Origin of the sequence: Achromobacter sp. AONIH1 (genome assembly GCF_002902905.1) — a bacterium.
GTDB lineage: Bacteria > Pseudomonadota > Gammaproteobacteria > Burkholderiales > Burkholderiaceae_B > Achromobacter.
Genome location: NZ_CP026124.1, coordinates 2,596,435 through 3,055,305, shown reverse-complemented (window position 1 = coordinate 3,055,305; position 458,871 = coordinate 2,596,435). Strand labels below are relative to the sequence as shown.

General features: G+C 66.7%; 389 protein-coding genes and 5 pseudogenes (2 of these 394 cut by a window edge). 173 read left to right on the top strand and 221 right to left on the bottom strand.

Annotated features, from left to right (window positions below; translation table 11 throughout):
* The 17 genes from C2U31_RS13865 to C2U31_RS13790 all read left to right on the top strand — a co-directional run.
* Window positions 1-308, top strand: the 3' portion of a protein-coding gene (locus C2U31_RS13865) for a DUF1566 domain-containing protein (RefSeq protein ID WP_103273288.1). It extends 106 nt beyond the left edge of the window; 308 of the gene's 414 nt are visible here — the last part of the coding sequence; its start codon lies beyond the left edge, outside the window; it ends in the stop codon at window positions 306-308.
* Between the two features lie 28 nt (window positions 309-336).
* Window positions 337-723: a four helix bundle protein gene (locus C2U31_RS13860; protein WP_103273287.1), complete on the top strand. Its 387-nt coding sequence runs from the start codon at window positions 337-339 to the stop codon at window positions 721-723.
* 259 nt (window positions 724-982) lie between these two features.
* The gene (locus tag C2U31_RS13855) at window positions 983-2,077 is read left to right on the top strand and encodes an RNA-directed DNA polymerase (RefSeq protein ID WP_103273286.1); all 1,095 of its coding nucleotides are present in this window, start codon (window positions 983-985) and stop codon (window positions 2,075-2,077) included.
* A 361-nt stretch (window positions 2,078-2,438) separates the two neighbouring features.
* Window positions 2,439-2,615 carry a hypothetical protein gene (locus C2U31_RS30530; protein WP_158658366.1) on the top strand — a complete coding sequence of 59 codons (177 nt, stop codon included), beginning with the start codon at window positions 2,439-2,441 and terminating at the stop codon, window positions 2,613-2,615.
* The gene (locus C2U31_RS13850; RefSeq protein WP_103273285.1) at window positions 2,612-2,971 is read left to right on the top strand and encodes a hypothetical protein; all 360 of its coding nucleotides are present in this window, start codon (window positions 2,612-2,614) and stop codon (window positions 2,969-2,971) included. The genes C2U31_RS30530 and C2U31_RS13850 overlap by 4 nt, the downstream gene beginning before the upstream one ends.
* A 51-nt stretch (window positions 2,972-3,022) precedes the next feature.
* Complete coding sequence (locus C2U31_RS13845) at window positions 3,023-3,853, top strand: hypothetical protein (protein WP_103273284.1); 831 nt, start codon at window positions 3,023-3,025, stop codon at window positions 3,851-3,853.
* Window positions 3,850-4,104, top strand: coding sequence for a hypothetical protein (locus C2U31_RS13840; protein ID WP_103273283.1), 255 nt, complete (start codon window positions 3,850-3,852; stop codon window positions 4,102-4,104). The genes C2U31_RS13845 and C2U31_RS13840 overlap by 4 nt, the downstream gene beginning before the upstream one ends.
* Window positions 4,101-4,685: a hypothetical protein gene (locus C2U31_RS30780; protein WP_199770999.1), complete on the top strand. Its 585-nt coding sequence runs from the start codon at window positions 4,101-4,103 to the stop codon at window positions 4,683-4,685. Before C2U31_RS13840 ends, C2U31_RS30780 begins: the two co-directional genes overlap by 4 nt.
* 29 nt (window positions 4,686-4,714) lie before the next feature.
* Window positions 4,715-4,963, top strand: coding sequence for a hypothetical protein (locus tag C2U31_RS13830; protein ID WP_158658365.1), 249 nt, complete (start codon window positions 4,715-4,717; stop codon window positions 4,961-4,963).
* Window positions 4,960-5,298 (top strand): hypothetical protein, encoded by a 339-nt coding sequence (locus C2U31_RS30775; RefSeq protein WP_199770998.1) that lies wholly within the window; start codon window positions 4,960-4,962, stop codon window positions 5,296-5,298. The genes C2U31_RS13830 and C2U31_RS30775 overlap by 4 nt, the downstream gene beginning before the upstream one ends.
* Before the next feature lie 2 nt (window positions 5,299-5,300).
* Entirely contained in the window at window positions 5,301-5,534 is a 234-nt protein-coding gene (locus tag C2U31_RS13820) for a hypothetical protein (protein WP_103276367.1), read from the top strand.
* A gap of 1 nt (window position 5,535) precedes the next feature.
* Window positions 5,536-6,222 carry a hypothetical protein gene (locus C2U31_RS13815; RefSeq protein ID WP_103273281.1) on the top strand — a complete coding sequence of 229 codons (687 nt, stop codon included), beginning with the start codon at window positions 5,536-5,538 and terminating at the stop codon, window positions 6,220-6,222.
* On the top strand, window positions 6,212-6,493 hold the full coding sequence (locus C2U31_RS13810; RefSeq protein WP_103273280.1) for a hypothetical protein: 282 nt from the start codon (window positions 6,212-6,214) through the stop codon (window positions 6,491-6,493). The genes C2U31_RS13815 and C2U31_RS13810 overlap by 11 nt, the downstream gene beginning before the upstream one ends.
* Window positions 6,490-6,744 (top strand): hypothetical protein, encoded by a 255-nt coding sequence (locus C2U31_RS13805; protein ID WP_103273279.1) that lies wholly within the window; start codon window positions 6,490-6,492, stop codon window positions 6,742-6,744. Before C2U31_RS13810 ends, C2U31_RS13805 begins: the two co-directional genes overlap by 4 nt.
* Window positions 6,737-6,967 carry a Lar family restriction alleviation protein gene (locus C2U31_RS13800; protein WP_103273278.1) on the top strand — a complete coding sequence of 77 codons (231 nt, stop codon included), beginning with the start codon at window positions 6,737-6,739 and terminating at the stop codon, window positions 6,965-6,967. Before C2U31_RS13805 ends, C2U31_RS13800 begins: the two co-directional genes overlap by 8 nt.
* A gap of 305 nt (window positions 6,968-7,272) precedes the next feature.
* The gene (gene xisR / locus C2U31_RS13795) at window positions 7,273-7,470 is read left to right on the top strand and encodes an excisionase family protein (protein ID WP_049072320.1); all 198 of its coding nucleotides are present in this window, start codon (window positions 7,273-7,275) and stop codon (window positions 7,468-7,470) included.
* Complete coding sequence (locus C2U31_RS13790) at window positions 7,428-8,690, top strand: site-specific integrase (RefSeq protein ID WP_103273276.1); 1,263 nt, start codon at window positions 7,428-7,430, stop codon at window positions 8,688-8,690. Before xisR ends, C2U31_RS13790 begins: the two co-directional genes overlap by 43 nt.
* A gap of 239 nt (window positions 8,691-8,929) precedes the next feature.
* Here the strand turns inward: C2U31_RS13790 and C2U31_RS13785 are convergent, their stop codons facing one another.
* Window positions 8,930-9,823: a cation diffusion facilitator family transporter gene (locus tag C2U31_RS13785; RefSeq protein WP_103273275.1), complete on the bottom strand. Its 894-nt coding sequence runs from the start codon at window positions 9,821-9,823 to the stop codon at window positions 8,930-8,932.
* A gap of 413 nt (window positions 9,824-10,236) precedes the next feature.
* Here C2U31_RS13785 and wecB point away from each other — a divergent pair, with 413 nt between their 5' ends.
* Genes wecB through C2U31_RS13730 form a run of 12 tightly spaced genes read left to right on the top strand, consistent with a single transcriptional unit; the run spans window position 10,237 to window position 25,430 of the window.
* Window positions 10,237-11,397 carry a non-hydrolyzing UDP-N-acetylglucosamine 2-epimerase gene (gene wecB, locus C2U31_RS13780; protein ID WP_103273274.1) on the top strand — a complete coding sequence of 387 codons (1,161 nt, stop codon included), beginning with the start codon at window positions 10,237-10,239 and terminating at the stop codon, window positions 11,395-11,397.
* A 36-nt stretch (window positions 11,398-11,433) separates the two neighbouring features.
* Complete coding sequence (locus tag C2U31_RS31125; RefSeq protein ID WP_255414622.1) at window positions 11,434-11,568, top strand: hypothetical protein; 135 nt, start codon at window positions 11,434-11,436, stop codon at window positions 11,566-11,568.
* A gap of 45 nt (window positions 11,569-11,613) precedes the next feature.
* Entirely contained in the window at window positions 11,614-13,647 is a 2,034-nt protein-coding gene (locus tag C2U31_RS13775) for a cellulose biosynthesis cyclic di-GMP-binding regulatory protein BcsB (RefSeq protein ID WP_233772763.1), read from the top strand.
* A 16-nt stretch (window positions 13,648-13,663) separates the two neighbouring features.
* The gene (locus C2U31_RS13770; protein WP_103273273.1) at window positions 13,664-15,361 is read left to right on the top strand and encodes a glycosyl transferase family protein; all 1,698 of its coding nucleotides are present in this window, start codon (window positions 13,664-13,666) and stop codon (window positions 15,359-15,361) included.
* Window positions 15,358-18,123: a tetratricopeptide repeat protein gene (locus C2U31_RS13765; protein WP_103273272.1), complete on the top strand. Its 2,766-nt coding sequence runs from the start codon at window positions 15,358-15,360 to the stop codon at window positions 18,121-18,123. The genes C2U31_RS13770 and C2U31_RS13765 overlap by 4 nt, the downstream gene beginning before the upstream one ends.
* A gap of 26 nt (window positions 18,124-18,149) precedes the next feature.
* Window positions 18,150-19,151, top strand: a complete 1,002-nt coding sequence (locus C2U31_RS13760; protein ID WP_103273271.1) for a twin-arginine translocation pathway signal — start codon at window positions 18,150-18,152, stop codon at window positions 19,149-19,151.
* 4 nt (window positions 19,152-19,155) lie between these two features.
* Window positions 19,156-20,256, top strand: a complete 1,101-nt coding sequence (locus C2U31_RS13755) for a cell division protein FtsQ (RefSeq protein WP_103273270.1) — start codon at window positions 19,156-19,158, stop codon at window positions 20,254-20,256.
* Window positions 20,257-20,265: 9 nt separating this feature from the next.
* Complete coding sequence (locus tag C2U31_RS13750) at window positions 20,266-21,846, top strand: MBOAT family protein (protein WP_103273269.1); 1,581 nt, start codon at window positions 20,266-20,268, stop codon at window positions 21,844-21,846.
* A gap of 25 nt (window positions 21,847-21,871) precedes the next feature.
* The gene (locus C2U31_RS13745) at window positions 21,872-22,111 is read left to right on the top strand and encodes an acyl carrier protein (protein ID WP_103273268.1); all 240 of its coding nucleotides are present in this window, start codon (window positions 21,872-21,874) and stop codon (window positions 22,109-22,111) included.
* A gap of 26 nt (window positions 22,112-22,137) precedes the next feature.
* Entirely contained in the window at window positions 22,138-23,613 is a 1,476-nt protein-coding gene (locus C2U31_RS13740) for an AMP-binding protein (RefSeq protein WP_103273267.1), read from the top strand.
* Window positions 23,610-24,290, top strand: coding sequence for an alginate O-acetyltransferase AlgF (locus tag C2U31_RS13735; protein WP_103273266.1), 681 nt, complete (start codon window positions 23,610-23,612; stop codon window positions 24,288-24,290). Before C2U31_RS13740 ends, C2U31_RS13735 begins: the two co-directional genes overlap by 4 nt.
* A gap of 9 nt (window positions 24,291-24,299) precedes the next feature.
* On the top strand, window positions 24,300-25,430 hold the full coding sequence (locus tag C2U31_RS13730; RefSeq protein ID WP_103273265.1) for an acyl-CoA dehydrogenase family protein: 1,131 nt from the start codon (window positions 24,300-24,302) through the stop codon (window positions 25,428-25,430).
* 21 nt (window positions 25,431-25,451) lie between these two features.
* Here C2U31_RS13730 and C2U31_RS13725 read toward each other — a convergent pair whose 3' ends face one another.
* From C2U31_RS13725 to C2U31_RS13710, 4 genes are all read right to left on the bottom strand, one after another.
* Window positions 25,452-26,450 (bottom strand): DUF4434 domain-containing protein, encoded by a 999-nt coding sequence (locus C2U31_RS13725; RefSeq protein ID WP_233772761.1) that lies wholly within the window; start codon window positions 26,448-26,450, stop codon window positions 25,452-25,454.
* Entirely contained in the window at window positions 26,451-26,870 is a 420-nt protein-coding gene (locus tag C2U31_RS13720; RefSeq protein ID WP_103273264.1) for a YidB family protein, read from the bottom strand.
* Between the two features lie 111 nt (window positions 26,871-26,981).
* Window positions 26,982-28,223 (bottom strand): lytic murein transglycosylase, encoded by a 1,242-nt coding sequence (locus C2U31_RS13715; protein WP_103273263.1) that lies wholly within the window; start codon window positions 28,221-28,223, stop codon window positions 26,982-26,984.
* A 17-nt stretch (window positions 28,224-28,240) separates the two neighbouring features.
* Window positions 28,241-29,062 (bottom strand): ferritin-like domain-containing protein, encoded by an 822-nt coding sequence (locus C2U31_RS13710; RefSeq protein WP_103273262.1) that lies wholly within the window; start codon window positions 29,060-29,062, stop codon window positions 28,241-28,243.
* Between the two features lie 118 nt (window positions 29,063-29,180).
* Here C2U31_RS13710 and C2U31_RS13705 point away from each other — a divergent pair, with 118 nt between their 5' ends.
* Complete coding sequence (locus C2U31_RS13705) at window positions 29,181-30,329, top strand: GNAT family N-acetyltransferase (RefSeq protein ID WP_103273261.1); 1,149 nt, start codon at window positions 29,181-29,183, stop codon at window positions 30,327-30,329.
* 144 nt (window positions 30,330-30,473) lie between these two features.
* Here the strand turns inward: C2U31_RS13705 and C2U31_RS13700 are convergent, their stop codons facing one another.
* Both C2U31_RS13700 and C2U31_RS13695 read right to left on the bottom strand, forming a co-directional pair.
* On the bottom strand, window positions 30,474-30,944 hold the full coding sequence (locus C2U31_RS13700; protein ID WP_103273260.1) for a DUF1854 domain-containing protein: 471 nt from the start codon (window positions 30,942-30,944) through the stop codon (window positions 30,474-30,476).
* Window positions 30,945-30,965: 21 nt separating this feature from the next.
* On the bottom strand, window positions 30,966-33,251 hold the full coding sequence (locus C2U31_RS13695) for an ABC transporter transmembrane domain-containing protein (protein ID WP_103273259.1): 2,286 nt from the start codon (window positions 33,249-33,251) through the stop codon (window positions 30,966-30,968).
* A gap of 279 nt (window positions 33,252-33,530) precedes the next feature.
* On the opposite strand from C2U31_RS13695, the gene cphA (C2U31_RS13690) reads away from it, so the two are divergent.
* From cphA (C2U31_RS13690) to C2U31_RS13670, 5 genes are all read left to right on the top strand, one after another.
* On the top strand, window positions 33,531-36,146 hold the full coding sequence (gene cphA, locus C2U31_RS13690) for a cyanophycin synthetase (protein WP_103273258.1): 2,616 nt from the start codon (window positions 33,531-33,533) through the stop codon (window positions 36,144-36,146).
* A 60-nt stretch (window positions 36,147-36,206) separates the two neighbouring features.
* A complete protein-coding gene (gene cphA, locus C2U31_RS13685; RefSeq protein ID WP_103273257.1) occupies window positions 36,207-38,777 on the top strand; it encodes a cyanophycin synthetase in 2,571 nt (856 codons plus the stop codon).
* 584 nt (window positions 38,778-39,361) lie between these two features.
* Window positions 39,362-39,562 carry a CsbD family protein gene (locus C2U31_RS13680; RefSeq protein WP_103273256.1) on the top strand — a complete coding sequence of 67 codons (201 nt, stop codon included), beginning with the start codon at window positions 39,362-39,364 and terminating at the stop codon, window positions 39,560-39,562.
* Between the two features lie 41 nt (window positions 39,563-39,603).
* Window positions 39,604-39,768 carry a DUF1328 domain-containing protein gene (locus tag C2U31_RS13675; RefSeq protein ID WP_103273255.1) on the top strand — a complete coding sequence of 55 codons (165 nt, stop codon included), beginning with the start codon at window positions 39,604-39,606 and terminating at the stop codon, window positions 39,766-39,768.
* Window positions 39,769-39,836: 68 nt separating this feature from the next.
* Window positions 39,837-40,178, top strand: a complete 342-nt coding sequence (locus tag C2U31_RS13670) for a BON domain-containing protein (RefSeq protein WP_103273254.1) — start codon at window positions 39,837-39,839, stop codon at window positions 40,176-40,178.
* A 67-nt stretch (window positions 40,179-40,245) separates the two neighbouring features.
* Here C2U31_RS13670 and C2U31_RS13665 read toward each other — a convergent pair whose 3' ends face one another.
* The 10 genes from C2U31_RS13665 to C2U31_RS13620 all read right to left on the bottom strand — a co-directional run bounded on the left by C2U31_RS13665 (window position 40,246) and on the right by C2U31_RS13620 (window position 49,673).
* Entirely contained in the window at window positions 40,246-41,124 is an 879-nt protein-coding gene (locus C2U31_RS13665; RefSeq protein WP_103273253.1) for a PhzF family phenazine biosynthesis protein, read from the bottom strand.
* Between the two features lie 91 nt (window positions 41,125-41,215).
* Window positions 41,216-42,613: a 4Fe-4S binding protein gene (locus C2U31_RS13660; RefSeq protein WP_103273252.1), complete on the bottom strand. Its 1,398-nt coding sequence runs from the start codon at window positions 42,611-42,613 to the stop codon at window positions 41,216-41,218.
* Window positions 42,614-42,654: 41 nt separating this feature from the next.
* The gene (locus C2U31_RS13655; RefSeq protein ID WP_103273251.1) at window positions 42,655-43,506 is read right to left on the bottom strand and encodes an FTR1 family protein; all 852 of its coding nucleotides are present in this window, start codon (window positions 43,504-43,506) and stop codon (window positions 42,655-42,657) included.
* Between the two features lie 14 nt (window positions 43,507-43,520).
* A complete protein-coding gene (locus C2U31_RS13650) occupies window positions 43,521-43,859 on the bottom strand; it encodes a cupredoxin domain-containing protein (protein ID WP_103273250.1) in 339 nt (112 codons plus the stop codon).
* Between the two features lie 2 nt (window positions 43,860-43,861).
* The gene (locus C2U31_RS13645; protein WP_103273249.1) at window positions 43,862-44,398 is read right to left on the bottom strand and encodes an iron transporter; all 537 of its coding nucleotides are present in this window, start codon (window positions 44,396-44,398) and stop codon (window positions 43,862-43,864) included.
* Window positions 44,399-44,609: 211 nt separating this feature from the next.
* Window positions 44,610-45,173 carry a polyhydroxyalkanoate synthesis repressor PhaR gene (gene phaR, locus C2U31_RS13640; RefSeq protein WP_103273248.1) on the bottom strand — a complete coding sequence of 188 codons (564 nt, stop codon included), beginning with the start codon at window positions 45,171-45,173 and terminating at the stop codon, window positions 44,610-44,612.
* Window positions 45,174-45,291: 118 nt separating this feature from the next.
* Window positions 45,292-46,029 (bottom strand): acetoacetyl-CoA reductase, encoded by a 738-nt coding sequence (gene phbB / locus C2U31_RS13635; RefSeq protein ID WP_103273247.1) that lies wholly within the window; start codon window positions 46,027-46,029, stop codon window positions 45,292-45,294.
* Between the two features lie 80 nt (window positions 46,030-46,109).
* Window positions 46,110-47,744 carry an alpha/beta hydrolase gene (locus tag C2U31_RS13630; protein ID WP_103273246.1) on the bottom strand — a complete coding sequence of 545 codons (1,635 nt, stop codon included), beginning with the start codon at window positions 47,742-47,744 and terminating at the stop codon, window positions 46,110-46,112.
* A gap of 136 nt (window positions 47,745-47,880) precedes the next feature.
* On the bottom strand, window positions 47,881-48,639 hold the full coding sequence (gene pgeF / locus C2U31_RS13625) for a peptidoglycan editing factor PgeF (RefSeq protein ID WP_103273245.1): 759 nt from the start codon (window positions 48,637-48,639) through the stop codon (window positions 47,881-47,883).
* Window positions 48,627-49,673 carry an RluA family pseudouridine synthase gene (locus C2U31_RS13620; protein ID WP_103273244.1) on the bottom strand — a complete coding sequence of 349 codons (1,047 nt, stop codon included), beginning with the start codon at window positions 49,671-49,673 and terminating at the stop codon, window positions 48,627-48,629. Before C2U31_RS13620 ends, pgeF begins: the two co-directional genes overlap by 13 nt.
* 107 nt (window positions 49,674-49,780) lie before the next feature.
* Here C2U31_RS13620 and C2U31_RS13615 point away from each other — a divergent pair, with 107 nt between their 5' ends.
* Entirely contained in the window at window positions 49,781-50,566 is a 786-nt protein-coding gene (locus C2U31_RS13615; RefSeq protein ID WP_103273243.1) for an outer membrane protein assembly factor BamD, read from the top strand.
* A 96-nt stretch (window positions 50,567-50,662) separates the two neighbouring features.
* Here C2U31_RS13615 and C2U31_RS13610 read toward each other — a convergent pair whose 3' ends face one another.
* Window positions 50,663-52,744, bottom strand: a complete 2,082-nt coding sequence (locus tag C2U31_RS13610) for an ATP-dependent DNA helicase (RefSeq protein WP_103273242.1) — start codon at window positions 52,742-52,744, stop codon at window positions 50,663-50,665.
* A gap of 226 nt (window positions 52,745-52,970) precedes the next feature.
* On the opposite strand from C2U31_RS13610, the gene tex reads away from it, so the two are divergent.
* From tex to C2U31_RS13595, 3 genes are all read left to right on the top strand, one after another.
* Window positions 52,971-55,361, top strand: a complete 2,391-nt coding sequence (gene tex, locus C2U31_RS13605) for an RNA-binding transcriptional accessory protein Tex (RefSeq protein ID WP_103273241.1) — start codon at window positions 52,971-52,973, stop codon at window positions 55,359-55,361.
* Between the two features lie 310 nt (window positions 55,362-55,671).
* On the top strand, window positions 55,672-56,175 hold the full coding sequence (locus tag C2U31_RS13600) for a hypothetical protein (protein ID WP_103273240.1): 504 nt from the start codon (window positions 55,672-55,674) through the stop codon (window positions 56,173-56,175).
* Between the two features lie 494 nt (window positions 56,176-56,669).
* A complete protein-coding gene (locus tag C2U31_RS13595) occupies window positions 56,670-59,732 on the top strand; it encodes a GLUG motif-containing protein (protein ID WP_103273239.1) in 3,063 nt (1,020 codons plus the stop codon).
* A 117-nt stretch (window positions 59,733-59,849) separates the two neighbouring features.
* Here C2U31_RS13595 and C2U31_RS13590 read toward each other — a convergent pair whose 3' ends face one another.
* Together C2U31_RS13590 and C2U31_RS13585 are read right to left on the bottom strand one after the other, a co-directional pair.
* Entirely contained in the window at window positions 59,850-61,181 is a 1,332-nt protein-coding gene (locus tag C2U31_RS13590; RefSeq protein ID WP_103273238.1) for a tryptophan--tRNA ligase, read from the bottom strand.
* 84 nt (window positions 61,182-61,265) lie between these two features.
* Entirely contained in the window at window positions 61,266-62,489 is a 1,224-nt protein-coding gene (locus tag C2U31_RS13585; protein ID WP_103273237.1) for a citrate synthase family protein, read from the bottom strand.
* Window positions 62,490-62,571: 82 nt separating this feature from the next.
* Here C2U31_RS13585 and C2U31_RS13580 point away from each other — a divergent pair, with 82 nt between their 5' ends.
* Together C2U31_RS13580 and C2U31_RS13575 are read left to right on the top strand one after the other, a co-directional pair.
* On the top strand, window positions 62,572-63,684 hold the full coding sequence (locus C2U31_RS13580) for a citrate synthase/methylcitrate synthase (RefSeq protein WP_103273236.1): 1,113 nt from the start codon (window positions 62,572-62,574) through the stop codon (window positions 63,682-63,684).
* A gap of 29 nt (window positions 63,685-63,713) precedes the next feature.
* On the top strand, window positions 63,714-64,235 hold the full coding sequence (locus C2U31_RS13575) for a DinB family protein (RefSeq protein ID WP_103273235.1): 522 nt from the start codon (window positions 63,714-63,716) through the stop codon (window positions 64,233-64,235).
* A gap of 16 nt (window positions 64,236-64,251) precedes the next feature.
* Here the strand turns inward: C2U31_RS13575 and C2U31_RS13570 are convergent, their stop codons facing one another.
* The 8 genes from C2U31_RS13570 to C2U31_RS13535 form a co-directional block, all read right to left on the bottom strand.
* Window positions 64,252-64,575 (bottom strand): DUF3325 domain-containing protein, encoded by a 324-nt coding sequence (locus C2U31_RS13570; RefSeq protein ID WP_103273234.1) that lies wholly within the window; start codon window positions 64,573-64,575, stop codon window positions 64,252-64,254.
* A gap of 16 nt (window positions 64,576-64,591) precedes the next feature.
* Window positions 64,592-66,196, bottom strand: a complete 1,605-nt coding sequence (locus C2U31_RS13565; RefSeq protein WP_103273233.1) for a PepSY domain-containing protein — start codon at window positions 66,194-66,196, stop codon at window positions 64,592-64,594.
* Window positions 66,193-66,474 (bottom strand): DUF3649 domain-containing protein, encoded by a 282-nt coding sequence (locus tag C2U31_RS13560; protein WP_103273232.1) that lies wholly within the window; start codon window positions 66,472-66,474, stop codon window positions 66,193-66,195. The genes C2U31_RS13565 and C2U31_RS13560 overlap by 4 nt, the downstream gene beginning before the upstream one ends.
* A 228-nt stretch (window positions 66,475-66,702) precedes the next feature.
* A complete protein-coding gene (gene zapE / locus C2U31_RS13555) occupies window positions 66,703-67,794 on the bottom strand; it encodes a cell division protein ZapE (protein WP_103273231.1) in 1,092 nt (363 codons plus the stop codon).
* A gap of 112 nt (window positions 67,795-67,906) precedes the next feature.
* Window positions 67,907-69,334, bottom strand: coding sequence for a dihydrolipoyl dehydrogenase (gene lpdA / locus C2U31_RS13550; RefSeq protein WP_103273230.1), 1,428 nt, complete (start codon window positions 69,332-69,334; stop codon window positions 67,907-67,909).
* 115 nt (window positions 69,335-69,449) lie between these two features.
* Entirely contained in the window at window positions 69,450-70,673 is a 1,224-nt protein-coding gene (odhB, locus tag C2U31_RS13545) for a 2-oxoglutarate dehydrogenase complex dihydrolipoyllysine-residue succinyltransferase (protein WP_103273229.1), read from the bottom strand.
* 88 nt (window positions 70,674-70,761) lie between these two features.
* Window positions 70,762-73,629, bottom strand: coding sequence for a 2-oxoglutarate dehydrogenase E1 component (locus tag C2U31_RS13540; protein WP_103273228.1), 2,868 nt, complete (start codon window positions 73,627-73,629; stop codon window positions 70,762-70,764).
* A 346-nt stretch (window positions 73,630-73,975) separates the two neighbouring features.
* Window positions 73,976-74,446, bottom strand: a complete 471-nt coding sequence (locus C2U31_RS13535; RefSeq protein WP_103273227.1) for an Lrp/AsnC family transcriptional regulator — start codon at window positions 74,444-74,446, stop codon at window positions 73,976-73,978.
* A gap of 194 nt (window positions 74,447-74,640) precedes the next feature.
* Between C2U31_RS13535 and C2U31_RS13530 the strand changes: the two genes are divergently transcribed.
* Both C2U31_RS13530 and C2U31_RS13525 read left to right on the top strand, forming a co-directional pair.
* The gene (locus tag C2U31_RS13530) at window positions 74,641-75,657 is read left to right on the top strand and encodes a 1-aminocyclopropane-1-carboxylate deaminase (RefSeq protein ID WP_103273226.1); all 1,017 of its coding nucleotides are present in this window, start codon (window positions 74,641-74,643) and stop codon (window positions 75,655-75,657) included.
* Between the two features lie 154 nt (window positions 75,658-75,811).
* Entirely contained in the window at window positions 75,812-77,527 is a 1,716-nt protein-coding gene (locus C2U31_RS13525) for a hydantoinase/carbamoylase family amidase (RefSeq protein WP_103273225.1), read from the top strand.
* 87 nt (window positions 77,528-77,614) lie between these two features.
* Here C2U31_RS13525 and C2U31_RS13520 read toward each other — a convergent pair whose 3' ends face one another.
* Window positions 77,615-79,669 (bottom strand): OPT family oligopeptide transporter, encoded by a 2,055-nt coding sequence (locus tag C2U31_RS13520; RefSeq protein ID WP_103273224.1) that lies wholly within the window; start codon window positions 79,667-79,669, stop codon window positions 77,615-77,617.
* 308 nt (window positions 79,670-79,977) lie between these two features.
* Between C2U31_RS13520 and mdeB the strand changes: the two genes are divergently transcribed.
* The 3 genes from mdeB (at window position 79,978) to C2U31_RS13505 (ending at window position 86,009) form a co-directional block, all read left to right on the top strand.
* Window positions 79,978-82,677, top strand: a complete 2,700-nt coding sequence (gene mdeB / locus C2U31_RS13515; RefSeq protein WP_103273223.1) for an alpha-ketoglutarate dehydrogenase — start codon at window positions 79,978-79,980, stop codon at window positions 82,675-82,677.
* Window positions 82,678-83,051: 374 nt separating this feature from the next.
* Window positions 83,052-85,346, top strand: coding sequence for an NADP-dependent malic enzyme (locus tag C2U31_RS13510; protein ID WP_103273222.1), 2,295 nt, complete (start codon window positions 83,052-83,054; stop codon window positions 85,344-85,346).
* Window positions 85,347-85,556: 210 nt separating this feature from the next.
* Window positions 85,557-86,009, top strand: a complete 453-nt coding sequence (locus C2U31_RS13505) for a DUF2214 family protein (protein WP_103273221.1) — start codon at window positions 85,557-85,559, stop codon at window positions 86,007-86,009.
* Between the two features lie 13 nt (window positions 86,010-86,022).
* Here C2U31_RS13505 and C2U31_RS13500 read toward each other — a convergent pair whose 3' ends face one another.
* Window positions 86,023-86,907: a LysR substrate-binding domain-containing protein gene (locus C2U31_RS13500; RefSeq protein ID WP_233772758.1), complete on the bottom strand. Its 885-nt coding sequence runs from the start codon at window positions 86,905-86,907 to the stop codon at window positions 86,023-86,025.
* 9 nt (window positions 86,908-86,916) lie between these two features.
* Window positions 86,917-87,684, bottom strand: a complete 768-nt coding sequence (locus C2U31_RS13495) for a MipA/OmpV family protein (protein WP_199770997.1) — start codon at window positions 87,682-87,684, stop codon at window positions 86,917-86,919.
* Between the two features lie 165 nt (window positions 87,685-87,849).
* On the opposite strand from C2U31_RS13495, the gene C2U31_RS13490 reads away from it, so the two are divergent.
* Complete coding sequence (locus C2U31_RS13490; protein WP_103273219.1) at window positions 87,850-88,518, top strand: response regulator transcription factor; 669 nt, start codon at window positions 87,850-87,852, stop codon at window positions 88,516-88,518.
* Window positions 88,515-89,864 (top strand): sensor histidine kinase KdpD, encoded by a 1,350-nt coding sequence (locus tag C2U31_RS13485; RefSeq protein ID WP_103273218.1) that lies wholly within the window; start codon window positions 88,515-88,517, stop codon window positions 89,862-89,864. Before C2U31_RS13490 ends, C2U31_RS13485 begins: the two co-directional genes overlap by 4 nt.
* Window positions 89,865-89,882: 18 nt before the next feature.
* On the opposite strand, the gene C2U31_RS13480 is transcribed toward C2U31_RS13485, so the two are convergent.
* From C2U31_RS13480 to C2U31_RS13410, 15 genes are all read right to left on the bottom strand, one after another.
* Window positions 89,883-90,998 (bottom strand): hypothetical protein, encoded by a 1,116-nt coding sequence (locus tag C2U31_RS13480; RefSeq protein WP_103273217.1) that lies wholly within the window; start codon window positions 90,996-90,998, stop codon window positions 89,883-89,885.
* A gap of 92 nt (window positions 90,999-91,090) precedes the next feature.
* Window positions 91,091-91,786, bottom strand: a complete 696-nt coding sequence (locus C2U31_RS13475; RefSeq protein ID WP_233772756.1) for an ABC transporter ATP-binding protein — start codon at window positions 91,784-91,786, stop codon at window positions 91,091-91,093.
* Complete coding sequence (locus C2U31_RS13470) at window positions 91,783-92,511, bottom strand: ATP-binding cassette domain-containing protein (RefSeq protein ID WP_103273216.1); 729 nt, start codon at window positions 92,509-92,511, stop codon at window positions 91,783-91,785. Before C2U31_RS13470 ends, C2U31_RS13475 begins: the two co-directional genes overlap by 4 nt.
* Window positions 92,511-93,554, bottom strand: a complete 1,044-nt coding sequence (locus tag C2U31_RS13465; RefSeq protein WP_103273215.1) for a branched-chain amino acid ABC transporter permease — start codon at window positions 93,552-93,554, stop codon at window positions 92,511-92,513. The genes C2U31_RS13470 and C2U31_RS13465 overlap by 1 nt, the downstream gene beginning before the upstream one ends.
* 1 nt (window position 93,555) lies before the next feature.
* Window positions 93,556-94,416, bottom strand: coding sequence for a branched-chain amino acid ABC transporter permease (locus C2U31_RS13460; RefSeq protein ID WP_233772754.1), 861 nt, complete (start codon window positions 94,414-94,416; stop codon window positions 93,556-93,558).
* 70 nt (window positions 94,417-94,486) lie between these two features.
* Entirely contained in the window at window positions 94,487-95,725 is a 1,239-nt protein-coding gene (locus C2U31_RS13455; RefSeq protein WP_158658364.1) for an ABC transporter substrate-binding protein, read from the bottom strand.
* Between the two features lie 40 nt (window positions 95,726-95,765).
* The gene (locus C2U31_RS13450; protein ID WP_103273213.1) at window positions 95,766-97,181 is read right to left on the bottom strand and encodes an amidase; all 1,416 of its coding nucleotides are present in this window, start codon (window positions 97,179-97,181) and stop codon (window positions 95,766-95,768) included.
* 296 nt (window positions 97,182-97,477) lie between these two features.
* Entirely contained in the window at window positions 97,478-98,425 is a 948-nt protein-coding gene (locus C2U31_RS13445; protein ID WP_158658363.1) for a helix-turn-helix domain-containing protein, read from the bottom strand.
* 340 nt (window positions 98,426-98,765) lie between these two features.
* A complete protein-coding gene (locus C2U31_RS13440) occupies window positions 98,766-100,076 on the bottom strand; it encodes a citrate synthase (protein ID WP_103273211.1) in 1,311 nt (436 codons plus the stop codon).
* Window positions 100,077-100,095: 19 nt separating this feature from the next.
* Window positions 100,096-100,356: a succinate dehydrogenase assembly factor 2 gene (locus tag C2U31_RS13435; protein ID WP_103273210.1), complete on the bottom strand. Its 261-nt coding sequence runs from the start codon at window positions 100,354-100,356 to the stop codon at window positions 100,096-100,098.
* A gap of 164 nt (window positions 100,357-100,520) precedes the next feature.
* Window positions 100,521-101,237 carry a succinate dehydrogenase iron-sulfur subunit gene (locus C2U31_RS13430; RefSeq protein WP_024068140.1) on the bottom strand — a complete coding sequence of 239 codons (717 nt, stop codon included), beginning with the start codon at window positions 101,235-101,237 and terminating at the stop codon, window positions 100,521-100,523.
* An 18-nt stretch (window positions 101,238-101,255) separates the two neighbouring features.
* Window positions 101,256-103,034 carry a succinate dehydrogenase flavoprotein subunit gene (gene sdhA, locus C2U31_RS13425; RefSeq protein WP_103273209.1) on the bottom strand — a complete coding sequence of 593 codons (1,779 nt, stop codon included), beginning with the start codon at window positions 103,032-103,034 and terminating at the stop codon, window positions 101,256-101,258.
* 3 nt (window positions 103,035-103,037) lie between these two features.
* Window positions 103,038-103,421, bottom strand: a complete 384-nt coding sequence (sdhD, locus tag C2U31_RS13420) for a succinate dehydrogenase, hydrophobic membrane anchor protein (RefSeq protein WP_103273208.1) — start codon at window positions 103,419-103,421, stop codon at window positions 103,038-103,040.
* Window positions 103,421-103,837, bottom strand: coding sequence for a succinate dehydrogenase, cytochrome b556 subunit (gene sdhC, locus C2U31_RS13415; RefSeq protein ID WP_103273207.1), 417 nt, complete (start codon window positions 103,835-103,837; stop codon window positions 103,421-103,423). Before sdhC ends, sdhD begins: the two co-directional genes overlap by 1 nt.
* A 135-nt stretch (window positions 103,838-103,972) precedes the next feature.
* Complete coding sequence (locus C2U31_RS13410; RefSeq protein WP_103273206.1) at window positions 103,973-104,758, bottom strand: GntR family transcriptional regulator; 786 nt, start codon at window positions 104,756-104,758, stop codon at window positions 103,973-103,975.
* 341 nt (window positions 104,759-105,099) lie between these two features.
* On the opposite strand from C2U31_RS13410, the gene C2U31_RS13405 reads away from it, so the two are divergent.
* The 15 genes from C2U31_RS13405 to C2U31_RS13335 all read left to right on the top strand — a co-directional run bounded on the left by C2U31_RS13405 (window position 105,100) and on the right by C2U31_RS13335 (window position 120,944).
* Complete coding sequence (locus C2U31_RS13405; protein WP_103273205.1) at window positions 105,100-106,089, top strand: malate dehydrogenase; 990 nt, start codon at window positions 105,100-105,102, stop codon at window positions 106,087-106,089.
* Window positions 106,090-106,405: 316 nt separating this feature from the next.
* Window positions 106,406-107,296, top strand: a complete 891-nt coding sequence (gene prpB, locus C2U31_RS13400) for a methylisocitrate lyase (RefSeq protein ID WP_103273204.1) — start codon at window positions 106,406-106,408, stop codon at window positions 107,294-107,296.
* Window positions 107,297-107,391: 95 nt separating this feature from the next.
* Window positions 107,392-108,597 (top strand): 2-methylcitrate synthase, encoded by a 1,206-nt coding sequence (gene prpC, locus C2U31_RS13395; RefSeq protein WP_103273203.1) that lies wholly within the window; start codon window positions 107,392-107,394, stop codon window positions 108,595-108,597.
* Between the two features lie 89 nt (window positions 108,598-108,686).
* Window positions 108,687-110,138 (top strand): bifunctional 2-methylcitrate dehydratase/aconitate hydratase, encoded by a 1,452-nt coding sequence (locus tag C2U31_RS13390; RefSeq protein ID WP_103273202.1) that lies wholly within the window; start codon window positions 108,687-108,689, stop codon window positions 110,136-110,138.
* Window positions 110,139-110,279: 141 nt separating this feature from the next.
* The gene (locus C2U31_RS13385) at window positions 110,280-110,708 is read left to right on the top strand and encodes a CopD family protein (protein WP_199770996.1); all 429 of its coding nucleotides are present in this window, start codon (window positions 110,280-110,282) and stop codon (window positions 110,706-110,708) included.
* Window positions 110,709-110,744: 36 nt separating this feature from the next.
* A complete protein-coding gene (locus tag C2U31_RS13380; protein WP_103273201.1) occupies window positions 110,745-112,418 on the top strand; it encodes a THUMP domain-containing protein in 1,674 nt (557 codons plus the stop codon).
* A 212-nt stretch (window positions 112,419-112,630) separates the two neighbouring features.
* Window positions 112,631-112,843 (top strand): hypothetical protein, encoded by a 213-nt coding sequence (locus C2U31_RS13375; protein WP_199770995.1) that lies wholly within the window; start codon window positions 112,631-112,633, stop codon window positions 112,841-112,843.
* A gap of 235 nt (window positions 112,844-113,078) precedes the next feature.
* A complete protein-coding gene (locus tag C2U31_RS13370; protein WP_103273200.1) occupies window positions 113,079-113,630 on the top strand; it encodes an RDD family protein in 552 nt (183 codons plus the stop codon).
* A 109-nt stretch (window positions 113,631-113,739) separates the two neighbouring features.
* The gene (locus tag C2U31_RS13365; RefSeq protein WP_103273199.1) at window positions 113,740-114,651 is read left to right on the top strand and encodes a DUF2167 domain-containing protein; all 912 of its coding nucleotides are present in this window, start codon (window positions 113,740-113,742) and stop codon (window positions 114,649-114,651) included.
* Window positions 114,652-114,661: 10 nt separating this feature from the next.
* A complete protein-coding gene (locus C2U31_RS13360) occupies window positions 114,662-115,384 on the top strand; it encodes a site-2 protease family protein (protein ID WP_103273198.1) in 723 nt (240 codons plus the stop codon).
* Window positions 115,385-115,650: 266 nt separating this feature from the next.
* Window positions 115,651-116,535 (top strand): UDP-2,3-diacylglucosamine diphosphatase, encoded by an 885-nt coding sequence (locus C2U31_RS13355; protein ID WP_103273197.1) that lies wholly within the window; start codon window positions 115,651-115,653, stop codon window positions 116,533-116,535.
* Between the two features lie 124 nt (window positions 116,536-116,659).
* Window positions 116,660-118,333 (top strand): acyl-CoA synthetase, encoded by a 1,674-nt coding sequence (locus C2U31_RS13350; protein ID WP_103273196.1) that lies wholly within the window; start codon window positions 116,660-116,662, stop codon window positions 118,331-118,333.
* A gap of 50 nt (window positions 118,334-118,383) precedes the next feature.
* Window positions 118,384-118,905, top strand: coding sequence for a gamma carbonic anhydrase family protein (locus C2U31_RS13345; RefSeq protein WP_103273195.1), 522 nt, complete (start codon window positions 118,384-118,386; stop codon window positions 118,903-118,905).
* A gap of 124 nt (window positions 118,906-119,029) precedes the next feature.
* Window positions 119,030-119,959, top strand: a complete 930-nt coding sequence (gene hslO, locus C2U31_RS13340) for an Hsp33 family molecular chaperone HslO (RefSeq protein WP_103273194.1) — start codon at window positions 119,030-119,032, stop codon at window positions 119,957-119,959.
* A 286-nt stretch (window positions 119,960-120,245) separates the two neighbouring features.
* A complete protein-coding gene (locus C2U31_RS13335; RefSeq protein WP_233772752.1) occupies window positions 120,246-120,944 on the top strand; it encodes a pilus assembly protein in 699 nt (232 codons plus the stop codon).
* Between the two features lie 53 nt (window positions 120,945-120,997).
* Here C2U31_RS13335 and ftsB read toward each other — a convergent pair whose 3' ends face one another.
* The 5 genes from ftsB to C2U31_RS13310 all read right to left on the bottom strand — a co-directional run bounded on the left by ftsB (window position 120,998) and on the right by C2U31_RS13310 (window position 127,323).
* Window positions 120,998-121,438 (bottom strand): cell division protein FtsB, encoded by a 441-nt coding sequence (ftsB, locus tag C2U31_RS13330; protein ID WP_103273193.1) that lies wholly within the window; start codon window positions 121,436-121,438, stop codon window positions 120,998-121,000.
* Window positions 121,439-121,507: 69 nt separating this feature from the next.
* Window positions 121,508-122,794 (bottom strand): phosphopyruvate hydratase, encoded by a 1,287-nt coding sequence (eno, locus tag C2U31_RS13325; RefSeq protein WP_103273192.1) that lies wholly within the window; start codon window positions 122,792-122,794, stop codon window positions 121,508-121,510.
* Window positions 122,795-122,798: 4 nt separating this feature from the next.
* Window positions 122,799-123,083 (bottom strand): DUF1330 domain-containing protein, encoded by a 285-nt coding sequence (locus tag C2U31_RS13320; protein WP_103273191.1) that lies wholly within the window; start codon window positions 123,081-123,083, stop codon window positions 122,799-122,801.
* Window positions 123,084-123,180: 97 nt separating this feature from the next.
* Window positions 123,181-124,836, bottom strand: a complete 1,656-nt coding sequence (locus C2U31_RS13315; RefSeq protein ID WP_103273190.1) for a CTP synthase — start codon at window positions 124,834-124,836, stop codon at window positions 123,181-123,183.
* A gap of 180 nt (window positions 124,837-125,016) precedes the next feature.
* Complete coding sequence (locus C2U31_RS13310) at window positions 125,017-127,323, bottom strand: molybdopterin-dependent oxidoreductase (RefSeq protein WP_103273189.1); 2,307 nt, start codon at window positions 127,321-127,323, stop codon at window positions 125,017-125,019.
* A gap of 232 nt (window positions 127,324-127,555) precedes the next feature.
* Between C2U31_RS13310 and C2U31_RS13305 the strand changes: the two genes are divergently transcribed.
* Together C2U31_RS13305 and C2U31_RS13300 are read left to right on the top strand one after the other, a co-directional pair.
* Window positions 127,556-128,491, top strand: a complete 936-nt coding sequence (locus C2U31_RS13305) for a 4-hydroxy-tetrahydrodipicolinate synthase (RefSeq protein ID WP_103273188.1) — start codon at window positions 127,556-127,558, stop codon at window positions 128,489-128,491.
* A gap of 148 nt (window positions 128,492-128,639) precedes the next feature.
* Entirely contained in the window at window positions 128,640-129,653 is a 1,014-nt protein-coding gene (locus C2U31_RS13300) for a tripartite tricarboxylate transporter substrate binding protein (RefSeq protein WP_103273187.1), read from the top strand.
* A gap of 235 nt (window positions 129,654-129,888) precedes the next feature.
* Here the strand turns inward: C2U31_RS13300 and C2U31_RS13295 are convergent, their stop codons facing one another.
* The 9 genes from C2U31_RS13295 to C2U31_RS13255 form a co-directional block, all read right to left on the bottom strand.
* A complete protein-coding gene (locus C2U31_RS13295) occupies window positions 129,889-131,679 on the bottom strand; it encodes an aminopeptidase P family protein (RefSeq protein ID WP_103273186.1) in 1,791 nt (596 codons plus the stop codon).
* A 13-nt stretch (window positions 131,680-131,692) separates the two neighbouring features.
* Complete coding sequence (locus tag C2U31_RS13290; RefSeq protein WP_103273185.1) at window positions 131,693-132,511, bottom strand: M55 family metallopeptidase; 819 nt, start codon at window positions 132,509-132,511, stop codon at window positions 131,693-131,695.
* Window positions 132,512-132,531: 20 nt separating this feature from the next.
* On the bottom strand, window positions 132,532-133,635 hold the full coding sequence (locus C2U31_RS13285; protein WP_103273184.1) for a P1 family peptidase: 1,104 nt from the start codon (window positions 133,633-133,635) through the stop codon (window positions 132,532-132,534).
* 87 nt (window positions 133,636-133,722) lie between these two features.
* Window positions 133,723-134,622 carry a glutathione ABC transporter permease GsiD gene (gsiD, locus tag C2U31_RS13280; RefSeq protein WP_103273183.1) on the bottom strand — a complete coding sequence of 300 codons (900 nt, stop codon included), beginning with the start codon at window positions 134,620-134,622 and terminating at the stop codon, window positions 133,723-133,725.
* A gap of 7 nt (window positions 134,623-134,629) precedes the next feature.
* On the bottom strand, window positions 134,630-135,550 hold the full coding sequence (gsiC, locus tag C2U31_RS13275; protein ID WP_103273182.1) for a glutathione ABC transporter permease GsiC: 921 nt from the start codon (window positions 135,548-135,550) through the stop codon (window positions 134,630-134,632).
* A 91-nt stretch (window positions 135,551-135,641) separates the two neighbouring features.
* Window positions 135,642-137,195 carry a glutathione ABC transporter substrate-binding protein GsiB gene (gsiB, locus tag C2U31_RS13270; RefSeq protein WP_103273181.1) on the bottom strand — a complete coding sequence of 518 codons (1,554 nt, stop codon included), beginning with the start codon at window positions 137,193-137,195 and terminating at the stop codon, window positions 135,642-135,644.
* A gap of 81 nt (window positions 137,196-137,276) precedes the next feature.
* The gene (locus tag C2U31_RS13265; RefSeq protein WP_103273180.1) at window positions 137,277-139,163 is read right to left on the bottom strand and encodes a dipeptide ABC transporter ATP-binding protein; all 1,887 of its coding nucleotides are present in this window, start codon (window positions 139,161-139,163) and stop codon (window positions 137,277-137,279) included.
* A gap of 106 nt (window positions 139,164-139,269) precedes the next feature.
* Entirely contained in the window at window positions 139,270-140,250 is a 981-nt protein-coding gene (locus tag C2U31_RS13260) for an isoaspartyl peptidase/L-asparaginase family protein (protein ID WP_103273179.1), read from the bottom strand.
* Window positions 140,247-141,122, bottom strand: coding sequence for a MurR/RpiR family transcriptional regulator (locus C2U31_RS13255; protein ID WP_103273178.1), 876 nt, complete (start codon window positions 141,120-141,122; stop codon window positions 140,247-140,249). Before C2U31_RS13255 ends, C2U31_RS13260 begins: the two co-directional genes overlap by 4 nt.
* Window positions 141,123-141,356: 234 nt before the next feature.
* On the opposite strand from C2U31_RS13255, the gene C2U31_RS13250 reads away from it, so the two are divergent.
* Window positions 141,357-141,815 carry a GNAT family N-acetyltransferase gene (locus C2U31_RS13250; protein ID WP_103273177.1) on the top strand — a complete coding sequence of 153 codons (459 nt, stop codon included), beginning with the start codon at window positions 141,357-141,359 and terminating at the stop codon, window positions 141,813-141,815.
* Window positions 141,816-141,851: 36 nt separating this feature from the next.
* Here the strand turns inward: C2U31_RS13250 and C2U31_RS13245 are convergent, their stop codons facing one another.
* The gene (locus C2U31_RS13245; RefSeq protein WP_103273176.1) at window positions 141,852-142,781 is read right to left on the bottom strand and encodes an AraC family transcriptional regulator; all 930 of its coding nucleotides are present in this window, start codon (window positions 142,779-142,781) and stop codon (window positions 141,852-141,854) included.
* 123 nt (window positions 142,782-142,904) lie between these two features.
* Between C2U31_RS13245 and C2U31_RS13240 the strand changes: the two genes are divergently transcribed.
* On the top strand, window positions 142,905-143,867 hold the full coding sequence (locus tag C2U31_RS13240) for an SDR family NAD(P)-dependent oxidoreductase (protein WP_103273175.1): 963 nt from the start codon (window positions 142,905-142,907) through the stop codon (window positions 143,865-143,867).
* Between the two features lie 77 nt (window positions 143,868-143,944).
* Here C2U31_RS13240 and C2U31_RS13235 read toward each other — a convergent pair whose 3' ends face one another.
* The 3 genes from C2U31_RS13235 to C2U31_RS13225 form a co-directional block, all read right to left on the bottom strand.
* Complete coding sequence (locus C2U31_RS13235; protein ID WP_103273174.1) at window positions 143,945-144,598, bottom strand: CoA transferase subunit B; 654 nt, start codon at window positions 144,596-144,598, stop codon at window positions 143,945-143,947.
* A 12-nt stretch (window positions 144,599-144,610) separates the two neighbouring features.
* Window positions 144,611-145,309 (bottom strand): CoA transferase subunit A, encoded by a 699-nt coding sequence (locus C2U31_RS13230; protein ID WP_103273173.1) that lies wholly within the window; start codon window positions 145,307-145,309, stop codon window positions 144,611-144,613.
* 246 nt (window positions 145,310-145,555) lie between these two features.
* Window positions 145,556-146,005, bottom strand: coding sequence for a thioesterase family protein (locus tag C2U31_RS13225; RefSeq protein WP_103273172.1), 450 nt, complete (start codon window positions 146,003-146,005; stop codon window positions 145,556-145,558).
* 112 nt (window positions 146,006-146,117) lie between these two features.
* Between C2U31_RS13225 and C2U31_RS13220 the strand changes: the two genes are divergently transcribed.
* The 4 genes from C2U31_RS13220 (at window position 146,118) to C2U31_RS13205 (ending at window position 150,196) form a co-directional block, all read left to right on the top strand.
* Window positions 146,118-147,764, top strand: coding sequence for an electron transfer flavoprotein-ubiquinone oxidoreductase (locus tag C2U31_RS13220; RefSeq protein WP_199770994.1), 1,647 nt, complete (start codon window positions 146,118-146,120; stop codon window positions 147,762-147,764).
* 2 nt (window positions 147,765-147,766) lie between these two features.
* On the top strand, window positions 147,767-148,612 hold the full coding sequence (locus C2U31_RS13215; protein ID WP_103273170.1) for an NAD-dependent epimerase/dehydratase family protein: 846 nt from the start codon (window positions 147,767-147,769) through the stop codon (window positions 148,610-148,612).
* 142 nt (window positions 148,613-148,754) lie between these two features.
* Window positions 148,755-149,855, top strand: a complete 1,101-nt coding sequence (locus C2U31_RS13210) for a cytochrome (protein ID WP_103273169.1) — start codon at window positions 148,755-148,757, stop codon at window positions 149,853-149,855.
* A complete protein-coding gene (locus tag C2U31_RS13205) occupies window positions 149,852-150,196 on the top strand; it encodes an antibiotic biosynthesis monooxygenase (protein ID WP_103273168.1) in 345 nt (114 codons plus the stop codon). Before C2U31_RS13210 ends, C2U31_RS13205 begins: the two co-directional genes overlap by 4 nt.
* A 56-nt stretch (window positions 150,197-150,252) precedes the next feature.
* Here C2U31_RS13205 and ltaE read toward each other — a convergent pair whose 3' ends face one another.
* The 6 genes from ltaE to C2U31_RS13175 all read right to left on the bottom strand — a co-directional run bounded on the left by ltaE (window position 150,253) and on the right by C2U31_RS13175 (window position 158,287).
* The gene (gene ltaE, locus C2U31_RS13200; RefSeq protein ID WP_103273167.1) at window positions 150,253-151,263 is read right to left on the bottom strand and encodes a low-specificity L-threonine aldolase; all 1,011 of its coding nucleotides are present in this window, start codon (window positions 151,261-151,263) and stop codon (window positions 150,253-150,255) included.
* Window positions 151,264-151,341: 78 nt separating this feature from the next.
* Window positions 151,342-152,226: a DMT family transporter gene (locus C2U31_RS13195; RefSeq protein WP_103273166.1), complete on the bottom strand. Its 885-nt coding sequence runs from the start codon at window positions 152,224-152,226 to the stop codon at window positions 151,342-151,344.
* 167 nt (window positions 152,227-152,393) lie between these two features.
* A complete protein-coding gene (acs, locus tag C2U31_RS13190; protein WP_103273165.1) occupies window positions 152,394-154,373 on the bottom strand; it encodes an acetate--CoA ligase in 1,980 nt (659 codons plus the stop codon).
* Between the two features lie 277 nt (window positions 154,374-154,650).
* Window positions 154,651-155,883, bottom strand: coding sequence for an MFS transporter (locus tag C2U31_RS13185; protein ID WP_233772853.1), 1,233 nt, complete (start codon window positions 155,881-155,883; stop codon window positions 154,651-154,653).
* Between the two features lie 110 nt (window positions 155,884-155,993).
* Window positions 155,994-156,401 (bottom strand): heme-binding protein, encoded by a 408-nt coding sequence (locus C2U31_RS13180; protein WP_103273163.1) that lies wholly within the window; start codon window positions 156,399-156,401, stop codon window positions 155,994-155,996.
* A complete protein-coding gene (locus C2U31_RS13175) occupies window positions 156,398-158,287 on the bottom strand; it encodes a propionate--CoA ligase (RefSeq protein ID WP_103273162.1) in 1,890 nt (629 codons plus the stop codon). The genes C2U31_RS13180 and C2U31_RS13175 overlap by 4 nt, the downstream gene beginning before the upstream one ends.
* Window positions 158,288-158,580: 293 nt before the next feature.
* On the opposite strand from C2U31_RS13175, the gene C2U31_RS13170 reads away from it, so the two are divergent.
* Window positions 158,581-159,246, top strand: coding sequence for a C40 family peptidase (locus C2U31_RS13170; RefSeq protein ID WP_199770993.1), 666 nt, complete (start codon window positions 158,581-158,583; stop codon window positions 159,244-159,246).
* A gap of 182 nt (window positions 159,247-159,428) precedes the next feature.
* Here C2U31_RS13170 and C2U31_RS13165 read toward each other — a convergent pair whose 3' ends face one another.
* From C2U31_RS13165 to C2U31_RS13150, 4 genes are all read right to left on the bottom strand, one after another.
* The gene (locus C2U31_RS13165; protein ID WP_103273160.1) at window positions 159,429-159,758 is read right to left on the bottom strand and encodes a DUF2325 domain-containing protein; all 330 of its coding nucleotides are present in this window, start codon (window positions 159,756-159,758) and stop codon (window positions 159,429-159,431) included.
* A 214-nt stretch (window positions 159,759-159,972) separates the two neighbouring features.
* Window positions 159,973-160,917 (bottom strand): CysB family HTH-type transcriptional regulator, encoded by a 945-nt coding sequence (locus C2U31_RS13160; protein WP_103273159.1) that lies wholly within the window; start codon window positions 160,915-160,917, stop codon window positions 159,973-159,975.
* 224 nt (window positions 160,918-161,141) lie between these two features.
* On the bottom strand, window positions 161,142-162,635 hold the full coding sequence (locus C2U31_RS13155; RefSeq protein WP_103276359.1) for a CoA-acylating methylmalonate-semialdehyde dehydrogenase: 1,494 nt from the start codon (window positions 162,633-162,635) through the stop codon (window positions 161,142-161,144).
* Window positions 162,636-162,732: 97 nt separating this feature from the next.
* Window positions 162,733-163,950: an ABC transporter substrate-binding protein gene (locus C2U31_RS13150; RefSeq protein ID WP_103273158.1), complete on the bottom strand. Its 1,218-nt coding sequence runs from the start codon at window positions 163,948-163,950 to the stop codon at window positions 162,733-162,735.
* A 204-nt stretch (window positions 163,951-164,154) separates the two neighbouring features.
* Here C2U31_RS13150 and C2U31_RS13145 point away from each other — a divergent pair, with 204 nt between their 5' ends.
* The gene (locus tag C2U31_RS13145; RefSeq protein WP_103273157.1) at window positions 164,155-165,075 is read left to right on the top strand and encodes a LysR family transcriptional regulator; all 921 of its coding nucleotides are present in this window, start codon (window positions 164,155-164,157) and stop codon (window positions 165,073-165,075) included.
* A gap of 23 nt (window positions 165,076-165,098) precedes the next feature.
* On the opposite strand, the gene lptF is transcribed toward C2U31_RS13145, so the two are convergent.
* Window positions 165,099-166,211 carry an LPS export ABC transporter permease LptF gene (lptF, locus tag C2U31_RS13140; RefSeq protein WP_103273156.1) on the bottom strand — a complete coding sequence of 371 codons (1,113 nt, stop codon included), beginning with the start codon at window positions 166,209-166,211 and terminating at the stop codon, window positions 165,099-165,101.
* A gap of 56 nt (window positions 166,212-166,267) precedes the next feature.
* Here lptF and C2U31_RS13135 point away from each other — a divergent pair, with 56 nt between their 5' ends.
* From C2U31_RS13135 to C2U31_RS13105, 7 genes are all read left to right on the top strand, one after another.
* A complete protein-coding gene (locus C2U31_RS13135; RefSeq protein WP_103273155.1) occupies window positions 166,268-167,773 on the top strand; it encodes a leucyl aminopeptidase in 1,506 nt (501 codons plus the stop codon).
* Window positions 167,774-167,789: 16 nt separating this feature from the next.
* Window positions 167,790-168,248, top strand: a complete 459-nt coding sequence (locus tag C2U31_RS13130; RefSeq protein ID WP_103273154.1) for a DNA polymerase III subunit chi — start codon at window positions 167,790-167,792, stop codon at window positions 168,246-168,248.
* Between the two features lie 46 nt (window positions 168,249-168,294).
* Complete coding sequence (locus C2U31_RS13125) at window positions 168,295-168,798, top strand: hypothetical protein (protein ID WP_103273153.1); 504 nt, start codon at window positions 168,295-168,297, stop codon at window positions 168,796-168,798.
* A 125-nt stretch (window positions 168,799-168,923) separates the two neighbouring features.
* Window positions 168,924-169,634: a Bax inhibitor-1/YccA family protein gene (locus C2U31_RS13120; protein ID WP_103273152.1), complete on the top strand. Its 711-nt coding sequence runs from the start codon at window positions 168,924-168,926 to the stop codon at window positions 169,632-169,634.
* Window positions 169,635-169,828: 194 nt separating this feature from the next.
* Window positions 169,829-170,791 (top strand): tripartite tricarboxylate transporter substrate binding protein, encoded by a 963-nt coding sequence (locus C2U31_RS13115; protein WP_103273151.1) that lies wholly within the window; start codon window positions 169,829-169,831, stop codon window positions 170,789-170,791.
* A 34-nt stretch (window positions 170,792-170,825) separates the two neighbouring features.
* The gene (locus C2U31_RS13110; protein WP_103273150.1) at window positions 170,826-171,803 is read left to right on the top strand and encodes a succinylglutamate desuccinylase/aspartoacylase family protein; all 978 of its coding nucleotides are present in this window, start codon (window positions 170,826-170,828) and stop codon (window positions 171,801-171,803) included.
* Window positions 171,804-171,806: 3 nt separating this feature from the next.
* Window positions 171,807-172,904: a pyridoxal-phosphate dependent enzyme gene (locus C2U31_RS13105; protein WP_103273149.1), complete on the top strand. Its 1,098-nt coding sequence runs from the start codon at window positions 171,807-171,809 to the stop codon at window positions 172,902-172,904.
* A gap of 81 nt (window positions 172,905-172,985) precedes the next feature.
* On the opposite strand, the gene C2U31_RS13100 is transcribed toward C2U31_RS13105, so the two are convergent.
* The 19 genes from C2U31_RS13100 to C2U31_RS13010 form a co-directional block, all read right to left on the bottom strand.
* Window positions 172,986-173,894: a LysR substrate-binding domain-containing protein gene (locus C2U31_RS13100; protein WP_103273148.1), complete on the bottom strand. Its 909-nt coding sequence runs from the start codon at window positions 173,892-173,894 to the stop codon at window positions 172,986-172,988.
* Window positions 173,895-173,907: 13 nt separating this feature from the next.
* Window positions 173,908-174,495 carry a DNA repair protein RecO gene (gene recO, locus C2U31_RS13095; RefSeq protein ID WP_103273147.1) on the bottom strand — a complete coding sequence of 196 codons (588 nt, stop codon included), beginning with the start codon at window positions 174,493-174,495 and terminating at the stop codon, window positions 173,908-173,910.
* Window positions 174,488-175,378 (bottom strand): GTPase Era, encoded by an 891-nt coding sequence (gene era / locus C2U31_RS13090; protein WP_103273146.1) that lies wholly within the window; start codon window positions 175,376-175,378, stop codon window positions 174,488-174,490. Before era ends, recO begins: the two co-directional genes overlap by 8 nt.
* Window positions 175,375-176,136, bottom strand: coding sequence for a ribonuclease III (gene rnc / locus C2U31_RS13085; RefSeq protein WP_103273145.1), 762 nt, complete (start codon window positions 176,134-176,136; stop codon window positions 175,375-175,377). The genes era and rnc overlap by 4 nt, the downstream gene beginning before the upstream one ends.
* A gap of 2 nt (window positions 176,137-176,138) precedes the next feature.
* Window positions 176,139-177,023: a signal peptidase I gene (gene lepB / locus C2U31_RS13080; protein ID WP_103273144.1), complete on the bottom strand. Its 885-nt coding sequence runs from the start codon at window positions 177,021-177,023 to the stop codon at window positions 176,139-176,141.
* Between the two features lie 23 nt (window positions 177,024-177,046).
* Window positions 177,047-178,840 (bottom strand): translation elongation factor 4, encoded by a 1,794-nt coding sequence (gene lepA, locus C2U31_RS13075; protein ID WP_103273143.1) that lies wholly within the window; start codon window positions 178,838-178,840, stop codon window positions 177,047-177,049.
* 182 nt (window positions 178,841-179,022) lie between these two features.
* Window positions 179,023-180,447, bottom strand: coding sequence for a DegQ family serine endoprotease (locus tag C2U31_RS13070; RefSeq protein WP_369869787.1), 1,425 nt, complete (start codon window positions 180,445-180,447; stop codon window positions 179,023-179,025).
* A 65-nt stretch (window positions 180,448-180,512) separates the two neighbouring features.
* The gene (locus C2U31_RS13065) at window positions 180,513-181,586 is read right to left on the bottom strand and encodes a MucB/RseB C-terminal domain-containing protein (RefSeq protein WP_103273141.1); all 1,074 of its coding nucleotides are present in this window, start codon (window positions 181,584-181,586) and stop codon (window positions 180,513-180,515) included.
* Window positions 181,586-182,092, bottom strand: a complete 507-nt coding sequence (locus C2U31_RS13060) for a sigma-E factor negative regulatory protein (RefSeq protein ID WP_103273140.1) — start codon at window positions 182,090-182,092, stop codon at window positions 181,586-181,588. Before C2U31_RS13060 ends, C2U31_RS13065 begins: the two co-directional genes overlap by 1 nt.
* Window positions 182,093-182,104: 12 nt before the next feature.
* Window positions 182,105-182,704 carry an RNA polymerase sigma factor RpoE gene (gene rpoE, locus C2U31_RS13055; RefSeq protein WP_103273139.1) on the bottom strand — a complete coding sequence of 200 codons (600 nt, stop codon included), beginning with the start codon at window positions 182,702-182,704 and terminating at the stop codon, window positions 182,105-182,107.
* Window positions 182,701-183,132, bottom strand: coding sequence for a hypothetical protein (locus tag C2U31_RS13050; RefSeq protein WP_233772750.1), 432 nt, complete (start codon window positions 183,130-183,132; stop codon window positions 182,701-182,703). Before C2U31_RS13050 ends, rpoE begins: the two co-directional genes overlap by 4 nt.
* 61 nt (window positions 183,133-183,193) lie before the next feature.
* Complete coding sequence (fabF, locus tag C2U31_RS13045; protein ID WP_103273138.1) at window positions 183,194-184,423, bottom strand: beta-ketoacyl-ACP synthase II; 1,230 nt, start codon at window positions 184,421-184,423, stop codon at window positions 183,194-183,196.
* Between the two features lie 189 nt (window positions 184,424-184,612).
* Window positions 184,613-184,852: an acyl carrier protein gene (gene acpP / locus C2U31_RS13040; RefSeq protein ID WP_003813816.1), complete on the bottom strand. Its 240-nt coding sequence runs from the start codon at window positions 184,850-184,852 to the stop codon at window positions 184,613-184,615.
* Window positions 184,853-185,046: 194 nt separating this feature from the next.
* Window positions 185,047-185,796, bottom strand: a complete 750-nt coding sequence (gene fabG / locus C2U31_RS13035; protein ID WP_103273137.1) for a 3-oxoacyl-ACP reductase FabG — start codon at window positions 185,794-185,796, stop codon at window positions 185,047-185,049.
* A gap of 5 nt (window positions 185,797-185,801) precedes the next feature.
* Window positions 185,802-186,737 (bottom strand): ACP S-malonyltransferase, encoded by a 936-nt coding sequence (gene fabD / locus C2U31_RS13030; protein ID WP_103276357.1) that lies wholly within the window; start codon window positions 186,735-186,737, stop codon window positions 185,802-185,804.
* 91 nt (window positions 186,738-186,828) lie between these two features.
* Window positions 186,829-187,815, bottom strand: a complete 987-nt coding sequence (locus C2U31_RS13025) for a beta-ketoacyl-ACP synthase III (protein ID WP_103273136.1) — start codon at window positions 187,813-187,815, stop codon at window positions 186,829-186,831.
* Window positions 187,815-188,882, bottom strand: coding sequence for a phosphate acyltransferase PlsX (gene plsX, locus C2U31_RS13020; protein ID WP_103273135.1), 1,068 nt, complete (start codon window positions 188,880-188,882; stop codon window positions 187,815-187,817). The genes C2U31_RS13025 and plsX overlap by 1 nt, the downstream gene beginning before the upstream one ends.
* 59 nt (window positions 188,883-188,941) lie before the next feature.
* Complete coding sequence (rpmF, locus tag C2U31_RS13015) at window positions 188,942-189,124, bottom strand: 50S ribosomal protein L32 (RefSeq protein WP_006389284.1); 183 nt, start codon at window positions 189,122-189,124, stop codon at window positions 188,942-188,944.
* Between the two features lie 52 nt (window positions 189,125-189,176).
* Entirely contained in the window at window positions 189,177-189,851 is a 675-nt protein-coding gene (locus C2U31_RS13010; protein WP_103276356.1) for a DUF177 domain-containing protein, read from the bottom strand.
* Window positions 189,852-189,955: 104 nt separating this feature from the next.
* Here C2U31_RS13010 and C2U31_RS13005 point away from each other — a divergent pair, with 104 nt between their 5' ends.
* The 3 genes from C2U31_RS13005 to C2U31_RS12995 are packed head-to-tail and all read left to right on the top strand — an operon-like array spanning window position 189,956 to window position 192,053.
* Window positions 189,956-190,558 carry a Maf-like protein gene (locus tag C2U31_RS13005; RefSeq protein WP_103273134.1) on the top strand — a complete coding sequence of 201 codons (603 nt, stop codon included), beginning with the start codon at window positions 189,956-189,958 and terminating at the stop codon, window positions 190,556-190,558.
* A complete protein-coding gene (locus C2U31_RS13000) occupies window positions 190,555-191,265 on the top strand; it encodes an SAM-dependent methyltransferase (RefSeq protein ID WP_103273133.1) in 711 nt (236 codons plus the stop codon). Before C2U31_RS13005 ends, C2U31_RS13000 begins: the two co-directional genes overlap by 4 nt.
* A 2-nt stretch (window positions 191,266-191,267) precedes the next feature.
* Window positions 191,268-192,053, top strand: coding sequence for an N-acetylmuramoyl-L-alanine amidase (locus C2U31_RS12995; protein WP_103273132.1), 786 nt, complete (start codon window positions 191,268-191,270; stop codon window positions 192,051-192,053).
* 55 nt (window positions 192,054-192,108) lie between these two features.
* Here the strand turns inward: C2U31_RS12995 and msrQ are convergent, their stop codons facing one another.
* The 4 genes from msrQ to C2U31_RS12975 form a co-directional block, all read right to left on the bottom strand.
* A complete protein-coding gene (gene msrQ / locus C2U31_RS12990; protein WP_103273131.1) occupies window positions 192,109-192,786 on the bottom strand; it encodes a protein-methionine-sulfoxide reductase heme-binding subunit MsrQ in 678 nt (225 codons plus the stop codon).
* 7 nt (window positions 192,787-192,793) lie between these two features.
* A complete protein-coding gene (msrP, locus tag C2U31_RS12985) occupies window positions 192,794-193,765 on the bottom strand; it encodes a protein-methionine-sulfoxide reductase catalytic subunit MsrP (RefSeq protein ID WP_103276355.1) in 972 nt (323 codons plus the stop codon).
* A gap of 241 nt (window positions 193,766-194,006) precedes the next feature.
* The gene (locus C2U31_RS12980) at window positions 194,007-194,672 is read right to left on the bottom strand and encodes an HAD family hydrolase (protein WP_199770992.1); all 666 of its coding nucleotides are present in this window, start codon (window positions 194,670-194,672) and stop codon (window positions 194,007-194,009) included.
* Complete coding sequence (locus C2U31_RS12975; RefSeq protein ID WP_103273129.1) at window positions 194,672-195,637, bottom strand: RluA family pseudouridine synthase; 966 nt, start codon at window positions 195,635-195,637, stop codon at window positions 194,672-194,674. The genes C2U31_RS12980 and C2U31_RS12975 overlap by 1 nt, the downstream gene beginning before the upstream one ends.
* A gap of 516 nt (window positions 195,638-196,153) precedes the next feature.
* Between C2U31_RS12975 and C2U31_RS12970 the strand changes: the two genes are divergently transcribed.
* Together C2U31_RS12970 and C2U31_RS12965 are read left to right on the top strand one after the other, a co-directional pair.
* Window positions 196,154-199,225 carry an Rne/Rng family ribonuclease gene (locus C2U31_RS12970; RefSeq protein WP_103273128.1) on the top strand — a complete coding sequence of 1,024 codons (3,072 nt, stop codon included), beginning with the start codon at window positions 196,154-196,156 and terminating at the stop codon, window positions 199,223-199,225.
* 112 nt (window positions 199,226-199,337) lie between these two features.
* Window positions 199,338-200,363 (top strand): IS110 family transposase, encoded by a 1,026-nt coding sequence (locus tag C2U31_RS12965; protein WP_103273127.1) that lies wholly within the window; start codon window positions 199,338-199,340, stop codon window positions 200,361-200,363.
* Between the two features lie 444 nt (window positions 200,364-200,807).
* Here the strand turns inward: C2U31_RS12965 and C2U31_RS12960 are convergent, their stop codons facing one another.
* The 17 genes from C2U31_RS12960 to C2U31_RS12880 all read right to left on the bottom strand — a co-directional run bounded on the left by C2U31_RS12960 (window position 200,808) and on the right by C2U31_RS12880 (window position 217,143).
* On the bottom strand, window positions 200,808-201,353 hold the full coding sequence (locus tag C2U31_RS12960) for an acyloxyacyl hydrolase (protein ID WP_103273126.1): 546 nt from the start codon (window positions 201,351-201,353) through the stop codon (window positions 200,808-200,810).
* A 461-nt stretch (window positions 201,354-201,814) separates the two neighbouring features.
* A complete protein-coding gene (locus C2U31_RS12955) occupies window positions 201,815-202,057 on the bottom strand; it encodes a DUF2274 domain-containing protein (protein WP_004883121.1) in 243 nt (80 codons plus the stop codon).
* On the bottom strand, window positions 202,054-203,334 hold the full coding sequence (locus C2U31_RS12950; protein ID WP_004883119.1) for a TrbI/VirB10 family protein: 1,281 nt from the start codon (window positions 203,332-203,334) through the stop codon (window positions 202,054-202,056). Before C2U31_RS12950 ends, C2U31_RS12955 begins: the two co-directional genes overlap by 4 nt.
* 2 nt (window positions 203,335-203,336) lie before the next feature.
* Window positions 203,337-204,329, bottom strand: coding sequence for a P-type conjugative transfer protein TrbG (gene trbG / locus C2U31_RS12945; protein ID WP_004883112.1), 993 nt, complete (start codon window positions 204,327-204,329; stop codon window positions 203,337-203,339).
* Complete coding sequence (gene trbF, locus C2U31_RS12940) at window positions 204,326-205,030, bottom strand: conjugal transfer protein TrbF (RefSeq protein ID WP_004883108.1); 705 nt, start codon at window positions 205,028-205,030, stop codon at window positions 204,326-204,328. Before trbF ends, trbG begins: the two co-directional genes overlap by 4 nt.
* Before the next feature lie 29 nt (window positions 205,031-205,059).
* Window positions 205,060-206,424, bottom strand: a complete 1,365-nt coding sequence (gene trbL / locus C2U31_RS12935; RefSeq protein ID WP_004883106.1) for a P-type conjugative transfer protein TrbL — start codon at window positions 206,422-206,424, stop codon at window positions 205,060-205,062.
* Window positions 206,421-206,747 (bottom strand): hypothetical protein, encoded by a 327-nt coding sequence (locus C2U31_RS12930; RefSeq protein ID WP_004883103.1) that lies wholly within the window; start codon window positions 206,745-206,747, stop codon window positions 206,421-206,423. The genes trbL and C2U31_RS12930 overlap by 4 nt, the downstream gene beginning before the upstream one ends.
* 12 nt (window positions 206,748-206,759) lie before the next feature.
* Window positions 206,760-207,497, bottom strand: coding sequence for a P-type conjugative transfer protein TrbJ (gene trbJ, locus C2U31_RS12925; protein ID WP_004883101.1), 738 nt, complete (start codon window positions 207,495-207,497; stop codon window positions 206,760-206,762).
* Window positions 207,494-209,944 carry a conjugal transfer protein TrbE gene (gene trbE, locus C2U31_RS12920; RefSeq protein WP_103273125.1) on the bottom strand — a complete coding sequence of 817 codons (2,451 nt, stop codon included), beginning with the start codon at window positions 209,942-209,944 and terminating at the stop codon, window positions 207,494-207,496. The genes trbJ and trbE overlap by 4 nt, the downstream gene beginning before the upstream one ends.
* A gap of 11 nt (window positions 209,945-209,955) precedes the next feature.
* A complete protein-coding gene (locus C2U31_RS12915) occupies window positions 209,956-210,228 on the bottom strand; it encodes a VirB3 family type IV secretion system protein (RefSeq protein ID WP_004883097.1) in 273 nt (90 codons plus the stop codon).
* A complete protein-coding gene (locus C2U31_RS12910; RefSeq protein ID WP_004883090.1) occupies window positions 210,225-210,608 on the bottom strand; it encodes a TrbC/VirB2 family protein in 384 nt (127 codons plus the stop codon). The genes C2U31_RS12915 and C2U31_RS12910 overlap by 4 nt, the downstream gene beginning before the upstream one ends.
* Window positions 210,605-211,672 (bottom strand): P-type conjugative transfer ATPase TrbB, encoded by a 1,068-nt coding sequence (gene trbB, locus C2U31_RS12905; RefSeq protein ID WP_004883088.1) that lies wholly within the window; start codon window positions 211,670-211,672, stop codon window positions 210,605-210,607. The genes C2U31_RS12910 and trbB overlap by 4 nt, the downstream gene beginning before the upstream one ends.
* Window positions 211,669-212,133 carry a ribbon-helix-helix protein, CopG family gene (locus C2U31_RS12900; protein ID WP_004883086.1) on the bottom strand — a complete coding sequence of 155 codons (465 nt, stop codon included), beginning with the start codon at window positions 212,131-212,133 and terminating at the stop codon, window positions 211,669-211,671. The genes trbB and C2U31_RS12900 overlap by 4 nt, the downstream gene beginning before the upstream one ends.
* Window positions 212,130-214,145, bottom strand: a complete 2,016-nt coding sequence (locus C2U31_RS12895; protein WP_004883083.1) for a conjugal transfer protein TraG — start codon at window positions 214,143-214,145, stop codon at window positions 212,130-212,132. Before C2U31_RS12895 ends, C2U31_RS12900 begins: the two co-directional genes overlap by 4 nt.
* A gap of 282 nt (window positions 214,146-214,427) precedes the next feature.
* Window positions 214,428-214,703 carry an EexN family lipoprotein gene (locus C2U31_RS12890; RefSeq protein ID WP_004883082.1) on the bottom strand — a complete coding sequence of 92 codons (276 nt, stop codon included), beginning with the start codon at window positions 214,701-214,703 and terminating at the stop codon, window positions 214,428-214,430.
* Window positions 214,700-215,644 carry a LysR family transcriptional regulator gene (locus C2U31_RS12885; RefSeq protein ID WP_004883081.1) on the bottom strand — a complete coding sequence of 315 codons (945 nt, stop codon included), beginning with the start codon at window positions 215,642-215,644 and terminating at the stop codon, window positions 214,700-214,702. The genes C2U31_RS12890 and C2U31_RS12885 overlap by 4 nt, the downstream gene beginning before the upstream one ends.
* 74 nt (window positions 215,645-215,718) lie before the next feature.
* Window positions 215,719-217,143 carry an efflux transporter outer membrane subunit gene (locus C2U31_RS12880; RefSeq protein WP_028699135.1) on the bottom strand — a complete coding sequence of 475 codons (1,425 nt, stop codon included), beginning with the start codon at window positions 217,141-217,143 and terminating at the stop codon, window positions 215,719-215,721.
* A 109-nt stretch (window positions 217,144-217,252) separates the two neighbouring features.
* On the opposite strand from C2U31_RS12880, the gene C2U31_RS12875 reads away from it, so the two are divergent.
* From C2U31_RS12875 to C2U31_RS12855, 5 genes are all read left to right on the top strand, one after another.
* Window positions 217,253-217,888, top strand: coding sequence for a TetR/AcrR family transcriptional regulator (locus C2U31_RS12875; RefSeq protein WP_022652140.1), 636 nt, complete (start codon window positions 217,253-217,255; stop codon window positions 217,886-217,888).
* Window positions 217,888-219,054, top strand: a complete 1,167-nt coding sequence (locus C2U31_RS12870; protein ID WP_023123862.1) for an efflux RND transporter periplasmic adaptor subunit — start codon at window positions 217,888-217,890, stop codon at window positions 219,052-219,054. The genes C2U31_RS12875 and C2U31_RS12870 overlap by 1 nt, the downstream gene beginning before the upstream one ends.
* A gap of 22 nt (window positions 219,055-219,076) precedes the next feature.
* Window positions 219,077-219,484, top strand: a complete 408-nt coding sequence (locus C2U31_RS30980; RefSeq protein WP_104444753.1) for an efflux RND transporter permease subunit — start codon at window positions 219,077-219,079, stop codon at window positions 219,482-219,484.
* A 51-nt stretch (window positions 219,485-219,535) separates the two neighbouring features.
* Window positions 219,536-220,417: a carbapenem-hydrolyzing class A beta-lactamase KPC-2 gene (locus C2U31_RS12860; RefSeq protein ID WP_004199234.1), complete on the top strand. Its 882-nt coding sequence runs from the start codon at window positions 219,536-219,538 to the stop codon at window positions 220,415-220,417.
* Window positions 220,418-220,550: 133 nt separating this feature from the next.
* A complete protein-coding gene (locus tag C2U31_RS12855) occupies window positions 220,551-221,870 on the top strand; it encodes an IS1182-like element ISKpn6 family transposase (RefSeq protein WP_004152397.1) in 1,320 nt (439 codons plus the stop codon).
* A gap of 249 nt (window positions 221,871-222,119) precedes the next feature.
* On the opposite strand, the gene C2U31_RS12850 is transcribed toward C2U31_RS12855, so the two are convergent.
* The 3 genes and pseudogenes from C2U31_RS12850 to C2U31_RS12835 all read right to left on the bottom strand — a co-directional run bounded on the left by C2U31_RS12850 (window position 222,120) and on the right by C2U31_RS12835 (window position 224,230).
* A complete protein-coding gene (locus C2U31_RS12850; protein WP_004199234.1) occupies window positions 222,120-223,001 on the bottom strand; it encodes a carbapenem-hydrolyzing class A beta-lactamase KPC-2 in 882 nt (293 codons plus the stop codon).
* Window positions 223,002-223,387: 386 nt separating this feature from the next.
* Window positions 223,388-223,486 (bottom strand): annotated as a pseudogene (locus C2U31_RS12840) (AAA family ATPase); the annotation flags it as partial.
* Between the two features lie 39 nt (window positions 223,487-223,525).
* Window positions 223,526-224,230: an IS6-like element IS26 family transposase gene (locus C2U31_RS12835; RefSeq protein WP_001067855.1), complete on the bottom strand. Its 705-nt coding sequence runs from the start codon at window positions 224,228-224,230 to the stop codon at window positions 223,526-223,528.
* Between the two features lie 121 nt (window positions 224,231-224,351).
* Here C2U31_RS12835 and C2U31_RS12830 point away from each other — a divergent pair.
* The 3 genes and pseudogenes from C2U31_RS12830 to C2U31_RS12820 all read left to right on the top strand — a co-directional run.
* A pseudogene (locus C2U31_RS12830) lies at window positions 224,352-224,672 on the top strand (PAS domain-containing protein); the annotation flags it as partial.
* Complete coding sequence (locus C2U31_RS31225) at window positions 224,665-224,814, top strand: helix-turn-helix domain-containing protein (protein ID WP_199771030.1); 150 nt, start codon at window positions 224,665-224,667, stop codon at window positions 224,812-224,814. The pseudogene C2U31_RS12830 and the gene C2U31_RS31225, both read left to right, overlap by 8 nt.
* A 93-nt stretch (window positions 224,815-224,907) precedes the next feature.
* Window positions 224,908-225,261: pseudogene (locus C2U31_RS12820) on the top strand (pentapeptide repeat-containing protein); the annotation flags it as partial.
* Here C2U31_RS12820 and C2U31_RS12815 read toward each other — a convergent pair.
* From C2U31_RS12815 to C2U31_RS30975, 6 genes and pseudogenes are all read right to left on the bottom strand, one after another.
* A pseudogene (locus tag C2U31_RS12815) lies at window positions 225,262-225,534 on the bottom strand (chromosome partitioning protein ParB); the annotation flags it as partial. It abuts the pseudogene before it with no gap.
* Window positions 225,531-226,169 (bottom strand): ParA family partition ATPase, encoded by a 639-nt coding sequence (gene parA / locus C2U31_RS12810; protein WP_004883061.1) that lies wholly within the window; start codon window positions 226,167-226,169, stop codon window positions 225,531-225,533. The gene parA and the pseudogene C2U31_RS12815, both read right to left, overlap by 4 nt.
* Before the next feature lie 265 nt (window positions 226,170-226,434).
* Window positions 226,435-227,289, bottom strand: a complete 855-nt coding sequence (locus C2U31_RS12800) for a replication initiator protein A (RefSeq protein ID WP_028699137.1) — start codon at window positions 227,287-227,289, stop codon at window positions 226,435-226,437.
* A gap of 14 nt (window positions 227,290-227,303) precedes the next feature.
* Complete coding sequence (locus C2U31_RS12795; RefSeq protein ID WP_004883058.1) at window positions 227,304-227,588, bottom strand: AlpA family transcriptional regulator; 285 nt, start codon at window positions 227,586-227,588, stop codon at window positions 227,304-227,306.
* Window positions 227,589-227,700: 112 nt separating this feature from the next.
* Window positions 227,701-228,468, bottom strand: a complete 768-nt coding sequence (locus C2U31_RS12790) for a DUF2285 domain-containing protein (RefSeq protein ID WP_004883055.1) — start codon at window positions 228,466-228,468, stop codon at window positions 227,701-227,703.
* A 343-nt stretch (window positions 228,469-228,811) separates the two neighbouring features.
* Window positions 228,812-229,363, bottom strand: coding sequence for a DUF2958 domain-containing protein (locus C2U31_RS30975; protein ID WP_004883053.1), 552 nt, complete (start codon window positions 229,361-229,363; stop codon window positions 228,812-228,814).
* A gap of 118 nt (window positions 229,364-229,481) precedes the next feature.
* Between C2U31_RS30975 and C2U31_RS12780 the strand changes: the two genes are divergently transcribed.
* A complete protein-coding gene (locus tag C2U31_RS12780; RefSeq protein ID WP_064717570.1) occupies window positions 229,482-229,775 on the top strand; it encodes a helix-turn-helix domain-containing protein in 294 nt (97 codons plus the stop codon).
* Here the strand turns inward: C2U31_RS12780 and C2U31_RS30525 are convergent.
* From C2U31_RS30525 to C2U31_RS12755, 4 genes are all read right to left on the bottom strand, one after another.
* Window positions 229,772-229,990 carry a hypothetical protein gene (locus C2U31_RS30525; protein WP_103790875.1) on the bottom strand — a complete coding sequence of 73 codons (219 nt, stop codon included), beginning with the start codon at window positions 229,988-229,990 and terminating at the stop codon, window positions 229,772-229,774. The genes C2U31_RS12780 and C2U31_RS30525 overlap by 4 nt on opposite strands.
* An 87-nt stretch (window positions 229,991-230,077) precedes the next feature.
* Window positions 230,078-230,392: a DUF736 domain-containing protein gene (locus C2U31_RS12775; RefSeq protein ID WP_004883051.1), complete on the bottom strand. Its 315-nt coding sequence runs from the start codon at window positions 230,390-230,392 to the stop codon at window positions 230,078-230,080.
* Window positions 230,393-231,202: 810 nt separating this feature from the next.
* Complete coding sequence (locus tag C2U31_RS12760) at window positions 231,203-233,269, bottom strand: ParB/RepB/Spo0J family partition protein (protein ID WP_004883050.1); 2,067 nt, start codon at window positions 233,267-233,269, stop codon at window positions 231,203-231,205.
* Window positions 233,270-233,349: 80 nt separating this feature from the next.
* On the bottom strand, window positions 233,350-234,180 hold the full coding sequence (locus C2U31_RS12755) for a DUF932 domain-containing protein (protein WP_004883049.1): 831 nt from the start codon (window positions 234,178-234,180) through the stop codon (window positions 233,350-233,352).
* Window positions 234,181-234,859: 679 nt separating this feature from the next.
* On the opposite strand from C2U31_RS12755, the gene C2U31_RS12750 reads away from it, so the two are divergent.
* From C2U31_RS12750 to C2U31_RS12730, 5 genes are all read left to right on the top strand, one after another.
* Complete coding sequence (locus C2U31_RS12750) at window positions 234,860-235,051, top strand: type II toxin-antitoxin system RelB/DinJ family antitoxin (RefSeq protein WP_004883046.1); 192 nt, start codon at window positions 234,860-234,862, stop codon at window positions 235,049-235,051.
* A 61-nt stretch (window positions 235,052-235,112) separates the two neighbouring features.
* Window positions 235,113-236,522 (top strand): Shedu immune nuclease family protein, encoded by a 1,410-nt coding sequence (locus C2U31_RS12745; RefSeq protein WP_004883043.1) that lies wholly within the window; start codon window positions 235,113-235,115, stop codon window positions 236,520-236,522.
* 105 nt (window positions 236,523-236,627) lie between these two features.
* Window positions 236,628-238,766, top strand: coding sequence for an AAA family ATPase (locus C2U31_RS12740; protein ID WP_004883041.1), 2,139 nt, complete (start codon window positions 236,628-236,630; stop codon window positions 238,764-238,766).
* 8 nt (window positions 238,767-238,774) lie between these two features.
* Window positions 238,775-240,568 carry a UvrD-helicase domain-containing protein gene (locus C2U31_RS12735; RefSeq protein WP_207570148.1) on the top strand — a complete coding sequence of 598 codons (1,794 nt, stop codon included), beginning with the start codon at window positions 238,775-238,777 and terminating at the stop codon, window positions 240,566-240,568.
* 288 nt (window positions 240,569-240,856) lie between these two features.
* The gene (locus tag C2U31_RS12730) at window positions 240,857-242,104 is read left to right on the top strand and encodes a hypothetical protein (protein ID WP_004883036.1); all 1,248 of its coding nucleotides are present in this window, start codon (window positions 240,857-240,859) and stop codon (window positions 242,102-242,104) included.
* 239 nt (window positions 242,105-242,343) lie between these two features.
* On the opposite strand, the gene C2U31_RS12725 is transcribed toward C2U31_RS12730, so the two are convergent.
* From C2U31_RS12725 to argE, 6 genes are all read right to left on the bottom strand, one after another.
* On the bottom strand, window positions 242,344-243,411 hold the full coding sequence (locus C2U31_RS12725; protein WP_004883035.1) for a YhcG family protein: 1,068 nt from the start codon (window positions 243,409-243,411) through the stop codon (window positions 242,344-242,346).
* Window positions 243,408-244,607 carry a site-specific integrase gene (locus C2U31_RS12720; RefSeq protein ID WP_004883034.1) on the bottom strand — a complete coding sequence of 400 codons (1,200 nt, stop codon included), beginning with the start codon at window positions 244,605-244,607 and terminating at the stop codon, window positions 243,408-243,410. The genes C2U31_RS12725 and C2U31_RS12720 overlap by 4 nt, the downstream gene beginning before the upstream one ends.
* Before the next feature lie 240 nt (window positions 244,608-244,847).
* A complete protein-coding gene (gene accD, locus C2U31_RS12715) occupies window positions 244,848-245,726 on the bottom strand; it encodes an acetyl-CoA carboxylase, carboxyltransferase subunit beta (protein WP_103273124.1) in 879 nt (292 codons plus the stop codon).
* A 35-nt stretch (window positions 245,727-245,761) separates the two neighbouring features.
* Entirely contained in the window at window positions 245,762-246,622 is an 861-nt protein-coding gene (gene trpA, locus C2U31_RS12710; RefSeq protein ID WP_103273123.1) for a tryptophan synthase subunit alpha, read from the bottom strand.
* Between the two features lie 4 nt (window positions 246,623-246,626).
* Window positions 246,627-247,826 carry a tryptophan synthase subunit beta gene (gene trpB / locus C2U31_RS12705; RefSeq protein WP_103276354.1) on the bottom strand — a complete coding sequence of 400 codons (1,200 nt, stop codon included), beginning with the start codon at window positions 247,824-247,826 and terminating at the stop codon, window positions 246,627-246,629.
* Between the two features lie 116 nt (window positions 247,827-247,942).
* Window positions 247,943-249,094, bottom strand: coding sequence for an acetylornithine deacetylase (gene argE / locus C2U31_RS12700; RefSeq protein WP_103273122.1), 1,152 nt, complete (start codon window positions 249,092-249,094; stop codon window positions 247,943-247,945).
* Window positions 249,095-249,231: 137 nt separating this feature from the next.
* Here argE and C2U31_RS12695 point away from each other — a divergent pair, with 137 nt between their 5' ends.
* Window positions 249,232-250,545, top strand: coding sequence for an MFS transporter (locus C2U31_RS12695; protein ID WP_103273121.1), 1,314 nt, complete (start codon window positions 249,232-249,234; stop codon window positions 250,543-250,545).
* A 65-nt stretch (window positions 250,546-250,610) separates the two neighbouring features.
* Here C2U31_RS12695 and C2U31_RS12690 read toward each other — a convergent pair whose 3' ends face one another.
* The gene (locus tag C2U31_RS12690) at window positions 250,611-252,899 is read right to left on the bottom strand and encodes a bifunctional (p)ppGpp synthetase/guanosine-3',5'-bis(diphosphate) 3'-pyrophosphohydrolase (RefSeq protein ID WP_103273120.1); all 2,289 of its coding nucleotides are present in this window, start codon (window positions 252,897-252,899) and stop codon (window positions 250,611-250,613) included.
* Window positions 252,900-253,067: 168 nt separating this feature from the next.
* Between C2U31_RS12690 and C2U31_RS12685 the strand changes: the two genes are divergently transcribed.
* Together C2U31_RS12685 and C2U31_RS12680 are read left to right on the top strand one after the other, a co-directional pair.
* Entirely contained in the window at window positions 253,068-253,901 is an 834-nt protein-coding gene (locus tag C2U31_RS12685; protein WP_103273119.1) for a zinc-dependent peptidase, read from the top strand.
* Window positions 253,898-254,407 (top strand): NAD(P)H-dependent oxidoreductase, encoded by a 510-nt coding sequence (locus tag C2U31_RS12680; protein WP_103273118.1) that lies wholly within the window; start codon window positions 253,898-253,900, stop codon window positions 254,405-254,407. The genes C2U31_RS12685 and C2U31_RS12680 overlap by 4 nt, the downstream gene beginning before the upstream one ends.
* 107 nt (window positions 254,408-254,514) lie before the next feature.
* Here C2U31_RS12680 and C2U31_RS12675 read toward each other — a convergent pair whose 3' ends face one another.
* Window positions 254,515-254,868 carry a RidA family protein gene (locus C2U31_RS12675; RefSeq protein ID WP_103273117.1) on the bottom strand — a complete coding sequence of 118 codons (354 nt, stop codon included), beginning with the start codon at window positions 254,866-254,868 and terminating at the stop codon, window positions 254,515-254,517.
* Between the two features lie 73 nt (window positions 254,869-254,941).
* Complete coding sequence (gene pncB, locus C2U31_RS12670) at window positions 254,942-256,117, bottom strand: nicotinate phosphoribosyltransferase (protein WP_103273116.1); 1,176 nt, start codon at window positions 256,115-256,117, stop codon at window positions 254,942-254,944.
* A gap of 171 nt (window positions 256,118-256,288) precedes the next feature.
* On the opposite strand from pncB, the gene fdxA reads away from it, so the two are divergent.
* Window positions 256,289-256,612: a ferredoxin FdxA gene (gene fdxA, locus C2U31_RS12665; protein WP_103273115.1), complete on the top strand. Its 324-nt coding sequence runs from the start codon at window positions 256,289-256,291 to the stop codon at window positions 256,610-256,612.
* Between the two features lie 49 nt (window positions 256,613-256,661).
* Window positions 256,662-257,462: a ferredoxin--NADP reductase gene (locus C2U31_RS12660; RefSeq protein WP_103273114.1), complete on the top strand. Its 801-nt coding sequence runs from the start codon at window positions 256,662-256,664 to the stop codon at window positions 257,460-257,462.
* A 4-nt stretch (window positions 257,463-257,466) separates the two neighbouring features.
* Here C2U31_RS12660 and C2U31_RS12655 read toward each other — a convergent pair whose 3' ends face one another.
* Entirely contained in the window at window positions 257,467-259,119 is a 1,653-nt protein-coding gene (locus tag C2U31_RS12655) for a SulP family inorganic anion transporter (protein ID WP_103273113.1), read from the bottom strand.
* A 1-nt stretch (window position 259,120) separates the two neighbouring features.
* Entirely contained in the window at window positions 259,121-259,765 is a 645-nt protein-coding gene (locus C2U31_RS12650) for a ParB-like protein (RefSeq protein ID WP_103273112.1), read from the bottom strand.
* 328 nt (window positions 259,766-260,093) lie between these two features.
* Between C2U31_RS12650 and C2U31_RS12645 the strand changes: the two genes are divergently transcribed.
* The 11 genes from C2U31_RS12645 to C2U31_RS12595 all read left to right on the top strand — a co-directional run bounded on the left by C2U31_RS12645 (window position 260,094) and on the right by C2U31_RS12595 (window position 271,440).
* Window positions 260,094-261,320: a polyhydroxyalkanoate depolymerase gene (locus C2U31_RS12645; RefSeq protein ID WP_103273111.1), complete on the top strand. Its 1,227-nt coding sequence runs from the start codon at window positions 260,094-260,096 to the stop codon at window positions 261,318-261,320.
* 125 nt (window positions 261,321-261,445) lie between these two features.
* The gene (gene rsxB / locus C2U31_RS12640) at window positions 261,446-262,087 is read left to right on the top strand and encodes an electron transport complex subunit RsxB (RefSeq protein WP_103273110.1); all 642 of its coding nucleotides are present in this window, start codon (window positions 261,446-261,448) and stop codon (window positions 262,085-262,087) included.
* Window positions 262,084-262,719 (top strand): endonuclease III, encoded by a 636-nt coding sequence (nth, locus tag C2U31_RS12635; RefSeq protein ID WP_103273109.1) that lies wholly within the window; start codon window positions 262,084-262,086, stop codon window positions 262,717-262,719. Before rsxB ends, nth begins: the two co-directional genes overlap by 4 nt.
* A 375-nt stretch (window positions 262,720-263,094) precedes the next feature.
* Entirely contained in the window at window positions 263,095-263,868 is a 774-nt protein-coding gene (locus C2U31_RS12630; RefSeq protein ID WP_103273108.1) for an ABC transporter ATP-binding protein, read from the top strand.
* On the top strand, window positions 263,865-264,575 hold the full coding sequence (locus C2U31_RS12625) for an ABC transporter ATP-binding protein (RefSeq protein WP_103273107.1): 711 nt from the start codon (window positions 263,865-263,867) through the stop codon (window positions 264,573-264,575). The genes C2U31_RS12630 and C2U31_RS12625 overlap by 4 nt, the downstream gene beginning before the upstream one ends.
* Window positions 264,576-264,639: 64 nt before the next feature.
* Window positions 264,640-265,854, top strand: a complete 1,215-nt coding sequence (locus C2U31_RS12620) for an ABC transporter substrate-binding protein (RefSeq protein WP_103273106.1) — start codon at window positions 264,640-264,642, stop codon at window positions 265,852-265,854.
* A 97-nt stretch (window positions 265,855-265,951) separates the two neighbouring features.
* On the top strand, window positions 265,952-266,839 hold the full coding sequence (locus C2U31_RS12615; RefSeq protein WP_103273105.1) for a branched-chain amino acid ABC transporter permease: 888 nt from the start codon (window positions 265,952-265,954) through the stop codon (window positions 266,837-266,839).
* Window positions 266,836-267,819 (top strand): branched-chain amino acid ABC transporter permease, encoded by a 984-nt coding sequence (locus C2U31_RS12610; RefSeq protein WP_103273104.1) that lies wholly within the window; start codon window positions 266,836-266,838, stop codon window positions 267,817-267,819. Before C2U31_RS12615 ends, C2U31_RS12610 begins: the two co-directional genes overlap by 4 nt.
* Window positions 267,820-268,003: 184 nt before the next feature.
* Window positions 268,004-268,849: a branched-chain amino acid aminotransferase gene (locus C2U31_RS12605; RefSeq protein WP_103273103.1), complete on the top strand. Its 846-nt coding sequence runs from the start codon at window positions 268,004-268,006 to the stop codon at window positions 268,847-268,849.
* A 42-nt stretch (window positions 268,850-268,891) separates the two neighbouring features.
* Complete coding sequence (locus C2U31_RS12600; protein ID WP_103273102.1) at window positions 268,892-271,045, top strand: phosphocholine-specific phospholipase C; 2,154 nt, start codon at window positions 268,892-268,894, stop codon at window positions 271,043-271,045.
* Window positions 271,042-271,440, top strand: coding sequence for an ASCH domain-containing protein (locus C2U31_RS12595; protein ID WP_103273101.1), 399 nt, complete (start codon window positions 271,042-271,044; stop codon window positions 271,438-271,440). The genes C2U31_RS12600 and C2U31_RS12595 overlap by 4 nt, the downstream gene beginning before the upstream one ends.
* Window positions 271,441-271,483: 43 nt before the next feature.
* Here the strand turns inward: C2U31_RS12595 and C2U31_RS12590 are convergent, their stop codons facing one another.
* From C2U31_RS12590 to C2U31_RS12560, 7 genes are all read right to left on the bottom strand, one after another.
* Window positions 271,484-272,251, bottom strand: coding sequence for an ABC transporter ATP-binding protein (locus tag C2U31_RS12590; RefSeq protein WP_103273100.1), 768 nt, complete (start codon window positions 272,249-272,251; stop codon window positions 271,484-271,486).
* Window positions 272,248-274,086 carry an ATP-binding cassette domain-containing protein gene (locus C2U31_RS12585; protein ID WP_103273099.1) on the bottom strand — a complete coding sequence of 613 codons (1,839 nt, stop codon included), beginning with the start codon at window positions 274,084-274,086 and terminating at the stop codon, window positions 272,248-272,250. Before C2U31_RS12585 ends, C2U31_RS12590 begins: the two co-directional genes overlap by 4 nt.
* A gap of 5 nt (window positions 274,087-274,091) precedes the next feature.
* Window positions 274,092-275,129 carry a branched-chain amino acid ABC transporter permease gene (locus C2U31_RS12580; RefSeq protein ID WP_103273098.1) on the bottom strand — a complete coding sequence of 346 codons (1,038 nt, stop codon included), beginning with the start codon at window positions 275,127-275,129 and terminating at the stop codon, window positions 274,092-274,094.
* Between the two features lie 136 nt (window positions 275,130-275,265).
* Window positions 275,266-276,429 (bottom strand): ABC transporter substrate-binding protein, encoded by a 1,164-nt coding sequence (locus tag C2U31_RS12575; protein WP_103273097.1) that lies wholly within the window; start codon window positions 276,427-276,429, stop codon window positions 275,266-275,268.
* Window positions 276,430-276,680: 251 nt separating this feature from the next.
* The gene (locus C2U31_RS12570; RefSeq protein WP_103273096.1) at window positions 276,681-277,238 is read right to left on the bottom strand and encodes a biotin transporter BioY; all 558 of its coding nucleotides are present in this window, start codon (window positions 277,236-277,238) and stop codon (window positions 276,681-276,683) included.
* A 77-nt stretch (window positions 277,239-277,315) separates the two neighbouring features.
* Complete coding sequence (locus tag C2U31_RS12565) at window positions 277,316-277,912, bottom strand: energy-coupling factor transporter transmembrane protein EcfT (RefSeq protein ID WP_103273095.1); 597 nt, start codon at window positions 277,910-277,912, stop codon at window positions 277,316-277,318.
* A 12-nt stretch (window positions 277,913-277,924) separates the two neighbouring features.
* Window positions 277,925-278,602, bottom strand: coding sequence for an energy-coupling factor ABC transporter ATP-binding protein (locus C2U31_RS12560; protein ID WP_103273094.1), 678 nt, complete (start codon window positions 278,600-278,602; stop codon window positions 277,925-277,927).
* 55 nt (window positions 278,603-278,657) lie between these two features.
* On the opposite strand from C2U31_RS12560, the gene msrB reads away from it, so the two are divergent.
* The 4 genes from msrB to C2U31_RS12540 all read left to right on the top strand — a co-directional run bounded on the left by msrB (window position 278,658) and on the right by C2U31_RS12540 (window position 280,783).
* A complete protein-coding gene (gene msrB / locus C2U31_RS12555) occupies window positions 278,658-279,056 on the top strand; it encodes a peptide-methionine (R)-S-oxide reductase MsrB (protein WP_103273093.1) in 399 nt (132 codons plus the stop codon).
* An 8-nt stretch (window positions 279,057-279,064) separates the two neighbouring features.
* Complete coding sequence (locus C2U31_RS12550) at window positions 279,065-279,652, top strand: septation protein A (protein ID WP_103273092.1); 588 nt, start codon at window positions 279,065-279,067, stop codon at window positions 279,650-279,652.
* A gap of 67 nt (window positions 279,653-279,719) precedes the next feature.
* Complete coding sequence (locus C2U31_RS12545) at window positions 279,720-279,989, top strand: BolA family transcriptional regulator (protein WP_103273091.1); 270 nt, start codon at window positions 279,720-279,722, stop codon at window positions 279,987-279,989.
* A 17-nt stretch (window positions 279,990-280,006) separates the two neighbouring features.
* Window positions 280,007-280,783: a peptidylprolyl isomerase gene (locus C2U31_RS12540; protein WP_103273090.1), complete on the top strand. Its 777-nt coding sequence runs from the start codon at window positions 280,007-280,009 to the stop codon at window positions 280,781-280,783.
* 94 nt (window positions 280,784-280,877) lie between these two features.
* On the opposite strand, the gene C2U31_RS12535 is transcribed toward C2U31_RS12540, so the two are convergent.
* Genes C2U31_RS12535 through C2U31_RS12520 form a run of 4 tightly spaced genes read right to left on the bottom strand, consistent with a single transcriptional unit; the run spans window position 280,878 to window position 284,870 of the window.
* Window positions 280,878-281,858 carry an alpha/beta fold hydrolase gene (locus tag C2U31_RS12535; protein ID WP_103273089.1) on the bottom strand — a complete coding sequence of 327 codons (981 nt, stop codon included), beginning with the start codon at window positions 281,856-281,858 and terminating at the stop codon, window positions 280,878-280,880.
* Window positions 281,859-281,861: 3 nt separating this feature from the next.
* Window positions 281,862-282,704 (bottom strand): TauD/TfdA family dioxygenase, encoded by an 843-nt coding sequence (locus C2U31_RS12530; RefSeq protein ID WP_103273088.1) that lies wholly within the window; start codon window positions 282,702-282,704, stop codon window positions 281,862-281,864.
* 22 nt (window positions 282,705-282,726) lie between these two features.
* Entirely contained in the window at window positions 282,727-283,875 is a 1,149-nt protein-coding gene (locus tag C2U31_RS12525; protein ID WP_158658362.1) for a Xaa-Pro peptidase family protein, read from the bottom strand.
* A 20-nt stretch (window positions 283,876-283,895) separates the two neighbouring features.
* Complete coding sequence (locus tag C2U31_RS12520) at window positions 283,896-284,870, bottom strand: tripartite tricarboxylate transporter substrate binding protein (RefSeq protein ID WP_103273086.1); 975 nt, start codon at window positions 284,868-284,870, stop codon at window positions 283,896-283,898.
* Window positions 284,871-285,015: 145 nt separating this feature from the next.
* Here C2U31_RS12520 and C2U31_RS12515 point away from each other — a divergent pair, with 145 nt between their 5' ends.
* Window positions 285,016-285,810 (top strand): IclR family transcriptional regulator C-terminal domain-containing protein, encoded by a 795-nt coding sequence (locus tag C2U31_RS12515; RefSeq protein ID WP_103273085.1) that lies wholly within the window; start codon window positions 285,016-285,018, stop codon window positions 285,808-285,810.
* Between the two features lie 14 nt (window positions 285,811-285,824).
* On the opposite strand, the gene ligA is transcribed toward C2U31_RS12515, so the two are convergent.
* Genes ligA through smc form a run of 3 tightly spaced genes read right to left on the bottom strand, consistent with a single transcriptional unit; the run spans window position 285,825 to window position 292,567 of the window.
* On the bottom strand, window positions 285,825-287,930 hold the full coding sequence (gene ligA, locus C2U31_RS12510) for an NAD-dependent DNA ligase LigA (RefSeq protein ID WP_103273084.1): 2,106 nt from the start codon (window positions 287,928-287,930) through the stop codon (window positions 285,825-285,827).
* The gene (locus C2U31_RS12505) at window positions 287,930-288,991 is read right to left on the bottom strand and encodes a cell division protein ZipA C-terminal FtsZ-binding domain-containing protein (protein WP_103273083.1); all 1,062 of its coding nucleotides are present in this window, start codon (window positions 288,989-288,991) and stop codon (window positions 287,930-287,932) included. The genes ligA and C2U31_RS12505 overlap by 1 nt, the downstream gene beginning before the upstream one ends.
* A 45-nt stretch (window positions 288,992-289,036) precedes the next feature.
* Window positions 289,037-292,567 carry a chromosome segregation protein SMC gene (smc, locus tag C2U31_RS12500; RefSeq protein ID WP_103273082.1) on the bottom strand — a complete coding sequence of 1,177 codons (3,531 nt, stop codon included), beginning with the start codon at window positions 292,565-292,567 and terminating at the stop codon, window positions 289,037-289,039.
* Window positions 292,568-292,876: 309 nt separating this feature from the next.
* On the opposite strand from smc, the gene lplT reads away from it, so the two are divergent.
* Window positions 292,877-294,184 (top strand): lysophospholipid transporter LplT, encoded by a 1,308-nt coding sequence (lplT, locus tag C2U31_RS12495; RefSeq protein ID WP_103273081.1) that lies wholly within the window; start codon window positions 292,877-292,879, stop codon window positions 294,182-294,184.
* 250 nt (window positions 294,185-294,434) lie between these two features.
* Here lplT and C2U31_RS12490 read toward each other — a convergent pair whose 3' ends face one another.
* Window positions 294,435-295,394, bottom strand: coding sequence for a uracil-DNA glycosylase (locus tag C2U31_RS12490; protein WP_233772745.1), 960 nt, complete (start codon window positions 295,392-295,394; stop codon window positions 294,435-294,437).
* A gap of 2 nt (window positions 295,395-295,396) precedes the next feature.
* A complete protein-coding gene (tsaB, locus tag C2U31_RS12485) occupies window positions 295,397-296,629 on the bottom strand; it encodes a tRNA (adenosine(37)-N6)-threonylcarbamoyltransferase complex dimerization subunit type 1 TsaB (RefSeq protein WP_103273080.1) in 1,233 nt (410 codons plus the stop codon).
* A 130-nt stretch (window positions 296,630-296,759) separates the two neighbouring features.
* Here tsaB and ompR point away from each other — a divergent pair, with 130 nt between their 5' ends.
* From ompR to C2U31_RS12465, 4 genes are all read left to right on the top strand, one after another.
* Window positions 296,760-297,494: a two-component system response regulator OmpR gene (gene ompR, locus C2U31_RS12480; protein ID WP_003813882.1), complete on the top strand. Its 735-nt coding sequence runs from the start codon at window positions 296,760-296,762 to the stop codon at window positions 297,492-297,494.
* 34 nt (window positions 297,495-297,528) lie between these two features.
* Complete coding sequence (locus tag C2U31_RS12475; protein ID WP_199770991.1) at window positions 297,529-298,923, top strand: ATP-binding protein; 1,395 nt, start codon at window positions 297,529-297,531, stop codon at window positions 298,921-298,923.
* A gap of 58 nt (window positions 298,924-298,981) precedes the next feature.
* Window positions 298,982-299,530, top strand: a complete 549-nt coding sequence (locus tag C2U31_RS12470) for a peroxiredoxin (RefSeq protein ID WP_006389231.1) — start codon at window positions 298,982-298,984, stop codon at window positions 299,528-299,530.
* A 75-nt stretch (window positions 299,531-299,605) separates the two neighbouring features.
* Window positions 299,606-300,124 carry a carboxymuconolactone decarboxylase family protein gene (locus tag C2U31_RS12465; RefSeq protein WP_103273078.1) on the top strand — a complete coding sequence of 173 codons (519 nt, stop codon included), beginning with the start codon at window positions 299,606-299,608 and terminating at the stop codon, window positions 300,122-300,124.
* 124 nt (window positions 300,125-300,248) lie between these two features.
* Here C2U31_RS12465 and C2U31_RS12460 read toward each other — a convergent pair whose 3' ends face one another.
* From C2U31_RS12460 to ispD, 3 genes are all read right to left on the bottom strand, one after another.
* On the bottom strand, window positions 300,249-302,375 hold the full coding sequence (locus tag C2U31_RS12460) for a DUF4344 domain-containing metallopeptidase (protein WP_103273077.1): 2,127 nt from the start codon (window positions 302,373-302,375) through the stop codon (window positions 300,249-300,251).
* A 137-nt stretch (window positions 302,376-302,512) separates the two neighbouring features.
* Complete coding sequence (gene ispF / locus C2U31_RS12455) at window positions 302,513-303,010, bottom strand: 2-C-methyl-D-erythritol 2,4-cyclodiphosphate synthase (protein ID WP_103273076.1); 498 nt, start codon at window positions 303,008-303,010, stop codon at window positions 302,513-302,515.
* The gene (ispD, locus tag C2U31_RS12450) at window positions 303,007-303,690 is read right to left on the bottom strand and encodes a 2-C-methyl-D-erythritol 4-phosphate cytidylyltransferase (RefSeq protein WP_103273075.1); all 684 of its coding nucleotides are present in this window, start codon (window positions 303,688-303,690) and stop codon (window positions 303,007-303,009) included. The genes ispF and ispD overlap by 4 nt, the downstream gene beginning before the upstream one ends.
* A gap of 29 nt (window positions 303,691-303,719) precedes the next feature.
* Between ispD and mfd the strand changes: the two genes are divergently transcribed.
* Entirely contained in the window at window positions 303,720-307,202 is a 3,483-nt protein-coding gene (gene mfd / locus C2U31_RS12445) for a transcription-repair coupling factor (RefSeq protein WP_199770990.1), read from the top strand.
* 49 nt (window positions 307,203-307,251) lie between these two features.
* Entirely contained in the window at window positions 307,252-308,109 is an 858-nt protein-coding gene (gene serB / locus C2U31_RS12440; RefSeq protein WP_103273074.1) for a phosphoserine phosphatase SerB, read from the top strand.
* Window positions 308,110-308,204: 95 nt separating this feature from the next.
* On the opposite strand, the gene C2U31_RS12435 is transcribed toward serB, so the two are convergent.
* The 17 genes from C2U31_RS12435 to C2U31_RS12355 form a co-directional block, all read right to left on the bottom strand.
* Complete coding sequence (locus C2U31_RS12435; RefSeq protein WP_103273073.1) at window positions 308,205-310,472, bottom strand: TonB-dependent siderophore receptor; 2,268 nt, start codon at window positions 310,470-310,472, stop codon at window positions 308,205-308,207.
* Window positions 310,473-310,813: 341 nt separating this feature from the next.
* Window positions 310,814-311,146 (bottom strand): DUF2818 family protein, encoded by a 333-nt coding sequence (locus C2U31_RS12430; RefSeq protein WP_103273072.1) that lies wholly within the window; start codon window positions 311,144-311,146, stop codon window positions 310,814-310,816.
* Window positions 311,147-311,159: 13 nt separating this feature from the next.
* Window positions 311,160-312,647: an NADH-quinone oxidoreductase subunit NuoN gene (gene nuoN, locus C2U31_RS12425; RefSeq protein ID WP_103273071.1), complete on the bottom strand. Its 1,488-nt coding sequence runs from the start codon at window positions 312,645-312,647 to the stop codon at window positions 311,160-311,162.
* A 9-nt stretch (window positions 312,648-312,656) separates the two neighbouring features.
* Window positions 312,657-314,159 (bottom strand): NADH-quinone oxidoreductase subunit M, encoded by a 1,503-nt coding sequence (locus C2U31_RS12420; protein ID WP_103273070.1) that lies wholly within the window; start codon window positions 314,157-314,159, stop codon window positions 312,657-312,659.
* Window positions 314,156-316,177, bottom strand: coding sequence for an NADH-quinone oxidoreductase subunit L (nuoL, locus tag C2U31_RS12415; protein WP_103273069.1), 2,022 nt, complete (start codon window positions 316,175-316,177; stop codon window positions 314,156-314,158). Before nuoL ends, C2U31_RS12420 begins: the two co-directional genes overlap by 4 nt.
* A 17-nt stretch (window positions 316,178-316,194) precedes the next feature.
* Complete coding sequence (nuoK, locus tag C2U31_RS12410) at window positions 316,195-316,503, bottom strand: NADH-quinone oxidoreductase subunit NuoK (protein ID WP_103273068.1); 309 nt, start codon at window positions 316,501-316,503, stop codon at window positions 316,195-316,197.
* The gene (locus C2U31_RS12405; RefSeq protein WP_103273067.1) at window positions 316,500-317,156 is read right to left on the bottom strand and encodes an NADH-quinone oxidoreductase subunit J; all 657 of its coding nucleotides are present in this window, start codon (window positions 317,154-317,156) and stop codon (window positions 316,500-316,502) included. The genes nuoK and C2U31_RS12405 overlap by 4 nt, the downstream gene beginning before the upstream one ends.
* A 17-nt stretch (window positions 317,157-317,173) precedes the next feature.
* Window positions 317,174-317,662 carry an NADH-quinone oxidoreductase subunit NuoI gene (nuoI, locus tag C2U31_RS12400; protein ID WP_103273066.1) on the bottom strand — a complete coding sequence of 163 codons (489 nt, stop codon included), beginning with the start codon at window positions 317,660-317,662 and terminating at the stop codon, window positions 317,174-317,176.
* Between the two features lie 21 nt (window positions 317,663-317,683).
* Window positions 317,684-318,757, bottom strand: coding sequence for an NADH-quinone oxidoreductase subunit NuoH (nuoH, locus tag C2U31_RS12395; protein WP_103273065.1), 1,074 nt, complete (start codon window positions 318,755-318,757; stop codon window positions 317,684-317,686).
* Complete coding sequence (gene nuoG / locus C2U31_RS12390) at window positions 318,757-321,084, bottom strand: NADH-quinone oxidoreductase subunit NuoG (RefSeq protein WP_103273064.1); 2,328 nt, start codon at window positions 321,082-321,084, stop codon at window positions 318,757-318,759. The genes nuoH and nuoG overlap by 1 nt, the downstream gene beginning before the upstream one ends.
* Before the next feature lie 15 nt (window positions 321,085-321,099).
* Window positions 321,100-322,467 carry an NADH-quinone oxidoreductase subunit NuoF gene (gene nuoF / locus C2U31_RS12385; RefSeq protein ID WP_103273063.1) on the bottom strand — a complete coding sequence of 456 codons (1,368 nt, stop codon included), beginning with the start codon at window positions 322,465-322,467 and terminating at the stop codon, window positions 321,100-321,102.
* Entirely contained in the window at window positions 322,464-322,958 is a 495-nt protein-coding gene (gene nuoE, locus C2U31_RS12380; protein ID WP_103273062.1) for an NADH-quinone oxidoreductase subunit NuoE, read from the bottom strand. The genes nuoF and nuoE overlap by 4 nt, the downstream gene beginning before the upstream one ends.
* Before the next feature lie 49 nt (window positions 322,959-323,007).
* Window positions 323,008-324,264, bottom strand: coding sequence for an NADH-quinone oxidoreductase subunit D (locus C2U31_RS12375; protein WP_103273061.1), 1,257 nt, complete (start codon window positions 324,262-324,264; stop codon window positions 323,008-323,010).
* Window positions 324,265-324,267: 3 nt separating this feature from the next.
* On the bottom strand, window positions 324,268-324,894 hold the full coding sequence (locus C2U31_RS12370) for an NADH-quinone oxidoreductase subunit C (protein ID WP_103273060.1): 627 nt from the start codon (window positions 324,892-324,894) through the stop codon (window positions 324,268-324,270).
* Window positions 324,895-324,966: 72 nt separating this feature from the next.
* The gene (locus tag C2U31_RS12365) at window positions 324,967-325,443 is read right to left on the bottom strand and encodes an NADH-quinone oxidoreductase subunit B family protein (RefSeq protein WP_003813941.1); all 477 of its coding nucleotides are present in this window, start codon (window positions 325,441-325,443) and stop codon (window positions 324,967-324,969) included.
* Between the two features lie 27 nt (window positions 325,444-325,470).
* A complete protein-coding gene (locus tag C2U31_RS12360) occupies window positions 325,471-325,830 on the bottom strand; it encodes an NADH-quinone oxidoreductase subunit A (protein WP_103273059.1) in 360 nt (119 codons plus the stop codon).
* A gap of 303 nt (window positions 325,831-326,133) precedes the next feature.
* Window positions 326,134-327,282 (bottom strand): porin, encoded by a 1,149-nt coding sequence (locus tag C2U31_RS12355; RefSeq protein ID WP_103273058.1) that lies wholly within the window; start codon window positions 327,280-327,282, stop codon window positions 326,134-326,136.
* Between the two features lie 484 nt (window positions 327,283-327,766).
* Between C2U31_RS12355 and C2U31_RS12350 the strand changes: the two genes are divergently transcribed.
* From C2U31_RS12350 to C2U31_RS12340, 3 genes are read left to right on the top strand one after another with little or no spacing between them, the layout of a single operon-like run.
* Window positions 327,767-328,390 carry a TetR/AcrR family transcriptional regulator gene (locus tag C2U31_RS12350; protein WP_103273057.1) on the top strand — a complete coding sequence of 208 codons (624 nt, stop codon included), beginning with the start codon at window positions 327,767-327,769 and terminating at the stop codon, window positions 328,388-328,390.
* Complete coding sequence (locus tag C2U31_RS12345) at window positions 328,387-328,833, top strand: PaaI family thioesterase (protein ID WP_103273056.1); 447 nt, start codon at window positions 328,387-328,389, stop codon at window positions 328,831-328,833. The genes C2U31_RS12350 and C2U31_RS12345 overlap by 4 nt, the downstream gene beginning before the upstream one ends.
* On the top strand, window positions 328,830-329,273 hold the full coding sequence (locus C2U31_RS12340; protein WP_103273055.1) for an NAD(P)-binding domain-containing protein: 444 nt from the start codon (window positions 328,830-328,832) through the stop codon (window positions 329,271-329,273). The genes C2U31_RS12345 and C2U31_RS12340 overlap by 4 nt, the downstream gene beginning before the upstream one ends.
* Here C2U31_RS12340 and C2U31_RS12335 read toward each other — a convergent pair.
* The 7 genes from C2U31_RS12335 to axyZ all read right to left on the bottom strand — a co-directional run bounded on the left by C2U31_RS12335 (window position 329,241) and on the right by axyZ (window position 337,148).
* Window positions 329,241-330,011 carry a phosphatase PAP2 family protein gene (locus tag C2U31_RS12335; protein ID WP_103273054.1) on the bottom strand — a complete coding sequence of 257 codons (771 nt, stop codon included), beginning with the start codon at window positions 330,009-330,011 and terminating at the stop codon, window positions 329,241-329,243. The two genes, C2U31_RS12340 and C2U31_RS12335, sit on opposite strands and share 33 nt — an antisense overlap.
* An 88-nt stretch (window positions 330,012-330,099) precedes the next feature.
* Window positions 330,100-330,891 (bottom strand): metallophosphoesterase, encoded by a 792-nt coding sequence (locus C2U31_RS12330; RefSeq protein WP_103273053.1) that lies wholly within the window; start codon window positions 330,889-330,891, stop codon window positions 330,100-330,102.
* Window positions 330,888-331,865, bottom strand: coding sequence for a diacylglycerol kinase family protein (locus tag C2U31_RS12325; protein WP_103273052.1), 978 nt, complete (start codon window positions 331,863-331,865; stop codon window positions 330,888-330,890). The genes C2U31_RS12330 and C2U31_RS12325 overlap by 4 nt, the downstream gene beginning before the upstream one ends.
* Window positions 331,866-331,995: 130 nt before the next feature.
* Window positions 331,996-333,795, bottom strand: coding sequence for a gamma-glutamyltransferase family protein (locus tag C2U31_RS12320; RefSeq protein WP_103276351.1), 1,800 nt, complete (start codon window positions 333,793-333,795; stop codon window positions 331,996-331,998).
* 65 nt (window positions 333,796-333,860) lie between these two features.
* Window positions 333,861-335,363, bottom strand: a complete 1,503-nt coding sequence (locus C2U31_RS12315) for an ABC transporter substrate-binding protein (RefSeq protein ID WP_103273051.1) — start codon at window positions 335,361-335,363, stop codon at window positions 333,861-333,863.
* Between the two features lie 210 nt (window positions 335,364-335,573).
* On the bottom strand, window positions 335,574-336,470 hold the full coding sequence (locus C2U31_RS12310; RefSeq protein ID WP_103273050.1) for a LysR family transcriptional regulator: 897 nt from the start codon (window positions 336,468-336,470) through the stop codon (window positions 335,574-335,576).
* A gap of 39 nt (window positions 336,471-336,509) precedes the next feature.
* Window positions 336,510-337,148: a multidrug efflux transcriptional repressor AxyZ gene (gene axyZ / locus C2U31_RS12305; RefSeq protein ID WP_103273049.1), complete on the bottom strand. Its 639-nt coding sequence runs from the start codon at window positions 337,146-337,148 to the stop codon at window positions 336,510-336,512.
* Window positions 337,149-337,415: 267 nt separating this feature from the next.
* Between axyZ and C2U31_RS12300 the strand changes: the two genes are divergently transcribed.
* The 3 genes from C2U31_RS12300 to oprZ are packed head-to-tail and all read left to right on the top strand — an operon-like array spanning window position 337,416 to window position 343,123.
* Window positions 337,416-338,591: a MexX/AxyX family multidrug efflux RND transporter periplasmic adaptor subunit gene (locus tag C2U31_RS12300; protein WP_103273048.1), complete on the top strand. Its 1,176-nt coding sequence runs from the start codon at window positions 337,416-337,418 to the stop codon at window positions 338,589-338,591.
* Between the two features lie 6 nt (window positions 338,592-338,597).
* Window positions 338,598-341,738 carry a multidrug efflux RND transporter permease subunit gene (locus C2U31_RS12295; RefSeq protein ID WP_103273047.1) on the top strand — a complete coding sequence of 1,047 codons (3,141 nt, stop codon included), beginning with the start codon at window positions 338,598-338,600 and terminating at the stop codon, window positions 341,736-341,738.
* The gene (oprZ, locus tag C2U31_RS12290; RefSeq protein WP_103273046.1) at window positions 341,735-343,123 is read left to right on the top strand and encodes a multidrug efflux RND transporter outer membrane subunit OprZ; all 1,389 of its coding nucleotides are present in this window, start codon (window positions 341,735-341,737) and stop codon (window positions 343,121-343,123) included. The genes C2U31_RS12295 and oprZ overlap by 4 nt, the downstream gene beginning before the upstream one ends.
* A gap of 80 nt (window positions 343,124-343,203) precedes the next feature.
* Here oprZ and C2U31_RS12285 read toward each other — a convergent pair whose 3' ends face one another.
* The 8 genes from C2U31_RS12285 to C2U31_RS12250 all read right to left on the bottom strand — a co-directional run bounded on the left by C2U31_RS12285 (window position 343,204) and on the right by C2U31_RS12250 (window position 354,151).
* Window positions 343,204-343,863 (bottom strand): metalloregulator ArsR/SmtB family transcription factor, encoded by a 660-nt coding sequence (locus tag C2U31_RS12285; RefSeq protein WP_103273045.1) that lies wholly within the window; start codon window positions 343,861-343,863, stop codon window positions 343,204-343,206.
* A 54-nt stretch (window positions 343,864-343,917) separates the two neighbouring features.
* Window positions 343,918-345,423: an efflux transporter outer membrane subunit gene (locus C2U31_RS12280; RefSeq protein WP_103273044.1), complete on the bottom strand. Its 1,506-nt coding sequence runs from the start codon at window positions 345,421-345,423 to the stop codon at window positions 343,918-343,920.
* A 10-nt stretch (window positions 345,424-345,433) separates the two neighbouring features.
* The gene (locus tag C2U31_RS12275; protein ID WP_103273043.1) at window positions 345,434-348,526 is read right to left on the bottom strand and encodes a MexW/MexI family multidrug efflux RND transporter permease subunit; all 3,093 of its coding nucleotides are present in this window, start codon (window positions 348,524-348,526) and stop codon (window positions 345,434-345,436) included.
* A gap of 13 nt (window positions 348,527-348,539) precedes the next feature.
* Window positions 348,540-349,667: an efflux RND transporter periplasmic adaptor subunit gene (locus C2U31_RS12270; protein WP_103273042.1), complete on the bottom strand. Its 1,128-nt coding sequence runs from the start codon at window positions 349,665-349,667 to the stop codon at window positions 348,540-348,542.
* A gap of 96 nt (window positions 349,668-349,763) precedes the next feature.
* A complete protein-coding gene (locus C2U31_RS12265) occupies window positions 349,764-350,198 on the bottom strand; it encodes a hypothetical protein (protein ID WP_103273041.1) in 435 nt (144 codons plus the stop codon).
* Between the two features lie 86 nt (window positions 350,199-350,284).
* Window positions 350,285-351,559 carry a serine hydroxymethyltransferase gene (gene glyA / locus C2U31_RS12260; protein ID WP_103273040.1) on the bottom strand — a complete coding sequence of 425 codons (1,275 nt, stop codon included), beginning with the start codon at window positions 351,557-351,559 and terminating at the stop codon, window positions 350,285-350,287.
* Between the two features lie 4 nt (window positions 351,560-351,563).
* Window positions 351,564-352,811: an aspartate aminotransferase family protein gene (locus C2U31_RS12255; RefSeq protein WP_103273039.1), complete on the bottom strand. Its 1,248-nt coding sequence runs from the start codon at window positions 352,809-352,811 to the stop codon at window positions 351,564-351,566.
* A 65-nt stretch (window positions 352,812-352,876) separates the two neighbouring features.
* Entirely contained in the window at window positions 352,877-354,151 is a 1,275-nt protein-coding gene (locus tag C2U31_RS12250) for a benzoate/H(+) symporter BenE family transporter (RefSeq protein WP_103273038.1), read from the bottom strand.
* 114 nt (window positions 354,152-354,265) lie between these two features.
* Between C2U31_RS12250 and C2U31_RS12245 the strand changes: the two genes are divergently transcribed.
* Window positions 354,266-355,753, top strand: a complete 1,488-nt coding sequence (locus C2U31_RS12245) for a PLP-dependent aminotransferase family protein (RefSeq protein ID WP_103273037.1) — start codon at window positions 354,266-354,268, stop codon at window positions 355,751-355,753.
* An 88-nt stretch (window positions 355,754-355,841) separates the two neighbouring features.
* Here the strand turns inward: C2U31_RS12245 and C2U31_RS12240 are convergent, their stop codons facing one another.
* Together C2U31_RS12240 and C2U31_RS12235 are read right to left on the bottom strand one after the other, a co-directional pair.
* The gene (locus tag C2U31_RS12240; RefSeq protein WP_103273036.1) at window positions 355,842-357,809 is read right to left on the bottom strand and encodes a choline BCCT transporter BetT; all 1,968 of its coding nucleotides are present in this window, start codon (window positions 357,807-357,809) and stop codon (window positions 355,842-355,844) included.
* A gap of 113 nt (window positions 357,810-357,922) precedes the next feature.
* Window positions 357,923-358,549, bottom strand: a complete 627-nt coding sequence (locus tag C2U31_RS12235; protein ID WP_103273035.1) for a TetR/AcrR family transcriptional regulator — start codon at window positions 358,547-358,549, stop codon at window positions 357,923-357,925.
* Window positions 358,550-358,739: 190 nt separating this feature from the next.
* Here C2U31_RS12235 and C2U31_RS12230 point away from each other — a divergent pair, with 190 nt between their 5' ends.
* The 5 genes and pseudogenes from C2U31_RS12230 to C2U31_RS12210 all read left to right on the top strand — a co-directional run bounded on the left by C2U31_RS12230 (window position 358,740) and on the right by C2U31_RS12210 (window position 366,191).
* A complete protein-coding gene (locus tag C2U31_RS12230) occupies window positions 358,740-359,858 on the top strand; it encodes an efflux RND transporter periplasmic adaptor subunit (protein ID WP_233772851.1) in 1,119 nt (372 codons plus the stop codon).
* Window positions 359,855-362,983: an efflux RND transporter permease subunit gene (locus tag C2U31_RS12225; RefSeq protein WP_103273033.1), complete on the top strand. Its 3,129-nt coding sequence runs from the start codon at window positions 359,855-359,857 to the stop codon at window positions 362,981-362,983. Before C2U31_RS12230 ends, C2U31_RS12225 begins: the two co-directional genes overlap by 4 nt.
* On the top strand, window positions 362,980-364,479 hold the full coding sequence (locus C2U31_RS12220; RefSeq protein WP_103273032.1) for an efflux transporter outer membrane subunit: 1,500 nt from the start codon (window positions 362,980-362,982) through the stop codon (window positions 364,477-364,479). Before C2U31_RS12225 ends, C2U31_RS12220 begins: the two co-directional genes overlap by 4 nt.
* Before the next feature lie 168 nt (window positions 364,480-364,647).
* A pseudogene (locus C2U31_RS31220) lies at window positions 364,648-365,025 on the top strand (tyrosine-type recombinase/integrase); the annotation flags it as partial.
* Entirely contained in the window at window positions 365,022-366,191 is a 1,170-nt protein-coding gene (locus tag C2U31_RS12210) for a YhcG family protein (protein ID WP_103273031.1), read from the top strand. The pseudogene C2U31_RS31220 and the gene C2U31_RS12210, both read left to right, overlap by 4 nt.
* Window positions 366,192-366,597: 406 nt before the next feature.
* On the opposite strand, the gene C2U31_RS12200 is transcribed toward C2U31_RS12210, so the two are convergent.
* A complete protein-coding gene (locus C2U31_RS12200) occupies window positions 366,598-367,269 on the bottom strand; it encodes a TetR/AcrR family transcriptional regulator (protein WP_103273029.1) in 672 nt (223 codons plus the stop codon).
* Between the two features lie 147 nt (window positions 367,270-367,416).
* On the opposite strand from C2U31_RS12200, the gene C2U31_RS12195 reads away from it, so the two are divergent.
* From C2U31_RS12195 to C2U31_RS12180, 4 genes are read left to right on the top strand one after another with little or no spacing between them, the layout of a single operon-like run.
* On the top strand, window positions 367,417-368,652 hold the full coding sequence (locus C2U31_RS12195) for an MFS transporter (RefSeq protein WP_103273028.1): 1,236 nt from the start codon (window positions 367,417-367,419) through the stop codon (window positions 368,650-368,652).
* 44 nt (window positions 368,653-368,696) lie between these two features.
* On the top strand, window positions 368,697-369,503 hold the full coding sequence (locus C2U31_RS12190) for a cyclase family protein (protein WP_103273027.1): 807 nt from the start codon (window positions 368,697-368,699) through the stop codon (window positions 369,501-369,503).
* A 46-nt stretch (window positions 369,504-369,549) separates the two neighbouring features.
* Entirely contained in the window at window positions 369,550-370,476 is a 927-nt protein-coding gene (locus C2U31_RS12185; RefSeq protein WP_103273026.1) for a 3-keto-5-aminohexanoate cleavage protein, read from the top strand.
* 28 nt (window positions 370,477-370,504) lie between these two features.
* Window positions 370,505-371,560 carry an SMP-30/gluconolactonase/LRE family protein gene (locus tag C2U31_RS12180; RefSeq protein ID WP_103273025.1) on the top strand — a complete coding sequence of 352 codons (1,056 nt, stop codon included), beginning with the start codon at window positions 370,505-370,507 and terminating at the stop codon, window positions 371,558-371,560.
* 13 nt (window positions 371,561-371,573) lie between these two features.
* Here the strand turns inward: C2U31_RS12180 and ytfE are convergent, their stop codons facing one another.
* On the bottom strand, window positions 371,574-372,293 hold the full coding sequence (ytfE, locus tag C2U31_RS12175) for an iron-sulfur cluster repair protein YtfE (RefSeq protein ID WP_103273024.1): 720 nt from the start codon (window positions 372,291-372,293) through the stop codon (window positions 371,574-371,576).
* Window positions 372,294-372,448: 155 nt separating this feature from the next.
* Between ytfE and norR the strand changes: the two genes are divergently transcribed.
* From norR to C2U31_RS12135, 8 genes are all read left to right on the top strand, one after another.
* Window positions 372,449-373,981 carry a nitric oxide reductase transcriptional regulator NorR gene (gene norR, locus C2U31_RS12170; protein ID WP_103273023.1) on the top strand — a complete coding sequence of 511 codons (1,533 nt, stop codon included), beginning with the start codon at window positions 372,449-372,451 and terminating at the stop codon, window positions 373,979-373,981.
* 26 nt (window positions 373,982-374,007) lie between these two features.
* Window positions 374,008-374,331: a hypothetical protein gene (locus C2U31_RS12165; protein ID WP_103273022.1), complete on the top strand. Its 324-nt coding sequence runs from the start codon at window positions 374,008-374,010 to the stop codon at window positions 374,329-374,331.
* A 201-nt stretch (window positions 374,332-374,532) separates the two neighbouring features.
* Entirely contained in the window at window positions 374,533-375,177 is a 645-nt protein-coding gene (locus C2U31_RS12160) for an STN domain-containing protein (protein WP_103273021.1), read from the top strand.
* On the top strand, window positions 375,174-375,749 hold the full coding sequence (locus C2U31_RS12155; RefSeq protein WP_103273020.1) for an RNA polymerase sigma factor: 576 nt from the start codon (window positions 375,174-375,176) through the stop codon (window positions 375,747-375,749). The genes C2U31_RS12160 and C2U31_RS12155 overlap by 4 nt, the downstream gene beginning before the upstream one ends.
* Before the next feature lie 103 nt (window positions 375,750-375,852).
* A complete protein-coding gene (locus tag C2U31_RS12150) occupies window positions 375,853-376,842 on the top strand; it encodes a DUF4880 domain-containing protein (protein ID WP_103273019.1) in 990 nt (329 codons plus the stop codon).
* Window positions 376,843-376,992: 150 nt separating this feature from the next.
* Window positions 376,993-389,334: a filamentous haemagglutinin family protein gene (locus C2U31_RS12145; protein ID WP_103273018.1), complete on the top strand. Its 12,342-nt coding sequence runs from the start codon at window positions 376,993-376,995 to the stop codon at window positions 389,332-389,334.
* Between the two features lie 92 nt (window positions 389,335-389,426).
* Window positions 389,427-390,200: an SDR family oxidoreductase gene (locus C2U31_RS12140; RefSeq protein ID WP_103273017.1), complete on the top strand. Its 774-nt coding sequence runs from the start codon at window positions 389,427-389,429 to the stop codon at window positions 390,198-390,200.
* 147 nt (window positions 390,201-390,347) lie between these two features.
* A complete protein-coding gene (locus tag C2U31_RS12135; RefSeq protein WP_103273016.1) occupies window positions 390,348-390,767 on the top strand; it encodes a GCN5 family acetyltransferase in 420 nt (139 codons plus the stop codon).
* 29 nt (window positions 390,768-390,796) lie between these two features.
* Here C2U31_RS12135 and phbB (C2U31_RS12130) read toward each other — a convergent pair whose 3' ends face one another.
* Both phbB (C2U31_RS12130) and C2U31_RS12125 read right to left on the bottom strand, forming a co-directional pair.
* Complete coding sequence (phbB, locus tag C2U31_RS12130) at window positions 390,797-391,537, bottom strand: acetoacetyl-CoA reductase (RefSeq protein WP_103273015.1); 741 nt, start codon at window positions 391,535-391,537, stop codon at window positions 390,797-390,799.
* 29 nt (window positions 391,538-391,566) lie between these two features.
* Entirely contained in the window at window positions 391,567-392,907 is a 1,341-nt protein-coding gene (locus C2U31_RS12125; protein WP_103273014.1) for a CitMHS family transporter, read from the bottom strand.
* 238 nt (window positions 392,908-393,145) lie between these two features.
* Here C2U31_RS12125 and C2U31_RS12120 point away from each other — a divergent pair, with 238 nt between their 5' ends.
* From C2U31_RS12120 to C2U31_RS12110, 3 genes are all read left to right on the top strand, one after another.
* Window positions 393,146-393,844, top strand: coding sequence for a response regulator (locus tag C2U31_RS12120; RefSeq protein ID WP_103273013.1), 699 nt, complete (start codon window positions 393,146-393,148; stop codon window positions 393,842-393,844).
* 67 nt (window positions 393,845-393,911) lie between these two features.
* A complete protein-coding gene (locus C2U31_RS12115) occupies window positions 393,912-395,273 on the top strand; it encodes a sensor histidine kinase (protein WP_233772849.1) in 1,362 nt (453 codons plus the stop codon).
* Window positions 395,263-396,369, top strand: a complete 1,107-nt coding sequence (locus tag C2U31_RS12110) for an ABC transporter substrate-binding protein (RefSeq protein ID WP_103273011.1) — start codon at window positions 395,263-395,265, stop codon at window positions 396,367-396,369. Before C2U31_RS12115 ends, C2U31_RS12110 begins: the two co-directional genes overlap by 11 nt.
* A gap of 68 nt (window positions 396,370-396,437) precedes the next feature.
* On the opposite strand, the gene C2U31_RS12105 is transcribed toward C2U31_RS12110, so the two are convergent.
* The 3 genes from C2U31_RS12105 to C2U31_RS12095 form a co-directional block, all read right to left on the bottom strand.
* On the bottom strand, window positions 396,438-397,685 hold the full coding sequence (locus tag C2U31_RS12105) for an amidohydrolase family protein (protein WP_103273010.1): 1,248 nt from the start codon (window positions 397,683-397,685) through the stop codon (window positions 396,438-396,440).
* Window positions 397,686-397,757: 72 nt separating this feature from the next.
* Complete coding sequence (locus tag C2U31_RS12100) at window positions 397,758-398,264, bottom strand: GAF domain-containing protein (RefSeq protein ID WP_103273009.1); 507 nt, start codon at window positions 398,262-398,264, stop codon at window positions 397,758-397,760.
* Window positions 398,261-399,619, bottom strand: a complete 1,359-nt coding sequence (locus C2U31_RS12095; RefSeq protein WP_103273008.1) for an MFS transporter — start codon at window positions 399,617-399,619, stop codon at window positions 398,261-398,263. Before C2U31_RS12095 ends, C2U31_RS12100 begins: the two co-directional genes overlap by 4 nt.
* A gap of 132 nt (window positions 399,620-399,751) precedes the next feature.
* Here C2U31_RS12095 and C2U31_RS12090 point away from each other — a divergent pair, with 132 nt between their 5' ends.
* Window positions 399,752-400,690 (top strand): LysR family transcriptional regulator, encoded by a 939-nt coding sequence (locus C2U31_RS12090; RefSeq protein WP_103273007.1) that lies wholly within the window; start codon window positions 399,752-399,754, stop codon window positions 400,688-400,690.
* A gap of 85 nt (window positions 400,691-400,775) precedes the next feature.
* On the opposite strand, the gene C2U31_RS12085 is transcribed toward C2U31_RS12090, so the two are convergent.
* Both C2U31_RS12085 and C2U31_RS12080 read right to left on the bottom strand, forming a co-directional pair.
* The gene (locus C2U31_RS12085; RefSeq protein WP_158658361.1) at window positions 400,776-401,195 is read right to left on the bottom strand and encodes an SUKH-3 domain-containing protein; all 420 of its coding nucleotides are present in this window, start codon (window positions 401,193-401,195) and stop codon (window positions 400,776-400,778) included.
* A gap of 46 nt (window positions 401,196-401,241) precedes the next feature.
* The gene (locus tag C2U31_RS12080) at window positions 401,242-402,315 is read right to left on the bottom strand and encodes a hypothetical protein (RefSeq protein WP_103273005.1); all 1,074 of its coding nucleotides are present in this window, start codon (window positions 402,313-402,315) and stop codon (window positions 401,242-401,244) included.
* A gap of 315 nt (window positions 402,316-402,630) precedes the next feature.
* On the opposite strand from C2U31_RS12080, the gene C2U31_RS12075 reads away from it, so the two are divergent.
* Window positions 402,631-404,169, top strand: coding sequence for an amidohydrolase family protein (locus tag C2U31_RS12075; protein ID WP_103273004.1), 1,539 nt, complete (start codon window positions 402,631-402,633; stop codon window positions 404,167-404,169).
* 46 nt (window positions 404,170-404,215) lie between these two features.
* Here the strand turns inward: C2U31_RS12075 and C2U31_RS12070 are convergent, their stop codons facing one another.
* A complete protein-coding gene (locus tag C2U31_RS12070; RefSeq protein ID WP_103273003.1) occupies window positions 404,216-405,073 on the bottom strand; it encodes an arylamine N-acetyltransferase in 858 nt (285 codons plus the stop codon).
* Window positions 405,074-405,290: 217 nt separating this feature from the next.
* Here C2U31_RS12070 and C2U31_RS12065 point away from each other — a divergent pair, with 217 nt between their 5' ends.
* The 4 genes from C2U31_RS12065 (at window position 405,291) to C2U31_RS12050 (ending at window position 410,845) form a co-directional block, all read left to right on the top strand.
* On the top strand, window positions 405,291-406,412 hold the full coding sequence (locus tag C2U31_RS12065) for an agmatine/peptidylarginine deiminase (protein WP_103273002.1): 1,122 nt from the start codon (window positions 405,291-405,293) through the stop codon (window positions 406,410-406,412).
* 187 nt (window positions 406,413-406,599) lie between these two features.
* Complete coding sequence (locus C2U31_RS12060) at window positions 406,600-407,949, top strand: hypothetical protein (RefSeq protein ID WP_103273001.1); 1,350 nt, start codon at window positions 406,600-406,602, stop codon at window positions 407,947-407,949.
* Between the two features lie 236 nt (window positions 407,950-408,185).
* Window positions 408,186-409,016, top strand: a complete 831-nt coding sequence (locus C2U31_RS12055; RefSeq protein WP_103273000.1) for a hypothetical protein — start codon at window positions 408,186-408,188, stop codon at window positions 409,014-409,016.
* A gap of 128 nt (window positions 409,017-409,144) precedes the next feature.
* Complete coding sequence (locus C2U31_RS12050; RefSeq protein ID WP_103272999.1) at window positions 409,145-410,845, top strand: hypothetical protein; 1,701 nt, start codon at window positions 409,145-409,147, stop codon at window positions 410,843-410,845.
* A gap of 61 nt (window positions 410,846-410,906) precedes the next feature.
* Here the strand turns inward: C2U31_RS12050 and C2U31_RS12045 are convergent, their stop codons facing one another.
* The 7 genes from C2U31_RS12045 to C2U31_RS30520 form a co-directional block, all read right to left on the bottom strand.
* Window positions 410,907-411,908, bottom strand: coding sequence for a tripartite tricarboxylate transporter substrate binding protein (locus C2U31_RS12045; protein WP_103272998.1), 1,002 nt, complete (start codon window positions 411,906-411,908; stop codon window positions 410,907-410,909).
* A gap of 231 nt (window positions 411,909-412,139) precedes the next feature.
* Window positions 412,140-413,768 (bottom strand): thiamine pyrophosphate-binding protein, encoded by a 1,629-nt coding sequence (locus C2U31_RS12040; protein WP_103272997.1) that lies wholly within the window; start codon window positions 413,766-413,768, stop codon window positions 412,140-412,142.
* Window positions 413,769-414,009: 241 nt separating this feature from the next.
* Window positions 414,010-414,342 carry a hypothetical protein gene (locus tag C2U31_RS12035; RefSeq protein WP_233772743.1) on the bottom strand — a complete coding sequence of 111 codons (333 nt, stop codon included), beginning with the start codon at window positions 414,340-414,342 and terminating at the stop codon, window positions 414,010-414,012.
* A 543-nt stretch (window positions 414,343-414,885) separates the two neighbouring features.
* A complete protein-coding gene (locus C2U31_RS12030; RefSeq protein ID WP_103272996.1) occupies window positions 414,886-416,136 on the bottom strand; it encodes an IS256 family transposase in 1,251 nt (416 codons plus the stop codon).
* A gap of 151 nt (window positions 416,137-416,287) precedes the next feature.
* The gene (locus C2U31_RS12025) at window positions 416,288-420,082 is read right to left on the bottom strand and encodes a hypothetical protein (protein ID WP_158658360.1); all 3,795 of its coding nucleotides are present in this window, start codon (window positions 420,080-420,082) and stop codon (window positions 416,288-416,290) included.
* Between the two features lie 93 nt (window positions 420,083-420,175).
* Window positions 420,176-421,786 carry a hypothetical protein gene (locus tag C2U31_RS12020; RefSeq protein WP_103272994.1) on the bottom strand — a complete coding sequence of 537 codons (1,611 nt, stop codon included), beginning with the start codon at window positions 421,784-421,786 and terminating at the stop codon, window positions 420,176-420,178.
* Between the two features lie 2 nt (window positions 421,787-421,788).
* Entirely contained in the window at window positions 421,789-422,460 is a 672-nt protein-coding gene (locus tag C2U31_RS30520) for a hypothetical protein (protein ID WP_158658359.1), read from the bottom strand.
* A gap of 328 nt (window positions 422,461-422,788) precedes the next feature.
* Here C2U31_RS30520 and C2U31_RS12015 point away from each other — a divergent pair, with 328 nt between their 5' ends.
* Both C2U31_RS12015 and C2U31_RS12010 read left to right on the top strand, forming a co-directional pair.
* Entirely contained in the window at window positions 422,789-424,015 is a 1,227-nt protein-coding gene (locus C2U31_RS12015; RefSeq protein ID WP_103272993.1) for a hypothetical protein, read from the top strand.
* Between the two features lie 89 nt (window positions 424,016-424,104).
* On the top strand, window positions 424,105-425,373 hold the full coding sequence (locus C2U31_RS12010; RefSeq protein WP_103272992.1) for a hypothetical protein: 1,269 nt from the start codon (window positions 424,105-424,107) through the stop codon (window positions 425,371-425,373).
* Window positions 425,374-425,452: 79 nt separating this feature from the next.
* On the opposite strand, the gene C2U31_RS12005 is transcribed toward C2U31_RS12010, so the two are convergent.
* The 3 genes from C2U31_RS12005 to C2U31_RS11995 all read right to left on the bottom strand — a co-directional run bounded on the left by C2U31_RS12005 (window position 425,453) and on the right by C2U31_RS11995 (window position 429,732).
* Window positions 425,453-426,979, bottom strand: coding sequence for a M81 family metallopeptidase (locus tag C2U31_RS12005; protein WP_103272991.1), 1,527 nt, complete (start codon window positions 426,977-426,979; stop codon window positions 425,453-425,455).
* A 12-nt stretch (window positions 426,980-426,991) separates the two neighbouring features.
* Window positions 426,992-428,311: an MFS transporter gene (locus C2U31_RS12000; protein WP_103272990.1), complete on the bottom strand. Its 1,320-nt coding sequence runs from the start codon at window positions 428,309-428,311 to the stop codon at window positions 426,992-426,994.
* Between the two features lie 107 nt (window positions 428,312-428,418).
* Window positions 428,419-429,732, bottom strand: coding sequence for a D-serine ammonia-lyase (locus C2U31_RS11995; protein ID WP_103272989.1), 1,314 nt, complete (start codon window positions 429,730-429,732; stop codon window positions 428,419-428,421).
* A gap of 109 nt (window positions 429,733-429,841) precedes the next feature.
* On the opposite strand from C2U31_RS11995, the gene C2U31_RS11990 reads away from it, so the two are divergent.
* Window positions 429,842-430,768 carry a LysR substrate-binding domain-containing protein gene (locus C2U31_RS11990; protein ID WP_103272988.1) on the top strand — a complete coding sequence of 309 codons (927 nt, stop codon included), beginning with the start codon at window positions 429,842-429,844 and terminating at the stop codon, window positions 430,766-430,768.
* On the opposite strand, the gene C2U31_RS11985 is transcribed toward C2U31_RS11990, so the two are convergent.
* Window positions 430,769-431,728, bottom strand: a complete 960-nt coding sequence (locus C2U31_RS11985; protein WP_103272987.1) for a MerR family transcriptional regulator — start codon at window positions 431,726-431,728, stop codon at window positions 430,769-430,771.
* Window positions 431,729-431,915: 187 nt separating this feature from the next.
* Between C2U31_RS11985 and C2U31_RS11980 the strand changes: the two genes are divergently transcribed.
* The 4 genes from C2U31_RS11980 (at window position 431,916) to C2U31_RS11970 (ending at window position 433,765) form a co-directional block, all read left to right on the top strand.
* Entirely contained in the window at window positions 431,916-432,371 is a 456-nt protein-coding gene (locus C2U31_RS11980) for a fasciclin domain-containing protein (RefSeq protein ID WP_103272986.1), read from the top strand.
* A 74-nt stretch (window positions 432,372-432,445) separates the two neighbouring features.
* Window positions 432,446-432,583, top strand: a complete 138-nt coding sequence (locus tag C2U31_RS30515) for a hypothetical protein (protein WP_158658358.1) — start codon at window positions 432,446-432,448, stop codon at window positions 432,581-432,583.
* Window positions 432,584-432,649: 66 nt separating this feature from the next.
* Complete coding sequence (locus C2U31_RS11975; RefSeq protein WP_158658357.1) at window positions 432,650-433,195, top strand: hypothetical protein; 546 nt, start codon at window positions 432,650-432,652, stop codon at window positions 433,193-433,195.
* A gap of 120 nt (window positions 433,196-433,315) precedes the next feature.
* On the top strand, window positions 433,316-433,765 hold the full coding sequence (locus C2U31_RS11970) for a DUF6389 family protein (protein ID WP_103272984.1): 450 nt from the start codon (window positions 433,316-433,318) through the stop codon (window positions 433,763-433,765).
* Window positions 433,766-433,807: 42 nt separating this feature from the next.
* Here C2U31_RS11970 and C2U31_RS11965 read toward each other — a convergent pair whose 3' ends face one another.
* The 6 genes from C2U31_RS11965 to C2U31_RS11940 all read right to left on the bottom strand — a co-directional run bounded on the left by C2U31_RS11965 (window position 433,808) and on the right by C2U31_RS11940 (window position 442,664).
* Entirely contained in the window at window positions 433,808-434,251 is a 444-nt protein-coding gene (locus C2U31_RS11965) for a CopD family copper resistance protein (protein WP_103276350.1), read from the bottom strand.
* A gap of 164 nt (window positions 434,252-434,415) precedes the next feature.
* Window positions 434,416-435,144: an META and DUF4377 domain-containing protein gene (locus C2U31_RS11960; protein WP_199770989.1), complete on the bottom strand. Its 729-nt coding sequence runs from the start codon at window positions 435,142-435,144 to the stop codon at window positions 434,416-434,418.
* Between the two features lie 417 nt (window positions 435,145-435,561).
* Window positions 435,562-439,062 (bottom strand): AAA domain-containing protein, encoded by a 3,501-nt coding sequence (locus tag C2U31_RS11955; protein ID WP_103272982.1) that lies wholly within the window; start codon window positions 439,060-439,062, stop codon window positions 435,562-435,564.
* A gap of 167 nt (window positions 439,063-439,229) precedes the next feature.
* Window positions 439,230-441,140 (bottom strand): triacylglycerol lipase, encoded by a 1,911-nt coding sequence (locus tag C2U31_RS11950; protein ID WP_103272981.1) that lies wholly within the window; start codon window positions 441,138-441,140, stop codon window positions 439,230-439,232.
* Complete coding sequence (locus tag C2U31_RS11945; protein ID WP_103272980.1) at window positions 441,137-442,174, bottom strand: DUF4105 domain-containing protein; 1,038 nt, start codon at window positions 442,172-442,174, stop codon at window positions 441,137-441,139. The genes C2U31_RS11950 and C2U31_RS11945 overlap by 4 nt, the downstream gene beginning before the upstream one ends.
* A gap of 61 nt (window positions 442,175-442,235) precedes the next feature.
* The gene (locus C2U31_RS11940; protein WP_103272979.1) at window positions 442,236-442,664 is read right to left on the bottom strand and encodes a VOC family protein; all 429 of its coding nucleotides are present in this window, start codon (window positions 442,662-442,664) and stop codon (window positions 442,236-442,238) included.
* Between the two features lie 202 nt (window positions 442,665-442,866).
* Here C2U31_RS11940 and C2U31_RS11935 point away from each other — a divergent pair, with 202 nt between their 5' ends.
* The 6 genes from C2U31_RS11935 (at window position 442,867) to C2U31_RS11910 (ending at window position 456,881) form a co-directional block, all read left to right on the top strand.
* Window positions 442,867-443,799 carry a hypothetical protein gene (locus C2U31_RS11935; protein ID WP_103272978.1) on the top strand — a complete coding sequence of 311 codons (933 nt, stop codon included), beginning with the start codon at window positions 442,867-442,869 and terminating at the stop codon, window positions 443,797-443,799.
* 381 nt (window positions 443,800-444,180) lie between these two features.
* Window positions 444,181-445,716: a TolC family protein gene (locus C2U31_RS11930; protein WP_233772741.1), complete on the top strand. Its 1,536-nt coding sequence runs from the start codon at window positions 444,181-444,183 to the stop codon at window positions 445,714-445,716.
* 104 nt (window positions 445,717-445,820) lie between these two features.
* On the top strand, window positions 445,821-446,567 hold the full coding sequence (locus C2U31_RS11925) for an efflux RND transporter periplasmic adaptor subunit (RefSeq protein WP_103276348.1): 747 nt from the start codon (window positions 445,821-445,823) through the stop codon (window positions 446,565-446,567).
* Between the two features lie 51 nt (window positions 446,568-446,618).
* On the top strand, window positions 446,619-453,365 hold the full coding sequence (locus C2U31_RS11920) for a DUF4347 domain-containing protein (RefSeq protein ID WP_103272977.1): 6,747 nt from the start codon (window positions 446,619-446,621) through the stop codon (window positions 453,363-453,365).
* Window positions 453,366-453,396: 31 nt separating this feature from the next.
* On the top strand, window positions 453,397-454,767 hold the full coding sequence (locus C2U31_RS11915; RefSeq protein WP_103276347.1) for an efflux RND transporter periplasmic adaptor subunit: 1,371 nt from the start codon (window positions 453,397-453,399) through the stop codon (window positions 454,765-454,767).
* The gene (locus tag C2U31_RS11910) at window positions 454,764-456,881 is read left to right on the top strand and encodes an HlyD family efflux transporter periplasmic adaptor subunit (RefSeq protein ID WP_199770987.1); all 2,118 of its coding nucleotides are present in this window, start codon (window positions 454,764-454,766) and stop codon (window positions 456,879-456,881) included. Before C2U31_RS11915 ends, C2U31_RS11910 begins: the two co-directional genes overlap by 4 nt.
* 43 nt (window positions 456,882-456,924) lie before the next feature.
* Here C2U31_RS11910 and C2U31_RS11905 read toward each other — a convergent pair whose 3' ends face one another.
* Both C2U31_RS11905 and C2U31_RS11900 read right to left on the bottom strand, forming a co-directional pair.
* Window positions 456,925-457,983 (bottom strand): sensor domain-containing diguanylate cyclase, encoded by a 1,059-nt coding sequence (locus C2U31_RS11905; protein ID WP_103272976.1) that lies wholly within the window; start codon window positions 457,981-457,983, stop codon window positions 456,925-456,927.
* 104 nt (window positions 457,984-458,087) lie between these two features.
* A protein-coding gene (locus tag C2U31_RS11900) for a LysR substrate-binding domain-containing protein (RefSeq protein ID WP_103276345.1) crosses the window boundary here: on the bottom strand, window positions 458,088-458,871 show its 3' portion. The gene runs 137 nt beyond the window's last position; the window shows 784 of its 921 coding nt (coding positions 138-921); its start codon lies off the right edge, out of view; its stop codon occupies window positions 458,088-458,090.

Genomic DNA, 458,871 nt, shown 5'->3' with positions numbered 1-458,871 from the left:
TCATCCCGGGCGGCAAGGAATTCGACCTGGTTGACGTGAAATTCAAGGATCTGGCCTCGGCCGTGACCGAACGCGGTGAAGTGAACGGCCATGCCGATTGGCGCGCGCCCGACCAGAAAGACATGATGCTGGCCTACATCAATACGCCGGATCTGTTTAACAAGGACGACTGGTACTGGACGAACAAGCCCTGCGGCTCCTACGGCGCCTGGGCGGTGGATTTCGAGTACGGCGGCGTCTACTACTGGTCCCGCGGCTACGAGTTCCGAGTTCGTCCCGTCCGCAGCATCATCGCTTCATCCCTTTAACCCTTTGCGGGCGTAGCCCGCCGATGCCATGGCCCTGCACACTGACACCAAGATTTTCAAGGTTACCTATGACCTGAGCCTGTTGGTCACAAAGTTTGTGGCCAATATGCCCAGGAACTACAAGGCCGACTTTGGGGCTGACCTGCGCAAGCAGTGCTTCGAACTGGTGGCGCTGGTGTATCGGGCCAACTCGGCGTCCGACAGGCCGCCCGTGATCCGGATTCTTCGGGAGCGGGTGGTTGCGGTAGATCTGTCTCTGCGCTTGGCGACGGACCTACGATTGATCTCTCGCGGGCAGTATGGCGAGGCAATCGCGCTGACCGATAGCATCGGACGCCAGGCTACAGGATGGCTGAAACACTCCGAGAATGCGCTTGCTGCTCCGTCGTCACGGCGGCAGGGCCAATGCGCTTGATGATCTGGTCACGCCGCTGGCTCACAAGGCCACCGATATGCGCACTAGAGGAAACCAACGGCCTAGGCCGCCCAGGTCCCGCGCAGTTTCTCCGCTGATCCGGCAAGCCTTCGGCGGGGCGACGTGGATAGCGTGATGTCTCGCCCTACGGCTCCTACAACGCCTGGGCGGTGAATTTCGAGAACGGCAACGTCAACAACTGGAACCGCAACAACGAGTTCCGAGTTCGTCCCGTCCGCAAATCATGCTCGGAGTTTCTATGGATTCTTGCCATTCGTTCGCGGAGCTGGTGCAGGCATATTTTGACTGTCGCCGGCTCAAAAGAAATACGGCCAGTGCCCTGCGCTTTGAAATGAATCTGGAGCGCAACCTGGCCCAGTTGGACGACGAACTCCGGAGCGGTACATATCGCCCCGGGCGTTCGATTTGCTTTGTGATAACTCACCCCAAGCCGCGCGAAGTCTGGGCGGCTGATTTCCGGGATCGGGTGGTTCACCATCTTCTCTACAACAAGATCGCCCCGCGCTTCCTGGCGGGATTCATCGCTGACTCCTGCGCTTGTATTCAGGGGCGCGGCACGCTGTACGCCGCCCAGCGCTTGGAATCCAAGGTGCGCAGCGCCACACAGAACTGGTCCCGGCCGGCCATGTGCCTCAAGGCCGACCTGTCCAACTTCTTCGTTAGCATCGACAAGCGAAGCCTTTGGCTTAGGGTGGGCGGCAAGATCCCTGAGCACTGGTGGCGCCGGCTGACTGCACAGATCCTGTTCCATGACCCTCGGCCGGATGTCGAGGTGCGCGGCGACCCGGCCACGCTGGCACTTGTGCCAAAGCATAAGCGCCTGCGCGACGCGCCGGACCATTGCGGCCTGCCGATAGGCAACCTGTCTTCCCAGTTCTTTGCCAACATTCTGCTGGACGGGCTGGACAAGTACGTGAAGCACCGCCTGAGGGGCAAACACTACGTACGTTATGTGGATGATTTCGTGCTGCTGCATCCGTCCGCGCAGTGGCTCAGCCAAGCATTGGCTTCGGTCAATTCGTACCTGCCGAGACTGGGTTTGGAACTCAATCCTCGTAAAACCATCATCCAGCCCATCGACCGCGGCGTCGACTTCGCAGGCTACGTCATCAAGCCCTGGCGCCGGGAAGTGCGCCGCCGCTCCGTCTGCACCGCCTTGCGCCGCATCGAAGAGCTTCCGAAAGAAAAGGTCTTCGAGACGGGCAACAGCTACCTCGGTCTGCTCCGTCATGCTGACGCTAGACATGACCGCTCCCTAGTTGCTAATGCTTTGCGCAAACGCGGGCTGTCCGTCAGCGCAGACTTGACCCGGGCATTTCGGCCCGCCTTTTAACCCTCAATTTCCATAGCCATGATCAAGTTCCTCGAAGCCCTGCTCGATATCCTCGCGCCCATCCTGAACGTGCTGGACCGCAACGGAAAGCTGTAATCCCCCGCCATGCCCCGCGCGTCGGGGCGGCTTCGGAAAGCGGGTCACGCCGCCACGTCACCGGCTCCGAAAGTGACTTTCGAAGTTGCTGCACCCCGGCCCGCTCCCCGAAGCCCATCACCGCGCGCTCCGCGCAAATTCCCATGACCTCTCTACATGCCCTCGCCTGGGGCGCCGGCCTGCTCGCGTTCGCGCGGTTGGTGCTGGCTCCCCTGGGCGATTACATCGCACGCCGCCACGCTGCGGCCGACACATGGAGTCCCCAATGATCCGCCGATTTGTTCGCACCCACGGCGAAGCGCTGATGAATGCTGCGTTCTGCGCTGTCGCCATCGTCTTCATCGCTCTCGGCTACGGCGAGCGCCAGCAGGCCGACGAATCAACCCTGACCGCGCAGGATGGCGGCCACAAGACGGCGTATGCCGAAAGGAGCATGCCATGAGCGCATTTTGCGTTTTCGGCATGACCGAGCCTCTTGCCAAGAAAGCCGCAGAGAAGGCGTGGAAGAAGCACCTCAACCAGATGACGCCCGAAGTTCGGGCCTGCGTCCGGCCGTCCGACTTGGTGGACTGGATGGCCACCAAAACGGACTACTACCTGGCCACTTCCAAACTGGTCCAGTTGTCCGGAACGTTCGATGCCCCGCAGTTCGCCAACGACTACATCAGGCTGGCCCGCCAAAGCGAGCGCACGTCTCGCCTGCGCGTGATGGTTCGGGGCGAAACCGTGGACAAGAACGGCGCCCCCCGTATCAGCAAGGCCACCAAGAAACCCATCCTCGGCTGGATCGAATACTGATCTGACCCAATCCCGAAATTCGACTTTTCAACCTATCAACGGAAAACAGGCATGGCTAAGAACAGCATCGACGTATACGGCGCCAGCGGCAAATCTAATGTGCTGATGTTCGCCCCCGAGGATCTGCATCTGGTCACGGAACACGACCACCCACTCTACGACGAACGCGTACACCTCCCGCTTGACGAAGCGATGGTGCTGAACATCATGGCGCTGGGCGTCCTGCAATCGATCCTGGTGTGGAAGGATCCCGAATCCGGCAAGACCCTGGTCATTGCCGGCCGGCAACGCGTCAAGCACACCCTGGAAGCAAACAAGCGCTTGGCGGCCGAAGGCAAGCCGACCTTGCTGGTTCCGGCCGTGCCTCGCCGTGGTCGCACCGCCCACCAGGTCGCCGCCGGCATGATCAGCGAAAACGAAATCCGGCAAGCAGACACGCCGCTGGGCAGGGCCAACAAGATGGCGGCCGCGCTGAATCGGGGATGCTCGGAAAGCGAACTGGCGATGCTGTTCGGTTGCTCCACGGTCACGATACGCGACACGCTGGCGATTCTGGACTGCACGGCCGCAGTCAAGAATGCCCTTGAGTCCGGCAACATCACGCTGACGCACGTCAAGACCCTGGTGAAGCTCCAGCCGGACGAGCAGCGCGCGAAGGTGGCCGAGCTGATCGCCGCCGGCAACGGTGCCAAGCCCCACGAACGCAGCCGCAGGCAGGCCGCCGTGCTGGGCGACCGCCCCCGCGTCAAATCGAAGAAGCAGATCCAGGCCGCGCTTGCTGAAGCCCAGGGTGAGTATGCCGCTGCGCTGCGCTGGGTGCTGGGTGAAGAGGACACCGAGCCTGAACCCGCCCCCGAGGCGCATCAGGACGCCGAAGAATGATCCTCACCGGCCTCACCTTCCACACGCTGGACCGCGCGATCTTGGACCGGATCCGCGCCGGCCATCGCTTCGGCCATGAAATCAACGGCGGCGCGGCCGGTGAAGAAGCCCTGGCGCTCCAGCGCGAACACAACATCGCCGCAATTCACATCGTTGACCGCCGCATCCAGTCGCTGCGCAGGGCCGGCAAGGTCACGTTCAGCCGCAAAGCCGGCTGGTCCCTCACCCAATCTCAAGGGCTTGAGCAATGACGACATACCACCATCCAACCATCGGCGCACAGCAGCTACAAGAGCGCGCCGATAAGGTTGTGATTGCAAACGCCACGGGCAACCCGGATCTGTTCTCGGAAGCGGTCAAAGACCTGCTCGCGGCAGTCCGCATGTTTCGCCCCGCTCCCGATGCGCTGGACGACTTTGCGAGCGCCGGCGACAACACACTGCATGGCGCAATTGACCACTGGCAAGCAAGGGCGATCAAAGCCGAGGCGGCCCTTGCTGTTCGCGATGCGCAGACACCAGCAGCGCGCGACGTGCTGGCCGAACGCCAGCGGCAGATCAGCGCAGAAGGCTGGGCGCCCGATCACGATGACGCGCATACATTGGGCGAGATAGCGGGCGCCGCTGGCTGCTACGCGATTCATGCCTCCGAAATACAGAACGGTGCGCTGCGCTATCCAGCCAACCCCTACGCGTTTTGGCCGTGGGATCGGGATTGGTGGAAGCCGACAACGCCGCGCCGTGATCTAGTGAAGGCCGGCGCCCTGATCCTGGCCGAGATTGAACGCCTGGACCGCGCTGCCATTGCCGCCCAGCGGCAGGGGGATGCGTGATGCGCCACAACCTCATCCCAGGACACAACGTGGACCGCATCGACGTGGCTGCCGGCCTGCGCGAATTGTCCGCCGCAGGCTTCGCCGACCCCTACACGACTGAAGTAATCGAGCACGCGCTCATGCGCTGGATGCGCGGCGAGGAAGAGCAAGCCGAGCGCGGCGCTACCGACCGTAGTTTCTACGGGATCGACATAACGAGCTGGCGCCGCGTGCTTGCGGCCGCCCGCGCCGCTGCCGAACATGCCGCCCAGCAGGGCGAGGGGAGCGCAGCATGAGCCGCTTCAGACAGCAGCCCCATGTCGAAACGCGCGCCACCATCGAACTGTCCGAAGTGGAAATGCGTGCCCTGTATGCCTTGATTTGCTACGGCATCGATCCGTTCCTGGAGGTGTTCTACAAGTACATGGGCAAGCACTACATGAAGCCCCACGAGGCCGGCATGCGCTCTTTGTTCAAGACCATCGGCAGCGACATTCCGGCAGTCCTGCGGCGCGCTGACGTGGCACGCCAGGCGTTCGCGCTGCATGATCCAGTCATCCGGTCCAAGGAAGACCACGAAGCGCTGCTGGACCGCGTGCGCAAGCAGGCAACACAGGGCGCGGGGAGGTGATCGTGGGATACATCAACCCTCTCTTGCGCCTGCCGGCCGGTCAAGCGCTCCAGCAATTGCCGAAGGCTGACCGCGAACGCATCGAAGCCGTGATGCGCGATCTCCGCGACCAGGCGAACACGGAAGCTGAAACCGCCTGGCGTCGCCGCAAGGCACCAATGGCGGCTTACTGGCGGGCGGTCAGCACCTACGCCCGCCACGTTGCACACGCGCTGGCACATCCCAAGGATCAATGACATGACCAACCAGAACGACGCCGCCCAGGCGGCAACGCACGAAGCCATACGCCGCGCCCTGGAACTCTACGCGGATTGCTATGACACGGTGACCCGGATTGCGCAGCGCGAAGGCCGAGAACCCGTCGTCTCGCCCGTGTCCGTAGCCTTCGATATCCGCAAAAACATGGTCAATGCCGTGATCAGGGCGCTGTCCAGGCTGCGCGCCCCTGTAGCCCAGCCCGATGAGCGGGCGGCGTTTGAGGAAGCCTATCTCAAGATCACGATGGGTAAACGCGGTGGCCTTGGGCGCGACGCTGACGGACAGTATGGACACCTCATGACTCGCGCGCTGTGGCGGGGCTGGAAGGCCCGCGCCGCCCTGGCAAGCGCCCCTGTGGCCCAGCAGGCCGGACCTTGCGCCTCATGCAGCGGCACCGGCTTGGACGGCGACGTTGGCCACGATGGCAGCACCATTGACGTGGAATGCGCAGGATGCCGTGGCACGGGCACGCAGCCGTCCGCGAGTGCTGCGCCCCAGGCCAGCGCCGATGCCGCACGAGCGATCCACTGGCCCGACTGCTGGGACACGACCGCATACCCGACCGTCGAAAGCGCGCTGTCCGAGGTCTATGCAACCTTCCGCTGCACGAATCAGGTTACCTGCGCCGCGCTGGACGCGAACAAGGAGGACAACGATGAAGCCTGATCTTCAGCGGCTCGACGCCGCAGCCAAAGCGCTCAAGCACCTGCGCGCCGCCCAGGTGGACTACGAACGCAAGAGCGACCGCGCGCGCGACAATTCGTCGTGGGCCCGCGTCGCTAGGCTGAGCACCGACATGTGCGAGCCCAAGGACGCGGCTGCATATGCCCAGCGCGCGCAGCATCTGAGCGGATTCCACGACGTTGCGTATCAGCCGGCTGTGCCGGCAACTATTCAGGATTCCTTAATAGTTGGCGCACACAAGGAGCAGTCATGACCAAACCGCAAGTACAGCTCAGTCGCGGCGAGCACATCGTGGCCGTCGTGCCCGAGTACGCCGCCGGCCCTGGCTGGGCCAACTCACCCCTATGGGTCTACATCGACAATCAGGGCAAGCTGCGCACCGAGTGCATCCAGCCGCAGCAACAGTCGCTGGAGCAGCGGCTCTTGTTCGCACTGGGCGCGCAGATTTCGCGGCAGCTTATCGCGTCCGTCGAAGTGCGGCGCAAGGAGCAGGGAAATGGCTGATCTGAAACCGTGCCCGTTTTGCGGTTCTCGGGCCCGCGCCAAAGTAGAAAAGGTCGAATCAAACCCGGACGTTGGTGCGGGCTGGGGGATCGACACCGCGCATTACGTCGAATGCTCGATGTGCGAGGCTCAGAGCGCGACTTTCTATAGCGAGATGCTACGAGATCCGGCCGCATACGCAGCCCGGGCCTGGAACAGCCGCTACGACAAGAAGGAGAAATAGATGGCACACGCAGCCCAACACCAAGCGGCGGCAGCGGTTCAAGATGGATGGATCTGCACGAGCGAGGCACTTCCCCCCGAAGGCGAAAGGATCCTCGCGGTGACCCACCGCGGCATCGTCGAAGTGGCCCGGCGAGAAGGGGATCGATGGTTCACCCGTGGCGCGAACCACTGCCGAGGGATTCTTCTAGGAGTCGCCTATTGGATGCCCTTGAGACCACTACCCGAAGAAATTCGGCTGCGCCTTGTAGATAGGCCGGATTCTATTCAATGCCGCGATGCTGCAATGACGAAGGAGCAACAACCATGAAATGGGTCAAGCTCGCCAAGTACTGTGAGCTGTCCGGAGATACGCCGGATGCCATATATGCTAAAAACCGCCGAAGGATATGGACCGACGGCGTGCACTACAAGAAGGCGGCCGATGGCTGCATCTGGATCAACACCGAGGAAGTCGACAAATGGGTCGAGCAGGATCAGAGCCAAAGCCGCCGCGCGGCGTGACAATTCGGGAGCTGAAGGACGGCCCACGCCTGCAGATCGCATTCAGCTACCGCGGCGAGCAGTGCCGCGAGCTGTTGCCGGCGGCCAAGGTCACGAAGTCCTATCTGGAATATGCTGCTGGCCTGCGTGCCGAGATCCGCCGCAAGATCGCCGATGGCGTTTTCAGCTATCGCTCCTATTTCCCAGAATCCCCGGCAGCCGCCAGGCTTGAACCGAGCCCGGCCGCAATTCCTGGTGCGAAGCTTCTGCTGGGCGCGCTGCTCGACGCGCAGTTGGCCCTGTACGAGAAACAGGGCGCCAACGGCAGCATCTCCGCGTCCACCCTACTGGGCTACGCCAAGGCCATCAAACACTACCTGCGCCCGCGCTGGGGAGAAACGCCCGTCAACGAACTGGCGCCGGCCGACCTGCGCGCCTGGATCGCCGGCATGGGCGTCACGGGAAAGACGGTGCGAAACCGCCTGACGCCGTTGCGGTCGGTGCTGGACGACGCGGTGAACGACGAGCTGCTGGACAGCAACCCGCTGGACCGAATCGCCCTGGGCAAGCTGATCAAGCAGACGGCCACCAAGAGCAACTACGAGGTCGACCCGTTCGACATGGACGAGGTCGCCGCGCTGTGCAAGGCGGCGCGGGCCGACGAGCTGCCCCTGATCCAGTTCTGGTTCGAGGCGGGATTGCGCCCGGGCGAAATTCAGGCGGTGGAATGGTCGAGTGTGGACTGGGTGCATGGGCGCGTTCGCATCGACGACAACATCGTCACGGGCATGGTCGAAGGAAAGCCCGCCCAGGTACGCAAGGCGCCGAAGACCCAGGCGGGCATCCGCGATGTGGATCTGTCGCCGCTGGCGCTGGCGGCGCTCCAGGCCCAGAAGGCATTCACGTTCCTGGCCGGCAGCCGGATCTGGCACGACCCGCGCAAGAGCGAGCCGTGGGCGTCGGACGCGCAGATCCGCAAATCCCTCTGGCAACCGCTGTGCAAGCGGGCCGGCGTGCGGTATCGCAACCCGTACCAGATGCGGCACACCTACGCCAGCACGCGACTGACGGCTGGCGCGAATCCCTGGTACATTGCGGACCAGCTCGGCCACACCGACGTGGAGATGGTCTTCAAGATCTACGGCAAGTTCATCCCGAAGAACTTCCAGCGCGCCGGCGCATTCACACCGGTTTCACACGCAGGTCTGGCAGCCGAGAAAACCGGCACCGTAAGCGGCTGATTTTTGGGACATATTCCCCCCAAGAAAATAGGACCGCCGGCAGTTCAATTCCCCCCGGCTCCACCAAATTAGCAAGCATCACGCTGTAACGGCGAAGGGCGGACGGGCAACCGATCCGCCCTTTTCCTTTTTCGTCCGCCGCGCGCAGCCATCCTGTGAACCTGCCGCCCACTCAGCAACAGCCACGGCGACGACAATAAACCGTGACAGCGCCTAGGCGGCGACAACGCGTCACCCGCTCAGTGCCCCGCTTCGTGGACGCTGCGGTCGTCGCGCTCCATCTGCAGCGTGGTGTGGTGCAGATCGTAGCGTTCATGCAGGCGCGCCTCGATGGCGCGCCTGACGCTTTCCCCGTCCGCGCCGCCGGCAAGCACCACGTGCGCCGTCAGCATGGGCTGGCTTTGCGTAATGGCCCACAGATGCAGGTCGTGGACCGTCGCCACGCCTTCCACGCCCGCGATTTCGTCGCGCACCGCGTCCAGGCTCATGCCCGCCGGCACGCCCTCCAGCAGCAGGTTGACGCATTCGCGCAGCAGCACCCAAGTGCGTGGGAAGACCATGAAACCGATCGCCACGGCAAGCGCCGAGTCCACCCAGCGCCAGCCCGTGAGCCAGATGATGATGGCGCCGACGATCACAGCCACCGAACCCAGCATGTCGGCCCACACTTCCAGGTAGGCGCCTTTCACGTTGAGGCTGTCGTCCTTCGCGCTGGCGAGGAGCCGCATCGAGACCAGGTTGATGATCAGACCACCGATAGCCACCACCATCATGCCCAGGGACTGGATGTCCTGCGGCGCGGACAGGCGGCGATAGGCTTCGTAGAGGATGTAGAACGCCACGCCCAGCAGCACCAGCGCGTTCACGGCCGCCGCCAGAATCTCGAAGCGCGCGTAGCCGTAGGTGCGCAGCAAATCGGCGGCCTTGCGTCCGGCTCGGATCGCGATCAGCGCCAGCAGCAGCGCGATCGCGTCGGTCATCATGTGCATGGCGTCGGAGATCAGCGCCAGGCTGCCTGTCACCAGGCCGCCGATGATCTCCGCCACCATGTAGGTGCCGGTGAGTCCGAAAGCCAGCCACAGCCGGGATTCCGGCAAGGCGCGCACTTCGGCGTGTTGGTGGCTGTCGCTCATGTTCGTCCTTGGCACCGTGGGCAGATGCGACACATGAAAAAGCCTGAAGTCACTTTAGTGTCAAGCGCTGAGCGTCAATCTGTCTGGGCGTGAGACCGAACGATCGGCATTCTGACGCATCCATACTCAAAATTCATACTCTGCAAAATTTGGAAATGGCATGGATCAGCAAAATCGCACGAAAATCCCGTGATTCAATCTACAAGAATCGAAAATTACGGGTAACTGAAAGCAATTTGAAACCAATGCGACCCTATTTTCATTCAAAATAGCGAATTAACGCCTATACAAACAATTCAAGGTGGGGGCTCGCTTTCAAATGCACAAAATTAATAATACGTCACGTATTACGAATATTTTCATTACATAATATAGGCTAGGAAATACACCAGGCGAGGGAAATACCCATGCTTATGAAAGTACTTTCCATATTCGGCACCCGTCCCGAGGCCATCAAGATGGCGCCCCTGGTCGCCGCCCTGCGCGACGAGTCCGCGATCCAAAGCGTGGTCTGCGTCACGGGTCAGCATCGCCAGATGCTGGACCAGGTGCTGGCGCTATTCGACCTGCATGCCCAGCACGACCTGGACATCATGGTGCCCAACCAGACGCTCAACGGCTTGTACGCCCGGCTCATCAGCCGCGTGGACGAGGTGCTCGAACGCGAACAGCCGGACTGCGTCTTGGTGCATGGAGACACCAGCACCGCGTCGGCCTGCGCGCTCGCGGCCTTCCACCGGCGCGTGCGCATCGGCCACGTCGAGGCGGGGCTGCGCACCGGCAACCTGGCCATGCCGTTTCCCGAAGAGATGAACCGCCGCGTGGTCGACGCCGTGGGCGACTGGCTGTTCGCGCCCACCGCCGAATCGCGCGCGAACCTGCTGCGCGAGCACCTGCCCGGCCGTATCACGGTCACCGGCAACACGGTGATCGACGCGCTGGCCATGACCTGCGCCAAGCTCGCGCCGGGCGGCGCGCTGGCCGCAACGCTGGCGCAGCGCTACCAGTGGCTGGATCCGACGCGCCGGCTGCTGCTGGTCACCGGCCATCGTCGCGAGAGCTTCGGCGACGGCTTCAAGAACATCTGTGCCGCGCTGGCCGAATTGGCCAGGCGCGATGACCTGCAGATCGTCTATCCCGTGCACCTGAACCCGCAGGTCCGCTCCGTGGTCATGACCGACCTGGGCAACCTGGAACGCGTCCACCTGATCGATCCGCTGGACTACCTGGATTTCGTCTGGTTCATGCAGCAGTCGCACCTGATCCTCACCGACTCCGGCGGCGTTCAGGAAGAAGCGCCCTATCTCGGCAAGCCGGTGCTGGTGATGCGCGACGTCACCGAGCGGCCCGAGGCCGTGCAGGCCGGCACCGTGGCCCTAGTCGGCACCGATACGCAACGCATCGTCACGGAAGTGAACCGCCTGCTGGACGATCCGGCGCTGCACGCGTCCTTCTCCCGCCGCATCAATCCCTACGGAGACGGCCACGCCAGCCGGCGCATCGTCGATGCGCTTTGCGGCCGCCCGGTATCCGAATTCGACCCTTACGGCCCGGCCGCCAGCCAGCCGGCCTGAGCCTCCACGCCTCGCCCTCTTCGGCCAGGAGCCCCCATGCATAGAAACACGTTCCCTCCCATCGCCTCCCACCTGCGCCGCGCCTTGGTCGCGGCGGGCCTTGCACTGCCCATGGCCGCCGTGGCAAGCCCCGCGGGCGACGCCTTGCGGCGCCTGCAGAGCGATGACTAGATCACGCGCGATACCTCACTGGCGGACCTGGGCATCAGCGAGCCCGTGGTGCTGAGCAACAGCGATGCGCACCAGGACTTCTACCTGCCCGTGCCGCGCGGCGTTCCCATCGCCGACGCCACGCTCAACTTCGATGCGCGCTACACCAAGGATGAACCGGGCCGCACCAACCTGGTCCTGTGGGCCGACGGCGTGCCGCTGGCGGCGCAGAACATCGCCGACGGCAACGGCCCCGTCCTGCGCAACCTGCCACTGGAACAGCGCCTGCGCAGCACCGGCTTCCTGCGGCTGGGCGTGGACTGGCAGTCGGAGATCGCGCTGCGCCGCTGTGAAAGCAACCGCGCCACCGCCAACGCGCTGACGATTTCTCCGCAGACGCGCCTGAGCTACCGCTACGACGCCTCGGCGATCGGCAACCTGGACGATGCCTGGAGCACGCTGCCCGGCAAGCCGGTGCTGCTGGTGTCCGACACCAAGCTCGACCAGCAAGCCTACGACAGCGCCTGGCGCATGGGCGTGGCGATGCAACGCGCCGGCAAGCGCGTCGACGTCAAGGCCTTCCCCGCCGTCGGCGACGAGATCGACACGCGCGCCCTGCAGGTTCCCGCGGGCCTCGCGCAGGCGCCCGTGTTCGCCGCCGTGGCGGGCAAAGAGCGGCACAAGCTGGCCTCGGCCGCGGAGATCGGCGCGCTGCTGGTGCTGGGCGCGCCAGCCGTCACCGGCGACGTCGTGATCGCCAGCCCGGCGCTGCGCGCCAAGCTCAATGCGGCGCTCGATGCGCTGCAGACCGAACTGGCCTCGGACCCGGACGCCGCCGACGCGTTCAAGTCCTGGCGCCAGGCACGCGCGCCGCTGGCCGGCGCAGACATGGCCGCCAAGGAAGTCCGTCTCGCGCCGATGGGCCGTCTGTCCGTGATCGCGGTGGCGCCCGACGCCGGCGCGCAGGCGGCGGGCGTGTTCAATGCGGCGTGGCGCCGCATCCTGGTGTCGCGCCAGGTACAGGTGCAGACCGCCACGCCGCCCCAGTCCTTCCAGGGCGATGGCGTGCGCCTGAGCGCGCTGGGCGGCGCGCCCGACAGCTTCGACGTGGTCTCGCGCGGCGACTGGAACGTCAACTTCCCGCTGGCCTCCGTGTCCTCCGACGGCCGCATGCCGGACGAACTGATCATCGACCTGGCCGCCGCGCCCGGCGCCTCGTCCACCCGGCCGGTGGCCTCGGTATTCTGGAACGGGATATTGCTGGGCGCCAAGCAGCTCGACGCCGACGGCCGTCCGGAACGCCTGACGGCGCGCGTGCCCGGCTACGCGCTGGGCGTAAACAACGCCGTGCGCGTCAGCGTGCAGCGCCAGCCCGTCTCGGTGGACTGCAACGAAATCCCGCAGGGCTATCCCGTCAGCGTGCTGCCGACCAGCCATGTCAAGCCGGGCCAGCCCCAGCCCGACGGCACGTTCACCGGCCTGCTGCCCCTGCTGGCGGGCAATCCGCAGGTCCTGGTTCCCGACAGCTACCTGGCCAATGCACCCACCAGCCTCAAGCAACTGATCGGCATCGCGACAGCCAGTGGCGTGTCCGCCACGCGCGCCGAACTCGCCGTGTCGCCGGCCGGCCAGGCAGCCAAGCCCGCGCGTACCTTCCTGGCGCTGGAAGTGCCCCTGGATGGCGCCAAGCCCAAGGTCCAGGTCAGCGACCAGAAACAGCTGCTGGTGGCGAGCAGGTCCACCACCTGGCTGGACATTTCCGGACTGAGCGGCTTGAGCACGGCCGAAGTGGTCAGCTCGGGCGGACAGGACGGCGTGCTGTGGCATGCGCTGGGCCCGCAGAGCGGCAAGCTCGATACGCCCTTCGTGCTTAACCGCGGCGACATCGCCGTGATCGCCGCCAACGGTCCGGTGGCCTGGATCGACAGCACCAACCCGGATGCCAGCAAGCCGCCCGGCGCCGGGGAAAGCGCCTTCTTCGAATGGCGCCGCTATATCTCGTGGAGCGTGCCGGCGTTGAGCTTCGGCCTGCTGGTGCTGGTGCTGGTGCTGATCCTGGCGCTGCGCGTCACCCGCCGCAAGAACAAGGGCAACGGTTAAGGCCGGCAGACGCGCCATGTCTACGCTCTACTGGCCCTATCTGGCGGCGGACTACTACCGTGGCCTGGAAATCGTGACCGCCGTCGTCGGCATCATCATCCTGCTGTCCAGCCTGGATGATCTGTTCATCGACGGCTGGTTCTGGGTGCGGGCGCTGCGCCGCAGGCTCGTCGAGGACCGGCGCTATGCCCGGCTCACGGCGGCGCAGCTGCGCGCCAAGGAGGAACAGCCCCTGGCCATCATGGTGCCGGCATGGCTGGAGTACGACGTGATCGCATCCATGCTCGAGACCATGGTGTCCACGCTCGAGTACAAGAACTACATGATCTTCGCCGGCACCTACCAGAACGACGAGCGCACGATCAAGGAAGTCGAGCGCATGCGTCGGCGCTATCGCCAGCTGGTGCGCGTCGAGGTGCCGCACGACGGCCCCACCTGCAAGGCCGATTGCCTGAACTGGATCGTGCAGGCCATCTTCGCGCAGAACGAAAAGCAGCCCGAGCCATTCGCCGGCGTCATCCTGCACGACAGCGAAGACGTGCTGCACCCGCTGGAACTGAAGTACTACAACTACCTGCTGCCGCGCATCGACTTCATCCAATTGCCCGTGACCTCGCTGGAGCGCGAGTGGCACGAGCTTGTCGCCGGCACTTACATGGACGAGTTCGCGGAATGGCACACCAAGGACCTGGTGGTCCGCGAAAGCCTGTCCAAGATGGTGCCGTCGGCGGGCGTGGGCACCTGTTTCTCGCGGCGCGCGCTGATGGAGCTGGCGGCAGAGACCAACAACCAGCCCTTCAACACGGACACGCTGACCGAGGACTACGATATCGGCGCGCGGCTGGCGCAGCGGGGCATGCGCCAGATATTCGGCAAATTCCCGGTCGAGTATGTGGCGCGCCGGCGCTCCTGGTTCGGACTAGGCCCGGAGAAAGTCACGACGCTGTCCATGCCGCTGGGCGTGCGCGAGTACTTTCCCAACACCTTCCGCACTGCCTACCGGCAGAAGGCCCGCTGGACGCTGGGCATCGGCCTGCAAGGCTGGCAGCAAGTGGGCTGGACCGGATCGTTCGCCACCCGCTACCTGCTGTTCCGCGACCGCAAGGGCCTGGTCACGTCCTTCATCGCCATCCTGGCCTATCTGTTGCTGGCGAACTTCTTCCTGTTCTATCTGGCCGACCGCTTCGGCTGGTGGACCGTGTACTACCCCTCGTACTTCCGCCCCGGAGGCTGGCTGGTGACGCTGATGTGGCTCAACGCCGTCGCGCTGCTGCTGCGCGTGGTCCAGCGCATGTATTTCGTGGGCAATATGTACGGCTGGGAGCACGCCGTGCTGTCCGTTCCGCGCATGATCGTCGGCAACTTCATCAACGCCATGGCGGCGGCGCGCGCGTGGAAACTGTTCATCGGCCATCTCATCACGGGCAAGCGCCTGGCCTGGGACAAGACCATGCACGACTTCCCATCCACCGACCAGCTGGCGCAACAGCGCCAGCGCCTGGGCGAACTGCTGCTGTCGTGGCAGGCCATCGACGAGGACAAGCTGGCGCAGGCGCTGGAGATCCAGGCGCGCGACAAGAAACCGCTGGGCACCAGCCTGCTTGAACAGGGCTGGCTGGACGCCGGCACGCTCAAGGAAGCCATCGATTTCCAACAAGGCGCGCAGGCCCAAGCCGCGCCCCCGACCACCGACGACAAACCCGCCACCCCATGACGCCCCTGACCCGCACGCTAGTCCTGTCCGCCGCGCTCGCCTGCCTGTGGACTGGCGCGCCCGCCGCCGCCCAGCAGGCCGCGCGCGCCGCCGAGGCGCCGCTGGAAGGCGCCGCCTGGCAATTCGCCAACGAGGGCTACAGGCTCTACGACGCCGGCCGCTACGCGCAGGCGCAGCAGCAGGCCGAATCGGCGATCGCGCTGCGCCCGGACGTCGAACGCCTGCGCCTATTGTTGATCTACGCGCTGCAGAAGCAGGGCAAGCTGGACGAGGCCGAACGGGCCGCCGACGATGCCGTCAAGAGCGGCCTGGACACGCCCGCGCTGCGGCAGGCGCGCGCCAATCTGCGTCCGGCGACGCCCGCCGCCCCGGCGGCCAATGCGCGTCCGGCCGGCGCCCGCCCCGCCGGGGGCGCGCCGGCCACGACCAGCGCCTACCGCCGCGGCTTCCCCATCGCCACGCGCGCCTACGCGGACTACAACAGCGGCAACTACCCCGCCGCCCAGCGCGGCGCCGAGCAGGCTTTCCGCATCGATCCCAAGCAGGGCGCCTGGGCCATGCTGTGGCTGGACGCGCTGGAAGCCCAGGGCAAGTACGCCGAAGCCGAAACGGCCGCCAACCAGGCGATGACGCTGGGCGCGCCGAACCAGAGCGACCTGGCCGCGCGTCGCGCCACCATGAAGCGGCGCATGGCGGTCAAGCCGGCGGAACAGGGTTATCAGGCGCTGATCGCCAACCGGCCTGGCGACGCCGTCCCGCTGGCGCGGCAAGCCGTGGCGCTGGCGCCCGACACCGCCAGCCACCGCCTGCTGCTGATGACCGCGCTGATGCTGGACGGCCAGCTCGCGGCCGCCGAGGACGCGGCCACCGACGCGCTCAGGCAGGACGACGAAAACACCGTGGCCTTGGTCATGCGCGGCTATCTGCGCCAGCGCCAGGGCAAGACCGAGGAAGCCGACGCCGACTTCGACGCCGCGCTCAAGCAGGACTGGCTGGACGACAGCCAACGGCGCAATGTGCGCCTGATCGCCGCAGATGCCGCGCTGGCCGGGGGCCAGAGCGCCCGCGCGCTGGCCCTGGTGGAACCGCTGGGCGCCAAGGACGAGGCCGGCGCCGATCGCGTCAAGCGCGCCCGCTCCCGCCCCGCCGTGCCCGCCACGCTGACGCTGGCCAACTATCCCGCGCCGGTCCAGGACTGCCGCGACACGCCCTACGGCACGTCCTGCGAGCTGCTGCCCTCGGACGCGGCGGGCAGCGGCGGGCCGGCCTCGCTGGCCTATGCCGCCTATGCGCGCCAGGACTACCAGGAAGCCATCACACAGGCCCGCAAGGCCGCGCAACAGGATCCGGGCAGCAAGGACCTGCAGCGGCTGCTGACCACCACGCTGGCCGCCGGCAACGCGGCGCAGATGGCCGAGGCCAAGCAGCGCATGAGCGAGGCCCTGGCGGCCCAGCCCGACGATCCGACGCTGTTGATGCAGCGCGGCTATCTGCACCAGCGCATGCGCCAGCCCCGCGAGGCGCTGCGCGACTTCCAGGCCGCGCGCGCCACGGGCAAGGCCCCGCCCACCGCCATCCTCGACGAAGGCTATGCGCTGTCCGGCGTGGGCGACAAGCGCGGCGCGGTGGACCGGCTCAAGGAAGCCATCGACCAGGACGACGCCGGCAAGCTCGACCTGACCCCGCAGCAGCGCTTCGATACCCGCAGCAGCATCGCCGGCCTGTCGCGCGAGTGGGGCGGCTACATCTCGACCGGCTACCGGGGCGCGCGGCCGGCCTCGTCCGGCCTGGGCGGCGCGGCCATCACGGTGCCCGGCGACGCGGTGTTCAGCACGGCCGAGATCTTCTGGCGTCCCTCCGATTTCCTGAACTCGTCCACGCGCACCTTCGAGCTGTACGGCCGCCTGTCCAACACGCTGTACAACAACGGCGGCAAGACCGCCAGCCAGACCGTGTCGAACCCTTGCGGCGGCGGCAATATCCAGGTGGACGAAACATCCAACAACGGCATTTCCGGCCTTCCGACCACCGTGGGCTCGCTGGGCATGCGCTTCACGCCGTCCACCGAGGTCGGCCTGACCTTCGGCCTGGAACGCCAGTTCAACCTGGGCAGCGCCACGCGGCAGGGCACGTTCACGCCACGGCCCGACGAACTGCGCTGCGCACTGAACACCGGCAATCAGACCGCCCACTACAAGACGGACGCCGGCAGCGGCGGCTGGCTGGCCTATGTCACCTATGGCATGTACGAAGGCACCAGCCTGCGCATCGACCGCCCCGACTGGTTCACCATGGAAGGCTATGTGCAGGCCGGCTACTCCTGGCAGGACATGCCCGCCCGCTTCTGGCTACGCGACAACAACTCGGGCAAGGACAGCGCGGAAAGCTCGGGCAAGCTCAAACGCGACCAGGCCTTCGGCGCCGGCGAACTGCGCGTGGGCCGCAGCTACCGCGTGGACGCCATCAGCGACCGACTGGTGTTCTTCCCCTACGCGGTGGTGGCGGCGGACTGGCTGTGGAACCGCAACCGCGTGTCCGGCCTGAACATCGACGGCCAGGATTCCTACGACCTGCTGGGCAACGGCAAATCCTGGTCCCTGGGCGCGGGCCCCGGCTTCAACCTGCGCTACTGGTTCCGCGAAGACCACTACAACGCGCCACGGTCCTATCTGGACCTGACGACGCAATATCGATTCAATATCGGCGGGGGCGCCGCCGACCGGGCGAAAGGCCTGTTCATCAACCTGACCCTGTCGTACTGACCCCGCCCGCATCGCAAGGAGCACGCATGACCCTTTTCTCCTCCTCTCCCTCCACGATCCTGCATCGACTGGCTGTAGGCGCGGCGGTCGCCACGCTTGCGCTGTCCGCCGGCGCCGCGCACGCGCAGCAAGGCTCGTCCATCGTGATCCAGGGCAAGGACAACTGGCTGTTCCCCGGCTGGGGCAGCCTGACCCAGGTCGACACGCGCGGCATCGACGCGTCCACGCAACTGGTGCGCGAGACGCGCGACGCGCTGGCGGCCAAAGGCATCCAGCTCGAAGTGCTGGTGCTGCCGGACAAGACGCTGTTCTACCAGGACAAGCTGCCCGATGGAAAGGCGCTCAGCCCCGAGGTGAAGCGGCGCTACCAGACCATCCAGGACAAGCTCAAGGCCGCGGGCATCGCGACCTTCGACGACGAGGCCGTGCTGCGGCGCCTGAAGGACTGCGGACAGGACGTGTTCTACCGCACGGACCAGCACTGGACGCAGGCCGCCGCCGACGCCACCGCCGACGCGCTGGCGCAACGCATCAGGCAGGACGTGAAGACCTTGGCCGGCAAGCCCGGCACCGGCCTGCCGCTGGGCAGCGTGTTCAACGAACGCCGTTACGGCGATCTGGCCGAACTGTTCCTCTCGCCCGAGCAGCGCAAGCAGGCCGGACGCGAGACCTTCACCGTGCGCCGCCAGGCCGAGAACCAGAGCCTGCTGGACGATGCCCCGGCCCCGGTCCACGTCACCGGCCACAGCATGGTGCAGCCCTACTTCGGCTTTCCGCAAAAACTGTCCAACGCGCTCGACCGCCCGGTATCCGTGAACTGGAAGCCCGGCAACGTCGGCCACTGGATCATGCTGCTGGAATACCTGGAGTCGCCGGCGTTCAAGCAGAACAAGCCGCAGGTGCTGGTGTGGCAGATGTTCGAACCGACCTACGCGCAGGGCCCCGACGCCAAGGGTCTGTGGGACAACGCCTCCATCATGAGCGCCGACGCCTGGCGCGGCCGCATGCAAGCGGCCATCGGGAAGTAAGGTCGTGGCATCAGCGGACAAGCCGCAAACCGCCGGGCATGGCCGCAACGCCATCGTCGCCGGCCTGCTGCTCGCGCTCGGCCTGGGTTGGGGCGTCTGGCGACTGGCCGACGCCGGCCTCAAGCCGGCCGACGTGGCGCCGGCGGCCTGGCTGGACGGCTCGGCCGGCGGCGCGCTGAACCGCGCGCTGCGCCTGCCCGCGCAGGACACGCTCAATACCTGGAACGCATCGCTGCGCTATCGCCTGCTCGGAGACCTGGGCGACCAGGTCGCCATGGGCTGCCCCGGCTGGCTGTTCTACCGCGACGGCCTGCGCCCCCGGCCCGGCGTGCATGTGTTCGACGAGCGCGTGCGCCTGATGCGGCACTGGGCCGATCAGTTGCGTCAGCGGCAGGTGCAACTGCTGGTGGTCGCGGTGCCCGACAAATCGCGCATCGAGGCCGACCGGCTTTGCGGCCTGCCCGCCTCGCAACCCATGCGACGCGTGCTGGACGACTGGCAACGGGCGCTGCAGGCGCAGGGCGTGCCCTTCGTCGATCTGCGCCCCGCCCTGTCCGGCGCGGCCGAACCCATGTTCTTTCGCACCGACGTGCACATGAACGCGCAAGGCGCGCAAGCCGCCGCGCGACGCGTGGCCGACGCCGCGCTGCCGCTGCTGGGCGGCGTCGGCCAGCAGGCTTTCCGTGTCGACGCGCCGGGCGCGCCGGCGCCGCGCATGGGCGATCTGATCGTGCTGGCCGGCCTGGAACACGCGCGCATGGGTTGGCGTCCGGAGCTGGAGCGCGTCGCCCCGCAGCAGATCGAACCGCTGCGCAGCGGCGGCCTGCTGGACGAAGCGCCGCCTGTCGAAGTGCTGCTGGCCGGCAGCTCGAACGGCCGCCGCAGCCACTTCGCCGAACGGCTGGGCATGGGACTGGGCCGCGAAATCTGGAACCTGAGCCTGGACGGCGGACAGTTCTCCGGCGCGCTGCTGCTGGCGCTGAAACAGCGTGAACAATGGCCCAAAAGCCTGAAACTGGTGGTCTGGGAGTTTTCGGAAATGGCGCTGTCGCTGCCGCTCACCGATGACGAAAGGTCCGTGCTGGACAGCCTGCCCCCGCCCTGACGAACCGCGATGCTATTCAATTCCTATCTGTTCCTGCTGGTCTTCCTGCCCATCACGCTGGCCGTGTATTACGCCGTGGGGCCGCTCAACCTGCGCCTGGCGGCGCTTTGGCTGTGCCTGACATCCATCGTGTTCTACGGCTGGTGGAACCCGCAGTTCGTGGTGCTGCTGGCCGGCTCCATCGCCTTCAACTATGCGGTGAGCCAGCTGATCCTGCATAGCGAGGGCCGGCCGCGCCTGCAGGGCCTGATCACCGGACTGGGCGTGGGCGCCGACCTGGCGCTGCTGTTCCACTACAAGTACTTCGCCGCGCTGCTGGGCTTTCTCAATGACCTGGGCATGAGCAGCGCGACCGCGGATTCGGTGATCCTGCCGCTGGGCATCTCATTCTTCACGTTCACGCAGATCGGCTACCTGCTCGACTGCAAGGCCGGCGTGGTCAAGGAGCGCAGCCTGCTCAGCTATGTGCTGTTCGTGACCTTCTTCCCGCACCTGATCGCCGGCCCCATCCTGCATCACAAAGAAATGATGCCGCAGTTCGCGCAGCCGGAGAACTACCGCTTCAAGGCCGAGAACCTGTCGGTCGGCATGATGCTGTTCGTGATCGGACTGGCCAAGAAAGTGCTGCTGGCCGACGGCATCGCGCCCTATGCCGACGCCGGCTTCGCCGCGCCCGGCGAGCTGATGTTCTGGGGCTCCTGGGGCGCCAGCCTGTGCTACGCGCTGCAGCTGTACTTCGACTTCTCCGGCTACTCGGACATGGCGCTGGGCCTGGCCAAGATGTTCGGCATCCGCTTCCCGCTGAACTTCAATTCGCCGTACAAGGCCGGCAGCATCATCGAGTTCTGGGCCCGCTGGCACATGACGCTGACCCGCTACCTGACCGCCTATCTCTACTACCCGGTGGCCATGGCGGTGTCGAAGTGGCGCACCGAGCGCAATCTGCCGGTGGGCACGCAGGGCGTGGCCACGCCGGGCGGCTTTGCCGGCAGCATCATCCTGCCCACCGTGTACACGATGGGACTGGCCGGCATCTGGCACGGCGCCGGCTTCCAGTTCCTGGTGTTCGGCCTGCTGCACGCGATGTACCTGTCAGTGAACCACGCCTGGCGGATCTTCGTCGTCGGCCGCAAGCCGGCCGCCGCGCGCCAGATGGGCCCGACCAAGCGCGCCGCCTGCGTGCTGCTGACCTTCGTCGCCGTGCTGGTGGCGCAGGCCTTCTTCCGCGCGAATGGCGTGGGCGACGCGATGCTGCTGGTGCAGGGCATGATCGGCATGCGCGGCGTCGAGGCGCTGGACCTGGCCGCGCGCGTGGACGGGCTGGCCTGGGGCGACGCCTGGCGCATGCTGCTGGGGCATCATATGCAGCTGATCTACGCGGTCGTCCTGCTGGGCATCGCCTGGTTCACGCCCAACGCGCATCAGATCCTGGGCCGCTACTCGCCCGCGCTGTTCAAGCCGCAGGAGGCCGCCACGCCGTGGATGCGCTGGCGCCCCACCCTGGGCTGGCTGGCCGTGATGCTGGCCCTGCTGTTCTTCTGCCTGGTCAACCTGCACAAGGAAACCCGGTTTCTCTATTTCCAATTCTGACCGCGACGCGGTCCCGGAGCATTGCATGGATATCAAGACTATCGAAGCCAAAGTGGCCACGCTCATCGAGAACGTCATCCTGACTCAGGTCGATCCCGACACCTTGCTGATCGAGTCCGGCCTGGTGGATTCGCTGGCGGCGGTCGACGTGGCGCTGGCGGTGGAGCGCGAGTTCGGCTGCAAGATTCCGCCCACCGAGATCGACGTGCACCTAGAATCGGTGCATACCCTGGCTGCCTTCATCGCGGAGCGCAAGGGCGCCTGAACGCCGCTGTTGCAAAGGAGCCGCGCATGCATTTCGATTTCAAGGCCTACGATTTCGCCGACACCGGCTCGGCGCGCGACGCGATCGCCGTGGTGGATGCCCGTGGCGTCCTGCGCTGGGATGCGCTGCAGGCGGCGGTCCAGGCCTGGGAACAGGCCGCGCTGAATGCCGGCGCCGTCGCCGGCGTGCCCATCGTGATCTCCGGCCACAAGGAAACCGCCTTCCTGGTCGCCATGCTGGGCTGCCTGCGGCTGCGCGTGCCCTTCGTGCCCGTCGACGTGATCAATCCGCCCGAACGCATCAAGCGCATCGGCGAGCTGGTGCGCGCCGGCCTGCGCTACGACGCGCAGGCCCAGGCCTTCGAGCCGGGCAGCGCCAGCCCCGCGCCGCTGCGCGAGGCCGGACTGGCCTACATCATGTTCACGTCCGGCAGCACCGGCGACCCCAAGGGCGTGCAGATCGGGCGCGAAAGCGTCACGCTGTTCGCGGGCTGGATCCGTGACTGCCTGAGCCTGGGCGCCGCGCCCGCGTTCATGGACCAGATGCTGTTCAGCTTCGATTTCTCGCTGTTCAACTGGGTCGGCGCGCTGGAACTGGGCGGCGCCTGCGTGCTGTGCCCGCGCGAGACCATCGCCGAGCGCGGCGCCTTCATGCAGTACCTGGCGGACACCGGCATCGCGGTCTGGGCGTCCACGCCATCCTTCGTGCGGCAGCAGCTGTTCAACCCGGACTTCAACGGCGCCAGCCTGCCTGGCCTGCGCGTCTTCGTGTTCGGCGCCGAGTCGCTCTCGCCTGCGCTGGCCGAGGAACTGTGGCAGCGCTTCCCCGATGCGCGCATCATCAATTCCTACGGTCCGACCGAAGCCACCTGCTCGACCACCTGGGTCGAGATCGACGCGGCGCTGCGCCAGGCCGCGCCGAATCCCTTCCCCATCGGCCGCGCCAAGCCTTATGCCGACGTCTTCATCGACCAGGGCGAGATCTGCATCGCCGGCGACCATGTCATGCGCGGCTACCTGAACCGGCCGGACCTGAACGCCTCGCGCATGTTCACGCGCGGCGGCAAGCGCGGCTACCGCAGCGGCGACCTGGGCGAGATCGACGGCCAGGGCCTGATCACGTTCCGTGGCCGCATCGACGACCAGATCAAGCTGCACGGCTATCGCATCGAACTGGCCGAGATCGACGCGGCGATCGCGGCGCTGCCCGGCGTGCGCGCCGGCGCCACGGTGGCGCTGCGCCGGCCGGACGGTGCCATCGTCCGGTTGATCGGCTTCGTCGAGCCGGCGACGCCGGGAGCCGCCGGCCTGCAGCCGCTGCCCGAAGCGCTGGCGGCCTGGAAGGACACCCTGGGCCGTCGCCTGCCGCCCTACATGATCCCGTCGGAGCTGCTGTCCTGCAGCCCCTTCCCCACCACCAGCACGGACAAGGCCGACCGCAAGCAGCTGGAACGCCTGTACCTGGATGCGCGCCTGAGCAAGAAACCGGAGCCCAAAGCATGACCCCTCGTCTTTCCCCGACCCTGCTGGCGCTGGGCCTGGCGCTGGCCGCCGCCGGCGCGGCCCGCGCCGAAGGCGCCTTCGCCCAGCTGTACGCCGCCCGGCCGCCCGCCGGCTCGTCCTTCGTGCGCATCGTCAATCCCGAGAGCGCGCCCATGCGCGCCCAGGTCGCCGGCGGCCCGGCCCAGGACATCGGCCCGTCCAAGCCCGCCACCACCTACGCCATCGTCAAAGGCGACCAGGAATTCAAGGTGCAGGTGGACGGCAAGCCCGCCGGCGCCTTGCAGGTGGCGCCAGACAGCTTCACCACCCTGGTCGCGCGCCGCGACGGCGGCAAGGTCACGCTGGCGCGCATCGACGACAGCGGCGGCGCGCAGGACGCGCTCAAGGCCGAGCTGCGCTTCTACAACCTGATCCCCGGCTGCGCCGGCGCGGCGCTCAAGGTCAGCCCGCAAGGCCCGACGCTGTTCGACGATATCAAACCGCAGACCGCCGCCGCGCGCGCCATCAATCCCGTGCGGGCTTCGCTGGCCGGCGCCTGCGGCGCGGCCGCCAGCGCCGAGCTGGCGCTGCCCGCGCTACAGCCCGGCGATCATTACAGCCTGTTCCTCGGCGGCACCGCCGCCGTGCCGACGTTGACGGGTCAAGTCAGCGCCACCGATCCCTACGGCAACAAGTAAGGAGGCGGCATGCGCCGCGTATTCCGAGACGACCACGAACTGTTCCGCGATCAGGTCCGCCGCTTCATTGCGCAGGAGATCGCGCCACACTATGCCGCCTGGGAAAAGGCCGGCGTCACGCCGGCTTCACTCTGGCGCCGCGCGGGCGAGGAAGGCCTGCTCAACTGCGCCCTGCCCGAGCCCTACGGCCTGGGCGGGGACTTCGGACACGCGGCGGTGGTGATCGAGGAACTGGCCCGCGCCAACTATCTGGGCATCGGCTTTTCCATCCATTCGGACATGGTGGCGCCCTACGTGGACGCCTTCGGCACCGAGGCGCAGAAAGCGCGCTGGCTGCCTGCCATGACGCGGGGCGAGCTGATCGGCGCGCTGGCGCTGACCGAGCCCGGCGCCGGCAGCGACCTGAAGGCGATCCGCAGCCGCGCCGTGCGCGACGGCGACCACTACGTGCTCAACGGCCAGAAGACCTTCATCACCAACGGCGTGAACGCCGGCTTGGCCATCGTGCTGGCCAGCACCGCGCCCGACCTGGGCGCGCGCGGCCTGTCGCTATTCTGCGTCGAGGCCGGACTGCCCGGCTACGCCAAGGGCGCGCCGCTGGACAAGATCGGCCAGCACAGCCAGGACACCTGCGAGCTGTTCTTCGACGACCTGCGCCTGCCCGCCGACTGCCTGCTGGGACAAGAGAACGCGGCCTTCGAATACCTGACGCGCGAACTGGCGCGCGAGCGCCTGGCCATCGCGCTGCGCGCGGCCGCCTCGCTGGAAGGCATGCTGGAGGAAACCGCTGAATACATCCGTGGCCGCAAGGTCTTCGGCCGCCGCGTCATCGACTACCAGAATTCGCGCTTCATCCTGGCCAACGCGCGCGCGCAAAGCGTCATGCTGCGCGTCTTCCTCGACGACTGCCTGGCGCAGTTGATGGCGGGTGAACTCGACGCCACCACCGCCGCCATCGCCAAGCTGAACGCCACCGAGATCCAGGGCAAGGCGCTGGATGAGCTGCTGCAGCTGTATGGCGGCTATGGCTACATGGCGGAATACGGCATCGGCCGCGCCTGGTCCGATGCGCGCGCGCTGCGACTGTTCGGCGGCACCAGCGAAATCATGCGGGAGATCATCGGCCGCGGCTTCGCCTGAAACCGCGACGGCCGACACGCATCAGGCGCGCGCCCGCATCCAGGCCTGCCGCAGCACGCGCGCCTCGGGGCTGTCGCCGATGACCCAGGGATCCAGCGCGAAGGCCACGACGCGCTGCGCGCCGTAGCTGTCGGCGATCAGCCATTGCTTGCGCACCCGCTCGAAATCGGCCGAGCGCGCCTTGAAGGTGGACCCATCCGTGCTGCCCGAGGGCAGCTCCTCGAACAGTTCGATGACCAGATCGAACGGCGCATGGCGCGCCAACAGCAAACGGCGCAGCGGCTCCAGCGCCTTCAGGTTGTCCAGGCCCGCCACGCCCACGCCGTCCTGGATCATGGGATGCACGCGCGCATGGTCCAGGATGCCGCGCCACAGCTGTTCCAGCGTACCGCTGCCGCCCAGGCGACTGAAATATGTCGAGATGCAGGGCGCGCGGCCGCTGTTGTCCAAGGCCGCGCGCGCAAAGGCGTCCAGCCACGGCCACAGCAGCGCCTGGCGGGGCGCGGACGCCCAGTTGTACTGCTCCAGTTCATACGGCAGATACCAGCCGCGAAAATTGCGGCGCGCGGACCAGGGCGCGGTCCGCATGTAGGCCAGGCCCTGCTCGCGGGTGAGGACCAGGTAGCGCGCCAGCGCCTCGTCATCGGGCGTGGCCAGCACGTTCCACCAGCGCTGGTCGTAGGGCAGTCCCACGTGCACGCCCATGCCGTGGCGCGCGGCCTCGTCGAAGATCTGGCCCAGCACGGCGTCGGGCGCCATCCAGTCGTCGGGCCTGCCGCCTTCCAGGCCGACCCATTGCAGGAAGATCTCGCGGCTGCCCAGGCGGCGGCAGGCGGCGATGCGCTCGGCCCACTGCGCGGGCGTCAGGTCCAGGTGGCTGCGCCACAGCTGCAGGAAGGTGCCTTGCACCGGCCGGCGCGGCGCGCAGGCCGACAGCGGCGACAACGCGCCCAGCGCCAGCGCCTGCAACAGGCGCCGGCGGCCGGGCGCGGCGGGAACGCAGCGCGGCCTCGGCGGCATTCAGCCGCGGTTGCCGAACAGGCCGGACAGGGAAGCCAGCAGGTCGGTCGGGTTGAACGACTGGCCGGGCTGCGCCGTGCCGTCGGGCGTGGCCTTGTCGACCAGTTGCGGCAGCATCGTCGACAGCGAGCCCAGCACGGAGCTGGCGTCCTGGCCGGTCTTGTCCGCCAGGCTCTGCACCACGCCGGGGTCCAGCACCGAGCCGAGCTGGTCGGCGCTGACGGGCAGGTTCTCGCCCTTGCCCACCCACGACGCCACGATCTCGCCCAGGCCGCCCTTCTGGAAGCTGGCGATCAGGCCGGACAGGCCGCCCGGGTACTGGTTCAGGTGTTCGATCAGGGCGGGCAGGAGCGAGGCGTTACCGCCCTGCTGCCCGTTGCCGCCGCCGGCCATCGAGGCCAAGGTATCCAATAGGCTCATCGCCGTGCTCCCGGAAAAAAGAGGGGAAAACCAGTATATGCCGTGGCTTGCGGGAATCCAGGGGCGCGGTGCGCGCGGAAACCTATATTTGCAAATCTTGTCCTTTGCCGCTCAGCCGGCGTCGCCGCGCAAGGCCCGCAACACCTTCTGGCCTGCCCGCCCATCGGCCGGCAGGCCCAGTTCGCGCTGCGCCTTCTGCAGCGCATTCCGGGTATGGGCGCCGATGAGGCCATCGGGCTCGCCAATGTCATAGCCGCGGGCAATCAGCAGAGTCTGCAATTCGCGCCGCTCGGCGCGCGACAGCCCCGGATCATCAGTCGGCCAGGCCTGGACCAGCGGGCCGCCGCCGCGCAGCCGGTCGGACAGGTGCGCGATCGCCAGCGCGTAGCTTTCGGCCGCGTTATAGGAATAGAGCGCGTCGAAGTTGCGCGTCACCAGGAATGCCGGGCCGCCGCGACCGGCGGGCAGCAGCAGCGCCGCCTGGGCATCGCTGGCGGGCAAAGGCCGGCCGTCGGCCCGCGTGATGCCCTGGCCGGCCCAGTGCGACAGGGCGCGCTTGTTCTTGCGTCCCGCGCCGGCGGCATTGAACCCCGCCGGCAGCCGGACCTCGTAACCCCAGGCCATGCCGCCATTCCAGCCCGCGTGCTTGAGGAAATTCGCGGTGGATGCGAGCGCGTCCGGCACGCTGTCTATCAGGTCTCGACGGCCGTCGCCGTCGCCGTCCACCGCCAACCGCAGATACGTCGACGGCATGAACTGGGTCTGGCCGAAAGCGCCGGCCCAGGAGCCCCGCAGCTTCTCGGGCGCGATGCCTTCGTCCTGGATGATCTTGAGCGTGGCGAAGAACTCGCCCCGGAAATACGCCTGCCGGCGGCCATAGCAGGACAGGGTCGACAGCGACACCAGCAGGGAACGCTCGCCCAGGGTCTGTCCGTAGTTGCTCTCCACGCCCCAGACGGCGGCGATGACCGCCGGATCCACGCCGTAGCGGGCCGAGGCGCGCTGCAGATCCGCCCGCCAGCGCTCCATGCCCGCCTGGCCATCGGTCACGCGCTCGTCATCGACCAGCGCCGCCATGTAGTCCCAGATGGGCGTGCGGAACTCGGGCTGGAAATCCAGCAGATCCAGCACGCTCATGTCGGGCGCCAGCGTCGCCGTGTGGGTATCGAAGGTGGCGGCCGACACGCCGGTTTTCAGCGCCGGCGCACGCAGCCGGGCCAGGCAGCCGTCGAAGCTGTCGGCCGCCACGGCGGGCATGGCGGGCAGCGAAGCGGCCAGCGCGGCGGCCAGCAGCAGCGCGCGGGATCGTGCGAAGCGCGACGGGATGGGGGTGACGGGATGGGCGGGTTTCATCCTGTTGGATCTCATGATTACAGGGTTGGAGAAGCGGCCTGCAAAGCCGCCAGTTCGGTTTCGTCGAAACCGGCGGCGCGGCGCGCTTCCAGATTGAACGGACCGCGCAGGCGAGGCGCGCCGTGCAATTGCGCCAGTTCCGCGTAGCAGGCCACGGGGTCCCTGCCCTGCTGCGCGCACAGATGCTTGAACCAGCGGTTGCCGATCGCCACATGGCCGATCTCGTCGGCCAGGATGATATCCAACACTGCCGCGCTCTCGGCATCGCCGACGCTGTTCAATTTGTCGCGGATCATGGGCGAGGCATCCAGCCCGCGCGCCTCCAGCGTGCGCGGCACCAGCGCCAGCCGCGCCAGCAGGTCGCTACGGGTGCGCTCGGCCATGTCCCACAGGCCGTTGTGCGCGGGGAAATCGCCATAGACATGGCCCAGGCTGGCCAGGCGCTGGTTCAGCAGCTCGAAGTGATAGGCCTCTTCGCGCGCCACGCGCAGCCAGTCCAGGTAAAACGCCGCCGGCATGCCGGCGAAACGCCAGATGATGTCCAGCGCCAGGTTGACCGCGTTGAATTCGATATGCGCCAGCGCGTGCAGCAGCGCGGCGCGCCCTTCGGGCGAGGCCGGCGAGCGATGCCGCAGCTGCTGCGGCGACACCAGCCCGGGGCGCGCCGGCCGGCCCGGCAGCGCGCGGGTCGGTTCCAGGCGACGTTCCGTATCGACGATGGGCGCGTCGTCGATGGCGCGCACGGCGGCCAGCTTGCCGGCCCAGTCATCGACCGCCAGCGCGTGCAGGGCCTGAGCCCGCAGACAGGCGACGCCCGGCGGGTGGGTATTGCTGTTCATATGCAGGATTCCAATGGCGGGCGCCCGCTACGAGGCGTCCGCGACTGTCTCGGCCGCCGGCCTCTCGGGGCGGCGGCGCGGCCTTGGGCCGCAACCTGGGAGACTTTATCATTGCCCCATGGATTCCTCGCCGCGCCTGACCATCGAAACCGACCTGTCCCGCATCGACGCCCGTCAATGGGACGCGCTGGCCGGCGACCAGCCCTTCCTGCGCCACGCCTTTTTGCGGGCAATGCACGAGACCGGCTGCGCCTCGCCACGGACCGGCTGGTCGCCGCACTACCTGGCGCTGTGGCGCGGCCAGACGCTGGCCGGCGCCGTGCCGCTGTACCTGAAATCTCACTCGCGCGGCGAGTACGTGTTCGACCATGCCTGGGCCGACGCCTTCGAGCGGTACGGCTTGCGCTATTACCCCAAGCTGCTGTCGGCCGTTCCCTTCACTCCCGTGACCGGCCCCCGCCTGCTGGCCGCCGGCCCGGACGAGCGCGCCGCGCTGGCGCGCGCGCTGATCGCCTTCGCCGAGGAAATCGGCGTGTCCTCGCTGCACCTGCTGTTCCCGTCCGATACCGACATGCGCGCGCTGCGCGAGGCCGGCTTCCTGGTCCGCGAAAGCGTGCAGTTCCATTGGCGCAATGCCGGCCATGCCGATTTCGACGCCTTCCTGGCCTCGATGAGCCACGACAAGCGCAAGAAGATCCGGCAGGACCGCAAGAAGGTCGCCGCCGCCGGCCTGCGCCACCGCTGGCTGCGCGGCGACGCCATCGGCGCGGACGAGCTGGATTTCTTCTACCAGTGCTACCGCACCACCTATTTCCAGCACGGCAACCCGCCTTACCTGAGCGCGGACTTCTTCCACCGCGCCCACCGCGACCAGCCCGACGCCTTCGTGCTGATCCTGGCCGAACGCGACGGCGCGCCCGTGGCGGCGGCGCTGAACCTGGCCGGCGGCGACGCGCTGTACGGACGTTACTGGGGCGCCACGGAATACGTGCCGGGCCTGCATTTCGAGACCTGCTACATGCAGGCCATCGCCTACTGCATCGCGCACGGCTTCGCCCGCTTCGAAGGCGGCGCGCAAGGCGAACACAAGATGGCGCGCGGCCTGCTGCCCACCCCCACCTGGTCCGCCCACTGGGTCGCCGACCCGCGCTTCGCCGACGCGATCCAACGCTTCCTGGACGAGGAAACCACGGCGGTTGAGGGCTACCTGGACGAACTGGAAGCGCACACGCCGTTCAAGCAGAACACGCCCGATAGTGCTGGTTAAAAGTCCGCCCAGCAACTACCCCACGAAGCCAACACTCGCCGCATGAAGCAGGCCTCGCCCAAGCGGGGCCACGCGGAGCCGGCTTTGCCGGTCCGCAGTGGCGCCCCCTTGAGGGGGAAGCGCGCAAGCGCTTCGGGGGTGATCCTACAAGAACCTATCCAGCAGCTTGCGGCTGTGCTTGTCCAGCGACATCAGGTCGCGGATCAGATAGAAGATGCCGTGGTTGTCGGCGATCAGCAGCGTCTGCGCGTTCAGGCGGCGGATGTCTTCCTCGCCGCGCAGCGTGAAGGCCGTCTCGCCCCGGTCGGTCTCGACCTTCCAGACGGTGGGGGTGGCGAAGGCCGACACGCTCTTGAGCTTGCGGATCTCCGGCATGAACTCGCGGCTGGCGAGTTCCTCTTCCACCAGCGCCCGGGCGTCGGCGGGCAGGTCCGCCAGTTGATCGATCCAGAGCAGTTCGTGGCCGTCGGCGGTCACCAGCGACAGGCCCCGGCCCGGCTGGCTGATGGGAAAGGCGCGCACGGGCAGCACGCCCTCGTGCGCCTGGCCGTCGGCGCCCTGGAACACCAGGCGGCCGAAGGCATTGCGGCGCAATTGGAATGTGGGAAGCGTCATGGCTGGGTTTCCGTTTCCGCGTCAGGCCACGGCGGCCATGTCGTCGCTGCCCGGCGCCTGGGCGTCGGCCTCGGCCTGGCGGGCCTGCGCCTGATAAAGGCGGTAGTACGCGCCTTCCTTGGCCATCAGCTCCTCGTGCGGCCCCTGCTCGACGATCTGGCCTCGGTCCAGCACCACCAGCCGGTCGGCCTTGCGCAGCGTGCTCAGGCGGTGGGCGATGGCGATGGTGGTGCGTCCGCGCACCAGGTTGTCCAGCGCTTTCTGGATTTCCTTTTCGGTGGTGGTGTCCACCGAGGACGTGGCTTCGTCCAGGATCAGGATGCGCGGATCGATCAGCAGCGCGCGCGCGATCGAGATGCGCTGGCGTTCGCCGCCGGACAAGGCCTGGCCGCGCTCGCCGACCAGCGAGTCGTAGCCATGCGGCAGCCGCAGGATGAACTCATGCGCGTGCGCGGCGCGCGCGGCCGCGACGATTTCCTCGCGCGTGGCCTCCGGCTTGCCGTAGGCGATGTTCTCGGCGATGGTGCCGAAGAACAGGAACGGTTCCTGCAGCACCAGGCCGATGTTGCGGCGGTACTCGGACACGCGCAGCGAGCGGATGTCGGCGCCGTCCACCATCACCGCGCCCTCGGACACGTCGTAGAAGCGGCAGATCAGGTTGATCAGCGTGCTCTTGCCCGAGCCGCTGTGGCCGACCAGGCCGATCATCTCGCCCGGCGCGATGTTCAGGTTCAGACCGCGGATGACCTGCCGGTTGCCGTAGCGGAAACCCACCTCGCGCAATTCGATGCGGCCGTTGATCTGCGGCAGCTTGGCCGGATTCTGCGGTTCGGGCACGCTGGAAACGTGATCCAGGATGTCGAAGATGCGCTTGGCGCCGGCGGCGGCCTTCTGCGTCACCGACACGATCCGGCTCATGGAATCCAGGCGCGTGTAGAAGCGGCCGATATAGGCCAGGAAGGCCGCCAGCACGCCCACCGTGATCTGCTTCTGCGAGACCTGCCAGATGCCGAAGATCCACACCACCAGCAGGCCGACCTCGGTCAGCAGCGTGACCGTGGGCGAGAACAGCGACCAGACCGTGTTGACGCGGTCATTGACTTCCAGGTTGCGGTTGTTGGCTTCGCGGAAACGGGCGACCTCGCGCTTTTCCTGGGCGAAGGCCTTGACCACGCGGATCCCCGGGATGGTGTCGGCCAGCACGTTGGTGATTTCCGACCAGATGCGATCGACCTTCTCGAAGCCATGCCGCAGCCGGTCGCGCACGGCGTGGATCATCCAGATGATGAAGGGCAGCGGCACCAACGTCACCAGCGCCAGCCAGGGGTTGATCGACACCAGGATGACCGCCGTCATGACGATCATCAGGATGTCATTGGCGAAGTCGAGCAGGTGCAGCGACAGGAACACGCAGATGCGGTCGGTCTCGCTGCCGATGCGCGAGATCAGGTCGCCGGTGCGCTTGCCGCCGAAGTATTCCAGCGACAGCTTCTGCAGGTGTTCGTAGGTGGTGGTGCGCAGGTCCGCGCCGATCCGCTCGCTGACCCAGGCCAGGATGAAGGTGCGGGCCCAGCCCAGGCCCCACGCCAGGACAGCCGAGGCCAGCAGGCCGCCCAGGTAGAGGCGGACCTTGTCGTAGTCGATGGGCGCGCCGTTCTGGAACGGGATCAGCACATCGTCCATCAGCGGCATGGTCAGGTACGGCGGCACCATCGCGGCGGCCGTGCCCAGCAACGTCAGCAGGAAGCCGGACAGCAGCGCCAGCCGGTACGGCTTGGCGAAGCGCCACAGCCGCAGCAGCGCCCAGGTCGATGACGGCGCCGCCTGCTCGCGATGGCAGACCGGGCATTCCTCGGCGTCTTCGGGAATCGGGTTGTGGCAGATGATGCAGGCGCGATCGCCGTCATGTTGCGGCGGCTGGCCAGACAGGCGGATGGCCTGCTGCGCCTCGAACTGCGCCAGCAGGCGCAGCGCCGGCGGGTTGCAGGCCAGCGTGAAGCGCCAGATGCCCAGGCGCGCGCTGTCGTCGTGCAATTCCATGACCGCCGCGCCGGCATGGTCGGCCAGCGTCAGGGACAATTGGGGACCGTACGCCCAGGACTCCCAGCCGCTGTCGTCGGCCTTGCGCGCCAAAAGGCGCTTGTCCGTGGCCGCCACCAGGCCAGGATGGAACTTCAGCCGCTGGTCCAGGTCTATCTCGACCCAGGCCAGCAGGGTTTCGCCATCGGTCAGTTCGGCGCGGATTTCATCCCGCCAGCGGGCAGGAAAGGCATCGGCAAGGCCTGAATGCAGGTTTGGTTTTTTCATTGGTACGCATACCGGGGCCCAGACACTGCCCTAGACACTGCCATGCAAGGTGGCAAAGCTGTTTTCCGCCAAGGGCCGAAAACGTGTCCTTTCCTTACAACAAATCGAGTTCCCGCCCTTGAAGGCGTCGTATAGTATCAGCCGATTTTTCTAATTAGGAATATCTCTGGGATCCCCCACTTGTTGGCATTATTCTTTAAGCGCAACCCCAATCAAATTCGCGGTCATATGCATAGGGGCTTCCGCGCGTGCCAACCTGCATCTCGAGCAAATTAAAACATGAAAAAGAAAGACATTGAATTTCTCGATGTCGTGGCTTTGCGCGGCCCGAACATTTGGACCTACCGTCCGGTCCTGGAAGCCTGGGTGGACATCGGCGAGCTGGAAGACTACCCGTCGAACACGATCCCCGGATTCTACGAACGCCTGACCGAATGGCTGCCGACCCTGATCGAGCACCGTTGCAGCCCGGGGGTGCGGGGCGGCTTCCTGATGCGACTGAAGGAAGGCACCTGGCCCGGCCACATTCTTGAACATGTCACCCTGGAACTGCAGAACCTCGCCGGCCTGCGCGGCGGTTTCGGCAAGGCCCGGGAAACCTCCACCCGCGGCGTCTACAAGGTCGTGGTGCGCGCCTGGCAGGAACAGGTCACCCGCGCCGCGCTGGAAGAAGCCCGCAACCTGGTCATGGCCGGCATCGAGGCCCGCCCGTTCGACGTGCCCGCCGCCGTGGCGCGCCTGCGCACGCTGATCGACCGCCACTGCCTGGGCCCCAGCACGGCCTGCATCGTGGACGCGGCCGACGACCGCGACATTCCCTACATCCGCCTGTTCGAGGGCAACCTGGTGCAGTTCGGCTACGGCTCGCGCCAGCGCCGCATCTGGACCGCCGAGACCGACCGCACCAGCGCCATCGCCGAGGGCATCTCGCGCGACAAGGACCTGACCAAGGAACTGCTGTCCACCTGCGGCGTGCCGGTGCCGGAAGGCCGCCTGGTCGACAGCCCCGAGGACGCCTGGGACGCGGCCGAGGACATCGGCCTGCCGGTGGTGGTCAAGCCCTATGACGGCAACCACGGCCGCGGCGTCTTCACCAACCTGACCACGCGCGAGGAAGTGCTGTCGGCCTACGCCGTCGCGGTCGAGGAAGGCAGCGGCGTCATCGTCGAGCGCTTCGTGCTGGGCAACGAGCACCGCCTGCTGGTCGTGGGCGACCGCATGGTGGCCGCCGCCGCCGGCGAGCCGGCCTGGGTCACGGGCGACGGCAAGTCCTCCATCACCGAGCTGATCGACAACCAGATCAATACCGACCCGCGCCGCGGCCGCACCGAGAATCACCCGCTGAACCCGGTGCGCCTGGATTCCGCCGCGCGCCTGGAGATCGCCCGCCAGGGCATGGACGCCGACAGCGTGCCCGCCGACGGCCAGCGCGTGCTGGTGCAGCGCAGCGGCAACGTGGCGTTCGACGTGACCGACAAGGTCCACCCCAGCGTCGCCGCGACCGTGACGCTGGCCGCCCGCATCGTCGGCCTGGACATCGCCGGCGTGGACTTGGTGGCCGAGGACATCTCGCGGCCGCTGGACGAGCAGCGCGGCGCCATCGTCGAAGTCAACGCCGGCCCCGGCCTGCTGATGCACCTGAAGCCGGCCGACGGCACGCCCCGCCCCGTGGGCCGGGCCATCGTCGACCACCTGTTCCCCGAAGGCGACGCCGGCCGCATCCCCATCGTCGGCGTCACCGGCACCAACGGCAAGACCGTGGTCGCGCGCCTGATCGCGCGCCTGCTGTACCTGTCGGGCAAGCGCACCGGCCTGGCCTGCAGCGAGGGCCTGTACCTGGACCGCCGCCTGGTGCAGAAGGGCGACCGCGCCGACTTCGCCTCGGGCACGCGCGTCCTGATGAACCGCAACGTCGACGCCGCCGTCATCGAGAACGACAGCAGCGTGATCCTGGGCCAGGGCCTGGCCTACGACCGCTGCCAGGTCGGCGTGGTCACCAACATCGACGACGCCGACCACCTCGGCGATTTCGACATCAATGACGCCGAACGCATGTTCAACGTCTTCCGCACGCAGGTGGACGTGGTGCTGCCCGGCGGCTACACGGTGCTGAACGCGCGCGATCCGCGCGTGGTCGAAATGGCCGAGCTGTCCGACGGCGCCGTGATCTTCTTCGGCATCGACCCCGCCCAGCCCGCCATCGCCGCCCACCTGCAGCAGGATGGCCGCGCCGTGTTCGTGCGCGACGGCGCCATCGTGCTGGCGCAGGGCCCGCGCCAGGAACGCCTGGCCGACGTGGCCGCGATCCCGCTGACCCACGGCGGCCGCGTGGCCTTCCAGGTCGAGAACGTGCTGGCCGCCGTCGGCGCGGCCTGGGCACTGGACATTCCGGTGGAGCTGATCCGCGCCGGCATCGAGACCTTCGACATCGATCAGGCCGACGCGCCCTGGCAATTCACGCTGTTCGAGCGCGGCGGCAGCACGGTCGTGGTCGACGACGCGCACAACGCCTCGGCGCTGCGCCCGCTGATCGCCGCCATCGACCAATTCCCCGCCACCGCGCGCTGCGCCGTCTACTCGGCCGGCGCCGACCGCCGCGACGCCGACCTGATCGAACAGGGCAAGCTGCTGGGCGACGCCTTCGACCGCGTGGTGCTGTACGACGACGCCACGGTGCGCAGCAAGCGTCCCGAAGGCCAGGCGCGCGCGCTGCTGCGCCAGGGCCTGGCGCAAGGCAGCCGCGTCAAGCACATCGAGGACGAACCCGACCACGGCAAGGCCATCGCCGGCGCGCTGGACGCCATCGCCGCCGGCGACTTCGTCCTGCTGCAGTCGGACGAAGCCTTCTCCGGCCCCACCATCGATCTGGTCCGCCGCTGGATCCAGCAACACTGACACCACCCCGGCGCGCCCTGATCGGGGCGCGCCTGAGCCAGACAGACAGGAATACCTGCCATGGAAGTTTCCCGCATCCGAGCGCTGCGCGGCCCCAATCTGTGGAGCAAGAACACGGCGATCGAGGCCATCGTGTCCTGCGCCGACGCCGAGTGCTCCATCGACAACCTCCCCGACTTCGAGGCGCGGCTGCGCGCCCGCCTGCCGCAGACCGGCCTGCTGCGCCCCGAGGGCCACCAGGGCGCCGTCTCCATCGCCCACGTGCTGCAGATCGTCTCGCTGACCATGCAGGCCCACGCCGGCTGCCCGGTCACGTTCGGTCGCACCTCGACCACGATCGAACCGGGTGTGTTCCAGGTGGTGGTCGAGTACAGCGAGGAAGAAGTCGGCCGCCTGGCGATGGAGCTCGCCCAGCAGCTGGTGCGCGCCGCGCTGGACGACACGCCCTTCGACCTGCCCGACGCCCTCAAGCGCCTGCGCGAGCTGGACGAGGACGTGCGCCTGGGCCCGAGCACCGGCTCCATCGTCAACGCCGCCACCGCGCGCGGCATTCCCTACCGCCGCCTGACGCAGGGCAGCATGGTGCAGTTCGGCTGGGGCAGCAAGCAGCGCCGCATCCAGGCCGCCGAGACCGACCTGACCAGCGCCATCTCCGAATCGATCGCGCAGGACAAGGACCTGACCAAGATGCTGCTGGACGCGGCCGGCGTGCCGGTGCCGCTGGGCCGCTCGGTCACCTCCGCCGAAGCAGCCTGGGAAGCCGCCCAGGAACTGGGCGGCCCGGTCGTGGTCAAGCCGCGCGACGGCAGCCAGGGTCGTGGCGTGGCCGTCAACATCGAAACGCGCGAACGCGTGATCCAGGCCTTCGAAGTGGCCGAGGAAATCAGCTCGGAAGTCATCGTCGAGCGCTACATCCCCGGCCATGACTTCCGCCTGCTGGTGGTGGGCGGCAACCTGGTCGCGGCCTCGCGCCGCGATCCGCCGCAGGTCACCGGCGACGGCCGCCACACCATCCGCCAGCTGGTCGAGCAGGTCAACGCCGACCCGCTGCGCGGCGACGGCCACGCCACCTCGCTGACCAAGATCCGCTTCGACGACATCGCCCTGGCCACGCTGAAGAAACAGGGCTATGACGCCGATTCCGTGCCGCCCCCGGGCACGCTGATCTTCCTGCGCAACAACGCCAACCTGAGCACTGGCGGCTCGGCCACCGACGTGACCGACGAGGTCCATCCCGAGATGGCCGCGCGCGCCGTGTCGGCCGCCCGAATGATCGGCCTGGACATCTGCGGCGTGGACATCGTCGCCGAGAGCGTGCTGTATCCGCTGGAGGAACAACACGGCGGTGTGGTGGAAGTCAATGCCGCGCCCGGCCTGCGCATGCACCTGAATCCGTCCTTCGGCAAGGGCCGCAATGTGGGCGAGGCCATCATCGCCAACATGTACGCCGACGGCGAAGACGGCCGCATCCCGGTCGTGGCGGTGGCCGGCACCAACGGCAAGACCACCACCGTGCGCCTGACCGCGCATCTGCTGGGCGCCGCCGGCCACCGCGTTGGCATGACCAATTCCGACGGCGTGTACGTCGACAACCTGCGCATCGACACGGGCGACTGCAGCGGCCCGCGCAGCGCCCGCAGCGTGCTCATGCACCCCGACGTGGACGCGGCCGTGTTCGAGACCGCGCGCGGCGGCATCCTGCGCGAAGGCCTGGCGTTCGACCGCTGCAACGTGGCCATCGTCACCAACATCGGCATGGGCGACCACCTGGGCCTGGGCTACATCAGCACGGTCGAGGACCTGGCCGTGGTCAAGCGCGTCATCGTCCAGCACGTGCATCCGTCGGGCATGGCGGTGCTGAACGCCGCCGATCCCATCGTCGCCGAGATGGCCGCCAGTTGCCCCGGCTCGATCACCTATTTCGCCGAGGACCGCAACCATCCCATCATGGCCACGCATCGCGCCCAGGGCCTGCGCGTGGTCTATCGCGACGGCGACAGCATCGTCGCGGCCCAAGGCGCGGAGGAAACCCGCTTCCCGCTGGCCGAGATCCCGCTCACCCGCAACGGCACCATCGTCTTCCAGGTCGAGAACGCGATGGCTTCCATCGCCGCGGCCTGGGGGCTGAACCTGGACTGGAGCATCGTGCGCCGCGGGCTGGCCAGCTTCGTCAACGACGCCCAGACCGCGCCGGGCCGCTTCAACGTGTTCGACTATCGCGGCGCGACGGTCATCGCCGACTACGGCCACAACCCCGACGCCATCCTGGCGCTGGTGCGCGCCGTGGACGCCATGCCCGCCAAGCGGCGCTCGGTGGTGATCAGCGGCGCCGGCGACCGCCGCGACGAGGACATCCGCATGCAGACCGAGATCCTGGGCGAAGCCTTCGACGACGTGCTGCTCTACCAGGACCAGTGCCAGCGCGGCCGCGCCGACGGCGAAGTGGTGGCGCTGCTGCGCCAGGGCCTGGTCAACGCCACCCGCGCCAAGCAGGTCGATGAGATCTACGGCGAGTTCCTGGCCATCGACACGGCGCTGGCGCGCCTGCAGGCCGGCGACCTGTGCCTGATCCTGGTCGACCAGGTCGAGGAAGCGCTGGAGCACATCGCCAAGCGCATCCGGGAAGCCTGATTCCGGTCCGTAGCCGGCGATAAGCGAACGGGGCGCTTGCCGAGCGCCCCGTTCGCTTTTTGTTGCTGCCCGGACCTAGCCGTAGGCGCGGACCACGTCCGCCTGCGCCTGGAAGCGGTCCGTGCCCGCGCAGCCCGCCGTCGCCAGGACGGCCAGCGCCAGCATCAGCGCGGCGCAGATTCGTTTCGGCATGCTTGACTCCTTGCTCATTGCCGCCGACATCCGGCGGCCTCCCGGACGAAGATACCAGCGCGCTCGTCCGCCGCCAATCGCACGCGGCGCGCAGCCGGACATGCGCTGGCGGCGCGCGCGAAAACGCCCTCAGATCCCGTTACCTGCCCCGCTCAAAACGGGACAAGACGTTGCTCAAATGTAACTCCCTCTCTGGGCGCAGGCTTGCCTTCACCCGGTCGGAAACGCGGGGATTTGTCCCCATCACCACCGTTACATTTGCCCACAGCCAGGTTTGACAGCCCTTCCGGCCGGCACGTACGGTGGAGCCATGCTGATCAGCGTCCTACTCAACCGCGAACACAGCGCTTACGGCCATAAGCCGACATTCGCACACACGCAGAGAGGTACTTATGAACAACGACATCATCGCTGGCAAGTGGAAGCAACTGACGGGCAAGGCCAAGGCCGCCTGGGGTGAACTCACCGACGACGAGCTGACCCGCAGCGAGGGCAACGCCGAACGCCTGGCGGGCCTGATCCAGGAACGCTATGGCAAGACCAAGGAACAGGCGCAGAAGGAAGTCCGCGACTTCTTCGACCAGAATCGCTGAACCACGCCTGATTCCGTTAACGACCACCGGGAGAAGCTGACATGCTGCACTACGCCGTGGTTTTCTTCGTGATCGCGATCATCGCCGCGATCCTGGGCTTCGGCGGCATCGCCGGCGCCGCCGTGGGCATCGCCAAGATCCTGTTCTTCGTCTTTCTCGTCCTGGCGCTGCTGTCCCTGCTGGGCGGCAGTTTCCGCAAAAAATAACGGCGACAAGCCGTCACAGCCATCGCGTCCACGACGCGCCGAATTCTAACCAACCAGGAGCACTATCTATGGAAATCCGCAAGCTGATCGCCGCCGCCGCACTGGGCACGGGCGCCGTCTTCACTTCCATGGCTTACGCCGCCGACGCCGACAACAAGCCCAAGCAGTCCGTGGGCGAGTACGCGTCCGACGCGACCGTGACCACCAAGGTCAAGGCCGCCTTCGTGGCCGACAAGCAGCTCAGCGCGTTGGACATCGCGGTTGAAACCAACAACGGCGTCGCCACGCTGACCGGCACGGTAGGCACCGCCGCCGAAGCCGACCACGCCGCCAAGGTCACCCGCGGCATCGAAGGCGTCAAGCAGGTGATGAACAACATCAAGGTGGATCCCGCCAAGAACAAGAAGTAGGCCGGATCTCATGCGCCTGAAGGCGCCCGTGCCACGGCACGGGCGCTTTTTTTTTGCGCGACCGATGTCAGAGCGTGATGACGCCGCGCCCGATATCGAGCGCGCGGCCGCCCACCTGGATGCGGCCGTCGGCCGACACATCCAGCAGCAGACGGCTGGGCCGGCCGATCTGCGCGCCCTGGCGCACCACGAGACTGGCCGGCAAGGCGCGGCCCTGCGCCTGCAGCCAGCCCCCCAGGTTGGCGCAGGCCGAGCCGGTGGCCGCGTCCTCGTCCACGCCGCCGCCGGCCTTGGCGAAGAAATAGCGCGCCTCGACCACCTGCCGGCCGGCTTCGACCGCGCCTTCGTCGAAAGCGAACAGATACGTGGTCTTGCGTCCCAGGCTGCTTTCCTGCCAGCGGTCCAGTTGCGAGCTGTCCGGCAGCGCGCGACGCACCGCGTCCACGCTGCGCAGCGGCACCAGCAGCTGGTCCGCGCCGGTATCGATCCAGATGGGATCGCCCAGCAGGTCATCCTCGTTCAGGCCGACCAGGCTGGCGATCTCGGCGCGGCCCAGCGCCGGCGCGGCGGTGCCGACGCCGTTCGGGCAAGGCGCGGTGAAGGTCCAGGCATCGCCCTTCGCCGTCACCGGCACCACGCCCGCCTTGAACTCCAGGGTCAGCGCATCCCCGGTCTTCAGCAGGTCGCGCACCACCTGCGCGGTGCCCAGCGTGGGGTGGCCGGCGAACTTCATTTCGTAGCCGGGCGTGAAGATGCGCACGCGCGCATCCGCCTGCTCGGACGGCAGGATGAAGGTGGTTTCGGACAGATTGAACTGCGCGGCCAGCTGCAGCATGACGGCGTCGTCCAGGCCGCGCGCGTCCTCGAACACACAGAGCTGGTTGCCGCTGAAGGCGGAGTCGTTGGTGGCGAAGACGTTGAGCAGGCGGAAGACGTAATCGGTCATGGCGAGCGGGCGCGAGAGTCTCTGGGTTGGGCCGCGGACACGGCCGGGCCCAACACTTTATCTCAAAGCGCCGCCGCCTTCGCCGCCTGGTTCACCAGATGGCGAAGAACAGCACCCAGGACCAGCAGAACGGCGCCAGGCCAGCCGCCAGCACCAGCCACGCCAATACTTTGCGCGGCACGCCGCCGGGCCTTGCGGCCAACAGCCGCGCGAACAGACGCAGCGTCCACAGCACCGCCAGCGTCAGCAGCGTGAAGCGCACCGGCGCGGCCCAGCCCGCCTGCACGCCTTCATGCTTGAGCAGGTTGACCGTGGTGGCCGACAGGCCCAGGAACACGCCGATGCCGGCGGACGGAATCAAGGCCTGCGCCAGCTTGTGCAGGCCGGGCCGGCCCCAGCGCGTGGCGGCCGCGCCGGGCACGGCCGGCGCCGGCGCGATGCGATCGGCGATCCACAGCGACAGATAGGCCGCGCCGCCGACGCAGATCGTGGCGCCGACCACGAACATCAGGATGCCGGCGCCGTCCAGCCAGGAAAAGCTGTCGTTGACCTCGGGATAGTGCGTGAGGATGAACCAGGGCGCATTGTCCAGCAGCGGCCACATGATGTCGTGCTCGACCAGCCAGGTCGCGGCCCATTGCTTGGCGCTCACATACCAGGGGCTGGCGCTCCACAGGAAGGCGCCGATGGCGATGCCCATCAGACCGAAGCACAGCAACGCGGTCTGCCAGGGTTCGCCTTCGGTGACGTGGACGATCTCGGCTTCCGGCGAGCGCGGCGTCAGCGCAATGGCGCCGCGGTAGCCGCTGCAGCGGCCACAGACATGGCAGTCGCCCGCGCCCTTCATGTGGCGCAGGGGCACGAGCGGCGCACAGTTGATGGGCTCGATGCGGATCACCGGATGACGCCACTTTTCTTCGTCGACCTTGAAGTGCCAGGGCGCGAGCTTGGCCAGCAGGTTGAATACGCCGTTGACCGGGCACAGGTACTTGCACCAGACGCGCTTGTTGCGACCGTACAGATAGCCCACGATCATGGCGGCCACGGTGGACCCGCCCAGCACCGCCAGCACCGCCAGCGGGTATTGGTAGACGCTGACCAGCTGGCCATAGACCGTGGTGAGCGCGAAGGCGACGAAGGGCCAGCCGCCCCAGCGCATCCACTTCGGGATGGCCTTGCCGCGCCCGCGCTCGCTGGCCCATTCGGTCAGCATGCCTTCCGGACAGAGCCAGCCGCACCAGGCGCGCCCGAGGATGGGCATGGACACCAGCACGAACGGCCACCACACGCCCCAGAACGCGAACTGCGCGACGATGGTCAGGTTATTGACGACCGAGGCCGAATTGTCCGGCAGCGGCAGCACCGCCGGCACGATCAGCAGGAAAGCGTATATCGCGACAATGCCCCACTGCAGCTTGCGCAACAGGGGGGCATGGTCACGGAGAAAATCGGCGATACGGGAGGTCGCCCTCCCGAGTGCTGCGGCCATATCTAAACCTTCATGTGTCTGTCATCCGCCGACGTGCCGGATCAGGACGCGCTGCGAGCCGCCGACGGCGCCGGGGCGGGCTTGGCGCCGGCCCAGCGCAACAGCGCCCAGACCAGGATCCAGTACGCCACCCAGACAAGCACCGAGATCAGGGCCGGCATGGCGCGGTAGCCGGCGAAATCCGCCAGGATCTTGCCCAGGCCGGTGCTGTCGCTCAACAGCGCCGAGGTGTCCCAGACCGGATCGACGATGGCCGGGACCACGTCCAGCGAGATCAGCCGGTCGAGCCCGCCGACCAGCAGGGCGCCGGCCAGCAGCAGCAACAGGATCTCGGTGACGCGGAAAAAGCGGCGCCAGGTGATCAGCTTGCCGCCCAGCTGCAGCAGCCAGAAGGTCAGCAGCGCGGCGATGAAACCGCCCACGCCGGCCAGGGCCAGCTTGATCATGTCGCCGCCGCCCTCGCCCGCCGACACGGTGCCGTACAGGAAGACCACGGTCTCGCTGCCCTCGCGGGCCACGGCGATCGCCACCAGCAGGAACAGGCCCCACCAGTTGTCATTGGCCACCGAGGTGCGCGCGCCGCCTTCAAGCTCGCTCTTGAGCGTGCGGCCGTGCTTCTTCATCCAGATGACCATCTGCACCACCAGCGCGCAGGCGGCCAGCGACATGATGCCCTGGAACCATTCCTGGCCCTCGTCGCTGAGCCAGGACGAGATGCCCAGCAGCACCAGCGCCAGCGCCACGGCCAACGCCGCGCCGGCGGCGACGCCGCCCCACAGGTAGGCCAGGCCGCGCTTGCCTTGCGGCGCGGCGCGCAGCCAGGTGTACAGGATGCCCACCACCAGCAGGGCTTCGACGCTTTCGCGCCAGACGATAAAGAGGACCTGTTCCATGTCTTGCTACCGACCTATTCCTTGGGCTTGACCACCAAGGTGCCTTTCACGTTCTGGTGAAAGTCATCGAAAAACGGATACTCGCCGGGACGGGAGATCGTGATCACCACGAAGGATTTCACGCCCGGGCCCAGCACTTTTTCCTTGCGCAGCGGGATGCTCTCGAATTCCACCGGCTCGTTGCTCTCGTTGATGAGTTCGATCTTGAAGCGCCCCGCCGGAACTTCCAGCGTGGCGGGCTCGAACGTGCCGTTCGGCTTGAAGGTCAAGGTGAACGTGGGCAGCTCGTCGGCCGCCGCCGGCGCGGCGGCGCCGATCAGGGCCGCCGCGATGACGCTGAGCAGGCGACGCACGATCAGTAGCCGCCCTTCTTGCCGGTGCCGGCGTAGACGAATTCATATTCCAGGTCGATCGGCTCGAACCACGGGCCCACGCCCGTTTCCTTGTCGACATGGCGGCCGAAGTGATTCATCTTGTTGGCGGTCGGCGGCAGGATCGAGTACTTCAGCTTGTACTTGCCCGGGCCTTCGAGCTTGATGTTCTCGCCGTAGTGCGGGCCGTCGTTGGCGACCATGGGCATGAAGGTGCCCTTCTGCACGTTCTGGCTGCCGACCTTCTGGATCTCGTAGTTCACGACCAGGTAGGGCACCCACTCGCCTTCCGGAAAGCCGGTCTTGTTGTCCGCGGTGGCGTGGATGTCGGCTTCGAGGTGCACGTCGGAATCCTTGGCCGGACGCATCATGCCGGGAGGGTCCATTTCGATCGGCTGCAGGTACACCGCGCCGATTTCCATGCCGCCCTTCTGTACCGGCTTGCCGATGGGGTATTCGGCCGCCTGCGCGGCAGACACGCTCAAACCGACAATGGCCAGCGCCAAGGCTTTCTTGATCATGTGCATATTCCTCGATACATGGATGAAACGATGGTTCTTAAAACATAAACAAGAACCGTTTTCATTAATGTAACCAAAGAATCTGACATCTCCCTGAACCGGAACCGCCGGAAACAGGCGGACGATTGCGCCGGATCAAGCCCGCAAAAAAGCCGGCGCACCGCGCCGGCTTCGTTCCCGGACCGCCGCGACGGCGGCCGGCCTTGCCTGCCTACTTGCGTCCGCCCGGGTTCCCGCCCGGCGTGAACGGGAAGGTCGAGAACATGGCGCGGGTCTGGTCCTGCATCTGGTCCTGCATCTGCACGAACAGGTTCTTGCTCTGGTCGATGTAGTTGTTCATCATGTTCTGCAGCATGGGCGTCTGCACGTTCATGAACTGCGTCCAGGCCTCCGGGCCGAACTGGCTGCCATACAGGCCCTTGGACTGCTCGGCCATGCGCTGCTGGATTTCCATGAAGGCCTGGATATTCTTCTCCAGGTAAGAGCCCATGATGCCCTGCATGGCGTGACCATAGAAGCGGATGATCTGCGACAGCATGTTCGACGAGAACATGGGCATGCCGCCGCTCTCTTCTTCCAGGATGATCTGAAGCAGGATGCTGCGGGTCAGGTCTTCGGAACTCTTGGCGTCGACGACCTGGAACTCCTCGTTGGCCAGAACCAGTTGCTTGACATCGGCCAAGGTGATGTAGGTGCTGGTCCGGGTGTCGTACAGACGACGGTTGGGATATTTTTTAATCAGGCGCAGGCTGGCGCCGGTTTGTGCTTGCGTCATGTGTTTGTCCCCGGATCGGGCGATCTCTCAGGCTTTGGATAAGTCAAGTGTAATGCCGGGCGGCCTTCTCCCCGAAGCCGCCCGGCGCCAGGGCCGCCAACCGGCGGCCCCACATGCGTCAGCCCATGTGCAGGCCGCCGTTGAGCGAGAAGTCCGCGCCCGTCGAAAAGCCGGATTCATCCGACGCCAGCCACGCCGTGATCGACGCGATTTCCTCCGGCGTGCCCAGGCGGCGCACCGGGATGGTGGCGACGATCTTCTCCAGCACGTCGGGGCGGATCGCGCGGACCATGTCCGTGCCGATATAGCCCGGCGAGATCGTGTTGACCGTCACGCCCTTGCTGGCGACTTCCTGCGCCAGCGCCATCGTGAAGCCATGGATGCCGGCCTTGGCCGTGGAGTAATTGGTCTGGCCGAACTGGCCCTTCTGGCCATTCACCGAGCTGATGTTGATGATGCGACCCCACTGCTTCTCGACCATGCCGTCGATGACCTGCTTGGTCACGTTGAACAGGCTGTTGAGGTTGGTGTCGATCACCGTGCGCCAGTCGTCCGCGCTCATCTTGCGGAACAGGCCGTCGCGGGTGATGCCCGCATTGTTGACCAGCACGTCCACCTGGCCGAGTTCGGCCGTGACCTTCTCGAACGCCTTCACGGTGGAGTCCCAATCGGAGACGTTGCCCACCGAGGCATGGAACGTATAGCCTTGCGCGGCCTGTTCATCCAGCCATTGCTGGTAATTCCGGCTGGGGCCGCAACCCGCCACGACGCGAAAGCCTTCCTTGGCCAAGCGCTGGCAAATAGAGGTGCCGATTCCGCCCATCCCGCCTGTTACGTAAGCCAGTTTCCCGCTCATACTTCCTCCTGTGTGCGACGGACGATTCGTTTGATTGACTGCTTTTGCTCATCTGCTCCGGACCAGCCGCGAACGCGGCCTCAGGCGGCCCGGACCTTCACGTACCTGCCAGGCGCCGGCTCGATCGGCCGATGGCTGGCATTGCCCAATTTGACGCGCGCCTTGACCTGCTTGCCCGAATGGCCGGCCAGCCAGGCGCTCCAGTCCGGCCACCAGCTGCCCGGCTGCTCGACGGTCTGCGCCAGCCAGGCGTTGGGATCGCCGGGCAAGGGGTTGCCCGGCCCGCCATCGCGCTCCATGACCCAGTAGCTGCGGCGCTTCTTCGCGGGCGGATTGACCACGCCGGCGATGTGTCCCGACGCGCCCAGCACGAAGCGCTGCGGTCCGCGCAGCAGCTGCGTGGACGCGTAGGCCGCCGTCCAGGGCACGATATGGTCCTCGCGCGAACCGAATATGTAGGCCGGCATGGTCAGCCGCGTCAGGTCCAGCGGCAGGCCCGCGGCCTGCGCCCGGCCCGGCACCTTGAGATTGTTTTCCAGGTAGGTGTTGCGGAAGTACCAGGAAAAGAACGGCCCGGGCAGGTTGGTGCTGTCGCCGTTCCAGAAGAGCAGGTCGAACGCCGGCGGCTTCTGGCCCTTGAGATAGTTGCCCACCACGTAGTTCCAGACCAGCTCGTTGGGCCGCAGGAACGAGAACGTGGTGGCCAGGTCGCGGCCCGGCATCAGTCCGCCGCTGCCGAACTGGTGGTCGCGCAGCAGCGCGTGCGCCTCGTCGACGAAGACCTTGAGCACGCCGGTATCGTGGAAATCGAGCAGCGTGGTCAGCAGCGTGAGCGAGGCCACCGGGTGCTCGCCGCGCGCCTCGGCCAGGGCCAGCGCGGAAGCCAGCATCGTGCCGCCCACGCAGAAGCCCAGGGCGTTGACCTTGGGCTGCTTGGTGATGTCGCTGGCCACGCGCAGCGCTTGCAGCACCGCGTCGTCCAGGTAGTCGGACCAGGTGGCGCGATCGATGCCGTCGGTGTCGCTGGACACCGGGTTGCGCCAGGAAACCAGGAACACCGTATAGCCCTGCTCCACCGCGTGCCGGACGAAGGAATTCTCGGGCTGCAGATCCAGGATGTAGAACTTGTTGATGTTTGGCGGCACGATCACCAGCGGACGCTCGTGCACGGTCGCGGTCAGGGGGGCGTACTGGATCAGCTGGATCAGCCGGTTCTCGAACACCACTTCGCCCGGCGTCACGGCCACGTTGCGGCCGATCTCGAACTGCGATTCGTCGGTCTGGGTGATGCGCCCTTTCTTGACGTCGCCCAGCAGGTTGGCCACGCCTTCGGTCAGCGCGCGGCCGGCGCTTTCCACGATGGACTGCTGCGCATCGGGATTGAGCGCCAGGAAGTTGGACGGCGACAGCGCGTCGACCCATTGCATGACGGAAAAGCGCAGGCGCTCGCGCAGCGGTTCGCTGACCTGCGCCGCATCGACCAGGCGCGACATGGCGCGGGCCGACAGCAGGTAGGCATGCGCCATCAGCAGGTGCGAGCCTTGGGCGGCCCAGGCCGGACCCGCGAAGCGCCGGTCGGACGGCGGCGGCAGCGCGCCTTGCCGGGCGTCATCGCACAGGCGCTGCCATTCGCGGGAAAACTCGGCCTGAATGTCGGCCAGAACGTCCGGTGCCACGCTCACCGGAATGGGTCCTGCGGAGAGATTGGCGTTCACTTCGACACCTTGTTATCGACACTGCGCGATTGATGTTGCATGCGGGGTCCGGGACTGTCAATGCGGGAATACAAGGAGAGGCCCGCCAGGGTAGCAAAGGCCCGCCGGCCGCGCTTTGCGCTACATCAGACTTGACCTAGGACAGCCAGGCCAGCAGCGCCATCCGCCCGGTTATCCCGTCGCGCCGGTACGAAAAGAAGCGCCCGCCGTCCGCAACCGTGCACAGGCGGCTCAGCGTCACGTCCCCGACGCCCGCGCGCCGCAGGCGGAACTCGGCCAGTCCGGACAGGTCGGCCAGCCATTTGCCGGGCAGGCCCGGCCGGGGGCGGAAATAGGATTCCGTGGCCGGATCGTCGGCCATGAAGGCGTCCAGCACATCCCGGCCCACCTCGAAGGCGTCAGGGCCGATACCCGGCCCGACCCATGCGCGCCAGCCGCCGGCATCCGGCTCCTTGGCCCGCATGGCCGCCAGGGTGCGCTCCAGCACCCCGCCGGACAGCCCGCGCCAGCCGGCATGGGCCACGCCCAACACGCGGCCGGCGTCGTCGGCGATCACCACCGGCAGGCAATCGGCCACCATCACGGCCAGCACCCGGCCCGGCCGCGCCGTGACGCTGGCGTCGGCGGCCGGCTCCTGCGGCGTGGCGGGGTCGTCGGCGTCGACGACATCGGCGCCGTGAACCTGCCGCAGCCACAGCGGCTCGGCCGGCAGCGCGGCGCGCAGGCGCCGGCGGTTCTCGGTCACAGTGTCGGGATTGTCCTCGGCGCGACGGCCGAGATTGAAGGTGTCGTGCGGCGCCACGCCGACGCCGCCGGCGCGCGTGGTGCAGAAATACTCGACGCCGGCCCACTGCTGGCCGGTCACCACGGGCAATCCTTGAATCACGCGTTCCATACGATGTTTTCCTGAACCTGCGCCATGTCGGCCGGCACGGCGGCGCTGAACCGGACCTCGCCCCGGCCGCCCGGGTCTTCGAAATGCAGCGCGCGGGCGTGCAGCATCTGCCGCCCCGCGCCCGCGACGGTCTTGCCGCCGTACAGCACGTCGGCCAGCAAAGGGTGGCCCAGGCTGGCCATGTGCACTCGGATCTGGTGCGTGCGGCCGGTTTCCAGGCGGCAGACCACTTCGCACACCCGGCCGCCGGGATCGACCTCGCCGCGGCGTGAAGGAAAGTAATGCGTGACGGCGGGCTTGGGCGCCACCGGCCGTTCCACGCTCATGCGCACCGGCACCCGGGCATCGCGGCCGATGGGGCGATCGACCCTGCCGGCCGCCCCCAGCCAGCCATGCGCCAGGGCGATATATTCGCGCCCCATGCTGCGGGCCTGCAGTTGCCTTACCAGATGGGTCTGGGCGGTTTCATTGCGGGCCACGACCATCAGTCCGGACGTGTCCTTGTCCAGCCGGTGCACGATGCCGGCGCGGGCCACCTGGGCCAGCTCGGGATAGCGGTGCAGCAAGCCATTGAGCAAGGTGCCGCTCCAGTTGCCGGCGCCGGGATGCGTCACCAGCCCGGCGGGCTTGTTGACCACGATCCAGTCCGGGCTGGCGTCCACCACCTCGAAATCCACGGGTTCGGGCGCGAAAGCCTGCGTTTCGGGCGCGGGCTGCGTCCAGACGGTCAGTTCGTCGTCGGGGCCGACCACCTGCCGGACCTTGGCCGGGCCGCCGTTGACCAACACCTTGCCGGCCTCGATCCAACCTTGCAGGCGGCTGCGGGAATGCTCGGGCATGAGGCCCGCCAGCACCTTGTCCAGGCGATCGGCCCGGGTGCCCGGCGGAACGGTAAGCAGTTGCGGCGCGCCAGCGGCCGCCTGGGAGGATGAACCCGGGTCGGAATTCGGACCGGAATCGGGACCAACCCCGAGGTCTTCGCCCTCGGAATCCTCGTCGAAATCGGGATCTGCGCTGACGGCTGTATCAGACATGGAGACAAATCATATAATCAGCCTGCCATGCTAACACCAAGGATACGATTCTCGTGATTCACCGTTCCGCAGCTCCCTCGATTCCCGCCTCCCGTAGCGGGCCGGTCTTGCGCGCGGTCGTCGCGCTATTCGCCGTGCTGGCCATCGCCGGCTGCGGTTCGACCAGCAGCAAATACGACAAGACCGCCAACTGGAGCGCCGAGCAGCTGTATGCCGACGCCAAAGCCGAGATCTCCTCCGGCGGCTGGAAGGAAGCGCGCGAGCGCCTGACCGCCATCGAAAGCCGCTACCCGTTCGGCGTCTATGCCCAGCAGGCGCTGCTCGAGCTGGCCTACGTCAACTGGAAGGACGGCGAAAACGAGCAGGCCCTGGCCGCCATCGACCGCTTCCAGCAGCTCTACCCCAACCATCCCGGCACCGACTACGCGCTGTACCTGAAGGGCCTGATCAATTTCACGCCGCAAAGCGCGTTCATGAGCAACATCACCGGGCAGGATCCGGCCGAACGCGACCCCAAGGGCCTGCGCGCGTCCTACGACGCCTTCAACGAGCTGATCAAGCGCTATCCCGACAGCAAGTACGCGCGCGACGCCGAACTGCGCGTGAACTGGCTGGTCAACACCATCGCCATGAACGAAGTCTACGTGGCCCGCTACTACTACGAGCGCGGCGCCTACGTGGCGGCGGCCAACCGGGCCCAGACCGTGATCACCGACTTCGAGGGCGCGCCCGCCACCGAAGAGGCGCTCTACCTGATGGTGCAGTCCTACGACAAGCTCGGCATGACCGACCTGAAGAACGACGCGCAGCGCGTATACGACAAGAACTTCCCCAACAGCAACTTCAAGTCCAAGGGACTGAAGGCCGACAAGAGCTGGTGGAACCCGTTCTGACCACTTCACGCATGGGCAAGAAAATCCCCTCTGACGAGGGGATTTTTTTTGCCCGCCGCCGCGGGCGATCACGAACCTGCGCGGGAGGCGCGCCGCTCAGCCGCCCTCGCCCTTGCGCCGGTAGAACGCCAGCGCCTCGTCCAGCTCGCGCGTGCGGGCAAACGGCGGCAGGCCGCGCCAAAGACGCTTGCCATAAGGCTTTTCGACCAGACGGCCGTCACCCACCATCAGCACGCCCCAATCGGATTCCGTGCGGATCAGGCGTCCCGCGCCCTGCTTGAGCGAGATCGCGGCCTCGGGCAGCTGATATTCGGCGAAAGGATTGCCGCCCTGCGCGCGACAGGCGCGCAGCCGCGCCTCGATCACCGGATCGTCGGGCGGCGCGAAGGGCAGCTTGTCGATGGCCACCAGCGTCAGCACGTCGCCGGGCAGGTCGATGCCTTCCCAGAAGCTGGCGCTGCCCACCAGCACCGGATGCGGCAGCTTGCAGAAGCGTTCGAGCAGGTCGCGGCGCGTGGCGTCGCCCTGCTTGAGCAGCGGCCATTCATGGCCGGCGTCGTCGAAGGCGTCGGCCAGCAGGCTGGCCACTTTGTCCACCGCGCGCAGCGTCGTGCACAGCACCAGCGTGCCGCCCGGACTGGCTTCCAGCAAGGGCAGCAGCGTCTGCACGAAACGGTCCAGGAACTGCGGCGACTGCGGCTCGGGCATGCCGCGCGGCACGAACAGGAGCGCCTGCTCGGGATAGTCGAACGGCGACTCCCATTTGCCCGTGCGCGCCTTGTCCAGGCCAAGCTGGCCGGTGAAGTGCTCGAACTCGCCATTCACCGACAGCGTGGCCGAGGTCATGATCCAGGCCTGGCCGGGCTTGCGGAATTTCGAGAAGGCCTGCGCCACCGACAGGGGCGCGGAATGCAGACGCACATGATGCAGGCCGTGCTCGACCCAGCGCACGGCCGGGCCGGTCCATTGCATGGCCGCCGCCGCGCCCTCGAGCAGCGCCACGGGCGTGGACAGGCCGTCGCCCGCCGCCGTCTCGGCCGACTGGTCGTCGCGGCCCCAGCCGTCTTCGTCGGCCTGCGAGCCGGCGCGCGCCGGCGTGGCCCAGCGCTTCAGGCGCGCGGAGATCTCGGCGCCGTTGCGCGCCGCCGCCATCAGGTCGGGATGCTTTTCGGCGACCGCGCCCAGCGCGTTGGTGGCCGTGTCCACGGCCTCGCGCAGCACCGCCAGCGCCTGGTCGAATTCCTCGGCCTCGGGCATCGCCTCGAAGGTCGCCTTGCGGCCCGGCAGCTTGTCCAGCGGCGCACAGACCAGCCGCAGCTCGCGCGCGGCGGTTTCCAGGTGGCGGCTGACGTCGCTCCAGCGCGCGGCTTCGCGCGCATAGGCCAGGCCCGCCGCTTCCAGCGCGCGGCCGAAATCCAGCAGCTGGTGCGTGGACACGCTGCTGCCCAGGAAGCGCGTGGCCGTGTCGGGCAGCTGGTGCGCTTCGTCGAAGATCACCGTGTCGGCCTCGGGCAGCAGGTCGGTCACGCCCTCTTCGCGCAGCACCAGGTCGGCCATGAAGAGCGCGTGGTTGACCACCACCACGTCGGCGTCCTGCGCCTGGCGCCGCGCCTTGACCACGAAACAGTCGCGGATGCGCGGACATTCCTGGCCCAGGCAGTTCTCGCGCGTGGAGGTCACGCGCTGCCAGATCTCGGCGTCTTCGGGTATCTGCGCCAGATCGCCCCGGTCGCCGGTCTTGGAGATGCCGGCGAACACCTGGATCTGGCGCAGCTGCGCGATCTCGGAACGCGATTTCAGGGCGCGCTCGTCGCCCTGCATGCGGTCCAGGTGATAGTGGCAGATATAGTTGCCGCGCCCCTTGAGCAGCGCGGCCGTCACCGGCGCGGCCAGCGCCGCGCGCACGCGCGGCAGATCGCGCGAAAACAACTGGTCCTGCAGCGTGCGGGTGCCTGTGGAAATCAGCACCTTGCCGCCCTGGATGAAGGCGGGTACAAGGTAGGCCCAGGTCTTGCCGATGCCGGTGCCGGCCTCGGCGACGAGCGTGGCGCGGTCCTGGATGGCCTGGCCGATGGCCTGCGCCAGCTCGATCTGCGCGGGGCGCGGCTTGTAGCCGGGCATGGCCGAGGCCAGCGGCCCGTCCTCGGCGAAGAATTCGGATATGTCCAGGTCCAGCATCGATGCAGCCTAGCGCTGGCCGCGACCGCGTCCGGACCGGCGCCGGTCGGCGGTTCTGGCGCAAAACGCGTGTGTGGGGAAAGGACCAGATGATACCTGGAGCCGCCCCGCTTTTCCGGCCCAACCCTCCATTCATAGGGACGGATTGGTCCACCCTGCCACGTTCTGTAACAGTGGCTTGTGGCACAATCCGCCCCTTGTTTTTCCTTTTTGTCGTCGTATCGAGATGTCTGAAACTTCCGTTATCACGAACGTCGCCGCCGGCGTCGACAACGCCCGCATCGTCGCTTTGCTCGCCACCGAGCTCGGCGTGCGCGCCAACCAAATCGCAGCCGCGGTCGAGCTGCTGGACGACGGCGCCACGGTGCCTTTCATCGCCCGCTACCGCAAGGAAGCCACCGGCGGCCTGGACGACACGGTGCTGCGCAACCTGGAAGTCCGCCTGGGCTATCTGCGCGAGCTCGAAGAGCGTCGCGGCGCCATCCTGGAATCCATCTCGCAACAGGGCAAGCTGACGCCCGAGCTGCAGCAGGAAATCGCCGCCGCCGACACCAAGCAGCGCCTGGAAGACCTGTACGCGCCCTACAAGCCCAAGCGCCGCACGCGCGCCCAGATCGCCCGCGAAGCGGGCCTGGAACCGCTGGCCGACGCCATCCTGGCCGATCCGGGCTGCGATCCGGCCGCGCTGGCCGCGCAGTACCTGAATCCCGAAGCCTCGATCACCGACGCCAAGGCCGCGCTGGACGGCGCCCGCGACATCCTCGCAGAGCGCTACGCCGAGAACGCGGACCTGCTGGCCGACATGCGCGAGCACCTGTGGTCCACCGGCCTGCTGTACTCGAAGGTGGTGGACGGCAAGGAAACCGAAGGCGCCAATTTCCGCGACTGGTTCGACTTCAACGAGCCGCTGCGCACCCTGCCCTCGCACCGCATCCTGGCGCTGCTGCGCGGCCGCCAGCAAGGCGTGCTGGAGCTGCGCCTGGGCCTGGAAGCCGAGCTCGAGGCGCAGACGCCCCACCCCTGCGTGGCGCGCATCGCCGACTTCCTCAAGCTGGGCCGCGGCTTGTTCGCGCTGGACGCCACGCCGCGCGCCCGCTGGCTGGGCGAGGTATGCCGCTGGACCTGGCGCGTCAAGCTGCTGACGGCCTTTGAAAGCGAACTCATCGGCCGCCTGCGCGAGAGCGGCGAAGCCGAGGCGATCCGCGTGTTCGCGGCCAACCTGAAAGACCTGCTGCTGGCCGCGCCGGCCGGCCCCAAGGCCGTGCTGGGCCTGGACCCCGGCATCCGCACCGGCTGCAAGGTCGCCGTGATCGACCAGACCGGCAAGGTCGTCGACACCACCACCGTCTACCCCTTCGAGCCGCGTCGCGACCGCGAAGGCACCATCAACACGCTGGCCGCGCTGGTCGCGCGCCACAAGGTCGACCTGATCGCCATCGGCAACGGCACCGCCTCGCGCGAAAGCGAGAAGCTGGTGGGCGACATGATGGAACGCTTCCCCGACCTGAAGGTCACGCGCGTGGTGGTCTCCGAGGCCGGCGCCTCGGTCTACTCCGCGTCGGAACTGGCCGCGCAGGAATTCCCGGACCTGGACGTGACGCTGCGCGGCGCCGTATCGATCGCGCGCCGCCTGCAGGATCCGCTGGCCGAGCTGGTCAAGATCGATCCCAAGGCCATCGGCGTGGGCCAGTACCAGCACGACGTGAACCAGCGCGAGCTGGCGCGCTCGCTGGACGCCGTGGTCGAGGATTGCGTGAACGCCGTGGGCGTGGACGTGAACACGGCCTCGGCTGCCCTGCTGACGCGCGTGTCGGGCCTGAACTCGCTGCTGGCCAAGAACATCGTGGCCTGGCGCGACGAGAACGGCGCCTTCGCCACCCGCAGCATGCTGCTCAAGGTGCCGCGCTTCGGCGACAAGGCCTTCGAGCAGGCCGCCGGCTTCCTGCGCATCCCCAACGGCGACAATCCGCTGGACGCGTCCTCGGTGCACCCGGAAGCCTATCCGGTGGTCGAGCGCATCGTCGCCAAGATCAAGGCCGAGGTGAAGCAGATCATCGGCCAGCGCGAGGCGCTCAAGGGCGTGTCGCCATCGGACTTCACCGACGAGCGCTTCGGCCTGCCGACCGTGCGCGACATCTTCGCCGAACTGGAAAAGCCCGGCCGCGACCCGCGCCCCGAGTTCAAGACCGCCCAGTTCAAGGAAGGCGTGGAAACGCTGAACGACCTGTATCCCGGCATGGTGCTCGAAGGCGTGGTCACCAACGTGGCGAACTTCGGCGCGTTCGTGGACATCGGCGTGCACCAGGACGGCCTGGTCCACATCTCGGCGCTGGCCGAGAAGTTCGTCAAGGATCCTCGCGACGTGGTGCGCGTGGGCCAGACCGTGAGCGTGAAGGTGCTGGAAGTGGACGTGGCGCGCAAGCGCGTGGCCTTGACCATGCGTCTGAACGACACGGCCGCGCCGGCCCGGCGCTCGGGCGACGCCGCTCCCAAGGGCGGCGACCGTCCGGCCCGCCGTGGCCAGGGCGACGGCGGTCGTGGCGGCAATGGCGGCGGCGGTGGTGGCGGCATGATGAACAGCGCGATGGCGGATGCGTTCGCCAAGCTCAAGCGCTAGCCGCAACGACGGCTTGCCAAGAAAAAACCGGCGCCTCGTGCGCCGGTTTTTTTGTCGACAAACGAGACTGGGAACCACGACTAGGACTTACCCCTAGCCCCCCGCTTTTCTTGCGATCCCTCAATCCAAAAGCAACAAAAATAAGGGAAAATATCGAATTGTGTCCAAATAATAAAAAGCGGTAGCGCCAGGGGGCGACAGGGCGCGGGCACATCCCATGATCAGGCGAGCGACGGCGCACACGCCTATCGGACAGAAGCACAAGAAGAAAAGCGCGCCGCCCCTGAGAAAGCCCGGAGATCCGTCTGTCATGCGCACTACCATTACGCTTGCCGCCAACGAAACGGCAACCATTACCGAAAAAGAAGCCAGTCTCAGCGGTATCTACAACGAAATCACATTGGGCCAGTACACGCGGCTGATCGTGGACGGCGCCGAAGTCACCTTCAAGCACATCACGCTGGAGCGCCTGGGCACGCGCGTGATCGAGCTGGTCAACGGCGCCCAGTTGCACGTCGGCGCGCTGGGCTTCGCCAGCATGGGCGCCAGCATCGTCTACCGCATCGGCGCCGGCTGCGCGCTGACCTTCGACGCCAGCCAGTGGGACCCGGAGGTCGTGGCCAACACCACCTTCGACTTCGCCAGCCAGGGCAGCGGCTCGTTGAAGTACTTCCCCTTCATCAATCCGGAATGGCTCGACTGTCCCAACGTCACCGGCTATTCCGAAGGCGACCTGCTCGAAATCGCCGGCCAGGGCAGCGCCCAGCGCTTCCAGGTGCGCGACGGCCGCATCGTCGCCAACCGGCCGCGCTGACGACTCGGCAAGGCGGGTGACGCGCTCCTCTCGCCCGAGAGGCGGCGCGTGCACGCCCGCCAGCCCGCGCCGCCGCAAACGCGGCCCGGGCATGGACCGCTACGCCGCAAACGCCGGCGACACGCCATTCTTGGCCCCGAGCGGTATCCGCATGCGCGCCTTCTCTGCATGCTCTCTCTCGCCTGTCCCCCTCCCTCTCCTGCCCGCTCTTCCTTCCCGGTAGTGTCAACGCCAGCCCCCCCCGATTCCGTCGGCCGACCTCGACTGCGTGACAAGGGCGCGTCCAATCGCTGAAAGCCGGCGCGTCACTCATATTTTCTCCAATTCTTGATAGAAGAAATTTGATTGAGAAATAGAAGAACTGCGTTTTTGCACCATGCACGTTTCCGCCCGTCCGAAAGCGCCTACAACCCCTAGCTTGCAAAGTTCGACATTCGCATCGCGGGGCCCATCTGCTGGGGAGCAGCAGAATCAATCGACAAAGGACGTTCGCTATGAACAAAAGTTACGCGCTGGTCTGGAACGCTACCCAGGGGTGCTGGCAGGTCGCCAGCGAACTGACACGCCGCCGTGGCAAGGCGGGACGCGGCCGCGTGCTGATGACGGCAGGCGCCTCGCTGATCGGGCTCGCCTTCGCCGGACTGGCCCATGCCCTGCCGACGGGCGGAGCGGTGGTCGACGGCAAGGGCACGATCCAGGCCGAAGGCCACCAAATGATCGTGGACCAGCAGAGCCACAAGCTGATCACCAACTGGGAGAGCTTCAACGTCGGCGCCCAGGAAGGCGTCACGTTCCGCCAGCCCGACCAGAACGCGATCGCGCTGAACCGCGTCATCGGCAATGAGGGCAGCAGCATCCTGGGCCGCATCGACGCCAACGGCCAGGTCTTCCTGGTGAACCCGAACGGCGTGCTGTTCGGCCAGGGCGCGCAAGTCAACGTGGGCAGCCTGGTGGCTTCGACCCTGAACATCAGCAACGAGGACTTCAAGGCGGGCCGCTACGTGTTCGCTGGCGACTCGGCCGCTCAGGTCGGCAACGCGGGTTCCATCCAGGCCGCCGCCGGCGGCACTGTGGCGCTACTGGGCGCGCAGGTCGGCAACACCGGCACGATCCAGGCCACCGAGGGCAGCGCCGCGCTGGCCGCCGGCGGGAACATCCGCCTGCATCTCGACAAAGGCAGCTTGATGTACCTGCAAATCGACAAGGGCGCGGTGGACGCGCTGGCACACAACGGCGGCCTGATCCAGGCGGCGGGCGGCGACGTCTGGTTGCAAGCGAACGCCACCAATGCGCTGCTGCGCACCGTGGTCAACAACGAAGGCACGATCGAGGCGGTGTCCCTGCAGGGCGACAGGTCCGGCCGAATCATGCTGCAGGGCTTCAATCACGCCGTAAGTGTCAGCGGCAAGCTGGATGCCAGCGGCGTGAAGAACGCGGCCGATGGCGGCATGATCATGGTCCACGGCTCCAAGCTGGAGCTTGCTCAGTCGATGAAGGCATCCACCCAGGCCGGCGCCGGCAAGGAAACCGGCATGCTGGAACTGAGGGGCTCGCGCGTGCGCGTGAGCGATACCCTGCGGATGACGCCGGACGGGTCCAGCGATACGCTGTTGTCCGCCGCGCAGCTGACCAATCTGCTGGCGCAGAACCAGGTATCGCTCATCGGCGACAACAGCCTGGCGGTCGAGAACACCCTCGCGTGGCAGCACGACAATGCCCTGAACCTGCTGTCCTCGGGCGATGTCAAGATCGGCGGCGCCATCACCGCTCAAGGCAACAACGCCCGGCTGACGCTGGGCGGCAGCAACGTGCTGATCGACAAGAACATCACCCTGACCGGCCGGAACGCCGCGCTGGCGCTGAACTCCGGCAATGGCCATCGGATCGGCCGCGGCGCCGCCGTGACGCTGTCCGGGGCGAACGCCGCGTTCAGCGCCAATGACCAGGACTACAAAGTGGTGCACACGCTGGCCCAACTGAAGGCCATCGACGCCAACTTGAGCGGCCATTACGTGCTGGGCAGCGATATCGCAGGCCAGGGCTACTTCACGGCGCTGGCCAGCGGCCAGCGGGAGTTCAGCGGCGTTTTCGACGGCCTGGGCCATACCATTACCGACCTGAGCATCTACGGCAACGGACAAGCGCTTGGCATGTTCGGCCGCGTCAGCGGCACGGTCCGCAACATGACGCTGGACCGCGCCACGGTCAACGGCATGCAAAGCCCCTGGGCCACGCAGCTGGGCGTGCTGGCCGGCTTCAACTCCGGCAATATCGACAACGTCCATGCCACCAACAGCTCGGTGATGGGCAGCCGCAATCCGCATGTCGTCGGCGGGCTGGTAGGCAACTACTTCTGGGGCGATATCAGCAACTCGTCCTTCAGCGGCAACGTGCTGGGCAACGCCGGCAGCACCGCGATCGGCGGCCTGGTCGGCCAGGTACAGGACACGCCGCGCGCCAAGCAGATCAGCAACAGCGCGGCGCACGCGTACATCGCCGGTGGAAGTTATGACAACCCGGCGAACGGCACCGCCGTCGGCGGCCTGGTCGGCCGCAACCTTGGCGCCGAACTGCGCGACGTGCGCAGCAGCGGCACGATCTCGGTGCAGTATGCCAATGCCAGCGTGGGAGGGCTGGTCGGCCTGAATACGCTGGACAGGACGGGCGCCTACAGATCCGGCTACATCAGCAACGCCACCAGCACCGTCTCGGTATCGTCGGCCGGTATCAAAAGCAAGGTGGGCGGGCTGATTGGCGTCAACATCAACGGCATGCTGTCGAACGTGGAAGCTCGGGGCGCCGTGAATGGCTACCGCAGCGCCGCCATCGGCGGCTTGATCGGCGAGAACCAGGGCACTGGCTACTTGGGCGGCACGATCGAGGACGCGCGCTACGAGGGTCAGGTCAGGGACCTCACGGCCGCAACGCTCGGCGGACTGATAGGCAGCAACGTGTCGGCCAACGTGCAGCGAGTGCAGGTGAACGCCACGGTACAGGGCGGCGTCAACGCGAAGATTGGCGGCATCGCCGGCCAGATCGTCGATAGCAACCTGTCCGACGTCAACGCCACCGTCGACCTGCGCGGCGGATCCGGCGCACAGATCGGCGGCATTGTGGGCAATGCCGAAGACGCGCGACTGCAGAATCTGAACGTCAAGGGCGTGCTGTCGTCGTCGCCGGCGTACTCCGGCGCCGGCGCACTGGGCGGCATCGCCGGCGTGCTGACGTCGGGATACATCGCGTACTCCGTCGCCAAGGTCGACATCCAGGCGCCCCCCGGCGCGTCGGCGGGCGGCATCGTGGGCGTCAACGTCGGTAACGTCTACAACACCCAGGCCTCCGGATCCATCACCGGCGGCTCGGCGACCGGCGGCCTGATCGGGACCAACTTCGGCTGGATCGCGGACTCGACCACATCGGTGCAAATCAACCGGCCGAACGGTTGGCATGGCAGCTTGATCGGTGACGACCACAATTACAGCTGGTGGACGCAGCAGCAAAACTCGGCGCAGGATAGCGCTCGACCGTCGATCGGGCGCATCGTGGCCGCCTACTAATCACCACCCAGGCAAGGCCCTGCCCCAGGCGGCCCCGGGGCCTTGCCACCCTGCATGGAAGGTAAAAAGGCCGGTACGCCTCACAGCGCACCGGCCTTCATTTTTTTCCACCCGCGTTCAATCGCGGGGCAGGGACAGCAGGGCCTCGCGCAACCGCGCCGTCCATTCGGACGAGTCCTGGTCCGCCGGCGCAACAGCGATTTCGTTTCCGTCCACCGTCACGCGCCCGGCCTGCAGCAGCTCGTCCGGCGAGGCTTCCTGCAGCCGCCGCATGTACTGGCCGGCTTCCTTGGGATCGACAAAAGGACGCGACAGCAGCACCTCGGCGCCATCGGCCGCCAGCAGTCGGAAGCGGAAACCACCGTCGTCGCGGAAGCTGACGAAGCGGGCGCCCTTGCCCTTGGCCTTCTTGCCGGCCGCCTTATCCTGCGACACGGCGACGCTCAGATTGCGCAGGCCCACGGCCTCGCGCAGTTCGGCCATGAACGGCGTGGCCAGCTTGCGCGCCTTCGCCGCGCCGGCCTGCAACACTTCTTCGATGCGACCGGGGTTGGCCATCAGGTCGAAGTACTTTTCGCGCATCGGCGCCAGCAGCTGTTCCAGATGGTCCAGCAGGAACTGCTTGGCATCGCCCCAGCCCATGCCCTCTTCCAGCTGCTTGCGGAACGCGGCGGACTGAGCCGGCGTCGCGAAAGCGCGGTAGATCGTGAACAGGTGCGAATTCTCGGCGTCCTTGGGTTCGCCCGGCGCGCGCGAATCGGTCACGATGCGCATCACCGAGGCGCGCAGCGCCTGCGCTCCGCCCTCGAACAGCGGGATGGTGTTGTTGTAGCTCTTGGACATCTTGCGGCCGTCCAGCCCCGGCAGCGTGGCGACTTCTTCCTCGATCGTCACCTCGGGCAGCGTGAAATAGTCGCGACCGTACTGATGGTTGAAGCGCTGCGCGATATCGCGCGCCATTTCCAGGTGCTGAATCTGGTCGCGGCCCACCGGCACCTTGTGCGCGTTGAACATCAGGATGTCGGCGGCCATCAGCACCGGATAGGAAAACAGGCCCATGGTCACGCCGTCGTCCGGCTCCACGCCCTTGGCCTCGTTCTGGTCCACCGAGGCCTTGTAGGCGTGGGCGCGGTTCATCAGGCCCTTGGCCGTGACGCAGTTCAGCACCCAGCACAGCTCGGGGATCTCGGGAATGTCGGACTGTCGATAGAACGTGACGCGCTCAGGGTCCAGGCCCACCGCCAGCCAGGTGGCGGCGATTTCCAGCCGCGATCGCGCCACCCGCGCCGGATCGTCGCACTTGATCAGCGCGTGATAGTCGGCCATGAAGAAGAACGCGTCCACGCCGGGCTGGGTGCTGGTGACGACGGCCGGGCGGATCGCGCCGGCGTAGTTGCCAAGATGGGGGGTGCCGGAGGTGGTGATGCCGGTAAGGACGCGGGTGTTCATGAGATGAGGCTGCGGTTGCTGGAGGAGGGTCCAAGTGTAACGTGTCGGCGTTGCGTCCCTGGATTGCCAGCCCCGCTGGCGCGGTCAGGCCCCGCCTTTCCGGTGCCGCCTGGCGACGTTCCGGGTCGCCGATGCGACGGGCGGCGCGACAGGCGGGGAAACGCCGACGTAGCGCGCGCGCGGCCGGATCATCTGCCCTGACCCGGCCTGCTCCAGCGCATGGGCGAGCCAGCCCACGCAACGTCCGATGGCGAAGAGCGCCAGCGGGGCATGCGAGGGCAGACGGTGCACGGCGCTCAGCGCCGCCAGTCCGAAATCGATGTTCGGCCGCTCGCCCGCCAGGCGCTCGACCTGCCGGGCCAGGTCGGCATAGGCGCTTGGCAGGGCCAGGCTTTCCAGCAGCGCGGCGGCGCGCGGATCTCCGGCGGGATACAAGGGGTGCCCGAAGGCGGGAAAGCCCAAGCCCATATGCAGGCGCTCTCGCACCAGGGATTCGGCATCGGCATGCGCCATCGCATCGATCAGCGGTTTCAGGCTCATCGCCGCCCGGCCATGCAGCGGCCCCGTCAAGGTCGCCAAACCCGACAGGATGCCGGCGGACAGGCTGGCGCCGGTCGAGATTGTCACGCGCGTGGCGAAGGTCGAGGCATTGAGCTCGTGGTCCGTCAGCAGACACAGCGCCTGCCGGATGGCGGGTTCCGCGCGCGGTCGTTTCCAGGCAGCCGCCAGCTGCTGGCTGATGCTGCCGCCCGCGAGCAGCGCCTGGGATCCGAACATCGAGACGACAAGCGTTGCCAGGACGCCGCGGGCTTCCGCCCTGAGCGCGCCCAGGGACCGGCCCTGCGTGGGCAGGTCGGCGACACAGCGTCCCGCCATCGCCACGATGCCCGGCTGTATGGCCCCGGCTTCGCCAGGAGGCGGCGCCGCGCCGGCCGGCACGGCGGCAAGATCCACGCTTGCATCGCCGGTCTCCCACAGGACGGCCGCGATATCTTCCAACTGACTCGCGCGGGCCAGTTCGACGGCATCGGCGCCCCGGTACCACAGGCGGCCATCCCGCACCGTCGAGATGGCGGACGGCATGACCGGATCACCCCATTCCATGGCGCCGCTGGCCACCGTGGCGGCATTGCGTTGCCCGCGCTGGCGTCCCGCCATGCGGACCACGTCGTCACGGTGATACAGGCTGCGGCGGGAATCGGCGCCGTCCTGCCTGCTGCGGATCTTGCCTCGGCTGACGTAGGCATACAGGGTCTGCACGCGCACGCCCGTCAGCTCGACGGCTTCATGGGCGGTGATCCAGGTCATGGCATTTATATTGATCAAATTAATCAAGATTGACGTCAATACTATTGCAGATGAACATGATCCCATCAACAAGGAGCATGTGATGGCGATAGGTTTGGACGAAGTGATCGCGGCGGAAACCGTCTTGTCCGAGGTGGATGGCAATCGTGGAAAACTGATCATCCGCGGGCGCTCGCTCGATGATCTAGCAGCACGCGAGACCTATGAAGGCGTGATGGCGATGCTGTTCGAGCAGTTCCTGTATGAGCCCGCGCCCCCGCAGCACTGGCAATCGGCGCTGGGCGCCGCCCGGGTCGCGGTGTTCCAGCACCTGGGTTCGGCCGACGCGGCCTTGCTCGCGCTGGAACCCATCGACGCGATGCGCGCGCTGGTCGCCAGGATCCAGGACGGCAATGACCCGGTCACCGCGCTGCATCTGGTGGCCGCGCCGGCGGTCTTCACCGCCGGCCTGATCCGGCTGCGGCAAGGCCACGCCCCGATTCCACCGGACGCTGGCCTGGGACACGCCGCCGACATTCTGCGCATGTCGGGACTGCCCGCCGAGGCCGCCCATGTGCATGCGCTGGATGCGTACCTGGTGACGGTGGCCGACCATGGCCTGAACGCGTCCACGTTCGCGAGCCGGGTCGTGGCCTCGACCCGGGCCGGACTGACATCGTCGGTCCTGGCCGCGATCAGCGCATTGAAGGGCCCGCTGCACGGCGGCGCGCCGGGTCCGGTGCTGGACATGCTGGATGCCATCGGCACGGCGGACAAGGCGTCGACGTGGCTGGATGCGGCGCTGGCGCGCGGCGACAGGCTGATGGGATTCGGCCATCGCATCTACCGGGTCCGGGACCCGCGCGCCGATGCGCTGAAGGCCGCATTGCAGCCGCTGCTGCAGGGCCATCATGTGCCCGGCCAGCGCGCCGAACTGGCGCAGACGATCGAACGGATCGCGCTGGATACGCTGCGCCGCCACAAGCCTGATCGCGCGCTGGAGACGAATGTCGAGTTCTATACGGCCTTGCTGCTGGACGCCCTGGGTTTCGATCGCGAGGTCTTCACCTGCATCTTCGCCATGGGACGCGTCTCGGGATGGATCGCCCATGCGCGGGAACAGGCATTGACAGGAAGATTGATCCGGCCGCAATCTCGCTATGTCGGGCCCTTGCCCGAAGCGATTGCGGATGAAGCGATGGCCGTCGGCGACTGAGCCCGCCGGCCCGTGACGGGAGCGTGCACATGGCGACACTCAAGGCGCATTTCGATGTCCTCGCGCGGTACAACGCTTGGGCGAACCGGATCCTGTACAACGCGGTCGGCGGGCTCGAAGCCCAACAATACCGCCAGGATTGCGGCGCCTACTTCAAGTCCATCGAGGGCACGCTCAATCACCTGCTCGTGACGGACCGGATCTGGCGGCATCGCCTCTGTGGCCTGCCGGATCCGGGTTATCGCCTGGACCAGATCCTTCTCGAGGACTTCCCGGCGTTGAAAGCCGCGCGAGAACGTGAGGACGAGGAGATCGCCCGCTATGTCCTGGCCTTGCCCGAGTCCGCCATGGATACCGTCATTTCGTACCGGCGGACCTCGACGCCGGAGCAACTGCGGCAGCACGTCGGATCCGCCCTCGCCCACTGGTTCAATCACCAGACGCACCACCGCGGGCAGGCGCACGCCATGCTGACGCGCGTTTCCGGGCAGGCTCCCGAGCTCGATCTGCTGTTCTATCAACGGCAGATGAAACTGGCCGCTCCGGCCTGAGCAGACCGGCGGCGCGTCAGACCACGGCGAGCACGGGCGCGGCCAGCGCGCACAGGCCGCCGGCGGTCAGGGCCGCGCGCGGACGGAAGGTCAGGAACCAGATCAGCAGCAGGCCGGCGATGCTGAGGATGCCGATCCATTCGACCGTGCCGTAGCTCCAGCCCCAGACCTCCGCCGAGGCCCACAAGGACAGCGCCAGCGCGATCCAGCCGAACAGCCGCAGCGACAGACGATGGCGTCGCGGCAGTTCGCGGTCGAACACGTCTTCGTAATGACGGTCCATGCCCAGGCACAGGGCGGAGAAACCCGCATAGGCCAGGCAGAAGGCGGCAAGCGTCATGGTTGCTCCTCGATTCTCAAGCGGCTGGGGAAGATTGGGGGGACGGCGCGGGCCGGGCCGCCGGACGGCCGGCCGGCGCCTTGCGGGCGCGGGCCGCCTTGCGGGCCATCCAGGCCAGCAGCAACGCACCGGCCAGGCAGGTCAGGTCGAATCCGGCCATCACCCAGTCGCCGGCCGGCAGCGAGACCGCCAGATGGCGCTGGGTGGTCAACGCATTGATCACCGGCACCAGCGCCAGCGACGCGGCGGCGACGGCCAGCAGGTCCAGCCATTTGCGGCGTTGGAACAGGAAAGCGTAGACCAGCGACAGGCCCCAGGCCGAGAAAAAAGCGCGCACTTCCCAGAGCTGGCGTCCCGGCAGGTCGTGCGGCAGCAGGCGGTTGGCCCAGAAGAAGGCGGCGACGGCGATGAACAGGCCGGCCACCGTGCCGGCGTTCAAGCCGTCCACCAGGCGCAGCGAGAAGGCCTCGCGCGCGCCCGGCCGGGCCTTCTGGCGACGCTTGGCGATCCACAGCACCAGGCCGGTGCCGACCATGCCGGTGCCAGCCAGGCTCACCAGGAAATAGAACCAGCGCAGCACCGGCGCGGCGAACAGTCCCAGGTGCAGGCCGGTGATCACGCCCGCCGTGCGCACGGTGGGACTGAGCGCGTCCAGGTTCTCCTGCATCTGGCCGGTCACGCCATCAAAGCGCATGTAGGGAGACAGGCGGCCATAGGACACGCCGTCGGCCGCGTTGCGCGTCAGCGTCACGGTGGCGCCGGCATCGCCGGGGTTGTTGACGGTGACGCGCCCCACGTTGCCCTGCCAGTGGCTCTCGGCCTGCGCCACCAAGGGCGCGAGATCGGTCAGGGGCGCGGGCGTGCCGCGCGGCGGCGTGACCTTGAACGAGGCGAAGACCTCGTCGCTGAACTGGCGCGCATCGTCATAGACAGCCAGGATGCCCGCCGGCATCAACATGCCCATGAACAGCACCAGCCCGCTGAACGTGATCATCAGGTGGAATGGCAGACCCAGCACGGACAGCGCGTTGTGGCCGTCCATCCAGGCGCGCTGTCCGCCCTTCTTCGGACGAAAGGTGAAGAAATCGGCAAAGATCTTCTTGTGCGTGATGACGCCGCTGATGATGGCCACCAGCATGAACATGCCCGCGATGCTGGCCAGCCAGCGTCCCCAGGGAAAGCCGATCTCCAGCTCGAAGTGGAAGCGGTAGAAGAAGTCGCCGCCGCGCGTCTCGCGCGCCGTCACGGCCTGGCCGGTCTGCGGATCGAGCTTGACCCGCACGAAGCCGCGCTCGCCCGGCTTGGGCTTGGGCGTCTGGTAAAGCAGCAGGATCAGCGGCTCGCGGTCCGTCGGCGGCGTGATGAACCAGCGCTTGGCGTCGACCGCGTGCTCGCTGAGATAGCGCTGGGCCGTGGCCACGGCCTGTTGCGCGGGCGCGGGCCGGACCTGGATCTCGGGCTGCATCCAGCGCGTGATCTCCGGCCGGAAGAATGCCAGCGTGCCGGTCAGGAACATCGCGAACAGCGCCCAGCCGAAGATCAGCCCCGACCAGGTGTGCAGCCAGGACATGGCCTGGCGCAAGCCCTCCTGGCCCTGCTGCTTGTCGTCCGCCGGCTTCATGCCGGCACCGCGACGCGGCCCGCCAGATACAGCAGGCTCAGCGCGGCCGTGGGGATCAGGATGCCGCCCCAGGCGCGCCAGGCGTTGCGGGTCGCGAAGACCCAGATCACGCCGCAGGCGTAGAACACGAAGGACAGCATCTGCGCCGTCACCACGGCGTCGGCCCGCGCCAGCGGCAGCCAGACGGCCAGGCAGGCGGCGGCGGCAGAAGCCAGGCCGTAGCAGCCCAGGATGGCGGCGATGGCGCGCGAGGCCACGGCCAGTTGATAGGGCAGCATGGCTGCGCCGGCGGCGGGAGCTTTCACAGGAATAGCGGAAATGTCAGGTTGGATACGGAGCGGGCCGGGCCATCGGGCTTGCCCGCGACCAGGCCGGAATCCGCCTTTCAAGCGGATAGAAGTTATAAATTATAACTATTCTCACTACGATATGAGAAACAAAAAAGGCGGCCGTGCGGCCGCCGATTCTTGCCACCCTCCCCGCGCCTTGCCGACGCGGTGGCCCCGCTACAGCGTCACGGTGAGCCGGCGCTCGGATTCCAGGTACTCGCGCGACTGCATCTCCAGGATGCGCGACACGGTGCGGTGGAACTCGTTGGCCAGCGCGCCCTCGGTGTAGATCTCTTCCGGCTCGCACTCGGCCGACATGATGAGCTTGACGCGATGGTCGTAGAACACGTCGATCAGCCAGGTGAAGCGGCGCGCCTCGGAGGCTTGGCGCGGCCCCATGCGCGGCACGCCGGACAGGATCACGGCGTGGAAGCGGTTGGCCAGCTCCAGGTAGTCGTTCTGCGAGCGGGGGCCGCCGCACAACGTGGCGAAGTCGAACCACACCACCGAGCCGGCCAGCCGGAGCGCGCGGATCTCACGGTGCTCGATATGCAGCAGCGGTTCCTGCGGCGGCGTGTCGGCCAGCTGATTGAACGCTTCCTGCAGCGCCGCCTGCGCGCGCTCGTCCAGCGGCGTGTGATAGCACTGCACCTGCTCCAGCGAACGGCGGCGATAGTCGACGCCGGCGTCCACGTTCATGACGTCCATGCGCGCCTGGATCAGCTCGATGGCCGGCAGCACGCGATCACGATGCAGCCCTTCGGGATACAACGTCGACGGTTCGTAGTTGGATGTCATCACGAAGGACGTGCCGTGCTCGAACAGCTTGAGCAGCAGCCGGTGCAGGATCATCGCGTCGGCCACGTCGGACACGTGGAACTCGTCGAAGCAGATCAGGCGATAGCGCTTGGCCACGCGCCGGGCCACTTCGTCCAGCGGATCCTGCATGCCCTTGACCTCTTCCAGCTCGCGGTGCACGCCGCGCATGAACTCATGGAAGTGCAGGCGCGTCTTGCGCACCACCGGCACGGTGGCGTAGAAGGCGTCCATCAGGAAGCTCTTGCCACGCCCCACCCCGCCCCACAGATAGACGCCGCGCGGCACGTCCGGCCGGTTCAGCAGCTTCTTCAGCGCGTTCGAGCGCATCGCCTTGAACTTGACCCATTCGTCGTAGTAGCGCTGCAGGCGGTCGATCGCCTTCTTCTGGGCCTCGTCGGGCTGATAGCCGCGCTCGGCCAGGGCGTGTTCGTAGTATTCGCTGACGTTCATGTGGGGAAACAGGCTGGCAGGATGAAAAAAGGGCGGATCCGCGAACCCGCCCCCAGGCAACCATGGCGCCGATCCGCCGGGGCCAGGCCCCGGGCGGACCAGAGCCCGCGCATCAGAAGTTCAAGGCGCGCTTGTCCACGGCCAGCGCGGCTTCCTTCACGGCTTCCGACAGGGTCGGGTGCGCGTGGCAGATGCGGGCGATGTCTTCGGCGGCGCCGCGGAATTCCATGATGGTCACGGCTTCCGAGATCAGCTCCGAGGCCATCGGGCCGACGATGTGCACGCCCAGGACCTCGTCGGTCTTGGCATCGGCGATCACCTTGGCGAAGCCGGTGGTGTCGCCCAGCGCGCGGGCGCGGCCGTTGGCCAGGAAGGGGAAGCTGCCGGCCTTGTACTCGCGGCCTTCCTTCTTGAGCTGCTGCTCGGTCTTGCCGACCCAGGCGATTTCCGGCGAGGTGTAGATGACCCACGGCACGGTGTCGAAGTTGACGTGGCCGTGCTGGCCGGCGATGCGCTCGGCAACCGCCACGCCCTCTTCCTCGGCCTTGTGCGCCAGCATCGGGCCGCGCACCACGTCGCCCACCGCCCAGACGTTGGGCAGGTTGGTCTTGCAGTCGCCGTCCACGGCGACGAAGCCGCGCTCGTCGAGCTTCAGGCCTACGGCGTCGGCGTTCAGGCCGCCGGTGTAGGGCACGCGGCCGATCGAGACGATCAGCTTGTCGACCACCAGCTTCTGCTCGGCGCCCTTGGCGTCGACGTAGGGCACGGTCACGGACTTGGCGGTCGCCTTGATCTCGCCGATCTTGACGCCCATCTGAATGTTCAGGCCCTGCTTGGTGAAGGCCTTCAAGGCTTCCTTGGCCACTTGTCCGTCAGCGGCGGCCAGGAATTCCGGCATCGCTTCCAGGATGGTGACTTCGGAACCCAGGCGGCGCCACACGCTGCCCATTTCCAGGCCGATCACGCCGGCGCCGATCACGCCCAGCGTCTTCGGCACGGCGCCGATGTTCAGCGCGCCGTCGTTGGACAGCACGACCTTCTCGTCGAACGGCAGGCCGGGCAGTTCGCGCGCCGACGAACCGGTCGCCACGACCACGTGCTTGGCGACCAGGTCTTCCTCGGTGGTGCCGGTGACCTTGATCGCCCAGCCGCCTTCGACCTGGCCGGCGAACGCGCCCTTGCCGTGGAAGAAGGTGACCTTGTTCTTCTTGAACAGGTACAGGATGCCGTCGTTGTTCTGCTTGACCACCGAGTTCTTGCGACCGATCAGCGTGTCGAGCTTCAGGCTCACGCCCTTGACTTCGATGCCGTGCTCGGCGAAGTGGTGGTTGGCCTGCTCGTAGTGCTCGGACGATTGCAGCAGCGCCTTGGACGGGATGCAGCCCACGTTGGTGCAGGTGCCGCCGGGAGCCGGGCCGCCCTGGCCGTTCTGCCAGGCGTCGATGCAAGCCACCGACATGCCGAGCTGGGCGGCGCGGATGGCGGCGATGTAGCCGCCGGGGCCCGCGCCGATGACGACGACGTCGAATTGTTTGGACATAGTGTTCTCGCGATGGGAAATGAAGGGGAACGCGCACCGTCCGCGTCAGGCCGGCATGACGCCGGCCCGGGCGCGCGTGGCGGGGCCGCCGCGCGCCGGGACGGGAAAGCTGGAATTACAGGTCCAGCAGCAGGCGCTGCGGATCTTCCAGCGCGTCCTTCATGGCGACCAGGCCCAGCACGGCTTCGCGGCCGTCGATGATGCGGTGGTCGTAGGACAGGGCCAGGTAGTTCATCGGACGGATGACGATCTGGCCGTTTTCAACCACGGGGCGCTCCTTGGTGGCGTGCACGCCCAGGATGGCCGATTGCGGCGGGTTGATGATGGGGGTGGACAGCATCGAGCCGAACACGCCGCCGTTGGAGATCGAGAACGTGCCGCCGGTCATCTCTTCGATGCCCAGCTTGCCGTCGGCGGCGCGGCGGCCGAAGTCGGCGATGGCCTTCTCGATGTCGGCGATCGACAGCTGGTCGGCGTTGCGCAGGATCGGCACCACCAGGCCGCGCGGGCTGCCCACGGCGATGCCGATGTCGAAGTAGCCGTGATAGATGATGTCCTTGCCGTCGATCGAGGCGTTGATCAGCGGGAACTTCTTCAGGGCGGCCACGGCGGCCTTGACGAAGAACGACATGAAGCCCAGCTTGATGCCGTGTTCCTTCTCGAACTTGTCCTTGTACTTGTTGCGCAGGTCGATGACGGCCTGCATGTTCACTTCGTTGAACGTGGTCAGGATCGCGTTTTCCTGCTGCGACTGCAGCAGGCGCTCGGCGATGCGGGCGCGCAGGCGGCTCATCGGCACGCGCTGTTCCGGACGGCCGTCCAGCGACAGCGTCGGGGGCGCGACCGGAGCGGCGGCGGCCTTGGCGGGCGCGGCGGCGCTGGCGGCCAGGGCGTCGCCCTTGGTCACGCGGCCATCGCGGCCGGTGCCGGCCACGGCAGCGGCGTCCACGCCCTTCTCGGCCAGGATCTTGGCGGCGGCGGGCGAGGCCACGCCGGCGGCGGAGGTCGAAGCGGGCGCGGCGGCGGCCGGCGCGGCAGCGGCGGCCTGGGCGGCGGGCGCGGCGGCGGCGGGGGCCGTGGCGGCGGCGGCGGCCTTGCCGGCGGTGTCGATGCGGGCCAGCAGCTCGCCCGAGGTCACGGTGCTGCCATCGCCCTTGACGATTTCAGCCAGCACGCCCGAAGCGGGGGCCGGCACTTCCAGCACGACCTTGTCGGTTTCGACTTCGATGAGGATTTCGTCCGCTTCGACGGCCGCGCCGGGCTGCTTCTTCCAGGTCAGCAGGGTCGCTTCGGAAACGGATTCGGAAAGTTGGGGGACGACGACGTCGGTGATAGCCATTTGATGTATTCCGTTGAGTTTGTGTTCTGTGCTCGCCGCGTGGCGGGCGCCGGTTCTGATTCCGGCGCGCCGCCGCGCGCTTTGGTGCTTACTTCGTCAGCATGACCTTGAACTTGGGCGCGAAGGCGGTCTCGATCAGGGCCTTCTGCTGTTCCTGGTGCTTGGCCAGGTAGCCGACGGCCGGCGAAGCCGACGCGGCACGACCGGCGTAGCCCAGCTTCTGGCCTTCGGTCATGTTCTCGTACACGTGATGCTGGATGTAGAACCACGGGCCCTGGTTCTGCGGCTCGTCCTGCACCCAGATCACTTCCGTGGCCTTGGGGTACTTGCGCAGTTCGGCTTCGAAGGCCTTGTGAGCGAACGGATACAGCTGCTCGACACGGACGATGGCGACGTTGTCGGCGCCACGCTCGCGGCGGGCGTTGACCAGGTCGTAGTAGACCTTGCCCGAGCAGGCCAGCACGCGCTTGACCTTGGCGGCGTCGATCGTGTCGTCCACTTCGCCGATCACGGGGCGGAAGCTGCCGCCGGCCAGATCGGTCAGCGGCGAGCCGGCGTCCTTGTTGCGCAGCAGCGACTTGGGCGTGAACAGCACCAGCGGCTTGCGGAACGGGCGGATCATCTGGCGACGCAGAACGTGGAAGATCTGCGAGGCCGAGGTCGGCTGAACCACTTGCATGTTGTTGTCGGCGCACAGCTGCAGGAAGCGCTCGATGCGGCCCGACGAGTGCTCGGGGCCCTGGCCTTCGTAGCCGTGCGGCAGCATCAGGGTCAGACCCGACTGGCGGCCCCACTTGGCTTCGCCGGAGCTGATGAACTGGTCGATCACGACCTGGGCGCCGTTGACGAAGTCGCCGAACTGGCCTTCCCAGATGGTCAGCGTGTTGGGCTCGGCGCTGGAGTAGCCGTATTCAAAGCCCAGCACCGCCTCTTCGGACAGCACGGAGTCGATCACGGTGAAGGGCGCCTGGCCTTCCGAGACATTCTGCAGCGGGATGTAGGTGCCGTCGTTCCAGCGCTCGCGGTTCTGGTCGTGCAGCACGGCGTGGCGGTGCGTGAACGTGCCACGGCCCGAGTCCTGGCCGGTGATGCGGATGGCGTAGCCCGAGGACACCAGGGTCGCGAAGGCGAGGTGCTCGCCCATGCCCCAGTCCAGGTTCATCTCGCCCTTGGCCATGGTGCGACGGTCGTTCAGCAGCTTGGCGACCAGCGGGTGCACGGTGAAGCCTTCCGGCACCGTGGTGATGCGCTCGCCGATGCGCTTCAGTTCAGCCAGCGGCACGGCGGTGTCGGCCTGGTCGGTCCACTTGGCGCCCAGGAAGGGCGACCAGTCGATGGCGTACTTGCTCTTGTAGTCGGTCAGCACCGGCTCGATGGTGCGCTGGCCGTCTTCCATCAGCTGGCGGTAGTCCTTGACCAGCTGGTCGGCTTCGCCTTCGGCCAGCACGCCCTGCGTGGTCAGCTTGTCGGCGTACAGCTTGCGCGTGCCGGGGTGATGGCCGATGCGCTTGTACATCAGCGGCTGCGTCAGCGAGGGGGTGTCCTGCTCGTTGTGGCCCAGCTTGCGGAAGCAGACGATGTCGACCACTACGTCGTGGCGGAACTGCAGGCGGTAGTCCAGCGCCAGCTTGGTGACGAACACCACGGCTTCGGGATCGTCGCCGTTGACGTGGAACACCGGGGCTTCGATCATCTTGACCACGTCGGTGCAATACAGCGTCGAACGCGAGTCGCGCGGGTCGGACGTGGTGAAGCCGATCTGGTTGTTGATGACGATGTGCAGCGTGCCGCCCGTGCCGTAGCCGCGGGTCTGGGCCAGGTTCAGGGTTTCCATGACCACGCCCTGGCCGGCGAAGGCCGCGTCGCCGTGCACCAGCACCGGCAGCACCTGCTTGCCTTCGGCGTCGCCGCGGCGTTCCTGGCGAGCGCGCGCGCTGCCTTCGACCACGGGGTTGACGATTTCCAGGTGGGACGGGTTGAACGCCAGCGACAGGTGCACCGGACCGCCACGGGTGGACAGGTCGCTCGAGAAGCCGTTGTGGTACTTCACGTCGCCGTCGGTCAGGCCTTCGGCGTGCTTGCCTTCGAACTCGGCGAACAGGTCGCCGGGCATCTTGCCCATGATGTTCACGAGCAGGTTCAGGCGGCCGCGGTGGGCCATGCCGACCACGATTTCCTGCACGCCGTTCTCACCGGCGTGGTTCACCACTTCGTCCATCGAGGCGATGAAGCTCTCGCCGCCTTCCAGCGAGAAGCGCTTCTGGCCGACGTACTTGGTGTGCAGGAAGCGCTCGAGGCCTTCGGACTCGGTCAGCTGCTGCAGGATGTGGCGCTTTTCCTCGACCGTGTAGGTCGGCGCGCCCAGCGTGGTTTCCAGGCGTTCCTGGATCCAGCGCTTGGCGGCGGGGTCGGAGATATGCGTGAATTCGGCACCGATGCTGCGGCAGTACGTGTCGCGCAGCGCCTTCAGGATGTCGCGCAGCGTCATGGTGCTGGCGGTCGTGAAGTAGGTGTTGGTGGCCGAGTAGGTCTGGTCCAGGTCGGCTTCGGTCAGGCCGTAGAAGGCGGGATCGAGCTCGGGGATCGGCGGACGTTCCTGGCGCTTGAGCGGATCGAGGTCGGCCCAGCGCGAACCCAGCGAACGGTAGGCGGCGATCAGGGACTGCACCGAGACTTGCTTGCTGGCGACGCTCAGGTCGGGTTCGGCGGCGCGTTGCACGAAGGCATTGGCCTTGGCGCGCTGGGCGAACGATTCGACGATGGGAGCGTGGGCCTGGTCGCGGGTGGATTCCTGGCCGTCGGTGGCGGGAGCGTGCTGCAGCTGGTCGAAGTATTCGCGCCAGTTGTCCGGCACCGAACCGGGGTTGTCGAGGTAGGCTTCGTAAAGCTCCTCAACGTAGGGGGCGTTCCCCCCAAACAGATAAGACGTGGATAGGGATTCTATTTCCGAAGACATAATCGCTTCACCTTTACGAGTGCTTCACTCGACACGATGCAGGAAAAAACCTTCCGCGACACGGGCTTCCCGGTTAGCGGATAGCAGGGGCAGAAGGCGCGTACAAGCCCTTAAAAGCCGTATGGATTAAGAGTATAACCCTTTGAGTTTATGGGCGTCTTGCTGCGATTGCGTGACGCAAAACGGCCGTCCATCGCCGTTTCCCGGCCTGCGGGAATGTCCTGGCAACCCCTTCTATCGAGCCGTCTACGCGCATTCAAAATGCCGTCTGCGAAAAATGCGGCGGCGCGTCATGAAAGACCTCGCAGCAGCGCAGTGTTGCGCTTTTGCGTCGGATCAGGCGCGCTCAGAGCGGCAATTCGGTGGTCGACATGATCTCCTTCAATACGAAGAAGGTGCGGATCTGCCGTACCCCGGGCAGCTTGATGATCTCGCCCGCGTGCAGCTTGTTGAAGCGCTCCAGGTCGCGGATGCGCAGCATCAGGAAGTAGTCGAACTCCCCCGCCACCAGGTGGCATTCCAGGCAGCCGCTGATGCCGCGCGCGGCCTCCTCGAAGTCGGTGAAAGCCTCCGGCGTGGAACGGTCCAGCACCACGCCCACGATCACCAGCGTGGCCATGTCCGCCGCGGCCGGCTCCAGCAGCGCCACCGTCTTGCGGATCACGCCCTCGGTGCGCAGCTTTTCCACCCGCCGCAGGCAGGCCGCCGGGCTGAGATTCACCCGCGCGCTCAAATCCAGGTTGGTGATCTGCGCGTCCTTTTGCAGCACCCGCAGGATCTGGCGGTCGATCCGGTCCAGGCTGGAGAGGGTGGCCATCTTATCTGTCCCTGTAAATTTAATTTTGATGAGTCATCATTTTTATAAATTCAAAGGACTATCAAGTCCATCAACCTAAATGAAACATCAATAAATCACAAAAATACGCAATTGACCACATAACCCCATGATTCCTATGATTTTTTCAGCCACGGCCGCTTCCGGCCCGGCTCGAAAACGCCAAAGGAGCTTCCATGGACCTGCAACGCTTCCCCCGCCACCGCCTGACCTTCGGCGACACGCCCATCGAACGGCTGGACCGGCTGTCGGCCCACCTGGGCGGCAAGGTCGAGCTCTACGCCAAGCGCGAGGACTGCAATAGCGGCCTGGCCTTCGGCGGCAACAAGCTGCGCAAGCTGGAATACCTGATCCCGCAAGCGCTGGAACAAGGTTGCGACACGCTCGTCACCATCGGCGGCATCCAGTCCAACCACACGCGCATGGTCGCGGCGGTGGCGGCCAAGCTGGGCCTGAAGTGCGTGCTGGTGCAGGAAAACTGGGTGGACTATTCGGACGCCGTCTACGACCGGGTCGGCAACATCATGATGAGCCGGCTGATGGGCGCCGACGTGCGGCTGGTGGACCAGGGCTTCGACATCGGCTTCCGGCGCAGCTGGGAAGAGGCGCTGGAGGACGTGCGCCGCCGTGGCGGCAAGCCCTACGCCATTCCGGCCGGCGCGTCGGACCATGAACTGGGCGGACTGGGCTATGTGGGCTTCGCCGAGGAAGTGCGGCGCCAGGAAGCCGGACTGGGCTTCAAGTTCGACTACATCGTGGTCTGCGCCGTCACCGGCAGCACGCAGGCCGGCATGGTGGTGGGCTTCGCCGACGACGGTCGCGCCGACCGCGTGATCGGCATCGACGCCTCGGCCACGCCGGACCAGACGCGGGCGCAGATCCTGCGCATCGCACGCCGCACCGCCGACATGGTCGGGCTGGGCCGCGCCATCGAGGACGCCGACGTGACCCTGGACACGCGCTACGCCTATCCGGCCTACGGCCTGCCCTCGGCCGAGACCAACGAGGCCATCCGCCTGTGCGCGCGGCTGGAGGGCATGATGACGGACCCGGTCTACGAGGGCAAATCCATGCAGGGCATGGTGGACAAGGTCCGGCGCGGCGAATTTCCCGCCGGCTCGCGGGTGCTGTACGCACATCTCGGGGGGGTGCCGGCGATCAACGCCTACAGCTTTCTCTACCGCAACGGCTGAGCCCGGCGGCTACGGCGCGCTGGGCTGGCCTTGCGGCGACCTGCGCTGAGCAGGCTCGGCGGTGCAATCCATGCATTCATGTATATGACCGCGACGGGATTCGGGCTATGGTGTCTGGCCCTTTCCCGCCCCTGCCCTCTCACGGATTCGCGCCATGCCCCATACGCTAGCCCGACTCAACGCCGCGACCGCCGACGACGCCGCCAGCATGCTGGCCGGACTGTACCCGGGCGCGCCCGGGATCGCGGCCCGGGCGCTGGACGAACGCCCCTTCGCCACGCTGGCCCAGCTCAAGCAGGCCCTGCGCCGCGCTGTCGACGGCGCGGGCGGCGAGGTGCTGGCGGCGCTGATCGACGCCGGCGCCAGCACGCTCCCAAAGGGCGACACGTCCGCCGAACGAGACGAGCTGGCCAGACTGGCCGCCGCCTATCGCGAGCGCCATGGCCACGATCCCGTGCTGGCGACGCACGACGCACGGGGCCGCGAACTGGACGCGGGCCAGGCCATCGCCAGCCTCGCGCGTCGCCTGGACCATCCGGTCGACATCGAACGGAAAGAGACGCTGATCGCGCTCCATCGCAACGCCGAACTGCGACTGCGCGACGCCTTCGGCGACCGCCCCGCGCTGGGCGAGGACATCTGGGACTGGCATGAGCAACTGAGCGCGCACAGCGACCCCGGCTACGCCGAGCGCGGCCTGCTCACCGTCACCTACCTGACCGATGCCCACCGGGCCTGCGCCCGCCAGATCGAAACCTGGATGCGCGACGGCGGCTTCGACGAGGTCGGCATCGACGCGGTCGGCAACGTGGTCGGCCGCTATCGCGCCGCCACGGCGGACGCCCCCATCCTGTTGACCGGCAGCCACTACGACACGGTGCGCAACGCCGGCAAGTACGACGGCCGCCTGGGCATCTTCGTGCCCATGGCCTGCGTGCGCGAGCTGAGCCGCCAGGGCCGGCGGCTGCCGTTCCAGATCGAGGTGGTCGCCTTCGCGGAAGAAGAAGGTCAGCGTTATCCCGCCACCTTTCTGGGATCCGGCGCGCTGACGGGCGACTTCCAACCCGCCTGGCTGGACCAGGTGGACGCCGACGGCATCAGCATGCGCGAGGCGCTGCGCCGCGCCGGCCTGCGGGCCGAGGACATTCCCCGGCTGCGCCGCGATCCGGCGCGCTACCTGGGCTTCATCGAGGTGCATATCGAGCAGGGCCCGGTGCTGTACGAGCTGGGCCTGCCGCTGGCCGCCGTGACCTCGATCAATGGCTGCGTGCGCTACCGCGTGCGCATCCAGGGCATGGCCAGCCACGCCGGCACCACGCCCATGGGCAGCCGACGCGACGCGGCCACGGCCGCGGCGGAACTGTTGCTGTACGTGGAGCGGCGCGCCGCCGCCGACGCGGGCTCGGTCGGCACGGTGGGCATGCTGGAGGTGCCGAACGGCTCGATCAATGTGGTGCCCGGGGAATGCCGGTTCAGCCTGGACCTGCGCGCGCCCAGCGATGCGCAGCGCGACGCGCTGGCCCGCGACGTGCTGGCCGAGCTGGCCGCCATCTGCGCGCGCCGTGGCCTGCGCCAGACGACGGAGCAAACCATGCGCGCCTCGGCCGCGCCCAGCCATCCGCGATGGCAACAGCGCTGGGAGCGCGCCATCGCCGCGCAGGGCCTGCCGCCGCATTGCATGGCCAGCGGCGCCGGCCACGACGCCATGAAGCTGCATGAAATCATGCCGCAGGCCATGCTGTTCGTGCGCGGTCAGAACCACGGCATCAGCCACAATCCGCTGGAAACCACCACCTGCGACGACATCCAGCTGGCCGTGCAGGCCTATGGCAGCCTGCTGGACGAGCTGGCCCGCGAATCGGGGAATTGAACAAGAAAATCGGCCCGCGATCGCGGGCCGGCATCAGGATGGCCGCCCGCCGCCGGTCTGCCGACGGCGGGCCGATCCGGGAATCGCTCAGGCCAGGCGCATCACCCGGCGCCAGAACAACACGGCCACGAACGCGAACACGGCCAGCCCCAGGTACGAGGCGGTGACGCCGAAGTCCGCGCCGACCAGGGCCAGCGGCGCTTCGCTGCCCGAAGCGCCGATGATGGCGGCCATCAGCACGCCCACCAGGCTCTCGCCCACGATCAGGCCGGAGGCAATCAGCACGCCGCGCCGGTTGGCGGCGTCGGCGTAGTCGTCATAACGCTGGCCGGCGGCCGCGGCGCGGCGGCGCAGCGCGCGCTCCAGCGCCCAGGCCAGCAAGGCGCCCGCCACCAGCGGCGCGGCGACGGTGGGCGGCAGGTAGATGCCGATGCCCACGGCCAGCACCGGCATGCGCGCCACGCGGCAGGTGCGCTGCATGATGGCGTCGACCGCGATCAGGCCCACGCCCACCGCCATGCCGATCAGGATCATGGTCCAGTTCAGCTGGTGCGAGAAGATGCCGCGCGCGATCGCCAGCATCAGCGTCGCCTGCGGCGCGGACAGGGCCTGGCCCGGATCCATGCCTTCGCGCGGCATGGCGTCGGCGAAACCGTAGGCGTTGTACAGCAGTTCCAGCACCGGCGAGATCACGGCGGCGCCGAGCACGCAGCCGATCAGCAGCGCCACCTGCTGGCGCCAGGGCGTAGCGCCCACCAGCCAGCCGGTCTTCAGGTCCTGCAGGTTGTCGTTGGCGATCGAAGCCACCGCCACCACCGCCGAGGTGCTGAAGATCGCCAGCGCGATGGTCATCTGCACGCCGTTCTTCGCTTCCAGCAGTTCGCCGCCCAGGACCAGCATCAGCAGCGAGACCAGCACGATGGCGACGATGCCCACGCCCGAGATCGGGCTGGACGACGTGCCCACCAGACCGGCCATGTAGCCGCAGGCCGCCGCCACCAGGAAGCCGAAGACGAAGGCGAACAGCACGGCGTAGGCGACCAGCTTCCAGACGGCCATCGCCGACAGCGGCGCGTCGGCCAGGAAGACCTGGAACGTGACGACCAGGATGGCCACCAGCACCAGCGTGACGAGGGAGATCCAGCCCGCCGACAGGTCGCGCTCGGTGCGCGGCGCCTGGCCGGCGCGGGCCTTGCCCGCCTTGCTCAGGGCCGAGAACGAGGCCTTGACGCCGCGCGCCATCGGCATGAACAGCGTGGCCAGGGTCCAGATCGCGCCCACGCCGATCACGCCGGCGCCGATGAAGCGCACCTGCGAAGACCAGATGCCGGTGGCGTACTGCGCCAGCGTCTTGCCGGTCGGCAGGTCGCCCATGGAGGTCAACACCGGCACGGCGATGCCCCAGGCGATCACCAGACCGGTCAGCATGGCCAGGCCGGCCACGATGCCGATCAGGTAGCCGGCGCCCAGCAGCGCCAGCGAAAAGCCCATGGGCAGGCGGAACACCGCCCCGCCCAGCGCGAACCAGCCGCTCACGCTCTCGCCCAGCACCCGCAGGCCGCTGGCGGCGAAGCTCACCGCCGCGGCGACCACGCCGCCGGCCGCGATATCGGCCATGCCGGTGGCGGCGGGCTTGGCCGCCTTGCCCGGCGCCGCGTCGGCCTGCGCTTCCTGAGCGCGCTCGGCGCTGCCCACCCGGAGAATCTCGGCCGCGGCCACGCCCTCGGGATAGGGCAGCTCGCTCTGCACCACCATGACGTGGCGCAGCGGAATCGAGAACATCACGCCCAGCATGCCGCCGGCGGCGCAGATGCCCAGGGTCTGCCAGAACGGAAAGCCCTGCCAGTAGCCCATCATGACCAGGGCGGGCAGGATGAAGATGATGGACGACAGCGTGCCCGCCGCCGAAGCCTGCGTCTGCACCATGTTGTTTTCAAGGATGTTGGCGTCCTTGAACAGGCGCAGCACGGACATGGAGATCACGGCCGCCGGGATGGCGGACGAGAAGGTCAGGCCGACCTTCAGCCCGAGAAACACGTTCGAAGCCGTGAAGATGACGGTGATCAGTGCGCCCAGCAGGACGCCGCGGAACGTCAGTTCCGGCAGCGTCACGTCTGCCGGGACGCTGATGGGTTGAGCCATTGAAGTCTCCTTTTCACTGGCCGGGCGGCTGCGTGTCGGACTTCTGGTCCGCGCCGCGGCGCCCGGCCTTAGGGGCATGTCGCCCTGTAGGTTTGCCGGTTGGTTTTTTTGCCAAACCGCGAATTCTAGCCTGCCCGCGTCCGCCCAGTGGTCGCGCGACATCAAACGCATTGCACGGCAGAAACTGCCGCCAGCGAAAAAAATCGCGGAAGATTATGCTGAATCCCTACGATACCGCACGGGAATTTGGACACTCATACCGGAGGCCAGGGTCTAGCATGAGCGCTATAACAGGAGACGATTTCACCATGTGCGACGCCAGCCATCCGAACGCCGGGCAAGACCTCCGGCAAGCCGCCACCGAGGACGCCGATCCCGCCGAAACCGCCGAATGGCGCGAGGCCCTGCAGGCGCTGGCGCAGAGCGCCGGCCCTGGCCGCGCCGGTTACGTGCTGGAGAATCTGCTGGCCCACGCCGCGTCGCTGGGGCTGCGCGCCAACGGCCAGACCCGCAGCGCCTATCTGAACACCATCCCGGCCGACCAGGAGCCGCCCTTCCCCGGCAACCTGGCGGTGGAAGAGCGCATCGCCCGCATCAATCGCTGGAACGCGCTGGCCATGGTGGTGCGGGCCAACCAGGCGCACGGCGAGCTGGGCGGCCACATCGCCAGCTATGCCTCGGCCGCCGACCTGTTCGAGGTGGGCTTCAATCATTTCTTCCGCGCGCAGGGTCCGGACGGTCCCGGCGACCTGGTCTACATGCAACCGCACTCCGCGCCGGGCGTCTATGCGCGCGCCTACCTGGAAGGCTTCCTGAACGACGAGGACCTGGCGCATTTCCGCCAGGAGATCACGGCGCGGGCGCGCGGCCTGCGCGGCCTGTCGTCCTATCCGCACCCGTGGCTGATGCCGGACTTCTGGCAGTTTCCCACCGGCTCGATGGGAATCGGCCCGATCAACGCCATCTATCAGGCCCGCTTCATGCGCTACCTGGAACACCGCTCGCTGGCCCCTGCCAGCGAGCGCAAGGTCTGGGGCATCTTCGGCGACGGCGAGATGGACGAGCCCGAATCGATCGCCGCGCTGACTCTGGCCGCGCGCGAGAAGCTCGACAACCTGGTGTTCGTGGTCAACTGCAACCTGCAACGGCTGGACGGCCCGGTGCGCGGCAACGGCCGCATCATCGATGAGCTGGAAACGCTGTACGCCGGCGCCGGCTGGAACGTCATCAAGCTGGTCTGGGGCAGCGACTGGGACGCGCTCCTGCGGCGCGACGCCACCGGCGCGCTGGCGCGCGCCTTCGCCAACACAGTGGACGGCCAGTTCCAGACCTTCGCCGCCAATGACGGCGCCTTCAACCGCGCGCATTTCTTCAACCAGAATCCCGAGCTGGCGGCGCTGGTGGCCGACTGGACCGACGACGCCATCGACCGCCTGCACCGCGGCGGCCACGACATGGTGAAGATCCACGCCGCCTACCATCGCGCGGCGCGCCACCGGGGCCAGCCCACCGTCATCCTGGCGCAGACCAAGAAGGGCTTCGGCATGGGTACGGCCGGCCAGGGCAAGATGACCACGCACCAGCAGAAGAAGCTGGACGACGAAGCACTGCTGGCCTTCCGCGACCGCTTCGCGCTGCCGATCTCGGACGCCGACTGCCTGGCGCTGAAGTTCTACCGCCCGGCGCCCGACAGCGCCGAGATCCGCCACCTGCAGGCGCGGCGCGCGGCGCTGGGCGGCCACATTCCCCGTCGCAACACGCAGTCGCCGCGCCTGCCCGCGCCCGAGGTCGCGCAGTGGGGCCGCTTCGCGCTGGAGGCAGACGGCAAGGAAATGTCGTCGACCATGGCCATCGTGCGCATGCTGACCGCCCTGCTCAAGGACGCGACCGTGGGCCCGCGCATCGTGCCCATCGTGGCCGACGAGGCGCGCACCTTCGGCATGGCCAACCTGTTCCGCCAGATCGGCATCTATTCGGCGCAGGGCCAGCTGTACGAGCCGGAGGACATCGGCTCGGTGCTCTATTACCGCGAGGCGCGCGACGGCCAGATCCTGGAGGAAGGCATCACCGAGGCCGGCGCGATCTCGTCCTGGACCGCCGCCGGCACCAGCTATTCGGTGAACGGCCTGCCCATGCTGCCGTTCTATATCTATTACTCGATGTTTGGCTTCCAGCGCATCGGCGACCTGATCTGGGCCGCAGCCGACCAGCGCACGCGCGGCTTCCTGGTGGGCGCCACCTCGGGCCGCACCACGCTGGGCGGCGAGGGCCTGCAGCACCAGGACGGCTCCAGCCACCTGACGGCGGCCACCGTGCCCAACTGCCGCGCCTACGATCCGGCTTACGCCTACGAGGTCGCCGTGATCGTGGAATACGGCATGCGCCGCATGCTGGACGAGCAGCACGACGAGTTCTTCTACCTGACCGTCACCAACGAGAACCTGGCCCAGCCCGACATGCCGGCGGACCCGGCGGCGCGCGCGGGCATCCTGCGCGGCCTGTACCGGCTGCGCCCGGCGCGCGGCCAGGCCCAGGTGCGCCTGCTGGGCTCGGGCCCCATGCTGCGCGAGGCCGAACTGGCGGCCGATCGCCTGCGCGACGAATACGGCGTGGACGCCGAGGTCTGGAGCGTGACCAGCTATTCCGAACTGGCGCGCGACGGCCGCGAAGCCGAGCGCGCCCGCCTGCTGGGCCTGCCGGCGGCCCCGGATGCCGACTGGGTCCGGGCCTGCCTGGGCGACAGCCAGGCCCCCGTGATCGCCGCCAGCGACTACGTGCGCGCCGTGCCCGAACAGATCCGCGCCTGGGTGCCCGCGCCCTACCGCACGCTGGGCACCGACGGTTTCGGCCGCAGCGACACGCGGGCGCAGCTGCGCGACTTCTTCGAGGTCGGCCGCGACTGGATCGTGCTGCAAGCGCTGGACAGCCTGGGACGCGCGGCCGACGTCCAGGCGCTGCGCGAGCGGCTGGGCGCGGCAACGCGCCATACGCCGCCCTGGGCGCAGTGAAACACAGGGAGGCGGCCGCGCCATTGCGGCGAGGCCGCCTCCCCGCCGCCCATTCCCCACCGACCTGTTCCCGGATCCAGGTCCGCCGTCGGACTTGTCCCAGGCCGGCATTACCGCCTCTCGTCGCCCCCCATTCCTTTCGCGGCCCGCCCGCAGCCCGAACCGCGCGGATTTCCCGCCGCGATCACGCGCCGGCTTGATCAAAGTCCACCCTGAATCCGCTGCTCGTTGCGGCGCAGCAAGCGCTCGCGCCCGCTTTCTGGTGAAATACGGACGTTCCCAGGCATTTCCCCAAAGAATACGCGGGCCCCAGGCCCGCATTTTTGTTTCCCGTTTCCGTTTCACCGTTGATGGCCCTCGCAGGCCCTATCCCCATGGACGACACTCTCGCTAAATTGGCGTTGGACTACCACGCCTACCCGACCCCGGGCAAAATCTCCGTCACCCCGACCAAGACGCTGGCCAACCAGGACGACCTGTCGCTGGCCTACTCGCCGGGCGTGGCCGCCGCGTGCATGGCCATCTTCGACCAGGGCGACGACGCCGCGTCCAAGTACACCTCGCGCGGCAACCTGGTGGGCGTGATCACCAACGGCACCGCCGTGCTGGGCCTGGGCAACATCGGCCCGCTGGCCGCCAAGCCCGTGATGGAAGGCAAGGGCTGCCTGTTCAAGAAGTTCGCCGGCATCGACGTGTTCGACATCGAACTGGCCGAGAACGACCCCGACAAGCTGGTCGACATCATCGCGGCGCTGGAACCCACGCTGGGCGGCGTCAACCTCGAGGACATCAAGGCGCCCGAGTGCTTCTACATCGAGAAGAAGCTGCGCGAGCGCATGAAGATCCCGGTCTTCCATGACGACCAGCACGGCACCGCCATCATCTCGTCGGCCGCCATCCTGAACGGCCTGAAGGTCGTGAACAAGGACATCGGCTCGGTCAAGCTGGCCTGCTCGGGCGCCGGCGCCGCCGCCATCGCCTGCCTGGACCTGCTGGTGCACCTGGGCGTCAAGCGCGAGCACATCTACGTGGTGGACTCGCGCGGCGTGATCTGGGACGGCCGCGACGAAAACATGGAGGCCAACAAGAAGCGCTACGCGCAGAAGACCGACGCGCGCACGCTGGCCGACGTGGTCAACGGCGCCGACGTGTTCCTGGGCTGCTCGACCGCCGGCGTGCTGACCGCCGACATGGTCAAGACCATGGCCGACCGTCCGCTGATCCTGGCCCTGGCCAACCCCGAGCCGGAAATCCGCCCGGAAGTCGCCAAGGCCGCGCGTCCCGACTGCATCATCGCCACCGGCCGTTCGGACTACCCGAACCAGGTCAACAACGTGCTGTGCTTCCCCTTCATCTTCCGCGGCGCCATGGACGCCGGCGCCTCGCGCATCACGGAAGAAATGAAGCTGGCTTGCGTGAAGGCCATCGCCGACCTGGCCCAGGCCGAGCAGAACGACGAAGTGGCCCGCGCCTACGCCGGCCAGGAACTGTCGTTCGGCCCCGACTACATCATCCCCAAGCCCTTCGATCCGCGCCTGATCGTGCAGATCGCCCCGGCCGTGGCCCAGGCCGCCGCCGAGTCCGGCGTGGCCGCCCGTCCCATCGAGGACATCGAAGCCTACCGCCAGAAGCTGATGGGCTTCGTGTACCACTCGGGCCAGCTGATGCGCCCGCTGTTCGCCCAGGCCAAGAAGGCGCCCAAGCGCGTCATCTACGCCGATGGCGAAGACGAGCGCGTGCTGCGCGCCGTGCAGACCGTCATCGACGAGAAGCTGGCCCAGCCCATCCTGATCGGCCGCCCCTCCGTCATCGAGATGCGTATCAAGAAGTTCGGCCTGCGCATGACGCCGGGCGTGAACCTGGAGATCGTCGATCCCGAGGACGACGGCCGCTTCAACGAAACCTGGAACGCCTACTACCAGCTCAAGGGCCGCGAGGGCGTGACGCCGGCCATCGCCAAGGCGATGATCCGCAAGCACAACACGCTGATCGGCGCGATGCTGCTGCGTCGTGGCGATGCCGACGCGCTGCTGTGCGGCGTGGCCAGCAAGTACGACAACCAGCTCAAGTACATCGACGAGATCATCGGCAGGAAGGAAGGCCAGACCTACGCCGCGCTGAACGTGCTGATGCTGCCCGACCAGACGCTGTTCGTCACCGACACGCACGTCAACGAGAACCCCTCGGCCGAGGAAGTCGCCAGCATCACCATCCAGGCCGCCGACGAGATGCTGCGCTTTGGCGTGGTGCCGAAGATCGCGCTGCTGTCGCACTCGAACTTCGGCAGCCGCCAGACCGAGTCGTCGCGCAAGATGGCCGCCGCGCGCCAGCGCGTGCAGGAACGCGCGCCCGACCTGGAAGTGGACGGTGAAATGCACGCCGACGCCGCGCTGTCGGAGAAGATCCGCGTGCTGGCCTATCCGGACAGCACCCTGAAGGGTCGCGCCAACCTGCTGGTCATGCCCAACCTGGACACCGGCAACATCACCTACAACATGCTGAAGATGACCGGCAGCAATGGCGTGGCGATGGGTCCGATCCTGCTGGGCGCGGCCCGCCCCGTGCACATCCTGACCACCAGCGCCACCGTGCGCCGCATCGTCAACATGACGGCGCTGGCCGTGGTGGACGCGCAGCAGGAAGCCGCCGAGGCCGCCCGCCGCCGCTAGGCCGGCACGCGGTACCGCAGGCAGGGCGCCCCAAAGGGGGCGCCCTTTTTTTTCGCGCGCACGGTCTGGCCGGGAACGCCGGCGCGCCGTCCTCCTCGCGCCACGCGAAGAATGCCCACTGACGGCCGCTGTCATGCCGGCGCGCTGGTGCCGTCCCGCGCCTCGGTGTTAAAAACTGGGCATCCCAACTCCCCGTTTCTGGACACCGTCATGCTGCAAGACGCCCTGCTCGCCTGGATCCACTATCTCGCCATCTTCGTGCTGGTGGTCGTCATGACCGCCGAGGCCGTGCTGCTGCGCCCCGGCCTGGCGCCGGACACGGTGCGCCGGCTCGCGCTCTATGACCGCGTCTACATGTTCTCGGCGCTGGCCGTGCTGGCCACGGGCCTGCTGCGCCTGACGCTGGGCGCCAAGGGCGCCGCCTTCTATATGTCCAATCCCTGGTTCCACGCCAAGATCACGCTCTTCATCGTGATCGGGCTCTGTTCGATCCCGCCCACGCTCAGCTTCCTGCGCTGGCAGAAGCAGGCGCGCCAGCAGCCGGGCTTCGTGCCCTCCGAGCCCGAGATCCGCCGCGCCCGGCGCTGGGTCATGATCGAATCACACCTGTTCATCCTGCTGCCGCTGTGCGCGGTGCTGATGGCGCGCGGCATCGGCATGTAGCGCCGCGCCAGGCTCAGTCCAGGCGCCGCGCCAGATGCCCGGCCAGCGCCCGCACCCGCGCGGGCAGCAGACGGGTCTCGGTCAGCGCATGGACGGGCAGCGGCGCCACGCGCCATTGCGGCAGGATCCTGCGCAACATGCCCGCGCGCACATAGGGTTCCTGGTCGCCGCCCAGCGCGGCCACGCCGGCGCCCAGCGCCGCGAGCCGCCGCGCCATGCCGGCTTCATTGACCGAGAAACGGCTCGCGGGCCGCACCTCGACGCGCTCGTCGCCGCAGGCCAGCGGCCAGCGCGCCGCCAAGCCATCGGCGCGCAGCCTGAAGCCGATGCAATCTTGCTCGCGCAGGTCCGACGGATGCGCCGGTTCGCCCCTGGCCGCCAGATAGGCCTCGGCGGCATACAGCCCGCCGGACACGAAACCCAGATGATGCGCGACGCGCGACGATACCGGCGGCTCGCCCACGCACAGGGTCAGGTCCGCCGCGTCGAACACGCGGCCCGCGTGCTCCGGATTGGCCAGGTTCAGCTGCAGCCGCATGCCGGGATGGTGGCGCGTGAAGTCCACAAAGGCCCCCGCCAGCGCCTCGGTGGCGAAGCCCGCCGGCAGATTGACGCGCAGCAGGCCCTCGAAGGGCGCGTTGCCGTCCTGCAGTTCCTCATGGACGAGCCGGGCCTCGGCCAGGATGCGCCGGCAGCGCTTCAGGTATAGCTGGCCGGCCTCGGTCAGCGCCAGCTTGCGCGTGCTGCGGCTGAGCAGGCTCAGGCCGACCGAGCGCTCAAGCCCCGCCAGCCTGCGCGACAGCGTGGACCGTGGCAGCCCCAGCGCGGCGGCCGCCAGGCTGAAGCTGCCGCGCGCGGCGACCTCGGCGAACATTTCCATGTCCTGCAAGCGCTTCATCGGACCCGCTCAGAACGCGTAGACCATGCCCACGCTGCCGAACACATTGCTGTCGCGCTCGACCAACGGGCTGTCGCGGGCGTCGCCCAGCACCGTCGATACGCCCAGCGTGGCGACCGTGCTCCAGCGCGCGGACAACTGATGCGACCAGGCGGCATACAGCGACGCCGACTGGAAGCCCGAAGACGGGGAATAGGCGTGCAGACCGGCGCGGCTGCGGGCGGCCTGGCCCGGCGTGACGCCGTACCAGGTCTGCATGGCGTCGCCGTTGGCCCATTCGGCGTTGACGCCCACGCGCAGCGCATTGCTGTCGTCGCGCCAGGCCAGGTAGCTGGCGCGCAGCTCCATGACGCCGCCATAACCTTTATGGGCGGCCTGGCGGTAGGCCAGGCCCAGCGCGTAGGGGCCGGGGCGCCATTCCACGAAGGCGCCATAGGTTGCGTGGTAGTCGATATCGTCCAGTCCTTTCAGGCGATCGGCATCGCTGGAATCGCGGTTCAGGCCCATGCCGACGAATACGCCGGCCTCCCAATCCTGCGCCAGCCGCGTCTTCAATCCCATGGCCGGCAGGCCGGCGCGCGGGGTCACGAAGAAGCTGCCCGACTCATAGTTCAGCATGGGCACCGGCAGCGTCCGGTACTCGCTGGAGCCCTGGTAGACCGGCACCACGCCCACCCCCAGCCCCACGACATTCCGGCCGTCGCCCTCGGCCTGGACGGCAGCCGCCGCCAGCATCGATGCCGCGGTTGCCAGGAAACGGCTTGTTAATATGCCCATACTTGTTTTCATCAAGGTTCATGCTCCAGGCGGTTGATCACGGCCGGGAACGTCGCCGGCCAGGGGCCTGTAACCCCAGCGCCGCATTCTGGCGGGGACCTTTTAAGAATTCTTTAAGCCCCGGGGACCGCGCCTCGCGCCCTGTCCCGGCGGCCCGGAGGCCCCTTGCGGATCTTGCTCATTGAAGACGACGCCATGCTCGGCGACGCGGTGTGCGCCGGCCTGACGCAGGACGGCGCGCGGGTGGACTGGGTCCGCAGCCTGTCCGACGCCCGCCTCGCCCTGGTCGAGCACGACTACAAGGCGGTGCTGCTGGACCTGGGGCTGCCCGAGGGCAGCGGCCTGAAGGTACTGGCCTCGATGCGCGCGCGCTACGACGCCACGCCCGTGCTCATCATCACCGCGCGCGACCGCCTGAGCGAACGCGTCGCCGGCCTGGACGCCGGCGCCGACGACTACATCGTCAAGCCGTTCCAGCTCGACGAACTGCAGGCCCGGCTGCGCGCCGTCCTGCGCCGCAGCAGCAACACCGTGGTCTCGGCCATGCGCCGGGGCGATGTGGCGATCGAACCGGCCCGCCAGATCGTCACGCGCGCCGGCAGGGAAGTCAGCCTCAGCGCCCACGAATACCGCACGCTGCTGGCCCTGATGGAGCGCATGGGCCAGACCGTCAGCCGTGAACAGCTGGAGGTGGCGGTATATGGCGGCAGCGGCACCATCGAGAGCAATACCGTGGCGGTCTATGTCCACCAGTTGCGGCGCAAGCTCGGCGAAGGCCTGATCGTCACCGCGCACGGCGTGGGCTACCGCATCGAAACGGGCGATACGCCATGAAATCCCTGCGCAAGCGCCTGGCGGCCGCCTTGCTGCTGACGATGACGCTCGCCTGGTTCGCGGCCTTCGCGCTCCAGCACCGCATGGTGACCGACGAGCAGACCGGCCAATGGGACCAGTCCCTGCGCGATGCGGCGGTGCAGGCCATGACGCTGGCGCCGGACAGTCTGCTCGAACGCGCGCCCGGCGCGGGCCTGGCGGTCGCCACCACGCCCGAGGAGGACGCCGATCAGACCCGCGTGCAGGTCTGGTCGCTGGCTGATCGCCGGCTGCTGCAGCGCACGCCGGATACGCCGGACGCGCCCTTCGTCGCCGACTTCAAACCCGGCTATGCCACTTCTGATTCTGGCGGACAGACCTGGCGCGCCTATGCCCTCAACGACGCCAGCGGCCGCGTCCAGGTCCAGGCCGCCAAATCCACCCAGGCGTTGCGGGAAAACTATGTCCACCGCCTGACGCGCGGCCTGATCTTCGCCACGCTGATGTTCCTGCTGCTCGTGGCCGCGGCCCTGGGCGTGATGCGCCGGGCCTTCAAGCCGGTGGACCGCGCGGGCGACATGATCCTGCGACGCCAGCCGCAGGATCAGACATTGGTGCCGCTGGCGGGCATGCCGGCCGAGCTGCGGCCGTTCATCGATTCGATCAACCAGCTGCTCGAACGCCAGCGCGCGACGGTCGAGCGCGAGCGTGAATTCCTCGCCAACGCCGCCCATGAGCTGCGCACGCCGCTGGCCGCGCTCAGCGCCCAGGCCGAACTGGTGGCGCGCAGCCCCGACACGCCGCAACGCGCCGAAGCCGTGGACAAGCTGCGCGCCGTGGCCATACGCACCGGCCGCCTGACCGAACAGCTGCTGGACCAGGCCCGCACCGATACCCTGTGCGACAGCGTGCCGGAAACGCTGCGCCTGGACCAGCTGGCGAACATGATCGCGCGCGACTACGAGGCCGCCGCCCAGCGCAAGCAACAGCGCATCGTCCTGGACACGCAGCCCTGCGCCGTCATGGGCAACCTGGATGCGCTGGGCGTGCTGCTGCGCAATCTGCTGGACAACGCGCTGCGCTACACGCCCGCGGGCGGCCATGTGATGGTGTCGTGCCGCGACAGGCAAGACGGCGGCGCGGTGCTGAAGGTAGCGGACAACGGCCCCGGCATTGCGCCGCAGGAACGGCAGCGCGTCTTCGACCGCTTCCACCGCGTGGCGGGCAGCGGCGAGCGCGGCAGCGGCATCGGCCTGGCGCTGGTCGCGCAGATCGCCCGGCGCCACGGCGCGGACATCACGCTGGGGGTCGGGCTGCAGAACCGAGGCATCGCGCTGACAGTCACGTTCCCGTCGTCCGCGCCCTGACGTCGCGGCGCCCGCGCATCAGGGGCAGTGCACCGGCGGTTCCTGCGGATCCGTCTCGTTGACGATGATCCGCGCGAAGCGCAGCACGCCGGCCTCTTCGTTGGACAGCACGCCCAGCACGGCGCCGTCCGGCGTCTGCACCACCGACGTGCCATCGTTCACCGGCTGCGACTGACCCGCGCGCGTCGCCTGGCCGGGCGCTACCGGGCTGAACACCCAGGACTGCGACGGGAAGCGCTGGCGCAGCGGATAGCCCGCCGTCTTCACCTGCGTGCCCGCCGGATAGCGCATCTCGCCCAGCGTCAAGGGGCAGGCCAGCTCGGCATCCGACACCGCCAGCAGCTGGCGGTTTTCATCCAGCTGAACCGTGGGCCGGCCCAGCGTCAGGCCCGCCAGCGGCAGTCCCAGCGGATCGCGCACGCGAACCATCCAGTTCACCGGCTCGCGGTGCCCATCCGTGTAGACGACGCCTCCCCCCATACGCAGCAACTCGGTTCCGGCCGGCCAGCGCCCCACGCCCCCTTCGATGGCATTGCCCCCGGCCAGCACGCATTCGGCGAATTCTGGCCGCGTCCCTTCGTCCTCCACGCGCAGGCGCAGTTTCTGGCTCGTATCGCACAACCAGCCCTCGACCTGCTGCGGGCCCTCGCCCCACAGGTGGATGGTGTGCGGATAGCGGCGCAGCTCCTCGTACGTCTTGGAATCGTAGTCGGTGTGCAGGTAGCGTTCGATGCGAGAGACACGCAGGCCAAAGGCCGGCGCCGGCGGGTCGAACAGCGCCTCGGTGAAGGTTTCCAGCTCACCTTCCTTCGCCAGCGTCAGCCGCGCGCCGGCCGGCATCAGCACGCCGCCCAGCGTCTGCGCCTGGGCCAGCGTCACGCGTCGGGCGGCATCGCGGCGCGCGAATTCGCGGTCAATCTGCCACACCTGGTATTGGAATGACAGGTAGAAGCTGGCGGCCAGCGCCAAGACCAGCATCAGCACGACGCCCAGCACCGGCCTGGCGGCGAAGCGGGAACGCGCCCGCCGGCTCAACAGCAACCGCAACAGCCATATCAGCAGACACACTCCCGCGCCCATCGAGGCGAACAGCAGGAGCAGGGATTCGATCGAAGGTAGCGCGACGGGAATCATGGCTGAGCATGATACGCGAGTCGATACACGTATCCGCTCCTGTGTATCCCAGCGTTTCAATCCGCTGCGCGAGCGGCTCGCCCTCCTTTCTGCTAGGTGAAATGATCCAGCGCCGACTCGTCTGTCAGCTCATCGGGCTGCAAAGCCCGCGTGATGACGCCCTTGTGGATCAGCAGCACACGATCCGACAGCTGGCGGATGAAGTCGATGTTCTGCTCCACCAGCACGATGGTCAGCCCCAGGCGCGCGCGCAACTCCTTCAGCTTGTCCACGATCTCGTCGATGATGGAAGGCTGGATGCCTTCGGTGGGTTCGTCCAGCAACAGCAGCCGGGGCCGAGCCACCAGGGCCCGCGCCAGCGCCAGCAGTTGCTGTTCGCCGCCGCTCAGGGCGCCGCCCGGGCGGCTAGCCAGGGGCTTCAAGCGCGGATACTCGGCCAGGATCTCTTCCACGTCCATGCTGCGGCCGGGATTGGCCTTGGCGGAAAAGCGCAGGTTGTCCAGCACGGACAGGCCGGGAAAGATGCCGCGCCCCTGCGGCACATACCCCATGCCCAGGCGGGCGCGCGCATGCGCAGGCAGATGGGTGATGTCCACATCCTGCAGGCAGACTTCGCCCGCGCTGGCGGGCAGCACGCCCATCAGCGTCTTGAGCAGCGTGGACTTGCCCATGCCGTTGTGGCCTAGCACGCCCAGGAATTCCGATTCGCCGACATGGAAGCGAACGCCGTCCAGGACCGGGATGCGGCCATAGCCGGACGACAGATGGTTGACCGTCAGCAGGTTCATGCGCCGCGCCCCCGTCCCAGATAAACGTCGCGCACCCTCGGGTCGGCGATGATCTGCGCGAATGAGCCTTCCTTCAGGATGCCGCCTTGATGAAACACCGTGACGATGCGCGCGATCCTGCCGATGAAGGCCATGTCGTGCTCGACCACCACCACCGCCGCCCGCGCATTCAGTTCCAGGGTCAGCTCCGCCATGCGCACGGTTTCCTCGTCGCTCATGCCAGCCGCCGGCTCGTCGAGCAGAATCACCTTGGGTTCGCGCGCCACCACCATGCCGATCTCCACCCATTGGCGCTGGCCGTGGGCCAGCTCGCCCACCAGCCTGCGGGCGACGGCGCGCAGCCCCAGCCGCGCCTTCAGTTGCTCCGCCCGGTCCCGGGCCGCACGGGAACCGCAGGCGCTCCTGGCCGCCAGCCACAGATTCTCGTCCACCGTCAGGCCGTCCAGCACGGTGGGCACCTGGTTCTTGATGCCCATGCCCCGCTGCGCGATGGCATGCGGCTGCGCGCGACGGATGCTGCGACCATCGAACAGGACGTCACCTTCCGACGGCGCCATCTGACCGCTGAGCAGCTTGAAGAAGGTGCTCTTGCCCGCGCCGTTCGGCCCGATCAGGCAGCGCAGTTCGCCTCGCCGCAGGGTGAAGTCGATATTGCCCAACGCCCTGACGCCGCCGAAGCGCTTGCCCACGCCACGCGCTTCGAGAATGATGTCTGGCTGCGTCATCAGTCGCTCCCTTCGCGCCGCCGCGGCTGCAGCCGGCCCAGCAGGCTCCTGCATGCCGGCACCAGCCCCTGCGGAAACAGCAGCACGCAGAGAATCAATATGAAACCCAGGGTCAGCGTGACCTGCCCCACGCCCACCGTGCCCAGCCAGGTGGTGAGATACTGGATCAGCAAGGTGCCGATGATCGCGCCCAGCAGCAGCGAGCGCCCGCCCACGATCACCCAGATGACCACCATCGCGGCCTGATTCAGGCTGAACATTTCCGGGCCGACGAAGTTGCCCCACAGCGCGTACAGGCCGCCGGACAGGCCCGCGAGGCCGCCGGCGATGACGAAGGCCATCAGCTTGTACCGCCGGCTGTCGTACCCCAGCAGTTCCATGCGGCGCTCGTTTTCGCGCAGGCCCACCATCACGCGCCCTGGCGCGCTGGCCAGGAACAGGCGGATGCCGATGTACGCCAGCGCCAGCAAGCCCAGTGCCAGATAGAAAATGCCCTCGATGGACTGCAGGTCGAGCGGACCGATCCGCAGCGGCAGGCCCGGCAATCCCGGTATCCCGTTCTGGCCGTTCAGCCGCACGCTGCCGATCACGTACTCGGGCCCCGAGGTGGCGCGCACGCCCTTCTCGAAGATCAGCGTGACGACCAGCGTGATGACGCTCAGGTAGATGTCGCTGATGCGGCCGTACATCATGAAGTAGCCCAGCAGCAGCGCGAACAGCATGGGCACGACGGCGGCCAGCGCGAACGCCGCCAGCGGCAGGTCCGTGTTGAGGCTGCACAGCGCGTAGGCATAGCCGCCCAGTCCGAAGAAGATCGTCTGGCCGAAGCTGAGGATTCCGACGTAGCCCCACAGGAAGCCCATGCTCAGCGCCAGCAGGGACAGGATCATCACCAGCGACAAGTCGAGCTGCATCGCGGTGTCGCCGTACTGCGGCACGGCCAGCATCAGCGCCGTGCAGGCAAGCACCGAGAACCACCAGGGACGCCGCGGCGAACGGCCCGCATGCGCGTCGAAATCCATGGAAAACGTGGAACCGCTCATGCTAGATACCTCGCTTCATGCGGCCGGTGATGCCCAGCGGCAGCATGCGCAGCAGCAGGACCGCGGCGATCAGCATCGTGACCTCGCCCAGCACGGAGCTGTAGGCGTAGGACACCGCGCCATCGATCGCGCCGAACAGCGTGGACGCCGCGCTGGCGCCGACCAGGGGCAGATGGCCGCCGACGATGACGGTGATGAAGGCCTTGGCCACGAAGAAGCCGCCCATGGCCGGGCTGACGCCGGTCAGGGGCGCCAGCGCCGCGCCGGCAAGCCCGGCCAGGCAGGACCCGAGCCCGAAGGTGGCCATGTAAACCCGGTTCCTGTCCACGCCCAGGCAGCAGGCCATTTCCGGCGCCTGCATGGTGCCCCGCACGATCAGGCCGGCCTTGGTCCGCACCGCCAGCCACCAGCACAGCGCCACCAGGGCCAGGGAGAATGCGCAGATCGCCAGGTTGTAGGAAGACACGTTCATGCCGCCGATGGCGACGTTGGCGAAGTCCGTCGACAGGCCGATGCTGGAGGCGCCGAACACCGTGGTGGCCGCGCCCACGAACAGCAACGACAGTCCCCAGGTGGCCAGCAGCGTGTCCATCATCCTGCCGTAGAGGTGGCGGATCACCAGCCGCTCGACCACGATGCCGGCCAGGCCCGTGACGACGCCGCCGGCCAGCACGCCCAGCCATAGCGGCGCGCCGGCGTTGACGGACAGCACGCAGGCGTATCCGCCCACCATCATGAATTCGCCGTGGGCCAGGTTGATGACCTTCATCATGCCGAAGATCACCGCCAGTCCCAGGCTGATCAGCAGCATCAACGAGATCGAGAAGACGATGAGGTAGAGGTTGGTGTAGATCGATGCCAAGGCGTTCTCCGCAGCGTAAGGCAGGGGCGCGTCCGCGCGGCCGGAATGGGCGGCGCGGGCGCATCCGGATCTAGAGCTTGGGTTCGTACTGCCGGGTGTCGTCGGGGTTGCGGCGCAGGTCGCATACCGCCTGCGTATCGCTGGGCTGACGCTGGGGGAACGACTTGACGACGTCGAAGCCCTTGTCCTTGTTGCCGATGGCGATATGAATGTCCATGACGGTGTGGTTGGCCTGTTCGTCGATGGAATACAGCCCGCCGGGACCGTCGTAGCGCGTGCCCGGCAGCGCCGCGATCACCTTGTCGGGTTCCACGCTGCCGGCGCGCCGCACGGCCTCGGCCCAGAGCATCATGCCCCGATAGCCGTACTCGCCATACTCGCCGATGTAGTCGGATTCTCCGGTGAACCGCGCGAAATGCTGGACGAAGCCTCTTGCCGCTTCCGTGGGCAGCGTGTCGATGAAGGACGCGGCGATGATGGTGCCGTCGTTCTCCTGCGCGCTCAGCATGGCGTTTTCACGGGCCGCGCCGTACACGGTGCCGACCAGCGTCATGTTCTTCTTGCCGATGGTCGATTCGAACTGGCGGTAGAAGCTCATGTGGGCATCGCCGACCAGGGCGGACCACACGGCGTCCGGCCTGGCCGCCTGGATGCGGCTGAGCGCGGGCGCGAAGTTGGTCACGTCCAGTGGAAAGAACTCGACCGCGACGTCCCTGGCGCCCTTTTCGCGGATGAATTTCTGCAGCCACTTGCTGGTGATCTGGCCATAGTTGTAGTCAGCGGCCAGGATGTAGTGGGTCTTGGCGTTGCGCTCCTTGATCACGTAGTCGACCAGCGGATCCAGCTCCTGTCCCGGCACCATGCCGGGGCAGACATGACGCCGGTCGCAGACGCCGCCTTCGTACAGTGCATTGTAGAAATACAGGCCCTTGAAGCGCTGCACGATGGGTCGGACGACCTCGCGCGCTGAACTGGCGACCGCCCCATGAATCACATCGACCTTGTCGCGCACGAAGGCCTGGGTCGCGTATTGCGAGTAGAGCCGATTGCTGGATTGCGTGTCATAGAAGATGATTTCCACCTTGCGGCCGAGCAGGCCGCCGGCGGCGTTGATCTCGTCGGCCGCCATGGCCACCGCCTTGATCTGCTTGAGGCAGTAGTTGTTCAGCACGCCGGTCTTGTCCAGCAGGTTGGCGACCTTGATGGACTTGGACGAATCGATCTTCGCCTGCGCCAGCAGGTCGAAGCTGCTGGCGTAGGCCAGCGCGCCGGCGGCCGTCTTGATGAAACCGCGTCGATTGAGAGACATGGAGGCTCCTTCCATTGAGAGAGTCCGTGACCAGGACGTATCAGACCCAGGCCAGGTCGGGGCGACGGCGATGCCAGTCGGTGGCCTGCTGATAGGCGTGCGCGGCGCGCACGATCAGGTCTTCGCGGAAATCGGCGCCGACGAACTGAAAGCCGATGGGCGTGCCCGCATCCGCCAGGAAGCCGCCCGGCAGCGTGATGGTGGGCACGCCGGCCATGTCCAGCGGCGCCGTGTACCGCATCATGGCGAACCAGATGTCCACGTATTCCTGGCCGGAGACGTGCATCTGCGCCACCGTCGGCGAGGCGATCGGCGTGGTCGGCACCAGCAGCGCGTCCACCTGCCGCATCAGCGCGCGCATCCGGCCCGTGTACGCGGCCCGCTGCAGCAGGATCTTCTGATAGTCGGTGCCACGCAGCGCCCGACCCGTTTCGATGAGGTTGGCCAAGGCCGGGCCGTACTCGTCCTTGCGCGAGGGGTAGGTCTTTTCGTGGACCACGGCGGCCTCGATGCCGCACAGGTTGAACCAGTTGCGCTGCACGTCGACCGCGTCCGGCGCGCGGACCTCGACGATCTCGGCCCCCAGCTCCGTCATTACCCGCACAACCTCGTCCATCATGCCGCGCGTGGGCGCGTCGACATCATCGTGGTTCCAGCGTGTGTCGACGCCGATGCGCAGCCCCCGGACGCCGCGCTCCATTTCGCGCAGATAGTCAGGCACCGGCAACTGGCTGGCCGTGGGATCGTTGTCGTCGGCGCCCGCGATGACGCCCAGCATCGCCGCCGAATCTTCCGCGCTGCGGGTCATGGGACCCAGGTGATCGAGCGAGGCCGCCAGCTCGAACGCGCCATGGCGGCTCACGCGGCCCCAGGTGGGCTTGATGCCAGTCACGCCGCAGGCCGCCGAGGGAAAGCGGATGGAGCCGCCGGTGTCGGTGCCGATGGCGCCGTAGCACAGGCCCGCCGCCGGCGCGACGCCGGAGCCGCTGGAGGACACGCCGGTCCAGTGCGCGGGATTCCAGGGGTTCACGGGCGGATCGATATCAGGATGATGATCCGTCAGCGCGCCCTCTGTCAGCTGCACCTTGCCCAGGATGACGGCGCCCGCCTCGCGCAGGCGTTTCACCACCGTGCCGTCCTCGTGGGTCTGGAATCCACGGTAGATCGTGGTGCCGAAGGCCGTCGGCGCGTCGGCGGTCCAGCACAGGTCCTTGACGGCCACGGGCACGCCATGCAGCGGACCGCGCAGCTGGCCCAGCGCGATTTCCCTGTCGGCCTGGCGCGCGGCCGCCAGCGCGCCGTCCTTCATGAGCAATGCGTAGCTCTTGAGCCGGCCGTCAAGCTGGGCGATGCGTTCGAATTGGCGTTCGGTGACGGCTTCCGAGGAAAGCTCGCCAGCCTGGATGGCCAGGCCGATTTCGCGCATGCCCATGTAGTGCAGATCATCGTGATTCATCCCGTTCTCCCTGTCCGTGCAGTTGGCGCGCCCGCGCCGTGAACACACTGAAATGCCCAGATGCTTGCCTGCATGCAGACTAAGGCGCTCGGAACAGGATTTCTTGCTCGTGACGGCCACGGCGCTTGACTGTGGCCGCCACGGACTAGGCATGCAGACAGCGCAGCGCACTACGTGCGCTTGCTGTCCCCCGAGGGGGCGCTTTTCATCTTGAGGCGGCGGCAATGAAAAAAGCCGGCGCGCGGCCCATTCCAGGGCTCGCGGCCGGCTTTGCGGTCGGTGTCGTTCGACGCCGTTCAGCGCCTCGGGCGGCTCAGCAGATCCTTCGGCGAATGGCCGTAGCTGAGCTTGAAGAGCCGGCTGAAGTGCGCGACGTCGTTGAAGCCATTGCGGAACGCCGCTACGGTCACCTGCCGCGCCCGGCCCTCCTTCAACGCGCAATACGCGGCCTCGAGACGCCGTTGCCAGACCCAGCGCATGGGCGTGCTGCCGCTGTGCGCGAACAAGCGGGTCAGCGTGCGCTCGGACATGTTCAGGGCGCTGGCGATGCGGTCCACGGTCAGCAGCGGATCATCCAGCTGCGATTCGATGTACTGCTTGACCCGCTGCAACCGCCGCTCGCGTTCGTCGGCCTCGGGATCGCAGCCGGCCATCTGCACCTGGATGGTCGCGGCCAGCAGATCGAGCAATGACGCGGCAAACTGCTTTTGCACGCCGGCGGGCAGGTCTTCGGTGAAATTTGCGCTGGCGGCTTCGCGCAGCCTGCTGGCCAGCAGGCCGGTGATGGGCTTGTCCGGCGTGAAGCGCACCGCCGTGTAGCGCTCGGCCAGGGGCGCGCGATACAGCAGCTGTTTGCGCGGGATACGTAACAATAGGACAGACTCAGGCGTCACGTCATAGGTGAACCGGCGCTCCGCATCGTACAGCGCGATGTCGCCATTGTTGACCTGCGTGGAACGGCCGGACTGCGACAGATGGCCGATCCCGGATTCCATCAGCGTCAGCAGGAAGGCCTCGTTCGAGTCCTTGCGCATATGGGTGGCCTCGCGCTCCCAGACATGGCGCGGCGAGGACATCCGGGAGATCTCGATGTCGTCGATCGACTTGGCGGCGTACTTGCCGATGAACTTGCGCGGGCTTTCGATGGTGCTGTCTGCCAGGACGCAATGCTTGCAGACAACTTCGTTCCAGTATTCCGGCCGCTGACGCTCGGTCAGCGCCTCGGTTGAATAGTTCAGCTTCAAATTTTCCCCCCGGCAGGGCTGACGCCGGCGAGCGGCGCTATCTTTACGGGACTGCGGCTGGCCCCGCCCGCTGCCGCGGCCCGACGCCAGTTGCTGCCTGATGCTTGATGCTGCTGCCTGCGTGCTGCCGCAAGGGGCTTTCCGCCCTCGCTGTTTTCGGGGGATTCTGCCAAAAGGCATATGCCTTTGAATTGGTGTTTACCCGTTCCCTGTCAGATCTGACAGCGCCGGCCATGCCAGGGCCGCCTGGCTCGACGCCACGCGCAAGCGCCTGATCCCGGGCGCCCAAAAAAACAAACCCGCCACAGCGGGCGGGTTTGTCTGCGCAAGCGCGGAAGGATCAGCGCTTGTCCATCGGGGGCACGTCGCGCGTGACCGAGCCGGTGAACAGCTGGCGGGGACGGCCGATCTTGTAGTCGGGGTCCGACAGCATTTCGTTCCACTGGGCGATCCAGCCCACCGTGCGGGCCAGCGCGAAGATGGCCGTGAACAGCGAGGTCGGGATGCCGATGGCGCGCTGCACGATGCCCGAGTAGAAGTCCACGTTCGGGTACAGCTTGCGCTGCACGAAGTACGGATCCGACAGGGCGATGCGTTCCAGTTCCATGGCCAGCTTGAACAGCGGGTCGTTTTCCAGGCCCAGGGCCGAGAGCACTTCCTTGCAGGTTTCCTGCATCAGCTTGGCGCGCGGGTCGTAGTTCTTGTAGACGCGGTGGCCAAAGCCCATCAGGCGCACGCCCGAGTTCTTGTCCTTGACCTTCTCCATGAACTCGCCGACCTTGGCGATGCCGCCGTTGGCTTGCAGTTCTTCGAGCATCTGCAGGCAGGCTTCGTTGGCGCCGCCGTGAGCCGGGCCCCACAGGCAAGCCACGCCGGCCGAGATGGCGGCGAAGGGGTTGGTGCCCGACGAGCCGCACAGGCGCACGGTCGAGGTCGAGGCGTTCTGCTCGTGGTCGGCGTGCAGGATGAAGATGCGGTCGAGCGCGCGCTCGACGACTTCGTTGACCTTGTACTCTTCGCACGGCGTGGCGAACATCATGCGCAGGAAGTTGCCCGTGTAGGACAGGTCGTTCTGCGGATAGATGAAGGGCTGGCCTTGCGAGTACTTGTACGCCATCGCGACCAGCGTCGGCATCTTGGCGATCAGGCGGATGGCCGAGATGTGGCGGTGCTGGGGATTGGTGATGTCGGTGGAGTCGTGGTAGAACGCCGACAGCGCGCCGACCAGGCCGGTCAGCACGGCCATCGGGTGCGCGTCGCGGCGGAAGCCGCGCAGGAAGAAGTGCAGCTGCTCGTTCACCATCGTGTGATGGGTCACTTGCGAGTCGAAATCGGCCTTCTGAGTCGCGTTCGGCAGTTCGCCGTTCAGGATCAGGTAGCAGATGTCCATGAAGTCGCAGTTCACGGCCAGCTGTTCGATGGGGAAGCCGCGGTACAGCAGCTCGCCCTTGTCGCCGTCGATGTACGTAATGCCCGATTCGCAGGCGGCGGTGGACATGAAGCCGGGGTCGAACGTGAACATGCCCGTCTGGCCGTACAGCTTGCGGATGTCGATCACATCCGGACCGACCGTGCCCTTGTAGACGGGAAACTCGATGGGGGCGCTGCCGTCCGAGAAGGATAGCGTGGCTTTTTTGTCAGACAGGTTCATGTTTTTTCCTCTCAATTAATCAGAGCGACCGCATCTGGCCGATGATGTTGCGGAGCCGGGGCGTGTCCAGCGCGCCCTCGAGTTCCTTGCGGGCCAGCAGCAGGTCGAGAAGATCGTTGTCTCCCAACTCGAAGAGCTGCGTCAATGCGGCTACGTCATCGTCGGTGAGCTCGGCCTCATGGGCGTCGAGGTACCGGGTGATGATCAAGTCGTTTTCGAGCAAGCCGCGGCGCGCCCGCCAACGCAGTCGCGCCCGCTCCAGTTCAGTAAGCCTGCTCATCGTTACACCTAAATGAAGGCCCTACGCGCGCCGCGCCCGCGGGGGCGTTGCCGCCTGGGAGCGGCCCGGCGGCACAATGCCTGCAACCCGCGCCGCCCTTCGGCGTGCCGCGCTCCGGGAGGACCCGATCCCGGAGCGCGCGGCGATAAAAAAGCTGCTTGAAACTAGACCGTCCGGCGGACCATCAGTTCCTTGATCTTGCCGATCGCCTTGGTCGGATTCAGGCCCTTCGGACAGACGTCGACGCAGTTCATGATGGTGTGGCAACGGAACAGGCGGTACGGGTCTTCCAGGTTGTCCAGGCGGCTGCCGGTGGCTTCGTCGCGGCTGTCCGCGATGAAGCGGTAGGCCTGCAGCAGGCCGGCCGGGCCGACGAACTTGTCCGGATTCCACCAGAACGACGGGCAGGAAGTGGAACAGCACGCGCACAGGATGCACTCGTACAGACCGTCCAGCTCTTCGCGGGCCTCGGGCGACTGCAGGCGTTCCTTTTCGGGCGGCGGCGTGTCGTTGATGAGGTACGGGCGGATCGAGTGGTACTGGTTGAAGAAGTGCGTCATGTCCACGATCAGGTCGCGGATCACCGGCAGGCCGGGCAGCGGACGCAGCACGATCGGTTCCTTCAGCTCGCGCAGGTTCGTCGTGCAGGCCAGGCCGTTCTTGCCGTTGATGTTCATGGCGTCCGAACCGCACACGCCTTCACGGCACGAGCGGCGCAGCGCCAGGCTGTCGTCGACGTCGTTCTTGATGCGCACCAGCGCATCGAGCAGCATCTTGTCGGTCGGCTGAAGCTCGACTTCCAGCTTCTGCATGTAGGGACGCTCGTCCTTGTCCGGATCGTAGCGGTAGATTTCGAACTTGACGATTCTCTTGGTGCTCATAGTAGGCTCTATCCGGACTTAGAAGGTACGCGCCTTGGGCGGGAAGGACTCGACCGTCAGCGGCTTCATCTGCACGGGCTTGTAGTCCAGGCGGCTGCCTTCGGAGTACCACAGCGTGTGCTTCAGCCAGTTCTCGTCGTCGCGGGTCGGGTGGTCGTCCAGCGCATGCGCGCCGCGGCTTTCGGTGCGGTTGGCGGCCGACTTGATCGTGGCGCGGGCCACTTCGGTCATGTTGGCCAGTTCCAGCGCCTCGACGCGCGCGGTGTTGAACACCTTGGACTTGTCCTTGAAGTAGATGTTGTCGGCTTGCTTGGCCAGGTCTTCGATCTGGGTCACGCCTTCGTTCAGCAGCTCCAGCGTGCGGAACACGCCGCAGTGACGCTGCATCGAGAAGCGGATGGCGTTGCCGATGTCCTGGGTCTTTTCGCCCGAGGTGCGCGATTCCAGCTTGTTGACGCGGTCCAGCGAGAATTCCACGGCCTGCTGCGGCACGGGCTGGTGCGAGTGCTGGTGTTCCGGGTGCGAATTGACGATGTGGTTGCCGGTGGCGCGACCGAAGACGATCAGGTCCAGCAGCGAGTTCGTGCCCAGGCGGTTGGCGCCGTGCACCGACACCGCGGCGCATTCGCCGATGGCGTACAGGCCGTTGACGATCTTGTTCTCGCCGTTTTCGCGCGTCAGCACCTGGCCGTGATAGTTGGCCGGGATGCCGCCCATCTGGTAGTGGATGGTCGGGACGACGGGGATCGGTTCCTTGATCGGGTCGACGTTGCCGAACTTGATGGCGATTTCGCGGATCGAGGGCAGGCGCTTGTTGATCACGTCGGCGCCCAGGTGGTCGAGCTTGAGCACCACGTAGCTGCCGTCAGGACCGCAGCCGCGGCCTTCCTTGATTTCCTGGTCCATCGAGCGGGACACGAAGTCGCGCGGGGCCAGGTCCTTCAGCGTGGGCGCATAGCGCTCCATGAAGCGTTCGCCATCCTTGTTCAGCAGGATGCCGCCTTCGCCGCGCACGCCTTCCGTGATCAGCACGCCGGCGCCGGCCACGCCGGTCGGGTGGAACTGCCAGAATTCCATGTCCTGCAGCGGGATGCCCGCGCGGGCGGCCATGCCCAGACCGTCACCGGTGTTGATGAAGGCGTTGGTGGAAGCGGCCCAGATGCGGCCGGCGCCGCCGGTGGCCAGCACCGTGGTCTTGGCTTCCAGGATGTAGATCTCGCCCGTTTCCATTTCCAGGGCGGTCACGCCCACGACGTCGCCCGCTTCGTTGCGCAGCAGGTCCAGCGCCATCCATTCGACGAAGAACTGGGTGCGCGCGGCGACGTTGCGCTGGTAGAGGGTGTGCAGCAGCGCGTGGCCGGTGCGGTCGGCGGCGGCACAGGCGCGCTGGACCGGCTTCTCGCCGAAGTTGGCGGTGTGGCCGCCGAACGGGCGCTGGTAGATGGTGCCGTCGGGGTTGCGGTCGAACGGCATGCCGAAGTGCTCGAGCTCGTACACGGCGTTCGGCGCTTCGCGGCACATGAATTCGATGGCGTCCTGGTCGCCCAGCCAGTCCGAGCCCTTGACGGTGTCGTACATGTGCCAGTACCAGTTGTCCTCGCTCATGTTGCCCAGCGAGGCGCTCACGCCGCCCTGCGCCGCCACGGTGTGCGAACGGGTCGGGAACACCTTGGACAGCACGGCGACCGACAGGCCGGCCTGGGACAGTTGCAGGGAACAACGCATGCCGGCTCCACCGGCGCCGACGACCACCACATCAAACTGGCGGCGCGGCAAGGATTTCATGACAGAGACCACGGCTTAGATGCTCCAGAGGATTTGCGCGAAATAAACGACCGAACCGACCAGCCAGAGGATCGTCAGCACTTGCAGCAGCAGGCGCAAGCCCACCGACTTGACGTAGTCCATCCAGAGGTCGCGCACGCCAATCCAGGCATGCCAGGCCAGCGCAATGAATGCGAGGGTGGCCAGGAGCTGGCCGACCGGAAGTACGCCCACGTAGAACGTGAACAGCGCGGTCCAGTTCTCGTACGTGAAGGCGGGCATCACCAGGATGCCGATGAGCAGCACCAGCGTGTAGACGGCCATGATGACCGCGGTGACGCGCTGAATGATGAAATCGATGGTGCCGTAGTGCGCGCCTACGACCAGGCGCTTGGCGCCGTAGTTCTTTGCTTCGGCCATTACAGCACTCCGAACAGTTTGAGGGCGAACACGACGGTCAGCGCCAGGCTGATGCCGAAGACCACGCCGGCGCTCTTCTTGGCCGACTGCTTGTCCAGGCCGATGTGCAGGTCCAGCAGCAGGTAGCGGATGCCGGCGCAGAAGTGGTGCAGATAGCCCCAAATCAGGACCAGCAGGACGAGCTTGACGATCGGATTACCCGCGTAGGCAGCCACGGCCGCGAACGTCTGTGGGGCGGCCACGCTGGCCGCGAACAGCGGCAGGATGACCAAGGGCAGACAGAGGAACAGCAACACACCGCTCACGCGGTGAAGGATGGACAGCTTGCCGGCCAGGGGCAGGCGATAGGAGAACGCAACTTGGGCTAGACCAATATTGCGAAACTGCGGGCGTGGCTTGGCAGCGGTGTCGGACATGACGGCCTCGGTGTTTCTGAACTAGGGAATCGTTACGGCGTAAAAAACTGGCGGAACTCTGCGTGGCCCTCGCGGGCAAACACAGTATTTTCGCCCAGAGAACGGGTTGGTATCAAATCGTAGGGAAAAAGCTCATCAATTCAAACTATTGCGGTAGTGGTAGCGATCGGTCAAGTACAAACCCCGCCGGATTTCCATGGGGCGGTCACCATAGGTATAGGACACTCGGTCCACCTGCAGCAACGGCGCGCCGGGGGAAACATTAAGCAAGGGGGCGATTTCGGCCGGCGCCGCCACGGCGCGCAGCTTCTCGTCGGCGCGCACCATGCTGACGCCGAACTCGGATTCGAACAGGCCGTACATCGGGGCCTTGTTGGCGGTGAGCAGCTCCAGCGTCAGGCCGCGGAAACTCGCGCCGGGCAGCCAGATGTCGTCCACCACGGTGGGGGTCGTGTCCATACAGAGCAGGCGGCGGATCATGATGACCGCCTCGCCGGCGCGCAGCTCCAGGCCGCGCGCGATCTCGGCCGGCGCGCGCAGGCGCCGGCATTCCAGGATGCGGCTTTCGGCGCGGCCGGACCCGGCCTGGGCCTCGTCGTCGGCGGCCAGGCGCAGGAAGCGGTAGCGCACGCGCGCTTCGTGGTGGGTGGCGACGAAGGTGCCCTTGCCCTGGCGGCGCAGCAGCAGGTGCTCGGCGGCGAGTTCATCGACCGCCTTGCGCACCGTGCCCTGGCTCACCTGGAAACGGGCGGCGAGGTCGATTTCGCTGGGGATCAGTTCGCCGGGCTTCCATTCGCCGCGGTCCAGGCTCTGCACCAGCAGTTCCTTGATCTGGCGGTACAGCGGACTGAAAGCGGCCCCCTCGCCCGCCGGACGGGCGGCGCGTGTGCGTAGGGCGGTTTCGGGCCGTGGGTCTGCCATGGATCGTCTTGAAAGTGTCATGTCCATCCGGATGAATGAGTATGCGGCGCACGGGATCCATGCTCATCCACGATGCGCCGCCGCCGGTGATCTGGCCTAGGAACAGGCGCGCAGCCGGCTGTGCCGCGACGCATTCGAACAAACGCTCCATTGTGGCACATCGCCGGCGGCGTTGTCCAACGTCTTATGTCTTATATAAGATATAAGAGAAATTGACGCTCACGTAAATTCGATCTAGGATTTCGGGCTGTCAGAGGCTCATGCCCGCGCTGAGTTTCCGCGCCCAACGATTACACTGATTGTCGAGATTTCTTCTCGCCAAACACTTACGGAGAACGTCCATGTCCAAGCCCGCCTTGCGTGTCGCCGTCACCGGCGCCGCCGGCCAAATCGGCTACGCCCTGCTGTTCCGCATCGCCTCCGGCGAAATGCTCGGCAAAGACCAGCCTGTCATCCTGCAACTGCTGGAAATCCCCGACGAGAAAGCGCAAAAGGCCCTGAAGGGCGTCATCATGGAACTGGATGACTGCGCCTTCCCGCTGCTGCAGGAAGTCACCGCCCACAGCGACCCGCGCACCGCCTTCAAGGACGCCGACGTGGCCCTGCTGGTTGGCGCCCGTCCGCGCGGCCCCGGCATGGAACGCAAGGACCTGCTGTCCGTCAACGCCCAGATCTTCACGGCCCAGGGCAAGGCCCTGAACGACGTCGCCAGCCGCAACGTCAAGGTGCTGGTGGTCGGCAACCCGGCCAACACCAACGCCTACATCGCCATGAAGTCGGCGCCGGACCTGCCCGCCAAGAACTTCACCGCCATGCTGCGCCTGGACCACAACCGCGCCCTGTCGCAACTGGCCGCCAAGTCCGGCAAGGCCGTGGCCGACATCGAAAAGCTGGTCGTGTGGGGCAACCACTCGCCCACGATGTACCCCGACTTCCGCTTCGCCACGGTCGGCGGCCAGAGCCTGGCCAAGCTGATCAACGACGACGCCTGGAACCGCGACACCTTCATCCCCACCGTGGGCAAGCGCGGCGCCGCCATCATCGAGGCGCGCGGCCTGTCCTCGGCCGCCTCGGCCGCCAACGCCGCCATCGACCACGTGCGTGACTGGGTCCTGGGCAGCAACGGCAAGTGGGTGACGATGGGCGTGCCGTCCGACGGTTCCTACGGCATCCCCGAAGGCATCATCTACGGCGTGCCGGTCATCACCGAAAACGGCGAATACAAGCGCGTCGAAGGCCTGGAAATCGACGCCTTCTCGCGCGAGCGCCTGGACTTCACGCTGAAAGAGCTGCTCGAAGAGCGCGACGGCGTGAAGGACCTGCTGAAGTAATCAGGTCGAGCATGAAAATTGGGCCCGTTCGCGGGCCCAATTCACAGGCCGGCGATGCGCGGGCGCCATCCGCGCCATGCGATCGCAGGCCGCCCGCCAGGCGTCTTCGGACGCCTGCGCCCCGGCAAATACACCTGTCCGCTTGCGCCGCCGCCAATGCGTCGCAAACGATTGTCGCGCAGGGGACAGATTTATTTTCCGGACCCGAGGTAAGGTCGGACGCCAGCCACGAGCCGGCGCCGGGCCCGCCTCGGACCGGCACACCCACTGCCCGGGGACGTCCAGAACACCCGGTCCACATACACGGAGACCACCCATGTCCAGACCCGAATCGCCCGGCGCCCTGTTCCGTCGCGCGCTGGCCGAAGAAAGCCCGCTGCAGATCATCGGCGCCATCAACGCCAACCATGCGCTGCTGGCCAAGCGCGCCGGCTACCGCGCCATCTACCTGTCGGGCGGCGGCGTCGCCGCCGGCTCGCTGGGCCTGCCGGACCTGGGCATCAACACCATGGACGACGTGCTGACCGACGTGCGCCGCATCACCGACGTGTGCGACGTGCCGCTGCTGGTCGACATCGACACCGGCTTCGGTCCGTCGGCCTTCAACATCGCCCGCACGGTCAAGAGCCTGATCAAGTTCGGCGCGGCCGCCTGCCACATCGAGGACCAGGTCGGCGCCAAGCGCTGCGGCCACCGTCCCGGCAAGGAAATCGTCAGCACCGAGGAAATGGCCGACCGCGTGAAGGCCGCCGCCGATGCCCGCACCGACAGCGACTTCTACCTGATCGCCCGCACCGACGCCATCGCCTCGCACGGCGTGGACGCCGCCATCGAGCGCGCGCTGGCCTGCGTCGAAGCCGGCGCCGACGCCATCTTCGCCGAAGCCGCCTACGATTTGCCCACCTACGACCGCTTCGTCAAGGCGGTGAAAGTGCCGGTGCTGGCCAACATCACCGAATTCGGCAAGACCCCGCTGTTCTCGGTCGAGGAACTCAAGAGCGTGGGCGTGGGCATGGTGCTCTACCCGCTGTCGGCGTTCCGCGCCATGAACAAGGCCGCCGAGGCCGTCTACACCGCCATCCGCCGCGATGGCCACCAGAAGAACGTGGTCGACCTGATGCAGACGCGCGAAGAGCTGTACGACCGCATCGGCTATCACGAATTCGAATCGAAGCTGGACGCCCTGTTCCAGAAGAACAAGGGCTAGTCCCGCACCGTCTACGGCGGCCGGCGCGGCGGCGATCCGCCTCGCCCGCCCGTCCCACTGCATTGACCATCCCGCAAGGCAAGGAGAGTAGAGACATGAGCACGGCCCCCAAGAAGCAAGCCCCCAAGGCGGACGCGAAGACGCAGGCCCAGCCCGAGGAAAAGGCGGCATTCAAGCCCAAGAAATCCGTGGCGCTGTCCGGCGTCGTCGCCGGCAATACCGCGCTGTGCACCGTCGGCCGCAGCGGCAACGACCTGCACTACCGCGGCTACGACATCCTGGACGTCGCCGACACCTGCGAGTTCGAGGAAATCGCCCACCTGCTGGTCCACGGCAAGCTGCCGACCAAGGCCGAACTGAAGGCCTACAAGGAAAAGCTGCGCAGCCTGCGCGGCCTGCCGGTGCAGCTGCAACTGGCGCTGGAAGCGCTGCCCGCCGCCAGCCACCCGATGGACGTGATGCGCACGGCCGTGTCGGTGCTGGGCTGCGTGCTGCCCGAGAAGGACGACCACAACCTGCCCGGCGCGCGCGACATCGCCGACCGCCTGATGGCCAACCTGGGCTCGGCCCTGCTGTACTGGTACCACTACAGCCACAACGGCCGCACCATCGACGTGCAGACCGACGACGACAGCATCGGCGGCCACTTCCTGCACCTGCTGCACGGCGAGAAGCCCAGCGAAGAGTGGGTGCGCGCCATGCACATCTCGCTGAACCTGTACGCCGAGCATGAATTCAACGCCTCGACCTTCACCGGCCGCGTGATCGCCGGCACGGGCTCGGACATGTATTCGGCCATCACCGGCGCCATCGGCGCGCTGCGCGGCCCCAAGCACGGCGGCGCCAACGAAGTCGCGTTCGAAGTGCAGAAGCGCTACGAGACCCCCGACGAGGCCGAGGCCGACATCCGCCGCCGCGTCGAGGCCAAGGAAGTCGTGATCGGCTTCGGCCACCCGGTCTACACCGTGTCCGACCCGCGCAACAAGGTCATCAAGGAAGTCGCCCGCAAGCTCTCGAAGAAGGCCGGCAGCACCAAGATGTTCGACATCGCCGAACGCCTGGAAACCGTCATGTGGGACATCAAGAAGATGTTCCCCAACCTGGACTGGTTCTCGGCCGTCAGCTACCACATGATGGGCGTGCCCACCGCCATGTTCACCCCGCTGTTCGTCATCGCGCGCACGGCGGGCTGGTCGGCCCACATCATCGAGCAGCGCGTCGACAACAAGATCATCCGTCCCACCGCCAACTACGTGGGCCCGGAAGACCAGAAGTTCGTGCCGATCGAGAAGCGGAAGTAACGTGACCGCCCCGGGCCCGTCGTCGTCCCATCCGGCGCCGCGCGGGCCCGCCGCGGCCTCCTGTATCCATTTCCAGGAGAGGTATCCGCATGTCCGCCCCCATCTCCAACGTGCGTCCCGATCCCGACCAGGTGCTGGCCGATATCGCGGACTACGTCCTCAACCATGACATCCAGAGCGATCTCGCCTACGAGACCGCGCGCAACTGCCTGATCGACACGCTGGGCTGCGGCCTGGAAGCGCTGGAGTACCCGGCGTGCCGCAAGCTGCTGGGCCCGATCGTGCCCGGCACGGTGGTGCCGCAGGGCGCCAAGGTCCCCGGCACCCAGTTCCAGCTGGATCCGGTGCAGGCCGCCTTCAGCATCGGCGCGATGATCCGCTGGCTGGATTTCAACGACACCTGGCTGGCCGCCGAATGGGGCCATCCGTCCGACAACCTGGGCGGCATCCTGGCCGTCGCCGACTGGCTGTCGCGCACCGCCGTGGCCGCCGGCAAGCCGCCCCTGAGCATGCGCGCCGTGCTCACCGGCATGATCAAGGCGCACGAGATCCAGGGCTGCATCGCGCTGGAGAACTCCTTCAACAAGGTCGGCCTGGATCACGTGGTGCTGGTCAAGGTGGCGTCCACCGCCGTGGTGGCGCAGATGCTGGGCCTGGACCGCGATGAAGTCATCAACGCCGTGTCGCTGGCCTGGGTCGACGGCCAGAGCCTGCGCACCTATCGTCACGCGCCCAACACCGGCAGCCGCAAGAGCTGGGCCGCCGGCGACGCCACCAGCCGCGCCGTGCGCCTGGCGCTGATCGCCCGCAGCGGCGAGATGGGCTATCCGTCGGTGCTCAGCGCCAAGACCTGGGGCTTCTACGACGTGCTGTTCAAGGGCCAGCCGTTCAAGTTCCAGCGGCCCTACGGCAGCTACGTGATGGAGAACGTGCTGTTCAAGATCTCGTATCCGGCCGAGTTCCACGCCCAGACCGCCGTGGAATGCGCGATGCAGCTGCACGAACGGCTGCGCCTGCTGGGCCGCAAGGCCGAGGACATCAGCCGCATCGTCATCCGCACGCACGAGGCCTGCATCCGCATCATCGACAAGCAGGGTCCGCTGAACAACCCGGCCGACCGCGACCACTGCATCCAGTACATGGTGGCCGTGCCGCTGCTGTACGGCCGCCTGACCGCCGCCGACTACGAGGACGGCGTGGCGCGCGATCCGCGCATCGACGCCCTGCGCGCCAAGATCGTTTGCGTCGAGGATCCCGCCTATACCCGCGACTATCACGATCCGGCCAAGCGCTCCATCGCCAATGCGCTGACCGTGGAGTTCGAGGACGGCGACAGGCTGGACGAGGTGGTCTGCGAATACCCGATCGGCCACCTGCGCCGCCGCGCCGAGGGCATCCCGCTGCTGGAAGCCAAGTTCCGCACCAACCTCGCCCGCGTGTTCCCGGACCGGCAGCAGCGCCGCATCCTCGATGCCTCGCTGGACCAGGCGCGGCTGGAGGCGATGCCGGTGAACGAATACGTCGACCTCTATGTGATCTAGGCGGCATGGGCATCCCGGAAGCGCCCGTGGCGCTTCCCTCCCATGCGCCTGACCTGGCGCGGCGTCCACGCCCGCCAGACCGCCCAGGCGCGCGAAAGCCGCGGCTTACAATGCGGCTTTCCACGCAAACGGAACCGCGCCATGGCCATGCTCTGGGTCAAGACCTTCCATATCGTCTTCATCGCCTCCTGGTTCGCCGGGCTGTTCTACCTGCCGCGCATCTTCGTCAACCTGGCCCAGCAATCCGACGCCTCGGTCCAGGCCACCCTGCTGGGCATGGCGCGCCGGCTGTACCGCTTCACCACCCTGCTGGCCGTGGTCGCCGTGGCCTTCGGCATGTGGCTGTATCTGGGCTACCGCATCGGCGTGGGTCCGGGCAACGGCTGGATGCACGCCAAGCTCTTTTTCGTGCTGCTCGTGATCGGCTACCATCACGCCTGTGGCGTCATGCTGCGCAAATTCGAACAGGGCAAGAACACCCGTTCGCACAAGTTCTATCGCTGGTTCAACGAAGTTCCCGTCTTGCTGCTTTTGGCGGTGGTGGCGCTGGTCGTCGTCAAACCCTTCTGATTTCCCCTCTGCCTTTGCCCATAAGCCAGGATCCGCATGTCCTCTGATGAACAGGACCGTCCGCGCAAGACGCTGACAATCAAGAAAACCGCGCGCGACGCCCGCGCCGAAAGCGAGGCCGCGCCGGCCAAGCGCAGCCGCAGCGGCGCCCGCGCCCGCCTGGTCGCCCAGATCGAGCGCGACAAGGAAAAAATCGAACGCCTGAAGACGCCGGACGCACCCGCGCGCGACGCCGGTGACGGCGAACGCGCCCCGCGCAAGCCCGTGGCGGCCCGAGGCGCCGCCAGCCGGACCGATGCCGGCCGTGGCCGGCGCGATGACGGCGGCGCGCCGCGCCGCGCCGCTGGCGCCAGGCCCGCTCGCGCCCCGCGCGACCGCGACAACCAGTACGTCGCGCCCGCCACGCCCGCGGGCCGCTTCTACGATCCGTTCGAGGACGACGGCCCGGCGCCGGAATTCGCCCCCGAGCCGGACCGCGACGACGAGATCGAATACGCCACCGAAGCCCGCGACGAGCCCGACTTTCACGCCCGTGGCCGCCGTCCGCGCGAGCCCCGCCAGGCCGAGGTGTTCCAGGTCTTCGCGCCCTGCCCCCAGGGTCTGGAAGAAGCGCTGACCGCGGAAATGCAGGCGCTGGGCTATGAAGACGCCCGCGCCGGCCGCGCCGGCTGTTCCTTCAGCGCCGACTGGGCCGGCGTGCAGCGCGCCAACCTCTATTCGCGGCTGGCAACGCGCATCCTGGTCCAGGTCGCGCACGCCGAGATCTCCCACGAGGACGACATTCTCGATCTGGCCCGCGCCACGCCCTGGGAGCGCTGGTTCGGCGCCGAGCAAACGCTGCGCGTGGACACCTCGGCGATCAAGAGCCCGGTGCAGAGCCTGCAATACTGCAACCTGCGCGCCAAGGACGGCATCTGCGACCGCCTGCGCGAGCGTGAAGGCGAGCGTCCCGACATCGACACCGTGCGCCCCGATGCGCGCGTGCACCTGTTCCTGACCGGCCATACCGCCACGCTGTACCTGGACACCTCCGGGGAGTCGCTGTTCAAGCGCGGCTGGCGCCTGGACAAGGGCGAGGCCCCGCTGCGCGAGAACCTGGCGGCCGGCATGCTGGCCCTGGCCGGCTGGGATCCGGCGGCTCCGCTGCTGGATCCGTTCTGCGGCTCGGGCACCATCCTGATCGAAGCCGCCTGGATCGCGCTGGGCGTGCCTCCCGGCATCTCCCGTCCCTTCGGCTTCGAGCGGCTGCGCGGCCATGACCCGCGCCGCTGGCGCGACCTCAAGGAAGACGCCCGCGCCCGCATCCTGCCCCAGCTGGACGCGCCGCTGGTCGGCTATGACCTGGATCCGCAGGCAATCGAGTTCGCCCGCAACAACGCCGAGCGCGCCTGGCTGACCTCGGACTCGATCCGTTTCGAAGTGGGTGATGCCCGCCAGGTCCAGGCGCCGGCCGACCATGGCTGGATCGTCACCAACCCGCCTTACGGCGAACGGATGCCGACCGAGCAGGACGCGCAGCTCTGGTCCGAATGGGCGACCTGCCTGAAGCGCAACTTCGCCGGCTGGCAGTTGCACATCATCACCAGCGACCTGGAGCTGCCCCAGCGCATGCGCCTGAAACCCAAGCGCCGCGTCCCGCTGCACAACGGCGCGCTGGACTGCCGCCTGTTCGGCTTCGAGCTGGTGGCGGCGGGCTACCGGGACGCCTGATCCCCGGCGCCCCGCAACGGGGCGCCGGCGTCCGCCACAGCGGATGCCTCGTTGTAAAAGCGCCGCAACATGGTGCGGCTATCTTTGCTTATGGTGCCCCGCCGCAACGTTTTGGGGCATCATCAGCTACACGGTGTTGCCGATTCGCACCAGCCTCTTGCACACGACCAGGGTAAACCCTATAATTCGGGTTATCCCTAGTAGCTAAACAAATGTGCAAGCCCGTGGAGGCTAACGTGACGAACCTGAACAACACCATCCGCCTGACCGACGAACTCGAGCGCCAACTGATGCTCCAGGCGATCGAAGAGCAATTCCGCCCGCACCCGATGCGCGCCCTGGCCGCCGGACTGCGCAAGCTGGCCCACGGCATCCGCGCCCTGGTTGGCAAGGCGAGCGCGAAGGACGCGCACTCGGCCGCCTGAGCGCCGATGGGCCCCTGGCGGGCCCGGACAGATTTCCCCTTGGGGGCTGCATAGCCCCTTTTATAGACCCGCCCTCACCGGCGGGTTTTTTTTCGCCTCCGCCTCGCACGGATCGCCGGCCGGACGCTCCCGCGTCGGCGGCGAATGGTCTTGCCCCAACCCGTTTGCGCCGACGCAAGCGCGCCGCCCGCCGGGCCCGGCGCAAACCCGCGGCCCTTTGCTAAGATAGCCGCCCATGACGCCCGACGCCTCCCCAGACCAGACTCCCAACCGGCTGCGCCGGTTCGCGTGCATGATGTACGAAGCCGTGCTGCTGTTCGGCGTGGTGTTCCTGGCGGGCTATCTGATGGATACGCTGACCCAGAGCCGCAATGCGCTGGAACTGCGCCCGCTCCGGCAAGCCTGGCTGTTCGTGGCGATCGGCGCCTACTTCGTGCTGTGCTGGCGCCGCCGGGGCCAGACGCTGCCCATGAAGACCTGGAACATCCAGCTGGTCGGCCGCGACGGCCAGCCACCCTCCGTGCCGCTGCTGATGCTGCGCTACATCCTCGCCTGGCCCCTGGTGCTGGCGGGCGCCGCCCTGGTCTGGCTGGCGGCGCGCTACACGGGCTGGCCGTCCATGGACATGTTCATCGTCGCAGCCCCCTTCATGATTTTCATCTGGACCTGGATCGACCGCGACGGCCAGTTCCTGCATGACCGGATCCTGGGCACGCGCCTGCGCAACGCGCCCCCGCGCGCCAAGCCCGGGCGTCCGGAAAATAGCGCCGCCAGGGCCGTCAAGTAATACCAAGTTTCAATCAGAAAACTTACGCGCCGATTCTCACCGGCGCGTTCAGAAAGCTGAAAGCTGCGCGCCAAGACAATAAGGCCCTATTTAAAACCGGACCTTATCCATGCGCGCCCTACTCTCCCGCCTGACGCTGGCCGCCAGCGCCCTGTTCTTCCTGCCGTGGGCGCATGCCCAGAACGCCGACGCCCGCAAGGAAATCGAAGCCGCCTCGCAGGCCGCGCTTTCCGCCGCCCAGCAAGGCCCCGCCGAAGTGAAGCTCGGCGGCCAGGCCGTGCTCAAGCTGCCCGACAACATGATGTTCGTGCCGCGCCTGCAGGCCGACCGCCTGATGGCGGCCTATGGCAACGGCAAGGATCCCAGCCTGCTGGGCGTGGTGCTGCCCAAGGGGGACGAGGACGACTGGCTGATCACCGTCAACTTCGAGAAGACCGGCTACATCAAGGACGACGACGCCCGCAACTGGAACGTCGGCGAGCTGCTGGACAGCCTGCGCGAAGGCACCAAGCAATCCAACGTCGAGCGCGTCAAGCGCGGCTTCCCCGAGCTGCTGATCGACGGCTGGGTCGAGGCGCCCAAGTACGACAGCAAAACGCAGCGGCTGGTGTGGTCCGTGGCCGCCAAGCACAAGGACGACGGCGCGCAGAGCGACCCGACGGTCAACTACAACACCTACGCCCTGGGCCGCGAAGGCTACATCACGCTGGACCTGATCACGCAGCAAAGCCAGGTGCCGAAGGACAAGGGCGCCGTGCTGGCCCTGCTGAACAACATCGATTACGTCGAAGGCAAGCGCTACGCCGACTTCAACTCCTCGACCGACAAGGTCGCCGAGTACGGCCTGGCCGCGCTGGTGGCCGGCGTGGCGGCGAAGAAGCTGGGTCTGTTCGCGGTCATCGGCGCCTTCCTGCTGAAGTTCGCCAAGGTCGGCCTCATCGCCGTTGCCGCGCTGGGCGGCGGCATCTGGTCGCGCCTGCGCCGCAAGAAGGCGGATCCCGCCGGCCCGGGCCAGCAGTGATCGCACGCCGGTGAAAGTCCTGCTGTTGCTGCTGTCGGGCTTCAAGTACCTGAAGTTCGGCAAGCTGCTGGCCACCGGCGGCTCCATGCTGCTGTCGGTGGCGGCCTATGCCTGGGTGTTCGGCTGGCGCTACGCCGCCGGCTTCGTGCTGCTGCTCCTGGTGCACGAGCTGGGCCACTACGTGGCGGCGCGCCAGCGCGGCCTGGAAGTGGGCGCGCCCGTGTTCATTCCTTTCGTGGGCGCCTGGATCCAGCTGAAGGACCAGCCGCTGAACGCCGACACCGAGGCCTATGTGGGGCTGGGCGGACCCTTCGCGGGCACGCTGGCCTCGCTGGCCTGCTACTTCGCCGCGCGCGACACGGGCAGCGACCTGCTGCTGGCGCTGTCCTACGCCGGCTTCTTCATCAATCTCTTCAACCTGATCCCGCTGTCGCCGTTCGACGGCGGCCGCATCACGGCCGTGCTGTCGCCCCGAGTCTGGCTGGCGGGCGTGCCGGTGCTGGTGGCGCTGTTCTTCTGGCGGCCCAGCCCCATGCTGATCCTGGTCGCCGTGCTCGCCTTCCCGAACGTGGTGCGCGCCTTCAAGTACGACCCGACCCTGCCGGAAAACCAGGCCTATTACGGCACCACGCTGGAAAACAAGCTCGCCTACGGCAGCGCCTACCTGGCGCTGGTGGGGCTGCTGGCGGTCATGGCGCACGACGTGCACGAAATGCTCGCGGGACTGCGCTAGTGTGCTGTCCCGTAGGTACGTCCGCATGACGAAATTCATCCATAGACGTCAGGGCTAGGCGCAAACCGCAGTGATACCCGTAGGTATCACGAGGATTTACAACGACGCCATGGCGGCTAGGGGTGGATTTCGTGCGGGCGTATCTGCGGGACAGCACACTAGGCCCGCTCCCGCGACAAGTGTTGCGGCGCCCGCGTTGCAATCGTCACAACACCGTCACGGATTTTTCATGGCGCCGTCATCGCCCGATGGTTTCATCCTGAGGCATGACGACAGCCCCCATGGAAGCAACCGTGAACGAAATCCGCCCCGCCCACTGGCGCGCTCTCTGGATTTCCGATATTCACCTGGGCACTGCCGGGTGCAAAGCGGAATTCCTGCTCGATTTCCTGGAGCACAACGATTCCGACACCCTTTACCTGGTGGGGGACATCGTCGACGGCTGGCAGCTGCGCAAGCATTGGCACTGGCCGCGCGCGCACAACGACGTGATCCAGCGCATCCTGCGCAAGGCCCGCAACGGCACCCGCGTGGTCTTCATCCCCGGCAACCATGACGAATTCGCCCGCGAGTTCTGCGGCTTTGCCTTCGGCGACATCGAGATCCTGGACGAAGACGTGCACGTGACGGCCAAGGGCCTGCGCCTGCTGGTGCTGCATGGCGACCAGTTCGACGGGGTGATCCAGCACAGCCGCTGGCTGGCGCACCTGGGCGACGGGCTGTATCAGCTGGCGCTGTGGCTCAACCATCACTTCAACCGGCTGCGCCACCGCATGGGGCTGCACTACTGGTCGCTGTCCCAGTACCTGAAGCACAAGGTCAAGAACGCCGTGTCCTTCATCACCGACTTCGAGGAAGCGCTGGCCGGCGAGGCGCGCCGGCGCGGCCTGGACGGCGTGGTCTGCGGACACATCCACAAGGCCGAACTGCGCGACGTGGGCGGCATCCTGTACTGCAACGACGGCGACTGGGTGGAAAGCCTGTCGGCGCTGGCGGAAACCCACGACGGCCAGCTGCAGCTGCTGGACTGGGCCGCCATCCAGGCCGAGCATCAGGCCGGGCGCCAGGCCGATCCGTCCAGCCGCAAGCCGCGCTCGCTATCGCTGCCGGCGCTGCCGTCGGCGCTGCGCCGCCAGGGCAAACACCCGTGATAACCCTTATACGTCCCCGTTACGCAACGGGGATGTTGCAGTTCACGCCCCTCTAGGTCATGCTTGCAGTTGGGCAACGGGCGAGCGGCCCGTTCACGCTGCAACATGCTCACAACATAGGGCCATGAACGACCAATATCAGGCGCTCTACCAAACTTTCCGCTGGCTGGTGCCTACCCAGTTCAACATCGCGGAAGCGTGCTGCCACCGCTGGGCATCCAGCAGTCCGGATGCGCGGCGCATCGCCATCTACTACGAAGATGAAGCGGGCAATCGCGAGGTCTGGACCTATGCCCGACTGGCCGAAGCCGCCAATCAGCTGGCCAATGGCCTGATCAAGATGGGCGTGAATCGCGGCGACCGGGTCGGTGTTGTATTGGGGCAACGGCCCGAAACCGTCGTGGCCCACATGGCGATCTACAGCGTCGGCGCGGTGGTGCTGCCCCTGTCGGCGCTGTTCGGCCCCGAGGCCCTGGAGACCCGGCTGCGCGACTCCGAGACCCGCGTCGCCATCGTCGACCACGCCTCCAGCGCCAACCTGCTGGCCGTCAGCGACCACTGTCCCGCCCAGCAACAGATCATCGGCATCGGCTTCGCCGACGAGCGGGTGCTGCCGTGGCGCAGCCTGCTGGCCCGCCAGCCTTCCGAATTCAAGCCCGTTCCGACCCGCTCGTCGGACCCGGCCATCCTGCTCTATACCTCCGGCACCACCGGCGCGCCCAAGGGCGCCCTGCTGCCGCACAGCGCGCTGATCGGCAACCTGCCCGGCTTCGTCGCCTCGCAGGACTGGTTCCCCAAGCCCGCCGACGTCTTCTGGTCGCCGGCGGACTGGGCCTGGACCGGCGGCATGATGGACGCGCTGCTGCCCACCCTCTATTTCGGTCATCCCATCGTCGGCACCCGCGGCCGCTTCTCGGCCGAGCGCGCCTTCGAGCTGATGGAGCGCTACCAGGTCACCAACACCTTCCTGTTCCCGACCGCCCTGAAGATGATGATGAAGGCGGTGCCTGACCCGCGCAGCCACTATCAGCTGGCGCTGCGCGCCATCATGAGCGCCGGCGAAAGCGTGGGCGAGACGGTGTTCGGCTGGTGCGAGAAGGCGCTGGGCATCACGCCCAACGAGATGTTCGGCCAGACCGAGATGAACTACCTGGTGGGCAACAGCAACAAGCGTTGGCCCGCCAAGGCCGGCAGCATGGGCCGGCCCTACCCCGGCCACCGCGTGGCGGTGCTGGACGAGCACGGCGAGCCCGCTCCCACCGGCGAAGTCGGCGAGGTCGCGCTCAACCGGCTGGACATCCACGGCTATCCCGATCCGGTGCTGTTCCTGGGCTACTGGCGCAACGAGGCCGCCACGCAGGCCAAGTTCAAGGGCGACTGGTGCCTGACCGGCGACCTGGCCAGCATCGACGCCGACGGCTACCTCTGGTACGCCGGCCGCGCGGACGACGTGTTCAAGTCGGCCGGCTACCGCATCGGCCCGGGCGAGATCGAAAGCTGCCTGCTCGGCCATCCGGCCGTGGCCAATGCGGCTGTCGTGCCCAAGCCCGACCCCCAGCGCGGCGCCGTGGTGAAGGCCTATGTGGTGCTGACCCCCGAATTTGCCCAGCGCGACCGCCAGGACATCATCGAGAACCTGCAGGAACATGTGCGCGAGCGCCTGGCGCCATACGAGTACCCCAAGGAAATCGAGTTCGTCGACGAACTGCCCATGACCACCACCGGCAAGATCCTGCGCCGCCTGCTGCGCCAGCGCGAGGCGGACCGAGCCCTGGCGGCCAGCAAGGGCTCGGCCTAGCGCGCCGCCCCGATTCCCTCCCCCCGCGCCGTCTCCGGAGACTTCCTGGCATGCCGCTGTACCAGCTCGACGACCTGATCCCCCGTATCGACCCCTCGGCCTACGTGGCCGACAGCGCCGACATCATCGGCAACGTGACGCTGGAGGCCGGCGTCAGCATCTGGTCGCACGTCTCCATCCGGGGCGACAACGACGCCATCCTGATCCGCCGGGGCACCAACATCCAGGAGGGCAGCGTGCTGCACGTGGATGAAGGCTGTCCCATGGAGATCGGCCCGAACGTCACCGTGGGCCACCAGGCCATGCTGCATGGCTGCACCATCCACGAAGGCGCCCTGGTCGGCATGCAGGCCATCGTGCTGAACAACGCCGTGATCGGTCGCAACTGCCTGATCGGCGCCGGCGCCATCATCCCCGAGGACAGGGTCATTCCCGACAATTCGCTGGTCATCGGCATCGGCAAGATCGTCCGCGAACTGTCCCCCGAGGAAATCGCCGGACTGCACAAGAACACCGCGCACTACGTGGCGCGCGGCCAACACTACCGGACCGCGCTCAAGCGGATCGGCTGAGTCCCTGAGCCCCTGGCCCGTCTCCGGCGCCCCCCCGCGCACGCCGGAATCCGCCCCCTTGGAACCCACCCCGCCCCTGCCGCCGGCAGGGCCTTTCGGCTGCCCGATCGGCTAACATTCCAGCATGACCGATCAGCTCAAAAAATATCTCTTCGAAGACCGCAGCGTGCGCGTCCAGGCCGTGCGCCTGACCGACACCTGGAAGGCCGTCCGCGCCAATCACGAATATCCGCCCGCCATCACCCACCTGTTGGGCGAACTGGTGGCCGCGTCCACGCTGCTGGCCGCCAACATCAAGTTCGACGGCTCGCTGGTGCTGCAGATCCAGGGCGACGGCCCGATCGCGCTGCTGGTGGTGGAGTGCCGCTCCGACCTGAGCCTGCGCGCCACCGTCAAGATGCGCGAAGGCCATGACGTGCCGGTCGACGGCAACATGCAGAGCCTGCTCAACCCCGGCGGCAACGGCCGCTTCATCGTGGTGCTGGATCCGCAGCGCAAGGCGCCCGGCCAGCAGGCCTACCAGGGCATCGTGCCGCTGGAAGGCGACACCGTGGCCGAGGCGCTGCAACACTACATGAAGGCGTCCGAGCAGCTGGACACCCAGCTCTGGCTGGCCGCCGACGACGAGCACGCCGCCGGCCTGCTGATCCAGCGCCTGCCGGTGCACGGCGGCGAACAGGCGCCGCTGCTCAGCGAGCAGGCCGCCGCCGAGACCTGGGAACGCGCCGGCACGCTGGCCGCCACGCTCAAGCGCGACGAACTGCTGCAGGTCGAGATCGACACGCTGATCCATCGCCTGTACTGGGAAGAAACGCTGGTGGCGTTCGATCCCCTGCCGGTCAGCTGGCACTGTCCCTGCACCCGCGAGCGCGTGGCCAACATGCTGCGCTCGCTGGGCGAAGCCGAGGTGCAGGACATCGTGGCCGAGCACGGCCAGGCCGACGTGACCTGCGATTTCTGCGGCAAGCCGTATCGCTTCGACGCCGTGGACTGCGCCGCGCTGTTCACGCCGGCCACGCCCGCCGCCGACAGCGAGTCGCCCACCGTCCACTGAACGCCCGCGCCGGCCCGTCGCGGCCGGCCTTTCCTGGCGTGATCATCGCGTCACGCCGGCTTGTCCCAATCGACAGGCGGTCATGCCCGCGCCAGACTGCGCAGCCATGACCGCCTTTTCTTTTTCCGCCATTCGGCCGGCTCCGCCCGCGACACCAGACGCGCCCGCCAGGCCTGCCAAGCCGGCCCGGCACGCTTGCCCGGCCTCGCCAAGCCTGCGCGCGCCACCCCGCCCAGGCCGCCCGCAACACGGCACCGCGCTCCTGGAATTCACCCTGGCGGCAGCCGTGCTGCTGCCCGCCACCCTGCTGGCGGCCGAAGCCGCAACGTGGCAGACGGTGCGCCAGACCGTCCAGCTGGCGCTGATGGAAGCGGCCCGCGCGGGCGCGGTGTCGCATGCCGCACCGGCGACGATGAAAGCGGTTTTCGTCCAGGCGCTGCGACCGCTACATGGCGGCGACGCGTCGCGTCAGGCGCGCGCCCTGCGCGAGGCGGCGCTGTTGGCGGACGCGCATCCGTGGCGCATCGAGGTGCTGCGCCCCGACGCCCGCGACTTCCGCCTGCACGCCAGGCCGGGGCTTCGAATCGCCCCGGCGCCGGGCCTGCCAGCCATCGACAACGACTACCAGGATCTGCAACACGCGCGCCGCGCGCCGGGCCAGGCAACGGACATCTTCCAGGCCAATACGCTGTCCTTGCGGCTGACCTATCTGCACAAGCCGCTGTCCGCGCCGCTGCGGGCGCTGCTGGTCGCGCTGGCGCGTGGCGCGCAGACGCCGCCAGCACGCCAGGGCGCGGCTTTCACTCCTGGCCTGGCGGCCGACGACGCGCGCGGCTACGCCGGCCAGGCGCTGGCGCGCGGCCTGCTGCCGATCGTGGTGGAACTGGACATGGAGATGCACTCGCATCCGGCCGATTGGTCGCGCTTGCGACCATGGCCCGAGGGCATGGTGTCGGGAGCCTGCCGCAGGCTGCGCTGCGGATGACGCCACGGCCCGTCCGGGACGTCAGCCCAGGGGCGGCGATGGTGCGAGAGCGATCAGTGACGCGCGCCCGAACCAGATTGGCTGGCGGCGGGCCTGCCCTGCGACGCTGCCGCGCCGGCAGCCGGCCTGGCCGGCGCGCCCGAGCCGGCGCGGGCCGGCGTGGCGGCGGGCTTGGCGACCGCCTCGGTGGCCAGCGATGCGCCGCCCGCCGGCGGCGTGGCGTTCTGCGGCAGGATATGCACGAAGACCTCGCCTTCCCGCATCATGCCCAGCTCGCCGCGCGCACGTTCCTCGACAGCGCCGGTGCCCCCATCCAGGTCGCGCACTTCGGCTTCCAGCGCCGCATTGCGCGCGCGCAGGCCTTCGTTGGTCTCTTTCTGCGCCGCCACCTGGCGTTGCAGATCCCAGACCTTGAACCAGCCGCCCTTACCCATCCACAACGGGTATTGGATCAGGCCTAGCAGCACGAACAGCACCAGGAACAGCAGGCGCATACGCAGGAACCCTCAGCAGTCGTGTCATACGGCGGCGGCCGGGCGCAGTGCGCGGCCGCCGCGCCTACCTTAGCGCAAGTTGTAGAAAGCTTCCAGGCCAGGGTAGGAGGCCACTTCAGCCAGCTCTTCCTCGATGCGCAGCAGCTGGTTGTACTTGGCCATGCGGTCGGAACGCGACAGCGAACCGGTCTTGATCTGCATGGCGTTGGTGGCCACCGCGATGTCGGCGATGGTCGAGTCCTCGGTTTCGCCCGAACGGTGCGACACGACGGCGGTGTAGCCGGCGCGCTTGGCCATTTCGATGGCGGCGAAGGTCTCGGTCAGCGTGCCGATCTGGTTGATCTTGATGAGGATCGAGTTGGCCACGCCCTTCTGGATGCCTTCGCGCAGGATCTTGGTGTTGGTGACGAACAGGTCGTCGCCCACCAGCTGCACCTTCTTGCCGAGCTGGTCGGTCAGGAGCTTCCAGCCGTCCCAGTCGTTTTCGGCCATGCCGTCCTCGATCGAGATGATCGGGTACTTGTCGCACCAGGTCGCCAGCAGGTTGGCGAATTCCTGCGAGGACAGCGAGATGCCGCCTTCGCCGGCCAGCGTGTACTTGCCGTCGCGGTAGAACTCGGAGCTGGCGCAGTCCAGGCCCAGGGCGATCTGCGTGCCCGGCTCGTAGCCGGCTTCGGTGATGGCCTTCAGGATCAGCTGGATCGCGGCTTCGTGGCTGGCCACGTTGGGGGCGAAACCGCCCTCGTCGCCCACGGCGGTGGACATGCCCTGGCCGTGGATCAGCTTCTTGAGCATGTGGAAGACTTCGGCGCCCCAGCGCAGGGCTTCACGGAAGCTGCCCGCGCCCACCGGCAGGATCATCAATTCCTGCAGGTCCAGCGTGTTGTTGGCGTGCGCGCCGCCGTTGATGACGTTCATCATCGGCACGGGCATGCTCATGGGGCCGCTGCCGCCGAAGTAGCGGTACAGCGACAGGCCGGACTCGTCGGCGGCGGCGCGGGCCACGGCCATCGAGGCGGCCAGCAGCGCGTTGGCGCCCAGGCGTTCCTTGGACTCGGTGCCGTCCAGCTCGATCAGGGTGCGATCGACGAAGGTCTGCTCCTGCGCGTCCAGGCCCATCAGCGCTTCGGAGATCTCGGTGTTGAGGTTCTCGACGGCGCGCAGCACGCCCTTGCCCAGGTAGCGGCTCTTGTCGCCGTCGCGCAGCTCGATGGCCTCGCGGGCGCCGGTGGACGCGCCCGACGGCACGGCCGCGCGGCCCATGGCGCCGGATTCCAGCAGCACATCGCATTCCACGGTGGGGTTGCCGCGCGAATCGAGGATTTCGCGGCCGATGATGTCGACGATTGCACTCATGACTTTACATTCCCTGAACGATAAACATATTCATGACGGCCGCGCCTACGCGGGCATTGCGGGCCCGGCGGTACTGCCAGGAGTCGTAGAAGGCCTGCGCGGCGCCCATGGAGGGGAATTCCATGACGACCGTGCGGCCGGGTTCACGCCCCTCGAGCACCTTGGATTCGCCGCCGCGCACCAGGATCTTGGCGTCGTAGGCCCGCATCGCGAGCGTGGACAGACGCTTGTAATCCTCGTATTGCGCAGGCTTGGTCACTGAGACATCGGCGATCAGATAGGCACTCATGGGGTTCCTTGTGAGCGGTTGCGTGGATGAAGGGCGCCAGCGAAATTGCCCGCGGCCCTGGCCGTGCGCAAGCGCGAGGCCGGGCCGCGGAACCGCATCAGGCGCCCTGCCCGCCGCGGCGAGCCTTGTGCTCGATGGCGGCGCGGATATAGCTGGAGAACAGCGGGTGGCCGTCGCGCGGCGTGGACGTGAACTCCGGGTGGAACTGCACGCCGACGAACCAGGGGTGGTCGGGCAGTTCCATGATTTCCGGCAGGTTCTCGCTCGGGGTGCGCGCGCTGATCACCATGCCGGCCTCTTCCAGGCGCGGCACGTAGACGTTGTTCACCTCGTAGCGGTGACGATGGCGCTCGTTGACCTCGTCGCCGTAGATGCTCTGGGCGCGGGTGCCCGGCTTGATGGGCACGCGCTGCGCGCCCTTGCGCATCGTGCCGCCCAGGTCGGACGAGTTGTCGCGCTTCTCGACCTTGCCTTCGCGGTCCATCCACTCGGTGATCAGGGCCACCACGGGATGCGGCGCGGACGGGTCGAACTCGGTGCTGTTGGCGCCGCCCAGGCCGGCCACATGGCGCGCGAACTCGATCACGGCCAGCTGCATGCCCAGGCAGATGCCCAGGTAGGGCACGCCGTTCTCGCGGGCGTAGCGGATGGCGGCGATCTTGCCCTCGGTGCCGCGCTTGCCGAAGCCGCCCGGCACCAGGATGGCGTCCAGGTGCTTGAGCTGGTCGGTGCCGCGGGTCTCGATGTCTTCCGAGTCGATGTACTCGATGTTGATCTTCGAGCGCGTGTGGATGCCGGCGTGCACCAGGGCTTCGGTCAGCGACTTGTACGACTCGGTCAGATCGACGTACTTGCCGACCATGCCGATGGTGAGCTGGTGCTGCGGATGCTCCAGCGCCTCGACCAGGTTGTCCCACATGGACAGGTCGGCCGGCGGCGGGTTCAGGCCCAGCGCTTCGCAGACGATGTTGTCCACGCCCTGCTTGTGCAGCATGGCGGGGATCTTGTAGATGGAATCGGCGTCCCAGACGGAGATCACCGCGTCCAGCGGCACGTTCGAGAACATCGAGATCTTGGCGCGCTCGTCGTCCGGGATCGGGCGGTCGGCGCGGCACAGCAGCGCATTCGGGTAGATGCCGATTTCGCGCAGCTTCTGCACCGAGTGCTGGGTCGGCTTGGTCTTGAGTTCGCCGGCGGACGCGATGAACGGCACCAGCGTCAGGTGCACGAAGGCGGCGTTGTTGCGGCCCATGCGCAGGCTCATCTGGCGGGCGGCTTCCAGGAACGGCAGCGACTCGATGTCGCCCACGGTGCCGCCGATCTCGACGATGGCCACATCGGTGTTGCCATTCCAGGCGGCATCGGCGCCACGGGCGATGAAGTCCTGGATTTCATTGGTGATGTGCGGAATCACCTGGACGGTCTTGCCCAGGTAGTCGCCACGACGCTCCTTGCGCAGCACCGATTCGTAGATCTGCCCGGTGGTGAAGTTGTTCACCTTGTGCATGCGGGCGGAAACGAAGCGCTCGTAGTGCCCCAGGTCCAGGTCGGTCTCGGCGCCGTCTTCGGTGACGAACACTTCGCCGTGCTGGAACGGGCTCATGGTGCCCGGATCGACGTTGATGTAGGGGTCGAGCTTGAGCATGGTGACCTGCAGGCCACGCGACTCGAGGATGGCTGCAAGCGACGCGGCGGCGATGCCCTTGCCCAGGGAAGACACCACTCCGCCGGTGACAAATACGTATTTGGTCATCGTAATGAGCGCCCGGGACGAGCGGGCGCGTGCGGGAAATTTGGATTATAGCCGGGCGGCGCGGCGAGTTTGGGTTTCCCCTTAGCCGCCAGGCGTAACATTTGGCAGCGTCCAGGCGGGACGCGGCTTGCGGGCCGATCGCCCCCTTCGCCCGCCAGACCGGGCGGCCGCGCGCCGGGTTCAGCCCGCCAGTCGCGCCAGCGCCGGCGGCTCGAACACCCGCACCGGCTCCGGCCCGCCGGCCCATTTTTCCGCCTGAACCAGGGCCGACAGCGCGCTGCAGCCCTGCGCCAGCCGCGAGGTGCCCTCGTCCCGGGTCAGCACGTTCGGATTGCCGTGGCGCTCCAGCGACGCGTCGCGCGGGTCGAACCAGGCGCCCGTGGCCATGACCACCACCCCGCGCGCCACGCCCTCGTCCAGGTCGGCGCCTCCCAGGCAGGCGCCGCGTTCGTTGTACAGGCGCACCACGTCCCCCTGGCCGATGCCGCGCGCGGCCGCGTCGGCCGGATGCATGCGGACCGGTTCGCGGCCGGCAATCTCGGCCTCGCGCGCGGCGTTCGACTGGTCCAGCTGCGAATGCAGCCGGCCCGCCGGCTGGCAGGTCACGAGGTGCAGGGGCCACTCGCGGGCGGCCTCGGCGCCCAGCCATTCCGCCGGCGGCAGCCAGGCCGGATGCGGCGGGCAATCGGCGTAGCCGAAGCCGGCCAGCGCCTCGCTGTACAGCTCCAGCTTGCCCGAGGCGGTCTTGAGCGGATGCGCCTGGGGGTCGGCGCGGAACTGCTCGAACAGCACGAAGTCGCGCGGCGGCTCGGGCAACGCCACGTGGCCGCGCTCCCAGAAGGCGTCGAAATCCGGCAGCGTCAGCTGCTGCGCCTCCCAGGCCGGCCGCATCTGTTCGTAGATATGGCGGATCCAGGCCATCTCGTCACGGCCTTCGGTATAGACCTGCTCGAAGCCAGCCATCGCCGCCAGCTCGCGATAGATGTCGAAGTCGTTGCGGCTGTGGCCGACGGGCGCCAGCGCCTGGCGCATCGCCAGGATGTAACGGTCGCGCGACGAGCCGCCCACGTCGTTGCGCTCCAGCGTGGTGGTGGCCGGCAGCACGATGTCGGCGCGGCGCGCGGTCGGCGTCCACCAGGGCTCGTGCACGATGATGGTCTCGGGCCGCGTCCAGGCCCGCGCCAGCCGGTTCAGGTCCTGGTGGTGATGGAAGGGGTTGCCGCCGGCCCAGTACACCAGCCGGATGTCCGGATAGACGCCGCCGCGGCCGTTGAATTCATAGGGCTGGCCGGGATGCAGCAGCATGTCGGCCATGCGCGCCACGGGAATCGAGACGCCTGCCGGGTTGCGGCCCGCGCGCATTTCCGGCGCGGGCAGGTCGGGCCGGGGATTGCCGGCTCCGTTCATCGAGCCGTGCCCGAAGGCGAAGCCGCCGCCGGGCAGGCCGATCTGGCCCAGCAGCGCGGCCAGCGCCACGCTGCCCCAGTACGGCTGCTCGCCGCGATGGCTGCGCTGCAGCGACCAGGCGCAGGTCAGCAGCGTGCGGCAGCCGGCCGCCTCGCGCGCCAGCCGGCGGATGGTGGCCGCCGGCACGCCGCAGACGCCTTCCGCCCATTCCGGCGTGCGGGCCTGGCCGCCGGCGCGGCCCAGCACATAGTCGGCGTAGGTCTCGAAGCCGTTGCAGCAGCGCGCCACGAAATCCGCGTCGTGCAGGCCCTCGGACAACAGCGTGTGCGCCATGCCCAGCATCAGGGCCGCGTCGGTATTGGGTCGGATGGGCACCCATTCGGCATCCAGCGCCTCGGGCGCATCGCCGCGCGACGGGCTCACGATCACCGTCCGCATGCCGGCCGCGCGCGCCCGCGCCAGCCAGCCGGGCGTGGGATGGTCGCCGGCGCCGCCGGACGTGATCTGCGTGTTGCGCAGCGCGATGCCGCCAAAGGCGATCAGCAGCCGCGTATTGCCCACCACGCTGTTCCAGTCGGTGACGCGGCCCGTCACCGGCGCGTAGGTGCCGATGATGTGCGGCAGCAGGAACTGGGCCGCGCCCCAGCTGTAATTGCCGGCCTGGTCCACGCAGCCGCCGCCGGCGTAGAGGAATCGGTGCGTCAGCGTGCGGGCATGGTGCAACCGGCCGGCCGAGGACCAGCCATAGGAGCCGCCGAAGATCGCGGCCGGGCCATGCTCGGCGCGCACGCGCTGCAATTCCTCGTGCACCAGCCGCAGCGCCATGTCCCATTCGACCTCGACGTAACCCTCGACGCCGCGCAGCTCGGGCGCGCCGCGATGCCTGAGCCAGCTGGCGCGCACGCTGGGCCGCGCCACCCGCAGCGGCGAATGGACCAGGTCGGGCATGGCATGAATAAGCGGGGACGGGGCCTGGTCATGGGCGAAGGGCTCGCAGCCCGCGAGCCGGCCGCCCTGCACCACCGCCGTATAGGCGCCCCAGTGCGACAGGGTGGGAAAACGGGAGATCGTGTCGGCCATGGAATCCTCCCGGCGGCTGCAACAAAAGTCGTATTGTTGGGGAAACTCTCATAACTTAGCAGCATCAACTTAGAAAATAATTGTCTTTCGGCCGTCTCCCAAGTGTGGAAAATAGAAAATTTTTCGGGACCGGTCTTTCTATACTGCGAAAGCAGCAAGGGGAATGGTCAGGCGTCAGCACCGACCGCGCGACACCTGACTCACAAGGCAGTCCAATCTGTTGGAGTAGGTCATGAGCAAAAACAAGATCCAGGGGTCCTTCGTCGCCATCGTCACGCCGTTCAACCGTGACGGCAGCGTCGATTTCAGCGCATTTCGCAGCCTGTTGAAGTTCCAGGAAGACCACGGCACCGCCGCCGTGCTGATCATGGGTTCCACCGGCGAGGTCTCGCTGCTGTCGCACGAAGAGCGCCGCCAGGTCATCGTCGAGACCGCCAAGATGAAGACCGGCAAGATGCAGCTGTTCTACGGCTGCACCGGCAACAACACCGACACCACCATCGAATACCTGAAGTTCGCGCGCGAGAACGGCGCCGACGGCGCCATCCTGGCCGCCCCGGCCTACATCTGCGCGTCGGAAGCCGATACCGAGGCCTACTTCCTCGAAGTGGCCGACGCCACCGACCTGCCGCTGGGCATCTACAACAACCCGCCCCGGGTCAAGAGCGACCTGCACTGGGACCAGCTGCTGCGCATCTTCAAGCACCCGAACTACGTGGTGCACAAGGAATCCACCACCCGCGTCGGGCAGGTGGCGCAGGTGCTGCGCGGCCGTCCCGATGTGTCGGTGATGTGCTGCGATTCGCCCAACCTGGGCCTGGTGGTCCCCACCATGAGCCTGGGCGGCCACGGCACCGCCAACATGACCGGCAACATCGCGCCGGCCGAGATGGCCTCCATCTCGCGCCCCTGGGTCACGCCAGACGTGTCGGTGAGCTTCCGCGAAGGCTATCTGGGCCTGCTGCCGATGCTGCATTACTCGTATTCGGCCATCAACCCAGTCGCGATCAAATCGCTGATGAAGGCCGTGGGCCTGCCCGTGGGCGACCTGCGCCGCCCGCTGCGCGGCCTGGAAGGCGAGGCGCTGGCCAAGGGCCTGCGCATCGTGCGCGAGCTGGGGCTGGACGCCAAGTACGGTTTCAGCTCGGCCCAGCTGAAGGCGGCCTGATCCCGGCCGCCTGAACCCGGCCGGCGGCGGCGAGGCCGCCGGCTCGAATCCAAATCCGGCATGCCGCCGCGTACCGGGCGCCCGCCCCGCGCGGCGCCGCATGCCCGCACGCGCCCGCCGCGCCCCCCTTTGCCCGAGAAATCCTGCCATGTCCCGTTCCGCTTCCCACCGCGCGCCGCTGGCGCTGCTCAAATCCCTGGTTCCCGCCCTGGCGCTGGCCGCCACTCTGGCGCCCGCCGCCGCCTCCGCGCAGGAGGCTTATCCGCAGCGCCCGATCACGCTGGTGGTGCCGCATCCGCCCGGCGGCTCGGTCGACGGCGTGGCGCGCATCTACGCCGAGCAGCTCGCCAAGGAGCTGGGCCAGTCCGTGGTGGTGGAAAACCGCGCCGGCGCTTCCGGCATGATCGGCGCGGCCTACGTCGCGCGCGCGGCACCCGATGGCTACACGCTGTACCTGAACGCGTCCATCCATGCGATCAATCCGCTGCTGTACAAGAAGACCATCAAGTTCGACGCGGTCAAGGATTTCACACCCATCAGCGAACTGGCGCAAGGCGCGCTGATCTTCAGCATCAACCCCAAGGTGCCGGCCAACAACGTGCAGGAGCTGGTCAAGACGCTGAAGGCCGATCCGCAGAAATACTCGTTCGCCACCACCGGCTTCGGCTCGGCCGGCCATCTGGCGGCGGCCTCCTTCCTGCACGAGAACGGCCTGAGCCAGATCCCGATCGTGCTGTATCGCGGCGGCGGCCCGGCGCTGTCGGACCTGATCGGCGGCCAGGTGCACGCGCTGTTCGACCCGATGCTGTCCTCGCTGCCCATGGTGCGCGCCGACAAGCTGCGCGCCGTGGCGGTGACGGGCGCCGAGCGCAGCCCGCTGCTGGCCGACGTGCCCAGCATGCGCGAGCAGGGCCAGAAGAACTTCGAGTTCTATTCCTGGTACGGCCTGTGGGGCCCGGCCAAGCTGCCGGCGCCGGTGGTCAAGAAGCTGGAAGCGGCGTCGGCCAAGATCATGGCCACGCCCAAGGTGGTGGAACAGCTCGGCGGGCTGGGCTTTGAACCCGCGGTCAAGAACTCCGCCGATTTCAGCCGCTTCATCAACGCCGAGATGAAGCGCTACCAGACCATCATCGAGCAGTCGAAGATCGAGATCAACGAATAGGACCAAGCCAGTCCGGCACTCGATGCGACAAGGCCGGCGCCATATGACGCCGGCCTTGTGTCTTCGACTGTATCTACGCGAGGTGCAAAAGTCGCGCCCGATCGCAATATGGCAGTGCCTCTCCAAGCGGGGCCGCACGGAGCCGGCTTTGCCGGTCCGTCGCGGCGCCCCCTTGAGGGGGGCCGCCCAGGTGGGAAGCGCCGCAGGCGCTTCGGGGGTGGGCTACCCCTTTGGGTCACACCTCTTTACAGCGCAGCGTCAGCCACGCCAGGGCATCGCCCTCGACCAGCGGCGACAGGCGCTCGAACACCGTCTTGTGATAGTCGTTGAGCCAGGCGCGCTCGTCGTCGCGCAACAGCGAAGGCTCGATGCAGCGCGTATCGATCGGGCACAGCGTCAGCGTCTCGAAGCACAGGAACTCGCCCAGTTCCGAGGTCAGCCAGCTGCGGTTGGCCACCAGGTTCTCGATGCGCACGCCCCAGCGGCCCGGACGGTAGATGCCCGGTTCGTTGGAGGTGATCATGCCCGGCTCCATCGCCGTGTGCGGGCCGGGAGCCGCGCGGTACGAAATCACCTGCGGGCCTTCGTGCACGTTCAGGAAATAGCCCACGCCGTGACCCGTGCCGTGGCCGTACTCGGCGCCGCCTTCCCAGATCGGCGCGCGCGCGATGGCGTCCAGCATCGGCGACGGGGTGCCGCGCGGGAAGGACGCGCGCGACAGTGCGATCATGCCCTTGAGCACCAGCGTGAAGTCGACCTTCTGGTCGGCGCTGGGCGCGCCCACCGCGACCACGCGGGTGATGTCGGTGGTGCCGCCCAGATACTGGCCGCCCGAGTCGATCAGCAGCAGGCCATCGCCTTCGATCACGGCGTGCGATTCGGCGGTGGCGCGGTAATGCGGCATGGCGCCGTTGGCGTTGAAACCGGCGATGGTGGCGAAGCTGGGACAGACATAGCCGGGCCGGCGCGCGCGGGCCGCGGTGATCTGTTCGTCGATGGTCAGCTCGGTGATGCGTTCCTTGCCCAGCGCGCCTTCGAACCAGGCGAAGAACTCGCACAGCGCCGCGCCGTCCTGTTCCATGGCCTGGCGCACATTGGCCAGTTCGGCCTCGGTCTTGCGCGACTTCAGCAGCGTGGACGGATTGATCGCCTCGACGCGCGGCACGTCCGGATTCATGGCGTGGAACACGCCGCAGGTGACGCGGGCCGGGTCGATCAGCAGGGTCTGGTCCAGCTCCAGCGAGCCCAGCGCCTCGGCGGCCTGGGCATAGCCAGCGACGTCCACGCCGTCCGCGGCCAGGACGGCGCGCAAGGTCTCGTCCACCTTGCCTTCGGCCACGAACAGCGTGGCGTAGTCCAGGCCGACCAGCGCATGGCCGACGAACACCGGGTTGTAGTCCACGTCGGCGCCGCGCAGGTTGAAGAGCCAGGCGATGTCGTCGAGCGTGCTGATGAAATGCGCGTCGGCGCCATGCTTGCGCATGGCCTCGCGCACCTGCGCCAGCTTGTCGGCGCGGCTGACGCAGGCCTGCGGCGCGACGTGTTCGTAGATGCGTGCGTCCGGCAGGCCGGCGCGGCCTTCCCAGATGTCGTCCAGCAGGTCGGCGCCGATCTCCAGCGAGGCGCCCGACGCGGCGGCGGCGGCCGACAAGGCGCGGAAAGCCGCCAGGCCCAGCACCTGTCCGTCCACGCCGATGCGCTGACCCGCCCGCGTGTTGGCGGCCAGCCAATCCACATGGCCGGGCGTGGTGGCCAGCGCGATCTTCATCAGTTGCACGCCGGTGCCGGCCAGCTGCGCCTCGGCCTGCACCCAGTAGCGGCTGTCGACCCACAGGCCGGCGAAATCGGCCGTGACCACCAGCGTGCCCACCGAGCCCGTGAAGCCCGACAGCCAGCGCCGCCCCTGCCAGCGCGCCGGCAGGTATTCGGACAGGTGCGGGTCCGAGGACGGCACGATGTAGGCGGACAGGCCGCGGCGGCTCATGGCCTGCCGCAGCAGGGCGATACGGGCATCGGTACTGGACATGGGAAAGGGATCCTCAACGCAACATGAAAGACATGGCGGCCAGGCTGTTCAGCGTGCGGACGGCCGACTGCATGCTGTCCGTGGTGAACGTCAGGGTCACGCCGTCCACGCGCTCCAGCGTGGGCCACATGCAGAACAGGTCGGCCAGCGCCGGGCTCTGCGTCTGCAACCGGCATTCTATAGGCGCGGGGATGCGGAAAGGAACCGCCTTTTTCAGGTTGCGCACGGCCGTCTCGGCGGCGGCCGCGATGGCGCGGCGCGAGGCCGCCGGCGACAGCGTGACGCCGCTGCCCTGCCCGTGCGCCACCTTGGTCTGCACCCATTGCGCGCCGGGGAACAGGTCCGAGGTTTCGCTGATGAAGACGTCGTCGCCGGTCGCCAGGATCACGGGCACGCCCATCTCGCCGGCCAGCGCGCCATACAGGCCGGCCTCGCCCAGCTCCATGCCGTTGATGAACACGCGGGCGAAGGCGAAGCTGTTGATGGTGTGGGCCAGGATGCCACGCCCCTGCGAACGCGAGTGGTAGCCGATCATGAAGACCGCGTCGCAGCCCTCTTCCAGCCCGCCCATCATGCCCAGGTAGCGCGGCTTGCCCAGCACCAGGCGGGCGCGCTCATCCAGGCCGTCGGGCAGCAGATTGCGGAAACCGCCGTGCGAATCGTTGACCAGAATGTCCTCGGCGCCGCCGGCGATGGCGCCCTGCACGGCGGCGTTGGCCTCGGCGGTCATCCAGGCGCGGGCGCGCTCGTATTCGCCGTTGCCGGCGCGCACTTGCTCGGAATGGAAGACGCCGGCGACGCCTTCGATATCGGTGGAGATCAGGATCTTCATGGAGTCAGTCCTAGGGATGTTCAGAATGCGGAATCAGCGAGCCATTGTTGCCATTGCGGCGCGGCTTCGCGGATGCTGGCGCGGCGATGGCCATCGCGGCCGGTCACGCTGTCAGCGCGCCAGAGCGCGGCAATGATGGCCTGCTCGCAGGCCTGCGCCGCCGCCTCGAACAGCGGGTCGATGCGGGTTTCGTGCAGCATGGCGATCGCCGGCATCGGCCGGTCGGCCAGCTGCGGCACGGTGTAGGCGGTGGAAAAGGCCAGCGCGATGTCGCCGCTGCCATGGCCGAACACCGAGCCGGTGCGGGCCAGGCCGGCGCCGGCGCGCAGCGACAGGCGGCGCAGCTGGCGCGCGTCCAGCGGCGCGTCGGTGGCCAGCAGCAGTATGATCGAGCCCTTCTCCGGCGTGATCACGGCGTTCTCGCCGGCCTGCGCCAGGCTGGCGTCGAGCTGTTGCGACAGCCGGCGGCCGAACGGACGGCCGGCCACGGTCAGGTTGGGCAGGCGGCCGAAGTTGGCCAGCACCAGCGCGCCCACGGTGTAGCGTTGGCCGGGCTGGACCTCGGCCAGGCGCGAGGCCGAGCCGATGCCGCCCTTGAACGAAAAGCAGGACATGCCGCGCCCGGCGCCGACCGCGCCCTGCGCCATCCGCTTGCCGGCCGCGGCCAGCGCCTGGGCGTAGTGCGCTTCCTGCACCGCCATGGCCTGGATGTCATTCAGGTAGCCGTCGTTGCACTCGAACACCAGCGGATTGACCGTGGACAGCTCGCGGCCAATGGCGGGATTGGCTGCCACGGCGGCGCGGATCTGCGCGTTGGCCACGGTGCCCACGCCGAAGGTGTTGGTCAGCGCGATGGGCGTTTCCAGCACGCCCAGCTCCTGCACCTGCACCAGCCCCGTGCTCTTGCCGAAGCCGTTGAGCACGGTGGCGGCTGCGGGCGTCTTGTCCAGGAACGGGTCGCCGGCGTGCGTGCGCACCACGGTCACGCCGGTCTGCGATGCGCCATCGGCCAGCGTGACGTGGCCCACGGTGACGTCGCCGACGTCGCAGATGGAATCCAGGGGGCCCGCCGGCAAATCGCCGATGCGGGGAATGTCCGGCGCTTGGGTGTCCAGCTCAGCCATGTATCGCTCCAGAATGCGAAACGCCGCCGTCCCTCGCCGGATGCGCGCGCCGGAAGGCGCGCGCGCGGACGGGACGGCGGCGTGGGATTACTTGCGGTCGATCTTGGGATCGAGCGCGTCGCGCAGGCCGTCGCCCAGCAGGTTGAACGCCAGCACGGTCAGGAAGATCGCCAGCGCCGGGAAGATGGCCACGTGCGGCGCGATCACCATGTCGGCGCGGGCCTCGTTCAGCATCGCGCCCCACTCGGGCGTGGGAGGCGAGGCGCCCATGCCCAGGAACGACAGGCTGGCCGCGGTGATGATCGAGGTGCCGATACGCATCGTGCCGTACACCACGATCGGCGAGATCGTGCCGGGCAGGATGTGGCGCATGATGATGGTCCAGTCGGACGCGCCCACGCTCTTGACCGCTTCGACGTAGGTCATCTGCTTGATCGACAGCGTGTTGCCGCGCACCAGGCGGGCGAAGGCCGGCACGCTGAACACGGCCACGGCCACGATCACGTTGACCATGCTGGAGCCCAGGATGGCGACCACGCCGATGGCCAGCAGCATGCCGGGGAAGGCCAGCAGCACGTCCGAGACGCGCATGGTGATGCGTTCCCACCAGCCTTCGTAGTAGCCCGCCATCAGGCCCATGAAGGTGCCGACGATGGCGCCCATGAAGACGGACAGGAAGCCGGCGGCCAGCGAGATGCGGGCGCCCATCACGATGCGGCTGAAGATGTCGCGGCCCAGCGAGTCCACGCCCAGCCAGTGGGTCAGCGAGGGGCCGGCGTTGAGCGCGTCGTAGTCGAAGAAGTTCTCGGCGTCGAACGGCACGATCCAGGGGGCAAAGATCGCCACCACGACCAGCAGCAGGACGAAGATGCCGGCGCCGACGGCCAGCTTCTGCTTCTTGAATTTGCGCCAGAACTCTGTGGCGGGCGTGCGCACGTCGTTCTGGGAAGCGGCGGCGATGGTAGTGGCGGGTGTCGTATTGCTCATGGCCGCCTCACTTGTAACGGATGCTGGGATTGATGACGCCGTAGAGCACGTCGACAATCAGGTTGATCAGGATGAATTCCAGCGAGAACAGCAGCACCAGGCCCTGGATCACCGGATAGTCGCGCTGGGTGACGGCGTCGACCAGCAGACGGCCCAGGCCGGGCCAGTTGAACACGGTCTCGACCACGATGGAGCCGCCCAGCAGGAAGCCGAACTGCAGGCCCATCATCGTGACCACCGGGATCAGCGCGTTGCGCAGCGCGTGCTTGATGATCACGCGGCGCTCGGTCAGGCCCTTGGCGCGCGCGGTGCGCACGAAGTCTTCCTGCACCACTTCGACGAAGGACGCGCGGGTGAAGCGCGCCATCACGGCGGCCACCGCCGCGCCCAGCGTGATGGACGGCAGGATGTAGTGTTGCCAGGTCGAGGCGCCGACAGTCGGCAGCCAGCCCAGGTTCACCGAGAAGATCTGCATCAGCATCATGCCCAGCGCGAAGGCGGGGAACGAGATGCCGGACACGGCCAGCGTCATGCCGAGGCGGTCGGGCCAGCGGTTGCGCCAGACGGCCGAGACGATGCCGATGATCATGCCGAAGGCGACGGACCAGACCATGCTGGCGATCGTCAGCCACAGCGTGGGCATGAAGCGGTCGGCGATTTCGGTCGAGACGGGGCGCTTGGTACGCAGCGAGGTACCCAGGTCGCCTTGCAGCATGTGGCTGAAGTAGCGCACGAACTGCTGCGGCAGGGGCAGATCCAGCCCGAGTTCCTTGCGCACGAGTTCGACGGTCTGCTGGTCGGCCTCCTGGCCCGCGGCCAGTCGCGCCGGGTCGCCCGGAAGCATGTGCACAAACAGGAACACGACCACGGCCACCAGCAGCAGCGTGGGGATCATGCCCAAAAGACGTTTGACGATGTAGGTCAGCATTGAAATTCCTGCGACAGCGGCGGGAACGTCATGTTCCCGCCGCATGCGGCCTAACTGTGGGGCCTTGCGGCCCCGGGGGTTACTGCAAGGTTTACTGCTTCAGTTCGATGTCGCCGAACCAGAACGAGGTGTCCGGTTCCACGTACACGCCCGACAGGTTCTTCGAACGGACGTACAGGTTGTTCTGGGTCACCAGGAAGGCCCACGGGGCGTCCTTCCAGATGGTTTCCTGAACGTTCTTGTAGATCTCGGTCTTCTTGGCGCGATCGGTCGTGGCCAGCGCTTGCTGCACGCCGTCGTCAACCGCCTTGTTCGAGTAGTACGACACGTTGTTGAGCACGGGCGGGAAAGCCGGCGTGGTCAGCAGCGGACGCAGGCCCCAGTCGGCCTCGCCGGTCGACGAGGACCAACCGGCGTAGTACATGCGGACCTTGGCTTCCTCGGGCTTCTGCACCTGCTGCACGCGCTGCACGCGCTGGCCGGATTCCAGCACTTCCACCGACACCTTGATGCCGACCTGGGCCAGCTGCTGCTGCAGGAACTGGACCGCCTTGACCGACGTGCCGTCGTTGTAGGCCGACCACAGCGTGCTTTCGAAGCCGTTGGGGTAGCCGGCTTCGGCCAGCAGGGCCTTGGCCTTCTTGATGTCATGCGGCCAGGCGCCGGTCTTGTAGGCGTAGTCCACGCCCTGCGGCACCACGCCTTCGACCACGGAGGCGTAGCCCGAGAACGCGACCTTGGCCAGCGCTTCCTTGTTGATGGCGTAGTTGATGGCTTCGCGCACCTTGGGATTGTCGAACGGCTTTTGCTGCACGTTCATCGACAGGTAGCGGGTCATGATCGAGTTCTGGTGATCGATCACGTCCAGCTTGTCGTTCTTCTTCAGCACGGCGGCCTGCTCGAACGGCACCGGGAAGGCGAACTGAGCCTCGCCGGTCTGGACCACGGCGGCGCGCGTGTTGTTGTCGGTGACGGTGCGGAAGGTCAGCGTGTCGACCTTCGGGTAGCCCTTCTTCCAGTAACCGTCGAACTTCTTGACCTTCAGGTATTCGGCCGGCTTCCATTCGACGAATTCGAACGGGCCGGTGCCCACCGGGTGGAAGCCGATTTCCTTGCCGTACTTGGCCAGCGCGGCCGGCGAGATCATCATGGCGGCCGGGTGGGCCAGCGCGTTGATGAAGGCCGAGAACGGCTTCTTCAGCGTGATCTTGATCGTCAGCGGATCCACCACTTCGGTCTTCTCGATGACGCTGAACTGGATGTAGCGCGACAGGCGGTTGTCCGGGTTGGCCGGGCGGTCGAAGTTGATCTTGACGGCTTCGGCGTTGAAGTCGGTGCCGTCATGGAACTTGACGCCTTCGCGCAGCTTGAACGTGTAGACCAGGCCGTCTTCGCTGACGGTGTAGTCGGTGGCCAGCACCTTCTGGACCTTCAGGTCCTTGTCGAACTCGAACAGGCCTTCGTAGTAGGCCTTGCCGGCCGCCTGGTTCAGGGTGCTGTTGGTGTTGTACGGATCGAGCGTTTCCAGGGCGATGGCGACGGCAAACGTCACGTCCTTGGAAGCGTGCGCCAGCGGCGAACTGAGCATGCCGAAAGCCACCGCGGCGGCGGCCATCAGCTTGGTGGGGCGCAAAACTTTCATCATTGCAACTCCTGGTTCCGTGAGGAAGCTATGGGGTTTGTTGGAAGAAACTTCAGATATGGCACAACTGCACGGCGCGGCCGCTCAGTACGCGCCGCCAACGGGGTGGCGGGCGACGAAGTGGTCCTTGCCTACCTGCACCAGCGGCTGCACCACCGGCTCGTCGCCGAGCTTGCGGATCGGGCTGGGAATTTCATCGGACAACAAGGTGCGCTTCATGTGGCGGCGCGCCGGATCGGCGATCGGCACGGCCGACATCAGCTTCTTGGTGTACGGGTGCTGCGGGTTCTCGAAAATCTCGCGGCGCGGGCCGATCTCGACGATCTGGCCCAGGTACATCACCGCCACGCGGTGGCTGACGCGCTCGACCACGGCCATGTCGTGCGAGATGAACAGGAAGGCGATGCCCATGTCGCGCTGCAGGTCGATCAGCAGGTTCACGATCTGCGCCTGGATCGACACGTCCAGCGCCGACACCGATTCGTCGGCGATCACGACCTTGGGGTTCAGGGCCAGGGCGCGCGCGATGCAGACGCGCTGGCGCTGGCCGCCGGAAAATTCGTGCGGATAGCGCTGCGCCACCTCTGGCGGCAGGCCGACGCGCTCGAGCAGTTCGGCGACACGGCGTTCGGCCTCCTTGCCCTTGGACACGCCGTGCACCAGCAGCGGCTCCATGATCGAGAAGCCGACCGTGACGCGCGGATCGAGCGAGGCGAAGGGATCCTGGAACACGAACTGGATGTCGCGGCGCAGCGATTGCAGCTCGCTGTTCTTCAGGCGCACGATGTCGCGGCCGCCGAAGCGGATCTCGCCGCCCTGGCTTTCGACCAGGCGCAGCAGCGAACGGCCGGTGGTGGACTTGCCGCAGCCCGACTCGCCCACCAGCGACAGCGTCTCGCCGGGGTACAGGTCGAAGCTGACCTTCTCGACGGCATGCACGCGGCGCTGCACGCGGCTCATGATGCCGCCGCGCAGATCGAAGCGCGTGACCAGGTCGCGCACGCTGAGGATCGGTTCCCTGCGCGCGGCCGGCACTTCCTGGGTGCTCGCGGCGGCGGGCTCGGCCACGGGCTGGGCCTTGCCGTCCACCTGCAGCAGCGGAAAGCGGGCCGGCAGGTCGGTGCCCTGCATGGCGCCCAGCTTGGGCACCGCGGACAGCAGCGCGCGGGTGTAGGCGTGACGGGGATCGGCGAACACGCGTTCGGACGGGCCTTCCTCGACCTTGTCGCCGCGATACATGACCAGCACGCGGTCGGCCACTTCGGCCACCACACCCATGTCGTGGGTGATGAACACCACGCCCATGTGCATTTCTTCCTGCAGCTGGCGAATCAGTTGCAGGATCTGGGCCTGAATGGTCACGTCCAGCGCGGTGGTCGGCTCGTCGGCGATCAGCAGCGCCGGCTTGCAGGCCAGCGCCATGGCGATCATGACGCGCTGGCGCATGCCGCCGGACAGCTGATGCGGGAAGCGATCCAGCACCGACTTGGCCTCGGGAATGCGCACCTGTTCCAGCATGCGCAGCGCCTCGGCGCGCGCGGCGGCAGCATCCTTGCCCTGGTGCTGGCGGATCGATTCGGCGATCTGGTCCCCGGCGGTGAACACCGGGTTCAGCGAGGTCATGGGTTCCTGGAAGATCATGGCCATGTCCGCGCCGCGCACATTGCGCATGACGCGCTGGCTGGAATTGACCAGATCGACCACCGTGCCGTTGCGCCGGCGCAGCGCCATGTTGCCCTGGGCGATGCGGCCGCCGCCGTGCTCGACCAGGCGCATCAGCGCCAGCGAGGTCACCGACTTGCCGGAACCGGACTCGCCCACGATGGCCAGGGTCTCGCCCCGGTCCACGTGGAAGGACAGGTTGCGCACGGCTTCGACCGTGCGCTCCGAGCCGACGAAGCGCACCGTCAGGTCGTCGACCTGGACCACGCGGTTATCCGGCATCGCCAGGCTGTTAGCGCGATCAACCATCTTTCTTCAATCCCCAAAACTCGAAAATTCCGCCGCCCGGCTTGGCCGGACGGCGGTGTAAAAAGCCCTGCGCGAGCCTGCCGCCCCCAGGGGGACGCCGCGCGCCTTAGCGATAAATGGCCACGACGGGCGCTTCGCCCACCCGGCCATAACCGCGGTACATGCCTTCGGTGTTGAACGGCAGGGCCACATTGCCCTGCGCGTCCACGGCCACCAGGCCGCCCTTGCCTTCGATCGTCGGCAGTTTGTCCATCACGACGCTGTCGGCGGCCTGCGCCAGGCTGGCGCCGGCGTATTCCATCTGCGCCGCCACGTCATAGGCGGCAACCATGCGGATGAACATCTCGCCGGTGCCCGTCGCCGACACGGCGCAGGTCTTGTTGCTGGCATAGGTGCCGGCGCCGATCAGCGGAGCGTCGCCGACGCGGCCGATCTGCTTGTTGGTGATGCCGCCGGTGGACGTGGCCGCGGCCAGGTTGCCCTGGGCATCGACCGCCACCGCGCCCACCGTGCCGAACTTCTTGTCGGCGTCCAGCGGGTCGGCCGGCGCGGGCTGGCCGCGCGCCACCATGGCCTGGCCGTCATGGTCCAGCACGGCGGCCTCGGGCGTCTCGCGCTGCACGCGCAGCAGCTGCTCGCGGCGGGCTTCGGTCGAGAAATAGGACGGGTCAACCAGCTCCAGCCCTTCCTGGCGGGCGAAGGCCTCGGCGCCCTCGCCCACGAAGAACACGTGCTTGCTGTTTTCCATGACCTTGCGCGCCGCGAAGATCGGGTTGCGCACGCGGTGCACGTTGGCGATGGCGCCCGAGCGCAGCGTGGCGCCGTCCATGATGGCGGCGTCCAGCTCGTGCGTCGCGGCGCTGGTGAAGACCGAACCGTGGCCAGCGTTGAACAGCGGGCAGTCCTCCAGCAGGCGCACGGCCTCGGTGACCGCGTCCAGGGCGCTGCCGCCGGCGGCCAGCACGGCCTGGCCGGCTTGCACGATGGACTTCAGCGCGCCCAGGTACTCCTGTTCTTTCTCCGGGGACATGGCCGCGCGGGACATCGCGCCGGCGCCGCCGTGAATGGCGATCACGGGTTGAATCATCGTTTACCTACTCCATGTATGAGCCACGGCATCACGGACTGGGTCACCCCGGCCGCGGCCGCGACGGAATTCTTGGCGCGATAGGCCACGGCGGCCGACAGGGCTTCGATCAGCCCCAGCGCCGCGGTCTCGGAATTGGGTATCAGCTGGCGCGTCGACACCGCGTACAGCACCACGGACGCGGCGGGCGCCAGCGGCGACGTGGGCTTGTCGGTCAGCACCAGCACCGGCACGCCGGCCTGCTTGGCCGCATTGGCCAGCGTGACCGTGTCGGCCAGGTAGCGCGGGAAGGCGATGGCGATGACCAGATCCTTGCTGGTCATGCGCGACATCTGGCGGGCGGCGTGGGATACGCCGCCGGGGCCGGCGAGCGACTCGACCGAGTGCAGGTGCATGCACAGGCCGCGTTGCAGCATGCCGGCCAGGAAGCCGCTGGCGCCGAAACCGATGATGAAGACGCGATCGGCGCCCAGGATGATGTCGACGGCCTGCTCGCAGGCCTCGGCGTCCAATCCTTGCAGGTTGCGCTGGGCGTTGCGGATGTCTTCTTCCAGGGTGGCGGCGAAGATCTGCACGGCGCTGGCCGAATGCGCCAGCTCGGTGCGCAACTTTTCCACGGGTTCCAGCGCGGCCTCGAAACCGCGCGCCAGCTCGGCGCGGAACTGCGGGTAGCCCGGCAGTTCCAGCGCCCGCGCGAAACGGTTGGCCGTGGCCACCGACACGCCCACCGCCGCGGCGAATTCGTCGATCGTCATGGTGGCGACGCGGAACTGGTGCGCCAGCACGTACTCGGCCATCTTGTGCTGGGTGCGGCTCAGCGCGGGCTGGGCCCGGGCGATCCGATCAGCGATCGTGAGTACGGCTTTGTTCATGGGGAAGCGAGCGGAATGGCGCGGAAAACGTGGCAGAAGATTATGTAAATTCGTTTACAGATAAATTTTAGATAAGAAAATAGATTTTCATACTAGGGGTATACCCGTGATTACTTGTAACAAGCCGCCGAAAATCGGGGGCGGTCTGCGGTACGCTTACGCGGCTCCCCTCGCGGCGGCCACGCCCGAACCCCGGACGGCATTCGCCGCCGCTCCCCACCCTGGAATTCCCCCATGCCCGCCTGGACCTGCAAGCCCCACGCCGACCTGACCACCGCCGAACTCTATGCGCTGCTGACGTTGCGCTCGGTGGTGTTCGTCATGGAGCAGAACTGCCCCTACCTGGACATGGACGGCCAGGACCTGCAAGGCCAGACGCAGCACCTGATGGCCTGGGACAATGGCGCGCTGGTCGCCTACTGCCGGCTGCTGGAACCGGCCCGCAACGAAGGCCGGGCCGTGATCGGCCGGGTCGTCACCGCGCCCTCGGCGCGCGGCGCGGGCCTGGGCCATGAGCTGGTGCGCCGCGCCAAGGAGGAAATCCGTCGCGTCTGGCCGGGCCAGCCCATCTACCTGAGCGCGCAGGCGCATCTGCAGCGCTACTACGGCGCGCACGGCTTCAAGGCCGTGACCGAGGAATACATGGAAGACAACATCCCGCACATCGGGATGCTGCTGGATGAGCCGGCCTGAGCGCGGCGGGGCGCGCGGACACGAAAGCCGCCGGCTCTACCGGCCCTGCTGCCCGTCCGGCGGAACCGGCGGCCGCCGGTACACGCTCGGCGCGCTGCCCATGACACGCTTGAAGGCATGGCTGAACGCGCTGTCGGAGTCATAGCCCAGCTTCTGCGCGACCGAGGAAATCGTCGCCTGGCTGCCTGTCAGCGCGCGCGCCGCCAGTTGCATGCGCCAGCGCAGCACGTATTCCAGCGGCGCGATGCCCGCCTTGCGCTTGAAATGCAGGGCTAGCGTGGAGCGCGACACGCCCGCAATTTCGGCCAGCGCCTCGACGTTCCAGGCGCGCGCGGGATCGGCGTGGATCGCCTGGATCGCCGCGCCGATGCGAGGATCCGAGACCGCCAGCAGCCAGCTCGGCGCGCCATCGCCGCCCCGCTCCAGATAGAGCCGCAGCATTTCCACCAGCATGATGTGGCCCAGGTGCTGGATCACGATGGCGCCGCCCGGCGAGGCGTGCGCCAGCTCGTGGGCCAGGCGCCGTAAGGCCCAGCTCAGCACCGCCGCCTGCTCCGATCCGCTCTTGACCACGGCGACGGGCGGCAGTCCGTCGACCAGCAAGCCGGCGGCCTCGCCGAACGCGAAGCGCCCGCCGATCAGGAAGAACCCATCGGCCGTGCCACAGCGGGCGATGCCCTGGACGGCATGGCGATACACCTGATCCGCCGGAACGGCCGGCAGGCCGGGATCGCTGCGCAATGAAAACGTCCGCCTGCGCGACAGCAGGAAGCAATCGCCGCGTTCCAGCCGGATCGCCTGCGCCACGCCCTCGACGCTCAGCCAGCAGGCGCCCTCGACGACCGCGTTGAACTTGATGCCATCGGGCGCGGGAAAGTCGATGGCCCAATCGCCGCCCGCCTTCAGGCCGGCGAAGAAGGAACTTTGGGTATTCAACAGGGCTAGGACTTCGGACAACGGATCCATGGCGCGGCCTCGGACGATCTCGACAGAGTAGCGGACTTTGCTGCATTCACAGTCTCAAGTCCAGTGCGCAGAATGCAGTGCATGGATTCCATCCGGACATCCCGAGGCTTACAAGGATTTGCCATGCCCCATCCGCAGTTTCCGATCGGCTCCGGTTTCGGCGCCGCCACCACCGCGCAGGCGGTGCTCGCCGGCCTGGACCTGTCCCACGCCACCGCCATCGTCACCGGCGGCCACTCCGGCCTGGGACTGGAAACCACCCGCGCGCTGGCCCAGGCCGGCGCGCGCGTCATCGTCGCGGCGCGCGACGCCGAGGCCGCCCGCGCGCAGACTCGCGACATCGCCAGGGTCCAGGTCGAACCGCTGGATCTCGCCAGGCTGGACAGCGTGCGCGATTTCGCCCGGCGCTTCCTGGCCGGCGGACAGCATGTCGACATGCTGATCTGCAGCGCGGGCATCATGGCCTGCCCCGAGACCCGCGTCGGGCCGGGTTGGGAAGCCCAGTTCGCCACCAACCACCTGGGCCATTACGCGCTGGCCAACCTGCTCTGGCCGGCGCTCCGGAGCGGCGCGCGCGTGGTCGCCGTCTCGTCCGCCGGACACCATCAATCCGGCATGCGCTGGGACGATGTGCAGTTCACGCGGGGCTACGACAAATGGCTGGCCTACGGGCAGTCGAAAACCGCGAACGCCCTGTTTGCCCTGCATCTGGACAAGCTGGGACGAGAGCATGGCGTGCGCGCCTTTTCGCTGCATCCCGGCAAGATCTTCACGCCGCTGCAACGCCACCTGACGCAGGAAGAAATGACGGCCGCGGGCTGGCTGGACGCCAACGGCCAACCAGCCGCCCCCAGCTTCAAGACCGTGCAGCAGGGCGCGGCCACCCAGACCTGGGCAGCCGCCTCGCCGCAGCTGGAAGGCATGGGCGGGCTGTACTGCGAGGATTGCGACATCGCCGCGCTGGACCAGGGCGAAGCTCCCTCCTTCGCCGGCGTGCGCCTACACGCGATCGATCCCGAGGCGGCGGCGCGGCTTTGGGCGCTGTCCGCCGGGCTCACCGGGATCGATGCGTTCGCCGCGCGCTGAGCCGCCCGCGCGCGCCGCTCGCACAGGCAAGAAAAAAGCCCCTCGCGGGGCTTTCCTCTGCTTGCGCGAGACGGCGCTTACTTCACCGCCGACACATCCAGCTTGGCCAGCGTCTTGGACTGGATCTCTTGGACCGTCACGCCCGGCGCCACTTCCAGCAGCTTCAGGCCGCCCTCGGTGACTTCCATCACGCCCAGGTCGGTGATGATCAGGTTGACCACGCCCACGCCGGTCAGCGGCAGGTTGCAGGCCGGCAGCAGCTTGATGTCCTCGGTGCCGTCCTTCTTCTTGGCCACGTGCTCCATCAGGACCACCACGCGGCCCACGCCGGCCACCAGGTCCATCGCGCCGCCCATGCCCTTGACCATCTTGCCCGGAATCATCCAGTTGGCCAGGTCGCCCTGCTCGGACACCTGCATCGCGCCCAGGATCGCCAGGTTGATCTTGCCGCCGCGGATCATCGCGAAGGAATCGGCCGACGAGAAGATCGACGAGCCCGGCAGCGTCGTGACCGTTTGCTTGCCGGCGTTGATCAGGTCGGCGTCGACCTCGGCCTCGGTCGGGAAGGGACCAATGCCCAGCAGGCCGTTCTCCGATTGCAGCCACACTTCCATGCCGGCCGGCACGTGGTTGGCCACCAGGGTGGGCAGGCCGATGCCCAGGTTCACATAAAAGCCGTCTTGCAGCTCGCGCGCGGCGCGCGCCGCCATTTCATCGCGGGTCCATGCCATGTCGTCGTCTCCTCAGGCCGGGCGGGTGGTGCGTTGTTCGATGCGCTTTTCCGGCGTGGCGTTCAGCACGATCCGTTGCACGTAGATGCCGGGCAGGTGGACCTGATCGGGGTCCAGGCTGCCGGTCTCGACGATCTGCTCGACTTCCACCACGGTGATCTTGCCGGCCATCGCCACGTTCGGGTTGAAGTTGCGCGCGGTCTTGCGGAACACCAGGTTGCCGCTGCGGTCGGCGATGTGCGCCTTGACCAGCGACACGTCCGGCGTCAGCGAACGCTCCATCACGTACTGCTGGCCGTCGAACTCGCGGATTTCCTTGCCGTCGGCCACGATGGTGCCCACGCCCGTGCGGGTGAAGAACGCTGGGATGCCGGCGCCGCCGGCGCGCAGCTTCTCGGCCAGCGTGCCCTGCGGCGTGAATTCCAGCTCCAGCTCGCCCGACAGGTACTGGCGCTCGAATTCCTTGTTCTCGCCCACGTAGGACGCGATCATCTTGCGCACCTGCCGCGTGTTCAGCAGCTGGCCCAGGCCGAAACCGTCCACACCGGCGTTGTTGCTCACGCAGGTCAGGTCCTTCACGCCCGAATCGCGCAGCGCCGCGATCAGCGCTTCCGGAATGCCACAAAGGCCGAAACCGCCCACGGCGATCATCTGGCCGTCCTTGACGATGCCTGCCAGCGCCTCCCGGGCGCTTGCATAAACTTTGTCCATCGCTCCAACTCCTGTTTGGGTCTAACCGAAGTAGCGCCCTGCCCCGGTCCGGCGCCTGCCGCCGGCAGGTCCGGGCCGGGGCGGGCCCTGTCTTTTCCTGGAGCGCGGCCATCGGCCCGGTTCCGGCGCGACTGCCTGCCGGAACGCGGCGCCTGGCGATGGCGCGCCCTTTATTGCTATTGTGATCCTGCGCCAGATTCTACCGGCTTGGCCGGTGAATGCGCGCAGGGAAAGCCCGGACGCGCCTCAGGCCGCCGGCTGGAACTGCGTGGCCATCTTGGCCAGCACTTCAGGCGGCCACGGGGCGGACGTATTGGCCACGTAATCCATCCAGACCAGCACATTGCGGCCGCGCGCGTAGGGGCCGGCATCGTCGCCGACCTTTTCCAGCAGCAGCTCGAATTCGGCGCTGGAGCGTCCGATTCGGGTCACCGTATGGGTCACTCGCACGGTGGCCGGATAAGTCAGCGGGCGCAGAAAATCGCAGGACGCGTGCGCCAGGATGGCGCCGTCGTTGGCCGGCAACTCGAAGCCCGCGTCGTACAGGATGCGCATGCGCGCCTCTTCCATGAGACGGAAATACAGCGTGTTGTTGAGATGGTTGAGCGCGTCCGAATCGCCCCAACGCAGGGGCAGATCCACCTGGTGGGTATCGCCCACCGCAAGAATCCGCGCAGACAGCGTGTCCGGGTTCACCAATTACTCCTGATGGCTATAGGAAATGCGAAGGCGGCACCGCCTCCGGCTGCAATACAATCGTTGATAATACTTCCAGCCATACATGGGATACATACGGGGAGCTTTGCAAATGTCTGAACGCGAGTCGATGGAATATGACGTGGTCGTGGTCGGCGGCGGACCTGCCGGCCTGGCCACCGCCATCCGCCTGAAGCAGCTGGCCGCCGACAAGGGCCAGGAAATCGGCGTCTGCGTCCTGGAGAAAGGCGCCGAACTGGGCGCGCACACGCTGTCCGGCGCGGTCATGGATCCGCTGGCCCTGACCGAGCTCATCCCCGACTGGAAGGAAAAGGGCGCGCCGCTGACCGTGCCGGTCACGCAGGACAAGTTCATGTTCCTGAGCGAGACCGGCGCCCGCGTCACGCCCAACTGGCTGCTGCCGCCCTGTTTCCACAATGAAGGCAACTACATCGTCCGCCTGGGCGAGGTGGTCAAGTGGATGGGCGAACAGGCCGAGGCGCTGGGCGTGGACATCTTCCCCGGCTTCGCCGCGGTCGAAGTGCTGTACGACGAACAGGGCGCCGTGCGCGGCGTGGCCACCGGCGACATGGGCGTGGCCCGCGACGGCAGCCACACCGACCACTACCAGCCCGGCATGGAGCTGCACGCGCGTTATACGGTGTTCGCCGAAGGCGCGCGCGGCCAGCTGGGCCGCCAGCTGATCGAGCGCTTCAAGCTCGACGACGGCCGCAACGCCCAGTCCTACGGCATCGGCATCAAGGAAATGTGGGAAGTCGATCCGGCCCAGTCCAAGCCCGGCCTGGTGATCCACACCGCCGGCTGGCCGCTGGACGCCGACACCTACGGCGGCTCCTTCCTCTATCACCTGGACAACAACCTGGTGGCGGTCGGCCTGATCGTCGGCCTGGACTACGCCAACCCGTGGCTGTCGCCGTTCGACGAGTTCCAGCGCTACAAGACCCACCCCGCCATCCGCGGCACCTTCGAAGGCGGCAAGCGCATCGCCTACGGCGCGCGCGCCATCACCGCGGGCGGCCTGCTGGCCCTGCCCAAGCTCACCGTGCCCGGCGGCGTACTGGTCGGCTGCGAGGCCGGCTTCCTCAACGCCTCGCGCATCAAGGGCAGCCATGCCGCCATCAAGACCGGCATGCTGGCCGCCGACGCCGCGTTCGACGCGGTGCAGGCCGACCGGCGCCAGGACGAGCTGTCCGCCTACCCGGCCGCGTTCAAGTCCTCCTGGCTGCACGAGGAACTGAACAAGGCGCGCAACTTCAAGCAGTGGTTCAAGAAGGGCCGCACCGTCGCCACCGTCATGACCGGCATCGAACAGCTGGTGCTCAAGGGCAACTTCCCCTGGACGCTGCGCAACAGCAAGCCCGACCACGCCAGCCTGCAGCCGGCCTCGCAGTGCGCGCGCATCGATTACCCCAAGCCCGACGGCAAGCTCACGTTCGACAAGCTCAGCTCGGTGTTCATCTCGAACACCAACCATGACGAGAACGAGCCGGTGCACCTGACGCTGAAGGATCCGGCGGTGCCGGTGCAGGTCAACCTGGCCAAGTACGGCGGCCCGGAATCGCGCTACTGTCCGGCCGGCGTGTACGAGTTCGTCAAGGACGACCACGGCGACGACCGCCTGCAGATCAACGCGCAGAACTGCGTGCACTGCAAGACCTGCGACATCAAGGATCCCACCCAGAACATCGTCTGGGTCGCCCCGCAGGGCGGCGAAGGCCCCGTCTACAGCGGCATGTGAGCATGGCCGAGCGCGCGCTGCTCATCGGCTGCGGCGACCTGGGCCTGCGCGCCGCGCGGCGGCTGCGGGTCCAGGGCGTGGAAGTCCATGCCCTGCGGCGCCAGCCGCCCGCTGACGACGCGGACGGCATCGCCTGGCTGCGCGGCGACATCTCGCGGCCCGACGGCATCCCCGTCCTGCCCGCCGGCATCACCCGCCTGATCTTCCTGCCCGCCCCCGGCGCGCGCGACGAAGCCGTCTATCGCGGCGTGTTCGTCGACGGGCTGCGCAATGTGCTCGCCGCGCTGGACGCCTCCCATCTGCAACGCATCGTGTTCGTGTCGTCCAGCGCCGTCTATGGCGAACACCGGGGCGGCTGGGTCGACGAGGACACGCCGCCCGCGCCGCAAGGCTTCAACGGCCGCATCCTGCTGGAAGCCGAGGCATTGCTGGCAGCCCGACCCGAATCCGCCACGGCGCTGCGACTGGCCGGCCTGTATGGCCCGGGCCGGCTGCAGCTGATCGAGCGGCTGCGTTCGGGCCAGGCCGGCGCGCCCGTCGAGCCCCCGCATTGGGCCAACCGCATCCACATCGATGACGCCGCCGCGGCCGTCGCGCATCTGGCCCTGCTGCCCGCCGTCGCGTCCGTGTACATCGGCTGCGACGATACGCCGCTGCCACTACACGAGCTGTACGCCGACCTGGCGCGCATCATCGGCGCGCCCGCGCCACGCATCGCCCCCGCGCCCGCCAATGTGGGCAGCAAGAAACTCAGCAACGCGCGGCTGCGCGCCAGCGGCCTGCGTCTGCAGTGGCCGGACTCGCGGCCCGGCTATGCGGCGCTGCTGGCCGACAACGGACGCGCCTGAATCCTCGTCCCGCGCGCCATGCCCTGGCGCGCACGGCTCGTCCAGTGTTCGCTTGCAAGCGCATGCATGGTTCGTTCCCCATCGAATCATGGCCCGTGACGAACCGGGATACTGGCGGCTCGTTCCATCACGAGCCCGCGCCATGCCGCCCACCGATCCCATCGCCGCCGTCACCCACGCCGATCCCTATCCCTACTATGCCGCGCTGGCGCGCGAGCGTCCGCTGTACCGCGACGACACGCTGAACCTGTGGGTCGCCAGCAGTCCGCAGGCCATCGCGCAGGTGTTCGCGCATCCCGCCGCCCGCGTCCGGCCGCCCGCCGAACCCGTGCCGCGCGGCCTGTGCCCCGGCCCCGCCGGCGCGCTGTTCGGCCGCTTTGTCCGGATGAATGACAGCGCAGAACACGCCAGGCTCAAGACGCTGCTGCGCGCCTATATCGACAGCCAGCCCGCGCCGGACCTGAACGGCGCCTGGCCGCTGCCGCGCATCGACGCGGCCGGCGTGGACCGCTACCTGACGCTCGCGCCGGTGTATGCGCAGGCGGCCTTCATGGGCCTGCCGCCGGACGTGCACGGCACATGCGCAGCCGACATCGCGGACTTTATCGCGGCGCTGCCCGCCACGGCCGACGCCGCGCGCATCGAACGCGCCCACCGCGCCGCCGAGCGCCTGCAGGCGCGCATGCTGGCCTATCTGCACGCGCCCCAGGCCGGCGAAACGCTGCGCCGGCTGCGGCAGGACTGCGCCCAGGCCGGCATCGGCATGGACCTGCTGGCCGCCAATCTGGCCGGGCTGCTGTTCCAGTCCTGCGAAGCCGGCGCGGCCCTGCTCGGCAATGCGCTGGTGCTGGCTGGCCGGCGCGGCCTGCGGCGGGCGCCGCCCCCGGACGCGGCGCGCGAACTGGTCGCCGAAACGCTGCGCATTGATCCGCCGATACACAACACCCGACGCTTCCTGGCCGACGAGATCAACGTCGACGGCCAGCGCATCGCCGCCGGGCAGACCGTGCTGCTGGTGCTGGCCGCCGCCGCCCTCGCGCAACCCGACACACCCTGGACCTTTGGCGCGCTGGGCCACGCCTGTCCCGGCCAGGACCTGGCGCGCCGCGATGCGGCGGGCGCGCTGGCCCATCTGCTGCGCGCCGGCGCCGACGCGCCCGCCCTGGCCGCGCGCCATCGCTACCGGCCGCTGCCCAACGCCCGCCTTCCCCTGTTTGACTGCGCCAAGGACGCACACCCATGATCGCCGTGATCTTCGAAGTCGAACCCGCCCAGGGCGATCCCAAGCCCTATCTGGACATCGCCGCCACCCTGATCGACGAGCTGAAGGCCATCGACGGCTTCATTTCCGTCGAGCGCTTCCAGAGCCTGAGCACGCCGGGCAAGCTGCTGTCGCTGTCGTTCTGGCGCGATGAGGATGCGGTGCGCCGCTGGCGCTCACTGGAATCGCACCGCCGCGCGCAAGCGGCCGGCCGCGGCGGCGTGTTCCAGGACTATCGGCTGCGCGTGGCGCAGGTGCTGCGGGACTATGGCATGGCGCGGCGCGACGAAGCCCCGGGCGACAGCCGCGAACGGCACGGCTGAAGCGGCTCGTCAGGCTCGCTTGACGCCACGCGCGCGGCCATCCGAGTCTGTCGGTCTCAGGCCAGATGCCGCGCCACCGAGGCCACCACGCGCCGCACGTCGTCGGCCGACACGTCCAGGTGCGTCACCAGCCGCGTCGAGCCGCCGTAGACGGCGCGCATCAGAATGCCGTCCGCCGCCACGCCCGCGTTCAGCGCGTCGCAGCGCGACGGCTCGAACTCGACGAACACCATGTTCGTATCCTGCGACAGCACCCGCAGGCCCGCGATGCCGCGCAGCCCCTCGGCCAGCAGGCGCGCATGCTCATGATCCTGCGCCAGCCGTTCGACGTTGTGCTCCAGCGCGTACAGGCAGGCGGCCGCCAGCACGCCGGATTGGCGCAAGCCGCCGCCCAGCATCTTGCGCCAGCGCAGCGCGCGCTCGATCAAGGCGCGGCTGCCGACCAGCACCGAGCCCACGGGCGCGCCCAGCCCCTTGGAAAAACAGAGGGAAACCGTGTCGAACGGCGCGCACAGCTCGGCCAGCGGCCGGCCGCTGGCGACGGCGGCATTGAACACGCGCGCCCCGTCCAGATGCACGCCCAGGCCCAGCCCGCGCGCCCAGGCGCTGGCGGCCTCGATATACGTGGCGGGAATCAGCTTGCCTTGGAAGGTGTTCTCCAGCGCCAACAGGCGCGTGCGCGCGTAGTGCGGATCGCCCTTGGGCTTGACGGCCTCGGCCAGCCGCTCGAGCGGCAGCGTACCGTCCGCGGCATGCTCGATGGGCTGGGGCTGGATGCTGCCCAGCACCGCCGCGCCGCCGCCCTCGTAGCGGTAGGTGTGCGCGAGCTGCCCCACCAGGTATTCGTCGCCGCGCTCGCAATGCGCCATCAGCGCGGCCAGGTTGCTTTGCGTGCCGGACGGGAAGAACAGGCCCGCCTCCTTGCCGGCGCGCTCGGCCACGGCCGCCTGCAGGCGGTTGACGCTGGGATCGTCGCCCATCACGTCGTCGCCGACCGGCGCGGCCATCATGGCCTGGAGCATAGCGGCCGTAGGCCGGGTGACGGTGTCGCTGCGCAAATCAATCATGGAAACAACCTTCGTGCGTGATGCGGATTCGGAAAAAACAACAGCGCCGCGACGGAAGCCTTCAACGCGGCGGGAGGTTCATTGCCTGCCCGGCGGCGCGGCTCGGCTCACGACCCAGATGCCGGCCAGGATCAGCGCCATGCCCGCCAGCTCGGCGCCGCCGGGCCGCTCGGACAGCAACGCCCAGGCCAGCAGCATGGCCACCACCGGCACGCCCAGGCTGGACAGGCCCGCGATGGACGCGGGCACCCGGCGCACCACCTGCAGCCACAGCAGCCAGCCGGCCGCCGTGGCGATGAACACGATGTAGATCATGCCCAGCGACAGCTGCCAGCCCCATTGCGCCGGAATCTGCGGCACCATCCAGGCCACCGGCGCCATGACCAGCCCGCCCAGCAGCATCTGCCAGGCGGTGAACACCATCACGTCGGGGCGATGGCGCTCGAACATGCGCTTGGACAGCACCGTGCCCACGCCCCAGCACAATCCACTGCCCAGTCCCAGCAGCACGGGCTTGATATCGCCCAACCCGTTCCAGGGCTCGACGAAACAGACCAGGCCGATCGCCGCCAACCCGATGCCGGCGGCATGCCGGACGGTGGGACGCTCGCGCAGCAGCCACCAGGCGAACAGCACCACCCAGAAGGGCATGGTGTAGGCCATCAGCGACACCTTGCCGACGCCGCCCGAGACCAGCGCGGTCTGGACGAAGCCCTGGAATCCGGCCGTCTGCGTCAGCCCGATCAGCAGCGTCAGCCCCCAGGGCGGCATGGCCAGCGGCCGGCGCGTGGCCAGGGCCAGCACGAACAGCACGACGGCGCCGGTCACATAGCGCAGCGCCACGAAGTCGAAGGGGCCGATGTACGGCACGATCAGCTTCATCGCGATCCAGCTGCCCGCCCATACAAGGATGGTGCTCAACATCAGGGCCAGGCCGGCACGATCGAAACTGCTGCGGTTCACTGCGGGGACTCCAGGTGGATGGGGATCGGAAAACAAAGACGCCCGTAACGGATACCGTTACGGGCGTCTGCCATTATGCTCCCGGCGCGCGGCGCGGGCCGCCGTGCCCGCCCGCCGTTTCGTCCACGATGCGGACGGGCGGCGGGCGGGACCGGAAGGCATCGGATCTACAGCGACTTGGCCAATTGATCCAGGATGGCGGGGTTTTCCAGCGTGGACACGTCCTGAGTGATTTCCTCGCCCTTGGCGACCACGCGCAGCAGGCGGCGCATGATCTTGCCGGAGCGCGTCTTGGGCAGGTTGTCGCCGAAGCGAATGTCCTTGGGCTTGGCGATGGGACCGATCTCCTTGGCCACCCAGTCGCGCAGCTGCTTGGCGATGGCCTGCGCCTCTTCGCCCTCGGGCCGCGCGCGCTTGAGCACCACGAAAGCCACCACGGCTTCGCCGGTGGTGTCGTCGGGACGACCCACCACCGCGGCCTCGGCGACCAGTTCATGCGCCACCAGCGCCGACTCGACTTCCATCGTGCCCAGGCGGTGGCCCGAGACGTTCAGCACGTCGTCGATGCGGCCCATGATCCAGAAATAGCCGTCGGCGTCGCGCTGCGCGCCGTCGCCCGCCAGGTAGTAGCCGCGCAGCTCGGACGGGAAGTAGCTCTTCTTGAAGCGCTCGGGGTCGCCCCAGATGTTGCGGATCATCGCGGGCCAGGGGCGCTTGATGACCAGGAAGCCGCCATTGCCCTGTTCGACATCGGCGCCGGTCTCATCGACGATGGCCGCGGCGATGCCCGGCAGCGGCAGCGTGCAGGAGCCCGGCTTGGCCGGCGTGGCGCCCGGCAGCGGCGTGATCATGTGGCCGCCGGTCTCGGTCTGCCACCAGGTGTCGACGATGGGGCAACGCTCGCGGCCGATCTGTTTGTGATACCACATCCAGGCTTCGGGATTGATCGGCTCGCCCACCGTGCCCAGGATGCGCAGCGAATCCAGGTCGTAGTTGCGCGGATGGGCCTCGGGCGTGGCCTCGGCGGCCTTGATCAGCGAACGGATGGCGGTCGGCGCGGTGTAGAAGGTGGTGACCTTGTGGCGCGCGATCATGTCCCAGAAGCGGCCGGCGTTCGGGTACGTGGGCACGCCCTCGAACACGACCTGGGTCAGGCCGGCGGCCAGCGGGCCGTAGGTGATGTAGGTATGGCCGGTGACCCAGCCCACGTCGGCCGTGCACCAGTAGACGTCGTCCTTGCGGGCGTCGAAGGTCCACTTGACGGTCAGCAGGGCCCACAGCAGGTAGCCCGCCGACGAATGCTGCACGCCCTTGGGCTTGCCGGTGGAACCCGAGGTGTAGAGGATGAACAGCGGATGCTCGGCGTTGACCGGCACCGGCTCGCAGGTATCGGGCTGGCCGGCCTCGACGTCGTGCATCCACAGGTCGCGGCCTTCGGTCCACTGGATCTTGCCGCCCGTGCGGCGGTACACGATCACCTTGCTGACAGCCTCGCAGCCGCCCATGGCGATGGCTTCCTCGACCGCCGGCTTGAGCGGGATGACCTTGCCGCCGCGCACCTGCTCGTCGGCCGTGATGACGACCGTGGCGCCGACGTCGCCGATGCGCTCCTGCAGGCTCTTGGCCGAGAAGCCGCCGAACACCACGGAATGGGTCACGCCCAGGCGCGCGCAGGCCTGCATGGCGACCACCGCCTCGATCGACATGGGCATGTAGATGATGGCGCGGTCACCCTTCTTGTAGCCCAGCTTGGCCAGGCCATTGGCGAAGCGGCACACGCGGGCCAGCAGTTCGCGGTAGGTGACGCGGTCGACCTTGCCGTCGTCGGCTTCGAAGATGATCGCGGTCTTGTCGGCGTTGCCATTGGTCAGGTGCACGTCCAGACAGTTGGCCGAGACGTTCAGCTCGCCGTCGCCGAACCAGCGGTAGAACGGGGCGTCGGACTCATCCAGCACCTGGGTGAAGGGCTTGGTCCACTTCAGGTTGGCGCGGGCCTGGCCGGCCCAGAATCCGTCAAAGTCGTTCTCGACCTGGGCGCACAATTCCTTGTAGGCGTCCATGCTCGGGATCGAGGCGCCTTGCGAAGCGCGCTCGGGCGGCGGAAAGACCCGGGTTTCCACCAGGACGGACTCAATGGCATTCGACATGATCTTTGTCTCCAATCGGTGATTCTGTTGTTGATGCTGCTCTTTTTCTACTCACCCGCAACCGTATCGCCACGCTCTTACGGGCACCTTACGCAAAATGCGGGCCGGAACTCGCGCCCGGGCCGTCATGGCCGCGAACGCGCGAGGCGGGAAGTGCGAAAAGGACTGGCGGCATCGACAAGCGACAGCTTATGCGCAACTGTGCCCGGCGGCGTCGCCGGGCACAGTTCGTAAGGATAGCAGCCGCGGCGCCCCGATGTGGCGCCGATGGCGTCGCTCAGGCGGCGGCGCCCTGCTCCCGGCGCGCCAGGCCGCGCGCCATGTCCATGCGCGACAGCAGCGCCAGGCCGCCGACGAAGAACAGCCCGGTCACCAGGATCGCGAGCCGGTGGTTGCCATCGGTGGCCCAGGTCACCAGGCCGTAGGTCAGTGGCCCGATCACGGCGGCCAGCTGCACGGCGAAGGTCCACAGCGAAAAGAACTCCGCCAGGCGGCCGGCCGGCGCCAGCGCCCCCGTCATGGCGCGGCCCGCGCTCTGCGTGGTGCCCATGCACAGGCCGGCCAGCGTGGCCGCGATCCAGAACACCGGCGCGGTCACGGCCGCATAGGCCACCAGCACCATCAGGATCCAGCCGCACAGCGTGATGGCCAGCGCGCGCTTGTGGCCGATGCGATCCTGCACGTAACCGAACGAGAAGGCGCCGGCCGCGGCGCCGATGTTCACGGTGAAGACCAGCAGCATGATCTGCGGCGTGGTGAAGCCCATCACTTCCGAGGCATACACCGCCGACAGCGTGATCACCACCGAGATACCGGCCTGATAGCACGCGATGCACATCAACAGCCGGCGGAACTCCGGAAAGTGCGTGCCCGTCTCGCGCCAGGCATAGGCCAGCCGCCGCAGCAGGTCCATGGCGGGCTGCGCCTGGCCCGGACGCGCGCGCTCGCGCAGCAGGAAAAAGGACGGCAGGGCGGCCAGCGCGAACACCGAGCAGGTGACCACGATGACCCAGGGCACGAAATGCTCGGCGGTCATGCCGCGGGCCTCGGCCTGCGTCACAACGACCAGCGACAGCCCCAGCGTCAGCATGCCGCCGCAATAGCCGAAGCTCCAGCCCCAGCCCGACACGCGCCCCAGCGCGGCGGGCCTGGCCAGTTCCGGCAGGAACGCCGCGACCACGGATTCGCCCACGCAATAGCAGTAGTTCGAAATGACGATGGCGACCAGCGCCAGCCAGACATCGCCCGGCCCGGCCTGGGTCAGCGCCAGCGTGGCGCCGACGCAGCCGACAGTGCTGGCGAACAGCAGCCGCCGCTTGGCCGCGCGCGCGTCGGCGCGGGCGCCCAGCGTCGGCATGGTCAGCATGATAAGCAGGTAGGACAGCGACAGCGCCGCCGTCCAGGCCAGCGTGGCCCAGGACGCACGCGCCCCCACCACACCGACGAAATAGGTGCTGAACACCGCCGTGAGGATGACGGTGGTGTAGCCGGAATTGGCGAAGTCATACATGGCCCAGGCCCAGACCTCGCGCTTGGCCACGCCGGGATTCAGGAGGCTGTCGCCCCCCGTATCCACGGCGCCGGAACCGCCCTGCGGCGGTTCCGTATTGCGGCTGTCGCTCATAGTCCCAGGGCGGCGATGCCGGCCTGGGCGATCTGGGCGTCCTCGCTGGACTTCACGCCCGACACGCCGACGGCGCCGACCACATGGCCATCGGCCACGACCGGCACGCCGCCTTCCAGCATGCCTTCGAGCAGCGGCGCCGACAGGAAGGAATAACGGCCGTTGTTGATGATCTCTTCGTACACGCGCGACTCGCGGCGGCCCAGCGCGGCGGTCTTGGCCTTGGCCGGCGCGATGTGCGAGGAGATCGGCGCCGCCCCGTCCAGGCGCAGCATGCCCAGCAGGTGACCGCCGTCGTCCGACACGGCGATGGTCACCGCCCACTTGTTCTGCAGGGCATGGGCTTCGGCCGCGGCCAGGATCTTCTTGACGTCTTCGGCGCTCAGCACGGGTTTGGTGTTCATTGCAGCGATTCCTTAATCTGTTCCAGGGCGGTGGGATCTTCTATGGTGGTCAGGTCTCCGGGATCGCGTCCCTCGCACACGGCGACGATCGCGCGCCGCAGCACCTTGCCCGACCGGGTCTTGGGCAGCGCGCCCACGAACCGGATCCTGGCCGGCTTCGCCACGGCTCCCAGCTGATCTTCCACCAGCCGCATGATATCGCCTTCCAGTTGCCGCGCGCCCTCCTGCGTCTCGGCGCCGGCGGGATTCTTCAGCACGGCGAAGGCCATGGCCACCTGCCCCTTGAGCGCGTCGGCCACGCCGACCACGGCGCACTCGGCGATGGCCGCGTGGCTGTTGACGGATTCCTCGATCTCGCGCGTGCCCAGGCGATGGCCGGCCACGTTGATGACGTCGTCGGTGCGGCCCAGGATGAACCAGTAGCCGTCCTCGTCCACCAGCCCCCAGTCGAAGGTCGAATAGGCCAGGCGGCCGGGGATGGACGTGAAATAGGTCTGGACGAAGCGCTCGTCGTCGCCCCAGATCGTGGACATCGCGCCCGGCGGCAAGGGCGGCATGATGGCGACCACACCCTTCTGGTCGGGACCGAGATCCTCGCCCGTGGTCTCGCTGACGATGCGGGCGTCAAAGCCATACACCGGGAACGAGGGACTGCCGAAACGCGTCGGCACGCTTTCCACGCCGGGCTGGGCCGACAGGATCGGCCAGCCCGATTCGGTCTGCCAGTAGTTGTCGATGATGGGCTTGCCCAGACCCTGGGAGATCCATTGCGCGGTGGGCTCGTCCAGCGGTTCGCCGGCCAGGTACACGGCGCGCAGCGAAGACAGGTCGTGCTTTTTCAGCAGGGCCGGATCCTGGCGCTTGAGCACGCGCACCGCGGTCGGCGCCGAGAACAGCGTATTGACCCGGTACTTTTCCACCAGCTTCCACAGGATGGCGCCGTCCGGCCGCACCGGCGTGCCTTCGTACAGGATGGTGGACTGGCCGCCGATCAGCGGGCCGTAGATGATGTAGGAGTGCCCCACCACCCAGCCGATGTCGCTGGTGCAGAAATACGTGTCGCCCGGCTTGCCGTTGAACAGGTACTCCATGGAAGACGCCAGCGCCACGGCATAGCCGCCGGTGTCGCGCTGCACGCCCTTGGGCTTGCCGGTCGTGCCTGACGTGTACAGGATATAGCTGGGTTCGGACGACTCCAGCCAGGCCACCGGCACCCGCGCGCCCTGATGCCGGGCGCGCAGCGTGGCGTAGTCCAGGTCGCGCCCCGCCACCGGCTCGAAGGGCGCAAGCCCACGGTCGAACACCACCACGGCGGCCGGCGGGGTCTTGCACAGGCCCAGGGCCCGGTCCAGCAGCGGCTTGTAGGGCACGACCTTGCCCGCGCGCGAACCGCCGTCGGTGCACACGATCACCTTGGGCGCGGCATCGTCGATGCGCTGCGCCAGGTTGACCGAGGCGAAGCCGCCGAACACCACCGAATGCACCGCGCCGATGCGGGCGCAGGCCAGCATGGTGAAGACGGCCTCCGGCACCATGGGCATGTACAGCAGGACGCGGTCGCCGCGTTCCACGCCCAGTTCCTTGAGCATGGCGGCGGCGGCGTTGACCTCTTCATAGACATCCTGGCGCGTGTAGATCCGTTCGCGGTCCACCTCGGTGGACACCCAGATCAGCGCCGGATCTTCCGCCTGCGTGGGCAGCCATCGGTCGACGGCGTTGTAACAGAGATTGGTCTTGCCGCCCACGAACCACTTGGCGAAGGGCGGCCGGGAGAAGTCCAGCACGGACTCGAACGGCGTTTCCCAATGCACCCGGCCGGCCTGCTCGCGCCAGAAAGCGTCCCGGTCGTGTATCGATCGGTAATGGAAATCCCTGGTTTTTTGCATGGTTGTCTCCTGTTATCGTGCATACGCCTTTTGGCTGATTGCTTTTTGCTTCAAGCTTTTGGGTCATTCTGGTGGGCAAACCTTGCACGAGGCTTGCCGCAGGTCAAAAAATTCTGCCACGCGTCTACGCCGCACGGGCGCCGGGCTGGTTACAGTAACGAACCAGTCTTAAAAGTTTGGTAGAATCCCCGCGAAGTTGTAGACAACATAACGTTGATTCGCTGTATTTATCAGCCGATTTCCGCGCTTTTGCGCGCAATCGACGCTAAACGCAGTGCATCTTCCCCAGGCGAATGCATCGACACTCCGTAAGCTCGCGACTCAATTCATCCACTGGCCAGGCAATCCGACGTATCCGGTTGCTGGCCCTGGCGGCATGCGTCGCGGGTTTGGCGGGTTGTGCAAGCACCAGTCAGAAGTCAACCGCCCATACGTCCGAGATCGATCCCTACGAGACGGAATGGGTCGCCACGGCCGATGATCCCATCGGCATGCTGGTGGTGCAGAAGTTCAAGCGCGAACGCCGCCAGCAGGCCCAGACCGGCGTGGACAGCGACAACGCCCTGGTCAGCGAAGCCCTGACCTACCTGGGCATCCGCTACCGCTTCGGCGGCAACTCCCCCGATACCGGTTTCGATTGCAGCGGCCTGGTTTCGTACACCGCCCAGCGTTCGCTCGGCCTGAAGCTGCCCCGCAACGCCGCCGAGATCGCCCAGCACGGCACCTCGATCAACAAGAACGAGCTCAAGGCCGGCGACCTGGTCTTCTTCAACACGCTGGGCCGCCGCTATTCGCACGTTGGCATCTACCTGGGTGACGACCGTTTCGTTCACTCCCCCAGCGCCGGCGGCGTGGTCCGCGTCGAGAACATGACCATGGCGTACTGGGCCAAGCGCTACAACGGCGCCCGCCGCCTGGACGACCACATGGTGGCCTCGGCCCGCGCGGCCTCCCGATAAGCCGACGCATGCCGCGCCCCTGCGGGCGACATGGCGGCAAGCACGAATACGAAAACGCCGCCGGACCCGAAAGTCCGGCGGCGTTTTGCATTTCTCTTCGCGGCGCTTCGCGCCGCAGGCCCGCAGGCCTCCCCAGTCTTGATCTATTGTCGGCTGATCGCCCGGCCGGAACCGCGTCGGAATCAGTGCACCGTGCCCGAGCCCGCGCGCGGGCACAGGCCGCATTGCTGCAATGCCTGCTGCATGCTGCAGACCGAGCGGCGACAAGCCACGACCCTGATGCCGCCGCGTTGCGCCGCGTTGCGGAAGGTCTTCATCACGTTGTGACCGAGGAAGTCGGTCAGCAGAATCACCAGCTGGGTGCCCGAGGGCAGTTGCAGCGTTTTCTTCTGATGCGAGGGATCCCGTCCGCTGATGTGATGCGTGATCGAGATATTGTGTCCCTTGAGCAAATCGGGAATGTTGCCGAGCCGGTCGGCGCCTACCACTACTGCACTCAGTCCTGCCGTCATGTTTAACCTCACTGGGTCGTTGAGACTGGATGTAATGATAATGATTCCTATTTTTTAGTCAACGCAAATGAGAGCTATTCTTATTTAATTATTTTTATGGACCAGCGCTTGCGGATAGTCGAGCGCCTCTGCCCCGACGCCCCCGCAGACAAAAAAGGCGCGGCACCTGACGGGGCCGCGCCTGATCCTCAGGGTCCGCCCGTCGGCGGACCACCTATTTCGGCGTGCCCTGCACCGCTTCCGTCACCACGGCGCGCGTCAGCGACGGCGCCAGCATCTCCAGGAAGGTGTAGACATAGTCGCGCAGGAACACGCCCGCCTTCACGCCCACGCGGGTGGTATGCGTGCCGAACAGATGCCCCACCGGCAGGCCGACCAGGTTGGAGTCGCGGCGCGGGTCATAGGCGACGCCGGCGATGATGCCGATGCCCAGGCCCACGTCGACATAGGTCTTGATCACGTCCGCGTCGATGGCTTCGAGCACGATGTCGGGGTGGATGCCCTGGTTGGCGAAGATCTCGTCGATCGTGCTGCGGCCCGTGAAGGCGCGGTCATAGGTGACGATGGGGTACTCGGCCAGCTGCGCCAGCGACAGGCGCTTGGCGGCGCTGGAGGTCAGCTCGGTCAGCGGATGGTCGGGACGCACCACCACCGTGTGCTCCCAGGCGTACACCGGCAGCGTGGCCAGGCCCGGCGTCAGCGCCAGCGATTCGGTGGCCAATGCCAGATCGGCCTGCTCGTGCAGCACCATCTCGGCCAGCTGCGCCGGGCTGCCCTCGGCCAGCGAAAGGTGCACCTTGGGGAATTGCTTGCGGAAGGCCGGGATCACGCGCGGCAGCAGATAGCGCGCCTGGGTGTGGGTGCAGGCGATCACCAACCCGCCCTCGTCGCGACGCGCGAACTCGTCGCTGACCTTCTTCAGGTTGTCGACTTCGCGCATGATGCGGTCGATCACCTGCGACACCGCCAAACCGGGCTTGGTCAGCCCCTTGATGCGCTTGCCGTGCCGTTCGAAGATCTTGATGCCGAGTTCGTCCTCGAACTCGATGATGGCTTTCGATACCCCGGGCTGCGAGGTGTAGAGCATCCGGGCGGCTTCGGTCAGGTTGAAGTCGCGGCGGATGGTTTCACGCACAAAACGAAATTGCTGCAGGTTCATGAATTGGCCCCTGATAGACGGGCCAATTATAAGTAATAAGATAAGCTTTTTATATTACTTATCAGTATAAGCTTAGGCACAACACGTCCCCGCTTATTCCTCCTCAAACCCAGCCCCCCTCAATCCAAGACGCCCTCCCCCAAGCGGGGCCACGCGGAGCCGGCTTTGCCGGTCCGCAGTGGCGCCCCTGGGGGAAGCGCGCAGCGCTTCGGGGGGAGCGTCCTCTAGCGCATGCTGATCGTCGTGTTGACGCTCTTGGTGTGCGCCGACCAGCGGGCCGTGACGGTCTTGGTCTGCGTCCAGAACTGCACCGCCTGCTTGCCGTTGGGGCCCAGGTCGCCCAGCTTCGACGCGCGCGAGCCCGTGAAGCTGAACCAGGCCACCGGCACGGGGATCGGCACGTTGATGCCCACCTGGCCGACGTCGATGTTGTTCTGGAAGTAGCGCGCCGCGCCGCCGTCCTGGGTGAACAGCGCCACGCCGTTGCCGTTGGGGTTGCGGTTGATGAACTCGACCGCGTCCTCCAGCGTTTCCACGCCGACCACGCACAGCACAGGACCGAAGATCTCCTCGGTGTAGATGGTCATGTTTTCCTTCACGCCATCAAAGATCGTCGGGCCGACGAAGTTGCCCTGCTCGAAGCCGGCGACCTTGACGTTGCGGCCGTCCAGCAGCAGCTTGGCGCCTTCGTCCACGCCCTTCTGGATCAGGCTTTCGACGCGCTTCCTGGCGTTGGGCGAGACCAGCGGGCCCAGGTCGGCCTGGCGGTCGGTGCCCGAATTGACCTTGAGCTTCTTGGCGCGCTCGACGAAGTCGGGCAGCCAGTTGCGCGCGTCACCCACCAGCACGGCCACGGACGAGGCCATGCAGCGCTGGCCGGCGGCGCCGAAGGCGGCGCCCAGCAGTTGGTTCAGCGCCACGTCCGGATCGGCGTCGGGCAGGACCACGCAGTGGTTCTTGGCGCCCATCATCGACTGGCAGCGCTTGCCGGCGGCCGAGGCGCGGTTGTAGATCTCGGTGCCGACGCGGGTCGAGCCGATGAAGGACACCGCCTTGATGTCGGGATGCTCGCACAGGCCATTGGCGATATCCGGACCGCCATGGACCACGTTCAGCACGCCCGGCGGCAGGCCGGCTTCCAGCGCCAGCTCCGCCAGGAACAGCGACGAGGTCGGATCCTGCTCGGACGGCTTGAGCACGAAGGTGTTGCCGCAGGCCACGGCGATGGGGAACATGAAGCAGGGCAGCATCACCGGGAAGTTGAACGCGGTGATGCCGGCGCACACGCCCAGCGGCTGAATCAGCGTGTAGACGTCAATACCGGTGGCGGCGTTCTCGGCATATTCGCCCAGCTGCAGGTTGGCGATCGAGCAGGCGTGCTCGACCACTTCCAGGCCGCGGCCGACTTCGCCCTCGGCGTCGGGCAGGGTCTTGCCGTGCTCGCGCGTGATCATCTCGGCCAGCTTGGCGGTGTTGGCGCGCAGCAGGTCCTGGAACTTCAACATGACGCGCATGCGCGCGCCCTGCCCGGCGTTGCGCCAGGTCTTGAACGCTTCCTTGGAATTGGCCACCGCCAGGTCCAGTTCCTCGCGCGTGGCGAAGGGCACCTTGGCGACCACTTCCTGCGTGGCAGGATTGATCACGTCCCGCCATTCAGTGGTCTTGGACTGCACGAGCTTGCCGCCGATCATTAGCGGAACGTGGGGGACTTCACTCATTTGATGCTCCTCGGACTGCTTGTCGTTGCGGATCGGATCCGCGTTCATGAATCATTGCGCCGGACTCGGGCAACCAGGCCCGCGCCCGGCGCGCGGTTTACTTCTGGACCAGCGGGCAGGCCGAATCGGCCAGCGGCTGGAAGGCCTCGGCGGCCGGAATGGTCGCCACCAGCTTGGAATAATCCCAGCCGCCCTTGGATTCGGACGGCTTCTTCACTTCGTACAGGTACATATCGTGGATCACGCGGCCGTCCGGGCGGATCGAGGCGTTGCGCATGATCGGATCCTTGATGGGCAGCTCGCGCATCTTGTCGGCCACCACCTTGCCGTCGGTGCTGCCGCTGGCGGCGACCGCGCGCAGGTAGTGCAGCACGCTGGAATAGACGCCGGCCTGGGTCATGGTCGGCTTCAGGCCGCGGAAGGCCTTCTCGAAGCGTCCCGACCACTGGCGCGTGGCGTCGTCATAGTCCCAGTAGAAGCCGTCCACGTAGGACAGGCCCTGGGCGGTGTCCAGCCCGAGCGCGCGCAGGTCGGACAGGAAGATCAGCAGCGACACCAGCCGCTGCCCGCCCGCCACGATGCCGAACTCGCCCGCCTGCTTGACCGCATTGACCGTGTCCTGGCCGCCGTTGGCCAGCGCCACCACCTGCGCCTTGGAGCTCTGCGCCTGCAACAGATAGGACGCGAAATCAGGCGCGTTCAGCGGATGCCGCACGCTGCCCGCGACCGTGCCGCCCAGTGCCTGCACGGCCTTGGCGGTGTCGGCTTCCAGCGAATGGCCGAACGCGTAGTCCACGGTGACGAAGAACCAGGACTTGCCGCCCGCCTTCACCGTGGCCTTGGCGCCGCCGGCCGACTGCGAATAGGTGTCGAACATCCAGTGAAAGCCCAGCGGCGAGCATTCCTTGTTGGTCAGCACCGTGGTGGCCGGACCCGAGAACATCACCACCTTGTTCTTCTCGCGGGCAATGCCCTGCACCGCCAGGGCGACGGCGGAGTTGGTCAGGTCGGCGATGGCGGTCACGCCGTCGCGGTCGAACCATTCACGCGCGCGGGCGGCGCCCACGTCGGCCTTGTTCTGGTTGTCGGCCGACACCAGCTCGATCTTCATGCCCTTGCATTCCGCGGCCAGGCAGTCGTCGATGGCCAATTGCGCAGCCGCCACCGAACCCGGTCCACCCATGCCGGCATAGGTGCCCGACATGTCGGTCAAGATACCGATCTTCACTGGCGGCTTGTCCGCGGCCAGCGCCTGTGCCGTCAGAACGGCGCCCAGACACAGTCCTGCGGCCAGCCCGCGTGCATGCGATTTCATGGATTTGTCTCCTGAGTTGTTATGCGTTGTACGCCGTCTGCGCGGCCTGCGGCCCGGGCGGCATCAACCCCAGGGCCTGCCGACCCAGTGTAGATGTGTGAAAATCAACAAGCAACACTAGAAATGCACATTACTTGTGCATTAATGCACATCTATACCGGGCGTGGAAACCAGGGTTTCCGCGCCCGCCGGGAGCGAGGCGACATGCTGGATTGGGACAGTCTCAGGTACTTTCTGGAAGTGGCGCGCACCCAGCGCGCCAGCGCCGCCGCGCGCAAGCTGGGCGTGGAGCACACGACAGTGTCGCGCCGTATCCGCGCGCTGGAGGCGGAACTGGACACGTTGCTGTTCGAGAAGTCGCGCGGCGCGGGCTTCGTGCTGACCGAGGACGGCCAGCGCCTGTTCGTGCATGCCGAGCAGATGGAAAGCGCGGTGCACAGCGCCCGCGAAAACCTGTCTGGCATCGGCCAGGCGCTGTCGGGACACCTGCGCATCGGCGCCACCGAAGGGTTCGGCAGCTATGTGCTGACGCCGCTGGCGGCGGACTTCCAGCGTCGCTATCCGCACATCACGCTGGACATCCTGCCGGTGCCGCGCTTCGTGAGCCTGTCCAAGCGCGAAGCCGACCTGGCGATCACCATCGAGCGGCCGCAGCGCGGGCCCTATGTCTGCAGCAAGCTGTGCGACTACACGTTGCGGCTGTACGGCACGCCCGGCTATCTGGCGCGCCATCCGCCCATCCGCTCACAGGCAGACCTGGCGGACCACACGTTCATCGGCTATGTGGACGAACTGCTGTTCAGCGAGCGATTGCGCTATCTGGAGGATCTGCTGCCAGCCAGCAAGGTGATCCTGCGCAGCACCAGCGTGGTCGCCCAGTACCACGCGGCGCTGCAAGGCCAGTCGCTGGCCATCCTGCCCTGCTTCATCGCCGCCCAGGATCCCCGGCTCACGCCGGTGCTGGAACAGGAAGTGGAGATCACGCGCTCGTTCTGGATGTACTGCCACGAGGACCTGCGCAAGCTCAAGCGCGTCAACGTGCTGTGGGAGTTCATCCGCAAATCGGCGCTGCGCAATGCCGGCCTGCTGGCCGGCACCCAAAACGCGCTGCGCTACCTGCCCTAGGGCGGCAGGCAGCCGCCAGGGCCTCAGGAAGCCGCGGGGCTGTTGCGCGGCGCCTTCACTCGCAGCCGGCGCATCAGCAGGAAGAATGTCAGCAGCGCCACCAGGCCGTGAATCGCCCAGACGCCCACGCCGAAGCTGAGCTTGCCATTGGCGATCCAGGCCCGCGACAGGTTCATGAGGTTCATGTACAGCAGGCCCACCAGACCGGCGATCAGGATGTCGCCCGAACGCCCCAGGCGCGGGTTGACCGCCCCCAGAGGAATGGCCAGCAGCGCCAGATTCAGGGCAGCCAGCGGCAGCGACACGCGCCACATGACCTGCGACCAGCTGTTGTCGGTATTGTCGGCCATGAGCTGCCCCGTGGTGCGCGCCTTGGAGGAGCGCTCGGCCGCCGCGCGCGCCTCGGCCATCGGATCGCCGCCGGCCTTGCTTTCCAGGCGCAGCCCGTACTTTTCGAAATTCACCAGCCGGATCTCCGGCGTGCCCGGCTTGAGGTCATAGCGGTGGCCCGCGCCCAGCACCAGGAAGCGGTCGCCGTTGGGCAGGGTCTCGCTGTGGGCGCTGCTGGCGCTCAGCACGCTGAGCCATTCCGGGCCGGTTTCACGCGCGAACACGTTGCCAAGCTCATCGGTGGGCTGGGCGGGATCTTCGGCGAAGAACACGCGGTCGCCGCCGGCCGATTCGGCGAACTGGCCGGCCGTGACCTTGGACAGGTCGGAACGCTGCTCGAAGCGCTGATGGTATTCACCGATCTGGCGATAGGCCCAGGGCGCGGCGAACAGGGTCAGGCCGGCCACGGCGATGGCCACGGGAATGGCCACGCGCAGCACGGGCTTGAACCAATCGGCCAGCGACAGGCCGCTGGCGAACCACACGACCATCTCGGATTCGCGATAGTTGCGCGTCACCGTGGTGAGCACGGCGATGAAGACCGACACCGCCAGGATGGTGGGCAGCGCCGTGATGGTGGACAGCGCCGCCAGCACCAGCACCACGTCCGCCCCAATGTTGCCTCCGGCCGCCTCGCCGAGCAAGCGCACCAGGAGCACGCTGAGCCACACGACGAGCAACGTGGAAAAGACAACGCCAGCGTGACTGGTGATCTCGCTGACGACAGAGCGTTTGAATAGAGACATGGGAGAATATGCGGGATAATCGACCGCATCATACACAGACGTACCGGGAAACCCTCATGGAATTTAGCACACAGACCACCGCTTCCCTGCACCAGATCAAAACCGCCGCGCTGGCCGTCGGCGTCTTCGCGGACGGCGTGCTGAGCCCGGCCGCCGACCTGATCGACCGCGCCGCGAACGGCGCCGTGCGGGCGGTGGCCAAGACCGAATTCCGCGGCCGCGCCGGCGCCACGCTGACGCTGCGCAACCTGCCCGGCGTCACGGCGCAGCGCGTGGTGCTGGTCGGCCTGGGCAAGCAGGATGAATACTCGGCCCGCGCCCATGCCGCCGCCGAACAGGCCTTCGCCCAGGCCTGCGTGGCCGCGCAGCTGGCCGAAGGCGTGTCGACCCTGGTGGCCAACCCGGTCGCCGACGTGCCCGTCATCGCCCGCGCCCGCAGCGCCGCCATCGCCGCCGGCGCCGCCACCTATCACTACGACGCCAGCTTCGGCAAGCCCGACCGCGACGCCCGTCCCAAGCTCAAGAAGATCGTCCAGATCGTCGAACGGGCGGATGCCACCCAGGCCCAGAAGGGCCTGCGCGAAGGCGCCGCCATCGCCAACGGCATGTCGCTGACGCGTGACCTGGGCAACCTGCCCGGCAATATCTGCACGCCCACCTACCTGGGCGAGACCGCCAAGCGCCTGGCCCGCGAATTCAAGTCGCTGAAGGTCGAGGTGCTGGACAAGAAGCAGGTCGAGGCCCTGGGCATGGGCTCGTTCCTGTCCGTGGCCCGCGGCTCCGACGAACCGCTGCGCTTCATCGTGCTGCGCCACGCCGGCAAGCCGGCCAAGAAAGGCGCCAAGGCCGGTGACGGCCCGATCGTGCTGGTCGGCAAGGGCATCACGTTCGACGCCGGCGGCATCTCGCTCAAGCCGGCCGCCACCATGGACGAAATGAAGTACGACATGGGCGGCGCCGCCAGCGTGCTGGGCTCGTTCCGCGCCCTGGCCGAACTGGAACTGCCGCTGGACGTGGTCGGCCTGATCCCGGCCTGCGAGAACCTGCCCAGCGGCAAGGCCAACAAGCCCGGCGACGTGGTCACCAGCATGTCGGGCCAGACCATCGAGATCCTCAACACCGACGCCGAAGGCCGCCTGGTGCTGTGCGACGCGCTGACCTACGCCGAGCGCTTCAAGCCCTCGACGGTCATCGACATCGCCACCCTCACCGGCGCCTGCGTGGTGGCGCTGGGCCACGTCAACACGGGCCTGTTCTCCAAGGACGACGCACTGGCCGAGGCCCTGGCCGCCGCCGGCCGCCAGGCCCTGGACACCGCATGGCGCCTGCCCATGGACGACGCCTACCAGGACCAGCTCAAGTCCAACTTCGCCGACATCGCCAACATCGGCGGCCCCCCGGCCGGCGCGGTCACGGCGGCCTGCTTCCTGTCGCGCTTCACCAAGGCCTACCGCTGGGCCCACCTGGACATCGCCGGCACCGCCTGGAAGGGCGGCAAGGACAAGGGCGCCACCGGCCGTCCCGTGCCGCTGCTGATGCAGTTCCTGCTGGACCAGGCTTGAGCGGCCTGGAACAGGCATGACGCGCATCGATTTCGCCTTCGGCGCGCCGGATCGCCTGCGCACAGCCTGCCAGGTGGCGCGCAAGCGCTACCTGGCGGGCCAGCGCCTGGTGGTGTATTGCCGCGACGGTTCCCGGCTGGCGTCCTTCGACCGCATGCTCTGGGCCTTCGACGATATCTCCTTCGTGCCTCATGTACTGGCCAATGACCCGCTGGCCGCCGATACGCCCGTGGTGCTGACCGCCTCCGATCCGCTCAAGGCGTCGGAAAAGCTGGTCCAGGCGGGGCAGCCGCAACCCTGGTTGCTCAACCTGGATGACGAGTGCCCGCCCGGTTTCGAGGGTTTCGAACGCCTCCTGGAAATCGTCTCCGACGAGCCCGACGACAAGCAGGCCGCGCGCCAGCGCTGGCGCGTCTACCAGAACGCGGGCCACGCCCCGCACAGCCACGATCTCAGCCGCCAGCCAGACGCCTGAGCCGCCGCTCGCGGCGGGCCGTGCATTTTCGCCATCGGGAGTCCCCATGCCCCCTCATTCCTACGACCCCGGCATCCCTACCCTCACCCAGCGGGTCGAACCGCCGCATGACGACGCGCCGGCGTCCGTGGCGCCGCCACGGCCGCCCGCCGCGCCTGTCGGCGACGACGACGCCTTTCCCGTGCTGACCGAGATCGCCCCGGATCCTGCGCCGCCCGCGCCCGTCTCGGTGACGCCCGTCTCGGTGACGCCCGTCTCGATGCCGTCTGTCTACGTAGCGCCAGCCCCTGCGACGCCAGTCGCCGCCGGGGCTGCCCAGCCGGCCATGCCCTGGACGATGCCAGCATCCGCCCCCTTCCAGCCCGCCGACGACGATGCGCCCGTCGCGGCGTCCGCCGAGGCCGCCGTGCTGGCCGCCAGGCTGCAGGCCGAGGTCGAGCAACTGATGCGTGCCGCACTGGCCGATGCCGTGGCGCATCTGCAGGCCCGCATGGACGCCGAGCTGCCCGCGATCGTCGACCGGGTGCTGCGTGAAGTCCGTCGGGGCTGATGCCGCTTCGGCGTGCCACGCCCGACTGGTACCACGCCTGACTGGATTCTTAAGGGAACTGTAAGGTATCCTTTGCATCTAAGCATTCGAGGCAATCCCTTTTTGCCGCACACAGGAGTTTTTCCATGAACGAATATCGTCCGTCCCCTTTTAACCGTTCCGGTGAACTCGCCGGCGCGCCGGGCGAGGTCGTCCGCAACAAGGTCCTGCGCAATACGTACTGGCTCTTGGCCCTGTCGCTGATCCCGACCGTGCTGGGCGCGGCCGTCGGCCTCTATACCGGCATCAACCGCGTCATGGGCGCCAGCCCCGGTCTGTCTGCCATCGTCTTCCTGGTGGGCGCCTTCGGCATGATGTTCGCCATCGAGAAGAACAAGAACAACTCGCTCGGCGTGGTCCTGCTGCTGGCCTTCACGTTCTTCATGGGCGTCATGCTGTCCCGCCTGCTGGGCTTCGTGATGGGCATGAGCAACGGCTCGCAGCTGGTCATGACGGCCTTCGGCGGCACCGCGATCGTGTTCGGCACCATGGCCACGCTGGCCACGACCATCAAGCGCGATCTGTCGGGCATGCAGAAGTTCCTGTTCATGGGCGCCGTGGTCATCCTGGTCGCCGCGCTGGCCAACATCTTCCTGCAGCTGCCCGCGCTGATGCTGACCATCTCCGTGATGGCCATCGTGATCTTCTCGGCCTTCATGCTGGTGGACCTGCAACGCGTGGTCAACGGCGGCGAAACCAACTACGTTTCCGCCACGCTGGCCATCTACCTGGACGTGTACAACGTCTTCTCGAACCTGCTGATGCTGCTGGGCATCTTCGGCGGCGACCGCGAATAACGGCCAGCGCTCGATCCCAACCAAGGCCTGCATTGCGATGCAGGCCTTTTTTTCGTCCCGCGCACCACGACGAGGCTGGACTCACGCCCTGTCGATATTCGAAAAAAGAAAACAACAATATCAAAACCCCGAACATCTTCGGCACGCCCGCGCTCCACAATGACGTCACCAACAAAACACCAAGGGGAATCGTCATGAAACACGCAGCCGGCCTTGCCGCCCTGCTCCTTTGCCTGGCCGCCCAGCCGGCATGGGCCGCGTATCCCGAGCGCGCGATCACGCTGATCGTGCCCGCCGCCGCCGGCGGCAATGCCGACATCACCGCCCGCCTGGTCGGCCAGGAAATGAGCAAGCTGCTGGGCCAGCCCGTGGTGGTCGAGAACCGCGTCGGCGCCGGCGGCCGCATCGGCACCCAGGCCTTGGTGCGCGCGCCGGCCGACGGCTACACCATCGGCTACGCCCACGTCGGCACGCTGGTGCTGCATCGCTACCTGTTCAAGCAACAGCTCTACGATCTGGACCGCGACCTGGCGCCCATCGGCCTGGTCACCGAGACGCCCAACGTCATCGTGGTCAACGCCGCGTCGCCCTACCGCGACCTGAAGAGCTTCATCGACGCCAGCCGCGCCCAACCCGACAAGCTGACCATGACCTCGGCGGACCCCGGCACCACCAGCGAAGTCGGCGTCAAGCTGTTCGTCGCGCAGACGGGCGCGGCGGTGCGCCAGATTCCTTACAAGGCCACGGCGGCGCAGCTGTCGGACCTGCTGGGCGGACACGTCGATTCGATGATGGAAAACCTGCCGCCCCTGATCGGCAATCTGAAGGACGGACGCCTGCGCGCGCTGGCCGTCACCACCCGGCAGCGTGCGGCGTCCAATCCGGACGTGCCTACCGTGGCCGAGCAGGGCTACCCGGACTACGAGCAATCCGCCTGGAGCGCGCTGGTGGCGCCGGCCGGCACGCCGTCCGCCGTGCTGGCGCGACTCAACGACGCGCTCAACCAGGCCCTGCGCACCGACAACGTGGTCCGCGAATTGCGCAGCCGCTCGCAGGAACCGCTGGGCGGCGCGCCGCAGGACGTGCAGGCGCAGATCAAGAAGGAATTGCCCCGATGGGAGAACATCATCAAGGCCGCGGGCACCACGCTCGACTGACCATGCGCCGCCCGATGACGACAGGAGCCCCCGCATGACCGCCGTGACCCGCGAAGACTTCTCGTGCGCGGCCGCGACCAATGAATCCGCCTATCGCCGCGTCACCGTGCCGGTGCTGCGCATCGACGCCGGCCCCGGCCCCGCCGTCGCGCTGATGGCCGGCGTGCATGGCGACGAGTGGGAAGGCCAGGCCGCGATCCTGGAACTCTGGCATCAATTGCCCGGGATCCTGAACCGCGGCACGGTCTATCTGCTGCCCGCCGCCAACGCCGAAGCCTCGCTGGCTGGTCGCCGCCTGTCACCCAACGACGGCGGCAATCTCAACCGGGCCTTCCTCGGCCCCCCCGCGCGCGGCTACACCGAAAGCGTGGCGGCCGCGCTGGAAGCGAAGCTGCTGCCGCGCGTAGAGGCGCTGGTGGACGTGCACAGCGGCGGCGCATCGCTGCGCTACCTGCCGTCCTCGGTGATCACGCGCTATGGCCGGGACGCGCTCGATCCGCGCCTGCCGGCGCTGGCACGCGCCTTCGGCCTGCCTCATTGCATCTACTTTCGTGGCACGGAAGCCGGCTCCATGCCGGCCGCCGCCAGCCGTCACGGCGTGCTGAGACTGAGCGCGGAAATCGGCGGAGGCGCCGAGACCGGCCAGGCGCTGGTCGATCGTTGCCGCGAAGGCCTGCTCGGCTGCCTGCATGAGCTGGGCCTGCTGAACCGCGAGCTAGCACGCCCGGATCCACCAGCCCTATACGACCTGGACGCCCCCGCCGCGACCCTGCGCGCGCACGGGCCCGGCGTTTTCATTCCCGGCGTCGAGCTTGGCCAGCGCATCTCGGCGCGTCAGCGCGTGGGCCGGCTGATCGAACCCGCACGCCCCGACACGCCGGCGCACACCCTGCTCAGCCCGCAAGCGGGCACGGTGCTGTGCCTGCGCGCCATCGCCCGCAGCGATGACGGCGACTGCCTGCTGCAGGCGGCGCCGGCGTTGCCCCTGGACTCTCTTTCCTCGCTGTACTGACCCATGCTGATGAATCCCGCTTTATCCGGCCTGCGCTGCATCCGCTGCGCGACGCTGTTTCCCCCGGGCGACTATCCCGAAGGCTGCCCGTCTTGTCTGGAAGCCGGCCATCCTGCCTCGCTGGAGTGCGTCTACACGCCATCGACATCGAGCGTGATGCCGCTGCCGGTGCTGCATCCGATCACGCTGGGCGAAGGCGACACGCCCTGCCTGGAGTCGGCTGCCCTGGCCCAGGCGGAAGGCGTGGGCAGGCTGTGGCTGAAATGCGAGAGCGCCAATCCCACCGGCAGTCACAAGGACCGCATGGCGGCCCAGCTCGTGTCGCGCGCCAGGCTGGCCGGCGCCACGCGCGTGGCGGCCGCGTCCAGCGGCAACGCGGGCGTTTCCCTGGCCGCCTACTGCGCCGCCGCCGGCCTGCAGGCCGAGATCGCCATCACCCGCAACTGCCCGGCGCTGCAACGCGAGGCCATGCAGCGTTTCGGCGCCCGCCTCACCGCGTTCGAAGACAGCCTGGGCCGCTGGCCGCACGTGGCCCAACTGTGCCGCGAACAAGGCGCCTTCGCCGGCACCAACTACCTGAACCCGCCCACCGGCACCCACGCCTATGGGGTCGAAGGCTACAAACCGATTGCGCGGGAAATCTTCGACCATTGCGGCCTGCCCACGGATGTGATCGTGCCCACCGCGCGCGGCGATCTGCTATGGGGCGTGCTGCTGGGCTGGCAGGCGCTGCACAGGCAGGGACTGATTCCGAGACTGCCGCGCATGCACGCGGTGGAGCCCTATGCACGCCTGTCGCGCGCCCTGCAGACCGGGGACGCGCGCGGACTCTGGGAAGCGGGCACGGACCAATACTCCATCGCCGGCGGCACCACCACGCTGCAATCGCTGCAGGCGCTGGCTCGCTCAGGCGGACTGCCCGTGGAGGTGTCCGATGCCGCCGCGGCCCAGGCGCAGCAGCGGCTGGAACGGATGGGACTGGGCACGGAGCTGTCCTCGGCGGCGGCGCTGGCGGCCGTCACCCGGCTGCGACGCTCGGGCATGCTGGACGCCGAGTCGTCGGTCGTGCTGATCCTGACGTCGGACGGCCGGCGCGGCTGAGTCCGGCGATCCCGCGCGACGGCGTGCACGCGTATTCGTGATGGCACGCCTTCGCACGGGCCATGGCTGCATTGCCAGGCGCTAGACGCCGTAACGCGCCGTCAAGGGCGCCAGCGCGGCGCGCAGGCAGGTCGCCCAGAACTTGCCGGCTTCCGACAGTGGCCGGCTGCCGTGCAGGATCATGTGGCATTCGAAATGCACCGGCGCGGCCAGCGGCCGGAAAGCCAGCCCGGCCGCTTCCATGCCCACGGCCGTGGCCGGATTGGCGATGCCCACGCCGTGGCCGGCCAGCGCCAACTGGCAGACCGTGCTGGAGTATGGCGTCTCGATGCTGATGCGCAGCGCCTGCCCGGACTGCCGCAACAAGGCATCCAGCCGCTTGCGGGACGCGTCCTCCGCGTTCAACGCGATCACATCGGCATCGGCCAGCTGCGCGAATTCGACCTGTTCCAACCGGGTCAGCGTATGGTCCTTGGGAAACACCGCCACCGCCTGGAGACTGGCCAGGAGGTGGCCGCGCAGTCCTTCCAGCTCCGATTCGTCGGCCACGGCGGCCAGGTCCAGTTCGCCCGACACGACCATGTCGCGCAAGGTATTGGAATCGCGGATCTGCAGGTATAGCGGCGTATCGGGATAGCGGACGCGAAAGCGCGCGATGGTGTCGCTGACGATGGCGCCGCTGTAGGCATGGATGCAGCCGACGCGCAGGCGCGGCTGGGCCGAGCCGCGTATCGCGCGGATCTTGCGGCCCAGGCTCTCCAGGCCGACGTTCAGGCGCCGGATCTCTTCATACAGCAGCGTGGCTTCGGGCGTGCGGTGCATGCGCTGGCGCACGCGCTCGAACAGGCGCATCTCGATGCTGGCCTCCAGCGCGGCCAAGGTAGCGCTGACGGTGGCGGGCGACAGGTCCAGCCGCCGGGCCGCGGCGGTCACGCTTTCGGTTTCGTAGACCGTGCGGAAGGTCTCCACCTGCTTGAGCGTGAACCCCATGGCGCCGCCGGCTTCAGATGCGCTGCAGGTCGAGCAGCACGCGACGCGTGGAAAGCGGCCGCCCCGCCAGGATCTCGGCCAGGCGCTCGCGCAGGTCGCGCCGCAAGCCGGGCTCGATGGCAGGGTCGTCGAAATCGGGCGCAGCCTCGTCCACGCCGTAGCCGGTCTCGCGCAGCAGGGTCCATTCAAAGCGGCGCAGCGCACCCGCCGCGCGGGTGCCGCCGGACAGCTGCTGCAATGCCATGTCGTAGGCGTCGTACAGCAGCGGATGCGCGTCTTCGCGCGGCAGCAGGCGCAGCAGCAGCTCGTTCATGTACCAGGCGGACATGAGGGCGGTGCCGCCCAGCGGGCGTATGCCCATGATTTCCGCGCGGGTCAGCGTCTTGACCTCGCCATTGCCGGTCCAGGACAGCAGCAGGGGCTGAAAGACCGACAGCACGGGGCGCAGCACCGAATACGGGCGCTTGGCGCCCTTGGCGACCATGGCCACACAGCCATGATCGCGCGAGAAGGTTTGAACGATGAGGGAAGTCTCACGCCACGCCGTGGCGTGCAGCATGAATCCTGGGCGGTCCTGGACGCGAGGCGCCCGTTTACTCATAACCCAGATCGCGCAGCGCGCCTTCGCGATCGGACCAGCCCTTGCGCACCTTGATGTAGACCTCGAGGTGGACGGTCTTGTCGAGCAGCTTGGCGATATCCTGGCGCGCCTCGGTGGCGATGCGTTTCATGTGCATGCCGCCCGCGCCCAGCAGGATGGGCTTGTGGCTGTCGCGCTCGACCACGACACAGGCGGCGATGCGCGCGCCCTTGTCGTTCTCTTCCCATTGTTCGATGACCACGGTACAGCCGTAGGGCAGTTCATCGCCCACCAGACGGAAGATCTTCTCGCGCACCAGTTCGGCGGCGATGAAGCGCATGGGACGGTCGGTCAGCGTGTCCTCTTCGAACATCGGTTCGCCTTCGGGCAGGCGTGCGGCGATTTCCTGCAGCAGCTGATCCAGCTGCTGGTTCTTGGTCGCGCTGACCGGCACCACGGCGCCGAACGGATGCAGCGCCATGATCTTGCTGACGAAGGCGAACAGGTCGTCGCGGTTCTTCAGCGCGTCGATCTTGCTGACGACCAGGATGGTGCGCTCGGGCGCAGGCAGCAGCGGCAGCAGCTTGGCGTCGCCTTCCGACCACTTGCCGGCCTCGACCACATGCACCACGACGTCCACGTCGGCCAACGCCTGTGTCACGACCCGGTTCATCATGCGGTTCATGGCGCCGCCGTGGCGGGTCTGGAACCCGGGCGTGTCCACGAACACGAACTGCTCGTGCTCGCGGGTCAGCACGCCATGTATGCGATGGCGCGTGGTCTGCGCCTTGCGCGACACGATGGATATCTTGGAGCCGATGAGGGCATTGGTCAGCGTGGACTTGCCCACATTGGGGCGGCCAACGATGGCGACGAAACCGGTGCGGAAAGGGGTATTGCTCATTTAGTCTCTTGGGCCACTGCCACGGGCAGCGACAATTGCGCGCTCTTGCGCGCCTTGCCCGACTTGCGGGCGGCTTTCGTGGCCGGGCTGACGGCCTGCGCGGCCTCCAGCGCCAGCTTGGCCGCCGATTGCTCGGCGGCGCGGCGGCTGGCGCCAGGCGCCGTCACCTTGATTTCCAGCGCCGGAATGGCGCATTCGACCTCGAACTGCTGGCTATGGGCCGCGCCGTGAGTGGCCACCACCGTGTACAGCGGCAGCGCCATCTTGCGGCCCTGCAGGAATTCCTGCAGCAGGGTCTTGGCGTCCTTGCCCAGGGTCTTGGGATCGACGCTGGCCAGCACCGGCTGATACTGACGCGCGATCACGCGCCGCGCGGCGTCGAAGCCGGCGTCAAGGAACACGGCGCCGAACAGCGCTTCGACCGTATCGGCCAGGATGGACGGCCGGCGGAAACCACCGCTTTTCAATTCACCCTCGCCCAGTCGCAGATACTGCGACAACTCCAGTTTCTGCGCGATGTCGGCCAGCGACGCCTGCTTGACCAGATTGGCCCGCAGACGCGACAGGTCGCCCTCGTCGATCTTGGCGAAACGCTCGAACAGCATGGCGGCCACGACGAAATTCAGCACGGAATCCCCGAGGAATTCCAACCGCTCGTTATGGCGCGCGCCGTGGCTGCGATGCGTCAGCGCCTGTTCGAGCAAAGCCGGATCGCTGAAATGATGATCCAGGCGGTTTTCTAGCGTGGCTAGCGACATAATCAGTTGAATCGGCCGATGCGGCTCAGATCGCTGAAATTCATCCAGATGAAGAACGCCTTGCCGACGATGTTGGCTTCGGGAACGAAGCCCCAATACCGGCTGTCAGCGCTGTTGTCCCGATTATCGCCCATGGCGAAATACTGCCCCTCGGGTACTTTGCAGCGTACTCCATTGCGGCTGTATTGGCAGTTCCCCAGGTTGGGAAACGGATACTGCGGCCCGAGTTCCTGCATTTTTCCCTCATCGAGCAGGATCTTGTGCTCAACGTCGCCCAATTTCTCTTTGTATTGTGCGATATAAGAGACACGGTCAGGCTCGAAATAGTCGCCGTCCCGCACATGCGTCACCAATTCGCCATTGATGTACAGCTTCTTGTCCAGATAAGCGACCTCGTCGCCCGGCAGGCCGACCACGCGCTTGATGTAGTCCACGTCCGGATCCACCGGATAACGGAACACGAACACGTCGCCGCGCTGCGGCTTGCCGATATCGACGACCTTCTTGTCGAGGACAGGCAGGCGCAGGCCATAGCTGAATTTATTCACCAGGATCAGGTCGCCGGATTGCAGCGTGGGCAGCATTGAGCCCGACGGAATGCGGAACGGCTCGACCACGAACGAGCGCAGCATGAACACGAACAGGATCACGGGAAAGAAACTGACCGCATATTCGATCCACCACGGCATGCGCCGCGCCTCTTCGCCGGCTTCACGCCGCAGGCGCTCGGCTTCCTGCGCGTCGCCGATCACGGCCGCGTCATATTGGGCCATGGCGGCCTGGGCGCGGCTTTCGCGCCCCCGGCGCAGCACGGCCAGGTCGAGCACCCAGATTGCGCCGGTCAGGACCAGCAACACGAACAGGATCAGGGCAAAGTTCCAACTCATCAGCTAACCGCCTTATTCGGGTTCTATTTGTCTTCCACCTGCAGGATGGCCAGGAAGGCCTCTTGCGGAATCTCGACGCTGCCGACCTGCTTCATGCGCTTCTTGCCGGCCTTCTGCTTTTCAAGCAGCTTCTTCTTGCGGGAGATGTCGCCGCCATAGCACTTGGCCAGCACGTTCTTGCGCAGGGCCTTGACGTTCTCGCGCGCAATGATCTCGGCGCCGATGGCGGCCTGGATCACCACGTCGAACATCTGGCGCGGAATCAGTCCGCGCATGCGCGTCACCACGTCGCGGGCGCGATGGCGGGCGTTGCTGCGGTGGACGATCACGGCCAGCGCGTCGACGCGGTCGTTGTTGATCAGCAGGTCCACGCGCACCACGTCGGCCGAGCGGTACTCCAGGAACTCATAGTCCATCGAGGCGTAGCCGCGCGACACCGACTTGAGCTTGTCGAAGAAGTCCAGCACGATCTCGGCCAGCGGGATCTCGTACACCAGGTGCACCTGGCGGCCGTGATAGCTCATGTTGACCTGCACGCCGCGCTTGTTGTTGCACAGCGTCATGACCGGACCGACGTAGTCCTGCGGCATGAACAGCGTGACCTTCACGATCGGCTCGCGGATATCGGCGATCTTGCCCACTTCCGGCATGCGCGACGGGCTTTCGACGGTGATGATCGAACCGTCGCGCTGCTCGACTTCGTACACCACCGACGGCGCGGTGGTGATGATGTCCATGTCGAATTCGCGTTCCAGGCGCTCCTGCACGATTTCCATGTGCAGCAGGCCCAGGAAGCCGCAGCGAAAGCCAAAGCCCAGCGCCTGCGACACTTCCGGCTCGAACATCAGCGCAGCGTCGTTCAGCTTGAGCTTTTCCAGCGAATCGCGCAGCTGGTCGTATTCCGAGCTTTCGACCGGGTACAGGCCGGCGAACACCTGCGGCTTGACTTCCTTGAAGCCCGGCAGCGGCGCGGCGGCCGGCTTGTTGGCCAGCGTCACCGTGTCGCCGACCTTGGCGTCTTCGAGCTGCTTGATGCCGGCGATGATGAAGCCCACCTCGCCCGCCGACAGGTGCGGGCGCTGCTGCGACTTCGGCGTGAACACGCCGGTCTGCTCGCACAGGTGGGTGGCGCCGGAGGCCATCAGCAGGATCTTGTCCTTGGGCTTGAGCACGCCGTTGACGATGCGCACCAGCATCACCACGCCCACGTAGTTGTCGAACCACGAGTCGATGATCAGCGCTTGCAGCGGCGCCTCGGGATCCCCCTTGGGCGCCGGCACGCGGGCCACGATGGATTCCAGGATCTCGTCGATGCCCATGCCGGTCTTGGCGCTGGCCAGCACGGCCTGCGAGGCGTCGATGCCGATCACGTCCTCGACTTCCTGGCGCGCGCCTTCGGGATCGGCCTGCGGCAGGTCCATCTTGTTCAGCACCGGCATCACTTCCACGCCCAGCTCGATGGCGGTGTAGCAGTTGGCCACGGTCTGCGCCTCGACCCCTTGGGAGGCGTCCACCACCAGCAGCGCGCCCTCGCAGGCGGACAGCGAACGGCTGACTTCATACGAGAAGTCGACGTGTCCCGGGGTGTCGATGAGGTTCAGGTTGTAGACCTTGCCGTCCTGCGCCTTGTAATGCAGGGCGGCCGTCTGGGCCTTGATGGTGATGCCGCGCTCGCGTTCGATTTCCATGGAATCGAGCACCTGCGCGGACATTTCGCGATCCGCCAATCCGCCGCAGCGTTGGATCAGGCGATCGGCCAGGGTCGATTTGCCGTGATCGATGTGGGCGATGATGGAGAAGTTGCGAATATGCTGCATGCTTGAGTTTAAAAGGGACGGAACACTCGACACAGAACGCTCAGCGCCTGGCCGGAAGACACCGCCGCCGGAATACGCACGGCTGACGAGATGCGCCCTGGGGCGGCTGGCCCTGGGCAAAAACGAGGGGGCGCCATGCGCCCCCTCTTGCGGCAACCAGACATTTTAGCCGGTCTTGGACCTTATTTGGACGCGGGTACCGCCACCCACTGCGTCTGCTCGCCGCGACGGACCAGCAGGCCCACCGCGCGCGCCTTGTCCAGCTTGGCGACCAGCTCGCCGAACTGCTTGGCGCCGGTGACGTCGGTGTCGTTCAGAGCCAACACGATGTCGCCTTCCTGCAGTCCTGCCTTGGCCGCGGCGCCTTCGGCGATCTTGACCTGCACGCCGCCCTTGATACGCAGCTTGCGTTGCACCTCGGCCGGCACGTCGATCACGCCCAGACCCAACGCGTTGGTGACGTCCGGGGGAGGCGCAGCGCCCTTCTTGGCGCCGCCGCCCTTCTCGGCCGGGATTTCACCGACCTTGACCGGCAGCGTGACCGTCTTGCCCTTGCGCCAGACTTCCAGGTCGGCGCTCGTGCCCGGCTTGGTTTCGCCGACGATGCGCGGCAGATCGGACCAGCGCTTGATGGTTTCGCCGTTGAACTTCAGGATCACGTCGCCCGGCTGCACGCCGGCCTTGTCGGCCGGACCGTCCACCTCGACGCTGCTGACCAGGGCGCCTTCGGCCTTGGGCAGGCCGATGGCCTCGGCCACATCCTTGCCAACCTCGCCGATCTGCACGCCGACGCGGCCACGGGTCACCTTGCCGGTGGCGCGCAGCTGGTCGACCACGCGCATGGCCTCGTCGATGGGGATCGCCAGCGAAATGCCCATGAAGCCGCCGCTGCGCGAGATGATCTGCGAATTGATGCCGACCGCTTCGCCATCGAGATTGATCAGCGGACCTCCGGAGTTGCCCGGGTTGACCGCCACGTCCGTCTGGATGAAGGGCAAGTACTCGCCGGTATCGCGGCCGATGGCGCTGACGATGCCGGACGTGACGGTGGAATCCAGGCCGAACGGCGAGCCGATGGCCAGCACCCACTGCCCCTTCTTGAGCTTCTTGGGATCGCCAATGACCAGCGGCGTCATGCCCTTGGCCTCGACCTTGATCAGGGCGACGTCGGTGCGCTCGTCCGTGCCGATGACCTTGGCCTTGAATTCGCGGCCGTCGGTCAGCGTGACGTAGATGTCGGTCGCGTCGACAACCACGTGGTTATTGGTGAGGATGTAGCCGTCTTCGGAGATGAAGAAGCCCGATCCCACGCCGCGCGGCACGGTGCGCTCTTCAGGCTGCGAAGGCTGCGGACGCTGCCTCGGCGTGGGCGACTGCTGGCCCGGCGGCTGGAAATCCGGCCCGAAGAACCAGCGGAACAATTCGTAGGGATCGTTGCCGCCGCCCATCCCCGGACCGCGCACCGGCACGGTGGCGGTGGTGCGGATGTTGACGACGGCGGGGTCGGCTTTCTCGACGATGGTCGTGAAATCCGGCAAGGCCACCGTCGGCGTTTGCGCCAAGGAGGCCGGCGCATAGGCGGTGGACATCAACAGGCCCGCAACCATGGCCGCCAGCAGGCGCCGGAATTGCAGGTTCGACCCCAACATTGTTTTCATAGATTGCTCCGAAATTACTGCTTGCCCGCGGCCGGGGCGGCGGCGGGCACGTACTCCGTGCCCTGGGCCAATTGTTCGAGCGTGGTCAGCGGCACCTCGCCCACGGCCGTCAACCAGAAATCGGCGATGCGCGTGCCGTAGACCGTGATCGAGCCGCGCTGCGCCGCGCCATGAGGCGGCGTATGGCCGCGCAGGCTGTCGTAGGGCTCGATGAAGACCGAGATCGCCGCCAGGCCATCCGACAGCACCACCTGGCTGACGGTGCCGGAGCGCCCCATCGAGCGCGCCACCTGCATTATCACGGTGAAACCCTCGGGAGCGGGGATGCGCCAGCCCTGGGCAGCCAGGTCGACCTGTTTCATGGACGGTTCGAGCACCTTCCAATCGCGGGTATTCCAGCGCGAGGCCAGCGATTGCGGATCGACCTCGGATCCCAGGCGCAGGGACGTGAAGGACACCTGTTCGACCACGCCTCGCGCGGCGTTCAGCGTCTGCGCCTTCAGCAGCAGATTGGTTTCGACATCCGCACAGAGGCGATAGCCGTAGCGCAGCTTGTCCACGGGCTCGACGGTGATCAGCCGGCATTCGCGCCCCGCCACCCGGTGCAGCGCGGATTCCGCGCGGATCCGGTAGTGCTTGGACAGATTGGCGGGATCGCCCAGCAGCAGACCCGGAAAACGGTCGCCGCGGCGACGCTCGATCAGCACCGTCTTGCGCTCGGGGATCAGGCACTGCACATCTTCGTTATGGCGCAGATATTCGCGCGGCTGGCCGTCCAGGATTTCCAGGCGCTCGCGCTCGCCGGTGCCGTCCAGCACATGGACCAGACGGGAGGACTGGATGGTCTCGCCCTGCTGATACATGAAAACGCCCGCGTAGTCCTGCTTGCGGGCCGCCTGCTGGATGCGCGACAGCAACTGCACCATATCCTCGGGCGCGGCGGCGGGCGTGACGTCGGCCGCGCGAGCGGGTTCGTGGGCAGCGAGAAATGCAGCGAACAGCGTGGCGGCGAACCAGGCGGCCCGATGAGCCGGCCAGGCAGCGGCGCGGCCCAGGGCCGGCCAGCGTGTCGGAAGCACCAAGGCCATCAGCGGCCCGCCCCGGCATCGAAGGACACTTGGCGCACGGCGCTGGGGCCGGCCATCTGCCGATGTGCTTCGAGATAATCGCGCAGGCTCGCGTCTTCGGTGCCGACGCCCGCGCTGGCGTCGGCCAGCACGCGGGTCTCGGCGCCCGGCGAGCCGCCGGACAGATAGGGTTGGGCCACCCAGGCCACGGTGGCGACGGCGGCGGCCACGGCCAGGCCGGACAGTCCCATGCGCAAGGGCGAACGGCGCCGGGGCGCCGCGACGATGGGCAATTCGGCGTCCAGCGCGCGCGCCAGGCGGGCCTGGAAGGCGGCGCTGGGCGTCAGGGCCAGATCGGAATTGCGCAGGGCATCGCCGATCAGATGATAGGTATCCCAGGTCTGCTGCCCTTCCCGGGTCAACAGGCCTGCGAGGACATCGTCGGATTCTTCTCCGTCCATCCAGGCGGAAACCGACTCTTCCCAGGAAGACTCGGCGATCACGACGGACTTGGCTGCTGTTTGCATGACTGCGACTCCTTACCAGCGACGCTCGGCATCGGTGCCTAGCAATGGGCGCAACTTTGCGGCGATGGCTTCGCGCGCGCGGAAAATACGCGAGCGCACCGTGCCGATCGGGCAGTCCATGCTCTGGGCGATGTCTTCGTAACTCATACCTTCGATTTCACGCAGGACGATTGCGGTGCGCAATTCCTCGGGCAATTGCTCGATAGCCGCGTTGACCGTTTGGGCGATCTCGCGGCTGGCAACCATCGACTCCGGCGTGCTTATGTCGGTTAGGTTCTCGGTTTCGTTAAAAGTTTCACCGTCTTCCGTTTCTATCGCATTGGGCGCGCTGGGACGGCGTCCCTGGGACGCCAGCCAGTTTCTCGCCGTATTGATGGCGATGCGATACAACCAGGTGTAAAAGGCGCTCTCGCCTCGGAATTGGGGCAAGGCGCGGTAGGCCTTGATGAAGGCCTCCTGCGCCACATCCTCGATTTCCGACGGATCGCGGATCATTCGCGCCAGCAGGCGCAAAATCTTGCGCTGGTACTTCAGGACCAGCAGATCAAAGGCTTTCTTGTCGCCGCGCTGGACGCGGGCGACGAGTTCTGCGTCGACTTCGCGTTCGCTCATTGGGCCTCCCGCGGCGCGGCAGGCGCGGCTGCGCGCGGTTCGGCCTGCGCCAGCAGGCACAGGCGACGCCAGGCATCGGGCCTCAGGGCCCGCCGCCAGACGGTAAAGGTGTAGTTGCTGCGAGTAAAGGCCATACTCCCGGAGGGCAAGGGCTGCAGGGTGAGCGTAAGCCACGCCGGCCCCCTGCTCCAACGCAGCAGGCCGGCGTCGCGCCAACCCGACGGCAGCCGCAATTGCCAGCGGCCGCCCTCAGGGGAGGCTCGCAGCGCGGATACCGGGGACAGGCCGCCACGCAGCGAGTGTAACAGCCCCGCCAAGAGCGCCAGCGCCGCGAGCGCGGCGCCGGCGGCCGGCAGGCCCAGCCAGGCCGCCGACAGCAGCACGGATGCCGCCGCCACGGCGACGGCCAGGCCGGCGAGCGCGGACACGGCACGAGGCCGCGTCACCACGGCAAGCACGGCCCGGCGCCCGCGCGCGGGAACTTCCAAGTCAGACCCGGCGAACGGCCATCGAGCCGTTGGTGCCGCCGAAACCGAAGGAGTTCGACAGCCCCACGTCGATCTTCATTTGCCGCGCCTCGTTGGCGCAGTAATCCAGATCGCATTCCGGATCCTGATTGAAGATATTGATCGTGGGAGGCGACACTTGGTTGTACACGGCCAGCGTGGTGAACACGGCTTCGATCCCGCCCGCGGCGCCCAACAAGTGCCCGGTCATGGACTTGGTCGAGTTGACCACCAGCTTCTTGGCGTGATCGCCGAAAGCCAGCTTCAGCGCCTCGGACTCGTTCTTGTCGCCCAGCGGCGTGGACGTGCCGTGCGCGTTGACGTACTGAATATCGTCAAGATTGAGGCCGCCGTTGCGCAGCGCATTGAGAATGCCGCGGCGCGGGCCGTCCTTGTCGGGAGCCGTGATGTGGTGCGCGTCCGAGCTCATGCCGTAGCCAGCGAATTCGCCATAAATGCGCGCGCCGCGCTTCTTGGCGTGTTCGTACTCTTCCAGCACCAGCACGCCGGCGCCCTCGCCCAGCACGAAGCCGTCGCGGTCGCGGTCCCAGGGACGCGAAGCGGTCGTGGGATCGTCGTTACGCGTCGACAGGGCGCGCATGGCGGCGAAGCCGCCGATGCCCAGCGGAGACACGGTCGATTCGGCGCCGCCCGCCAGCATGACATCCGCATCGCCATACTCAATCAAGCGCGCGGCATCGCCGATGGAATGCAGGCCGGTGGTGCAGGCAGACACGACGGCGTAGCTCGGACCCTTCATGCCGTACGTGATGGAGATATGACCGGAGATCAGGTTGATCAGGGAACCCGGCACGAAGAACGGGGAAATACGGCGCGGACCCTTGGCCAGATATTCGACCTGGGTTTCCTCGATACGCGGCAGTCCGCCGATGCCCGAACCCACGATCACGCCGATGCGTTCGGCGTTGGCTTCGGTGACTTCCAATCCGCAGTCGCGCCATGCCTGCATGCCCGCAGCCAGGCCGTAATGGATGAAGGTATCCATCTGGCGGGCTTCTTTGGACGAGATATAGGTGCTGATGTCGAAGTCTTTGACTTCGCCTGCGATATGGGTGGTGATGGCCGAGGGATCGAAACGGCTGATGCGGCTGATGCCAGAACGTCCGTTGACGATATTGTCCCAAGCGGTGGTGATGTCGTTGCCCACGGGCGAAACGATACCAAGGCCGGTGATGACGACACGTCGCTTCACGGATGACTCCTCAAACAGACAAAAGAAAGGCGGTTTTCGGGATGCGCTGCGCGCGTGGCGCTCACGACTACGGGCCAGGCTGCGACACCTGTCCCGCGTGCGAACCACGCGGCATTTTCCTGAAACCGCCCCGATTCCCGGCCGGTCCCGAAAAGACGTTTCGGGCCGCCGGAAAGGTATAGGCTGAGCTTACTGCTTGCCGTGCGAATTGATGTAATCAATCGCTTGTTGCACGGTCGTGATCTTTTCGGCCTCTTCGTCGGGGATCTCGGTCTCGAATTCGTCTTCGAGCGCCATGACCAGTTCGACCATGTCGAGCGAATCGGCACCGAGGTCGTCAAGGAAGGAGGATTCGTTCTTGATCTCGGCTTCGTTCACGCCAAGTTGTTCAGCGACGATCTTCTTGACGCGCTGTTCGATGCTTTCCATGCAGATCTCCAAATGGGAAAAATCCCGCGAATTATAGCCAAGCGCAGAGTAAAGCAACGCCCGGCCGTGACAAAATTACATCGCCCACTGATCTGTCGCCGAGATGGCGCAGGAAGCCGGTGTGCGATGCATCCAATGTGAACCGCGCGCCGGGCCCCCAGCCTGCCGGTGGCCCGATATGCGCGTTTCGCGACTTATTGCATGTACATCCCGCCGTTGACGTGCAGGGTGGTGCCGGTAATGTAACCCGCTTGCGGGCCGGACAAAAATGCGACCGCGTGCGCGATGTCGGCAGGCGCGCCCAGGCGGCCCAGCGGAATCTGCTGCAGCAGCGCCGCCGTCTGGGTTTCGCCCAGCGCGCGCGTCATGTCGGTATCGATGAAACCCGGCGCCACGCAGTTCACGGTGATGTTGCGGCTGCCCAGCTCGCGCGCCAGCGCGCGCGCCATGCCGGCCACGCCCGCCTTGGCGGCCGCGTAGTTGGCCTGACCGGGATTGCCCGACGAGCCCACCACCGAGGTCACGTTGATAATGCGTCCCCAGCGGGCCTTCATCATGTTGCGCAGCACGCCGCGCGACAGGCGGAAGACCGAGGCCAGGTTGGTGTCGATGACCGCCGACCAGTCGTCGTCTTTCATGCGCATTGCCAGCGTATCGCGGGTGATGCCGGCATTATTGACGAGGATGTGGGGACCACCGCTTTCCTTGCCCAGCGCGTCGATGAGCGCGTCGCAGGCTTCGGCATTAGTCACGTCCAGCACGACGCCACGGCCGCCGAACGGCGCCAGCGCCTCGGTGATGGCGGCGGCGCCCGACTCGGAGGTAGCGGTGCCGACCACGACGGCGCCACGCGCCGCCAGTTCCAGGGCGATGGCGCGGCCGATGCCGCGCGTGGCGCCGGTCACCAGGGCGGTCTTGCCCTGCAGTTCAGTGGAGTAGTCCATGTCTTTCAGTTTCCGTTGACCGCGACCAGCGCGGCGTCCAGGGAAGCCGGATCGGTGATGGCCAGGCCGGTGAGTTCAGGGTCGATGCGCTTGGTCAGGCCGGCGAGCACCTTGCCGGGACCGCATTCGATGACGTGCGTGACGCCCTGCGCCTTCATGGCGCGCAGCGTTTCCACCCAACGCACAGGATGCCACGCCTGACGCACCAACGCATCGCGGATAGCCCCCGGTTCGACGGGCGAGGCCACGTCGACGTTGTTGATCACCGGGATCTGCGGCGCCGACACGTTCACGGCGGCCAGCGCCGTCGCCAGCACATCGGCGGCGGGCTTGAGCAGGCTGGAGTGGAACGGCGCCGACACCGGCAGCAGCAGCGCGCGCTTGGCGCCGGCGGCCTTGGCCAGCTCACAGGCGCGCTCGACGGCGGCCTTGTGGCCGGCGATCACGACCTGGGCGGGCGCATTGAAATTCACGGCCTCCACGACCTCGCCCTGGGCGGCCGAGGCGCAGGCGGCGCGCACGGCGTCGTCGTCCAGGCCCAGGATGGCGGCCATGGCGCCGGTGCCCACGGGCACGGCGGCCTGCATGGCGTCGGCGCGCACGCGCACCAGGCGCACGGCGTCTTCCAGCGCCAGCGAGCCGGCGGCGGTCAGCGCGGCATACTCGCCCAGGCTATGACCGGCCACCACATCGGGCTTGCGGCCGCCTGCGGCCAGCCAGGCGTTGTAGAACGCCACGCCCGCGGTCAGCATGGCCGGCTGGGTGTTGGTGGTCAGATTGAGCTGTTCGACCGGCCCCTGCGCGATCAGCGCGGCCAGATCCTGACCCAGGGCGGCCGAAGCGCGCGCCACGGAATCGGTGACGGCGGCCACGCCCGACCAGGCGTCCAGCATGCCGACGGCTTGAGAGCCCTGGCCAGGAAAGACAAAAGCGATTTTCATGGTCATGGTTAAGCGTGTGGATGAATTCGAGTCTGTGGGAGCGGCGGGCGATCGCGGCGGCGACTTGCGCCGCCTCGCGCACACCCGCCTGTTACATGCGGGCGAGCACCGAGCCCCAGGTGAACCCGCCGCCCACGCCTTGCATCAGGATGAGCTGGCCGGGCTTGACGCGGCCGTCGCGGCGCGCGGCATCCAGCGCCAGGGGCACGCTGGCCGCGGAGGTATTGGCATGCTGGTCGACGGTGATGACGACCTTCTCGGTCGGCACGCTGAGCTTGCGCGCCAGGAAATTCAGGATGCGGACGTTGGCCTGGTGCGGAATCAGCCAGTCGACCTCGCTGACGTCAACGCCGGCCTCGGCGCAGGTGTCGCGGGCGGAGCGGTCCAGCACCGTGACGGCCTGCTTGAAGACGGCCTGGCCGTCCATGCGCAGGAAGGGGTCGCCAGTGACGCTGCCGTAGGCGACGTTGCCTTCGGCGCTGAGGATTTTGGTCTGCGAGCCATCGGCATGCAGCTGGGCGGCCAGGATGCCGGGCTTGTCGGAAGCCTTGAGGATCACGGCGCCGGCGCCGTCGCCGAACAGCACGCAGGTCTTGCGGTCGTTCCAGTCCAGGATGCGCGAGAACACCTCGGCGCCGATGACCAGCGCGCAGCGCGCGCGGCCGGCGCGGATGAAGCTGTCGGCGGTGGTCAGCGCGTAGACGAAGCCGCTGCACACGGCCTGCACGTCGAAGGCGGCGGAGCCCTTGGCGCCCAGGTTGGCCTGGACCAGACAGGCGGTACTGGGAAACACGAAGTCCGGCGTGGAGGTCGCCAGGACGATGAGATCGATTTCGGACGCCTCGACGCCGGCGTCGGCCATGGCGCGGCGCGCCGCCTCGGTGGCCAGCTGGCTGGTGGTGACACCGCGTTCAGCGAGATGGCGCTGGCGGATGCCGGTGCGCTCGACGATCCACTCGTCGGAAGTGGCGATATCGCGCGTCGCCAGCTCGGCGGCCAGCGCGTCATTCGAAACCACGCGTTCCGGCAGGAAGCTGCCGGTGCCCGCGATCACGGAATATTTCATTGCGGTATCCATCAAGCGATGTCCCCGGCCGCGTTCGGCGCGGGCGCGGAAGCGCCGTCGCCAGACTGAACGCGCCTGGTGATCTGGGCGACCGTCTGCGCGGTGCGCTCCAGCAGTTTACTCACGACGGCTTCGCGGGCGCGCTGCAGGGCGAAACCGAAGGCATAGGCGTCCGCCGAACCGTGGCTCTTGATCACGACACCACGCAAGCCCAGCAAAGCGGCGCCGTTGTAGCGGCGATTGTCGACGCGGTTGCGCAGGCGGTTGAGCACCGGCTTGGCCAGCGCGCCCGCCAGGAGCGTGATGAGGTTGCGTTTGAATTCCTCGCGGATGACGCTGGACAGCATCTTGGCCAGCCCTTCCACGGACTTGAGCACGACGTTGCCGACGAAGCCGTCGCAGACCACCACGTCGACAGTGCCCTTGAAGATGTCATTGCCTTCCACGTTGCCGTAGAAGTTCAACGGGCTGGAGCGCAGGAGTTCGGCGGCTTCCTTGACGACCTCGTTGCCCTTGATGACTTCCTCGCCGATGTTGAGCAGCCCCACCGTGGGGTTGTCGCGGTGGTCCACCGCCTGCGTCAGCGCGGCGCCCATGATGGCGAATTGCAGCAGGTGCTCGGCCGTGCAGTCCACGTTCGCGCCCAGGTCCAGCACCGTGGTGGCGCGACCGGTCTGGTTCGGAATGGACGTGGCGATCGCCGGGCGGTCGATGCCGTCCAGCGTCTTGAGCACGTAGCGGGAAATGGCCATCCAGGCGCCGGTATTGCCCGCGGAAACGCAGGCGTCGGCGCGCCCGTCCTTGACGGACTGGGCGGCCAGGCGCATGGAGGAGTCTTTCTTGCGGCGCAGGGCGACTTCGACGGGGTCGTCCATCGTGACGACTTCGGAAGCCGCGACGATCTCAAGGCGATCACGGTCTACGCCGCGATGCTCGGAGAGCGCCGCTTCGATAGCGTCGGGAAGCCCGACCAGCAATAGCCGGGTATCCGGAAATTGCCGGGCGAACTCGATCGCGGCCGGAATCGTGACGGGCAGACCGAAGTCTCCGCCCATGCAGTCTATGGCGATGCGTATCACGGGGGCCAGGTATCAGCGCTCAGCCGAAATGGTCCGGGTACGAGTTCGGCCCGGGGGCCTTATTCGTCGGCCTTGGTCTTCAGGACCTTGCGGCCACGGTAGAAGCCGTTGGGGCTGATGTGGTGACGCAGGTGCGTTTCGCCGGTGGTCGGCTCGATAGCCGTCGACGGGTTCACCAGAAAATCATGCGAACGGTGCATACCGCGCTTGGACGGGGACTTCTTGTTTTGTTGAACAGCCATGATGACTCCTAGAAACGGGGCGCATTGTACGCGATGCGGCCCGATGTTGATCTCAATCTTTGTGCTTCAGTTGTTCCAGCACCGCAAACGGCGACGGACGCTTGACAACGGGCTCTTGGGAAGCGTCGCCGTCATTGGCCTGCGCGCCCGGGCATACATCATGCTTGGGCACATACGGAACGCTCAGAATGAGCTCATCCTCGATCTGGGCCAACAGATCGAAATGATGCGACCCCACCACCTTTTCGGGTTGATCGGGCGCAAAACCTTGTCCTTCTTCGCCGTCATCGTCCTCGCCGTCTCCCTGCCCTGAGGCGGAAAACCCATCGTCGAGATCGTCTTCGGACTTGACCAAATGCAGCAGCGTCTGGCTATCGACCGGATAAGCGAACGGCGCATTGCAGCGCTGGCAAATCACAAGCGGATTGGCCTGCACGTGCAGGTGCAGCAGCGGCTCGCCGGCGAGCAAGCCGGACTTGCCTTGTTCGCCGCGCACCGACCAGGTCACCAGACCCGCTGCACCGGCGGGCTGCTCAGGCAGCCCATCGGTAAAACGCGTCAGGCGCACCAGCGGCACCGTACCCTGCGCTTCCTTGCCCAACCGGGCAAACGCGAAGGCATCGATGCGATCCACACCGCCATTATTCTTGCCGCCCGCACCCTTGGCGCGGCCGCCATTGCCGCCATTCTTGCCGTCAGCGCCACCGCTATCGCCCGAGCCAGGCATGCGCTTGGCGTCCTTGGTCTCGTTGCTCATGAGGTGATGTTCCTGCAAAAATGCCGCAAAACGTTAGATAATACTGTGACTTACGTACTAGCGTCAAATTCCGCATGCCCTCACAGCCTCGCCTGATTCTTGCCTCAAGCTCCCGTTACCGCAAGGAACTGCTTTCCCGTCTGCGCCTGCCCTTCATCGCGATTTCCCCCGATGTGGACGAAACGCCACACCCCGGCGAAACGCCGGAAGCGCTGGCGCTGCGCCTGTCCGTCGCCAAGGCCCAGGCGGTGGTATCCGCTCATCCCGGCTGCGTCGTGATCGGCTCGGACCAGGTTGCCACGGTGGACGGGCAACCCATCGGCAAACCAGGAGATTTCGAGCGCGCACGGGTTCAATTGCGGGCGCTGGCCGGCCAGACCGTCGAATTCCACAGCGCGCTGGCCGTTACCGACGGCGTGCGGACCGAAAAGGCGGATATCGTCACCCGCTGCCGCTTCCGCCCCCTGTCCGATCAGGCGATCGACGCCTATCTGCGGGCGGAAGAACCCTACGATACAGCAGGCAGCGCCAAGGCGGAAAGCCTGGGCATCGCCCTGATGGAGAGCATCCAGAGCGACGACCCGACCGCCATCATCGGGCTGCCCCTGATCGCGCTGACCAGCATGCTGGCGCGCTTCGGCCTGGATCCGCTGGCCGCACCCGGAGCCGCGGCATGAGCGGCGCGCTGCACCTGATTCCCGTTGGTCTGGGCGAAGCAGCGCCGGAGCGCTGGCTGCCGGCCGAGGTCCGCGCCCTGGCGGGCAGGCTGGATACCTATATCGCCGAGAACGCCAAGACCGCCCGCGCCTTCCTGAAGCTGGTCGGCACCGAGCGTCCGCTGCAGGAAATCACGATCCATACGCTGAGCGACAAGGCAGACGACGGACAGATCCAGTCCTGGCTGCAAAGCGCCCGTCAAGGCGGTGAAATCGGACTGGTTTCCGAGGCCGGCTGCCCCGCCGTCGCCGACCCCGGCGCCAAGGTCGTGGCCGCCGCCCACCGCCTGGGCATCGCGGTGCGACCCTGGGTCGGCCCCTCCTCCATCCTGCTGGGACTGATGGCCAGCGGCCTGGACGGGCAGCGCTTCGCCTTCCACGGCTATGCGCCAGTGGACGCGGGCGAGCGAGCCAAGCAGCTGCGCGCCTGGGAGCAGCATTCCGCCCGCCACGACCAGACCCAGTTGCTGATCGAAACCCCCTACCGCAACGCCGCCATGTACGCCACGCTGCTGGCCAGCCTCAAGGGCGACACCCGGCTGTGCGTGGCGCGGTCCCTCACCACCAGCGATGAATGGGTGGCCACCCACACCATCGCCGAGTGGAAGAAACTGCCCGCCCCTCAGCTCGACAAGCTGCCCACCCTGTTCCTGTTCCTGGCCCGCTGACCATGCTGCGACTTTCCCTCATCCTGGCCGCCGCGGCGGCCCTGGCGGGCTGCGCCACGCGCGGCCCCGCCGGCCTGGACCTGGACACCTCGGTAAACGCCGTCAGCCAGAGCAGCCGCGTGCGCGCCATCGTGATCCACTACACCACCGAAGACGACGCGCGCTCCATGCAGTTGCTATCCAAGGGCAAGGTCAGCGCGCACTACCTGCTGAGCCCCGCGGGTCGCGCCCACCGCCTGGTCGACGAAACGCGCGCCGCCTGGCACGCCGGCAACAGCTCTTGGTATGGCATCACAGCCATGAACAGCACGTCCATCGGCATCGAACTGGTCAACGCCGGCTGGACCCAGGGCGCGGACGGCGGCCGCGTCTGGCACGCCTATGACGACCGCCAGATCCGCGCCCTGACCATCCTGGTGCGCGACCTGATCCAGCGCCATGGCGTCGCGCCGGAGAATGTGGTGGGCCACAGCGACATCGCGCCGCAGCGCAAGGTGGATCCCGGCCCGCTGTTCCCGTGGAAGCAGCTGGCGGCCGCCGGCATCGGCCGCTGGTACGACGAGGCCGGCGCGGCGGCGCAGCTTGCGCGACTGCAGGCCGAGCCGCTACCCGCGCCCGCATGGTTCCAGCAGCAGCTGCAACGCCTGGGCTACGCCAGCCCGCAAACGGGCACGTTGGACCGCGCCACCATCAACGTGCTGGCGGCCTTCCAGATGCATTACCGCCCGGCGCGTTATGACGGCCAGCCCGACGCTGAAACCGCGGCGATCATGATGGCGATGCCCTGAGCCCCGGCTTAGCCGCCGCGGCAGACCCCGCGCGGCGGCCGGCAGCCGCCCGCGCTCAGGAACGACGCCGCCACCAGGCGGCCACCCGCCAGCCCAGCAGCACCGCCAGCACGGCGGCGTAGATCATGGGTTGTTCCAGGTCGTTCTTGCCCGCCTTGTGCCACCAGTAGTGCAACACCGCCAGCAGGCCGATGGCGTACACCGCCCGGTGCAGGCGCTGCCAGCGTTTGCCCAGCCTGCGCATGGCCCACTGCGTGGACGTGGCCGCCAGCGCCGCCATCAGCACAAAGGCGACAAAGCCCACGGTGATGAAGGGCCGCTCGCCGATATCGGCCAGCATCTGCCCAGGGTCGAATCCCCGGTCCCACCAGACCCAGGCCATGAAATGCAGGAAGCCGTAGAAGAAGGCAAACAGCCCGCACATGCGGCGCAGCCGCACCAGCGCCGGCTGCCCGGTCAGGCGGCGCAAGGGCGTGATGGACAGCGTGACCAGCAGGCAGACCAGCGTCCAGGTGCCGGACGAACGGGTCAGGAACTCCACCGGATTGGCCGTCAGGCCATTGTTCAGCCCCAGCCAGATCCAGCGGGCGAAAGGCGTCATTCCCAACAGAAACAGCGCGGGCTTGACGCGCCCGACCGCAAGCGCCGACCACTGGACCTTGGGCGTGGCGGCATCGCGACACGCTTCGGCCGCCGTGGAAGCGTGGGGAGCGGGCGCGCCGGTCCGGGCCATGCGCGCCTCAGTAATTGGCCTTCAGGTCCATGCCCTGATAAAGGGCCGCGACCTGATCCGCATAGCCATTGAACGGCAGCGTCTTGCGCTTCGGACTGAACAGGCCGTCCTCGCCGATGCGCCGCTCGCTGGCCTGACTCCAGCGCGGATGCGGCACGGCCGGGTTCACATTGGCGTAGAAGCCATACTCCTGCGGCGCGGCCTTGATCCAGGAAGACACCGGCTGCTTTTCGACCAGCCGGATCTTGACCAGCGATTTGGCCGATTTGAAGCCGTACTTCCACGGCACCGCCAGCCGCAAAGGCGCCCCGTTCTGATTGGGCAGGACCTTGCCGTACAGGCCGAACACCAGCATGGCCAGCGGGTGCATGGCTTCGTCGATGCGCAGGCCTTCCACATATGGCCAGTCCAGCACCGCCGCACGCACGCCCGGCATGTTGTCGCGCTGCACGACGGTCACGAACTCGACGTACTTCGCATTGGCGGTCGGCTCAACCTGTTTGAGCAGGGCGGACAGCGAATAGCCCACCCAGGGAATGACCATGGACCAGCCTTCGACACAGCGCAACCGGTAGACCCGCTCTTCCATGGGCGCGAGCTTGAGCAGTTCTTCGATATCGAAGGTGCGCGGCTTGCCGACCTCGCCTTCGACGCTCACCGTCCAGGGGCGCGTCTGCAACTTGCCCGCATGAGCCGCCGGGTCGCTCTTGTCCAGGCCGAATTCATAGTAGTTGTTGTAGGACGTGATATCAGACAGCGACGTCTGCTTGTCCATGACGCTCAGGGGACTTGCCTGCCCGGGCAGCACGGCCGGCTCGCCCACGGGCGCATTCGCGGCCCAGGCGCGGCCCGCCCACCCCGGCAGGCCCAGGCCCGCCGCGGCGACGCCCGCCCCCAGGATCAGATCGCGCCTGGCGCGCCAGACCCGCTCAGGCGTGATCTCGGACGACTGGATGGCGTCGGGCTTGCGTATCAGCATCATGATCTCCGAAGTCGGCGGCCACGAAAAACGCGCGGCGCAATCCATGGACGACTGTGCGCCCCATGATATTCCGCTCCGGGCGAAATGCGCCGATCTTCAGCCTGCGCCCGCCCGGCGCGTCACACCAGGCGGATAGACCGGATCAGGAGCAAGACGTTCCGGAGCACGATGACACGGCTCGGCCGGATCACGGGGATTCCGATTGAAGGAAACGTCGCCGGCGAGCGTCGGCCCGCGCTCAGGCGGCGGCGCGCACCCGGTCAAGCAACCACTCGCGCACCAGGGGCACGCTGCCCAGCACCGCCTGGGGCGAGCAACCCTCAAGTTCTTTCAGGGTATGCGCGCCGTAGGTCACGCCCAGGCCGTGCACGCCGGCATTGATGGCCATCTGCAGGTCGTGCGATGTGTCCCCCACCATCAGGACCTGCTCCGGCGTCACGTCCAGTTCCTGCATCAGCTCATGCAGCATGGCCGGATGCGGCTTGCTGAAGGTCTCGTCGGCGGTCCGGGTAGCCGCGAACCTGGGCCCCAGCCCGGTGGCGGCCAGCGCGCGGTTCAGGCCGATACGGCTCTTGCCGGTCGCCACGGCCAGCTGGATGCCTTGCCCGGCCAGCGCATCCAACATCTCGGGCACGCCGTCGAACAGGCGCAGCTCGGGATCCCGCAGCAGATAATGCGTGCGATAGCGCTCGAGAAAGCGCGGCACCATGGCCTGCGTCAGCTCGGGCACCGCGCGGCGCAGCGCGCTTTCCAGGGACAGGCCTATGACCCAGCTGGCATCGGACGCCGAGGGCACAGGCAGCTCCAGGTCGCGACAGGCGCCTTGAATGGCGGCCACGATGCTGTGAGTGGAATCCATCAGGGTGCCGTCCCAATCGAACACCACCAGCGTATACATAGACATCAGACAGACTCCAACTGTTTCAACAACTTCAGGCATGCGGGGGGCAACTCCGCCGTCAGCGTCAGGGTTTCGCCCGTCAGCGGATGCGCCAGCGTCAGGCGATGCGCATGCAGAAACATGCGCCCGAACCCCTGACGCGAAAACTGCGCCCGGACCTCGTCGTTGCCATATTTGTCGTCGCCCACGATGGGAAACCCGCTGGAAGCCAGGTGGACCCGGATCTGGTGCGTGCGCCCCGTGCGCAACTCCGCATCCACCAGGCTGTAACCACCGAAACGCTGCTTCAGGCTGACAATAGTATGCGCACGTTGGCCGTCCGGATCCACCTTGACCCGGCGTTCGCCGCTCTGCGTGGTCCATTTGGACAGGCTCAGCTTGATGTGCTGGCGGTCGTTGACCCAGTCGCCCTCCACCAACGCCAGGTAGTGCTTCTCGCCCTTGCCCTCGCGCAGCATGGCGTGCAGGGCCAGCAGCGCGTTGCGCTTCTTGGCGACCATGAGCAGGCCGGACGTTTCGCGATCCAGCCGGTGGACCAGTTCCAGGAACTTCGCCTGCGGCCGGGCGGCGCGCAACTGCTCGATCACGCCGAAAGACACGCCGCTGCCGCCGTGCACCGCCACGCCGGCGGGCTTGTCGACCACCAGCATGGCGTCATCCTCGTAGACCACCGGGAACTCGGCGGCCGGCACGGGCTTGGGCGCGCCAGGATCGGGCAGCCTCAGGGGCGGAATGCGGACGATGTCGCCCTCGGCCACCCGGTAGTCGGCCTGGATACGGCCCTTGTTTACCCGCACCTCGCCGCCGCGGATCGCCTTATAGATGTGCGTCTTGGGCACGCCTTTGCACAGCCGCAGCAGGTAATTGTCCAGGCGTTGGCCGGCATGTTCGGCGTCGACCTCGACCATCCGGACGGCGGGGGGGCTTGCAGGGGAGGAAGTTTCTTTGCGCATTGCGGAAAGCGACATATAATCGGGACAGCCTTAAGGGGCTGAACTAGCCGCCTGGCGTAGAGATGCAACAAGTACGCAACTCCGTCGAGCGCGCGGGCCGCCATTGTACTGCCTGCTGATTCAACCCCTGGGTCTCTTGGTCGCCGGCGCAACCGCGGCCTGCCGGACAGTGGTGTGGCATTCACTTTTTGCCCGCTGTCGCCGCAGGTCCGTTGCTTGCCGCAAGCGCCCTGAAGCATCGCAAGAATCGTCGCATCTACTATTTAAAGCACCAGTTGCGCGTCGGCATCCATTCCTGCCGCAACTGACGTTCACAGCACATTCCGTCAAACCACACTCAGTGAAGCTGACCCTCCTGCTGACAGAACCCCGTGCCGTACGGCACGACGTGCCCGCCTGACCCGCGGCGGATACGCCTGGGCGCCGCCCAGGTACGGTCCGCATCCTTCTTGCCCGCTTCAGCCGCTGCGCCCGAGTGACCCGAGGTCACGCGCCGATATCGGCGCGTCATGACAACGGAGAACCCCTCTCATGAAGCGCATGCTGTTCAATGCGACGCACCAGGAAGAATTGCGCGTCGCTATCGTTGATGGGCAGAAGCTCATCGACCTCGACATCGAGACTGCCGGCCGCGAACAACGCAAAGGCAACATCTACAAAGGTGTCATCACCCGTATCGAACCCGGCCTCGAAGCCTGCTTCGTCAACTACGGCGAAGACCGTCACGGCTTCCTGCCCTTCAAGGAAGTGGCCCGCAGCTACTTCAAGGAAGGCGTGGACGTGCGCAGCGCGCGCATCCAGGACGCCCTGCGCGAAGGCCAGGAACTGATCGTCCAGGTTGAAAAGGAAGAGCGCGGCAACAAGGGCGCCGCCCTGACCACGTTCATCTCGCTGGCCGGCCGCTATCTGGTCCTGATGCCCAACAACCCCCGTGGCGGCGGCGTTTCGCGCCGTGTCGAGGGCGAGGATCGCCAGGAACTGCGCGACACGATGGAGCAGCTCGAGCTGCCTCAGGGCATGAGCATCATCGCCCGCACCGCCGGCATCGGCCGCAACGTCGAAGAACTCCAGTGGGACCTGTCCTACCTGCTGCAGCTCTGGACGGCGATCGACGGCGCGGCGCGCGACAATTCCGCGCCCATCCTGATCTATCTCGAGTCCAGCCTGGTCATCCGCGCCATCCGCGACTATTTCTCCCCGGAAATCGGTGAAATCCTCATCGACACCGACGAGATCGCCGACCAGGCCACCGCGTTCATGAGCGTGGTGATGCCGGACAACGTCCAGCGCGTCAAGCGCTACCGCGACGACATCCCGCTGTTCTCGCGCTTCCAGATCGAACACCAGATCGAAACGGCCTACTCCCGCACCGTGCAGCTGCCGTCCGGCGGCGCCGTGGTCATCGACCACACCGAGGCGCTGGTGTCCGTGGACGTCAACTCGGCGCGTTCCACCCGCGGCGCCGACATCGAGGAAACCGCGCTGCGCACCAACGTGGAAGCAGCCGACGAAGTGGCCCGCCAGCTGCGCCTGCGCGACCTGGGCGGCCTGATCGTCATCGACTTCATCGACATGGAGGACAGCAAGAACCAGCGCGCCGTCGAACAGCGCCTGCGTGATGCCCTGCATTTCGACCGCGCCCGCGTGCAGATGGGCAAGATCTCCCGTTTCGGCCTGATGGAACTGTCGCGCCAGCGCCTGCGTCCGGCCCTGAACGAAGGCTCGCACATCACCTGCCCGCGCTGCAACGGCACCGGCGTGATCCGCGACGCGGAATCCAGCGCCCTGCACGTCCTGCGCCTGCTGCAGGAAGAGGCCATGAAGGAAAACACCGCCGCCGTGCACGCCCAGGTGCCGGTGGACGTGGCCACCTATCTGCTGAACGAAAAGCGCTCCGACATCACCAAGATGGAAGCGCGCCTGAAGGTCAACCTGCTGCTGATCCCCAACAAGCATCTGGAAACGCCGCATCACCACATCGAGCGCCTGCGTCATGACGACCCGCGCCTCGAGGAAGTGAAGACCAGCTTCGAGCTGGTCGAGGCTCCATCCACGGATGCCGCCTGGCAGCCGCGCGAGCACGAGATCAAGAGCCGTCCGGAAGCGCTGGTCAAGGGCATCACGCCCTCGCAACCCGCGCCCGTGTCCACGCCGGCCCCGGCGCCGGCCGCCGCCGCGCCCGCTCCTGCCGCCTCCGGCGGCCTGGGCGGCCTGTTCAAGCGTCTGGTCGGCTGGCTGACCGGCAATGGCGACAGCGCCAAGCCCGCTGCCACCCCCGCTGCCCAGGAAGACACCGCCAAGCGCGGCGCCTCCGGCCGCGGCAAGGGCCGCCACGACGGCCAAGACCGCCGCGGCGAACGCCATGGCTCTGACCGCAACCGCAACCGCCGCAATGAAGCGCGCGGCGACAGCGCTGAAGGCGCCGAAGGCGGCCGCCAGCACGTGCGCGGCAACCGCCGTGCCGAAGGCGAGCGCGCCGAGCGTCCGGAACGCGCCGAACGGCCGGAACGTGGCGAGCGCCAGGGCCGTAACGAAGCCCGCGCCGATCGCGACCAGGCCGCGCTGGCCAACAACCGCCCCGAGCAGGCAGCCGAGGCCGCTGGCGATGACGCCGGCGCCGGCCGCAATCGCCGTCGCGGCCGTGGCCGCAACCGCCGCGAGGAAGGCCAATCCGACGCGCCGATGAGCGAACAGGAAAGCATGGTCGCGGCGCTGGCCCAGACCGTGGCCACCGCGCTGCCCGACGCCAAGCCCGCCGTTCCCGCCGCTGAAGCCGCTCCCGTGGCCGCCCTCCAGGAACAGACGGATGCCATCGAGCAAACGGAAGACGGCATCGCGCTGGCCGAAGGCGCCGAAGGCTCGGCCGATCCCGAGCGCAAGCGTCGCCGCCGCCGCAGCCGCCGCGGCCGCCGCAGCCAGGACGAGAACGGCCTGATCGGCAGCGACGAACAGCTGGACGACGCTGGTGACGAGGACAACGGCGCCGAGGCTGTTCAGGCCCAGGCCCCCGCTGAATCGGCTGAAACGCCTGCTCAGCCGCAAGCCGCCGCGCCTGCTGAAGAAACCGTTCAGGCCGCTCAGGCCGAAGCTGCTCCGGCAGTCGAGCAAGCCGTCAAGGCCGAGCCGGTTCAGGCGACGCCCGTCGAGCCCGTGGTCACGCAAGCGCAGCCGCGCGACGAAGCCCCGGCCCCCGTGGCCGTGGAGCCCGCCGCCGCACCCGCGCCTGTTGCCGCACCCGTTGCCGCACCGGTCGAAGCGCCCGCCGTCGAACCCGTGGTGACGCAAGTTGCCGCGCCGGCAGCACAAGCGCCCGCTCCGGTCGAGCCCGTGGCCGCCGCCCCGGCTCCCGCCGCCGCTCCGGCCCCGGCGGTTGCCGAGCAACCCATCGTCATCCCGGCAGCAACGCCGTCCGCCAAGGCCCAGGCCCTGCACGACGTCGTCAACGCCGCTGGCCTGCAGTGGGTGGAAACCGATCCGGACCGCCATGCGCAAACGCAGCTGCGTATCGCCGCCGCGCACACGCCGGCCCGCCTGGGTCGTGAGCGCAAGGCCGTGCCGTCCGTTTCGACTGAACCGCTGGTTCAGGTAGAAACGCGCCACTGAGCCGCGCCCTGAGAAAAAGCCCCCGCCATACAGCGGGGGCTAATGAGATGGTCAGCCCGATCCCCACGAAGCGGTACGCTGAGTGGGGATTGTTCTTTTTGGGAGACCTCTCATGAGCACCGTCACGCTGATTGGCATCGATCTGGGCAAACACAGCTTCCATCTGCATGGGCAGGACGCGGCCGGCAGGATGATGTTTCGCAAGAAGTGCTCGCGCCAGGATCTGTTCAAGTTACTGGGCAACACACCGCGCAGCACAGTGGTGATGGAGGCCTGCGCCGGCGCGCACTGGATGGCGCGCCGCATCGAAGAACTGGGCCACCAGGCCAAGCTCATTTCCCCCCAGTTCGTGCGCCCCTTCGTACAGGGCAACAAGAATGACTTCGCCGATGCCCAGGCGATCTGCGAGGCGGCCTCGCGCCCGAGCATGCGGTTCGTGAGCGTGCGCAATCAGGCTCAGCAGACCGTCTCTGCCCTGCATCGGGTGCGTGAATCACTGGTCGCTCAGCGCACGGGCGTGATCAACCAGGTGCACGCCTTTTTGCTGGAGTTTGGCATCAGCCTGCCTCGTGGTCAGGCGATCCTGCGACGCTTGCCAGCGGTTCTGGCCGAACACGCGCTGCCGCCCCAACTAGGCGCGCTGCTGGAGCGGCTGCGATCGCACTTTCAGTATCTGGATGAGCAGGTAGGCCAGATTGAGCGTGAGCTGTGTCTACAGCTGCGCGAGGATGAACGCAGCCAGCGGCTGCTTCAGACCCCCGGCATCGGGCCAATCACTGCTAGCGTGCTGATGACTGAGCTGGGCGATGCGCGGCAATTTGGTTCGGCGCGCCAGTTCGCCGCTTCGGTAGGCTTGGTGCCTCGCCAGTACAGCACGGGCGGCAAACCCACGCTCCTGGGCATCAGCAAACGGGGCGACAAGAACCTTAGACGATTGTTGGTACAGGGCGCTCGCGCGATCATGCGACACGTGGAGCGACGAACCGACCGGCTAGGCGCCTGGGTGCGCGAGCTGCAGGCCCGACGTCACTCGAACGTGGTCGCTTGTGCGCTGGCCAATAAATTGGCGAGGATCGCCTGGGCCATCCTCGCCAATGGAACGAACTACCGAAGTGAGCAGACTGTAGCGCCAGCCTGACCTTCATCACCGTTTTACGCAGTCACTTCCTGGTTTTGCGACGCGAGTACGTGAAGACATAAACGGCTCAACGGCCTGGCAAGAAACCTGACATGAAATCCAGCACCGCGATGCTGAGGGGCTTTTTAGGTTTGCCGGGCGCGACTCTCATCATGGCGCGGGGGGCCTAGCCCCAACTGACTCCGAATAGATTTGAGCAAGCCCAATTTACGCCTACACCGCCTCGCTTGCAAAAATCGGGCTGACCATAGATTTTTTTTGCATACTCGTTGAAGAGGATGTCGGTGGGGGCGCCGGCGGCAAGACACAACGCCGCCCATGCCTCGTCGGCAGCAGCACCCTGCCCGCCTCGTCTTGGCCCCAATAAAAAAACCCCACAGGCTTTGCCTGCGGGGTTGGCACTGACTGACCCTGGCTGGCGGGAGAGCTCCCACCCGGCTTCGATCAGAACTGGTACGTGTAGCTGACCTGCACCGCATCCAGACCCGGATTCGGGCGCTTGATGCTGGCGTTGGAGAAGTGCGAATAGCGCAGACCGATACGGTTGTTCGGCGTCAGCAGGAAACCCATGCCGACGTGATCGCCGAACTGGAAGGCCGTGCTGATGTTCTCGTTGGCGAAGCGGGTGGTCGAGAAGAGTGTGGCGCCGATACCCGCTTCGAGATAGAAGCGCTCGCCGGCCCACCAGCGGAACATGGGGATGGCGCTGAATTGCCAGGCGTGGCCAGGCGTGCGCGAACCATCGGCCGTCCAGTAGGACGCGCCGAATTCCGGCGTCAGATCCAGGCGTCCCCAGTTGCCGCCAAACTGGTGCGTCCAGACCGAAGCCGTTTCATAGTTCAGCGTGTAGCGCTTGTAGTGGTCGCCAACGCCGTACTGCAGAGTCACGCCACCCTGGGTTCCTTCCGATTGCGCGCTCGCCATGGCCGCGGCGCCTGCCAGCACCAATCCGACCAGGCTCGCCAGCGTTTTCTTCTTGTTCAAATGCATTTGGTGACTCCGTAATCTGTAAAAATGCTTATAGCAACTGTCAAAACATTATCAAAATTCGGGCCGCATGGCTGCTTTTATGTCTCACGGCTGCAACATTCTCAGTGGAAAACTCTGTTCCGAAAATCCACCTATTGACCGGAACCTGTCCGAACGCAAACAGCAATAAAAAATGTCCGCAGTCAAGCGATTGTTGAAATCAGCCTGATGGCCGGAAGTCTATATGGGGTGCGGGTTTGGCTCTACTTCGGGCCGCCTTGCGGGGCTGTGGCGTTGTGGGCTGGGAGCCACATAGGAGCTTCGCGGTAGAAAGCCCGAGCGTGCTGCATCGGGGGCGGTTGCCTGCAGGCGGTAGCCGCGTTTGGTCTTCATAGCCCAATCGGTCGCCGTCCTCCAGAATGAAGAACGCGCAGCCTTGGGCTGCGCGTTTGAGGGATGGCCGCCAGCGGAAACCGGCATCATCAGCTTGGCTTCGGCGGCGCGGCCTTGCCCGCGCCTCCCTTCCTGAATCCCCGATCTCCGACCATGAAGGCTTCTAGCATGTGCGGAATTAGCACCGTGGCATCGACCGCCTCGCCGTAGGTCTGCGCGTGCAGCGTAGCGTAGCGGTCGAGGTCGGCTTTCAGGCTGGCCGGGCAAGCAAAAGTCAGCTTCGTGGATTCCGTTTTCGGCAGCGGCCCGAGCCGTAGCTTGCGCGTCGTCATCGCGAAGTCCCCCTGTTGAAGAAAAGTGGCTGGTACGGCCGCAGCACCAGATCGCGGTTGACGATGATGCGAACCGGCAAGCCGGGGCGCTCCGTCAAGGTGGGCTGGATGTTGAGGTTGCGCCGGGTCATCTCCTGACCGACCTGATTGATGCTGTCCTGGGCGCTATCGCGGCCGGCGATGATGACGCGATCACCGTCCTGCCGGTTCTCCGGCGCAGCCAGTTCGGCACCGATGCCCAGTAGCGTCGTCAGTGCCGCACCGGCAAAGACGCGATCCCAATGCCAATCCACATCATCTTCCAAGCCGGCGTAGCCGGCCGGATCGGTGCCGGCCAAGTTGTCGAGCTTGAGCGAAGACGTGTCGGGCAGGATGATCCGGTTCCACACCACTTGCACGCGGCTCTGCCCGTAGCTGACCTGGCTGTTGTATTTGCCCAGGATGCGTGACCCCTGCGGGATCAGCAGGAACTTGCCGGTAGCCGTGTCATAGACCGGCTCCGTCACTGTGGCGATCACATCGCCCGGCAAGTCCGACTTGATGCCCGTCACCAGCGCCCCGGCGACCACCGTTCCGGCCATGACCTGATACGGCGACGCCGGCAGCGTCAGGTTGCCGGAATCACGGGCTTCCGTGGTTCCGGCTTTCTGGAATGCCTCTTTCTGGTCTTGCCGGTTCTGCACGGCGGTCGGGTCGGCGGGCTGGGCCGCCGTCGACGCAGGCCCGGCCGCCAGCGGGTCGAAGGCCGCATTGGCGGTGAAGCCCGGCGCAGCGGCTACCTGTGTCTGCGCCACCGGCGCGGCCTTCTGCGAACCAGAGCGGAAGAACACCGCCGATGCCGCTGCTGCTTCGGCTTCCTTGCGCAACGCGTCGTTGGGGTCGTTGCCGGGGGCCGCGTAGGCGGCCGTCACCGGCTGCTGCGACTTCACAATGGCCGGGCCAAGATCGCCTGGCAGCGGCGGCCCCAACTCCGGCACGGATGCCGCCAAGGGGGGCGGCAGCTTCGAGTAGTCCGCCGGCAGCGCGTCCAACCCTTCGGACTTCGAGACGCGATCGACGTTGTAAAGCTCGGTCTGCTCGCCTGCACCGCGCCGCTGCGGTTGCAGCGACCACATCAGCGCGCCGAGCACAGCGACCGAGAGACCGCCGACGAGGATGGCCAGCGTGCGCCGGTTCAGGCGCGTGACCGGGCGCGGTTGGGCGCGCAGCGCAACTGCCTCGGGTGCCACCTTGCCCGCATGCGGCGTGGCGAGGTCGGGAGTGTCGTCCTGGCTCATGGTCAGTTCCTCCGCGCCAAGCCATCCGTGCGTTCGATACGCACCACGTCACCCTTGTCGCCGCCCAGGCGCAGTTCGGCCGCGCCGAACAGCCGATCCACGATGTAGTAAGGCGAGCGAAAACGGTAATTCACCAGTTGTCCGTCGCCCTGCGCGCCGATGACGAACAGCGGTGGCAGCTCGCCTTGGGCGATTCCCGGCGGGAACTGGATATAGACCTTCTCGCCATCGTCGAAGGCGCGCAGCGGCTTCCACGGCGGATTGCTGCCTGAGACGGAATATCGGAAGCGGATCTTCTCCAGCGACAGTCCGGTATCGACCGGTGCGGCGGCGCTAGCCGCCTGCGACTGGCGCTGCAAGGCCAACATCCGGTCTTTTGGGTAGTCCCAGGACACCGACGCCATCCATGCCTTTTCCGTCGAGGTCAGTTCCAGCAGGTATGTTCTGCGACTGGTGGTGATGACCAAATTCGTCTTGAGGCCTGAGCGGATGGGCTTGACCAGCACATTGATGCGCATCGCGTCGCCGCTGCCGCTGGACGTGTCACCGACGATCCAGCGCACGGTATCGCCGGCTGCGACCGTCACTAGTTCCTCGCCCGGCTGCAAGGAAACCACGGTCACGCGTCCCGGCGCGGCATAGACTTGGTAGAGCGCACCATCGGTGAAGGGCCACACCTGAATCGCATTGACGTAGCCCTCGCGCGTGGGCGCGATGCGCGCCTCGGCATTGGCACGGGAAACGCGCACCTTCTCATCGGCCGGCTCCGGCTTAGCCGGGGCCGCGTCCAACTCGTGCAGCGGCTTCAACTGCGCTGGCAGCGCCAGCGGCTCGGGCATGGCGACGACTTCCACTGGAGCAGGCGGCTCCGGCAGCGGCTGTGCCTGCACCGGCTCATCGAGCGAAATGGACGGAGGCGGCTTGCCCTGCGAAGCGCAGCCCGACAGGGCCACCACGGTCAGCGCGAAAGCGTATAAGCGGAAAGACAGGTTCATGGCTTGGCTCCTTCAGAAGAATCCAGTTCGCGGCTCCACGACAGGCCGTTGACGTAGATACCCAGCGGGTTCTTGCGCAGGCGCTGTTCGGTGCGCGGGGTTTGCAGGACGGTGGAAAGCACCGCGTTCCATCGCTCGGTCCCGGCGGGGGCACCGTTGATGAACCGTTGCTCCGTCCAACGGACGTTGAACGAGGCATCGCTGGCGCGTACCACGCTGGTGATCTGCACCGTCACCGACTCGCGGCCAACACGGGCGAAAGGATCGTTCTTGCTGGCGTAGTCGTTGAGCACCGCCGCGCCTTTGTCGGTGGTGTAGTCGTAGGCGTCCAGCCAGTTTTGCCGCACCACGATGGGATCGATAGACAGCGAGCGCACCAGCGTCACGAAGCGCGCCAGGTGGTGCGCGATCTGCGCATCGGCGGGCCGGTACGGCGTGGCGGCTTCGCCGACGGCGCGCACCTGCCCCGACTGATCGACCTCGATGACGTAAGGGGTGACGATGGACTGCGCCGAGCGCCACACCAGGCCACCGGCCATCAGCAGCGCAAGCGTGAGGCAGCCGAAGGCCATAAAACGCCAGTTCTTGGCCTGGACGCGGGCCGAGCCGATGCGCTCGTCCCACACCTGCGCGGCGGATTGGTACGGGGTGGCAGGCTGCGGCGTGTCGGCATAGCGCACCTGCGGGCGTTTGAATCGCATAGGGTTCTCCTTGGTGGTCAGGTATCGGGTCACGCATCGGGGCGCAGGCTTGGGCCTTGCCCTGAGCCGCCGCCGTCGCCACTGCGCAGCGTGTGGGCTGCGGTGGTTGCGGCATGGGTGATCTGCTGGCGGCGGTGCATCCGCTTTGCCCAGGCGGGTTGCTCTTGCTTCGGCGCGCTGGCTGCGCCTTCGCCTGCGGCGGCCTGGCCGGAACCGGCAGCGCCGACATCCGCACCGTTCCATCCTGCCCGGAAGGAGTCGGCCACCTTCTGACCGGCAGCGGAAGCGCCCGATGCAGCTCGGCGGCCTGCCGCTTGCGCGCCGGTCTTGGCGACATTGCCGAGGCCCGCAGCCGCGCCTTTAGCCCCGCCGCCCGCAGCGGCGGAACCGGCCTGGAATGCGGACTTGGCGCTGCTGGCCGCCGACGTGGCGGCGCGTGCGCCGCTCCCGGCCAGCTTTGCGGCGGCCGGGGCCATGCGTGCGCCCGCCATGACGGCACCGCCCACGCCGGTCGCGGCGGCACCGATGGCAACACCCGTGCCTACCGCGCCGACGGCAGCGCCCGCCATCGCACCCGCGCCGAGCTGCGGCGCACCGGACACAAGGCCCGTGGCGATGCCGGGGCCGAAGATGCCCAGCGCCAGCAAGGCAAGCGAAGCCAGCATCACGACAAGCGCATGGTCGATGGAAGGCTCGTCGGGATGAACCTGGAACTCCGCGAACAGGCCCGAGCCGATGCCGACGATTACCGCCAGCACCAAGACCTTGATGCCTGACGAAACCACATTGCCGAGCACCTTTTCCGCGAGGAACGAGGTTTTGTTCCAGAGCGCAAACGGGATCAAGACGAAGCCGGCAAGCGTGGTCAGCTTGAACTCGATCAACGTGATGAAAAGCTGAACCGCGAGCACGAAGAAACAGAGGATCACCACCAGCCAAGCGATGAACAGCACCACGATGGGGTCGAGGTTCACGAACACTTCGGGGAAGCCGGCCATGTCACCGATCTGGTCGAGGATCGGCGCAGCGGCGTCGATGCCGGTCTTGGCAAGCCGACCCGGCTGCAAGAAGTTCTCCATCGTTATGGCCGAGCCAGTGGCGGTGATGCCTAGCCCGGCGAACGAGCGGAACACGATGCTCGACAGCCAATTGAAGTTACCGATGATGTAGGCGAAGGCACCGACGTAAAGCACCTTGCGCAGCAGCTTGGCGATCACGTCCTCGCCCTGGCCGGTCGCATGGCTCATGGCCCAATACAGACCGGCAATGGTCATGTCGATGACAATGAGAGTGGCCGTCAGGAACGCGACTTCGCCTTGCAGCAGACCGAAACCGGAGTCGATGTAGCGCGAGAAGGTATCGAGGAATCTGTCGATGATCGTTACGTCGTTCATGGCGTGTCCTCCGCAGCGGCGAGCGACGCATCACCTTCCGGCGCGTCGTCGGTTGGCGTGTCGAAACTCGCCGGAATCGGCGGCAGTTCTGCCAGCGTCCGGTATTCGTCCGGCCCAGTCTGGCCGGTGAAGAAGCGCCGCCGGAAGGCTTCGGCAGCGGCGCGACAGGTGTCTTCGCCTGCGGTTTGCCGGTCGGCTGCGCATTGGGCGCGCAGCGCCTTGAGCCGCACGGGATCGGCGGCCAAGGTGGCGGTCAGGTCTTCAGCCGGCTGCTGGCCGCATGCGGTCAGCAGCACGGCCAGCAGGACAGGAACGCATCGCATGGCCGCCTCCCGTCAGTTGTTGTAGAAGTTGACGGACTGCGGTGTGTACGGCGTGCCGGTGCCCAGGAAGCGCCGCCGCACTTCGCGGGCGCGCTCGGTGGCCGCTGCCTGCCGCGCCAGCTCCAGCGAGGCCGCCCTGTCTTGTGTGATCTGGAGCTGCTGGGCCTGGATGGACTGCTTGGCCTGCAAGGCGAGAAGCTGGTTCGTTGCCTGCATCGCTTGCAGCGCACCCGTGGCCGATTGGCTTTGGCTCACGAGGTCGGCCAGCGCGCTTTCGTCTTGCGTCAGGTTCTGCGACACCTGCGCCTGCATCCGCATCGCGGTGTGCAGGCCGTCGAGCGTGTTCTTCCAGCGTTCGCGTGCGTCCTGTGCCATGCGGTCGCCGCTGATGGTGGCGGCGTACTGCTCCGGGTACAGGCGCGAGAACGTGGCATCCATGCTCTGCACGTCGTAGGCCAGCCCTTGCGCCTCGGCAATCAGGCGTTCAGTCGTGGCGAGCGTCGAGCGCAGCCGGTTGACGATGTTGAAGTCGAGATTCGCCAGGTTGCGCGCCTGGTTCATCAACATCTGCGCTTCGTTCTGGAGCTGGTTGATCTGGTTGTTGATCTGCTCCAGCGTGCGGATGGCAGTCAGCGTGTTCTGCACCAAGTTGACGGGATCAACGAAAGTGAGCGCCGCCGCTGGCTGAGCGAGCATCAGCGAGCCGGCCAGCGCGGCGGCGAGCGAAACGGAAAGTACACGGGTCTTCATGGCGAAATCTCCAGGGGTTGAGTAGCGAGGAAAGAAGCCGCCGACGGCGAGGACGGCAGCAGGTCGGCGGCCCAATCGAGGCCGCGATGGCGTAGCCACGCACCGGCGAAGCCGGGAGCGCCGGCCTGCGTCAGCACTCGGTCAATGTCGCGTTGGTCTTGCGGTGTGGATGCGCCCGAGAAGGCGAGCGCGGCTGGCCCCAGGTCGAGGTCGAACAGACGATTGCCCAGGCGCGATTGGTAGTAGTAGTCGCGCTTGGGCTGCGCGGTGGCGACGATTTCGATTTGCCGACTGTTGAGGCCAAAGCCCTCGTAGACCGTGCGAATCTGCGGCTCGGTCGCCTGCGGGTTGGGCAAGAAAATCCGGCTCGCGCAGCTTTCGATGATCGCGGGCGCGATGGTCGAATCCTTGATGTCGGCAAGCGACTGCGTGGCGAAGATCACCGACACGTTTTTCTTGCGCAGAGTTTTCAACCATTGCCGGATGCGTGCCGCGAAGGACGGTTCATCAAGGAATAGCCAGGCTTCATCGAGAATCAGCAGCGTGGGAGCACCGTCGAAACGTGCATCGAAGCGGGCGAACAAGTAGCGCAGCACCGCTTGCACGGCGGCGGGGCTGTGCATTAGCTCTTCCATCTCAAAGCCCTGCACGTCGCCGCTGCCGAGCCGGTCGCGGTCGGCATCCAGTAGCTTGCCGTGCGCGCCGCCCAGCACATACGGCGACAATGCCTGCCGCAGCGCGTTCGATTGCAGCAGCACCGAAAGCCCGGTCATCGTGCGCTGCTCCACCGGCGCACCAGCGAGGCTGCCGAGCGCCGACCAAATGGCGGCTTTCTCGTCGGGGCCGACGGTCACGCCTTCATGCAGCAGGCGGCCTTCGATCCACTCGGCGGCCCAGGTGCGATAGCCTTCGCTGTCGATACGGGCCAAGGGCTGAAAGGCAATGGCGCCGTCCGCGCCGAGGTCGTAGTGTTCGCCGCCCAGGCCCAGCACCGTCGCCCGCATGGATCGCCCCATGTCGAAGGCGAAGATGCGCGAGCCGCCATAGCGGCGGAACTGCAAGGCGAGCATCGCCAGCAGGACAGATTTTCCCATGCCCGTCGGCCCCGCGACCAGCGTATGCCCCACGTCGCCGATGTGCGTCACCAGCCGGAACGGCGTCGCGCCATCCGTGCGCGTGACGATCAGCGGCGGGCCGTCGAGATGGGCGTTTTTCTCCGGCCCAGCCCACACGGCGGACACCGGCATCATGTGCGCCAGATTCAGCGTCGAGACGATGGGCTGGCGCACGTTGGCATAGGCATTGCCTGGTATGGACGACAGCCACGCATCGACTGCATTTAAGGTTTCGGGGATGGTGACGAAGCCACGTCCTTGGATGACACGTTCCACCATGCGCAGCTTTTCGTCGGCTACGGCAGGGTCGTCATCGAACACCGTCACCGTGGCGGTGAGGTAGCCGAAGGCGACTTGATCGCTGCCAAGCTCTTGCAAGGCGGCATCCGCGTCGGCCGCCTTGTTGCTGGCATCCGTGTCCACCAGCGGCGATTCCTGCTGGAAGATGGTTTCGCGCAGTAGCGCAATGACATTCTTCCGTTTCGCAAACCACTGGCGACGCAGGCGGCCCAGCTCCTTTTCCGCCTCGGCTTTATCGAGGCAGAGAAACCGGGTACTCCAGCGATAGGCAAAGCCCAGGCGATTGAGGTCGTCCAGCAGGCCCGGCCAGGTCGAGGTCGGAAAGCCCCGCACCGACACCACGCGCAGATGCTGGTCACCCAGCATGGGCGCAAGGCCGCCGACTAGGGCGGAATCGGCCAGCAGTGCGTCGAGGTGGAAAGGCACCTCGGGCACGGCCAGCCGGTAGCGCCGCGTGGACACCGTGGCGTGAAGATAAGTCAGCGTCGCGGCATCGTCCAACCAGACGATTTCTGGCATCACGCCATCGAGCAGGTCGAAAACCCGATCCGTTTCTGCCAGGAAGGCGTCAAGCCGACCGCGCCAGTCCACACCATCGCCCGGCGCGTGCTCGTAGAGCAGCTTGGCTGCACGAGCGCGGGATTCCTCCGGCGGCAGATAGGCTAGCGTCAGGTGATAGCTGCTTTCGTAGTGGTTCCCCGATTCCTCAAAGGCAGCGCGGCGTTCTTCGTCCACCAGCCAGGACAGCGGTTCGGGAAAGTCGGAATGCGGATAGTCCGCGGCCGACTGGCGCTCGGCTTCCACGAACAGCGCCCAGCCCGAACCCAGCCGGCGCAACGCGTTGTTTAGCCGTGCCGTCGTGGCGATCAATTCGCCCTGCGTGGCGCTGTCCAGATCAGGCCAGCGAAAGCGCGCCGTGCGCTGAAACGAGCCATCCTTGTTCAGCACCACGCCCGGCGCGATCAGCCCAGCCCAGGGAAGCCAGTCGGCCAGCAAGGCGGGCCGCTGGCGGTATTCGGCAAGGTTAAGCATGGCGGCGTCTCCTACACGTCCAGCAGCGGCTTGTGCTTGATGTGCCGGGCGAAGACCTGCATGAACTGCGGATCGACCCTCGCGCCCCACACGGCCAGCGAGTGACCGACGATCCAGAGCACTACGCCAGGAATCCAGAGTTGCAGGCCCAGCCCGACGGCAGCGGCTAGCGTGCCGTTGGCAATCGCCACCGTGCGCGGTGCGCCGCCCATCAAGAGCGGCTCGGTCAGCGAGCGATGTAGCGGCACCTCGAAGCCGGCCGCGAAGCTATCCGGGCCACTCATACGACAGCCCCGCCGGAGAAGCTGAAGAACGACAGGAAGAACGAGGACGCGGCGAACGCGATGCTCAAACCGAACACGATCTGGATCAGCTTGCGAAAGCCGCCCGACGTGTCGCCGAAGGCGAGCGCGAGGCCCGTGGCGATGATGATGATGACCGCGACGATGCGTGCCACCGGCCCCTGAATCGACTCCAGAATGGATTGCAGCGGGCCTTCCCACGGCATCGAGGAGCCGGATGCCTTCGCCGTGCCCGCCGTCATCAGCATGACTGCGGCCAGCAGCAGGCCGTGGTGCGCGGGGCCGGCCAGCCGCCGCAGGCGTGCGATGGTTGAAACCGGATTTACGGAATTACGGAAAGCGTGAACGTGCATCTGCGTCATGGCAGTTCTCCAGGTAGGTCAAGGGACGAGGAAGGCGCAGCGGCATCGGCTGCGAGAGGAACCGGCATCAGCTCGGGAAACGGTGTTTCCAGCGCGTCCGCCAGGCGATAGCCGGTGCCGTCGAAACCGACGACACGGGCGATGCTTTCGACGCGGCGCTTGCGGCCACGCCCGGCGATGTGGATCACGACGTTGACCGCCTCGGCGATCAGCGCACGCGGTGGGTTCACCGCCACTTCAAGAATCAACTGTTCGAGGCGCAGCAGCGCGCCCAGCGCGGAACCGGCGTGGATGGTGGCGATGCCGCCGGGGTGGCCGGTGCCCCACACCTTAACCAAGTCCAGGGCTTCGCCGCCGCGTACCTCGCCGACGATCACGCGGTCGGGGCGCAGGCGCATCGTGGCCCGCACCAGCTCGGTCATAGACACGACGCCAGCGCGGGTGCGCAGCGGCACATGGTCGCGGGCTGCGCATTGCAGCTCGATGGTGTCTTCGAGCACAAGCACGCGGTCGCCCGTGGCGGCGATCTCCGCAAGCAAGGCATTGGCGAGTGTGGTTTTGCCGCTGCTCGTCGCCCCGGCGATCAGGATGTTCTGGCGCTCACGCACGGCGCGGCGCAGGAACTCGGCCTGGCCTGTGGTCAAGATGCCGTCGGCCACATAGCGATCCAGCCCGATGATGCTCACGGCGCGCTTGCGCAGCGCGAAGGCTGGGCCGGGCGCTGCGGGCGGCAAGATGCCCTCGAACCGCTCGCCGGTTTCGGGCAGCTCGGCGGTCAGCAGCGGCCGCCCGCGATGCACCTCTGCGCCGACGTGCGCAGCCACCAGCCGGATGATGCGTTCGCCATCGTCTTGGGACAGCTCCACGCCCAGCGGCATGCGGCCCGATGACAACCGATCCACCCATAGGGTGCGGTCGGGGTTGAGCATGATTTCCACCACGTCGGGGTCGGCCAGCGCAGCGGCGATGACTGGCCCCATTGCCGTGCGCAGCATCTGGATACGGCGATCCAGAGAGGTTGCGGCGGATGAGAGTTCGGGCGGGGTTTGCGGAATGGCGCTCATGAGGCACGCTCCTGCGCTTCAGCCAGTGCCTCCGCGTCATCCATTCGCGCCGGGTCTGGGTGCAGTTCTTCCACAACGTCGCGCACCAGGCTGCGGCCACGCAGCAGGTGGCGGCCGAGCCGCTCCACGAATTGCTCGAAACGCGCTTTGCCTTGGGCGCGAGCTGCGTCCTGATGGGCTTCGGGAATCGGGGTGCTGACGGTCAGGAAGTAGCGGATGAACAGCGCCAGTGTTTCGATCTGGATGTTCTGGTCGCGCTCCATGCGCTCGGCCTGCCGCGACAGGCGATCGAGCCGCTTGGCGATGGCCGCCTCGCGCTGGTCGCCAGCATCGGGCGATAGCCACGACGCGAGCGCCGCCGCGACAATGGACGACTTGGACACGCCTTTCTTGGCGGCCAGTTCTTCGAGACGCTTGGCGTGCTCGGGCTGAATGAACAGATTGAGGCGGTATTGGCTCATAAGTCGATTCCGTCGTTGGGGTCGAGGGAAGCCAGCCGGGCCGTGCGCTGCATGGCCGGGTCGAGCTGGCCGGGAAGCGGCAGCGGCAGGTCGTCGTCGTCATCGAGCAGAGTCAGGTCATGGCCGGCGAGCAGCGGTTCGGGGCTGTATTCGCTGACTTCGGATAGCTCCGGCTGTCGGCGTGGGCCGCCGTCATCGGCGGTGCCTGTGCCATCGCCGGACAGGCCCGCAGCCCGGACCGTTGACACGGCTGGGATCGATAGGCCGCTCCAGTCGTCGGGCCGGGCCGGTGGCGCGTCCGCGTATTGCCCGGCCGCGAGCACAGGCGGCGGTAAAACGCGGTTCTTGAAATTCGCGTCGGCGTAGTAGCGCAGCTTCTTGGCCTTGATCGGTGCCACGCTGGACACCATCACCACAGCTTCCTCAGTCGGAAGCTGCATCACTTCACCGGGCGTCAGTAGCGGGCGGGCCGTCTCCTGCCGCGACACCATGAGGTGCCCCAGCCACGGTGCCAATCTGTGCCCGGCATAGTTGCGCTGCGCGCGCAGTTCGGTAGCGGTGCCAAGCGTTTCGGAGATCCGTTTCGCAGTGCGTTCATCGTTGGTGGCGAACGTCACGCGGACATGGCAGTTATCCAGAATCGAATGGTTCTGGCCGTAGGCTTTGTCGATCTGGTTGAGCGATTGGGCGATAAGAAAACTGCGGATTCCGTAGCCCGCCATGAAGGCAAGCGCCGTCTCGAAGAAGTCCAGGCGGCCCAGCGCCGGGAACTCATCGAGCATCAGCAGCAGCTTGTGGCGGCGTTCGATGCCGTCGCTGCCGTCGAGCGATTCGGTGAGCCGTCGGCCGATCTGGTTGAGGATCAGGCGAATGAGCGGTTTCGTCCGCGAAATATCCGAAGGTGGCACTACCAGATAAAGCGACACCGGATGCTCGGACGCGATCAGGTCGGCGATACGCCAGTCGCAGCGCGAGGTGACTTCGGCCACCGTGGGGTCGCGGTAGAGGCCCAGGAACGACATGGCGGTGCTCAACACGCCGGAACGCTCGTTGTCCGACTTGTTGAGCACTTCGCGCGCCGCCGAAGCGACGACTGGATGCGGGCCACCACCTTCCACGTTCACGAGGTGCTGTGTGGTCATCATCCGGTGCAAGGTCAGCTCGAAGGGGCTGGCCGGATCGGAGAGGAAATTGGCGACGCCGCGCAGCGTCTTGTCCTCGCCCGCGTAGAGCACATGCAGGATGGCCCCGACCAGCAGCGCGTGCGAAGTCTTCTCCCAATGGTTGCGCTTCTCAAGCGCGCCTTCTGGATCGACCAGAATGTCGGCTATGTTCTGTACGTCACGCACTTCATGTGCGCCGCGCCGAACTTCTAGCAGCGGGTTGTAGGCCGCCGACTTCGCATCGGTCGGATTGAACAGCAGGCAGTGTGAGTAGCGTGAGCGCCAACCTGCGGTGATCTGCCAATTCTCTCCCTTGATGTCGTGGACTACGGCGGATGCAGGCCAAGAAAGCAGCGTCGGCACCACAAGGCCGACGCCTTTGCCTGAGCGCGTGGGCGCGAAAGTGAGGATGTGTTCCGGGCCTTCATGCCGAAGGTACTTGCCATCGTGCTGACCGAGGAACACGCCGATCGGCTGCGTAAGGCCGGCTTTGCGAATGTCCTCCGTACTTGCCCAGCGTGCCGAGCCATAGGTCGTGACTAGGCGTGATTGACGAGAGCGCCAGATCGACATGCAGACTGCGACCACCACCGCCAGCAAGCCACTGCCACCCGCTATGGCACCGCCCGTGTCGAAAACGCGTGGCGCGTAGGCATCGAAGAAGAACCACCACTCAAACAGCTTCCACGGGAGGTAGATCGGTGTGCCGAGGAAATCAAACCAGGGGGAGCCAAGGCGTACCTGATAGCCAAGGGCTGCTGCCGTCCATTGTGTGGCGCCCCACACACCCGCGATCACGATGCCGAATACCACGGCTATCTGACCGAACAGCACATTCGTACCTTGCATAGCCCCGCCTCCAATCTCTCCTACGCTGATTCCCTTGGGAAACGCGGCTTAGAAATGTGCCGCAGGCGTCAGGATCGGTGCTGGCTTAGTGCCGGTCAAAGACCGTTTGGGGCAGAAAGGTCGATAAGAAAGAATGAATTCGCGCTGTGTCTAGCCAGGGAGTGACTCCGTAAGCGCCGGCGAATATCAGCGTGCCGAACAGAAGATTCAGGCAGACTAGCGAATTGCTGAATTGCTGAATTGCTGAATTGCTGAATTGCTGAATTGCTGAATTGCTGAATTTCAGAATTTGGGGGATTCTTTGGGCGGTGTGTATGGCGTTTTTCCGTCACCGTAGAACCGCTTACGTGTTGCCTCCGCTACCCGGTTGCAAAGCAGTTCGCCCAAAGTAGGCCGATCCGTCTTGCATTGCTGGCGCAACTTCTTGAGCTGTTCCGGGTCTGCCACCAGCTCTTCTACTGTCGGGGTTTTCTTTTCTGCACTAGTGGCTTTGTGCGGTTTATCAGATTGACCGCATGCGACTAGCATTGCAGCGACGAGCGTGATGGCGAGTCTCATGGCATCAATTCCTCCGGAAGATCGGGATTTCGGCTTTTTGTTGACCTGAGAAACTCTGGCAATTCGATGGCCTGTACTCGCTGAATGAAGCGCGCAAGCTCGTCAAACGGATCGCCTTCAAGTCTGAGTAGATAGGTCGTCAAAGGTGGTACGCGTGTCGAAAGCGGCCTCGCCACGACTCCTGGCTCTCGGGAGGCTGCAATGTGTGCAGCCCCTGTAAGTCCGAGTGCAAAACCGGCAGATACCAACGCCATCATCAGGTCGAAAGTGGTAACCCGCTCGGCAACTAGAGGCTGCATTTCAGCCCGGCTAAGTACTCGCTCAATGTGCTTGGCGTGGCCCTCGCACACTTGAGGATCAGATAGCACTAGCGGGTAGCGCAGCAGTTCATCCAATGGAATTCGCTTAAGAGCCAGCAACGGATGCCGAGCTGGCAGCGCCACCATAAGCGTGTCAGTCCACGCGGGAAGTGCGACGATTCCATCACCTACGTCGTCGGACTGTGCAAAGCCGACGTCATACAGGTCGTCGTGCAATCCTTTGATTTGTTGGGATAGTGGCACCTCAAAAAAGCGAATCTCAACCTCGGGCTCCTCCTCGCGACACAACGCCAATAGGGCTGGTAAGCACAGTAGTGTTGCGCCGTCTGACAAGGCGACGCGGAGTTGTCCATGAAAGCCATTTTTTGCTGCCTTCACGCAGTCCCGCGCCTGTTGCAAGGATGCGAACACCCGAGGTGCGTGCTCCATGAGCATCAACCCAGCTCGTGTCAAACGCGTGCTTCTCGTGTTCCGAATAAAGAGCTGTGCTCCTAACTCCTCTTCGAGTTCTTTGATCGTGCGAGACAGTGGGGACTGCTCAATATGCAGTTTCGCAGCGGCGCGAGCGAAGTGAAGTTCCTCGGCGAGCGCCATAAAACAACGTAGATGTCGAATTTCCATGCGTCCCCTACTAATCGTCGATCTATTCAGTATTTAAAACTCGCTGCCATGCTGCGTTCTTCCAACTCAAGGACTCAGGGTGAAGATTGCAGATTCACATGCTCTGGCGAACCAGAAAGCGCTTTAGCGAGAACACCCCATTGCACGGCTGCGTCGGCGCGAGCACGGACCAGAGCCGCTCGCTGGGACAAGGTGCCACGCTCCGCTTCTGCAACAACGGTCGCATCCACCTGTCCCGCCTCAAAGAGGCGTCGACTGCGGTCAAGGAGTCGATCAGCGACGACAAGACCATCGACCTGATGCTGCAGAGAAGTCCGCTGGGTCTGCCAGCCCAGATAAGCGTTCTCCACATCCTGAAGCGCAAGCAAAACCGTGCGTTCCAGGTCAGCCTGTGCGCCGCGACTGCGTGCTGAGCCCTCGTCGATTCCCGCTTGTATTGCTCCACCGTCAAAGATCGGAAGCGTCACACCCAAGCCCAGAGAGAAAATGTTCCCTGCCACACGTGTTCCGTTGTTCTCGAAGCGTTGGCGCCCACCACTCAAATCGAGCACAAGTTTGGGGAACCGCTCGCCTTCTGCTGCGTTCCATCGCGCCGTCGCCGCTGCAAGACGCGCCTGCGCGGCTCTGACGTCGGGGCGCTGCTGCAGCAATTCGCCTGGCACGCTTCTGGGAGTCCAATCGGGCATGGTGAGAGAGGCAAGCGCAGGACCGCTGCCAAGCGCCCCCGGAATCCGGCCAACGAGCACATCCAAGGCATGCGTTGCTTCGCCGCGTACGCGTCGCAACTGCTCTTGCTCCACCCGGAGGGCGATGACCTCGGAACGCGTGCGTTCAATGTCAAAGCCCGTAGCTTGACCTGCCTTGAACTTCTGCTCTGTCAGACGCTCAAGGCGCTCGGCGACTTGAAGTCGCTCTTTTGCCAGATCTTCCAGCTCTGCCGCCTGCCGCTGCTGCAGTGCAGCGGACACTGTCTCAAAGGCGATCTGCCAACGTGTCGCGAACCAGTTCTGTTCGACAGCAACTGCGTCCATCCGTGCGCCATCAGCGGCATGCGAGAGGCGGCCCGCTAGATCAACTTCCCATGAAGCCGACAGCGGAAGCCTGGCATCGCTGCTGATGGTCGGTGCCAAAGAAAAGTCGCGCGCGCGCGTTGCTTGGGGCGTGAGCGCCAAGCTAGGGAACATTGAAGCGCGTGTACGTCGGGTGATCGCCACAGCTTCATCAATCCGCGCTCTTGCAATAGCGAGATCGGTGTTGTGCTCCAGCGCGTTGCGCACCAGCGCGTCAATCAGCGGATCACCGTACGCCGTCCACCACTCGGCCGGGAGTGCTTGTGCTGGCACCTGCTGCACAGCCAGACCCGCTTCGTTCATGAATTTGGCCGGAACCTCAACGCGTGATGTCTCCACCCTGTGAGGCGAGTGGCTGCACGCGGCGAGAAGCGTGATCGATAGGAATGCAACAGCAGTAAGGCCGCGGCGGGCGTAGGGATCGGACATGTTGAGCCACTAGGTTGTGAATTGAGGAGGCCGTCTTGACGGGCATAGTTCATGGCGTGTACTATACCGTCCAGACGGTTCATAAATCAAGCATCTTTGGAGTTTCACCATGGCAACTCGTATGAAATCAAGCCCAGAGGAGTCGCATTCGGCGGACAACGGCGCTGAAGCCCCCTCCATCTCTAAGAAAGCGCAACAAACACGGGAGCGCATCCTTCAAGCTGCGCGTGACGTAGTCATGGAGGGAGGTGCCGGGCACCTAACGCTTGACGCGGTCGTTGCACGGGCAGGAATGAGCAAAGGTGCGTTCCTGTACCACTTCAAGACCAAGCGCGATCTGCTCCTCACGATGATTGATGACCAGGTCTCGGCGTTTGATGGCGGGCAGGAAGAGCGAGAGCTGCCATTCGTCGGCGATCCAGACCCTTGGCTATCCAGCCAGGTCTCGGCTATGCCTGACGGCGGGATGCAAAAGATGAGCGCTGCATTGCTGGCGGCCGTGGCTGAAGACCCCACGCTGCTTGAGCCTGTGCGCGGCTGGTACCGCAGGCAGTACGAGAACGCGAGCAAATCTCCACGCGGCACCGATATCGCCGGAATCGTTCTATTTGCCTTGGACGGAGTCTTCCTCGCCGAAATGATGGGTTTTCCGACGTTTGCTGCCGAAGACCTTTCTCGACTCATGCACACCCTCCAGGCGCTCGCCCGCGGCGAACTGGAACTCACCCCTATTGATAAACGCTGATGAAAGGCCTTCCCGTGTCTTGCACTCCCTTTAAATCCCAGTCCTGGCAAATGCAGAAAGTCGGCCTCGCGTTTGTTCTGCTCGCATCGCTTGCCGGCTGTGGTAGTCAGAAGGAGCCTGCTTCCGATCCACCGCGAGCGGTCAAGCTGCTCACGGTGGGGGATGTAGGTTCTGTGGCCAATCGCATTGAATTGAGTGGTCTAGCTCGCTCCAGTGAGCGGAGTACCTTGGGGTTCGAGACTGGCGGGCGTATCAGCAAGCTTCATGTGGACGTGGGAGATCGCTTCTCTCGCGGACAGCTTCTGGCTGAGTTGGATGTTCAGCCCGAGCAACTCCGCCTAGAACAGGCTCGGGCGACACTCGCTGCTGCGGAAGCCGCATTGGCAGACAGAATCGTGCAGACAACGCAGCAAAGGGGGCTGCTTGAGGGCAACGTAATCTCCCCGGCTGCATTCGAGAGTGTGAAAGCACAGTTGGTTGCAGCTGAAGGCCAGGTGCGCAATGCAAAGGCCGCATTCGGCCTTGCCGAGCGTGCGCGAAGGGGGGCCGCCATTCATGCGCCATTCGACGGCGTCGTCGCGGAGAAACTCGCTCTGCCGTTCACAGATATTGCAGCCGGAGCGCCGGTGCTTCAAGTGGATGGACTACGCAGCGGCGTAGAAGTCCTTGCGACTGCATCGACGACCCAGGCGGCAAATATCAAAATTGGGCAGGTCGCCGAACTGCGCCTGAGCGAGTCAGCAAGTCCCGTTCGTGCTTCGGTACAACGCATCGGCTTGCGTGCTGAAAATGGCTCACTTTTACCTGTCGTGCTCGTTCCTCAAGATGCTACTCTTGCGCGCAGTCTTCGACCCGGGTCTGCCGTTCAAGTATTGCTGAAGGCACCGGAAGCGAAGGATGCCTCACCAGATCGTCTGATGCTTCCCTATTCGGCACTGGTGCTCAGTGAGAAAGCAGGACAAGCCGCAGTGTTTGTATATGACGTGACCGGAAAGAAGGTGCACCGCCGGGAAGTGCAATTCCAGAGCGAGCCAGGCGGCGACAACGTTCGCGTTGTGGGCGGCCTGAAGCGCGGCGAGATGGTAGTCGCGGCTGGCGCGAGTTGGCTGACGAACGAGCAACAAGTCACCCCACTCAAGGCCACGACCCAATTGGCCGGACGCTGACCCGCTACAGGAAGACTTCGCTATGAAGATCACAGAAATGGCGCTGCGCGCCAGCAGACTCACCTACCTTGCCGCGGTCATCATTCTTGTTGCCGGCATTGCCACGTTTCTCAATTTCCCTTCGCAGGAAGAGCCATCGGTCACGATTCGAGATGCGGTTGTTGCCGTTCTGAACCCTGGCATGCCAGCCGAACGTGTTGAGCAGTTGATCGCGCGTCCGATCGAGGAGCGTTTGCGGGAGCTGGCCGAGGTCAGGCGAGGTGGCCGACCCATGAACGCCGACCTGATTCGTTTTTCAATAGCGCTGGACGTTGTGGTGCCAGGGACTTACCAACCCGATGTGTGCCCATCCGGGGCAGTTACAGCCGTTACAGCCTCTGGAGAGGGAGCGGCTTGCCGCTCGGTGATAATCCCAGCTGTAGCGGCCTGATTACATCCGGCCGCTACACCTAGCTCCACCTTCAAACAAGGAATATCGTTGATGTCACTGTATCGCCGTCTAGTTCTGCTGTCTTGTCTCTCATGGCCGCTGGCTGGCTTTTCTGCCACCGCGCTGACCAACCTCGTCGCGGAACCATTCGCTAAACTCGAACAGGACTTTGGCGGCTCCATCGGTGTGTACGCGATGGATACCGGCTCAGGCGCAACTGTAAGTTACCGCGCTGAGGAGCGCTTCCCACTGTGCAGCTCATTCAAGGGCTTTCTTGCTGCCGCTGTGCTGGCTCGCAGCCAGCAGCAGGCCGGCTTGCTGGACACACCCATCCGTTACGGCAAAAATGCGCTGGTTCCGTGGTCACCCATCTCGGAAAAATATCTGACAACAGGCATGACGGTGGCGGAGCTGTCCGCGGCCGCCGTGCAATACAGTGATAACGCCGCCGCCAATTTGTTGCTGAAGGAGTTGGGCGGCCCGGCCGGGCTGACGGCCTTCATGCGCTCTATCGGCGATACCACGTTCCGTCTGGACCGCTGGGAGCTGGAGCTGAACTCCGCCATCCCAGGCGATGCGCGCGATACCTCATCGCCGCGCGCCGTGACGGAAAGCTTACAAAAACTGACACTGGGCTCTGCACTGGCTGCGCCGCAGCGGCAGCAGTTTGTTGATTGGCTAAAGGGAAACACGACCGGCAACCACCGCATCCGCGCGGCGGTGCCGGCAGACTGGGCAGTCGGAGACAAAACCGGAACCTGCGGAGTGTATGGCACGGCAAATGACTATGCCGTCGTCTGGCCCACTGGGCGCGCACCTATTGTGTTGGCCGTCTACACCCGGGCGCCTAACAAGGATGACAAGCACAGCGAGGCCGTCATCGCCGCTGCGGCTAGACTCGCGCTCGAGGGATTGGGCGTCAACGGGCAGTAAGGCTCTGAAAATCATCTATTGGCCCACCACCGCCGCCCTTGCGGGCGGCATGGATTACCAACCACTGTCACATTTAGGCTAGGAGCCTGCGCGGCAGAAGCCAAATCGGCGGAAGATCGAGGACGATACGGGGATGGCTGCCAGTTACCTTCCTTACCGACCCGACCAATCCTATCTGCTGCCCCCTTCTCTGGGAGAGTGGCTACCTGAAGGGCATCTTGCCTACTTCATCAGCGAGACTGTCGATACGCTGGACTTGAGCGCATTCCACGCCCGGTATGCCGGCGGTGGTCCGGGCAATCAGCCGTTTCATCCGGCGATGATGGTCAAAGTGCTGATCTATGGTTACGCGAGCGGCGTCTTCTCTTCGCGCAAACTAGCCAGGAAGCTGTACGAGGATGTCGCGTTGCGTGTGCTGGCCGCTGGAAACTTCCCGGCCCACCGCACGCTGAGTGACTTCCGTGCCCTACACCTGACCGAGCTTGAGAATTTGTTCGTTCAGGTGGTGCAACTGGCGCGCGAATGTGGGCTGGTGAAGCTTGGCACGATCGCGGTCGACGGCACCAAGGTAAAAGCCAACGCCAGCCGCCACAAGGCGATGAGCTATAAGCGCATGAAGCCGGCCGAGGACGAATTGCATTGCGAGATCAAGGCGCTGCTTGATCGCGCCAAGGCTACCGACGACCAGGAGCGTAACGAGCCGGAGCTGGACATTCCTGCCGAGATTTCTCGCCGCGAGAAGCGCCTGGAGGCGATCCAGGCGGCAAAGGCGCGCCTGGAAGCGCGCCAGCGTGAAGCGGACCAGGCCCGGGGGCGCAGCGAAGACGATGGCCGCCGGCCTCGCCATCCGGATGGCTCGGACAAGGGCGGTGGCTCGTACAAACGCGAGTTTGGTGTGCCGGATGACCGTGATCAGGAAAGCTTCACCGATCCGGACAGCCGGATCATGAAACACGCCGGTGGTGGCTCCGAGCAGAGCTACAACGGGTACACAGCGGTCGATGCCGAGCACCAGATCATCGTGGCGGCGGAGTTGACCAACTGCGCCGCGGACAGTCAGGCGCTGCTGGGCATGCTGGCAGCAGTTCAGGCCAACACCGGAGAAATGCCGGCCCAGACGCTGGCGGATGCGGGATTCCGTAGTGAGGCTGTTCTGGCAAAGGTCGCCGATCACCACGGCGATGTCATCGTTGCCCTCGGCCGCGAGGGACGTGAAGATGCCAAGGTCAATGCCAAGACCCATCCGCATACGGCGGCGATTGCGGCGAAATTGAAAACGGAGCAAGGCGATGCAGCTTACCGCCGGCGCAAGTCGATCGTGGAGGCTCCGAATGGTTGGATCAAGGCGGTGATGGGATTGCGTCAGTTCAGCATGAGGGGCCTGGACAAGGTGCAAGCCGAGTGGAAGCTCGTCTGCATGGCGCTAAATCTGAGGCGAATGGCGTATCTGTGAGGGCGAAGGTTAAATGGGGCGGCTCAAATGCACCCCAGTCGTCATAACACGCCGCGCGCCGCAAGATTGGTATCCTTGGCGCCGACGCCTTGCCAATTGCAGAGAGCGCCGCCGCCATCGTCAGTGCTCTACAGAAAACCGGTCACACGGCTCTGCCGCGCAGACTCCTAGCCTAAATGTGACAGTGGTTGGTAATCCATGCCGCCCGCAAGGGCGGCGGTGGTGGGCCAATAGATGATTTTCAGAGCCTTACTGCCCGTTGACGCCCAATCCCTCGAGCGCGAGTCTAGCCGCAGCGGCGATGACGGCCTCGCTGTGCTTGTCATCCTTGTTAGGCGCCCGGGTGTAGACGGCCAACACAATAGGTGCGCGCCCAGTGGGCCAGACGACGGCATAGTCATTTGCCGTGCCATACACTCCGCAGGTTCCGGTTTTGTCTCCGACTGCCCAGTCTGCCGGCACCGCCGCGCGGATGCGGTGGTTGCCGGTCGTGTTTCCCTTTAGCCAATCAACAAACTGCTGCCGCTGCGGCGCAGCCAGTGCAGAGCCCAGTGTCAGTTTTTGTAAGCTTTCCGTCACGGCGCGCGGCGATGAGGTATCGCGCGCATCGCCTGGGATGGCGGAGTTCAGCTCCAGCTCCCAGCGGTCCAGACGGAACGTGGTATCGCCGATAGAGCGCATGAAGGCCGTCAGCCCGGCCGGGCCGCCCAACTCCTTCAGCAACAAATTGGCGGCGGCGTTATCACTGTATTGCACGGCGGCCGCGGACAGCTCCGCCACCGTCATGCCTGTTGTCAGATATTTTTCCGAGATGGGTGACCACGGAACCAGCGCATTTTTGCCGTAACGGATGGGTGTGTCCAGCAAGCCGGCCTGCTGCTGGCTGCGAGCCAGCACAGCGGCAGCAAGAAAGCCCTTGAATGAGCTGCACAGTGGGAAGCGCTCCTCAGCGCGGTAACTTACAGTTGCGCCTGAGCCGGTATCCATCGCGTACACACCGATGGAGCCGCCAAAGTCCTGTTCGAGTTTAGCGAATGGTTCCGCGACGAGGTTGGTCAGCGCGGTGGCAGAAAAGCCAGCCAGCGGCCATGAGAGACAAGACAGCAGAACTAGACGGCGATACAGTGACATCAACGATATTCCTTGTTTGAAGGTGGAGCTAGGTGTAGCGGCCGGATGTAATCAGGCCGCTACAGCTGGGATTATCACCGAGCGGCAAGCCGCTCCCTCTCCAGAGGCTGTAACGGCTGTAACTGCCCCGGATGGGCACACATCGGGTTGGTAAGTCCCTGGCACCACAACGTCCAGCGCTATTGAAAAACGAATCAGGTCGGCGTTCATGGGTCGGCCACCTCGCCTGACCTCGGCATCCACGTTACGGACGGCCTCAGGAAGTCCTGGCCAAGCCCCGACTATTGGGGCGAGAAGATAGCACCGAGGGTACGCCGGTGTCAACACCAACTGAAAACTGACCCACTTTACCCCTGAATCACCAAAGTAATACTGACCCACCTGGATCATTCGGGTTTGGAATTTTTCCTGACCACTCCCGCCTTCCTCTTGTCCTTCAAGCGGTAGCTTTCGCCGCTCAGGGTCAGGATATGGCACTGTTGCAAAGTTAGCGATGAGGCAGCCTTTTGTCTTATTCAAAGGCCTTACATTTCAAAAACTCTGCTTACCAGGCGCATTTCGCCCAGGGGATCACCATAATAAAATGCTGAGGCCTGGCCTTTGCGTAGTGCACGCATCACCTCAATACCTTTGATGGTGGCGTAAGCCGTCTTCATGGATTTAAATCCCAGCGTGGCGCCGATTATCCGTTTCAGTTTGCCATGATCGCATTCAATCACGTTGTTCCGGTACTTAATCTGTCGGTGTTCAACGTCAGACGGGCACCGGCCTTCGCGTTTGAGCAGAGCAAGCGCGCGACCATAGGCGGGCGCTTTATCCGTGTTGATGAATCGCGGGATCTGCCACTTCTTCACGTTGTTGAGGATTTTACCCAGAAACCGGTATGCAGCTTTGCTGTTACGACGGGAGGAGAGATAAAAATCGACAGTGCGGCCCCGGCTGTCGACGGCCCGGTACAGATACGCCCAGCGGCCATTGACCTTCACGTAGGTTTCATCCATGTGCCACGGGCAAAGATCGGAAGGGTTACGCCAGTACCAGCGCAGCCGTTTTTCCATTTCAGGCGCATAACGCTGAACCCAGCGGTAAATCGTGGAGTGATCGACATTCACTCCGCGTTCAGCCAGCATCTCCTGCAGCTCACGGTAACTGATGCCGTATTTGCAGTACCAGCGTACGGCCCACAGAATGATGTCACGCTGAAAATGCCGGCCTTTGAATGGGTTCATGTGCAGCTCCATCAGCAAAAGGGGATGATAAGTTTATCACCACCGACTATTTGCAACAGTGCCAGAAATTGGGCTTAATGCCGAAAACAATAAAATAAAACAGCCAACCCTTGAGGTTCTTATGCGCCAGAATTTACCAGTGACGGGTCGAAACTTAGAACTCCCAAAAGATGCCAATATTCTTTCGACTACCTCCCCTCAAAGCCATATCACGTACGTTAATCCTGACTTCATTAAAATCAGTGGTTTCACTGAGGAAGAACTATTAGGCCAGCCTCACAACATCGTAAGACACCCAGATATGCCGCCTGCTGCATTTGAGCATATGTGGAGTACATTAAAATCTGGCCGCTCATGGATGGGGCTAGTAAAAAATCGCTGTAAAAATGGCGACCACTATTGGGTAAGTGCTTATGTAACGCCAATAGCTAACGCTGGATCTGCGTGAATTCCAGCAGCAGCAAGAGAAAGACTTTCTACAAACCAGCTTACAGCAGGCTAAATTTAACCAGAAAAAAGCCGCTGAATTACTGGGTCTGACTTATCATCAGCTACGTGCCTTGCTGAAGAAACACCAGATCTAATACGCATTTGCAGGTGTCATACTGGCGGGTTTGACGCATAACGTCATAAGGTTTACCATGGCGTCATTACTGTATAAAAACACAGGCATAGATATGACTCTGGCATTAGTTGGCGAAAAAATTGACAGAAATCGCTTCACCGGTGAGAAAGTTGAAAATAGTACATTTTTTAACTGCGATTTTTCAGGTGCCGACCTGAGCGGCACTGAATTTATCGGCTGCCAGTTCTATGATCGCGAAAGTCAGAAAGGGTGCAATTTTAGTCGCGCAATGCTGAAAGATGCCATTTTCAAAAGCTGTGATTTATCAATGGCAGATTTCCGCAACGTCAGTGCCTTGGGCATTGAAATTCGCCACTGCCGCGCACAAGGCGCAGATTTCCGCGGTGCAAGCTTTATGAATATGATCACCACGCGCACCTGGTTTTGCAGCGCATATATCACTAATAGGTGTGTTCTCCGGCGGAAACTCCCGCTCCAGCAGGCCGCGCAGCAGGTCGGCCACGGTCACGCCTTGCGTGAAGGCCGACACCTTGATGCGCGCCCGCATGGCGGGCGTGATGTCGAGCGTGAGGCGGGCCGTGTAGAGGTCGCCTTTGCCCAGCGCGTCGGCATCGCCCTGACGAATCCACGCCTCGGCGTGCGGATTCGCGGGCGGACGTGCGCCGATGCCGACGCGCTTGCCCGTGCGTTTGCTGTTGGGTGGCTGCTGCGCTGTCATGTCGGCCACCGCAGCAGTTCGTCCACCAGGGCGGTGATTTCGCGGGCGGCGGCACTGTCGGGCGCTGTCTCGCGTGCGAGCCGGCCAGCGGCCACGCTGTCGGCGAAGACGATGCGCTGATGCACCTCCGAGCGCAGCGCGGGCAGCGGCTGTTCGGCGAGCGATTGCCGCGCCTCGCGCCCGATGATGGTGGTGCTGACGCGCCGGTTGATGACGAAGGCCGCGCGGAGCAGCGGCCGGAACACCTGCGCCTCGCGGATCAGCGAAACCATTTCCGAGCTGGCCCAGAGGTCGTAGGGGCTGGGCTGCACCGGGATCAGCACGCGCTCGGCCGCCAGCAGCGCGGAGCGCGCCAAGGCGGCGATGCGCGGCGGCCCGTCGATGATGACGTGATCGGCCCGCCTGGCGAGTTCTGGCGCTTCCTGATGCAGCGTTTCGCGTGCGAGGCCCACGGCGCTGAACAGCCGTGGCAAGCCTTGCTGGCTTCTGCGCTGCGTCCAGTCCAGGGATGAACCCTGCGGGTCGGCATCGAGCAGGACGACATGCTGGCCGCGCATCGCCAGTTCGCCCGCGATGTGCGTGGCGAGCGTGGTCTTGCCGACACCGCCTTTCTGGTTGAGCAGAGCGAGGATCATGGCGCGGCCCTCCCTGCTGGAAAGCCGGGCTTTACCTGCCGTGCAAAACGCTGTTCGCCGTGCCGTTTCTCGGTTGTCCACCGAAACGGCGCGCTTCTACTAAAAGTTATGTATTTCTTGTTAGGGAAGTTAGAGGGGCCGCAAACCCGCGCCGTTATTGGCTTTCCGGCGTTTTCGTACTCCTGATAGCACGATAGGCGTACTCCCGATAGCACGATACCCGGTACTCCTGATAGCACGAGGCCGTCCACACCTTTTCCACGAGTTATCCCCGTGCCGTGTGCAGCACGGGCCGGAAGGTCAGCAGTTCTTGTCCGTCGTCCGGCATTCGCTCGATGCCCAGGACGTAGCCGGGCAGCGACTGCCGCGCCACCAGGACGCGCAGGTCGTAAGCGAAGTCGGAGAAGCGCGCAGCGCTGCCCGACTTGCGGTGCAGGTGCCGGAAGTCGAATTGCCAGCCGCCCGGCTGCTTGCCGCCGTGCTTGCGCACCAGGCGGTACAGCCAGCGCTCGATCCCGCCCTTCAAGCGGAAATAGGCTGGGTCGATGGTCAGCACCAAGGCGGCATCGAGCACGCCCGCATAGAACCAGTCCGGCAGGATCAGTTCGATGCCCAGCGGCACGCCGCTGGCATCGGCCAGTTCCTTCCACTCGTTGATCCACGAGAAGCGATGCAATCGCCTTCCCGTGGTTTCGCGGATGGACGTGGCCACCGTGGTCGATTGCAGCCGGTCGAGCGCGGCTTTCAGGCGCAGGTAGTCGTTGAGAGACGTGCCGCGCCCGATGAAGCGCAGGATCTCGTAGGGAGTGGCGCGTATCCAGCGCGACGGGCGCAAGCCCGCGTCGCGCGCCTCCACGATCTGCGAGGCGGCCCAAATCAGCAGGTCGGCATCCCATATCGTTGCGATGCCGTGCTCCTGCGTACCCTCCACGCGGATGGTGATGCCGCCGGCGCGGAAGTCGATCGGCGCGGTACGCCGCGACTTCGCCAGCGAGAAGAACGGAAAGGCCATCAAGTCCTGGCTGTCGCGGGGTGCCATGTCGCCCGGCAGCGCGCGGAACAGGTCGAGCTGTTCGCGCTGCAAGGCTTGCCCTGGCGGGCTGGACATGGCGACGGCCACCCACGCGCCAGCGATCAGCGGCCATCACGGTAATCGCCCGCGTGGCGTTCGGCATATTCCGGGTCGGAAGTCGCCTCGTAGCTGCGCTGGTCGGCCCAGGCATCGAGGTCGGACACCGCGTACATGACGCGGCGGCCGAACTTGCGGAACTTCGGGCCGCCGCCGATCACGCGCTGTTTCTCCAGCGTGCGTGGCGACAGGCGCAGGTACTCGGCGGCTTCGTCGTTGGTCAGGTAGCGTTGGGGCTGCGCAGGCGCAGCGACAGCAGCGGCGGCAGGCCGCAAGGGAGCGGGTCGCATGGGATGTACCTCCATCAAGCCCGGCCACACCACGCGGCCGGTTAGAGGCACTTTCAAGAAAGCGAGGCTGCTTGCTAAGGGACGATCTACGGGGGACGCGAAACGTCCCCCCCTACTGCAACGGCGGCGGAAGCTGTGCCAGGCGGCGATAGCCGCCACGCATCAGCGCATCGCCACGACGTACCAGCCGCCGCACGCGGGCACGTAAGGCGCTGTCCTTGTGCCAGTCGGCGGCGACGGCATCGGCGCCGAACAGCCCTTCGGCCACTTCGCGCAATGACGCGCCCGCCAGGGTCGCGTCGAGCGTCTGCAAGGTGTGCAGTTCCAGCACCGCGGCCGTCGTGGGCCTGGAACGGGCCGCCGCCGCAGGCGTGGCAACCGTGGCCACGGCCAATGCGTCCAGCTCGGACGCGAGCGTGCGATAGCGCGCGCAGGGCGTGGCGCAGGCGCGGGTGGCGTAGAGGTAGGCCATGCCGTCTTCCAGGCCCGGCGCGAGCGCGAGCCGCAGGCAGCAGCCGGGCCAATGCGACACCAGCACCAGGCGCTTGCCGTCGTGGATCAGTTGCTTGCGGCCAGGGACGCGCCAGAACTCGAAGGCATGGGCTTCGGGTGGCGGGTCATCGTCCGGGTAAACCTGCACGACGGCATCGTGATCGGGAAACCAGGCCGGATGCGCGTCGCGCGCATCCAGGGCTGGGTCTTCCAGCAGGCGCAGGCCCCACGCCTGCGCCGTGTCCGGCCGGCGGCGGCGGCGCAGCCAGTCGCGGCGGTAGTCGGGATTTCGGCGCAGGTATTCCCACGCCAGCGCAGGGCCGTCAAGGTGCAGAACGTAGAGATAGGCCGCTGTCGGATACCAGTGTTCGGCGCTGCGATCAGTCATGGCGAAACCTCCCTCTGTTTGGGATGCGTCGCCACGATTTCCGCGATGCGGGAACTATCGAAATGCCATCAGGTCGTCATCAAAATTGGTTAGGCTGTAACTGTCGGTGTCAAGACCATTTGGCTCTGCGTGTTGCGGAAATCGTCTGAATGCGACGGCTACGCCTTCAGGAAAATGACGCGCAGCACCGAACACCGTGCCGCAGCCCGCGCCCAAGATCAGGACTGTTTTCAACAGGATCGCACCACTTCGGTGCAAGAATGCGGATTCAGACCTGCACGGTCTTGATCAAGATTGAAATAGTCACGATGCGCCCCGGCTGGCTAGGCCGCGCTGGTTTTCATCAGTCCGTGATCGCGCCGTTCTCCTGCGCCAGCCGGACGTACTCCGATAACGGGCGCACCGCCTGGAAATACCGATCCCGCCGCACCGGCAGCTTGCGCGGCCCGACGATGCCCGCCAGGTCGGACAGCTTGACCATCCCGAGCTCAGGCATACCGATACCGAGGTCGATCAGGCCGTAGGCCGTGTCGCCATCCGCCGGGTCGAGCGACACCAGCAGCCAGGTCACATGCGCGTCCGGGGTGAACAAGCGCACCACGGGCAGCGGGTCGAGCCGCTGACCAGCGGCGAGCGCCGCGCCGTGGGCCAGCAGCCGGGCGCGTTCATCAGCGGTGACAAGCGGCAGGGTCATGGGCAGCTTCTCCACGAAACCGACGATGCGCGAATGCGCTTTGGTGCCGAAGCGCAGAACTGCCGAAACGCATCCGTGCATTCGTGTGGAAGCACCGATGTGCAAGCCATCGCATCCGTAGAAGAACAGAAGCGCCGAAGCGGAATTGTCGGAAGCCGGAAAGACACGGATGCGATTCCCCGGTTCTGTCGGAATCCGCATCTGCGGATTTCCGTAAAAGCACGAAAGCGGGCCTTTCAGCCATGAATGAACACTATAGATTGTAGCCCTATAGGGCGCAATGGGCTGTCATCTTGGTTTTTATGGGGAAACCAAGTTAGTGACAGCGAAACACTCATTGGCAACGGCAATACGGACAGTCAGGAAGGCGCGAGGCTTGAGCCAGGAAGCGTTCTCCGACGTGTCCAGCCGCACCTATATGAGTACGCTGGAGCGCGACTTGAAAAGTCCGACCCTGCACAAGCTGACCGAGCTGTGCGAGGTCATGGAAGTGCATCCGCTGACGCTGTTGACGCTGGCCTACGCCGGCGACGACACGCACAAGGCCGACGAACTGCTGGCGCGGGTGCGCCAGGAGTTCGAGGCCGTGCTGAAAGAGCGCGACGCGCCCTAGCGCGTCTGAATGCCCGCAAGCGGAGCGCGCAGCGCCGCCAGGCGCGAAGGCGTGAGGGATTGAAGCCGAATGGACATGACGCCATTGGCGGCATGGGGCGCAGCCCGAAAGCCCGGCGGCGCAATGCGCCGACACGCCATGCTGTTCCTACTGCCACGGGCTTCGAGCCATTCGACCATCACCAATGCAATGCTGGCCTTGGACATGCGGGACATGGGGCAACTGCCGAAACCCTGTGCGTGCGATGCTGCGATCAGCAGCACCGCGCCCCGCCGCAATGGGCGGGGCGCGGTGGGCGGCCGTCAGGCCGCCTTGGGCTTGCTGCGCGACCAGATGAGGTCGTGCGTGTCATTCTCGCCTTCGATCAGGCGGGCATAGACCGTCGCCGGGAATGAAGGATCGTCGATGGCCACCGACAGGTAATCCCGCCCGGCCTCGCTGGTTTTCTTCCACGCCGCGCCGAAGTCGTGGCCGGCCGCTTGCAGGCGGAAGTCCGGGGCGCTTTCGTTCTCGCCCTTGTCGTTGGGAACCAGCTTGACCTTGAAGTTGAGGGTCAGGGTGCGGAGCTGGCCGGTGAAGCCGTCTTTCTCTGCGGTGAAGGTGCCGATGTTAGCCATGATGATTTCTCCTTTCGGGTTGAACAAGGTCGCGCCAGTGCGTCCTTGTTGTGATCCGTCCGGCGGGGGATGGGCTGGCCGCACCGCGCAGCGGTCGCAACACCGTGGAGAACCTGGAAGCGAAAAGAATTTGTCCCGCGAGGAATGCGCGCAGCGCAGGGGGAATTGTTTTCGCTGGAAGGTTGCGGCCATGAAGCCCAGCCACCGCCAGGATTCACAACAACACAAGGACGTACTGGCCGCCCGCTCCCGAATGGAGGCATGGCCGACTCGGCATCCCCGCGCGACGGCTTCACCGGCCTGCGCCCTGACACGGGCAAGGACAATGCCCAGCGACAAGGTGAAAGCGTCCCTACTGCTGCTTGCGGCCCTTTGCGTGAGGCGTGGCGTGGAAGCTCCATTGCAAGGCCGGGCGGCGTGTCGGTGAACCGTCCTTCGTGACGTACAGGCGACGAACCGCCAGCGTCGAGGACGGCACGCTTTCGTGCAACCTGCGGCAGCAAGCCGGGGCGTAGCCCCACACGCCCGTCCATTGCGGTGGGGCGCGTTCGGAATGTCGTCGGCGCTGTGCGCCGACGCACTTATGGGCTTCGAGGGTTTCCCGCGCACAAGGTCACTTGTGCGCCGCCCCTTCGCCGTCCGCCCGAAGGCGGCGAAGGGGCGTTCTGGCTTTGGGCTTGGAAACCGGGCGCGGCCACCGCCGCGCCCGGATTTTTGACCATCGGCACCAGGGCGGAACGGCCTGGGGCCGATGCTGATGGAACAGCGAAGCGCCCCGGCCGAAACCGGGGCGCTCGGTGGTGGTGAAGGTCAGGCGGCGAGTGCGTGGGCCTGCTGCTCGTCGTCGTTGTCGATGGCTTCCGGCTCGTCGTTCGTCACCGCCTGCGGCGCATCCTGCGCCGTGGTGTCGTCGGTGCCTTCGGCCTTGAAGATGGCAGGCATCCAGCCGGTGCCATCGGCCAGCCGCTCGGCTTCGCTGGCAATGTCGGCCTTCTTCAACTTCGCCAGCCGGGTGACGTGCGCCGGGGCGTACTGCTCCACGGCTTCCAGAATCGCGGCCTTCGGCACATGCCGGAAATAACCCTCATTGGTGGGCTTCCACCATGCGGCCATGTCCAAGCCGACAGCCTGCGCCAGTTCCGCGCCCGGTTGCTGCGGCGTGGCGCGGGGTGTCACCACGTCCACCGTGACGGCCACGGATATCGCCAGCAGCCGCACCAGTTCATCTTGCGACTTCGCTAGCAGCACGGCGAACAGTTCGGCGCTGTCCTCCGGCAAGCCTTCGCCTGCTACCTGCTGCAACTCGCGCAGCGCCACGGCGGCGGGCGAATCCGGTATATCCGGGGCGATGCCTTCCAGCCGGTCTTGCGCTTTCAGGCTCACGCCCAGCGGCAAGTCGTGGCCGTAGTGGCTGCCCTGCAAGACGGTCTGCACCATGCCATGCACCAGCGCGGCCAGCGCCACTTGCGGATGCCGGGCGACTTCGATTTGCAGCGCGGCGGTGCGGTGGGCGCTCAACCGCTGCGCCAGCTTGTCGGACATGGCGGCGGTCTTGGGCTGCTCGTCGTCCTCGCCTTCGTCGTCGTTCCCGGCTTCGCTTTCGCTGCCGAAACCTTGGCGCAGGCGTTCCAGTGTGCGCAGCGCCTTGGCCTCGGCCTCGCGCATCAACCCGCGATGAATCACTGCCTGCCCGTTGCGGTCGATGGTGACGATGGCACCGGCTGCGGCCTTCACGGTCGTGCCGTAGTCCTGCAAGCCATCTTCCAGCGCCTGCAACTGCTCGCCCACGGCTTCGCCTTCTTCCTGCAAGGCATCGGCCTTTTCCTCGTCCTCGGTATCAAGCGCGTCATCCACGGCGGCGGCCAGTTCGTGCATCTTGGTTTGCAGCTTCTCGATGCGCTGCGCTTCGCGCTTGTTCGGTTCGCGGCGCTCCCTCGGCGCACGCTGGAAGGCGTGCAGGTCGGCATGGGTCACGGCGGGGGTGGCATCCACCCACGCCCAGCCTTCGTCCTTCACCTCGGCGGCGATACCTGCCAGCTTGTCTTGCGCCAGCCGTTCCAGCAGCGCGGCATCGGTCAGATACACGCCCGCGTCACCTTCCGCGAACAGGTCACGGCGCACACCACCGCCTGCGGCTCCGTAGGTATCCAGCCCCACGAAACGCACCAGCGGATGCCGGTATGCGTCAATCTCGCGCTCGGTGAGGCGGTCGCGCAATTGGGAAGGGTTGCGCTGCCACGTCGGCGCGTCGTAGAACGCGGTTTCCTGCGCGGCGTGGTCGTCGGTGATGGCAAGGGCCATCAACTGATCGAGCGTCACGGCTTCGGCGCGGTAGTCGGCCAGCAGCCGGGGCGAGACGTTCGCCAGCTTCAAGCGGCGCTGCACCACCAGCGGCGTGACGCTGAAATCGGCGGCTATGTCCTCGATGGGTCGGCCTTCGGCCACCAGCGCGGCGAATGCCTCGAACTGGTCGGCGGGGTGCATGGCTTCGCGCTGCACGTTCTCGGTGAGGCTGGCCGTGCGGGCGGTGCCATCGGCCACCAACAGGCAAGGCACTTCCCATTCCTTGCTGATGCGGCGCTTCTTCGCCAGCAGCTTCAACGCGGCCAGCCTGCGGCCACCGGCCACGACTTCGTAATGCTCGCCATCGGCGGCGGCAATGACGATGAGGTTTTGCAGCAGGCCGACACGCTGAATGCTCGCGGCGAGTTCGGGAATGGACATGCGCGGGGTCTTGCGCACGTTGCGGCCAGCAGGACGCGACACCAGCCGCGACAGCGGAACCAAAATCAGGTTCTTGGTCGGGTCGGCGGCTTCCAGCGGGATAGCGGCGGCGGTGTTGAGGGCGCGGGCTTCGGTTTGGGTAATGGCGTTCATGGTGATAACTCCTATCGGTTCAGGGATGCAGCAGCGAAGAAAGCGGCAAGGGCTGCTGCCTGCCCCTGCCGCGTGGGGAATCAGGCCTTCAACTGGCGCAGGCCATCGGCCAACATCCAGAGGGCGCGATTGAGGCGCACATCGGAATCAATGCCCTGCACGGGGCGGGTCTGCTGGCGGCGTCCGTTGGCGCTGCGGCCATGCAATCCGCCTTTGGTCAGGTTTTCTTGGGTGCGGTTGAACACGCTCCACAAGTCCGGGCGGCGGTCGTCGAACCGGCGCGGCATCAGGATTTGGCTTTCCGTGATGGGCGCGGGCTTGTTATCGGTGGGGTCGTACTTGAGGGCCAGCGCGGAACGGGCGAACACTTCGGCTTCGCCTTCGTCCAGCGTGATAGCGCGCATCAGGTCGCGGGATTCCTTCACGCGTTCGAAGCCGCTCAACACCTCGAAAGCGCCTTCGATGACAGAACCGGCCACGTCGCCCTTGTGCGGCACGCGCACATCGGCCACGGTATCGCCGCACACAAGGCCATTGCTGCAAACGAACCGGAACATTCCGGCCAGCATCTGATAGCTGCTGGTGCCGTCGTGCGAGTTCAGCAGCACGATTTCATTGGCTTCCGCGCCGTTGATCTGACTGGCATGGCGCAGGCGAATCATGTGTTTGGTGTAGTCGCGGCGGTCGTCGTGCCGCACGCGGGTTTGCGCTGCCATGAAGGGTTCAAACCCTTCCTTGCGCAGTTCCGCCAGCACGGCGGCGGTGGGAATGTAGGCGTACCGTTCGGAGCGGCTATCGTGCGGGGCCTCCGCGAAGATGGACGGGGCTACGCGGCGGATTTGGTCGTCGGACAGCGGGTAGTCACTGCGCAGCGTCGGGGAATGGGAAGCGAATCGAGATGCGAGTTGCATGGTTTTCTCCAATGAGTTGCTGTGGTTTCAAAGCTGACCGGATTCCAAGATTCGGAGCCCGTTGTGGCTTCGGTTGGTTCGGCGCAGAGACCTGGGCCGGTCCTGTTTGCCGCCGTCTTTCCTGAGTTCATCGCCCGCGAAAAACCGGGCCAGCGAGGGACTGGCCGTCAAGGGAGAAGCGCAGGGTTGGTGCGGCCCGCAGCGCAGCGAGGACTCGGCCCTGCGCGCCTTGACGGCCAGGCACCGCGGGCTACGGTCGCGGGAAAAAGCGATGAACTTGGGGAAAGACGAACAGCGGCCAATGGGCCAGGGGGTGCGCTGAAACCAACGCCGCGCGGCGAGCGCCCCTGCGTGCCAGCGGCACGCCTAGCTGGATGGCTGTTGGTCGATCAGGTGCAACCTGTTCGGTGCATGCGAGGGGCGCCAAGCAAGGCGCGGCGGGGATGGGCTGTCCAGCCGATCCCCTGGAGGGCAAGCGCCGCGCGCAGGCCAGGAGCGAAGAGACGGCCGGAGGCATCAGGGATCAAAGCCGCATGGCCGCGACTCGGCACGAGGCGCGGGGCAACGCCCGCGAGCCCGACGGCGGCACGCCGGGATGCTCTACTGTTCACAACAAAATGTAAGTGACGCAATAGTACTTATGAGCCACAATGTAGCTACATCTATTGTGAGCGCAACAATGGCAAGTAACGACGTCGTTCGTGCCCGGATTGACGGGCAGATTAAAGAAGCCGCAACTGTTGTTCTGGCTGAAATGGGGTTATCAATTTCGGATGCGATTCGGATGCTGCTGACCCGAATCGCGGCAGATAAGGCACTCCCCTTTGACATCAATCGTGTGTCGTCCGATTCTGATCGGAAGGCACCATAAGGTTGCGCTGAGGCAAGGCCCGCAAATCGTTTCTCTGAACAGTAGGGATCAAGAATAGTTCATGGCATCTATCAGACCTTCAGCATTCAATCAACGTGAGCGTTTGGACGGCGGCCCCTTCCTTGTCATTGAAGCAGCCGAACCGGAAGAGGAAGGCATTAACGTTTTCTTCACTGATATTCCCGCAGCGGAGCGCAAGCCGGATTCGCCAATAGCGAGACTGCTCAATGTGTGTCCAGACAGATTGACCATTTGGCCTCTTAATATTCGAGAAGATCGCGACGATTACCTGCAACCTAAATACGGCACCCTTGAACGCATCGTCGTCGCTCGGCCTGTTATCGAGCCCTACATACTGCCAGAGACTACTGACGATGTCGTTGGGCTTCTTGAGCAGTTGCCGGATGGGTTTGCCAAAGATTTTCGATTCGGTTTGGGGCTTCTGTGGGAATATCGGCAAATTTGCGAAACAGCCGCCAGCTTAGAAAACGTAAGCATACTCATTGTCCACAAAGGAAATGACGCGAAAATTGATTCGCCATTCTTTATTCTCGGAATAAGAAGATTTCATGAATTAAGAAAAGAATTAAATCGCATAGCCTCTCGCCACCAGAGAGACGCGCGCAAGGACAAGCAATTTCATGTCTACCAGACCTTATTACATGCTGCCGATTCAGCACAATTTCCCGCTCTAAAGAAGAGCGTAAGACCTGATGCACTAACGGAAATGACCGATGGTGGGCGGCAGCATGTGACGCTTTCCAAGCGTGATCGGCGCGCCGCTGTTCGCATGGTTCAAGACAATATAGAAGCACTGGCGGAATCTGAGCCGCGCTCGCTGCTGGCATTAAAGAATGATATTGAGCTCATCACACTGAATCAACTGATTGAGCGATACCAGGAAATGCTTGGAAAAGGACTGACGGAAAGCAAGTGGCAAAGCTTCTTTCTGGAAAATCCTTTCATACTTAGTCTTGCATTTGCCGTTCCAGCCATGCTGGTTCAGGGGCAAGCTTATGCAGGTGGCAAGCGACTTAACGGGTCCGGCGGAAAATTTTCAGATTTTCTATACGCATCCGCTTCCACGGGCAATCTTGGCCTCATTGAGATAAAAAAGCCGCAAACCGAACTGCTAGGAAAATCTCCCTATCGTGGAGATGATGTTTTTGGCCCATCGACAGAATTGGGTGGAGCGATTGCTCAAATTCTAGATCAGCGTTTCAAATTGCAGAGTGAACTACCCGTCATAAAAAATAACATGAACCGATACGACCTCCACAGCTATGCGGTTCGCTGCATAGTTGTCGCTGGCATGACGCCACAAGAGCATCAGCAAAGAAAGTCATTCGAGCTCGTTCGAAATGCGTTCGCAGAGATCGTGATCGTGACTTTCGATGAACTACTTGCAAGGCTAACCGAGATTAAAAATGCGCTCCAACCGATTCCTACCTTAGACACGGTGCCGTTCTAAAACCAACTGACAGTTGGCCATTCCGTAGTTGGGATCAATGGCTGCAGTGTTCAACCAATCCATCGGCCGATCGGCATGTGGATTTCAACAACAAGATTGAATCAAATGCATATATCCAAGCTCAGCCTGGTCAACTACCGGAACTTTCCCAACACGAAGCTGCTGTTCCAGAAGGGTATCAACACTGTCATCGGCGAAAATGGATCTGGCAAAACCAATCTCTTTCGCGCAATCAGATTGCTGCTTGATGACAACATGATTCGCTCTGCCTACCGGCTGGAGCATACCGACTTTCATCGCGGCCTAGGGCGCTGGCAGGGACATTGGATCATCATCAGTCTTGAGTTTGAGGAAATCTCTGCGGATGAATCAGTGCAGGCGCTCTTCCGACATGGGACGGGCGTAATTGAGGAAGAGGCGAACGGCAAGGCCACTTACAACCTGATCTTTCGTCCGAAGAAGGAAATCAGGCTGCGACTTTCTCAATTGAACGATGGTGATCAGGCAGGCCTCGACGCTATCCTGAACCCGGTCACCATCGACGACTATGAAACGATTTTCACAGGTCGGAGTGAAGCCGACTTCAACGACGAGGCCTTCTATAAGGATGTGGTCGGCGACTTCGCGAATGTTCGATTCAATGAAGAGGTTGAATTTCGTGTTATCGGCGCGAAGATTCCGAACGTGCTGTCCGTCTCCAAAGAAATTTCGTTCACTTTCGTCCAGGCGCTACGGGACGTCGTCTCCGAATTTCACAACAACCGGACAAATCCGCTCTTTTCGCTTCTGAAGGGCAAGAGCGGCGATATCGACCCCGTGGCGTTCCAGGCTATCACCGACGGGGTAAAGGCATTGAATGACTCCATCGAAGCGTTGCCAGACGTGCAGGTCGTCCGGACGGATATCAGAGACACCATCAAGGATGCGGCGGGTGAGGCGTATTCGCCGTCTTCTCTTTCTATCAAGTCGGATCTGCCAGACGAAGCTGACAAGTTGTTCCAGTCGCTCAAGCTGTTCGTTGGCGAATCGGGGGAGAGCCACGAAGGACCGATCCACGAGCTGAGCCTTGGTGGAGCAAACCTGATATTCCTCACGTTGAAACTGCTTGAATTCAAGTATCAAAAGGCTAAACAGTCGATCGCCAACTTTCTGCTTATCGAAGAGCCGGAAGCTCACATTCACACACATATCCAGAAAACACTGTTCGACAAGCTCAAATACGACGACACACAGATCATTTATTCGACCCATTCGACGCACATCTCTGAGGTCAGCAATGTTCAGAACGTGAACATCCTCGGCAGAGAAGGTGATCGTTGCGAGGCATACCAGCCTGCAATTGGCCTAAACCCAGAAGAGATCGGCAACATTCAACGCTACCTGGATGCTGTCCGTAGCAACTTGTTGTTTGCCAAGAGCGTCCTCTTAGTGGAGGGCGATGCAGAAGAAATTCTCGTTCCGATCCTGATCAAGAACGTGCTAGGCGTCAGCCTTGATGAACTCGGCATCAGTTTAATTAATATCCGCAGCACTGGATTTCAGAACGTCGCGGTTCTTTTCGATGATGCCCGAATCCGGAAGCGGTGCAGCATCGTCACCGACCTTGACAAGTCCATCATTGACACAACGCCGGCGGCGGGAGACTCCGAAGGGCTGCTCCGGCGCAAGGGCAAGTATCAGGCATCCCAGGAAAAAGGGGTCGCCAGGAAAGCGTTATTGGAAGACACCTTCAAAGATAACGGGTGGGTTTCTCCATTCTTTGCCCCCCATACCTTCGAGGTCGACTTCATTGCCGCCGGCAATGCGCGTAAGGTGGTCGGCATCCTTCCTGATGTCTACAAGGATGCACCAACCATCGCGACGGCCAAGGCGGAGCTCGAATCAGCGGACATCGCGTTGTTCGGTCAGCGCGCATTGACCATGGCGGACAACTACGGCAAGGGATGGTTTGCCATCTTGCTGGGAAAGAAGATCGATCCGCAGACCGCCATTCCGAAGTACATCTTGGACGCCATCGCTTTTGCGCATCCGGTGGTCACTAAGGAAGTCTGGTTTAACGTGCTGAGCTACCGCGTGAACTACATCGATGCAGAAGATATCTTCACTGCGTCTGCCGTATTCGACGACTTTAGGGCCAAGCTGCTGGCCTTCCGAAATGGAGACATCGACTTCGTCGGCATCCGAAACGAGATGCTTGCCACGTTCCCAGATGATCGCATCAACGATGTACTCGCGGTGTTCTGATCATGTTCATGTGGAACAAAGATGATCTGAATCCCGAGCAGGAAGCAGCCATTCTGAAGCCAGGGAGCGTCTTTCTCATCGCTTGCCCGGGCAGCGGGAAAACGCGCACGCTCACCTACAAAATCGCCTATGAGTTGTCCAGGCTGAAATCGAACAAGCAGTTTGTCGTTGCCATCACTTATACGCACCGTGCCGCCGACGAAATCCACGAGCGCATTGAGAGCCTTGGGGTGGATACATCCCGATTATGGATAGGAACGATACATTCGTTCTGTCTTGAATGGATATTGAAACCGTACGGCATCTATCACGAAGCGTTGGATCGAGGCTTCCGTGTGATCGATCAGCATGAGCGCGAGAAAATCCTGGAGGCATTGTGCAAGCCTTACCAGAAGCCAAAAATAACATTCTGGGATTGTGAGTTTTATTACACCGAAACTGGATATGTGCTCTCCTGCCCACAAGATTGGAAGCATTCGGGTCTTCACGTCATATTGGGCAAGTATTTTGAGATTCTGCACGAAAGTCGGCAGCTAGACTTTGAGCTCATTCTTTACTATGCGTACCAACTGATCGCACGTCATCCTGCGATCAGCACTCTTCTGGCACAGTTGTTCTCTTTCGTGCTGATCGACGAGTATCAGGACACCAAACGAATTCAGTATTCGATCATCACCGCCATTCTGAAAGCTGGTCAAGGTGCGACCAAGGCCTTTATTGTCGGAGATCCTAACCAGGCGATTTATCAATCGCTTGGCGGATATCCGATTGCCTTCGAGGATTTCAAGGCGATGGCCAATATCGATTTGGACGAACTCGAACTGTCGCGGAACTACCGTTCTTCTGAGCGCATCATTGAGTACTTCGGAAACTACAACGTTCACAACACACGCATCGAAGCCGCATCCGAGGACAAGGCGTACCCAAGCCTTATTTCATTCGACGACACAGTGAGCAAAAATGATCTGGACGCTGAGCTCATCCGGCTCATCCGTTTCAACATTGAGACTATGGGCATCTCACCTCACGAGGTGTGCATTCTCGCGCCACAGTGGACGCATCTTGCAAGCATGACACGTCGTTTGGTCGCCAGCATGCCGGAGTACTCATTCGATGGCCCCGGTATGGTTCCCTTTGCACGGGACACAGAGAATTTCTGGTACAGGCTTTCTAAGATTGCACTTACTCAGGCATCGCCGGGAATGTATGTGCGCAGACTGCGGTGGGCCGGGGAGATTCTGAATGACCTAGAGGCGGCCGGGGCTAGCGTGTCGAAGCTCACGCGGAGGTCCTTGTTGAGGGAGTGCAATGCAATTAAGATCGATGAAACAGATGGTCTTACCTACTTGAGCGCATTTTTCGAGCGTCTGTTTGCAAACTTAGCAATCGACTTTCGCCTTTTCACGCTGCTTCAAGAGCATCACGTTGCCTTCTTCGATAGTTCGCAAGCCCGGGTAAATCGATTGAAGAGTGAAGGTAGCGAATTTATAGGCGATATTGAGACATTCAGGAAGGTATTTCAGCATAGGACTGGAATCACCATCTCGACGATACACGGCGTCAAGGGAGCCGAGTTCGATGCAGTGATCGCTTATGCATTATTAGAAGATATGGTGCCGCATTTCAATGATCCGAACGGTCAAGAAAGCGCGATGAAATTGCTGTATGTCATTGGTTCGCGGGCAAGGAAGAACCTGCACCTTGTTTCGGAACGAGGTCGAGTTCGCCAGTATTCTGGCGAAGAGTATCAAGTAACTCGCAAGCTTGCCTCATGCAGTTTTGGATACGATCAAATTCCATAGAAATCACGAGTAGCGCAACCGCGCTCTCTATGGGATGCCCTACAGCTTTGTTTAGCGTTTGGCTGAATCATCTGCGCGCGGCTCGCTCTGCATGCCCTGCTGTCGCCAGCTCAACATGCAAGCGGAGCGCGCAGGCCCGGATCACAGTGTCGGGCCGTGGAGGGCTGGCGAATGCCAGTCCCGTCAGGGATGAGCGAATAGCGAACGTGGAGCAGCGCGATCCACAAAGTGGAGACGCTCAAGGTTCCGTCGCTTACTATTTGGACTACGGCGAGTTGAGTAAAAAATATGAAAAATATCTTTGAAGAAATCAATGAATTTTCTTCGGAAAAAATCGCGTTATTCAGCTTTGGGAAATTTTGCTACGTCTTTCTTAATAAAGACCCGATCTTTGTCAAGAAATTGCTTCCCCTCATCCAAACCTCTCTGGCAAATGAGAGCTTTCAGGCAGACGTAATGCGTGCTTATACGGAGGGCTGCATGAATGAAAAGGCGGCCATTCTGAAAGAATTTGAAGCCAAACGCGACCATCCAAACGCAGCCAAGTTTTATGGGCCACAGCTTGATCTAGTGGACAAGCGATTGGCTATAAAGACAATCCAGCATTTAATGGACTACTTAAATAATTATCTCAACGAGTATCCGGGATCGCTAGAAATTCTCAACAATTCCTACAAGCATATCCATGACGAAGATGGTGTTTCGTACATAAAAGAAAATTACGCAAATTATCGCATTGGCTGCATTTTTTATTCCAAGCACCAATCAATCATGGGGAGGGCTGAGATGCTGGAGCTAAAATATTCCAAGGTAGTTGAACGTGAGTACGAGAAAATTGGAATTGACATAAGAAAGGAAGATGCTCAGTTCTCTAAATATAGTCTTGTCAGCCTGAACGAGAATATTCAGATATTCAACGACAAGGATAGTCAGACAATACGCGATGAACGCATAGGGCGACACTTCTGGATAAAAGTTCCGAGGAAGCTGCTTACCTCTATCGAGGAACTCATTGAAAAAGGAATGCTGTCCGAAATAGCATTCAGGATTGATTACGTCTCCGATTATGTCCCTGCAATGGAGGAGATGGAGTTTGGCGCTCCGTTGCGATTGAAAATATCTTCCCTTCCTAGATTGTCAAAGTTCTACTCCACCGATAAATATGAGAACAATCTATGGATTCACCATGACGCAGAGAAGCTAAGTTTGACTTTTGAAGAATTGATGGAGGACTTTGAGGTGGCAGGCGACGACGTCGTAACGCAAGTCATCCATCTTGAATACAGTTCAAAAGGCGATGATTTTTTTATAACTCACTTGGATCACGAATTTATCGTATATACGTTGGATAGCTATCAAGAAAGATTGAGCAATGCCAACATCAAGGGGCATAGAAAAATAAAGACATTCAAAATAGATAACTCAATGATCCCGTTTGATATAAATATTAGCGGGGATCTTTTTCTGTTTCAGGTTCTCGATTCGTATTTAAAAAATGATGACTTGATTCGTGAATATTTTGAAAAAATTAACTGACTTTATAGTTTGAGATATTTAATTAAAACAGCGATCGGCATAGAACATGGCGCTGCTGCCCGCGATAATCATGTGATTGGGCGCTCGCGCCCACTAGCCCCAGCGCATCCTTGAGCCGCAGGCCAGTTCCTTATCGGCCTATGGCGATTCCACACTAGCATGGAGCCTCGATAGAGCAAGAGATCCGTTGCCACATGCTCGTGCTGTGGTTTGGGTGTACGGTTGGACAGATGCTGCTGTCAGGACTTCTCGCCAGGCTGCCGCTGCTCGATCTGCAACCGCGCCCGTTCGGTCGCCTGCTGCAACCGCTCCCCCAGCACCGCACGCGGCGGCAGGGTCGTCAGGTATTCGGCTACGTGGATGCCCGACTTGTCCAGCTCCAGCAACTCGATCTGCTCTGACTTCTTGCCGGTACAAAGAATGATGCCCAGCGGCGAGGCTTCCTCCGGTTCGCGTTCGTGCTTGTCGAGCCAACGCAAATAAAGCTCCATCTGCCCCTTGTATGCTGCCTTGAACTCGCCGATCTTCAACTCCACCGCCACCAGCCGCCGCAGCTTGCGGTTATAGAACAGCAGGTCCAGGTGGAAATCCTCGTCGTCGATCTGGATGCGTTTCTGCCGGGCTAGGAAAGAGAAGCCCGCGCCCAACTCCAGCAAAAAAGACTCCATTTCGCGGATGATCGCGGCTTCCAGGTCGCCTTCCTGCCAGGTATCGCGCAGGCCCAGGAAGTCGAGGATGTACGGGTCGCGCATGACCAGCGCCGGCGACATGCGCTGCGCATCGCGCATCGCCGCCAGCTCTTGCGTGATCGTCTCGTCCGGCTTCTTGGACAGCGCCGTGCGCTCGTATAGCATCGAGTCGATGCGCTCGCGTAGCGTCCGCACGCTCCAGCGTTCGGCGCTGGCCATTTGCACGTAGTAGTCCCGCTGGAGCGGGTCTTTTAGCGGCAGCAGCGCCACGAAATGCGACCAGCTCAATTGTCGTGACAGCGTCACGACAATTGGCTCGTCCGAGAAGGTGGCGGCGAACTGCACCATCCGGCGCAGGTTCTTGTCCGCGAAGCTACGTCCGTAGTCGCGGACAAGCTGCGCCGCCAGGGTCGGCAGGATTTCGTCGCCGTACCCGGCCCGCTGCCCGGCAAGCACTTCCGTATGGATGCGCTGGCCAATGCGCCAGAACAGCAATGTCAGCTCGGCATTGACCGCCGAGGCGACGCGCTGGCGCGACGCTTCGATCAGTGCCCGGATGTCGCCCAGCAGCGCGGGCGGCGCTGCTGGCGCTGAGACGGATGCCTTGCGCCGGGTCATGCGGCCACCTCCTTGGCTCCCTGCATCCCGGTGATCGTCTTACGCCGATTCGCCACCAGTTCGGCCGCCTCTCGCACCGGCTTATCCTCGGTGTGGACGTAGCGCATGAACATGACGACGGTCTTGTGCGCCGTTAGCGCCATGCCGACCTTGACCGGGATGCCCGAATTGGCAATGTCGGTCGCCGAACGGTGGCGGATGCCGTGCGTGCCCACGTGCGTAGCGCCAGCCGCCTTGAGCGCACGGCTCCAGCCACCGTAATACTCGCCCGTGGTTAGATGCTTGCCAGCGTGGCTAGGAGAAGGCAGCACATAGCGGCTACCCTCCTGCCGGGGTGCCGTCGAGAGTAGCCGATAGGCTTCCTCGCTCATGGGCTTAGACATGCCGCCTGTCTTGCTGTCAGGCCAGACGACGCGCCGGTTCTGCAAGTCAACCCAGTTCCATTCCAGCGCGATGATTTCCGAGCGGCGGCCGGCGAACTCGAACTGCAGGCGGATTCCCAAAGGGATGACGTAGTTCTCCAGCCCCTCCGACTCGATCTTGTCGAGCTGTCGGAACAGGTTGCCCATTTCTTCGTCGCTGATGAGGTGAGTCGATTTGCCGGCAGGGAACATCGGGACGTGACGGCAAGGGTTGGTACCGTCGGGCCGATAGCCCCATACCTCGGCCATGTTGAACATCTTGCGCAAGACGCTGAATACCTTGTTCGCCTCGGTCTGCTTGTACGAAAGCTTTTCCATCAGTCCGGCGATTTCAGGACGCTTCACGTCCTGAACTTTCTTGCGTCCCAGCAGCGGAATAATGTTGCGATTGATGACAGCCTGATAGCCGGCTTGGGTGCTGAGCTTGTTGCGCTTCTTGGAGTAGTCCTCCATGAACTTCGTGCATAGCTCCTTGACCGTAGGTGCCTGGCGCGCCTCCGCCTTCTCTGCGGCGGGATCTCCGCCTCGGCGGACTTGGGCCAGCCATTCCTGCGCCAGCGACCGCGCCTGTTCGACGGTCAGCTCCCCGTACAGTCCTAGCGAGGGCTTGCGGCGCTCGCCAGCGTTCGTCCGGTACTGGAGCATGAACACCTTGCGACCCGCCGGGGTAATCTTGCACAGGAAGCCGGGGACCAGCGTGTCCCGGAGTTCGACGGCCTCTGCCTGGGGTTGCGCCGCATCGACAGCGGACTTAGTGAGTTTGATCTTAGCCATGATGACTCCTTGGAAAGACCTGGATTCCAAGGGCCGGATAGGAGTCAGGCGGTCGGAAGTCAGGTCAGGTTTCGGAAAGCACCGGCATATGTTGAACTCGCTTAAGTCATTGATAAACCTGCTGTATCGGGCTGTAGCGTAGTCCAGCGAATTTCGGTGCTGGAGTCATGGTGAAATAAAAAAGCCGGCGGCCCTGAGGCCGCCGGCTTTTTGCTGACGCAGATGCGGACGAATCCGCGCTCAGGCCGCCGTCACCACGTCGGCAGGCTGGTTATTCAGCAGCGCCAGCAAGCGCGCGATTTCCTCGCGCAACTGACGGCGATCCACCACCATGTCGATGGCGCCCTTCTGCAGCAGGAACTCGGCGCGCTGAAAGCCTTCCGGCAGCTTTTCCCGCACGGTCTGCTCGATCACGCGCGGACCGGCGAAGCCGATCAGCGCCTTGGGCTCGGCGATCACCACGTCGCCCATGAAGGCGAAGCTGGCCGACACGCCGCCCATGGTGGGGTCGGTCAGCACGCTGATGAACGGCAGGCCGGCGGCCGACAGCCGCGTCAGCATGGCGTTGGTCTTGGCCATCTGCATCAGCGACAGCAGGCTTTCCTGCATGCGCGCGCCGCCCGAGGCGGCAACGCAGATAAAGGCAGTCTTGTTGTCGAGCGCGGCCTGGGCGCCGCGCACGAAGCGCTCACCCACCACCGACCCCATCGAGCCGCCCATGAATTCGAATTCGAAGCAGGCCACCGTGGCGGGCACGCCGCGGATCGAACCGCCCATGACCACCAGTGCGTCGGTTTCACCGGTCTGCTTGGTCGCTTCCTGCAGACGCTCGGGATACTTGCGGGTGTCCTTGAACTTCAGCGTGTCGACCGAGCGCGTGGTCTGGCCGATCTCGACGCGACCTTCCAGATCCAGCAACGAATCGATGCGGGCACGGGAGCCGATGCGCATGTGATGGTCGCACTTGGGGCACACGTGCAGATTGGCCGCCAGGTCTTCGCTATACAGCACCGACTCGCACGAGGGGCACTTGACCCACAAGCCTTCGGGCACGCGGCGGGCGCCGCTGTCGCTGGTTTTATTGATGCGAGGAGGCAGGAGTTTTTCGATCCAGCTCATTGATGTTTCATCCCGTATGAGGTCGCGCCCGGCGTTCAGGCCGAGGCGTTTTCTCGTTTTACTTGATCCAGCGCTTGCCGGATGGTGCGCAGCCAGCCGCTGGCGGCGGCGACTGCAGCGTCGGTTTGCTGGGCGGCGGGCGCATTGGCCACCGCCTGCTCCATGGTTTCGATCAGTTTGCTGCCGATGACCACCGCGTCGGCGGAACGCGCCACGCGCTGGGCGCTTTCGGCGTCGCGGATGCCGAAGCCCACGCCCACCGGAATGGAGACATGGCGGCGGATCAGCGCCAGGCGTTCAGCCACGTCCTGCGTGTTCAAGGAACCCGCGCCGGTCACGCCCTTGAGCGAGACATAGTAGACATAGCCTCGGGCGACATTGGCGATGGCCTTGATGCGCGGCTCGGTCGAGGTGGGCGCCAGCAGGAAGATCGGCGCGATGCCGTGCTGGTCGAGCATGCCGGCGAACTCCACCACTTCCTCGGGCGGATAGTCCACCACCAGCACGCCGTCCACGCCGGCCGCTTCGGCGCGGCTGGCGAAATCGGCCTGCCCCATGCGCTCGATGGGATTGGCGTAGCCCATCAGCACGACGGGCGTGGCCGTGTCGCGCTGACGGAACTCGGCCACCAGCTCCAGCACGCGGGCCAGGCCCACGCCCTGCGCGATGGCGCGGTCGGCGGCGCGCTGGATCACCGGGCCATCGGCCATGGGATCGGAAAACGGCACGCCCAGTTCGAGCACGTCGGCGCCGGCCTCGACCAGCGCGTGCATCAGCGGCACGGTGGCCGCGGGCGAGGGATCGCCGGCGGCGATGTAGGGGATCAGCGCCGACGCCCGGCCGGAGGCGGCGGTGCGGGCGAAGGCGGCGGCGATACGATCGTTGCGGGTCGTCATGGCGTCACAGCTCGATGCCGCCGCGTTCGGCGACGGTATGCATGTCCTTGTCGCCACGGCCCGACAGGTTGACCAGGATGACCTTGTCGCGCGGCAGCGACGGCGCCATCTTCACGGCCTGCGCAATGGCGTGCGAGGACTCCAGCGCCGGCATGATGCCTTCGATGCGGCAGCAGTCGTGGAAGGCCTTGAGCGCCTCCTCATCCGAGATGCCGACGTACTCGGCGCGGCCGCTGTCCTTGAGCCAGGCGTGCTCGGGACCGACACCGGGATAGTCCAGGCCGGCCGAGACCGAATGCGTTTCCTGCACCTGGCCGTCGGCGTCCTGCATGACGTAGGTGCGGTTGCCGTGCAGCACGCCCACGGTGCCCGCCGCCAGCGAGGCGGCGTGACGACCCGTCTCCAGGCCCTCGCCCGCCGCTTCGACGCCGATCAGGCGCACGTCTTCGTGGGGAATGTAGGGATGGAAGATGCCCATGGCATTGGAACCGCCGCCTACCGCCGCAACCACGTAGTCGGGCTGGCGGCCGATGGCTTCGGGCATCTGGACCAGGCATTCGTTGCCGATCACGGTCTGGAAGTCCCGCACCATGCGCGGATAGGGGTCCGGCCCCGCCACCGTGCCGATGATGTAGAACGTGTTTTCAATATTGGTGACCCAGTCGCGCATGGCTTCGTTCAGCGCGTCCTTCAGGGTGCGCGAACCGGAAGTCACCGGCACCACCGTGGCGCCCAGCAGCTTCATGCGGTAGACGTTGGAAGCCTGGCGGCGCACGTCCTCGCTGCCCATGTAGACCACGCATTCCATGCCGTAGCGCGCCGCCACGGTGGCCGTGGCCACGCCGTGCTGGCCGGCGCCGGTCTCGGCGATGACACGGGGCTTGCCCATGCGCTTGGCCAGCAACGCCTGGCCGATGCAGTTGTTGACCTTGTGCGCGCCGGTGTGGTTCAGGTCTTCGCGCTTGAACCAGATCTGGGCGCCGCCCAACATGTCCGACCAGCGGCGGGCATGGTAGACCGGGCTGGGCCGGCCGACGAAATGCTTGAGCTCGTAGTTGAACGCTTCGATGAAGGCCGGATCGACGCGGCAATGGTCATAAGCGGCGCGCAGCTCGTCGAGCGCGTGCATCAGCGTTTCCGCCACGAAAACGCCGCCATAGGGGCCGAAATGGCCCTTGGCATCCGGAAAATCGTAAGGTTTCACCAAGCTTCTCCCCCGGCGCGGCGACAGGCCAGTGCCTGTCCCCAACCGGTTTGCAACCCGTCATTTTACCTGAGCCGGGCCCAGGCGGGGCGGCATGGGCGCCGCCCCGGCGGCCGTCAGAGGGACTGGCCCAGGCGACGCAGGAAGGTTTCGCAGGACGCGAGCTGGTCCAGCGCCACGTACTCGTTGGGCTTGTGGGCCTGTTCGATGTGGCCGGGGCCGCATACCACGGTGGGGATGCCGATGCCCTGGAACAGGCCGGCCTCGGTGCCATAGGCGACCTTGCGGGTGACGCGGTCCTCGGTCAGCGCGCGCACCAGCTGGGTGATGGCTGCCTGTTCGGAGGCTTCCAGCGCCGGGGCGGCCGCGCCGGTCTCGATCTCGATGCGGGCGCCGTCGAACTCGGCCTGCATGCGCGGCAGCAGCTCTTCGCGCACATAGCGCTCGACCTCGGCCTGGATGTCGTCGGGACGCATGCCGGGCAGGTTGCGGAATTCGTAGGTGAACTCGCACAGCTCCGGAATCGTGTTCACAGCGATACCGCCACGGATCTGGTTGGTGGTCATGGTCGAGAACGGCACGTCGTAGAACTGGTCGTACGGACCGTTGGCCTTGAAGCTGTCGGCCAGGTCGCGGATGCGGCAGATCAGGCGGGCGGCGTACTCGATGGCGTTGCAACCGCGCGGGGTCAGCGACGAGTGCGCCGCCTTGCCGTGCACCTTGCAGCGGAACAGGTTGATGCCCTTGTGCGCCACCACCACCTGCATGCCGGTGGGCTCGCCCACCACGCAGCCCTCGGGGCGGATGCCGCGTTCGTGCAGGTCGGCCAGCATGTAGGGCGCGCCGGCGCAGCCGACTTCCTCGTCGTAGGAGAACGCCAGATGGATGGGTTTCTTGCGCGGCATGGCCAGGAATTCCGGCACCAGGGCCAGCGAACCGGCGATGAAGCCTTTCATGTCGCAACTGCCGCGACCATAGAGCAGGCCGTCCTTTTCGATCAGCTTGAACGGATCCGAGCTCCAGTCCTGGCCATCCACCGGCACCACGTCGGTGTGGCCCGAGAGCACGATGCCGCCCTGCTGGTTGCCGTCCTGCGCGGGCAGCGTGGCGAACAGGTTCGCCTTGGTGCGTTCGGGATTGTGCGCCAGCCAGGCCTCCACGCCCTGGCCGCGCAGCCAGTCGCGGACAGTTTCGATCAGGGCGAGATTGGAATTGCGGCTGGTGGTGTCGAAGCCGACCAGCGTTTCCAGCCAGGTGCGCGCGTTCATGTGTCTGTTCTCTTGAGGTGTGAAAGAACAGAGTTTAAAGCCAGCGCGCGCCCACGTGCCGGACGCGGGCGGCGATCCTTAAAGAGTGAACGATCTAGAATACCGCCCGCAGTGCAATACACCCCCAAGGAGAAACCGTGCAGCACAAAGCAGTTCCCACGCGCAACATCGTGGCCGCAGTCATAGGCAATGCCCTCGAATGGTACGACTTCCTGGTGTTCGCGTTCATGACGCCAATCATCTCGAAGCTGTTCTTCCCCACCGACCCCAGCGTGCCCGGCAGCGAGCTGAACGCGATCCTGATGACCACCGCCATCTTCGGCGTCGGCTTCTTCATGCGCCCGGTCGGCGGCATCATCCTTGGCCTGTACGGCGACAAGAAGGGCCGCAAGGCCGCCATGGTGATGGTCACCTCGCTGATGGCGGTGTCCATCGCCCTGATCACGGTGGCCCCGACCTACCACGCGGCCGGCATCCTGGCCCCCATCTTCATCCTGATCGCGCGCCTGCTGCAGGGTTTCTCGGCCGGCGGCGAATTCGGCACGTCCACCGCCCTGCTGATCGAAATGGCGCCCAAGGGCCGTCGCGGCTTCTACGGCTCCTGGCAGATGGCCGGCCAGATGCTGGCGCTGCTGATCGGCGCGGCCTGCGGCACGCTGATCACCGAGTTCTTCACCCAGGAACAGATCGCCGCCTGGGCCTGGCGCCTGCCCTTCGCGTTCGGCCTGGTGATCGTGCCCATCGCCATCTATATCCGCCGCAACATCGACGAAACCGACGCCTTCAAGCAGATGAAGGAAGAGGACCGCCAGGCCGCCGCGCGCGGCATGGTGCAGCGCCTGAGCCTGGGCCAGATGCTGCTGACCCACACCCGCGAGACGCTGATCGGCGTGGGCCTGGTTGTCACGGCCACGGTGTCCATCTACATCACCTTCACGTATCTGGTGACCTATTCGACCCAGATCCTGAAGCTGCCGCTGAACCAGACCTTCCTGGTGCAGATGGTCGGCGCCGGGCTGATGGTGCTGCTGACGCCGTTCATGGGTGCCTGGTCCGACCGCGTCGGCCGCCGCCCGATCGTGATCGGCTCGCTGATCGGCTACCTGCTGGTGCTGTACCCGCTGTACGCATGGCTGACGGACGCGCCATCCATCTCGCGCCTGCTGACCGTGCAGGTGGTGGTGTGCTTCTTCGTGTCGGCATTCTTCGGCGTGTTCAGCACGGTCATGGCCGAGCTGTTCCCGGCGCGCGTGCGCTCGGTCGGCCTGTCGCTGGCCTATAACGTGGCGGTGATGATCTTCGGCGGCTTCGCCCAGTTCATCGTGACCTGGCTGATCAAGTCCACCGGCTCGCCCATGGCCCCGGCCTATTACGTCATGTTCGGCGTGGCGCTCGGCCTGGTGGCGTCCTTCTTCATGCGCGACCGCGCGCACGACAGCCTGGACCACTAGGATCGGTCCGACGCCGCGCCCGCGGCGTCCTCCCGCCGTCCTTGCCGGGCGGCGGGACCTGTCGCTCAGCGCCTGACGGCCGACGACACGCCCTGGACCTCCGCCAGGGCATCCAGCGCACGGGTCAGCGATTCGCCGCCGCGCACTTCCACCGTGAACACCATGTGCGCCAGCGACTGCCGGCTCTGCGTGTTCACGCCCACCACGTTCAGGCGCAGCCGCGCGAACACTTCCGACAGGTCGCGCAGCAGGCCGGAACGGTCGTGCGCGCGCACGCTGATGTCCACCGGATAGAACGTGTCCGAGGTCTCGCCCCAGGCCACCTCGATGACGCGTTCCGGCTCGCGCTCGGCCAGCGCCAGGTAGCTGTGACAATCGCGACGATGGATGGACACGCCGCGGCCTCGGGTGACAAAGCCGGCGATGGCGTCCGGCGGCGCCGGGCGGCAGCAGCGCGCCAGCTGCGTCAGCAGCGAACCCACGCCCACCACCAGCACCCCGCTCTTGCCGCTTTTCTCGGCGCTCTCGGCGCTGGCGCCGCGCAGGGCCGCGGGTACGGGCTCTGCGGCCGGCGCGGGCTGCTGGAACAGCGCGTCGATCTGCCGCAGGCTGAATTCTTCCTTGGCCGCCGCCACATACAGGTCGTCGGCGCGGGCAAAGCCCAGGTTCTGGGCCAGCTGCTCCAGGTTGACGGCGGTCTTGCCCAGGCGCTGCAGTTCCTTTTCGACCAGCGCCTGCCCCTGCGTGATGCGCTGCTGCAGTTCGATGGCGTTGAACCACATGCGGACCTTGGAGCGGGCTCGCGGACTGGCCAGGAAGCCCAGTTGCGGGTTGAGCCAATCGCGCGACGGACCGCCGGACTTGGCCGAGATGATCTCGACCGTCTGCCCCGTGGACAACCGGGTCTGCAGCGGCACCATCTGGCCATCGACACGCGCGCCGCGGCAGCGATGCCCCAGGTCGGTGTGCAGGTGATAGGCGAAATCCACCGGCGTGGCGCCGGCCGGCAGCTCGATCACACGCGCCTGCGGCGTCATCACGTAGATGCGTTCGTCGCTCTGGGCCGGTTCGGCGGCGGCCTGGCGCGTCTTGCCCGCGCCGCGCGTCGCCGGCCTGGCCGGTTCCGGCGCGGCCGGAACCACCGGGGCCTGATCGCCCGCCTCGACCTCGCTGTTCCAGGCCAGCAGCTGGCGCATCCACGACAGCTGCCGGTCATATTCGCTGGACGCGGAGACCTGCCCGCCCTTGGCGCCGGCTTCCTTGTAGCGCCAGTGCGCGGCCATGCCGTACTCGGCGAACTGGTGCATCTCGCGCGTGCGGATCTGCACCTCGAACGGCCGGCCGTCGTGGTCAGCCACCACCGTGTGCAGCGAGCGGTAGCCGTTGGGCTTGGGCCGCGAAATATAGTCGTCGAATTCCTCGGCGATGGGCGTCCACATCTCGTGCACCATGCCCAGCGCCGTATAGCAGTCGCGCACGTCGTCGACGATGACGCGCAGCGCGCGCAGGTCGTACATCTGGGCGAAGTCCAGACGCTTGATGCGCATCTTGTTCCAGATGCTGTAGATATGCTTGGGCCGGCCGCTGACCTCGGCGTGCACGCCGCTGGCGGCCAGCGCCGATTGCAGGCGCTCGATCGCGCCGGCGATGAAGGCCTCGCGCTCGACCCGCTTTTCTTCCAGCAGGCGCGCGATCTGCTTGTAGCGGTCGGGCTCCAGGAAACGGAACGCAAGGTCTTCCATTTCCCACTTGATCTGCCAGATGCCGAGCCGGTTGGCCAACGGCGCGTACAGGTCCAGGGTCTCGCGCGCGAACTCGACGGTACAGGGCGTCTTGCTCTCGGCGTGCCAGCGCAGCGTGCGCAGCCGCGAGGCCAGCCGCATCAGCACGATGCGCAGGTCGGCGGCCATGGCCAGCAGCATCTTGCGCTGCATTTCCTTCTGCGAACCGCTTTCGGCGGCGACGTCGCTGGCGTGCCGGGCCACCACGCCCAGACGCAGCAGCGCCCGCGTGCCCTGCACCAGCCGCGCCACTTCCTGGCCGAACGCGGCGGCGACCGGATCATTGCGCAGCGCCGGCGCGGGCGCGGTCAGGTCGGTGGGCAAAGCGGCCAGCAGGGCCGCCGCGCGGGTAGCCGCGTCGGTATGCATGCCGGCCAGGATGCGAACCACGCCCGCTCCGTGCGAGGCCAGCGACTCCCCGGTCAGGGCCTGCTGGCCCTCGAAGCGCGGCTCGGCCCAGGCCACGGCCTGGTCGATCAGCGCCAGGCCGTCGGCATCCAGGCCATCTCCCGCCTCCTGCCGCCAGGAAGCGTCGAAAGGCGTAGGCGCGTCTGGAACGGGCGAGGCTGACATGACGGGAAAATTAGGCAGATTACAGGGGAACGATCAGAATATTTCGACACTCTACACTAGCGTCTGCCCACACTGAAATGGCGCCCGGGACCGCGGCCCGGAAACCGGCGCCCCGGGCATATCGAAACAACCCAGACCCGAAAAACACACGCAAAGGAATCGACGCCCATGTTGCGCTGGCTCAAGGGCCGGGGCGCCCGCCCGTCCGCCGTGGCCGAAATGCAGGCCCGCATCTCACCCGAACTCTGGCACCAGGTGCTGCGGGCCCATCCCTTCCTGGCCGCGCTGGACGACCAGGAAGGCGCGCAGTTGCTCGCGCGCTCGGCCTGGCTGCTGGCCAGCAAGTCGATCAACGGCGCGCAGGGCCTGGACGTCACGGACGCGATGCGCCTGTCGATCGCCGCGCAGGCCAGCCTGCCCATCCTGAACCTGACGCCCTCGCTCTACGAAGGCTGGAACGAGATCATCGTCTACCCCGCCGGCTTCCGCATCCCCCGCTCGCGCCAGGACGCCGACGGCGTGGTGCACGAGTACATCGAGGACGCGGCCGGCGAGGCCTGGGATGGCGGCCCGGTGATCCTGTCCTGGGAAGACGCGCAGCTGTCGGACGGCGGCTTCAACGTGGTGATCCACGAATTCGCGCACAAGCTGGACCTGCAGGCCGGCGACGCCGACGGCATGCCCTCGCTGGCGGCGCATCCCGACATCGCGCCGCGCGCCTGGCGCCGCGTGCTGGAAGACAGCCTGGAACGCTTCATCGCGGCGCTGGACACGGTCGAAGCAGCCATCCCGCCCGACGTGGATCCGGAAAGCGAGGAGGCCGACGCCTGGTATGGCCAGTTGCCGATGGACCCCTACGCGGCGACCGACGAGGCCGAGTTCTTCGCCGTCAGCTCCGAGCATTTCTTCGTCGACCCCTGGCCCATGCGCGACGCGCTGCCCGAATGGTATGCCATGCTGCGCGCCTACTACCGGCAGGATCCGGCGGAGCGGCTGGCATGAAGCCGCTGCTCATCGTCTGGCATTCGCGCACCGGCGCCGCGCGGCAGATGGCCGAGGCGGCGGTCGACGGCGCTGCGGCGGCCGCCGCCGAGCTGGCGCCCGAGGCCGGTTTCGCGGTCACGCTCAAGCGCGCCGCCGACGCCGGCGTGGACGATCTGCTGGCCAGCGGCGGTTTCCTGTTCTGCGCGCCCGAGAACCTGGCCAGCCTGAGCGGGGAAATGAAGGAATTCTTCGACCGCTGCTACTACGGCGCGCTGGACCACATCCAGGGCCTGCCCTATGCCTGCGCCATCAGCGCCGGCAGCGACGGCGCGGGCGCGGCGCGGCAGACCGAACGCATCTGCACAGGCTGGCGCCTGCGCGCGGCGGCGCCGGCCCTGATCGTGAACCTGGGTGCGCAGACGCCGGCGCAGATCGCCGCCCCCAAGACCGTGCCGGCGGCTGATCTGGAGCGCTGCGCGGAACTGGGCGGACTGCTGGCCGGACTGATGCTGCTGGGCGGCTGAACCGGCCCGCATCCGCCTCGCCCGCAGGCAATTCCGGGAACATGCCCGAATGAAAAAGCCCACGCATCGCGTGGGCTATTCGCCTTGCTGGCCAAACCGATCAGCGATCAGGCAACGGCGGCTGTCACGACGATCTCGACCTTGTAGTCGGGATTGGCCAGACGGGCCTCGACGGTGGCGCGCGGGGGCGAGTTGCCAGCGGCGACCCAGGCGTCCCAGGCCTTGTTCATGCCATCGAATTCCTTCATGTTGGCCACGTAGATCTGGGCCATCAGGATCTTGGTCTTGTCCGTGCCGGCCTCGGCCAGCAGGCGGTCGATGGTCGCCAGCACTTGCGCGGTCTGGCCGGTGATGTCCAGGGTGGCGTCATCGGGCACCTGGCCAGCCAGGTAGGCGACGCCGTTGTACACGGCCATGTCCGACAGGCGCTTGTCGACGTGGAAGCGCTTGATGCTGCTCATGAATATTTCCCCTAATGTGCAAGTGGGTGGGTGGAACAATGCGGTCGAACCGGCACTTTACCGCGCGCCGGTCTCAAGCGGGAGGCAGTTGGAAGACCTGGCGCAGATAGGCCAGGTAGGCGGGATCGTCGCACATGGTCTTCTCGGGCGCGTCGGACACCTTGGCCACCGGCTGGCCGTTGCAGCGGACCATCTTCATGACGATCTGCAGCGGCTCATGACCCAGGTCGTTGGTGAGGTTGGTGCCGATGCCGAACGACACCTTGCAGCGCCCGGCGAACTGGCGCGCCAGCTCGATCGCGCGCGGGAAGGTCAGCGAATCCGAGAACACCAGGGTCTTGGCGCGCGGATCGACGCGGTTCTTGCGGTAGTGCTCGAGCAGGCGCTCGCCCCAGATGAAGGGGTCGCCCGAATCATGGCGCGCACCGTCGAAGAGCTTGCAGAAATACATGTCGAAGTCGCGCAGGAAGGCATCCATGCCATAGACATCGGACAGCGCGATGCCCAGGTCGCCGCGGTATTCCTTGGCCCAGACCTCCAGCGCGAACACCTGCGAATCGCGCAGCCGCGGCCCCAGCGCCTGGCAGGCCTGCAGGTACTCGTGGCCCATGGTGCCCAGCGGCAGCACCTCGTGCTGCTTGGCCAGCAGCACGTTGCTGGTGCCGGCGAAGTGCGGCCCCATCTGCGCCTTCATGGTGGACACGACTTCCTCGTGCCAGACCTTGGAGAAGCGGCGGCGCGTGCCGTATTCGGCCACGCGGAAATCAGCCAGCGCCGGATCGTCCAGCACCAGGTGCATCTTGGACTGCAGCCGCTTGCGGCCTTCTTCCCAGTCGGGATGCTTGCGCGTATTGCGGAAATAGACCTCGTTGACGATGGCCAGCACCGGGATCTCGAAGAGGATGGTGTGCAGCCACGGGCCCTTGACCTCGATGCTGATCTCGCCCGGCGCGTCGCCCTCGGCGATATGGATGCAGCGCTCGGGCATGTGAAACAGCCCGAGGAAATCAACGAAGTCACTCTTGATGAAACGCAAGCCGCGCAGATAATTTAATTCGTCTTCGGTGAAGCGCAGCTGGCAAAGCTGATGCACTTCCTCGCGGATTTCGTCCAGATACGGGTGCAGATCCACGCCCCGCGTGCGGCATTTGTAGCGGTACTCGACCTGGGCAGCGGGGAAATGATGCAAAACCACCTGCATCATGCTGAATTTGTACAGGTCGGTGTCGAGCAGCGAGGTAATTATCATGATTGCGCGTATCGTTTCGCCACACCATAGCATAGAGCGCAGGGCTCTCCCCCCTTCGCGCCACGATGTCAATACGGGTATTCGGGACGCGATGGCGCGGCATTGGTTAAAATCCGCCCGGCAATACCTATAAAGCCGAAACACACGCCGCCGATCCCGGAGTTCCTGAGAATGACCCACGTAGTCACCGAAAACTGTATCAAGTGCAAGTACACCGATTGCGTAGACGTGTGCCCGGTGGACTGTTTTCGTGAGGGTCCGAACTTCCTCGTGATCGACCCGGACGAATGCATCGACTGCGCCGTCTGCATCCCCGAATGTCCGGCCAACGCCATCTACGCCGAAGAAGACGTGCCGCAGGACCAGCTGAATTTCATCGCGCTGAACGCCGAACTCTCGCCCGAGTTCGCCAGCATCAGCCGCGCCAAGAAGCCCCTGCCCGACGCCGACCAGTGGAACGGCGTGCAGGACAAGCTGCAATACCTGGAAAAGTAGTCCGCGCCCCGCGGCGCGCCGCCCTGGCCGTCCGCGACGCGGTAACCCGATGACCGAAGACTCCAAATACACGCGCCAGACCGTCACCAGCGTCCACACCTGGGTGCCCGGCAAGCTGTTCTCGGTGCGCGTGACGCGCGACGACGCCTACGATTTCCAACCCGGCCAGTTCGCCCGGGTCGGCCTGCCGGCGGCGGATGATCCCGACGGCGCGCCTACCCTGTGGCGCGCCTACTCGATGGTGTCGGCACCCGGCCAGCCCTGGCTGGAGTTCTACTCCATCGTGGTCCCTGAAGGCCTGTTCAGTCCCCGCATGGCCCGCCTGGCACCCGGCGACGCGCTGTACGTGGAAAAAGCGCCCTATGGCTTCCTGACCCTGGAACGCTTCGCGCCCGGTGGCGACCTGTGGCTGCTGGCCTCGGGCACCGGGCTGTCCGCCTACCTGTCCATCCTGCGCGACCCCGCGGTCTGGAACGCCTACCGCCGCATCATCCTGGTGCACGGCGTCCGTACCGCCGAAGAGCTGGCCTACCGCGAGGAAATCGAAAGCCTCGCCCGCCGCCCGGACCTGGCCAGCCACTTCGCCGCCGATCCGCGCAAACTCGTCTACCTGCCCATTGCCACCCGCGAAGCCCTGCCCGGCATGCCGCAGGAACGGCTGACCACCCTGATCGCCGACGGCCGCCTGGAGCAGCTCGCCGGCCAGGCGCTGGACCCGGAAACCGCCAAGATCATGCTCTGCGGCAACCCGGCCATGCTGGCCGATGCCCGCAAACTGCTGGGCGAACGCGGCTTCAAGCCCGGCCGCCGGGGTATTCCCGGCAATCTGGCCGTGGAAAATTATTGGTGACAGGCTAGCCCGCCGACGCTGTCTCCGACTCGCCGGCGTCGTTCAGCGCCGCCACCGCGTCATCCACGCTCCACGCCACATAGGCGCTGGCCGGCAACGCGGCCATGTCCACGCGCGCCAGCAGTTCACGCACGGCGTCCTTGGTCCGCGCCAGCACCAGCGGCAGGTTCCATTGCCGCATCTGCGCGGCAAAATCGGCCAGCGCTTCCACGCTGGTGCCGTCCAGGTCGGGCGACTCCTCCATGCTCAGCACCACCGCGCGCAGGCCCGCGCCCCGCTGCGCCTCGATGCGCGCGCGGATGGCGGCGAAGATGGCGTCGGCGTTGCCAAAGAACAGCGGCGCCTCGGGCCGTGCGATCAACACATTCGGCACCGAGGCGGCTTCGGGATGACGCGCGGTATCGACGTAATCGCGTGAATGCGGCAATTGGCCAAGCCAACTCACGCGTGGTTCGGCAAAACGCTTGAGCAGCATGGCGATGCTGACCGCGATGGCCAGCAGCAGCCCGTCGAGCACGCCCAGCAGAATCACCGCCACGAAGGCCGCCAGCGCCACCAGCCGATCGCGCCGCCAGGCGAAATAGGGCCGCAGCGCCGCTGGGCTCAGGGTATGGGCCACGGCATGGATGACGATGGCCGCGAGCAGCGGTTCGGGAATGCGCTCCATCCATGGCAGCAACTGCCACACCAATACGCCGACCACCGCGCAGGCGACCAGGCCCGCCGCCTTGCTGCGCGCGCCGGCCACCTCGTTGGCGGAGCTGGCCGAATACCCGGCCCCCACCGGCATGCCCCGGAACAGCGCGGACAGCGCATTGGCCACGCCCAGCGCCACCAGATCGCGGTTGGGCGACACCGCGTCGCCATGGCGCAGCGCCAGGCTGCGGATGGAGCTGTACGACTCGGCATACAGGATCAAGGCAAGCGCCATGGCCAGCTGGCCCACGCGCAGCCAGTCCGCCAGGGCCAGCGATGGCAGCGCCGGCCGGCTGCCACCGATGGCCAGCGTCCCCACTGGCGCGATGCCCCAGGCCTGGCAGTAGCCCAGCGCGTCGAGCCCGATGCCGGCCGCGATCACCAGCAAGGCGCCCGGCAGCGCCTTCCAGCGCCCGAGCAGGCGCAGCGCCAGCAGCGCCGCCAGCATCATCGCCAGGCCATGCAGGTTCCACAGCCACCACTGGCTCAGCAGATCCCAGGCATAGCGCAGGAAATCGCTGTGCGCCGGATGCACGGCCACCGCCACCGGCAACTGCTTGACGACAATGGTCAGCGCCAGCCCCAGCGCAAAGCCGCGCAACACCGGCTTGGCGATGAACTGCGACACCGAGCCAAGCCGCGCCAGGCCGGCCACCACGAAGATCACGCCGGCCGTCAGCACCATGGCCACGCCCATCAGATGGCGCAGGTCGTCGCTTACATGCAGCACCGAAGCGGTGGCCGCCGCCAGCACAGCGGCCGACGACGACGTGGACGAAACGATCGCGAAACGGCTGCTGCCCAGCAGCCCATACGCCAGCAGGCCCGCGAACAGCGCCATCACGCCGGCCTGCGGCGGCACGCCGGCGATGCCGGCATAAGCGACGGCCTCGGGCAACAGCAATCCCGCGATGGACAGCCCGGCCACCCAGTCGGCCCCGGCGGGCATTGGCAGACGCATGTCAGGCTCGGGGAGCGGCGGGCGCATCCACGCCGGACCAGCCCGGCAGAAAGCGCGCCCTGGCGCTGCGCGCCAGCGCCACCGCCGACACGACACAGGCCTGCGGCAGGCCCTGGCCGTCGACATGGCCCAGCTCGCTTTTGCCGAAGTACGGGCGAAAGAAATCCGCCCACAGGAACTCGGTGAACGGCGCGGAGTCCTTGGCATAGCCGCCCGCCTTGCGCACCTCGCCGGCCAGGCTTCGGTAAGGATCATCCCTCAATTGCGTCAGGCGCTTGGGAATGGCCGCGAAGTCGTGGCGCTGGCCTTTTTCATCGTAGGGATGCGCCCAGTGATGGAACTCCATGAGCCGCCAGAACAGGTCGGTCTCGACGCCGCTGAAGTCGGCCAGCTGCATCACCCATACGTTCTGCACTTTTTCATGGGTCAGCGCCTGGCCCAGATGGTGATGATCGACGATATAGAAGCGTCCGCGCGGCCCGCGCACGGCGGGAAACCAGTGGCTTTGCAGAAGCTTGTCGCGCGCCTTGGGCTTGAGTTGCGCCCACTGCGAGCGCTTGACCGCCACCTCCGCCGCGCCCACCGTCATCTGCGTCGGCCGCAGGTCGGCCAGCACGGCCTGTTCCATATGCTGCTGTACGGGCATGCCCAGCTCCTCAAAGCCAGTGATGCGCCATTGTGTGCCAACAGCCACGTGCGGCGCCAGCCCGGGGTGCGTCGGTCCACCGATTGCCGTAGCCGATGTATCCGCCGGGCGCCGCCGCGCCTACATACTCCGTCTGACCCCGGATACGCCATCCGACATCACGCCATGGCATAAAATCCGCCATAAACTAGCGTGAAAGATATGACGAGTCGCTTTTTAGCAACAAAATCAGTCCCTTCCGGCAAATTCTTTTAGATCAGTTCGAAATACACTTACTTCCCGGCGCAATAATCGGGACACACGCACGACCCCAGAAGGACATCTCGAAATGCTGTACCAATTGCACGAAATGCAGCGCGCCTTCCTGACTCCGTTCGCTGCATTCACGGATGCCGGTTCCCAGCTGTTCTCCAGCCCCTACAGTCCCCTTGCCTATACCCCGATCTCGCGTCAGCTGGCCGCCGGCTATGAGCTGATGACCCGCATCGGCAAGGAATACCAGAAACCCGCCTGGGGCCTGCCCGCCACCGAGATCGACGGCAAGTCCGTCCGCATCACCGAGGCCGTGGCCCTGGACAAGCCCTTCTGTCGCCTGGTGCACTTCCACCGCGACGTGCGGCACGCCTCGCAGAAAGACCCGAAGGTCCTGCTGGTGGCGCCGCTGTCGGGCCATCATGCCACGCTGCTGCGCGACACCGTGCGCGCCCTGCTGCCCGCCCACGACGTCTACGTGACCGACTGGATCGACGCGCGCATGGTGCCGCTGTCGGCCGGCCCGTTCCACCTGAACGATTACGTGCGCTACGTGCAGGACTTCATCCGCCACCTGGGCCCGGACGTGCACGTCATTTCCGTGTGCCAGCCCACCGTGCCGGTGCTGGCCGCCGTGTCGCTGATGGCCTCGGCCAACGATCCCTGCCAGCCGCGCAGCATGGTGATGATGGGCGGCCCCATCGACCCGCGCCAGTCGCCCACGCAGGTCAATCGCCTGGCCACGACCAAGCCCTATTCGTGGTTCGAGAACCAGGTCATCCACCCCGTGCCGCCGCGCTATCCGGGATCGGGCCGCAAGGTCTATCCGGGTTTCCTGCAGCACGCCGGGTTCATGGCCATGAATCCCGACCGCCACATGAAGTCGCACTACGACTTCTACCTGGACCTGCTGCGCGGCGACGACAGCGACGCCGAGGCGCACCGCCGCTTCTACGACGAATACAACGCCGTGCTGGACATGCCGGCCGAGTTCTACCTGGACACGATCCGCATGGTGTTCCAGGAAGTCCAGCTGCCGAACGGCACCTGGGAAGTCGACGGCAAGCTGGTGCGCCCGGCCGATATCAAGCAGGTCGCCCTCTTCACCATCGAGGGCGAGCTGGACGACATCTCGGGCCAGGGCCAGACGCGCGCGGCGATCAAGCTGTGCAAGAACATCCCGGCCGACCGCAAGCAGCACTACACCGCGCCGAACTGCGGCCACTACGGGATTTTCTCGGGCCGCCGCTGGCGCGAGATGATCTGTCCTAAAATCGCCGAATTCATCCGGCAATCGGCCTGAAGCGCGGCACCCGCCGCGATCGCGCGCGGGCCGGACGAGGCGCTGTCCTCATCCCCCGCCGCCTTCCAGCCGTACCGTAAGTCCACGGGGCCCACGCGGCCCCTTTTGTTTTCTACCGAATCGCCATGTCCTGTCCCCCGCTCGCCGACCGCATCGACGCGCTATTGCCGCAGACGCAATGCACCAAGTGCGGCCATGACGGCTGCCGGCCCTACGCCGACGCCATCGCCGCCGGCGCAGCCCCCATCAACCGCTGCCCGCCCGGCGGCGATGAAGGCATCGCCGCGCTGGCCGCGCTGCTGGAGCAACCCATCCTGCCGCTGGACCTGACGCGCGGCCAGCCCGGCCCGCTGCTGGTGGCGCGCATCGACGAGGCCCATTGCATCGGCTGCACGCTCTGCATCCAGGCCTGTCCGGTGGACGCCATCGTCGGCGCCAACAAGCGCATGCACACGGTGCTGGCCGACTGGTGCACCGGCTGTGATCTGTGCGTGGCGCCCTGTCCGGTCGACTGCATCGACATGGTGCCGGCAGGACGAGGCTGGACCGCCGAGGACGCCGACATCAGCCGCCAGCGCCATCGCGGCCATCAGGCGCGCCTGGCGCGTCTGGCGGCGGACAACGCGCGCCTGATGGCCGCCGAGATCCCCGACGCTCCCGCGCCGCGCGACACCGCGGCGGCCGAACAGGACGAAGACCGCAAACGCTCCGCCATCGAATCCGCGCTGGCCCGCGCCCGGGCCCGCCGCAACGCCCCGCGCCCATGAACGCCGCCAAACGCCGAGAGATCTTCGCCCGCCTGCAGGCGGCCAATCCGAACCCGACCACCGAGCTGGAATACGACACGCCGTTCCAGCTGCTGATCGCCGTGCTGCTGTCGGCCCAGGCCACGGACAAGTCGGTCAACATCGCCACGCGCAAGTTCTTCCCCGAGCACGGCACGCCCGCGGCGATGCTGGCGCTGGGCGAGGAAGGGCTGGCCGACTACATCAAGACCATCGGCCTGTTCCGCACCAAGGCCAAGAACGCCATCGCCACCTGCCGCATCCTGCTCGAGCAGCATGGCGGCGAAGTGCCGCGCACGCGCGAGGAACTCGAAGCGCTGCCCGGCGTGGGCCGCAAGACCGCCAATGTGGTGCTCAACACCGCGTTCGGCGAACACACCATGGCGGTGGACACGCATATATTCCGCGTGTCCAACCGTACCGGCATCGCGCCCGGAAAAAACGTGCTGGAAGTCGAGCGCAAACTCGAGAAGTTCGTACCGGCCGAATATATGCTCAACGCCCATCACTGGCTGATTCTGCTTGGCCGCTATGTGTGCGTGGCGCGCAAACCGAAATGCCCGCAATGCGGCATTTCCGACCTGTGCGAATACAAGCCGAAAACACCCGCTTGATAACCCGCCGGCATTAACGCCGGCGCTCATCCAGGCCGTTTCCGGCCGCCGCCGGTTCGGTTCTCGAACCGGGTTTTCCCTGGCTCGGCATATTTGTCAGTTTGATGACGATCAAGGCGCGTTTGTTGCGATGCGCTACGCGCGTTTGCCGCGTTTTCGCCCTTTAGAAATCGCGCATTGTCAGCTACCTGACAATTCAGCTTTCCGCACTGCAAAACCTATGAAAAACCCTCATGGAATTTTGAGAAATAGGTGCGCATACTCGCCGCAACTCTCGAGAAAACGTTGAATTTACACGCGGCTTTCTCGGCCCTGCGGGGCTCCGGCGCAACGCGGCGGATGGCACTCTTATAAATACAACGCTGGTGCAGCGACATGGACGACACGATCCTGGAGACAAAAGGCCTCACCAAGGAGTTCCGCGGCTTCGTCGCGGTCAATGGGGTCGATTTGCGTATCAAGCGGGGCGAGATTCATGCCTTGATCGGGCCGAACGGCGCGGGCAAGACCACATGCTTCAATCTGCTGACGAAGTTCCTTTCCCCCACGTCGGGAACCATCAAGTTCAACGGCGTCGACATCACCGGCGAACGTCCCGCGCAGATCGCGCGGCGCGGCGTGATCCGCTCGTTCCAGATCTCGGCGGTGTTCCCGCACCTGACCGTATTGGAGAACGTGCGCATCGGCCTGCAGCGCAAGACCGGCCTGTCGTTCCACTTCTGGCGCAGCGACAGGCAGCTGGCCTCGCTGAACGCGCCGGCGCGCGAGCTGCTCGAACAGGTGGATCTGGGCGCCTTCGCCGATGAAACCACGGTGAACCTGCCCTACGGCCGCAAGCGCGCGCTGGAAATCGCCACTACGCTGGCGATGGAGCCCGAGCTGATGCTGCTGGACGAACCCACCCAGGGCATGGGCCACGAGGACGTGGACCGCGTCACCCAGCTGATCAAGCGCGTCAGCGCCGGCCGCACCATCCTGATGGTCGAACACAACATGAACGTGGTGTCGTCGATCGCCGACACCATCACCGTGCTGGCGCGCGGATCGGTGCTGGCGGAAGGCTCGTATGCCGAAGTCTCTCGCCACCCCGCCGTGATGCAGGCCTACATGGGCACCACCGAAGGCGAATTGCAAGGAGCACATGCATGAGCACCCCGGCACTCGAAATTTCGGGCCTGCAGGCCTGGTACGGGGAATCGCATATCCTGCACGGCGTGGATATGCGCGTGGGCCAGGGCGAGGTCGTAACGCTGCTCGGACGCAACGGCGCCGGGCGCACCACCACGCTGCGGGCCATCCTCGGCCTGACCGGCTCGCGCAAGGGCTCGGTCCGCATCCACGGCACCGAGGCCATCGACCTGCCCACCTACAAGATCGCCCACCTGGGCGTGGGCTACTGCCCCGAGGAACGCGGCATCTTCGCCAGCCTGTCCTGCGAGGAAAACCTGCTGCTGCCCCCGGTGGTCGGTTCGCTCGGCGGCGGCATGTCGCTGACCGAGATCTACGACATGTTCCCCAATCTGCTGGAACGCCGGCATTCCCCGGGCACCCGCCTGTCGGGCGGCGAACAACAGATGCTGGCGGTGGCGCGCATCCTGCGCACCGGCGCCAACCTGCTGCTGCTGGACGAGATCTCCGAAGGCCTGGCGCCGGTCATCGTGCAGGCCCTGGCCCGCATGATCACGGCGCTAAAGCAGCGCGGCTATACCATCGTGATGGTGGAACAGAACTTCCGCTTCGCCGCGCCGCTGGCCGATCGCTTCTACGTCATGGAGCACGGCCAGATCGTCGAGCACTTCGAAGCCGCGGAACTCGCAGAAAAACAGGACACGCTCAACGAGTTGCTGGGCGTCTAGAACAAACCGCCTGTCTTCGCCGGAATTCCCGGCGCCACACACCGAAGGGAAGAGGAGTCATCCCATGAAGCTGCACACCATCACTGCCGCACTGGCCGCTGCCGGCCTGGGATTTGCCGGGGCCACCGCCCAGGCGCAAGGCATCTCGGACGACGTCATCCGCGTCGGCTTCATCACCGACATGTCCGGCGTGTATTCGGACATCGACGGCAAGGGCGGCCTGGAGGCCGTGCGCATGGCGATCGAAGACGCCGGCGGCTCGATCAACGGCAAGAAGATCGAAGTCGTCTCGGCCGACCACCAGAACAAGGCAGATGTGGCCTCGGCGCGCGTGCGCGAGTGGTTCGACGAGCAGAAGGTGGACGTCATCATCGCCGGCACCAACTCGTCGACCAGCCTGGCCATGGCCGGCGTGGCCGCCGAGAAGAAAAAGCCCTTCATCGCCATCGGCGCGGGCGCCTCGGACCTGACCAATGCCCAGTGCTCGCCCTTTACCGTGCACTACGCCTACGACACCGTGGCGCTGGCGCGCGGCACCGGCTCGGCGGTGGTGAAGGACGGCGGCAAGAGCTGGTTCTTCCTGACCGCCGACTACGCTTTCGGCCACGCGCTGGAGCGTGACACCATCGCGGTGGTCAAGGCCGCCGGCGGCGAAGTGAAGGGCCAGGTGCGCGCGCCGCTGGGCGCGTCGGACTTCTCGTCCTTCCTGCTGCAGGCACAAGCGTCCAAAGCACAGATCCTGGGCCTGGCCAACGCCGGCGGCGACACCATCAACTCGGTCAAGGCCGCCAATGAATTTGGCGTGACCAAGACCATGAAGATGGCCGGCCTGCTGGTCTTCATCAACGACGTGCACTCGCTGGGCTTGCAAGCCACGCAGGGCATGTACCTGACCGACGGCTGGTACTGGGACCAGTCCGACGCCTCGCGCGCCTGGTCCAAGAAGTTCGAAGCCAAGGTCGGCCGCAAGCCGTCCATGCTGCAGGCCGGCGACTACTCCGCCTTGACCTTCTACCTGAACGCGGTCAAGGCCACCGGCACGGACGACGGCGAAACCGTGATGAAGTGGATGAAGTCGAACAAGATCAACGACTTCTTCACCCAGGGCGGCTATGTGCGCGAAGACGGCCGCATGATTCACGACATGTACCTGATGCAGGTGAAGACGCCCGCCGAGTCCAAGGGCCCGTGGGACTACTACAAGGTCGTGGCCACGCTGCCCGGCGAAGAGGTCTACACCAAACTGTCCGAATCGACCTGCAAGCTGGTCAAGAAGTAAACCCTGTTCACCGCCCTCATGAGGCGACCTGGTCCATCCGGCCGGGTCGCTTCTTGGATTTGCTCGCCTCCATCTGTACGCGCAGGACTTTCACAAGATGACTGACATTTTTGGCATCCCCATACAGGCCCTGTTCGGCCAGCTATTGCTGGGCCTGGTCAATGGATCCTTCTATGCCATGCTCTCGCTCGGCCTGGCCGTTATCTTCGGGCTGCTGAACGTCATCAACTTCGCGCACGGCGCGCTCTACATGCTGGGCGCCTTCGTCGCCTGGATGGGCCTGTCGTACCTGGGGTTGAACTACTGGATCATGCTGCTGCTGGCGCCACTGGTGGTCGGCCTGTTCGGCATCATCATCGAAAAACTGCTGCTCAAGCACCTGTACAAGCTCGACCACCTGTACGGCCTGCTGCTGACCTTCGGCCTGACCCTGCTCATCGAAGGCCTGTTCCGCAGCTTCTACGGCGTGTCGGGCCAGCCCTACCCCACGCCTGACGCCCTGCGCGGCGCCACCAACCTCGGCTTCATGATCCTGCCCAACTACCGCGGCTGGGTGGTGGCGGCCTCGCTGGTGGTGTGCCTGGCGACCTGGTTCGTGATCGAACGCACCCGCCTGGGTGCGCTGCTGCGCGCCGGCACCGAGAACCCGCGCCTGGTCGAGGCCTTCGGCGTGAACGTGCCGCGCATGATCACGCTGACCTATGGCTTCGGCGTGGCGCTGGCGGGCTTTGCCGGCGTGCTGGCCGCGCCGGTCCTGCAGATTTCCCCATTGATGGGTTCGAACCTGATCATCGTCGTGTTCGCGGTGGTGGTGATCGGCGGCATGGGCTCCATCATGGGCGCCATCGTCACCGGCCTGGGCCTGGGCGTGATCGAGGGCCTGACCAAGGTGTTCTGGCCCGAAGCGTCCAGCACGGTCGTCTTCATCATCATGGCCATCGTTCTGTTGATCCGCCCGGCCGGGCTGTTCGGAAAAGAAAAATGAATCGTCAATTCCTGGGCTATGCGGCGCTGGCCATCGTGGTGGCCATGCTTCCCTTCGTCGGCGTGTATCCGATCTTCGCCATGAAGGTCATGTGCTATGCGCTCTTCGCCTGCGCGTTCAACCTGCTGCTGGGCTTCACCGGCCTCTTGTCCTTCGGCCACGCGGCCTTCCTGGGCAGCGCCGCCTACGCGGCGGGCCATGCGCTCAAGGTATGGGGCCTGCCCACCGAGCTGGGCCTGCTGTTCGGCGTGGGCGTGGCCGCCCTGCTGGGCCTGGCGATGGGCGCGCTGGCCATCCGCCGCAGCGGCATCTACTTCGCCATGATCACGCTGGCGCTGGCGCAGATGGTGTTCTTCTTCTTCCTGCAGGCCAAGTTCACCGGCGGCGAGGACGGGCTGCAAAGCGTGCCGCGCGGCACCCTGCTGGGCATGCTGGATCTGTCCAAGGACCTGAACCTGTACTACGTGGTGATGGGCATCTTCATCATCGGCTTCTACATCATCTGGCGCACAGTGCACTCGCCCTTCGGCCAGGTGCTGCAGGCGCTGCGCGAGAACGAGCCGCGCGCGATCTCGCTGGGCTATGACGTGGACCGTTTCAAACTGCTGGCCTTCGTGCTGTCGGCCGCCATCGCCGGCCTGGCCGGCGCCACCAAGACGCTGGTGTTCGTGTCGGCGACGCTGTCCGACGCCACCTGGCAGATGTCGGGCCTGGTCATCTTGATGACGCTGATCGGCGGGCTGGGCACGCTGACCGGCCCGATCCTGGGCGCCTTCATCGTCGTGCTGCTGGAGAACAAGGTCGGCGACTTCGGCCAGGCCCTGGCCAAGCTGACCGGCGTGGACTGGTTCCTGCGCCTGGGCGAGTCGGTCACCATCGTGATCGGCCTGATCTTCGTGATCTGCGTGCTGGCGTTCCGTCGCGGCATCGTGGGCGAGCTGGCGGCGTTTGCCGAACGCCGCCGCGCCGCGCGCGCCTGACGCCGTCCGCCATTTCGTCCGAGAAACCGGGGCCGCGATTCGCGGCCCCGGTTTTTTTGCATCGCGGCAACCGCCCATGCAACCCGCCAGCCGGCCGCGCCGCCCGGCCCGGCCGCGCCGTCTCATGTATCCTCACGATTCGGCGCGGCAAGCGCCCCCTGATTCGCAACCAAGGAAGAGACACATGGATGCCGTTTACTGGCACGACGGTCAATGGACCACCGATAACCCCAAGCTGCTCGGTCCGGCCGACCATGCCTTCTGGATGGCCAGCATGGTGTTCGACGGCGCGCGCGCGTTCCGCGGCCTCACGCCCGACCTGGACCTGCACTGCCAGCGCGTGGTGCGCTCGGCCGAGAAGATGCTGATGAAGCCGCAGCTCGGCTGGGAAGCGATCCAGGACCTGTGCCTGCAGGCCGTCGCCAAGTTCCCCGAAGGCACCGAGCTGTACATCAAGCCGATGTTCTACTGCGCCGACGGCTTCCTGCTGCCCGACGCCGACCGCACCCAATTCGTGCTGCATGTGTTCAAGGTGCCGATGCCCGGCGAACAGGGCTTCTCGGCCTGCTTCTCCAGCTTCGCGCGCTCCTGGTCCAACATGGCGCCCACCGACGCCAAGGCGTCCTGCCTCTATCCGAACGGCCAGCGCGCCATCCGCGACGCGGCCAACCGTGGCTTCGACAACGCCATCATGCTGGATGGCGACGGCAACATCGCCGAGTTCGCCACCAGCAACCTGTGGATCGCCAAAAACGGCGTCGTCAGCACGCCCGTCGACAACGGCACCTTCCTGAACGGCATCACGCGCCGCCGCGTGCTGGCGCTGCTCAAGGCCGACGGCGTCGAAGTGCAGGAGCGCAGCCTGACGCGCGCCGACGTGGAATCGGCCGACGAGGTGTTCTCCTCGGGCAATTATGGCAAGGTGGTGCACGTCAACCGCGTCGAGGACCGCGCGCTGGAATACGGCCCGCTGGCGCGCCGCGCCCACAGGCTCTACATGGACTACGCGGAAAGCACGCGCAAGCGCTGACACCCCATCCGCCGCGGGCGGCGGCGCCCGCTGGGAGGCTTCATGTCGAACAGACGCGACTTCCTGCGCACCGGCGCCGCGCTCGCGGGCGCCGCCGGCGCGCTCGGCCTGTTTCCCGCGGCCATCCGACGGGCGCTGGCGATCGAACCCGACCGGCGCAGCGGCACGCTGCGCGACGTCGAACACATCGTGGTCCTCATGCAGGAGAACCGCTCGTTCGACCATTATTTCGGCGGCCTGGCCGGCGTGCGCGGCTTCGGCGACCGCTTCCCCATTCCGGTTCCCGCCAGCCCCGAACACGAACGCCGCAGCGTCTGGTCGCAGTACAACGACAGCACTGACGGCGGCCCGCGCACCGTGCTGCCGTTCCGCCTGGACACGCGCGCGGCCTTCGAGGCCATGCGCATCGCCAGCACGCCGCACACCTGGTCCAACGCCCAGCAGGCCTGGGACGACGGCCGCATGGGCTTCTGGCCGGCGGCCAAGAAAAATCACTCGATGGCGTACTACGCCGAGGCGGACCTGCCTTTCCAGTACGCGCTGGCGCGCGCCTTCACCGTCTGCGACGCCTACCATTGCTCGTTCACCGGCGGCACCAACGTCAACCGGCTGTTCCTGTGGACCGGCACCAACGACGGCGCCGGACGCGGCCATGGCCCCGCCATGGGCAACACCTACAACAAGCTCACCGGCGGCGACCCTGCGGGCGCCTACACCTGGACCACCTATCCGGAACGGCTGGAACGCGCCGGCATCCGCTGGCGCATCTACCAGGACATGGCGGACAACTACGCGCTCAATCCCACCGCCGGCTTCAAGGCCTACCGCGACGCCTATCAGGGCCTGCCCGGCTCGCTGGCGGCGCTGCGCGAAAAGGCGCTGAGCACGCACGGCCTGGACCGGCTGCGCCAGGACGCGCTGGACGGCACGCTGCCGCAGGTATCGTGGATCTGCCCCACCAAGGCCGGCTCCGAGCATCCCAGCCCGTCCAGCCCGGCCCAGGGCGCCGACTATGTGGCGCGCGTGCTGGACGCGCTGACCGCCAATCCACAGGTCTGGAGCCGCACGGTGCTGCTGCTGATGTTCGACGAGAACGACGGCTTCTTCGACCACATGCCGCCGCCCGCCCCGCCCTCGCGCGATGCGCGCGGCGCGCTGGCCGGCGCCTCGACGGTGGACACGCGCGGCGAATACCACGAGATCATCGCGGGCGTGGAATCCGACGATACGCCCGCGCATCGGCACGGCGTCTATGGCCTGGGACCGCGCGTGCCCATGTACGCGCTGTCGCCCTGGTCGCGCGGCGGCTGGGTCAACTCGCAGGTCTTCGACCACACCTCGGTGCTGCGCTTCATCGAGCAACGCTTCGGCGTGGCCGAACCCAACATCTCGCCCTGGCGCCGCGCCGTCTGCGGCGACCTGACCTCGCTGTTCGACTTCAGCGCGAGCGAGCCCGCCGTTCCCGGAACAACCCTTCCGGCAACCGCCGCGCGGGCCGCGCGCGCGGCCGCGCTGCCCGGCACCGCCACGCCCACCGCGCCGGACCAGCCGCCGCCCGCCCGCCAGCAGCCCGGCCTGCGGCCCTCGCGCGCCCTGCCCTATGCGCTGCACGCGCATGCGACAGCGCGCGACCACGCGCTGACGCTGCGCCTGGACAATCCCGGCGCGGCCGGCGCCGTGCTGCATGTCTACGACCGGCTGCATCTGGAGCGCGGACCACGGCGCTATACCGTCGAGGCCGGCAAGCGCCTGGACGGCATCTGGGACACGGCGACGGACGACGGCCGCTATGACCTGTGGGTGCTCGGCCCCAACGGTTTCCATCGCCACTTCGCCGGACGTCTCGCCGCCGGCGCGCAGGCCGCGCCAGACATCCAGGCCAGCTATGATGCGCCCGGCGCACGCCTGCGCCTGACGTTGACCAACCCGGGCAAACGCGCCGTCGAGTTCCATATCGCGGACGCCGCCTATGGGCAACGCGCGCAGACGCGGCGCGTGGCCGCGGGCGCCACGTCGCAATGCGATTGGGACGTCGGCCGCCTGGGCGGCTGGTACGACTGCGCCGTCACGCTGACGGACACGCCCGCCGCCGCCTTCCTGCGCCGCCTGGCCGGACGCCTGGAAACCGGCAAACCCTCGACCTCGGACCCCGCCATGGGCCAGGAACTGATACTGGATTGGAATCTCCCCGCATGAAACCGCCCGCCCCTTACGAGAACGCCGTGACCTTCCAGTTCGGTGACAGCCCCGAACTGGCCGACGAGCTGCTGGCCCTGGTGCTGTCCGGCGCCAAGACCGCCACGTGCGGAGCGATGCGCGACTTCAACGACAAGGAACCGGCGCCGACGGTGGGCCGGCGCGACGTGGTGCTGGACGGCCAGGGCCGCCCAGCCTGCGTGATCGAGACGGTCAGTGTGGTGATCCAGCGCTTCGACCAGGTGGACGAAGCCTTCGCGGTGGCGGAGGGGGAAGGCCCGTATGAAGCGTGGCGCGACGGGCACATCGCCTACTTCGAGCGCAACGGCGGCTACCGCCCCGACATGCTGCTCGCCTGCGAGCGCTTCCGCGTGGTGGAGGTATTCGAGCGCTGAAGCGCCCGCCGCGACGGCCCGGCCGCCGCGGCTTCAGAGGCGATCAGCCTTCGGACTTGTCGCCGCCCTTGCCCAGGCCGAGATAGCTCTCGATGACCTTGGGATCGCCGGCCAGCTCGCGGGCCGGGCCGTGCAGCGTGACTTCGCCGGTTTCCAGCACGTAGCCGTAATCGGCCACCTGCAACGCGGCACGCGCATTCTGCTCGACCAGCAGGATAGCCACGCCGGTCTCGCGCAGGCGCGCGATGATGTGGAAGATCTCGCGCACGATGCGCGGCGCCAGGCCCAGGCTGGGCTCGTCCAGCATCAGCAGCTGGGGCTTGGCCATCAGCGCGCGGCCCACCGCCAGCATCTGGCGCTCGCCCCCCGACAGCGTGCCGGCCTGCTGGGCGCGGCGCTCGCGCAGGCGCGGGAACAGGTCGAACACTTCGTTCAGCGTGTCGCGCCAGCCGCTCTCGCGCGCGCGGTAGCGGCGGAAACCGCCCAGCAGCAGATTGTCCTCGACCGACATGGTGCCGAACAGCTCGCGGCGCTCCGGCACCAGCGACATGCCCGCGGCCACGCGGCGCTCGACCTGCCAGCCCGACACATCGGTGCCCGAATAGTGCACCGCGCCGGCGGCATGGCCGGTGTGCGGCAGCGAACCCATCACCGCGTTCAACATGGTGGACTTGCCGGCGCCGTTGGCGCCGATCACGGTGACGATGCTACCGGCCGGCACGGTCAGCGTGGCGCCGACCAGCGCGCCGACCTTGCCGTAGCGGGCCGACAGGTTGCTGACTTCCAGCACCGGTTTCTGTTGCGCGCTCATTGCACACCTCCGGCGGCAACGGGCTTGGCCTGGTCGGCCTCGGGCAGGTCGTCGTCGATGCCGCCCAGGTAGGCTTCCAGCACCGCCGGGTTCTGCTGCACCTCGGCCGGCACGCCTTCGGCCAGCTTGGTGCCGAAATCCATCACCACCAGGTGGTTGGTCAGGCGCATCACAAAATCCATATCGTGTTCAACCAGCAGAATGCTCATGCCTTCGGCGCGCAATTGTTCCAGCACGCGGGCCAGGTCTTGCTTTTCCTTGTAGCGCAGGCCGGCTGCGGGTTCGTCCAGCAACAGCAGCACCGGATCGGCGGCCAGCGCGCGCGCGATCTCCAGGATGCGCTGCTGGCCCAGGGCCAGGTTGCCCGCCTGCTCGTACAGGTACTCGCCCAGGCCCACGCGCTTGACCTGCTCGGCCGCCTCGTGCAGCAGCTGGGCTTCGCGGGCGCGGTCGCTGTGCAGCGCGCCAGCCAGCACGCCCACGTCAGAGCGCAGGTGCGCGCCCAGCGCCACGTTCTCCAGCACCGTCATGCCCGGCAACAGCTGCACGTGCTGGAAGGTGCGTCCCACGCCCAGCTTGGCGATCTCGCGCGCCGAGCGGTTGTCGATGCGCTCGCCCATGAAGCGGACCTGGCCGCGCGTGACCGGCAGCACGCCGCTGATCAGGTTGAAGGAGGTGCTCTTGCCGGCGCCGTTCGGGCCGATCAGGCCCATGATCTCGCCGGAGCTGACCTTGAAGCTGATGTCGTTGACCGCCACCAGGCCGCCGAATTCCTTGCGGATGGCATCCACTTCCAGCACGACCTGGCCGGGTTGCGGACGCTGGCGCGCCGGCAAGGCGGGCGCGGGCGCCGGCGGCGCCAGGTTGCGGCGCGAGCCGTCGGCGCCGGTAAGGCCATCCCACCAATTGGCCAGGATCGGCCACAGGCCGTTGCGCGCGTATTGCAGCATCAGGATCAGCAGCACGCCGAAGACGATCATCTCGAAGTTGGCATTGGTGTCCAGCAGTTTGGGCAGCCAGTTCTGCAACTGGTCCTTCAGCACCAGGATGACGGTCGAGCCCAGCAGCGCGCCCCAGACGTAGCCAGCGCCGCCGACCACCGCCATGAACAGGTACTCGATGCCGTAGTTGATGCCGAACGGGCTGGGGCTGACGGCGCGCTGCATGTGCGCATACAGCCAGCCCGACACGCAGGCCAGCAGCGCGGCCCAGACGAAGATCACGACCTTGTACGCGGCCGTGTTCACACCCATGGACTCGGCCATGCCCGCGCCGCTCTTGAGCGCGCGGATGGCGCGCCCGGGACGCGAGTTCAGCAGGTTGCGCGTGGCCAGCAGCGCCAGCAGCACGAAGGCCCAGATCAGGAAATAGATGTGACGGCCGCTGGCCAGCGAGATGCCGAAGATGCTGATGGGCTCGATGCCGGCGATGCCGTCGTGCTTGCCCAGCCAGTCGATGTTGCCGAACAGGAAGTACAGCGACAGCCCCCAGGCGATGGTGCCCAGCGGCAGGTAGTGGCCGGACAGGCGCAGCGTGATCGCGCCCACCAGGTAGGCGACCACGCCGGTCAGCACCAGGCCGGCCGGCAGGGCCAGCCACGGCGACACGTCGTACTGGGTGGTCAGGAAGGCCGTGGTGTAGGCGCCCAGGCCGACGAAGGCCGCCTGGCCGAACGAGGTCAGGCCGCCCACGCCGGTGAGCAGCACCAGGCCCAGCACCACCAGGCTGGCCAGCCCGATGTAGTTCAGCTGGGTCACCCAGAACTCGGGCGTGGCCGGCACCAGAGGCAGCGCCGCCAGCGCGACGACGAAGACGATAAGCAAAATGCGGTTCATGACGTTTATTCCTCTTCGTCCACGTGATGGCTGCTGAACGAACGCCAGACCAGAACCGGGATAATCAGGGTGAAGACGATGACTTCCTTGTAGGCGCTGGCCCAGAACGACGAGAACGATTCCAGCACGCCCACCAGCAGCGAGCCGGCGGCCGCCACGGGATAGCTCGCCAGGCCGCCGATGATGGCGCCGACGAAGCCCTTCAGGCCGATCAGGAAGCCGGTGTCGTAATAGACCGTGGTGATCGGAGCGATCAGCATGCCCGACATCGCGCCGATGGCGGTGGCCAGCGTGAAGGTCAGGCTGCCCGACATGGTGGTGCTGATGCCCACCAGGCGCGCGCCGCGACGGTTGACGGCGGTGGCGCGCAGCGCGCGGCCGTACAGCGTCTTGCCGAAGAACAGCCACAGGCCGACGATCAGGATGGCGCAGGTCGCGACCACGAACAGGCTCTGGGCCGACCAGGTCATGAAGCCCAGGTCCACCTGGCCGCTCACGAACGCCGGCGTGCGCCAGCCTTCGGCGCCGAAGAACACCAGGGCCAGGCCGGTCAGCGCGAAGTGCACGGCCACCGACACGATCAGCAGCACCAGCACGGTGGCTTCGGCCAGCGGCTGATAGACGATGCGATAGACCATCGGGCCCATCGGAATGACCAGCGCCAGCGTCAGCAGCATGTTCAGCCACAGCGACGTGCCGGGCGCGACATAGCTCTGCGTCAGCCAAAGCAGCGCGAGCGGCAGGACGAGACAGGCGACAAAGGCCTTGGGCAGCCCGGCGGCGTTGCGGGTGCGCACGGCGCGCAGCACTTCCAGCGCCAGCGCGACCACGCCCAGCAGGGGCAGCAGATAGGCGGTGCCGGGCACCTTGCCGTCGACCAGCATGGCCAGCGTCAGCGCGCCGAACGCCACGAACTCGCCCTGGGGAATGAAGATGACGCGCGTGACGGCGAAAACCAGCACCAGAGCCATGCCCAGGAGGGCATAGATAGCGCCGTTGACCACACCGTCCTGCAGCAGAATCAGCGCAATTGAGGAATCCATCGAACAACTACCTTGTGATTGCTTGGGTGTTCCGGCCGCGCCCGGAACACCGATGCGACGCGCCGGCCGGAAGGACCGTCGCGTCGCATGGCGCGGGCGCCGCTTGCGGGCGCCCTGTGAACAGGCGAGCCGCGCCTTACAGGCCCGGCTGGTACACCCACTTGCCGCCTTCGACCTTGACGATGACGCGCGAGCGTTCATCGAAGCCCGCGTGGTCGGTGGGCGACATGTTGAACACGCCCTGGGAAGCGGGCAGGTCCTTGATGCTTTCCAGCGCGTCGCGCATGACCACGCGGAACTCCGGCGTGCCGGGCTTGGCGCCGGTCTTCAACGCGGCGGGCAAGGCGGCCACGACCAGCTGGCCGGCGTCCCACATATGGCCGCCGAAGGTGTTGGTCGAACCGGCGCCGTGGGCCTTCTCGTAGGTCTCGACGTAGGCCAGGGCCGACTTCTTGACCGGGTTGCTGTCAGGCAGCTGAGCGGCGACCAGCAGCGGGCCGGCCGGCAGGAACATGCCGTCGCAATCCTTGCCGCAGACGCGCAGCACATCGTTGTTGGCGGCGCCGTGGGTCTGGTAGATCACGCCGCCATAGTTACGCGCGCGCAGTTCCTTTTGCGGCAGGGCCGAGGGCGTGCCGGCGCCGGCGATCAGGATGGCGTCGGGCTTGGCGCCGACCAGCTTCAGAACCTGGCCGGTCACGCTGGTGTCGGTGCGGCTGTATTTTTCGATCGAGACGATCTCGATGCCCTTGGCCTTGGCGGCCTTCTGCATCACGTCCAGCCAGCCGTCGCCGTAGGCGTCGGCGAAGCCGATGAAGCCCAGCGTCTTGACCTTGGACTTGGACATGGCGTCGGCCAGCGCACCGGCCATCAGGGCGTCGTTCTGCGGAGTCTTGAAGACCCAGCGGCGCTTGTCGTCGACCGGCTCGACGATCTTGGCGCTGGCGGCCACGCTGATCATCGGCACCTTGGCTTCGGCGGCCACGTCGACCATGGCCAGCGAGCCCGGCGTCACCGAGGTGCCGATCAGCACGTCGACCTTGTCGTCGGAGGCGAGCTTGCGCGAGTTCTTGACGGCTTGCGTCGTGTCGGTGGCGTCGTCCAGGACGATCCATTCGATCTTCTGGCCGGCCACTTCCTTCGGCAGCAGGGCGACCGTGTTGCGCTCGGGGATGCCCAGCGAGGCGGCGGGGCCGGTGCTGGACACCGTCACGCCGACCTTGACCTGGGCGCTGGCCAGCAGCGGAAGAGTCAGGGCAACGGCGGCGGCGGCCGCGGTCAAGCCGAAATGCTTGCGCATGTTTTGTCTCCTGTGGCGGCTCTTCTTTTGGTGCCTCGTTTGAGGCGAAGCGAGCCTAGTTAAAGTTATACAGAAAAAAATATTATAGGGTTAAATCAGTATCACATGATGCGGCGCAACTACGGTAAATCCCTGATGTGCTACGGAAACCGAAACTCAGCGAACGCATTCGTCAATGGCGAACTTGTACTGGAAAGCCCCCCATGCGTCAGTTGGGGGATTCCCTGTCCTCATGCGTCCGCCCGCGAGCCTCAACGGCCCGGCATGGGCCAGACGCGCGCCACGCGCGACGCCACCCAGGCGGCCACGGCTGCCTTGATCAGATCGCCGGGCACGAACACGGCCACGGCCAGCGCCGCCTTGCCCAGGTCCATCTTGGCGACAGAGGCCAGCCAGGGCACGCCGCAGGCATACACCACCGCGATGCCACCGACCACGCAGGCGACCGCATAGCCCGCCACGCCGGCCCAGGTGCCAGGCGCCCGGCCCGCCAGCCGGCGCGCCAGCCAGCCCGTGACAAAGGCGCCGATCGGCATGCCGATCAGGAATCCGCCGGTCGGCCCCAGGAAGGCCCCCATCCCGCCGCGTCCACCCGGCAGCACCGGCAGGCCGATGGCCGCCAGCGCCAGATACAGCAGGCAGGCCAGCGCCCCGCGCACCGGCCCCAGCATGGCGCCGGCCAGCATGGCGCCCAGCGTCTGCAGCGTGACCGGCACCGGAATGGCCGGCAGCGGAATCGGCGGCACCAGGCTCAGCACCACGATGAGCGCCGCGAACAGCGCCACCAGCACGGTATTGTTGGATTTCATGGCATTCCCCTCCCTAGGGACGATTTTCCCGGATGATTCTTCCCGGATGATGAAAGCGCGGTCAAGAGGCGTCGCGTTCAGGGACTGCGCGCGTCGATGGCTTCGGAGACTTCCTGCGCCCGCTTCAGCGTCAGGACGATCAGCGGCACGATCAGCGCCAGGGGATTGGCGCCGAGCCCGCGCGCGGCCTGCGCCTCGCGGATCTCATGGAAATTGCGCCAGATCTCGGGAACGAAGCGCAGCGCCAGCGCCAGGGCCAGCGCCACCTTACCGGCATCGAGCAGGCCCAGGCGCTGCAAGGGCAGCAGCGCCCATTCACATACCGCGATCAGATCGGCGGTGCGCGTGGTCAGCGTCACGGCCAGCGCCAGCCCCACCATCGCGCCGACCCGCAGCAGCACCGCCAGCGCCTCGACCCAACCTTGGAAAAAGCCGGTGAACAATCCCAGCGCCAGCAGAACCCACGCCAGGCCGCGCAATTGGCGCAAGAGCAGCGCGGCCCCGGCGCCGCTGGACCAGACCAACCCGGCGGCCACGGCCAACGCCAGGCCCAGCCAGCGCGGATCGCGCAGCGCGAACAGCCCCGCCCCCGCCGCGCACAGCGCCAGCAGCTTCAGTCCGGCAGGCAGCCGGTGCAGTCGGGAATTGCCTGCGATATAGAGCGGTTCGAGCATGGGCGGCCGCCCTCAGGCGAAATGATCACGGTACCAGCGCAGGGCGGCGGCCGGCTGGTCGTCGGCGGCGACGCGTCCATCGGCGATCACCAGCACCCGGTCGAAATCCTCCAGCAGCGCCAGGTCGTGGCTGACCACGACGGCGTCGTGGGCCAGCCCGGCGATCGCATCGCGGACGCGGTTGCGATTGCGCAGGTCCAGTTGGGTGGTCGGTTCGTCGAACACCACCAGCGCCGGATCCATCACCAGCACCGCGGCCAGGGCGACCAACTGGCGCTCGCCCCCGGACAGGCTGTGGCTGGCCCGGTCCGCCAGGTGAGCCACGCCCAGGCGTTGCAACTGATCCTCGATGCGGGCCTCGCGGCGGGCGCGGTCGGGTTCCAGCTGTTTCAGGCCGAAAGCCAGGTCTTCGCGCACGATGGGAAAGACGATCTGGTTTTCGGGATTCTGAAACACGAAGCCGACCCGTCGCCGCACGGCTTTCAGGTCCTGGCGCGTATCCAGCCCGTCCACGCTGACCCGGCCCGAGGTCGGCAAGGCCAGGCCGTTGAGCAGGCGCGCCAGCGTGCTCTTGCCGGCGCCGTTCGGGCCGACGATGCCGACGCGGCGCTGTGCCAGCGTCAGGCTGAGCCCGCGCAGCACCTCGGCTTGCGGCGTGGAAACGACCACCTGGTCAAACTGGATTAACATGGGGCGGGATTATGCCCGAACCATTCCGGGCCTCGGGACTCCAAGAGCGCTATATATGGACAAAGTACGCAAATCCGACGCTGAATGGCGGGCCCAGCTGTCACCGGAAGAATACGTCGTCGCCCGCCAAAAAGGTACGGAACGCGCCTTCACCGGCCGCTACTGGAACACGTTCACCCACGGCATCTACCGCTGCGTGGGCTGTGGCACGCCGCTGTTCGCTTCCGACACCAAATTCGACGCCGGCTGTGGCTGGCCCAGCTACTTCGAGCCGATCGACCCGGCGCGGGTGCGTGAAGAGCGCGACATCAGCCACGGCATGGTGCGCACCGAGGTGCTGTGCAATATCTGCGACGCCCACCTGGGCCACGTCTTCCCCGACGGCCCCGAGCCCACCGGGCTGCGCTATTGCATCAATTCGCTGTCGATGACGTTTGAACCGCTGGAAGACTGAAGCCCCGCATGAAGAAGTTCCTGTTCGACCTGTTCCCGCTGATCCTGTTCTTTGTCGCCTACCGGTATGCGGACATCTTCATCGCCACCGGCGTCGCCATGGCGGCCGCCGTGCTGCAGATCGTCTGGCTCAAGCTCACCGGCAAGGCCATCGAGGCCATGCACTGGATCAACCTGACCGTGATCCTGGTGTTCGGCGGCGCCACCATCTGGCTGCACAGCGATGTCTTCATCAAGTGGAAGCCGACCGTGCTGTACTGGCTGTTCGGCGGCGCGCTGGTGCTGGCGCGGCTGTTCTTCCGCCGCAACCTGATCCGCGGCCTGATGGAAAAGCAGATCCAGCTGCCCGACCCGGCCTGGGAAAAGCTCAACCTGGTCTGGGCGGGTTTCTTCCTGGTGGCCGGCGCGCTCAACCTGTACGTGGCCTTCTCCGGCCAGTTCACCGAGTCGCAATGGGTCAGCTTCAAGGCCTTCGGCCTGATGGGCCTGATGATCGTGTTCGTGATCGGCCAATCGCTCTGGCTGGGCAAACATATCCAGCCCGGCGAAGAGACGTCGTCCGATTCCGGCGCGTCCGGCGGCAAGCCGCAACCCTGACCCCTCATTTTTTCCGCCATCGACGTCCCGCGCGGGCGGTCGACGGCGGAACCTCTACCCTACCAACATGTCAGAAACCACCGACCGCATCGCCCTGATCCGGGAGCGCCTGGCCGCGCTGGAACCGGTCAGTCTTGAAATTCAAGACGAGTCCTATTTGCACGCAGGCCATGAAGGAAGTAAAAACGGCGCCGGCCACTACCGCGTGCTGATTGTGGCGCCCTGCTTCGCCGGGCAGTCCGCCGTCGCCCGCCATAGGCTGGTGTATCATCATTTGCAAGATTTGATCCCCTATCCGATCCATGCGCTTGCGCTAGACGCACAGGCTCCCAAATAGAAGGTAAAAGGACTTTCATGAAACGCATCGTCATGCTGGCCGCCGCTTGCGCCATCGCCCTGCCGGCTTTTGCCCAGAACGTGGCAACCGTCAACGGCAAGGCCATTCCGCAGAAGAGCCTGGATCAATTCGTCAAGCTTCTGGTCACCCAGGGCGCTACGGATTCCCCGCAGCTGCGCGAGCAGGTCAAGCAGGAAATGATCAACCGCCAGATCTTCGTGCAGGCCGCCGAATCCAACGGCATCGCCAAGCAGGCCGACGTGCAGACCGAGATCGAACTGGCTCGCCAGGGCATCCTGGTGCGCGCGCTGATGGCCGACTATCTGGCCAAGCACCCGGTGTCGGACGCCAAGGTCACGGCCGAGTACGAAAAGATCAAGAAGGAACAAGCGGGCAAGATGGAGTACAAGGTCCGCCACATCCTGGTTGAAGACGAAAAGACCGCCAACGACCTGCTGACCCAACTGAAGGGCAACAAGGGCAAGTTCGACGATCTGGCCAAGAAGAACTCCAAGGATCCCGGCAGCGCCGAAAAGGGTGGCGACCTGGGTTGGGCTCCCCCGACCAACTACGTGCAGCCTTTCGCTCAGGCCGTCACGCAGCTGAAGAAGGGCCAACTGGTCGACAAGCCCGTCCAGACGCAGTTCGGCTGGCACATCATCCAGGTCGACGACACCCGCCCGGTGCAGTTCCCGCCGCTGGATCAGGTGCGCCCGCAGATCGAGGAAATGCTGCGCCAGCAAACCCTGGCCGACTACCAGAAGGACCTGCGCGAAAAGGCCAAGATCCAGTAAGGATCGGCTGATCGCCCAGGAAGAACTGCCCGCGCATGCGGGCAGTTTTTTTTCGTCCGCGGCCTGGCGCCGACAGCGGCCAGCTCCGCCGCATTCAGGCCAGTGCCCGGCGCAGGCAGACATCCCACAGCGGCCCTTCCAGCGCGGGCGAGGCATGGCCATAGCGTCCGGCCACCGTCATGGGATGCACGCAGGGCGGCAAGGCGGTTTCATCGCCGGGCGGAAACAGCAGGTCCGACGCGCAGCGCAGCCAGTACAACGGCGCGCGCAAGGACGCGAGCGCGTGGCGGACGTCATGGCGGCAGGCTGCCGCCCGCAAGGCGGCCATCGACCAGGGCGAAAAGCGCGCCGCCCAGGCGCGCGCCTCGGCGTCCAGCGCCTGCCCGGGCTCGGGCGCGCCGGCATCGGCCAACCACAGGCCCCGGCCATAGCGCATCAAGGCGTCCCGCCGCGCCGCGACCCACTGCTCTTGCGCCAAGGCATCGCCGGCCCGCCGCGCGGCGGCCAGGCGCCGCAACGCGATCACGTCGCTCCAACTGCCGCCGCCGCGCGGCCCGGACGCCAGCGCCAGCGCCCGCCCGAGTGGCACGGGCGGATCGAGCGCCCACTGGAACGCCTGATAGCCGCCGTAGGAATAGCCCACCACCGCATCCAGCCGCGCAACGCCCAGCGCGCGCAACCACAGCCCCTGCAGGCGCACGCTGTCGGTGATGGTGAAGTCGGGAAACGAGGCGGGCAATTCCGCATCCGGCGCGCTGCTGCCAAAACACGAGCCCAACGCATTGGGCGCCAGCACGCAGGTATGGCGCGTATCCAGCGCGGCGCCGGGCCCCAGCCACCCGGATGCCCATCCCGCATCAGGATGGACTTCCCCGCTGACAGGCGCGAGCGCCTGCTGGCTGCCGGAGATGCCGTGCAGCAGCAGCACGACGGCGCGGGCCTGCGCCGGCTCGGGCCCGTAGCGGCGCCAGGCCACGCGCGCCGGCGCGATGCGACCGCCGCCGTCCAGCGCCATGCTCTCGATCCTGGTCTCGCCGATGGCCTGGCAGGGATCGGCGCGGGCGGGACGCGTCATGGCCTATACCGGACGCTCGCCCATGACCGTGGTCCGATAGATCGTCCGCCGCAGGCTGGCCGGCAGCTCCCGCGTGGTCGCCTTGTGCATCACGCAGCGGTTGTCCCACATCACGACATCGCCCGGCGACCACTGCAGCGCGTACTGGGATTCCGGCTGGGTGCAATGCGCGAACAGGCGTTCCAGCAGCTCCCGGCTGTCCTCTGCGCCCCACCCCGCCACCTCGGCGGTCATGCCGGGATGCACGTACAGCGCTTTCATCCCCGTCTCCGGGTGGGTGCACGCGATGGGATGTTCCACGTCCGGTGTCTCCGCCAATTGCGTCGCATCCATCACCACGCGGGTGCCCTCGTCGGCGCGGCTGCTGCGCGGGCGATACCGATGCACGGCCTTCAATCCGTCCAGCTGCGCCTTGATCGCATCGTCCAGCGTGTCGTAGGCGCGGTACATGTTGATGAACAGCGTATTGCCGCCTTCGGGCGGAATGGTCTGCGCGTTCAGGATGGTGGCCTTGGCGGGACATTCGCGAAAGGCGAAATCCGAATGCCAGTAGGAACCGCCGTCGGCAATGCCCGCGGGCACGCCGTTCTTGACTTCGTTCGACAGCACGAAGATCTCGGGGTACTCGGGATGGTTGTACTGGGCCAGCACGTGGATATCCAGTTCGCCGAAGCGGCGGCTGAAGCGCAGCTGCCCTTCCGGCGACAGCTGCTGATCCTTGAAGACCAGCAGCTGATGCTTCAGGAACAGTTCGTTCACGGCGACAAAGGCCGCGTCGTCCAGCGTTTCGAGATCCACGCCGCGCACTTCGGCGCCGATGAGCGGACTGAGAGCTTGGGCTTTCATGTTCGGGCTCCGAAGAATGGGTTCAAGGCAGGCGATGGACGCGGGCCTCGGTGCGCAGCAGCGGCTCGGCGCCGTGCTCACCGATCAGGACGGGGTATTCGAGCCGCATGCCGCCCAGGCCGGGCCGGTACAGGTGCGTGCCCAATGCCACCACCATGCCCGGCGTGACCTCGTCGTGGCTGCGCAGGTTGATGAAGGGACGGGTACGGGCGCAGGTGCCCAGGCCGTGGCCGAACAGGGGCAGGCCGAACTCGGCGAGCCCATGCTTTTCAAACACGGCGATGCCGCGCCGCGCGCAGTCGGCGATGGCGCGCCCCGGCGTCAGCGCGGTGAGCATGGTCTGCACGGTTTCCTCCCAGCAATCGATCAAGGCGGCCTGCGCCCCGGTCGGCCGGCCCAGGAAGATCGGCAGCGCCGTGTCGGCCATGTACAGATCCAGCAGCGGATGCAGGTCCAGGATGACGAATTCGTCGCGCCCGATGGGCCGGTCGGTCGCCTGCTGCGTGACGCCGCGCAGGAAGCCGGTGCGTTCGCCCGCCCCCACCTCGGTGCCGCCTGTCACCGCCCAGGACCAAGTGCTGCCGCGCCGCCGGATGGCGCGTTCGATCTCGCCGGCGATTTCATTTTCGGTGGCGCCGGCCCGCACGGCATTCATGCCCTGCTCGAAACCATAGTCGGACACTTCGGCGGCATGGCGCAGGCGCTCAATCTCGGCGGCATCCTTGATCAACATGAGATCGTCGATCACATCCACCCCGTTCTCGAACCGGGCCTTGGGCAATTGCCCGGACAGGGAGAAGAACTCGGCAGCGGTCAGCATGCCCGGCGCGATCTGCGCGGCGCCCTGATGCGCCAGGTCCAGGGCGACCTTGCCCTGCGCCAGGCCGTGGTGCTCCAGCCGCTGGCGGATCAGCTGCGGAAAATCGGCGAACTCGAATTCATGCACGTCCATGTCGTGGCCTTCGGCGCGCACGCGCGCGGCGTCCATGGCCCAATAGATGAACTCGCAGTGGCCCGAAGCCGTGACCAGCACGGCGCCGCGCCAGGGCATGAACGCCCCGCTCAGATAGTGCAAGGCGCCCTGGCGGGTGCCGAGATAGGCGTCGAAACCGAGTTCGCGCGCGTGCTGGGCGACCCGTTTGCGGCGGGCCTGGAAATCGATGGGCAACATAGGGATTCCTTGGCGGAAGTTCAGGAAACGGAGGCGCCGGACGCCTTGACCACGGGCGCCCATTTCTCGGTTTCCTCTGTCGTGAACCGGGCGAATTCATCGGGTGTGCTGGCGACCGGATCGGCGGCCTGCGAGGTGAGCTGCGCCTTGACCTTGGGGTCGGCCAGGGCCTTGGCGATCTCCTGCTGAAGACGATCCACCACCGGGCGCGGCGTGCCCGCCGGCGCGAACACGCCGATCCAGGACGTCATCGCATAGCCGGGCAGCGTTTCCGATACCGAAGGCACGTCCGGCTCGGCCGGCGAGCGCTTGGGCCCAGTGACGGCGATGGCGCGCAGCTTGCCCGCCTTGATCAAGGGCTGGGCGATGACCAGGCTGTCGAACGCCAGATCGGCCTGTCCGCCCATCACATCCGTCAACGCCGGCAGGCTGCCCTTGTAGGGGATGTGTTGCATCTTGATGCCCGCCATCTCGTTGAAAAGTTCGCCCGACATGTGCATCGACGTTCCGCTGCCGCCCGAGGCCCGGTTGAGTTCACCCGGATGGGACTTGGCATAGGCGATCAGGTCGGCCACCGAGTTGATCGGCAGCTTGGGGTTGACCACCACCACCAGCGGGTAGGACACGACCTGGGTCACCGCCACCAGATCCTTCAGCGGCTGGTACGGCATCGACTTGTACAGCGTCTGGTTGATGGCGTTGGTGCCGATCGTGCCCATCAGGATGGTGTAGCCATCGGGCGCGGCCTTGGCCACGGTGTCCGCGCCGATGTTGCCGCCGGCGCCGGGCTTGGCCTCGACGATGACAGGCACGCCCATGCTCTGGGTCATGCGCTCGGCAAGCAGGCGGGTGACGATTTCCGTGGGGCCGCCCGCGGCCGCGGGCACGATGAAGCGGATGGGCTTGTTGGGATACGCGTCGCCGGCGGCCACGGCGACCGCCGCGCCCAGCGCCAGGACGACCGCGCCCGTGGCGCGGATGAATCTGCTGCACATGGCCTTCCTCCTTGGATGCGTGTCCGTGTCATGGTTGAGACCGGACATCTTTTGGCGAACATTTGTTCGCTAAACATCATTTTATGGAGAAAGCGCCGGATGTCAAACTACAATCGCAGGCATTGCAGAACACCATCGTGAACCCATGGATTCGACCTTGCCGGAAACCAGCGAAAAGAAAGAAGAGTTTCTCGACAGCCTGGCCAATGGCCTGCAGCTGTTGCGCATCTACGCCACAGGCGTGGCCAGCGTGACGGTGCAGGAAGCCGCCGAGCAGCTGGACGTCACGCGCGCGGCTTCGCGCCGCATCCTGCTGACGCTGGAAAAGCTGGGATATGTACGGCAGGACGGCAGGCAGTTCTCGCCCACCCCCAAGGTCATGGACCTGGGATATGCCTATTTCGCGTCGCTGAGCCTGCCCAGGCTGGTGCGGCCGGTGATGCAGGATGTGGCGCGCGCCTTGGGTGAAACCTGTTCGCTGGGCGTGCTGGACCGCGAGCACGTTGTGTTCCTGGCGCGCGAGGAAGCGCCCAAGCTGCTCAAGCTGGACCTGACGATCGGCAGCCGCCTGCCCGCCTACGCCCACTCGCTGGGACGTGCGCTGCTGTCGACGCTGGACGACGAGGCGCTTGACCAGTATCTGGAGAACGCCGAACTCAAGCGCCTCACGCCCTACACCACGGTCTCGAAGACGGCGCTGCGCAAGCTGATCCGCCAGGTGCGCAGCGACGGCTACAGCATTTCGGTCAGCGAGCTGGTGGATGGTTTTGCCGGCGTGGCCGTGCCGCTGCGCAACCATGAAGGCAAGGTGGTGGCGGGCCTGAGCGTCAGCATGGTGCTGGGCGCCCGCTCGCCCGATGAGCTGCGGCGCCAGCACCTGCCCGCGCTGCAACGCGCGGCGGCAACGATACTCGACTCGATGCCGCGCAGCAGCATCTGACCCCGCCGGCGTGCTCAGCCGTCCAGGCCCAGCAGCGCCTTCAGCGCATCCTCGTCCAGCACGGTGACGCCCAGTTCCTGCGCCTTGGCCAGCTTGCTGCCGGCCTCTTCGCCCGCCACCAGATAGGCGGTCTTCTTGGAAACCGAGCCGCTGACCTTGCCGCCCGCCGCCTGGATGCGCATCGAGGCTTCCTCGCGCGTCCAGTTGGGCAGCGTGCCGGTCAGCACGAAGGTCTTGCCGGCCAGCGTGGTGTCTTCGGGCACGGCCTCGGCCACCGGATGCACGCCCTGCGCCTTGAGCTGTTCGATGACATCGCGGTTGTGCTGTTCGGCGAAGAAGCGGCGGATGGAGCCCGCCACCACCGGTCCCACGTCCGGCACGGACGACAGCGCGTCCTCGTCGGCGTCCATGATGGCCTCGATGCTGCCGAAGTGGCGCGCCACGTCGCGCGCGGTGGTCTCGCCGACATGGCGGATGCCCAGCGCGAACAGCAGGCGTCCCAGCGCCGGCGCGCGGGCCTTGTCGATGGCCTCGACCAGGTTGTCGGCAGACTTCTGGCCCATGCGGTCCAGGCCCACCAGTTCGAGAGGCCGCAGGCTGTACAGATCGGCCAGCGACTTCACGCGGCCGCTGTCGACCAGTTGGTCCACCAGTTTTTCGCCCAGCCCTTCGATATCCAGCGCCTTGCGGCTGGCGGCGTGCCACAGCGTCTGCTTGCGCTGCGCGCCGCAGAACAGGCCGCCGGTGCAACGGGCGATGGTCTCGTCCTCCAGCCGCTCGATGGCCGAGCCGCAGACCGGACAGGCGGTGGGCATGACGAACTCACGCGCGTCGGCGGGGCGTTTTTCCAGCACCGCGCCGACCACCTCGGGAATCACGTCGCCGGCGCGGCGCACGATCACCGTGTCGCCGATGCGTACATCCTTGCGCCGGATTTCGTCTTCATTGTGCAGCGTCGCGTTGGTGACGGTGACGCCGCCCACGAACACCGGCTTGAGCCGCGCGACGGGCGTGATGGCGCCGGTGCGCCCCACCTGCACCTCGATGTCAAGCAGGGTCGTGGTGGCCTCTTCGGCCGGGAACTTGTGCGCCAGCGCGAAGCGCGGCGCGCGCGCCACGAAACCCAGCAGCTTCTGCGCCGCCAGCGAATCGACCTTGTAGACCACGCCGTCGATGTCATAGGGCAGCGACGGACGCAGCGCCCCCACCTTGGCGTAATAGTCCAGCAGTCCCTGTGCGCCGCGGACGCGCTGATTGAACTTCACGTTGACGGGCAAGCCCAGCGAGCCCAGCCAGTCCAGCATGGCGCCATGCAGCTTGCCGGTATCGCCCGGCAGCGCCTCGGCGCCGGAAGCCTCCTCGTCGAACAGCCCGGCCTGCTCCTGCGGGATGCCGCGCAATTCGCCCCAGCTGTAGGCGAAGAAGCGCAACGGCCGCTTGGCTGTGATGCGGGGGTCGAGCTGGCGCAGGCTGCCGGCGGCGGCGTTGCGCGGATTGACGAAGATCTTTTCGTCTCGCTTGGCCTGCGCCTGGTTCAGTTTTTCGAAATCGGCGCGGTTCATCAGCACTTCGCCGCGCACTTCCAGCACCTTGGGCGCGGGGCCGCTGAGCTGCAGCGGAATAGCCTTGATCGTGCGGATATTGGAGGTGACGTCCTCGCCGGTCTGGCCGTCGCCGCGCGTGGCGGCCTGCACCAGGCGGCCGTCTTCGTAGCGCAGGCTGATCGCCAGGCCGTCGAGCTTGAGTTCACAGAAGTAGTCGGCTTCTTCGGCTGGGCCCAGGAGGCCCGCGCCGCGCAGCGTGTCAGTCACGCGGCGGTCGAAGGCTTCCACGTCCTCGGCCTCGAAGGCATTGCCCAACGACAGCATGGGCACGGCGTGGCTGACGCTGCCAAAGGCCGAGACCGGCGCCGCGCCGACACGCTGGGTCGGCGACTCGGGCGTGACCAGATCGGGATGCGCGGCCTCCAGGGCCTGCAGCTCCCGCATCAGTTCATCGTATGCCGCGTCCGAGATGGAAGGGTCGTCGTAGACGTAGTACCGGACGTTGTGCTGCTCGATCTCGGCGCGCAGACGCGCCGCGGCCTGTGCCGCGGTTTCACCGCCAGAGGGGCTGCTCATTATGCAAAGACCCGTTGCGCGCGCGCGCTGCCGGCGGGCAGGCCAGCCTGCTCCAACTGGCCGAACAGCACCTGCAGGCGCTCGTCGATCACGGTTTCGGAGCCATCGGCCAGCGGCTTGCCCTGGTCATCGACCAGTTCGGCGCGCAGGCGCGCGGCCAGCTCGCGGCCGACCTCGACCATGCGGCCGAAGGCGCGGCTGTCGGCCGGGCTGCAGGGCACGTCCAGCAGCAGGTACAGGCGTTCGATGCCGCCCATGCCGGCGTCGAACGCGGCGCCGTCGGCGCGCGACAGCGTGAAATGGGCCACGCCGTTGTCCGACGGCCAGGCCAGGCGGCTGCCGTCGGCGACGAAACCGGTGTCGCGGGCCACATTGAGCACTTCGGCGGCGGGCTGCGCGCCGCCCAGCAGCAGCGTCAGGCCGACCTGGGTGTCCAGCGCGGCGCAAGTGTCATCCAGGCGGGCGGCCTGCTCCAGCACGGCTTGCTGGTCCGGACCCTCGATGGTGGCTTCGAAGCGCTCGGCCAGGTCCTGGGCGCGCGCCCAGGCTTGCGACCATTCAATGGCCGTCAGCGGACCGCTGCGGTTGGCCAGCAGCACGGCCAGCGACATCGCGGCATAGCTCTCGCCTGCGTGGATGCGGGCGCGGTGGCGGCCCTGGTCGGTGGTGGCGAACACACGCATCGGCTTGCGGCCGACATGGCGCAGGCTTTGCAGGTAGGGCAGCACATCGGCGCCACGGGCCGGTTCGGCGAAATGAACCTCGATGACGACTTCGCAGGCGGGATCCGGCTCCTCGGCATCGTCGGCGTCGCTGCCGGCGTCCACCGGCACGGGCTGTTCGGGATGCGCGCGCGGCGCGTCGCCGCCCATGCCCGGCTCGCGACGCGGCGCGCCGACGGCCGGAGCCGCCCCGGCGCCCAGCAGGGGATCCTGCTCGCTGGTCGGGAAATGGCTTTGCATCTTGCGCCGGACCCGGCGGTCCTGCCACCAGTTGAAGCCCAGCACCAGCAGTATCAGCAAGACGCCCAGGGCAATCAGCCCGATCTGCAAATCACTCATGTGTAAATCCCGCGCCGTCAGCCGGCGCCCTTCTGAATATTGGGTTTATGCCGCTTCGGAGGCCATTTGCACGGCCGAATCTATATCTACCGCAACAATACGCGAAACCCCCTGCTCTTGCATGGTCACGCCGACCAATTGCTTGGCCATCTGCATTGCGATCTTGTTGTGCGAGATGAACAGGAACTGCGTCTGCTCGCTCATGTTGCTGACCAGGTTGGCGTAGCGTTCGGTATTGGCGTCGTCCAGCGGCGCGTCCACCTCGTCCAGCAGGCAGAACGGCGCGGGGTTGAGCTTGAACAGCGCGAACACCAGCGCGGTCGCCGTCAGCGCCTTTTCGCCGCCCGACAGCAGGTGGATGGTGCTGTTGCGCTTGCCCGGGGGCTGCGCCATCACCTGCACGCCGGCATCCAGGATTTCCTCGCCGGTCATGGTGAGCTTGGCCTCGCCGCCGCCGAAGAGCTTGGGAAACAGCTCGCCGAAATGGCCGTTGACGGTATTGAAGGTCTCTTGCAGCAGTTCGCGGGTTTCGCGGTCGATCTTGCGGATCGCGTCTTCCAGGGTTTCGATGGCGGTCATCAGGTCCTGGTGCTGCGAATCGAGGAAGCCCTTGCGTTCGCGCGAGGCGTTCAGCTCGTCCAGCGCGGCCAGGTTGACCGAGCCCAGCGACTCGATCTGGCGCGAGATGCGCGAGACTTCCGATTGCAGCCAGCTGGCGCGGCGCCATTCGTCGGGCTGGTTGGCCAGCTCCTGGGCCAGCGCCTCGCGGTCGACCTCGCGGGCGTTGAGCTGCTCGGTGAATTGTTCCTCGGCCAGGCGGGCGGCCTGCTCCTGCAGCTGCAGTTCGGTGATGCGGGCGCGGCGCGGCTCCAGCAGGCGTTCCTGCGTCAGGCGATCCTCGTCGGCCCCGCGCAGCAGGGCCGCCAGATTGTCCATTTCCTGGCGCGCGCGCGACAGAGCGTCCTCGCGCTCGGCGCGCAGTTCCAGCGCGTCCTGCAGGCCGGCCTGCGAGGCCGAGGCGTCCAGCTCGGCCAGGTCGGCCTGGAGCTGTTCGAGTTCGACATTGGCGCGCTGGCTTTGATCGGCGGCCAGCTGGCGGTTGCGCTGCAGGTCGGTGATGCGGACCTGGATGCCGCGCTCGGCGAATTCCGCCTCCTGCGCGGCGCGCTCCAGTTCGCGCAGCCGGGCGCGAGCGGCCTCGGCCTGGGCGGCCAGGGTCTCGCCTTCGATCTCGGCGTCGGCGAAACGCGACTGATGCTCGGCCAGTTCTTCGTCCAGCGCTTCGAAGCGGGCCTCGGCTTCCTCGCGCGTGGCGCGCAGGTCTTCCTCGTTGGCCGCGATTTCCTCCAGGTCCTGGCGCAGGCGCGAGGCGCGCTCGCCGGACTGCTCGGCCTGCTGCTGCAGGCGCGAATGCTCGAGCTGGATGTCGTGCACGCGGCGCGTGACTTCGGCCACGCGCTGGCGCGCCGGCGCGATCGATTGGGACACCTGCTGCCAGGCGACCTCGGCGCGGGCCACGGCGGCGCGGGCCTGGTCGGCGATCAGCTGCTGCGCCTTGATTTCGCGCTGCAGGTTCTCGATCTCCTGCTGGCGGGCCAGCAGGCCGGCCTGTTCGGAGTCGGGCGCGTAGAAGCGCACGCTGTGCGCGTCGACCAGATGGCCTGCCTTGACCACGCAGGCGGCGCCGGCCGGCAGCGTGGCGCGCATGGTCAGCGCCTGGGCCAGATCTGGCGCGGTATAGACCCCTGCCAGCCACTCGTTGAGCAGCGTGCGCAGGTCGGGATCGGTGATGCGCAGCAGGCTGGCCAGCGGCGTCAGCCCGGCGGGCGCTGCCGGCGCGGGGGCCGCGACCGGCAATTGATAGAAGGCCAGGCGCGCGGGCGGCGCGTCTTCGGCGAAGGCGCGGGCCCAGTCCAGGCTGCGCACTTCCATCGAGGCCATGCGTTCGCGCATGGCCGATTCCAGCGCGGTTTCCCAGCCCGGTTCGACGTGCAGCTTCTGCCACAGGCGCTGCAAGCCGGCCAGCTCGTGCTTGGCCAGCCAGGGTTCCAGCGCGCCCTGCTTCTGCACGTCTTCCTGCAGCTTGACCAGGGCGGACAGGCGGGCCTCCAGGCGCGCCAGGCTCTGCACTTCGGTCTGCGCGTCGCCCTGGGCGCGGCTGCGCTCGGCGTCGGCCTCGGGCACGCGGGCTTCCAGCTCGGCCAGCTGGCCCTGGGCTTCCTCGAGCTGGTCCTCGCCTGCCGCGCGGTCGCCGGCCAGCTGTTCCAGGCGCGCCGGATCCGGACTATGCAGCTCGCGCAATTCCTGCTGCAAGCGCTCACGGCGCTGTTCCAGCGCCTGCATCTGGCGGTCGGCGTCGCGCTGCGACTGCGCCACCAGGGCCAGGTTCTGCTCGACGCGCGCCAGCGCGGCGCGCATCTCGTCTCGGCCGCCGGCGGCTTCGCGCACGCGCTGCTCGACGTCGGGCAGCGACGCCTGGGCGTCCTCGGCGGCGGCGCGCGCCTCTTCGGTGCGGGCAGCGCCGGTGGCCAGGTCATCCTCGGCCTGGGCGATCTGTTCGGTGCAGTGCTCGCGCTGGGTGTTCCACTCGGCGATCTGCTGCTGCAATTGCTCGCGGCGCGCCTGCAGGCGGTTGCGCGAATCCACCACGTGGCGGATCTCGGCCTCCAGGCGGCTGACCTGGGCGTTGGCTTCGTAGAGCTGGCCCTGGGCGGAGTGGACCGCGTCGCTGGCGGCATAGTGCGCCTGGCGGCGCGATTCCAGCTCGGCCTCGCCGGCGCGCAGGCCGGCGATGGCGGCTTCCAGCTCGTTCTGCGCCTGCAGCATTTCCTGGGCCTTGCGGGCGCGTTCTTCGCGCGCGCCGGTTTCCTTCAGGAACCACAGCGAATGCTGCTTTTTTTCGCCGTCGGCCTGCAGCTCGCGGTAGCGCGTGGCGACTTCGGCCTGCGCCTCCAGCTTTTCGAGCTGGCTGTTCAGCTCGCGCAGGATATCCTCGACCCGGGTCAGGTTCTCGCGCGTGTCGGACAGGCGGTTTTCGGTTTCGCGGCGGCGCTCTTTATAGCGAGACACGCCGGCAGCCTCTTCCAGGAACACCCGCAGTTCTTCGGGGCGCGCCTCGATCAGGCGGTTGATCATGCCCTGGCCGATGATGGCGTAGCCGCGAGCGCCCAGGCCGGTGCCCAGGAAAATGTCGTGGATGTCGCGGCGGCGGACCTGCTGGTTGTTGACGAAATAGCTGCTGGTGCCGTCGCGGGTCAGCACCCGGCGCACCGCGATCTCGGCGTAGGTGCTCCACTGGCCGGCGGCGCGCCCTTCGCTGTTGTCGAACACCATTTCCACGGACGCGCGCGCGGCCGGCTTACGATTGCCCGAGCCGTTGAAAATGACGTCCTGCATGGACTCGCCACGCAGTTCCGAGGCCTTGGCCTCGCCCAGCACCCAGCGCACGGCGTCGATGATGTTCGACTTGCCGCAACCGTTGGGGCCCACCACGCCCACCAGTTGGCTGGGCACGGGGATCACGGTGGGATCGACGAAGGACTTGAAGCCGGCGAGTTTTAGCTGAGTAAGACGCACAGTACGATGACGGACCGGGTGGTGGGTTGAACGAAAGGCGTTAACAGACCGGGACCTGCCGCGCAGATTGCAAACCGGCCCAGGAGGGCCGGCGCGCATATGGCCCGTATGATACCGCAGGCGGTCTGTCCCCGAACGTGAACAAGCGTCAAGAGGCGTGACGCGCGCGCCATCCCGATACGGTCAAACCACGGGCAAACGCCGAGCCGGGCAGGACTGTGCCACCGGCTATACTCCCTGACACTTTTTGGAACGGCACACTATTCAACTAGCAGGCTGGCCGGCTCGGGCCAGGCATCGGGGACATTCTTGAAACGTGGTTTCTATCTGGTCATGGCCGCGCAGGCCTTCTCGTCATTGGCGGACAACGCGCTGTTCATCGCGGCGATCGCCCTGATACAGGAACTGCACGGGCCTGACTGGCTGGCGCCCATGATGAAATGGACCTTCGCCCTGGCCTACGTGGTGCTGGCCGCCTTCGTCGGCGCCTTCGCGGACTCCTTCCCCAAGGGCCGGGTGATGTTCAGCACCAATGCCCTGAAGGTCGCCGGCTGTCTGCTGATGTTCTCGTACGCCAGCCTGGGCATCGCCCCGGAATACCAGACGTATCTGGTGTGCGCGGCCTATGGCGTGGTCGGCATCGGCGCCGCCGCCTACTCGCCGGCCAAGTACGGCATCGTCACCGAAATGCTGCCGCCGTCCATGCTAGTCAAGGGCAACAGCTGGATCGAGGGCCTGACGGTGTTGTCCATCATCCTGGGCACCGTGCTGGGCGGCCTGCTGATCTCGTCGCACGTGTCCAACGCCTTGCTGCACCATTCCTTCATCGGCAAGCTGGTGCATTCGCCAGCCGAGGCGGCCATCCTGGTGATCGCCTTCGTCTACCTGCTGGCGGCCCTGTGCAACCTGATGATTCCGCAGACGCACGTGCGCTACCCGCCGCAGCAGAAGAACCCGATCAGGCTCATGGGCACCTTCTGGGGCTATGTCTGCGTGCTGTGGCGCGACAAGCTGGGCCAGATCTCGCTGGCCGTCACGACCCTGTTCTGGGGCGCCGGCGCCACGCTGCAGCTGATCGTCATCGAATGGGGCCGCAGCCACCTGGGCTACCAGCTGGACAAGGCCTCCATCCTGATGGGCGTGGCGGCGCTGGGCACCGTGGTGGGCTCGATCCTGGCCGGCCGCATTCCGCTGCGCCGCGCGCTGTCGGTGCTGCCGGTGGGCGCGGCCATGGGCCTGGTGGTGCTGCTGATGCCGCTGGTCTATGCCCCCTGGAGCGTCTACCTGCTGCTGCTGGTCACCGGCGGCCTGGCCGGCTTCTTCGTCGTGCCCATGAACGCCCTGCTGCAGCACCGCGGCCACGTGCTGCTGTCCGCCGGCCATTCCATCGCCGTGCAGAACTTCAACGAGCAGCTCAACATCCTGCTCATGGTCGCCATGTACACGCTGCTGCTGTGGCTGCAACTGCCGATCAACATCATCATCGTGATGTTCGGCACCGTGGTCGCCGTGCTGATGGTGGTCTTCATGCGCTGGTGCAAGCGCAACCTGCAGGCCAATCCTGAGCTGCAGGAACAGATCGGCCAGGAAGGTCACGGCCGGGCCCTGGGGGAGTAACCCACCCCCGAAGCGCCTTTGGCGCTTCCCCCTCAAGGGGGCGCCGCTGCGGACCGGCAGAGCCGGCTCCGCGCGGCCTCGATTGGGGCGGCAGTGTCGGAGGCCGTGCGTGTCTCTGGGGCGGCCCCTGTCACGCATACTGGCCAGCTCTGGCGCTTCAGCGCGGCAGCGCCCATTGGGCGCGCATGATGGCGGCGCGCCGTGCGCTCAGACTCAATCGCAGAAATCAGACGGCGCGCGGATGCGCGCGTCAGTTCAGGCTGGCGGCCAGCTTCAGGTCTTGCCAGGCGCGGGACTTTTCCACCGGGCTGCGCAGCAGGTAGGCGGGGTGGTAGCTGACGATCACGGGGATTTGCGGGCCGGCGTCGGTCTTGAGCTGGTGCACGCGGCCGCGCAGGCTGCCGATGGTGGCCTCGGTGCCCAGCAGCGTCTGGGCGGCGAAGCGGCCCAGCACCAGGATGCGCTCGGGCTTGAGCAGCTCGATCTGGCGCATCAGGTAGGGGCTGCAGGCGGCGATTTCCTCGGGCTTGGGGTTGCGGTTGCCGGGCGGGCGGCACTTGATCACGTTGGCGATGAACACGTCGCGCTCGCGGCTCATGCCCACGGCCGACAGCATGGCGTCGAGCAGCTGGCCCGAACGGCCGACGAAGGGTTGGCCCTGGCGGTCTTCCTGTTCGCCCGGCGCCTCGCCCACCACCAGCCAGCGCGCCGGCTGGCCGCCATGGCCGAAGACCGCGTGGCGGCGTCCCTGGCACAGGCCGCAGGCGGTGCAGGACACGACCTGCTCGCGCAGTTCGTCCAGGGTGGCGTTGCGCGCGCGCTCGGCCACGGGAATGAGCGGGGCCTCGGCGACTTCCGGCTCCTGCCTGGCGACCGGCTTGGGCGGCGGGCCGCTGCGCACGGCCGGGGCGACGCGCGCCGGCGCGTCCGGCCCGGGCGCGGCCTGCGCCTGCGGCGCCGCTGCAACGGGCAGCGCGACCGGCGAGGCCGGGTCCGAACGTTCGGCCCGAGCCGGACGGACGGACGCTTCCTTTTTCAAATCAACAACTTGTGCATCAACCTGGCGAGCGGCAGGCGCGGGCTTGAGCCACAACTTCTCCATGCCGATCTCGCGCAGCCAGATGCGCTGCAACGGGTTCACGCGTGGCGCGGCGGCGCCGGCCGGCGGGATGGCGGGCATGATGTCTTCGGGCGACCGGACGGCATTCATGCTCAGGCTCCGTTCGCGTCGAAACGCTTTTGCATGACCAGGGCGTCCTCGCGTCCGCCCTTGTCCGCCGGGTAATAGCCACGGCGCACGCCGATCTGCAGATAGCCGTGCTTCTTATAGAACGCGATGGCCGAGGCGTTGGATGGCCGCACTTCCAGCAGCACGCCCTCCAGGCCGCGCTCGCGTGCGCGCTGCTCGCACCAGTGCATCAGCTCACCGCCCAGCCCCTGCCGATGCAGGTCCCTGGCCACGGCGATCACCAGCAGATGGGCGACATCCGGCGCGAACATGAGGATACAGAAACCCGCCAGCCTGCCTTCCTGGCGCAAGGTCCAGGCGCCATAGCCGGCCGCCAGCGCATCGGAGAAATTGCCACGCGTCCAGGGGAAGGACTGCACATTGGCTTCCAGCGCGACCACCTCGTCCAGATCGGCGTCGGTCAGCGGTTGCGGCGTCGCCGGGATGGCCCGGCGCGCCTTGGGGTTGCCGCCTTCGCCGCGCATGCGCTCGGCGGTGGTGAAGGCGACCTTGTCTCTTACATAGAGCGGCGCGGCCAGCTCGGCCGGCACCGACTGCCCGCGCAGCCAGTCCTGCCGCGCCAGCCTGGCCACGCTGGCGGCTTCCGGACGCAGGACGTCGACCCGCTGCCAGGCAGGCGGCGGCGCCATGTCGGCCGCGTAGGCGTCCCAGGCATCACCGGCGATCAACAGCGGCGCGCCCAGGCGCCAGCCAGACTGATGATGTTGCGCCCAGGGCACGACTTCGGCGGCGGCGATCAGCATGGGCTCCTGGAGCGTCTCCCAGGAAGCCGGCTCGTCGCCTTCCGTTCCTGCCCGCCGGTAGACAGCCAGATAGACTTCATTCATGCGGGCGTCCAGCGCCACCAGCACGGCCTGGCCCGGCGCGGCTCCGGTCTGCGCGGCCACCGCCAAATGCGAAACCACCGGCAGCACCGGGATATCCAGTCCCAGGGCCATGCCCTGGGCCACGCCGCAGGCCACCCGCAAGCCGGTGAACCCGCCCGGCCCCTGGCCGAACGCCACGGCGTGCAGCGCGCCCGGGGCCAGTCCCACCTCGGCCAGCAGTTCGCCGGCCATGGGCAGCAGCTGCTCGGCGTGCTCCTGGGATCCTTCGTGCTCACGGACGGTGACGTCCAGCCGGCCGTCGGCCGCGCGCAACAGGGCGACGCCGCAGCGCGACGACGAGGTTTCCAGAGCCAGCAGGTTTAGTTCCATAGGTGCAGATTGTACGAAATTAGACGGCTTTGACCCGTCGAGAAGGGGGATTTCAACCAGGGCTCGCAATGTGTAATATCTTGTGAACGCCCTCTAGCCGCTGGTTCTTGTCACTGTTACATTTCCGGCCATGAACACTCAAAACACCACCCCCACCCGCAAAATCCTCGTCGTCGACGACGATCCGCGCTTGCGCGATCTGCTGCGCCGGTACTTGTCCGAGCAGGGATTCAACGTCTTCGTCGCCGAAGACGCCAAAGAGATGGGCAAACTCTGGCAACGCGAGCATTTCGACCTGCTCGTGCTGGATCTGATGCTGCCCGGCGAAGATGGCCTGTCCATCTGCCGCCGGCTGCGCGGTGGCCATGACAACACGCCCATCATCATGCTGACGGCCAAGGCGGAAGAAATCGACCGCATCGTCGGCCTGGAGATGGGCGCGGACGACTACCTGTCCAAGCCGTTCAATCCTCGCGAGCTGCTGGCCCGGATCAACGCGATCCTGCGCCGCCGCGGCACCGAGGAGCATCCCGGCGCCCCCAGCCAGGAAAACGAATCCATCGCCTTCGGCCCCTACGTGCTGAACCTGTCCACCCGCACGCTGACGCGCAACGGGGAACAGGTGCCCATCACCACGGGCGAATTCTCCGTGCTGAAGGTGTTCGCGCGTCATCCCAAGATTCCGCTGTCGCGCGACAAGCTGATGGAACTGGCCCGCGGCCGCGAGTACGAAGCCTTCGACCGCAGCCTGGACGTGCAGATTTCCCGCCTGCGCAAGCTGATCGAGCCGAACCCGTCCAAGCCCGTATTCATCCAGACCGTCTGGGGCCTGGGATACGTGTTCGTTCCGGACGGTGGCAGTTGATCGACAAGCCCGCCCCGGGCAGGAGCGCAGCCTCGTGCCCCGCTTGCGCAAAACCTTCAGGAACCTGACCTCGCGTCTGCGGCTGGGACTATTCGGCCGCACGTTCCTGTTGCTCGCCGCGCTGATGCTCGTCAGCCTGGGTGCGTGGCTACAAGTCTTCTTCAGCATGGAGCTGGGCCCGCGCGCCAACCAGATGGCGCAGCGGGTGATCACGGCCGTCAACATCACGCGCACCGCGCTGATCTACTCCCACGACGGCGAACGCAGCAAGCTCCTGCTCGACCTGGCCACCAATGAAGGCATCCAGGTCTATCCGCGCGAGGTCACCGACTACGCCGAGGCCCTGCCCGACGACGACTACTGGCAGCGCGTGGCGCAGCACATCCGCACGCGCTTCGGTCCCGAGACCCAGATCGCCTGGGGCGTGAACCAGGTGCCGGGCTTCTGGGTCAGCTTCCAGATCGAGAAAGAGCTGTACTGGCTAGTGTTCGAGCGCGAGCAGATCGGGCTGACCGGCGGCATCGAATGGCTGGGCTGGGGCGCGACCGCATTGCTGCTGTCGCTGGTGGGCGCGGCCGTCAGCGTGGGCTTCGTGAACCGGCCGCTGTCGCGGCTGGCGCGCGCCGCCCAGGTGCTGTCGCGCGGCGAGACGCCCGCGCCGCTGCCCGAGCAGGGGCCGCTCGAGATCCGCGACCTGAACGCCTCGTTCAACCGCATGGCCAAGGACCTGCGCCAGGCCGAGGCCGACCGAGAGCTGATGCTGGCGGGGATTTCCCATGACCTGCGCACGCCGCTGGCGCGCATGCGCCTGGAGATCGAGCTGAGCGGCGTGTCGGAAGACGCGCGCCAGGCCATCGACGAAGACCTGGGCCAGATCGACCACAGCATCGGCCAGCTCATGGAATACGCCCGCCCGGCGGGCACCCTGCCCCAACTGGCGACGGACATTTCCGCCGTGCTGGCCGAACTCTACGAGCGCGAGCGCAGCCATACCGCCTCGCTGGGCGGCGAACTGGATGCCTCGCTGGAACCCGGCCTGCGCGCGCGCATCACCGCGCTGGACCTCAAGCGCATCGTCAGCAACCTGATCGAGAACGCCCGTCGCTACGGCCGTTCAGAAGACGGCATGGCGCATCTGGTCATGACACTGCAAGCTGAGGGCGGCATCATCGCCATCGAGGTATGCGACCGCGGACCGGGCATCGCGCCCGAGGACGTGGAGCGCCTGCTGCGTCCCTTCTCGCGCGGCGAAGCGGCGCGCACCGGCGTCAGCGGCGCCGGCCTGGGTTTGGCCATTGTCGAGCGGCTGCTCAAGCATGTGGGTGGATCCCTGCGCATGCTCCCCCGCGAGGGGGGCGGTTTGACCGCGCGGATAGAGCTGCCCAAAGCCAAATTTAGGAATTATCAATTAGACAGTGAAAATCAATAGCGTAGAATTCATGGTTTGAGGCACAGGCTTCATTCCACCGACAACACCAGGAGTAAACATGAAAACTGTTGGCGACAAACTCGAGCCCTTCAAGGTTACCGGCGTCAAGCCCGGCTTCAACCAGCATGAAGAAAACGGCGTGTCCGCGTTCGAAGACATCACCGAAAGCTCCTTCCCCGGCAAGTGGAAGGTGATTTACTTCTACCCGAAGGACTTCACGTTCGTGTGCCCGACCGAAATCGTCGGCTTCAACAAGCTGGCCAAGGATTTCGAAGACCGCGACGCCGTCCTGCTGGGCGGTTCGAGCGACAACGAATTCGTCAAGCTGGCCTGGCGCCGTGAGCACCCGGACCTGAACAAGCTGGGTCACTACCAGTTCGGCGACACCACCGGCGCCCTGATCGACCAGCTGGGCGTGCGTGAAAAGGGTGCTGGCGTTGCGCTGCGCGCCACCTTCATCGTCGACCCGGACAACACGATCCAGCACGTTTCGGTGAACAACCTGAACGTCGGCCGTAACCCGGAAGAAGTTCTGCGTCTGCTCGACGGTCTGCAAACCGACGAGCTGTGCCCGTGCAACCGTACGGTTGGCGGCGCCACGCTGTAATTTCCAGCCCGGCCAGGGGTTTGCTCGTGCAAGCTCCTGCCGGGCTTTAACTGCGCTAGATTATAGGTAAAAACTATGGAATTCCTCTCCACCATCAAAGAACAGTTGCCGGATTGGGCCAAGGACATCCGCCTGAATCTGGACGCCGTGATCGCCCGTTCGACCCTGCCGGCCGAAGACGCCGTGGGCGCCGCCCTGTCGGCCGCCTATGCCGCGCGCAGCCCGCTGCTGGTCGAAGCCTTCAAGAGCGGCCTGTCCGAGACCGACGCCAACGCGGCGCTGACCGCTTCCGCTCTGATGGGCATGAACAACACCTGGTATCCCTACGTGGAAATGAGCGGCGACGCCCAGCTCAAGAGCCTGCCGGCCCAACTGCGCATGAACGCCTACGCCACGCACGGCGGCGTGGAGAAAAAACGCTTCGAGCTGTTCGCGCTGGTGGCCTCGATCATCGGCAAGTGCCATTTCTGCGTGCAATCGCACTACGAGAACCTGAAGAACGACGGCCTGTCGACCGAGCAGCTGCGCGACGCCGGCCGCATCGCCGCCGTGGTGAACGCCGCCGCGCTGGCGCTGACCGCTCAGGGCAAGTAAGCCGTAGCGCCCGCCGGCATGCGCTGGCCGGCGCCCGGGCTGCCGCCAAGAAAAAACCCGCCTGCATTGTGCTGGCGGGTTTTTTGTTGCGCGTGCGCCGATGCTGCACGGCGCCGTCGACGGATCACTGGTTCTTGGGCGGCATGGTCGAGGTGGTCGGCAGGCCGTAGGCCACCCAGGTCTCGACGCCGCCGCGATACCAGTAGGCGGTCCAGCCCAGCGTGCCGGCGCGCAGCGCCGCGTTGTAGGACGAGCGGTCATTCATGCCCGCGCCCAGGAACACGATGGGCTGGTCGCGCTTGCCGCCGGTCTTCTTCATCAGCCAGGCATCCAGATCGGCTTGCAGGCCGTCCGTCACGCTGCCGTCCGAACCGGCGTCGGGCAGCGAATAGCCGATGGGCAAGGTGTCCTTCAAGCCACTGGTGTCGACGAGGATGAGGTTCTTGTCCTTCTTCAAGAGCGACACCAGATCCCCGGTGGTGATGATCTGCGCGCGGTAGATCTTGTTGGGCGTCGGTCCCTTGTAGGGCGCCGTGAACAGCATGGTCGTGGGCGGCACGCCCATGTCCTTGAGTTCATCGATGGAACCCGGCGGCTGGCCCTGAACCTGGCCTTGGCCTTGGCCTTGGCCTTGGCCCTGCCCCGGCTGCCGCTGCGGCGCGCCCGGCGCCGAGCCGCCCTTGTTGGGCACGACCTCGCCGTTGACAGTGCCCATCTCGATGTCGGAAATCATCACCGCGATGTTCTCGATCAGCTCGTAGCACATCGTGATCGAGCCTTCGCGCGGGCTGTACCAGGCGTTCAGCTTGCCGCAGTCCTTGAAGACCACATTCACCGGCCGCGGCAGCACATAGGTCTGACCCAACGACTTGATGTTGTCGCCGATCGGCTGGGACAGCGCCTCGGCGAACAGGTTGCCGATCTTGCGACGCGACGGCTCGAACACCACGTTCACGGGCGCGCCGGGCGCGTTGGCCGGCTGCAGGCCCTCGGGCGACCAGGTGCCCACGCGGGTATGCGGCGCCAGGATCTTGTGCCAGGCGCGGTTCTGCTTGTTGAACTCGTCCGCGCAACGCGCCTTGGTGCGATCCTCCAGGCCGACGCTCTTGGTCACGGACTCGAACACGCCGGGGTTGCCGCCGTACATGATGCACAGCATGTTGCGAAAGCGCTTCAGGTCGCCCGTGTGCTCATCCTGCCAGGCCGAACCGGACGATGCGCCGCGGTTCTCGGCCAGCTTGCCGCTGTAGTACCACTGCAAGGCGGCGTAGATCGCGCCCTCCTTGACCATGGTGTTCACTTCCTGATTGTCCGACGGGTACATGGTCGGCTCGACGATCTTCAGCGCAGCATAGATGTCGACCGCGTCCTCTTCGGCGCCGGTCGAGGGCAGCTCCAGTTCGCCGATCAGCGCGTGGCCGAACTCGTGCAGGAAGATGCTGCGCATGATGCCGACGTACACCGACACGATGCGCATGTTGTCGCCGCCGAAGCGCGGATACGGGCCCTCGCCCCGCAAGGGCGAATCGGCGCCGCCTTGCTGCCTGGGCGGGTTGCCCGCCGCGCCGCCACCGCCACCGCCACCGCCGCTGCCGCCGCTCCCACCGCCACCACCGCGCGCGGGCAGGCCGCCCGCGGCCGGCGCCGGCTTGGCATCGGCCTCGCCCGCCGTGACGGCGAAGTCGGCAATGCCGAAGGTGCCGACGTCATAGGCCATGATGCCGATCTGAGAACCGGTCGCCGGTTCATCCCTGACGTCGCCGATCTTCTGGCCGTTGACGATGAAGCGCGCCGCGCCGGGCAGCTCGACCACGCGGATGCGGTCGGAGCCATCCAGCTTGGCCACATTCGGCACAGAGGCGATGTCGCGGCGCTTGTCGCCCTGCAGGCAGAACAGGAGCGTGTTCTTCTCGGCCGTCAGTTCAAGCAGACACAGGCTCTTGTTGGCGCGATTGTTCAGCACCACGCCGATCGAAGCCTTGGGGTTCGGCGACTTGACCACCACATTCACGTCGGTCACTCGGCCAGACTCCGGCGCCGGCCCGACGTTCATGTACAGCGTCTGTTCGCTGCCCGGCGTCGAAGTGTTGCGCAGTGTGAACCAGCCATCCTCCACGCCAGCGGTCCAGCCTTGCAGCATCTGCTGCTGGACCGCGCCGGCCAACGGGCCGAGCTGCTGCTGGTATTGGGCAAGGGCGGGCGCGCTGAAAACGCCCGCGATGGAAAGCAGAGCGATGCCGCGTAGACGCATCCGGATTCTCTATGTAGTCGAAATCGAGTAGCGCAGAATATTCCAGATTGATGCGACCCGCTTATTCATTTGTTAAAGATGTATCAAAACAAACGAAGTACGGGAACCGCGGCGAATGTCGCTTGTCGCGTGTGCCGCTATGCCGGGGAATCCGCGCGCGCCAGCAGCGCCACGACCGTCGCCGCGATGCCTTCCTTGCGGCCCAGATAGCCCAGGCCCTCGTTGGTCTTGGCCTTGATGTTGACCTCGGTAACGGCCAGGCCCGTATCGGCCGCGATGTTCGCCACCATGGCCGCGGCGTGCGGGCCGATCTTCGGCGCCTGCGCGTGCACGGTGGCGTCGATGTTCACCGGCGTCCAGCCGGCCTGGCGCACGCGCGCCATGGCCTCGCGCAGCAGCTTGCGGCTGTCGGCGCCCTTGAAAGCCGGATCGGTGTCCGGGAAGTGCCGGCCGATGTCGCCCAGCCCGGCCGCGCCCAGCAGCGCATCGGTCACGGCGTGCAGCAGCACGTCGGCGTCGGAATGCCCCAGCAGGCCGTGCGTGTGCGGGATCGTCACGCCGCCGATGATGAGGGGCCTGCCTTCGACCAGTGCATGCACGTCGAAGCCCTGGCCGACGCGGAAAGGAATGCTCATAACCATTTTTCCATCAGTTCGAAATCGTCCGGCCAGGTCACCTTGAAATTGCGCAGGGAACCCGGCACCAGCCTGGGCGCATAGCCCGCGGCCTCGATGGCCGACGCCTCGTCGGTCACCGCCACGCCCGCCACCGCCGCCGCCGTCAGGGCGTCGCGCAGCGCGCCGGCGCGGAACATCTGCGGCGTCTGGGCCAGCCACAGGCCGTTGCGGTCCAGCGTGCGCTCGACGCGCTCGTGGCCGCCCTTGACCGTGTCCGCCACCGGCAGGGCCAGCAGGCCGCCCACCGGATCTTTCAGGCAGGCGTCGATCAGTCGCGCCAGCGCCTCGGCCGGCAGACCAGGCCGTGCCGCGTCATGCACCAACACCCAGGCATCGTCGGCCGCGCCGCTGTCGGCCAGCGCGCCGGCCACCGTATCGGCACGCGTGGCGCCGCCGCAGGCGCGCCACACGGTGCGTGGCAGCCCCGTCAGCGCGTCGTCGACCCAGCCGTCGCCGGGCGTCACCGCCACGCGCACCTGGGCGATGCGCGCGTCGGCGAGCAGGGCGCTGACCGCCAGCCGCAGCATGGGCTGGCCGCCCAGCGGCCGGTATTGCTTGGGCACGGCGTCCTGCCCGGGCCGGCTGGCGCGGGCGCCGACGCCCGCGGCGGGCACGATGGCGATGATTGAGTCAGACATGGTGCGAAGATTTTATAATCTTCCGCCTGATGTCCGCTTCCAGCCAGATGCCCGCCTCCCCTACCTCCGCCACGGCGGCGCCGCCCGTGCCCGCGACCGCCACTACGCTATCCGCACTGAAGACCGGCGCACGCTATGCGCAGCCGCGCCCGCCCGGCTCGGGCGACGCCTGGCTGCTGGCTGACCTGGCACGCCAGGCTGGCGGCCCGCTGGTCATCCTGACGGCCGAGCCGCTGGAGGCACAGAGGCTGGCCGAGGAAATCCAGCTGTTCGCGCCCAACCTGTCGGTGCGTCAGCTGCCCGACTGGGAGACGCTGCCGTATGACGCCTTCTCGCCGCACCAGGACCTGATCTCCGAGCGCCTGCACACGCTGCACGCGCTGATGACGAAATCCGTGGACGTGCTGACGGTGCCGGTCACCACTGCCCTGTACCGTCTGGCGCCACCCTCCTTCCTGGCCGCCTACACCTTCTCGTTCAAGCAGAAGGACCGGCTGGACGAGGCCGCGCTGCGCGCGCAGCTGACGTTGGCGAACTACAACCACGTCACCCAGGTCACCGCGCCCGGCGAGTTCTGTCTGCGCGGCGGGCTGATCGACCTGTTCCCGATGGGCTCGGTCCTGCCCTACCGGCTGGACCTGTTCGACGACGAGATCGAGACCATCCGCAGCTTCGACGTCGATACCCAGCGCAGCCTGTATCCGGTGGGCGAGGTGCGCCTGTTGCCGGGCCGCGAGTTCCCCATGGATGAGGACGCCCGCAACCGCTTCCGCGCGCGCTTTCGCGAGGTGTTCGAAGGCGATCCCTCGCGCGCCCTGCCCTACAAGGACATCGGCAATGGCATTCCCTTCGCCGGCGTCGAATACTACCTGCCGCTGTTCTTCGACGAGACCGCGACGCTGTTCGACTATCTGGCCGACGACACGGTCACCGTCACCGTGGGCGACATCGACGACGCCATGCAGCGCTTCGGCCAGGATACGGCCAGCCGGTACGGCTTTCTCAAGAGCGACCGCGAGCGCCCGGTGCTGCCGCCGTCGGCGCTGTTCCTGGACCCTGAAACGCTGCACGGCAAGCTGAAGGATTTCCGCCGCCTGGCGCTCACCGCCGGCCAGCCGCATCCCGATTTCCGCGCCGCGCCCGACGTCAGCGTGGCGCGCCGCGCCGAGGATCCTGTCGCCAAGCTGCGCGCGCTGGTCCAGGGACGCCAGAGCCGCCTGCTGCTGTGCGCCGATTCCGCCGGCCGCCGCGAGACGCTGGTGCAGATGCTCAACGAGTTCGGCGTCACGCCCGACGCCCAGCCCGACAGCATCGAGGCCTTCCTGTCCTCGAACGCGCACTTCGGCATCGCCGCCGCTCCGCTGTCCGCGGGCTTCGGCCTGCCCGGCGCCGGCCTGGCCTTCCTGACCGAGAACGATCTGTACCCCGGGCTAGCCACGACCGGCCGGCGCGGCAAGCGCGACCAGGAGCGCGCCAGCAACGTCGAAGCCATGGTGCGCGACCTGTCCGAGCTGCGCGCCGGCGATCCGGTGGTGCACGCCCAGCACGGCATCGGCCGCTATCACGGCCTGGTCAACATGGACATGGGCGAAGGCGAGATGGAGTTCCTGCATCTCGAGTACGCCAACGGCAGCACGCTGTACGTGCCGGTGTCGCAGCTGCACGTGATCGCCCGCTACAGCGGCGCCGATCCCGAGGCCGCGCCGCTGCACCAGCTGGGCTCCGGCCAGTGGGACAAGGCCCGCCGCAAGGCCGCCAAGCAGGTGCGCGACACCGCCGCCGAGCTGCTGGCCCTGTACGCGCAGCGCGCCGCGCGCGAAGGCTATGCCTTCAAGCTGCCGCTCAACGACTATGAGGCCTTCGCCGAGGGCTTCGGTTTCGAGGAAACCGCCGACCAGGCCGCAGCCATCCAGGCGGTGATCGCCGACATGACCTCGGGCCGGCCCATGGACCGGCTGGTCTGCGGCGACGTGGGCTTCGGCAAGACCGAAGTGGCGCTGCGCGCCGCCTTCCTGGCCGTGGCCAACGGCAAGCAGGTCGCCCTGCTGTGCCCGACCACGCTGCTGGCCGAACAGCACGCCCAGACCTTCTCGGACCGCTTCGCCGACTGGCCGGTGCGCGTGGTGGAACTGTCGCGCTTCCGCTCGGCCAAGGAAGTCGCCACGGCCATCGAGGGCATCAACGACGGCCGCGTGGACATCGTCATCGGCACCCACAAGATCCTGTCCAAGGACGTGAAGTTCAAGCGCCTGGGCCTGGTCATCATCGACGAGGAACACCGCTTCGGCGTGCGCCAGAAGGAAGCGCTGAAGGCGCTGCGCGCCGAAGTCGACGTGCTGACGCTGACCGCCACGCCGATCCCGCGCACGCTGGGCATGTCGCTGGAAGGCATCCGCGATTTCTCCGTGATCGCCACCGCGCCGCAGAAGCGCCTGGCCATCAAGACCTTCGTGCGGCGCGAGGACGGCAGCACGCTGCGCGAGGCGCTCTTGCGCGAACTCAAGCGCGGCGGCCAGTGCTACTTCCTGCACAACGAGGTCGAGACCATCCACAACCGCCGTGCGCGGCTGGAAGAGCTGGTGCCCGAGGCCCGCATCGCCGTGGCCCATGGTCAGATGCCCGAGCGCGAGCTGGAGCAGGTGATGAAGGGCTTCTACCAGCAGCGCTACAACGTACTGCTGTGCACGACCATCATCGAGACCGGCATCGACGTGCCCAGCGCCAACACCATCGTGATCCACCGCGCCGACCGCTTCGGCCTGGCCCAGCTGCACCAGCTGCGCGGCCGCGTGGGCCGTTCGCACCACCAGGCCTACGCCTACCTGCTGACGCCAGGCGAGGACGCCATCACCAGCAATGCCAAGAAGCGCCTGGAAGCGATTCAGGCCATGGAAGAGCTGGGCTCGGGCTTCTACCTGGCCATGCACGACCTGGAAATCCGCGGCACCGGCGAGGTGCTGGGCGATTCGCAATCCGGCAACATCCAGGAAGTGGGCTTCTCCATGTACAACGAGATGCTCAACGAGGCCGTGCGCGCGCTGCGCGCGGGCGAGGAACCGGACCTGGACGCGCCCTTCAACCTGGCCTGCGAGGTCAATCTGCACGCGCCCGCCCTGCTGCCTTCGGACTATTGCGCCGACGTGCACGCGCGCCTGGCCATCTACAAGCGCCTGGCGCACGCGGCCGACGAAGACGACCTGATCCAGATCCAGGAAGAGCTGATCGACCGCTTCGGCAAGCTGCCGGACGCGGCGCAGACCCTGCTGACCACGCACCGCCTGCGGCTGGCGGCGCAGCCGCTGGGCATCATCAAGATCGATGCCAGCGAGACGCAGGCGCTGCTGCAGTTCGGCCCCAAGACGCCCGTGGATCCCGCCCGCATCATCGAGCTGGTCCAACGCCAGCGTCACATCAAGCTGGCGGGCCAGGACAAGCTGCGCGTCGAGATCAAGGCGCAGCAGATCCCGGCGCGCGCCGACGCCGTGCGTGCGGTGCTGCGCGCGCTGAAGTAAGCTGCCGCTACGCCGCGCGCAGACGCCACCGATCCTTATTCGCAAACTTATGACTACTCATCACCTCGTCGTCCAATCCCCTGCCCTGACCGTCGACCAGGCGGAGCAGCTGGCCGCGCTGGCCCAGGCCCAGGGCGTGGCCCGCATCAGCGCCACCGCCGCCCGCCTGCTCGACGTGCAGCACGACGACGCCACCCGCGCCGAGGTCCGCGCCTGGGGGGAAAGCAAGGGCCTCGATACCGCCTTCCTGCCCGCCGGCCTGAAACTGTCCAGCTGCAAGGTGCTGGCCATGGACATGGACTCCACGCTGATCAACATCGAGTGCATCGACGAGATCGCCGGCGTGGCGGGCGTCAAGGACAAGGTGTCGGAAATCACCGAAGCCGCCATGCGCGGCGAGATCAAGGACTTCTCCGAAAGCCTGCGCCGCCGCGTCGCGCTGCTCAAGGGCGTGCCGGCCGAGGCGCTGGAACAGGTCTACGCGGAAAAGCTGCGGCTGAATCCGGGCGCCGAACGGCTGATCGGCACCGCGCAGGCCGCCGGCATCAAGGTGCTGCTGGTGTCGGGCGGCTTCACCTTCTTCACCGACCGGCTGCGCGAGCGCCTGAAGCTGGACAGCGCGCACGCCAACACGCTGGAGATCGACAATGGCGTGCTGACCGGCCGCGTGCTGGGCGACATCCTGGACGCCGACGCCAAGGCCGTCTACCTGCGCGAGTTCGCGCGCCAACACGACGCCACCAAGGAACAGACCATCGCCATGGGCGACGGCGCCAATGACCTGAAGATGCTGGGCGCGGCCGGCTTCCCGGTGGCCTATCACGCCAAGCCGCTGGTGCGCGAGCAGACGCGCTATGCGCTGAACGTGTCGGGGCTGGATGGCGTGCTGAACTGGTTCGAGAGCTGAGCACGGAAACAGCCATCCGCGCTCGCGGCCTGTTCCCAACGCCGCAAAGCAAAAAGCCACCTTACGGTGGCTTTTTGCTTGCCGGGACACCCGGATCAGTAGCGCATGTTCACGCTCAGGATCGCCGAGCGGCCCGGCGCGACGCTGACGTAGTGTGCGGCGTAAGCCTTGTCGTAGTACGTCTTGTCGAACAGGTTGAACACGTTCAGCTGCATGTTCCAGTTCTTGTTGAAGCGGTAGCCGGCCATCGCGTCGAAGCGCCAGTACGACGGGATGTAGGCCGTGTTGGCCGTGTTGCCGTACTGCTTGTCCACGTAATAGGCGCCGCCGCCGACCGTGAAGTCCGGCGTCACCGCGTAGGTGCTCCAGATGTTGAAGGCGTTGCGCGGCGTGTTGGGGAAGTCGTTGCCCTTGTCCGTGGCGACGCCGTCGTCCTTGATCTTGCTCTTCAGGAAGGTGTAGCCGCCGAAGACCTGCCAGGCCGGCGTAATGCTGCCCGAGAAGCCGAGTTCGAAGCCGTCGACCTGCTTCTTGCCGGCCATCGCGTAGGTGTTGTCCGGCAGGGTCAGGCGCGCGTTGGTGGTCTCGGTGCGAAACACCGCGGCCGTCAGCGTCATGCGGCGATCCAGCACTTCCCACTTGGTGCCGAGTTCGTAGGTCTTGTTCTTTTCGGGAGCCATGTCGGCCGCATTCGCGCCGGCGCCGCCGCGTCCAGGAGCCAGGCCATTGCCCGCGCCTTCGCCCGAGTCGCTGTTCGACGGCGTGGACGAGGTGGCATACGACACATAGATGCTGCCATTGTCCGCCGGCTTGTACACCAGGCCCAGCTGGTAGTTCCACAGCGTGTCATTGCGCTTGATCACGGTGTAGTTGTTGGCGGGCGTGTTGGTGAACTTGGTCTCGTAGCGATCCAGGCGCAGGCCGCCGTTCACGAGCCACTGCGGCGACAGTTCCACCGTGTCGAAGGCGTAGAGCGACTTCGAAATCGTGCGCGAACGAGTCGGCTGGCCTACGCGTTCACCGTCCAGGGTATTGACCCAGGGATCATGCGGATCGGGATCGTACAGGCTGGTGCAGTTGTACTTGGACGCGGCGCCAAGGAAGTTGCAGGCATTGTCCTTGCCGGAGCCCGTGCCCCGATTCACGGCGATCGAATCCTTCTTGCCCTCTTCCTTCGACACTTCCAGGCCGACGTTGAAGCTGTGCTTGAACGAGCCGGTGTCGAACTTGCCCACCAGCTCGGTCTGGTTGGCAAGGCTGTCGACGCGGCTGTCACGGGTGTTGGCGCGACGCCAGACTCGGCCGTTCAGCACGTTGCCCTGGCTGTCGTCCGGCTGGGTCCACACGTATTTCTGCGTGGAGTAGGTGTAGCGCGTCATGTTGCGCAGCGTCAGGCGATCCGAGAAATCGTGCTCGATGCCGATCGTGCCCATGTCGGACGTGGTCTTGCGGTAGTCGCTGGCCAGGCCGTAGAAGTTCTTGCGGTTGACATCGGCGGGGCCCGTCCGGCTCACGCCCATGTAGCTGCCGTCGCGCTTGACCTTGGTGCTCGGATAGGCATACGGAATGCCGCTGTCCGGCAGGTCGTCCGTCTGCATATGGTAGTAGCTCAGGGTCACGCGGGTCGGCGAGTTCAGGCCGAACGTGATCGTGGGCGCCACGCCCCAGCGGCTGTTGTTGACCATGTCGCGGCCGGCCACATCGGCATCGTGGTACATGGCGTTCAGGCGGAACGCCGTCTTCTCGCCCAGCTGCCAGTTGCTGTCTATGGTGCCGCGATAGTAGCTGTCAGTGCCGATGCCCAGGCTGGCGGCGGTGAAGTCTTCCGCCTTGGCCGTCTTGCTGATCAGGTTGACGCTGCCGCCGGCGCCGCCACGGCCGCCGAAGGCGCCGTCCGAGCCCTTGACCACTTCGACCTGCTCCAGGTTGAAGACTTCGCGCGACGTCGCGCCGATGTCGCGCATGCCGTCCACATAGGTGCTGGCCTGGGCGTCATAGCCTCGGATGATCGGCCGGTCGCCCAGCGGATTGCCGCCCTCGCCCGCGCCGAAGGTGATGCCGGGCGAATTGCGCAGCACATCGGTCAGCGAGGACGCCGCCTGGTTCTGGATGACTTCCTGGGGAATCACCTGCACCGACTTGGGCGTGTCCAGCAGCGGCGCGGTGAACTTCTTGGAACCCGATTCCTTGACGTCATAGGGCGTATAGGCTTCGCCTTGCACCTGGACAGGCGCCAGCTGCGTCGCGCCCTGGCCCGACGACTGCGCGTGCGCGCCGGCCGTCAGGAACAGCGCGGGGGTCGCCAGCACTGCCGCCAGCGAGCCGCTGAGCGACGTGACGGCAAAGGAGTCTTCGGGCTTCACAAGGCTTCTCCAGAATATGAATAACAACGATTCTTGTTTTTCGATGGGTTGCGATTGTGAACTTCAAAGCTGAACGTTCGCTGAAAATTGAATATTTACCGGCTCGCAGGACGAAAAAACAACAAGAGTCAGCGTCTTTTCGTCATGTATGGAGGCTTATGACGCGCCCTCGCTCATCCTCTCGGAGCCATCCCTTCCTGACTGAAGCTTGAATGATCAGGAATGCCGCCACGGCTGCCGCAGGCGGCTTCGCGAAGGCAGGCAGCCCATCACGCCACCCATAACAAAAAACGCCCCGTAGGGCGTCTTTCGTCGGCGGGAGCCCTGCTAGGCAAGGGGATTCACTGGCTGCGCAGCCTGGGATGCCGCTTGAACAGATACCGGTACACAAACCCCGGATAGGCCAGTACCAGGAACAGGCTCAGCGTGATGGCGTAGAACTCCCAGGTCTGGGAGAAACGGTTGCCCAGCGTGGACTCGAAGGCGAAACCCAGCGCGCCCACGACCAGGTAGAACACCAGCACTTCCACCAGACGCAGCCAGAACGGCTTGACCGCGGCCTGCCCCGCCTGCTTCCAGGGCAGCACGGCGAACACGCGCTCCGTCAGGAAAGGCAGGTTCGCGCTGACCAGGGCCAGCGCGATCAGGAGCCATACCGCCAGGGTCTGGTTCATCCGGTCCGTCCGCTTACAGCAGGTTCAGCGAGCTGCGGATGGCCTGGACGCTCAGCGCCATCAAGCCGCCGGGCAGGATGCCCAGCACCAGGATCAACAGGCCGTTCACCGACAGCACCGCGCGTTGGCCGGCGGAAGCGACCATCGGGGCGGCGTCGGCCGCCGGCTCGTCGAAGTACACGACCTTGACCACGCGCAGGTAGTAGAACGCGCCGATCAGCGAGAACACCACGGCGATCACGGCCAGCGTGACGTGGCCCGCGCCCACCAGCGCCTGCAGCACGGCCAGCTTGGCATAGAAGCCGACCAGCGGCGGGATGCCGGCCAGCGAGAACATCAGCAACAGCACGATGGCGGCATGCCACGGGCTGCGGCGGTTCAGGCCCTTCAGGTCGTCGATGTGCTCGCACTCGAAACCCTGGCGCGACAGCAGCAGCACGATGCCGAAGCTGGCCAGCGTGGTCAGCACGTAGGTCAGCATGTAGAACAGCGAGGCGCCGTAGGCGGCGGCCGACGCGTCCGGCTTGCCGGCGACCGTGCCCGACATCAGGCCCAGCAGCACGAAGCCCATGTGCGAGATGGTCGAGTAGGCCAGCATGCGCTTGAAGTTGGTCTGCGCGATGGCGGTCAGGTTGCCGATGGCCAGCGACAGCACCGCCAGGATCATCAGCATCGGCTGCCAGTCGGCGGCCAGGCCGTGCAGGCCGTCGACCAGCAGGCGCAGCGTGATCGCGAAGGCGGCCAGCTTGGGCGCGCCGCCCAGGATCAGCGTGACGGCCGTGGGCGAACCCTGGTACACGTCCGGCACCCACATGTGGAACGGCACGGCGCCCAGCTTGAACGCCAGGCCCGACACCAGGAACACGATGCCGAACACCAGCGCCATCTTCTCGGCCTTGCCGGCGGCGACGACCTTGGCGACTTCGGCCAGGTCCAGGTGACCGGTGGCGCCGTAGACCATGGACATGCCGTACAGCAGGAAGCCAGAGGCCAGCGCGCCCAGCACGAAGTACTTCATGGCGGCTTCGGTGGCGACGACGTTGTCGCGGCGCAGCGCGATCAGCGCGTACAGGGCCAGCGACATCAGTTCCAGGCCCAGGTAGATGGAGATCAGGTTCCCGGAGGAAATCATGACCATCTGGCCCAGCAGCGCGAACAGCGTCAGGACGTAGAGTTCACCGCCCTTGAGCATGTCGCGGACCTGGGCGTAGACGCGGCCATAGACCAGCGTGACGGCCACGGCCACATAGGACGCGATCTTCAGCAGATGCGACAGTTCGTCGGTGACGTACAGGCCATTGAAGGTCTTGCCCTTGACGCCGGCGCTCCATTGCATGGCGGACACGACGGTCAACACGCCCAGCGCCAGCATGGTCAGCCAGAACGTCGGCTTGCGCTCGGGGTGATTGCTCACCGCGTCGACGAGCAGGATGGCCAGGCCGAAAACCAGCAGCAGGATTTCCGGTGTCGCCAGGGCGAAATCGATTTGGGATTGCATCATTGTCTTGTCTTACAGTTTCGAGACGCCAACGTGTTGCAGCAGGGCCTCGACCGACACGTGCATCACGTCGGTAAAGGGCTTGGGATAGATCCCCATGTACAACACGGCGATCGCCATCACGCCAAGAATCAGGAATTCGCGACGGTTGATATCGGTCAGCTCGCGCACGTGATCGTTGGCGACGTCGCCCAGCACCACGCGCTTGACCATCCACAACGAGTACGAAGCGCCCAGGATCAGGGCGGTGGCCGCCAGCAGGCCGATCCAGAAGTTGTGCTCGACCGCGCCCATGATCACCATGAACTCGCCGACGAAACCGCTGGTGGCCGGCAGGCCGCTGTTGGCCATCGAGAACAGGATGAAGAACGTGGCGAAGCGCGGCATCACGTTGACCACGCCGCCGTAGTCGGCGATGCGGCGCGAGTGCATGCGGTCATACAGCACGCCGATACACATGAACATGGCGCCCGAGACGAAGCCGTGCGAGATCATCTGCACGATGGCGCCTTCGATGCCGGCCGTGTTGAAGATGAAGAAGCCCAGCGTCACGAAGCCCATGTGGGCCACCGACGAATAGGCCACCAGCTTCTTCATGTCGTCCTGGACGATGGCGACCAGGCCGATGTAGATCACGGCGATCAGCGACAGCGCGATCATCAGGCCGGCCAGGCTGTGCGAGGCGTCAGGGGCGATCGGCAGCGAGAAGCGCAGGAAGCCGTAGGCGCCCAGCTTCAGCATGATCGCGGCCAGCACGATGGAGCCGCCCGTGGGCGCCTCGACGTGGGCGTCCGGCAGCCAGGTGTGCACCGGCCACATCGGCACCTTGACGGCGAAGGCCGCCAGCAGCGCCACGAAGATCAGGATCTGCGGCGTCTGGCCGAGCTTGAGCTGGTGCCAGGACAGGATGTCGAACGAGCCGCCCGAGGCGTTCCACAGGTAGATGAAGGCCACCAGCGTCAGCAGCGAGCCCATCAGCGTGTAGAGGAAGAACTTGAAGGCCGCGTAGACCCGGTTCGGTCCGCCCCACACGCCCACGATGATGTACATCGGGATCAGCGTGGCTTCGAAGAACACGTAGAACAGCATGCCGTCCAGCGCCGCGAACACGCCCACCATCAGGCCCGACAGGATCAGGAAGGCGGCCATGTACTGCGCCACGCGGCTGGTGATGACTTCCCAGCCCGCCAGCACCACGATGATGGTGATGAAGGCCGTCAGCAGCACGAACCACAGCGAAATGCCGTCCACGCCCAGGTGGTAGTTGACGTTGAAGGCTTCGATCCAGGACGTCTTCTCGACGAACTGCATCGCGGCCGTCTTGGTGTTGAAGCCGGTGTACAGCGGAATGGTGACGAGGAAGCCCGCGATCGAACCGATCAGCGACAGCCCGCGGGTGAGCCCGGGACGGTCGTCACGGCCCACCGCCAGCACCAGCAGGCCGAATACGATCGGTACGAAGATCGCAAGCGTGAGCCAGGGGAAAGTGTTGGATGCCATCTCGCTTGCCATCATTGGGGAATCAGCACAAAGAAAGTCACCAGCGCCATGATGCCGATGATCATCGCGAACGCGTAGTGATAGATGAAGCCGGACTGCAGGTGGCGGCTGATCGCGGAGACCCAGCCCACGACGCGGGCGCTGCCGTTGACCAGCAGGCCGTCGATCAGGCCGCGGTCACCGGTCTGCCACAGGCCACGGCCCAGGCAGCGCGCGCCGCGCGCGATGATCTGCTCGTTGATCCAATCCACGAAGTACTTGTTCTCGAGGATCTTGTTCACGCCCGACAGGCTGGACTTGATCGCGGCCGGAACCTTCGGGTTGATCAGGTAGCAGTACCAGGCGATGACGGCGCCAGCCACGACCAGCCAGAACGGCAGGGTCTGGAAGGCGTGCATGCCGAAGGCGACCCAGCCGTGCCACTCTTCGTGCAGCTCGTGCATGGCCGGATGCTGCGGCAGGACCTTGATCACGCCGTCGAAGAACTTGCCGAACAGCATGGGATCCACGACCCAGGCGCCGATCAGCACCGAGGGGATCGCCAGCAGCAGCAGCGGCAGGGTCACGACCCAGGGCGACTCATGCGGCGTGCCGCCATGATGGCCGTGGTCGTCGTGGCCATGATCGTCGTGGCCGTGGCCATGACCGTGACCGCTGGTGTCGAAGCGTTCCTTGCCGTGGAAGACCAGGAAGTACACGCGGAACGAGTACAGCGAGGTCACGAACACGCCGATCAGCGTCGCGTAGTAGGCGAAGCTCGCGCCCCACACCTTGGCGGCGCCGGCCGCTTCGATGATGTGTTCCTTCGAGTAGAAGCCCGAGAAGAACGGCGTGCCGACCAGGGCCAGCGTGCCCAGGAGGAACGTGATCCAGGTGATGGGCATGTACTTGCGCAGGCCGCCCATGTTGCGGATGTCCTGGTCGTGGTGCATGCCGATGATGACCGAGCCCGCGCCCAGGAACAGCAGCGCCTTGAAGAAGGCGTGGGTCATCAGGTGGAAGATCGCCACCGAGTAGGCCGAGGCGCCGAGCGCCACGGTCATGTAGCCCAGCTGCGACAGCGTGGAGTACGCGACCACGCGCTTGATGTCGTTCTGGATGATGCCCAGGATGCCCAGGAACAGCGCGCCGATGGCGCCGATCACGATGATGAAGGACAGCGCGACGTCGGACAGCTCGAACAGCGGCGAGAAGCGCGCGACCATGAAGATGCCGGCCGTCACCATGGTGGCGGCGTGGATCAGCGCGGAGATCGGGGTCGGGCCTTCCATCGAGTCGGGCAGCCAGGCGTGCAGCGGAACCTGGGCCGACTTGCCCATGGCGCCGATGAACAGGCAGATGCAGGCCACGGTCAGCAGCATCCAGTCCGAGCCGGGCAGCGTCAGCTTGGCCAGCTTGTCGGCCTGGGCGAAGACTTCGCCGTAGTGCATGGTGCCGGCGTAGGCGAACAGCAGGCCGATGCCCAGCACGAAGCCGAAGTCGCCGACGCGGTTGATCAGGAACGCCTTCATGTTGGCGAAGATCGCCGTGGGACGGGTGTACCAGAAACCGATCAGCAGGTACGACACCAGGCCCACCGCTTCCCAGCCGAAGAACAGCTGCACCATGTTGTTCGACATCACCAGCATCAGCATGGAGAACGTGAACAGCGAGATGTACGAGAAGAAGCGCTGGTAGCCTGGATCGTCGGCCATGTAGCCGATGGTGTAGATGTGCACCATCAGCGAGACCGAGGTCACCACGACCATCATCATGGCCGACAGCGGATCGATCAGGAAGCCGATTTCCAGCTTGGTCTGGCCGATCAGGCTCCAGGTGTAGACCGCGCCGTCGAAGCGCAGGCCGTTGAGGACGTCGCCCAGCACCACCACCGAACCGATGGCGGAGATGAGCACGCCCAGGATGGTGATGACGTGCGAGGCGCGGCGTCCGATCGGCCGGCCGAGAAAGCCGGTGCCGAACAGGCCCGCGAGGATTGCCCCGGCCAGCGGCGCCAGCGCGATGAGCAGGTAGAGATTGGGTGAGCTAGACATATTCTTCCAATACCCCGTCAGCCCTTCAGGCGATCGAGTTCGTCAACGTTGATCGTGTTCAGGTTGCGGAACAGCAGCACCAGGATGGCCAGGCCGATCGCCGCCTCGGCGGCGGCCACGGTCAGGATGAAGAACACGAACACCTGGCCGGCGGCGTCGCCGAACCAGCTGGAAAACGCCACGAAGTTCATGTTGACGGCCAGGAGCACCAGCTCGATGGACATCAGCAGGATGATGAGGTTGCGGCGGTTCAGGAAGATGCCGAAGATGCCGATGGCGAACAGGATCGCCCCGAGAATCAGGTAGTGGGCCAGCGTCAGCGTCATTGTTTTTCTCCTTGCGGCGCGGCAGCGTCGGCTTGCGTGCCGTTCTGCTTGGCCAGGGCGCGCTCGCTCTGGGCGGGCATGCTCACCAGGCGGAAGCGGTCCTTGGCGCGCACCCGGACGGCGGCGACGGGGTCGTTGTACTTGACGTCGCGGCGGCGACGCAGGGTCAGCGCGATGGCGGCGACCATGCCGACCAGCAGCAGCGCGGCGCCGACTTCAATGGCGTAGACGTACTGCGTGTACATCAGCTCGCCCAGCGCGCGGGCGTTGTTGTAGTCGCCGGCGACAGGCGCCTGCGGGCCCGCGCCGTACCAGGTCGAACCCAGCACGAAGGCCATCTCGACGACCATGACCAGGCCGATGACCAGGCCCAGCGGCAGGTAGGTCTTCAGGCCGCCGCGCAGGGCGTCGATGCGGATGTCCAGCATCATGACCACGAAGAGGAAGAGCACCATCACGGCGCCCACATACACCAGCACCAGCAGCAGCGCCAGGAACTCGGCGCCCAGCAGCATCCACAGCATCGCCGCGTTGGCGAAGGCCAGGATCAGGTGCATGACGGCGGTGACCGGGCTGCGCGCGGTGATCACGCGGAACGCCGCGATCACCAGCACGGCGGCCAGCAGGTAGAAAAGGACAGTGGTAAAAGTCATGGATCAGGACCCTGGGCTCAACGGTAGGGAGCGTCTTCGGCCCGGCGGCGGGCGATGTCGGCTTCGTAGCGGTCGCCCACGGCGAGCAGCATGTCTTTGGTGAAGTACAGGTCGCCGCGCTTTTCACCGTGGTATTCGTGGATGTGCGTTTCCACGATCGAGTCCACGGGGCAGCTTTCCTCACAGAAGCCGCAGAAAATGCACTTCGTCAGGTCGATGTCGTAGCGCGTGGTGCGGCGGGTGCCGTCCTCGCGCTGGTCCGATTCGATGGTGATGGCCATCGCCGGGCACACCGCTTCGCACAGCTTGCAGGCGATGCAGCGCTCTTCACCGTTGGGATAACGGCGCAGCGCGTGCAGGCCACGGAAACGCGCCGACATCGGCGTCTTTTCCTGGGGGTAGCGCAAGGTGACCTTGCGCTTGAAGAAATACTTGCCCGTCAGGCGCATGCCCTTGAGCAATTCGGTCAGCATCAGGCTGCCGAAGAAATCCTTGATCGCTTCCATATCGTGCCTCTGCCTGGCGGCTTAGCGCCAAATATTCCAGGGCGTCTGCATCCAGATCGCCACAACGACCAGCCACACGCCGGTCAGCGGGATGAAGATCTTCCAACCCAAACGCATGATCTGGTCGTAGCGGTAACGCGGGAACGACGCGCGGAACCAGACGAACAACGAGACCACCACGAACGTCTTCAGGCCAAGCCAGATCCAACCCGGAACCCAGGTCAGCGGGGCGATTTCGATCGGAGCGGTCCAGCCGCCCAGGAACATGATCGAGGCCATGCAGGACAGCAGGATCATGTTGGCGTATTCGCCCAGGAAGAACAGCGCGAAGGCCATGCCCGAGTATTCGACCATGTGGCCGGCCACGATTTCCGATTCGCCTTCGACCACGTCGAACGGGTGACGGTTGGTTTCGGCCACGGCCGAGATCACGTAGATCACGAACAGCGGCAACAGCGGCAGCCAGTTCCAGGACAGGAAGTTCAGGCCCTTGTCGGCGAACCAGCCGCGGGTCTGGCCCATCACGATCTCGGACATGTTCAGGCTGCCCGACACCAGCAGCACGGTGACCAGCACGAAACCGATGGCCAGTTCGTACGACACCATCTGCGCCGAGGCGCGCAGCGCGCCCAGGAAGGCGTACTTGGAGTTCGAGGCCCAGCCGGCCACGATCACGCCGTACACGCCGATGGACGTGATGGCCATGACGTACAGCAGGCCGGCGTTGACGTTGGCCAGCACCACGTCGGGGCCGAAGGGCACCACGGCCCAGGCCGCCAGCGCGGGCATCAGGGTGACGACCGGCGCCACCACGAACAGCACCTTGTTGGCTTCGCTGGGGACCACGACTTCCTTGGTCAGCAGCTTGAACACGTCGGCGAAAGGCTGCAGCAGCCCCTTGAAGCCCACGCGGTTCGGTCCCATGCGGACGTGCATGGCGCCGATCATCTTGCGTTCCCAGTACGTCAGGTACGCGACGCACAGGATGATGGGCACTGCGATCACGACGATCTTGATGATCGTCCACAGAACCAGCCAGACCGTCGGGCCGAGCAACGCCTGGCCGTGGCTCTGGAGAACATTAAGCCATTCCATCAGGCACGCTCCACGCTGATTTGACCGAATGCGCCACCCAGGGCCACGGTGCTTTCAAAGGCTGCGGAGATGCGCAGGGCGCGATCGGCCACGGCATCATCCTGCACGGTTTCGAGTTCGACGGCGCCCTGCCCGCCCGTCACGCGCACCTTGACGCCGGCCGTCAGGCCGAGGCTGGTGAGCGTGCGGCCGTTCATGCGCGCGGCGGGCTGCTTCGAGGCCGGCGCGGCCTGCAGCGGCTCGGAACGGCGCACCATGGCGTCGCTGCGATAGATCGGCACGTCGGCCACGCGCTCCAGGCCGCCCAGGACCTGGCCCAGGCCCGGCTGGGCCTTGATGGCGTTGGACAGGCGATTTTCCACGCCGCCGGCCAGCACGGTGTCGCGCACGGACTCGGAGGTCTCGTCGTCGAAGCCGGCCAGATGCAGGACATTGCCCAGCACTCGCAGGACCTTCCAGCCCGGACGGGTCTGGCCGAACGGCGAGACCGTGCCCTTGAAGCTTTGCGGCAGGCCCTGGGCGTTGACGTAGGTGCCCGAGGTTTCGGTGAACGGCGACACGGGCAGCATGACATCGGCCCAGTCGGCGGCGGCCGAGCGGTACGGGGTCAGCGCGACGGCGAACTGCGCGCCGCGCAGCGCGGCCACGGCCTGGCCGCCGTTGTCGGCGTCCAGCAACGGCTCGGCGTGCAGCACGACGTAGGCCTTCAGCGGCTCGGCCAGCATGGCGGCGGCGTTCTTGCCGCCCTGCCCCGGCACGGCGCCAGCCAGATAACCGCCGACGGTGTTGCCGCCGGAGGTCAGGAAGCCGAACTTGCCGCCGGCCAGCGCGGCCACGGCCTGGCCATTGGCGGCCAGGGTCGAGGCCTGGGCGCTGGCCACGGCCAGGTTGCCCATCAGCACGGCGCTGTTGGAACCCGAGGCCAGGCTGGCGGCGATGATCTTGGCTTGTTCACCCGGCGTGACCGAGGCGAACTCGGCCGGCACGGCCTGTTCCTTGGCCTGAGCCAGCGCGACGGCCACTTCGGCCAGCGCGCGCGCCAGCTCGGAGGGCGCCACGGTGATGCGCCCGGCGACCGGCATCAGCGGATCGTCGGCGGCGCTGTCGACCAGCAGGATCTGCGTGCCGCGCTTGGCGGCCTGGCGCAGGCGCTGGGCCATCAGCGGGTGGTCCTTGCGCAGGAACGAACCGACCACCAGCACGCGGTCCAGGTTGTCCAGCTCGGCGATGGGCATGCCCAGCCACGGCGCGCCCGACAGGGCGGCGTCGAAGGACGCGTCGGTCTGGCGCAGGCGGAAGTCGATGTTCTCGGAACCCAGCGCGCGGACCAGGCGGCCCAGCAGCGCGTACTCTTCAAGCGTGGCGTACTCGGAGGCCAGCGCGCCGATCTGGCCGGCGCCGAAGCTGTCGCGCACGCGCGACAGACCTTGGGCCACGGCCTGGAGCGCGTCGGCCCAGGAGGCTTCCTGCCACTTGCCGTCGGCGCCCTTGATCATGGGCGCGGACAGGCGGTCTTCGCTGTTCAGGCCTTCATACGAGAAGCGGTCGCGGTCGCTGATCCAGCATTCGTTGACGGCTTCGTCCTCGAACGGCACCACGCGCATGACGCGGTCGCCCTTGACCTGGATGACCAGGTTGGCGCCCAGGCTGTCGTGCGGGCTGACCGAGCGGCGGCGGGCCAGCTCCCAGGTGCGCGCGCTGTAGCGGAAGGGCTTGGAGGTCAGCGCGCCCACCGGACAGATGTCGATCATGTTGCCCGACAGTTCGGACTCGATCGAGCGGCCCACGAAGGACGTGATCTCGGAGTGTTCGCCACGGCCGAGCATGCCCAGTTCCATGACGCCGGCGATTTCCTGGCCGAAGCGCACGCAGCGGGTGCAGTGGATGCAGCGGCTCATTTCCTCGGCCGACACCAGCGGGCCCAGGTCCTTGTGGAACACCACGCGCTTCTCTTCCTGGTAACGCGAGGAAGAGCCGCCATAGCCCACGGCCAGATCCTGCAGCTGGCACTCGCCGCCCTGATCGCAGATCGGGCAATCCAGCGGGTGATTGATCAGCAGGAATTCCATCACCGACTGCTGAGCGGCGCGAGCCTTCTCGGAGCAGGTGTGCACGACCATGCCGTTGGTAACGGGGGTGGCGCAGGCGGGCAGCGCCTTGGGCGCCTTTTCCACTTCAACCAGGCACATGCGGCAGTTGGCCGCGATGGACAGTTTCTTGTGGTAGCAGAAATGCGGCACGTAAAGCCCGATCTTCTGGGCCGCATGCATCACCATGCTGCCTTCGGGCACTTCGACCTTATTGCCGTCGACGGTTAGTTCAACCATTGCTGTTCCTGAGACCTACAGATATTGCGGGACCACACAAGACTTGTGCTCGATGTGGTGCGCGAATTCGTCGCGAAAATGCTTGAGGAAGCCACGCACGGGCATGGCCGCGGCGTCGCCCAGGGCGCAGATGGTGCGGCCCATGATGTTGCCCGCCACGTTGTCCAGCATATCCAGATCTTCCGGACGGCCGTGGCCGGTTTCAATGCGGTGCACCATGCGGTACAGCCAGCCGGTGCCTTCACGGCACGGCGTGCACTGGCCGCAGCTTTCCTCGAAATAGAAGTACGACAGGCGCATGAGCGACTTGACCATGCAGCGCGTTTCGTCCATGACGATCACGGCGCCCGAACCCAGCATGGAGCCCGCCTTGGCGATGGCGTCGTAGTCCATGGTGGTGTCCATCATGATGTCGGCGGGCAGCACCGGAGCGCTGGAACCGCCGGGGATCACGGCCTTGAGCTTCTTGCCGCCGCGCATGCCGCCGGCCAGCTCGAGCAGCGTCGAGAACGGGGTGCCCAGCGGGATCTCGTAGTTGCCGGGACGCTCGACGTCGCCGGAGATCGAGAACAGCTTGGTGCCGCCGTTGTTGGGCTTGCCGACCTCGAGGTAGGCCTGGCCGCCGTTGCGGATGATCCAGGGCACCGCCGCGAAGGTCTCGGTGTTGTTGATGGTGGTGGGCTTGCCGTACAGGCCGAAGCTGGCCGGGAACGGCGGCTTGAAGCGCGGCTGGCCCTTCTTGCCTTCCAGCGATTCGAGCAGCGCGGTTTCTTCGCCGCAGATGTAGGCGCCGTAGCCATGGAACGCGTGCAGCTGGAAGTTGAATTCCGAGCCCAGGATCTTGTCGCCCAGGAAGCCGGCGGCGCGCGCCTCTTCCAGCGCCTCTTCGAAGCGTTGGTAGACCTCGAAGATTTCGCCGTGGATGTAGTTGTAGCCCACGCTGATGCCCATCGCGTAGGCGGCGATGGCCATGCCCTCGATCACGATGTGCGGGTTGAAGCGCAGGATGTCGCGGTCCTTGAACGTGCCCGGCTCGCCTTCGTCGGAGTTGCAGACGAGGTACTTCTGGCCCGGGAACGCGCGCGGCATGAAGCTCCACTTCAGGCCGGTCGGGAAGCCCGCGCCGCCACGGCCGCGCAGGCCCGAGGCCTTGACCTCGGCGATCACGTCCTCCGGCTTCATGCCGGTGGCCAGGATCTTCTTCAGGGCTTCGTAGCCGCCGCGTTTGACGTAGTCGGCCAGGCGCCAGTTGGCGCCGTCGACGTCGGCCATGATCTGCGGCTTGATGTGCCGGCCGTGCAGGCACATGGAATTGGCCAGGTCGTTCAGCGGATTGGGATCCAGACCTTGCGAGAACTGCTTGTAGATGTCGGGCGCGTTCATGCCGACTCTCCTTGCGCCTTCAGGGCCGCGACCAGCGCGTCCAGCTTTTCTTCCGTCATGCGCACGCACATGTGCTTGTTGTTGACCAGCAGCACGGGGGAATCGCCGCAGGCGCCCATACACTCGCCTTCCACCAGCGTGAACTGGCCGTCGGCGGTGGTTTCCTTCCAGTCGACGCCCAGCTTGCGCTTGAGGTAATCGCCGACGCGTTCGCCGTCGCGCAAGGCACAGGGCAAGTTCGTGCAGACCGAGATCTTGTTCTTGCCGACGGGCTTGACGTCGAACATGTTGTAGAAAGTGGCGACTTCCTGGACCGCGATGGGCGGAACGCCGATGTAGTTGGCCACATCCTCGATGATGTCGGTCGCCAACCAGCCCTTTTCTTCTTGCGCGATGGCAAGCGAGGCCATGATGGCGGACTGCCGCTGGTCGGCCGGGAACTTCGCGAGTTCTCGGTCGATTTTCTGGTAGGCCTGTTCGGAAAGCAGCATAGTTTGAATCCGGGTTATGCGGTCGTGCTCGTGACGGTCTCTGGGCGGATCAGCGGTCGATCTCGCCGAAAACGATGTCCTGCGTACCGATGATGGTGACGGCGTCGGCGATCATGTGACCGCGCGACATTTCATCCAGCGACTGCAGATGGGCGAAGCCGGGCGCGCGAATCTTCAGGCGGTACGGCTTGTTGGCGCCGTCGGACACCAGATAGATGCCGAACTCGCCCTTCGGGTGCTCGACCGAGGCGTAGGACTCGCCGGGCGGCACGTGGAAGCCTTCGGTGAAGAGCTTGAAGTGATGGATCAGCTCTTCCATGTTGGTCTTCATGGCGGTGCGCTTGGGCGGGGCGATCTTGTGATTCTCGATCATGACCGGGCCCGGGTTGTTGCGCAGCCATTCCACGCACTGGCGGATGATGCGGTTGCTCTGGCGCATTTCGGCCACGCGGACCAGGTAGCGGTCGTAGCAGTCGCCGTTCACGCCCACGGGGATGTCGAAATCGAGCAGATCGTAGACTTCGTAGGGCTGCGTCTTGCGCAGGTCCCAGGCCACGCCGGAACCACGCAGCATCGGGCCGGTGAAGCCCAGCGCCTTGGCGCGATCGGGATCGACCACGCCGATGCCCACCAGGCGCTGCTTCCAGATGCGGTTGTCGGTGAGCAGGGTTTCGTACTCGTCGACGCAACCGGGGAAGCGGTTGGTGAAGTCCTCGATGAAGTCCAGCAGCGAACCGGAGCGCGCATCGTTCATGGCGCGCACTTCCTTGTCGCCACGGTACTTGCTGGTGTCACCGTACTGCGGCATCGAATCCGGCAGGTCGCGATAGACGCCGCCCGGACGGTAGTAGGCCGCGTGCATGCGCGCGCCCGAGACCGCTTCGTAGCAGTCCATCAGGTCTTCGCGTTCACGGAAGGCGTACAGGAACACCGCCATGGCGCCCACGTCCAGCGCGTGCGAACCCAGCGACATCAGGTGATTCAGCAGACGCGTGATTTCGTCGAACATCACGCGGATGTACTGGGCGCGCAGCGGCGCTTCCACGCCCAGCAGCTTCTCGATGGCCATGACGTAGGCGTGTTCGTTGCACATCATGGACACGTAGTCCAGGCGGTCCATATAGGGCAGCGCCTGGATGTAGGTCTTGTGCTCGGCCAGCTTTTCGGTCGCGCGGTGCAGCAGGCCGATGTGCGGGTCGGCGCGCTGGATGACTTCGCCGTCCAGTTCCAGCACCAGGCGCAGCACGCCGTGCGCAGCCGGGTGCTGCGGGCCGAAGTTGAGCGTGTAGTTCTTGATTTCTGCCATGACTTAATGCCCCAAGCCGTAGTTGTCTTCGCGGACCACGCGCGGCGTGATTTCGCGCGGATCGATCGTGACCGGCTGGTAGATGACGCGGCGCTGTTCGGGGTCGTAGCGCATTTCGACGGTGCCCGACAGCGGGAAGTCCTTGCGGAACGGGTGGCCGATGAAGCCGTAGTCGGTGAGGATGCGGCGCAGGTCGGGATGGCCTTCGAAGACGATGCCGTACAGGTCGAACGCCTCGCGCTCGAACCAGCCCACGCCGGGCCAGCATTCCATCAGCGAGGCGACCATCGGGAACTCGTCATCGGACGCCCAGGTGCGCACGCGCAGGCGCCAGTTGTGCTCGATCGACAGCAGGTGCACCACCACGGCGAAGCGCGAGCGGTGGACGCGGGCGTTGGTTTCCTCGGGCAGCTGGCGCGTGCCGTTGCCCCAGGTCAGGTAGTCGACGCCACAGAGGTCGACACAGGTTTCAAAGCGCAGGCCGGCTTCGGTGCGCAGCTTGGTGCAGACGGAGAACCATTGTTCCGCAGGCACTTCGAGCGTCAGCTCGCCCAGCGCCTCGGTCAGCGCGATATCCGCGCCGAGGGTGGTCTGCAAATTGGTCTTCAGGGTTTCGAGCCTGGTCATCATCTTGTACGCTTAGGTGAACCGTTACGCTGCTTCGCGGGGCTGGCGGCTAGGCCTGCCGCCCTGCGCGAAAGCTCAGCGCGCAATCGTGTTGGTCAGACGGATCTTGTTCTGCATCTGCAGCAAGCCGTACACCAGCGCCTCGGCCGTGGGCGGGCAGCCCGGCACGTAGACGTCTACCGGTACGATGCGGTCGCAGCCGCGGACCACCGAATACGAGTAATGGTAGTAACCGCCGCCATTGGCACAGGAGCCCATCGACACCACCCAGCGGGGCTCGGGCATCTGGTCGTAGACCTTGCGCAGCGCCGGGCCCATCTTGTTGCACAGCGTGCCGGCCACGATCATCAGATCGGACTGGCGCGGGCTGGGGCGGAAGATGATGCCGAACTGGTCCAGGTCGTAGCGGGCCGCGCCCGCGTGCATCATTTCGACCGCGCAACAGGCCAGGCCGAATGTCATGGGCCACATCGAGCCAGTTTTCGCCCAGTTCAGGAACTTGTCGGCGCTGGTGGTGATGAACCCTTGCTTGAGAATGCCGTCTATAGCCATATTCGTCTCTGATAGCGTGCCCGGAAATTATTCCCAGTCCAGCGCGCCCTTTTTCCATTCGTAGATGAAGCCGACGGTCAACACGGCGAGGAAAACCATGACCGTCCAGAAGCCGAGGATTCCGACCGTGCCCTGGGCGATGGCCCACGGGAACAGGAACGCGATTTCCAGGTCGAAGAGGATGAACAGAATCGCCACGAGGTAATAGCGCACGTCGAACTTCATGCGCGCGTCTTCGAAGGCTTCGAAGCCGCACTCGTAGGGGGAGAGCTTTTCAGCGTAAGGCCGGCGCGGGCCGAGCAGGGAGCCGGCCGTCAGAAGCGCAAACCCGATAAGGGTGGCCACTCCGATAAACAGCAGGACGGGAAAATACTGTTGCAGGTTCATTCAGGCGTCCGTCAAATGCGCAAACCTTAGGATTGTAGCATTCGCGCGGTTACTTCTGGCTGAACTCTGTAGCCTGAACAGCGGGTGAAAGACTGCATTCCTTATTTGGAACAATCGCAGTTTTCACTAGTGAAATCGCAGGATACACCACATCATTCGCAAGCCGGCGAAAATGCTTCGCAATCACCGCATGCGAGTACGAACTCGCATAAAAAAAACCACCCCGAAGGGTGGTTTTAGGCGAACGGGCCGAAGCCCGTTCGCGAGCTTTAAATCCAGGCAGGACTTGCGCCCTGCTTAGGATTAGAAGCGGTGACGCAGGCCGACGCCGATGGCGGTCGACTTCAGGTCTTCGACCAGGGCGTAGTTCTTCGAGTACGAACCGTAGGCGTACAGGTTGGTACGCTTGGACAGGTCGTAGGTGTAGCCCAGCGAGAAGACGTGCATCTTCTTCAGGTCACGATCCTTGGCGTAGTCACCCTTGGGGTCAACCATTTGCCACGAACCGAACACGTTGCTGGCGCCACCGATCGGAGCCGACAGACCGACCAGGTACGAGTTGGCCTTGAAGTCCTTGCGGAAGGTGTTGGTGTAATCCTTGCCGTAGCTGTCGCTCAGCATCGAGTTACCGTTCACGCCCGGGCCAGCGAACCAGCCGTTCTGGGTGCGACTGACAGCCAGAGCCAGCTTGACCACTTCGAAGTCATACGAGCCGCCCAGGATGTACTGGCGCGGGGTCGTGTCATCAGCACCGGGACCACTCTTCAGCGCGTTCGAACGATTCAGCTGATCGTACGAGAACGCGACATTCAGCGGGCCGTTGACGTAACGCAAGCCAGTGGTGATGGCGCGGGTGTTGTCTGCGGTGCGGAAGCCAGTTTGGGCATCCTTCGTGTCGTCAGCATTGAACGAGTAGCCAATGCCGAACTGGAAGCCGCTGAACGACGGGGTTTGGTACATCACCATGTTGTCGTAGCGTTGCGTGTTGGCAGCGCTGAAGGCGGTACCGATGTTGGCTTGGCCGAAACCAGCGCCGAACGGATCGATCGAGCCGAAGTACTTCGAGGCAATGTTGGTTTGACGACCGAAGTCCAGTTGGCCCCAGCTGTCGCTGGCCAGACCGATGGTGGCTTGACGACCAAACAGACGCGAGCTTTGGCCCGACTTGCCGTTGCCCGAATCGAAGCCCGATTCCAGAGTGAACACAGCGCGCAGGCCGTCACCCAGATCTTCCGAACCGCGCAGGCCCCAACGCGAGCCGTTCTGCACGCCGTTGATCATGCCGAAGCGGCTGCCATTCTCGATCTTGGCGGCGTTGCCATCCTTGGCGCCGCTGATCTTGTTGTAGCCGATACCGGTATCGATGATGCCGTACAGGGTGACAGACGTTTCTGCCTGGGCGACACCGGCGAAACCGGCGAGCAGGGCGGCAGCGAGCAGAGTCTTTTTCATTTAAGAAATCTCCGTTGATTTGAGTGACAAGAGCAGCAATCCAGCAAACCAGCCTGCCGCCCCCCTAACTCCGCGAAGGGAAGTTGGTGCTATTGCATCAAAAATCGGGGGGGCTGGCTATGGTGAAGGCCAGAAAAGTGCAGGTTTGCGACAGGCTTGTTGGGATCTTGCAACATCACAACAAGGCGATGGCGCAGCTGCTAGGGCTAACCCTTGATCGCCAGGACGAGCACGTATTCATGCGACCTTCAGCCCTGGCCCCGATATTCACGGGGGTCGCCGAGGCGTTCTTTCGGAGCGCTTTCGGGTGCCGGCGCGTCTCCCGCATGGGTCCTGAGGACCGATACAGCGGACTTTATCGCCTTGATGGCCACCGTCCCATACTCGCTTTCCTTATGCCTTCAATACCTCAGCCAAATAACGTTGTTATCTATAAAAATCGTCGATATCATTTGATGCACAAATCCGACTTCGAAAGCCAATCATGAGCACCCCACCCGCCGCGCCTGCGCGCCCCGACCGGAATGAACAGCTGAACGCGCTGCGCCGCCAGCTGATCATGGACGCCGCCCAGCGGGTGTTCGAGCGCGACGGTCTGGAAAAAACCACCATCCGCGCCATCGCCAGCGAGGCGGGCTGCACCACCGGCGCGGTCTATCCGTGGTTCGCCGGCAAGGAGGCGATCTATGGCGCCTTGCTGGATGAATCGCTGCAACGGCTGCATGCGCACCTGATCGACACCGCGGCACGCAGCCTCCCCGGCTCGGCCGCGCGCGACGCTATCCGCGCCTTCTTCGGCTATTACGCAGACCGGCCCACCGACTTCTCGCTGGGCCTGTACCTGTTCCGCGGCCCGGGGCCGCGCGGGCTGGGGCGCGAAATGGACGAGCAGCTCAACGGCCGGCTGCGGGACAGCATCGACCTGCTCGGACAGGCGCTGGCCCGCACCAAGCCCTGGGACGCGGCGACGATCGCGACCGAGCAGATGAACACCTTCACCTATCTGATGGGCCTGCTGCTGCTATTGCACACCCACAGGCTGAAGTCCCTGGGCCAGCAGGCCGACGCGCTGCTGGACCAATATTGCCTCGTCCTGGAGCAACGATGACCGACCTCGCCGTTCCCCCCGCCCGCGCCGACGCCCCGCGCATCAGCCTGGCTGACTTCCATGCGCTGCTGACCGAGCAGCACCCCTTCTCCCTGCTGCTGGGCATAGAGATGACGCAAATCGGTTACGGCACCGCGCGCGCGGTGCTGCCGGCTCGCGACTCCCACCAACGATTGGGCGGCATCGTCGCCGGCCCCATGCTGATGGGGCTGGCCGACCTGGCGATGTACGCCGCCGTGGTTGGCGCGACCGGGCAGGCCCATGCGGTGACCGCCAGCCTCACCATCAATTTCCTGCGCAAGAGTCCGGCCGGCGCCATCGTGGCCGATGCCCGCCTGCTCAAGGTCGGCCGTCTGTCGGCGGGCGAAGTCATCCTGACCTCCGAGCATTCCGATGAACCGCTGGCGCACATCGTCAGCACTTGGTCGGTGCCCAAACCATGAACAGCCCCCGCATCAGCATCGTCGGCCTGGGATCGACCGGCACCCGCGCCGCCCGGCAGCTGCTCGAAGCCGACCCCGATCTGGCGCTTACGGTCTACGACATCGAACCGTCGCGCTGCGAGGAGTTCCGAGGCACCGCCACCCTGGCGACCTCCGCTCGCGAGGCGCTGGCCGAATCCGACACCGTGGTGCTGGCGCTGCCGCGCGAGCGCGAGATCGACCGTACGCTGGAACGCTTCAGCGACGGCGAAGTGACCGCCCCGGTACGCGGCAAGCTCATCGTCGACCTGGAACCGCCGGAAGCGGGACGCGCGCGCATCCTCGGGCAGGCAATCAGGAATGCGGGCGGCCGGTACGCCTGCCCGGCCCTGCTCGCCCAGGCGGGCCTGAGTCCGGCCGAGGCGCGGCTAGTGGACGCGCTGGCCCGCGTCGCGGCCTGAGGCGCGCAGGCCCTCGGCCAGTCCCACGCACAGGATCATCCAGGCCAGGCTGATGGCCCAGCCGGCCGCCACGTCGCTCGCGAAATGCACCTGCAGCAAGACGCGGCTCAGGCCGATGGCGGTCACCAGCGCCGCCGCCAGGGCCAGGCTGGGCCTGCGCCAGGGCGCCGGCGCCAATCTCCAGATCAGATAACAGGCCGTGCCGTAGACCGCCATCGCGGCCGAGGCATGGCCGCTGGGAAAACTCCAGCCGACGACCGCGGTGTAGTCATGGTTGAAATCCGGCCGCAAGCGTTGGAAACCATGCTTGAGCAGCCAGTTCAACGCGCCGCCCAGTCCGGTCGCGACGGCGCAGAACAAGGCCAGCCCCTTGTATCCGCGCCACAGCAGCCACAGCACTGCCAGCACGCAGGACAGCGCCAGCAAGTCGCGGTCGCCCAGGAACGTGAACCAGGACAGCAGCCAGAGAAAGGCGTCCGGCATGGCGCGGCCCAAGGCATTCGCCAGGGCGCCGTCGAACGCGACCACGGCGCCGGGCCGGCGCACCGCCACGGCCAGCGCCAGGAAGACCAGCAACGCCAGTCCGGCTCCGCCCGCGCCCAGCACAGTGCGGCCGCGCGCCTCGACCGCCAGCCAGGCGCGCGCCGCACCCAGGGCGAGCAGCGCCGCCAGGCAAGGCAGCAGAAGGAACAGCAGCAAGGCGTGCTCGGCGGCCCAGGCCGCGCTGGCGTCGATCATGTCGGAAAACGGCTAAACAGGAAATCCCGGGCCTGGAGCCAGGCAGGCCCGGCAAGCCGGCGGACGGCCGGCGCGCCTGCCCGAAACGCTACAGATCCACCCGCGTCTTGTCTACCGGCTCGAAAGCATGGGTGCCGGCGGCGTAGTCCCAACGCTCGACATGGCATGCGGATACCCCGTCGACCTCGTCGCGGACGATGAGGTTCACCGAATTGGGCACCTTGCCCCGCACGCGCCAGGAACACGTGGTGCCCGCCTGCGCCACCCAGCCGCCCGTCGGCCGGTCCGCCAGGATGGGCATGACATAAGGCAGATGGATATGGCCGCCCAGGATCAGGTCCACGCCGGCCTGGGTCCAGGCCGCCAGCGCGCGCTCGCGCCCGAACAGCAGGTTGTGCACGTCGGACTCGACCTTGGCCCGCACCGGATGATGCGCCACCACCACCCGCAGTTGCCCGGGCCGGGCCTGCCGCAGCCGCTGCGCGACGCGCGCGATCTGGGCCTCGGAGATTTCTCCGTCCTTGCGACGCCGCGGCCGGGTGGTGTTCACGCCGATGGCCAGCAGGCCGGGGTTCTCGAACACGGGCTCAAGCACCGCGCCCAGCGCCCGCTTGTAGTTGCCATACGGATTGAGCGCGCGGGCAAACACATTGAACAGGGGAATGTCGTGGTTGCCGGGCACCGCCAGCACCGGCAGCGACAGGCGCTCGATGAAGGCGCGCGCCGCGGCGAACTGGCGCCGGCGCGCGCGCTGGGTGATGTCGCCGCTCAGCACGACCAGGTCGGGCGCCTGGGCGGCGGCCAGGTCCAGCGCGGCCTCGACCACGGCCTTGCGCTCGGTGCCGAAATGCGTGTCGGAAAAATGCAGGATACGGGTCATGTAGATACGGTGTCGGAGTCTTGCTCGCCAGGCGTCACCAGCGGCAACGCGTCCTCGGCCACCTTGAACTCCAGCGGGGTGTTCATCCAGGAGATTTCGCCGTCCATCGCGACCTTCACGCGGCGACGGCCGCGGATGCGCACGACCAGGCGGTCGAATGCGAAATTGACGACCTGTTCGGCCTCGCCCAGCCGGCTGAACAGGCCGCGCAACAACAGCCCATACAAGGCCAGCGTGCCCACCGGATGCGCCGCCATGGCGATCAGGCGTTGCCGGTCCAGCTCGTCGGCCGGGATCCCCACGTGCTCGAGTTGCAGCTTGTTGTTGCCCACGACCAGCGTCGGCGTGCGCAGATCGCGGACGCGGCCTTCGTGCTCGAGCTGCAGGCCCAGCTGGCGCGGCGCGCGCATCAGCGTGACCAGCCCGGACCACAATGCCACCAGCCGGCTGCGGCCGAACTTCTGCTTGAAGGCCTCGCGGTCCTCGAGCAACTGCGGGTACAGGCCCAGGCTGGCATTGACCAGGAACGGCCTGTCATTGAGCAGCCCGACCTGCACCGGCCGGACCTGCCCTCGCAGCAGCCCGCGCAGGGCGACCTCGGTTTCCTGGGAAATGCCGTAGCGCCGGCCGAAATAATTGAAGGTGCCCTGCGGCAGGATGCCGAACGGCACGCCCTGCCCCAACACCGCGGCGGCCACCGTGTTGAGCGTGCCGTCGCCGCCCGCGCCCACGACAATGCCGTTTTCGGCGCGGGCGCGCCGGACTGCTGCGCGCGCCGTGTCGGCCAGGCGCGACGGGTCGTCCACCGGCATGAGTTCATGCCGCCGGCCGGCTTCGTCCAGCACGCGGCGGATGGTCTCTTGCAAGACCTGCGCGTCGCCGCGTCCCGAGCCGGTATTAAGGACGATGAATAGCGGTTCTTGTCCCGTCAGGGACTGAGCCCCTGCGGTCGGGCTCTCTGGGGGAGGCGTCATGCGGCAAAGATAGCGTATGGCGGCGAACCACCGCAACTCGCCTCCGGGCGCCCCCGCCGGATACGCGCCGGGCGCGCGTGGCGACACGCGCGGCAAGCGCGCCGCGCGCGCCGGCCCGCGATGCCTCCGCTCAGCGACCGATGGCGTAGGCCTGCATCAGGCGCGGCGTGGCCGCCGCATGCAGCAGGCCGTCCGGATCGCGCGAGGCCGCGGTCAGGCGGCCCACCGACCATTCCGCCGCCTCTTCCACGACATGGCCGCGCTGGCGCAACTGTTCGATCACCGCCGCGCCGATGCTGGCCTCGACCGCCAGATGGCCGGGCTTGCGGTCGCGCGGATAGAACGAGCTGGGGAAATGCGAGGTATGCGACATGGGCAGGTCGATGGACTCCTGCAGATTCAGGCCGTGATGGACGTGACGCAGGAAGAACAGCAGTTGCCATTGCTCCTGCTGGTCGCCGCCGGGCGTGCCGAAGGCCATGTAGGGCGCGCCGTCGCGCAGCGCCAGCGTCGGGGTCAGCGTGGTGCGCGGCCGCTTGCCCGGCGCCAGCGTGCCCGGCAGCCCTTCCTCCAGCCAGAACATCTGCGCCCGCGTGTTCAGCCCGAAACCCAGGGCGGGAATGACGGGCGAGGACTGGAACCAGCCGCCCGAAGGCGTGGCCGAGATCATGTTGCCCCAGCGGTCGATCACGTCCACGTGGGTGGTGTCGCCGCGCCGCGCCGACGCGGCCGCTCCCGCCGGCGCGACGACGGCCGGCGCCGCGCCCGGCTCCGTGACCTTGGACAGGCGCCGCAAGGTATCCATCACGCGGTCCACCTGGGCCTCGAAACCCGCCAGGCGGCCGGGCGACAGCTCATGCGACGCCTGCTCGCCGATCAGCCGTCGGCGCGCCGCGTTGTAGTCCTCCGACAGCAGGCGCTCCAGCGGCACATCGACGAACGCTGGATCGCCGTAATAGGCCTCGCGGTCAGCGAAGGCCAGCTTCATCGCCTCGGTGACGCGGTGGATGAACTCGGCGCTGGCCGGACCGGCGCCGGTCAGGTCCATGTCCTTGAGCAGCGCCAGCGTCTGCAGAAACACCGGCCCCTGGCTCCAGGCGCCGGCCTTGGCCACGGTGTAGCCGTGATAGTCGTACGTGGCCGGCGCGTCGTAGCTGGCCGACCAGCCGGCCAGGTCGTCCGCCGTCAGCACGCCGCGATGGCGCGCGCCGCTTTCGTCCATGACCTCGGTGCCCCGGGCAAAGGCGTCGATGGCCTCGGCCACGAAGCCCCGGTAGAACACGTCGCGCGCGGCTTCGATCTGGCGCTCGCGGTCCGCGCCCGCGCTTTCCGCTTCCGTCAGCAGCCGCGTCCAGGTGCGCGCCAGCGCCGGATTGCGGAACAGCTTGCGCGCCTCGGGCACCGCGCCGCCGGGCAGGTAGATCTCGGCGGTGGACGGCCAATGGGTCTGGAAGAAATCCTTGAGCCCCGCGATGGTGTTGGAGATGCGCGGCATCAGCGCATGGCCGTGCTCCGCGTAGTAGATGGCGGGCTCCAGCACGTCGCGCAATCGCATGGTGCCATGGTCGCGCAGCAACAGCATCCAGGCGTCGAACGCGCCCGGGATCACGGTGGCCAGCAGGCCATTGCCGGGAATCAGCGACAAGCCTTCGGCGCGGTAGCGTTCCAGCGTGGCGCCGGCGGGCGTGCAGCCCTGGCCGCACAGCACTTCAACCTTGCCCGTGCGGGCCGAATAGAACACGGCCGGCGTCTCGCCGGCGGGGCCGACCAGGTGAGGCTCGACCACCTGCAGCACGAAGGCGCTGGCGACGCAGGCGTCGAAGGCGTTGCCGCCGCGCTCCAGCAGGGACATGCCGGCGGCGCTGGCCAGCCAGTGGGTCGAGGTCACGACACCGAAGGTGCCGAGGATTTCAGGACGAGTCGTGAACATCATGATGGCATCGAAGAAAGAAAAAAGGCGGAACCCGGATCCGGGTTCCGCCGTGGCGGCTGCGCTTATTTTCCGGCGACGGACACGCCCTTAAGGCGGATCAGCCCGTCGGGATAGGGCACGAAGCCTTCCACCTTCTTCTGCACGCCGAAGGTCCAGGGCAGGTAGAAGAGATAGATGATGGGGCGCTGCTCTTCCAGCACGGCCAGCACCTGGTCGTACATGGCGCGGCGCTTGACCGGATCGGCCTCGGCCCGGGCGTCGTTCAGCAGCTTGTCGACGGCGGGGTCGCAGAACTTGCCGTCGTTCAGGTTGCCCTTGCAGCTCAGGTACTGGTGGATGTTGCCGCTGGGATCGACTCGGCCCGACCAGCCGCTCTGGCCGACCACGAAGTCGCCGCGCGCCAGCGACGACTGCAACGAGGCGAACTCCACCGGCCGCAGCGTGATGTCGAAGCCGGCCTCGGCGCCCATGGCCTGGATCAGCTCGAACACCTGCTGCATGGTGGTGTTGTTGCCGAAGGTGATCTCGAACCTGACGCGATCCAGCCCGGCTTCCTTCAGCAGCGCCTGCGCTTTCTTGGGATCGCGCCCGGTGTGTTCGACCGCCTTGTTGAAGGCGAAGCTGGCGGGCGGGAACGGCTGGTGGGCGGGCTGGAACATGCCTTCGCCGATCACCTGGTTCAGCACGTCGCGGTCGATGGCCAGGTCCAGCGCCTGACGCACGCGCTTGTCCTTGGCCAGCGGGTTGTCTGCGCGCGCGCCGTTGGCCAGATTGACCGAGATAGCCTGGAAGCCCAGGCCCGTCACCGGCGCCAGCCGCAGGCTGGCGTCATCCTTGACCGCCTTGGCGTCGCTCGGCGCCACGCGCTCGATGATGTCCAGGTCGCCGGCGCGCAGATTGTTCAGGCGCACCGTGTTGTCGGGAATCGGGATGAAGACCAGGCGATCGAAGTGGTAGCTGGCTGCGTCCCAATACTTGGGAAATTTCTCGAGCACGATGCGATCGTTCTGCACCCGCTCCTTGAACTGGTAGGGACCCGAGCACACCGGCTTGCCGCCGGGATCCTTGTCGAAGGCGGCCGGCGACATCATCATGCCGGCGCGGTCGGACAGCTGCGACAGCAGCGAGGCATCGGGCTCGGACAGGCGCAGCACCACGGTCTCGGCGTCCGGCGCCTCGACGCTGGCGACCGTGGCCAGCTCGCTCTTGCGGTTGCTGTCGGGCAGCGTGCGCGCACGTTCCAGATTGGCCTTGACCGCGGCCGCGTCCACCGGCGCGCCGTCATGGAACACCGCGTCCTTGCGCAGCTTGAAGGTCAGCGTCTTGTTGTCGTCGCTGGTGGTCCACGATTGCGCCAGCTGCGGCACGATCTTCAGGTCCGGGGTGATGTCGACCAGCTTGTCGCACAGCGACGCGAAGACGATGCGGCCGACGAAAGTGCGCGCGCGCACCGGGTCGAGCACATCGGGATCGTCCTGCAGGCCGATACGAAGGGTGGACTGGGCTTGCGCCAATCCGGTGGACATCATGGCCGCCAGGGCCGCCACGAGGCAAAGTTTACGCATCAAGAATCTCCGTTGTTTCTTATACGGGCCGCCCACCGGCGGGTTCCGGCATTCCGGTCCGGCCTGTGCAGGCAGCCCGAAGCGACGCCGCGACGCCAGGCCCATCCCCCCGTCGCGCACGCGCATGGCGGATTCTGCGCCATGCGCGCGGGGCTTGTATAGCGTGGCGAGCGCGAATGGCCTGGGCGCGGACACTGCCGCGCGCCGGACTCAGGGCAGGCGGCAGGGCGCGGAGAAGTCCGCCGCGCGCAGGACGGCATCGCGCATCTGCGTGATCAGCGCGCGCGCGTCATCGCGGCGGAATTGGAAGGAATACGGCAGCGCGGCCAGGGCCGGCTCGCCTTCAAGCACGCGCAGGCTGCCCTCGGCCTCGAGCGCGGCGGCCCAGTGGCTGGGCAGCAGGCCCACGCCGGTGCCCTCGATCAGCAAGCCGGCGATGGCGCCCCAGTTATTGCAGCAAAGCCGCTCGCCCGGCGCCTCGCGCCCGGCCAGCCAGTCGTCGATGATGCGGGTGGTGCCCGCGCCCTCCGGCAGCGTCACCAGCGGCAGCCGGGCCAGCAGCGCGGGACTCATGCGGGTTTCGCCTTGCAGCGCCGCAGGCGCCGCGACCCAGGAAAAGGCCGCCTGCCCGATGGGCGCGGATGCGATGCCGACGCGCGACGAACGGCCCGCGATCACGGCGAAATCCAGTTCACCGTCGGCCACGCGCTGCTCCAGCACCTGGCCGATGTCGACATAAGGTTCCAGCACCAGTCCGGGATGGGCGGCGCGCACCACGCCGATCAGGCGCGGCAGCCAGGTCAGCGCGGTCAGTTCACCCACGCCGAAGCGGCAGCGCCCGACGAGGCCGGCGCTTTGCGCCACGGACGCACGGATCCGCTCAGCCGACGCCAGCATGTCGCCGGCCTGGGGCAGCAGGCGCTGGCCGGCCTCCGTCAGCGCGGCCTTGTGCCCGCTGCGGTCGAACAGCGGCTGGCCCAGCGCCTCCTCCAGTTCGGCGATGCGCTTGGACAGCGACGATACCGACAGGTGCAGGCGCTCGGCGGCCACGGCGAAACTGGCGCAGGTGGCCGCCCAGTAGAAGGCTTCGAGTTGCTTGAGCGTCATGGCCGGATTGTAGGCTCGGGCCGGGCCTGACGGCGGCTGCTAGGCCGCTTGCGCCAGGCGCAGGTGCGGCGAGAACCGCAATGTGTCGATGGCGGCGCGGAGCATGCGCTCGACGCGCGGCCAGATATCGCCCTTCAGGCGATCGGACCAACAGATGCTGCCGAACACCCCCTCGATCAGGGAGTGCAGGTAGACGTTGGACAGGCGCACGTCCAGCGCGCCGGGCAGGTCTTCGTTGCGCACCGCGGCGCGCAGCAGTTTTTCGGAATTGCGCAGGGCATGGCGTTCCCAGATGTCCCGTCGTCGCAGCAGCGGCGCATTCTCGTCGCTCTGCTCGCACTTGTCGTAGAGGATTTCCAGCACACGCTGCATCGACCCCTCTTCCGAGTAGATGCGCACGTATTGCAGCATCGACGCGTACAGGGACTCCAGCGCCTTGCCGTCGGCGCGGACCCGGGTCAGCGCCACGGCCGCGGCCAGCGCGCGGTCGCTCATGGCGACGCAGACATCGATCTTGTTCTTGTAATGGCCGTAGACGGCACCCCTGGACACGCCGGCGTGGTCGGCGATGTCGCCCATGGTGGTGTTGGCCACCCCCTTGGACATGAACACGTGCTCGGCCGCATCCAGGATGCGGTCGCGGGTGCGTTGGGATTCTTCTTTCGTCTTGCGGGCCATTCGGATATCTCCTTGAAATGAAAGGTTGAGGGAAAAGGGACACGGGGCGGCGCCTGCGCGGCGCGGGCCTCTTCAAAAAAAAGCGGCGCCCGCTATGCGAACGCCGCCGATCCGCACTGTTAACAATTGTGCGAACGGGAGCATACTTTCGAACAAAACATTTAATCAAGCATGACGGATTAAATGATAGACTGCGATCCCCACCGGGAAAAGTGCGCACTTTCCCTCATCTGGCCCGCCCCGGGCGCCTACAACAATTTCTAAAAAATGAAGCAACGAGTCCTCCGCCGCACACTCGCATCCTTGTCAGTATTAATTCTTATTACGGCTTGTTCCAAATCCGAGCCCCAGGACGAAGCCAAGGCGCCCGCCGAGGTCGGGATCGTCATCGCCCGCGCCACCCCCACCGCCGTCGCCACCGAGCTACCCGGCCGGATGGAGCCCTACCGCGAAGCCGAAGTGCGCGCGCGGGTGGCCGGCATCGTCACCTCGCGCCTCTATGAGGAAGGCCAGGACGTCAAGCGCGGCGACGCGCTGTTCCAGATCGACCCGGCGCCGCTGCAGGCCGCCTACGATTCCGAGGCCGCCAACCTGGCGCGCGCCCAGGCCAGCCTGTCCGCCGCGGCCGACAAGCTGCGCCGCTATGCCGGCCTGGTCGGCGACCGCGCCATCAGCGAACGCGACCACGCCGAGGCCGCCGCCGACGAACGCCAGGCCCGCGCCCAGGTGGCGCTGGCGCGCGCCAACCTGCAAAGCGCCAAGCTGAAGCTGGACTATGCGCGCGTCACCTCGCCCATCGACGGCCGCGCCCGGCGCGCGCTGGTGACCGAGGGCGCGCTGGTGGGCGAAGGCCAGGCCACGCCGCTGACCGTGGTGCAGCAGATCGATCCGATCTACGTCAACTTCGCCCAGCCGGCCGCCGAGGTACTGCGCCTGCAGAAGCAGATCCGCGACGGCCAGCTGCAGGGCATCGAACCCGACAAGCTGCGCGTGCGCCTGCTGCTGCCCGACGGCACCGAGTACGCCCGCACCGGCGCGCTGTCCTTCGCCGACCTGGCGGTGGACCCCGGCACCGACAACGTGACCATGCGCGCCCTGTTCGACAACCCGCGGCGCGACCTGCTGCCCGGCATGTACGTGCGCGTGCGCCTGGAACAGGCCATCAACCGCGACGCCTACCTGGTGCCGCGCGACGCGCTGCTGCGCGACGCCTCCGGCGCGCATGTGCTTGTGGCCGGCAAGGACGGTGAATTGCAGGCCGTCGCCGTGACGGCGCGCAACATACAGGGGCCGAACTGGGTCGTCACCGATGGCCTGAAGGGCGGCGAGCGCGTCGTGGTCGAGAACGTCTCGCAGCTGGCGCCCGGCCAGAAGATCAAACCGGTGGAGCGGGCCGCGCCCAAGGCGCAGGCTCCCGCCGAAGGAAACTCCAACAAAGGTTAAACCGCCATGGCGCGTTTTTTCATCGATCGCCCCGTCTTCGCCTGGGTGATCTCGCTGCTCATCGTGCTGGCCGGCGTGCTGTCCCTGCGGGCCCTGCCCGTGGCGCAGTATCCGGACATCGCCCCGCCCGTCGTCAACGTGGGCGCCAGCTATCCCGGCGCTTCGGCCAAGGTGGTCGAGGAAGCCGTCACCGCCATCATCGAACGCGAGATGAACGGCGCTCCCGGCCTGCTCTACACCACGGCCAGCAGCGACTCCACCGGCTGGGCCAGCATCAACCTGGTGTTCAAGCAGGGCACCAACCCCGATCTGGCCGCCGTCGAAGTGCAGAACCGGCTCAAGGCCGTCGAACCGCGCCTGCCCGAGGCCGTGCGCCGCGACGGCGTGCGCGTGGAGAAGGCCGCCGACAACATCCAGCTGGTGGTGTCGCTGAAGTCCGACGGCCGCCTGGACGACATGCAGCTCGGCGAGCTGGCGGCGTCCAACGTGCTGCAGGCCCTGCGCCGCGTCGACGGCGTGGGCAAGGTGCAGCTGTGGGGCGCGGAAGCCGCCATGCGCATCTGGCCCGACCCGGCCAAGCTGACGGCCATGTCGCTCACGCCGGGCGACATCGTCAACGCGCTGCGCGCGCACAACGCCCGCGTCACCATCGGCGACCTGGGCAGCCAGGCCGTGCCGGCCAGCGCGCCGCTGAACGCCAGCATCGTCGCCACCGAAACGCTGCAGACGCCCGAACAGTTCGCCAACATCCCGCTGCGCGCGCAGCCTGACGGCGCCACGCTGCGCCTGAAGGACGTGGCGCGGGTCGAGCTGGGCGGCACCGACTATATGTACCTGTCGCGCGTCAATGGCCAGACGGCCACGGGCCTGGGCATCAAGCTGGCGCCCGGCTCGAACGCCGTGGACACCACCCGCAAGATCCGCCTGACGATGACCGAGCTGGCCCAGTATTTCCCGGCGGGCGTGACCTGGGACATCCCCTACGAGACCTCCACCTTCGTGGAGATCTCGATCAAGAAGGTGGTCACCACGCTGCTGGAGGCCATCGCCCTGGTGTTCTGCGTGATGTACCTGTTCATGCAGAACTTCCGCGCCACGCTGATCCCCACGCTGGTGGTGCCGGTGGCGCTGCTGGGCACGCTGGGCGTGATGCTGGGCCTGGGCTATTCGATCAACGTGCTGACCATGTTCGGCATGGTGCTGGCCATCGGCATCCTGGTGGACGACGCCATCGTGGTGGTCGAGAACGTCGAGCGCATCATGGCCGAGGAAGGCCTGTCGCCGCACGACGCCACGGTCAAGGCCATGGGCCAGATCAGCGGCGCCATCATCGGCATCACCGTGGTGCTGGTGTCCGTGTTCGTGCCGATGGCCTTCTTCGACGGCGCGGTGGGCAATATCTACCGTCAGTTCTCGGTCACGCTGGCGGTGTCGATCGCCTTCTCGGCCTTCCTGGCGCTGTCGCTCACGCCGGCGCTGTGCGCCACCATGCTGCGGCCCATCCCGGCCGGCCACCACGAGAAGCGCGGCTTCTTCGGCTGGTTCAACCGCGCCTTCGTCCGCCTGACCGCCGGCTACACCGCGCGCGTCGCCGGCGTGCTGTCGCGCCCGGTGCGCTTCGGCCTGGCCTACGCCGCCGTGATCGCGGCGGTGGCGCTGCTGTTCGTGCGCCTGCCCTCTTCCTTCCTGCCGGAAGAAGACCAGGGCAGCTTCAACGCCATGGTCATCCTGCCGCAGGGCGCGACCCAGGCCGAGACCCGCAAGCTGGTACTGGAAGTCGAGAATTACATGATGAAGCACGAACCCGTGCGATTCGTGTATTCCGTCAGCGGCTTCAGCGAATACGGCAGCGGCCCGAACTCGGCCATGTTCTTCGTCACGCTGAAGGACTGGAAGGAACGCCACGGCGCGGACATGCACGTGGACGCCGTGGTCGCGCGCGTCAATAAGGCCTTCGCGGACCACAAGAACGCCATGGTGCTGGCGCTGAACGCGCCGCCCCTGCCGGAGCTGGGCTCGACCTCGGGCTTCGATTTCCGGCTGCAGGACCGCGCCGGCCTGGGCTACCAGGCCCTGACGAAGGCCCGCCAGCAGCTGCTGGCGGCCGCCGCCGAACATCCGGCGCTGGCCGAGGTCACGCACGCAGGCCAGGGCGAAGCCCCGCAGCTGCAACTGCGCATCGACCGCGACAAGGCCCAGGCCATGCGCGTGTCGATGGAGGAAATCAACACCGCGCTGGCGGTGATGTTCGGCTCGGACTACATCGGCGACTTCATGCACAACGGCCAGGTGCGCCGCGTGACGGTGCAGGCCGACGGCAAGAACCGCGTCGACGTGGAGGACGTGTCGCGCCTGCACGTGCGCAATGCGCAGGGCCAGATGGTGCCCATGTCGGCCTTCGCCACGCTGGACTGGGCCATGGGACCGCCGCAGCTGAACCGCTACAACGGCTTCCCCGCGTTCAAGATCAACGGCTCGGCCGCGCCCGGCCACAGCAGCGGCGAGGCCATGCGCGCCATGGAACAGCTGGCTTCGGAACTGCCGCGCGGCATCGGCTTCGCCTGGTCGGGCCAGTCCTACGAGGAAAAGCTGTCCGGCAACCAGGCCAACGTGCTGTTCGCGCTGTCCATCCTGGTGGTGTTCCTGGCGCTGGCCGCGCTGTATGAAAGCTGGGCCATTCCGCTGGCGGTGATCCTGGTGGTGCCGCTGGGCGTGATCGGCGCGCTGCTGGGCGTGACGCTGCGCGGCATGCCCAACGACATCTACTTCAAGGTCGGCCTGATCGCCACCATCGGCCTGTCGGCCAAGAACGCGATCCTGATCGTGGAAGTCGCCAAGGACCTGGTGCGCGACGGCCAGGGTCTGCTGTCGGCCACGCTGGAAGCGGCGCGGCTGCGGCTGCGCCCCATCATCATGACCTCGCTGGCCTTCGGCGTCGGCGTGCTGCCCCTGGCCCTGGCCGGCGGCGCGGCCTCCGGCGCGCAGATCGCCATCGGCACAGGCGTGCTGGGCGGCATCATCACCGCCACCGTGCTCGCCATTTTCCTGGTGCCGCTCTTTTTCCTGGTCGTGGGCAGGCTGACGGGCATGGACGCCCGTCGCAAGCAGCCGGCCCCGCACCGCGAACCGCTGGAGAACACGCCATGAAACCCGTGGCCCTGACCCTGTTGGCCCTGGCGTTGACGGGCTGCTCGATGGCGCCGACCTACGAGCGTCCCGCCGCGCCCGTGCCGGCCGCCTATGACACCCCCACCCAGTCCGGCCAGGCCGAGATGCCGCAGGACTGGAAGGACTATTTCAACGACCCGGCGCTGCGGGCCTGGATCGCCGCCGCGCTGGCCAACAACCGCGACCTGCGCGTGGCGGCCCTGCGCATCGAGGAAGCGCGCGCGCTGTACGGCGTGCAGCGCGCCGACCGGCTGCCGTCCGTGGACGGCACGGCCGGCTACAGCCGCAGCCGCGCGTCCGATCCCGGCCCGTCACGCGATGCGATCAGCCAGCAGTACCGCGCCGGCGTCGGCATCACCGCCTTCGAGCTGGACTTCTTCGGCCGGATCAAGAGCCTCACCGACGCGGCGCTGGAGCGCTACCTGGCCAGCGCCGAGGCGCACCGCGCCGCCGCGCTGTCGCTGGTGGCCGAAACCGCCACGGCCTATTTCAACGAGCGTTCGCTGGCCGAGCAGCAGCGGCTGACCCGCAGCACGCTGGAATTGCGCGAGACCACACTGACGCTGACCCAGCGCCGCTACGACGCCGGCCTGGAAACCGCCATGGGCCTGCGCACCGCGCAGATGCTGGTGGAATCGTCGCGCGCCACGCTGGCCGAACTCAGCCGCGAGCACAGCCAGGCCGTGCATGCGCTGGGCCTGCTGGCGGGTGATTTCTCGCTGCCGCCCGACGCCGACCAGACGCCGTTGGAAAGCCAGAGCCTTACCCCGCTGGCGGCCGGCCTGCCGTCGGCGCTGCTGACGCGGCGTCCGGATCTGCGCCAGGCGGAGAACACGCTCAAGGCGGCCAACGCCGATATCGGCGCGGCGCGCGCGGCCTTTTTCCCGTCGGTGCAGCTGACCACGGACATCGGCAGCACCGCCAGCAGCTTCTCCGACCTGTTCGGCTCGGGCAGCGGCGTCTGGCAATTCGCGCCCAAGCTGACGCTGCCGATCTTCAACGCCGGCCGCAACAGCGCCAGCCTGTCGCTGGCCGAAACCCGCAAGCACATCGCGGTGGCCCAGTACGAAGGCAGCATCCAGACCTCCTTCCGCGAAGTGGCCGACGCGCTGTCGGCGCGCGATGCGCTGCGCCAGCAGATCGAGGCCCAGCGCAAGGTGCGCGACGCCGATCGCGAACGCCAGCGCCTGGCCGAGCGGCGCTATGCGCGCGGCGTGGCCAACTACCTGGAGATGCTGGACGCGCAGCGCAGCCTGTTCGAGTCGGAGCAGGAGTTCATCCGCCTGCAGCAGCGCCGGCTGGTCAATGCAGTGACGCTGTACAAGGCGCTGGGCGGCTGGGAACAGGGTTCGGGCGCGAGCTGAGCAGGGTCCGCGCTCGGCGGGTCCGGAGCGTCCGTCCCGGACCCGCCGCGTTCACGGTCGGCCCGGTTGCGGAAACGGCATCAGTCCGCCGCGCTGACCCGGTAGGCGCAACGCTGCGCATCCGCCAGGATGTGCTCGACGCGCTCGACGCGCGCGCCCTCGCCCAGCACGTCGCGGAACAGTTCCAGTTCGCTGCGGCAAAAGCCCATGCAGGCTTTTGCCGCCGAACAGATCGGACAGTGGTTTTCAATGAACAGGAAGCCGGCGCCGTCGCGGCGCAGCTCGGCCATGTAGCCCTCGGCGCTGCGCAGGTGCGCCAGCCGCTCAAGACGGTCGCGCAGCCCGCTCGCGCCCAGCATGGCCTGGTGATAGGTGGCGCGCATGGCGGCCTCGCGCACGCCGATCAGCCGGTCGATGCCCTCGTCGCCGAAGAGCTGGCGCACCGCGCCGATCATCTGCACCGTCATTTCGGCGTGCGTGTCCGGAAAGCGACCGTGGCCGGCGGCGGTGAGCCGCCAGATCTGCGTGGGACGGCCGCGCCCCGTGCTGTGGTTTTCCGCGTCCACCAGGCCCTCGGCATGCAAGCGGCTCATCTGCTGGCGCACCGCCTCGGCCGTCACGTCCATGGTCTGGGCGATGGCGGCGATGGACTGCGGCCCGCGCGTCTTGAGCGCCATCAGCACGCGGTCGGCGGGCTGATGCGGCGTCCAGGCGTGTTGGGAGGACAGGCTGTCTGACATGGGCGCGGCGAAACTCCGGAAATGTGCCTATGGTGCCACGAAGCGCCGCCGCGGTCAGCCGGCGGCGGCCGGCGCTCCAGCGGCCGTCCCGGTCCCAGCGGCCTTGCCGCCCCCTGCTGCGCCCCCTTCCCCGCCCGCGTCGCCCGGCGCCTGCCAGCCGCCGCCCAGCGCCTTATACAGCGCGATCAGGCTGGTGTAGGACGCCGTCTCGGCCACGGCCACCGCGTCCTGGGCGCGCAGCAAGGAACGTTGCGCGTCCAGCACCGTCAGGTAGGGCGTGGTGCCTTCCTTGTAGCGCAGCTGCGCCAGCTCGGCCGCGCGGCCGCTCTGGGCCGCGGCCTGCGCCAGGCTGCCCAGGCGCTGCTGGTTCTCACCGTAGCCGGTCAAAGCCGTTTCCAGCTCCTCCACCGCGCGCAGCACGGTCTGCTCGTAGCGCGCGACCTCGCCCTCTGAGCGGGCCTGGGCGGCCCGCTTGCGCGCCAGCGCCGTGGGCAGGTGCAGCGCCGGCCAGCTGAGGCCGGGCGACACGCTGAAGGCGCGGCTGGAGGCATTGCCGAAGTCGGCGCCGCGCAGCGCCACGAAACCGAGAAAGCCGCCCAGGTCGATGCGCGGATACAGCTCGGCGGTCGCCACGCCCACGTCGGCATTGGCGGCGGCCATATTGCGCTCGGCCGCCAGCACGTCGGGCCGCCGCGACAGCAGCGCGCCGACGTCGCCGATCGGCAGGCGGGCCGCCAGCGGCGCCTGCGGCCGCGCCGCGTCCAGTTCGCCCAGCTCGGCGGGACGCAGGCCGGCCAGCACCGCGATGCGGTACTGCGCCAGGCGCCGGGCGGCGGCCTGCTGCGGCACGCTGGCCTGCACCGTCGCCAGCTCGGCGCGGGCGCTGGCCAGGTCGCCCTCGTCGCCGCGCCCGGCCGACACCATGGCCTGGATCACGCGCAGGCTGTCCTCCTGGCTGCGCAGGTTGGCGCGCGCCACCGCCAGCCGCTGCTCGGCGCCACGCAGCTCGAAATAATTGCGCGCCACCTCGGCGGCGACCACGATGCGGGCATGCGCCAGATCGGCGGCCTGCGCCTGGCTGCGCGCGGCCGCGCCCTCGGCGGCCCGGCGCAGCCGGCCGAACAGGTCGATTTCCCAGGACGCGTCGAAGCCGGCGCGATAGCTCCTGGCCAGATTGCGCTCGCCCTCGGGGCCGGGATTGGCCTGCGACAGGCTGCGCTCGTAGCGGCCGCCGGCCGTGACGGTCGGCAGCTGGTCCAGCTCCTTTTCATCCAGCACGGCGCGCGACTCGGCCAGCCGGGCCTGGGCGATGCGGATGTCGTGGTTGCGCTCCAGCGCCAGGCCGATCAACCGATCCAGCTGCGGATCCTGCAGCTGCTTCCACCAGTCGCGTTGCAACTGGCCGTTGGAGAACAGCGCCTGCTCGGGGCTGGCCAGCGTCACCGGCGCGGACTGCGGCTTCTGGTAGTCCGGCCCCACGGCGCAACCCGCCGCGACCAGGGCCAGCGCCAGCGCGGCGGCCGTGGCGCGCAGGCGGGGATAGAGAGTCGAATGCTTCATGTCGTTTTCCTCAGGCGGACGCGCCATCTTCCGCGCGCGCCAGCGCCAGCTCGCGGGCGCGCGGCGTATCGCCGGCGGCGCGGTGGTCGCGCGCGAACACGGTGTACACGGTGGGCAGCACGAACAGCGTGAACAGGGTGCCCACCAGCATGCCCACCACGATCACCAGCCCCAGGCTGTAGCGGCTGTGCGCGCCGGCGCCGGTGGCGAACAGCAGCGGGATCAGCCCCACCACCATGGCGGCGGTCGTCATCAGGATGGGACGCAGCCGGATGCGGGCCGCCTGTTCCATCGCGCCGCGCCGGTCCAGGTTGTGGCTGATCTGCATTTCATTGGCGAACTCCACCATCAGGATGCCGTGCTTGCTGATCAGGCCGATCAGCGTCACCAGCCCGATCTGCGTATAGATGTTGATGGTGGCCATGCCCATCGCCAGCGGGATCAGCGCGCCGCAGATGGACATGGGCACGCTCACCAGGATGATGAAGGGATCGCGCAGGCTTTCGTACTGCGCGGCCAGCACCAGGTAGATCACGATGATGGCGAAGATGAAGGTGATCATCAGCGCCGAGCCTTCCTGGCTGAACTGGCGCGCGTCCGATTGCCAGTCATAGCTGAAGCCGGCCGGCAGGTTGCGCGCTTCCCTGGTCAGGAACTGCACCGCGTCGCCCATGGTCACGCCCGGCATGGGAATGGCCTGGAAGGTGGCAGCGTTGAGCTGGTTGAACTGGGTCAGCTTGTTGGGCTCCACGCCCATCGACACCGACACCATATTCGACAACGGCACCTGCGCGCCGCTGGCGCTCTTGACGTAGTAGCGCGCCAGCGCCTCCGGCGAAATGCGCTGCTCGCGCAGGCTCTGCGGGATCACGTCATACGAGCGGCCGTCCATGCCGAAGCGGTTGATGTAGTTCTCGCCCACCAGCACGGCCAGCGTGTCGCCGATGTCCTTCATGGTCACGCCCAGGCTGTTGGCCTTGGAACGGTCGACCCTCAGCTGCACCACCGGGTTGTTGTAGTTAAGGTCGCTGTCCACCACCATGAACAGGCCGCTGGCGCGGGCCGCCTTCTTCAGCCCTTCCATGGCCTCGTAGACCACCGGATAGTCGGCGGCGCTCATCACCACCATCTGCACCGGCAGGCCGCCGGTCGAGCCCGGCAGCGGCGGCAGCTGGAAGGCGAAGATGTTGCTGCCTTCGACCTGGTTGACCATGGACTGCATGTCGGCCTGGATGGCGTTGGCCGAGCGGTGGCGCTGATCCCATTGCACCAGGTCGACGCCGCCGATGCTGTTGGATACGCCGTCCGAGCCGTTGATCAGCCAGCGGCCGCGCTGCTCGGGCAACGTCGCCATGACGTCGTCCCACTTCTTGCCGAACTTCTCCACGTAGTCGATGTTGGCCTGCTGCGGCGACTTGACCGCGGTCAGCACGGTGGACTGGTCCTCGATCGGCGCCAGCTCGCGCTGAGCCGCGTTGTACAGGAACGGCAGGCTGGCCAGCACCACCACCGCCACCAGGCCAGTGACCCAGCGGTGATGCAGCGACACGTCCAGCATGCGGCCGTAGGCGTCGCCCAGCCGGCCGAAGAAGCCTTCGGCCAGATGCGCCATGCGGCCCTCGGACACCTTGCTGTTGAGCAGGAACGAACTCATCACCGGCGACAGCGTCAGCGCGATCACGCCCGACACCACCACCGCCCCCGCCAGCGTGAAGGCGAACTCCTTGAACAGCGAGCCGGTCAGCCCGCCCATCAGCCCGATGGGCGCGTACACGGCCGCCAGCGTGATGGTCATGGCGATCACCGGCCCGGCCACCTCGCGCGCGCCGATCAGCGCCGCGCGCACCGGCGACTTGCCTTCCTCGATATGCCGGTGCACGTTCTCGACCACCACGATGGCGTCGTCCACCACCAGGCCGATGGCCAGCACCATGGCAAGCAGCGTCAGCAGGTTCACGCTGAAGCCGAACAGCGCCATGATGGCCGCCCCGCCCAGCATGGACAGCGGGATCGTCACCACCGGGATCAGCACCGCGCGCAGCGAGCCCAGGCACAGGAAGATCACCGCCACCACGATGATGATGGCTTCCATCAGCGTGTGAATCACGCCGTCGATGGACGCGCTGATGAAGCGCGCCAGCTCGAACGGCACCTGCACCTGGGTGCCGGGCGGCAGGTTCTGCTTGATGCCGGGCAGCAGCTCGTTGAGCCGCTTGACGATCACCAGCGGGTTGCCGACGGGCGTGGCGTTCAGGCCGAAGTACACGGCGCGCTCGCCGTCCAGCAGGCCGCTGGAATCGGTCGAGGCCGCCCCCAGCTCAACCGTGGCCACGTCGCCCAGGCGCACGATGGCGTCGCCCTCGCGCTTGACCACCATGTCGCGGAATTCGGCCACGTTGACCAGGTCGGTGTTGACCTGAATGTTGGACACCACGTACAGGCCCTTGGCCTGCCCGGGCGCGGCCTGCACGTTGTTGGCGCGCAGCGCGTCGGCCAGCTGGCCGGCCGAGATGCCGCGCGCGGCCATGCGGTTCGGGTCCAGCCACACGCGCATGGCCAGCTTCTGGCCGCCGTACAGCTGCACGCTGGCCACGCCGTCGATGGAAGAAAACTGCGGCTGCACCACGCGCGACAGGTAATCGGTCAGCGCGGCCAGCGACAGCGTCGAGCTGGAAAAGCCCACGTAGGCCACCGCCGTCGCCTCGCCGGACGACTTGACCAGCACCGGGTCGTATGCGTCGCGCGGCAGGCGGTACTTGACCTCGTTGACCTTGGCCATCACCTCGGTCATGGCTTTGTTGGAATCGGCGTTCAGCTTCATGCGGACCGTGATCACGCTGCGGCCCTGCGTGGACGAGGACGACAGATAGTCGATGCCCTCCACGGTGGCCACGGACTGCGCGATCGGCTGCGTGACGAAGCCCTGCATCAGGTCCGGCGAGGCGCCGGGGTATTCGGTGGTGACGGTGATGGTGGTGCTTTCGGTCAGCGGATACTGGCGCACCGGCAGTCCGCTCAGGGCGCGCAGGCCCAGCAGCAGGATCAGGGTGCTGACCACCAGCGCCAGCACAGGCCGGCGCACGAACAGATCGGTGAATCTCATGTCGGCCTCCGCGCTACTGGGCCTGAGCCACGGCCTGGGCCGGCGCGGCGGCGTCCAGCGCCACCGTGTCCTGCTCGCTCAGCTCGACCGCCGCGCCGTTGTGCAGGCGCAACTGGCCCGACGTAACGACGCGGTCGCCGGCCTGCAAGCCTTCGCTGACGACCACGCGGCCCTGCATGCGCTCGGCGGTCTTGACGTAGGCCTGGCGCACCGTCAGGCCCTTGCCCTCCTGCGCCGGATTCACCACATAGACCGAATTGCCGTAGGCGGAGTAGCTGACGGCCGTCTCGGGCACGGTGATCACGCCTGGCCGCGCGGGCAGGTTGACCTGTCCCTGCGCGTACATGCCGGCGGCGAGCGCGCCGTCGGCGTTGTCCAGCGTGGCCTGCACGCGCACAGTGCGCGTGCCCGGATCGACCTGCGGCTCGATGGTGGTGACCTTGCCCGTGAAGGCGCGGCCCGGATGCGCGTCCACCGTCACCCTGACGCTCTGCCCCGGACGCAGCGCGCCCAGCGCCTGCTCCGGCAGGGTCAGGTTGGCGTACATGGTGGATGTGTTGGTCAGCGACACCAGCGGATCGCCGGCCCTGGCGAATTGGCCCAGGTTGACGCGGCGCACGCCCAGCACGCCGTCGAACGGCGCCTTGATGCGCTTCTGCTCGATCTGCGCCTGCACGCGCCTGAGATCGCCCTGGGCCTGGTCATAGTCGGCCTGGGCCTGGTCCAGCTGCTCGCGGGTCGCCGCCTGCAGGGGCAGCAGCCGGCGGCTGCGGTCCAGCTGCGCACGGGCGTTCTTCACCTGCGCCTGCAGCCGGGCCAGCTCGCCCTGCTCGGGCGCGTCGTTCAGCTGCACCAGCAACTGGCCGGCACGCGCGGATTCGCCCGGATTGAACAGGATCTGCGCCACCCGGCCGTCCACTTCGGCCGGCACCTGCACCTGGCGCGTCGCCTCCAGCGAGCCGATGCCGCTGAGCGACACCGGGAAATCGGCCTGCACGGCCGGCGCCACCGCCACCTTGGCGGGCGCCATGGCCCAGCCGCCCTTGTTTCCGCCTCCGCCGTACTTCCAGTACAGCCCCGTCCCTATCGCTGCCGCCAGCACGCATACGCCCGCGGCCCATGCTCCTGCTTTCACCGTCATGATGCTCTCGCCATTTATCAAAGAGTGTGCTTTGATAATCTGCGAAAGCCTGGGACAAGTCAAAATAGCTTAAGTAATGTTGAGGTTAGCAAAAAGCTATAGCCCCTTCTTGCGGCCTGGTTTCTTCTTCACGCGGTCGATGTAGTAGCAGGACTTGAGGCCGCCGTCCTCGGTCGGCGCGAGCGCGAAGCAGTACTCGGTCTGCCTGCGCCCGTCATCCAGCATCACGAGCACCCAGACGGTGGGTTCCGGGTGATGCTGGTAGAGCTTCATGATCGACCAGCGCGGTTCCTTGTACGGGCTGGCCGACCACGAGACGATGCGGTCGCCGCCCTCCATGAGCCCCTGGTTGTAGTCGAAGGTGTTGCGCTGGCCCGACTCGGACGCGCCCGCGTGCTGCATGGCTGCCAGCGCATGGGGATTCTTGTCTTCGAAGGCTTGCGCCGCGGCCTGCATGAAGCGCGTCACCGCCTGCTGCTGCCCGGCGTCCAGGCCGTCGAAGGTGATGGATATCTGCGGGGAAGTCGTCATGGGCGGGCGCAACCTTGCGTGCGAAAGACAGGGCCGCGCTCGAGAAACCAGAACGGGCCGGCCGCGGCGATACCGGCCGGGGGATTCTACGACGGCCGCCGATACACCGGATGCCGGCGGCACAACGCCGTCACCTGCTCCGCCACCCGCGCCAACACGCTTTCCAGCGTGCCCGCCGCCAACGCGTCCAGCACATCGCACAGCCAGCCCGCCAGCATCTCGCAATCGGTCTGTCCGAAGCCGCGCGTGGTCAGCGCCGGCGTGCCGATGCGCAGGCCCGAGGTGACGAAGGGCGAGCGCGGATCGTTCGGCACCGAGTTCTTGTTCGCCGTGATGCGGGCCGCGCTCAAGGCCGCGTCCGCGTCCTTGCCGGTGTAGGGCCGGTCGGACAGGTCGATCAGCATCAGGTGGTTGTCGGTGCCGCCGGACACGATGCGATAGCCGCGTCGCTGGATCACGGCCGCCATGGCGCGCGCGTTGGCCACCACCTGGCGCTGGTAGTCCTTGAAGGCCGGCGCCAGCGCTTCCTTGAATGCCACCGCCTTGGCGGCGATCACATGCATCAGCGGCCCGCCCTGGATGCCGGGGAAGACGGCGGAATCGAGCTTCCTGCAGAAGTCCTCGTCCTGCCCCCGGGCCAGGATGATGCCGCCGCGCGGGCCGCGCAGCGTCTTGTGCGTGGTGCTGGTGACCACGTGCGCGTGCGGCAGCGGGCTGGGATACACGCCCGCAGCGACCAGTCCGGCCACGTGCGCCATGTCCACCCAGAACACCGCGCCGACCTGATCGGCGATGGCGCGCATGCGCGCCCAGTCCTTGTGGCGCGAGTAGGCGGAGAAACCGCCGATCAGCATCCTGGGCCGGGTGCGCAGCGCGATGCGCTCCATCTCGTCGTAGTCGATCAGCCCGGTCTCGGGATCCAGGCCGTAGGGCACGATGTGATAGTGCCGGCCCGAGAAATTGGACGGATTGCCATGGGTCAGGTGGCCGCCCTGCGCCAGATTCATGCCCATGACGGTATCGCCGGGCCGCGTCAGCGCCAGGAACACGGCCGCGTTGGCCTGGGCGCCGGCATGCGGCTGGACGTTGGCGTAATCGCAGTCGAACAGCGCCTTGACCCGCTCCAGCGCCAGGCGTTCGGCCACGTCCACGTGCTCGCAACCGCTGTAGTAGCGGCGGCCCGGATAGCCTTCGGCGTACTTGTTGGTGAACACCGAATCCTGCACCGCCATCACCAGCGGACTGGCGTAGTTCTCGGAGGCGATCAATTCGGCGTGGTCTTCCTGGCGCATGGCTTCGGCGCGCATGGCTTGCGCCAGTTCCGGGTCGAAATCCTGCAGGGTCGGGGAGGCGATGGTCATGGCTTCAGGTCCTGGTTTCAGTCTGGCCGGCGGCGACAGGGCCGGCGGCATTCGATGGGGTGATGGCTTGGGCGCTGTCGCCGGACAGCAGACGGGCCAGGCGCGCGACGATCTCGTCGATCTGCGCCTCGTCGCAGACCAGCGGCGGCAGCAGGCGGATGGTGCGTTCGCGGGTCACGGTGATCAGCAGGCGCTGTTCGGCCAGCGCCCGGCCAACCAGTTCCTGGCAATTGCGGTCCAGCTCGATGCCGGCCATCAGGCCCTGGCCGCGCACCGCCACGACTTGCGGATGACCTTCCAGCGCCCGCCGCAGCCCGGCCAGCAGGCGCTGGCCCAGCGCGGCGGCGCGTTGCGGCATGCCGTCGCGCGCCATGATGTCCAGCACCGTGCAGGCCACGCGGCAGGCCAGCGGATTGCCGCCGAAGGTAGAGCCGTGCTGGCCTGGCGAAAACAGGTCAGCGGCCGGCCCGCGCGCCAGGCAGGCGCCGATGGGAAAGCCGTTGCCCAGGGCCTTGGCCAGCGTCATCACATCGGGCGCGATGCCCGCGTGCTGATGGCCGAACCAGGCGCCGGTGCGGCCCATGCCGGCCTGGATCTCGTCCAGCATCAGCAGCCAGCCATGCCGGTCGCACAGCGCGCGCAAGTCCCGCAAGTAATCGGCGCCGGCGACGCGGATGCCGCCCTCGCCCTGCACCGGCTCCAGCAGCACGGCGACGATGTCGTCGCGCTGTTCCGCCAGCTGGCGCACGGCGGCGATATCGTCATACGGCACCCGCAGGAATCCCGGCAGCAGGGGCTCGAAGCCCTGCTGCTTGGCCGGATTGCCGGTGGCCGACAGGGTCGCCAGCGTGCGGCCATGAAAGCCGTTCTCCATCACCACGATCTGCGGCTGCGCCACCTGGCGGCGGTGGCCGTGCAGGCGCGCCAGCTTGAGCGCGGCCTCGTTGGCCTCGGCGCCGGAATTGCAGAAGAACGCCTTTTCCATTCCGGCCAGCGCGCACAGGCGCTGGCCCAGCCGTTCCTGCCACTCGACGCGGAACACGTTGGACGTGTGCATCAGCAGCGCGGCCTGCTCGGCAATGGCCGCGGCGATCTCGGGATGGCCGTGGCCCAGGCTGGTCACCGCCACGCCGGCGATGGCATCCAGGTATTCCACCCCCTGCTCGTCCCACAGGCTCGCGCCGCTGCCGCGCGCGAAGGTGACCGGTTGACGGGCATAGGCACGCATCAGGTGCGTGGCGGCTTGCTGCATGTCGGGAAACTCCAGTTTTCAACCGACGCGCCCCTGTGGCGCGCCGACGATCGATAGGCGGGCGCTCAACGGCCCGGCGCGGGTTTGGCGGCGGCAGGCGCGGGATGCGCGGCCGCAGGCAAGGCGGCCCCCGCTTCGGCCCGCGCCTTGCGGCCCGGCCACCGGCCGTTCAGCGCCAGGTGCGCCAGCAGGCCGATGCACAGGCCCCAGAAGGCGCCGCCGATGCCGAACAGCTTGATGTTGGCGGCCGCCGCCAGGAAGGTGATCAGCGAAGCCTCGCGCGTCTTCGGATCGGCCAGCGCGCCGGCCAGGCTGCCGCCGATGGTGCCCAGCAGCGCCAGGCCCGCCAGCGTGGTGATGAAGGTCGCGGGAAAAGCCATGAAGACCGCCGCCAGCGTGACCCCGAACACGCCCACCAGGATGTAGAACACGCCCGCCGCGATGCCGGCGATCCAGCGTTTGGACGGATCCTCGTGCGACTCGCGGCCGGTGCAGATGGCGGCCGTGATGGCGGCGATGTTGAAGGCGTGCGAGCCGAACGGCGCCATCAGCAGCGAGCCCAGCCCGGTAATGGTCACGATGGGATTGGCGCTGGTCTTGAAGCCGTCGTTGCGCAGCACCAGCATGCCGGGCATGTACTGGCCGGTCAGCGTGATCAGGAACAGCGGCAGCGCCACGCTCAGCATGGCGTTGAGCGAGAACTCGGGCCGCGTGAACACCGGCGCCGCCAGGCGCAGCTCCAGCCCGCTCAGGTCGACGCGCTGCTGCAACAGCAGGAAGGCCAGGCCCAGCGCCAGGATGCCAACCACCGCATAGCGCGCGGTGACGCGCTTGAGGATCACATAGGCCGCGATCAACAGGCCGGCCAGCGCCGGATCCACGCTCACGCCGCCAAAAGCCTGGATGCCGAATTGCAGCAGGATGCCGGCCAGCAGCCCGGCCGCCACGCCCGGCGGGATCAGCCGGATCACGCGCTCGAACCAGCCCGACAGGCCCAGCAGCACGAAGGCCGCAGCCGACGCCAGGTAGGCGCCCACCGCCTCGGCGTAGGGCGTGGTGGCCAGTGCCGTCACCAGGAAGGCGGCGGCCGGGGTCGACCAGGCGGTGATGATGGGCTCGCGCGCGGCCCAGCTCAGGACCAGCCCGGTCACGCCCACCCCGATCGAGACCGACCAGACCCAGGAGGCCGTAAGCTCCGGGCTCAGGCCGGCAGCCTTGGCGGCCTGGAACACCAGGATGAAGGTGCCGCCGTAGTTGACGATGACCGAGATCAGCCCGGCGACGACGGGGTGGGCGAGATCGCTCCAGCGAGCGGGGGAATGCGGACGGACGGAAGACATGGCCTGAATGGGGTTCCTGGAGACGGCGCAGCCGGCATGAATCGATATCCGGATTTATAGTCCTGGAATGGCTGGCTGTTCCCCACCACTTTTTCACATAGATCCAGACCAATTGTGTTCAAGCACGCGCAACTCGAATCCGTCAAAGCCTGGGTCGGCGACCCCGCCCACGGCGCCCTGCCGCTGCACGCGCGCATCCACCGGGCCGTGCGCCAGCTGATCCTGGACGGCGCGCTGGAGGCCGGCCGCCCCCTGCCCGCCTCGCGCGCGCTGGCCCGGTCGCTGGGCGTGTCGCGCGACACGGTGGAGGCGGCCTACGGCCAGCTGCATGTGGAGGGCTTCATCCTGCGGCGCGTGGGCAGCGGCAGCTTCGTGTCCGAGCGGGCGCAGTACGCGCCCGGACGCGGCGCGGCCCGGCGCGCCAGCCCGCAGAAGGCGGCGCTGCGCCTGAGCCAGCGCGGCAGCGCCATGTTCCAGGACGGCGGCGTGCGCGAATTCCTGGCCCCGCGCGCCTTCGCGCCCGGCGTGCCGGAAACGCGCAGCTTTCCGCTGCCGACCTGGGAACGGCTGACGCGGCAGGTGCTCAAGGAATATGGCGCCCAGGCGCTGCTGCACAGCCCGCCGCAGGGCATGGAACCGCTGCGCCGGGCCATCGCCGACTACGTCAACCTGGAACGCGGCGCGCGCGCCACGCCCGAGCGCGTGCTGGTGCTGACCAGCTCGCAGCAGGCCTTGACGCTATGCGCCACGGTGCTGCTGGACGCCGGCGAGCAGATCTGCATCGAGGATCCGGTCTATCACGGGGCGCGCAAGGCCTTCGCCGCCGCCGGGCTGGAATGCGTGCCCGTGCCGCTGGATGCGGACGGCATGCGGGTGGAACGGCTGGACGATCCGGCCCTGTCGGCGCGGGCCGTGTATCTGACGCCCTCGCACCAGTTCCCCACCGGCGCCACGCTGGCGCTGGAACGCCGGCTGGCGGTGATCGACTGGGCGCGGCGGCGCCAGGCCTGGATCATCGAGGACGACTATGACAGCGAATTCCACTACGCCGGCAAGCCCACCGCCTGCGTGCAGGGCCTGGATCCGCAGGAACGGACGATCTATATCGGCACCTTCACCAAATCGCTGTTTCCCGGCCTGCGCATCGGCTACATGGTGCTGCCGGCGGCGCTGGTCGCGCCCATGACGGCGGCGCGCACGCTGCTGGACGGGCACAGCGCGCCGATCCCGCAGCTGACGCTGGCGCGCTTCATCGACGGCGGGCATTTCGGCGCGCACGTGCGCACCATGCGTGCCGTCTACGCCGAACGGCGCGACGTGCTGGCGCGGCTGGTGGACCGGCACCTGTCGCATTGGCTGCAGGCGCGCGTGCCGGCCGGCGGCATGCAGATGCCCTGCGTGCTGGCGCCGGGCCTGTCCGAGCGCCAGGCGCTGGACGCGGCGCGGCGGGAAGGGATAGACCTGCTGGGCCTCACGGGCCTGCACGCCTCGGCGCGGCACAAGGCCGGGTTCCTGATGGGATTCGCCGCCCATGCGCCGAACGAACAGGAAGTCGCCATCCGTAAGCTGGCCGGCGTGCTGCGCGCGCTGAAGCAACCCTGAAGGACGTCACGGGCGACCGCCCCATGTGAAAACGCCGGCGATTCCTTGCGGAACCGCCGGCGTCCTGGCCTGAACACGCCGTGGGCGCTCAGCGCACCATGTGCAGATAGTGACGGTGCCGCTCGTACTGGTCGAGGATGTCGCCGATGACCGCGTCGCGGCTCCAGCCCATGATGTCATAGTCCTGCCCGCCCTCGCGCAGATGCACCTCGGCGCGGAAGTACTTGCGCTCTTCCTCGTCGGCCGCCTCGTCGGGCGTGAGGCTGGGGCGCACGAAGGCTTCCGGCTTCACCGCGTAGGAGAAGTCCAGGTGTTCGCCGTGCGAGACCTCCAGCGCCACGCCGCCGTCGTCCTCGGCGTCCTTGACCTGCACCTCGTAGCCCTGCTTGCGCAGCTCGTCGGCCACATCCTCGAAGGCCGGACGCACCACGTCGGTGATGAAGCGCTGCACATGGGCGCGGCGCGGCATCATGACCATGTTGCGCAGGCGGCGTTCCCAGGACTGGCCGCCGCGCGCCGGGCGCGACAGCGTCAGCGACTGGTAGCGGATGCCGCGCTTGGTGGCGTCCAGTTTCAACGCCTTGAACAGCCCCCACAGCGACAGCAGCAGGATCACCGAGAACGGCAGCGCGCTGGCGATGGTGGCGGTCTGCAAGGCGGTCAGGCCGTCGGCCAGCAGCAGCGCGATGGCCACCGCGCCCATCAGCAGCGACCAGAAGATCCGCTGCAGCATGGGCGTGCGCTCGGCGCCGCCCGAGGCCAGCAGGTCCACCACCAGCGCGCCCGAGTCGGCCGAGGTGACGAAGAACACCGCCACCATGGCGATCGCCACGATGGACACCACGCCGCTCCAGGGCAGCTGCTCCAGGAAGGCGAACAGCGCCAGCGAACTGTCTCCCTGCACCGTCTCGGCGAAGCCCTTGATGCCGTCGACCAGGATGAAATGGATGGCCGTGTCGCCGAACACCGTCATCCAGAACAGCGTGAAGCCGGCCGGCACCAGCAGCACGCCGCTGACGAATTCGCGGATGGTGCGGCCGCGCGAGATGCGGGCGATGAACAGGCCCACGAAAGGCGACCACGCGATCCACCAGCCCCAGTAGAACAGCGTCCAGCCGCCGATCCAGTCGGTCGGCTCGTAGGCATACAGGTTGAAGGTCTTGTTGACGATGTCCGACAGGTAAGCGCCGGTGTTCTGCACGAAGGTCTGGAACAGGAACACGGTGGGGCCGGCCACCAGCACGAACAGCAGCAGCACCGCCGCCAGCACCAGGTTGGCCTCGGACAGGATGCGGATGCCCTTGTCCAGCCCGCTGGCCACCGACAACGTCGCCAGCCCGCAGGTGACGATGATGAGGATGATCTGCGTGGTCACGCCCACCGGCACGCCGAACAGATGGTTCAGGCCGCTGTTGATCTGCGCCACGCCCAGGCCCAGCGAGGTCGCCACGCCCAGCACCGTGCCGATGATGGCGAAGATGTCGACGGCATGGCCGATGGGGCCGTGGATGCGGTTGCCGATCAGCGGGTACAGCGCCGAGCGCAGCGTCAGCGGCAGGCCATGGCGATAGCAGAAGAACGCCAGCGTCAGCGCCACCACCGCGTAGATCGCCCAGGCGTGCAGGCCCCAGTGGAAGAAAGTGATCTTCATGGCTTCGCGCGCCGCGGTGGCGGTGCCGCCTTCGCCCACCGGCGGGGCCATGAAGTGCATGACCGGCTCGGCCACGCCGAAGAACATCAGGCCGATGCCCATGCCGGCCGAGAACAGCATGGCGAACCAGGTGAAGTTGCGGTAGTCCGGCTCGCTGTGGTCGGGCCCCAGCTTGATGTCGCCATACCGGCTCAGCGCCAGGAAGGCGACGGACAGCAGGATGATGGCGACCACCAGGATGTAGAACCAGCTGGCGTTGCCCAGGATCCAGCCCTGTATCGACTCGAACAGCGCCTGGGCGGTCTTGGGCACCGCTATCGCGAAGCCGACCAGCAACAGGATGAACACCGCCGCCGTGTAGAAGACAGGCCGGTTGATGGTGGACGGTCGGGTTTCTGAAGTCATGCAGCGCTCCTTTCGCCCGAGGGATGGAAAATGCGATGCGGCGCGGGCCCCCTCAGTCCAGCCTGCGCGCCACCTGCGTCGCGCGCCCGCCGGCGGACCGGCGGGCGGCGTGCTTATTCTGGCGTGGGTTCGCCGAAGACGATGCGGCGGAAGAACGCCGCCAGCACGGCCTCGGTGACTTCGTCGGTGATCGTCTGCGGATCAAAAGCGTAGCTGAACTGCATGCCGTCGGACAGGGCCAAGAGGCCCACCGCCAGTTTTTCCGGCGCCATGGGCAGCGGCGTGCCCACATGCTCGGAAAACTGCCGCACGTATTCGGCGACGACTTCGCGCAGCTCGCGCAGACAGGCGTTGAAGCCGACGCGGAACTGCGGATCCCGCGCCGCCTGCAGCTTGGCTTCCATCCACAACAGGAAACAGTCGTTCTCGCGGTAGTGGGTGCTGTAGTGGCGCAGCACGCATTCTTCCATCTGCGCGCGCGAGGCCCCCTCCTGCTCGAAGATGGCGCGCATCTCGGCCATGACGTGCTCATGGTCGCGCCTGAGCAGTTGCAGCAACAGTTCGGACTTGCTGCCGAAATTGGAATAGAAGGCGCCGCGGGTATAGCCGGCCTGTTCGGCGATGTCTTCCACGCTGGCGGCCACGAAGCCCTTGGTAATGAATATGGACTGGGCGGCGTCGAGCAGGCGCTGGCGCGTCTGATCGCGGCTCTGCTCTCGGGTTAGACGGACTTTGGACATGTAGGGATTTTAGCATTTGGCCTAAATTTCAAATACAGGATTGAATTTGGATTCATTAACGAATTAGAATCCATTCCGTATTTATTCAATCCGGTGTTTCCCCAAGCACCCCGCGAGGTATCCCGTGACTTTCCCTGGCTCTGACGCGCCCCCGGCGCGCGGTCCCGCCCTGGCGGCGGCCTCTTCTCCCCTGCGCGCCCGCGCCCGGCGCCTGCGCCGCGCGCTGCCGGCAGCGCTGGTCGTGGCGCTGGCCCTGGCGGGCTGCGGCCGCAAAGAGGCCGCGCCGCCCGCGCCCCGGCCCGTCGTCGCCATGCCCGTGCAGGCCGACGCCGCGCTGCCGGCCTGGACCCTGCCGGGCGAAGTGCAGGCGCGCTACAGCACGCCGCTGTCGTTCCGCGTCGGCGGCAAGATCGTCGAACGCCTGGTGCGCCTGGGCGATGCCGTGACGCCCGGCCAGATCGTGGCCCGGCTGGATCCGGCCGACGCCGCCAAGAACGCGGCCAGCGCCCGCGCCCAGCTCTCGGCCGCCCAGCACCAGCTGGACTACGCCAAGCAGCAGCTGGACCGCGACCGCGCCCAGGCGCGCGAGAACCTGATCGCCGCCACCCAGCTGGAACAGACCCGCAACGCCTACGCCTCGGCGCTGGCGCAGCGCGACCAGGCCGCGCAGCAATCGGCGCTGGCCGCCGACCAGCTCAAATACACCACCCTGCAGGCCGACCACGCCGGCGTGATCACCGCCGAGCGGGCCGACACGGGCCAGAACGTCTCGGCCGGCCAGGCGGTCTACAACCTGGCCTGGTCGGGCGACATCGACGCCATCTGCGACGTGCCCGAAAGCCTGCTGGCCAGCCTGGCGGTGGGCCAGCGCGCCAGCGTCACGCTCGGTCCGCTGCCCGGCCAGACTTTCGACGCCGTGCTGCGCGAGATCGCGCCCGCCGCCGACCCGCAGAGCCGCACCTACCGCGCCAAGCTCACGCTGGAAAATCCCAAGCCCGAGGTCCGCCTGGGCATGACGGCCAACATCAGCTTCAGCAACGCCAGCGCCAATGGCGCGGCGACCTACACGCTGCCGGCCACCGCGTTGTTCCATGACGGCAAGGACCCCGCCGTCTGGGTGGTCAAGCCGCAAGAGGACACGCTGGAACTGCGCCGCGTGCAGGTGCTGCGCTACGACGCCCGCACGGTCACGCTGACCCAGGGCCTGCAACCGGGCGAGCGCGTGGTCTGGCAGGGCGTGCATGCCGTGTCGGCCGGCCAGAAAGTGCGCGCCGTGCCGCCGCTGCACCCCGAGGACTTCGCATCATGAGCGGCGTGGATCAACAAGCCGGACAGGCCTCGCATCGCGACGAGGAAGGCAGCTTCAACCTGTCCGCCTGGGCGCTGCGCCACCAGTCGCTGGTGGTCTTCCTGATTTCGCTGGTCACGCTGTTCGGCGTGCTGTCGTACTCGCGGCTGGCGCAGTCCGAGGATCCGCCCTTCACCTTCCGCGTGATGGTCATCCGCACGCTATGGCCCGGCGCCACGGCCCAGCAGGTGCAGGAACAGGTCACCGACCGCATCGGCAAGAAGCTGCAGGAAACCCCGGCCACGGACTTCCTGCGCAGTTACTCGCGCCCCGGCGAATCGCTGATCTTCTTCACCATGAAGGATTCGGCGCCCGCGAGCAAGGTGCCGGAAGAGTGGTACCAGATCCGCAAGAAGGTCGGCGACATCGCGGCCACGCTACCGCAAGGCGTGCAGGGCCCGTTCTTCAATGACGAGTTCGGCGACGTCTACACCAACATCTACGCGCTGGAAGGCGACGGTTTTTCGTCCGCCCAGCTGCGCGACTACGCCGATTCGCTGCGCACCGTGCTGCTGCGCGTGCCCGGCGTGGCCAAGGTGGACTACTTCGGCGATCAGCCCGAACGCATCTACCTGGAAATCTCCAACACCCAGCTGACCCGGCTGGGCATCTCGCCGCGGCAGCTGGCCGAGGCCATCAACAGCCAGAACGCGGTCACGCACGCCGGCACGCTGACCACCGAGGACGACCGCATCTTCGTGCGCCCCAGCGGCCAGTTCGACGACGCCCGTGCGCTGGGCGACACGCTGATCCGCGTCAACGACAAGTCGATCCGCCTGGGCGATATCGCCGAGATCCGCCGCGGCTACCAGGACCCGCCGGTCGACCAGATGCGCCTGGCCGGCAAGCCGGTGCTGGGCATCGGCATCACCATGCAGCCCGGCCAGGACGTGGTGCACCTGGGCCGCGCACTGGCCGCCAGATTTGGCGAGCTGACCGCCCAGTTGCCCGCCGGCCTGACGCTGACCGAAGTCTCCAGCATGCCGCGCGCGGTATCGCACTCGGTGGATGATTTCCTGCGCTCGGTGGCCGAAGCCGTGGCCATCGTGCTGGCCGTCAGCCTGGTGTCGCTGGGCATGCGCACCGGCATGGTGGTGGTGATCTCCATCCCCGTGGTGCTGGCGGTGACGGCGCTGTTCATGGACATGTTCGACATCGGCCTGCACAAGGTCTCGCTGGGCACGCTGGTGCTGGCGCTGGGCCTGCTGGTGGACGACGCCATCATCGCCGTGGAAATGATGGCGGTGAAACTGGAACAGGGCTGGAGCCGCTCCCGCGCGGCCGCCTTCGCCTACACGAGCACCGCCTTCCCCATGCTGACCGGCACGCTGGTCACCGTGGCCGGCTTCCTGCCCATCGCGCTGGCCAAGTCCAGCACCGGCGAATACACGCGCTCGATCTTCGAGGTCTCGGCCATCGCGCTGATCACGTCCTGGTTCGCGGCCGTGGTGCTGATCCCTCTGCTGGGCTATCACATGCTGCCCGAGCGCAAACGCGAGGCGCACCTGCCCGACGACCACGAGCACGACATCTACGACACCCGCTTCTACCAGCACTTCCGCCGCTGGGTGGGCTGGTGCGTGGACCGGCGCTACCTGGTGCTGGGCGGCACGGTGATCGTCTTCATCGTGTCCATGACCGGCTTCAGCCTGATTCCCAAGCAGTTCTTCCCCAGCTCCGACCGCCCCGAGCTGCTGGTGGACGTGCGCCTGCAGGAAGGCGCGTCCTTCGCCGCCACGCTGCGCCAGGTCGAGCGCCTGGAAAGAGCCCTGGACGGCCGGCCCGAGATCGAGCACATGGTCAGTTTCGTGGGCAGCGGCGCGCCGCGCTTCTACCTGCCGCTGGACCAGCAGCTGGCCACGCCCAACTTCGCCCAGTTCGTCATCACCGCCCATTCGGTGGAGGACCGCGAGAAGCTGGCGCAATGGCTGAGCGGCAAGCTGCGCGAGGAATTCAGCGCCGTGCGCACGCGCCTGTCACGCCTGGAGAATGGGCCGCCGGTCGGCTTCCCGGTGCAGTTCCGCATCAGCGGCGACAAGATCGCCACCGTGCGCGCCACCGCCGAGAAGGTCGCCGCCCAGATCCGCGCCGACGCCCGCACGGTCAACGTGCAGTTCGACTGGGACGAGCCGTCCGAGCGCTCGGTGCGCTTCGAGATCGACCAGCAGAAGGCGCGCGAAGTCGGCGTCACGTCCAGCGACGTGTCCAGCTTCCTGGCCCTGACGCTGTCCGGCTACACCGTGACGCAGTACCGCGAGCGCGACAAGCTGATCAACGTGGAACTGCGCGCGCCGCGCGAGGAACGCGTCGACCCGGCCCGCCTGGCCACGCTGGCCATGCCCACGCCCAACGGCCCCGTGCCGCTGGGCAGCCTGGGGCAGCTGCGCTACGGCCTGGAATACGCGGTGATCTGGGAGCGCGACCGCCAGCCCACCATCACGGTGCAGGCCGACGTGGTCGCCGGCGCCCAGGGCATCGACGTGACCCACGCCCTCGACAAGCAGCTGGACGCGCTGCGCCAGGAGCTGCCTGTCGGCTATCGCATCCAGGTCGGCGGCAGCGTCGAGGAAAGCGCCAAGGGCCAGAACTCGATCAACGCCCAAATGCCGATCATGCTGGTGGTGGTGCTGACGCTGCTGATGGTGCAGCTGCAGAGCTTCTCGCGCGTCATGATGGTGGTGCTGACCGCGCCGCTCGGCCTGATCGGCGTGGTCGCCACGCTGCTGCTGTTCGGCCAGCCCTTCGGCTTCGTCGCCATGCTGGGCGTGATCGCCATGTTCGGCATCATCATGCGCAACTCGGTGATCCTGGTGGACCAGATCGAGCAGGACATCGGCGCCGGCCATCAACGCATCGACGCCATCGTCGGCGCCACCGTGCGGCGCTTCCGTCCCATCACGCTGACGGCCGCGGCCGCCGTGCTGGCCCTGATCCCGCTGCTGCGCAGCAACTTCTTCGGCCCCATGGCCACCGCGCTGATGGGCGGCATCACGAGCGCCACCGTGCTCACCCTGTTCTTCCTGCCGGCGCTCTATGCCGCCTGGTTCCGGGTGAAACACGACGAGCGCGCGGGAGCACAACAATGACCACCGTGAAATCCCCGCGCATCCCGGTACGCCTGACCATCCTGCCGCTGGTGCTGGCGCTGGGCGCCTGCGCCTTCGCCCCCGACCGCAAGCCGCCCGCCGCGCCGCAGCCGGCCCAGTACGGCGTGCAGACCCTGCCCGCCGCCGGCGCCACGGCGCAGGGCGTGGCCCAGCACTATGAACAGGGCGCCCAGCCGGTGCCGCAATGGTGGAAGCGCTATGGCTCGCCCGAGCTGGACGCGCTGGTCGAGGAAGGCCTGGCGAAAAACCCGGACCTGGCCGCCACCGGCCGCTCGCTGGCCGCGGCCCGCGAGCAGCTGCGCGGCCAGATCAACTCGTCCCTGATGCCCAGCGTGGACGCCGGCGGCGAGGTCTCGCGCAAGCGCGCGCTGACCATGCCCGGCCTGCCCGATCCCACCAAGCTCTACAACATCTACACCGGCCAGATCCAGGCGCGCTACGAGGTGGACATCTTCGGCGCCGCGCGCTTCGCCAACGAGGCCGAGAGCGCGCGCGTCGAGCAGCGCGCTTTCCAGCTGGACTCGGCGCGCCGCGCGCTGGCCGCCAACATCGTCACCGGCGCCATCCGTTCGGCCGCGCTGGCCGAGCGGGTCGCGCTGACGGAAAAGCAGGCCGTGCTGTCGCGCCAGGTCGCGCGCGACGCGCAGCGCCGTTACGAGCTGGGCTCGGCCTCGCAAAGCGAAGCGCTGGACGCCGACCGCGACGCCGCCAACCTGGAAGCCTCGCTGCCCGGGCTGTACGCCGAATGGCAGTCCACCCGCCACGCGCTGGCCGTGCTGCTGGGCCGCACGCCCGACCAGGCGCCGCCCGACCTGGCCTTCGGCGCGCTGACGCTGCCCGCTCATGTGCCGGTGCTGGTGCCGTCGGATCTGCTGGCCTCGCGCCCGGACATCCTCGCGGCGGAAACGGCGGTGCGTGCAGCCGCCGCCGATGTAGGGCTGGCCACCGCGAAGCTCTTTCCCAGGCTGAGCCTGACGGCCTCGATGGGCAAGGGCGGATTCAACTGGCCCGGCGCGCTGTCGAGCGCCGGCTCGATCTGGGGCATGGGCGCCTCGCTGACGCAGCCGATCTTCCATGGCGGCCAGCTGCTGGCCGAGCGGCGCGCGGCCAAGCTCATGTACGAGGCCTCGATCGAGCAATACAAGCAGGCGGTGCTGTCCGCGTTCCAGGACGTGGCCGACACGCTGGCGCGGCTGGAAGCCGGCAGCCAGGCGCTGGCCGCGGCCGAGTCCTCGCGCCGTTCCGCCGAACAGTCCTATCGCAATACCGCGAGCCGCGTGCGGCTGGGCGCGCTGGCGCCCTATGCCGGCCGCGCCAGCGAGCAGCGCTTCATCTCGGCGCGATTGGCCGAGGTGCAGTACGCCACGCAGCGGCTGACGGAAACGGCGGCGCTGTTCCAGGCCATGGGTTCGCCGGCGCAGGCGCCCGCCCAGGAACCCGCCAAGGAGGCCGCCGCCCCCGCCGCGCAGCCCTGAACCAGACCCCCGACACGTTCCTCGTGTCTTGGCCCCGCGTCTCCCCTGGCGCGGGGCTTTTTTTGTTTCACGATGACTCCAGTGCCGCGATTCGCTGGACTACGCCAAGGTTCGATACAGCAGGTTCATCAATCACTTAGGCGAGTTCAACATATGCCGGAGCTTTCCAAAAACGGCGGCGACCCGAGCACCGCCAGGAACGCCGCCCGTAAGGCACCGACCATGAAGGAGTTTTGCCACACCTTCATGGAGGACTACTCGAAGCAGCGCAACAAGCCCGGCACGCAGCGCGGCTCTATCAGGGCTTCATTGATCGTTGCATCATCCCGATGCACGCACGGTATCCGCCATCTGGCGACGACTGGCATTGCCAAGTCGGGAGTGCCGACCAAGGTGGACAGGAAGCTCACAGGCCACAAGACCATGGCGATGTTTATGCATTATGTTCACACCGAGGACAGGCCGCTGCGCGATGCGGCCGAGTTGGTGGCGAATCAGCGGCTGGCGATTACCGGGACATCCCGTTCTATGAAGGTGACAGCATGACAACAAGGAAGACGCCTGCGGCAGCGGGGAAACGCAGCGCCTTACCGGTTGGCTATGCCGGCATCCACGGTGGCATTGTGGAGTTACTGGATGCTGCGCGCCAGGCAGCGGCGCGCAGTGTCAATGCGCTGATGACGGCCAGCTATTGGGAGATTGGCCGCCGGATCGTCGAAGCCGAGCAGAAGGGCAAGCGGCGGGCCGGTTACGGTGAGCAGTTAATGGAACGCTTGTCCGCCGATCTAACGACCCGATTCGGGCGCGGGTTCAGCCCGGACAACCTGGAGAACATGCGGCGCTTCTTCGTTGCTTATCCCTTGTCTGCAATTTCCGAGACACTGTCTCGGAAATCTGGAGACGGACTGCCCATCGAGAATTCCGAGACGGTGTCTCGGAAATTCGACCTCTCAAAACTGGCCCAGGTCTTCACTTTGCCGTGGTCGGCCTATGTCCGGCTGTTGTCGGTCAAGGATGACCATGCCCGCCAGTTCTACGAGGCCGAGGCGTTGCGCGGCGGCTGGAGCGTGCGCCAACTCGACCGGCAGATTGGAAGCCAGTTCTACGAACGTACGGCCTTGTCCAAAGACAAGGCGGCGATGCTGGTCAAGGGGGCAGTGGCCAAGCCCGAGGATGCCGTCACGCCCAATGACGCCATCAAAGACCCGTATGTGCTGGAGTTCCTCGACCTTAAAGACGAGTATTCGGAATCCGACCTGGAAGCGGCCTTGATCCAGCGTCTGGAGTACTTCCTGCTGGAACTGGGTGAAGGGTTCACCTTCGTCGGGCGGCAGCGCCGGTTGCGCATCGACCAGACCTGGTATCGGGTCGATCTGCTGTTCTTCCATCGCAAGCTGCATTGCCTGGTCATTGTCGACCTGAAGCTGGGCAGCCTGACCCATGCCGATGTGGGGCAGATGCACATGTATTGCAACTATGCCAAGGAACATTGGGCCTACCCGGATGAGAATCCGCCGGTGGGCCTGATCCTGTGCGCGGACAAGGGCCATGCTCTTGCGCGGTATGCGCTGGACGGCTTGCCGAACAAGGTGATGGCGGCGAACTATCGGACGGTATTGCCAGATGCCGAGTTGCTGCAAAAAGAGCTGGAGAACACGCGGCGTCTGCTCGAATCTCGCGGAACGCTGTCTCTCAAAGACGACAAGCCGTAGTCGTGTGTCCCGGCGTACCGCCGTCGGGCTCGTGGACTTCACCCTGTGCTTCATGCCGAATCACAGCCATTCGGCGCTGATTCCTGACGCCTCCGGCCTGGATCGTTGATCCGGGCCTGCGCGTGCTGCGCACTTGCCAACGACGGGTGTGTGGCTAAGTGGGGGGTACCGGCCACTTCCATCGTCCCCATCAGCTGCGAGGGATTGGGCGCGGTGACCTGGTTCAGGATGGTGGTGGCGCGATGTTGACCACCGGCACGCCGTTGCTCGTGCCCACGGTTTGACGGCGCATCGAGCCGGATCACCTCTCCGTCGCACGCAACGACACGACATCGTTTGCCGAACGCAGCCTGAACCGATCGACAGGGCCCATGCCCCTTCCTCTTCCTGTCCCGCACCGGCCAGATCAGGCGCGCTCGAGCCCCGCCCGCATGCCCGCGACGATGAAGCGCACCAGGTACTCCGCCTTGTTCTTCAAGTCGCCGGCATGCGTCTGGCCCTCGGAGATGCGTTCGATGCGGCGGTCGAACACGCTCATCACCAGGGCGCCCACCGCGTACAGATAGGCCCAGTGCGCGTAGTCCGGATCCTGCCTGGGCAGCACGGTCCGGATCGCATGGACGAACTCCACGGCGAACGGATCGAAATACTCCGCCACGATGCCGCGCTCGGCTTCGCGCGGGTCCGACACTTCCCTGGCCACCAGCTTGGCGTAGGCCACGCCGGCCTCCCCGCCCTGCGCCTGCACCACTGGCAAAACCAGCGCGCGGACGATGTGCTCCAGCGGGTCCACGCCCGGCGCGACGGGCGCATGCAAGGCGGTCAAGCGGGCGTCGAGCAGCGTCCTGAAACGCTCGAACAGGGCGCGGTACAGATTCTGCTTGGTCTCGAAGTGATAGACGATCAGGGGCAGGCCCACGCCGGCCTGCGCCGCGATGTCGCGCATGGACACGCCGTCGAATCCTCCCTGTGCGAACAGCTGTTGCGCCGCGTCCAGGATCCGGTCGCGCTTGCTGACGGCGGCGGGCGCCTGGGTCCGGGCCGTGGCCGCTTTCGTGGGCACAGGCTTTGCTGGCATGCATCTCTCCTCTGGGATGGCCTGGAATTTTAAGGAGGTCATGGTAGCCCTGGTTTTCCCTAGGGGCTCGATGGATTGACCAAATAAACTGAACGATCGTACAGTCAGTTTTCCATAAGAGACGATCAAAAACGTCAGGAGACAAGCATGGCCCCTTCCCCATCCACTTTGAAATGGCGCGTGCTGGCCGGGTACTTCCTGAGCTACATGTTCGATGCCGTGGACATCCTCATCCTGGCGATCGCCATGCCGGCGATTTCGGCGTCGCTGCAGATCGGCCCGATGCAGGCCGGGCTGCTGGCCACGGCCACCCTGCTCGGCATCGGCATGAGCGGCCTGGTCATGGGGCCGCTGGCCGACCGCTGGGGCCGCCGCAAGGTGCTGCTGCTGTCGCTGGGCAGCTTCGGCGCGCTGACGATGGCGGTTGCCGGCGCCACCGACTGGCGCGAAGTGCTGGCGCTGCGATTTCTCTCGGGCCTGGGCCTGGGCAGCGTCTGGGGCATCGCCGCCGCCCACGTGAACGAAACCTGGCCGGCGCACCAGCGCGCGCGGGCCACCTCCTTCGTGCTCAGTTCCTTTTCCATCGGCGCGGCCATCGCCGCCGCGGCAGCCTCCTACCTGCTGCCCGCCCATGGCTGGCGCGCGCTGTTCTTCGTCTGTGGCGCGGCGGTCGTGATCGCCATGGTCTACGTCTGGCGCTACGTGCCCGAATCCGAGACCTGGCTGGCCGACCGCCAGCGCAAACGCGCCGGCGCGCCGCAAGGCGCGGGCGGGCAAGGCGTCGCCCCGCTGTTCGCGCCGGCCCTGCTGCGCGTGACGCTGCTGGGCACGATGGTCTCGGCGCTGACGCTGGCCGCGTACTGGGGCGCCAGCACCTGGCTGCCGACCTTCCTGCAAAAGGAACGCGGGCTGGAGACGGGCACCATGGCGCGCTTCCTGGTCCTGCTCAACATCGGCATGTTCGTCGGCTACAACGCCTTCGGCTATATCGCCGACCGCGTCGGCAAGAAAAAGGCCCTGATCCTGTCGCTGGTCTGCTCCGGCCTGCTGCTGCCGTTCTACGTGCAGGCCACGGATCACCTGCTGCTGCTGTGGCTGGGGCCGGTATTTGCTTTCTTCATGGCCTTCGCCGGACTGATGGGCTCGTACTTCGCGGAACTGTTTCCCACCCAGCTGCGCGCCACGGGCGCGGGCTTCTGCTTCAACGTGGGACGCGGCATCTCCGCCTTCGCGCCGCTGCTGCTGGGCTCGATGTCCGCCACCTTCGGCTTCGGCCCGAGCATCGCCGCCTGCGGCGGCGTGTTCGTGATCGCCGCCGCCGTGGTGCTGCTGCTGCCCGCCGGCAAGACAGCCGCCGCCGAAGAACCCGTCGCCGCGCACTGAGCCCGGCCGCAACCACACTCCCCAACACAAACAGGAATTCCGCCATGACGCGCCGCTTCGTCGATCTGTCCATCTACCTGGAGAACGATGTCGTCTCCGATCCGCCCGCCTTCAAGCCCGAGATCCAGTACTTCACCCACGAGCACACGATCGGCCAGATCGAGCCGTTCTTTCCCGGCCTGAAGAAGGAAGACCTGCCCGACGGCGAAGGCTGGGCCGTGGAGAAGGTCACGCTGTCCACCCACAATGGCACGCATCTGGATGCGCCGTTCCACTTCCACAGCACCATGGACAAGGCGCTGGGCGAGAAGAAGCGCGCCTGGACCATCGACGAAGTGCCGCTGGAATGGTGTTTTCAGCCTGGCGTGAAGCTGGACTTCCGTCATTTCGGCGACGGCTATGTCGTGACCGCCGCCGACGTCGAGGCCGAGCTCAAGCGCATCGGCCACACGTTGCAGCCGCTGGAAATCGTGGTGGTCAACACCCGCGCCGGCAGCCGCTACGGACATGATGATTTCGTGTCCGCCGGCTGCGGCATGGGCTACGACGCCACCATGTACCTGCTGGAGCGCGGCGTCCGGCTGACGGGCACCGACGCCTGGAGCTGGGACGCGCCCTTCGTCCATACCGCCGAAAAATATGCCCGCAGCCACGACGCCGGCCTGATCTGGGAAGGCCACAAGGCCGGCCGCGACATCGGCTACTGCCACCTGGAAAAGCTGCACAACCTGGAAGCGCTGCCGCCCGACGGCTTCTACATCAGCTGCTTCCCGCACAAGATCCGCAATGCCTCGGCCGGCTGGACGCGCGCCGTCGCCATCTTCGACGACGCGCTGATGCCCGCGGCCTGACGGCGCGCGCCGCCCGCTCATTCAACGCCCCCTGGAAGCACCCGCCATGACCAAGACCATCATCAGCTGCGCCATCACCGGCTCGGTCCACACGCCCACCATGTCGCCCTACCTGCCCTGCACGCCCGAGGAGATCGCCGCGCAGAGCATCGCCGCCGCGCAGGCCGGCGCGGCCATCATTCACCTGCACGCGCGCAATCCGGCCGACGGCAGCCCCTCGCCATCGGCCGACGTGTACATGCAGTTCCTGCCGCGCATCGCCGAGCAGACCGACGCCGTGCTCAACATCACCACCGGCGGCAGCGTGACGATGACGCTGGAGCAGCGCCTGGCGGGCGCGCTGCGCGCGTCCTCGGAAATGGCCTCGCTGAACATGGGTTCGATCAATTTCGCCATGTTCCGCATGGCCGAGAAACCACGTCAGTGGAAGCACGATTGGGAAGTGCCCTATCTGCAGGCCACCGAGGACGGCATCTTCCGCAATACCTTCCGCGACATCCGCTACATCCTCGAAACGCTGGGCAAGACGCACGGCACCCGCTTCGAATTCGAGTGCTATGACATCGGCCACCTCTACAACCTGGCCTACTTCGTCGAGCAGGGCCTGGTCAAGCCGCCGTTCCTGATCCAGTCGGTGTTCGGGGTGATGGGCGGCATCGGCGCCGATCCGGAGAACGTGCTGCTGATGAAGCAGACGGCGGACCGCCTGTTCGGCAAGGACTACGTCTGGTCGCTGTTCGCCGCCGGCAGGCAGCAGATGCCCTTCGTGACCATGGGCGCGGTGATGGGCGCCAACGTGCGCGTGGGCCTGGAGGACAACCTGTTCCTGGGACGCGGCCAGCTCGCCACGTCGAACGCCGAGCAGGTCGCCAAGATCCGCCGCATCCTGACCGAGCTGGGCATGGAGATCGCCACGCCCGACGAGGCCCGCCAGATCCTGCAGCTCAAGGGCCGCGCCAACGTCGCCTTCTGATACCGGCCGCGCAACAAGGAGCCCGCCCATGGCAGCGTCCAATCCCCTGGACGGATACACCGTCGATCCCTCGACCATCCGCTACGTCGGCCGCGAACTGCAGCGTCCCGAGTGCATCCTGGCCGAGCCCGACGGCACGCTGTGGGCCGCCGACGCGCGCGGCGGCGTCACCCGCATCGCGCCCGACGGCTCGCAGCGCTACATCGGCCAACGCGCGGACACGCGCTTTGGCGACGGCGCCGACGACGCCGGCGCTGCCGTGCAGGCCCGCTATACGCAAGGCACGCTGCCCAACGGCCTGGCCTTCGCCGCCGACGGCAGCATCCTGATCTCCAACTTCGGCACCGACCGGCTGGAAATCATGGACCGCGACGGGCGCACCCGCACGCTGATCGACAACATCGACGGCCAGCCCATCGGCAAGGTCAATTTCGTGCTGCGCGATACCAGGGACCGCGTCTGGCTCACCGTCTCGACGCGGGTGAACCCATGGACCCGGGCGCTGGCCGACCGCGTGCGCGACGGCTACGTAGCGGTGCTCGAAGATGGCCGCATCCGCGTGGTGGCCGACGGATTTCACTTCACCAACGAAATCCGGCTCGACGCCCGCGAGCAATGGCTGTACATCGTGGAAACCACCGGCCCGCGCATCACCCGCATGCGGCTGGACGAGTCCCGGCCAGGCGAAGTCAGGCTGGTCGACCGCGAGATCTTCGGCCCCGCCCACCTGGGCGGCCTGCCCGACGGCATCGCGTTCGACGCGCACGGCAATCTGTGGGCCACGCTGATCATGGTGGACCGGCTTATCGCGCTCACGCCCCAGGGCGACATGCGTTTGCTGCTGGACGACGGCGACGCCGAGGCCAGCGCCAACCTGATGCGGCGCTTCGACGCGGGCACGCTGCGCAGCGAGGACATGCAGCGCGCGCGCGGCGCCATCGCGCCGTGGATGGCCAGCATCACCTTCGGCGGCCCGGACCTGCGCACCGTGTATCTGGGCAGCCTGTTCGGCACGCGCATTCCCTGCTTCCGCTCGCCCGTTCCCGGTCTGCCGATGGCGCACTGGCCAAGGGCAGGCCGCTGAACGCGCGCCGGACTCAGCTGGCGCCTGCGCAACACCCGCCCGCCGGCGTGCTGACCGGCGCGCTCCGCGCGGCGGGCGCCATGGCGTTCTCGAACAGGATGTTGTTCTCCATGTGGATATGCGCCATCAGGTCTTCCTTGAAGGCGCGCAGCCCCAGGTAGAGCGCGCGCCAGGTATTGCAGGCGGCGCGCGGCAGCGTGATGTTGTTCGTCAGCGCCAGCAGCCGTTCCAGCGCCACGCCGTGATCGTCGTGCTCCATGCGCATCACCGTGATGGGCATGGCCGCCATCGCGCCATGGCCGCGCGCCAGCAGCGGGAACAGCACCTGCTCTTCCTTCTGCATGTGGCTCTCCAGCTCCTGGCTCATGGTGCGCAGGTGCTCGGCCAGCCCGGTGGGGCAGTCGGGGCTGTCGGCGTGCACCTGTTCCACCTTCAGCGACAGCCGGATCAGTTCGGGCAGCTGCTGGCGATGCACCTCGTGGTAGCGCGCCAGGATGTAATCGATCAGATCGGCGGGGCTGGCCGCGTTCCAGTCGGGCATGTCGGACGGCTGCCGCGCCAGCTCCATCAGGCGCGCCTCGATGCGGCGGGCGTCCAGCGCCCGCTCGGCGGCGGCATCGGCCAGGCTTTTCTTGCCGCCACAGCAGAAATCCAGCTCGTATTCGTGAAACACCTGCGTGGCGCCAGGGATGCTGCGGGCCAGCTGGCCCAGGGATTGCTCGACCAAACTCATTGCGTCTCTCCAAGGTACGTGACGGTGCTTCTTCCAAAGCGAATTCCGTGCCAGCAAAAAGTTTGAGCCGGATCAAGCACTTGCGATTCCAAGGGTAGCCATGACCCTGCCCGATGCGGGTAAATGGAACCCTGAACGGTACAAATCACCCCGCCATGCAAAACCTGCTCCTGGCCGACCTGGTCGTCGATCTGCCCCCCGCCGTGCGTCTGCAACGGCTCGTCTCCAGCGTGCGCGCGCACTTCTCCTGCGGCGCCGTGGCCCTGTTGCAACTGGAGGAAGACCATCTGCGCCCCGTGGCCGTGGACGGCCTGACCCAGGACGCGCTGGGCCGGCGCTTCGCGGTGCAGCAGCATCCCCGGCTGGCCGCCATCCTGGCGCGCCGGGGCGTCACCTGCTTCCATCACGACAGCACCCTGCCCGACCCCTACGACGGCCTGATCAACGGCATGGCCGGCGAGCCCCTGCCGGTGCACGACTGCATGGGCACCAGCCTGCATGTTGAGGGCCAGCCCTGGGGCGTGCTGACGCTGGACGCGCTGGAGGTCGGCACCTTCGGCGCCGAGGCCCAGTCCGAATTGCGCGGGCTGATCATGCTGGTGGAAGCGGCGCTGCGCACCACGCGGCTGGAGGCCGAGACGCGCGCGCTGCGCCTGACGCGGGGCCAGTCCCGGGCCGACGGTACGCCCGCCGACAACCACGAGATCCTGGGCCAGAGCGAGCCCATCGCCCGCCTGCTGCACGAGATCGACGTGGTGGCGGACTCGGAACTGCCCATCCTGCTGCTGGGCGAGACCGGCGTGGGCAAGGAACTGTTCGCGCACCGCGTGCACCGGCTGTCGCGACGCCGCGCCAAGCCGCTGGTGCACGTGAACTGCGCCGCCCTGCCCGAGTCGCTGGCCGAGAGCGAGCTGTTCGGCCACGCCAAGGGCGCGTTCTCGGGCGCGGTGGCCGACCGGCCCGGCCGCTTCGAGGCCGCCAACGGCGGCACCCTGTTCCTGGACGAAGTCGGCGAACTGCCGCTGCTGGTGCAGGCCAAGCTGCTGCGCGCGCTGCAGAACGGCGAGATCCAGCGCCTGGGCGACGACCGTCCCCGGCGCGTGGACGTGCGCATCGTGGCCGCCACCAACCGCAGCCTGAAGGACCTGGTGCGCGACGGCGACTTCCGCGCCGACCTGTACCACCGGCTGTCGGTCTATCCCATCGCCATCCCGCCGCTGCGCGAGCGCGGCAACGACGTGCTGCTGCTGGCCGGCCGCTACCTGGAACAGAACCGCGCCCGGCTGGGCCTGCGCAGCCTGCGGCTGGCGCTGGACGCCGAAGAGGCGCTGCGCCGCTACCGCTGGCCGGGCAATGTGCGCGAGCTGGAGCATGTCATCAGCCGCGCCGCCATCAAGGCGGTGAGCCGGGGCGCCAACCGCAACCACATCGTCACGCTGGAGGCCGGCCTGCTGGACCTGTCCGGCGCCGACCAGCGTCCCCTCGCGCCGGCGCCGGACGCGCCGCCCGCCACGACGCCGGACGGCGCGCTGCCTGCCTTGCGCGACGCCGTGGACGCCTGCCAGCGCCAGCACGTCCGGCTGGCGCTGCAAGCGCACGACGGCAACTGGGCCGCGGCCGCCCGCGTGTTGGAGGTGGACCCCAGCAACCTGCACAAGCTGGCGCGCCGGCTGGGCTTGAAGGGCTGAGGGCCGCGCGCTACCATCCCTGCCCCATGAAAAGAACGCTGATCCGCCTCGCCCTCTGCCTGCTCGCCGCGCCCGCCCTGGCGCAGGCCGGCGACCTCGACAAGGCCAATTGCACCTACAAGGGCATCCCGCTGCGCGGCAAGGTCCAGATCGTCAACGCCTTTCCCGACATCAAGATCGAGGTCGTGAACGCCTTCGAGGACATCCGCGTCGAGCGCGTGCGCGCCTTCGCCAGCAGCTGCGGCAAATGGGAGATCGTCACCGCCTTCCCGGACTTCAAGGTCCAAATCGTGCGCGCCTTTGGCGACATCAAGGTTTCCTGGGTGACGGCCTTTCCCGGCATGCGCTGATCGGGCGCCGCCCGCGCTCCCCGCCAGCGCCCCAGCCGCGTCGGCATCCGCGCCAGATGACGGCCGCCGCGCCTGCCGTCATCTGACTGCAACCAAAGCTTCATCTTCGCGCCCTACCATTGCGGCTCCCTTCCCGTCTGCCGGCCGCCCGCGCCGGGTGCCCGCGCGTATGAAGCTCCCCGCTGCCCTGCCCCTTGCGCCGTGTCCGACGTCCGCGTGTCCCGCGGCGTGAAGCGCCTGCCGCTGATGCTGGCCGCCGGCCTGCTGGGCGCCGCGCTGTCGGCCGCGCAGGCCCAGCCGGATCCCGTCCATGCCTTCGACTGGCCGCGCCAGCCGCTGCATGACGCCCTGCAGCGCTACAGCGAGCTGACCGGCGACTCGGTGCTCTACGACGCCGGCCATGTGGCCGACAAGACCGCGCCCGCCCTGTCGGGCCGCTACAGCTCGCGCGACGCGCTGCAAAAGCTGCTGGCCGGCAGCGGCCTGCAAGCCATCTACACCACCCCGCGCGCACTGATGCTGCGGCCCCTGCCCGCGCCCAAGGCCGCGCCGGACGCCGCCCGCCTGCGCTACTACGGCCAGATCCAGGCGCGCGTGCTGTCGGCCCTGTGCGCGCGCCCGGCGCTGCGCGTGGGCGAATACCGCGCCGCCTTGCGGATCACTCTGGACGCCTCCCACGCCATTGACGGCGTGCAGGTCCACGCGGACGGACGTCCGGACATGGAGCCCGGCCTGCGCAACGCGCTGGCCGGGCTGCCGATGGGCGCGCCGCCGCCCGGCTTCGGCCTGCCCGCCACGCTGCTGATCCTGCCCTCGGCCAACGGACGCGAGGCCTGCGCACGATGAGCGGAGCGGGGCTGGCCGCGCTGAGGCGGCTGATCGCGGAGCGCTACGACGCGCTCAGGAACCAGGTCTCGCGGCGCCTGGGCGGCGCCTCCGACCTGGCCGGCGACGCCTTGCACGATGCCTATCTGCGCCTGTCCGCGCGCGACGACCTGGACGGCGTGCGCCATCCGCAGACCTATCTGGTCAACACCGCCGTGCACGCGGCCATCGACCGCATTCGCCAGGACACCCGCCTGCTCAGCGAGAACGAGGTCAGCGAATTCTTCGAGCTGGAGGACGAGACCCCTGGCCCGGCCGAGATCGCCCAGTCGCGTTCGGACATGCAAGGCATGTTCAAGGCGCTGGACATGCTGACGCCGCGCCAGCGCGACATCCTGGTGGCGGCGCGCGTCGACGGCTTGTCGCGGCCCGAACTGGCGCAACGCTGGGGCATTTCGCTGCGGCTGGTCGGACGCGAACTGCAGACCGCGCACGAGCACTGCCTGCGCGCGATGCGGCGGGCGCAGGACGTCGCCACGCCCGGCCAGCCGCCCGTCGAACCGGGCCGGCGCGGACAGCGAGCGAAGAAATAATGCAAGCAAGTGTGTATTTCGCGCGTTTGGCGTGCCGTTTTGCCGTCGCCCAAACGTCTAAGCAAGAGAACGGCGCTTCCGCCCGCGCCGCCCGAACCCGCCCATGAACACCGCACACCGCCCCGGCTCTCCCGACGACGACGCGATCGAACGCGAGGCACACGCCTGGGCGCGCGTCCTGGGCGCGGGGTCGCCCACCGTCCAGGACGGCGAAGCCTTCAAGGCCTGGCGCGGCCAGAGCCCGGCGCACCAGCGCGCCTGGGCGCAAGCCAGCCGCGCCTGGCGCGAGCTGGGCGGCGTGGTGCAAGCCTATGCGGCCGAGCGCCCCGCCCAGGCGCGCCCGGACCGCCGGGCGCAGGCGCCATTCTCGCCCCGGCGGCGCTGGCTGCTGGCCGGCGGCGCCGGCGCCTTCGCCAGCCTGGCGGCCGTGGGGCTGCTGCGACCGCCGCTGGGCCTGTGGCCGTCCTATGCCGAAATGCAGGCGGATTACCGGACCGCCACCGGCGAGCAGCGCCGCTATGCGCTGGACGCGCAGCAACTGACGCTGGCGCTGAACACGCAGACCAGCCTGAACGTCGCCACGCGCGACGGCCGGCCGGAGATCGAGCTGGTGGCCGGCGAGGCGGCGATCCAGGCCCGGCGCGACCAGCCTTGCCTGGTGAAAGCCGGCGCGGCGCGCCTGTTGCTGGCCGACGGCGATATCGAGATCCGCCGGCTGCGCGGCCAGCAGGTGCAGCTGCGCTGCAACGCCGGTCAGCTCGAAGTGCGCCATCCGCAAGGCGCGCTGCGGCTCGCGGCCGGCATGCAGATCGCCTACGACGACGATGCCCTGGACGCCCCCGCGCCGCTGCCGGCGCGGCCCTCGGACTGGCGCGCGGGCGTGGTCAGCTTCCATGACCTGCCGCTGGAGCAGGCGATCGACGAGATCAACCGCTACCGCCCGGGGCGCGTGGTGCTGATGAATGGAGATTTGGCGCGGCGCCGCCTGAGCGCCCGCTACGAGGTGCAGGACCTGGACCAGGCCATCGCCCAGATCCAGCAACTGTACGGCGCGCAAGTGCGGCGCGTGGGCGATCTGGTCTTCCTTAGCTGAGACGGATGGCGCGCGGTCCGGATTGCGCATGTCATAAAAATTTCATGGGGATTGTTGTGCCGAGTCCCCGCGCGCCGTTCGACTAGATGAGTAAGCCGGCCCCGGCGGCCACGCCGCCGACGCCCCTCATCGACATACCAGAACGACGCCATGCCCACGTTTCAAGCGCCTTCCGTCCGTCCTTCCTCCTCCCCTCGCGCCTGGCGGCGCACGCCGGTTTCCCAGGCGGTGGCCGCGCTGCTGATCGCCGGCGGCGCGGCGGGCGCGGCGCAGGCGCAATCGCGGGCCTTCAGTCCCGGCTGGTTCGCCGACAAGGGCGCGGCGCAATCGGCCGTGCAGCGCTCGGGCCGCCTGCCGGACGGCAGCCTGGCCGGCGTCGGCAACGCCAGCCAGCAACAGGCGCAGTCGCGCCAGCAGTTGCAGCGCTCGCTCGACAACCTGAACCGCACGGCGGCGGCCGTGGCCGCGCAGCAGGCGGCGCAGGCCGCCGCGCGCGCGGCGGCGGCCGCCAATGGCGCCGGCGTGCCGGACGGACTGACGCCGGGCGGCCTGTGGGCGGCCGAGGGCGCGCAGGCCAAATGGGAAGGCGCCAAGGCGCCGCAGAAGAGCACGGCCGATGGCCGCCAGGTCGTGACCATCGAGCAGACGCAGTCGCGCGCCATCCTGAACTGGGACAGCTTCAACGTCGGCCGCAACACCACACTGCAATTCAAGCAGAACGCGTCCGACGCGGCGCTGAACCGCGTGGTGGGCGCGTCCGCGAAACCCAGCGAGATCCACGGCGCGATCAAGGCCGACGGCACCGTGCTGGTGGTCAACCAGAACGGCGTGATCTTCACCGGCACCAGCCAGGTCAACGCGCGCAACCTGGTGGCCGCCGCCGCCACCATCACCGACCAGCAGTTCCGCGACAAGGGCATCTATACCGATGCCAACGGCACGCTGCCCACCTTCAAGGACGCGCTGGGGCAGATACAGGTGCAGGCCGGCGCGCGCATCGACACCGCCGCGTCCACCACCGCGACCAAGGGCGGCGGCTACGTGCTGCTGCTGGGCCGCGAGGTCCACAACGCCGGCGCCATCGCCACGCCTGGCGGCCAGACCGCGCTGGCGGCCGGCGACGACTTCTACATCCGCAAGGGCTACGGCACCGACGGCAACCTCAAGTCCACCACGGCCGGCAATGAAGTCAGCGCCGCGCTCAAGCCCGCCAGCACGGCGGGCCTGGTGCGCAACAGCGGCCTGATCAGCGCCACCACCGGCGACATCACGCTGACCGGCCATCAGATCCGGCAGGACGGCGTGCTGGTCGCCAGCACCGACATCGGCGCGCGCGGCGCCATCCACCTGCTGAACCGCGCCAGCGACGCCAGCGGCAGCGTGACGCTGGGCGCGGGCAGCGTCACCGCCGTGCTGCTGGAGCCATCCGCCGTGACCGGCCTGGAGGGCCAGCGCACCGCCGCGCTCAAGACGCTGGACGGCCTCGCCAACAACAACACGGCCGGCGTCTTCGACAACCTGAGCACGGTGGCCGACCGCCCGGACCTGCCGCGCATCGAAGTGGTGAGCGGCAACCTGGCCTCGTTCCTGGACGGCTCGACCACGCTGGCCACCGGCGGCCAGATCGCCGTGTCGGCGCGCAGGCAGACCCTGCTCGACGCCGGCGCGCGGCTGGACGTGGCGGGTGCCATCGGCGTGCGCCTGGCCATGGAATCGAACAATCTGAAGATCGACGTCCAGGGCAATGAACAGCGCGACGCGCCGGTCAACCGGGACAGCAAGCTGCTGAACAACAGCGAGATCTGGATCGACCGGCGCACGCTGGTCAAGGTGCCCGGCGGCGCCAACGGCTATGCCGGCGAGCGCTGGTACACCGGCGGCGGCCTGCTGGAAGTGGGCGGCTACCTGGCCACCAGCGGGCGCACGGCAAGCGAATGGCTGGCCCAGGGCGGCACCGCCACCTTCACCGGCGGCGCGCTGGTCACCCACACCGGCTCGGACATCAACCTGTCCGGCGGCACGCTGGACGTGCAGGACGGGTACATCCGCCAGAGCTGGCTGCGCGGCGCCGACGGCCGCCTCTACGACGTGTCGCGCGCGCCCGGCGACCTGCTCTACACCGGCCTGTACAAGGGCTTCGAGCAGGTGCACCAGCGCTGGGGCGACAAGGCCACGCGGGTCTTCTACAACCCCTTGATCGGCCCCCGGACGCGGTTCGAGAACGGCTACACCGTCGGCCGCGACGCCGGCGCCCTGATCGTCTCGACCGGGCAGGCCCGGCTGGAAGGCGGCGTCACCGGCGAGGTCTACCAGGGCCCGCGCCAGACCGATGCGCCGCAATGGGACATGGACGGCTATCTGCAGTCGCAGACGACCGTGGCGCGCCGCGGCCGCCTGATCGTCGGCAGCTACCTGCCGCGCTACGACGCCGACAGCGGCCAGGTGAACTGGGCCCTGGCCGCGCTGGCCGGCAAGGTATCCATCGGCAGCGGTCCGGCCGCCGACGGCGAGATACGCCTGGACGCCGCCTGGCTGAACGCGGTCAATCCGGGTCAGCTGACCGTGGCCGCCAAGGAAAGGATCGCCGTCGAACAGGCGCTGGGGTTCGCCCCCGGCGCCGGCGTGCTGCTGTACGCGCCGCAGGTCGACATCCAGGCCGGCATCGCCGCGCAGGGCGGCCGCATCCAGGCCGGCAACGTGCTCAGGCAGGTCAATGACCGTGGCGCGATCGAGGACGTCCTCGTCCGGCCCGCGACCGGCAAGCCCGCCGGCGTCACGCTGGCGGCGGGCGCCACGCTCGATGTCAGCGGCCTGTGGACCAATGCCGCGCTCGATCCCGCCGCCTCGCCCGGCCTGGCGCGCCGCAACGGCGGACAGGTGGCGCTGCGCAGCAGCGGCAGCATCGCGCTCGGCCAGGGCAGCCTGGTGGACGTGAGCGGCGGGGCCGCCATCCAGAGCGGCGGCAAGGCCCTGGCCGGCCGGGGCGGCGATCTGCTGCTGGAGGCCGGATCGGCGGGGTCGCCCGGCGTGCTGGCGCTGGACGGCGCGCTGGCCGCGCGCGGCGTGGACGGCGGCGGCAAGCTGACCCTGCAGGCCAACCAGATCCGCGTGGTGCGCGCCGAGCAGCGCGGCCAGGCCGCGCCCGCCGGCGTGTCGGTGCTGGCGGACAGCGACTTCGCGCAGGGCTTCTCGCAATACGAACTGATCGGCACGCGCGGCCTGGAAGTCGTCGAAGGCGCGCAGCTGCGCGTCTCGATGCCGCTGCTGCGCCTGGCGCCGGACGCCGCCGCCGCGACGGACAAGACGCGGGCCCTGCAGGCCTGGACGCCGCCGCTCTACCAGGAAGACGCGGTCAAGAGCGTGCTGACGCAGCGCAAGGGCGCCAGCCTGACCCTGCAGAGCGGCACGCTGCGGACCGCGCAGAACGAGCTGTCCCGCGTCGGCCTGACGCTGGCGGAAGGTTCGCTGGTGGCGGTCGACCCGGGCCAGCGCATCAACCTGGCCGGCATCGGCCAGATCACGCTGAACGGCACGCTGCAGGCCTGGTCGGGCCGCATCGCGGTGACCGCGCTGCGCGACACGACCATGGACGAGATGATGGCGACCGGCTCCGGCCGCTCGCTCTGGGTCGGCGAACGCGCCGTGCTGGACGTGGCCGCGCGCGCGGCCACGGCGGTCAACCTCAAGGGCCAGTCCTACGGCCTGCTGCAGGATGGCGGCAGCATCACGCTGGGCGGCGTGGTCAACGTCGCCAAGGGCAACGTGGCCGCGCCGGACCTGTTCATCGTGCTGCGGCCGGGCAGCCGGCTGGACGCATCCGGCGCCTCCGCCAGCCTGCTGGCCAACGGCGCGCCGGTGGCCGCCGCCAGCGCCGGCGGGCTGATCGCCATCAGCTCGGCCAACGGCCTGTACCTGGACGGACAGATGATCGCGCGTTCGGGCGGCGCCGGCGCGGCCGGCGGCCGCCTGGCGCTGGGGCTGGACACGCCCGAATACAAGAGCAGCGCGATCCAGGACCGGGTCAAGGCGCCGCGCGACTTCGTGCTGTCGGACAAGGCGACGGCGGGCTTGCCTGCCGCGCTGGACAATCCCGCCACGGCCGCCGACAAGCTGGCCTATGGCCACGCCACGCTGGGCGCCGACCAGCTGGAGCAAGGCGGCTTCGGCGCGCTGGACCTGCTGTCCAATGGCCTGCTCAGCTTCGCCGGCGACGTCACGCTGAACCTGGGCCAGAGCCTGCGCCTGTTCAGCCGGACCCTCGCCATGACGCCCGATGCCGCGCCGACGGCGCGCGTTCGGCTGGCCGCGCCCTACATCATGCTGGCCGGCGCCACCGACGGCAATAGCCGCGAGGGCTACCAGCGGCCGCTGCCGGCGCCAATCACCAGCAATCGCGTCAGTGCATCCGTGCTGCGCGCCGAAGCCGGCCTGATCGACCTGCGCGACAACGTCACGCTCGGCCCCCTGGCCATCACGCATCCGGCCTCGGGACCGACGCGCTACACCGGCCTGGGCTTCCCCATGGCCGAACTGGTCAGCCGTGGCGACATCCGCATCCTGGGCGGCCTGGGCGCGCTGAACCGGGACTCGAGCGCCGTCCTCACCACGCAGTTCGCCACGCCCGGCGACCTGACGCTGACCGCCGCCCAGATCTATCCCGAGACCGGCGCCGTCGTGCGCGTGGTGGCGGGCGTGGGCGGCAAGCGCGACGGCCAACCGGGTTTCGAGGCCGGCAGCCGCCTCGTGATCCGGCGCGCCGCCGATCAGTTGCCAGACATGCCCTACAGCGCCTTCGGCACGTTGCGGCTCGCGGCCGACATCATCGAACAGGGCGGCGTGCTGCGCGCGCCGCTCGGCCTGCTGGAGATCGGCGAGGCGAGCACCAACGGCCTCACCTCGCGCGTGACGCTGCTGCCCGGCAGCGTCACCTCCGTCAGCGGACGCGGCCTGACGATGCCCTATGGCGGCACCGTCGACGGCGTCGGCTATCAATGGCTGGGGCAGGACGTGCGCCTGACCGGCCAGGGCGGCGGGGAATACCATGGCAGCCTGTCCGTGGGCCTGCAGCTCGCCGGCCAGACCGTGCAGGTCGGCGACAACGCACTGGTGGACCTGTCCGGCGGCGGACAGCTGCTGGGCGCGGGTTTCATCTCGGGCCGCGGCGGCTCCACCGACGCGCGCTTCAATCCGCTGGTGCAGACCAATCCTCAAGGCGGCTTCACCCTGCCCGGCCTGTCCACCAATCCCGTCTACGCGCTGGTGCCGGGTGCCCAGCCCATGGCCGCGCCGACCGCGCCGGACGCGGGCCAGAGCCAGCTGCAGATCGGCCAGCAGGTCACCATCGGCGCCGGCGTTCCCGGATTGCCGGCCGGCACCTACACGCTGATGCCGTCCACCTACGCCCTGATGCCCGGCGCCTTCCGCGTCGAGATCAACGGCGCGACGCCCGGCCTGGATGCTGCCGGCGCGCTGCGGCTGCGCAATGGCTCCTGGTCCATCGCCGGCCGCCTGGGCAATGCCTCGGCCGGTATCGCCGACGCCGTGCCGCGCCAGTTGCTGATCAGCTCGGGCCAGGTGCTGCGCCAGTACTCGCAGTACAACGAAATGGACTACGCCGCCTTCGTGGCGGCCGACGCGGCGCGCCGTGGACAGCCGCGCGCGCTGGCGCCGGCCGATGCCCGCACGCTGCGCCTGCTACTGGCCAAGGACGCGCCGGGCGAGTCCTTCAGCTTCGCCGGCCGGGCCGATTTCTCGGCCGCTCGCGGCGGCAACAGCGGCACGCTCGCGGTCGCTTCCATGAACAGCTGGCAGGACGCGTTGGAAATCACCGCGCCCGGCGCCGGCCGCAGCGCCGGATTCAACGGCCTCTCGCTGGACTCGGCCCAGCTCAACCGCCTGGGCGCGCCGCGCCTGATGGTGGGCGCCACGCCGGCCGTGGACTACCGGAACATCGGCAACATTGTCTATTTCGGCTACGGCACCACCCACTTCCAGAGCATCGCGCTGCGCGCGGGCGCCCAGCTGACGGGCGCCGAGGTCTTCCTGGTCGCCGGCGTGCCCTCGGGCAGCATCGTCATCGAACGCGGCGCATCCATCAACACCGTGGGACGCGGCGCGCCGGGCTTCGACTCGTCGACCGGCTTCACCTACAGGCCCGGCCCCGCCAGCGTGGTGGCGGTGTCCAACGGCTGGATCAACCTGCTGCCGCCCGATGCCGACCAGCCGCCCGTCGGCGCGGGCGCCATCCGCATCGGCGCCTGCGGTCCCGCCGCCTGCGCGGGCGAGGCGCAGCTCTATTCGGAAGGCACGATCGCCTTCGCCACCAACAAGGCCTTCGAACTGGACAACGCCGCCCGCTACGGCGCGCGCTACCTGACGCTGGCGGTCGGCAGCGTCAATGCCGGCAGCGAGCAGGCGCTGGCCGACGCGGCCGCGCGCGGCGGCCTGTCCAGCGGGCTGACGCTGAACCAGACGCTGCTCGACCGCCTGATGGCGGGCGACCGGCAGCACGGCGCGCCGGCGCTGGAAATGCTGACGCTGGCCGTCAGCGATTCCTTCAACTTCTTCAACAATGTCGTGCTGGACACGCTGGATCCGGCCACCGGCAAGTCGCGCCTGCGGACGCTGGCGCTGACCGCGCCGGCCATCTACGGCTACGGCCAGGCCGGCGATGCGGCCACCATCCGCGCCGGCAACCTGATCTGGAACGGCGCGGTCGGCGCGCCGGCCGGCGTGGTCAACAACGGCGCCGGCACCGGCCAGGGGTCGCTGAACATCGAGGCCGAGCGCATCGAGTTCGGCTACGGCCCGTACACCCAGCCCGTCGGCGGCCTGGACCAGGCGCGCCTGACGCTGGGTTTCGCCAACGTCAACCTGCGCGCCAGCGACCGCATCACCGCCAACCATCGCGGCAGCCTGAACGTGTACCAGACGCGCGGCGCCTACGACAGCGCCGGCGGCTGGCAATACAGCGGCGGCACGCTGAACCTGTTCACGCCGCTGCTCACGGGCGAGGCCGGCTCGGTCAACCGGATCAAGGCCGGCGACGCGATCAACCTGGCCATGCCCGCCGGCGCGCAGGCCGGCGCGATACGCGGCCTGGGCGCGGAACTTGGACTGGACGCGGGCCGGCTCAACATCGACGGCCGCATCGCCCTGCCTTCGGGAAAGGTGGCGCTGCGCGCCGACCGGGCGCTGGTCCTGACCGGCCAGGCGCAGCTGGACCTGGCGGGCCGCCCCGTGCCGTTCGAGGAGCTGACCAAATACAGCTGGGGCGGCGAGGCCATCCTGGAAAGCCGCCACGGCGACATCACCCAGGCCGCCGGCAGTGTCATCGACCTGTCTGCCCGCTACAACCGCGCCGGCCGCCTGACGGCCATCGCGCTGGATCCCGGCGCGGGCCGCGTCGACCTGCAAGGCCGCATCCTGGGCAGCGCCTCGGGCGACTACGAGACCGGCGGCTCGCGCGTGCCGTATGCCCAGGGCGCCGTCGACATCCGCGCCCAGCAGCTGGATTTCACCGCGCTGAACCAGCGCCTGAACGCGGGCTCGGTCTACGGCGCGCGCAGCTTCCAGATCAAGCGCGGCGACCTGACCATCGGCGACGAAGTCCGCGCCCGCGAAGTCAATATCTCGGTCGACGCCGGCAGCCTCACGGTGGCCGGCCGCATCGACGCCAGCGGCGTCAGCGTGGGCAGCATCCGCCTGTCGGCGCGCGACGGCCTGCGCCTCGCGTCCAACGCCGTGCTGGACGCGCACGGCACCACGCTGCGCGTCGACAGCTACGGCCAGATCATCGACGCGCCCAACCGCGCCATCGTCGAACTCAAGGCCGGCCAGGGCACGCTGCGCCTGGACGGCGGCGCGCGCATCGACCTGCGCGCCGGCAGCGACGACCCGCGCCAGGACGGCAAGCCGCGCGGCACGCTGGAACTGAACGCGCCGCGCCTGAACGGCGCGCGCGGCGGCGACATCGACATCGAGGCGCGCGGCCCGCTGGACATCCGCGGCGCGCGCAGCATCGCCGTCAACGGCGTGTGGGTGGACCGCAGCGCCACCCCCGGCACCGAAACCACTGCCGGCGGCAAGCCCTATCAGATCATCGACCAGGACTACCTGGACCGCCTGCACGACGACAGCCGCGCCTTCATCACCCAGGCGCTGGCCAACGCCAGCCTGGTCGACGGCAAGCTGGCCGGCCTGCGCCCCTATGCCGACGCGCTGCACCTGCGCCCCGGCATCGAGATCCGCAGCGCCACGCCCGACGGCGACCTGGTGGTGCAGGGCGACCTGGACCTGTCCCGCTACCGCTACGCCAGCCTCAACCCGCACACCCCGCTGACCGGCGTCTACGGCTCGGGCGAAGTCGGCAACCTGGTGATCCGCGCCGGCGGCGACCTGCAGATCCACGGCAGCATCAACGACGGCTTCGCGCCGCCCCCGGACGTGAAGCAGGACGCCAAGGGCTGGCGCCTGCTGCCGGGCGTGGACTACACCGGCGGCGACATGGTCACGCCACACGCCGGCGTGGAGCTGGCCGCCGGCACGCAGATCCCCGGCGGCGTGGTGCTGAACTACGGCGTGACGCTGTCGAGCTTCACGCTTGAGCCCGGCTCCGTGCTGCCCGTGACGGCGGCGCTGGCCCAGCCGCTGACGCTGCCGGCCGGCGCCATCCTGTCGGCCGCCGTGCTCAACGCGGACGGCAGCGTGGCGCTGGCCGCCGGCACCGTGCTGGCGCAGCCTCGCACGCTGGCCGCGGGCGCGAAACTGGCCGCCGGCTGGCGCATCACGGCCATGACCTTCCTGGCCACGACCGAATGGCCCGCAGGCATCGCGCTGCCCAACCTGCCGAACGTCCCCTATGGCTCCAACCTGCTGACGCTGGCGCGCAACGTCATCCTGCCGCGCGGCGCGCTGATTCCGTCCGGCGCCAACGTCAAGCTCAATCCCGGCGTGCAATACGTGGACCTGCGTCCTGTCGTCAACGACGCGCAGGGCAAGGTCTGGGCCGTGGCGCCCATGCTGCCGGAAGGCTCGCAGTCCTGGTCGATGCGCCTGGTCGGCGGCGCCGACCTGGACGGCGCCGACACGCGCGCCACGCAATATGGCGTCAAGCGCGGCAACCTGGTGCTGGCCGACAACCACTACGGCATGTACGGCTTCGACGCGCCCGGCAACTTCCTGTGGACCCAGCAGGGCGCCGACGACATCGGCATGCCCTGGCTGGCCGGCACGGTGATCGACGAGCAGTTCATCATCGACAACTTCGGCTACCCGTCAGCCGCGTTGATGTGCAAGGACGTGCCCGACTACTGCAAGGCCAAGGAGCCCAAGGATTATCTGGCGGCTCCCGCGACCGCGCGCTTCAGCGTGCTGCGCACCGGCACCGGCGACCTGGATCTGCTGGCCGGCGGCGACCTGCGCATGCATTCGCTGTACGGCGTCTATACCGCCGGCGCCTCGTCTACCGCCACCCAGGCCGGCGACCCGTACAACCAGCCGCGCCTGAGGGGCCTGGCCGGCAAGGTGACGAACGATCCCAGCCAGGGCTTCGAGCCCTACGTCAACGGCGGCGCGCAAAGCGTCTACCGCGCCTGGTATCCGGACGGCGGCGGCAACCTGACCGTGCGCGCCGGCGCCAACCTGATCGGCGACGTGATGCTCGCATCCCCGGCGTCCTATGGCCGGCCGGTGACATCCTCCATCGGCTACAACAGCGACACGCCAGGCAACTGGCTCTGGCGCCAGGGATCCGGCTCGGCGGCCATCGGCCAGGCGCAGCCCACCGCCTGGTGGATCAACTTCGGCACTTACGTGGCCGGCGACATCAACCAGCCCACCGACGAATTGCGCGGCTTCACCGGCTTCGGCACGCTGGGCGGCGGCAACCTGAGCATGGACGTGGGCGGCGATGCCGGCCGGCAGCAACCCCGCCTGGTCAGCGACGGCCTGCGCCAGATCAATCCGCGCAGCCAGGCCCTGGTGCTGGCGGTGGGCAGCACCGGCCGCATGCAGGCCGACGGCCGTCTGGCGCTGACCGGCGGCGGCGACATCGAGCTGCGCGTGGGCGGCGCCCTGAACCCGGCCTTGCCCACGCCTTACGAGTCCAGCGGCTCGGTCACCAACCTGCGCGGCCAGACCTCGCTGCAGGCCGCGTCCTTCGGCAGGCTCGATCCGCTGTACGGCGTGAAGGCGGCGCGCGACACACGCGCCCTGGACCTGTTCCGCGCGGCCGACGTCGTGACCACGGGCGGCATCGCCCTGTACGCCGGCGACAGCGCCTTCCGGCTGCGCAGCCTGGGCGACCTGGCCATCGAGAAGGCCGACGATCCGGGCCGCGCGCCCATGCCGCTGTCCATGCCGTATGTCCAGGCCAATGGCACGCCGGGCGTGTACGGCGCCAACACCTGGTTCTCGCTGTGGACCGCGAACACCGCCATCGACCTGTTCTCGGCCGGCGGCAACCTGACGCCCATCATGCCGGTGACGCCGCTGAACGACAGCGTCGTGACCTACCCGTCGCAGTTGTCGGCCGTGGCCGCCAACGGCAGCATCTACTACAAGACCCCCGTGCTGCTGGCGCCCGGCCCCGCCGGCCGCCTGGACCTGCTGGCGGGCGATTCGATCTACGGCGGCAACGCGCCGCTCATGCGCAGCGGCGCATCGCTGGACACGCTGGCCTCGCCCTACCGCCCCGCCTTCGTCGGCATGGTGAAGAACGGCAATTTCAACTCCGCCATCTGGGGCCCCAATACGCTGTCGCAGGACGGCTCCTACGGCGAGCGCGTGCTGTTCGCCTTCGGCTCGCCGGCGGCGGCGGCGGCCGGCCCCTGGGCGGCGTCGCGCTTCTACGCGATGGACGGCGACCTGGTCGGCGTCAGCAGCGGCCGCCTGCTGCGCTTCGGCCCGCCGGAAAACCTGACCGGCAGGCAGTGGCACCTGGGCGCGGGCGCCGTGCGCATGCTGGCCGGACGCGACATCGTCGGCAGCGGCAGCCCCCTGGGACCGCTGGAGTCGAGCCCCTTCCCGTTCAGCTACAGCTACACCAACAACCTGTTCATCCACGACCAGGCGAGCGACGTCTCGCTGGTGCGCGCCGGCCGCGACATCATCGCCGGCAGCTTCACCGTGGCCGGGCCCGGCACGCTGGAAATCAGCGCCGGCCGCAACATCCAGATGCTGGACCAGGCCGCCGTGCTGAGCTTGGGGCCGGTGGTGCCGGGCGACACCCGCCCGGGCGCCGGCATCGCCATGCAGGCCGGCCTGGGCGCGCAGGGCGCCGACTACGCCGGCTTCCTGCGCCGCTACCTGGACCCGTCCCGCGTCGCCGATCCGTCGCGGCCGTTGACCGACCAGGGCCTGCCGTTCAAGACCTACGAACACGAACTGCTGCTGTGGCTGACGCAGGTCTACGGCTTCGCCGGCACTACCAGCGACGCGCGCGCCTACTTCGACGCGCTGCCGCCCGAGCAGCAGCGCGTGTTCGCGCGCCAGGTCTACTTCGCCGAGCTGCGCGCCGGCGGCCGCGAGTACAACGCCAAGTCCAGCCCGCGCCTGGGCAGCTTCCTGCGCGGCCGCCAGGCCATCGCCGCACTGTTCCCGGCGCGCGATGCCGGCGCCGACTATGCCGGCGGCATCACCATGTATGGCGGCGCGGGAGTGCAGACGCGCGCCGGCGGCGACATCCAGGTGCTGACGCCCGGCGGCGCGCAGGTCTACGGCGTGGAAGGCGCGGTCCCGCCGGCCACGGCAGGCGTACTGACCCAGGGCAGCGGCGACATCCAGTTCTATGCGCGCGACAGCATCCTGCTGGGCCAGAGCCGCGTCATGACGACCTTCGGCGGCAGCATCCTGGCCTGGTCGGCGCAGGGCGACATCAACGCCGGTCGCGGCTCCAAGACCACCGTGGTCTACACCCCGCCGACCCGCCGCTACGACAGCATCGGCAACGTGGCGCTGTCGCCGTCGGCGCCCGCCACCGGCGCCGGCATCGCCACGCTGGCGCCGATCGCGGAAGTGCCGGCCGGCGACGTGGACCTGTACGCGCCGCTGGGTACCATCGACGCGGGCGAGGCCGGCATCCGCGTGTCGGGCAACATCAACATCCATGCCCAGCAGGTGCTCAACGCCGCCAACATCAAGGCGCAGGGCGAGAGCGTCGGCGTGCCGGTGGCCGCCTCGGTCAACACCGGTGCGCTGTCGTCGGCCAGCGCCGCCGCCAGCTCGGCCGTCGGCGCCGCCCAGGACTCGGCGCAGCGCGCGCAGAACCAGGCGCGCCAGAACCAGCCCTCGATCATCAGCGTGCAGATCCTGGGCTTTGGCGACGAGCCGACGGCGGGCGCGGCATCCAGCCCGGGGGCCGCGGCCCCCTCGCCCGAGCGCCAGGCGACGTACCGGCGCGACGGCGCCGTGCAGGTGGTGGGCGACGGTCCGCTGGACGCCACGCAGCTGGCCAGGCTGAGCGCCGACGAGCGCAAGGCCTTGGGCCTGTAGCAAAAGGCCGGGGCGCGGCAATAAACGGATAGCCGCGCCCCGACGCCTCGCCTACCTTGACGGCCTGACCCCGCAACCACAGGAGATCGGGCATGCAAGCATCAGGACAACTGGCCGGCAAGGTCGCCATCGTCACCGGCGCCAGTTCCGGCATCGGACTGGAAACGGCGAAACTCTATGCGCGCGAGGGCGCCAGCGTGGTGCTGGTGGCGCGCCGCGCGGCCGAGCTGGACAGGCTGGCCGCCGCCATCGAGGCCGCAGGCGGTCGGGCGCTGGCCGTGGCCGGCGACGTGCGCGACGAGGCACTGGCGCGCGACGCCGTCACGGCGGCCGTGGAACGCTTCGGCGGGCTGGACATCGCCTTCAACAACGCGGGAGCCATGGGCCCGTCGCGGCCGCTGCACGAGATCGAACCGCAGGAATGGCAGGACGTGCTGCAGGCCAACCTGACCAGCGCCTACCTCGGCGCGCGCCACCAGATTCCCGCCATGCTGGCGCGCGGCGGCGGCTCGCTGATCTTCACGTCCACCTTCGTCGGCTACACGGCGGGGTTTCCCGGCATGGGCGCCTATGCGGCCAGCAAGGCCGGCCTGATCGGCCTGACCCAGGTCATCGCCTCGGAATATGGCGCGCGCGGCATCCGCGCGAACGCGCTGCTGCCCGGCGGCACCGACACGCCGATGGGGCGCGACGCCATGGCCTCGCCCGAGGCCCGCGCCTACGTCGAGAACCTGCACGCGCTCAAGCGCCTGGCCACGCCCGCCGAGATCGCGCGCTCGGCGCTGTACCTGGCGTCGGACGCGTCCAGCTTCACCACCGGCACGGCGCTGCTGGTCGATGGCGGGGTCTCGGTGCACCGGGGCTGAAGCGGTTTTTGGTTATTAAGGGTTTACCCTTGATCCGCTTGGCTTTGTGACCGTCTGAAATGGAAACCTGGGGCGCGGCGGGCGCCCCGGGCCGTCAGGCTTCCTACAATCCCCCCATAGCGCCTGCAGCGCCCGGAATCCTCTGCCATGCCCGCCTCTCTCCGCTCCGCCTTCCCCATCGCCGTCGATGCCGACCTGATCGGCGAATATCCCGCCCAGACCAAGTCCGGCGGCGGCTATTTCTACGACGCCGTGCTGGAATACCGCGTCTGGGTGCACCCGCACGACGGCGGCGAGGACCTCTACGACGGCGACGACTATTACTGCGCCTTCGCCACCTTCGAGGAAGCCAGCGCCTACTCGCGCGAGACGGCCGGAGCCGAGCAACCGCTGGTGCTGGTGCGCCAGGACGAATGCATCAACGAGCCGGAGCCCGGCCGCTACGAGCACCACACCGGCGAACGTCTGACCGAGTGGCGCGTGGAATGGCTGGAGGGCAGCAAGCGCACGCCCTCGTCCATCCCGGACTTCCTGCGGCGCCACGGCAGCCCGGTCCTGAACAGCTAGGACCGGCGGGCGCGGCAAGCGACCCTGCCTCAGCTCATGTACACGCCGCCGTTGATGGCGTAGTTCGCCCCCGTCACGAAGGCCGCCTCGTCCGAGGCCAGCCAGGCGCACAGCCCCGCCAGGTCCTGCGGCGTGCCCAGGCGGCCGACCGGCACGCTTTCCACGATGCGATCCAGCAGCGCCGGCGGAAAGGCCTTGACCGTGTCGTCGGCGATGAAGCCGGGCGACACCAGGTTGACCGTCACGCCGCGCGCCGCGACTTCCTGCGCCAGCGAGCGCGTGAAGCCGATGGCCGCGCCCTTGGCCGTGGCGTAGTTGACCTGCCCGATCTGGCCCTTCTCGGCCGCCACCGAACCGATGTTGATGATGCGGCCCCAGCCCCGGTCGGCCATGCCGTCGACCACCTGCTTGGTGGTATTGAACAGCGTGTCCAGGTTGCTGCGCAGCACCGCCGACCACTCGGCATAGCCCATCTGCCGCAGCCGCATGTCCAGCATGGCGCCGGCGTTGTTGACCAGCACGTCGATCTCGCCGACCTCGCCGCGCACGCGCGCGAAGGCCGCGCGGGTCGATTCCCAGTCGGTGGCGTCGCCCTCGGACGCGGTGAAGTCATAGCCCAGCGCCTTCTGCGCCTTCAGCCAGTGATCCTTGCGGGACGACTTCGGCCCGCAGCCGGCCACCACGCGGTGGCCGGCGCGATGCAGCGCCTGACAGATGGCGGTGCCGGTATGGCCCATGCCGCTGGTGACGTAAGCAATGCGCAAAGCCATGGAAACTCCTATTTCAAGGGCGCGCCGGCTCAGCCGACGCTGCCGACCAGGGGAAACAAGCCGAACGCCAGCGCCGCCGCCAGCATCACCAGGCAGATCATCGTGGCCCACTTGAGCGCGTAGCGCTGGTGGTCGCCGAATTCCACGCCGGCCAGACCGACCAGCAGATAGGTGGACGGCACCAGCGGGCTCAGCAGGTGCACCGGCTGGCCGATCAGCGAGGCGCGCGCCATTTCCACGGCGCTGATGCCGTATCCCTGCGCCGCCTCGCTCAGGATCGGCAGCACGCCGAAATAGAACGCGTCGTTGGACATGAAGAAGGTGAAGGGCAGGCTCACCAGCGCGGTGATGCCGGCCAGGTACGGACCCATGGCGTCAGGGAGCACGGCCAGCAGGCTGCGCGACATGGCCTCGACCATGCCCGTGCCCGACAGGATGCCAGTGAAGATGCCGGCGGCGAAGATCAGCGACACCACCGACAGCACGTTGCCCGCGTGCTGCGCCACGCGGCGGCGCTGCTCGGCCAGGTCCGGGTAGTTGATGATCAGCGCGATGGCGAAGGCGATCATGAACAGCACCGGCAGCGGCAGCACGCCCATGACCAGGCTGACCATCAGCGCCAGCGTCAGGCCGGCGTTGACCCACAGCAGGCGCGGGCGGCGCAGGTCCTGGTCGACCTCGATCTCGGGCAGGTTCTTGGGGCCGTCCTCGTCGTAGCCCGCGTGCAGCGTGGCGCCGTCCGGCAGCGACAGCACGCCCAGGCGGCGGCGCTCCTTCAGGCCCAGCGCGAAGGCCAGCGCCAGCAGCGCCACGATGGCCACGCCCATCACCGGCACCAGCGGCACGAAGATGTCGCCCACGTCCACATGCAACGCGCTGGCGGCGCGCGCGGTCGGCCCGCCCCAGGGCGTCAGGTTCATGATGCCGCTGGCCAGCATGGCCAGACAGGTCATGGACAGCGGATTCATCTTCAGGCGGCGGTACAGCGGCAACATCGACGCCACCACGATCATGTAGGTGGTCGAGCCGTCGCCGTCCAGCGAGATCACCAGCGCCAGCACGGTGGTGCCCACCACGATCTTCAGCGGATCGCCCTTCACCGCGCGCAGGATGCGGCCGACGATGGGATCGAACAGGCCGGCGTCGATCATCACGCCGAAGTACAGGATGGCGAACATCAGCATCACGCCCGTGGGCGCGATCTTGCGGATGCCGTCCAGCATCATCTTGTCGATGCCGGCGCCGAAGCCCCCCATCAACGCGAACAGGATGGGCACCAGGATCAGCGCCACCAGGGGCGACAGTCGCTTGGTCATGATCAGCGTCATGAACGTGATCACCATGCCGAAGCCAAGCAGGGTCAGAAGCATGGGGTATCTCCACGGATCGTTGTTATTCGTAGCCGCCCCGGCAAGGGGAGACGGGCAGGACCGCAAGGCTAGGAATTAAAGCTGTCTGGAACCTGTCGTTTTTGCGAGGCACGCCCGGCGGAGGGAGCGGCCCGCCCCTGCGCCGGGCCGCCCCAAGGAAGGGCGCCCCCCTCGGGGGGGCAGCAAGCGCCCTTGGAGCGCGCAGCGTGGGGGCATCCACTATGCGAAAATTGGCCGCATGCGCATCCTGGTGATCGAAGACGACGAAGACCTGGCCGACGCCATCGTGCGCCGGCTGCGCCGGCTCGGCCATGCGGTCGACTGGCAGAACGACGGCCTGAGCGCCGACGGCGTGCTGCAATACGAAAGCTTCGACCTGGTGATCCTGGATATCGGCCTGCCGCGCATGTCGGGCTTCGACATCCTGCATCGCCTGCGCGACCGGGGCAGCAAGATCCCGGTGCTGGCGCTGACCGCCCGCATCGACATCGAGGACCGCGTCCACGCGCTCGACACCGGCGCCGACGACTACCTGGCCAAGCCCTTCGACTTCCGCGAACTGGAGGCGCGCTGCCGCGCCCTGTTGCGCCGGCCCAGCGCGCAGGCCGCCGGCGTGCAGCGTTTCGGCGATCTGGTCATCGACAGCGCCGCGCGCCTGCTCACGCTGGCCGGCCAGCGCATCGAGCTGCCCAAGCGCGAATACAGCCTGCTGGAGATCCTGCTGGCCGGCATGAACCGCGCCGTCAGCAAGGACGAGATCGCCAACAAGCTGTTCGCCTTCGACGACGACGCGGCGCCCAACGCCATCGAGGTCTACATCGCCCGGCTGCGGCGCAAGCTCGAAGGCTCGCCGCTGCGCATCGAGACCCGGCGCGGCACCGGCTACATCCTGACGTGCAGCGATGACGGCAAGCCCGACGCGCCAGCCGGCGGCTAAGGCTGCCGGCGCGCCGCGGCCCGATGCCGGCGCCGGCCGCATCTCGATCCGCCGCCGGCTGCTGGCCATGCTGCTGGCGCTATTCGTCGCCGGCGTGGGCGGGCTCTACCTGATGGTGCGCGGCTATGCGCAGCAGACCGCCGACACCGCCTACGACCAGCTGCTGCGCGCCTCGGCGCTGTCCATCGCCGACAGCCTGCAGCTGGTCGACGACGAATGGCGCATGGACATGCCCTATGCCGCGCTGGCCCTGCTGGAGCAGGCGCCGCGCGACCGCGTGTTCTACCAGGTGCGGGCCGGCGACGGCGCGCTGGTGTCCGGCTATCCCGACCTGCCCGCCCCGCCCGTGGATGGCGCGTCCGACGACGCGGCCTCATCGCGGCTGTTCGAGGCGCGCTACCAGGGCCAGCCGGTGCGCTTCGCCTGGATGGAGCGCAAGATCGCCGGTCCCGCCGGCACGCGCAGCGCACGCGTCCTGGTCGGCCAGACGAGCGAGGCGCGCGATGCGCTGGCCGCGCGGGTGCTGTGGCGCGGCACGCTGGCGCTGCTGGGCTTCACCGCCGCCGCGCTGGCGCTGGCCTGGTGGGGCCTGCGCCGTTCGCTGGCGCCGATCCGCCGCATCGAGCGCGAGCTGGCCGCACGCGGCGCGTCCGACCTGCAACCCATCAAGGCGCCCGTGCCGGAAGAGCTGGACACGCTGGTGCATACGCTGGACGGCTTCATGGCGCGGCTGGCGGAAAACCTGGACACGCTGCGCCTGTTCATCGCCGAGGCCGCGCATCAGCTGCGCACGCCGCTGGCCGCGCTGCACGCGCAGATGGAAGTGGCGCTGGACGAGGAAGACCCCGCCGAACAGCGCCGCAGCCTGCTGGCCGTGCTGCGAAACGCCGAGAAACTGTCGCGGCTGGTCAACCAGCTGCTCAGCGACGCCAGCGTGATCCACCGCAGCAATGTGCGGCAGTTCCAGCCGCTGGACCTGGCCGAGCTGCTGGACCAGGCCGTGTACGACTCGGTGCCGCAGGCCGAGCCCGCGCCCGACGTGCGCCTGGCCCTGCCCATCGACGGCGCGCCCGCGCCGGCCCTGGGCGACAGCCTGATGCTGCGCGAGGCCTTCAAGAACCTGATCGACAACGCGCTGCGCCACGGCGCCGCGCCCGGCGGCCATATCGACGTGCGGCTGGAACGCGACGGCGCGCGCTGGCGCGTCACCGTGTCCGACCAGGGACCGGGCATCCCGCCGGCCCTGGCCCATGCCGCCTTCGAGCGCTTCGTGCGCGGCCCCAATCCGCGCTCGGCCGGCGCCGGCCTGGGCCTGTCCATCGTGCGCCGCGCGGTCGACAGCCACCACGGCGAGCTGCGACTGAGCAACCGCGTGGGCGGCGGGCTGGACGCCGTCATCCTGCTGCCGGCGCTGCCCCATGAAAGCTGACACCCTCCCGCGCCGGCTGGCGCGCGCGCTGATCCTGCCGCTGCTGCTGCCGCTGGCCCTGACCCTGGCCCCGCCGGCGCGGGCCCAGGCCGAACCGCCCAACACGCTCGCGCTGGGCCCGGACGGATCCGCCAACGTGCTGGTGGTGCATGCATCCAACAGCCTGCCCGTGTTCCGTGGCGTGCTGGAGGACTTCCACCGCATCCATCCGGCCCTGCGCCTGGAATACACCGAACTGCCCACCCAGGCGCTGTACAACCAGATCATCACGCGGCGTCGCGACGCGGCAAGCGAAAAATCCGGCCCGGACCTGGTCATCAGCAGCGCCATGGACCTGCAGACCAAGCTGGCCAACGACGGCTACGCGCTGCCCCATGACTCGCCCGAGACCCGCGCCCTGCCCGCCTGGGCCAACTGGCGCGACGAAGTCTTCAGCACCGGCACCGATCCCATCGTCATGGTCTACGACACGCGCAGGCTGGACGCGGCGCGCGCGCCGCGCACCCGCCGCGCGCTGCTGTCGCTGCTGCAGGCGCCCGACCGGCCGCTGGCCGGCGCCGTGTCGACCTATGACGTCGGCGCCAGCGCCATCGGCTACCTGGCCGCCACCCAGGACACGCGCCTGGACAGCATGGCGCCGGCGCTGCTGGCGGCGCTGGGCCAGAACGACGCGGCGCTGTACGCCTCGTCGGACGACGCGCTGGACATGCTGGAGCGCGGCGACGCCACGCTGGCCTACAACGTGCTGGAGTCCTATACCCGCCACCGCATCGAACGCGGCGCGCCGCTGGCCGTCATCTACCCGCGCGACTACACGCTGATGCTGTCGCGCGCCGCGCTGATCCCGCGCCAGGCGCCGCGCCCGGACCTGGGCGCGATGTTCCTCGACTACCTGCTGTCGCCGCGCGGCCAGCACATGATCGCGCAGGCTTCCGGCATGCGCCCGGTGGGCGATTCGGTGGTGCCGGCCGCCGGCGTGCGGCCGCTGGGCCTGGGCGTGGGCCTGCTGGTGTACCAGGACGCGCTCAAGAAGCGCCATTTCCTGGACCTGTGGCGGGCGGCGGTCAGGCCCGCCGACGCGGGCGGCAAGCCCTAGCGTGCTGTCCCTCGGAAACGCCCGCGCAGAAGGAACGGCACACCAGGCCGCCCGCCCCCGCCGTCCGCTCAGGCGGCCAGCTCGTCGAACTGCACCTTGCCGTTCTGCATCACCAGCGGGATGTGCTCGCCCTGCCCCAGCAGGCAGGACACGTCGCGCAGCGGATTGCCGTCCACCACCAGCATGTCGGCGCAGGCGCCCGGCGCGATGACGCCCAGCTTGCCTTCCATGCCCAGCACCCGCGCGCCCACCTGCGTGGCGCTGGCGATCACCGCCGGCGCGCCCAACACCTCGGCGCGCAGGCGGAATTCCTCGCTTTGCAGGCGGTGCGACGGGCCCAGCAGGTCGGTGCCGAAGCCCATCGGCACGCCCGCGTCGCGATAGATCTCCAGCGAATGCAGGCCGGCGTTGCGCACCTGCGCCACCTTGGCCACGCTGTCGGCCGGCAGGCCCAGGTCCGCGCCTTCGTTGGCCAGGGCCTCGTAGGTGATCAGCGTAGGCACCACATAGGCGCCCTGCCCGGCCATCAGCCGCGCCGCCTCGGCGTCGACCAGGTTGCCGTGTTCGATGGTGCGCACGCCGCAGCGCACCGCGCGCGAGATCGCCTCGGCGGTGTAGGCGTGGGCCAGCACATAGGTCTGGCGGGCGCGCGCCTCGGCGACGATGGCGCGGATCTCGTCCTCGGAATAGCCCCAGGCGCCGACCGGATCGGTAGGCGAGGCCACGCCGCCGGACGCCATGATCTTGATCTGGTCCGCGCCCATCTGCAATTCCTGGCGCACCGCGCGGCGCACCTCGTCCACGCCGTCGGCCACGCGCGCCAGCGCGCCCACCCGCACGCAGCAGGGACACGGCGAATCGCCCGGCATGAAATCGCTGCGCGGACGGCCGTCGCCGTGGCCGCCGGTCTGGCTCAGCGCCCGGCCCGACACGAACAGGCGCGGCCCCTGCACCAGCCCCTGCTCCACCGCCACCTTGAAGGCATGGCCGGCGCCGCCGGCGTCGCGCACGGTGGTGTAGCCCCGGCGCAGCATGTCGCGCAGGATCGGCGCCGAGCGGAACGCCACCAGCACATTGGGCATGGCCATCTGCTGCGGCAGGTTCAGCTGCACCGCGATCACATGCACGTGCAGATCGATCAGGCCCGGCATCAGCGTCTTGCCCTTCAGGTCGATGACGCGCGCCGACGCGGCCGACAGCGGTCGGTCCGAGACTTCCTTGACCAGGCCGTTCTCGACCAGCACGTCGTGGTCCTCCAGCAGCTCGGGCCGGGCCGGATCCAGCAACGCGGCGTTCTTGAACAATGTGCTTTCCATGATGCTCCCGATATTGGCAAGTGAAGGGCCGGGCGTATCAGCCCGGCCTATGGACATATGAAGGCGCCGCGCTCAGGCGCAGCACAGCGCCGGCAGCACCAGCTGCGCATAGGGCCGGCAGGCGATGGCGTCGTCCGGACCGTACCAACGCTCGGCGTGCAGCAGGTTGAGCGATCCCCAGGTGCGGCCGCGCCAGCGGATCGGCACGTTCAGCACGCTCTGGCAGTCCAGCGAGGCGATCAATTCGTGATCGGCGAAGACGCTGCGCAGGTCGTCCGGCGTGTAGCCGATGTAGCACTCGCCGCGCGCCAGCACCGTGTCGGTCCACGGCCCTGGCATCACGGTCTTGCTGCCGCCCGCGGGGTAGGCGTCGGGCAGGTTCGAATACAGCCGCGTGGCCACGCCGCTGTCCGGGTCGTAGGACAGGATGGTGAACAGCCGGTGGCCGATCTCGCCGGCCAGCGCGTGGTCCACGGCGGCGAACACGGCCTGCGGCTGGGAGGGCGCCTCATGGGCGCGGGCCACGGCATTCAAGGCCGGCACCGCCACGGCGGGACGGAAGGGACGCGCGCCGCTCATTTCACCTCTCCCGCCGCGATGGCTTCCAGCGAGCGGCCGCGCGTGGGCACACCCATCACCAGCACCACCAGCGCGCCCAGCACCAGCGTCACCGTGGTGGTGCCGAACACGCCCAGGAAGCCAAACTTGGGATACAGATAGCCCACCAGCACGGGCGAGGCGATGGCGCCCAGCCGGCCGATGGCCGAGGCCAGCCCCGCGCCGGTGGTGCGCACCGCCGTCGGAAAGACCTCGGCGGTGTAGGCATAGACGCCGGCGTAGGTGCCGTTCATGAAGAAGGACATGATGATGCCGGCCAGCATGATCTGGCCGTCCGTCTTGGCCAGCGCCAGCCCCAGCGCGCCCGCGCCGCCCAGCAGCATGTAGCTGGCGATGGTGGCCTGGCGGCCGATCTTCTCGTTGAACCAGGCCGCGCTGAAATAGCCCGGCACCTGCGCGCAGTAGATCGCCAGCGAATAGCCGAAGCTCTTGGTCATGCTCATGCCGCTCTCGACCAGCAGGCCCGGGATCCACACGAAGAACGAGTAGTAGCTGAAGGTGATCGACAGCCACATGATCCAGGTCATCAGCGTGATGCGCGTCTGCCGGCCCTGCAGCAGCAGCGCGAAATTGGACCCGAGGCTGGCCGCGCCGCGCGGCGGCGCCTCGGGCTCGGGCCGGGGCTCGGCCAGCGTGGCGCCGCGCCGTCGGAAATCGGCTTCGATGCGGTCCAGCACGGCCTCGGCCTCGGCGGTCCGGCCACGGCTCTCCAGCCAGCGCGGCGATTCGGGCAGCGCGCGGCGCCACCACAGCAGCATCACCACCGGCAGCGCCGTGATCACCAGCACGATGCGCCAGCCGCTGGCATGCGCCGGCACGATGAAATAGCCCAGCAGCGCGGCGGCCACGAAGCCGAACGAGAAGAAGCCCGCCAGCGCGCCGGTGAAGCTGCCGCGAAAGCGCCGCGCCACGAACTCCGCCAGATAGGGCGCGATGATGGCGCTTTCCGCACCCGTGCCCATGCCGGCGATCACCCGCGCCGCGAAGAACGGCGGCCAGCTGTCGACCCAGGCGCTGACCAGCGAGGCCACGCAGTACAGCGCCAGCGCCCACATCATCACCGCGCGCCGGCCGATCAGGTCGCCCAGCGTGCCGGCCAGCAGCGCGCCAAAGAAAAATCCGATGAAGGTGCTGCTGCCCAGCAGCCCGATCTGCACGCTGGTCAGGCCCCATTCCACCCGCAGCACGGGCAGGATGAACGCCAGCACGGCGGCGTCCATGGCATCGAACATATAGCCCAGGCCGCCCATCAGCAGCAGGTGTTTGTGAAAATGCGCGAACGGCAGGCGCTCGATGCGCGCCGAGATCATGGACATGCGGAATTCCCCTTGCAATCGACGGCTTCAGCCGTACTGTTCTTGACCAGGAACCGCATGATAGGCATGCGCAAATCTATCTATCCAATTTATAGTTATGATGCCCCACATCACCAATGTGAATGACCTGCCATGAGCTTCCGCACGCTGGACCTGAACCTGCTGAAGGTCTTCGAGGCCTTGATGACCGAAGGCAGCGTGACGCGCGCGGCCAATGCACTTTGCATGACCCAGCCCGCCGTCAGCAATGCGCTGGCGCGGCTGCGCGACAGCCTGGACGACCCGCTGTTCGTGCGCGCCGGCAATGGCGTCATTCCCACCCAGCGCGCCGCCGTGCTGTGGAGCGAGCTGGGCGAGGCGCTGGACCGCATGCGCGGCGCGCTCGACGCCGAAGCCTTCGACCCGGCCCGCGCCACGATGGAGTTCAGCCTGTCGATGTCCGACTACATCGCGGGCATCGTGCTGCCGCCGCTGTTCGGGCGGCTGGAGCAGTCTGCGCCGCAGGCGCGCGTGCGCGCCGTGCCCAACACGCTGCTGGAAATCCCGGAACAGCTGGAAGAGAACCGCGCCGACTGCGTGCTCAGCGCCTACGTCAACGAAGCCCAGTACCCGGGCCATATCCGCTCGCGCTCGCTCTGGCTGGTGGAGTACGCCTGCTTCATGCGCCACGATCACCCGCTGGCCGGCATGAAGCGCCTGAGCACGCGCGCCTTTCTGTCGGCGCGCCACGTGGACGTGAGCCTGGGAGGCCAGACGCTGCCGTCCTACGACATGTACCTGTCGGCGCGCGGCCTGTCGCGCGACGTGGCCGCGCTGGTCAACCACTACAACGTGGCCTATGAAATGCTGCGCCACACCGACCTGATCGCCGTGCTGCCGCTGCACCTGGGCGCGTTGACGCCGCATGCGCCCTACCTGCGCGCCGTGCCGCTGCCCATGCACGCGCCGCCGCGCACCATCACGCTGTTCTGGCACCAGCGCAACGACACCGTGCCGGCCCAGCGCTGGCTGCGGCGCACGCTGGTGGACCTGTTCGCGACGGGCGAGAACATGGCGCAGGACGCGGGCTGAGGCCGTCGGCGCGGGCGCGCCCGGCGGCGGGGGCCGAGCCTGCCGATTCAGACGCGGCAGCGGTCCGGCCCCGCGCCGTGCCGCGTCAGTCGTCCTCGTCTATCGCCGGACCGTAGCCGATGCCCAGCAGCAGCCGTTCCAGCGCCTCGCCCAGCGACGCGCCCAGCCTATAGAGCTTGCCGTCCGGCACCGTATAGACATAAGCCGCGCCGGCGGCATCCAGCAGCACGATCATGTGGTTGTGATGCGCGTCGGCCACCGCCCGCAGCGGCCCGGTGCGGCCGCGCCAGGGCAGGCCTTCCAGCGATTCGTCCTCGTCCGGCTCGCAGGGCCGTTCATAGAACGCCACGTCGCTGGCGGCGGTTTCCCGTCCCGCGCCGGTCTTGCCCAGCGACAGGCCGGCCAGCGACGCCAGCAGGCGCTCGCCCGCCGGATCCCGCGCGCCGTCGTCGGGCGGCGCCTGCCAGCCGGCCTCGCGCAGCAGGGCGACGATGGAATCGGGCACGCCGCTCATCCGCGCGCCCCCGTTGTCCTGGCCGTCATGCGCCCGCTCATTGCAGGTACGACGCCACTTCCTCCGGCGTCAGGTAGCGCTTGAAGGCGACGTGCGGATTCTGCGCGTCATGGCAGGCGCCCAGGAAACCGGCCCAGCTGCGGCTGCACGCGTCGCCCTTGTCCAGGCCGATCAGCACGCGCTTGCCGTGCTTCTGCGCATTGGCGCGCAAGGGCGCCTCGCCCCAGGACCAGGCCAGCTCGTTGACCAGCTCACCGCCCGCGTAGGCCTGCGCCTGCAGCCACAGGAAATCCGCCGTGTCGCTGTCGTTGTCTTCCGACGGCGGCGCGCGGTCCACGATGGCCTGGCGCACGCCCAGCGCCTGGCCGTGTTCGCGGATCAGGTTCTGCAGCAGCGTGAAGGCATGGAACCCGTTGTTCACCGCGTGCGCCCGCGCCACGAAGCCCGTGCCCGACGCCGGCAGCACCACCACCAGCTCGTCCTCGTAGCTCATGTTCGCGGCCAGCCACAGGTAGTGCAGCTGCTCGAACGGCAGGCTGCCGTTGCGGTTCAGGCGGTAGATCCGCGCCTGCAAGGCGTCGTCCGCCAGGAAGGCCCGGTGGTTGCGCTCGTCGCGCAGCACCATCGCCATCATGGGCAGCACCAGCAGTTCAACGGCCTGCTGCAAGGTCTCGACCTCCCAGCGGCGCTCCTGCGGCACGGCCTTCATGCGCGCCTGCGCGTCGGCCCAGGCCTGCACTTCCTCGGGCTCGGCCTCGTCGTCGTCCTCGTCGACCTCCTCGGCGCAGTACGGCTCCAGCTCCTGCAGCCAGACGTCCAGCAAGGCATGGCAGGCGGGAAACAGGATGGCCGGGTCGGCGCCGTCCTCGACCAGCGCGCCGCCCATCAGCGCCAGCAGCGACGCGCGGTTGGGATGCACCTCGGGCAGCAGCGCGGCGCAGGCGGACAGCACCGCTTCCGTCTGCCCGGGTTCCTGCGCCTGGGCGTACAGGCGGCCGATCTCGGGCCGGTCGAAGAACACATCGGGCGTGTCGCGCTCGGCGGCCGAGGCCGGCGGGCTGCGCAGGAAGGCGAGCAGGTCGGGCGGAAGTTCGAAAGCGGATTGAGTCATGGTGGCGGAGTCACGGGACGGGAGCGGCGGCGCGCGCGGCGCCGGGCAAGGAAAGGAACGGGCAGGCACAAGCCCGGCTCGCCTGCGATCTTACCGGACGCCGCCCGTTGGGCGGGTCGGGCAGCGCCCGCCGGACGCGCCCCGCATGACCTGGCGCAAGCCGGCGCTGGCCATTCCCGCGCGGACGGCGTCATGCCCCGCTGGAATGTCGACAAGACGTCGCCCATCGGGATTTTCCCTGCCCCTAACGTCCGTCCGCATGCGGGTCGCCATGCCCGCGCTAGACTGCCATTCCCCATCCCGAGGAGCACTCGCATGAACCTGCCTGCCCGTGTCGTGGATCTGCATACCCATCTGTTCAATGCCCGGTATCTGCCGCTGGAAAGCGTGATCGCCAGCGCAATGAAGAAAGACGAAAGCAAGCTCGCGGACTACGTCGCGCAGCTGCTGTACGCACTGGCCGGTTCCTCGTATGCGGACGCCCAGGATCTGCGCGCGGACCATCCGCTGCCCTTCACGCCCGAGGACGCGGACGAGCACTATCTGGAGCAGATCTGGGACGTCGTCCGCGCCGGCCTGATGGAGCGGGTGCCGGCCGACATGATCGCCGGGCGCAGCCCCGCGGACCTGCTTGACCAGCCATGGGACGACGCGCCTGCCGAACCGGGGCTGTCGGAGGAACTCGTGGGGATCATTGATCAGCTGGCGAGCATCGACTACGCCGCCGAGGGCTGGATCGACCCGGACCCGTTGCCGCTGCACGAACCCGTGACCTCATTCAAGGAACTGGGCGCCGCGCCACGGATCGTCGACGTGCTTGGTTGGGCCCGGCGCGTGATTCGCAAGGCGCTGCGCGCGGCCACGGACCTGATGGACAAGTTCGCCTGGGGCAGCCACGTAGAGAACTACCTGGAGTTCTTCCTGACCATGCTGAAGTCGGAGAAGGCCGTGCTCAAGCAGCTGCTGTCCAGCTACGACAAGCTCGGCGCCGGCAACATCCAGGTGCTGCACATGATGATGGACATGCAGCTGGCCTATCCGGTGCCCAAGCCGCCGCGCTATCCCTTCCCCGAACAGCTGCGGAAGATGGAGCAGCTCAAGCAGGACAACCCGCAATCGATGTTCGGCTTTTCCGCCTTCGATCCCCGGCGCGACAATTGGCGGCAACTGGCCGACACCGCGATCGCGCACGGCTTCCTGGGCTTCAAGTTCTATCCGGCGCTGGGCTACCTGCCCATCGGCAACGCCGACCCCGTGCTGGAGAGCCGGGTGGCGGCGTTCTTCGACTACTGCATCGCCGGCGATATTCCGGTGTTCGTGCATTGCACGCCCATCGGCTTCCAGACGAAGGAAAAGAAAGGCCTGAACGCCCACCCCAAGCACTGGCGCGCGCTGCTCGAACACGAACGCTGGCGCGATCTGCGGCTCTGCCTGGGCCATGCCGGCGGCGGCCGGGCCAGCAACCTGGGCGTCTCCTCGGCCGGCTGGATGGCCGACAACGACGCCGAGTGGCGCGACGCCGACAACTTCGCCCGCATCGTCGCCGACCTGTGCGCGACCTACCCGAACGTGTATTGCGAGCTGGGCTACATCACCGAACTGCTGGACGACCCGACCGCACGCGAGCTGCTGGTCGCCAACATCGAGCGCGCGCGCGCCGAGGCCCAGCAGAACGGCCGCCCCCACGACTTCCTGGACAAGGTCGCCTACGGCTCGGACTGGCACATGCCCAGCATGGTCGACAACACGGCGCGCTACCTGGACGTGTTCGTCGACATCATGAACCGGCCCGCCTATGTCGCGCATCGCGACCTGTTCTTCCACGACACGGCGATGGCGTACCTGAAGCGCTGAACCGGAGCGGGCCCGGGCGCGTCCGGGACTGACGGCATGCCGGGCGCTAGCCCGCCGTCAGTTCCCCGGCCGCCGCCTGCCTGCCGCTTGCGGCGGCCCGCTCGAACAGGGCCGCCGCCTCGCCCGGCGGCAGGTCCAATCCGAAACGCTCGCGCAGGCAATCCGCCCAGGCCTGCGCATCGTCGTAGCGCCGCGTCTCGGGCGGCGCGCCCGTGTTGCCGCGCAGCGTCAACACATCGTTCACCAGCAGCTCGCGCAGGCCGGGCGCGGTGCGGCTGATGATCAGGTCGGACAGGAACACCGATTGCGGATGGCTGGACGTGTACCAGTTGCCGATCTCGAAATCGACGGCCGGCGCCGGCCGCAAGCCATACTGATAGACCGTGCTCCAGCCCTTGGCGGTCTGGAATTCCAGGCTGAATTCATCCGGGCCGGCCGGCGCGATGCGGAACACGCCGTGCGGCGTTTCCTGCGGCACGTTCAGCAGGAACTCCAGCGGCGCGGTCTGCGTGGTGGACCCGAAGGCCACGTCGGCGAACCAGCTGCGCCCGTCCAGATCCACGCGCAGCAGCATGTGCGTGAGCCCTGTGCGCACGTCCGCCGGCACCTGCCAGCGCACGCGCGCGATCAGCGGCGTGACACGAAAGCCCAGTTGCTCCAGCACGGCCTGGAACAGCCTGTTGTGCTCGAAGCAATAGCCGCCGCGACCGCGCGCCAGCATCTTGTCGGCGATGCGCGCCAGATCCAGGCTGACGCCCAGGCCGCTGTAGGCATCGATGTTCTCGAACGGGATGGCCTGCGGATGCAGCAGATGCAGCTGGCGCAGTACTTCCAGCGTGGGTTCGGCGGGGCCGTGATAGCCGATGCGCGTGAAATAGCGTGCGAGCGGAAAGGAGTCGAACATGGCGGTAACGGGCTGGCGCAGAAGTCGGAACGCCGGCGTGCAGGGACAGTAGTGAAGGCGTCAATCTACCACACATTCAATTAATTACTTGAATAATATTTCAGACCAACCTTCCTCCGAGCCGTCCGCCGGCGCGGATACCTTGTCATGCGAAGATGACGCGTCCGTACTCCCACAACCGCTGCTTATCGATCCGTACCGGACCCAGGAGCCCAGCGTGACAACCCGCCGCCGATTCCTCCAGCAATCCGCCCTGCTCATCGGGACGCAGGCCGCCGCCGCGCTCGGCGCGGGCCTGCACACCCCCGCCGCCCGCGCCGCCGTCAAGGGCTGGCACATGGCCGAAGAGAACGCGCCACAGGCGCGCGCCTTCATCGCCTTCGGCGCCCAGCAAGCCATCTGGGAGGATTACACGCCTGACGTGCAGGCCGCGCTGGGCCGCATCGCCCGCGCCATCGCCGCCTTCCAGCCCGTCACCGTGTACTGCCGGCCCGAAGAACGCCGCCTGGCCGAACACCATTGCGGCGCGGCCCGCGTCCGCTTCGAGGAAGCGCCGCTGGACGATATCTGGATACGCGACATCGGCCCCGTTTTCATAGCCGACGGCCAGGGCAGCGTGGCCGGCGTGGATTTCAACTTCAATGGCTGGGGCGACAAGCAGCGCCACGGCGCCGATTCCCGCCTGGCCAAGACCATGTGCGACGGCCTGGACATCGACCACCTGCGCAGCGACCTGGTCGGCGAAGGCGGCGGCATCGAGACCGACGGCCTGGGCACGGCCATCATGACCGAGAGCAGCTGGCTCAACGACAACCGCAATCCGCGCTGGACCAAGGCCGAGATCGAGCAAGCGCTGGCGCGCGACCTGGGCTTTCGCAAGATCATCTGGCTGCCCGGCATCAAGGGCCGGGACATCACCGACGCCCACGTCGACTTCTATGCCCGCTTTGCCCGCCCCGGCGTGGTCGTCGCCAACCTGGACATGGATCCGGATTCCTACGACTACGAACTGACGCGCAAGCACCTGGACATCCTCAAGCGCAGCACCGACGCCGACGGCAAGCCGCTGGACGTCCACACCCTGCCGCCGCCGCAGAACCCGCGCCGCAGCCGCTTCCTGCGCGACCACCCCGATTTCGCCGCCGGCTACATCAACTACTTCGTCATCAACGGCGCCGTCATCGCGCCCGAGTTCGGCGACGCCAAGGCCGACGCCCATGCGCGCGAACTGCTGGAACGGCTGTATCCGGGGCGCAAGGTGGTGCAGCTGAACATCGACGCCATCGCGTCGGGCGGCGGCGGGATCCATTGCGTGACGAATCAGATGCCGGCGGCGTAGATGCGCGAGCCGCGCTGGCCAACGGAACATGCGGCACGACGGCGGGCACGGCCGGGCTGAGCGTCCGGCCCCGCTGGAACCCTTTTCGGGTTGCGGCCACCCAGCGTTCCGATGCCCGTCATTCCCCGCCGCCACGCCGTCGACATCCGGGCGCCCCATTACCTTGCCACGTCCGGAGAAACACGCCTTGAGCATCGACGTCGCCCAGCGCCATCCGGCCTACTCCCTGAGTCCGTCGAGACTCGGACGCATTTTCCAGGCCAAGTCCGAACAAGACGCTTCGGCGATGAACCTGCTGGACAGGATCATCGACTACGTATTCCGGAGCAATGCAAAACGGGACAGCATCAGGAAGGTCTATGCCATCGTCGCTGCGCAGCGCGACGCCCCCATCGCTGACGCGGAGTGTGCCCGCATCGGCGCCTTCCTGCTGCTGCGGGGCATGGCGCAGCCCCGGTATCGGGACATGTTCGAACTGAATCTGACGGAACATCCCAACGGAACCTGCGACTACGCCTTGATCATCGACGGCCAGGCACTGCACGCGCGGCGCGATATCCATGATCAGCAAGAGATCGCCCGCCTGCGCCAGGCTTGCCAGCGCATGAAGGTGGACGACTACCTGCTGAGCCTGCAGCAGCACAAGGACGACGCCATGAGCCTCATCCCGGCCGGCGAACCGTTGTCCATCAAGCAAGGAAAAACGGGCGATTGCTACGCCTTGGTTGTCATGATCGGCGCCCTGTCCAGTCCGATCGTGCAGGAGAGCATTCTGAACTCGGCCGAAATCACCGAGCGCGGAGCGCTGCGACTGACGTTCAACGCCAATATCCATTCCCCCATGGGCAGGCAGAAGCTGCTGCGGGGCGAGTCTCCGGAAACCCTGGCAAAGGTACTGGCTGATCGGTTTGAGATACACAACCTGAAGAAGAAGGGATATGCACTGGCATTGGAGAACGGCCGGCTGCAGGTCGACATTTCCCCGTCCAGGCTGAGGCGGATCATCGACCATCCCCGCTCAGCCAGCACGAATTCGCTGATGGTCAAGATACTTGAGCATCTGGCGGGCAACCTGATGCAAAACGGACAAAGCCCGCTGCGTTCGAACCGTGACTCCATCGACGCGCACAACCAAAGAGCCGACAACTACGATCCCCTGATCGGCAACCTGCTGGGCTACGGCACCGCGCTCATGTATGGTCCGACAAATACCGAGGGCTTGTCGATGATCCTCGAACGAGCCGCCGCCAGGGGATGCTGCCTGGAAGACGGCAGCCCCAGATTCCTGTTCGTGGGCTGCGCATACGGTCAGCCTGATCCGTTTGGCAACATGCACTTCCATCACGCGTTCGTGCTGGATAGCGTCGGCTACGACATGACCGGCAAGGCCGTGTCGATGACCCTGGTCAACCCCTGGGACAACCTGGGCGAGAGATTCGTCCTGACGCTGGACGAGGCCATGAAGCGAGATGTCGCCTTCGCCGAATACGCACGGCGCGGCACGCCGCTAGACCCTCGCATACCCATGTTGCCTTGACGCGGTTTTGCGCTCGCGCGCGTGCGCCGGGATGGCGGTCGAGCCATCCGCCGACGCAAGAGCGGGCAAGGCTGATCAGACAGGCGCGTTGCGACGACGCCGCGCCCAGCGCAGGGGATCATTACTGGCGATCAGCGAAATCGTGTAAGACTCCGCTCACCATTCAAGCGGCATTGCGCTTGCCGCATCCGCCCCGCCCCTCTGGGACATAGACACACTCAAGCCCATCCCAAGACATGCAAAACGAAACAACCGACAAGAACGCGGAAAACTCCGGAAAGAAAAGCTGGCTTCGCCTGATTCCCATTCCATTCACCGTCTTCCTGACGGCGATGTTCTACCTGCAGGGCAAGGCGTATCACGCCGGCTATCTGGCGTATTTTCACCTCGACAACACACAGATGAGCATCTCCACGTCGGATGCGATGTGGCTTGCCTATCGCGCCTGGGGCAATGGCGCCGCCCATATCCTGCTGACCTCCGGCGATTGGTTTCTCGACATACTCATGTCGATGCTCTTGCCAGCGACGATCGGCTGCGTGATGCTCATCCTCCTCCTGGCGATCGAAAAACTCCGTAGGAAGGCCGCCAAGCCTCGCGTCTCGGCCACCGCGATCCCGTTTAAAGACCTCAGTCTGCCACGCCAGATTGCCTATATCGCGGCCGGGCTTGCTGGCTATGTCCTCGCGATCCCCGGTTCGATCCTCGTGATCGCGCTTCTCGTCGCTTGCAGCCTGATCGTGCTGGTTGAGCCGTTTGGAGTCATAGGCAAACGCGACGCACAGGATTATTGCCAGGAGGTTCCACTGGCCGCACTGCCCACGATTCCCCATCTTCCCGGTTTTGACCCGAACCAAGGGGTCATCCATCAACTCTGGTGCAACACCGACACCTGCGCCGTCTTGCAGGCGGGCGCAGCGTCCGCCGTGCCCAAATCGGCCATTGCCAGAACAATCAGCCCGCCGCTGTCGCAACGCCTGCCCGGCAAGCCGGATACCCCGCATCCCACCATGTGCTCGCCGGAGTCCGCGCCTGCGGACAACAAGCCGGAAGACGGAGGCAAGTAGCCCAAGGCGGCCAGATCGCGCGGCCATGCATGCGGTACGATTCCTGGCCGCTATCGCCCTGTCCGCCAGCCACCTTTCCGGCGACGCAGGCATCCTCCGTGAACTCACCAGAAAAGTGGAACCCCGGCATGGACCTGAACGCAAGCAGGAACGCCCTGACCCAGTTTCTTGAAAACGGCAAAGGCCAGGTGCTCGGCCTGAGTGGACGCTGGGGCGCGGGCAAGACGCATCTATGGCTTTCCCTGCGTGACACGCTGCCCGCCGCGAAGACCGCCCTGTACGCCTCCTGCTTCGGCCTGAAATCGCCGGACGAGATCGGCCGCGCGCTGTTGCAGGACGCCGCCAGCAACGCCTCCAAGTACGGCGAAGCCGGCGGCAAGGTCATCAAGGAAACCGGCAAAAAACTCACCGACGCGCTGCGCAACATCCCCTTCATCGGCGAGGCCGCCGACGCACTGCTGGCGACCGGCGCGCTGGCCGAATCCGTCATCACCGGCATGCTGGTGCGCGAGCGCATCATCGTGGTGGACGACCTGGAACGCCGCGACGCCGCGCTGTCGCTGGAGACGCTGTTCGGCTATGTGGACGCGCTCAAGGGCAAGGGCTGCACCGTGCTGCTGATCTACAACGAGGAAGAACTGAGCGCCAACCAGGGCAAGGAATGGCGCGCCGTGCGGGAGAAATGCCTGGACGCGGAGATCAACCTGCGGCCCACGCCGGCCGATGCCTGCGGATTGGGCTTGTCGCCTGCTTGCCCGGACCGCGAGCCTATCGTCGCCACGGCCGAGGCCGCCGGTCTGACCAACATCCGCATCATCCAGCGCATCGAGCGACTGACCGATGCGTTCAGGAAGGCGATTCCCGGCCGTGAGCCGCAACAGCCCCTGCCCGAATACATCCTGCGCAGCCTGGTCTTCCTGGCCGTCCTGCACTACGAGAACCGCTTTCCTGACAAACAGGTGGAGACCTTCCTGGAAGACTGGACCCGGGTCTGCGCCGATCAGCTGGGCAACACGCTGCCCGGCGACGCCGCCCTGCTGGCCGTGCGATGCAGCGTCATCAGCGACACCGAACTGCTGTCCCTGCTGTCGGACTTCGTGCGGCATCACCCGCTCGACGCGGCCCGCGTGACGGCCAGGATGCAGGCGCGAGATGAGCGGGCGCTGCACGCGACCGCCCAGATGGCCGCGCTGGACTATGTGGACCGCGCGCTCTACGACCCGGACGCCACCGACCAGACCTTCCAGCGCATGGTCCGCGACTGGGGCGCGAACGGCTGGCAAGCCCTGGCCCCGCAGATGGCCAGCACCATCATCCGCGACCTGGAACGGCGCGGCGGCCAGGACTGGGCGTCGCACATGGCCGAGGCCTGGGGTCGGCATTGGCGCAAGGCTTCGAAAGAATATGTGCAGGAAAGCGTCCTGCAAGGGTTGGCCGACCCCATCGCGCAGGCGATCCGGGAGGTCAACGAATCACGCCGCCCCATGCAGACCGTCATGGACGCGGTCGAGCAGATCGAGGCCGATCCGCCGTCGGCCTCGGAAGCGCTCATGCCCTTCCTGCAGAACATCTCGTCCGTGCAATTACGCAAGGCCATCGAGAGCTATGCGTTCGACGAGCTGAAGCGCTTCCTGACGTTCTACAGCGAGCGCCTGCCCGGAATGGAAGCAGACCACGACCGCTACAAACTGGCATGGAGCAAGTTCAAGAGCGCCGCCAACGCCATCATCGTGGCGAACCGCAAGCCTCGTTTGTCGGACATCCTGCTGCGCCATATCCGCATGCGCGACCCGGACTTCGAGCCCGCAGCGGACGAACACAGCGCCTAGCCCGGACAGGGCGTCCGGCGGCGCAAGGCAGCGCCTGACGCCCTTGCATCGACACGCGCCGCTAATTCACCTGCAACCCCGCCTTCGCCACCAGCTCCTCATAGATCGCGCTCCCGTCCCGCACATACCGCTCGGTGTCCTCCGGCGACAGCACATGCGGGATCCCGCCAAAATTTTCATTCCCCGCGATCCACTTCGGATCCCGCGCGATCTGCTTGAGCGCCGCCGCCCATCGCCGCACCGCCTCGGGCGCCATCTTCGGCGGCCCGAACAGCCCGCTCCAGCCGATCACCGCTTCCATCTGCGGCAGGCCCAGCTCGCGCGCCGTGGGAATGTCCGGAAACTGCGCCAGCCGCTCGGGCGTGGTCGTCAGCAGCGGACGCAGCTTGCCACCGGTCAGCAGGCCCGTCATGGAACTGAGGTTGTTGCACGCGAAATCCACGTCCCGGCTCAACACCGCCAGCGCCACCTCGTTGCCCCCCTTGTACGGCACGCTGACCACCGCGTCCGGCTTCAGGCCCAGCGTGCTGAGCAGCAGCTGCGGCGCCAGGTTCTGCACCGTGGCCGGGCCGGAGTGGCTGTAGTTCAGTTTGCCGGGCTTGGCCTTCACCGCCTTCGCCAGATCGTCCAGCGTCTCGTAGCCGCTGTCCGGATGCACCACGCAGACCACCGGGTTCAGCTCCAGCAACCCGATGTACGTGAAATCCCCCGCCGTGTAAGGCGTGGTCTTGGGCTGCAAGGCCGGCAGCAGCACCTGCGACCCGATCCGTCCCAGCAGCAGCGTGTAGCCATCGGGCGCGGCCTGCTTCACGGCGGCCGAGCCGATCGCGCCGTTGGCGCCCGCCTTGTTGACCACGACCACGGGCTGCCCCAGCAGCCCCTGCGCCGCGGCGGCCAGGTTGCGCGCCGCCATGTCGGCGTCGCCGCCCGCGCTGAAAGGAACGATGAGCTGTATCGGCTTGGCGGGATAAGCCTGGGCGGCGGCCAGCCCGGTACAGGCGCCCCATACACAAATCGCGGCGCGAGCAAAGGCAGCCGGCCGAAGGCCGGAGAGGCTGATCATGGGAAGTCTCCTGTCGAGCGGGGGAACGAAACTACGCGATGAAACGACGTGGCAACGGAACGGTGGGACTGCGTGGCGCGGCGAGGCTGCGTTGTGAAGCGGGACTGACAGTGCGCAGGCGCTGCGCTGAACGATGGGACTGCTAAACGAGACCGGACTGCGGCCGGCGTGATGCCCGCGGCTTACGCCTGCTGGTTCATCCCCATGCGGGCATGCGTCACGGACGGCGGATCAATGCCCGCCGGCGGACGGACCAGACGCGTTGAACACAGGCGCGGCCTCTCCCGCCATCGAGACATTGATGCATGCCGGCAAACCGCTGTCCGCCGCCCTCGCCAGCGCCGCGCCCAGGCTCTGCGCATCGTCCGCCGCGAAACCCGCCCCGCCCAAGGCCGACGCCACCTCGTCATACCTGGCCGTCGGCGACAGCTCGCAGCCGATCAACCGTTGCGGGCCATAACTGCGCAGCTGAATCAGATGCTCCGCGTTCCAGCGCAGGTCATTGCCGATCACCGCGATGAACGGCGCCTGCTCGCGCACCGCCGTGTCCAGCTCCATCAGGTGAAAACCCGCCGTGCCATCCCCCATCAGGACCAGCACCGTCGCCCCGGGCCGCGCGATCTTGGCCGCGATGGCGTAGCACACGCCCGCGCCGATGGCCCCCGACATGCCGTTGATGATGCGCACCGGCGCGCTGCAATAGGCCTGCGCCCACTGCCCGAACTCGCCGCCATCGCAGACCACCACGGGATCCGGCGCGGACGCCAGAAACGCCTGCACCGTCTCGCACAAGACGCGCGGTCCCAACGCCGCGCCCGCCGACGTGGCAGGCTCCGGCTTGCCGCGATAACGCAGCGCCTCATCTACCCGCGCCCGCCACGCCGCGCGCGCCGCCAACGGCTGCGCCGCCCGCAAGGCGGACAAGGCCGCGATGGCATCGCCCTGCACCGCCAGCGCTAGCCGCTCGCCCAACAAACGCTGCGCGCGTTCCAGCATCGCGGCATCCGGGTCGATCACCACGACCCGCGCCTGCCCGCCCAACGCCGCCGCGCCGCCAAAGCCCAAAGTGAAGTCCAGGCACTTGCCCGCCAGCACGATCAGATCCGCATCGGGAATGACCGCCGCCAGCGCACCCAGCGAAGGATCCTTCAGGCCGCGCGGACTTTCCATGGGGATGACGCGCAGGTCCTGCGCCTCCTCCAGCTGCCGGCAGGCGGCGCGCGCATGCCAGCGCGCGGCGCCCGGGCCGGCCAGCACCAGCGGACGCTGCGCCGCGTGCAGCAGTGCGGCCAGCCGGTCCAGCGCGCCCGTGGCGAACGGCGCGATCGGCTGCAGCGCTGCCGGCGGCAGTTCCTGCAAACCTGTCTCGGCCGTCAACAGATCGAACGGCAGCGCCAGATGCACCGGGCCACGCCTGGGCGCCAGCGCCTGCCCCACCGCGCGGTCCAGCGCGGGATGCAGTTCCGCCACGCTCATCGGACGCAGCGACAGCTTCGTCATCGCACGCGTGATTGCGACCTGGTCCAGCTCCTGGAACGCGCCCTTGCCGTCTTCCGCCACGGACGAATCGCCGGAGATCAGCAGCACGGGGCTTTCCGCTTGCAACGCCGAATACAGCGGCGCCAGCCCATTGGTCAGGCCCGGCCCCGCCGTCAGCATCGCCACGCCCAGCTCGCCGGTCATCTGCGCCCAGGCATCCGCCATGTACACCGCCGCCGCCTCGTGCCGCACGTGGACGATGCGGATGCCCGAGTCGATACAGGCGTCGTACAGCGGCATGATCTGGTTGCCAGACAGGCTGAAGATGGTCCTGACGCCCAGGCGATGCAGCGTACGGATGATCAACTGGGATCCAAGCACCTGAGTCTCCTGTAGCGTCGCCCGGGACATGGCCGAGCGCGGTTTGGCGGGGATGGGGAGCGGCCAGTGTAATGAGCAATGGCGCGGGTTTGGTTGGGGAATTTTGAAGCTAGGGGGTGGGCGTGGAAATGGAACGGGCCGCCTTGGGGGTGGCGGCCCGGGGTGTGCTGCGTTGCCTTGACGGGAGGCGGTTGTTGCGGCCTGTGGGTTGATTGGCCGGTTGATTTGTTGGGTTATGGACTTATTGGATTACCGGCGGCGCGTCGTGTGTTTCTGTGCAATGCGCCAGCGCCAGACCGGATTCGCGGGCCTGGTCCAGCATGGATTCGGTCAGCGTGCCGATGTGGTCGCACAGGCTTTCGACGCCGCCCAGCAGGGTGGCTACGGTCCAGGCGTCCAAAGGTTGCGAGCCGGTGGCGTCGGGTTCGGATGCGCTGTTGCCGACCATGCGGGCGATGGTTTCGATGGCGTAGCGGGTGCGGTCCAGGTGTTGGAGATGGGAGAGCGCGACCAGGCCGTGTTCGGGGTCGGTGTCCAGGGACCAGGGGTTTTGGGTTAGGGGGTGAGGGGTCATGGGAGCCTTGGGTGAGATTGGGTTGGTTCTCACGCCCCTGGGCAAGACGAGGTTGGAAGATCGGAATCACCGGGCCAGCGGGGGCTGGCTTGGCCTCGCCTTGGGCTTGCCTTCTTTTGGAAGATGGTTTGCTGGGGCGTGTGAATGCCGGGGATCCGTCTTGGGGACGGCGGTTCACTTGGTGAGATTTCCGGCTTCCAGACCGGGCTACCGTTGGTGCGGTAGTGGAGGGAATATATGGGGAAATGGGCTTCTTTCGTTGAAGGATTTCAACTTATGGGATGAATCCAGGACCGAATTACAGAAGCGATTCATATCCAATGACAGTTTTCGACCCTAAGCGGCCGTCAGCCTTGCCAATACCGGCCATTTGCGGTGCGATTAAACGTTGGAGTTGACCGGCGCTCAGTGGCATTGCCCCACATGGCGCAAGCTCACGTACGCGACACGTGGGGCAATGCCGCCGAGAGTCCGAGTCGAACGACGGGTTAGGGAGCACTTTCGGGAGTGTCAGAAATTCCGTGTTCAAGGCGGGCTTAGGAATTACACAGAAGGCCTGATGAACCGTTCCTGATAGAGGATAGCGAATTGGTTCATGGCCTGCTTCCAATCGCGAGCCGGCCGTCCCCAATCTGCGGTGATATTGCGCAAGGCCAGCCAGATCAGCTTTGTTGCCGCATCGTCGGACGGGAAATGGCCTCGCGTCTTGATGATCTTGCGCAACTGGGCATTGATGCTCTCGATGGCGTTGGTCGTATAAATCACTCGGCGCACCTCTGGCGGAAATGCGAAGAAGGGAATCACGCGATCCCAGGCGCTGCGCCACGCGGCGCGGATCGTAGGGAATTTCTGCCCCCAGGGGCCTTCGGAGAAGGCATCAAGCTCAGCCTCGGCTGTCTCGGCGCTCGTGGCGGTATAGATCGGCCGAATGGCTGCGGCAAGCGCCTTGCGGTCCTTCCAAGTCGCATAATCCAGGCTGTTGCGGATCAGATGCACGATGCAGGTTTGCAGCGTGGTCGCGGGAAAGACAGCGGCCAGGGCCTCGGGCATGCCCTTCAAGCCATCGTTCACGGCGATCAGGATATCGCCCACGCCTCGGGTCTTCAGATCATTGAAGACCTTCATCCAGAACTTGGCGCCTTCGGTGCCCTCGATCCAAAGGCCAAGAATATCGCGTGAACCATCGGGCAACACACCCAGCGCCAGGTAGATGGCCTTGTTGCGTACGACCGCATCCTGGCGGATCTTGACCCGCAGCGCGTCAAAGAAGACGACCGGGTACATCGGTTCCAGAGGCCGAGACTGCCAGGCAGTGACCTCGGCCATGACCTCATCGGTCACTGAACTGATGAACTCCGGTGAGACCTCGGTGGCATATTGCTCCAGCAGAAATCCCTGGATCTCGCGCACCGTCATGCCTCGGGCGTACATGGCGACGATCTTGTCGTCAAAACCTGTGAAACGCCGTTCGTGCTTGGGGATAAGCAGCGGCGCGAAGCTGCCGTCGCGGTCGCGCGGCACCTCGATACGCACAGGGCCTTCCTCGGTGAGCACCGTCTTGGCGCCCTTGCCATTGCGCTGGTTGGCGACATCGGCCGGCTTGGCCGCACCGCTCGGATAGCCTAGATGATGGTTCATCTCACCTGCGAGCGCTCGTTCGATCAAGGCCTTCTTGAAGGCCAGAGAGGCGGCGTTGATGGCTTCGGCCGTCATCGGGCCGTTACCGAACGACTCCAACAACTCACGGGGAATAGCCGGCAGATCCGCCAGCTTGGACTTCGGGGTGCGAGGCATACATGCTCCTTGGACGTATGTTATGCCTTGAACACGAAATTAATGACAGGCCCGCACTTTCCGCTGAGATTACCGCGTACTCGAGCCGATACCTTCCATGATTCTCGCCCTCAGGCGCGCGGACATGCTACAAGTCCTCAATTCACCTTGCCTAGTGCTTCTCTGTTCTCATCCCATTGGTTACCCAGGCATCCAAGGCGTCCACTCGGATGAACTTGGTGGGAACCTCATACGGCGGGTGCACCATCCAATAGTGAAGCTCGCGGCTGACATAAACCTCCACGTCTCTGGGAGGCACTTGCGCGGGCTTGGGCCACTTTAAGAGGGCAAACATCCTGTCTCGATTCTGGGCCAGGAACTCTCGACGGCCGCGAATTCGACTGTACTGGCCATCTCTGTCCACGTCGCTCACGCCGAACATGCGGTCTCGCAGCCGCCGCGAGTCCTTTATTGAGTGCGTCGTCTGGTTGTACTTGCATTCCGCATAGAGGACCGTGTTCGTGGCCGGCCAGTAGGCGAGGACGTCGTAGTCCCCGACGTCTGCGAATCCATCCTTGCGAAACCGACGGAAGAAATCCACGCCGCCTTCAACGTACGGGGTGTGGCGCTTGAGGATCTCCACGGCTCGGTCCTCGAGCGCATCCTCAATGGATTTCTTGATGGACTTGACGACTGCCTGGACGTTTGGCCACCGGAAGTCGGCTGGGAGAACGCCGTCTCGAACGGCTGACAGCCATATGAGCTGAGACCGACTAGCATGCTCGGCTCCCCAGACGACCTGCTTGCCGACAGGGGCAAGAGGCCGGATGGCATAGCGATGAAGACGCTTGCTGTGCTCCCAGAACGGGATATCGCTCTCGTCGATTGCCTTGCCGGGCAGGCGCCTGATGTCGGGTCCCGAAAGCGTCAGGAACGACACGATTGCGGCAGCCTCGGCCAGCGTGATTCCCTCAAAGCCCTGCACGATGGCATGAGCAAGGTGGTCCGGCTCTCCAAGATAGAACAACGCCAAGTCGTCCGCCAAGCCATGGCGCACCGGCTGGGTAAACACCGCCAGGGCCTGCAGGAGCTTCTGCAGCTCGAACCCCACGTCAGCCCGGAATGCCTTCTGGAGCTCTTCACTCACCAGAAGCTCCGCGGCTGCGCCCTCCACGGCGTCGGCATTCTTGATGCCCTCGCCTAGCCTGATTCTCGCTAACTCGTGCGCGTACTCTTCCTCTTGCTCCTGCCAAGTCTCAGAGTAGAAGACCTCGGGGACGAACTGGTCGTCGATGTCTACGCCGCCTACGTCAACCTGGTTGTGCAACACGTCGCTGGCTCCCGCAAGAACCATGTACCAGTCAACCAATCCAATGAGTTCTCGCAGGAGCTGCGGCGTGATTCGCTCCTGGCCACTCGTGGTGGAGTTGACTGACTTCTCCAACAGGTACCGGTAGTTGCGAGCGGTGTGTTCGAACTCCTTCCGAGCCTCGGAGAGAGCTTCCAAGCGGTCGTAGTCGACTTGGTGGACGCGGCTCTGATGCACTCGGGTCTCGCGGATGCGCCTGGCAAGAAGTAAGCCGTCGTGCTGCTCGACACAGGCCATGGCCAGCATCTCCCTATCCAGGGATGCAAGCCGCTTTTCGAGGTGAAGGCGAAAGCGTTCTCGAGCCGCGTCGATGCGAACCTTTGCCTCGTGCAGCTCGTAGCGACCAGGCTCGAGCCCACTTTCCTTCATCACGACGGCCAGTGCCTTGCGCGCGAGCTTGTACTCCGTTGGCGTTGGAATGACTGGGTCAGCAAAGTCGGGCACGTCTATCGTCCGCTCCACCATCTGCAGATGGTACCGTGCGGGTCTCGCCGCGAGGGCCGCCAGTCGGGTTGCAAGATTCTGCGGGGCAGGGATGCCGAGTGACGCTGTGCAGGCGGAAAATGCCTCTTGAAGGCAGCGGGTCTCGAAGGCTGCGTTCCGCGCCCCGTTCAGGCCAGCCTGTATGGCGGTTGCATGCAGTCTCAGTTCAACGCGTGCTGGGTTCGCCACGCTTCCGGTGGCAGACAGCACTATTTTCTCGAAGGTCTCCAGAGGCGCCGGAAACTGCTCTCGGTCAACTCGACCCTGATCGGCGACGCGGCAGGCGAAGACCAGCTGTTGTCGTTGAAATAGCGCTTCCGATTGGAAGTCGCCTGCGCACTCATGAAGCGTGTCGATAACCATCTGCGCGAACATGTCCGCCATCTTGACGTCTTCGACCTCCAGCCCGGGCTCCACCGTCACCGTTGTTTGGACGGTGCAGGAGCCGACCTGGGTGGAGTACGCCATCGCAGCATGGTGACGCGAGCGAAGTTCAACGACCCCCTTGGCGGTGCGCTTCACGTGCCATCCAGGCGACCCGTCCGGGAAGCGCGGCGGCGCCGACGCCCAGAACTCGGTCAGGCTACGGAAGCGCCACCCGCTGCCCCAATGCGGATCTAGGGTAATCATCATCGGGTTGATGGCTCCCTCTACGAGCACCCCGTGCGTGTCCTTGAACGTCCCGAAGAGGTCAGCAAGCGCGCGGGAGAAGGGCGACAGCGTTGCCCGCTGTGTGTCCGCAAAGCTCCAGAACTGCTCAAGCTCCTGCATGTCCTCGAGGCCATCGAAGATGCTGACGAAGTCAGCCAAGGGTATGACCCTCGTGGGCCGCTTGGGCGCCTCAAGCATGTTGAAACCAGTACCAGACTGCGTCAGGACGATAACTATCTGCACATCGTCAGCCCCGGGGCCGCCCTGCTCACCTCGGCCGAAAGTTAGACCCCGCCCATCGTCATTTCGCAGGTTCAGGACACCGCCGCTGCGAAGAGCTGCATAGACCGCGGAAGCCGCGGCGCCGGCAGCCTCAAGTGACCGATGGTCGCAGGTGCAGAACAGATGTACCTTTGAGCCTCCGGTGTTGGTGCAGCTGACCGTCAGGGCTGAGAATTCTTGTCGGCTGACCATTAGCTTCATCGGGCCGACGATCACATGTCGCAGTCGGGCGGCGATATAACGGCCGACTGCCTTGTGAGTTTGCGCGGTGATGCCTAGCGCCCCAACTTCAGCCCAGTGATCGATGATGACCCCCGGTCCACTCCGCAACGAGACTGGAACCCACGTTTCGCCTTGCGCTACGCCCAGGCACGGCAGGGCTCCGCCCGTGAGGACAGCGTCCCCAAACGCCGCCCAAGTCAGTGGCGCCTTGTATGCGCCCATGGAAGTGACCAGCTTGGCGCTTGCGTTGGCTCGCCATTTGGCGACCCGAGCGCCTGTACTAAGGAGCGCCGCACGGCACGAAGCCCAGAAATCCTCGGGCGGCACCTCCACGTGACCGTGATCAGGCTCCGGGAATGCAGCGTCGGCCGGGCTCGGAACTGCCCCAATCAGGTCAGCGTGCAGAGCGACAGCAAAGTCCATGTCGGCCAGTGCTGCCTGGTTGCCGGCATGCGTGATGCGGAATGCCTGCACAAAATCCGGAAGCCGCTCGACGCAGCTGCCGTAGAACATCGGCACGTAGCTATCGCCAAGGGGGACGCGAACTCGGCCCCAATCTGCTTCGATGGGGCAGTCCTCTAGCGTCGGGAACTCCGGCCAAGCCGCGTAGAGCTCCGCCAGAAAGCGGGCGAAGTCTTCGTGAGTCTGGATTGACTGCGCGTCGTTCGAGTCGCTCTGAAGACCCAGGAGCACTGCCCAGGCTAACAGGTGCTTGACAGGGCTAGCCACATTCGGCGGCCAAAGGTCTGATACGGCCACTGCTACAGCGGCATCTAAGCGCACGTATTTGCGCAGTACCGCCTCTACAGCCACTACGTCACGCTGGAAGTGCAGGTCGGCCTCCTCCTGTTGCTCTGATCTACCGTGGAACTCCTGCATCTGTTTGAGCAGCGACGTCGCCGCATTCCTCGCGTCAGCGCGCTCCCGACGTTCACGCTTCTCTCGCGACTTCTTTCCCATACATCCCTTGCGTCTTGCTTTAAGTTCCGCAGCACCGAAGACGAGGAAGTTTCTCCTAGCCTCCACAATTTAGTTTGACGGCTGTTTTCGTTATCAGCCCGACAGATACTCGAGTACTGCGGCAACCGCTGCATTGCGCATTCGACGCGCACGCACGTCTCCAACGTAATTTGCCTCTTTAAGCTTCTCCTCTGTTGCATTCAAAACGTCGCGCACAGTATTCAGCCCGAGCTCCGCCAATTTTTCTATCTGCCATGCTGTCAAATCCAGTACAGTGGCGGGCCTGTCCAGTTGAACATTGAGCGCCAATTCCATGCCGTCGTTAGTGATCAGCGCCGCTTGGTCAGTCAGCTTTTTATACAACGGAAAATTCGACCCGTATTCGGTCATCCTCTTTGGAGTCAATTGCTTTGCAATTTCAAAAGCCGAATTCGTTGGAGATGCCTCAAGTGCGAAAAGACACCCTAAATTAATCACGTAACGCTTTCCAATTTCGGCCCGGCTTGCCTTGATGCCGGTCGCATGCTCCACCACGATTCCAGTATAGGCAAGGACTCGCAATGCCTCTTTTACCAGTTCTGGTGCATCTCTATTAATCCAAAAGAAAGCCGACGTGGCTTTATCGGAAGCCAAATACTGATCATTCTTCGCTTTAATATCTGGAAGCACCTGGGTTTCAATAAACTCTCTACCCCAATCAATTAGAGCTTTGTGCCCCAGATATTTTTCGGATAGTGTAGAGTGTTCGGCCCATATATCTGTTCGATAAAACTCCCTAATTATCTCGTTTACTTGTTGAGAATTCATTTTCGGACAATGAGCGATCGTCTTCAACAATAGACGAGGATTACCATTCGCAGCGTACGCCAGAGTGGCAAAATTCTTTCCATACTGCGCAATTTGGGCGAGAAGATTGCTATCCGCCTGCTTTTGGACGATTTCCCGCATATTCTCTACATAGTCATCCGCGAGGATATCGCGATCAATGGTGAGCATCGTCGCGTCGTGAACCGGTTGAAAAGTCTCACCGAACGTCGTTACGCCTGGATAGACCGCAGCATTGCAAGTAATGCAGTGCGATCGCAGATCTCTAAACATCGTAAAGAATTGCCGCTGTTGTTCCGGCAAAAATATGTGCGCGGCCTCATCGAAGAGAAGGGCAAACCGAGAGATTTTGATTTCCTCGGCCAGATCTTCTAACGCTTCCTTGAAGTCATCGATGCTAGGAAGATCGTCTGCTTCCACCGGGATTTTCGGCGTTTTCCAAGAGGCTTCGTACGCGTCAGCAATTTCCTCAATCTTCGTGCGCCCAATCGATGTCGTCACCGCTCCACCAGCTAGCAGCCTTATTGTCTTGGGCATGCCACCGAGCAAGCCGGCTTTTGCCAAGCCTCTCATTACCGACGAGCAAATTCTTGCAAGCATCCAATGTTTGAACTGGTCTGGATCGGACGACTGCAGCAAGGAACTTCTGACGAAGCTGATGTAGATCGGGAACACGCGATCCGTCTCGAACGCATCCATGAGCTCCTTTTGTGCCACTCGAAGCAAGAATGACTTGCCGACGCCTCGACTCCCTACCAAAACAACAGGATTTCGATTTTTTAGCTCGTCAACGATCTGACGGTCTTTCGAGGTTTCAACAAAATAGTCAAGCACCTCTTCCGGCCGGATATCCTCAGTTCGAAAGAAAAAGTCTACCATGGTTATCCACCTGTCGCTGGTTTTGAGAACATTGCCTGAACCGGAGGCAAATTCCCTAGAGCATCCGTAATTATCGGTTCCATTCGATCCGCCGCCTCTCTAGTAACGTAATTCAGGTATCGAGCAGAGAAGGCAAAAATGATCGCCAATCGCATTGTCTTCGCTTTGTCATGCCAAGAAAAAAAAGCCTGTTCTTGAAATGCAATATCAGCTGGAAGGATCGCGTGGGTGCCTGCATTTCCGTGCACAAATTCCGAACATTCACGATATACCGCTTCAGCAACAGCCAAATATTGCTTGGCACATTCCGAAAATGCCGGATTAAACGCCTTGACAAAATTAGTCGAAAATACGCCACTTTGCGGATCTTTCAATGCGCTCCAGTGGATATCTTTCGAGTCTTTTGCCCACATTCTATAGTCAATTTCGTGCGCCGAAAACTGCACCGTAGCGAGCATGAGTTCGAAAAAAAGCCTGAGCCCACCAAAAGCGTGTCTATATTGCCCGGAAGTCAATGCAAAAAGAGCGAATTGATATTCTTTTACTGCTGATTCGAGGACCGTCGCTTCTGGCCGTTGCGCGATCGCCATTTTCAGTGAATCGTAATCAAGCAGATAATTGTGCGACGCTATCAGTGCCGCACTTGCTCCATTTGCGCCGACCATCGTATCCATGACGACGTCCGAGTTTTTCAAAAGAGCACGATAATACTCTATCACATCCATTAGGACCCCCTGTTTTGCAGTGAATATGGCGCGAAGACAACCAGAAAATAGCTATAGTGCTTAGCCCATACGCAATTATGACGCGCCCGCTGACAACTGCCAATTCTTGGGGAATATGAGGCGACTGTCGAATGGCGGCTTCTGGCCGAAAGGGGACATTGTCCATAAATAAGTTGAGCTTTTCATCCAACGACTTCTTAGCGGCGTTGGCCTCCAGTACAGGCCCCTCCAAGAGCCTTCGACTATATTGCAGCCTGACTCTCGGACAATCCAAGAAATGTCTCTGCTCATCCCCCATCGTCGCCAAATTTTCCTCCCCACGCTAACCCTGGCCGCCCTATCCCTACTCAGCACCCAAGCCCTCGCCACCCCCCGCACCATCTACACCGGCCCCCTCCAAGGCGCCGGCACCATCGTCCTAGAACTGGACGCCCCCCCCACCCCATCCAGCAGCCCCCTAACCGGCCGCTACTTCTACCCCGCCCACGGCACAGACATCCCCCTGACCGGCACCGCCGCCTCCCTGACCGAACCCTCCCCCTCCCCCAACACCTCCACCCCCGCCGCCACCTGGCAAGGCACCCTCACCCCCACGTCCTACAAAGGCACCTGGACCGACGCCAAAACCGGCAAGCAACGCCATTTCGACCTGAAACGCGTCGCCCAATACGACACCGCCCAGCTCGAACAAGACCGCAAGCAAGCCCGCGCCACCCAGGTCAACCTGGGCGACGTGGACCTGAACGCCGGCATCACTTCCACCCGCGCCCCCTACGACACACTGAAACTCGCCGGCCACGCCAAGCCCGTCGGCAAGGAAATCGGCAACGCCACGGTCGCCTATCAGATGTGGCAGGACCCGCGCACCAAATTCCCCTATCCCCGCCTGACCCGCCATCCCGACCCGCAGGTCATGCAGCGCATCAACTACCTGCTGGAGCAGCGCCATTGGCAAAAGAGCCTGGGCGCGCTGGACTGCAAGGCGACCGCGTACACCAGCACCAATCCCATGGCGGGCACGCTGGGCGGGTTTGATGAAGAGGATGTGAAAGTGACCTGGCTGTCGCGCGCGCTGATGACCGTGACGGAATCGGGCAGCCTGGATTGCGGCGGCGCGCATCCGTACAACCATTTCGATGCCTATACCTTCGACCTGCTGCGCGGCGAGTATCTGGACTGGAACCGGGTGTTTGACGCCTATGTGCCCGGCAAGCGCACGTTCGGCGGCGAGAAGAGCGCAGCGCTGCTGACGCTGGTGAAGCAGGCGGTGGACCAGGGGCCGGACGCCAGCAAGGCCGACCAGCATCCGAACCTGGAAGATTGCGCGGACCTGTGGCCGGAGTATCTGGCGCTGGGCGCGCAGGCGCCGGGCGCGTTGAGCCTGTCGGTGTCGGGCGTGGGGCATGCCTCGGGCGCGTGCTTGGGCACGCATGCCCAGGTGCCGTTCAAGGCGCTGACGCCGTATCTGAAACCGGGCGGCGAGGCGTATCTGGTGCGGGACTGACTCGGGCGGCGCTGACGGGCGTATAGTCGTGCGATCAATAAAAGCCAGATGCATGGCGCGCCGCTGGAAAACATGATTCGGGGAAATCGATGCGCACCGTCAGAGCAATCCTGTCCATCCTGATTCTTGCCGTGTGTTCGGTATCGCCGGCCCATTCGGAAGGGATTTGGCATACCGACTCGGCCGGCTGTCGCGTGATCAAGCGGGCGACCCAGCTCAGTCCAGGCTATTCGTATGGATGGAGCGGCGCGTGCAAGAACGGGTATGGCGAAGGCGCCGGGACCCTCACGAAGTACTTGAATGGACACGTGATGTCCACGGCGACAGGCGTGCTAGTGCATGGGGCCTGGCAAGGGAAGGTCGTGGCCCAGGAGCGCCAAGGGGAGGCCCAGGAGTACTTTTATGTCGATGGGGAACTCAGCAACAAGGCGGCTCCCGCCGGCGCCTCGCCGGAAAGCAAGGTAGCAAGCAGCCCAGGCAGCGGCAGTGTTCCCCCTAAAGCTGCCGCTGCGCCCGGCAGCGCCACACGGACGGCATCAACCCCTGCCGCCGCCAGTTCGAAAGAGCGATCGACGGCCTCCGCGAACTGCCCGGTCGAAACGACGATTTCAAGCCCCTCTCACGGGGCGATCACGCTGAAGTTCGCGGCCCTGCGCGAGAAAATGCTCCCGAAAGCAGAGTTGGATGCGTACTTCCAGGATCTGGTGGCACTCCAGCGTGAAGCCAGCACAAACGTTCAAAACAACGGACTGCGCATGTACTCCGCCTACGGCATGACGGACACGCCACGGCAACGCGCATTGCTCGGGTGCGAGGGGAATTCAGGTGGCGCCTGCGCCGACCTGGTCATCAACAGGGAGCCGCCGAACTTCGCTGACACCATCACGCCACGGCTGAAGGTGTATCAGTGCCATCGTGACGCGGGATGGCCCTCGGCCAGCGATTCCGCATCGCCGCGCGGCAAGACGCCGATATCAACAGCCGCGGCGCCTGCCGGTGCTCGGCCGCAGACGCCGGCACAGGAAAATGATCATGCGCCGTACATCTCGGGCAAATGCGTGCGCATCGTCCAAAGCGGCAAAGGCGTGTCGGACGCGTACAAGCGGATCCAGAACGATTGCACGAAACCCGTGGCCGTCACGTTCTGCCTTGAGGCGCCCGGGCCGATCAATCAATGCCTGAATCCCCTCAGGTATGGCCTCAGCGACGTCATACCGGCGAAAAAGTCCCAACTGACGGCGGACGCGATTCAAGGACCTTGGACTGCGTGGTTCTTTGTCTGCGATATGAGCAACCCGAAGAAGCACAGATGCCTGGTGCCCAAGGATATTGCGGGAGCCGGCGCGTTCAGGGATTGATGGATGATGGCGCTACGGCTCGACTCGCTCACGAGTCGAGCCGTGGCCGATCGACTGCGGATATCGGTACCGCTCGGCGTCAGGCTCCTTGCCTGTCCTCCAACGCAGCGCGATCCGCCAACGGCCAATACTCTCCAACCAGCCGCTCCCTCGGAAACGAAGTGATATCAGCAGTACTCAACCCCACGCTATCCACCGAGACGATCTGCGCGGCCAACCGCCGATAACCCGCCCGAAAGTGGTTGGCCCCCTTGATGGCGATGAGCTTGTACGCGTTGACGTCGATGCCGTGCAGAAAAAACGGTTCCTCGTCATAGATCTGTTCGGCGCGCGAGGCGACGATGACGTCCACGCCCTGGATGACCAGGCGGCACATCGCGCCCAGGTCGAAGCGCACGCCTTCGAACATGGAGCCGGCGCGGTTGATGAAACGGCCGTCGGTGATGGCCTTGACGTAGGCATTCACGCGCAGCGGTTCACCCTGGAAACGCCCCTGCTTGCCGCCCAGCGAGATGCTGATGGTGGCGCCCACGCCGGCCTGCCGGGCCTGTTCGACGACGGCGGCGTCGTTGATGGACGCGAAACAGCAGGTGCCGGGCGCGGGCTGGGCGTCGAGGACGGCGCGCAGCAAGTGGGTGCCGTCGCCGGGCGTGCCACCGCCGGGGTTGTCGGCGTATTCGTTGACGACGACCGGGCCGTGCGCGGCGGCCAGGGCCTGCGCCACGCCTTCGGCCGGGCTGGGGAAGGACGGGCGGAAGTCCTCGCGGCGCGTCCAGATCCATTGCGCGACTTCGTCAGCGCAGCGCTCGGCCAGCGCAAGGTCGCCGGCGCTGGTGCAGACCACGGCGGGGCACGGCGCGGCGATGTCCGCGTAGGGAAAGCCGTGGAACCATGAACAGTCGATGACGCCGGGCCGCTGGGCCAGTTCGGCGCAGACGGCGTTGACCTCGGCGGGAATGAAGCCTTCCTGCGTGGTGACGATGTAGGGCAGCATGGGCAGGCGGCGCATGACGGTCACGGGCCGCAGGCGGCCGGCGATGATCTCGCGCAGCAGCGCCACCGCCTCCACGCCCCGATCATGAAAATCCGTGTGCGGATAGAGCTTGCAAGGCAAGGTCAGTTCGCAGCTGTCGCGCATGGCCTCGGTCATGTTGCCGTGCAGGTCGTAGACGGCGGCGATGGGCGTGGCGGGGCCAACCAGTTCGCGCACGGCCACGCACAGGTCGCCCTCGATGTCTTCGACGCCGTCGGCGACGCCGGCGCCGTGCAGCGCCAGCAGCACGCCGTCCACCGGCAGCGCGGCGCGCAGGCCGTCGAGGATGCGGCGCTTCATCTGGGCATAGGCCTGGGCCTCGATGGTGCCGGATGGCGTGGCCTGGCCGACGTAGGCGCAGACCAGTTCCGCGCCGGCCTGCCGCGCGCCTTCGATGAAGCCGCCGACCTGGTGGTTGGATTTGTCGAAGGCTTGCAGGATCTGGTCCTGGCCGCTGTACTGCTCGAAGGCGCGCAGCGGGGTCTGGCCGGCGAATTCGGCGGCGTAGGTGTTGGTCTCGTGGATCAGGCCGGCGACGGCCAGACGCAGCGGTGTTGCGGGTGTGCTTGCCATGTTGCGGGCTCTTCAGCGATTGACTTTCTTGGGGTCGAAGCTCAGCGCGATCAGGGCGCTGACCAGCAGCGCGCCCGCGATCACGTAGATGGCCGGCGCGGTGCTGTGATAGATGTCGCGGATCCAGCCGATCAGGTAAGGGCTGACAAAGCCGCCCAGGTTGGCCAGGCTGTTGATGATGCCGATGGACGCGGCCGCCGTGGCGCCGCCCAGGAAGGCGGTGGGCAGCGTCCACATGATGGGCGAGAAGCTAATGATGCCAGCGGCGGCCACGGACAGCGCGATCACGGCCAGCGTCAGGTTGGTGCCGGCGAAGACGCTGGCGACCAGGCCCACGGCGCCCAGCACCAGGATGAAGACCAGGTGCCAGCGGCGCTCGCGGCGCAGGTCCGAACTGCGTCCGACCAGCACCATGGCCACCATGGCGACCAGGTACGGAATGGCGCTCAAGAGGCCGATGCGCACGCCGCCTTCGGCGCCGGCGTCCTTGATCAGCGTGGGCAGGTAGAAGCCCAGCGTGTACAGCGCCATCATCGCCGGGAAGGTCATGGCGATGATTTTCCAGATGCGCGCGTCGCGCAGCGCCCGCAGCAGCGGCATGTGCTCGCGGCCGGCGTTGTCTTCGGCGATGTCGCGGGTGATCAGGTCGCGCTGTTGCTGCGTGAGCCAGGTGGCGTCCTGCACGCGGTTGGACAGGATGAGCAGCACGCCGATGGCCAGCGGAATGGTCGGCAGCGCTTCCAGCACGAACAGCCATTGCCAGCCCGGATGGCCGCCGACCAGATGGAAGCGTTCCATGATCCAGCCCGACAGCGGGTTGCCGATCAGCCCGGCCACGGGGATGCCGGCCTGGAAAATGGCGGTCATCTTGGCGCGGCGGCGGTTCGGAAACCAGTACGTCAGATAAAGGATCACGCCCGGATAGAAACCGGCCTCGGCCACGCCGAGCAGGAAGCGCACGGTGTAGAACTGCCAGGGCGTGGTGACGAAGGCCATGACGCCCGACAGGATGCCCCAGGAAATCATGATGCGCGCGATCCACAGGCGCGCGCCGACGCGGTGCATGATGAGGTTGCTGGGCACCTCGAACACCATGTAGCCGATGAAGAACAGCCCGGCGCCCAGACCATAGGCCGCTTCGCTGAATTGCAGGTCCGCCAGCATGTTGAGCTTGGCGATGCCGATGTTGATGCGGTCCAGGTATGCGACCACGTAGCAGAGCATCAGGAAGGGGATGAACCGCAGCGCGACCTTTCTGTAGGTCGCGTTTTCAAAGGCTTGCTGGTCCGGGTTTGCGGCCCGGCCGGCGGGTAGGGAAGCGCTGGCGCTCACGGGTTGTCTCCTTGGAATGTCGTTGTTGGTATGGGGGTCTGCCTGGGATCGGCTGGGGATCTGCTGGGGCTCTGCCTGATATCCGCGGGATATCGGAACGTGGCGGCTCAGGCCGCGCGGCGCGGACGCAGCGTCCTGGCGTGTTCCTGGAAGCCGCGCAACGCATCACGCGGCACCAGCGATCCGCCAGTGGCCCAGATGACGTGCGTGGCGTTGGCCATGGCCAGGCCCTGGGCATAGGCGCGGCCGGCGGCCGAGCCCTGCAGCCAGCCCGGCCCCGAGACGGCGGCGGCGGCCGAGGGTTCGATCTCGGCGTCCAGGCTGTCCTTCAGGGCCAGCAGGTTCAGGTACAGCTCGTCGTCCGACACGGTGAAGACGCCGCCCAGTTGCGGCGTCATCAGCGACGCCACCAGCTCGGACGCCTGCCCGACCGCCAGGCCGTCGGCTTCGGTGCGGTTGTCCAGGCCCAGGTCGTAGACGGACGTGGGAGTCTGCATGCCGGCGGCCAGCTGCACCAGCATGCACGGCGAGGCCACCGGCTCGGCGAAGAAGCAATGCACGTGGTCGCCGTACAGCGCCTTGAGTCCATGGGTGATGCCGCCTGGCGCGCCGCCGACGCCGCAGGGGATGTAGACGAACAGCGGATGTTCGGCGTCGACCTTGCGGCCCGCCTCGGCCAGTTGCCGCGCCAGGCCGCGCGCGGCGGCGGCGTAGCCGAAGAACAGCAGCTCGGATTGCTCGTCGTCGACGAAGTGGCTGCGCGGCGCGGCCAGCGCCTGCGCCCGGCCGGCGGCGACGGCCTGGGCGTAGTCGCCGGCGTGCTCGATGACGCGCACGCCGCGCTGGCGCAGGCGGTCTTTCTTCCATGCCTTGGCGTCGGCGGACATGTGCACCACGGCGTCAAAGCCCAGCGCGGCCGCCATGACGCCGATGCTCATGCCCAGGTTGCCGGTGCTGCCCACGGTCACGGCGTACTGGCCGAACAGCGCGCGGGCCTGTGGCGTGGCCAGCAGGCGGCGGTCGGCGTCGGCGTGGGGCAGCAGGCCGTGCTCCAGCGCGATGGACTCTGCAAGGGCCAGCACTTCATGAAAACCGCCACGGGCCTTGATGGAGCCGGCCACGGGCAGTTCGTCATCACGCTTGAGATACCAGCTGCCGGACGCCGAAGCGCCGCCCAGTTGCTGCTGCAAGGCCTGGGCGGGCATCAGGCGGGACTCGATCTGCCCACCCGCATTCGCCAACTCGGGAAACAGCCCGGCCAGCAGCGGCGCGCAGCGCGCCAGGCGCTGCTGCGCGTCGTCGATCCGATCCAGGGACGGCGCGTCGTCGGGCAGCGGGCCGCCCCGGGCCGGGTTGAGCCACAGCAGCGGCGTGCGGGATTGAAGCTGGGCTAATAACTGGGGATCGAGATTGACGGTCATCTTGCGCGGGCATGGGAAGGAACAGGCGCAGATCGTAGAAGCCGGCGGCGTGCAAGAATAGCGATGATTTCTAATCCTGCCATTAGCCTGACTTATTTCTGCCCTCTTCATGCCAGTCCATTTCGATTCCACGCTGCTGGGCGCGCTGCGCTGCTTTGACATGGCGGGCCGCCATCTCAGCTTCACCCGGGCGGCCGAGGCCATGAGCCTGACGCAGAGCGCGGTCAGCCAGCAGATCCGCCAGCTGGAAGACCGGCTGGGCTATCCGCTGTTCGTGCGGCGGCAGCGCGGGCTGACGTTCACGCCCAAGGGCGAGCAGCTGCACGCCACCGTCAGCCGCGCGCTGGGCGACATCCAGCAAGAGATCGAGCGGCTGGGCCTGCCCGCGTCAGCCTTGCAGGTCAATTGCCTGCCCTCGTTCGCGCTGCAATGGCTGATGCCGCGCCTGACGGAATTCCATCGCCTGCAGCCGGACGTGTCGGTACGGCTGAAGGCGGAATTCCAGCCGCTGGACCGCAAGCGGATGGACGAGGAAGACATCGACATCGCCATCCGCTACGACCCGGACGACTACGGCCATTTACAGGCCGACGCGCTGATGGACGAGTACCTGCTGGTGGTGGCCACGCCCGAGTATCTGGCCGCGCATCCGCAGTTCCAGGCCGGCAAGTCGCTGGACGGCGTGGCGTTTCTGCACGACGCCTCGCCCTGGGTCGGCGCGGCGGAGTTCATCGAGTGGCGCACCTGGATGCAGGCGCACCAGCCGCGCTGGCTCAAGCATCTGGACGGCCCGCAGTTCAACCTGGCCAGCCTGGCCATCGGCGCGGCGCTGTATCACCAGGGCGTGGCGATCGGGCGCAGCGCGATGGTGCATGACGAGGTCCGTAGCGGGCGGCTGGTCGATGTGTTCGGCAAGCACGTCGCGGCGCCGGCGCGGTACGTGCTGCTGTCGCGACGACCGCAGGAACGGCGCACGCGGATATTCTCGGAATGGTTGAAGGCGGAGTGCCGGGCGTTTGACGCGTCGCGGACGTGATCAAAGACGTGTCGTGGGTGGCATGGGCAGACCTTCGGCCGTCGCGAGCTTTTCCATCGCGGCTTCCAGGATGGCGCGCGCCTGACCCGCGGCCCGCTGCAAATCGCTGTGCAACTGGGCATCGTCCGCACTGCGCGAGGCGCATTGGGCGCTATAGCGTTCGAAGCTACCCACCATCATCAACAGGTCCGCCAGATGTTTGGGGCATTCGCATGCCAGCCCGCTGCCGGAAGCCATGATGGTCAGCAGCGCGCTTTCGTCAAAACGGATGTCGGGCAGGTGGGATGGCGGTTGTGGCGGAAGACGTTCTCCGGTCAGGGCCGAGCGGCACAGCAGCGCAAGCTCGTTTACATCGGCTGGAACGCGCGCAACCAGGCAGTCCTGGGCGCGAAGCGCCCGAATGGTGGCGCTGGCGCAGAAGCGATAGAGCACCACGACAGCGACCGCGCCCCAACGATTCTTGATGCCGGCGATCAGCGAAACCGCGTTGTCGTGCAATTCTGATTGCTCGATGACCAGGACTTCCACGCTGGCGTTTGGCGCGTCCTGCGCGGCCTGCTCAAGCTGGGAACGGCTGTATTCCAGCACCAGATCGGCTCTGTCGCGCGCGCTGCCCGCAATGCGCTTCGCAAGGTTGCTGCCAATTACCCCGATTCGAATGGGTCCGACGGCATCAGGCTGCGTGTATGCCGCATTGGCGAGTTCTTGCAGTTGGGCGTCAGGCATCAGGGCAAGCACGCCGATCGCATGGCCCTGGTCCACCAACTGTTTCAACAGGCTCAATTTGCGGACCTGTTCTGCGGAATACAAGCGCTGCCCACGTTCGGAGCGCTCCGTGTTGGAAAGGTTGTAGCGCCGCTCCCAGACACGCAGTGTTTCCGGGGAAAGTCCTGCCAGCCGCGCCGCCGCGCCGCTGCGATAACTCACGTGCTGCGGTTCCGAAGAAGCCTGATGTTCCATGTCGACGCCCTCTTTATGACCCGATATTGACCCGTTTTGTTTGTATTTTAGCGGGTCATTTTATGGACTGTGAAGATTTCGGCGCGTAAATTTACTTTCAAGCGGTTCACATGACCCACTCGATACCGCGCAACCGGGGCGCCAACCTCATCGTGCAGCCCCCCCTCGTCTATGAAAGGAGTCGATTATGAAACGCGTCCTGACCACCCTGACGTTCGCCCTCGCGCTCGGCACCGCGCAAGCCGCCGACATCGTGGACACAGCGAAGTCAGCAGGTTCCTTCAATACCTTGGTGACCGCGGTGCAAGCCGCGGGATTGGTCGACACGCTGAAGGGCCCCGGGCCGTTCACCGTGTTCGCGCCGACCGATGACGCATTCGCCAAGATCCCCAAAGACAAACTCGATGCGCTGCTGAAAGACAAGGCGGCCTTGACCAAGGTGCTCACCTACCATGTCGTGCCCGGCAAGGTGATGGCGAAGGACGTCAAGGCGGGCCCGGTGAAGACGGTTGAAGGCGATTCGTTGACCGTGGCCGTGAATGGCGGACAAGTCAGCGTCGACAACGCCAAGGTCGTGAAGACGGACGTGGTGGCGGACAACGGCGTGATTCACGTCATCGATACGGTGGTGATGCCCAAGTGACACGCGTCTGGCCGGATTGCGCCAGTCGCATGGGACGATTGACTGGTTCATCGCGCCGTCCCCGGTAAGGTGCGATGAACCACTTTTTGTCTTTCCGCCACCGTGGTCCGCGCGCAGCGCATGGCGCGATGGCCGTGCTGATCCCCAGCGACAACATCGAGCCGGACGACTTCATCAACGAGCTGTACTGCCCGTTCTGCAAACGGGCCTGAAGCCCGCCAGCGGCCCTCGTCGTCAATTTCAGAATCCTCTGGTGGCGTGCGCCGCGCGGCCCCCGCATGATCTTCGAGCGCGCTTCATTGCGCGCCCTTTCTCCAGATCCTGCCAGGGCCACCATGACACTCCGCACATTGCTTCGCGCCGCCGCCTGCCTCCTGGCCATCCTTCCGTCGCCCGCGCCGGCCGACAGCACGGGCCGCCTGCAATTCCTCTATACCGCCTTCATGGACGTGCGCGGACTGGCCGCGAACACGCTCGAACACTGCGCGCGCGACGCCCCCGGAACGCAATCCATGCTGCAAGGGCTGTACCAGGACTGGGACCGCAACCATGGCCGCCATCAGACCGAACTGCAAATGCTGATCCGCGCGCAGCTGGTCGAAGCCATCGGGCCGGAACAGGCCGAAGCCTTCATCGACAATGCCAGGATGCAGGCGCACAAGCAGCTGGCGCCCCGGTACTTTCCGCAACGGCCGGTGGCGGACAGCGCATACTTCTGCGGCAAGCTGCTGCCCCAGACCTTGCGGGGCGAGGTGCCGATGCTGCGCTTTGGGCAGTACGTGCGGGAATACAGGAAAGAGACGGCGCCCCGCGCAGGGCCGTAGCAGTGCGCGCTTGCCGTTCAGGGCGTCGGGACGGCTTCTGTTAAAACAGACCATCCAACCGCCCATGCGCCCAGCCGGCGCATGCCTGAACCCGCGCCCCCCGCCCTGAACGAAACACCCATGACCCAATCCGACTACGAAGCCGAACTGCTGCGCATCCTGCGCGCCCACGACGCCACGGCCCGCGCCACGCTGACCGCGCTGATCGCCGCCCTGCCGCCCAAGGCGCGCGAAATCCACATCGTGGTGTTCCCCGACCAGGACGGCGAAGGCACGTTCTCGGTCGTGGCCAGCCTGGAAGGCCCGGACCTGTTCGTGCTCAACAAGGCCATCGAAGGCCACCGCTACCTGTTCGACGTGCGCCATACCGAAGACGGCATCGAGCCCGAGGTGCCCCTGTTCGGCTCGGACGAAGCCGGCTTCGACGTGCAGAACGTGATCGTCGACACGGCCATGCAGTGGGTCGGGGAATTGTGGGACGCCTGCGGACGCGGCCGTTCGCCGTTGCCGGGGCTGGTGTATGGCGAGGAAGGCTACGGCACGCGGGAACCGCTGGTCTTGCCCGTCTGACGCTTCGAGTATCGGGCGGCCCGGCGCGGCATCACGCCGCGCTCACCACGCCACATGGAACATCGCCTTGGCCAGCACCACGATCAGCACCATGTGACAGAACACGCTGACATGCATGCGCCGGCTCAGCGCCCCGCTCAGGCGCTGCCGCCGCGCCAGCGTCAACGCAGTGAGCACATGCGCCAGCACGCTAAGCGCCAGCGCGATCTTCAGCGACAGCAGGATGCCGAACGGCGAGCCCAACGGATCCGCCAGCGCGCCGCGATACTGCCAGGCCATTGCCAGCCCCGCCAGGTACAGCACCGCCACCGACCAGGGCAGCACCACCCGCACGCGCGGCCCGAGCTGACCGCCCAGCGCCTTGCGCACGTCAACGGGCAGGCGCTTGTGCACCGGTTCCAGGAACAAGACTTCGAATGTCACCGTGCCGACGAAGAGAAAGGCGGCCAACAGGTGCAGGATGAGGAACAGGGGATAGGCGTTCATGGCGTCATCGGATTCTGGCATCCGCGCGCCATCCGATGGCATGACAAAGATCAAGCCGCCCGACGCCGGCCGTGGATAGCCACGGCGCGCCGCCCAGAATGCCAAAGGCCGGACGTGGGGTTCCGTCCGGCCTTTGACGGGCCGCATGGCGGCCGGCGGCGAGTTTACTTCGGTTTCTTGCCAGACATGTCCTGCTCCACCACCATATCCAGCACATAGACCTTGGACGGCGCGTCGGCGGGCGGGTTCTTCCAGTCGTATTGCTTGACGCGCAGCACGGTGCGCACGCCGTCGCGGTGCTCGTAGCCGTCGATCGACTGGTACAGCGGATGCCACTTGTCGGTCGCGGGCTGCTGCACACCGGACTCGCTGTAGCGGCGCTCGCGCACCTGCAGGCACTGGTAGTTGGGGATCATCGGGTGGCTGCACTTGACGCGCTTGGCGGCCACTTCCAGGAACATGGTCTCGCCCTTGCTGCCGTAACGGGTCTCGGGCGTGGGCTCGCCGGTGAACTTGAGCACGGCGCCGTCCTGGGCGACCAGTTGCAGCACGGGTTCGGGCGCGTCGGTGGCGACCGAGGCGCGCAGGTCGCCCTTGATGCGCTGGCCCACTTCGGCGTCCAGCGCCATCAGGCTGGGTTCGCAGGCCTTCATGGTGGCGGCCAGCTGCGCCACCTGCAGCACGCCCTTGTCATAGCGATAGCCGCCGAACTGCGTGTTGCAGCCGCCGGTGATGCTCAGGCCTTGCTCGGTGAAGGACAGACGCAGGCGATTGTCGATGCCCTTTTGCAGCGCCGCGATGGGCTTGCCCGAGGCGTCGACGGCCGAGGCCAGGTGCCAGTAGTAGGCGGACAGCGTGGCCTGGGAGGCGGCGGACGAGGCGGTGGCGGACATGGAGGACGCTCCTTCGCGAGTGGAGTTGGACGCCGGGGCGCAGGCCTGGAGCAAGGCGGCGCAGACGGAAGCGAGAAGAATGGTTTTTTTCATGGTTCGCTCTTATTCAGCCGGGGGTTATTGATGGAGACGGCATTCTACGGACGCGTGGCGGACGAATCAGGTTGGCGGGCGGTCAGGTCGTTTCAGGATTTTTCCGTGATCCTGCTTTCCCACCACTATCATTCATAGGGGTAATTCTGCTCGCCCTGAGCGGCGCGCAAGCCTGGAGTTGGCGGAAAAGCATAAACCGTTGTCGTGAATATCGGTTGCAGTCTGACACGATACGCGCATGTACTGTTTCATTGGAAAAATGTTGCACCGGACCTCGACTGCACATTTCCGACGTCTGCGGCCGCAGATTTCTGGCCTGCCGCGTCATTGAGAAACCACCACACTCCTTGAACTCCGCGATAGGTCCACAAGTCCTTTCAGATCGCTCAAGCTGCGGCCGATCATCTCGAACGCTTCCTCGCCGTCATATCTCAACGACGATTCGTAGCGTGCGTAGCGCTGCCCTTCACCGCGCGTGGCGGACAGCCAGTTGAATGACCCAACCACCAACCACTCGAAATCGACCAACAGCAGCTTGCTATGCACGTGTTTCTCCCGAACCCGCGCTCCCGCCTCGGACAGGCACTCAACGCACCGCTGATAGACGTCTTCATTCTTGGAATCAAAGGACGGATCGCTGACGATCGTCACCACCACCCCTCTGGCCACCGCCTTCCGGATCATTTCCAATACACCGTCCGCCTGGATGGCACGCAGCGAGAGGAATGGCGAAGTAATCACCAGGCGCGCGCGGGCGACGCTGAACGCTTCCACCAGGGCGCGCCGGTGCCCCGCCAGATCCCGTATCAAGGCCGCCGGCGACATGTCGAAACCCGCCGCCAGCCATTCAGCGGGGATGGGAATCTCGCTCTCCGTGCCCTTGAAGAGTGCGCGCCCGACGATTGCGGACGGACGATCTCCATCTGGATGAAAGAGATGCATGTCGCCAAATACCAGAAAAGCGTCTTGGGCGCGCGATATTGCGACATTCAACATCGATGGATCCCGGTCCAGCATAGGCGCTCCCGCACCGATCCCCGCTCCGTAGACAGGCGAGAAAACAATTACTTTCCGCTCGGCGCCTTGCAACGAAAACACGGTTCCCACCGTAATACCATGGCTCTCTCCCAGCGTTTTCCTCAGTTCGCCGCGCAGGGTTTTGGCCTGCTCTGCAAATGGCGTGATGACTGCCACTAGCTGGTTGAAGGACTTGTTTTCCGCCTGATATGCCGCTTCGATTTCGTCCTTTTGTTGAGCCAGCCACTTCGCAATGACGGATGCCTCGAGCAAGTTTCTCCAGCTCCTGCCAACCTGCTGCGGCAAACCCGCAATATGCGCATAGCCAACAGAAGGCGTTAACAACCTGATGCCTTCATCGCGGCAAGGCTGCAATAGCCCCTGGTAGACAAGCCGGTTGCAAATATCGATGATTTCCGGCCAGCAACGCCGATGTTCGCTGAGAAACATACCGCGCCCTCGCGCGGCATGCTTGGAATATGGCGTCGCCCGCTTAGCCAGGGCCATCAGACTCCCTGCCGACGCCGAGATACCCTCATCGTAAAAGTTCTCCAGCCCGGACATATGAGGAATGACGCCGTGCAACTGCGCGTTTATCCTGTCCAGTGATTTGGGCACCGCCCATACAGGCTTGATCTGATCGACATCCCCCACCACCAGCGCTCGTTTCGCCAGCCCGAAAGATGGCACGCCGATTTCCGGCGAGGACTGACCCGCTTCGTCCACGATCAACAGATCGATTGCGTTGAACAGCGTTTCAGGATTTCCATTAAATGCCTCAAAGCGCTTGGGCAGCGTGTGAAACGTCGAGACAAAGCATGGAAAGAGCTTGGCCAGCCTCCGGTATTGCCGCATCAGCTTGTCCGGCCGCTTGCTGTCATCCATTTTCCCCATGCGAACGATCTGTTCCTGCACCTCTAGCAGATAGCGCGCCTCCCAATAGTGCGTCGCCAGCTTGAATGCGCGAAACCGCAAGCCCATGTCCAACGTCAGCAGCACTTTCTCTGCCGTAAGTTCATCCGGCGCGGGGACGATCCTTCTCAGTACTTCGAGCGCCTGCGTGAAAGATGCCTCGCTCGACCGGGCCCGCCCCAACTGATCGTCAGCTGCGCGCACCAATGACTCCTGAGACTCCAGCAGGCGTAGCAAGGCATGATCAGCCGCGTCCCTATCTCTCAAGCCACGCAAGAGCGTGCCCACCGGCCAACCCTGCTCAGCCTCTGCTTCCGCCAGGAAGGCAAGGTCCCTGCGCTGCCTCATGCCGCGAGCGCCCGCCACCGCCAAAAGTGCGATCCACCATGGCTCTGAGGCGCAGTGACGATGCCAGGAGCGGTACAAGCCATGCATGTCCTGCTTGTCACGTAAGGCTACATCCAGCGCCTCTTTACCAGCCACCACGGCGTCACCCAGGCGCGCCGCCACCGCCTCGGACCTCGAGATATCGAATGCGGAATCGCCGGCAAGCTCCCGAATCGTCTGCAGCGCAGCCATTACGGCGCGAACGGCCTCGACGGTGTGCCGCAGCTGCTGATGGATCACTCGGCAGGCGGCGTCCAGGCTTACCAACGGTTCGGCAGGAAACGCCTCCTGGGCTTTTTCCAGAAAATACCGACCTGCCGCCGCGCAGCCTTCCTCTGATTCGTGGACTTTCACATCGTAGTCCGCATCCCGGCCCATGCCGACTATTGCATGCACGGGAAAGTCCCGTTGCTCCTGGCCCCCTTGCTTGCCCTGGGCGGGCATATACAGACCGTAGCTGGCAAGTCCGGGCAACCAGCGCCCGGCCAAGGCCCCCTCCGGCTCCGTGACTTGTGCGAAAGCCCGCAGAATATTGAGCACGGCCTGGTTATTGGTCGATGCGGCGACAATCAGAGGCGGCTGTTCTCGATCCAGCGCCGCCTGCACCCACTGATTTGCGATGACACTCAACAGCAGGGTCGTCTTGCCGGTTCCCGGTGGCCCATCCACCGCCAGGACATCAGACGCGCTCGACGCAAGAAAATGTGCCAAGGATTCTCTCTGCGATGACGCCAGGCCATAACGGCATTCCATCTGACCGATGTGCAAGGCGCCCAAGGCCAATTGCCTGGAGGTCGTCAGCAGATCCTGCGCCGGCGCCGCCGTGATCAACTTGGTCAGCAGGGGGACATCCGGCGCATCGCTCGCCCTCAAGCGATCAACCAGCGTCTCAATGGCGGCGGTGGTCGCGCCTGAACCGCGCAACCAGACATGCGCTTGGTCTTGCGGGACATACCCTTCGATCTTGATGTCGGCCACGCCACCGCCCGTGACAGCGAACATCAACGCGTCCGCCAGCTTGATCAACGCCGGCCAGGCACCGGGATCATCGCTGCGCCGCGCATAGGCTGCGTCCGCATCGTCGAGGGTTCCCAAAACGATCTCTGAATCAGTGGGATCCAACAGATTGCGAGGCAAGACGACGGGAGAGGCGAGCCTTTCATCACCGATCAGTTGGCCATCCTCGCGCAACCTAGCATGAATTAATACCGGCAAGATCCTATCCGGCGTGCGACTGCTACGGAATCCGTGCCTACTCCGCGCCAGAAACGCCTGTGGGGCGACCGTTATGGGAAGCGGCCAGAGGCGAGCGGGGTCGAAGCGATTGCCAGCGCCCTTGCGAGCTTGTTCAAACAGCTTTTTTGTGACGTGCTCACTCACCTGCCCGTTCATCAGGGTTTCGACAGAGATGTTGTGCATGTCGAGGCTTTCGAGATCCGGAGCCAACCTGGATGCATCCGCCAGGCTCGCTTGCAGGTAGTCCAGATATGCCTTGCCTTGCGGTGTCATGTTGAAAGGCTCCTAGATGTTGGAAATACAGGGATGAGCGCCACGTGGAACTATGCCTCGGCAGCGGCGGCCCATCGAAAAATGTAACCAACACTATCACGCCCGACCCATTTCCCCCTGTTGCATAGTGATCAATTCTGGCGGAATAACTCGTTCGTTTCTGCCACCTACTTCGCCGCCCCCAGATGCTCGCGCAGCACCCGCCGGATCTCCAATATCGCCTCCGGCGCTTCCTGCACGCTGTGCGTGTACGGAATCACCGCTTCCGACGCCGCGCCGTCCAGGTGCGCGCTGTGATACGTAACGAAACCGTCGGTGGATTCCTCCAGCGGCGCGTCCGGCTTGTCGGTGGCGACGATGCTGTGGAACGTCACGGCGGGCGAGATCGGCATCTGCGGCAGCAGCCGGATGAACGGGTCCTTGGGGCTCAGGCTGTCCACGCCATTGGGGATGTAGTAGGGTTCGCCGCCGGGCATCTCGCCGCCTTCGGCGCGCTGGCTCATGCGGGCGAACTTGCGCAGCACGGTGGCCGGCAGCGTGATCAGGTTCGAGGCCCAGCGCGCCAGCCGGTGCTCGGCGAACTCGGTGCCGCGATGCGGCGTGGCGATGAAGACGGCGCGGGTGATGCCATGGAAGGGCTCGAAGCGCATCATGTCGCCGAATTCCGCTTCGGCCTCGGCCATTTCCTCGGGCGTGAACGAGCGGTATTCCTGCAATGCCTTCCACAGCACATCGCCCGACGAGGACACCATCAGGCGGCTCAGGATGCCGCCCATGCTGTGACCGATGACGACCATGTCGCGCGAGGCGCGCGCCGTGCCCATGGGGTCGAAGTGTTCCAGCGTGCGCCGCAGCGCCTTGCGGATCTCTGCGTTGTTGTAGGGCAAGGGCGCGTTGGTCGGGTAGTAGACCTGCCAGATCTGGTAGCCGCGCCGCAGTACCTCATCGCCCAACACTTCGTTGGCCGTGTTGATCCAGGCCTCGGGGCTGCTGGCCAGGCCGTGCAGCATGACGATGATGCGCCGATCGGGGTCGTAGGGTTGCAGCAGGTAGATGTGCGGCTCGGCCAGTCCGTCCGACGTGCCGATGGCGTTGCGCAGCGCCTGCGTGGCGAAGCCCGAGCGCGCCAGCCACAGGCCGTAGCCGGAAGTGAAGTTGGCGGCCAGCGGCACCGAGATGCCGCCCAGCGACACGTAGTAGCGCCGATACGGATCCGAGACGGTGAAGGCGGCGTCGTGCGTCTCCAGGATCTGGGTCAGCGTGCGGCCCTTGAAGGACAGGATCACCGACAGCGCCGGGAACGGGGTTTCGCTATAGGGCTGCTCGAAGGTGTCCTTGTCATTGACGCTGCGCGCCATGACGGCGACCAGCTCGGCGCCGAAGCCGTCGCGCCGGTACATGCTGCGCAGGCCACTGAAGGTCAGCGTGGACGCCGGGATCAGCTCGTAGGGCGTGGTCTTGCCGCCGGGCAGGCGCACCTCGTCCATCAGGAAGTGGATGTTCCAGTCGCCGATGCGGGCGCTTTCGCCGCTGCGCGCGGCATCGGCCTTGGGCGCGTCGCGGTAGTGCGAGAACAGACGCGTGACGGACTGCTGCACCGCATAGTTGTAATAGTCGCGCACCTGGGTCTGGCGGTCCTCGAAGGCGCGCTCGGCCGGCGGGCGCGGCGAGTGGAACAGGTAGGCGTAGGCGTAGCGCGCGCTTTGCAGGTAGGCGTCCAGCAGCTCGTCGCGGTCGGTCGCGGCGATGGGGCGCTGGCGTTCCAGCTCCACGGCGTGCAGCAGCCAGACCTCGGACAGCGTGGACAGCTGGCGCTCGGTGTCCAGGCCGTCGCTGCCGCGCAGCGCGCTGGTGCAGTTGAGCGCGGACGCGCGGCATTTGTCGGCGTCCAGGCCCAGCACGGCCAGCGCCTCGCTGGCGGCGGCGCTGAGCTTGCCGGTAGTGAGCACGTCGCCGCGTCGTTGGGCGATGTAGTCCTGCGTGCTGACGGACGCGACCTTGACGCCGGCGCAGCCGGCGGTCGCCAGGATCAGCAGCAGCGCGGCGCAGCGCGCGACGAGCCCGAGGGAATGCTTCATGGTCGGGGGGACAGGAAAGGTTCGCGTATGGCTTGCGAGAACGCCGGCGTGTTGCCCGCCCGGGCCGCGCGCTGGGTGATGTCGGCATCGCGCCGGATCGCGTCCAGCGGCCGGCTGGTGTCCAGGCCGCCGTGTTCGTACAGGTACTCGGGCAGGTAGCCGGACAGCAGAAGGCGGTAGTCGACCGGCAGGCCGGGCACGATGGCGCGCACCATCTGGTAGATGATGGTGGTGCAGTTGGCGGTGACCGTGTGATAGAAGCGCGGCTCGGCGCGCAGCGCGTTGGCCGTGTCCACATAGGACAGGAACAGCGCGCGCATCGCCTCGGGCGGCATGCGGATGGGGTAGATCGATACCGTTTCGCCGCGCATGGCGGTGCGCACCCGCACGATGTCGCGCTCGTCGGCGGCGATCACGCTCAGCTCGAACTGCTTGAAGAAGCCGCCCAGTTCCGAGAACTGCTCGCCGCGTTCCTTGCGGATCTCGACCGAGAACACCACGCGCTGGCCATCGTCGAAGCCAAAGGACACCAGGGTGTGGGCGATGGCGGGCATGCCCCAGGTGGACAGGATCATGTCCACGCTGCGCAGCCGGCTCAGGTCGTAGTCGCGGGTGTCCCAGCGGGCGTCGTAGTCGGCGTCGCCGCGCCAGTCGAAGTTGCGCACGTCCCGCAGGCGCACGTGGTCGCCCTGCACCGTGCCCTGCGGCATGCGGCTCACATCGTCGGCCCAGTCGCGGTCGTTGGACGGCCGCAGCGTGTGCCACCAGACCAGCAGCGCGACGAGGGCCAGCGCCCACCCCGCCCACCAGCGGCGGCCGGCGCGCCAGGGACGACCGACGATCAGCAGGCCCAGCAGCCAGAGATGCAGCGCGGCCCAGGCCGCCACGGCCACGCCGCGCGCCGCCGCGCCGCCGGGAAACTGGAACCACAGCGCGCCGGCGCCCCAGGCGGCCAGCGGCAGCAGGCAGACGCCGGCCAGCAGGCGCAACCAGGGGGAAGGACGGCGGTAAACGGCGTTCGGGGCTTGGAGCATAGGCAGGAGGATCAAGGCGCCGGGCCGGACGTTGCGCGCACGGCGGGCGCGGCGCCATCGTTCAGAACGTCACCTTGACCGAGGGCGCGCTGCGGCGGGCTTCGCCATGGAAGACCGCCTCGATATTGTTGCCGTCCGGGTCCAGCACGAAGGCGCCATAGTAGCCGGGATGATAGGGCCGGTAGCCGGGCGCGCCATTGTCCTTGCCGCAGTGGGCCAGCGCGGCCTGATGAAAGGCGTCCACCATGGCGGTGTCGCGGGCCTGGAAGGCAAGATGATGGCGGCCGGTCAGTTGCCCCTGCGCGGCCGGGCTGGCGGCGGTGGACACGAACAGTTCGTCCGCCCAGAAGAAGCTGTCGCTGACGCCGCCCATGGGCACGCCCAGCACGTCGAACACCGCCTGGTAGAAGCGCTGGCTGGCCGGCAGGTCTCGCACCACCAGATGAACGTGGTCGATGAGGCGGCCTCGGTGGATTTCGTTGGTCTCCATGCGGTGCTCCGGGAATGCGCTGAGGGTGGGCTGGAAGGGAAATCGGCGCTACGAATATAGCGCCATATCATGTCGGAGCGATGCGCGCCGCGCCCCTCTACAATCAGCGATCCGCGCACCTTCCTTGCCCTGTCGCCGGCCGAGATCGAACGTCGGTCCGGCAAGGGCCGCGCCCGCCTGCCTCTCATCGGATCCGTCCATCATGCGCCTGCGCCTTGCCGCCCTGCTGACCGCCCCCTTCGCGCTCGCCCTGCCCGCCGTCCATGCCCAGACCACGGTCAAATCGCTGGATCAGGTGCGCGACGTCATCCAGACCGACGCGGCCAGGCAGATGTTCGACCAGCAGATGTCGGGCAAGCCCGCGCCGGACGGTTTCGGCACGACGCTGCCGGCCGGCTTCACGGCGGACTTCCTGTTGCGGCAGCTGGCGCCCGGCCAGCCCGCCGACCGGCTGGTGCTGGCCGGCGCCAAGCCCTGGCCGCAGCGCGAGCGCGCCTACGTCGGCGTGGTCTGCCTGGCGGCCTCGGCCGAAGCGGCGGCGCAGTCGGCCAAGTATTCGCGCAACGAATGCGTGGCCTTGTCCGGCAGCGACGGCGATCAGAAGTCCGTGTGGTTCGGCGTATTCGAAACCGGGGCGGACGGCGCGCCCGCGCTGGTCGCGCGCACCGAAACCCCGGTGTCCGTAGAGACCGACTGGGAAGACTCCAATATCGATCCGCCCATCGACCTGGCGATGCAGGACGCGGGCAAGCCCATGCTGGCCGCGCCGCAAAGCTGGAAGCGCTTCGACCTGGCGCGCTACCAGATCCGTCCGGACGAAACCGCCTTCGGCGTGCGCGCCGGCTGGAGCGAGGGCTATTCCGGCGGCGGCGCCGATTTCGAGGCGCTGTACCTGTTCCGCATCGAGGGCCGCGCGCTGCGCGTGGTGTTCGCCCAGCCGATGGCGTTCTACAAGATGCTGGCCGGCGACTGGAACCCCGACGGCACACGCGAGCATATCGAGTCGGACGCGAGCAACACGCTGTCCCTGTTGCCCGGCAAGACCGATGGCTACTTCGACATCCAGCTGCGCCAGCAGAAGGGTGTCTGGAAGCAGACCTTGAAGTGGTCGGCGGCCCGCCAGCGCTACGAGTGAGCGGGCCGGCTGCCCGCGAGAGTCGGTTCCGCGCCTTGCGGCAGGCGAAGGCAGAACTTCGGGCGGACATGGCGAACCGGACGCGCAGCGTACTCAACACAATCCGTGGCGTGACGCGATGACGTCCGGCAAACTTCGCCGGCCCAGGCTATTTCGCAACAATCGCGACCGGTGACGACAATCCCCAATTGTGGAATTTGTTACTGCTGCCTTAGGATTCGTTCTCGCTGAACCGTTAACACCTTAGGGCTGTTCCAGGACTGCCGCGTCCTGCCAGCTTCGGACTCTCGGCAAACCCCGCTGTTGCTCCATGTTCTGCCGCCAGGGTATGGCTTTCGCACGTCTCAACCATACAAGTAACAAGAAACTACAAACAAGACGATGAATATTTCCATACAAGGCCGTTCCTTGCGCCTGCCCCCGCTGCGCCTGTGGGGCGTGATCGGCGCCGGCGCGCTGCTGTCGGGCTGCGCCAGCTTCACCGCCCAGCCGCTGAGCGCGGATGACATCAAGACCCAGGTGCAGGCCGACCGCCAGACCCTGGCCAGGGACGTGGCGCCGGTCAGCGGTCCGGTGCCGCTGGAAGAAGCGATCGCGCGCGCCATCAAGTACAACGCCGGCCAGCGCCTGCGGGCGATGGAGGAAGCGGTGGCGCAGGGCACCTATGATGTGTCCACCTTCGACATGCTGCCCAAGCTGGTGGCGTCGGCCGGCTACCGCTACCGCGACAAGGACCTGATCACCCGCAGCACGGACTCGGTGACGGGGCAGCCCTCGCTGGCGCATCCCTACATCTCGACCGACCGCGACTACACGCAGAGCGCCCTGACGCTGTCCTGGAGCCTGCTGGATTTCGGCCAGAGCTATTACGCCGCGCGCCAGAACGCCGACCGCGTGCGCATCGCCGCCGAGCGCCGCCGCAAGGCCATCTACACGCTGGTGCAGGATGTGCGCACCGCCTACTGGCGCGTGGTCGCCAGCCAGGCGCTGGAAAGCTCGCTGCGCTCGGCCCGTGACCAGGCGGAAAAAGCGCTGGCCGACGCCCGCAAGGCCGAGGCCGAGCAGCTGCGCTCGCCGCTGGAGCCGCTGCGCTACCAGCGCCAGCTGCTGGAGAACGTGCGCCTGCTGGAAGCCATCCAGGAAGAACTGTCGGCGTCCCGCATCGAGCTGGCGTCGCTGATGGGCCTGCCGCCTGGCATGGACACCCAGAACCTGCGCGTGGTGGAGCCCGCTTTCAACCCCCGTCCGCAATGGCTGGAACAGCCGGTCGAGGACCTGGAAGCGCGCGCGCTGATGCTGAATCCTGACCTGCGCGAAAGCCTGTACAACGCCCGCATCGCCCAGGAAGAGACCAAGCGCGTGCTGTTGCGCATGTTCCCCGGCCTGTCGTTCAACTACTCGCTGAACAAGAGCAACGACAGCTACCTGATCAACGACCATTGGCGCGAAGCCGGCGTGCAGGTCTCGTTCAACCTGTTGAGCCTGCTGTCCGCGCCGCAGCAATGGAAGCTGGCCAAGGACGGCGTGTCGCTGGCCGACCAGAAGCGGCTGGCCACGCAGATGGCCGTGCTGGCGCAGCTGCACATCGCCCGCCTGCAATTCGGCAACGCGATGAACCAATACCAGCGCGCCGACGAGATCGCCGGCGTGGACCAGCGCATCGCCCGCCATGTCGACAATCAGGTACGGGCGCAGAAGCAGGCCGGTCTGGAACAGGTCTCGCAACAGGCCGGCGCCATCCTGTCGTCGCTGCGCCGCTACCAGGCTCTGTCCAACATGCAGGCCGCCGCCGCGCGCCTGCAGGCCACGCTGGGATTGGAGCCCACGATCGACGGTTCGGACGCCATGCCGCTGCCCGAACTGACCGCCGCCGTCGCTCGCGGCCTGTCGCAATGGGAAAGCGGAAAACTGCCATGATTCTCCAGGACGCCGCGCGGCGCGGAACCGGCCTGGCCCGCCTGATCGGCCTGGCCTGGGCCCTGGGACTGGCCAACGTCGCGCCGGCAACGGCGCAGACGCAGATGCAGACACCGACGCAGGCGCAACCCGCATCGGCGTTGCCGGCCATCCCCGCGCCCGCGCCAAGCGGCGCGCTGGAGCCGCGCGACATTCGCGCCCAGCTCGCGCCCCGGCAATACACCACGCTGGCGGCCGAGATCGGCGCCAAGGTGCAGCGCCTGGCCGTGACCGAGGGCGGCGCGTTCAAGAAGGACCAGCTGCTGGTGCAATTCGATTGCAGCCTGCAACAGGCCCAGCTGAACAAGGCCCATGCCGGCCAGAACGCCGCCGACAAGACCTGGCGCGCAAACCAGCGCCTGGCGCAGCTCAATTCGGTGGGCAAGGTCGAACTGGAGACCTCGCAGGCGGAAGTGCAGAAGGCCGCCGCCGAGGTGGCCGCGAGCAAGGCGCTGCTGGACAAGTGCCGCGTGACCGCGCCCTACGCGGGCCGCGTGGCCGAGCAGAAGATCCGCGAACAGCAGTACGCGCAGCCGGGCCAGCCGCTGCTGGACATCATCGACGATACGGCGCTGGAACTGGAGTTCCTCGTGCCGTCGCGCTGGCTGGTCTGGCTCAAGCCGGGCGCGGCGTTCCAGGTGCGCATCGACGAAACCGGCAAGACCTATCCCGCCAAGGTGCAATGGCTGGCCGCCCGGGTCGACCCGGTGAGCCAGTCCATCAAGGTGAACGCCGGCATCGACGGGCATTTCGACGACCTGATCGCCGGCATGAGCGGACAGGTGCTGATGGAACCGCCGCCGGTCCGCTGACCCGTCCGGGCCGCCGGCCCGCTCCGAATTCCCTGCAAGACAGGACATACCATGACCTCGAACCAACGCTCCCTGTGGAATAAGGTCGCTCCGGCCATCAAGCGCGCGCTGCTTGGCGCGCGCCCGGATGCGGCGGGCCTGCCGGCGGCCGCGCGCCTGCCGGCCGCGCGCCCGCTGGCGCTGGAACAACGCTTCATGTTCGACGCCGCCGCCGTGGCCGCCACAGCCGACGCCGCTCATGCCGCCCGGCCGGAGGCCGCCCCGCCGGCCGAGGCGCAACGCCCCGATGCCGCGCGGCAGGCCGACGCCACGCCGGCCGGCGCCGACCTGGCCCGCGTGGCCATGGCCGCGGAAGCGCCGCGTCGCGAGATCGTGTTCGTGGACAACCAGGTCAAGGACTACCAGCAGCTGGTCGCGCAGGTCCGGCCCGGCACCGAAGTCATCGTGCTGGACAAGACCCGCGATGGCTTGCAGCAGATCGCCGACGCGCTGCGCGGCCGCAGCGGCATCGACGCGATCCACATCATCGGCCACGGCGCCGAAGGCAGCATGCGCCTGGGCTCGGTGGAGCTGAACGCCGCCGCGCTCGGCGGTCGCGAGAGCCAGCTGGCCGCCATCGGCGCGGCGCTGACCGCGCAGGGCGACATCCTGCTCTATGGCTGCGACATCGGCGCCAACGCCCGGGGCGCGGAATTGCTGTCGCGGCTGGCGCAGCTGACGCATGCCGACGTGGCCGCCTCCAATGACCGCACCGGCGCGGCCGCGCGCGGCGGCGACTGGGTGCTGGAAGCGGTCAGCGGCAGCGTGGAGACGGCGGCGCTGTCCTTCGCCTACAACGGCCTGTTGGCAGCCCCGCCCAGCCAGGACTTCGAAAACTGGCCGGGCACGGCGGGCAACAACACGAACACCCTGGAGATCGACGGTCTGCGTTACGCGACCAGCAGCACCGGCATCATCGACGTGATCAATGTGGCCGATATCTACGGCCAGACTTTCCCGGGCTTCTCCGGCCGGGCCATCTCGAACGACCCGGGAGGGGCCGGTCCCGGCAGCAATTTCTTTGAACTCAGCGCGATCGACCTCGCCAACAATTTCAAGCTGAAGTCGCTGGTTTTCAACGCGCTGGATTTCCAGGCCGGCCTGGCATCGTCGATGTACATGACGGCGTATGACGGCGGCTTCAACGCCACGCCACTGCAGCAGATCGTGATTGACCTGACCCGCAGCGGCACGTATGGCTCGGGCGACTGGAGCGTGACCTATACCCGGATAAGCGCCGACCTCAATGCCGGCCTCATCGTCTTCGGCAAGGGCTGGGGCAACATCGACGCGGTCCGCTTCACCTCGGCCCAGCCCGGCCGGCCCCTCAGCCTGGCGCTGGACAGCATCGTGCTGGATACGCCCGACGCGCCCAGCACGCTGCCCGTGGTCACGCCCTCGGCCGGTTCGTCGACCTACAGCAACGGCAACGGCCTTCCGGTGCAGGTGGACGCCAGCCTGACGCTGACCGATCCCGACAGCACCAGCCTGTCCCACGCCACGGTTTCCCTGACCGGCGGCAGCTTCCGCAGCGGCGAGGACGTGCTCGCCTTCGTCAACACCAACAGCGCGCTGTACGGCAACATCGTCAGCAGCTGGAACGCCAGCACCGGCGTGCTCACGCTCACCTCTTCAGGCAGCCTCGCCACGGTGGCCCAGTGGGAGGCTGCGCTGCGGGCGGTGACTTACCACGATAGCTCGACCATGCCGTACCAGGGCGACCGGACGATCACCTTCGTGGTCAATGACGGCACGTCCGACAGCTCGCCCGTCAGCAAGATCATGAAAATACTGCCCAACAGTCCGCCAGTCATCGGCAATCTGAGCGGCGACGCGGTGACCTATACCGAGAAAGGCGCCCCCGTGAGGCTGGACGCCGGCGCGCAGGTCACGGTGACCGACAGCGACACGCCCAACTTCAACAGCGGCAATCTCACCGTGCAGATGGTCAACAACGCCCGCGCCAACCAGGACGTTCTGGGCATAGACACCAGCGGCGCCATCAGCCTGTCCAATGGCGTGACCGTGGGTAGCGTGGTGAGCGTGTCCGGTGTGGCCATCGGCGTGATCGCTCCCAGTGGCGACGGCGCCAACGGAAACAAACTGATCGTGACCTTCAACGCCAACGCGACGCAGGCGCGCGTGGCCTTGCTGATGTCGGCGCTGACCTACAAGAACACCAGCAGCGATCCCTACACGGCCACCCGCAGCATCGTCTTCGGCATTTACGACGGGCGCGGCGGCAGCGCCTCGGCTGTCGTCAGCGTCGACATAGCGGCGGTGAACGATGCGCCAACGCTCTCGGCCACGCCGCTCAACCCTGTCCATGTGCCAGGCGGAACGGGCGTGGCGCTATTCAGCGGCGCCAGCATCGACCCGGGCGAAGCCGGGCAGAACATCAGGCTCATTACCTTCACCGTGTCGGGCCTGGCGGACGGCGCCAGCGAACGCCTGACGATCGACGGCTCCACCATCGCGCTGGTGAACAACACCACCGTCACCACCAGCGGCCTGGGCCTGAGCGTGACGGTCACCGTCATCGGCAACACGGCGACGATCACGGTCAGCTCGGCCGGCATCAGCGCCACCACGGCCAACGGCGTGCTCAACGGCATCACCTACCAGGACGCCAAGGCCTCGGCCTCCGGCGGCGCCCGCGTCGTGACGCTGACCGGCGTCACGGACAGCGGCGGCACCGCCAATGGCGGCGTGGACACCGCCGTCCTGTCGCTGGCGTCCACCATCACCCTGCCCTATGCGCCCGTGGTGACGCCCAGCGCCGGAAACCCGGAATTCACCATCAAGGGCTCCACGTCCGTGCCGGTGGCCGTGGACGGCGGCATCACGCTCAGCGACAGCGACAGCGCCACGCTGAGCCGGGCCGTCATCGCCATCGTCGGCAATCTCCAATCCAGCGACATGCTGCTGTTCACGGCCATGAACGGCATCTCCGGCAGCTACAGCGCCGGCGTGCTGACGCTGAGCGGCTCGGCCACGGTGGCGCAGTGGGAAGCCGCGCTGCGCTCGATCCGCTATACCAACAACGACGCCGGCGCCAGCACCGCCACGCGCACGATCTCCATCGTGGTCAGCGACGGCTCGCGCGACAGCGACAACGTCACGCGCTCCATCACGGTCAAGCAATTCGATCCCGCGCCCGTCGTGACGCCCTCCGCCGGGGCCACCGCCTTCCTGAGCAAGGGCGGCGGCTCGCATGCCGTCGCCGTCGACGCCGGCCTGACCTTGTCCGATCCGGACAGCACGACGCTGGCCAGCGCCCGGATCACCATCGGCAACCTGCAAGCGGGCGATGTGCTGGGTTTCGTCAACGACGGAGCCACCATGGGCAACGTCGTGGGATTCTATGATCCGACCACCGGCATCCTCACCCTGACGTCCGCCGGCGGCCTGGCCACGGTCGCGCAATGGCAGGCGGCGCTGCGCGCGATCACTTTCGTCAATACCCGCGAAAGCACGCCCGTGGCCTCGCGCTCGATCAGCTTCCAGGTGTCGGACGGCGTCAATAGCAGCGTCGTCGCGGCCAAGAGCATCGACGTGCAGGACGGCAATATCCCGCCGGTGCTGACGCTGCCGTCGACACTGAATTTCAGCGAGGACACGTCCGGCTTCATCACCGGCATCTCCGTGTCCGACGCGGACGCGGGCAGCGGCAGCGTCACCCTGACGCTGAGCGTGCCCGCCGGACGGCTTTACGCGCTCACCAGCGGCGGCGTCACCGTGCAGGGTTCGGGCACCGGCGTGCTGGTCCTGTCGGGCTCGGTGGCCAACCTGAATGCCTTCATCGCCGCCTTGGAAGTCAGCTTCCTGGCCGCGCCCAACGCCAATGGCGACATCACGCTCAGCGTCACGATCAACGACAACGGCAACACCGGCACGGACGGCGCGGAAACCGCCAGCGGCACGGTCACCCTGCGCGTCGCGGCGGTCAACGATGCGCCCGTCATCACCGTGCCGTCCGGCATCAGCCTGACCGAGGACATCGCCGGCGCCATCACCGGCATCTCGTTCAGCGACGTGGACGCCGGCGCCGGCCAGCTGACCGTCACCCTGTCCGTGCCGGCCGGCGCGCTGTCGGCCAGCAGCGGCTCGGGCATCGTCATCGGCGGCACGGCGACCGCCATGACGCTGACCGGCACGCTGGCAGACCTGAACGCCTTCATCGCGGCGAGCAAGGTGCTCTATACGCCCGCCGCCAATGCCACGGGCGTGGTCACACTGACCGTCAGCATCAACGACAACGGCAACACCGGCTCGGGCGGCAGCCTGAGCGACACCAAGACCGTCGACCTGAACATCGCGGCGGTCAATGACGCGCCGACGATCGCCGTGCCGGTACGGCTTGGTTTCAGCGAGGACACGGCCGGCGCCGTCACCGGCATCTCGATCGCCGACGTGGACGCGGGCGGCAGCGTCGTCACCCTGACCCTGGCCGTGCCCGCCGGCACGCTCGCGGCGCTCAACGCCAACGGCGTCACCGTCACCGGCTCCGGCAGCGGCACGCTGGTGCTGACCGGCTCGATCGCCGACATCAACGCCTTCATCGCCGCCAGCCGCGTCAGCTACCTGTCGGCGCCCAACGCCAACGGCGACGTCACGCTGACGGCCACCGTCAACGACCTGGGCAACACCGGCTCCGGCGGCGCCCTCTCCGCCAGCGACACGGTCGTCCTGCGCATCGCGGCGGTCAACGACGCGCCCGTCATCACGGTGCCGTCCAGCATCAGCCTGACCGAGGACACGGCCGGCGTCATCACCGGCATCACGGTGAGCGACGTGGACGCCGGCAGCGGCCTGCTGACCGTCACCCTGTCCGTGCCGTCCGGCACGCTGTCGGCCATCAGCGGCAACGGCGTCACCGTCGGCGGCAGCGCCGGCGCGCTGACCCTGACCGGCTCGCAGGCCGACCTGAACGCCTTCATCGCCGCCGGCGGCCTGCGCTATCTGCCCGGCGCCAACATCGCCGGCCAGGTCACGCTGAGCGTCAGCGTCAACGACAATGGCAACACCGGCTCCGGCGGCGGCCAGACCGCCAGCGCCAGCATCACGCTCGACATCGCGGCGGTCAATGATGCGCCCGTCAACATCGTGCCGGGTTCGCAGCAGACGGCCGGCGGTTCTCCGCTGGTGTTCGATGCCGCGCATGGCAATGCCATCCGTATCCAGGACGTGGACGCCGGCGGCGGCCAACTGCTGGTGACGCTGTCGGCGGACCACGGCCTGCTGCGCCTGTCGCGCGTCGCCGGTCTGACGTTCATGAACGGCACGGCCAATGGCTCGGCCACGCTGACGTTCACCGGCACGCTGGCCGACATCAACGCCGCGCTGGACGGGCTGGTCTACGAAGCCGCGGCCAACTATGTCGGCCCCGCGACCTTGCGGATCGTCACCGACGACCAGGGCAACAGCGGCAGCGGCGGCGCGCTCAGCGCCACCAGCAGCATCGCCATCGCCGTGACGCCCAGCGACGTCACGCCGCCCTCGGCGACGCTGACGCTGGCCGATGCGCTGCTGGCCGCCGGCCAGAGCACGCGGCTGACGATCCGTTTCAGCGAGGCGATCCAGTCGCTGGACGCCAGCGCCTTCACCCTGCCCGGCGGCACGCTCGCCGGGCTGTCCTCGGCCGACGGCGGCCTGACCTGGACCGCCACCTATACGCCGGCCGCCGGCGCGGATCTGTCCAACGCCGTCATCGCGCTGGACCTGCGCCAGGTGCGCGATCTGGCCGGCAACGCCGGCAGCGGCAGCGCGCTGTCCGGCGCCTTGCGCATCGACACGCAGCCGCCGGCCAGTCCGGCGCTCAACCTGGAACAGCGCGCGCTCGATCCGTCCGGCGGCCTGCTCAGCGGCAACGGCGTGCTGCGCGTCGACGACCTGGAAAGCGGCGGCCGCTGGCAGTATTCGCTGGATGGCGGCGCCAGCTGGCGCGATGGCCAGGGCAGCCAGCTGACGCTGGATGCGCCCGGCGCGCACGCGGTGCAAGTGCGGCAGTGGGACGCGGCCGGCAATGTCTCGGCCGTCTCGTCGCTGTCCTTCTCCGTCCAGGGCCAGGTGCCGCCCTACGTGCATCCCACGCCCCCGCCCGGAACGCTCCTGCCGCCGCTGGCCCCGCCCGTGGCAAGCCTGTCGCCGGTCGCCGATCCGCGCGACGAATTCCTGCCCTCGCTCGGCGGCGCGCAGGCCGGCTCGCGCTCTCCCGCGCACGCGTCGCCGCTGGCCTGGGCGATGGACGAGCACGGGGCCCGGCAGGCCCCCGCGCCGCGCGCCACGGACGAACGGCCGGCCGCCGCCGTCTATGCGCCGCAGCGCATCGGCGCCAGCGATGCGCCGGGCCAGGAACTCGTGGTCCTGCGCGGCCTGACCACGCTCGCGCTGGAGCCCGGCGCGGCGCTGGACCTGCGCATCCCGTCCTCGGTCTTTGGCCACACGCGGGCCGACGCCAGGATCCAGCTGTCGTTGACGCTGGAAGATGGCCGCGCCCTGCCCGCCTGGATCCGCTTCGATGCGCGCAGCGGCCGCCTGCAGGCGGAGCCGCCGCGCGGCTTCGCGGGCGAGATCGCGCTGCGCCTGACGGCGCGCGACGAACGCGGCAACGAGGCCTCGACCGTGTTCAAGCTGAGCGCGGGCCGCCATGCGGCCGAGCGCCAGGCGCCCGCCGGCCGCTCCGGCCTGGCCGAGCAGATGCAGCGCGCCACGCAGGCGCGCACGGCGGCCGGCGCGGCGCAGCGGCTGCGGGGATGAACCATGACGCATGACGGGGTCGCGCTTGAACATGCCTGAAGCGCCCGAGGCCGCCAGCCCGGCGGTGCTGCTGCTGGAGCTGGGCCACCGCGCCCGGCTCGCCGCCAGCCTGCCCGAGCTGGAATTCCTGCTGGTCAACGATACGCGGCTGCTGGCGCCCTACCGGCAGGCCGCCCTGTGGCGCGAAGCCGGCGGCGTGGCCGCGCTGTCGGGCGTGGTGCAGCCCGACCGCAACGCGCCCTATGCGCAATGGCTGGCGCGCGCCTGCGCACACCTGGCGCGGGCGGACGGCGATACGGCGCGCGCGGTCTCGGCCGCTGACCTGCCGGACGAACTCGGCGCGCAATGGCGCGAATGGCTGCCGCCGCAGGGCGTGTGGCTGCCGCTACGCATGCTTGAGGAACCGGATGCCCGCCCCGCAGGCGGCCTGCTGCTGGCCGGCGCCGATCCCGTCGCGCCGACGCTGCTGCCGCTGCTGACCGAGTGGAGCCGCATCTGGTGCCATGCATGGCGGGCCTTGCAGCGCGCCCGGCCCTGGTCCTGGGACGCCTGGCGCAACCGCGCCCGCTCGCGGCCCGCCGCGGCGGGGCGCGGCGGGCGCCGCCCCGGCCTGTGGGCCGCCTGCGCACTGCTGGCGGCTGGCGCGATTCCGGTGCGCCTGTCGGTGCTGGCGCCGGGCGAGCTGGTCGCCGCGCAACCCGCCGTGCTGCGCGCGCCGCTGGACGGCGTGGTCGCGCAGATCCACGTGCAGCCCAACCAGATCGTGAAGCAGGGCCAGCCCCTGTTCAGCCTGGACGAGGCCCAGATCGCCAGCCGCCTGCAGGTGGCGCAACAGGCGCTGAGCACGGCCGAAGCCGAATACCGGCAGTTCGCCCAGATGGCGCTGGGCGATCCGCGCTCCAAGGCGCAGCTGGCGGCGCTGGCCGGCAAGATCGGCGAGCGCCGGGCCGAGCAGGCCTTCCTGGCCGAGCAACTGGGCCGCGCCAGCGTGACAGCGCCCCGGGACGGCATGGTGCTGTTCGATTCGCCGTCGGAGTGGATAGGCAAACCGGTGCAGACCGGCGAACGCGTCATGCGCGTGGCCGATCCGGACGCGGTGGAGATCGAGGCCTGGGTGCCGGTGGGCGACGCCATTCCGCTGGCCGAGGGCGCGCCGCTGCGGCTGTATCTGGCCGCCGACCCGCTGACGGCCGTGCAGGGCCGCGTGCGCTACATGGCCTATGACGCCGTGGCGCGGCCCGACGGCAGCTACGCCTATCGCCTGCGCGCCTCGCTGGATCAGGCGCAGGGACCGCGCATCGGCCTGAAGGGCACCGCCAAGCTGCAAGGCGAGCGCGTGCCGCTGGCCTATTGGATCCTGCGCAAGCCCTGGGCGGCCATCCGCCAGTTCGTGGCGCTATGACGCCGGCCACGCCCCTGCCGCCGCTGCGCGACGAACTGGACCTGCTGCCCGGCCCGGCCCTGCCGGACGGCCAGCCCAGCTGGACGCTGCACGATCCGGTGCGCAACCTGTTCTTCCAGATCGACTGGGCCAGTTTCGAGATCCTGCAGCGCTGGCGGCTGCGCTGGCCCGGCGTGATCGCGCGGCGCATCCAGGCCGAGACCACGCTGCGCGCCGAACCGGACGATGTCGAGGCCATGCACCGCTTCCTGGCGCAGCATGAGCTGTTGCAGCCGGCCGCGCTGACCGCGGCTGAACTGGCCGAGCAGCGCCAGCGCCGCCGCGCCGGCTGGTCGCAATGGCTGCTGCACAACTATCTGTTCTTCCGCGTGCCGCTGCTGCGCCCGGACCGCTGGTTGACGCGCTGGACGCCAAGGCTGGCCTTCCTGTACGGGCCGGCCTTCCGCTGGCTGACGCTGGCCGCGCTGCTGGCCGGAATGTGGGGCGTGTCGCGTTCCTGGGACGCTTTCACCGCCACGCTGGTGGACATGCTGAGCTGGGAAGGGCTGGCCGCCTACGGCCTGACGCTGGCGGCGGTGAAGACGCTGCACGAGTTCGGCCATGGCGTGACGGCCAAGCGCTATGGCTGCCGCGTGCCGACCATGGGCGTGGCCTTCCTGGTGCTATGGCCCGTGGCCTATACCGACACCAACGAGGTATGGAAGCTGACGCGCCGCGACCAGCGCCTGAAGGTTGCGGCGGCGGGTATCGCCACCGAGCTGACCATCGCCGTCTGGGCCATGCTGGCCTGGGTCTGGCTGCCGGACGGCCCGCTGCGCGCGATGGCCTTCCTGCTGGCCACCACCACCTGGGTCAGCACCGTGCTGATCAACGCCAGCCCGTTCATGCGCTTCGACGGCTACTTCCTGCTGTCGGATTTCCTGCAGATGCCGAACCTGCATGCCCGCGCCTTCGCGCTGGCGCGCTGGGACCTGCGCGAACGGCTGTTCGCGCTGGGCGAGCCGGCGCCGGAGCACTTTCCCGCCGCGCGGCGGCGCGGACTGATCCTGTTCGCCTGGGCCACCTGGATCTACCGCCTGGTCCTGTTCCTGGGCATCGCGGCCCTGGTCTATCACTTCTTCATCAAGGCCCTGGGCATCTTTCTTTTCCTGGTGGAAATCGTGTGGTTCATCGCCCGTCCCCTGTGGTCCGAGATCGGCGCATGGCGGCAGCGCGGCGCGGCTATCGGCGGCAGCCGGCGCGCGCGCTGGAGCGCGCTGCTGCTGATCCTGATCGTGCTGGGTGCCTTCGCGCCCTGGCCCGTGCCGGTGCGCGGCAGCGGCCTGTTGCAAGCGCGCGAGCAATGGCCGCTGCATGCGCCGGAAGCGTCGCGACTGGCCTCGCCCCCGCCGGCCGAGGGGCACGCGCTGCAGGCCCATGAGGACGCTTTCGTGCTGGACACGCCTTCGCTGGCCGCCAGCGCCGCGCAAAGCCAGGCGCGCTCGCTGCAACTGGCGCGGCAGTCCGCCGCCGCCGGCTTCGATCCCGAATTGCGACGCGACTGGCAGGTGCTGCGCGAGCGCCAGGCCGAGGCGCAGGCGCAGCAGGTCGCGGTGGACAGCGAAGCGGCGCGCTACCGCCTGGAAGCGCCAGGCGCCGGCCGGCTGCGCGACCGTGATCCGGACCTGCGCCAGGGCGACTGGCTGGGCCGCCGCGAGCTGCTGGGACGTGTCGTGAGCGCGGGCCCGCTGCAGGTGGTGGCGTATGTGCCCGAGGATGCCTTGCCGCGCCTGCGCGCCGGCCAGACGGCGCGCTTCATCGCCGATGGCGGCGCCGGACCGGACCTGGATCTGCGCGTGCGCAGCATCGACCAGGACGCCACCCGCGTGCTGCAGGAAGCGGTGCTGTCCGCCCCCGCCGGCGGCGACGTACAGGTGCGCGCGTCGCAAAACCTGCTCTACCCGGAACGGCCGGTGTACCGGGTGATGCTGGACGTGGAAAGCGCCGATCCGCCCGCCCAGGCGCGCCAGCACAGCTGGCGCGGCCGGGTCAGCATCCATGGCGATTGGGAAGCTCCCGGCGCGCGCCTGCTGCGCACGGCGGCCAGCGTGTTCTGGCGGGAAGCGGGCTTCTAGGAACTGGCGCGTTGGCGCCGGGCGGTCACGCCGCCGGCCGCGCTCAGTGCATCACGCGCGCGCCCTTGCGCGCCCGCTTGACCACGTACATGCGCGTATCGGCCAGCCTGACCGCTTCCTCGGCGCTCAGGCCGCGCGGATCCAGCGCCACCACGCCGACGCTGGCGCCGTCGTAGGGCAGCGTGATCTCGCCCAGCTGGAAGTTGCCGAGCGTGGCCGCGGCCGTGCGGTCCTCCAGCGCGCGCGCGGCCTCTTCGGCCTCGCCGCGCAGGACCTCGTGGCCGATGGGACCGGCGTCGCCGCGCGCCAGGGCTGGCCCCGGGCCGATCAGCACGAACTCGTCGCCGCCCAGCCGGCCCAGCATGTCGGAGGCGCGCAGCGAGATAGCCAACCGGCGCGACATTTCCTGCAGGAAGATGTCGCCGTTCTGGTGCCCGTGGGCGTCATTGATGGACTTGAAGCCGTCCAGGTCGATCACGCCGACCAGGATGCTGCCGCCCTCGCGCAGCGCGCGGCCCTGCAGGCGTTCCAGCTCTTCGTAGATGGCGCGGCGATTGGGCAGGCCGGTGAGCGGATCGCTCAGCGCATATGACAGCAGCCGCACATTGGCCGAGCGCAGTTGCTCGACCAGCAGCTCGCGTTCCATGAAGTTGGCGAGCATGGCGGAGAACAGCTTGAGCACGGCCTCGGCCTGCGGCGCGACGGCCTGCTGGCTGGCGCTGGCGCCGCACAGCGTGCCCAGCAACGTGCCGTCGTCGGCGCGCACCGGCGCGCTGACATAGGTCTGGATGCCGAGCTTGCGCGCGGCCTCGGAGTCCGGCCAGCAGCTCGCGACATCGCTGGTGCTGGTGCGCCCCTCATCGAGCGCGCGCTTGCACAGCGTGTCGGCCCAGGGCACGTCCATGCCTTCGGGGATCTGCATGCCGCCGTCGTTGCGCGCATAGCGCACGTGCTGGATGCCGGCCTGCAGGTCGATCGAGGTCAGGTAGGTGGACTCCAGCCCGGTGATGGCCCCGAGCATGTCCAGCAGCGGGCGCGCCAGCTCCTCGACGCTCTTGGCGTTGGGCAGGGTCGTCGACAATTCCGAGAGTATCCGGTCCACGGCGGTTCCTTTGCGAGAGGCTGGGGAGGGACGGCCATCGGCCGCGTGCGCGGGCCGGCCATGCGTGATTATGCACGGCCGGCGGCGCGCGCCGCGCGGCGATTTCAGGCATCGGAACGCCCCAATTCCGCCAGCATCCAATCGCGCAGCGCCGCCACGCCCGGCGCCTTGGCGCCGGATTCGGGATAGGCCAGGTGATAGGCATGGTCGCCGCCCGCCGCCACGCCCACGTCGAACAGCTGGATCAGCCGGCCCTCGGCCAGTTCGCGCGCGACCAGCTCCCGCTCCACCAGGCCGACCGCGCCGCCGTCCATGACCGCCTGCGCCACATGGCTGGATTCTGTGAAGGCGACGCAGCCGCTGTCATCGAAATCCGGCACGCCGGCGGCGGCCATCCACAGCGCCCAGTTGGGCCAGACCACGCCGCCGGGCCGGCAATCCACGTAGCACAGCGTATGCGCGGCCAGGTCGCGCGGCTGGCGCGGCGCCGGACCGGCTTCGAGCAGGCGCGGGCTGCAGACCGGCACCACCACCGTGCTGAACAGCCGGTGCGTCACGACGCCGGGATAGCGGCCCGCGCCATATCGGATGGCCGCGTCCAGGTCATGGGCGTCGAAGTCGCGCAGTTCATCGCTGATGTCGAAGCTCAGCTCCCATTGCGGATGCGCGGCGCGAAAGCGCGGCAGGCGCGGCAGCAGCCAGTTCGTGGCGAAGCGCGCGCCCACCGACAGGCGCAGCGTCTGCTGGCCGCGCGCCAGCCGCCGCGCCCGGGCGGTGGCGCGGCGCAGGCCGTCCAGCGCATCGGCGGCGGCGCCGGCCAGCGCCTCGCCCGCCGGCGTCAGCCGGATGCTGCGGCTGGTGCGCGCGAACAGCGCCAGGCCGAGCTGC

What these genes read in the sequence shown, in the direction of transcription:
- C2U31_RS13860 (WP_103273287.1), top strand. Translation starts at nt 337, where the DNA reads ATGGCCCTGCACACTGACACCAAGATTTTCAAGGTTACCTATGACCTG.
- C2U31_RS13855 (WP_103273286.1), top strand. Translation starts at nt 983, where the DNA reads ATGGATTCTTGCCATTCGTTCGCGGAGCTGGTGCAGGCATATTTTGAC.
- C2U31_RS30530 (WP_158658366.1), top strand. Translation starts at nt 2,439, where the DNA reads ATGATCCGCCGATTTGTTCGCACCCACGGCGAAGCGCTGATGAATGCT.
- C2U31_RS13850 (WP_103273285.1), top strand. Translation starts at nt 2,612, where the DNA reads ATGAGCGCATTTTGCGTTTTCGGCATGACCGAGCCTCTTGCCAAGAAA.
- C2U31_RS13845 (WP_103273284.1), top strand. Translation starts at nt 3,023, where the DNA reads ATGGCTAAGAACAGCATCGACGTATACGGCGCCAGCGGCAAATCTAAT.
- C2U31_RS13840 (WP_103273283.1), top strand. Translation starts at nt 3,850, where the DNA reads ATGATCCTCACCGGCCTCACCTTCCACACGCTGGACCGCGCGATCTTG.
- C2U31_RS30780 (WP_199770999.1), top strand. Translation starts at nt 4,101, where the DNA reads ATGACGACATACCACCATCCAACCATCGGCGCACAGCAGCTACAAGAG.
- C2U31_RS30775 (WP_199770998.1), top strand. Translation starts at nt 4,960, where the DNA reads ATGAGCCGCTTCAGACAGCAGCCCCATGTCGAAACGCGCGCCACCATC.
- C2U31_RS13815 (WP_103273281.1), top strand. Translation starts at nt 5,536, where the DNA reads ATGACCAACCAGAACGACGCCGCCCAGGCGGCAACGCACGAAGCCATA.
- C2U31_RS13810 (WP_103273280.1), top strand. Translation starts at nt 6,212, where the DNA reads ATGAAGCCTGATCTTCAGCGGCTCGACGCCGCAGCCAAAGCGCTCAAG.
- C2U31_RS13805 (WP_103273279.1), top strand. Translation starts at nt 6,490, where the DNA reads ATGACCAAACCGCAAGTACAGCTCAGTCGCGGCGAGCACATCGTGGCC.
- C2U31_RS13800 (WP_103273278.1), top strand. Translation starts at nt 6,737, where the DNA reads ATGGCTGATCTGAAACCGTGCCCGTTTTGCGGTTCTCGGGCCCGCGCC.
- xisR (WP_049072320.1), top strand. Translation starts at nt 7,273, where the DNA reads ATGAAATGGGTCAAGCTCGCCAAGTACTGTGAGCTGTCCGGAGATACG.
- C2U31_RS13790 (WP_103273276.1), top strand. Translation starts at nt 7,428, where the DNA reads ATGGGTCGAGCAGGATCAGAGCCAAAGCCGCCGCGCGGCGTGACAATT.
- C2U31_RS13785 (WP_103273275.1), bottom strand. Translation starts at nt 9,823, where the DNA reads ATGAGCGACAGCCACCAACACGCCGAAGTGCGCGCCTTGCCGGAATCC.
- wecB (WP_103273274.1), top strand. Translation starts at nt 10,237, where the DNA reads ATGAAAGTACTTTCCATATTCGGCACCCGTCCCGAGGCCATCAAGATG.
- C2U31_RS31125 (WP_255414622.1), top strand. Translation starts at nt 11,434, where the DNA reads ATGCATAGAAACACGTTCCCTCCCATCGCCTCCCACCTGCGCCGCGCC.
- C2U31_RS13770 (WP_103273273.1), top strand. Translation starts at nt 13,664, where the DNA reads ATGTCTACGCTCTACTGGCCCTATCTGGCGGCGGACTACTACCGTGGC.
- C2U31_RS13765 (WP_103273272.1), top strand. Translation starts at nt 15,358, where the DNA reads ATGACGCCCCTGACCCGCACGCTAGTCCTGTCCGCCGCGCTCGCCTGC.
- C2U31_RS13760 (WP_103273271.1), top strand. Translation starts at nt 18,150, where the DNA reads ATGACCCTTTTCTCCTCCTCTCCCTCCACGATCCTGCATCGACTGGCT.
- C2U31_RS13750 (WP_103273269.1), top strand. Translation starts at nt 20,266, where the DNA reads ATGCTATTCAATTCCTATCTGTTCCTGCTGGTCTTCCTGCCCATCACG.
- C2U31_RS13745 (WP_103273268.1), top strand. Translation starts at nt 21,872, where the DNA reads ATGGATATCAAGACTATCGAAGCCAAAGTGGCCACGCTCATCGAGAAC.
- C2U31_RS13740 (WP_103273267.1), top strand. Translation starts at nt 22,138, where the DNA reads ATGCATTTCGATTTCAAGGCCTACGATTTCGCCGACACCGGCTCGGCG.
- C2U31_RS13735 (WP_103273266.1), top strand. Translation starts at nt 23,610, where the DNA reads ATGACCCCTCGTCTTTCCCCGACCCTGCTGGCGCTGGGCCTGGCGCTG.
- C2U31_RS13730 (WP_103273265.1), top strand. Translation starts at nt 24,300, where the DNA reads ATGCGCCGCGTATTCCGAGACGACCACGAACTGTTCCGCGATCAGGTC.
- C2U31_RS13725 (WP_233772761.1), bottom strand. Translation starts at nt 26,450, where the DNA reads ATGCCGCCGAGGCCGCGCTGCGTTCCCGCCGCGCCCGGCCGCCGGCGC.
- C2U31_RS13720 (WP_103273264.1), bottom strand. Translation starts at nt 26,870, where the DNA reads ATGAGCCTATTGGATACCTTGGCCTCGATGGCCGGCGGCGGCAACGGG.
- C2U31_RS13715 (WP_103273263.1), bottom strand. Translation starts at nt 28,223, where the DNA reads ATGAAACCCGCCCATCCCGTCACCCCCATCCCGTCGCGCTTCGCACGA.
- C2U31_RS13710 (WP_103273262.1), bottom strand. Translation starts at nt 29,062, where the DNA reads ATGAACAGCAATACCCACCCGCCGGGCGTCGCCTGTCTGCGGGCTCAG.
- C2U31_RS13705 (WP_103273261.1), top strand. Translation starts at nt 29,181, where the DNA reads ATGGATTCCTCGCCGCGCCTGACCATCGAAACCGACCTGTCCCGCATC.
- C2U31_RS13700 (WP_103273260.1), bottom strand. Translation starts at nt 30,944, where the DNA reads ATGACGCTTCCCACATTCCAATTGCGCCGCAATGCCTTCGGCCGCCTG.
- C2U31_RS13695 (WP_103273259.1), bottom strand. Translation starts at nt 33,251, where the DNA reads ATGAAAAAACCAAACCTGCATTCAGGCCTTGCCGATGCCTTTCCTGCC.
- cphA (WP_103273258.1), top strand. Translation starts at nt 33,531, where the DNA reads ATGAAAAAGAAAGACATTGAATTTCTCGATGTCGTGGCTTTGCGCGGC.
- cphA (WP_103273257.1), top strand. Translation starts at nt 36,207, where the DNA reads ATGGAAGTTTCCCGCATCCGAGCGCTGCGCGGCCCCAATCTGTGGAGC.
- C2U31_RS13680 (WP_103273256.1), top strand. Translation starts at nt 39,362, where the DNA reads ATGAACAACGACATCATCGCTGGCAAGTGGAAGCAACTGACGGGCAAG.
- C2U31_RS13675 (WP_103273255.1), top strand. Translation starts at nt 39,604, where the DNA reads ATGCTGCACTACGCCGTGGTTTTCTTCGTGATCGCGATCATCGCCGCG.
- C2U31_RS13670 (WP_103273254.1), top strand. Translation starts at nt 39,837, where the DNA reads ATGGAAATCCGCAAGCTGATCGCCGCCGCCGCACTGGGCACGGGCGCC.
- C2U31_RS13665 (WP_103273253.1), bottom strand. Translation starts at nt 41,124, where the DNA reads ATGACCGATTACGTCTTCCGCCTGCTCAACGTCTTCGCCACCAACGAC.
- C2U31_RS13660 (WP_103273252.1), bottom strand. Translation starts at nt 42,613, where the DNA reads ATGGCCGCAGCACTCGGGAGGGCGACCTCCCGTATCGCCGATTTTCTC.
- C2U31_RS13655 (WP_103273251.1), bottom strand. Translation starts at nt 43,506, where the DNA reads ATGGAACAGGTCCTCTTTATCGTCTGGCGCGAAAGCGTCGAAGCCCTG.
- C2U31_RS13645 (WP_103273249.1), bottom strand. Translation starts at nt 44,398, where the DNA reads ATGATCAAGAAAGCCTTGGCGCTGGCCATTGTCGGTTTGAGCGTGTCT.
- phaR (WP_103273248.1), bottom strand. Translation starts at nt 45,173, where the DNA reads ATGACGCAAGCACAAACCGGCGCCAGCCTGCGCCTGATTAAAAAATAT.
- phbB (WP_103273247.1), bottom strand. Translation starts at nt 46,029, where the DNA reads ATGAGCGGGAAACTGGCTTACGTAACAGGCGGGATGGGCGGAATCGGC.
- pgeF (WP_103273245.1), bottom strand. Translation starts at nt 48,639, where the DNA reads ATGGAACGCGTGATTCAAGGATTGCCCGTGGTGACCGGCCAGCAGTGG.
- C2U31_RS13620 (WP_103273244.1), bottom strand. Translation starts at nt 49,673, where the DNA reads ATGTCTGATACAGCCGTCAGCGCAGATCCCGATTTCGACGAGGATTCC.
- C2U31_RS13610 (WP_103273242.1), bottom strand. Translation starts at nt 52,744, where the DNA reads ATGCTGGACCTGGACATATCCGAATTCTTCGCCGAGGACGGGCCGCTG.
- tex (WP_103273241.1), top strand. Translation starts at nt 52,971, where the DNA reads ATGTCTGAAACTTCCGTTATCACGAACGTCGCCGCCGGCGTCGACAAC.
- C2U31_RS13600 (WP_103273240.1), top strand. Translation starts at nt 55,672, where the DNA reads ATGCGCACTACCATTACGCTTGCCGCCAACGAAACGGCAACCATTACC.
- C2U31_RS13595 (WP_103273239.1), top strand. Translation starts at nt 56,670, where the DNA reads ATGAACAAAAGTTACGCGCTGGTCTGGAACGCTACCCAGGGGTGCTGG.
- C2U31_RS13590 (WP_103273238.1), bottom strand. Translation starts at nt 61,181, where the DNA reads ATGAACACCCGCGTCCTTACCGGCATCACCACCTCCGGCACCCCCCAT.
- C2U31_RS13585 (WP_103273237.1), bottom strand. Translation starts at nt 62,489, where the DNA reads ATGACCTGGATCACCGCCCATGAAGCCGTCGAGCTGACGGGCGTGCGC.
- C2U31_RS13580 (WP_103273236.1), top strand. Translation starts at nt 62,572, where the DNA reads ATGGCGATAGGTTTGGACGAAGTGATCGCGGCGGAAACCGTCTTGTCC.
- C2U31_RS13575 (WP_103273235.1), top strand. Translation starts at nt 63,714, where the DNA reads ATGGCGACACTCAAGGCGCATTTCGATGTCCTCGCGCGGTACAACGCT.
- C2U31_RS13570 (WP_103273234.1), bottom strand. Translation starts at nt 64,575, where the DNA reads ATGACGCTTGCCGCCTTCTGCCTGGCCTATGCGGGTTTCTCCGCCCTG.
- C2U31_RS13565 (WP_103273233.1), bottom strand. Translation starts at nt 66,196, where the DNA reads ATGAAGCCGGCGGACGACAAGCAGCAGGGCCAGGAGGGCTTGCGCCAG.
- C2U31_RS13560 (WP_103273232.1), bottom strand. Translation starts at nt 66,474, where the DNA reads ATGCTGCCCTATCAACTGGCCGTGGCCTCGCGCGCCATCGCCGCCATC.
- zapE (WP_103273231.1), bottom strand. Translation starts at nt 67,794, where the DNA reads ATGAACGTCAGCGAATACTACGAACACGCCCTGGCCGAGCGCGGCTAT.
- lpdA (WP_103273230.1), bottom strand. Translation starts at nt 69,334, where the DNA reads ATGTCCAAACAATTCGACGTCGTCGTCATCGGCGCGGGCCCCGGCGGC.
- odhB (WP_103273229.1), bottom strand. Translation starts at nt 70,673, where the DNA reads ATGGCTATCACCGACGTCGTCGTCCCCCAACTTTCCGAATCCGTTTCC.
- C2U31_RS13540 (WP_103273228.1), bottom strand. Translation starts at nt 73,629, where the DNA reads ATGTCTTCGGAAATAGAATCCCTATCCACGTCTTATCTGTTTGGGGGG.
- C2U31_RS13535 (WP_103273227.1), bottom strand. Translation starts at nt 74,446, where the DNA reads ATGGCCACCCTCTCCAGCCTGGACCGGATCGACCGCCAGATCCTGCGG.
- C2U31_RS13530 (WP_103273226.1), top strand. Translation starts at nt 74,641, where the DNA reads ATGGACCTGCAACGCTTCCCCCGCCACCGCCTGACCTTCGGCGACACG.
- C2U31_RS13525 (WP_103273225.1), top strand. Translation starts at nt 75,812, where the DNA reads ATGCCCCATACGCTAGCCCGACTCAACGCCGCGACCGCCGACGACGCC.
- C2U31_RS13520 (WP_103273224.1), bottom strand. Translation starts at nt 79,669, where the DNA reads ATGGCTCAACCCATCAGCGTCCCGGCAGACGTGACGCTGCCGGAACTG.
- mdeB (WP_103273223.1), top strand. Translation starts at nt 79,978, where the DNA reads ATGTGCGACGCCAGCCATCCGAACGCCGGGCAAGACCTCCGGCAAGCC.
- C2U31_RS13510 (WP_103273222.1), top strand. Translation starts at nt 83,052, where the DNA reads ATGGACGACACTCTCGCTAAATTGGCGTTGGACTACCACGCCTACCCG.
- C2U31_RS13505 (WP_103273221.1), top strand. Translation starts at nt 85,557, where the DNA reads ATGCTGCAAGACGCCCTGCTCGCCTGGATCCACTATCTCGCCATCTTC.
- C2U31_RS13500 (WP_233772758.1), bottom strand. Translation starts at nt 86,907, where the DNA reads ATGAAGCGCTTGCAGGACATGGAAATGTTCGCCGAGGTCGCCGCGCGC.
- C2U31_RS13495 (WP_199770997.1), bottom strand. Translation starts at nt 87,684, where the DNA reads ATGGGCATATTAACAAGCCGTTTCCTGGCAACCGCGGCATCGATGCTG.
- C2U31_RS13485 (WP_103273218.1), top strand. Translation starts at nt 88,515, where the DNA reads ATGAAATCCCTGCGCAAGCGCCTGGCGGCCGCCTTGCTGCTGACGATG.
- C2U31_RS13480 (WP_103273217.1), bottom strand. Translation starts at nt 90,998, where the DNA reads ATGATTCCCGTCGCGCTACCTTCGATCGAATCCCTGCTCCTGCTGTTC.
- C2U31_RS13475 (WP_233772756.1), bottom strand. Translation starts at nt 91,786, where the DNA reads ATGAACCTGCTGACGGTCAACCATCTGTCGTCCGGCTATGGCCGCATC.
- C2U31_RS13470 (WP_103273216.1), bottom strand. Translation starts at nt 92,511, where the DNA reads ATGACGCAGCCAGACATCATTCTCGAAGCGCGTGGCGTGGGCAAGCGC.
- C2U31_RS13465 (WP_103273215.1), bottom strand. Translation starts at nt 93,554, where the DNA reads ATGAGCGGTTCCACGTTTTCCATGGATTTCGACGCGCATGCGGGCCGT.
- C2U31_RS13455 (WP_158658364.1), bottom strand. Translation starts at nt 95,725, where the DNA reads ATGTCTCTCAATCGACGCGGTTTCATCAAGACGGCCGCCGGCGCGCTG.
- C2U31_RS13450 (WP_103273213.1), bottom strand. Translation starts at nt 97,181, where the DNA reads ATGAATCACGATGATCTGCACTACATGGGCATGCGCGAAATCGGCCTG.
- C2U31_RS13440 (WP_103273211.1), bottom strand. Translation starts at nt 100,076, where the DNA reads ATGAACCTGTCTGACAAAAAAGCCACGCTATCCTTCTCGGACGGCAGC.
- C2U31_RS13435 (WP_103273210.1), bottom strand. Translation starts at nt 100,356, where the DNA reads ATGAGCAGGCTTACTGAACTGGAGCGGGCGCGACTGCGTTGGCGGGCG.
- C2U31_RS13430 (WP_024068140.1), bottom strand. Translation starts at nt 101,237, where the DNA reads ATGAGCACCAAGAGAATCGTCAAGTTCGAAATCTACCGCTACGATCCG.
- sdhD (WP_103273208.1), bottom strand. Translation starts at nt 103,421, where the DNA reads ATGGCCGAAGCAAAGAACTACGGCGCCAAGCGCCTGGTCGTAGGCGCG.
- sdhC (WP_103273207.1), bottom strand. Translation starts at nt 103,837, where the DNA reads ATGTCCGACACCGCTGCCAAGCCACGCCCGCAGTTTCGCAATATTGGT.
- C2U31_RS13410 (WP_103273206.1), bottom strand. Translation starts at nt 104,758, where the DNA reads ATGGCAGACCCACGGCCCGAAACCGCCCTACGCACACGCGCCGCCCGT.
- C2U31_RS13405 (WP_103273205.1), top strand. Translation starts at nt 105,100, where the DNA reads ATGTCCAAGCCCGCCTTGCGTGTCGCCGTCACCGGCGCCGCCGGCCAA.
- prpB (WP_103273204.1), top strand. Translation starts at nt 106,406, where the DNA reads ATGTCCAGACCCGAATCGCCCGGCGCCCTGTTCCGTCGCGCGCTGGCC.
- prpC (WP_103273203.1), top strand. Translation starts at nt 107,392, where the DNA reads ATGAGCACGGCCCCCAAGAAGCAAGCCCCCAAGGCGGACGCGAAGACG.
- C2U31_RS13390 (WP_103273202.1), top strand. Translation starts at nt 108,687, where the DNA reads ATGTCCGCCCCCATCTCCAACGTGCGTCCCGATCCCGACCAGGTGCTG.
- C2U31_RS13385 (WP_199770996.1), top strand. Translation starts at nt 110,280, where the DNA reads ATGGCCATGCTCTGGGTCAAGACCTTCCATATCGTCTTCATCGCCTCC.
- C2U31_RS13380 (WP_103273201.1), top strand. Translation starts at nt 110,745, where the DNA reads ATGTCCTCTGATGAACAGGACCGTCCGCGCAAGACGCTGACAATCAAG.
- C2U31_RS13375 (WP_199770995.1), top strand. Translation starts at nt 112,631, where the DNA reads ATGTGCAAGCCCGTGGAGGCTAACGTGACGAACCTGAACAACACCATC.
- C2U31_RS13370 (WP_103273200.1), top strand. Translation starts at nt 113,079, where the DNA reads ATGACGCCCGACGCCTCCCCAGACCAGACTCCCAACCGGCTGCGCCGG.
- C2U31_RS13365 (WP_103273199.1), top strand. Translation starts at nt 113,740, where the DNA reads ATGCGCGCCCTACTCTCCCGCCTGACGCTGGCCGCCAGCGCCCTGTTC.
- C2U31_RS13355 (WP_103273197.1), top strand. Translation starts at nt 115,651, where the DNA reads ATGACGACAGCCCCCATGGAAGCAACCGTGAACGAAATCCGCCCCGCC.
- C2U31_RS13350 (WP_103273196.1), top strand. Translation starts at nt 116,660, where the DNA reads ATGAACGACCAATATCAGGCGCTCTACCAAACTTTCCGCTGGCTGGTG.
- C2U31_RS13345 (WP_103273195.1), top strand. Translation starts at nt 118,384, where the DNA reads ATGCCGCTGTACCAGCTCGACGACCTGATCCCCCGTATCGACCCCTCG.
- hslO (WP_103273194.1), top strand. Translation starts at nt 119,030, where the DNA reads ATGACCGATCAGCTCAAAAAATATCTCTTCGAAGACCGCAGCGTGCGC.
- ftsB (WP_103273193.1), bottom strand. Translation starts at nt 121,438, where the DNA reads ATGCGCCTGCTGTTCCTGGTGCTGTTCGTGCTGCTAGGCCTGATCCAA.
- eno (WP_103273192.1), bottom strand. Translation starts at nt 122,794, where the DNA reads ATGAGTGCAATCGTCGACATCATCGGCCGCGAAATCCTCGATTCGCGC.
- C2U31_RS13320 (WP_103273191.1), bottom strand. Translation starts at nt 123,083, where the DNA reads ATGAGTGCCTATCTGATCGCCGATGTCTCAGTGACCAAGCCTGCGCAA.
- C2U31_RS13315 (WP_103273190.1), bottom strand. Translation starts at nt 124,836, where the DNA reads ATGACCAAATACGTATTTGTCACCGGCGGAGTGGTGTCTTCCCTGGGC.
- C2U31_RS13310 (WP_103273189.1), bottom strand. Translation starts at nt 127,323, where the DNA reads ATGGCCGACACGATCTCCCGTTTTCCCACCCTGTCGCACTGGGGCGCC.
- C2U31_RS13305 (WP_103273188.1), top strand. Translation starts at nt 127,556, where the DNA reads ATGAGCAAAAACAAGATCCAGGGGTCCTTCGTCGCCATCGTCACGCCG.
- C2U31_RS13300 (WP_103273187.1), top strand. Translation starts at nt 128,640, where the DNA reads ATGTCCCGTTCCGCTTCCCACCGCGCGCCGCTGGCGCTGCTCAAATCC.
- C2U31_RS13295 (WP_103273186.1), bottom strand. Translation starts at nt 131,679, where the DNA reads ATGTCCAGTACCGATGCCCGTATCGCCCTGCTGCGGCAGGCCATGAGC.
- C2U31_RS13290 (WP_103273185.1), bottom strand. Translation starts at nt 132,511, where the DNA reads ATGAAGATCCTGATCTCCACCGATATCGAAGGCGTCGCCGGCGTCTTC.
- C2U31_RS13285 (WP_103273184.1), bottom strand. Translation starts at nt 133,635, where the DNA reads ATGGCTGAGCTGGACACCCAAGCGCCGGACATTCCCCGCATCGGCGAT.
- gsiD (WP_103273183.1), bottom strand. Translation starts at nt 134,622, where the DNA reads ATGAGCAATACGACACCCGCCACTACCATCGCCGCCGCTTCCCAGAAC.
- gsiC (WP_103273182.1), bottom strand. Translation starts at nt 135,550, where the DNA reads ATGCTGACCTACATCGTCAAACGTCTTTTGGGCATGATCCCCACGCTG.
- gsiB (WP_103273181.1), bottom strand. Translation starts at nt 137,195, where the DNA reads ATGATGAAAGTTTTGCGCCCCACCAAGCTGATGGCCGCCGCCGCGGTG.
- C2U31_RS13265 (WP_103273180.1), bottom strand. Translation starts at nt 139,163, where the DNA reads ATGGTTGATCGCGCTAACAGCCTGGCGATGCCGGATAACCGCGTGGTC.
- C2U31_RS13260 (WP_103273179.1), bottom strand. Translation starts at nt 140,250, where the DNA reads ATGATTCAACCCGTGATCGCCATTCACGGCGGCGCCGGCGCGATGTCC.
- C2U31_RS13255 (WP_103273178.1), bottom strand. Translation starts at nt 141,122, where the DNA reads ATGAACAAAGCCGTACTCACGATCGCTGATCGGATCGCCCGGGCCCAG.
- C2U31_RS13250 (WP_103273177.1), top strand. Translation starts at nt 141,357, where the DNA reads ATGCCCGCCTGGACCTGCAAGCCCCACGCCGACCTGACCACCGCCGAA.
- C2U31_RS13245 (WP_103273176.1), bottom strand. Translation starts at nt 142,781, where the DNA reads ATGGATCCGTTGTCCGAAGTCCTAGCCCTGTTGAATACCCAAAGTTCC.
- C2U31_RS13240 (WP_103273175.1), top strand. Translation starts at nt 142,905, where the DNA reads ATGCCCCATCCGCAGTTTCCGATCGGCTCCGGTTTCGGCGCCGCCACC.
- C2U31_RS13235 (WP_103273174.1), bottom strand. Translation starts at nt 144,598, where the DNA reads ATGGCATGGACCCGCGATGAAATGGCGGCGCGCGCCGCGCGCGAGCTG.
- C2U31_RS13230 (WP_103273173.1), bottom strand. Translation starts at nt 145,309, where the DNA reads ATGGACAAAGTTTATGCAAGCGCCCGGGAGGCGCTGGCAGGCATCGTC.
- C2U31_RS13220 (WP_199770994.1), top strand. Translation starts at nt 146,118, where the DNA reads ATGTCTGAACGCGAGTCGATGGAATATGACGTGGTCGTGGTCGGCGGC.
- C2U31_RS13215 (WP_103273170.1), top strand. Translation starts at nt 147,767, where the DNA reads ATGGCCGAGCGCGCGCTGCTCATCGGCTGCGGCGACCTGGGCCTGCGC.
- C2U31_RS13210 (WP_103273169.1), top strand. Translation starts at nt 148,755, where the DNA reads ATGCCGCCCACCGATCCCATCGCCGCCGTCACCCACGCCGATCCCTAT.
- C2U31_RS13205 (WP_103273168.1), top strand. Translation starts at nt 149,852, where the DNA reads ATGATCGCCGTGATCTTCGAAGTCGAACCCGCCCAGGGCGATCCCAAG.
- ltaE (WP_103273167.1), bottom strand. Translation starts at nt 151,263, where the DNA reads ATGATTGATTTGCGCAGCGACACCGTCACCCGGCCTACGGCCGCTATG.
- acs (WP_103273165.1), bottom strand. Translation starts at nt 154,373, where the DNA reads ATGTCGAATGCCATTGAGTCCGTCCTGGTGGAAACCCGGGTCTTTCCG.
- C2U31_RS13185 (WP_233772853.1), bottom strand. Translation starts at nt 155,883, where the DNA reads ATGTATGACTTCGCCAATTCCGGCTACACCACCGTCATCCTCACGGCG.
- C2U31_RS13180 (WP_103273163.1), bottom strand. Translation starts at nt 156,401, where the DNA reads ATGAACACCAAACCCGTGCTGAGCGCCGAAGACGTCAAGAAGATCCTG.
- C2U31_RS13175 (WP_103273162.1), bottom strand. Translation starts at nt 158,287, where the DNA reads ATGCAAAAAACCAGGGATTTCCATTACCGATCGATACACGACCGGGAC.
- C2U31_RS13170 (WP_199770993.1), top strand. Translation starts at nt 158,581, where the DNA reads ATGCATCGACACTCCGTAAGCTCGCGACTCAATTCATCCACTGGCCAG.
- C2U31_RS13165 (WP_103273160.1), bottom strand. Translation starts at nt 159,758, where the DNA reads ATGACGGCAGGACTGAGTGCAGTAGTGGTAGGCGCCGACCGGCTCGGC.
- C2U31_RS13160 (WP_103273159.1), bottom strand. Translation starts at nt 160,917, where the DNA reads ATGAACCTGCAGCAATTTCGTTTTGTGCGTGAAACCATCCGCCGCGAC.
- C2U31_RS13155 (WP_103276359.1), bottom strand. Translation starts at nt 162,635, where the DNA reads ATGAGTGAAGTCCCCCACGTTCCGCTAATGATCGGCGGCAAGCTCGTG.
- C2U31_RS13150 (WP_103273158.1), bottom strand. Translation starts at nt 163,950, where the DNA reads ATGAAATCGCATGCACGCGGGCTGGCCGCAGGACTGTGTCTGGGCGCC.
- C2U31_RS13145 (WP_103273157.1), top strand. Translation starts at nt 164,155, where the DNA reads ATGCTGGATTGGGACAGTCTCAGGTACTTTCTGGAAGTGGCGCGCACC.
- lptF (WP_103273156.1), bottom strand. Translation starts at nt 166,211, where the DNA reads ATGTCTCTATTCAAACGCTCTGTCGTCAGCGAGATCACCAGTCACGCT.
- C2U31_RS13135 (WP_103273155.1), top strand. Translation starts at nt 166,268, where the DNA reads ATGGAATTTAGCACACAGACCACCGCTTCCCTGCACCAGATCAAAACC.
- C2U31_RS13130 (WP_103273154.1), top strand. Translation starts at nt 167,790, where the DNA reads ATGACGCGCATCGATTTCGCCTTCGGCGCGCCGGATCGCCTGCGCACA.
- C2U31_RS13125 (WP_103273153.1), top strand. Translation starts at nt 168,295, where the DNA reads ATGCCCCCTCATTCCTACGACCCCGGCATCCCTACCCTCACCCAGCGG.
- C2U31_RS13120 (WP_103273152.1), top strand. Translation starts at nt 168,924, where the DNA reads ATGAACGAATATCGTCCGTCCCCTTTTAACCGTTCCGGTGAACTCGCC.
- C2U31_RS13115 (WP_103273151.1), top strand. Translation starts at nt 169,829, where the DNA reads ATGAAACACGCAGCCGGCCTTGCCGCCCTGCTCCTTTGCCTGGCCGCC.
- C2U31_RS13110 (WP_103273150.1), top strand. Translation starts at nt 170,826, where the DNA reads ATGACCGCCGTGACCCGCGAAGACTTCTCGTGCGCGGCCGCGACCAAT.
- C2U31_RS13105 (WP_103273149.1), top strand. Translation starts at nt 171,807, where the DNA reads ATGCTGATGAATCCCGCTTTATCCGGCCTGCGCTGCATCCGCTGCGCG.
- C2U31_RS13100 (WP_103273148.1), bottom strand. Translation starts at nt 173,894, where the DNA reads ATGGGGTTCACGCTCAAGCAGGTGGAGACCTTCCGCACGGTCTACGAA.
- recO (WP_103273147.1), bottom strand. Translation starts at nt 174,495, where the DNA reads ATGAGTAAACGGGCGCCTCGCGTCCAGGACCGCCCAGGATTCATGCTG.
- era (WP_103273146.1), bottom strand. Translation starts at nt 175,378, where the DNA reads ATGAGCAATACCCCTTTCCGCACCGGTTTCGTCGCCATCGTTGGCCGC.
- rnc (WP_103273145.1), bottom strand. Translation starts at nt 176,136, where the DNA reads ATGTCGCTAGCCACGCTAGAAAACCGCCTGGATCATCATTTCAGCGAT.
- lepB (WP_103273144.1), bottom strand. Translation starts at nt 177,023, where the DNA reads ATGAGTTGGAACTTTGCCCTGATCCTGTTCGTGTTGCTGGTCCTGACC.
- lepA (WP_103273143.1), bottom strand. Translation starts at nt 178,840, where the DNA reads ATGCAGCATATTCGCAACTTCTCCATCATCGCCCACATCGATCACGGC.
- C2U31_RS13070 (WP_369869787.1), bottom strand. Translation starts at nt 180,447, where the DNA reads ATGGTTGCGGGCCTGTTGATGTCCACCGCCTATGCGCCGGCCTCCTTG.
- C2U31_RS13065 (WP_103273141.1), bottom strand. Translation starts at nt 181,586, where the DNA reads ATGGCCTTGGTGCTTCCGACACGCTGGCCGGCCCTGGGCCGCGCCGCT.
- C2U31_RS13060 (WP_103273140.1), bottom strand. Translation starts at nt 182,092, where the DNA reads ATGCAAACAGCAGCCAAGTCCGTCGTGATCGCCGAGTCTTCCTGGGAA.
- rpoE (WP_103273139.1), bottom strand. Translation starts at nt 182,704, where the DNA reads ATGAGCGAACGCGAAGTCGACGCAGAACTCGTCGCCCGCGTCCAGCGC.
- acpP (WP_003813816.1), bottom strand. Translation starts at nt 184,852, where the DNA reads ATGGAAAGCATCGAACAGCGCGTCAAGAAGATCGTCGCTGAACAACTT.
- fabG (WP_103273137.1), bottom strand. Translation starts at nt 185,796, where the DNA reads ATGGACTACTCCACTGAACTGCAGGGCAAGACCGCCCTGGTGACCGGC.
- fabD (WP_103276357.1), bottom strand. Translation starts at nt 186,737, where the DNA reads ATGAAAATCGCTTTTGTCTTTCCTGGCCAGGGCTCTCAAGCCGTCGGC.
- C2U31_RS13025 (WP_103273136.1), bottom strand. Translation starts at nt 187,815, where the DNA reads ATGGATACCGCAATGAAATATTCCGTGATCGCGGGCACCGGCAGCTTC.
- rpmF (WP_006389284.1), bottom strand. Translation starts at nt 189,124, where the DNA reads ATGGCTGTTCAACAAAACAAGAAGTCCCCGTCCAAGCGCGGTATGCAC.
- C2U31_RS13010 (WP_103276356.1), bottom strand. Translation starts at nt 189,851, where the DNA reads ATGCCTGGCTCGGGCGATAGCGGTGGCGCTGACGGCAAGAATGGCGGC.
- C2U31_RS13005 (WP_103273134.1), top strand. Translation starts at nt 189,956, where the DNA reads ATGCCCTCACAGCCTCGCCTGATTCTTGCCTCAAGCTCCCGTTACCGC.
- C2U31_RS13000 (WP_103273133.1), top strand. Translation starts at nt 190,555, where the DNA reads ATGAGCGGCGCGCTGCACCTGATTCCCGTTGGTCTGGGCGAAGCAGCG.
- C2U31_RS12995 (WP_103273132.1), top strand. Translation starts at nt 191,268, where the DNA reads ATGCTGCGACTTTCCCTCATCCTGGCCGCCGCGGCGGCCCTGGCGGGC.
- msrQ (WP_103273131.1), bottom strand. Translation starts at nt 192,786, where the DNA reads ATGGCCCGGACCGGCGCGCCCGCTCCCCACGCTTCCACGGCGGCCGAA.
- msrP (WP_103276355.1), bottom strand. Translation starts at nt 193,765, where the DNA reads ATGCTGATACGCAAGCCCGACGCCATCCAGTCGTCCGAGATCACGCCT.
- C2U31_RS12980 (WP_199770992.1), bottom strand. Translation starts at nt 194,672, where the DNA reads ATGTCTATGTATACGCTGGTGGTGTTCGATTGGGACGGCACCCTGATG.
- C2U31_RS12975 (WP_103273129.1), bottom strand. Translation starts at nt 195,637, where the DNA reads ATGTCGCTTTCCGCAATGCGCAAAGAAACTTCCTCCCCTGCAAGCCCC.
- C2U31_RS12970 (WP_103273128.1), top strand. Translation starts at nt 196,154, where the DNA reads ATGAAGCGCATGCTGTTCAATGCGACGCACCAGGAAGAATTGCGCGTC.
- C2U31_RS12965 (WP_103273127.1), top strand. Translation starts at nt 199,338, where the DNA reads ATGAGCACCGTCACGCTGATTGGCATCGATCTGGGCAAACACAGCTTC.
- C2U31_RS12960 (WP_103273126.1), bottom strand. Translation starts at nt 201,353, where the DNA reads ATGCATTTGAACAAGAAGAAAACGCTGGCGAGCCTGGTCGGATTGGTG.
- C2U31_RS12955 (WP_004883121.1), bottom strand. Translation starts at nt 202,057, where the DNA reads ATGACGACGCGCAAGCTACGGCTCGGGCCGCTGCCGAAAACGGAATCC.
- C2U31_RS12950 (WP_004883119.1), bottom strand. Translation starts at nt 203,334, where the DNA reads ATGAGCCAGGACGACACTCCCGACCTCGCCACGCCGCATGCGGGCAAG.
- trbG (WP_004883112.1), bottom strand. Translation starts at nt 204,329, where the DNA reads ATGAACCTGTCTTTCCGCTTATACGCTTTCGCGCTGACCGTGGTGGCC.
- trbF (WP_004883108.1), bottom strand. Translation starts at nt 205,030, where the DNA reads ATGCGATTCAAACGCCCGCAGGTGCGCTATGCCGACACGCCGCAGCCT.
- trbL (WP_004883106.1), bottom strand. Translation starts at nt 206,424, where the DNA reads ATGAACGACGTAACGATCATCGACAGATTCCTCGATACCTTCTCGCGC.
- C2U31_RS12930 (WP_004883103.1), bottom strand. Translation starts at nt 206,747, where the DNA reads ATGCGATGCGTTCCTGTCCTGCTGGCCGTGCTGCTGACCGCATGCGGC.
- trbJ (WP_004883101.1), bottom strand. Translation starts at nt 207,497, where the DNA reads ATGAAGACCCGTGTACTTTCCGTTTCGCTCGCCGCCGCGCTGGCCGGC.
- trbE (WP_103273125.1), bottom strand. Translation starts at nt 209,944, where the DNA reads ATGCTTAACCTTGCCGAATACCGCCAGCGGCCCGCCTTGCTGGCCGAC.
- C2U31_RS12915 (WP_004883097.1), bottom strand. Translation starts at nt 210,228, where the DNA reads ATGAGTGGCCCGGATAGCTTCGCGGCCGGCTTCGAGGTGCCGCTACAT.
- C2U31_RS12910 (WP_004883090.1), bottom strand. Translation starts at nt 210,608, where the DNA reads ATGACGCAGATGCACGTTCACGCTTTCCGTAATTCCGTAAATCCGGTT.
- trbB (WP_004883088.1), bottom strand. Translation starts at nt 211,672, where the DNA reads ATGAGCGCCATTCCGCAAACCCCGCCCGAACTCTCATCCGCCGCAACC.
- C2U31_RS12900 (WP_004883086.1), bottom strand. Translation starts at nt 212,133, where the DNA reads ATGAGCCAATACCGCCTCAATCTGTTCATTCAGCCCGAGCACGCCAAG.
- C2U31_RS12895 (WP_004883083.1), bottom strand. Translation starts at nt 214,145, where the DNA reads ATGCAAGGTACGAATGTGCTGTTCGGTCAGATAGCCGTGGTATTCGGC.
- C2U31_RS12890 (WP_004883082.1), bottom strand. Translation starts at nt 214,703, where the DNA reads ATGAGACTCGCCATCACGCTCGTCGCTGCAATGCTAGTCGCATGCGGT.
- C2U31_RS12885 (WP_004883081.1), bottom strand. Translation starts at nt 215,644, where the DNA reads ATGGAAATTCGACATCTACGTTGTTTTATGGCGCTCGCCGAGGAACTT.
- C2U31_RS12880 (WP_028699135.1), bottom strand. Translation starts at nt 217,143, where the DNA reads ATGTCCGATCCCTACGCCCGCCGCGGCCTTACTGCTGTTGCATTCCTA.
- C2U31_RS12875 (WP_022652140.1), top strand. Translation starts at nt 217,253, where the DNA reads ATGGCAACTCGTATGAAATCAAGCCCAGAGGAGTCGCATTCGGCGGAC.
- C2U31_RS12870 (WP_023123862.1), top strand. Translation starts at nt 217,888, where the DNA reads ATGAAAGGCCTTCCCGTGTCTTGCACTCCCTTTAAATCCCAGTCCTGG.
- C2U31_RS30980 (WP_104444753.1), top strand. Translation starts at nt 219,077, where the DNA reads ATGAAGATCACAGAAATGGCGCTGCGCGCCAGCAGACTCACCTACCTT.
- C2U31_RS12860 (WP_004199234.1), top strand. Translation starts at nt 219,536, where the DNA reads ATGTCACTGTATCGCCGTCTAGTTCTGCTGTCTTGTCTCTCATGGCCG.
- C2U31_RS12855 (WP_004152397.1), top strand. Translation starts at nt 220,551, where the DNA reads ATGGCTGCCAGTTACCTTCCTTACCGACCCGACCAATCCTATCTGCTG.
- C2U31_RS12850 (WP_004199234.1), bottom strand. Translation starts at nt 223,001, where the DNA reads ATGTCACTGTATCGCCGTCTAGTTCTGCTGTCTTGTCTCTCATGGCCG.
- C2U31_RS12835 (WP_001067855.1), bottom strand. Translation starts at nt 224,230, where the DNA reads ATGAACCCATTCAAAGGCCGGCATTTTCAGCGTGACATCATTCTGTGG.
- parA (WP_004883061.1), bottom strand. Translation starts at nt 226,169, where the DNA reads ATGATCCTCGCTCTGCTCAACCAGAAAGGCGGTGTCGGCAAGACCACG.
- C2U31_RS12795 (WP_004883058.1), bottom strand. Translation starts at nt 227,588, where the DNA reads ATGCGACCCGCTCCCTTGCGGCCTGCCGCCGCTGCTGTCGCTGCGCCT.
- C2U31_RS12790 (WP_004883055.1), bottom strand. Translation starts at nt 228,468, where the DNA reads ATGACTGATCGCAGCGCCGAACACTGGTATCCGACAGCGGCCTATCTC.
- C2U31_RS30975 (WP_004883053.1), bottom strand. Translation starts at nt 229,363, where the DNA reads ATGCGGATTCCGACAGAACCGGGGAATCGCATCCGTGTCTTTCCGGCT.
- C2U31_RS30525 (WP_103790875.1), bottom strand. Translation starts at nt 229,990, where the DNA reads ATGTCCCGCATGTCCAAGGCCAGCATTGCATTGGTGATGGTCGAATGG.
- C2U31_RS12775 (WP_004883051.1), bottom strand. Translation starts at nt 230,392, where the DNA reads ATGGCTAACATCGGCACCTTCACCGCAGAGAAAGACGGCTTCACCGGC.
- C2U31_RS12760 (WP_004883050.1), bottom strand. Translation starts at nt 233,269, where the DNA reads ATGAACGCCATTACCCAAACCGAAGCCCGCGCCCTCAACACCGCCGCC.
- C2U31_RS12755 (WP_004883049.1), bottom strand. Translation starts at nt 234,180, where the DNA reads ATGCAACTCGCATCTCGATTCGCTTCCCATTCCCCGACGCTGCGCAGT.
- C2U31_RS12750 (WP_004883046.1), top strand. Translation starts at nt 234,860, where the DNA reads ATGGCAAGTAACGACGTCGTTCGTGCCCGGATTGACGGGCAGATTAAA.
- C2U31_RS12745 (WP_004883043.1), top strand. Translation starts at nt 235,113, where the DNA reads ATGGCATCTATCAGACCTTCAGCATTCAATCAACGTGAGCGTTTGGAC.
- C2U31_RS12740 (WP_004883041.1), top strand. Translation starts at nt 236,628, where the DNA reads ATGCATATATCCAAGCTCAGCCTGGTCAACTACCGGAACTTTCCCAAC.
- C2U31_RS12735 (WP_207570148.1), top strand. Translation starts at nt 238,775, where the DNA reads ATGTGGAACAAAGATGATCTGAATCCCGAGCAGGAAGCAGCCATTCTG.
- C2U31_RS12730 (WP_004883036.1), top strand. Translation starts at nt 240,857, where the DNA reads ATGAAAAATATCTTTGAAGAAATCAATGAATTTTCTTCGGAAAAAATC.
- C2U31_RS12725 (WP_004883035.1), bottom strand. Translation starts at nt 243,411, where the DNA reads ATGACCCGGCGCAAGGCATCCGTCTCAGCGCCAGCAGCGCCGCCCGCG.
- C2U31_RS12720 (WP_004883034.1), bottom strand. Translation starts at nt 244,607, where the DNA reads ATGGCTAAGATCAAACTCACTAAGTCCGCTGTCGATGCGGCGCAACCC.
- accD (WP_103273124.1), bottom strand. Translation starts at nt 245,726, where the DNA reads ATGAGCTGGATCGAAAAACTCCTGCCTCCTCGCATCAATAAAACCAGC.
- trpA (WP_103273123.1), bottom strand. Translation starts at nt 246,622, where the DNA reads ATGACGACCCGCAACGATCGTATCGCCGCCGCCTTCGCCCGCACCGCC.
- argE (WP_103273122.1), bottom strand. Translation starts at nt 249,094, where the DNA reads ATGAACGCGCGCACCTGGCTGGAAACGCTGGTCGGCTTCGACACCACC.
- C2U31_RS12690 (WP_103273120.1), bottom strand. Translation starts at nt 252,899, where the DNA reads ATGTCAGCCTCGCCCGTTCCAGACGCGCCTACGCCTTTCGACGCTTCC.
- C2U31_RS12685 (WP_103273119.1), top strand. Translation starts at nt 253,068, where the DNA reads ATGTTGCGCTGGCTCAAGGGCCGGGGCGCCCGCCCGTCCGCCGTGGCC.
- C2U31_RS12680 (WP_103273118.1), top strand. Translation starts at nt 253,898, where the DNA reads ATGAAGCCGCTGCTCATCGTCTGGCATTCGCGCACCGGCGCCGCGCGG.
- C2U31_RS12675 (WP_103273117.1), bottom strand. Translation starts at nt 254,868, where the DNA reads ATGAGCAGCATCAAGCGCTTCCACGTCGACAAGCGCCTGTCGGACATG.
- pncB (WP_103273116.1), bottom strand. Translation starts at nt 256,117, where the DNA reads ATGATAATTACCTCGCTGCTCGACACCGACCTGTACAAATTCAGCATG.
- fdxA (WP_103273115.1), top strand. Translation starts at nt 256,289, where the DNA reads ATGACCCACGTAGTCACCGAAAACTGTATCAAGTGCAAGTACACCGAT.
- C2U31_RS12660 (WP_103273114.1), top strand. Translation starts at nt 256,662, where the DNA reads ATGACCGAAGACTCCAAATACACGCGCCAGACCGTCACCAGCGTCCAC.
- C2U31_RS12655 (WP_103273113.1), bottom strand. Translation starts at nt 259,119, where the DNA reads ATGCGTCTGCCAATGCCCGCCGGGGCCGACTGGGTGGCCGGGCTGTCC.
- C2U31_RS12650 (WP_103273112.1), bottom strand. Translation starts at nt 259,765, where the DNA reads ATGCCCGTACAGCAGCATATGGAACAGGCCGTGCTGGCCGACCTGCGG.
- C2U31_RS12645 (WP_103273111.1), top strand. Translation starts at nt 260,094, where the DNA reads ATGCTGTACCAATTGCACGAAATGCAGCGCGCCTTCCTGACTCCGTTC.
- rsxB (WP_103273110.1), top strand. Translation starts at nt 261,446, where the DNA reads ATGTCCTGTCCCCCGCTCGCCGACCGCATCGACGCGCTATTGCCGCAG.
- nth (WP_103273109.1), top strand. Translation starts at nt 262,084, where the DNA reads ATGAACGCCGCCAAACGCCGAGAGATCTTCGCCCGCCTGCAGGCGGCC.
- C2U31_RS12630 (WP_103273108.1), top strand. Translation starts at nt 263,095, where the DNA reads ATGGACGACACGATCCTGGAGACAAAAGGCCTCACCAAGGAGTTCCGC.
- C2U31_RS12625 (WP_103273107.1), top strand. Translation starts at nt 263,865, where the DNA reads ATGAGCACCCCGGCACTCGAAATTTCGGGCCTGCAGGCCTGGTACGGG.
- C2U31_RS12620 (WP_103273106.1), top strand. Translation starts at nt 264,640, where the DNA reads ATGAAGCTGCACACCATCACTGCCGCACTGGCCGCTGCCGGCCTGGGA.
- C2U31_RS12615 (WP_103273105.1), top strand. Translation starts at nt 265,952, where the DNA reads ATGACTGACATTTTTGGCATCCCCATACAGGCCCTGTTCGGCCAGCTA.
- C2U31_RS12610 (WP_103273104.1), top strand. Translation starts at nt 266,836, where the DNA reads ATGAATCGTCAATTCCTGGGCTATGCGGCGCTGGCCATCGTGGTGGCC.
- C2U31_RS12605 (WP_103273103.1), top strand. Translation starts at nt 268,004, where the DNA reads ATGGATGCCGTTTACTGGCACGACGGTCAATGGACCACCGATAACCCC.
- C2U31_RS12600 (WP_103273102.1), top strand. Translation starts at nt 268,892, where the DNA reads ATGTCGAACAGACGCGACTTCCTGCGCACCGGCGCCGCGCTCGCGGGC.
- C2U31_RS12595 (WP_103273101.1), top strand. Translation starts at nt 271,042, where the DNA reads ATGAAACCGCCCGCCCCTTACGAGAACGCCGTGACCTTCCAGTTCGGT.
- C2U31_RS12590 (WP_103273100.1), bottom strand. Translation starts at nt 272,251, where the DNA reads ATGAGCGCGCAACAGAAACCGGTGCTGGAAGTCAGCAACCTGTCGGCC.
- C2U31_RS12585 (WP_103273099.1), bottom strand. Translation starts at nt 274,086, where the DNA reads ATGAACCGCATTTTGCTTATCGTCTTCGTCGTCGCGCTGGCGGCGCTG.
- C2U31_RS12580 (WP_103273098.1), bottom strand. Translation starts at nt 275,129, where the DNA reads ATGGATTCCTCAATTGCGCTGATTCTGCTGCAGGACGGTGTGGTCAAC.
- C2U31_RS12575 (WP_103273097.1), bottom strand. Translation starts at nt 276,429, where the DNA reads ATGCGCAAGCATTTCGGCTTGACCGCGGCCGCCGCCGCCGTTGCCCTG.
- C2U31_RS12570 (WP_103273096.1), bottom strand. Translation starts at nt 277,238, where the DNA reads ATGAAATCCAACAATACCGTGCTGGTGGCGCTGTTCGCGGCGCTCATC.
- C2U31_RS12565 (WP_103273095.1), bottom strand. Translation starts at nt 277,912, where the DNA reads ATGCTCGAACCGCTCTATATCGCAGGCAATTCCCGACTGCACCGGCTG.
- C2U31_RS12560 (WP_103273094.1), bottom strand. Translation starts at nt 278,602, where the DNA reads ATGTTAATCCAGTTTGACCAGGTGGTCGTTTCCACGCCGCAAGCCGAG.
- msrB (WP_103273093.1), top strand. Translation starts at nt 278,658, where the DNA reads ATGGACAAAGTACGCAAATCCGACGCTGAATGGCGGGCCCAGCTGTCA.
- C2U31_RS12550 (WP_103273092.1), top strand. Translation starts at nt 279,065, where the DNA reads ATGAAGAAGTTCCTGTTCGACCTGTTCCCGCTGATCCTGTTCTTTGTC.
- C2U31_RS12545 (WP_103273091.1), top strand. Translation starts at nt 279,720, where the DNA reads ATGTCAGAAACCACCGACCGCATCGCCCTGATCCGGGAGCGCCTGGCC.
- C2U31_RS12540 (WP_103273090.1), top strand. Translation starts at nt 280,007, where the DNA reads ATGAAACGCATCGTCATGCTGGCCGCCGCTTGCGCCATCGCCCTGCCG.
- C2U31_RS12535 (WP_103273089.1), bottom strand. Translation starts at nt 281,858, where the DNA reads ATGACGCGTCCCGCCCGCGCCGATCCCTGCCAGGCCATCGGCGAGACC.
- C2U31_RS12530 (WP_103273088.1), bottom strand. Translation starts at nt 282,704, where the DNA reads ATGAAAGCCCAAGCTCTCAGTCCGCTCATCGGCGCCGAAGTGCGCGGC.
- C2U31_RS12525 (WP_158658362.1), bottom strand. Translation starts at nt 283,875, where the DNA reads ATGTTGCCCATCGATTTCCAGGCCCGCCGCAAACGGGTCGCCCAGCAC.
- C2U31_RS12520 (WP_103273086.1), bottom strand. Translation starts at nt 284,870, where the DNA reads ATGTGCAGCAGATTCATCCGCGCCACGGGCGCGGTCGTCCTGGCGCTG.
- C2U31_RS12515 (WP_103273085.1), top strand. Translation starts at nt 285,016, where the DNA reads ATGGATTCGACCTTGCCGGAAACCAGCGAAAAGAAAGAAGAGTTTCTC.
- ligA (WP_103273084.1), bottom strand. Translation starts at nt 287,930, where the DNA reads ATGAGCAGCCCCTCTGGCGGTGAAACCGCGGCACAGGCCGCGGCGCGT.
- C2U31_RS12505 (WP_103273083.1), bottom strand. Translation starts at nt 288,991, where the DNA reads ATGAGTGATTTGCAGATCGGGCTGATTGCCCTGGGCGTCTTGCTGATA.
- C2U31_RS12490 (WP_233772745.1), bottom strand. Translation starts at nt 295,394, where the DNA reads ATGAATGCCGTCCGGTCGCCCGAAGACATCATGCCCGCCATCCCGCCG.
- tsaB (WP_103273080.1), bottom strand. Translation starts at nt 296,629, where the DNA reads ATGGAACTAAACCTGCTGGCTCTGGAAACCTCGTCGTCGCGCTGCGGC.
- ompR (WP_003813882.1), top strand. Translation starts at nt 296,760, where the DNA reads ATGAACACTCAAAACACCACCCCCACCCGCAAAATCCTCGTCGTCGAC.
- C2U31_RS12470 (WP_006389231.1), top strand. Translation starts at nt 298,982, where the DNA reads ATGAAAACTGTTGGCGACAAACTCGAGCCCTTCAAGGTTACCGGCGTC.
- C2U31_RS12465 (WP_103273078.1), top strand. Translation starts at nt 299,606, where the DNA reads ATGGAATTCCTCTCCACCATCAAAGAACAGTTGCCGGATTGGGCCAAG.
- C2U31_RS12460 (WP_103273077.1), bottom strand. Translation starts at nt 302,375, where the DNA reads ATGCGTCTACGCGGCATCGCTCTGCTTTCCATCGCGGGCGTTTTCAGC.
- ispF (WP_103273076.1), bottom strand. Translation starts at nt 303,010, where the DNA reads ATGAGCATTCCTTTCCGCGTCGGCCAGGGCTTCGACGTGCATGCACTG.
- ispD (WP_103273075.1), bottom strand. Translation starts at nt 303,690, where the DNA reads ATGTCTGACTCAATCATCGCCATCGTGCCCGCCGCGGGCGTCGGCGCC.
- mfd (WP_199770990.1), top strand. Translation starts at nt 303,720, where the DNA reads ATGTCCGCTTCCAGCCAGATGCCCGCCTCCCCTACCTCCGCCACGGCG.
- serB (WP_103273074.1), top strand. Translation starts at nt 307,252, where the DNA reads ATGACTACTCATCACCTCGTCGTCCAATCCCCTGCCCTGACCGTCGAC.
- C2U31_RS12430 (WP_103273072.1), bottom strand. Translation starts at nt 311,146, where the DNA reads ATGAACCAGACCCTGGCGGTATGGCTCCTGATCGCGCTGGCCCTGGTC.
- nuoN (WP_103273071.1), bottom strand. Translation starts at nt 312,647, where the DNA reads ATGATGCAATCCCAAATCGATTTCGCCCTGGCGACACCGGAAATCCTG.
- C2U31_RS12420 (WP_103273070.1), bottom strand. Translation starts at nt 314,159, where the DNA reads ATGATGGCAAGCGAGATGGCATCCAACACTTTCCCCTGGCTCACGCTT.
- nuoL (WP_103273069.1), bottom strand. Translation starts at nt 316,177, where the DNA reads ATGTCTAGCTCACCCAATCTCTACCTGCTCATCGCGCTGGCGCCGCTG.
- nuoK (WP_103273068.1), bottom strand. Translation starts at nt 316,503, where the DNA reads ATGACGCTGACGCTGGCCCACTACCTGATTCTCGGGGCGATCCTGTTC.
- C2U31_RS12405 (WP_103273067.1), bottom strand. Translation starts at nt 317,156, where the DNA reads ATGACTTTTACCACTGTCCTTTTCTACCTGCTGGCCGCCGTGCTGGTG.
- nuoI (WP_103273066.1), bottom strand. Translation starts at nt 317,662, where the DNA reads ATGGAAGCGATCAAGGATTTCTTCGGCAGCCTGATGCTGACCGAATTG.
- nuoH (WP_103273065.1), bottom strand. Translation starts at nt 318,757, where the DNA reads ATGGAATGGCTTAATGTTCTCCAGAGCCACGGCCAGGCGTTGCTCGGC.
- nuoG (WP_103273064.1), bottom strand. Translation starts at nt 321,084, where the DNA reads ATGGTTGAACTAACCGTCGACGGCAATAAGGTCGAAGTGCCCGAAGGC.
- nuoF (WP_103273063.1), bottom strand. Translation starts at nt 322,467, where the DNA reads ATGAACGCGCCCGACATCTACAAGCAGTTCTCGCAAGGTCTGGATCCC.
- nuoE (WP_103273062.1), bottom strand. Translation starts at nt 322,958, where the DNA reads ATGCTGCTTTCCGAACAGGCCTACCAGAAAATCGACCGAGAACTCGCG.
- C2U31_RS12375 (WP_103273061.1), bottom strand. Translation starts at nt 324,264, where the DNA reads ATGGCAGAAATCAAGAACTACACGCTCAACTTCGGCCCGCAGCACCCG.
- C2U31_RS12370 (WP_103273060.1), bottom strand. Translation starts at nt 324,894, where the DNA reads ATGATGACCAGGCTCGAAACCCTGAAGACCAATTTGCAGACCACCCTC.
- C2U31_RS12365 (WP_003813941.1), bottom strand. Translation starts at nt 325,443, where the DNA reads ATGGCTATAGACGGCATTCTCAAGCAAGGGTTCATCACCACCAGCGCC.
- C2U31_RS12360 (WP_103273059.1), bottom strand. Translation starts at nt 325,830, where the DNA reads ATGAACCTGCAACAGTATTTTCCCGTCCTGCTGTTTATCGGAGTGGCC.
- C2U31_RS12355 (WP_103273058.1), bottom strand. Translation starts at nt 327,282, where the DNA reads ATGAAAAAGACTCTGCTCGCTGCCGCCCTGCTCGCCGGTTTCGCCGGT.
- C2U31_RS12350 (WP_103273057.1), top strand. Translation starts at nt 327,767, where the DNA reads ATGAGCACCCCACCCGCCGCGCCTGCGCGCCCCGACCGGAATGAACAG.
- C2U31_RS12345 (WP_103273056.1), top strand. Translation starts at nt 328,387, where the DNA reads ATGACCGACCTCGCCGTTCCCCCCGCCCGCGCCGACGCCCCGCGCATC.
- C2U31_RS12340 (WP_103273055.1), top strand. Translation starts at nt 328,830, where the DNA reads ATGAACAGCCCCCGCATCAGCATCGTCGGCCTGGGATCGACCGGCACC.
- C2U31_RS12335 (WP_103273054.1), bottom strand. Translation starts at nt 330,011, where the DNA reads ATGATCGACGCCAGCGCGGCCTGGGCCGCCGAGCACGCCTTGCTGCTG.
- C2U31_RS12330 (WP_103273053.1), bottom strand. Translation starts at nt 330,891, where the DNA reads ATGACCCGTATCCTGCATTTTTCCGACACGCATTTCGGCACCGAGCGC.
- C2U31_RS12325 (WP_103273052.1), bottom strand. Translation starts at nt 331,865, where the DNA reads ATGACGCCTCCCCCAGAGAGCCCGACCGCAGGGGCTCAGTCCCTGACG.
- C2U31_RS12320 (WP_103276351.1), bottom strand. Translation starts at nt 333,795, where the DNA reads ATGTTCACGACTCGTCCTGAAATCCTCGGCACCTTCGGTGTCGTGACC.
- C2U31_RS12315 (WP_103273051.1), bottom strand. Translation starts at nt 335,363, where the DNA reads ATGCGTAAACTTTGCCTCGTGGCGGCCCTGGCGGCCATGATGTCCACC.
- C2U31_RS12310 (WP_103273050.1), bottom strand. Translation starts at nt 336,470, where the DNA reads ATGACGCTCAAGCAACTCGAAGCCTTCTACTGGGCGGCCACCTGCGCC.
- axyZ (WP_103273049.1), bottom strand. Translation starts at nt 337,148, where the DNA reads ATGGCCCGCAAGACGAAAGAAGAATCCCAACGCACCCGCGACCGCATC.
- C2U31_RS12300 (WP_103273048.1), top strand. Translation starts at nt 337,416, where the DNA reads ATGAAGCAACGAGTCCTCCGCCGCACACTCGCATCCTTGTCAGTATTA.
- C2U31_RS12295 (WP_103273047.1), top strand. Translation starts at nt 338,598, where the DNA reads ATGGCGCGTTTTTTCATCGATCGCCCCGTCTTCGCCTGGGTGATCTCG.
- oprZ (WP_103273046.1), top strand. Translation starts at nt 341,735, where the DNA reads ATGAAACCCGTGGCCCTGACCCTGTTGGCCCTGGCGTTGACGGGCTGC.
- C2U31_RS12285 (WP_103273045.1), bottom strand. Translation starts at nt 343,863, where the DNA reads ATGTCAGACAGCCTGTCCTCCCAACACGCCTGGACGCCGCATCAGCCC.
- C2U31_RS12280 (WP_103273044.1), bottom strand. Translation starts at nt 345,423, where the DNA reads ATGAAGCATTCGACTCTCTATCCCCGCCTGCGCGCCACGGCCGCCGCG.
- C2U31_RS12275 (WP_103273043.1), bottom strand. Translation starts at nt 348,526, where the DNA reads ATGAGATTCACCGATCTGTTCGTGCGCCGGCCTGTGCTGGCGCTGGTG.
- C2U31_RS12270 (WP_103273042.1), bottom strand. Translation starts at nt 349,667, where the DNA reads ATGACGGTGAAAGCAGGAGCATGGGCCGCGGGCGTATGCGTGCTGGCG.
- C2U31_RS12265 (WP_103273041.1), bottom strand. Translation starts at nt 350,198, where the DNA reads ATGACGACTTCCCCGCAGATATCCATCACCTTCGACGGCCTGGACGCC.
- glyA (WP_103273040.1), bottom strand. Translation starts at nt 351,559, where the DNA reads ATGACCATCGCCTCCCCGACCCTGCAGGATTTCGACCCGGAACTGGCG.
- C2U31_RS12255 (WP_103273039.1), bottom strand. Translation starts at nt 352,811, where the DNA reads ATGCAGCAAGCCGCCACGCACCTGATGCGTGCCTATGCCCGTCAACCG.
- C2U31_RS12250 (WP_103273038.1), bottom strand. Translation starts at nt 354,151, where the DNA reads ATGTCTTCCGTCCGTCCGCATTCCCCCGCTCGCTGGAGCGATCTCGCC.
- C2U31_RS12240 (WP_103273036.1), bottom strand. Translation starts at nt 357,809, where the DNA reads ATGACTTCAGAAACCCGACCGTCCACCATCAACCGGCCTGTCTTCTAC.
- C2U31_RS12235 (WP_103273035.1), bottom strand. Translation starts at nt 358,549, where the DNA reads ATGTCCAAAGTCCGTCTAACCCGAGAGCAGAGCCGCGATCAGACGCGC.
- C2U31_RS12225 (WP_103273033.1), top strand. Translation starts at nt 359,855, where the DNA reads ATGAGCGGCGTGGATCAACAAGCCGGACAGGCCTCGCATCGCGACGAG.
- C2U31_RS12220 (WP_103273032.1), top strand. Translation starts at nt 362,980, where the DNA reads ATGACCACCGTGAAATCCCCGCGCATCCCGGTACGCCTGACCATCCTG.
- C2U31_RS12210 (WP_103273031.1), top strand. Translation starts at nt 365,022, where the DNA reads ATGACAACAAGGAAGACGCCTGCGGCAGCGGGGAAACGCAGCGCCTTA.
- C2U31_RS12200 (WP_103273029.1), bottom strand. Translation starts at nt 367,269, where the DNA reads ATGCCAGCAAAGCCTGTGCCCACGAAAGCGGCCACGGCCCGGACCCAG.
- C2U31_RS12195 (WP_103273028.1), top strand. Translation starts at nt 367,417, where the DNA reads ATGGCCCCTTCCCCATCCACTTTGAAATGGCGCGTGCTGGCCGGGTAC.
- C2U31_RS12190 (WP_103273027.1), top strand. Translation starts at nt 368,697, where the DNA reads ATGACGCGCCGCTTCGTCGATCTGTCCATCTACCTGGAGAACGATGTC.
- C2U31_RS12185 (WP_103273026.1), top strand. Translation starts at nt 369,550, where the DNA reads ATGACCAAGACCATCATCAGCTGCGCCATCACCGGCTCGGTCCACACG.
- C2U31_RS12180 (WP_103273025.1), top strand. Translation starts at nt 370,505, where the DNA reads ATGGCAGCGTCCAATCCCCTGGACGGATACACCGTCGATCCCTCGACC.
- ytfE (WP_103273024.1), bottom strand. Translation starts at nt 372,293, where the DNA reads ATGAGTTTGGTCGAGCAATCCCTGGGCCAGCTGGCCCGCAGCATCCCT.
- norR (WP_103273023.1), top strand. Translation starts at nt 372,449, where the DNA reads ATGCAAAACCTGCTCCTGGCCGACCTGGTCGTCGATCTGCCCCCCGCC.
- C2U31_RS12165 (WP_103273022.1), top strand. Translation starts at nt 374,008, where the DNA reads ATGAAAAGAACGCTGATCCGCCTCGCCCTCTGCCTGCTCGCCGCGCCC.
- C2U31_RS12155 (WP_103273020.1), top strand. Translation starts at nt 375,174, where the DNA reads ATGAGCGGAGCGGGGCTGGCCGCGCTGAGGCGGCTGATCGCGGAGCGC.
- C2U31_RS12150 (WP_103273019.1), top strand. Translation starts at nt 375,853, where the DNA reads ATGAACACCGCACACCGCCCCGGCTCTCCCGACGACGACGCGATCGAA.
- C2U31_RS12145 (WP_103273018.1), top strand. Translation starts at nt 376,993, where the DNA reads ATGCCCACGTTTCAAGCGCCTTCCGTCCGTCCTTCCTCCTCCCCTCGC.
- C2U31_RS12140 (WP_103273017.1), top strand. Translation starts at nt 389,427, where the DNA reads ATGCAAGCATCAGGACAACTGGCCGGCAAGGTCGCCATCGTCACCGGC.
- C2U31_RS12135 (WP_103273016.1), top strand. Translation starts at nt 390,348, where the DNA reads ATGCCCGCCTCTCTCCGCTCCGCCTTCCCCATCGCCGTCGATGCCGAC.
- phbB (WP_103273015.1), bottom strand. Translation starts at nt 391,537, where the DNA reads ATGGCTTTGCGCATTGCTTACGTCACCAGCGGCATGGGCCATACCGGC.
- C2U31_RS12125 (WP_103273014.1), bottom strand. Translation starts at nt 392,907, where the DNA reads ATGCTTCTGACCCTGCTTGGCTTCGGCATGGTGATCACGTTCATGACG.
- C2U31_RS12120 (WP_103273013.1), top strand. Translation starts at nt 393,146, where the DNA reads ATGCGCATCCTGGTGATCGAAGACGACGAAGACCTGGCCGACGCCATC.
- C2U31_RS12115 (WP_233772849.1), top strand. Translation starts at nt 393,912, where the DNA reads ATGCTGCTGGCGCTATTCGTCGCCGGCGTGGGCGGGCTCTACCTGATG.
- C2U31_RS12110 (WP_103273011.1), top strand. Translation starts at nt 395,263, where the DNA reads ATGAAAGCTGACACCCTCCCGCGCCGGCTGGCGCGCGCGCTGATCCTG.
- C2U31_RS12105 (WP_103273010.1), bottom strand. Translation starts at nt 397,685, where the DNA reads ATGGAAAGCACATTGTTCAAGAACGCCGCGTTGCTGGATCCGGCCCGG.
- C2U31_RS12100 (WP_103273009.1), bottom strand. Translation starts at nt 398,264, where the DNA reads ATGAGCGGCGCGCGTCCCTTCCGTCCCGCCGTGGCGGTGCCGGCCTTG.
- C2U31_RS12095 (WP_103273008.1), bottom strand. Translation starts at nt 399,619, where the DNA reads ATGTCCATGATCTCGGCGCGCATCGAGCGCCTGCCGTTCGCGCATTTT.
- C2U31_RS12090 (WP_103273007.1), top strand. Translation starts at nt 399,752, where the DNA reads ATGAGCTTCCGCACGCTGGACCTGAACCTGCTGAAGGTCTTCGAGGCC.
- C2U31_RS12080 (WP_103273005.1), bottom strand. Translation starts at nt 402,315, where the DNA reads ATGACTCAATCCGCTTTCGAACTTCCGCCCGACCTGCTCGCCTTCCTG.
- C2U31_RS12075 (WP_103273004.1), top strand. Translation starts at nt 402,631, where the DNA reads ATGAACCTGCCTGCCCGTGTCGTGGATCTGCATACCCATCTGTTCAAT.
- C2U31_RS12070 (WP_103273003.1), bottom strand. Translation starts at nt 405,073, where the DNA reads ATGTTCGACTCCTTTCCGCTCGCACGCTATTTCACGCGCATCGGCTAT.
- C2U31_RS12055 (WP_103273000.1), top strand. Translation starts at nt 408,186, where the DNA reads ATGCAAAACGAAACAACCGACAAGAACGCGGAAAACTCCGGAAAGAAA.
- C2U31_RS12050 (WP_103272999.1), top strand. Translation starts at nt 409,145, where the DNA reads ATGGACCTGAACGCAAGCAGGAACGCCCTGACCCAGTTTCTTGAAAAC.
- C2U31_RS12045 (WP_103272998.1), bottom strand. Translation starts at nt 411,908, where the DNA reads ATGATCAGCCTCTCCGGCCTTCGGCCGGCTGCCTTTGCTCGCGCCGCG.
- C2U31_RS12035 (WP_233772743.1), bottom strand. Translation starts at nt 414,342, where the DNA reads ATGACCCCTCACCCCCTAACCCAAAACCCCTGGTCCCTGGACACCGAC.
- C2U31_RS12030 (WP_103272996.1), bottom strand. Translation starts at nt 416,136, where the DNA reads ATGCCTCGCACCCCGAAGTCCAAGCTGGCGGATCTGCCGGCTATTCCC.
- C2U31_RS12025 (WP_158658360.1), bottom strand. Translation starts at nt 420,082, where the DNA reads ATGGGAAAGAAGTCGCGAGAGAAGCGTGAACGTCGGGAGCGCGCTGAC.
- C2U31_RS12020 (WP_103272994.1), bottom strand. Translation starts at nt 421,786, where the DNA reads ATGGTAGACTTTTTCTTTCGAACTGAGGATATCCGGCCGGAAGAGGTG.
- C2U31_RS30520 (WP_158658359.1), bottom strand. Translation starts at nt 422,460, where the DNA reads ATGGATACGATGGTCGGCGCAAATGGAGCAAGTGCGGCACTGATAGCG.
- C2U31_RS12015 (WP_103272993.1), top strand. Translation starts at nt 422,789, where the DNA reads ATGTCTCTGCTCATCCCCCATCGTCGCCAAATTTTCCTCCCCACGCTA.
- C2U31_RS12010 (WP_103272992.1), top strand. Translation starts at nt 424,105, where the DNA reads ATGCGCACCGTCAGAGCAATCCTGTCCATCCTGATTCTTGCCGTGTGT.
- C2U31_RS12005 (WP_103272991.1), bottom strand. Translation starts at nt 426,979, where the DNA reads ATGGCAAGCACACCCGCAACACCGCTGCGTCTGGCCGTCGCCGGCCTG.
- C2U31_RS11995 (WP_103272989.1), bottom strand. Translation starts at nt 429,732, where the DNA reads ATGACCGTCAATCTCGATCCCCAGTTATTAGCCCAGCTTCAATCCCGC.
- C2U31_RS11990 (WP_103272988.1), top strand. Translation starts at nt 429,842, where the DNA reads ATGCCAGTCCATTTCGATTCCACGCTGCTGGGCGCGCTGCGCTGCTTT.
- C2U31_RS11985 (WP_103272987.1), bottom strand. Translation starts at nt 431,728, where the DNA reads ATGGAACATCAGGCTTCTTCGGAACCGCAGCACGTGAGTTATCGCAGC.
- C2U31_RS11980 (WP_103272986.1), top strand. Translation starts at nt 431,916, where the DNA reads ATGAAACGCGTCCTGACCACCCTGACGTTCGCCCTCGCGCTCGGCACC.
- C2U31_RS30515 (WP_158658358.1), top strand. Translation starts at nt 432,446, where the DNA reads ATGAACCACTTTTTGTCTTTCCGCCACCGTGGTCCGCGCGCAGCGCAT.
- C2U31_RS11975 (WP_158658357.1), top strand. Translation starts at nt 432,650, where the DNA reads ATGATCTTCGAGCGCGCTTCATTGCGCGCCCTTTCTCCAGATCCTGCC.
- C2U31_RS11970 (WP_103272984.1), top strand. Translation starts at nt 433,316, where the DNA reads ATGACCCAATCCGACTACGAAGCCGAACTGCTGCGCATCCTGCGCGCC.
- C2U31_RS11965 (WP_103276350.1), bottom strand. Translation starts at nt 434,251, where the DNA reads ATGAACGCCTATCCCCTGTTCCTCATCCTGCACCTGTTGGCCGCCTTT.
- C2U31_RS11960 (WP_199770989.1), bottom strand. Translation starts at nt 435,144, where the DNA reads ATGTCCGCCACCGCCTCGTCCGCCGCCTCCCAGGCCACGCTGTCCGCC.
- C2U31_RS11955 (WP_103272982.1), bottom strand. Translation starts at nt 439,062, where the DNA reads ATGACACCGCAAGGCAAGGCATATCTGGACTACCTGCAAGCGAGCCTG.
- C2U31_RS11950 (WP_103272981.1), bottom strand. Translation starts at nt 441,140, where the DNA reads ATGAAGCATTCCCTCGGGCTCGTCGCGCGCTGCGCCGCGCTGCTGCTG.
- C2U31_RS11945 (WP_103272980.1), bottom strand. Translation starts at nt 442,174, where the DNA reads ATGCTCCAAGCCCCGAACGCCGTTTACCGCCGTCCTTCCCCCTGGTTG.
- C2U31_RS11940 (WP_103272979.1), bottom strand. Translation starts at nt 442,664, where the DNA reads ATGGAGACCAACGAAATCCACCGAGGCCGCCTCATCGACCACGTTCAT.
- C2U31_RS11935 (WP_103272978.1), top strand. Translation starts at nt 442,867, where the DNA reads ATGCGCCTGCGCCTTGCCGCCCTGCTGACCGCCCCCTTCGCGCTCGCC.
- C2U31_RS11930 (WP_233772741.1), top strand. Translation starts at nt 444,181, where the DNA reads ATGAATATTTCCATACAAGGCCGTTCCTTGCGCCTGCCCCCGCTGCGC.
- C2U31_RS11925 (WP_103276348.1), top strand. Translation starts at nt 445,821, where the DNA reads ATGCAGACACCGACGCAGGCGCAACCCGCATCGGCGTTGCCGGCCATC.
- C2U31_RS11920 (WP_103272977.1), top strand. Translation starts at nt 446,619, where the DNA reads ATGACCTCGAACCAACGCTCCCTGTGGAATAAGGTCGCTCCGGCCATC.
- C2U31_RS11915 (WP_103276347.1), top strand. Translation starts at nt 453,397, where the DNA reads ATGCCTGAAGCGCCCGAGGCCGCCAGCCCGGCGGTGCTGCTGCTGGAG.
- C2U31_RS11910 (WP_199770987.1), top strand. Translation starts at nt 454,764, where the DNA reads ATGACGCCGGCCACGCCCCTGCCGCCGCTGCGCGACGAACTGGACCTG.